Source organism: Burkholderia sp. BCC0097, from assembly GCF_902832985.1.
Lineage (GTDB): Bacteria > Pseudomonadota > Gammaproteobacteria > Burkholderiales > Burkholderiaceae > Burkholderia > Burkholderia orbicola.
Genome location: NZ_CADFDM010000007.1, coordinates 224986 through 559860, shown reverse-complemented (window position 1 = coordinate 559860; position 334875 = coordinate 224986). Strand labels below are relative to the sequence as shown.

Here is a 334875-nt window from a genome sequence, read left to right as displayed (position 1 = left end):
GTTCGACTTGCATGTGTAAGGCATGCCGCCAGCGTTCAATCTGAGCCAGGATCAAACTCTTCAGTTTAAACCTGTTACTGTTTTCGGTTCGGTTAAGAACCGGTCGCTCACTCAAAGCTGACAGGAATATGAATCACTTCATAAACCTGACTTACTTTAGTGTGAGACTCTTGATACTTTCGCTATCTGATCCGAGGATCAGCTCGCTTCCATCAAGCGCCCACACTTATCGGCTGTTAATTTTTAAAGAGCATTTCTGCGAGGAATCTTGAACCCCTCAGCAGCGCTGCGTTTTCAGCAGCAGAGAAGCGAGATTATGAACCGTATTTCGCAGCTCGTCAACAACTTTCTGAACGACTTCGTCGCGACTGCGGGGCTCAACTTCCGTACCGCCAAGGCTCGCTACTTCCGAACCCCAACAGCACTGCTTCCCTTCCTTCCGCGCCGCGTTTCCGTTAGCGCGAAAGAGGCGTGATTCTATGCATCCCCCGGCGATCGCGCAAGGGGTTTGACGCAACTTTTTCACAAACGCCGCAATTCGGCCGTCCGGCCATGCCTGAGGCACGAGACCGCTTATGGTGCAAAGAACGGACTAGAATGTGAGGTTCTTCGCCTCTTTCTATATACGTCTTTAATATGCGCCAGCGAATCGCCAAACGCCTCCCCCCCGATGCCGACAAACTGGTCGGTCTGTCGCTTGCGCTCTTCGCGTCGGGCAGCCGCATCGAGGATCGCTTCTGGGAAGCGAAGCTCGATGCGCTGCTCGCCAAGATTGTCCGCAACGGCAATCAGACCACGCTCGACGCCGCGCTCGACCATCTCCAGCAGAATCATCCCGACGCCTACGGCGCGCTCGCCGACATGGCCGAGACGCACAGCGAGTCGATGGTGATCGAGCACGACGGCCAACCGTACGATGCGCTGCTGGTCGCCGTCCCGGTTCTCGCCTGGACGCGTTACATGATTCCGTCCGGTCCGCTCAAGGGCGACGTGGCCGACGCGCTGCGAACGCATCTGCAGGCGCACGTTCTGGCGAACGGCACGCTCGTCGGGCTCGCCCCGTTCCTCTACAGCATCGACCAGTTGCCGCGGCACCACGTGGAAACCTATCGGCTTGCGCAGCAACTCGCCCATGCGGCAATCGGTCAGCACACCCCGAAGCTGAGCTTCGGCGACCTGCCGGAAACCTCGCCGATCCTGGCCGATCCGCGCTTCCTGCTGGCGGTCGTCGCCGCGCCCGCCGGCGCACCGCTGTTCCGCTGGCAGGAGGAAGAAAACGGCAGCCGCATCGAGCGCGGCCAGTGCCTTGAACAGTGGACGGCACAAGGCGGCCCGAACCTGTCGATCGCACTGCCCGGATGCGAATTCGAATGCCTGCTTCCGGACGCGTACTACTCGGCCTGTCGCGATGCGGACGAACGTGTGCGTCCGCACACCGTCCGAACGGCCATTCGTTATCTATTCGACACACTTGGTGCGGCGCCGCAAGAGTTGCGGGCGGTGGTCGCCGGCTTCGGCGAGCGTCGTATCGACGAGTATCGCGTGGGCTTCACGCGGCGTGCCAGCAACGACGTAATCTACGGTGTCGTGTGGCCGCTCTACGGCCGTGAAAACGGCGACGTATCGACCGACAGCGCGACGCTCGAAGGCGAAGCGCCGATCGAAGGGCCGCTCGAGGAAATCGTGAGCCTGCTGAAGGAATGCGGCGTAACCGACGTCCGCAGGCACGCGGGCCGTTTCGAACCCGAATACTGCGACGACTGCGGCGTGCCGCTCTACGCAGATCCGCTCGGCGAAATCGTCCATGCGGAAATGCCGGAAGATGCGTCGCCCGCCCAGCCGCACTTCCACTGACATTGCCCCCGCAGGCCCGTCGGCCTGCCCCGCCAAAAGCCGCTTCCGGTGCATGCCGAAGCGGCTTTTTTCTTGTCCGATGCTCTGTCGCCGAAAATTTCGAACTTTTCCTAAGCCTTTCAGCCAAGCAGACATCGTGTAAGGTCTTTGTCATTATCGGGGCCAGCTTATACCCGACAGCAGGCAATGACTCACCTTACGGAGATTGAATATGCGGTTCTTGGTGCTTAACTCAGACGCCGAACGGCGTGACGGACTGAAGGCCCTGTTGCGGCAGATCGACCGGCACGCCAGCATCAACGATGCGCCCGACAGTTTCCAGGCGCGCCGGCTGCTGCGTACCCAGCGTTTCGACCTCGTCGCGATCGACTGGCTCGACGTGGGCCGGCTCAGCGAGCTCCAGGCACTCGGCAACGCGTGCTCGCCGACGCCGATCGCCGTCCTGGTCGACGAGGTCTCGCCCGAAGCCATCCAGCGCTTCTTCAACTACGGCGTCGCGGGCGTGATCCCGCATTCCACGCGGCCGCACCTGATCGTACGTGCGCTCGAGATCGTGCTGCTTGGCGGGCACTACATTCCGCCGATCGCCCTCAGCCTGCTGCCCTCCCCGACGACGGCACGCCAGGATGCCCATTTCCAGACACTCGCCGGCTCGCTGCCCCGCCGCCCGCCGAGCGGCCTCCTGTCGCCGCGGCAAGCGCAGATCATGCGGTTCGTCCACATGGGCAGCACCAACAAGATGATCGCGCGTACGCTCGGCATCAGCGAAGGCACCGTGAAGATCCACCTCGCGAGCATCTTCCAGCAGCTCGGCGCAGCAAACCGCGCCGCCGCCGTCGCGATCTACAACGGCTGGCTGTCGCCCCATCTCGAGGTGCTGCTGGCGAACCGCAACCGCGCCCGCAAACCGGCCATCGGCGAACATGGCCCGGTTCCGCTGCGTACACAACGGCATGACCGTCCGTACCCATTGCCTACCGCCCATGCCGGCACGCAGGACCTGCCGCTCGCCGCCGAGCCGCGGCCGCGGTTCCGGCGCGGACGCTAGGCAAACAGTCTCGATATTGCGACGGTCGGGCATGTGCAGGTTCCCACCTTTGATGCTCAACGAGTAATATGGACGCATGGGTTTTCTTTTCACACCGCTTCCGCTGTGGGTTGGCTTCGGTGGCTGGATCGCCGCCGTGGCCCTGCTCGCGCTCGCGATCTGGAATCGCCCGTTCGTACGTCTGCAAGACGCCACGCTTCAGCACGTGTGGCTCGCGCTCGTCACCGCGATCACGGTCCTGTGGGCCTCGAACGCATGGCTCGAAGATGGCATCGTCATGCATCTGCTTGGCGCAACCCTGCTCGTCACGCTGTTCGACTGGACACTCGCGCTGGTCGCGATGGGCGCCGTCACGGCGATTGCCGCGGTGATCTTCGACGCGCCGTGGCAAGGCATCGGCCTGACCTATCTGATCTACGGTGCACTGCCTGTCGGCGTGTCGGCGCTGCTGCAACGCGCCGCGCTCGCCTGGCTGCCGCATAACCTCGCCTCGTTCATCACCGGGCAGGGCTTCCTGTCGCCGGCCATCGCGATCGTCGCGGTCGCCGCCGCGGCGGCAGGTGTCCAGCTCGCACTCGCCGACGGCGTGCCCGTCGTGATTCCGGCGGGCTATCTGCTGAACACCGCGCTGCTGGCGCTCGGCGAAGCATGGTTCACCGGCATGGCAACGGCACTCATCGCCGTCTATCGCCCCGCGTGGGTCACGACCTTTGACGTCCGGCGCTACCGCCTCGGCGGTCCGCGCGCCTGAATTTTCCCCGGATCGGCTCGGCGCACACGCGTACCGGCGGTACTTCCGCGGCGCGCGCCGAATACGCCACCTACTGCCGCACAACTTTTTTACGCTAAGATTGAACTCCTGTTCTTCATCGGGCATCTATACGTGCCCGATGTCTCCTTCGCTCCTCACCAATAACCAGATGGACAGCTCTCCTGCCTCGCTCCGGATTTTCCGGGCGCTCGGCAAGCTGGCAGCCTGTATCGCGGGCCTGTCGCTTGCGCTTCCCGCACCGGTATTCGCCGACCTGCTCGACCAGCGCTCCGAACTGATCAACAAATTCGTCAACGAGATGCATGCCGATCCGCTCGCCGCCGATTGTGCGGCGCATGGCAGCTTCATCGCCAGCACGTCGACGGCGTTCGACCGCGTCGACTTCGCGCCGAACGCATTCGACAGCGGCAACGCGACGATCACGCCGTGGAACGACTCGTTCGACCAGGGCAAGCAGCGCGTGAAGGTCGACAACATCGTCACCGTCGACGGGCTCGGCATCCACAGCAACGGCAGCGATCCGACGCCGCTGAAATTCCGTTGCGGCTACGTCGGCCAGCAAATGCTTGCGTTCAGCTGGAACGACCCGGTTCCGCCGCTGAAGCCGCGCGTCGAGCGCTCATCGTCTTCGACGAAGAAGTTCAAGGGCAAGTCGCATCGCGGCAAGGCCAAGGCGAAGGCATCGGGCCGCACCGGCAGCAAGAAGGCCGTCGCGACGAAGAAATCAGGCGGCCAGAAGAAAGCCGTGAAGAAAAAAACCGCGAAGAAGTCCTGATACGACGGAGCGGCAACGACAGCAGCAAATAAGCCGACGCATCGCAAGATGCGCCGGCTTTTTCAAGCGACGGCGGCGGTGCTTAACCGAACGTGTCGATGTGCACCAGGATCGCGGCGAGCATCGCCGCGCCGAGCGCCGCGCTGCGCTCGCCGTTCCAGCCGACACGCTCGTCGGGCAGGTTGGCGTTGTCCTTGAACGGCATTTCGAGCGTCAACGACAGACAGCCGAACTGGTGGCCGACGTACTTCGACGCGAGCTTCAGCGCATCTTCCTTGTACTTGCTCGCCGCGTAGCCATGCTCGGTCTGGAAGTCGGGGCTTGCGACCTTGAACGCGTCGATGAACGCAGCCTGCTCCTTGCCCTGCTGCTCGGTAAAGCTCGGCAGCATCTCCGAGCCGGCGACGAACACGTACGGCAGATCCTCGTCGCCGTGAATGTCGAAGAACATGTCGCAACCGATCGCGTGGATCGCATCGCGCACGGCCAGCACTTCCGGGCTGCGCTCGGCATCGGGTGCCATCCACTCGCGGTTCAGGTTCGCGCCGGCCGCATTGGTGCGCAGGTTACCGTGCACGCTGCCGTCCGGATTCATGTTCGGGACGATGTAGAACGTCGCGCGATCGTAGAGCTTGCGCGCAACCGGATCGCCAGCCCAATCGCCCCATCCGGCCAGCCGCTTGACCAGGCCTTCGACGAACCACTCGGCCATCGATTCGCCCGGATGCTGACGCGCGATGATCCACACCTTCTTCTTCGGCGCACCATCGGTTTCCGGCGTGCCGAGCGTCAGCAGCGACATCGGACGGCCTTCGACCGTACGGCCAAGCTCGACGACGCTCGCCTGCGGCAACTGCTGGACCGCACCGAGAAACGCCGCGTGACGCTCTTCCGAGTACGGTTCGAAATACGCGTAGTAGATGCTGTCGAACTCCGGCGTATGGTCGATGGTCATCGTCTTGCCGTCGAACGTCGTCGGCACGCGGAACCAGTCGACCCGGTCGTAGCTCGCCACCGCGTGGTAGTTGCGCCAGCCCGACGGATACGCGCATTCGGCTGCGTTCTCGAACGTCATCACGCATCGCTCGCCGCGCACACCCGTCAAGCGGTAGTAAAACCATTGCGCGAATTCCGAACGATTGTCGCCGCGTACGCGCAGCCGGATTGCGTCGGGGCTGTCGCACGACACGACGTCGATTGCGCCTGCGTCGAAATTACTGGTGATCGAAAGGGCCATCTATCTCTCCTTTGTCGACCGGAGTTAGCGCTTTAGCGCTTACTCCGGTCCCATGCAAAGCTGTCGACTGGTGGCGTTAGCGCTTTGGCGCTTACACCAGTCTCATGCAAAGCTCGCGACCAAAGCAGACGGTGTACCGCCTGTCCGGCCTCATAAGCGCCGGCCGTCTCGTGAACGGCCGCCAGGGTCACTCGCCGATGCGCCGGCGATATACGTACGTCGAATCGTTCGACGCAGCCGCATCGAACGCATAACCGTCGGTCGAGAATGCCTTCAGCGCCTTCGGGTCGGTGATCCGGTTCTCGACGACAAAACGCGCCATCAGGCCACGCGCGCGTTTCGCATGGAAGCTGATGATCTTGTAGCGGCCGCCCTTCCAGTCCTCGAATACCGGCGTGATGACCGGTGCGGCCAGCAGCTTCGGCTTGACGGACTTGAAGTATTCGGTCGACGCGCAGTTAATGAGCACGCGCGCCGCGCCGCTGCGCGTCTCGAGCTGCTCGTTCAGTGCCCGCGTGATGCGGTCGCCCCAGAACGCATACAAATCCTTGCCGCGCGCGTTCGCGAACCGCGTGCCCATCTCGAGCCGATACGGCTGCAGCAGATCGAGCGGGCGCAGCAGCCCGTACAGGCCCGACAGCACGCGCACGTGCTGCTGCGCATAGTCGAGATCGGTGGACGACAGCGATTTCGCGTCGAACCCCTCGTAGACGTCGCCATTGAACGCCAGCACGGCCTGCTTCGCGTTGGCCGGCGTGAAGGTCGGCGACCAGTCGGCGTAGCGCTGGAAATTCAGGCGCGCGAGCGAATCGGAGATATCCATCAGCGTCGCGATGTCCTGCGGCGACAGCTTGCGCAGGCCGTCGATCAGCTCCGACGCGTCGTCGACGAATGCAGGCTTCGTGTAAGACTCGACATGCGCGGGCGTGTCGTAGTCGAGGGATTTGGCGGGAGAGAGAACGATTATCATAGAGGCTCGCTGGCACGCCGTGCCTTGCGGTCAGACGAAAACCACCGATTGTAACGAATGACCCGCTCTCTCGCCCCGCATGCCGCAAACCGCGTCGTGCTCGACTCGAACGTCTGGATCGACATTCTCGTATTCGACGACCCCGCTACGCGCCCGATCCGTGCCGCGCTGGAGCGCGGCACGCTGGCCGCCGTGATCGACGGCCGCTGCCTGACCGAACTCGAATACGTGCTCGACTATCCGCAGTTCCAGTCGCGCGCGATCGACAAGGCGGCCGCGCTCGCAACGGTCGCCCGGCTCGCGAGCCTCGTCGAACCGCCGCCCCTCGGCGCCGACGCGCCACCGCTGCCGAAGTGCAAGGACCGTGACGACCAGAAATTTCTCGAACTCGCCCGCGCCGCGCAGGCCGATTGGCTCGTGTCGAAAGACCGCGCGCTGCTGAAGCTCGCGAAACGCACCGCACGCGACTTCGGTTTCCGGATCGCGCAACCCGCGCCGTTTGCCGAAGCCTGCGCACTCGATGCCGCGCCGCCCGCCACGGCAACGCCGGCCTGACGCCCCAACCCGAATGCGACCGTATCGATGAACGCTCCTTCAGATATGCCAACGACACCCGTTTTCCCGTCGCGCCTGCCGAACGTCGGCACGACGATCTTCACGATCATGAGCGCGCTTGCCGCCGAAAAAGGGGCGGTGAACCTCGGCCAGGGCTTCCCGGATTTCGATTGCGATCCGCGCATCGTCGATGCAGTCGCCGCCGCGATGCGCAACGGGCACAACCAGTACCCGCCGATGGCCGGCGTCGCGCCGCTGCGCGACGCGATCGCCGACAAGATCGCGCAGGTGTACGGCCGGCGCTACGATCCGGCCACCGAAATCACCGTGACGGCCGGCGCGACCCAGGCGCTGCTGACGGCGATCCTGTGCGCGGTGCATCCGGGCGACGAAGTGATCGTGGTCGAGCCGACCTACGACAGCTATCTGCCGTCGATCGAGCTCGCCGGCGGCAAGCCCGTGTTCGTCACGCTGGAGGCGCCCGACTACGCGATCCCGTTCGACCGTCTCGCGGCCGCGATCACGCCGAAAACGCGGATGATCCTGATCAACACGCCGCACAACCCGACGGGCACCGTGTGGCGCGAGGCGGACATGCGCAAGCTCGAAGACATCGTGCGCGGCACCAACGTGCTGATCCTGTCCGACGAGGTCTACGAACACATGGTCTACGACGGCGCGCGCCACGAAAGCGTCGCGCGCCACCCGGAACTCGCCGCGCGCAGCTTCATCGTGTCGAGCTTCGGCAAGACTTATCACGTGACGGGCTGGAAGGTCGGTTACGTCGCGGCGCCTGCCGCGCTGACCGCGGAATTCCGCAAGGTCCACCAGTTCAACGTGTTCACGGTGAACACGCCGATGCAGATCGGGCTCGCCGACTACCTGCGGGACCCGGCGCCGTACCTGTCGCTCGCGAGCTTCTATCAGCGCAAGCGCGACTTCTTCCGGGCAGGCCTCGAGCGCACGCGCTTCAAGCTGCTGCCGTGTACGGGCACGTACTTCCAGTGCGTCGATTACTCGGCGATCAGCGACCTGCCCGAAGCGGAATTCTCGAAGTGGCTCACGTCGGAGATCGGCGTGGCCGCCATTCCGGTGTCGGCGTTCTATCACGAGCCGCACGAATCGGGCGTCGTGCGCTTCTGCTTCGCGAAGCAGGAAAGCACGCTCGCGTCCGCACTCGAACGGCTGGCTCGCCTGTAAGACCGCACGGGCGGCCGCACGCCGCCCTTCGGGAAACGCGGTTACGAACGCGCGACGTTCGCCGCTTCGACATACGCCTTGCGCTCGGCGGCCACGCGCTGTGCGGCAGGGCGTTCACTCACCATCTTGGCGTGCGCCTTCCAGTCGATGCCTGCATCGAGCAGGAAGTCGCGCCCGTATATGGCCTTCGTCGCCATTCCGATGACCGGCAGATGGACCCACGAGGCGATGTCCGCGAGGCCGAACGACTCGCCGAGCACATACGGCGAAAACCGTGTCATCTGCTTGAATGCATCGATCGCGCGCGGCAGGCGCTTCTCGACATGCGCCTTCATCCCGTCGCTGACCTTGCCGCCGAAAAACGCTTCCGTGTACACCTCGCGCGCCATCCATTCGAGATACAGCTCGAGCGTCTCGACCAGTTCGCGCACCTTCGCCGCCGCAAACGGGCTCGTGGGGAAAATGCCTTTCTCGGGATAGCGCGCCGCCAGGTATTCGATAATCGCCTGCGACTCGAACAGCGCACCCTCTTCGGTCTTCAGGAACGGAATCTTGCCGAGCGGCGAATCGGCAAGCTGCGCCGGATCGCTGATCGGCAAACCGCACACCGCTTCCTCGAACGGAATGCCGTGTTCGAGCAGGACGAACTTCACCTTGTTGTAGTAGTTGGACAACGGAATACCGCACAGCTGTAGCATCGGGGGGCTCCTCCTTCCTTGCTCAAGCGCGGCCGCATCGGCGCCAGCCGCATCGGGATTCATGACGCCGAAAAGCACGTTCGTGCTAGTCTAAAGCAAGTTTTGCGTTCGTCACGACAACATTACATCCGCTGCGGCGTCGGCTCTGGCCGTCCGCACGACACACGCGGCGGCGTTGCCGCGCCACCCGATGGAGACACGCTCGCATGAGTGCTGAACTGCTGGCCTCGCGGCCGCCCGAGAGCGAATCGACGCTCGTCCTCACGCTGTCCAATCCCGGCGCGCGCAACGCGCTGCATCCCGACATGTATGCGGCGGGCATCGAAGCGCTCGCCACCGCCGAGCGCGATCCAGCGATTCGCGCCGTCGTGCTGACGGGGGCCGATCGCTTCTTCTGCGCCGGCGGCAACCTGAACCGGCTGCTCGAGAATCGCTCGAAGGATCCGTCCTTCCAGGCCGACAGCATCGATCAGCTCGCGGCCTGGGTCACGGCGATCCGCGCGTCGACGAAACCGGTGATCGCGGCCGTCGAAGGCGCCGCGGCCGGCGCGGGCTTCTCGCTCGCGCTCGCGTGCGACCTGATCGTCGCCGCGCATGATGCGAAATTCGTGATGTCGTATGCGCGCGTCGGCCTGACACCCGACGGTGGCGGCTCGTGGTTTCTTGCCCGCGCGCTGCCGCGTGCGATCGCGGCCGAGATCCTGTTCGAAGGCAAACCGGTCGCCGCCGAACGCCTGCATGCGCTCGGCGTCGTCAACCGGCTCGCCGCGCCCGGCACGGCATTGAGCGACGCACTGGCCTGGGCCGACGCGCTCGCCGGCATCTCGCCGAATGCGCTCACGCGCATCAAGTCGCTGCTCGACGACGCGACCGCGCAGCCGCTGGACGCGCACCTCGGCACCGAGCGCGATCATTTCGTCGCGTCGCTGCATCATGCGGACGGGCTCGAAGGCATCACCGCTTTTCTCGAGAAGCGCCCGCCACGCTACAAGCGCTGATCCGCCGCGTCGGCCTTCGAGCCGACGCCACCCCGCCAGGTCCATCCGATGCGGCCCGCCGACGCCGCACGCCATCCCGGCGACGCTCTCCGGGCCGGCCGTGCCTGCCCGTCGGCGCGCGTTCGCGTCGCCAGCAGCCCGTGTCGATCCATGCTCTAATGACCGCCTGTCGCGGCGCCGCCGGCGCCGTTTTCGCGCATGCCACACAGGAGTTGACGATGATCGACGTCTATAGCTGGGCGACCCCGAACGGCCACAAGGTACACATCATGCTCGAGGAAACCGGCCTCGCGTATCGTGCGCATCCGGTCGATATCGGTGCGGGCGATCAGTTCGAACCCGAGTTCCTGAAGATCAGCCCGAACAACAAGATCCCGGCGATTGTCGATCCGGACGGCCCCGGCGGCCAATCGATCTCGCTGTTCGAATCGGGCGCGATCCTGATTTACCTCGCGGAGAAGACCGGCAAGTTCCTGCCGACCGATCCGGCCGCGCGCTATGCGACGCTCGAGTGGCTGATGTTCCAGATGGGCGGTGTCGGCCCGATGCTCGGGCAGGCGCACCACTTCCGGCTGTATGCGCCGGAGAAGATCGAGTATGCGGTCAACCGTTACACGAACGAAGCGAAGCGCCTGTACAACGTGATGGAAAAACGGCTCGGCGAATCCGAGTATCTCGCAGGCGACACGTACACGATCGCGGACATTGCGACGTTCCCGTGGACGCGCTCGTGGCAAAACCAGGGCATCGTGCTCGACGACCTGCCGAACGTGAAGCGCTGGCACGAGGCGATCGCCGCGCGACCGGCCGTGCAGCGCGGCGTCGAGGTGCTCGCGTCGATGCGCAAGGCGTTGCAGGACGACAAGGCACGCGAGGTGCTGTTCGGCGCAACGCAATACGCGAAGCGCTGACACGCACGTGGCGGGCGGAGCGGCATCCGTGCATGCCGCTCCGTGCTTCAGAAGTAATGCAGCGTGATGAACTCCGCCGCGCACACCGGCAGCGGCGCGTCGGGGCGCTCGACCTGCACCGATACCGACCATGTCACCTGGATACCGCCGCGCGCGGCGTCGGCGGTTTCCTTCACCGCGAACAATGCACGCACGCGTGCGCCGACCGGCACCGGCTTCAAGAACCGCACGCGGTTCAAGCCGTAATTCACGCCCATCTTCTGCTCGAAGCGCATCGCGTCGGTCATCAACGCAGGAATCAGCGACAGCGTCAGGAACCCGTGCGCGATCGGGCCGCCGAACGGCGACTCGCGTCGCGCGCGCTCGGGGTCGACGTGAATCCATTGATGATCGCCGGTCGCGTCGGCGAAACCGTCGACGCGCGGCTGGTCGATCTCGATCCAGCCGCTTGCGAGCGGCTCCGCGCCGACCCGCGCCTGCAGCGCCTGCGCCGAGGCGATCAGCGGCAAGGTCACGTCGGTCATGGGTTCGCACCCGCCGGGTGGCGCAGCCCGAAAATCACCTTGGTATGCACGCTGATCACCGTCTCGCCGGCTTCGTTCACGCCGATCCATTCCGTCGACACGATGCCGCGATCGGGCTTGCTCTCCGATACACGCTTGTCGTGCACCTTCTGGTACATCGTGATCGTGTCGCCGGCGCGCACCGGCTTCAGCCAGCGGATCGAATCGATGCCCGGCGAGCCCATGCTGGTCGAATCCGGCCCGAGCTTCTGAACCAGCAGGCTCATGAATACCGAGCAAGTATGCCAGCCGCTCGCGACGAGCCCGCCGAAATGCGAGGCCTTCCCCGCTGCCTCGTCGACATGGAACGGCTGCGGATCGTAGCGCTTCGCGAACGTCTTGATGTCGTCCGGCTCGAACGTGTAGCGGCCCACTTCGGTGGTACTACCGACCACCAGATCTTCGTAACTGATGCCCACTGATAAGTCTCCTTGTCTGGCGCGCTCGCGCGTCACCGTCATGCTACGTCGGTCTGCGCGAAATCGGGTAGCGCCGTGATGCGGGCGAGGTGATGATCGGTATCGCCAAGCGTCGTCTCGATGATCGACAGCCGCTTGAACAGGTGCGCGGCGGCCACCTCGTTGGTCACGCCCATGCCGCCGTGCAACTGAACCGCCTGCTGGCCGACGAAGCGCGCGGCCGACCCGACCCGCGCCTTCGCGGCCGACACGGCCTTGCGCCGTGCATCGGCATCGCCGTTCGCGTAGCGCACCGCCGCGAGATAGGTCAGCGAACGCGCCTGCTCCGCATGGATCAGCATGTCGACCATCCGGTGCTGCAGCGCCTGAAAGCGCGCGATCGGCATGCCGAACTGCTCGCGCGTCTTCGTATATTCGACCGTCGCGCGATTCAGTTCGTCGAGCGCGCCGACCGCTTCCGCGCATAGCAGGAAGGTTGCGTAATCGGCGATCTGCTCGAGTGCCGCCGCGTCGCGCGCCCCGCCCGTCAGCACTCGGGCCGGCGTGTCGTCGAACGTGATCGTCGCGGCACGCTGGCCGTCGATGGTCCGGTAGTCGACCACCTTCGTGTTCCCTGCATCGCGTTCGACGACGAAGAGGCCGATGCCGCCACCGTCGACCCGCGCAGGCACGATCCACACGTGCGCCTGCGCGCCGTGCTGAACCACCGACTTGGTGCCGGTCAGCCGGTACGTGCCGCCCTGCTCGTGCGCGTGCGTGTCGAGTTCGTATAGATCGTAGCGGGCCCGCGGTTCGTGGAATGCGACCGCCACGCGCTTTTGCCCTTGCGCGACCGCCTCCAGCAGCGCGGCATCATCGCCTGCGCCGGAGCCGGCGATCCGCAACGCCTCGACGCCGACCGCCGTGGCCCAGTACGGCTCGATCACGAGCGCGCGGCCCAGCTCCTGCATCACGACCAGCATGTCGACCGGGCCGCCGCCGAAGCCGCCCTGGGCGTCCGGCACGGGCAACGCGGTCAAGCCGAGTTCCGTGAATGCGCGCCACTGCGCGTCCGACACGCCGGCATCGCTGCGCACGATCGCCTGACGCGCCTCGAAGCCGTATTGCTCGCCGAGATACCGGCGCAGCGCGTCGGCGAACTGCTGCTGCTCATCGGTAAAGCTGAAATCCATGGTTGTCTCCGTTCCCTGATCACAGCCCCAGAATCATCTGCGCGATGATGTTCTTCTGGATCTCGTTCGAACCGCCGTAGATCGACGTCTTCCGGTAATTGAAGTAGTAAGCGGCCAGCGGCGCCGCATCGTCGTCGCCCGCGATGCTGTGCTCGCGCTCGCCGTCGAGGAACGGCACATCGAACGGCGCGGCCAGCGGGCCGATCGCTTCGACCATCAGTTCGGTGAGCGCCTGCTGCACCTCGGTGCCCTTGATCTTCAGCATCGACGCCTCGGGGCCGGGCCCCTTGCCGCTCGTCTCGCGGCTGACGACGCGCAGCACCGTCACTTCCAGCGCCATCAACTCGACTTCGAGCGCCGCAACCTTCGCGGCGAACACGGGATCGGCGAGCAACGGCTTGCCGTTCTTGCGCTGATTCGATGCGACGCGCTTCAGGAACGCAAGCTCCCGCTTCGACGCGCCGACGCGCGCGATGCCGGTGCGCTCGTGGCCGAGCAGGTATTTCGCGTAGGTCCAGCCGCGATTCTCGTCGCCGACGAGATTCTCGACCGGCACCTTCACGTCCTCGAAGAACACCTCGTTGACCTCGTGGTCCTCGTCGAGCATCACGATCGGGCGCACCGTGATGCCGGGCGTCTTCATGTCGATCAGCAGGAACGAGATACCCTCCTGCTTCTTCGCGGCCGGATCGGTGCGCACGAGACAGAACATCATGTCGGCGTGCTGGCCGAGCGTGGTCCAGGTCTTCTGGCCGTTGACGACGTAGTGATCGCCGTGGCGCTCGGCGCGCGTGCGCAGCGACGCCAAATCCGATCCGGAACCCGGCTCCGAATAACCCTGGCACCACCAGTCCGAGCCGTCGAGAATACGCGGCAGATAGTGGCGCTTCTGCGCTTCGCTGCCGTATTTCATCAGGACCGGCGCGACCATCGACACCCCGAACGGCAGCACGGTCGGCGCACCGATCCGCGCGCACTCCTCGTCCCAGATGTGCCGCTGCGTCGCGTTCCAGCCCGGGCCGCCATATTCGACCGGCCACGCGGGCGCGGACCAGCCGCGCCGGCCCAGAATGCGGTGCCAGCTCGCGAAATCCTCGCGGTCGAGTCGTTTGTGATCGAGTACCTTGGCGCGCAGTGCATGAGGCAGATTGGCCTCGAGCCAGGCGCGGACGTCAACGCGGAACGCGTCGTCGGCGGGGGAATAATCCAGATCCATGCGCAGTGTCTCCTGTCCGCGACCGTCCGGGCCGGCCAAGACACACTGCGTACGTCATTGCAGCGGTTCTTTCAGCGCGGCTGGAATCGGCAGCGGCATCACGTCGATGCCTTCTTCGACCAAGGACTGCGCATCCTCTGGCGTCGTGACGCCGCGAATGCTGCGTGCGGGCGCCTCGTTGTAATGGATGCGCCGCGCTTCCTCGGCGAAGCGCTCGCCCACGTTCTCGGTCTTCTCCAGCACCTCGCGCAACGCGCGCATCACCTGGGCCTGCAGCGCACGCGGATCGGCCGGCTGCGCCTGCGTCGCGCCCGACAGGTTCAGGCGCGGCGCCGACGGCAGACGGTTGACCTCGGTGGTCCCGCACACCGGACATTCGACCAGCTTGCGGGACAACTGCGCTTCGAATTCATCGGCGGAAGCGAACCAGCCTTCGAACCGATGACCGTGCGGGCACTGTAAATCGAGGACCTTCATGCTGAATCAGGGCGTGTGACGAGTGTAGCGCAAAAAGCGGTTTTGTGAACGATCGTGCTAAATCGCGATCACGCGGCGCGAATGCGCCACGTCACGGGATTGTAACGCGGTGCCCCGCCCGCCGCTGACGCCGTGCTCAGGGCGTGACGACCGGCCCGAGCGGCCACGTGCCGGACAGCACCTTGTCGAGCCACATCGTGCCGATGATCGTCTTCACGTCGGAGATCTGGCCCGTGCGCACCCATTCCTGCAGGTCGGCCAGCGACGCGGTGAAGGTTTCGAGGAATTCGCCTTCGTCGAGCTTGCGCTCGCCGGCCGTCAGCCCGCGCGCAAGGTACAGGTCGATGAATTCGGTCGAATAGGAAATGATCGGGTGGATGCGGGCCAGGAACACGTACTCGCGCGCCGTGTAGCCGGTTTCCTCGCGCAGCTCGCGCACCGCGCACGCGAGCGCGCCTTCGTTCGGATCGAGCTTGCCGGCCGGGAATTCGGCCATCACCTTGCCGATCGGATAGCGGAACTGGCTTTCCATCAGCACGCGCCCGTCGTCGAACAGCGGGATCACCATCACCGCACCCGGGTGCTGGACGTATTCGCGCGTGGCCTTCTTGCCGTCCGGCAGACGGACGGTGTCGCGCTTGAGCTTGAGGAACGCGCCTTCGAAGATCGCCTCGCTCTCGAGGCAGGTTTCGGTCAGTGCGGCGTCGTGATTGGGTAGTTCGGCCATCGGCGGCTCCTGAATGAGCACGACGGACGGCCGAAGCCGTCAGCGTCGTTTGACGAGATACTGGAACGTGAAGCCGGGAAACGCGAACACGACGAAGAGACTGAACGTGATCGCGTAAAACTGCCAGCCCTGTTCGAAGCGGTTGCCGGCGCGCGACTCGAGCCAGAAGCCGAGCGCGCCGACGACGAAGTACAGCACGATCAGCTCGCCGATCCGCACCCACGCATTCTTCTTCGTCGCGCCGAACGGCACGACGGCGAAGAGGCGTTGGTTCAGGAACGGCAGGTTGGCGCCTACGAGCGCCAACAGCACGATAAACCAGCCGGCTGCCGACATTACAGCGGCAGCGTGTGACGGATTGCCTGCAGGCAGGCGGTCAGCAGCGGGCTCGGGATCAGGCCGAGCGCGACGACCGCCAGGCCGTTCAGTACGAGGATCGTGCGCTTGCAGAAATCGCCCGAGATCGGCGTCGAATCCTGCGGGGCATCGAAGTACATCAGCTTGACGATACGCAGGTAGTAGAACGCACCGAACAGCGACGTGATCACGGCCAGCACGGCCAGCCACGTGAGGCCTGCGTTGACGGTCGCCTCGAGCACGGCCAGCTTCGCGTAGAAGCCGACGGTCGGCGGGATGCCGGCCAACGAGAACATCATGACCATCATCACGAACGCGAACACCGGGCTGCGCTTGTTGAGGCCCTTGAAGTCGTCGATCGTTTCCGCTTCGAAATCGCGACGCGCGAGCAGCATCACCACGCCGAACGAGCCGAGCGTCGTGATCAGGTAGACGATCGCGTAGAACATCGCCGAGCTGTAGGCGTTCGCCGGTGCCGCCGCGTCGCCCTTCACGATGCCCGCGAGCAGGCCGAGCAGCACGAAGCCCATGTTCGAGATCGCCGAGTACGCGAGCATCCGCTTGATGTTGCGCTGGACGATACCGGTGATGTTACCGACGATCAGCGACAGCGCGGCGAGGATCACGAGCGCGGTCTGCCAGTTCTGGGCGAGCGGCAGCAGGCCCATCACCAGGAAACGCAGGCCCCACGCGAATGCGGCCACCTTCGGGCCGCCGCCGACGAACAGCGTCATCGCGGTCGGTGCGCCCTGGTAGACGTCCGGCACCCACATGTGGAACGGCACGGCGCCGAGCTTGAACGCGATACCGGCGACGATGAAGATCACGCCGAACATCAGCACGGCCGCGTCGGTGTTGCCGCCGACCGCCTTGTACACCTCGCCCAGCTCGAGCGAGCCGGTAGCGCCGTAGAGCATCGAGATGCCGTACAGCACGAAGCCCGACGCGAGCGCGCCCAGCACGTAGTACTTCATCGCGGCTTCGCTCGACTGCGCGGCATCGCGACGCAGCGCGATGACCGCGTACAGCGACAGCGACATCAGTTCGAGGCCGAGGTACAGCGTCAGGAAGTTGTTGCCCGACACCATGACCAGCTGACCGAGCAGCGAGAACATGCCGAGCAGGAACACGTCGCCGCGGAACATGTCGCGGTCTTCGAGGTACTTGCGCGAATAGACGAGCGAGACCGCGAAACCGAACGACACGACCGCCTTCATCATGCTCGCGAACGAGTCGACGACGATCATCTTCGAGAAGAAGTAGTACGGCTGCGGGTCGAGCGCCTGGACCGCGAACCACACGCCGGCGACCACCGACGAGACGACTGCGATCAGATAGGTCAGGCGGCGACCGGAAGCACCGGCAAAGGTGTCATTCAGCCATGCGACGACGATGGCGGCCATCACCAGCGCGTCGGGCAACAGGACATTCATAGGAGCGTTCATGATCTTGAGTTCCTCCGCTCGCGATTACTGGGCCAGCGGCAGCTTCGACTGCGCGACGTGGGAGAGGAGGTTTTCGACGGAAACGTGCATCACGTCGGTGAAAGGCTTCGGATAAAGGCCCATCAGCAGCGTGAACGCGGCGAGCACGGCCAGCATCAGGAATTCGCGACGGCCGATGTCCTTCAGCTTGGCGACGTGATCGTTCGCGACCGCGCCGAAATACACGCGCTTGTACATCCACAGCGTGTAGGCCGCGCCGAGGATCAGCGTGAATGCCGCGCCGAATGCGATCCAGAAGTTGTACTGGACGGCCGCGAGAATCACCATGAACTCGCCGACGAAACCCGACGTGCCCGGCAGGCCGCAGTTGGCCATCGAGAACAGCATCGCGAATGCCGCGAACTTCGGCATCACGTTCACGACGCCGCCGTAGTCGGCGATCTGGCGCGAGTGCACGCGGTCGTACAACACGCCGATGCAGAGGAACATCGCGCCCGACACGAAGCCGTGCGAGATCATCTGGATGATCGCGCCTTCGACGCCGAGCTGGTTGAAGATGAAGAAGCCGAGCGTGACGAAGCCCATGTGCGCGATCGACGAATACGCGACCAGCTTCTTCATGTCGGCCTGCACCATCGCGACGAGGCCAATGTAGATCACCGCGATCAGCGACAGCGTGATCACGACGGGTGCCAGGAAGTGGCTCGCGTCAGGCGTGATCGGCAGCGAGAAGCGCAGGAAACCGTATGCGCCGAGCTTCAGCATGATCGCGGCCAGCACGACCGAGCCGCCCGTCGGCGCTTCCACGTGCGCGTCCGGCAGCCACGTGTGCACCGGCCACATCGGCACCTTCACCGCGAACGCGAGGAAGAAGGCAATGAACAGCAAGATCTGTGGCGTCATCGCGATCTTCGCGTTCTGCCACGTCGCGAGATCGAACGAATGCGTTTCCGTGTACAGGTAGATCAGCGCGACCAGCATCAGCAGCGAACCGGCCAGCGTGTACAGGAAGAACTTGAATGCCGCATACACACGGTTCGGGCCGCCCCACACGCCGATGATGATGTACATCGGGATCAGGGTCGCCTCGAAGAACACGTAGAACAGCAGGCCGTCGGCAGCCGAGAACACGCCGATCATGATCCCGGACAGGATCAGGAACGCCGCGAGGTACTGCGCGACGTTCTCGGTGATCACTTCCCATGCGGCGATCACGACGATCACCGTGATCAGCGCGGTCAGCACGACGAACCACATCGAGATGCCGTCGACGCCGAGGTGATACGCAATGTCGAAGCGTTCGATCCAGGTCGACTTCTCGACGAACTGCAGCGCGGCCGTGCTCGAGTCGAAGCGCGTGATCAACGGGATCGTGACCGCGAGACCGAGCAGCGCGCCGATCAGCGCAACCCAGCGGGCCGTGCCCGGATTTTTGTCGTTACCTACCGCCAGCACGAGGAGGCCGAAAACGATCGGCAGCCAGATCGCGGTACTGAGAATCGGAAAAGCGTGCATTAGTGTTGTCTCCCCGCCTTATTTGCCGCCGAGCGTTACAAACAGGGTCAGGAGCCCCAGCATGCCGATGATCATGGCGAACGCGTAGTGATAGATGTAACCGGATTGGAGGAAGCGGATCACGCCGGCGAACCAGCCGATGAACCGGGCGCTGCCGTTGACGAGGCCATCGATCACCACGACGTCACCCTCCTTCCACAGGCCGCGGCCGATCGCCACCGAACCGCGGGCGAACACCACTTCGTTGATCTTGTCCAGGTAGTACTTGTTGTCCAGCAGCGTGTAGATCGGGCCGAACGCGCGGCGGATCGACGCCGGCAGTTCCGGGCGCTTCAGGTACAGGAACCACGCGACGACCACGCCGGCGAGCGCCAGCCACACCGGCAGGCCCGACACCGAGTGCAGGCCCATGCCCACCCAGCCGTGGAACTCTTCGGCCATCTCGGCGAGCGCCGGATGGTTTTCGCCGATGAAGATCACCTTGTCGAATGCGACGCCGTGCTGGAAGAAATCGCCGAACAGCATCGGGCTGATCGCGATCGCGCCGATGATCACCGACGGGATCGCCAGCAGGACCAGCGGCACCCACACGACCCACGGGGTCTCGTGCGGCTCGTGCGCGTGGTCGTCATGACCGTGGCCATGGCCGTGATCGTCGTGGCCGTGCGCGGCCGCCATGCCCATCGGCGATTCCGGATGCTTCGGCTTGCGGAAGCGCTCTTCGCCGTGGAACACCAGGAAGTACATGCGGAACGAGTACAGCGCCGTGACGAACACGCTCGCGACGACCGCGAAGTACGCGAAGCCCGAACCCGGCAGGTGCGACAGCTTCACCGCGTCGATGATCGAGTCCTTCGAGTAGAAGCCCGAGAAGAACGGCGTGCCGATCAGCGCGAGCGAACCGACGAGCGACGTGATCCACGTGATCGGCATGTACTTGCGCAGGCCGCCCATGTTGCGCATGTCCTGGTCGTGGTGCATGCCCATGATGACCGAGCCGGCGCCGAGGAACAGCAGCGCCTTGAAGAACGCGTGCGTCATCAGGTGGAACACGGCGACCGGGTAAGCGGACACGCCGAGCGCGACGGTCATGTAGCCGAGCTGCGACAGCGTCGAGTACGCGACCACGCGCTTGATGTCGTTCTGGACGATGCCGAGGAAGCCCATGAAGAGCGCCGTGATCGCGCCGATCACCGTGATGAACGACAGCGCGGTATCCGACAGTTCGAACAGCGGCGACATGCGCGACACCATGAAGATGCCGGCCGTCACCATCGTCGCCGCGTGAATCAGCGCCGAGATCGGGGTCGGGCCTTCCATCGAGTCCGGCAGCCACACGTGCAGCGGGAACTGGGCCGATTTACCCATCGCACCGATGAACAGGCAGATACAGGCAACGGTCAGCAGGCCCCAGTCGGTGCCCGGGAAGTGCAGGCTCGCGAGTTCCGCGCGCTTCGCGAACACTTCGCCGTAATTCATCGAGCCGGCGAACGCGAGCAGCAGGCCGATGCCGAGCAGGAAGCCGAAGTCGCCCACGCGGTTCACGAGGAACGCCTTCATGTTCGCGTAGATCGCGCTCTCACGCGTGAAGTAGAAGCCGATCAGCAGGTACGACACCAGACCCACCGCTTCCCAGCCGAAGAACAGCTGCAGGAAGTTGTTGCTCATCACGAGCATCAGCATCGAGAACGTGAACAGTGAGATGTACGAGAAGAAGCGCTGGTAGCCGTCTTCCTCCGCCATGTAGCCGATCGTGTACACGTGCACCATCAGCGAGACGAAGGTCACGACGACCATCATCATCGCGGTCAGCGAATCGACGAGGAAGCCGACTTCGAGCTTCAGCGAGCCGACGTTCATCCATTCGTAGACGGTCGCGTTGAAGCTTGCGCCGCCCATCACGTCGAAGAAGACTTTCGCCGACAGGAGGAACGCGATCAATACGCCGAGGATCGTGATCCGGTGTGCGCCCTTGCGCCCGACTGCGTTCCCGAACAGCCCCGCAATCAGCGAGCCGGCCAGCGGAGCGAGCGGAATCGCCAGCAGCAGGTTTTCATTGAGTGTCGTTGACATAACAGCGTAGCCTGAAATTAACCTTTGAGCTGATCGAGATCCTCGACATTGATCGTGTCGAGCTTACGGAACAGGGTCACCAGAATCGCGAGGCCGATCGCGGCTTCCGCTGCGGCGACGGTCAGCACGAAGAACACGAAGATCTGGCCGTGCACGTCGCCGAGGTAATGCGAAAACGCGACGAAGTTGGTGTTCACCGCCAGCAGCATCAATTCGATCGACATCAGGATGATGATGACGTTGCGGCGGTTCAGGAAAATCCCGACGATCGCGATCGCGAACAGGATCGCGCCGAGCACAAGGTAGTGAGCAAGAGTCAGCATGGTTTTCTTTTCCTCCGCTTAGCCGTTGGTGCCCGAACCGGCTTCGCTCTGCGCCGTTTCCGGCTGCGGCTTGTCCGCTTCCATCTTCACGAGGCGCACGCGGTCGTTGCGACGCACCTTGACCTGATCCGACACGCGCTGGCGCTTGCTGTCCTTGCCCTTGCGCTCGGTCAGCCCGATCGCGGCGATGATCGCGACCAGCAGCACCAGGCCGGCGATTTCGAACGCGAAGATGTAATCGGTGTAGATCACCTTGCCGATCAGGCGCGTATTCGACCAGTTGGCCATCTCGCCCGTCGCCATCGCGTGCACGGTGTGCGTGTCGCCGTAACCGCGCCACAGGATCAGCGCGGTTTCGATCACGATGATCGCGCCGACCACGGTTGCCATCGGCACGAAGCGCTTGAAGTCGCGGCGCAGGTAGTCGATGTTGATGTCCAGCATCATCACGACGAACAGGAACAGCACCATCACCGCGCCCACGTAGACCAGAACCAGCAGGATCGCGAGGAACTCCGCTTCCAGCAGCATCCAGATCGCGGCGGCGTTGAAGAACGCCAGCACAAGGAAAAGCGCAGACGCCACCGGGTTGCGCGAAGTGATCACCTTCAGCCCTGATACCACCAGGAGCAGCGCGAAGATGTAGAACAGTACGGTCGTGAATTCCATGATTACCGGTTCATCGTTAGGCCATAGTCAGGCGCGGCTTGCGGAACGCCCGCACCCGTCGCGGCGGCTCGGCCCGTTCATGCCGGGCCGGCACTGCAAACACAATCAACGATACGGCGCGTCGGCAGCCTTCGCCGCGGCGATGTCCTTCTCGTAGCGATCGCCCACCGCGAGCAGCATTTCCTTCGTGAAATACAGGTCGCCGCGCTTTTCGCCGTGGTACTCGAGAATCTGCGTCTCGACGATCGAATCGACCGGGCAGCTCTCTTCGCAGAAACCGCAGAAGATGCACTTCGTCAGGTCGATGTCGTAGCGCGTCGTGCGGCGCGTGTTGTCCGCGCGCGTTTCCGATTCGATCGTGATCGCCAGCGCGGGGCACACGGCCTCGCACAGCTTGCAGGCGATGCAGCGCTCTTCGCCGTTTTCGTAGCGGCGCAGCGCGTGCAGCCCGCGGAAACGCGGCGAAATCGGGGTCTTCTCTTCCGGGAACTGCACGGTGAACTTGCGCTTGAACGTGTAACGACCGGTCAGCGCGAGCCCCTTCAGCAGCTCGGTCAGGAAGAAAGTCTTAAAGAAGTGTTGGATAGCCGTCATGATTTCGTCCTTACTTCACCCAGATGTTCAGCGGCGACATCATCCAGAAGCCAACCACGATCACCCAGATCACCGTGACGGGCAGGAACACCTTCCAGCCCAGACGCATGATCTGGTCGTAACGGTAGCGCGGGAACGTCGCGCGCACCCAGATGAACACCGACAGCAGCGCGAAGACCTTCAGCACCAGCCAGAAGATGCCCGGGATGAACGACAGGAATTCGAACGGTGCGTCCCAGCCGCCGAGGAACAGCGTCGCGGCCAGTGCCGAGATCACGATCATGTTGATGTACTCGGCGAGGAAGAACAGCGCGAACGCCATGCCCGAGTAATCGATCATGTGACCCGCGACGATCTCCGACTCCCCTTCCACCACGTCGAACGGGTGACGGTTCGTTTCGGCGATGCCCGAGATGAAGTAGACGACGAACGCCGGCAGCAGCGGCAGCCAGTTCCACGACAGGAAATTCACGCCGTGGCCGGCGAAGAAGCCGTGCTGTTGCGAGCCGACGATTTCCGACAGGTTCAGGCTGCCGGCCGTCATCAGCACGAGCACCAGCGCGAAGCCCATCGAGATTTCGTACGACACCATCTGTGCCGCGGCGCGCATCGCGCCGAGGAATGCGTACTTCGAGTTCGACGCCCAGCCGGCGAGAATCACCGCGTACACGCCGATCGACGAGATCGCCATCGCGTACAGCAGGCCAGCGTTCACGTTCGCGAGCACGGCTTCCGCCTGGAACGGGATCACCGCCCACACGGCGAACGCCGGCACGACGGTCATCACCGGCGCGATCAGGTACAGCCAGCGGCTGGCGGCGCTCGGCTGAATGACTTCCTTCAGCAGCAGCTTCAGCACGTCGGCGATCGGCTGCAGCAGGCCGCCGGGGCCGACGCGGTTCGGGCCGAGACGCACGTGCATCCAGCCGATCAGCTTGCGTTCCCACAGAATCAGGTACGCGACGCACAGCAGGATGACGACGGAGACGACGAGGATGCGCACGACTGCCCACACCGTCGGCCACGCGAAGCCGAGAAGCTCGGCCCCGCCCGCGTTGATCGTATCGAACAAGCTCATTTACGCCTTCTCCACCACCAGTTCACCGGACAGGCTGCCGAGCGCTGCGCCGGCAGGCGTCGCCGCCGACACGCGAACGACCGTCTCCGCAAGATTCGCGTCGCGCACGGCCGGCAACTGCACCGCACGCTCGCCCTGGCGCACGCGCACGGCGTCGCCTTCCTTCAAGCCCAGCTTGTCGAACAGCGCGGCCGGCAGGGCTGCGGCATTCGCCGCCTTCGCGGCGGCCGTCAGGTGCAGCGCACCCGCGCGGCGCACGAGCGCGTCGGCGTGATAGATCGGCACATCGGCCAGGCGCTCGAAACCGCCGTTCACGGCATTCGCCGCGGCACGGGCCGGCGCGACCGACGTCTGGTTCGACAGACGGCCCGCGACGCCGGCGTCGCCGAGCGCGGCGAGACGCACTTCTTCCGCGGTCTCGTATTCGAAGTTCGGCAGGCCGAGCAGGCTGCCGAGCACGCGCAGCACCTTCCAGGCCGGACGCGTGTCGCCGAGCGGGCGCACGACGCCGTTGAAGCTCTGCACGGTGCCTTCCGCGTTGACGAACGTACCGGCCGTTTCGGTGAACGGCGCGACCGGCAGCAGCACGTCGGCGTAGTCGAGGCCGTGCTTGAACGGCGACATCACGACGACCATTTCAGCCTGGTTCAGCGCGGCAAGCGCCTGTGCCGGATCGGCGGTGTCGAATTCCGGTTCGACGTTCAGCAGCACGTAGCCCTTGCGCGGCTGCTCGAACGCTTCGCGTGCGTTCAGGCCGCCTTCGCCCGGCAGCGCGCCGACGACGTGCGCGCCGACCGTGTTCGCCGCTTCCGTCAGGAAGCCGAACGTGGCGCCGGTGTTGTCGGCGATCCACTGCGCGACGGCGTGCAGCTTCGCGAATTGCGGATGACGGACCGCGACGTTGCCGAGCAGCACCGCGCGGCGTTCGCCGTTCGCGAGCGACTGCGCGACAGCCTGGGCAGCCGGCGATGCAGTGACGCCCGCGAGCGCGTCGGGCAGCGCGACACCGCGCAGCTGTGCGACAGCGGCGGCGATGCCGGCCAGCTCGTCGAGCCATGCGGACGGCGCGGCGACGATGCGTTGCGCGGTAGGGATCAGCGAATCGTCACCGGTCGCGTGCAGGAAATGCAGCTTCGCGCCGTTCTTCGCAGCCTGACGCAGGCGCGATGCGAACAGCGGGTGGTCGCGGCGCAGGAACGAACCAATGACGAACGCGGCGTCCACGTTCGACAGATCGGCGATCGGCATGCCGAGCCACGGCGCGCCCTGGACCGGCGCCGAGAAATCCTGCTGACGCAGACGGAAGTCGACGTTCGGCGTCTTCAGTTCGTTGGCGAGCTGCTTCACGAGGAACAGCTCTTCCGCGGTGCTGTGCGCGCTCGCGAGCATCGCCAGCGCGTTCGCGCCGTGATCCGCGGCGACGCCCTTCAGGCCCTTCGCGACGTATTCCAGCGCGGTCTGCCAGTCGGTTTCGATCCACTGGCCGCCCTGCTTCAGCATCGGCTTCGTCAGGCGCTCTTCGCTGTTGAGGCCTTCATACGAGAAGCGGTCCTTGTCCGAGATCCAGCATTCGTTGATCGCTTCGTTCTCGAACGGCAGCACGCGCATCACGCGGTTGTTCTTCACCTGCACGACGAGGTTCGCGCCGACGGAATCGTGCGGGCTCACCGACTTGCGGCGCGACAGTTCCCACGTACGGGCGCTGTAGCGGAACGGCTTGCTGGTCAGCGCGCCGACCGGGCACAGGTCGATCATGTTGCCCGACATTTCGGAGTCGACCGTCTTGCCGACGAACGTCGTGATTTCCGAATGCTCGCCGCGGCCCAGCATGCCGAACTCCATCACGCCGGCGACTTCCTGGCCGAAGCGGACGCAGCGCGTGCAGTGGATGCAGCGCGACATTTCTTCCATCGAGATCAGCGGGCCCACGTTCTTGTGGAACACCACGCGCTTTTCTTCCGAGTAGCGCGACGACGACTTGCCGTAGCCGACCGCCAGATCCTGCAGCTGGCATTCGCCGCCCTGATCGCAGATCGGGCAATCGAGCGGGTGATTGATGAGGAGGAATTCCATCACCGACTGCTGCGCCTTCACGGCCTTGTCGGACTGCGTATGGACGATCATGCCGGCCGACACGGGGGTCGCACAGGCAGGCACGGCCTTCGGCATCTTCTCGACTTCGACGAGACACATCCGGCAGTTGGCCGCGACCGACAGTTTCTTGTGATAGCAGAAGTGAGGAATGTACGTGTCCGCCTTGTGCGCAGCCTGGATCACCATGCTGCCTTCGGGCACCTCGACCTTCTTGCCGTCTATTTCAAGTTCAACCATGATGGTGAATGGTCCTTAACCTATTTCCGCCCGTTCGCGCCTTCGCCCGACCGTGCGCTCAAATTCCGCAACCGGGTGTTTCGCTTCAGGCCGCCGCAGCCGAAGCCACATGCGACGCGTGGCCGCCGACCATGCAGTGCTTGTGCTCGACGTGGTACGCGAATTCGTCCCAGTAGTGCTTGAGCATCCCGCGAACCGGCATCGCCGCCGCATCGCCGAGCGCGCAGATCGTGCGGCCCATGATGTTCTCGGCCACCGAGTTCAGCAGGTCCAGATCTTCCTGGCGCCCTTCGCCGTGCTCGATACGGTTCACGACGCGATACAGCCAGCCGGTGCCTTCACGGCACGGCGTGCACTGACCGCACGATTCCTCGTAGTAGAAGTACGACAGGCGCAGCAGCGAACGCACCATGCAGCGCGTCTCGTCCATCACGATCACCGCGCCGGAACCGAGCATCGAGCCGGCCTTCGCGATCGAGTCGTAGTCGAGATCCGTCTGCATCATGATGTCGCCCGGGATCACCGGCGCCGACGACCCGCCCGGAATCACGGCCTTGATCTTCTTGCCGCCACGCATCCCGCCGGCGAGCTCCATCAGCGTCGCGAACGGCGTGCCGAGCGGCACTTCGTAGTTGCCCGGGCGCTCGACGTCGCCCGACACCGAGAAAATCTTCGTGCCGCCGTTGTTCGGCTTGCCGATCTCGAGGTAATTCTGCGGCCCGATGGACAGCAGGAACGGCACCGCGGCGAACGTCTCGGTGTTGTTGATCGTGGTCGGCTTGCCGTACACGCCGAAGCTCGCCGGGAACGGCGGCTTGAAGCGCGGCTGGCCTTTCTTGCCTTCGAGCGACTCGAGCAGCGCCGTTTCCTCGCCGCAGATGTACGCGCCGTAACCGTGGTGCGCGTGCAGCTGGAACGAGAATTCCGAGCCCATGATGTTGTCGCCGAGGAACCCGGCCGCGCGCGCTTCATCGAGCGCGGCTTCGAAGCGTCGATACACTTCGAAGATTTCGCCGTGGATGTAGTTGTAGCCGACGGTGATGCCCATCGCGTATGCGCCGATGGCCATGCCTTCGATCAGCGCGTGCGGGTTCCAGCGCAGGATGTCGCGATCCTTGAACGTGCCCGGCTCGCCTTCGTCCGAGTTGCAGACGAGGTACTTCTGCCCCGGGAACTGGCGCGGCATGAAGCTCCACTTCAGGCCGGTCGGGAAGCCCGCGCCGCCGCGGCCGCGCAGGCCCGACGCCTTCACGTCGGCGATCACCTGCTCGGGCGGAATCTTTTCTTCGAGAATGCGGCGCAGTTGCTTGTAGCCGCCGCGTGCAACGTAATCTTCGAGGTGCCAGTTCTCGCCGTTCAGACCAGCGAGGATCAGCGGTTTGATGTGACGGTCGTGGAGGGACGTCATTTCGAGAGCTCCTCAAGCAGCTGGTCGATCTTCTCGCGGCTCATGAAGCTGCACATTCTGTGATTGTTCACCAGCAGCACCGGCGCATCGCCGCACGAGCCCATGCATTCGCCTTCCTTCAGCGTGAACTTGCCGTCGGGCGTGGTCTCGCCGAAGCCGATGCCCAGCTTCTGTTTCAGGTAGTCGGCAGTCGCTTCCGCGCCGCCGTGCGGGCCGAGCTGGCACGGCAGGTTCGTGCAGAGCGTGATCTTGTGCTTGCCGACCGGTTTGAGCTCGTACATCGTGTAGAACGTCGCGACTTCCTGCACGGCGACGGCCGGCATGCCGAGATAGTCCGCGACGAACTGCATCAGTTCGGGCGACAGCCAGCCGTGCTCTTCTTGAGCCACGGCCAACGCCGACATCACGGCGGACTGTTTCTGATCGGCGGGATACTTCGTCAACGCTCGATCGATTTCCTTCAGGCCTTCAGCTGAGATCATTTTCAGACACGACTCTTTCAATTCCTACCGAACGAACAACCTGCCGCACACTGGGGTGCATGGACGGCAGACCTGGCGCTCACTCTGTTGACAGCTTGCGAAGCCGCGCCGGTTCGGCGCATACCGCTTGTAACTTCGCGTGCGACTGACTGCTCGCCGCCCGCGCTCGCGGGCGGCGCAACCATTAGCGATCGATTTCGCCGAACACGATGTCCTGCGTACCGATGATCGTGACGGCGTCGGCGATCATGTGACCGCGCGCCATTTCGTCGAGCGACGCCAGGTGCGCGAAACCCGGCGCGCGAATCTTGAGGCGATACGGCTTGTTGGCGCCATCGGACACGAGGTAGATGCCGAACTCCCCCTTCGGATGCTCGACCGCCGCGTACGCTTCGCCTTCCGGCACATGAAAACCTTCGGTGAAGAGCTTGAAGTGGTGAATCAAGTCTTCCATGTTGGTCTTCATGCCGACGCGCGACGGCGGGGCAACCTTGTGATTGTCCGTCATCACCGGGCCCGGATTCTTGCGGAGCCACTCAATACACTGTTTCGCGATGCGGATCGACTGGCGCATTTCTTCGACGCGCACCAGATAGCGGTCGTAGCAATCGCCGTTCACGCCGACCGGCACGTCGAAATCCATCCGATCGTACACTTCGTAGGGCTGCTTCTTGCGCAGGTCCCATGCGATGCCCGAGCCGCGCAGCATCGGGCCCGTCAGGCCCATCTGCAGCGCACGTTCCGGGCTCACCACGCCGATCCCGACCAGACGCTGTTTCCAGATCCGGTTGTCGGTCAGCAGCGTTTCGTATTCGTCGACGCACTTCGGGAAGCGCGTGAAGAAATCGTCGATGAAGTCGAGCACCGAGCCGCTGCGCGCTTCGTTCATCTTCGCGAGCGCCTTCTCGTTGCGAATCTTCGACGCCTTGTATTGCGGCATTGCGTCAGGCAGATCGCGATAGACGCCGCCCGGACGATAGTAGGCCGCGTGCATCCGGGCGCCGGACACCGCTTCGTACACGTCCATCAGGTCTTCGCGTTCGCGGAAAGCGTACAGGAACACGGCCATCGCGCCGACGTCGAGTGCGTGCGCGCCGATCCACATCAGGTGGTTCAGCACGCGCGTGATTTCGTCGAACAGCACGCGGATGTACTGCGCGCGCTCCGGCACTTCGATGCCGAGCAGCTTTTCAATCGCGAGCACGTAGCCGTGCTCGTTGACCATCATCGACACGTAGTCGAGACGGTCCATGTACGGCACGGACTGGATGAAGGTTTTGGATTCCGCGAGCTTTTCGGTCGCGCGGTGCAGCAGGCCGATGTGCGGATCGGCACGCTGAATGACTTCGCCGTCGAGCTCGAGCACGAGGCGCAGCACGCCGTGCGCTGCCGGGTGCTGCGGGCCGAAGTTGAGCGTGTAGTTCTTGATTTCTGCCATGACGCCCCCTTAATGTTTCAGACCGCCATAGCGATCCTCGCGGATCACGCGCGGCGTGATTTCGCGCGGCTCGATCGTCACCGGCTGGTACACGACCCGCTTCTCTTCCGGGTCGTAACGCATTTCGACGTAACCCGACACCGGGAAGTCCTTGCGGAACGGGTGACCGATGAAGCCGTAGTCGGTGAGGATGCGGCGCAGGTCGGGGTGGCCTTCGAACACGATGCCGTACAGGTCGAACGCTTCGCGCTCGTACCAGTTCGCCGAGGTCCAGATGTCGACCAGCGACGCCACGATCGGCAGATCGTCGTCCGGCGCGAATGCGCGCAGGCGCAGGCGCCAGTTGTTGGTGACCGACAGCAGGTGCGACACGGCCGCGAAGCGCGGGCCGTCGTAGGCGCCGTCACCGAAGGTCTGGTAGTCGACGCCGCAGAGGTCGATCAGTTGCTCGAAACGGAGCTTCGGATCGTCGCGCAGGGTCTTTGCGACTTCGAGGTAATCGCTCGCCTTCACGACGAGCGTCAGTTCACCGATCGCTTCGGTGAGGCTCACCACGCGCGCGCCGAGCGCGGCTTCGAGGTTTGCCTTCAGGGTCTCGATTTTGCTTGCCATATTGAGGGGACGCTCGGGGCTTTATTGACGGGCGATGGTATTGGTGCGACGGATCTTCGCCTGAAGCTGGATCACGCCGTAGACCAGCGCCTCGGCCGTGGGCGGACAGCCCGGCACGTAGACGTCGACCGGCACGATCCGGTCGCAGCCGCGGACTACCGAGTACGAATAGTGGTAATAACCACCGCCGTTGGCGCATGACCCCATCGAGATCACCCAGCGCGGCTCGGCCATCTGGTCGTACACGCGGCGCAGCGCGGGCGCCATCTTGTTGCACAGCGTGCCGGCGACGATCATCACGTCCGACTGACGCGGGCTCGGACGAAACACGACGCCGAACCGGTCCAGATCGTAACGGGCCGCGCCCGCATGCATCATCTCGACGGCGCAACACGCGAGCCCGAACGTCATCGGCCACAGCGAGCCGGTACGCGTCCAGTTGATCAGCTTGTCAGCCGTCGTGGTGACAAACCCTTCCTTCAAGACCCCTTCGATACTCATTTGCTTTCCACTCCAGACGAGCGACCGAGCGTGGCCGCTCATGCAAACCGGCGATTAACCCATCACTCCCAGTCGAGGCCGCCTTTCTTCCAGATATAGGCAAAGCCCAGCAGGAATTCGAGCAGAAAAATCATCATTGCGATGAAACCCGGCCAGCCGATATCCCGGAGCGCGACGCCCCACGGGAACAGGAATGCGGTTTCGAGATCGAAGATGATGAACAGGATGGCGACGAGGTAATACCGAACGTCGAATTTCATCCGGGCGTCTTCAAAGGCTTCGAAGCCGCACTCGTACGGTGCATTCTTCTCGACGTCCGGCTTGTTGGGACCAAGGAGCTTGCCGATGCTGACCAGCGCTATACCTAAACCAGTGCCCACGAGGAGGAACAACAAGACGGGGTAATAGGCTGCGAGGTTCAAGGCAATCCTCTATCGGTTGGTTCTGAGCGTCCGGAGAATACCACTTCCGGCGGAAGGAATCATTTCGGAGTGCAGGCGATCGCAAGACAACCGCAAGCCCACCCCACAAATGAAAAATGCCAGCCACTGGAAGCGGCTGGCATTGAGTAACTTTGGTGCCGACGGCGAGACTCGAACTCGCACAGCTTTCGCCACTACCCCCTCAAGATAGCGTGTCTACCAATTTCACCACGTCGGCACTGCATGCAACTCGGGTTGTGCTGCTCGTTCCCGCGAATCGCTTCAAGAATTAAATTCTAACCCGAGTTCCGGATTTGTTCAACGCACAACCGCAAAAAAATTAACTTTTTATTTCGGGACATCCTGGCCCGGCGCGCTTGCGGCCGAACCGGCGGCAGCGGACGCCGCGACAGCCGGCGCCGATGCCGCGGGGGCCGATGCCGGCGCGGTCACTGCCGTGCCGAGCACGCCTGCCGACGGCGTCGACTTGTACGAACCGAGGTACGTCAGCGCGAGCGTCGCGACGAAGAAGATCGTCGCAAGAATGCCCGTCGTGCGCGACAGAAAGTTCGCCGAGCCCGTCGCACCGAACAAACTGCCGGACGCACCGCTGCCGAATGCGGCGCCCATGTCGGCACCCTTGCCGTGCTGCAGCAGCACGAGCCCGATCACACCAAGCGCAGACAGCACCTGCACCACAATAATCAGCGTCTTGAATAACAGCATCACACCCACCCGATTGGATCGGGCGACCGGACCGACCGGCCGCCGTCATGGTTCAAATCGATCTCGGACCGCTCAACGCGCGGCCCGGCAGATCGCCAGGAAATCTTCCGCCTTCAGCGACGCGCCGCCGATCAGGCCGCCGTCGATGTCCAGCTGCGCGAACAGCTCTTCCGCGTTGTCCGGCTTCACGCTGCCGCCGTACAGCACGGACACGTCCGCCGCACCCTTTGCCGCGAGACGCGTCCGCAGGAACGCATGCACGTCCTGCGCCTGCGCCGACGTCGCGCTCTTGCCCGTGCCGATCGCCCAGACCGGCTCGTACGCGACGACGATACGCGCGGCCTCGTCAGCCGTCAGCGCTGCCAGCACCACGTCGAGCTGCGCACCGACGACCTGCTCGGTCGCGCCCGACTCGCGCTCGTCGAGCGTCTCGCCGACACACACGACCGGCACGAGGCCGGCCGCGAGCGCGCGCTGCGCCTTCGCCGCGACCGTCTCGTTGCTTTCGCCGTGATACGCGCGACGCTCCGAGTGGCCGACGATCGCATACCGCGCGCCGAACTCCGCCACCATCGCGGCCGCCACCTCACCGGTGAATGCGCCTTGCTCGTGCGCGGACACGTCCTGCGCACCGAACGCGACACGGCCACCGCCAAGCTGCGCCTGAACCTGCGCGAGATACGGGAACGGCACGCACACGCCGATCGACGTTTCAGCCGCCACCGTGCCCGCACCCTGCACCACTTCGTTCAGCAGCGCCTGGTTGCCGGCCAGCCGGCCGTGCATCTTCCAGTTGCCGATCACTCGCTTTGTTCGTTGTTTCGACATCGTGTCTGTCTCGTCACTATCTTGTCATTAACGTGCCGGAACCCGGCCGTCAGGTTGGATCTGGCGAAGCAAACCCGCGATTTTACTGCGCGCGGCTTGAACCGGTCAAACCGCGCATGTCAAGCCCGCCGCACGGGCCGTCAGGCGTTCGATCCCCAATCGAGCACGATCTTGCCGGTATGCTCGCTGCTTTCCATCAGCGCATGCGCCTGGGCGGCGTCCGCGGCGGGCAACACGCGATAGATCACCGGCTTGATACGGCCGTCGGCGAGCAACGGCCACACGCGCGCCTTCAGCTGCGCGGCGATACGGGCCTTGAATTCGACCGGGCGCGGACGCAGCGTCGAGCCGGTCACGGTCAGCCGGCGGCGCAGGATCTCGCTCAGGTTGACCTCGGCCTTCGCGCCGCCGAGCAGCGCGATCAGCACGAGACGGCCACCATCCGCGAGCGCGGACAGCTCGCGCGGCACGTACGAGCCCGCGACCATGTCGAGGATCACGTCGACGCCGCGATCGTGCGTCAGCGACTTCACGACTTCGACGAAGTCTTCGGTCTTGTAGTCGATCGCGCGCTCGGCGCCGAGCGCCTCGCACGCGCGGCACTTGTCGGCGGTGCCGGCCGTCGCGAACACGCGAAAGCCGAGCGCATGCGCGATCTGGATCGCCGTCACGCCGATGCCGCTCGAGCCGCCCTGCACGAGCAGGGTCTCCTGCTCGCCGCCCTCGCCCGCGCCGAGCTGCGCACGGTCGAACACGTTGCTCCACACGGTGAAAAACGTTTCGGGCAGCGAGGCGGCCTCGATATCGGTGAGGCCATCCGGCACCGGCAGGCACTGCGGCAGCGGCGCGACCGCATATTCGGCATAGCCGCCGCCCGCGAGCAGCGCGCACACGCGATCGCCCAGTTTCAGGCCGAACGGGTTCAGGGCCGCATCGGACAAATCGCCGCCGACGATCTCGCCCGCGACCTCGAGGCCCGGCAGATCCGACGCACCCGGCGGCGGCGCATAGGCGCCCTTGCGCTGGAACACGTCGGGCCGGTTCACGCCCGAAGCCGCCACCTTGATCAGCACCTCGCCGCGCTTCGGTTCGGGGCGCGGACGCTCCGCGAGCTTCAGCACGTCGGGGGCGCCGAATTCGGTGATTTCGATGGCTTTCATGGTGAGAGTCGCTCCAGGATCGGAATCGGATGGCACGCCCGTGCGCACGACGCGGGCGCCTCGCCGGCGCTGCTGCGCCGCACAACGATGCTACAGAAAAAACGGCCGGCACGCTTTCGCACTGCCGGCCGTTGATCCGCCTGTCCGCTTACTGCTGCGGCGGCGTATCCGACTGCGCTGCCGCCGCTGCTTCATTCAGCAGCGCCTTGGCCGACAGACGCACGCGACCCTTCTCGTCCGTCTGGATCACCTTGACCTTCACCTGCTGACCTTCCTTCAGGTAGTCGTTGATGTCCTTCACGCGCTCGTTGACGATTTCCGAGATGTGCAGCAGGCCATCCTTGCCCGGCAGCAAGTTCACGATCGCACCGAAATCGAGCAGCTTGAGCACCGTGCCTTCGTACACCTGACCGACTTCGATTTCAGCCGTGATTTGCTCGATGCGCTTCTTCGCTTCGGCCATGCCTTCGCTGCTCGTGCTGGCGATCGTCACGACGCCGTCGTCCGAGATGTCGATGGTCGTGCCCGTTTCTTCCGTCAGCGCGCGGATCACCGAACCGCCCTTGCCGATCACGTCGCGGATCTTTTCCGGGTTGATCTTGACCGTGATCATGCGCGGCGCGAATTCCGACAGTTGCGTGTTCGCACCCGACACCGCCGACGTCATCTTGCCGAGGATGTGCAGGCGGCCTTCCTTCGCCTGCGCGAGCGCGACCTGCATGATTTCCTTCGTGATGCCCTGGATCTTGATGTCCATCTGCAGCGCCGTCACGCCCTGCTCCGTGCCGGCCACCTTGAAGTCCATGTCGCCGAGGTGATCTTCGTCGCCGAGGATGTCGGTCAGCACCGCGAACTTGTTGCCTTCGAGGATCAGGCCCATCGCGATACCCGCGACGTGCGCCTTCATCGGCACGCCGGCGTCCATCAGCGCGAGGCAGCCGCCGCACACCGAAGCCATCGACGACGAACCGTTCGATTCGGTGATTTCCGACACGACGCGGATCGAGTAGCCGAATTCGTCGGCGCTCGGCAGGCACTTGACCAGCGCGCGCTTGGCGAGACGGCCGTGGCCGATTTCGCGGCGCTTCGGCGAGCCGACGCGGCCCGTTTCGCCGGTCGCGAACGGGGGCATGTTGTAGTGGAGCATGAAGCGCTCGCGGTATTCGCCTTCGAGCGCGTCGATGATCTGCTCGTCACCCTTCGTGCCGAGCGTCGCGACGACCAGCGCCTGCGTCTCGCCGCGCGTGAACAGCGCCGAGCCGTGAGTACGCGGCAGCACGCCGGTGCGGATCTCGATCGGGCGCACGGTGCGCGTGTCGCGGCCGTCGATGCGCGGCTCGCCGTTCAGGATCTGCGAACGGACGATCTTCGCTTCGATGTCGAACAGTACGTTGCCGACCGTGGCCTTGTCGGCCGCGACCGTACCGGCCGCCAGCGCGTCTTCCTCGAGCTTCGCCGAGGTTGCCGCGTAGACTTCCTTCAGCTTGGCCGAACGCGCCTGCTTGTCGCGGAGCTGGTAAGCGGCGAGCAGATCGTTCTGCGCCAGCTCGGTCACGCGCGCGATCAGCGCCTCGTTCTTCGGCGCCGGCTGCCAGTCCCACTCGGGCTTGCCACCGTCGCGCACCAGTTCGTGGATCGCGTCGATCGCGATCTGCATCTGCTCGTGGCCGAACACCACGGCGCCCAGCATCACTTCTTCCGACAGCTGGTCGGCTTCCGACTCGACCATCAGCACCGCGCGCTCCGTACCCGCGACGACGAGGTCGAGGCTCGAGGCCTTGAGCTGGTCACGCGTCGGGTTCAGCACGTAGGCGTTGTCGATGTACGCGACGCGCGCGGCACCGACCGGGCCGTTGAACGGCAGGCCCGACACGGCGAGCGCGGCCGACGCGCCGATCAGCGCGGGGATGTCGGCCGGGATTTCCGGATTCACGGACAGCACGTGGATCACGACCTGGACTTCGTTGTAGAAGCCTTCCGGGAACAGCGGGCGCAGCGGACGGTCGATCAGGCGCGACGTCAGCGTCTCGTGCTCCGACGGACGGCCTTCGCGGCGGAAGAACCCGCCCGGGATCTTGCCGGCCGAATAGGTCTTTTCGAGGTAGTCGACGGTCAGCGGGAAGAAATCCTGGCCCGGCTTCGCCGACTTCGCGCCGACGACGGTTGCCAGCACGACGGTGTCTTCGACGTCGACGATCACGGCGCCGCTCGCCTGGCGAGCGACTTCACCGGTTTCGAGGCGCACCTTGTGCTGACCCCACTGGAATTCCTTCACGACCTTGTTGAACATGGACATGGTTGCTCCTTTGTATTCATGCATTTCATTCGCCGCGCCGGCCATCCCGCGCGGCGGCGTCCCGACCGAATCACCCGGAGCAAGGTGTGTTTTTTATGCCATTCCAGCGCGGCGCTCAGGCAGCGCCGCGCTGGAATGACACAAATCCTGCCCCGGTATCGGTCGTGGCGGCGGCCCCGCACGAACGTGCCGGACAGCCTGCGGTGCGTGTGACGCTACGCACCGCGCAAAAACAAAATGCCTGTATCAGCGGACTGACACAGGCATCTTGCTGGCGGCAATCGCCTCGATTACTTACGCAGACCCAGCTTCTCGATCAGTGCGCGGTAACGGTCGGCATCCTTGCCCTTGAGGTAGTCGAGCAGCTTGCGGCGGCGGCTCACCATGCGCAGCAGGCCGCGGCGGCTGTGGTGATCCTTCGCGTGGGTCTTGAAGTGACCCGTCAGTTCGACGATACGTGCGGTCAGCAGTGCGACCTGGACTTCGGGCGACCCCGTGTCGTTGGTACCGCGGGCGAACTGAGCAACGACTTCCGACTTCTTGATATCTGCAACAGACATGTGATTTCCTTTCTAACTGAACAGGCGGACACGGAAGAATGGCCGTGCCGTGACTTACAACCGGCGCGCATTGTAGCACAACTCGGTGCCGTTCTTACCGCCCTCCGTCACGGGCGCGTCATCGAGCACGTCGACGGCATCTCCGTACGCTGCGCCGGCACCGCGAGCACCGTCCGGAAGCCGTAGCCCGATCCCTCGTTGTCGAAGCGCACGCCCGGCGTGCCGACCTTGTCCATTTCCATCACGTAAAGGGGCTGGATCAACTGGTGATCCTGGGCGCGCATCCGCGACGCGTGGAAGCCGTCGTCGAACGGCAGGCCCTCGAGCGCACGCGCGACCGCCACCGGGTCGGCCGAACCCGCACGGGTCATCGCCGCGGCCAGCATCTGGATCATCTGGCTCATCCGCCGCACCGGGTAGTCGTCCTGCGCGGCCGGGAAACGGGTCCGGAATGCGCGGTAGAACGCGTCGGACTTGGCGCCGCCCGCGTTCGGGTGCCAGTCGGCCACCGCCACGACGCGGCCGACACCCGCGTCGCCGAGGGCCGCCGGCGCGCCGAGGCTGTTGCCGTAGAACGTATAGAACTTCGCGTCGAGCCCCTGTTCGCGCGCCGCCTTCACGAGCAGCGTGAGGTCGTTGCCCCAGTTGCCGGTCACGACGGCGTCCGCGCCGCTGGCGCGGATCTTCGCGATATACGGCGAGAAATCCTTGATCCGGCCGATCGGGTGGAATTCGTCGCCCGCGATCGTCACGTCCGGGCGCCGCGCCGCGAGCGCCTGCCGCGCGAGCGTGCTGACGTCGTGGCCGAAGCTGTAGTCCTGGTTCAAGAGATAGACCTTGCGCAGCGCGCGATCACGCGCCATCACGTCCGCGAGTGCGGCCATCCGCATGCCGGCATGTGCATCGAAGCGGAAATGCCAGAAACTGCAACGCGCGCCGGTCAGCGCCGGATCGTCGGCCGAATAATTCAGGAACAGCATCCGGTTGTCCGGATCGCGTGCGTTCAGCTTGTCGAGCGCGGCGACGAGCGCGGCCGCGACGGCCGAGCTGTTGCCCTGCGCGACGAAGCCGACATGCCGGTCGGCGGCCGCGCGCAACTGCACGAGCGCTTCCTCCGGGCTGCCCTTGCTGTCGAGCACGACGAGTTCGAGCGGATGCGCGCCGTCACGCAGCTTCACGCCGCCCGCCGCATTGACCTGCTCGACGCCGAAACGCAGGTTGCGCTCCACCGCCGCGCCCGCGTTCGCGAACGGGCCCGACATCCCTTCGATCAGCGCGATCCGCACCGGCTCGCCGCCGGCAAACGCGGACGACACCAGCATCCACCCCGCGCTCCACGCGAGCGCGCACCGCTTCCACCCCTGCATCGGCCACCTGCCCTTCAATCTGCCCGAGAAGCGCGGATCATAGGCCGCCGCGCCCGCCACCCGCAAGCGTGACAGCAGGCGATCCGCACCGATTTTTTCCGCGCGATGCCCCGTCGCGCGGCGTCCGTGATAAAACGGGACTTGTTTCCGTGTTCTGGAGAATCCGATGCGCATTCGCATTCCCGCGCGCCTGCCCGTGCTGATCGCCGGTGCAGCCGCGCTGCTGGCCGGTTGCGCGCAACCGTGGCAGCAATACCAGGCCGGCCAGGACGAGTCGGCGATCGTCGCGCGCATGGGCCCGCCGCGCGAGATCTACGACCTGCCAGGCGGCGGCAAGCGCCTGATGTGGCCGACCCAGCCGATGGGCGAAATCACGGTCGCGGCCGACGTCGATGCAGCCCACCGGATCGTCAACGTGCGCCAGGTGCTGCAGCCGAGCGAGTTCTATCGCGCGGAGATCGGCAAGTGGACGAAGACCGACGTGCTCGTCAATTTCGGACGCCCGGTCGAAACCGCCTACTTCCCGCTGATGAAACGCGAGGTGTGGACGTACCGGTATCTCGAGGACAACGTCTGGTACATGATGTACAGCTTCTACTTCGATCCGCAGGGCATCCTGCGCACCACGCAGAAAACACCGGACCCGCTGCACGATCCCGATCGCCGCACCCTGTTCTGACCGATTGCGTATTTACACGCAATTGTCGCAATGGCCATTCACGGATTATTGCGTGAATGGCCATTTCATTTTTTCCGCTGCCTTATTTAATTCCACGAATAAGACGGAAAACTTTTCCGATCGATGACAGCGCGATGGCGATACGCTGAACGCCCCGTCATGCGGGCCATTGCGAGAATGCAGGCGCGCCCGGTGCATGTCGTGCGTCGCGCTGGTGCATGCAATGCACTACGCCCAATCAATTTGAAACAATTTGTATCAACTCACCCGCAGTGCTAGGGCATACCCCTAATATCAGTCGAAAATCCAACCTTTCAATTTAGAAAGCATGCGATTGCGCCATTTCGTTCGATATTTATTTGCCTTTATCAAAAAGGAGTCCTCATGAATCGCCCCAAGAGCATGCTGGTTGCCAACATTGCCTGGGCCCGCGAGACGCGCGAACACACGCCCGGCTTTTTCGACGCGCTCGCGCGCGGCCAGAATCCGCGCGTGCTGTGGATCGGTTGCGCCGACAGCCGCGTGCCGGCCGAAACCATCACGCACTGCGCGCCCGGCGAGCTGTTCGTCCATCGCAACATCGCGAACCTGTTCCACCCCGACGACGACAATTCCGCCAGCGTGCTCGAGTACGCGGTGCGGGTGCTGAAGGTCGACCACGTGATCGTGTGCGGTCACTACGGGTGCGGCGGCGTGCGTGCATCGCTGCTGCCGCCGCCCGCCGACCTGCCGCACGTCGCGCGCCGCATCGCACCGCTTTGCGCACTCGCGCGGCGCCATCGCGACACGCTCGACGGGCTCGACGACATGGCCGCCGCCGACCGCCTCGCCGAGCTGAACGTGCTGGAACAGGTTCGGCTGCTGCGCGCGTCGCCGATCGTGCGCGGCCGCGAGCGGCCGCCGCTCGTGCACGGCTGGATCTTTTCGCTCGCCGATGGCCGCCTGAAGGAGCTCGATTCCGGCTATGCAGCACCATCGGCCGAAGCCGCGCTCGAGCCTGAGCCTGCCGCGACCGTCGCCGCGCTCGGTTGACCCGCGCCTGCCCCTCCACGCCAACGAAATCACCCCAATCATGAAACTGAACGAGCGCCTGTCCACCCTGCCGCGCGACATCGTCGCCGGCATCGTCGTTTTCCTCGTCGCGCTACCGCTCTGTCTCGGCATCGCCAATGCTTCCGGCGTCGAGCCGTTCGCCGGGCTCGTGTCGGGCATCGTCGGCGGCATCGTCGTCGCGCTGCTGAGCGGTTCGTCGCTGTCCGTCAGCGGGCCGGCCGCCGGCCTCGTCGTGATCGTCGTCGAAGGCATCGCGCAGCTCGGCAGCTTCTCCGCGTTCCTGCTCGCGGTGCTGCTGTCCGGCGTGCTGCAGTTCGGCTTCGGCATGCTGCGCGCCGGCCGCTTCGCCGCCTACGTGCCGTCGCCCGTCATCAAGGGCATGCTCGCCGCGATCGGCCTGCTGCTGATCGTGAAGCAGATCCCGTTCGCCTTCGGCATCGGCGGCCAGGCCGCGCAATCGTTTGCGAACTGGCCGGGCCTGCCGGTCGCCTGGGCCGCCACGGCCATCGCGCTGGTGTCGCTGGCGCTGCTGATCGCGTGGGACACGCCGGCACTCAAGCGCTTCGCGTGGGTACGTTCAGTACCCGCCCCGCTCGCGGTCGTCGTGCTCGGCATCGGCGCGACGCTCGTGCTCGGCGTGGTCGCACCGGCAGCCGCACCGGGCGCCGCCCATCGCGTCACGCTGCCCGAATTCAACTCGTTCGCGGCGCTCGCGGCATCGCTCAAGCATGCAGAGCTCGGTCCGAACCTCGCGCAACTGGTCAATCCCGACGTATGGCGCGTTGCGATCACGCTTGCGGTCGTCGCGAGCCTCGAGACGCTGCTGTGCCTCGAAGCGGTCGAACAGATCGATCCGAAGCGGCGGCCGACGCAACCCGATCGCGAACTGAAGGCACAGGGCGTCGGCAACCTGGTCGCGGGCGCCGTCGGCGGCTTGCCGATCACGTCGGTGATCGTGCGCAGTTCGGCCAACGTCAACGCCGGCGCGCAAAGCCGGATGTCCGCGATCGTGCACGGGATCCTCCTGCTCGCGAGCGTGTTTGCGCTCACGGGCCTGATCAACCTGATCCCGCTCGCGAGCCTGGCCGCGATCCTGATCCACACCGGCCTGAAGCTCGCGAAACCGGCGCTGTTCCGCTCGGTCATGAAGCAAGGCCCGGCCGCGTTCGCGCCGTTCGTCGCGACGATCGCGGGCGTGCTGGCGGTCGACCTGCTGTTCGGCATCGCGCTCGGCCTCGCGTGCAGCGTGCTGGCCGTCGCCGTCGCGAACCTGAAGAGCCCCGTCACGCTCGCGCAGCATGATGATCACTTCCTGCTGTCGTTCCGCAAGGACGTGTCGTTTCTCGGGAAGGTGCAGGTCAAGCACCACCTGCGGCACATTCCGGACCGGGCGGCGGTGATCATCGACGCGACGCGCGCCGACTACATCGATCACGACGTGCTCGAACTGCTCGACGCGTTCGTCGCCGATGCGCCGCGGCGCGGGATCGCGGTCGAGTTCCGCCGGCGCAATCCGGCACCACGCCCGGCGGCGCGCCGCTGGCTGTTCCGCGCACCGGCCGCGGAATGAGCGGCCAATGAAAAAACGCCCCGGCGGCGCAGGGCCGCACGGGGCGTTTCGGGGCGGCACAACGCGCGGCGCTTACGAGCGCTGCGGGTTGAGCTTGTCGTCCTTCGAGTGCAGCTTGTTCAGCGCGGAAATGTACGCCTTCGCGGACGCGGCGACGATATCCGGATCGGTGCCGACGCCGTTGACGATCCGCCCGCTCTTCGACAGCCGGACAGTCACTTCGCCCTGCGCCTGCGTGCCGGTCGTGATCGCGTTCACCGAGTACAGCAGCAGCTCGGACCCGCTGCCGACTTCACCTTCGATCGCATTGAACGTCGCGTCGACCGGGCCGTTGCCGCGCGCCTCGCCGGTCACTTCGTTGCCTTCGACCGCGAACACGACCTTCGCCTGCGGCTGCTCGCCCGTTTCCGAACGCTGCGACAGCGACACGAACTTGAAGTGCTCCTGTTCCTGCGCAAGCGCCGATTCCTCGGACACGATCGCGATGATGTCCTCGTCGAAGATCTCCGCCTTGCGGTCGGCCAGATCCTTGAAGCGCATGAACGCGGCATTCAGTTCGGCTTCGCTGTCGAGCGACACGCCCAGTTCCTGCAGACGCTGCTTGAACGCGTTACGGCCCGACAGCTTGCCGAGCACGATCTTGTTCGCGGTCCAGCCCACGTCTTCCGCGCGCATGATCTCGTAGGTGTCGCGCGCCTTCAGCACGCCGTCCTGGTGAATGCCCGATGCGTGCGCGAATGCGTTCGCGCCGACCACCGCCTTGTTCGGCTGCACGACGAAGCCGGTAATCTGCGACACGAGCTTCGACGTCGGCACGATCTGCGTCGTGTCGATGCCGACGTCGAGACCGAAGTAGTCCTTGCGGGTCTTCACGGCCATCACGATTTCCTCGAGCGACGTGTTGCCCGCGCGCTCGCCGAGACCGTTGATCGTGCATTCGATCTGCCGCGCACCGCCGATCTTCACGCCGGCGAGCGAGTTCGCCACCGCCATCCCGAGATCGTTGTGGCAATGCACGGAGAAGATCGCCTTGTCCGAGTTCGGAATGCGTTCGCGCAGCGTCTTCACGAGGTTGCCGTAGAGTTCCGGCACGCCGTAGCCGACCGTATCGGCGATGTTGATCGTCGTCGCGCCCTCGGCGATCACGGCTTCCAGCACGCGGCACAGGAAATCGAGATCCGAACGGCTGCCGTCTTCCGGCGAGAATTCGACGTTGTCGGTGAACTTGCGCGCGAAACGCACCGCGAGACGCGCCTGCTCGAACACCTGGTCCGGCGTCATCCGCAGCTTCTTCTCCATGTGCAGCGGCGACGTCGCGATGAACGTGTGGATCCGCGCGCTATTGGCCGGCTTGAGTGCGTCCGCCGCGCGCTGGATGTCCTTGTCGTTGGCCCGCGCCAGCGAACAGATCGTGCTGTCCTTCACGAGACCGGCGATCGTGTGGATCGCGTCGAAATCGCCGTTCGAGCTGGCGGCGAAACCCGCCTCGATCACGTCGACCTTCATCCGCTCGAGGTGCTTCGCGATGCGGATTTTCTCTTCCTTCGTCATCGACGCGCCGGGCGATTGTTCACCGTCGCGCAACGTCGTATCGAAAATGATCAGCTTGTCTGTCATGGGGGGGCTCCAGGGCTCTTTATACGGAAGTCAAACGTAATGAGATCGCGCCACCGCTGGCGACGCTCAACAACAGACGAGGCTTGAGACGGGGGGCGAGAACGGTCAGCGCGGCAGGCGCGCCAAAGCTAGCGCGCGTAGCGGCGCACCGGCTAGAAGGAGGGAGAGGCGGGGAAATGCAGTCATGCCAAAGACTATAGCGACATTCCGTTGGCCGCGCAATCGGACGGCACCCGGGAATGGACGTGGCTCGGCCAGAAAAAGGGGCAAATGAAAACGGCGGCCCCCGAGGCCGCCGTTTCCGGGCAGATCGCCGATCGCGCGCGGGCGTCAGTGATCGCGCTGCGACGAGCGCGCAGGATTCGCGCGCCCGCGGATGGCCATGTAGGCCCAGAACACGTAGCCGGACAGACCGTACAGCACGAACAGGCAGAACAGCATCAGCGGCGGATCGGACGACACGAGCACGAACGCGACGACGACGAGCAGGATGGCCGCGAACGGTACGCGATGCCGCACGTCGAGCGCCTTGCCGCTGTAGAACGGTGCGTTCGACACCATCGTCACGCCCGCGTAGATCGTCAGCACGAACGCGACCCACGGCAGCCAGCCGAGCTTCATCGGCACGCGGTTGTCGGTCGCGAGCCACACGAAACCGGCGATCAGCGCGGCGGCGGCCGGGCTCGGCAGCCCCTGGAAGAAGCGCTTGTCGACCACGCCGATGTTCGTGTTGAAGCGCGCGAGGCGCAGCGCGGCGCCCGAGCAATAGACGAACGCGGCGAGCCAGCCCCAGCGGCCGAGATCCTTCAGCACCCACTCGTACATCACGAGCGCGGGCGCGACGCCGAACGACACCATGTCGGAGAGGCTATCGAACTGCTCGCCGAACGCGCTCTGCGTATGGGTCATGCGTGCGACGCGCCCGTCCATCCCGTCGAGCACCATCGCCACGAAAATCGCGATCGCGGCGATCTCGAAGCGTACGTTCATCGCCTGCACGACCGCGAAGAAGCCGCAGAACAGCGCGGCGGTCGTGAATGCGTTCGGCAGCAGATAGATGCCGCGCGTCTTCAGGAACCGCTGGCGCGCGGCGCGGCGGCTCTCGAGCGGCGCCGCATCGGGCGCCATCACCTTGTTGCGGCGGAACGGGCGTGGCGTCTGGCCGGCGCCGTTGCGCGGCCGACGCGGTTTGAATGCGGCCATCGTGCGCCCCGCCGCTTACTGTTCGAGCTCGGCGAGGATCGTCGACGACGCGTAGACCTTCTCGCCGATCGACACCTTCGCGCGGCTGCCGAGCGGCAGGTACACGTCGACGCGCGAACCGAAGCGGATGAAACCGTAACGCTGGCCGCGCGACAGCGGCTCGCCGGCGCGCACGTAGCAGAGGATCCGGCGGGCGATCAGGCCGGCGATCTGCACGGACGTGACGGTCTTGCCGCTCGCCGTCTGGATCACGACCGCATTGCGCTCGTTCTCCGTCGACGCCTTGTCGATCGCCGCGTTCAGGAACGCGCCCGGGAAGTACTCGACCTTGCTGATCGCGCCATCGACCGGCGAACGCTGCGAATGGACATTGAAGACATTCATGAACACGCTGATCTTCAGCGCTTCGCGGTTCGCGTACGGATCCTGCGCGGTCTCGACCGCGACGATGCGGCCGTCCGCCGGGCACAGCACCGCGTTCGGCTGCGCCGGGATCGGGCGCTGCGGATCGCGGAAGAACTGGACGACGAAAACGAGCAGCAGCCAGAACGGCCACGCGAAGCCGAAGCCCCCGACGGCATGGATCAACAGCGCGATGACGGCTGCAATCGCGATGAACGGCCAGCCTTCGCGCGCGATGATCGGATGAGGATAGTTCATGGATTCGTTCTGTGTTCGGTGAATTGCAAAGCACGTAGCATAACAAAAGCCGCCCGGGGCACTGCTGCCTTCGGACGGCTTTTTGATGCCGGCCCTCCGCTCGAAGGGCCGGAACAGCACGGGGTGCTTAGTTCTTCGTCTGGTCGACGAGCTTGTTCTTCGCGATCCACGGCATCATCGCACGCAGCTTCGCGCCGACCTGCTCGATCTGGTGCTCGGCCGTCAGGCGGCGGCGCGACTGCAACGTCGGGGCGCCTGCCTTGTTCTCGAGAATGAAGCTCTTCGCATACTCGCCCGTCTGGATGTCGGTCAGGCACTGCTTCATCGCCTTCTTCGTCTCTTCCGTGACGACGCGCGGGCCGGTCACGTACTCACCGTACTCGGCGTTGTTCGAGATCGAGTAGTTCATGTTCGCGATGCCGCCTTCGTAGATCAGGTCGACGATCAGCTTCAGCTCGTGCAGGCACTCGAAGTACGCCATTTCCGGCGCGTAGCCGGCTTCGACCAGCGTCTCGAAACCCGCCTTGATCAGCTCGACGGTACCGCCGCACAGCACGGCCTGCTCGCCGAACAGGTCGGTTTCGGTTTCTTCACGGAAGTTCGTCTCGATGATGCCGGCACGGCCGCCGCCGTTCGCCGCCGCGTACGACAGCGCGATGTCGCGTGCCGCGCCCGACTTGTTCTGCGCCACGGCGATCAGGTGCGGCACGCCGCCACCTTGCGAGTACGTGCCGCGCACGGTGTGGCCCGGTGCCTTCGGCGCGATCATGATCACGTCGAGGTCGGCGCGCGGGATCACCTGGCCGTAGTGCACGTTGAAGCCGTGCGCGAACGCGAGCGCCGCGCCCTGCTTGATGTTCGCGTGGACTTCCTTCGCGTACACGTCGGCGATCTGCTCGTCCGGCAGCAGCATCATGACGACGTCCGCGCCCTTCACCGCTTCCGCGACTTCCTTGACCGACAGGCCGGCGTTTTCGGCCTTGCTCCACGACGCGCCGCCCTTGCGCAGGCCGACCGTCACGTTCACGCCGCTGTCCTTCAGGTTCAGCGCGTGTGCATGGCCTTGCGAGCCGTAGCCGATGATCGTGACTTGCTTGCCCTTGATGAGGGAGAGGTCGGCGTCTTTGTCGTAGAAAACGTTCATGATGGTTCCTTCGCTAATTCAAAAAATTCAATAATTCGTTCGGATGGAGTACTGCGGGCCGGGACATGACGGCGCACCCGGCGTGCCTTTTCTGGCTATGTCGGCATCACACCTTCAGGATGCGCTCGCCGCGTCCGATGCCGGAGCTGCCGGTGCGCACGGTCTCGAGGATCGCGCCCGCGTCCAGCCCCTGGATGAATGCGTCGAGCTTGTCGCTCGCGCCCGTCAATTCGATCGTGTAGGTCTTTTCGGTCACGTCGATGATGCGGCCTCGGAAAATATCCGACATCCGCTTCATTTCTTCGCGCTCCTTGCCCACTGCACGTACCTTGATCAGCATCAGCTCGCGTTCGATGTGTGCACCGTCGGTCAGGTCCACCACTTTCACCACCTCGATCAGGCGGTTCAGATGCTTCGTGATCTGTTCGATCACGTCGTCGGAGCCAATGGAAACGATGGTGAGCCGCGACAGCGATTGGTCTTCGGTCGGCGCCACCGTCAAGGTTTCGATGTTGTAGCCGCGTGCGGAAAACAGGCCGACCACGCGCGACAGCGCGCCCGGTTCGTTCTCCAGCAGGACGGAAATGATGTGTCTCATGTTCGCTTCTTCCAGAATGTGTCCGTGTCGATTCACTCGCGCCGCGCGCCGCCGCGTGCCGCACCGCCCTTCGTGAAGGCGGCCGCATCCGGCCAGACGCGCGTCGCGCCGTTACAGATCTTCCGATCCGAGCAGCATCTCGGTGATGCCCTTGCCGGCCTGTACCATCGGCCAGACGTTTTCGGTCGGATCGGTCTGGAAGTCGAGAAACACGGTGCGGTCCTTCAGGCGCAGCGCTTCCTTCAGCGCCGGCTCCACATCCGAAGTCTTTTCGATCCGCATGCCGACATGGCCGTACGCTTCGGCGAGCTTCACGAAATCGGGCAGCGCATCCATGTACGAATGCGAATAGCGCTTGCTGTATTCGATCTGCTGCCACTGGCGGACCATGCCGAGGTAGCGGTTGTTCAGCGAAATGATCTTCACCGGCGTGTCGTACTGCAGGCAGGTCGACAATTCCTGGATGCACATCTGGATCGAGCCTTCGCCCGTGATGCACAGCACGTCGTCGTCCGGATGGGCCATCTTCACACCCATCGCCGCCGGCAGGCCGAAGCCCATCGTGCCGAGGCCGCCGGAGTTGATCCAGCGACGCGGCTTGTTGAAACGGTAGAACTGCGCGGCCCACATCTGGTGCTGGCCGACGTCCGAGCACACGAACGCATTGCCGTCCGTCAGCTCCCACGCCTTTTCGACCACGTACTGCGGCTTGATGATCTCGCTTTCGCGGTCGAACTTCAGGCAGTCCTTCGCGCGCCAGCCTTCGATGTCCTTCCACCATTGCGCGAGCGCCTCGGTGTCGGGGCCATGCTCGGCCGTCTGCAATTGCTCGATCAGCTCCTTCAGCACTTCCTTCACGTCGCCGACGATCGGGATGTCGACCTTCACGCGCTTCGAAATCGACGACGGGTCGATGTCGATGTGAATGATCTTGCGCGGGCGCGACGCGAAGTGCGCCGGGTCGCCGATCACGCGGTCGTCGAAGCGGGCGCCGATCGCGATCAGCACGTCGCAGTGCTGCATCGCCATGTTCGCTTCGTACGTGCCATGCATGCCGAGCATGCCAAGGAATTTCTTGTCCGACGCGCGATAGCCGCCGAGGCCCATCAGCGTGTTCGTGACCGGGTAGCCGAGCAGGTCCGCGAACTGGTTCAGTTCACGCGACGCGTCTGCGAGGATGATGCCGCCACCCGTATAGATGTACGGACGCTTCGCGGTCAGCAACAGCGACACGGCCTTGCGGATCTGGCCCGAATGGCCTTTCGTGACGGGGTTGTAAGAACGCAGCGACACGCTCTTGATCGGCTCGTACTGGCACGGCGTCTTCGAGATGTCCTTCGGGATGTCGATCAGCACCGGGCCCGGACGGCCGGTGCGGGCGATATAGAACGCTTTCTTGACGGTTGCCGCCAGATCGCGCACGTCCTTCACGAGGAAGTTGTGCTTCACGCACGGGCGCGTGATGCCGACGGTGTCGCATTCCTGGAACGCATCCTGGCCGATCGCGGCAGTCGGCACCTGGCCGCTGATCACGACCATCGGGATCGAATCCATGTAAGCCGTTGCGATGCCGGTCACCGCGTTGGTGACACCGGGGCCCGACGTCACGAGGCAGACGCCGACATTGCCGGTGGAGCGCGCATACGCATCGGCTGCGTGCACGGCCGCCTGTTCGTGGCGCACCAGCACGTGCTGAATCTTGTCCTGCTTGTACAGCTCGTCGTAGATGTAGAGAACCGAGCCGCCGGGGTAGCCCCAGATGAATTCGACGTTTTCGTCGGCCAGTGCCTTCATGAGCACGGTACCGCCGATGGAGTCGCTATCGGGAGGGGAAAGGGGTTCCGACGTGGAGAATTCCGCGCTGGGCATGTTCATTTTGACCTTTCGAATTTTCGGCAAAAAATTGATCGGGTGCTCTCTGCCGGGCTTGTGGCTCGGGTTCAAGCGGCGCGTCCAGTTTGAAGGGCGGGCTTCTTGGGCCAGCCTCAAATGAGACCATCACTTCATGTTGCGAATCGCTGACGATAGCGGGTCGTGCTGGGGCCGTCAAGCAAAATATCCCGCAGCGCATCATGCACGCCGCCGGGCGCCCCGCCGGCGCGGCTCGCGCGCAACGTGCAGCGCCCGACCCGGTGCCAAGCCGCGCGAAAATTTGATAGCATCCGCGGGTTTTACGAAATTTTTCGACCTTTTACACCACGCAGCGGGCCGCAGCGCATACCTTCACGGAATGGCATCAGACAAGGAACTCGCCGACTTTCTGGCGGGCGTCGAAAGGCGCGCGTTCAAGCAGGCTGCGTACGCCGTGCGTGACGACGATGCGTCGCTCGACATCGTGCAGGACGCGATGATCAAGTTCGCGGAAAAATACGGCGACCGGCCGTCGGCCGAGCTGCCGCTGCTTTTTCAGCGGATCCTGCAGAACGCGATCCACGACTGGTTCCGCCGGCAGAAGGTCCGCAATACGTGGGTGACGCTCTTCTCGTCGCTGAACAACACCGACGACGACGACTTCGACCCGCTCGAAACACTCGAATCCGCGGACGACAACGCGGGCGTCGAGAGCAGCGAGCACCGCCTCGAACGAGAGCAGGTTCTGGCCCTGATCGACGAAGAAATCCAGAAACTTCCGGCGCGTCAACGGGAAGCGTTCCTGATGCGTTATTGGGAAGATATGGATGTCGCCGAGACTGCCGCCGCAATGGGGTGCTCCGAGGGCAGCGTCAAGACGCACTGCTCACGAGCCACTCATACCCTGGCGCAAGCGCTCAAGGCCAAAGGAATCACGCTATGAGCTCCGCAAACCGAGAACACGAATTCGCGCTGAAGGTGCGCCGTGCGCTGGACGAGCGCGCGGCCGCGCTGCCTGCCGCGACCACCGATCGGCTGGCCGTCGCCCGCCGGGCCGCGCTCGCGCGCAAGAAGCCCGAAGCCGCGACCGCGCCGGTGTTCGTGCCGGCCTTCGCCGGTGCGGCCGGCGCCTACGGCCCGACGCCCGCGAACCGGCCGCCGACGTCGTTCGGCCGCCGCCTGCTGCGCGCATGGCCGCTCGCGTTGCTGCTCGCGGGGCTCGTCGGCATCGCGTACTGGGAAGACATGCAGCGCACCGCCGAACTCGCCGACATCGACGCGGCGATGCTCAGCGACGACCTGCCGCTCAACGCGTATCTCGATCACGGGTTCAACGCGTATCTTTCGCGCGCTCACTAACAGACAATAACGAGGGGATCGTACGGGTGAGTCAGAAGCGCGGCCTGGCCGTATTTTTCGGATGCGTGATCGCGATCGCCGTTTCCTACGTCGCCACGTATCCCCGATTCCACCCGGCCCCCGCGACGACGCCCGTCGCGACCACCAGCTCCGCCGCGCCGGCGTCGGCCGCGACCGGGCTGACCACCGAGCTTCCCCCGCTGCCGATTCCCCTGCCGCTGCCGGCCGCCGCCGGCCCGCTGTCGTGGGCGCGGCTCACGCCGGCGCAGCACGCGGCCCTCGCCCCGTTCGCCGACCAATGGGACGGCTTCAGCGATGCCCGCAAGCGTAAATGGCTGAAGATCGCATCGCGTTTCGCGAAGTTGTCGCCGGATGACCAGAAGCGCCTGCAGGAGCGGATGACCGAATGGGCGAAAATGACGCCCGAGCAGCGCCGCGTCGCACGCGAGAACTACCAGAGCGCGAAGGAGCTGTCCGCGCAGGCGCGCGAGCGCGCGTGGAAGGCCTACCAGCAACTCCCCGAGGAGCAGAAGGAACGGCTTGCCGCCGCCGAACGCCGCCGCAAGCCGAGCGTCGTCAGCGCGCCGCCGACCGTCGCCGACCGTGACGTCCGCCGCCTCGTCAATTCGCACGAACACCCGGCCAGCGGCGCGGCCGCCGCCCCGGCGCCCGCGTCGGCCGGCGTCGCCGTGCAGCCGGTGCCCGCGTCGTCGACGTCCGGCACCGCATCCGCCCCGGCCGCCGTGGCGCCGGTGTCGCCCGCCGACGCGCCTTCGCTGTTCAAGGGTTCCTGAACGGCCGTGGCACACGCCCGCGCGCCCGAAGCCTCGACCGCCGCGCCGTCCGTGCGACGGCGCCTTGCCGCGCTGCTCTACGAAGGCGTGCTGCTGTTCGGCGTCGTGTTCTTCGCCGGGCTAGCGTTCAGCCTCGCGACGCAGCAACGCAACGGCCTCGTCCATCACAACCTGCTTGCCGCATGGATCGCGCTCGTCGTCGGCGCGTATTTCGTGTGGTTCTGGACGCACGGCGGTCAGACCCTGCCGATGAAAACCTGGCGGCTGCGGCTCGAATCGTCGAGCGGCCGGCCGCTGAGCGCCGGACACGCGCTCGTCCGCTACGTGCTCGGCTGGCTGTGGTTCCTGCCGCCGCTCGCGCTGCACCCGCTCCTCGGCCTGTCGGTACCCGTCACGCTCGCGCTCGCCGCCGCATGGATCGTCGTATGGGCCGGCGCCGCCCGGTTGCACGCCGGCCGCCAGTTCCCGCACGACCGGATCGCGCGCACCCGCGTCGTCGCGATACCGCGCTGACGCGCCGCATTCGCCAGACGAAAGCCGCTCGCTCGGCGCCCCTTCCCTCCGGACGGCCTTGCCGGACAAGCTTCGGCCGTTCAGTTCGGCAGATGACGCAACGCCCGCTCATTCACTGCTAAACACGCTTCAACGGCCGTAATAAGAACGTCTCGTGACTGTCATGGCACAGTCACGCCCGCATGGCGGAATGCCGGTAATGTCAACCGGCGCGAGTCATGCATGGGCCAGAAAACGTCCGCGACCTCACTGTTTCGTCACCCCATCGGCGCCCGCGCCGCCACTGCGTTCCTGTCCGGCTCGGGGGCAACCGACGGCGTGGTGTCGCACAAGCCGCCCGTCGCGCACACCACGCAGCACGAGGACCCCGAGCCGTCCGCCCATCGCTACCGCACCATCTGGCTGTCCGACATCCACCTCGGCTCGAGCGGCTGTCAGGCGCCATACCTGCTGGATTTCCTGCGTCACAACGACTCGGAATACCTGTACCTCGTCGGCGACATCATCGACGGCTGGCAGCTGAAAAAGGGCTGGTACTGGCCGCAGGCGCACAACGACGTCGTGCAGAAGATCCTGCGCAAGGCGCGCAAGGGCACGCAGGTCGTCTACATCCCCGGCAACCACGACGAAGGGGCGCGGCAGTTCTGCGATCTCGCGTTCGGCGACATCCAGGTGCGCGGCGAGGCATTCCACACGACGCTCGCAGGCAAACGTTTGTGGATCGTGCACGGCGACCTGTTCGACGGCGTGATCCAGCACGCGAAATGGCTCGCGTACCTCGGCGACACGCTCTACACGCTGATCCTCGTGCTGAACCGCTGGTTCAACCGGATCCGCAGCCGGCTCGGCTTCCAGTACTGGTCGCTGTCGCAGTACCTGAAGCACCAGGTCAAGAACGCGGTCAACTTCATCTCGCAGTTCGAGACCGTGATGACCGACGAGGCGCGCCGCCGCGGCTGCGACGGCGTCGTGTGCGGCCACATCCACAAGGCCGAGATCCGCGACATCGACGGCGTGCTGTACTGCAACGACGGCGACTGGGTCGAAAGCCTGTCCGCGCTCGTCGAAACGATGGAAGGCGAACTGAAGATCGTCTACTGGACGGTGATGCGCACCGCGCCGTCGGAGACCACGTCGCGCAAGGCCAAGGCCGCTGCCTGACACAACCCTACTTACAGGACATGCCGCGATGAAGATCATGATCGTCACCGACGCGTGGGAACCGCAGGTCAACGGCGTCGTGCGCACGCTGAAGAGCACGTCGCGCGAACTCACGGCGCTCGGCCACCGCGTCGAGATGCTGACGCCGCTGGAATTCCGCACGGTGCCTTGCCCGACCTACCCCGAGATCCGCCTGTCGATCCTGCCGTACCGCAAGCTGCGCGCGCGGATCGACGCGTTCGCTCCCGACGCGCTGCACATCGCGACCGAAGGCCCGCTCGGCCTGGCCGCGCGGCGCTATGCGCGCGCCCGCAAGCTGCCGTACACCACCGCGTACCACACGCGCTTTCCGGAATACGTGCAGGCGCGCTTCGGTATTCCGCTCGCCGCCACCTACCGCTTCCTGCACTGGTTCCACGGCCCGTCGCTCGCGGTGATGGCGCCGACGCCGGTCGTCAAGCAGGATCTCGAGAAATTCGGCTTCACGAACGTGGTGCTGTGGACCCGCGGCGTCGATCTCGACATCTTCCGGCCGATGGAGTCGAAGGTGCTCAACACGGCGCGGCCGATCTTCCTGTACGTGGGCCGCGTCGCGATCGAGAAGAACGTCGAGGCGTTCCTGCGCCTCGACCTGCCCGGCTCGAAGTGGGTCGCGGGCGAAGGCCCCGCGCTCGCGGAGCTGAAGTCGCGCTACCCGGAGGCGAACTATCTCGGCGTGCTGTCACAGGCGGAGCTCGCGAAGGTGTATGCTGCGGCCGACGTGTTCGTGTTCCCGAGTCGCACCGACACGTTCGGCCTCGTGCTGCTCGAAGCCCTCGCCTGCGGCACGCCGGTGGCCGCGTATCCCGTCACGGGCCCGATCGACGTGCTCAGCGGCGGCGACGCCGGCGCGATGCACGAGGACCTGCAGGAAGCCTGCCTCGAGGCGCTGAAGATCGAACGCACGACTGCGCGCGCGTGGGCGGAACGCTTCTCGTGGCGCGCGGCATCCGAGCAGTTCGCGTCGCATCTGAAGCCGCTGCCGAAGACCGCGTACTCGCCAGCCGAAGGTGCCGCCGTTTGAAACGAGACCTGAACGACAAGATCCCGCCCCCCGCCGCGACGCCCTCACGGCACCGCCCGTTCGACGAGGAAGAGCCGCACGCCGACGCGGACGTGCACCCGCACGAGCCGCTCGGCCCCGACGATCGCCTCGCGCCGTTGCCGCCGAACCCGTACAAGCGCCACCGCGGCATCACGCGTGCGTGGTTCGCGCTCAAGCATTCGCTGAACGGCTTTCGCGTCGCGATCCGCGAGGAAAGCGCGTTTCGCCAGGAGCTCACGCTCGCCGCGCTGATGCTGCCGATCGGCGCCTTCGCGCCGGTGCCGGCCGCGTCGCGCGCGCTACTGATCGGCTCGGTGCTGCTGGTGCTGATCGTCGAGCTGCTCAACTCGAGCGTCGAAGCCGCGATCGACCGCATCTCGCTCGAGCGCCATGAACTCTCGAAGCGCGCGAAGGACCTCGGCAGCGCGGCCGTGACGGTCGCGCTGTTCGCGTGCGTGACGACGTGGGGCTTCGTGCTCGGGCCGGTCGTCGCACGCTGGCTCGGCTTCTAGGCAATTGTCGGGCGTCTTTCCCGCCACCCCCATGCGGCGCTGCACCATGCGCCGCGCGGGGGCCGCGATCATGAAATGCCCCGATGTGGCGAAACCCCGGTTTATAATCGTCCGCTAGACATAGAACAGCAACCCGCGCCGGACGAATCACGCAGCATCGATTGCAGCGCCCGCCAGTCCGGCACACACAGGGCCGGACGACATGGAAGCGAAACCTCCCCGCCGCACCCGCGAACGGATTCTCGAGTTGTCGTTGAAACTCTTCAACGAGATCGGCGAGCCGAACGTCACCACCACGACGATCGCCGAGGAAATGGAAATCAGTCCAGGCAACCTGTACTACCATTTCCGCAACAAGGACGACATCATCAACAGCATCTTCGCGCAGTTCGAGCAGCAGATCGAACGGCGGCTGCGCTTCCCCGAAGATCACCGTCCGACGATCGACGAAACCTGGTCGTACCTGCAGTACATGGCCGATTTCATGTGGACCTACCGGTTCCTGTATCGCGACCTCAACGACCTGCTCGCACGCAACCGCACGCTCGAGACGCACTTCAAGCAGATCATCAGCCACAAGGTGCGCTTCGCGCACGACATGTGCGAGTTGCTCGTCTCCGATGCCGAAATGGTCGCGACGCCCGCCGAGATCGAAGTCATCGCCACCAACATGGCGGTGATCTCGACGTACTGGCTGTCGTATCAGTACGTGATGCATCCGCGCAAATACAACGACCAGGACGCGATCCGCGAAGAGCTGCACCAGGTGAGCATGCACGTGATCTCGATCATGGCCCCGTACCTGCGCGGCCGTTCGCGCCAGCTGTTCGACGACCTCGTCTCCGGCAAGCTGCCCAAGCGCCAGTTCACCGACTACCTGCCGCCGCGCGACGGTTCGCCGCGTCCGGCCGACAGCCCCGTTGTCACCGGGCAGGCGCCCGCCAAGGACGCCAAGCAATGAAGGCAGTCTGCGTCTACTGCGGCTCGTCGTCCGGCGTGCGGCCCGTCTATGCCGACGCCGCGCGCGCGTTCGGCCGTGCACTCGTCGACGCGGGCCTCACGCTCGTGTACGGCGGCGGCCGCGTCGGCCTGATGGGCGTGATCGCCGACGAAGTGATGGCGGCCGGCGGCCGTGCGGTCGGCGTGATCCCCGAACTGCTCGTCGACAAGGAAGTCGGCCATACGGGGCTGTCGGAACTGCACGTCGTGCCCGACATGCACCATCGCAAGAAAATGATGGCCGACCTCTCCGACGCGTTCGTCGCGATGCCCGGCGGCGCCGGCACGCTCGAGGAGCTCTTCGAGGTCTACACATGGGCGCAGCTCGGCTATCACCGCAAGCCCGTCGCGCTCTACAACATCGATTCGTTCTACGATCCGCTGATCGCGCTGCTGCGCCATACGGTCGACGAAGGCTTCATGCGACCTGCCTATTTCGACGCGCTGTGCGTCGAATCGGAACCCGTCGCGCTGATCGAGCGGCTGCGCCACTACCAGCCGCCCGCCCGCGACAAGTGGGCGCCCGACGCAGCGAAGTGATCCTCACCGGAAACCGCACGCGATGACCGTACCGTTCGACCGCAAGGCAGTCCTCATCACCGGCGCGAGCCGCGGCATCGGCCGCGCGACCGCCGTGCTCGCGGCCGAACGCGGCTGGGACGTCGGCATCAACTACGCGCGCGACGCGGCGGCGGCCGAACTGACCGCGCAGGCCGTGCGCGACGCGGGCGGCCGCGCGTGCATCGTCGCGGGCGATGTCGCGAACGAGGCGGACGTCGTCGCGATGTTCGATACGGTTGCGGCGGCGTTCGGGCGCCTCGACGCGCTCGTGAACAATGCAGGCATCGTCGCGCCGTCGATGCCGCTCGCCGACATGCCGGTCGACCGGTTGCGGCGGATGTTCGATACCAACGTGCTCGGCGCCTACCTGTGCGCGCGGGAAGCCGCGCGCCGGCTGTCGACCGACCGTGGCGGCCGCGGCGGCGCGATCGTCAACGTGTCGTCGATCGCGTCGCGGCTCGGCTCGCCGAACGAGTACGTCGACTACGCAGGCTCGAAAGGCGCGGTCGATTCGCTGACGATCGGCCTGGCAAAGGAACTCGGCCCGCATGGCGTGCGCGTCAACGCGGTGCGCCCCGGCCTGATCGAGACCGAAATTCATGCAAGCGGCGGCCAGCCGGGCCGGGCGGCCCGGCTCGGCGCACAAACGCCGCTCGGCCGCGCGGGCGAGGCGCACGAGATCGCGGAGGCGATCGTCTGGCTGCTCGGCGATGCGGCCTCCTACACGACAGGCGCCCTGCTCGACGTCGGCGGCGGCCGCTAAGCTGACGCGTGGCGCAACAATACGCGCCGCCGAAAACGCCCCGTGGTCACGGCGCCACAAATCTCCACAATTCCGTGACAGTTTCAGTAAACATCCGTAACAATTCCGTGCTCTACTAGCGGTCATTCAGACAGGTGTCTTAAACATCCTGTCCGTTAGCCGGATGTAATCCCTTATCGGTCCCGCCCATGTCGCCGGACCGCCTCGACTCGACCCGAGATCTTTTCCATGCCTGGAACCGCAGCGCCCAGCCGGCGACGCACGTCCGTGCCCGCCCCGGCCGCGCACACCCGCTCGACCGCCGATACCGACGTCCTCGCGACGCTCGACGTCGCCGGCACGCCCGTCGTCGCCTCAACCGCCGCCACGATCAGCGCCCCGCGCGACCGCTCGCTGCTGCTCGGCTGGCGCGCCTGGCTGTTCATCGCCGCACTGGTGTGCGCGTACACGCTGCCCGGTGTGCTCGGCCACGATCCGTGGAAACAGGACGAAACCTACACGTTCGGCATCATCCAGCACATGCTCGAGACCGGCGACTTCGTCGTGCCGACCAATGCCGGCCTGCCGTTCATGGAAAAGCCGCCGCTTTACGCGTGGGTCGCGACCAGCCTCGCGTGGCTGCTGCAGCGCGTGATGCCGCTGCACGACGCGGCGCGCCTGGCGAGCGCCCTGTTCGCCGCGCTCGCGTTCGGCTTCATCGCCCGCGCGGCCCGCGTGGCCAGCCGCGCGGACACCTGGTTCGACCTGCGCGTGCTCGGCCCGGTGGTACTCAGCGCCGGCACGCTCGTCGTCATCAAGCACGTGCACGACATGATGACGGACGTCGCGCTGTTTGCCGGCACGGCAATCGGGTTCTGCGGGCTGCTCGAACTCGTGATGCAGCATGTCGCGCGGGCGCAGCAGATGCGGCACGGGCTGCCGGTGCATCCGGCGAGCCGCTGGGCCGCGCCGGTCTTCGGCGCGGGCGTCGGCATCGCGCTGATGGCGAAAGGGCTGTTCGTGCCGCTCGTGTTCGCTGCCACGCTCGTGTGCACGCTGGTGCTCTACCCGGCCTGCCGCACCCGCTCGTTCGCACGCGCGCTGGGCGTCGCCGCACTCGTGTTCGCACCGTTCGCGCTGATCTGGCCGACCGCGCTGTTCCTGCGCTCCGAAACGCTCTTCATGACGTGGTTCTGGGACAACAACGTCGGTCGCTTCTTCGGTTTCTCCGTGCCCGAACTGGGTGCGGAAAACGACAAGCCATTCTTCGTCCTGCGCGCGTTCCTCACCGTCGGCTTCCCGGTCGCGCCGCTCGCGATCGTCGCGCTCGCCCGCGGCGCATGGCGCGACTGGCGTGCGCCGCGCATCGCGCTGCCGGTGCTGTTCGCCGGCATCGGGCTCGTGGTGCTGCAGGTGTCCGCGACGTCGCGCCAGCTCTACATCCTGCCGTTCTTCGCACCGCTCGCACTGGTCGCCGCGCAGGCGATCGACCGCCTGCCGCGCCGGCTGCATCTCGCGTGGGATTACCTGAGCCGCATCCTGTTCGGCACGGTGGTCGTGCTCGCGTGGGCGATCTGGGCGGTAATGGCCGATCCGGCCGCATCGCGCGCGGACCTCGCGCTGCTCGGCCGCTGGCTGCCGCTCGACTGGACGATGCCGATCCAGCCCGCGCTCGTGACCGGCGCGCTCGCGCTGACGGTCGGCTGGCTGACGCTGCTGCCGAAGCTGCGCACGACGGGGCTGTGGCGCGGCGCGCTGTCGTGGGGCGCCGGCGCGCTCGTCGCGTGGGGGCTCATCTATACGCTACTGTTGCCGTGGCTCGACGTCGCGAAGAGCTACCGCTCCGTGTTCGACGACCTGAACGCGCATCTCGCGCTCGAATGGAACGACGGCGACTGCATGGCGAGCTTGCACGGGCTCGGCGAATCGGAAGCGCCGATGCTGTACTACTTCTCCGGCATCGAGCACACGCCGATCGACGACGCGAAGACGACGCGCTGCACGTGGATGATCGTGCAGGGTGTGCGGGCCGTCGATCCGGCGCCGGGCAGCGAATGGAAGCTGTTCTGGACGGGCGCCCGCCCGGGCGACAACGAGGAATTGCTGCGCGTCTACGTGCGCACGCCCGAACAGCATTTGCAGTGATACAGGATGGCGCGATGCGCCCTCCTGCCCGCCTTCACTTTCCTCTTCGGCATAGGTGGCGGCAATCCGCCCGACCAGTGCGCAGCCTGTGCTGCCGCACCCGCGCCTGCACGAACCCGCAAGCGTCCGGGCGCTAGCCGCCCCGCTCCCTCATCTCGCCCACGCACGGATCGTCAGAACGACGAGCCGGGCTCTCGCAGAAACGCCGTTTCCTCGTCGGTCGACGCGCGACCGAGAATCGCGTTCCGGTGCGGAAAGCGGCCGAAGCGCTCGACGATCGCCGCATGCAGCAACGCGAAGCGGTGATAGCGCTCGCATCCGGCCTCGTCGCGGATGCCCGCGCACAGGCGCACGGCCTCGCGCTGGCTCTCGACCGACTCGTCGTGCTCGAACGGCAGATACGCGAACGCACGGTGATGGCCGCTCGGCAACTGGGCGTCCCAGCCGGCCGCGACGACGCGGCGGGCGAGCGCGAGCGCCTTCGGATCGGCGGCGAACGCGCGCGGCGTGCCGCGATGGATGTTGCGCGAGAACTGGTCGAGCACGACGATCAACGCCAGCGCGCCCGACGGCGAATCGGCCCAGTGATCGCAGGCGCCGTCGCACGCGGCGTCGAACAGCGCGCCGTAACGCGTGCGCAGCACGTCGTCGAACGCGGCGCCACCGTTGAACCAGACCTTGCGGTTCTGCCCGAATTCGGCCGAGCCCGGCTCGCCGAACCAGAAATCGAGAATCTCCCGTGCCTGCGGATCGAGCGCCGCCACGTCCGCTTTCCCGATATCGACCGTCATGCAAACTCCAGTACGAGGCGCCGTGTGCGCGCACTCTTCTTTTCCAGTTTCGCGACCCGCAACCCGCCGATTTCGGACGTGTTGCGCACATGCGTGCCGCCGCACGGCTGCAGGTCGACGTTCTCGATGCGCAGCAGCCGCACGCGGCCGAGGCCCATCGGCGGCTTCACGCTCATCGTGCGCACGAGTTCGGGACGCTCGGCCATTTCGTCGTCGGTGATCCATTCGGCCGTGACCGGATGCGCGCCGACGACGAAGCCCGCGAGGCGCCGCTCGACGTCGTCGCGATCGATCGCGTCGGACGTCGCGAAATCGAGCCGCACGTAGTCGGCCGTCACGCTGCAGCCGTCGACCGCGTACGGCAGCACCGCGCACATCAGATGCGCGGCCGTGTGCAGACGCATGTGCCGGTAGCGGCGCAGCCAGTCGATCTCCGCGACCACGCGCGTGCCGGGGGCGAGCGTCGCGACGCTCGCCTCCTGGCCCGGCGCGGGTACGTGCACGGCGTCGTCGGGCGTCGCGCCGTCGAACTTCGCCTTGCGCGTGTCGGCAATCGCGATCGTGCTGCCGTCGGGCAGCGTCAGCGTGCCGGTGTCGCCGGCCTGGCCGCCGCCGAGCGGATAGAACACGGTGCGGTCGAGCCGGATGCCATCGTCGCCGACGGCCTGGACGATCGCCTCGCATTGCGTGAGGTAGGCGTCCTCGCGAAACAACGCTTGTGTCGTCATCGGGCAAGCCTCGTATCGATGGGGAAAGGGCCAGTGTCGCGCCGGGCGGCACGTGCGCCCAGACGCAGATCGTCCCGCGGGCGGGCAGCGGCGTACCGGTCGATCAACCGGGCCGGTTGCGCATCCAGTCGGCCGTGTCGTAGAACGAATGCATGAGCCGCTCGCGCAGCGGCTCCGGCAACCCGACGTCCTCCATCGCCCACGCCATGCAGCGCAGCCACTGGTCGCGCTCGACCGACGCGATCGGGAACGGCAGGTGCCGCGCGCGCAGCCGCGGATGGCCGAACCGGCTGATGTAGTGGTCGGGGCCGCCGAGCCAGCCGCACAGGAACCAGAACAGCTTGTCGCGCGAACCGTCGAGCGACGCCGGATGCAGCGCGCGAATCTGCGCGAACTCGGGTTCGAGGTCCATCAAGTCGTAGAAACGGTCCACCATTTCGCGCACACGGGCTTCGCCTCCCACGAGCTCGAACGCCGTCGGCTGCGCCGGCGCATCGTCATTCACATCGGTCATACGGATAGTCGGAAAACGGGATCTTCGGGGCCGCGGGCGACGCTCAGGCGTCGCGCAGCGACTGCAGCGCGGGGCGCCGCAACACATTATGAAGGCTCAGCCAGCCGGCCGCACCGGCGCAGACGACACCGGCCGCGATGCCGGCCGGCACGAGCCACGGATCGACGGCGAGCTGGAAGTCGAACACGCGCGACGCGAGCACCCAGCCGACCGCGATCGCGCCCGCCGACGCGAGCGTGCCGGCCAGCGCGCCAACCACGACGAATTCGGCACGCTGCACCGCACCCACCTGCGCGCGCGACGCGCCGAGCGCACGCAGCAGCGCGGCCTCGCGCACGCGCTCGTCGCGCGAGCCGGCGAGCGCCGTGTACAGCACAAGCACGCCGGCCGCGAGCGTGAACGCGAACAGGAACTGCACCGCCCCGACCACCTGCAGCATCATCCGCTGCAACTGCGCGAGGATCGGCGCGACGTCGATCGCGGTCAGGTTCGGGTAGCGCGCGATCAGCGGATCGAGCAGCGCGGCGTTCGAGGCCGGGAGATGGAAACTGGTCAGGTAGACGGCGGGGAAATCCTTCAGCACCGGCGGCGGCATCAGCACGAAGAAGTTGACGCGGAACGAGCCCCAGTCGAGCTTGCGCACGCTGGTGATCGGCGCGTCGACCGTCAGCCCCGTCACGTCGAAGCGCAGCGTATCGCCCGGTTTCACGTTCAGCGTCTTCGCGAGGCCGGCTTCGATCGAGATCTGCGGCGTGGCCGCGGTGCCGAACCAGTCGCCTTCGACGATCCGGTTGTCGGACGGCAACTCGGTCGTATACGACAGGTTGAACTCGCGATCGACGAGCCGGCGCGCCTCTTCGGACGGGTACGCGTCCGGATTCACCGGCTTGCCGTTGATCGCGACGAGGCGGCCGCGCACCATCGGCGCGGGCACCGCGTCGCGCACGCCGTGCGCGGCCAGATAGGCGGCGACATCGGCGCGCTGATCGGGCTGGATGTCGATCAGGAACTGGTTCGGCGCATCGGGCGGCGTCGATTGCCGCCAGCCCGCCACGAGGTCGTTGCGCGTGATCGCGATCAGCAGCAGGCACATCAGGCCGAGCGCGAGCGCGGTGATCTGCAGCGCGCTGGCCGTGCCGCGCCGGTGCAGCGACGCCAGCGCGTAACGCCAGCCCACGCCCGCGGCCACACGCGCATTGCGCACCGCACGCGCGGCGGCGAACAGCACGAGCCGGGCGATCAGCGCGAACCCGACCAGCGCGCCGGCGAAGCCGCCCGCGACGATCAGGCCGAGCTTCAGGTTGCCGGCGGCCACGATCAGCAGCCCCGCGAACAGCACGACGCCGATCGCATACGCGGCCCACGCGGTGCGCGACGCGTCGCCCCACTCGCGCCGCAGCACGCGTACCGGCGGCACGCGCGTGAGTGGGACGAGCGGCGGCAGCGCGAAACCGAGCAGCAGAACGAGCGCGGCGCCCATGCCGATCAGCGCCGGCCACAACGTGGGCGGCGGCAACACGACGTCGATCAGGCTGCCGAGCGCGGCCAGCAGCGCCCAGTGGCCGCCGTAGCCCAGCACCGCGCCCGCGGCGCCCGACACGATGCCGAGGCCGACGAATTCGAGCGCGAACAGCGCGCCGAGCGTGCGGCGGCTCACGCCAAGGCAGCGCATCGTCGCGCAGCCGTCGAGATGACGCCGCATGTAGCGCTGCGCGGCCATCGCGATCGCGACCGCCGCGAGCAGCGCGGTCAGCAACGCGACGAGCGTCAGGAAATGACGCGCGCGATCCAGCGTCTGCCGCACCTGCGGCTGCCCTTCCTGCAACGACTCCAGCCCGACACCGCGCAGCTTCCCGCCGTCGACGCGCTGGTGCGCATACGTTTCGAAGCGCGCAATGGCCGGTGCGTCGCCGGCGACCAGCAACCGGTACGTGACGCGGCTGCCGTAGCCCGTGAGCCCCGTCGCGGCGAGCTCGTCCGCGCGCATCATCAGCCGCGGCGAGAAATTCACGAACGAAAAGCCGCGATCGAGTTCGCGGGTGATCGCCGCGGCGACCGTGAACGTGCGCAGCCCGACGCGCACCGTATCGCCCGCCTTCAGATGCAGCGCGTCGAGCAGCGCCGGGTCGGCCCATACGGTGCCGGGCGCGGGAATCGCGGCCGCCTTCCGCGCAGTGGCGGCACCGGCCGGCAGGATCTCGACCGCGCCGCGCAGCGGATAGCCCGGCGACACGGCCTTCACGGCGGCGAGGCGCGACGGCGCGGCGTCGGCGGCCTGCCCGCCCGCGGCGGCCGCGATCATGCTCGGGAAGATGGCGGTCGTGGCGGTACGCAGGCCCAGCGCGCGGGCCTGCCGGTCGAACGACGGGTCGACGGGGCGATCGGCGCGCACGACGAAATCGGCGCCGAGCATCTGGCGCGCGTCGCGCTCGAGCCCCTGGCGCAGGCGGTCGGCGAGAAAACCGACGCTCGTCAGCGCCGCGACCGCGAGCACCAGCGCAAGAACCAGCAGCGTCAGTTCGCCCGCGCGCCAGTCGCGCGCGGTCATCCGGGCGGCCTGGTGGATCAGGTCGCGCAGGCCGAAGCGGCCCGCATGCGCACGCCCGTCATGGCCGGGTTGACCGGCCGGCGGCTGCGCCGCGTGTTGCGGCCCCTTCAATCGCGTTTCCCTCCGATCGAATTGAGCCGCGACACCATGTGGTTCGCCATTCCGCGAAAACCACCCGACACGCCGCGCCACAGCCGCGGCAGCGCCCACGCCGACGCCGCGATGAACGCGGCGAGCAGCACGAGGAACGCGAGCGGAACGAAAAACGCGAGGACGAGCCCGCCGACCACGAGACCGTCCTCGGTCGACGACGCGACCCAGTTCGAAATCGGTTCGGGAGACAGGTTGATCAGCGCGCGCGTGCCGGCCTTCGCCACGTGCGCGGCGCCGGCGAGCGAGCCGCCGGCGAGCCCGGCGACCGCCAGCATGGTCGGGTCGGCATGGCCGAGCGCGCCGGCCGCGAGCACGGCGCCGGCCGGAATGCGGATGAAGGTATGCACGGCATCCCACAGCGAATCGAACGCGGGGATCTTGTCGGCAAGGAATTCGGTCACGGTGAGCACGGCCGCGGCGCCGATGACCCACGGCGACATCAGCACGGCCAGCGTGTCGGGCAGATGGAGCCAGCCGAACCGCGCCAGCACGCCGGCGATCAGCACCGTCAGGTACAGGCGCAGGCCGCTCGCCCACGCGAGCCCCGCGCCGAGCGAAATGGCTTCGATCATCGCCCTCTCCTTGCACTTTCCGTGCGCTTTGCCGATTGATCGGATCGGGTCGGACAGACCGGCCGCGCGGCGCGTGGCGACCGGCACCGCGTGCCGCGAGCGGCACGACGGGATTCAGGCCCGAATGCGTTCCATTATAGACAGGCTGGGCGGGCGCCCGGCGCAATTCCGCGGTGCGGTATGGCCCCCGGGCGCATGCGCGCCCGGCATCCCGTCGTCAGGCGGCCGACGACAGCTTCAAGCCGACCAGCCCCGCGACGATCAGCGCCGCGCTCGCGACGCGCGCGACGGTCAGCGCCTCGCCCAGCATCACGATGCCGAACACGAACGCGCCGACCGCGCCGATGCCCGTCCACACCGCGTATGCGGTGCCAAGCGGCAACTGGCGCATCGCGACCGCGAGCAGCCCGAAGCTGGCCAGCGCCGTCACGATCGTGAATACCGACGGACCGAGCTTCGTGAAGCCGTCCGACGATTTCAAGCCGGCCGCCCAGGCCACTTCCAGCAAACCGGCGATCAACAACCATACCCACGCCATCTCGACGTACTCCAGATCGGATGGGGCCGTCCCCGTTGAAGCGAATGGCCCGGGGTCGTCCCCGGGCGGCGCCGAGTATAACAAGAGGCTTACGGGCCTGCCGGCTGCCGGGCACGTCGGCGGCCGATGCGGGGCGCGATCGGCCGGCCGCGGTCAGTTCGCCACGCGCTTCGGCGCGCCGCCGCCGACGCAGCGATCGTCGCGGTACAGCGCCCACTCCTCGCACACGCGGCCGTCCTTGAACACGCACATCCCGACCTGCCCGCTCGACAGGTTCCGGATCACGTGGCGACCGCCGAGCTTCTCGCAGTTGACCGACGCGGGATTGGCCAGCGCCACCTGCGCGGGCGGCTGCTGCCCGGGCGGCAACGGCTGGGCGAACGCGCCGGGCGCGACCAGCGCCAGCGCACAGATGACGACCAGACGGACGGACATTGCACGCTCCTCGTTTTCGTTCGCGGAACGGTCAGCATAGCGGGGATTGCGCAGCGGGTGTGCAAGGCCGGCGCCAGTCGAGAGACTGTCGCGCCGGCGCAACCGTGCCGATGCACGGCGTCACGGCCGCATGCGCCGCCGCCCACCGCCTACCGCCCGTCACACGGCGCCGACGAGCCGGTAGCCGACGCCCGTCTCGGTGACGATGTGCTCGGGCTGCGCGGGATCGGCCTCGAGCTTCTGACGCAGGTGCGCCATGTAGATGCGCAGGTAGTGATGGCTCTCGACGTGCGACGGCCCCCACACGTCGCGCAGCAGCTGGCGGTGCGTGAGCACGCGCCCCGCGTGACGCACGAGCGTCGCGAGCAGCCGGTATTCGAGCGGCGTCAGATGCACGATCGCGTCGTCGCGCCACACCTGACGCTGCGCGAGATCGACGGTCACGGTGCCGAAGCTCACCTTCGGCGACTCGTTCGCGCCGCCCTGGTTGCGCCGGCGCAGTTGCGCGCGCATCCGCGCGCGCAGTTCGGACACGCCGAACGGCTTGGTCAGGTAGTCGTCGGCGCCCGCGTCGAGCGCCGCGACCTTCTCCTCTTCCTGCGTGCGGGCGGACAGCACGATCACCGGCACCTCGGACCACCCGCGCAACTCGCGGATCACGTCGAGGCCGTCGGTGTCGGGCAGGCCGAGGTCGACGATCACGAGATCGGGCTTGCGCGTCGCCGCGTCGATCAGCCCCTGCTTGCCCGTCTCGGCCTCGAACACCGCGATGTCCTCCTCTTCGAGCGCGGCGCGCACGAAGCGGCGGATCTGCTTTTCGTCCTCGATCAGGACGACGGTCAGGGTGGGTTCACTCATGGTCGGGCAATGACTCGGATGGGGACGATGCGCCCGGCAGGTCGGATTCGTCGTCGGGCACGGCAGGCGCGGCCGGCGGCGTGTCGACCGGCAGCGTGAACCAGAAGCGCGCGCCCGTCACGTGGCCGTCGGGCGCGGTGCGGTTCAGCGCGCCGATTTTACCGCCGTGCGCCTCGACGATCGCGCGGCAGATCGCGAGGCCGAGCCCGATGCCCGGCGTCGCCGATTCCTTCTCGCCGCGCGTGAACTTGTCGAAGATCCGCGCCTCCATGCCGGCCGGCAGGCCCGGGCCGTGATCGTCGACGTGCACGCGGACGAATGGCTGGCCGTCGTCGGTCACGCGCTCCGCGCCGATGTCGAGCGACGTATCGGGCGGCGTGTACTTCGCCGCGTTCTCGAACAGGTTGGTGAACAGCCGCTCCATCAGCACCGCGTCCATCTGCAGCAGCGGCAAGTCGGCCGGCAGCGCGACGCGCACGGGATGGCGCGCGAGCACGCGTCGGCACGCGGCGAGCGCGGCGCCGACGGTTTCCTCGAGCAGCGACCACTGGCGCTTGATCTGCAGGCTGCCGGCCTGCAGCCGCGCCATGTCGAGCAGGTTCGTGACGATGCCCGTCATCCGCAGCGCCTCGTCGTGAATCGCGTCGACGAGTTCGCCCTCGCGCTGCGCGAGCCGCGCGGCCGCCGCGGCGTCGCCGGCCTGCGCGGCCGCGCGCCCGTTCGCGAGCATCGACGAGAAGCCGACGATCGTCGTGAGCGGCGTGCGCAGGTCGTGCGAGATCGCCGACAGCAGCGAGTTGCGCAGCCGCTCGGATTCCATGTTGACGAGCGCGTCGCGCGCGATCTCGACGTAGTGCACGCGCTCCAGCGCGAGCGCGATCTGCGCGGCGAATGCGTCGAGCATCCGCTGCTGTTCGGGCACCTCGAGTTCGCGCGGCTCGCGCGACGCGACCGCGAGCACGCCGCGCGTGCGCATCGGCGCCTTCAGCGGCAGGTACAGCGCGGCCGTCGCCGGCAGCGTATCGGTGCCGCGCCCGGCCGGCTTCTGCTGGTCGTACACCCACTGGCCGACGTCGCTGTCGAGCTCCGCGCCCGTCAGCGTGACGGCCGCATCGGGCTCCTCGATCTTCTGCCGCACCTGGTCCGCGCTGTCGGGCAGCAGGAACGCGACGCGCGCGCGGAACACCTCGCCGACGTGGCGGCTGCCGATCTCGACGATCTGCTCGGTCGTCAGCGCCGCGCCGAGCTCGCGCGCCATCGCGTAGATCGCGCCGGTGCGGCGCTCGCGGCGCTGCGCGACGCTCGCCTGGCGCGTCAGCGTCGACGTCAGGTGGCTGATCACGAGCGACGTCAGCAGCATCCCGAAGAAGGTCAGCAGGTATTGCGTGTCGCTGACCGAGAACGACATGCGCGGCGGCACGAAGAAGTAATCGAACGCGGCCACCGACAGGAACGACTGCAGCACGCCCGGGCCGCGCCCGAGCCGCACCGCCGAGAACACCACGCCGAGCAGGTACAGCATCACGAGGTTCGTGAGGTCGAGCCGCCCGGACACGACGCTCGCGACGACGGTGATCGCCGCGCAGATCGCGGCCGCATACGCGTAATGGCGCGGCGGCGAACGGTGCGTGCCGAACTGCGCGAACGCATCGCGCCAGTCGCGCGCCCGCGCGTCGAGCGGCGCGGCGCGCGCCTCGTCGCTCGCGGATGCGCGAATCAGCATCAGATCGACGTCGCCCGCGCGTTCCGCCAGCTGCTCGCCGAACGGCCGTGCGAAGCGGCGCGCGAGCCCGACCTTCGGCGAGCCGCCCGCGACGAGCTTCGACACGTTACGCACCTTCGCATAGCCGATCAGCGCGGCGACCGCGTCGGCGCCGGCGAGCGTGGCCGTCTCCGCGCCGAGTTCGGCCGCGAGCTTCAGCGCGTCGAGCGTGCGCTGCCGGCGCGCGTCGGGCAGCCGCTGCAGGCGCGGCGTCTCGACGTACACGGCGATCCAGTCGGCCTTCAGGCTGGCCGCGAGCCGCGCGGCCGCACGCACGAGCGTCGGCGCTTCGGGGCCGGGCCCGACGCACACCAGCAGCCGCTCGCGCGCCTGCCAGATACGCTGGATCGAACGGTCGGCGCGGTACTCGCGCATCTGCGCGTCGACGCGATCGGCCGTGCGCCGCAGCGCGAGCTCGCGCAGCGCGATCAGGTTGCCCTTGCGGAAGAAGTTGCGCACCGCGCGCTCGGCCTGCTGCGCGAGATAGACCTTGCCGTCGCGCATCCGCTCGAGCAGTTCCTCGGCCGGCAGGTCGACGAGCGTGACTTCGTCGGCCGCGTCGAACACGCGATCGGGCACGGTCTCCCACACGCGGATGCCGGTGATCGCGCCGACCACGTCGTTCAGGCTTTCGAGGTGCTGGACGTTGACGGTCGTATAGACGTCGATGCCCGCGTCGAGCAGCTCGTAGACGTCCTGCCAGCGCTTCAGGTGCCGTGCGCCCTGCACGTTCGAATGCGCGAGTTCGTCGACGAGGATCAGTTGCGGTGCACGCGCGAGCGCGCCGTCGAGATCGAATTCGGCGAGCGTGCGGCCGCGATAGTCGATGCGGGCGGGCGGCAGCACGTCGAGACCGTCGAGCAGCGCGGCGGTTTCGGCACGGCCGTGGGTCTCGACGATGCCGACGACGACGTCGACGCCTTCCTGCACGCGCTGGCGCGCGGCCTGCAGCATCGCATAGGTCTTGCCGACGCCGGCGGACGCGCCAAAGAAGATCTTGAGCTGGCCGCGCCGCTGCTTTTCTTCATCGCGCTGCAGCTTGTCGAGGAGTTGGTCGGGATCGGGACGGTTCATGCGTCAGGAGGGCGACACGCCGGATGGCGCGCGAGATACAGCCATTGTGGTTCCAAATCGCCGCAAAAGGCAAAGACGGCGCGAGCGCCGTCGAAACGAAGTCGGGCCCGGCGCGCAGCCAGCCGCGCCGGGGAGCCCGCCCGCACGCTCGCTCAGTGCGCGGCCTGCGCCGCGTCGAGCGCGAGATTCAGCTTCAGCACGTTCACGCGCGGCTCGCCGAGCACGCCGAACTGGCGGCCCGTCGTGTTCGCGGCGACGAGTTGCGCGACCGCGTCCGGCGCCAGGTTGCGCGCCTTCGCGACGCGCTCGATCTGATACGCGGCGGCGGCCGGCGTGATTTCCGGATCGAGACCGCTCGCCGACGCCGTCACGAGGTCGACCGGCACCGGCTTCGACAGGTCGGTGCCCGCCTCGCGCAACGCAGCGATGCGCGCCTTCACCTGATCGGGAAGCGACGGGTTCAACGGGCCGAGGTTCGAGCCGCCGGAGCCTGCCGCGTTGTACGGCATCGGCGCAGTCGCCGACAGCCGGCCCCAGAAGTACTTCGGCGCATCGAACGACTGGCCGATCAGCGCGGAGCCGACGACCTTGCCGTCCTGCTCGATCAGGCTGCCGTTGGCCTGCGACGGGAACACGGCCTGACCGAACACGGTCATCACGGCCGGGTAAGCGAGGCCGGTCACGGCGGTCAGCACGACAAAGAGCACGACGAGCGGGCGAATCAACGTTTTCATGATGGTTCCTTCAAGTGCGGCCGGCTCAGGCCCAGCCGAGCGCGGCGAGCGTCATGTCGATCAGCTTGATGAACGGGAACGGCAGCAGCACGCCGCCGAGGCCGTACACCAGCAGGTTGCGGCGCAGCAGCGACGCCGCGCCGAGCGGCCGGTAGGTCACGCCCTTCAGCGCGAGCGGAATCAGCGCGACGATGATCAGCGCGTTGAAGATCACCGCGGACAGGATCGCGGACGCCGGCGACGTCAGATGCATGATGTCGAGCACGCGCAGTTGCGGATAGGTCGTCACGAACGCGGCGGGGATGATCGCGAAGTACTTCGCGATGTCGTTCGCGATCGAGAACGTGGTGAGCGAGCCGCGCGTCATCAGCATCTGCTTGCCGATCTCGACGATCTCGATCAGCTTGGTCGGGTTCGAGTCGAGGTCGACCATGTTGCCGGCTTCCTTCGCCGCCTGCGTGCCGGTGTTCATCGCGACCGCCACGTCGGCCTGCGCGAGCGCCGGCGCGTCGTTGGTGCCGTCGCCCGTCATCGCGACGAGGCGTCCGGCCGCCTGATGCTCGCGAATCGTCGCGAGCTTGGTTTCCGGCGTCGCTTCCGCGAGGAAATCGTCGACGCCCGCTTCCGCCGCGATCGCCGCGGCCGTCAGCCGGTTGTCGCCCGTCACCATCACGGTCTTGATGCCCATCTTGCGCAGTTCCGCGAAGCGCTCCTTGATGCCGCCCTTCACGATGTCCTTCAGCTCGATCACGCCGAGCACGCGCGCCGCCCCGTCCTGCAGGTCGGCCACGACGAGCGGCGTGCTGCCGCGGCGCGCGACGTCGTCCACCGCGCGGCGCACTTCTTCGGGGAAGCGGCTGCCGTGGGTTTCGACGTAGCGGCGGATCGCGTCGGCCGCGCCCTTGCGGATCTCGCGGCCGGGCAGGTCGACGCCGCTCATCCGCGTCTGCGCGGAAAAGCCGAGGAACGTCGCGTGCAGTTGCGCCATGTCGCGCTGGCGAATGTTGAAGCGCTCCTTCGCGAGCACGACGATGCTGCGCCCTTCCGGTGTTTCGTCGGCGAGCGACGACAGTTGCGCGGCATCGGCCAGCGCTTCCTCGGTCACGCCCGGCGCCGGCACGAACATCGACGCCTGGCGGTTGCCGAGCGTGATCGTGCCGGTCTTGTCGAGCAGCAGCACGTCGACGTCGCCGGCCGCTTCCACCGCGCGGCCCGACGTCGCGATCACGTTCGCCTGCATCATCCGGCTCATCCCGGCCACGCCGATCGCGGACAGCAGCCCGCCGATCGTCGTCGGGATCAGGCACACGAGCAGCGCGACCAGCGCGGTGATCGTCACCACGTGGCCGGCCTTCATCGCGTCGACCGAGAACATCGAGAACGGCAGCAGCGTCGCGGTCGCGAGCAGCATCACGATCGTCAGCGCGACGAGCAGGATCGTCAGCGCGACCTCGTTCGGCGTCTTCTTGCGCTTCGCGCCTTCGACCATCGCGATCATCCGGTCGAGGAACGCCTCGCCGGGGTTCGCGGTGACCTTGACGACGATCCAGTCGGACAGCACGCGCGTGCCGCCCGTCACCGACGAGAAGTCGCCGCCCGATTCGCGGATCACCGGCGCGGATTCGCCGGTGATCGCCGATTCGTCGACCGACGCGACGCCGTCGACGACTTCACCGTCGGCCGGGATCACGTCGCCGGTCTCGACCAGCACGATGTCGCCCTTGCGCAGGTCGGACGCGGTCGTGATGCGGATCGGCGACTTCGGATGCGGCTCATTGAGCTTCTTCGCCATCACGTCCTTCTTCGCGCTGCGCAGCGACGCGGCCTGCGCCTTCGAGCGCCCTTCGGCGAGCGCTTCGGCGAAGTTCGCGAACAGCACCGTGAACCACAGCCACAGCGCGATCGCGAGGATGAAGCCCGCGGGTGCCTCGGCCTGGCCGGCCAGCGCCGCGATCCACAGGATCGTGGTCAGGATGCTGCCGACGTACACGCAGAACATCACCGGGTTGCGGAACTGCGTGCGCGGCGTGAGTTTCTTGAACGAATCCACGATCGCCGGGCGCAGCAGCGCCGGATCGAACATGGACCGTGTTGCGGAATGTTGAGTCATTGCGATCTCTTCGAGCTCTTCAGTCTTTTCAATGTGTCGCCATGCGGGCGCGCGTCACGCGCCCAGCCACATCATCAGGTGCTCGACGCCCGGGCCGAGCGCGAGCGCCGGCACGTAGGTCAGCGCGCCCACCAGCAGCACGGTGCCGAGCAGCAGCACGACGAACAGCGGGCCATGCGTCGGCAGCGTGCCGCTCGTCACCGCGATGCGCTTCTTCGCGGCGAGGGAACCTGCAATCGCCAGCACCGGCACGATCGTGCCGAAGCGGCCGAACCACATCGCGATCGCGGTCATCCAGTTGTAGAACGGCGTGCCGACCGTCAGGCCCGCGAACGCGCTGCCGTTGTTGTTCGCGGCCGAGCTGAACGCATAGAGGATTTCCGAGAAGCCGTGCGGGCCCGGGTTCGCGATGCCGGCCTTGCCCGCGTCCGCCAGCACCGCGATCGACGTGCCGACCAGCACGAGCAGCGGCGTGAGCAGCACGACGATCGACACCATCTTCATCTCGTACGATTCGATCTTCTTGCCGACGTATTCCGGCGTGCGGCCGATCATCAGGCCGGCGACGAACACCGCGAGCAGCGCGAACACGAGCATCCCGTAGAGGCCCGAGCCGACCCCGCCGAAGACCACCTCGCCGAGCTGCATCAGCAGCATCGGCACGAGGCCGCCGGCGGGCGTCAGCGAATCGTGCATCGTGTCGACCGCGCCGCACGACGCGGCCGTCGTCGCGACCGTGAAGATGCCGCTCTGCGCGATCCCGAAGCGGGTTTCCTTGCCTTCCATGTTGCCGCCCGGCTGCAGCGCGCTCGCCGACTGGTCGACGTGCAGCGCGGCGAGCGTCGGGTTGCCGCCCTGCTCGGCATTCACCTCGACGCCGACCGCGAACGCGAACGCGACCGTCATCGCCGCGAGCACCGCGATGCCCTGCCGGCGATCGCCGATCATGCGGCCGAACACGAGGCACAGCGCGGCCGGGATGATCAGAATCGAGAAGATCTGCAGAAAGTTCGCGAACGGCGTCGGGTTCTCGTACGGGTGCGCGGAGTTCGCGTTGAAGAAGCCGCCGCCGTTGGTGCCGAGCATCTTGATCGCTTCCTGGGAGGCTACCGGCCCCATCGCGAGCGTCTGCTTCGTGAGCGGCGTCGGCACCGTGACCGCGTTGCCCTTGTCGTCCTTCACCGGGTTGCCCTGCGCGTCGAGCTTCGGCGCCGCGTAGGTGCTCGCCTGCAGCACAGGCACGTCCTGGTACGCCTTCATGTTCTGGATCACGCCCTGGCTCATCAGCAGCGCGGCGATCACGACCGACATCGGCACGAGCACGTACATCGTCACGCGCGTCAGATCGACCCAGAAGTTGCCGATCGTCTGCGCGGTGTGACGCGCGAAGCCGCGGATCAGCGCGATCACGACGACGATGCCGGTCGCGGCCGACAGGAAGTTCTGCACGGTCAGGCCGAGCATCTGCGTCAGGTAGCTGACGGTCTGCTCCGGCGTGTAGTCCTGCCAGTTCGTGTTGGTGACGAAGCTGACGGCCGTGTTGAACGCGCCGTCGACCGTCATTGCGCCGAATTGCTGCGGGTTGCCCGGCAACAGGCCCTGCAGGCGCAGCAAGCCGTACAGGAACAGCGCGCCGAGCGCGTTGAACGCGATCGTCGCGATCGCGTACTGCTTCCAGTTCATTTCGGTGCCGGCGTCGACGCCGGCGACGCGGTACAACACACGTTCGAGCGGCCCGAACACGCGCACGACGCGCGCGCTGCCGTCCATCACCGCGCTCAGGTAGCGCGCGACCGGCACGGCCGCCGCGAGCAGCACGACGATGAACAGCAGCATCTGCAACAGGTTGTTCGCGTTCATTCGATGTCCTCCGCGCGCAGCAGCGCAAAGACGAGATACGCGAACAGGAGCGCCGTCGAGGCGCCCGCCAGCCAAAGCATCCAGGTCATGCGCGCCCCCCGCGACCGTATTGCGCGAGCTTGTCGCAACCGGCAAGCAAACCGAGGATCAGCGCGGTGAAGAGCACCAGTGCGCCGATGAAAACCCCATCCATTTTTTGTTCTCCGTCGTCGAAATCGGACGACTAGAACCTTATGGGAACTTGCGTAAAGGGCGGGTCAAAGGTGTCGGGGCGGGTGTAAAAAACGCGTAAACGCGCGGGGTGGGACGGGACGGGCGCGAATCAAGGCGGGACGGACGGCGCCGCGGCGCCGCCCGCAACAGGCACGTGCCGACGTGGCGCCGGCACGGGGGCGGACTGGTCAGGGAACGAGAATCGTCGACCCGGTGGTCTTGCGCGCTTCGAGATCGGCATGCGCGCGGCCGACTTCGGCGAGCGGGTAGCGCTGGTTGATGCTCGTCTTCACCTTGCCCGACAGGATCACGTCGAACAGCTCGGCGGCAGCGGCTTCGAGATCGGCGCGCTTCGCGATGTACGAGAACAGCGTCGGGCGCGTGAAGAACAGCGAGCCGCGCGACGAGAATTCCTTCGAGTCGATCGGCGGCAGCGGGCCCGACGCACTGCCGAAGCTGACGAAGTAGCCGAGCGGCGCGAGGCTGTCGAGCGAGCCGACGTAGGTGTCCTTGCCGATCGAATCGTAGACGACCGGCACGCCCGCGCCGTTCGTGATCTCCTTCACGCGCTGCGTGAAGTTCTCGCGCGTGTAGACGATCGGATGATCGCAGCCGTGCGCCTTCGCGAGCTCGGCCTTCTCGTCGGAGCCGACCGTACCGATCACGGTCGCGCCGAGCGCCTTCGCCCACTGGCACACGAGCAAGCCCACGCCGCCGGCCGCCGCGTGGATCAGGATCGTGTCGCCGGCTTTCACCGGGTACGTGCGGCGCAGCAGGTAGTGCGCGGTCAGGCCTTGCAGCATCACCGATGCCGCGTCGTCGTAGCCGATGCCGTCCGGCAGCTTCACGACGCGCTCGGCCGGCATCACGCGTTCCTGCGCATAGGCGCCGGGGGGCTGGCCGACATAGGCGACACGGTCGCCGGCCTTGAACGCGGTCACGCCGTCGCCGACGGCCGTCACCTCGCCCGCCGCCTCCATCCCGAGGCCGCCGGGCAGCGGCTGCGGATACAGGCCCGTGCGGAAATACACGTCGATGTAGTTGAGCCCGACCGCGTGTTGCCGGATGCGGACTTCGCCCGCCTTCGGCGCGCCGACCTCGACATCGACCCACTTCATCACGTCCGGGCCGCCCGGCTGGTCGTATCGGATTGCTTTCGGCATCGTTTTGCTCCTCTTCTGTCTGGAATCTGGAAATCCGGTTCGGCGAATGCATCGACGTTGCCGCTGCAGCGATGCGTGTGAACACGGGTCATAGCGGAGGATTCTCGCGCGTCGTGCGCGGTCGCGCAGCGCGTCGTCGCAATCCCTTCACATTGATAGGGTTTTCGCAAGAAATGTATTGAATGGGCCGCGTTCACACTTGGTCACGTTCATATCAAGACCTTTGGGTCGTACGAATTTCCGCTCCGTTCGCGCTGACCGAGGCTGGCCGCACCGCGAATTTGGCCTTGCGCCCGTGCGAGACACGTCTCCCGTGCCGCGTTGTCGTACTGCGCTCCTGGAACCGGCGACATCGACACAGGTCGGCCGGCAATTCGAATTCGTGCCACGCACATTTATGAGATGACGAGCGTGCTATTTTGCCCTTTGCCAAATTCACCCAACCCACGCCATGAAACGCTTTCTTGTCCAGAACTTGCTTGTTGTCGCGTCGTTGTTAGCGAGTATTGGCACCGCAACCGCGGCTGCGGTCCCTCGTGTCGACGGCACCCGGCTACTCGACGGCGTGAGTCGATCGGACAACAGTCCCTACGCCGACGCCGAACGCCACGCGATGGCCGGGTATCTGGCCGGGGTCGCCGATACGACTGAGGGCAAGGACTGGTGCGACAACGGTCGCGTCAAACCGGGCGAAATCGATTCGGAAGTGCTCGCCGCGCTCCGCAAACTGCCAAGGGACGCACTGAAGGCAAGTGCGGCAGGCATGGTCACCCATGTCTTGAGACAAAACCACCCGTGCGGCTAACAGTACCCCTGAAACGCCGACATAGCCTCTCCCTTAAGCTGGCAGGTAGGCTGGCGAACTGATCGTAACGTCTCGAAGATGGCGTTTGGCGCTGAAGAGGCAATTTGCATCACTGTCCGCACTTTCATTCATGATCGATGTTGCTTCGCCACCCCATGAATACACTTACTTATTCTGGCACGGACGCAGGAAAGTCTCTCTCAGTCGCCCCGCCGCGTATTACCGATACAGCTTTTGCTGTGGCTGTCCCATCGCTCCCACATGGCGCACGGCCCATTATCGACGATCAGTCTGGCGCGTGTGTGGGCTTCATCCACGAAGGCGCGAAAAACGTTTGGCATGTTTTTGATGTATCTGGTCAATACGTCGGGATCGAGGAAGCGCCTTTAGAAACACCCCTCGTTGACCCATATGATTTGGTTCTCATGGGTTCTGTGGCATTGAAGCTCATACGCACCGGCTTCAACACCGTTTCCCGATTGGCGACCGGGCGCGCCGCGGTCTCTGCCACATCAAAGATGACGAGCAGAATACTTCCGCTTCTGCGCAGTAGACTGCAAGGCATGCCGGTGAGGCGATTGCAGTTTACCGAGACAACGGCCAAGCACATGGCAAACCCGGGTCGATTTGTACCTGTTCACATCCTCCATTTGGCGACCAAGTATGGAAGGCGAACGCCCGACCCTCAGAAGGTGGCGGGTGTATTTCGATATGAAATCGAGATGTCCCGCTTTGTGAAGAGAGGAACAATCTTCATTCGAGAGCGTAAAACACTGGAAGTTGTCGTCCGAGAGTCCGACTGGACCATCCTCCACTTTATGTACTATTGACACATGCTGATCATTGACACAGACGACTTTCGACTTCAAATGGAGCCCGTTGCCGCGCGACGCGAGGAACCGGGAGGCCCATATCTGGAGTGGATCGACGTACGAATCCAATTGACGGTCCCGGGCATTCAGGCGGAAGGGCAATGGAGTGTGATGCCCGACGAGTTGCGACAATTTCGGCAACAGATTCAATCCATGCAAACGCAGCTTCAATCCGGGCAACGAGCGGATTTAACCGGCGTCGAGCCGGGGTTTGAACTGACATTGCGAACACTCGATCGAGGCGCAATCATAGGCGACTGGCGCTTTCAGCCAGCCCCTCCCGATGGAGCATGCATCACGGGGCATTGCGGGCTGGATCAGTCCTTCTTGCCCGAACTGCTACAAGGAATCGAATCCCTTCTATCGTTCGTGGGGACGAGCCATTCATCGTAATCAAGGCCCTCGCACGCTGAGGCACGTGCCTTGGTCGACGCCGTAGTCAGCCAACCGACGGCTTCGCCGAACGCGCAAGCGCGCTCGCCCGCTCGATTGTGTGCCAGGCCATCACGCCAGGAAGCGGTGCCGTCATAACCGGCGCGCCGAAGCTTTCGAACCCGGCCGTTGCGTGGCAATGCACCGACCCGCTCGCTCGACAGCGAAGCATTCGGCACGATCCGTCCGAAACTCCGCGGTCGATCGCATACGACAACCGCTTAAACGAAGCCTCCGACCGTTAAAGCACGGCGTTCTTCAACAGCTTGCTAGCAAACGTCCTGCATGTTCCGCGCCAGATCGTCGAGCAGCATCCGCGCGGTCGCGACGTTGGTCGCGACCGGCACGTCGTGCACGTCGCACGCGCGCACCAGCGCGGTGATGTCGGGGTCATGCGGCTGCGCGGTCATCGGGTCGCGCAGGAACACGACGATGTCGACACGGCCGTCGGCCAGTTCCGCGCCGATCTGCAGGTCGCCGCCGAGCGGCCCCGACAGCTTGCGCTCGACGTCGAGCCCATGCGCGGCGGCGATCCGGCCGCCCGTCGTGCCCGTCGCCACCAGCCGGCATTGCGCGAGCGTCTCGCGATACTGGCCCGCGAGCGCGACGATCTCGTCCTTCTTCGCGTCGTGCGCAATCAGTGCGATGCGGGGTTTGCTCATCTCCAGTTCCTTCGTCGTTCGGTTGTTGTCGTCGTGAATCGAAAAGCGCGGGTCAGAACGTACCCGGATACGCGCCGCCGTCGAGCAGCCAGTTCTGCCCGGTGATGTAGCCGGCGTGCACGCTGCACAGGAACGCGCAGGCCGCGCCGAACTCGGCGCGCGTGCCGAGGCGCCCGGCCGGGATGTCCCTGGTGCGCCGCGTGCGCATCTCGTCGACCGTCACGCCCTGCGCCTTCGCCGACGCGGCGAGCGTGGTCGCAATCCGGTCGGTGTCGAACAGCCCCGGCAGCAGGTTGTTGATCGTCACGCCCTGCCCCGCGACCTTGCGCGACAGCCCCGCGACGAAGCCGGTCAGCCCCGAGCGCGCGCCGTTCGACAGCGCGAGCACGTCGATCGGCGCCTTCACGGCCGAGCTCGTGATGTTGACGATCCGGCCGAAGCCGCGGCCGATCATCCCGTCGATGGTCGCGCGGATCAGCTCGATCGGCGTCAGCATGTTCGCCTCTAGCGCGCGGATCCAGTCGTCGTGGGAGAAATCGCGAAAGTCGCCGGGCGGCGGGCCGCCGGCATTCGTCACCAGAATGTCCGGCTGCGGGCACGCGGCGAGCGCGGCCGCGCGGCCGTCCGGCGTCGTGATGTCGCAGGCGACCGCCGTGACCGACACGTTCGCGCCGGCGCGGATCTCTTCCGCGGTTTCCTCCAGCGTGTCGCGCGTGCGCGCGACGATCACGAGGTTCACGCCCTCGGCGGCCAGCGCTTCCGCGCAGCCGCGTCCGAGGCCCTTGCTGGCCGCGCACACGAGCGCGGTCTTTCCTTCGATGCCGAGATCCATCGTCGTTTCCCTGGTGGCGCGCGTGCCGGCGCGGCCCCGCGTGGCCGCCGGCGGCGGGCAAACGGGCGTGCGCGGCACGCGGATTGTCGTGAGACGTCGATAATATCCGGATCGCGCGGCGCGCCTTGGTAAAATTGCGGCCATGAGCGACGGCCGGCCCGTGCCCGCCGCCGCCCCCGATCCCCTTTTGCCGCCAAGGCACCCCGTCATGAAACAGGACAGCCGTTTCCCGAACCTCTTCATCACCGATCACCCGCTGATCCAGCACAAGCTCACGCACATGCGCGACAAGGACACGTCCACGCGCACGTTCCGCGAATTGCTGCGCGAGATCACGCTGCTGATGGGCTATGAGATCACCCGCAACCTGCCGATCACGACCAAGCGGGTCGAAACCCCGCTGGTGGCGGTCGACGCGCCGGTGATCGCCGGCAAGAAGCTCGCGATCGTGCCCGTGCTGCGCGCGGGCATCGGGATGTCGGACGGCCTGCTCGACCTGGTGCCGTCCGCGCGCGTCGGCCACATCGGCGTGTACCGCGCCGAAGATCACCGCCCGGTCGAATACCTGGTGCGCCTGCCGGACCTGGAAGACCGCATCTTCATCCTGTGCGACCCGATGGTCGCGACCGGCTATTCGGCCGTGCATGCGGTCGACGTGCTCAAGCGCCGCAACGTGCCGGCCGCGAACATCATGTTCGTCGCGCTGGTCGCCGCGCCCGAGGGCGTGCAGGTGTTCCAGGACGCGCACCCCGACGTGAAGCTGTTCGTCGCGTCGCTCGACTCGCACCTGAACGAGCACGCGTACATCGTACCGGGCCTGGGCGACGCAGGCGACCGCCTGTTCGGCACCAAGAACTGACCCGCCGGCCATCCGGCGCCGCCGGGCCGCGCGCCGCGACGGCCGCCCCGGCCGTTCGGCCATGCGCGGCGGCCCCGAACCGACGGTCGCCGCGTGATAAAATCACGATCCACTCGACACGCGCGGCCCCGCGGCTTCATGCCCGCCGAAACGGCCGCCGATTCAACGACACACTGAAACAATCGCCCGCGCTGCGCGCCCGGGCACGGAGAAAGGTATGGCTGGTCATTCGAAATGGGCCAACATCAAGCATAAGAAGGCTGCGGCCGACGCGAAGCGCGGCAAGATCTGGACTCGCCTGATCAAGGAAATCCAGGTGGCGGCGCGCCTTGGCGGCGGCGACGTCAACTCGAACCCGCGCCTGCGTCTCGCGGTCGACAAGGCAGCCGACGCGAACATGCCGAAGGACAACGTCAAGCGCGCGATCGATCGCGGCGTCGGCGGCGCGGACGGCGCGAACTACGAAGAAATCCGTTACGAAGGCTACGGCATCAGCGGCGCGGCGATCATCGTCGACACGCTGACCGACAACCGCACCCGCACGGTCGCGGAAGTGCGCCACGCATTCTCGAAGTTCGGCGGCAACATGGGCACCGACGGCTCGGTCGCGTTCATGTTCGATCACGTCGGCCAGTTCCTGTTCGCGCCCGGCACGTCGGAAGACGCGCTGATGGAAGCCGCGCTCGAAGCCGGCGCGAACGACGTGAACACGAACGACGACGGCTCGATCGAAGTGCTGTGCGACTGGCAGGCGTTTTCCGCGGTGAAGGACGCGCTCGAAGCTGCCGGCTTCAAGGCCGAACTCGCCGAAGTGACGATGAAGCCGCAGAACGAAGTCGAATTCACCGGCGACGACGCGGCGAAGATGCAGAAGCTCCTGGACGCGCTCGAGAACCTCGACGACGTGCAGGACGTGTATACGAACGCCGTCATCGTCGAGGAATGAGATGCCGGCCGCCGCGCGCAGCGTTGCGACGGCGGCCCGACCGATTTCGCGGCCGGCGCGCCTGAGCGTGCCGGCCGCCCTGTTTTCTAGTCTGCGGGGAATCCCATGAAACTACTCGTCGTCGGTTCCGGCGGCCGCGAACATGCGCTGGCGTGGAAGCTCGCGCAATCGCCGCGCGTTCAGATGGTCTACGTCGCGCCCGGCAATGGCGGCACGGCGCAGGACGAGCGTCTGAAGAACGTCGACATCACGGCGCTCGACGAACTCGCCGATTTCGCGGAGCGCGAAGGCGTCGCGTTCACGCTCGTCGGGCCGGAAGCGCCGCTCGCGGCCGGCATCGTCAACCTGTTCCGCGCACGCGGCCTGAAGGTATTCGGCCCGACCCGCGAAGCCGCGCAGCTCGAAAGCTCGAAGGATTTCGCGAAGGCGTTCATGAAGCGCCACAACATTCCGACCGCCGACTACGAAACCTTCGCCGATGCGGCCGCCGCCCACGCGTACATCGACGCGAAAGGCGCGCCGATCGTCGTGAAGGCCGACGGCCTCGCGGCCGGCAAGGGCGTCGTCGTCGCGATGACGCTCGAAGAAGCGCATGCGGCCGTCGACATGATGCTGTCGGGCAACAAGCTCGGCGATGCCGGCGCGCGCGTCGTGATCGAGGAATTCCTCGATGGCGAGGAAGCCAGCTTCATCGTGATGGTCGACGGCAAGCACGCGCTGGCGCTGGCTTCCAGCCAGGACCACAAGCGCCTGCTCGACGAGGATCGCGGCCCGAACACCGGTGGCATGGGCGCGTATTCGCCCGCGCCGATCGTCACGCCGCAGATGCATGCACGCGTGATGCGCGAAATCATCATGCCGACCGTGCGCGGGATGGAGAAGGACGGCATCCGCTTCACGGGCTTCCTGTACGCGGGCCTGATGATCGACAAGGACGGCAATCCGCGCACGCTCGAGTTCAACTGCCGGATGGGCGACCCGGAAACGCAGCCGATCATGGCGCGCCTGAAGAGCGATTTCTCGAAGGTCGTCGAGCAGGCTATCGCGGGCACGCTCGACACGGTCGAGCTCGACTGGGATCGCCGCACCGCGCTGGGCGTCGTGCTCGCCGCGCACGGCTACCCGGACGCGCCGCGCAAGGGCGACCGCATCAACGGAATCCCGACCGAAACCGAACAGGCCGTGACGTTCCATGCGGGCACGACGCTCGCCGACGGCGACAAGCTCGTGACGTCCGGCGGCCGCGTGCTGTGCGTGGTCGGCCTCGCCGATTCGGTGCGCGAAGCGCAGCAGCATGCGTACGACACGATCAACCAGATCAATTTCGAAGGCATGCAGTACCGCCGCGACATCGGCTTTCGCGCGCTCAACCGCAAGAGCACGTGACGTCGCAATCGCCGCCCCACGCCCTCGCGGCGGCGGCGCCTCTGCCGGGGTTCGATAGAATGCCCGGCAGATGCTTTTTTTACGGCCCCCGCGTCAGGCGGGGGCAGCCAGTCCAGACATGACCGATTCGACCTACGACGTGGCGCGTGTGCGCACGTACCTCCAGGGCCTGCAGACACGGATCGCCGACGCGCTCGGCGCGCTCGACGGCACGCCGCTCGCGACCGATACGTGGCAGCGCGGGCCGGCCGAACGCCTGCGCGGCGGCGGCTGCACGCGAATTCTCGAAGGCGGCCGCGTGTTCGAACGCGCGGGAATCGGCTTTTCCGACGTCGCGGGCGACGCGCTGCCGCCGTCGGCGAGCGCGGCGCGCCCGCAACTCGCGGGCCGCGGCTTCGAGGCGCTCGGCGTGTCGCTGGTGCTGCACCCGCGCAATCCGTACTGCCCGACCGTGCACATGAACGTGCGGATGCTGATCGCGACGAAACCGGGCGAGGCGCCCGTGTTCTGGTTCGGCGGCGGCATGGATCTGACACCGGTTTACGGCTTCGAGGACGACGCACGGCATTTCCACCAGACCTGCAAGGACGCGCTCGACCCGTTCGGCGCCGAGCTCTACCCGCGCTTCAAGCAATGGTGCGACGAATATTTCTTCCTGAAGCACCGCAACGAGACGCGCGGCATCGGCGGGATCTTCTTCGACGACTTCTCGGAGCCCGGTTTCGAACGCTCGTTTGACCTGATGCAAAGCGTCGGCGATGCGTTCCTGAACGCTTACCTGCCGATCGTCGAACGCCGCGCCGAGCTGCCGTACGGCGAGCGCGAGCGCGACTTCCAGGCCTACCGCCGCGGCCGCTACGTCGAATTCAACCTCGTGTTCGACCGCGGCACGCTGTTCGGCCTGCAAAGCGGCGGCCGGACCGAGTCGATCCTGATGTCGATGCCGCCGGTCGCGAACTGGCGCTACAACTGGCAACCCGAGCCGGGTTCGCCGGAAGCGCGCCTGACCAGCGACTTCCTCGTGCCGCGCGACTGGGTCTGAGCCCGCGCGTGCCGCTGCCCCAACGAAAGGACGCGTTTCTGGACACCACCGCCCGCCCCGCCCCGCTGCCGCGTCGTATCGGCTTGCTGGGCGGCACCTTCGACCCGATCCACGACGGCCATCTCGCGCTCGCGCGCCGGTTCGCCGAACTGCTCGACCTGACCGAACTCGTATTGCTGCCCGCCGGGCAGCCGTACCAGAAGCGCGACGTGTCGGCCGCCGAGCACCGGCTCGCGATGACGCGCGCGGCCGCCGGTACGCTGTCCGTGCCGGGCGTGACCGTGACCGTCGCCACCGACGAGATCGAGCACAGCGGCCCGACCTATACGGTCGAGACGCTCGCGCGCTGGCGCGAGCGAATCGGCCCGGATGCGTCGCTGTCGCTGCTGATCGGCGCCGACCAGCTCGTGCGCCTCGATACGTGGCGCGACTGGCGCACGCTGTTCGACTACGCGCACATCGGCGTGTCGACGCGCCCGGGCTTCGAGCTCGGCGCGGCGCCGCCGGACGTCGCGCGGGAAATCGCCGCGCGGCAGGCCGGCGCCGACGTGCTCAAGGCCACGCCGGCAGGCCGCCTGCTGATCGATACGACCCTTTCGTTCGACATCGCCGCGACCGACATCCGCGCGCACCTGCGCGAATGCATCGCACGCCATGCACAAATGCCCGACGCATCGGCCGAACATGTGCCGGCCGCCGTATGGGCCTATATTCTTCAACATCGCCTCTACCATTCCTGAATCCATGGATATTCGCAAACTGCAGCGCGTGATCGTCGACGCCCTCGAAGACGTCAAGGCGCAAGACATCAAGGTGTTCAACACCAGCCACCTGACCGAACTGTTCGACCGCGTGGTCGTCGCCTCGGGCACCTCCAACCGCCAGACCAAGGCGCTCGCGTCGAACGTGCGCGACAAGGTCAAGGAAGCCGGCGGCGACGTCGTCAGCTCCGAAGGCGAGGACACCGGCGAATGGGTGCTGGTCGACTGCGGCGACGCGGTCGTGCACATCCTCCAACCGGCCTTGCGCCAGTACTACAACCTCGAGGAAATCTGGGGCGACAAGCCCGTGCGGATGAAGCTCGGCGGCGGCAAGGGCAACGGTTTCGCCACGGCGAGCGAAGACGACGAGGAAGAGGAAGAAGCGCCCGCACGCCCGGCGCGCAAGACGGCCGCCCGCCGCCGTTAAGCCGTCACGCGTCTGTCGATGAAGCTTTTCATCCTCGCGGTCGGTCACAAGATGCCCGGCTGGATCGCATCCGGCTTCGACGAATACACGAAGCGGATGCCGCCCGAACTGCGCATCGAGTTGCGCGAAATCAAGCCTGAACTGCGTTCGGGCGGCCGCAGCGCCGAAAGCGTGATGGCCGCCGAGCGGCAGAAGATCGAGGCCGCGCTGCCGAAGGGCGCACGCCTCGTCGCGCTCGACGAGCGCGGCCGCGACTGGACCACGATGCAGCTCGCGCAGGCGCTGCCCGGCTGGCAGCAGGACGGCCGCGACGTCGCGTTCGTGATCGGCGGCGCCGACGGGCTCGATCCGGACCTGAAAGCACGCGCCGACGTGCTGCTGCGCATCTCGAGCATGACGCTGCCGCACGGCATGGTGCGCGTGCTGCTGGCCGAACAGCTTTACCGGGCGTGGAGCATCACGCAGAATCACCCCTACCACCGCGCATGACGTGTCGTCCTCGAGACGCGCGCCGGGCGCGCTCAACGAGATAACGACACCATGCCGTCCAGCACGTCCCCCGCGCTTTTCCCGATCCTTTACCTCGCTTCCCAAAGCCCGCGCCGCCAGGAGCTGCTGCAGCAGATCGGCGTACGCTTCGAGCTGCTGCTGCCGCGCCCCGACGAGGACGCCGAGGCGCTCGAAGCCGAACTGCCCGGCGAAGCCGCCGACGCGTACGTGCGGCGCGTGACCGTCGCGAAGGCCGAGGCCGCGCGTGCACGCCTCGTCGCGAGCGGCAAGCCGGCCGCGCCGGTGCTCGTTGCGGACACCACGGTGACGATCGACGGCGCGATCCTCGGCAAGCCGGCCGACGCCGACGATGCGCTCGCGATGCTCACCCGCCTCGCGGGCCGCGAACACGAGGTGCTGACGGCCGTTGCCGTGATCGGCGCCGATGGCGAACTGCTGCCGCCCGCGCTGTCGCGCTCGTCGGTGCGTTTTTCAAACGTACCGCGCGACGCATACGTGCGCTACGTCGAAACCGGCGAGCCGTTCGGCAAGGCCGGCGCGTACGCGATCCAGGGCCGCGCGGCCGAATTCATCGAGCGAATCGACGGATCCCATTCAGGTATCATGGGTCTGCCCCTTTTTGAGACTGCCGCGCTGCTGCGTACCGCACGCGTCGCCTTCTGAACCGCACCATGAACGAAGAAATCCTGATCAACCTCACGCCGCAGGAAACGCGCGTCGCACTCGTCCAGCAAGGTGCGGTGCAGGAGCTTCACGTCGAGCGCACGCTGTCGCGCGGGCGGGTCGGCAACATCTATCTCGGCAAGGTCGTGCGCGTGCTGCCCGGCATGCAGTCGGCGTTCATCGACATCGGCCTCGAACGCGCGGCGTTCCTGCACGTCGCCGACATCTGGCATCCGCGCCTCGCGGGCGAGCCGCAGTCGGGCGCGCCGCACCAGCCGATCGAGAAGATCGTGTTCGAGGGCCAGACGCTGATGGTCCAGGTGATCAAGGACCCGATCGGCACAAAGGGCGCGCGGTTGTCGACGCAGGTCAGTATCGCGGGGCGCACGCTCGTCTACCTGCCGCAGGAGCCGCATATCGGCATCTCGCAGAAGATCGAAAGCGAAGCCGAACGCGAGGCCGTGCGTGCGCGCCTGACGGCCGTGATCCCGCCGGACGAGAAAGGCGGCTACATCGTGCGCACGATCGCCGAGGATGCGACCTCAGACGAACTGGCCGGCGACGTCACATACCTGCGCAAGACCTGGGCGACGATCGTCGCGCAAGCGCAGCGGCTGCCGGCGACGAGCCTGCTGTACCAGGATCTCGATCTCGCGCAGCGCGTGCTGCGCGATTTCGCGAACGACGACACGACGCGCATCCAGGTCGATTCGCGCGAAACGTACACGCGCCTGTCGGAATTCGCGGGCGAGTTCACGCCGGCCGTGAGCCCGAAGCTGCATCACTACACGGGCGAGCGGCCGCTGTTCGACCTGTACAACATCGAGACGGAGATCCAGCGCGCGTTGTCGCGCCGCGTCGACCTGAAGTCGGGCGGCTACCTGATGATCGACCAGACGGAAGCGATGACGACGATCGACGTGAACACGGGCGGCTACGTCGGCGCGCGCAACTTCGACGACACGATCTTCAAGACCAACCTCGAGGCCGCGCACACGATCGCGCGGCAGCTGCGGCTGCGCAACCTCGGCGGGATCATCATCATCGACTTCATCGACATGGAGAACGCCGAGCACCGCGACGCGGTGCTGTCCGAGCTGAAGAAGGCGCTGTCGCGCGACCGTACGCGCGTGACGGTCAACAGCTTCTCGCAGCTCGGGCTCGTCGAGATGACCCGCAAGCGCACGCGCGAATCGCTCGCGCATGTGCTGTGCGAACCGTGCCCGACCTGCCAGGGCAAGGGCCAGGTGAAGACGTCGCGCACCGTGTGCTACGACATCCTGCGCGAAATCCTGCGCGAGTCGCGGCAGTTCAACCCGCGTGAGTTTCGCGTGATCGCCGCGCAGCAGGTGATCGACCTGTTCCTCGACGAGGAGTCGCAGCATCTGGCGATGCTGATCGACTTCATCGGCAAACCGGTGTCGCTGCAAGTGGAGTCGAATCTGAGCCAGGAGCAGTACGACATCGTGCTGATGTGACGGCGCGTTCTTTTGCGGTTGCGCGACTCCTGCCCGGTGCGGCACGGATTCGCGTAGCCGGTATGCATCGCCGAACGGCTATTCGTCGCGGGTTGCTTTCCGTGCGAAGCGCTCGATTGCGTCGGTATCCCATCGGCCGAGACGCATCGCTTCTTCCAGCATGCCGAGTGTCAGGGGCACAAGTTCCGGGGCACGATATTTCGACGAAAACAGCCCAAGGAACGTTCTGACCATATCGAGCGTTTCCGGGCCGATGTATCGCTGATACGGAAAATGCTCTACATCGATCCCGAAGGTCTCGCCCCACTTGTCGATAAATTCGATCGCGTCGATTCCCGTGATGCGGAGGTCCTCTTCCATCCGGCTTGAACGTGACAGCTTCAGCGGACCGCCAAAAAGCGGACGCCCTAACTCCCCCCGAGCAAATGCCTCGAGCCGATCCCATGCCGTGTCAGTCATATCAGAGCACCCTGTCTTCCGGTTTTGCAATGCTGTTGTAGACCTGCACCGTATTCCACATGACGACCGCCGCATCCGTGGCGAGCATGATAGTGCCGACAACGGGCACTGCACGCCCGACGAATGCACCGAGGTTACGAGTCGTCGCGATCCGCATACCACCGGCACCGGCTTTCGTGATGGTCGGCATCCGAATTCTGACGTTGAACGGCAGCGCTTTGCGCGCCGCAAGCGACGCAACCGAGGTGCCGGCCACTGCGCCGCGCGGCTTGCCGGGAACCGGTACATCGTTCTGCCCCAATAGAACAGCAGCCGCAGCACCAAGGTCGTGAAAGCCAAACCGTTTGCAAACCTGATTCACGGCAACCCAGAAAAACAGATCCCCCGGCGTGAGATCTTCACGCCCCTCGTACGAATAGCGATTGTCCGACATACGGCCCTCGTTGTTGTTCGAATAGCCGCAGACGTTAGCAAAGCCGAACACGCTCGCCATCCCTGTATCATTCGGTCAGGCGTGTAATAGGCCGCTTGCCCAGGCCGCACGGCGAAGAGCGCATCGCGCAATGGTTTAACAACCGTTTCGGGAACGGTCCCGCGATACGCCCTCTTTCGCCTCCAGCCTCGCCCATGCCGCACGTCGACAGGGTGCCCGCGCCATCCGCCGCGCTATCCTTTCTCACCTCTCAATCGTTCACCACACACCATGAGCCAAGGCCACAACCGCCGCCAGCGCAAGAAACTCCACATCGGCGAATTCCAGGAACTCTCGTTCAACGCCACCGCGCATTACCGCAATGAAATGACCGACCTCGAGCGCGGCCAGTTGATCGATGCATTCATCGACTTCGTCGAAGCGAACGGATTGCTGACTGTCGCGTCCGCGGACGAAGGCATCGGCGCGTACGTGATCTCCGGCGCGCCGCGCGGCACGACGACCGACGCCGACCGCGAACTCGTGCGCGGGTGGCTGGCCGCCCGTCCGGAACTGAAGGACGTCCAGGTCAGCGAATTCGCCGACGCGTGGTATCCGGACGCCTGATTTTCCGGTTTCACGCTGTTTCGGACAGCAGCCGCGCCTGCGCCGCGTCCGCCGAATGGCCATGATTGCGGCAGGCGTTGCGGCGCGGTTGCCGCGGTCCGCGGGCCTCGGCTCGTTGAGCCAGGGGCCCCGCGGCAGCGGCGCCGGTGCCCGCATCGTCGTTGATCGGCCACCGCAGCCGGGCCTCCAACCCCGCGTCCGATCCCTTCCTTTTCCCGACGGTCGGCCTGCAACAGGCCATCGAAGTCGGTCCTGAAAGCAAGACACGTTAAACTCTCACCTCGCGTGGTGCGCCGCCCGCACCCGCCATCCATCGCCAGCCGCGTGCCCTCGGGCCGCCCCCCGATCCATGGAGTGAGTGTCAATGAGCGGCGGACTCCCGTTTCCCGCATCCCGCAAGTCGTTGCCGTCGTCGACGGTCTTCCTGATTCTCGCCGTCGCCGCGCTGCTGTCCGGCTGCGGGCTGCTGCCGGTCCAGAACCCGCCCGCGCCGATCAGCGAGGCGCTCGTCGAGCCTGTCGAGGAGACCGCCGGCGAGCCGCTGACGATGCCGCCGGTGCCCGCGCCGACGCAACCGGAGGAACCGGAAGCGCCGAAGAAGCCGCACCGCGAGGTGGCGCGGCCCAAGCCCGTGCAGCGCCCCGAATCGCCGACCCCGCCGCCGCCTCCACCCCCGCCGATCGTCGCGACGCGCTCGCTCGACCGCACCCAGATCCACGCGCTGCTCGACAGCGAGGTCGCGCGCCGCAACGGCAAGGTCGTCGGCCGCGCGGTCGACATGGTGGTCGACGCGAGCGGCAAGCCGCGCGAGATGATCGTCAACCTGCAAGGCTTCATGGGCATCGGCGACCGCAAGGTCATCTTCCCGTGGAACGTGTTCCGCTTCACGCCGGGCGGCAAACAGGAGCCGATCGTGCTCGACGTGCCGTCGGGCGACCTGCCGCCGGCCGCCCGGCCGAAGGCCGTGCCGCTGTCGGGCTCGGCCGCGGCATCGCCGGCGACGCGACTGCCGATGCTCGACAGCGACGTCGAGCGCCCGAACGGCACGAAGATCGGCCGCATCGTCGACGTACTGATCGACCGCGGCGCCCAGCCGCAGGCCGTCGTGCTCGACCTCGGCGGGCTCGTCAATACCGACCGCCGCTCGATCGCCGCGAGCTGGGGCGCACTGCGCTTCGTCACGCGCGACAAGGCGCTGCACCCGCAGCTCGACCTGAACGACGCCCAGATCAAGGCAGCGCCGCCGTACGCGGCCGACAAGCCGATCGTCGCGGTCTTCCCGCCCGTTGCCCCGGCCGCCGCACCGGCCTCGTCTGCGAGTGCCACCCGATGACGATCAAGCATTCCGTCAGCGTGCGCAGTCTCCGGGCCCTCGACTGGCTCAACTTTTTCGTTGCAAACGTTCAAACCGGGTTCGGTCCGTTCATCGCGTCCTACCTCGCGTCGCACAAGTGGACGCAGGGCGAGATCGGCATGGTGCTGTCGATCGGCACGATCAGCGCGATGGTCAGCCAGGTGCCGGGCGGCGCGGCCGTCGATGCGCTGAAGAACAAGAAAGGCGCGGCCGCGTGGGCGATCGCGGCCATCATCCTGTCCGCCGTGCTGCTCGCGTCCAGCCCGACGATCGTGCCGGTGATCGCCGCCGAGGTGTTCCACGGCTTTGCAAGCTGCATGCTGGTGCCGGCGATGGCCGCGATCTCGTTCTCGCTCGTCGGCCGCGCCGACCTCGGCGACCGGCTCGGCCGCAATGCGCGCTGGGCGTCGATCGGCAGCGCGGTCGCCGCGGGCCTGATGGGGCTGACCGGCGAATACTTCTCCGCGCGCGCGGTGTTCTGGCTGACCGCCGTGCTGGCGCTACCCGCGCTGTTCGCGCTCGCGATGATCCAGCCGACGCACCAGGTGATTCCGCAGTCGTCGAAGCCTGACGAGCTCGACGAAGCCGGCGAGCGCGAAACGCTGCTCGAACTGCTGCGCGACCGCCGGATGCTGATCTTCGCGGCCTGCGTCGTGCTGTTCCACCTGTCGAACGCCGCGATGCTGAACCTCGCGGCCGGCGAAGTGACGGCCGGGATGGGCGAGAACGTGCAGCTCGTGATCGCCGCGTGCATCATCGTGCCGCAGGCGATCGTCGCGATGCTGTCGCCTTGGGTCGGCCGCTCCGCGCAGCGCTGGGGGCGCCGGCCGATCCTGCTGCTCGGATTCTCCGCGCTGCCGGTGCGCGCGCTGCTGTTCGCCGGCGTCAGCAGCCCGTACCTGCTCGTGCCGGTGCAGATGCTCGACGGCATCAGCGCGGCCGTGTTCGGCGTGATGCTGCCGCTGATCGCGGCCGACGTCGCGGGCGGCAAGGGCCGATACAACCTGTGTATCGGGCTGTTCGGGCTCGCGGCCGGGATCGGCGCGACGCTCAGCACGGCCGTGGCCGGCTACGTCGCCGACCACTTCGGCAACGCGGTCAGTTTCTTCGGGCTCGCGGCCGCCGGCGCGCTCGCGGTGCTGCTGGTCTGGCTCGTGATGCCCGAAACCCGCGTCGAGAACGGCGATGCGACGGCCGACGAACCGGCGGCCGCGTCGCCCGAACAGGCGCATTGACGGCAGCGCGCCGCCCGCTACCCGCTTCTTGGCCGATGCACGATGGATACGATCAGGACACTCAACGAAGCCCGCCAGCAGATCCAGCAGTCGATCTTCGATCTGTTCAAGGGGCTGTCATTCAGCGAACGGCTCGCCCAAGGCGGCCTGATGGCGCTGCAGGCCGTCTGCGGCGCGTGCCTCGCGTATGCGATCGGCCGCGCGATGCATAGCGAGCAGGCGGTGTGGGCGGCGATCACCGCGATCGCCGTCACGCAGCACAACTACTCGGACACGATGTCGCTATCGCGCGACCAGTTCATCGGCGCGATGGTCGGCGGCGTGCTCGGCTTCGCCGGCGCGGCGCTGGGCGGCGATCGCCTCGTCGCGTATGCGATCACGGTCGCGGTCGTGATCGTCTGCTGCTGGTGCCTGAACGTCGGCAGCGCGGCACGGCTCGGCGGCGTGACCGCGACGATCGTGCTGCTGTTCCCGGGCAACGGCCCGCTGTGGGACGTTCCGCTGATCCGGTTCGGCGAAGTGACGCTCGGCACGGTGTGCGCGCTCGGCGTGTGCTGGGCGATGTCGAGAATCGAGCGGCGCTGGTTCCGGCGCGCGGCGGCAAAGTGACGCGGCGCCGGGCAATGCACCCGGCAGCCGGATGAACGATCGGAACGCTGCGTAACGGATACGGACCGTGTACGGACGGGGTTACGGACCGACCCGCAGCACGATGCCCGAGCCGATCTGCACGAGCAGGTAGTCGCCGCCGACGCCGACCCAGTGATAGCCGCGCGGCGGCGCGCTCAGGTGGTAGCCGCGCCAGTCGTCGACCACGTACTGGCGATCGCGGAACTCGTCCGGCAGCCGGTCGCCCTTGTGCCAGTCGCGGCGCGGCCCGTCGGCCCAGCGCGGCGGCATGTCGTCTTCGCGATGCATCGCGTGGCCGGGCGGCATGTGTTTCGGGCCATGGCCGCGATGCATGCCGGGGCCTCCGCGGTCATCGTGATTGTCGTGGTTGCCGTGATCCTGCGCCATCGCCGCGGTGGCGGCGCAGCCGGCCGCGATCCATGCGGCCAGCATCATGCCGTGCATCCTCTTCATTGTCCTTCCCTCCGTGGTATCACGTCGAACAAGAAACGACCGGGACTGCCCGATGAAGACTAGCACACGGCATCGCGGCCGCATGAGCGCGTCACGCCGCCTGCTGCTGGTACTGGATACGGTGCAGGTGCGCGTAGAGGCCGCCGTGGCGCAGCAGTTCATCGTGGCTGCCCTCCTCGACGATCTTGCCGGCCTCGAGCACGAGGATGCGGTCCGCGCGCTCGATCGTCGACAGCCGGTGCGCGATCACCAGCGTCGTGCGGCCTTCCATCAGCCGCTCGAGCGCCGCCTGCACGTGGCGCTCCGACTCCGAATCGAGCGCCGACGTCGCTTCGTCGAGGATCAGGATCGGCGCGTCCTTGTAGATCGCGCGCGCAATCGCGAGCCGCTGGCGCTGGCCGCCGGACAACCGCATCCCGTTGCCGCCGACCAGCGTATCGAGCCCGTCGGGCATCGCGGCGACCGCATCGGCGAGGTTCGCCGCCTCGAGCGCGGCCTGCACGCGCGCGCGGTCGGGCGTCTGCCCGTAGGCGACGTTCGCGGCGATCGTGTCGTTGAACAGCACGACGTCCTGGCTGACCATCGCCATCTGGCTGCGCAGCGCGTGGAGATCGTAGTCGGCAACCGGCACGCCGTCGACCAGGATCGTGCCGTCCGTCGGGTCGAAGAAGCGCGGCAGCAGGTTCACGAGCGTCGTCTTGCCGCTGCCGGACGGGCCGGCCAGCGCGATCATTTCACCGGGCGCGACCTTGAACGAGATGCGGTCGAGCGTCGGCCGTTCGGCCGCGCCGTAGTCGAACGACACGGCGCGGAACTCGATCTCGCCGCGCGCCTGCGACAGCGGCCGCCCGCCGCCCTGCGGCTCGGCCGGCTCGTCGATCAGCCCGAAGATCAGCTCGGCGGCCGTCATCCCGCGCTGCAGCGGCTGGTTGACGTCGATCAGGTGCTTGAGCGGCGAGATCACCAGCAGCATCGACGTGACGAACGCGACGAAACCGCCGACCGTCGTCTGGTCGTTCGACGACTGCACGACCGCGATCGTGATCACGACCGCGAGCGCGATCGACGCGAGGAACTGCGTGAGCGGCTGCGCAAGGCCGCCCGAGATCGTCATGCGCATCGCGTAGCCGCGCAGGCGCTTGCTCATCGTCGTGAAGCGGTCCATCTCGTACGCTTCGCCGTTGTGCACCTTGACGACCTTGTAGCCGCCGACCGTCTCCTCGACGATGTACGACAGCTCGTTGGTCAGCGTCTGGTGCTCGCGGTTCAGGCGGCGCAGCCGGCGGTTGATCTTGCTGACGAGCCAGCCGATGCCCGGCAGGATCACCGCGACGATCAGCGTGAGCCGCCAGTTCAGGTAGAACAGGTAGCCGAGCAGGAAGATCACCGTCAGCGAATCGCGCACGAGCGTGACCATCACGCCCGTCAGCACGGACAGGATCTGGTTGACCTCGAATACGATCGCGTTGATCACCGTGCTCGCGGTTTCGCGCTGGAAGAACGACGCGCCGGTATGGAGCATCCGCTGGAACATCTCGAGCCGCAGCTGCAGCAGGATGCGGTTCGATACGTAGTTGAGCAGGTAATTCGATGCGTACTGCGACACGCCGCGCACCAGCGCGAGGCCGATCACCGCGATCGGCACGTACCATTTCGCGTTGTCGCTGCCGTGCGAGCCGAAACCGTGGTCGAGCAGCGGCTTGAGCAGTGCCGGGATACCGGCCTCGGTGGCCGCGACGACACCCATCGTCACCACGGCGAGCACCACGATGCCGATGAGCGGCCGGATGTACGGCCACAGGCGCTTGAGGACCGTCACCGGCGAGGTGCCGGTGCCGTCCATCGGTTTGCGAAGAGTGTTCTGGGTTTCCAAGGCAATCCTTCTTGAGCCGCGATGCGGCGCCCGGCACGTGGCCGCCCGGGTGTGCGCCCTGTCGGGCGGGTGCCGAAAAGGGCTCAACATTATAGCTGCACCGCCCTCGCCGGCACGGCCGTTGTCGAGGCGGCCCGCAGCCGGGCCGCAGGTATACTGCCGCTCACCGTTTTCTCCGCCTTTCCGACGATTTCATGGCTGAACCCACCCTCGGCGTCGCCCTCATCGCCCTCAACGCATCCGCGCGGCTCGCGCAGTGTCTCGATGCGCTGTCGTTCGCCGACGATGTCGTCGTCGTCGACGGCGGCAGCACCGACGATACCGTCGCGATCGCGCAGGCGCACGGCGCACGCGTGATCGTCGAGCGCGACTGGCCGGGCTTCGGCCCGCAGAAGAACCGCGCGCTCGACGCGCTCGGCACCGACTGGATCCTGTCGCTCGATACCGACGAAATCGTCACGCCGGAACTCGCGCGCTCGATCCGCGACGCGATCCGCGCGCCGGCCGCGCAGGTCTATGCACTCGACCGGCTGTCGAGCTTCTGCGGCCAGTGGATCCATCACAGCGGCTGGTATCCGGACTGGGTGCCGCGGCTGTTCCGGCGCGGCACCGCGCGGTTCTCGGACGACCTCGTGCACGAGCGCCTCGTGTTCGATACGGCCGCGCAGCGCCTGGCCGGCAAGCTGATGCACTACTCGTACGAGGATTTCGAAACGGTCGTGCGCAAGCTCGACGCGTATTCGACGGCCGGCGCGCGCCAGCGCCGCGCGGCCGGTCAGCGCGGCGGCTTCGGCAAGGCGCTCGGCCGCGGCGCGTGGGCGTTCGTGCGCACCTACGTGCTGCGGCGCGGGTTCCTCGACGGTCGCGCGGGCTTCATGATCGCGGTGTTCAACGCGGAAACCGTGTACTACCGCTTCCTGAAGCTCGGTCACGAACCGGTACGCTAGGGCCTGTTCGCGCGAATAACGGGCTTGGAACGTGCCCTGGGCGAGCGCCCGGCGCACGGCCGGCCCGGCGTTACAATGCCGGGTTGCGCGCACCGCACGTGCCCGCCCGAGCGGTTGCGCCGCGCGCCGCCCGCCACGACGACCACCGAATTCCGACCACCATGTTCTCCATCATCATTCCGACCTGGAACAACCTGCCGTACCTCAAGCTCGTCGTCGACAGCCTGCGCCGGCACTCCGCGTACGACCACCAGATCATCGTGCACGTGAACGACGGCTCGGACGGCACGCTCGACTGGGTGCGCAACGAAGGAATCGAGCACACCGCGTCGCCGGCCAACATCGGCATCTGCCATGCGGTCAACCTGGCCGCCGCGCGGGCCACGCGCGACTACGTCGTCTACATGAACGACGACATGTTCTGCTGCCCGGGCTGGGACACGGCGCTCGTGCGCCGCATCGAACAGATGCCGACCGACCTGTTCATGCTGTCGGGCACGATGGTCGAGCCGGTCGACACGCGCAATCCGTGCGTGGTCGTCAGCAATTTCGGCCGCGACGCCGAGCAATTCGACGCGGCCGGCCTGGTCGCCGCGACCCCGAAGCTGGCACGCCCGGACTGGCTCGGCTCGACCTGGCCGCCGACGCTCGTGCACCGCGACTGGTGGAACCGCATCGGCGGCTACAGCAGCGAGCTGTCGCCGGGCATGAGCAGCGACAACGACTTCTCGATGAAATTCTGGGACGCCGGCTGCCGGATTTTCATCGGCGTCGGCGACAGCCTCGTGTACCACTTCCAGCAGAAGAGCACCGGCAAGATCGTCAAGAACGACGGCCGCCGCCAATTCCTGAACAAATGGGGCATGACCCAGGCGACGTTCGACCGCTACTACCTGCATCGCGGCGAGCCGGTCGGCACGCAGATCGCGCTCGATACGCCGGCTGTGGAAGGCCGTCTCAAACGGGCGCTGTTGCGCTCGCGGCTCAAGCGCGCATTCAGCTGATCGGACCCCAAAAACCGCACGGAAAGCCGTCCCGCTTCGCGTATACTGCGCCGTTCGTCCCGGCTCTCTCGCCGGGATGCGCGACGCGGCACGGTGCACGATGTCCGCGAGCCGCATTCGTCCATACGACAGGTTCCGATGCTTTCGTTTTCCGCTCCCGCCACGCGGCGCCTGACCGCCGCCCGCGCCTTCGCCGTCGCCGCGCTCTGCATGGTGCCCGTCTCGACGGCGCTGACCAACGTGTTCTGCGGGCTGTTCGCCGTGGCGCTCGTGATTTCCCCCGAATTCTGGCGCGACCTGCGCTCGTTCGTCACCGACCCGGCTTCGCTCGCGGCACTGCTGATTCTGGCCGCGCTGGCCGTGAGCGTTGCCTACACGGTCGCGCCGCATGACAAGGCGTGGAACTGGGTCGCGAAGTACGACAAGCTGCTGCTGCTGCCGTTCGCCGTGCTCGCGTTCCGTCATTCGAACTGGGCGCCGATCGTGCGGCGCTGCTGGTTCGGCACGCTGTGCGTGATTCTGCTGCTGTCGACCACCAACTACCTCGGGCTGACCGCGATCGGGCCGGCGCATGCGACCCAGTTGCCGCTGTCGCGCGCGTGGGTGTTCAAGAACCACATCGCGGCCGGCATGTTCGGCGCGCTGCTCTTCTACCAGGCAGCTGATCTCGCGCTGGCGACCCGCGCGCGGCTGTCCCGTGTCGCCTATGCAGGCATCGCCGTGTGGTCGCTCGTCAACGTGTTCGTGATGCTGCAGGGGCGCACCGGGCAGGTCATCGCGCTGTTGCTGATCCTCGTCGTCGCGGTGCGCTTCGTGCTGTTGCTGCGCCGGCAATCGGCGGTGCGGGCAGGCCTCGCCGCCGGCGTGCTCGTATTGGCAGGCGTCGCGCTTGTGGTTGCCGCGTGTACGGTTCAGAACGGCCGGCTGACGAAAGTCGTAACGGAAGTGCAGCAATATCGGCAGAGCGATGCGGCCACGTCGACCGGGCTGCGCCTCGAGTGGTACAAAAAGGGACTCGAGCTGTTTCGCCAGCGCCCCGTGATCGGTTACGGCGCGGGCGGCCTCGAATCCGAATTCGAGAAGCTCTCGGCCGGCAAGACGGCAGCCGAAGGCCAGCTCACGTCGAACCCGCACAACGAATATTTGCTGATGGCCGTGCAGCTCGGCACGGTCGGCCTGCTGCTGTTCGTCAACCTGATCGTGCAGATCGCGCGCGGCAGCCGCGCGCTCGATCCGCGCTCGCGACACCTGCTGCTCGCGTGGCTCGCGATCTTCGCGATCGGCAGTCTCGCGAATTCGCTGCTGCTGGATTTCGCCGAAGGGCACCTGATCGTGCTGCTGGCCGGCATCCTGCTCGGTTGCGGCGAACGCAGCGAAGCGCTGCCGCGCGAAACATCGGCGATCCGGCGCAGCGTGTAACGCACGCCAGCCTACGTTCCGCTGCCTCGCCCACCGGTTCGACAGCAGCGGACATCCGCCGTCGATGCCGGAGAGCCGTGCGGCTCTGAGCGAAACAAACTCCTGCCGACGAAGAAAGGCACGCGTCAGTCGGACCCGGCACGGCGCAGCCGCGACGTGTCGACGATCACGTCGGCCGGCCCCGGCGGATTCAGCCCCAACATCTCGGCTGCCGCGGCCTTCACGCGCTGCGCATCCAGATGGACGAGGCAGTCGCTGCGACTGTCGACGTGACGCTCGCAGCCTTCGTGGCGGCACGGCACGCAATCTCCCTCCCCCTGCAACAGCCACACGTTTGCGTGCCGCCCCGAGCCGCGCAGCGCCCACGGATTCTCGGTCGCAGGCCAGTGCTGCGGCCACGGCCCCCAGCGCACGGGGTCGGACGGCCCGAACAGTGCAATCGTGTCGGTGCCCGTCGCGGCCGCGACGTGCGTCGCGCCGGTGTCGGGCCCGATGAAGAGCCGTGCGCGCCGCACGAGCTCCGCGCTCTCGCCGAACGTCAGGCGGCCGACCAGGTTCAGCACGTCGCCGCCCGCCTCGGTCGCGACTTGCTCCGCATACTCGCGCTCGCGATCGGCCGGGCCGCCCGACAGCGCGACCGCGAAACCCTGCTCGCGCAGCCAGCCGATCATTTCGACCCAGCCGTCGAGCCGCCATTGCTTGTAACGGAACATCGGATATGGATGCAGCACGACCAGCGGCTTGCCGGCGCGGACCGCCGGCGACTCGGCGAGCCACGCGTCGAAACGCGCGCGCCGCGCCGGATCATCGCCGATGCCGGGCGCGACGACCTCGGACACCGGCTCGATGCCGAGCACCGGCGCGAGTGCCAGCGTACTGACGACCGTATGGGCAGATTCGTGGTGATTGATCGCGATCCCGTTCAGCATCATCCGCGTAAGCCACGTGACGCGATTCGGGTCGACGAGGCCGACCCGCTTGCGGCCGGCGAACCAGCTATAGAAACGCGGCCGGTCGGAACTCAGCGCCGCGCATGCGAGATCGTAGCGGCGCCACATCGACAGCGCGTCGCGCAGCCGCTCGCCAAATCCCGCGCGCTGCGCGACCACGATCACGCGCCGCACGTCCGGATTGTGCTCGAGCACGCCCTCGGTGCCGCGAAACACCAGCATGTCGATCTGCGCGTCGGGCCAGCGGGCCTTCAGCGACCGTACGAGCGGGGTCGTCAACAGTACGTCGCCGATACGGCGCGGCGCGGCAACGAGGATGGTTCTGGGCGGACGGGCGGAAGAAAACAGGGCCACGGCGATCGTCTGGCTGGCTGAACAAGGCTGGCAATGTACAGGATTTTGCAGCAGCCGGCGCGGCGTCGCGCGCCGGCGATGGAAGCGGCCACGATGCGGCCCGATCGTGACGTGTTGCGCGGTACGCGAGCGCGTGCCGCGCTACGAAGCAATCGTCGCGATCGCGGGCGCCGTGGCGGCGGCCGGCTGCACGCGTGCCGTGGCGGCCGGCGCTTCGTCGCGTTGGCCCGCCTGCGACAGCAGGTGGCGCACCGCACGCTCGACCGCATCGACACCGATCGCATCGACGGTCCGACCCGCGCGCAGGATCACGTGCGGCACGCCTATCGGATGCCAGCGCAGGTATTTCTCGGGACGGTCCTCGAACAGGGCGGCCACCGGTACGCCGAGCGCCGACGCAAGATGAACGGGCGCGCTGTCCGCCGAGACGATCGCATCGAGCAGGCTCGCGGCCGCCACGAGATCGGCGACCGACGACGGCGCGACATGCCGCGCATTCACGTCGCGCCATCCCTCGTCCTCGATGGCCTGACCGATGGCCGGATCGCGAAACACGATCACATCCGCGACGGGTGCAAGCCGCTCGCCGAGGTCGCGCCAGCGGTCGGCGGGCCAGCGACGCTCGACCGCCTTGTTCGACACGAACAGCCCGACGCGCGGCTTCGTGCGCGCGCCGAGCAGGCGATGCCACGCTTCCTGCCGCGCACGATCGGGATGGACCGACAGTTCGAGGCGATCGAGCTCGGCGCAGCCGAGTTCGGGGACCAAGCGGAAACCCGACAACGCCTCGTGGCACATCGGCCGCTGCGCGACATGCTCGGGCTTGCGATCGTCGAATTCGGTCTCGGCATCGTGCCAGCGGCAATCCTTCGCGCGGAGTTGACGCGCAAACTGCATGCTGCTGCGATGCATGCCGCCGTTCGGCACGATCACGAGGTCGAACCGCAAGCGGCGCAGGCGGCGCACGAGTCGCAACCGGTCGAAGAATGCGCGCATCCGCCCGGGGCGGTCGTTGCGCTCGCACTGGCGGCTGTACACGTAGGTGTGGATCGTGTGCACGTCCGGGTTTCCGGCCAGCGCGGCCGCGTTGTAGCGGTTCGCGACCACATGCAGCTCCGCGCCCGGCCAGCGCGCCTTCAGTGCGCGGAGAAACGCCGTCGTGCACAGCATGTCGCCCAGAAAATCAATCCGGATCACGAGGATCCGCTGCGTCGGGTTCCCATTGGCCATGGTCATGTGGTGACAATCCGTTTTTATCGTCGTGACGGGCCGTTCCACGGCATCCTGATCCGCGGGCCTGCGCTGCCGCAGGTCGCCGCACGCCGCATCGATCCGCCCCTGTTTACGCGCGCACTGCCGGCGCCGCTCGCCGTGCGAACCCGCGGCAGGCGCCGCGTTCGGACGGTTAGCGCGGGATTGTATAGCGTCCGGATGGCAAGCCCAAGCGCCCGATTACCCTTGCACCACGTAAAAACGGCCCGCCGCACCGCACGATGGCGATGCGACGGGCCGCCCATGCGCGACAGCCGTGGAAGCAGGGCGCGGTCAGTACGTGATTTCGACGACGCTGCCGTCGAACGCCGCACGCAGCTCCGCCAGCAGCACGTCGCTCGGCTTCACGCGCCACGCGTCGCCCAGACGCATTTCGCCTTGCGCGCGCGCGTTGCTGTAGTGGATCTGTACCGCAAGCCCGTTCGGCAGCGGCGCCTGCGGGCGGCGCCCGCCATCGCGGCCACCGCCGCGCGGCGCGGGCGCGTCGATCACGTTCGCGGCGGCCGGATCGTCCTTCGACACGTGCGGCTCGAGCACGCGGCGCAGCGCGAGCGCGTCGGCGTTGCCGTTCATCGTCAGCCGGACGGCCTGCGCGTAGCGGCTGCGCGCGCGTTCGAGATCCATCACGGTATCGGCCGTGAAGCGAATACCGCCGGTGAACGCGTCGTTGCGCGCCTGCCCCTGCACGATCAGCAGTTCGTCTTCCTTGAACAGCGCCTTGTTCGCCTCGAACTGTTCGTTGAAGATCGTGATCTCGCACTGGCCCGTGCCGTCGTCGAGCAGCGCGATCAGCATCTTGCCGCGCTGGGTCATCTGCGTGCGCAGCGACGCGATGATGCCGGCGACGAGCTTGTCGCGCCCTTCCTTCAGGTCACCGACCTTCTGCCGCACGAAGCGGCGCACTTCGTCGCGATACGCATCGAACAGATGGCCGGACAGGTAGAAGCCGAGCGCGGCCTTTTCTTCCTGCAAACGTCGCTTGTCGTCCCACGCGGGCTCGTCGACGAGCGCATGCGCATGCGGCGACTCGGCGCCCATGTCGAACAGGCCGGCCTGCATCGCGTTCGCTTCGGCCTGGTCGGCCGCTTCCATCGCGAGCGGCACCGACGCGATCAACTGCGCACGGTTCGGGTTCAGCGAATCGAACGCACCGGCGCGGATCAGCGCCTCGACCGTGCGGCGGTTGACGACGCGCCGGTCGATCCGCTCGCAGAAATCGAACAGGTCGGTGAACGCCTTTTCCTCTCGCGCACGCAGGATTTCCTCGATCGCATTCTGGCCGCTGCCCTTCACCGCGCCGAGGCCGTAGCGGATCGTGCGCGAGCGCTTGCCGTCGGCTTCCGCGACCGGCTCGAACCGGTAATGCGACTGGTTGATGTCCGGCGGCAGCACGGCGAGGTTGTTCACGACGCAGTCGTCGAACAGGATCTTCACCTTGTCGGTGTCGTCCATCGCGAGCGTCATGTTGGCCGCCATGAATTCGGCCGGATGATGCGCCTTCAGCCACGCGGTGTAATACGCGAGCAGCGCATATGCGGCCGCGTGCGACTTGTTGAAGCCGTAGCCCGCGAACTTCTCCATCAAGTCGAAGATCTCGTCGGACTTCTCGCGCGTGAGGCCGTTCTTCGCCGCACCCTCGGCGAAAATCTCGCGGTGCTTGGCCATCTCCTCGGGCTTCTTCTTGCCCATCGCGCGACGCAGCAAATCGGCGCCGCCGAGCGAGTAGCCGCCGATGATCTGCGCCATCTGCATCACCTGCTCCTGATAGACCATGATGCCGTAGGTCTCTTTCAGAACGGGTTCGACGCGCGGATCCGGATAGTCGACCTTCTCGCGCCCGTGCTTGCGCGCGCAGAAGCTCGGAATCAGGTCCATCGGGCCCGGACGGTACAACGACACGAGCGCGATGATGTCCTCGAAGCGGTCGGGCTGCGCATCCTTCAGCATGCCCTGCATCCCGCGGCTTTCCAGCTGGAACACCGCGACCGTGTTCGCCTTCTTCAGGATCTGGAACGAGGCCGGATCGTCGAGCGGCACCTGCGCGAGCGACCAGTCGGCCTTCGACGGATCGAGGCGGCGGATGTAGCGCTCGGCCCAGTCGAGGATCGTCAGCGTCGTGAGGCCCAGAAAGTCGAACTTCACGAGGCCGACGGCTTCGACGTCGTCCTTGTCGTACTGGCTGACCACGCCGCCGTCGTCGCCTTGCGTGTACAGCGGGCAAAAGTCGGTCAGCTTGCCGGGCGCAATCAGCACGCCGCCCGCGTGCATCCCGACGTTACGCGTGAGACCCTCGACGCGCTGCGCGAGGTCCAGCAGCTGGTGAACTTCGTCCTCGTGGTCGTAGCGCTCCTGCAGCTGCGGCTCTTCCTTCATCGCGTCGGCAATCGTCACATGCTTGCCGGGCTTGAACGGAATCAGCTTCGCGATGCCGTCGGTGAACATGTAGCCGAGGTCGAGCACGCGACCGATGTCGCGCACGGCCGCCTTCGCGGCCATCGTGCCGAACGTGGCGATCTGCGAGACGGCGTCCGCGCCGTACTTCTCCTTCACGTACTGGATCACGCGATCGCGGCCGTGCTGGCAGAAGTCGATGTCGAAGTCGGGCATCGACACGCGTTCCGGGTTCAGGAAGCGCTCGAACAGCAGGTTGTAGCGCAGCGGATCGAGGTCGGTAATGCCGAGCGCGTACGCGACCAGCGAGCCGGCGCCCGAGCCGCGGCCCGGGCCGACCGGCACGCCGTTGTTCTTCGCCCAGTTGATGAAGTCCGCGACGATCAGGAAGTAGCCGGGAAAGCCCATCTTCGTGATGGTCCCGCACTCGAATTCGAGGCGCTTGTAGTACGTGTCGCGCTGCGCGTCGCGCTCGGCCTCGACCGGATACAACTGCGCGAGACGGGCCTCGAGCCCTTCCTTCGACAACTGGACCAGGTAGTCGTCGAGCGACATGCCGTCCGGCGTCGGGAACAGCGGCAGTTTCGGCTTGCCGAGCTCGAGCTTCAGGTTGCAGCGCTTCGCGATCTCGACCGTGTTCGCGATCGCCGACGGCAGGTCGGCGAACAGCGCGGCCATCTCGTCCTGCGTGCGGAAATACTGGTCGGTCGTGAAACGCTTCTGGCGCCGCGGATTCGCGAGGATGTCGCCTTCCGAAATGCACACGCGCGCCTCGTGCGCGGTGAAATCGTCGTCGGTCATGAACTGCGTCGGGTGCGTCGCGACGACCGGCAGCTTCAGCGACGCGGCGAGCGCCGCCGCCTGCTGGATGTACGCCTCGGCGCCGGGCTGCCCGTAACGCTGCAGCTCGATGTAGAAGCCGCCCGGAAACACCCGCGCCCAGCGCTCGGCGTGACGGCGCGCGGCTTCTTCGTTGCCCGCGGCCAGCGCAAGGCCGATATCGCCCTGTTGCGCGCCCGACAGCGCGAGCAGCCCCTGCGCGAGCTCGCCGTCGAGCCAGCTCGCGTCGAGTTCCGCGCGGCCGCGGTACTGGTTCGTGAGCCACGCCTTCGACAGCAGCTCGCAGAGATTCAGGTAACCGACCTTGTCCTTGACCAGCAGCAGCAATCGCGACGGCTTGTCGCGGTCGTCCGGATTGGCAATCCAGACGTCGCAGCCGGCGATCGGCTTGATGCCCTTGCCGCGGGCTTCCTGGTAGAAACGAACGAGGCCGAACGCGTTGCCGAGATCGGTGAGCGCGAGCGCGCCCTGACCGTCCGCGGCCGCCGCCTTGACGATGTCGTCAATGCGCACGATGCCGTCGGCAATCGAGAATTCGGAGTGAACGCGAAGATGGACGAAGCGAGGATCTGACATGGGCGCTATTGTAGCCGCCCCGCCGCGCGGGCTGCCCAAAAAATGCCCGCTTTGGCCGTTCGGCCGATGCACGCGGCGACGCGTCGCGCGGTTGGCCGATCGGCCAGGTACCGATGCCCGCGCCGTTTGCGGGATAATACGGTTTTTCGAATCAACGCCCCGGCTTCGCACCCTTTTTTGCGGGCCGCCGTGCGGCCGTTTTCCCGTCGGACCATCATGACCATCGTCAACCTCGCCGCCTACCACTTCGTATCGCTCGACGCGAACGAGCAATGGCGCCCGCTCGTCACCGCCCGCTGCAACGAACTCGGCCTGCGCGGCACGATCCTGCTCGCGCCGGAAGGCATCAACCTGTTCGTCGCCGGCACGCGCGAAGCCACCGACGCGTTCATCGCGTACATCCGCCACGATCCGCTGTTCGAAGGCAAGTTCGCGACGCTGCAGTTCAAGGAAAGCCTGTCCGACTCGCAGCCGTTCCGCCGCATGCTCGTGCGCCTGAAGCGCGAGATCATCACGATGAAGAAGCCCGCGATCAAGCCGGAACTCGGCCGCGCGCCGTTCGTCGATGCGCGCACGCTGAAGGCGTGGCTCGACCGCGGCCACGACGATGCGGGCCGGCCGGTCGTGATGCTCGACACGCGCAATGCGTTCGAAGTCGACGTCGGCACGTTCGACAACGCGCTCGACTACCGGATCGACAAGTTCAGCGAATTCCCCGAAGTGATCGATGCAAACCGCGCCGACCTCGAAGGCAAGACGGTCGTGTCGTTCTGCACCGGCGGCATCCGCTGCGAAAAGGCCGCGATCCACATGAAGGAAATCGGCATCGACAACGTGTACCAGCTCGAAGGCGGCATTCTGAAGTACTTCGAGGAAGTCGGCGGCGCGCACTATCACGGCGACTGCTTCGTGTTCGACTACCGCACCGCGCTGAATCCGCAACTCCAGCCCACCGAGAACGTCACGTGCTTCGCGTGCCGCGCGGTCGTCACGCCGGACGCCCAACAATCACCGAGCTACGTGCCCGGCAAGTCGTGCCCGGCCTGCGCGCAGGCAGCCAGCGCCGCGTAACGGCGCGCCGCACCGCGCACCGCCGATGAACCCCGGCTATCGCGGCCGCTTCGCGCCGTCACCCACCGGCCCGCTGCACTTCGGCTCGCTGGTAGGCGCGCTCGCTAGCTGGCTCGACGCACGCGCGCACGGCGGCACATGGCTCGTGCGCATCGAGGATCTCGACGGCCCGCGCACGGTGCCCGGCGCGGCCGACGACATCCTCGCGACCCTCGCGCATTTCGGCATGACGCCCGACGAGCCGCCCGTCTGGCAGAGCACGCGCGACGCAGCCTACACGGCCACGCTCGAGCGGCTCGTCGCGGCGGGGCTCGTCTATCCGTGCGGCTGCACGCGCAAGGAAATCGCCGATTCGCTGCGCGCCGCCCATGAACGCCACACGACGCTCGCGTATCCGGGCACCTGTCGCACCGGCCTGCACGGCAAGCCCGCGCGCGCATGGCGGCTGCGCGTGCCGGACGGATGCGACGCGGTCGTCACGTTCGACGACCGCTGGCAGCACACACAATCGCAGAATCTCGCGACCGAAGTGGGCGATTTCGTGCTGAAACGCGCGGACGGCCAATGGGCGTATCAGCTCGCGGTCGTCGTCGACGATGCCGATGCAGGCATCACGCACGTCGTGCGCGGCGCGGACCTGCTCGACTCGACCGCGCGCCAGATCTACCTGCAGCGCTGCCTCCGCGTGCCGACGCCCGAGTACCTGCACGTGCCGGTCGTCGTCGATGCGAACGGCGAAAAGCTCAGCAAGCAGACGGGCGCGACGGCGCTCGAACGCAACGATCCGCTGCCGGCGCTGCAGGCCGCGGCCACGCATCTCGGCCTGGCGAACGATGGCGAGCTACCCGGCCGGACGATCGACGCGTTCTACACGGCCGCGACCGATGCGTGGGCGCGTCGCTTCGGGCCGCGCGCCGGTTGAGTCGCTTGCAGGACACCCGCCCGTACCGACTTCGCCCCGGCATCCGCGAGCGTCGAGTCCGATCGCGTGAAAGCGTGACGAAAACCTGAGCGCCGCGCCGGTTGACGACACGGCGTCGAAAGCCCCTCCCCTGCGCGTCAAGCGATACTCCCTGCTGCACATCGCCCCGATCGCGTCGCCCAATGAAAAACGGGCACATGCTCATCGCATGCACCCGCTTGTCCGGCAGCGCTCACACGCCGCCCCGCCGCTCCGTCCAGCTTACGCCGACGGCTTGCGCGGCATCCCGAATCCACCGAGCAGCGCGGCAACCTGGCGCTTCGGCCCTTTCTTCTCGGGCTGCTGCGCGGGCTGAGCGTCGTCCGGCTGCTTCGCCGACGCCGACGGCTCGTACGGCTTCAGGAAGAAATCGTCGACCGGCGCTTCGTGGCGGCGATGATGGCCGCTGCGCTCGGGGCTGCCCGTCCGGCGACCCGCTGCGCCGCGGTGCTCGTCGCGTTCGCGCCGACCGCCGCGTTCGCCACCCCGTTCGCCACCGCGCTCGCTGTTGCGCTCGCCGCCACGTTCGTCGTGACGCTGGCGTGCCGGCTTGTCGATCGTGAGCGTCTGCACGTCGAGCGGACGCTTGATCAGCTTCTCGATATCGGCGAGCTGCTTGCGCTCGTTCGGGCTGCACAGCGACAGCGCGTCGCCCGTCGCACCCGCGCGGCCGGTACGGCCGATCCGGTGCACGTAGTCTTCCGCGCTGAACGGCAGGTCGAAGTTGATCACGGCCGGCAGCTCGGCGATGTCGAGGCCGCGCGCGGCCACGTCGGTCGCGACCAGCGCCTCGATCTCGCCGCGCTTGAACGCGTCGAGTGCCTGCATCCGCTCGATCTGCGTCTTGTCGCCATGAATCGCCGACGCGACCACGCCATCGCGTTCGAGATTGCGCGCGAGGCGGCTCGCGCCGATCTTGCTGTTGCAGAACACGATCACCTGCTTGAGGCCGCGATCGCGCAGCAATTGCACGACGGCCGCCTGCTTGTCGCCTTCGGCGACGTCGTAGACGATCTGCGTGACGTTCGCGTTCGTCGAGTTGCTGCGCGCGACCTCGATCGTCTGCGGGTTGCGCAGATAGGTCGACGCGAGCTTCTTGATTTCGCCCGAGAAGGTGGCGGAGAACAGCAGCGTCTGACGTTCCTTCGGCAGCAGGTTCAGGATGCGCTGCAGATCGGGCAGGAAGCCCATGTCGAGCATCCGGTCGGCTTCGTCGAGCACGAGGATCTGTACCTGGCCGAGGTTCGCCGTCTTCTGCTGCACATGGTCGAGCAGGCGGCCCGGCGTCGCGATCAGGATCTCGACGCCGCGGCGCAGTTCGGCCGATTGCGGGTTCATGTCGACGCCGCCGAACACCACCGCGCTGCGCAGCGGCGTGTGCTTCGCATAAGCGTGCACGTTCGCGGCGACCTGGTCGGCGAGTTCGCGCGTCGGCGTGAGGATCAGCGCCCGCACGGGGTGACGCGCCGGGGACGCGCTCGTGTTGGCCTGCGGCAGCAGACGCTGGATGATCGGCAGCGAGAAGCTCGCGGTCTTGCCGGTGCCCGTTTGCGCGGCGCCCATGACGTCGCGGCCGGCGAGCACGACCGGAATGGCCTGCGCCTGGATCGGCGTCGGCGTCGTATAGCCCTGCTCCACAATGGCTTTCAGGATATCGGGGGCAAGGCCGAATTGATCGAAGGTTGCGTCGACGGGCTTGGCGACAGAATCGGACATGGTGGCGTTTCGCTCAAAAGGCGCGGCGGGGACATCGTGCGTCAGGCCGGCCGGGCCTGCGCTCATCACAATTCGGAAATAGACGGAGCCGCGGCGCGCCGCGCGGCGCCGCTCTGGTGCTTGGGACCGGTTCAATGCGAACGCTGGACGCCAGACCGTGCGGACTCCGTTCGGCGCGAATGCCGGCGGAAAGGGCCGTATTGTAGCACCGTGCGGGAATATGTCCGTGACAACGCCGCGAACGGCTGCGACAGCGGTTCGCGCGGCGGGCCTGCTCCGGCCCGTGCGGGCCGGCGGTTGGTCGATCGGGGTATCCGTATCGGCCGATGAACTCGATTGAGGGTTCGATCCGCAAGCCTCGCATCCGCATGCCCGCCATCCACCCGCGTACCGCGCTTTCAGCCCGACAGCCGATCAGCACGGCGAATGCGCTCCGCGATCGCGCCCGCCGCTCAGCCCTTCTTCTTTTTCTTCTCGACCTGCACGCAGTCGCCCAGCAGCGGCGGCGACTTCGGGTCGGCGATCTCGTCGCGCAGCGTCGCTTCCTTGCCCTTCGTCCACCACGTATAGCGGCCGGCCTGGTAGCGCGCACCCGATGCCGACACCGTATCGACGAACAGCATCTGCTTGCCGTCGACCGGCACGAGCGCGAAGCTCTGGCCGTTGCCCGCGAGCCAGTACGACACGCGCACGGACTGCTTCTGGTTCGCGCACTGGTAGACGGCTTGCTGGCGCGCGTCGGCGTCGATCTCCTCGACGGTCAGTTGCGCGGCATGCGTGGCGGAAACGGCGGTGCCGGTGAGCGCAAGCGCGGCGAGGGTGTGGCGAATCATGCAGGTCCTCTCACGAGACGGGTGGAAAGCGCGCCCTCGCCGGGCGCGCGGTGATTGGTTTATAGGGAGGCTCGGCGGCTTGCCGGAATCAGGGATCGATCACATCCGCGCACGCATCGGTCGGCGCCGCGGCGACATGGCCGACGAGCGGCACGATCTTGAGTCCGGCCGATGCCACCCGGCACGGCGCGGCCGCGAGGCCGCAGCCCGCGAGACTCGCGACGAGCGCCAGCGCGACGCACAGCTTTCCGATACGCAACGCTCTCGACGCCATCGTCCTCTCCTCGTTCCGTCAGCGCGCCGACACGGGCCGGACGGCCGCGGCCGCACGCTTCGCGCGTTCGCGGGCTTCGTCGACGGTCGCGCCGGTCGCCAGCGCGACGCCCATGCGCCGCTTCGCAAAACTTTCCGGCTTGCCGAACAGGCGCAGGTCCGCGCCCGGCACCGCGAGCGCGTCGCGCACGCCTTCGAACGCGATCCCGCGCTCATCGAGGCCGCCGTAGATCACCGCCGACGCAGCCGGCGTGCCGAGCGCCGGATCGACCGGCAGCCCGAGAATCGCCCGCGCGTGCAGCTCGAATTCCGACTGGCGCTGCGAGGCGAGCGTGACGAGGCCCGTATCGTGCGGCCGCGGGCTCACCTCGGAGAACCATACGTCGTCGCCGCGCACGAACAGCTCGACGCCGAACAGGCCGCGCCCGCCGAGCGCTTCGGTCACCTTGTGCGCGATCTCGCGCGATTTCTCGAGCGCCGCCGCGCTCATCGGCTGCGGCTGCCACGATTCGACATAGTCGCCCGCCACCTGCACGTGGCCGACCGGTTCGCAGAAGTAGGTACGCGTGTCGAGCGTCGCCGGGTCGATCGCGCGCACGGTCAGTTGCGTGATCTCGTAGTCGAAATCAACGAAGCCCTCGACGATCACGCGGCCGTGGTTCACTCGCCCGCCCGCCATCGCGTAGTCCCACGCGGGTTTCACGTCGGCGTCGGTCTTCACGACCGACTGCCCCTTGCCCGACGACGACATCACGGGCTTCACGACGCACGGCATGCCGATCTTCGCGACGGCCGCGCTGAATGCCTCGAACGAATCGGCGAACGCATACGGGGAAGTCGGCAGGCCGAGCTCCTCGGCCGCGAGCCGGCGGATCCCTTCGCGATTCATCGTGAGCTGCGTCGCGCGCGCGGTCGGGATCACCTCGGCGAGGCCGGCCGTCTCGATCGCCGCGAGCGCGTCGGTGGCGATCGCCTCGATCTCGGGGACGATCAGGTGCGGGCGCTCGGCCTCGACGATCGCCCGCAGCGCGGCCGGGTCCGTCATGTCGATCACGTGCGCGCGATGCGCGACCTGATGGCCGGGCGCGTCCGGATAGCGATCGACCGCAATGACTTCGACGCCGAGACGCTGCAACGCGATGATGACTTCCTTGCCGAGCTCGCCCGCGCCGAGCAGCATGACGCGCGTGGCCGAGGGCGAAAGCGGCGTACCGAGCCGCTGACCGATCTGCATGTGATTTCCCGCTGGTTCTGTTGGAGGACGAAAACGGCTTCGATGTTAACACGGGCATCCGGGCCGGTTCGGGCGGTTTGGCTGCCCCCGGCGCCATGTCGCGCGAGGCCCGTGGGCGGGCTGCGAACGTTTTCGCGCGCGAAGTGTCGGCTCGCCTGCCGTGGGGCGGTGCGTTACTCTTACGCCTTGATCAGAATCCGAAGAGGAACGAGGCTCATGTCCCACCTGTCCGCGGCCGCACGCGCACGCACCGGCCTGCTTCGCCCGTTGCGCGCGCCGCTTTGCGCGTTGACGCTTGCCACGCTTCTCGCCGCCTGCACGATGCCGACCCATCCCGATTCCGCCGCCCCCGCGCCCGACCCGTACAACCCGGCCGCCGTCCAGCTGCTCGACGACACGAGCTGGGAACTCACCAGCTGGGTGAACGCCGACGGCACACAACGCGCGATCCCGCACGGCGACAACGGCGAGCCGATCAAGCTCGCGCTGTCGACCGAGTCGGGCATCCGGCGAGCGAGCGGGTTCTCGGGCTGCAACCGCTACATGGGCACCTATGCGATCAAGAACGGCCTGCTGAGCTTCGGCCCGCTCGCCGGCACGCGGATGGCCTGCCCGAACACGCTCGGCGGCCAGCTCGAATCCGCGTACCTCGACGCGCTCGCCCACGTCGACAAGACCGGCGTGCAGATGCGCGCGCCCCAGCAATTGCAGATCGTGACCCAGGCCGGCGCAACGCTGACGTTCACGCACCGGAGCCCCTGATGCACGGCGCGCGCGGAGGCCGACCGACCGCCTTCGCGTGGCGCGCGACATGCACGTCCCACCCACGTGCGTCGCGCGGCGTGAATCGGAATCACGCCGCGTTAGGGTCTTGTTCGCCGGCCGGTTAAACTCGGCGGGTCGCGCCCCGCGCGCCCCTCCTCACTCCTGTTTCAAAGCATGCACACGGTTGTCTTCGGCTGGTTCGGCATCTCCGCCGTCTGGTTCCTCCTTCTCTTCTGGCGTCTCGTGCAGGCGATGCTGCCCGGCGGCGGCGGGCTTGCCGGCCGCGGCTCGATCCGCCTGTGGCTCGGCTTCGCCGCGGTATTCGTCGCAAGCGTCACGCTGACGAGCCCGCTGTCGGGCCCCGACACGAACGCGCTCGGCCATGCGTTCTCCGCCGGCTTCGCCCACGTGCTCGGCCCGATCGGCACGCCGGTCGCGATGGTCGTGCTGTTCTTCGCCGGCTTGCCCTGGCTGACCGGCATCGGCTGGCGGCAGTTCGCCGCGTGGGTCGACACGTCGTTCGGCGTCAAGCTGTCGCGCGACGGCGGCGACGACGACGCGCGCGGGATCGCCGACCTGCCGCGCAGTGCGCTGCATCGCGACGACGACGTCGTGCAGCCGACCACCGCGCACACCGTCAACTCGATGGCGCCGCGCCAGAACGGCCGGTATTCGCGCCCGACGGTGTGGAAACCCGATCCGCAGGCACGGCCGAAGCCGCGCAGCAAGACCCCGCCGCGCCCCCTCGCGGAACCCGTCGCGCCGTCGGGCTGGCTGAAGCCGAGCGCGCCGCAGCGCACGCCCGCGGCGCCCGCGCCGATCCCTGCCAGCGCGATGCCGCCGCCGACCACCGGCAGCACCGCCAGCCTCGCGCGCGCGGCAGCGAACACGCAAGTGCCGCGCCCCGCGCCCGCCCCGCTTCCGGTCGGATTCGAGCCCGTCCGACCGCGCCCGACCGCTGCACGCCCGGCCACCGCCGCGCTGACGCAGACGGCGCCGCGCGCCACGGTCACGCCGCGGCCGGCTGCTACGCAGCCGCCGCGCCCGCCGGTGCGCCCAGCAACAGGAACGACGCCAGCCGGCCTGTCGACGGATGCGACACGACGCCGCCCGGCGCCGCCCGCGCCGGCGCGCGCGCCGCTCTATGCGTGGAACGAGAAGCCGGCGGCGCCGATTACGCCCGCACCGAGCGTTCACGACACGCTGCGTTCGATCGAGGCCAGCACCGCGCAATGGGCGTCGCTGGGCGGCGCGCCGTCCGGCGATGCAGCGCAGACGGCGGCCGCAGCCGCGGCCGTGGCCGGTGTCGCCGCCGCAGCCGGCAGCGTGGCCGCGCCGGCATCGGCGGCCGTGTCGAATGCGTTCGGCTCCGCGACGCACGGCATCGCAGCCCAGGACGCCAATGCTCCGGCCCAACACGATGCCGCGCCCGCGTACGACGACAACGCGCCGATCGTGCTCGACGCCTTCATGCCGGCGCAGTCCGGCATCGCGCAGGCTCCGGTTGGCGATTTGCCCCCTCCTGCGTTCGGTGACGCTGAACCGAACGCCCGGTCGAATGCCGGCAGCGACGATGCCGCGTTCTCGCATCGCGCCGACGACGCAATCCGTCACGTCGACGCTACGCCCGCCGCGCCGGCATTCGGGGTCGCAGCACCGTCGATCGACGCACCCATCGACTTCGCGCCTTGGGAAGATGTCGTCAGCGCGCCGGTTCCGGTGCTCGACGTGTCGACCGGAAACCCGGTCGCCGAGCCGCCGGCAGTCACCGCGGGACCGCAATCCGCGCATTCAGCCTTCACACAAGGAGGCGATGCAGCGGTTCGCGACCTCGACACCAGCAAGCCGACCGGGTCTATCGATATCGACGACCACGCCGACGCGCAACCGGCGTCCGCAATCGATCGCGCCGCTTCGGCCCGCGTGCCTCACGGGGCTGCCGATCCGCACGCCGCCGCGACGCCTGCAGACAACATCGTTCCGTTCGCTGCCCTGCCCGCTTCGTCGCTCGCGGGAACGTCCGTGAGCGCAGCTTCGGAGAGCACGTCGATTGCGGCAACACCCGCACCAGCCGTGTCGCAGACCGCACCGAACGCTGCCCAGCCGGTCGAGGCGGAACCCGCGGCACCGCTGTCGGCGGTCGCTCAACGCGCGACGCCCGCTACATATTGGACCGCGCCGACGATACCGCCCGCAGCGACACAAACGACCGTTGCCGCTGAACCGCCGAAATCGCCGGCGGTTCAGCCGTTTGCCGCAACCTCGGCGGCTTCGGCCGTCAATGCCTCGCCCCTGACCGGCACGGCTCATGGTTCGACTGCACAAGCATTCGCGCCCGCCTCCGCATCGAACATCGCGCCCGTCGCTGCCGCAGGTTCGCCGGTCGGCGTAACCGGCACGGCGTCCGCTTCGCCGTCGCAACCGGCCGCCTCGGCATCGCCTGTTACTTCCGTTGCGTCGGCATCGCCGGCCGGAGTCACGGACACGCCTGACGGTTCGCTTTCCCGCGCCTCGACGCCTGCATCAACCGATGCGCCCGCCGTGATGCCGTCGACGACTGGCGCATCGGCTTCGACGTTCGGTTCGACTGCGCAGGCGCCCGTCACGCCGGTGCCCGCTACCGCGACGCCCGCGACTTTCACGTCCCCATCGATCGCCGCGCCGTCTTCCCCGTCGGCATCGGCATTTCCTGTCGACACAGCAGCCACGTCGACCGGTACGACGACCTTCGCTCCATTCAGCGCATCGGACGCGGTCGCTCCGCAGCCGCCAATCAGCCTGCCCGCATCGCCAACCGCGTCCGCCGCGACGTCGACGTCCTTCACGTCCTTCAGTGCGATCGCGCCGACGACCACGGCCGCCGCCACGCCAGCGCACCCGATCGCTAGCGCGCCTGTCGCCGCGGCCGGGCCACTGACGTCCATCGGTGCGGCCACCGCGACGCAGGCTCCGTCGATCGCGTCCGTCCCTGCCGCCGCCCCGGCCGCGACTCAGACGTTCACGACATCGCCCGCCCCTGCCGTCTCATCGTCGGGCTGGTCCATGTCGCATGACGTGACGGCAGCACCGACCACGGCACCGCTGGCGGCAACCGTCCCCGGCGCGAACCTGCCGACCACGCCGGCAACCGTCGTTTCTGCGCCGCCATCGCCGGCAGCCCCGCCGATCGGCGCACCGGCCTCCCATCCAGTCGAGGCAACCGGCCCCGCCCAAGCCGACACCCCAGCCCGCCCGCCGCGCCCGAACGCGTTCGAATTCCACGCACCCGCGTCGTTCAACGTCGAACTGCCGACGCTCGACCTGCTCGAGCCCGCCTCCGACGACGTCGAAATGATCACCGACGAACATCTCGCGCAAACCGCGCAGGTGATCGAACAGCGGCTGCAGGAATTCAAGGTGCCGGTGACGGTGGTCGGTGCCTCGGCCGGCCCCGTGATCACGCGCTTCGAGATCGAACCCGCGCTCGGCGTGCGCGGCAGCCAGATCGTCGGGCTGATGAAGGACCTGTCGCGCGGCCTCGGCCTCACGTCGATCCGCGTCGTCGAGACGATCCCCGGCAAGACCTGCATGGGCCTCGAACTGCCGAACGCGAAGCGCCAGATGATCCGCCTGTCGGAGATCCTCGAATCGCGCCAGTACCAGCATTCGCCGTCGCAACTGACGATCGCGATGGGCAAGGACATCACCGGCCATCCGGTCGTCACCGATCTCGCGAAGGCGCCGCACATGCTCGTGGCCGGCACGACGGGTTCGGGCAAGTCGGTCGCGATCAACGCGATGATCCTGTCGCTGCTGTACAAGGCGACACCGGAAGACGTGCGGCTCATCATGATCGACCCGAAGATGCTCGAGCTGTCGGTCTACGAAGGCATCCCGCACCTGCTCGCGCCGGTCGTCACCGACATGAAGCTCGCGGCGAACGCGCTGAACTGGTGCGTCGGCGAAATGGAGAAGCGCTACCGGCTGATGTCGGCCGTCGGCGTGCGCAACCTCGCGGGCTTCAACCAGAAGATCCGCGACGCGCAAGCGAAGGAAAAGAAGATCGGCAACCCGTTCTCGCTGACGCCCGAGGATCCGGAGCCGCTGTCGACGCTGCCGCTGATCGTCGTCGTGATCGACGAGCTGGCCGACCTGATGATGGTCGCCGGCAAGAAGATCGAGGAACTGATCGCCCGCCTCGCGCAGAAGGCGCGCGCGGCCGGCATCCACCTGATCCTCGCGACGCAGCGGCCGTCCGTCGACGTGATCACCGGCCTCATCAAGGCGAACATCCCGACGCGCGTCGCGTTCCAGGTGTCGTCGAAGATCGATTCGCGCACGATCCTCGACCAGATGGGCGCGGAGTCGCTGCTCGGGATGGGCGACATGCTGTTCCTGCCGCCGGGCACCGGTTATCCGCAGCGCGTGCACGGCGCGTTCGTCGCAGACGAGGAAGTGCACCGGATCGTCGAGTACCTGAAGCAATTCGGCGAACCGCAGTACGAGGAAGGCATCCTCGACGGTCCGGCCGCCGACGGTGCGACGCAGGACCTGTTCGGCGACGCGCCGGACGCGGAAGCCGATCCGCTGTACGACGAAGCCGTCGCGTTCGTCGTGCGCACGCGGCGCGCGTCGATCTCGTCGGTGCAGCGGCAGTTGCGCATCGGCTACAACCGCGCGGCGCGCCTCGTCGAGCAGATGGAGGCAGCCGGCCTCGTGTCGGCGATGGGCATCAACGGCAGCCGCGAGGTACTCGTGCCAGCCGCGGCCGACTGAGGCCGGCGGCCCGCCGGCCGCCGTTCATCGAGATGGGCGCGTCGTGAAACCGACTGCCTGAAATACGAAGGGCGCTGCATCGGCAGCGCCCTTCTTGCATCAGCCGGGAATCCCCGCGATTTACTGGGCGACCGGCACCAGCTTGAAGTCGACCGGCTTGCCGACCGCGATCTTCTGCGGATTCGCGCCGAGCTGCCCCGTTTCGACATCGCGACTGAACACGTAGAACGTATCGCTGTCCTGGTTGCCGACGATCAGCCATTTGCCGGTCGGATCGATCAGGAACTCGCGCGGCGTCTTGCCGAGGCTCGACTGGCGGCCGACGTGCTTCAGCCGGCCGTCCGCCTTGTTCACCGCGTAGATCACGAGGTCGTTCGCGTCGCCGCGGTTGCTCGCGTACAGGAAGCGGCCGTCCGGCGACAGGTGGATTGCGCCGCCGCCGACCTTGCCCTTGAAGCCCGGCGCCGTCATCGGCAGCGTCTCGATCGGCGTCAGCTTGCCGTCGTGATAGCCGAACACCTCGACCGACGCGTTGAGTTCACTCGTCACGTACGCGAACCGGCCGTCGGCGCTGAACACCATGTGACGCGGGCCCGAGCCCGCCTTCACCGGCGTGTAGCGCGTGTCGGTCGGGCTGATCAGCCCGCGGCTGCCGTCCACCGTATAGCGGTAGCCGTAGATCTTGTCCGCGCCGAGATCCTGCACGAACAGATAGCGGCCGTCCGGCGAAAACACCGTCGAATGCACGTGCGCGCCGTCCTGGCGGCCCTTCACGGGCCCGGTGCCTTCATGGTGGACCGACAGCACGGCCTGACCGACCGCGCCGTCGTCGCGCAGCGGAAACACCGCGAAGCTGCCGCCCGGGTCGGCCGCGACCGAGTAGTTGGCGGTGACGAGGTACTTGCCGTCCGGCGACAGCGCGAGATAGCACGGATCGTTCCCTTCCGACGAGACGCGGTCGATGAAGCTCAGCGCGCCCGTCTTCGCGTCGAAGCGGAACGCGCTCACGCCGCCGCGCTGCGTCGCCGGCCCGTCGTCGCCGGGCAGCTCGTTGACCGCGTAGACGGTGCGACCGTCGCGGCTCGGCAACAGGTACGACGGATTCACGGTCTTCGCCGACGACACCGGCGCGACGCTGCCGGTCTTGGTATCGAAGCGGTAAACGTAGATCCCGTCGCTGCCGCCGCCCGTATAGGTGCCGACGAGCAGGTTGTAGACGCCGTCGGCCGGGGCGGACGATTGCTGCGCGAATGCGTGGGTCGCGGACAGGGAAAGCACGATCGCGAAACCTTTCATCCAGTGAGCGAACCTAAGCGGGAACCCTCGTGTCGAAGCGCGTGCGTCACGCTCGCGTAAACGGTTGGGCATTGAATCCTCCTTGCATCGAGTCGCTTCAAGTGTTGAGATAGGACGAAACGCCGGCCGTTCACGCGCTCCGCCGCCCGGCCGAGTATACGGGGCGCGGCGCCCGCGCGTGAAGTCGAGGGCGCCGACGTCCGCATTGTGAAACTCGAATACCCAAGGATCGCCTGCCCATGCCCGCCCTGATCGAAGACTACGCCCTCGTCGGCGACGGCCACACGGCCGCGCTGATCGCAAAAGACGGCTCCGTCGACTGGCTGTGCTGGCCCCGCTTCGATTCGGGCGCCTGCTTCGCGGCGCTGCTCGGCACGCCGGAGCACGGCCGCTGGCTGCTTGCTCCGGCCGCCGACGCCGCGATCACGCACACGACCCGCCGCTATCGCGGCGACACGCTGATTCTCGAGACCGATTACGAAAGTGCCGACGGCGCCGTCACCGTGATCGACTTCATGCCGCCCGGCAACGGCTGGTCCGAACTGGTGCGGATCGTCGTCGGCCGCCACGGCAAAATGAAGATGCGCATGGAACTCGTGTTGCGCTTCGACTACGGTTTCTCGATTCCGTGGGTCACGCAACTGACCCGCGAGGACGGCATGAAGGCCATCGCCGGCCCCGATACCGTCGTGCTGCGCACGCCGGTGCCGCTCACCGGCAAGAACCTCCATACGCTCGCGGAATTCACGGTCGGCGCCGACGAGCGCGTGCCGTTCTCGCTCGGCTACGCGGCGTCGCACATGCGGCTGCCGCCCGCGCGCGATCCGCTGTCGATGCTCGCGCGCACCGAGAACTACTGGCTCGAATGGTCGGGCCGCTGTCAGGTGCAGGGCCGCTACGCGGCCGCCGTGCGCCGCTCGCTGATCACGCTGAAGGCGCTCGCGTACGAGCCGACCGGCGGCATCGTCGCCGCGCCAACCACGTCGCTGCCCGAGAAGATCGGCGGCAACCGCAACTGGGACTACCGCTACTGCTGGCTGCGCGACGCGACGATCACGCTGCTCGCGCTGATGCGCGGCGGCTACTACGACGAGGCGCGTGCCTGGCGCACGTGGCTCGGCCGCGTGATGGCCGGCTCGCCCGAGCAGATCCAGATCATGTACGGGATCGCCGGCGAGCGCCGGCTGCCGGAAATGGAGCTCGACTGGCTGCCCGGCTACCAGGACTCGCTGCCGGTGCGCGTCGGCAACGGCGCCGCGAACCAGCTCCAGCTCGACGTGTTCGGCGAGGTGATGGCCGCGCTGCACCTCGCCCGTGTGGGCGGCCTGCAGGCCGACGACACGGTCTGGTCCGTGCAGTGCGCGCTGCTCGACCATCTCGAGAAGATCTGGCAGGAACCTGACGAAGGCATCTGGGAAACGCGTGGGGGCCGTCGCCATTTCACGTTCTCGAAGGTGATGGCGTGGGTCGCGTTCGACCGCGCGATCAAGTCGGCGGAAATGTTCCGGCTGCCCGGCTCGCTCGACCGCTGGCGCGCGCTGCGCGAGCAGATCCATGCGGACGTCTGCGCCAACGCATGGCACGAAGGCAAGCAGGCGTTCGCGCAGAGCTACGGCAGCGACGAGCTCGACGCGAGCGTGCTGCTGCTGCCGCAGCTCGGCTTCCTGCCGCCGGAAGACCCGCGCATCGTCGGCACGGTCGAGGCGATCGAACGGGAATTGCTGCACGACGGGCTCGTGATGCGCTACCGCACGACCGAATACGACGACGGCCTGCCGCCGGGCGAAGGCACGTTTCTCGCGTGCAGCTTCTGGCTGGTCGACAGCTATGCGCTGCTCGGCCGGATCGACGACGCGCATCGGCTCTTCAGCCGCCTGCTCGCGCTGTCGAACGACCTCGGGCTGCTCGCGGAGGAATACGACCCGGTGGCCGGGCGGCTCGTCGGCAACTTCCCGCAGGCGTTCTCCCACGTGGCGCTCGTGCACACCGCGATGAACCTGATGCACCACGAAGACGCGATGGCGCGCGCGGCCGGCCAGCCCGCGCCGGCCGTGGCCACGGGCCGCTGAACGGCGCGCGGGGGCCTTGTTCAGAGATCGTCAAATCGCAACACTTTGATGAAAACCCGGGGAAATGTTGCATTGCACCACCGATCGTTGTCCGATATGATCGACGAGATTGTCCGGCTGCAATGCAACATGGCCGGTCGCTGACCCACACGGCACGCCGCGACGCCTCACGCCGCCCTTGCGCACCGTCCCCCACGCGGGAGTAGCCTGCATGCTTTACCAACTGCACGAATTCCAGCGGGCCATGCTGAGCCCGCTCACGGCCTGGGCCCAGGCCGCCTCGAAGTCGTTCGCGAATCCGTCCAGCCCGTTCTCGCTGATGCCCGGTGCCCCGCGGATGGCGGCCGCCTATGAGCTGATGTATCGGCTCGGCAAGGATTACGAGAAGCCGGAATTCAACATTCATCAGATCGTCAAGGACGGCCACAACATTCCGATCGTCGAGCAGACGATCATCGAGAAGCCGTTCTGCCGGCTGCTGCGCTTCAAGCGCTATTCGGACGACGCCGACGCAGTCACGCAACTGAAGGACGAGCCGGTCGTGCTGGTCTGCGCGCCGCTGTCGGGCCACCACTCGACGCTGCTGCGCGACACCGTGCGCACGCTGCTGCAGGATCACAAGGTCTACATCACCGACTGGATCGACGCGCGGATGGTGCCGGTCGAGACGGGCCCGTTCCACCTGCACGACTACATCGCGTACATCCAGGAATTCATCCGTCACATCGGCGCGCGCAACCTGCACGTGATCTCGGTATGCCAGCCGACGGTGCCGGTGCTCGCGGCGATTTCGCTGATGGCGAGCCGCGGCGAGGACACGCCGCTCACGATGACGATGATGGGCGGCCCGATCGACGCGCGCCGCAGCCCGACGTCGGTGAACTCGCTCGCCACGCAGCACTCGACCGCGTGGTTCGAGAACAACGTGATCCATACGGTGCCCGCGAACTATCCGGGCGAAGGCCGCCAGGTGTATCCGGGCTTCCTGCAGCACACCGGCTTCGTCGCGATGAACCCGGAGCGACACGCGCAATCGCACTGGGATTTTTACCAGAGCCTGCTGCGCGGCGACGAGGACGACGCCGAAGCGCACCGCCGCTTCTACGACGAGTACAACGCGGTGCTGGACATGGCAGCCGAGTATTACCTCGAGACGATCCGTGTCGTGTTCCAGGAATTCCGGCTCGCGGAAGGCACGTGGGACGTCGAAGGCGAGCGCGTGCGGCCGCAGGACATCAAGCACACCGCGCTGATGACGATCGAGGGCGAACTCGACGACATCTCGGGCAGCGGCCAGACGCACGTCGCGCACGAGCTGTGCACGGGCATTCCGCAAGACGATCGCCGCAGCCTGACCGCCGAGAAATGCGGCCACTACGGGATCTTCTCGGGCCGCCGCTGGCGCACGATCATCTATCCGCAACTGCGCGACTTCATTCGCGAGCATGCGCTGGAGCCCAAGCCCGGCGCGACGAAGTTGCCCGTCGATGCCCAGGATGCGACCACGATCGGCGTCGTGCCGGCCGCCAAGCCGGAGCCGGAGACGGCGGTGCGCGCCACCGCCGCGAAACGCACGCGCGCGAAGGCGCCGGCCGTGACGGTCGCGCCCGCCAGGACGCCCGCCGCGAAGGCCGCGCCCACGGCGAAACGCGCGGCTGGCAACCCGCGCGCAAAAGCCGCGCGGGTCCGCAAGGCCGCCTGACGCGCCGCGTTCCGACGCAAAAACGCCGCCGTTGCTTGACGCACGGCGGCGTTTTTTTATCCCGGCGCGGCCGCGAGCAGGCGGCTCATCGGCTCATCCGTGCGTCGCGTCAGCGCCGCAGCAGATACGCGAGCAGCACCTCGGTGTTCATCCTGACCATCTCCGCGCGCTCGTCGGTGTCGGTGAAATCGCGGCCGAGCGTCGCGGCGAGCGTGAAGCGGTTCGACACGATGTAGTAGCCGAGCCCCGACAACGTCACGTAGAAGCGCAGCGGATCGACATCGCCACGGAACAGCCCGGCCTTCTGGCCGCGCATCAGCACGTTGCCGAGCTTCGCGACGATCGGTGACATCATCTCGCGGATTCGCGTCGACTTGTGCAGATAGCGCGCCTCGTGCAGGTTCTCGTTGTTGATGAGCCGGAGCAACTCCGGATGGTCGCGGTAGTAGTCCCAAACGAAATGCGCGAGCCGCGTGACGGCTTCGACCGGCGCGACGCCGTCGAGATCCAGCACGCGCTCGGCCTCGGTCAGCGCGGAGAACGCGTGTTCGAGCACCGCCGTGAAGAGCTGCTCCTTGCTGCCGAAGTAGTAATAGAGCATGCGCTCGTTCGTTTCGGCCCGGCGCGCGATCTGATCGACGCGCGCGCCGAACAGTCCTCCATTCGCGAACTCTTCGGCGGCCGCCATCAGGATGCGGCGGCGCGTACCTTCAGGATCTCTTTTGATTTTTGGCTGATTCATGGTGGCGCTTTGCTATGTGAGCCGCTTGATTCGGACCGACACCCCCACCGCCTCGGCGCCGGCCGCCCTGGAACGGGCGCGCCGCGGGCGGCCGCCCTCCTGCTGAGCCCCTGCAAAAAAGCGGTTCGATTATGCGCATAGACGGCGTCCGGCGCAATGCGGGAAATCGGCGATAATCGAGCTTTGACAAACCTTTCCGGCCGCGCCCGACGCGGCCGACCGAGAGCCATTCGGCGCCGCTGCGCCCGTTGTCAGCCTGTTGTCACCGTGACCGACTCCAAAACACTCGCGGATCGCATCGAAGATCTGCTTCCCCAGACGCAATGCACGAAGTGCGGCTATAACGGCTGCCGTCCGTACGCCGAGGCGATCGCCGCCGGCGACGCGAACTACAACCAGTGCCCGCCCGGCGGCGCCGAAGGCATCGCGCGCCTCGCGAGCCTGCTCGGCAAGCCGGTGATTCCGCTGAACCCCGTGAACGGCAGCGAGCATCCGCGCGCGGTCGCGTTCATCGACGAAAACCTGTGCATCGGCTGCACGCTGTGCATGCAGGCGTGCCCGGTCGACGCGATCGTCGGCGCGCCGAAGCAGATGCACACGATCGTCGCGTCGCTATGCACGGGCTGCGACCTGTGCATCCCGCCGTGCCCGGTCGACTGCATCGCGATGCTGCCGGTGACCGGCGATCGCACGGGCTGGGATGCATGGTCGCAGGAACAGGCCGACGCCGCGCGCGAACGCCACGACCTGCGGCTCGCGCGCGAGCGCCGCGAGCGCGAGGCCGCCGAAGCGCGTGCCGCCGCCCGCCGCGCGGCCAGTGCCGCCAAGCCGGTAGCGGAGCACTCCGCAGCGCAGCCCGGCTCGCAGCCGGCCGCCGACGATGCCGAAGCAAAGAAACGCGCGATCATCGCCGCCGCACTCGAACGCGCGCGCAAGAAGAAGGAAGAACTGTCCGGGCAAGGCGCCGGGCCGAAGAACACCGAAGGCGTGAGCGCGGCCGTCCAGGCGCAGATCGACGCGGCCGAGGCCCGCCGCAAGCGGCTCGCCGAACAGCAGGCGCAGCGCGATGCCGACGCCGCATCGGGCAGCAGCGACCACGACAACGACGGCGGTAACGACGATCCGGACGGCCCGTCCGCGCCGCCCGACCGGAACGCTCCATGAACGCCAGCAAACGACGCGCGATCTACGAAACGCTGCAGAGCCTCAATCCGCATCCGACCACCGAGCTCGAATATTCGACGCCGTTCGAGCTGCTGATCGCCGTGATGCTGTCCGCGCAGGCGACCGACGTGTCGGTCAACAAGGCGATGCGGAAAATGTTTCCGGTCGCGAACACCCCGCGACAAATCGTCGCGCTTGGCGAGGAAGGCGTCACCGAGTACATCAAGACGATCGGCCTCTATCGCACCAAGGCGAAGAACGTGGTCGCGACGTGCCGGATCCTGCTCGAGCGTTACGACGGCGAGGTGCCGGCCGATCGCGAAGCGCTCGAAAGCTTGCCGGGCGTCGGCCGCAAGACCGCGAACGTCGTGCTGAACACCGCGTTCGGCCAGCCGACGATCGCGGTCGACACGCATATCTTCCGCGTCGCGAATCGCACCGGGCTCGCGCCGGGCAAGGACGTGCGGGCCGTCGAGGCCGCGCTCGAGAAGTTCACGCCGAAGGAATTCCTGCAGGATGCGCATCACTGGCTGATCCTGCACGGGCGTTACGTGTGCAAGGCCCGCCGGCCCGAATGCTGGCACTGCGCGATCGAGCCGCTGTGCGAGTTCCGGCCGAAAACGCCGCCGCCGAACGAATAAGCATCAGGCAGCGCGGGCGAGCCCCGCAGGCGCCGTCGCAACGCCCGCCCCCTTCCCCGCTTACGCGTTGGACGTCGCCGTCGCATCGTCGGCGGCCGCGCCGCCCGCGCGCACGAGCGCCAGCACGGCCGCCAGAATCGCGACGCCGCCCGCCCACTGCAGCGGCGACAACGCTTCCCCGAACAGCAGCGCCGCGAGCGCGACCGTCACGACCGGTTCGAGCGTCGACAGCATCGACGTGCGCGCGGCTCCGAGCCGCTCGAGCCCGGCGAAGAACGCGAGCATGGCCGCGACCGTCGACACGAGCGCAATCGCGAGCATCGACGCCCAGCCGCCGGCCGTCGCGGGCCAGCGCGGCGGCGCGCCGAACGCTGCCGTTCGCACGACGGCGATCGCGACGAGCGTCGCGGTGGCCGACAGGCAGATGATCGCGGTGGTCGCGAGCGGATCGACGCCGCGCGTCGCCTTCGTGCCGCCGACGATGTACAACGAGTAGATCACCGCGGCGGCCAGCGCCAGCGCGATCCCGAGCGGCTCGCCGTGCCCGCCGCCGACCATCAGCGCCGAACCCGCGACGCACAGCACCAGCGCGACGGCCTTCGCCCGCGTCAGGCGCTCGCCGAGCCACCACGCGGCCAGCAGCGTGACGAACGCCGGGTACAGGTACAGCAGCAGCGCGACGAGGCTCGCCTGCGCGTGCTGCAGCGCGCTGAAATAGCAGAACGACTGCCCGACGTAGCCGAGCGCACCCATCGCCACCAGCGGCGCGAGCGCCCGGCCGCGCGGCCAGGCGACGCGGCGGTGCCGTGCGATCGCGGCGAGCACCGCGCCGCCGATCGCGAAGCGCACGATCAACAGCCCGAGCACGTCGACGCCGGCCGCATACGCGTAGCGGCCGAAAATCGCCATCGCGCCGAACGCGGTGGCGGATAACGCGACGTAGAGCGCACCCTGCAGGGCGGCGGACGAGGAGCGAACGGTGGCGGTCATGATGAAACGGGCGAACGGGGCACCGTGACGGAAATCGTCGGAGTGTAGCGGCGCGGCGGCGCCGAGCCTACCCCGCGCTTACCCGTTGCGCGGCGGGCGGCCGCGCGCTCCGCGCCGACCGCTTCCGGGGCCGGCGCCAGCGCCGTACGCCGCGCCGGCGTACAATGCCCGACGCGGCATGACGCCGTCCGAATCACGACGTTCCCCCACACCATGTTCAATCCCAGCCGCGACGACGTGCGTCGCTTTTTCACCGAGACCTGGCGCAAGCAGCGCGCGGGCGAGATCCTGACGCCGCTGGAAGCGATCGCGGCCGACTGGATCGTCGAGCATCCCGAGTACCACGACGAACTGGCCGATGCCGACGGCGCGGCGGCGCGCAACTACACGCCCGAGGAAGGCCGCACCAACCCGTTCCTGCACCTGTCGATGCACCTCGCGATCAGCGAGCAGTTGTCGATCGACCAGCCGCCCGGCATCCGCGCCGCGCACGACAAGCTGGCCGCGAAGCTCGACTCGACCCACGACGCGCAGCACGCGATCATGGAATGCCTCGGCGAGACAATCTGGGAAGCGCAGCGCACCAACACGCCGCCCGACACCGACGCGTACCTGCAGCGCATCCTGCGCCGCGCGTCGCGCGACTGAGCGCGCAGGCCCGGCACACCCCGCCGGGCCGCGCCGCGGACAAAAAAATACCCCGCCGAGGCGGGGCATTCTTGCTGCGCGAGCCCGTGAGGCCCGTCGCGCTTACTTCTTGAACACGAGGTCGGTTTCCTTCAGCGACTCGATGTAGGACGCGATGTCCTTCATGTCGCTGACCGACAGGTTCTGTACCTGCGCCTGCATGATCGCGTTGTTGCGGCCGATCAGCGGGTTCGTCAGCCCCATCTGGTACTGGCGCATCGCCCACACGAGATAGTCGGCGTGCTGGCCGGCGAGGCGCGGATACTCCGCGTTGATCGGCTTGTTCAGCTGCGCGCCGTGGCAGGCCGCGCAGTTGTGCGATTCGACCAGTTCCTTGCCCTTCGAGATGTCCGCGGCGTGCGCGGTACCGATCGCGAGGCCGGCCGCCAGTGCAACCGCCGCCGTCTTGAATGCGTTGTTCATGAATGCTCCTGTCCCGCCGGAGAGATCGGCGGCGCGCGCTTTACTTGTAGGGGTTGTCCTTCGTGTCGGCCTTCTGGGCGGCGTAGTACGCCGACAGATCCGCGATGTCCTGGTCGGTCAGCGAGCCGGCGATCGCATTCATCGACGGGAAGTGACGATCCTTCTTGCGGTAGGCCTTCAGCGCGTTCTCGAGGTATTGCTGGTTCTGGCCGCCGAGGACAGGCACCCGGTAGACCTCCGGGTACGCCGCGCGGTAGTCCTGGATGCCGTGGCAACCGATGCACATGGCGGCCTTGCTCGCCCCGTCCTTCGGGTTGCCGACCACACCGGCCGCCTGCGCGCTGCCCGCGAGCGCCACGAGCGCTGCGACAACGACGTGTTTGCCGACGAATTTGTTCATAGCTCTTGTAACCTAGCTTGAGGGGAAACTGGCGCCGAAGCGGCAACGGCCCGCGCCGTTTTGCTTGTCGGTCGCCACGCAGGCCAAAAAAAACGGCCAGATTGTACCGCGTCGGCGGGGAACGCGTCCATACGGCGCCCCGGTTCGCCCCGCCACAGCCCTGCAACGATACGCGGGCGCGGCCCGCCCGGACAGCCCTTCTGACTTATACTGGGTTTTTTCCCCGATGAAGAAGAGCGCCGCCATGCGTTTCGAAGGGTCCTCGCACTACGTCGCCACCGACGATCTGAAGCTCGCGGTCAATGCCGCGCTGACGCTGCAACGCCCGCTGCTGATCAAGGGCGAGCCCGGCACCGGCAAGACCATGCTGGCCGAGGAAGTGGCCGCCGCGCTCGACATGCCGCTGCTGCAGTGGCACATCAAGTCGACCACCAAGGCGCAGCAGGGCCTGTACGAATACGACGCCGTGTCGCGGCTGCGCGATTCGCAATTGGGCGACGAGCGCGTGAAGGACATCGCGAACTACATCGTCAAGGGCGTGCTGTGGCAGGCGTTCGACGCCGAGCAGCCGAGCGTGCTGCTGATCGACGAAATCGACAAGGCCGACATCGAATTCCCGAACGACCTGCTGCGCGAACTCGACCGGATGGAGTTCCACGTGTACGAGACGCGCGAGACGGTCCGCGCGAAGCACCGCCCGCTCGTCATCATCACGTCGAACAACGAGAAGGAGCTGCCCGACGCGTTCCTGCGCCGCTGCTTCTTCCACTACATCCAGTTTCCCGACCCGTCGACGATGCAGAAGATCGTCGCGGTGCACTTCCCCGACATCCGCGAGGAGCTGCTGCGCGCGGCGCTCGAGAGTTTCTTCGAATTGCGCGGCGTGTCGGGCCTGAAGAAGAAGCCGTCGACGTCCGAGCTGCTCGACTGGCTGAAGCTGCTGCTGGCCGAGAACATCCCGGCCGACGCGCTGCGCGGCGCGGACGCCAAGCAGATCGTGCCGCCGCTCGCGGGCGCGCTGCTGAAGAACGAGCAGGATCTGAGCCTGCTCGAGCGGCTCGTCTACATGAACCGGCACAACCGGTAATCCTCCCTCACCCGCGAAGGCCCGGCCATGCTGCTCAATTTCTTCTACGCGCTGCGCGCAGCCAAGCTGCCCGTCTCGGTGAAGGAATACCTGACGCTGCTCGAATCGCTGAAGGCCGGGCTGATCTCGCCGTCGATCGACGCGTTCTACTTCCTCGCGCGGATGACGCTCGTCAAGGACGAGCAGTACTTCGACAAGTTCGACCAGGCGTTCGGCGCGTATTTCCATGGCGTGTCCGCGCTGCCGTCCGAGGCGTTCGACATCCCGCTCGACTGGCTCGAGAAGCGCCTCGAGCGCGAGCTGTCGCCGGAGGAGAAGGCGCAGATCGAAGCGATGGGCGGGCTCGACAAGCTGATGGAGCGTTTGAAGACGCTGCTCGACGAGCAGAAGGAACGCCACGAAGGCGGCAACAAATGGATCGGCACGGGCGGCACGTCGCCGTTCGGGCACGGCGGCTACAACCCGGAAGGCGTGCGCATCGGCGGCCCGTCGAACGGCAACCGCACCGCGGTGAAGGTGTGGGAAGCACGCGCGTACCGCGACTACGACGATTCGGTCGAGATCGGCACGCGCAACATCAAGGTCGCGCTGCGGCGGCTGCGCCGCTTCGCGCGCGAAGGCGCCGCCGAGGAACTCGACCTGCCCGGCACGATCCGCAGCACGGCCGCGAATGCGGGCTGGCTCGACCTGCGGATGGTGCCCGAGCGCCACAACAACGTGAAGGTGCTGATGCTGCTGGACGTCGGCGGCTCGATGGACGACCACATCAAGCGCACCGAAGAGCTGTTCTCGGCCGCGAAGGCCGAATTCAAGCACCTCGAATTCTTCTACTTCCACAACTGCGTGTACGACCACCTGTGGAAGAACAACCGCCGCCGCCACTCGGAACGCACCGCGACGTGGGACGTGCTGCACAAGTTCACGCCCGACTACAAGCTGATCTTCGTCGGCGACGCGACGATGAGCCCGTACGAAGTGCTGCAGCCCGGCGGCTCGGTCGAATACAACAACCCGGAAGCCGGCGCCGTGTGGCTGCGCCGTCTCGCCGACCAGTTTCCGCATCATGCATGGCTGAACCCCGAGCCCGAGCGACTATGGGAGTACCGGCAGTCGGTCGCGGTCATCCGCGACCTGCTCGGCCATCGCATGTATCCGCTCACGCTCGCGGGCCTCGAAACCGCGATGCGCGCGCTCAGCAAGTAACGACACCCACTCGCAGACATACAGGCCGCATCCGAGCGGCCGCCCCGGAGAGAGCATGAACCCTTCGTCCACCGCGAGCGCCGGCCGCGCCGGCGGCCGCCGCTTTTTCGCCGATACGTCCGTGTCCGCGCTCGTCGCCGGCTTCGTCGCGATGATGACCGGCTACACGAGTTCGCTCGTGCTGATGTTCCAGGCCGGTCGGGCCGCCCACCTCACCGATGCGCAAATCTCGTCATGGATCTGGGCGCTGTCGATCGGCATGGCGGTGACGACGATCGGCCTGTCGCTGCGCTATCGCGCGCCCGTCGTGGTCGCGTGGTCGACACCCGGCGCCGCGCTGCTGATCGCGTCGCTGCCCGGCGTGCCCTACCCCGAGGCGATCGGCGCGTTCGTCGTATGCGCGCTGCTGCTGACGGCCGTCGGCGTGAGCGGCCTGTTCGACACGCTGATGAAGCGCATTCCGGCCGGCATCGCGGCCGCGCTGCTCGCGGGCATCCTGTTCGAGATCGGCATCGAGATCTTCCGCGCCGCGCAGTTCCAGACCGCGCTCGTGCTCGCGATGTTCTTCACCTACCTGATCGTGAAGCGCCTCGCGCCGCGCTATGCGATCGTCACGACGCTGATCGTCGGCACAGTGGTAGCCGGCGGCCTCGGCCTGCTCGATTTCAGCCGCTTCCACATCGCGCTCGCGCAGCCCGTGTTCACGATGCCCGCGTTCTCGGTCGCGTCGATCGTCAGCATCGGCATTCCGCTGTTCGTCGTCGCGATGGCGTCGCAGAACGTACCGGGCATCGCGGTGCTGCGCGCGGACGGCTACCCGACGCCGTCGTCGCCGCTGATCGCGACGACCGGCCTCGCGTCGCTGCTGCTCGCGCCGTTCGGCTCGCACGGCGTGAACCTCGCGGCGATCACGGCTGCGATCTGCACCGGCCCCGAAGCGCACGAGGATCACGCGAAGCGCTACACGGCCGCCGTGTGGTGCGGCACGTTCTATCTAGTCGCCGGCGTCTTCGGCGCGACGATCGCCGCGTTGTTCGCGGCACTGCCGAAAGCGCTCGTCGTGTCGGTCGCGGCGCTCGCGCTGTTCGGCTCGATCATGAGCGGGCTCGCAAACGCGATGCAGGACGTGAAGCAGCGCGAAGCGGCGCTCGTCACGTTCATGGTGACCGCGTCCGGCCTCACGCTGCTGTCGATCGGCTCCGCATTCTGGGGACTCGTCGCCGGGGTCGTCACGCAGGTGATCCTGAACGCGCGGCGCCCCGCGTGACGCGGCTTGCCGCCTGCCGCGGCGCGCGCCGCAGCGCCCGCCCGCCACGCCAAAACGTGCGCGACACGAATCGGGCCTAAAATGATGGATCGGAAGCGGCGCCCGGCGCCGCTTCGCTTCGCCGCCGCGCTCGCGCGGCCCGTGAGAACCCGGCGCCCCGCGCTCTTCTTCCGAATCGCCATGACTACCGCACTCGACCAGCTGAAGCAGTACACGACCGTCGTCGCCGACACGGGCGACTTCCAGCAGCTTGCGCAATACAAGCCGCAGGACGCGACCACGAACCCGTCGCTGATCCTGAAGGCCGTCCAGAAGGATGCGTACAAGCCGATCCTCGAGAAAACCGTCCGCGATCATCGCAACGAAAGCACCGATTTCATCATCGACCGTCTGCTGATCGCATTCGGCACCGAAATCCTGAAGCTGATCCCGGGCCGCGTATCGACCGAGGTCGACGCGCGCCTGTCATTCGACACGCAGCGCTCGATCGACAAGGGTCGTGAGCTCATCAAGCTGTACGAAGCGGCCGGCGTCGGCCGCGAGCGCATCCTGATCAAGCTCGCGTCGACGTGGGAAGGCATCCGCGCGGCCGAGGTACTGCAAAAGGAAGGGATCAAGTGCAACATGACCCTGCTTTTCTCGCTCGTGCAGGCCGCCGCATGCGCGGAAGCCGGTGCGCAACTGATCTCGCCGTTCGTCGGCCGCATCTACGACTGGTACAAGAAGCAGGCCGGCGCCGAATGGAATGAAGCGCGCGACGGCGGCGCGAACGATCCGGGCGTGCAATCGGTGCGCCGCATCTACACGTACTACAAGACCTTCGGCTACAAGACCGAAGTGATGGGCGCGAGCTTCCGCACGACCAGCCAGATCACCGAGCTCGCCGGCTGCGACCTGCTGACGATCAGTCCCGATTTGCTGCAGAAGCTGCAGGAGAGCAACGAGACGGTCGCGCGCAAGCTGTCGCCGGAAACGCTGCAGGACAAGCCGGCCGAGCGCGTCGCGATCGACGAGGCGTCGTTCCGCTTTCAACTGAACGACGAAGCGATGGCGACCGAAAAGCTCGCCGAAGGAATCCGCGTGTTCGCCGCCGACGCGGTGAAGCTCGAGAAGCTGATCGACGCGCTGCGCTGAGCCGCGCTACGCGTCAGCGGCTGTCAGCAAGACTGACAACAGCCGTCAGAAAGCGCTGCAAACGGTCGCGGACATGATGTTCGCGGCCGTTTTTATTTTTCATTCCATCGTCAAGCGCGCGCACTACAATCCACGTCACGGGTGCGACGGCCGCGTCCCGATGCGCCCTTTCCCCAGTCAATCTTGCACGACGCCACGCCAGCGCCATCGCGCCGGCATGGCACATCCCAGGAGACAACGATGCAAGTTCAACCGTACCTGACGTTCTACGGTCGTGCCGACGAAGCCCTTCAGTTCTACGAAAAGGCACTCGGCGCGAAGACGATGTTCAAGATGCACTTCAAGGACGCCCCACCGAATCCCGATTACCCGATGTCGCCGGAGATGAGCGACAAGGTGATGCACGCGAGCTTCACGATCGGCGACTCGATGATCATGTGCTCGGACGGCGATTGCAGCCAGCCGGCCGGCGCCGCGCACGCCGGCTATTCGCTGTCGCTGAACCCGGCGACGGTCGAGGAAGGCCAGAAGCTGTTCGATGCGCTCGCCGACGGCGGCGAAGTGACGATGCCGTTCGGCAAGACGTTCTGGGCGCTCGGCTTCGGGATGGCGAAGGATCGCTTCGGCGTGCACTGGATGGTCAACGTCGAGGACCTGTCGCAGCGCGAGGAACTCGCGAAACGCGCGCAGGGCTGACGCAAAAGGAACGCCCGCCACCTTGCGGTGGCGGGCGTTTTTGTTGCCAGGCAACCGGGCAATGCGTCGTGCGCGGCACGCGGCAGCGCACGGTCCGTATCAGCCCTCGACGACGTCGAGATAATCCTCCGGCCGCGTGCGATCCTCCGCATGCGCCATGCCGATCACGCGCACCAGCACGCTCACGACCACCGACACCACCAGGTTCACGATCAGCGACCACACGGCCGCGTAGCCGGGAATCGCGAGGCCGAACAGGTGGATCGTGAAGATCGAACTCGCCAGCTTCAGCGAGACCGCCATCCACGTGCCGCAGATGATGCCGGCCGCCCAGCCGGCCAGCAGGCCGCGATGGTCGAGCACGCGCGTGTACAGGCCGAGCACGATCGCCGGCAGCGTCTGGATGATCCAGATCCCGCCGAGCAGTTGCAGCTGGATCGCGTAGGTCAGCGGCAGCCCGAGGATGAACGCCACCGCGCCGACCTTCACGATCAGCGACACGAGCTTCGCGACGTGCGTCTCCTGGTCGTGCGACATGTTGCGGTTCACGAACTCGCGGTGGATATTGCGCGTGTACAGGTTCGCGGCCGCGATCGACATGATCGCCGCCGGCACCAGCGCGCCGATGCCGATCGCCGCGAACGCGACGCCGACGAACCACGACGGGAAATACTCGAGGAACAGCGCGGGCACCGCGAAGTTCGGGCCGAACGCCTTGAAGTACGGCGCGTACTGCGGCATGTCCTTCACGCCGGAGGCGAGCGCCATGTAGCCGAGCAGCGCGAGCAGGCCGAGCACGAACGAGTACGCGGGCAGCATCGCCATGTTGCGGCGGATCGAGTTGCCCGACGACGACGACAGGATCGCCGTGACCGAGTGCGGATACAGGAACAGCGCGAGCGCCGAGCCGATCGCGAGCGTCGCGTATGCGCTGTAGCCGTTCAGGCTCATCGCGTCGGGCGCCTTCAGCAGCAGCTTCGCGGGCGGCACGGCGGAGAAGATGTGCCCGAAGCCGCCGAGCTTCGCGGGGATCACGATGACCGCGGCGGCGATCGTGATGTAGATCAGCACGTCCTTCACGATCGCGATCATCGCGGGGGCGCGCAGCCCCGACGTGTACGTGTAAGCGGCGAGGATCGCGAACGCGATGATCAGCGGCAGGTCGCCGACGAAGCCGGTCGTGTCGAAGCCGAGCGCGCCGATCACCACCTCGATGCCGACGAGTTGCAGCGCGATGTACGGCATCGTCGCGACGATGCCCGTCACCGCGATCGCCAGCGCGAGCATCCGGCTGCCGTAGCGCGCGTTGACGAAGTCGGCGGCCGTCACGTAGCCGTGCCGCTTCGCGATGCTCCACAGTTTCGGGAACACGACGAACGCGAACGGATAGATCAGGATCGTGTACGGCAGCGCGAAGAAGCCCATCGCGCCGGCGCCGAACACGAGCGCGGGCACCGCGACGAACGTGTAGGCCGTGTAGAGATCGCCGCCGAGCAGGAACCACGTGACGATCGTGCCGAAGCGGCGTCCGCCGAGGCCCCATTCGTCGAGATGGGCGAGATCGCCGCGCCGCCAGTTCGCGGCCAGGAAACCGATGATCGTGACGCCGATGAACAGCAGGACGAAGACGAAGGTCGCGCCGAGATTCATTGCGCACCTCCTTGCGTACCGCTCGCCTTCCACGCGTTCTTGGTCTTGAAGTACACGAACGCGGTGATCACCGCGCTGATGAAGACCCAGAGCAACTGGTACCAGTAGAAAAACGGAAAACCGAACCATTGCGGTTCGATCTTGCTGTACGACGGCACCCAGACCATCGCGATCAACGGCAGTACCAGCAGCCAGAGCCAGCGCTTCGCGGCCCGGTTGGCGTCGGCATCGTGAGCCATGACGTCTCCTCTTCTATCCCGGTTATCGATCTTGTTGAGCGGGTACGACACCGAGAGGAGCGGCGAAACGGGTAGGCTGCGGCTCCCCTGGCTTCGCGCCAGTATAGGAGCCGCGAGTACGCGGTCAAGCAGGGGCGAACCCGAGGTGATCCGCCCCTTGTCACGCGGATGCGCCGGCCTGCGCCGGTGCACCCGGCGTCAGATCGCGAACGCGGTGTCGCGTGCGCCGTCCGTTGCTTTCAAAGCTTTCACCCACTTGCGCGCGGGCAGCTTGAGCGTGTCCTCGATCAGCTTCGCGCGGGCGTCGAGCTGGGCGAACGGCACGTCGAGCGCGGGGCCCGAAAACGCGATCGCGATGCGGTTGCCGTCGTGCACTTCGGGCAGCGCGATCACGCGGTGATCGAACGCCGCATTCAGGTGCTTCATGTTGCGCACGAAGCTCGGATGATCGCCGAACAGGTTGATCGTCGCGATGCCGGCATCGGCGAGGCAGCCGCGCACCGCGCGGTAGAACGCGACGCTGTCGAGCACGGGGCCGCGCGCGGTCGCGTCGTACAGGTCGATCTGGATCGCGCCTGCCGTGCCGCGGTTGGCCGGGTCGTTGACGAAGTCCCATGCGTCGGCTTCGTGCACGGCGAGGCGTGCGTCGTCGGGCGGCAGCGCGAACATCGTGCGCGCGGCGACGATCACGGCCGGGTTCAGCTCGACGGCCTCGACCTTCGCGTGCGGCAGGAAACGATGCGAGAACTTGGTCAGCGCGCCGGTGCCGAGCCCGAGCTGGACGATCCGTTCCGGCGTTTCGAGGAACAGCAGCCACGCCATCATCTGCTGCGCGTATTCGAGCTCGATATGCAGCGGCTTCGAGATCCGCATCGCGCCCTGCACCCACTCGGTACCGAAGTGCAGGAAGCGCACGCCGCCTTCTTCGGAGAACGTCACGGGCGCGAAACGCGGCTTGCGCGGCGCTTCGAGCACCGGCACGTCGTCGTGTTCGTCGATGTCCGGGCGGCGCTTCACGCGCGGCGGCTGGAGTTTTTCGGAGCCGTTGTAGGCGGACGGCTTGCGTTGCTTGAACGCGCGTGCCTCGGCGGACGCGCGCTTGATCAGTCGGGTCATGATGGTTGAATCTCGCTGGGTGACGCTGGATGAGCGGACGAGAGGATAGCATTGGTGGGAGGCGGAGGCCGCCGACGCGTGCCCCGCCACGCGTGACGTCCAATCCCGTCGACGCTACGCTGCATTCGCGAATTCACAGGAGCGCGCATGACCTCGCACGACAAGAAGATCTGGTTTCCGGCGAAGCGCTACGGCTGGGGATGGGGATTGCCGGTCGCGTGGCAGGGTTGGGTCGTGCTGCTGCTGTTCGCGATCGGCGTCGTCGCGAGTGCATGGCTCGTGCCGCCGCATCGGTCGCCGGTGGCGTACGGCGCGTGCCTCGTGGTGCTGGTCGCGCTGCTGACTGCGGTGTGCTGGCTCAAGGGCGAGAAGCCCCGGTGGCGATGGGGCAACGACGATTGAGCGTCCACGCGATACGCAAGCCCATGCGTTTTTGCTGCCTGACGACCGCGCGTCGTGCGGCAGTGCATGCAGCGTCGGCTCGCCGCGCACCGTGCGCGGCAGCCGCCGGAACGGGTCGCCATTTTGTTCAGTTTGACACCGGCGTTGGCCAGACAGCATGCTGGTGCCGCGCACGCATTTCTTTCGACGTGACCGGTTGCGCCGTAACGTCATCGAAGCCTGCCAATATCCGCTCTGGCCATACCTGCTCCATCACACGGGATTTCGTAAGCATGAGTCACATCCACTTCATCGGCGGGGAAAAAGGCGGCGTCGGCAAATCGCTCGCGGCCCGCGTGCTGGCCCAGTATTTCATCGATCGGAGCATGCCCTTCGTGGGCTTCGATACCGACCGATCGCACGGCGCGCTACTGCGGTTCTATGCCGATTTTGCCGCGCCTGCCGTGCTCGACCAGCACGACAGCCTCGATCCGGTCATGGAATCGGCGCTCGAGGATCCGCAACGGCGCATACTGGTGGACCTCGCGGCCCAGACGCAGCAGTCGCTCGCCAAGTGGCTCGACGATTCGGACGTAGTCGACTTCGCCGAGGAACACGGCCTCACGCTGACGTGGTGGCACGTGATGGACACTGGACGCGATTCGGTCGATCTGCTGCGGCAATGGCTCGACGAATTCGGCGGACGAATCAAGCTGGTGCTGGTGCTGAACGAAGTCCGCGGCGATCGCTTCGAGATTCTGGAGGCCTCCGGCGAACGCGAAAGGGCCGAAGCTCTCGGCGCTAGCGTGATTACGCTGCGCCGCCTGCCCGATACGACCATGCAGAAGATCGATCGACAAAGCGCGAGCTTCTGGGCGGCGGTCAATCATCCCGACCGCGCCGCCACTGGGTTCGGCTTGCTGGAGCGGCAGCGCGTCAAGGTCTGGCTGAATCGTACTTACGAGGAGCTGGGCACGCTCGCCCTGTAGCACCGGCCCATGGCGGCACGGAGTGTGCGTCGGGTGGCTGGCGTGGCTCATATCGGGAAAACTTGGAGGTTCGATGGCCGATCACGACAGACTGCATCCACTCCGTCCGTTCCTGAAAAACTGGGTATGGGAGCACGGCCGAATCGGGACGCGCTATCTGGATTGTGGGGATGGCGAAATCAAGTTCGACGAAGGCAAGAAATCGCATTTCGCCGCAGAGAAATATACCTACGTGCCGCTGGGCAAGGACGCTGACGACGACACGTCCGCGGAGGGTCCTGCGATCCACGAGGCGGGACTTGCCCGCTTTTTGCGGGCGGCGCAGATGGGCACGCCCGGGGAAGCCGGCTCCGTGGCGGAGGTTCAGCGCGCGGTGCAGGATTGCGTGGAGATCGGCCTGTTCAGCGCGTATCAAGGGGAGGCTCGCCAGGCATGGGCCCGCTACGCGCAGGAACCGATGTTCGAGGACGAGATCCGCGCGGCGGTCGTCGACGACATCCGGCGAATTTACGTCGGCATGCGAGAACAGCTGGCGCTGTACGATTTCAGTGTGCTCTACGGCTTGCCCACGCCGCTGCTGATCAGCGACACCCCCTTCATCGACTGGCGCGTGATCGCCAGTCCGGCACTTCCGTTCGTCTCGCTTCCGCTGGGACCTTATTGCCTGCTGGTAGGCGCGCCATCGGGCAGGAGTAGCCGAATCGGCCCGGTGACCTGGAAGGCCGCTGCCGCGCTGGGGCCGTTGAAGGACCACAACCGCCGGATCGAGGAGCATGCACGGCTGTGGCTGGTGGCGACCACCGATGATCAACTCGTCGCGGCACAAAATCGCATCGTCTCGGCCACGGGCGCCAGGCAAGGCGAGGCGAAGCCTTGACCGGTAGTGTCGAGTGGCGGCGTGGTCGCATCAGGTCCGGCGCGTCCTGTTGCCGCTCCCGCCCGCTTCGTCAACCAGTCGGAATCCAGCACGTCTCAGGCGCGAAGTGCGCGCCAAAGCACCAGCTTCTGCTCGAACGACAGCATCGCGTTCGCCGGGCTCGACGACGGCAGCACGAGCGTCTCGTAGCCAGCCTGGCCGATCACGTCGGCGAACCGCCCCGCCGTCTTGCCGTTGAAACACACGCGCTTCAGCAACGGCGCATGCTCGCGCAACGAATCGAAGTCGTTCGGCTTCGCGTTCCTGATCGCGGAATCGAGGCTGCCCTGACGATGGCACGCATCGAGAACGTCCCAGATGCCGATGCCGTGCGACAGCACGCGCTCGAGCCGCGCGTCGTACGGCAGCTCATGCAGCGACGGCTCGCCGTGGCCATCACCAACGTCGCGCGATATCCCTGCTATCTAGATCCGCCGAACGGTCGCTCATCGAGCTTAAATTTGGCTCGATCGTGCTAAATTTTGGCTCGATCGTGCTAATATCACGGCTTATGACAAAGCTCGGCGACGCCCTCTTTTCCAGCGCACAGCAACCCATTCTGGCCTGCCTGTTTGGGCAGCCCGAACAGTGGTTTCACGTCAAAGAGTTGATCCGGCTGACCAGTCTCGGTAGCGCCAGCGTCCAGCGTGAACTGAATCGTCTCGAAAAAGGTGGCCTTATCGAAACTCGACGCATCGCCAATCTCAAACAGGTGCGAGCGTTTGCCGGCAGCCCCATTTTCAGCGAGTTGCGTCTCATCGTCCTCAAAACCTTCGGGGTCGTCGAGGTGCTCCGCGAAGCGCTGTCACCGCTGACCTCAGAGATACAACTCGCCTTTGTATACGGCTCGGTTGCCCAAGGCAGCGACCACGCCGGTAGCGACGTCGATGTTATGTTGGTCAGTGAGACGCTCAGCTATGGACAAGTCATGGCCGCACTCGAATCGGCTGAAAGACAGCTCGGCCGCTCGGTCCAGATCACACAATACACTCACGAGGAATTTCTCGAACGGAAACGCAAAAGTCATCCGTTCCTCGCGGAAGTGCTGCGCCAACCGAAGCTGATGATTATCGGAACCGAGGACGACATTGACCGCATTGGATAACCTCGTACGCATCGGAAAACTCAAACCCTTTCCGGCGAACCGCGGCGAATTCGAGCATCTGCTCGGCCTCGCTCGAACCTTGCTCGATACCGTCACAAGCAGTAACGGAATGGCGACGGCGAGCCAGTTCATCCTCGCCTACGATGCCGCTCACGCCGCGTCACGTGCTGCGTTACGGGCTCACGGATACCGGAGCGACGACCGATATCTGGTGTTTCAGTGTCTCGAACACACGATCGGCTGGCCGACCGAAAAATGGCGCGTGCTCGACACCTGCCATCGCAGGCGCAATGCGGCCGAATACGAGGGCAACGTAGATCTTCCAGCGAGTCTGACCGCCGAGTTGGTTCGGCTCACTGCTGAACTCATTGAAACCGTATCTCTACTCGACCGCCTGCTGCCGTCCACTTGATACTGCTTCGCGGGATACTCTGAATCCAACGAGTTTCAGGCGCGAATCCCGCGCCAAAGCACCAGCTTCTGCTCGAACGACAGCATCGCGTTCGCCGGGCTCGACGACGGCAGCACGAGCGTCTCGTAGCCAGCCTGGCCGATCACGTCGGCGAACCGCCCCGCCGTCTTGCCGTTGAAGCACACGCGCTTCAGCAACGGCGCATGCTGGCGCAACGAATCGAAGTCGTTCGGCTTCGCGTTCCTGATCGCGGAATCGAGACTGCCCTGGCGATGGCACGCATCGAGAACGTCCCAGATGCCGATGCCGTGCGACAGCACGCGCTCGAGCCGCGCGTCGTACGGCAGCTCATGCAGCGACGGCTCGCCGAGCACCGCGCCGAGCAGCCGCCAGAACTGGTTGCGCGGATGCGCGTAGTACTGCGCGGCGTCGAGCGACGCCTCGCCCGGAAAACTGCCGAGGATCATCGTGTGCGTATTCGGCGCGACGACCGGCGGAAAACCCTGCAACATCACGCGTCTCCGTGCGGCCCGACGGATCGCGGCCCGTCGCCGTACGCGGCGAGATGACGCCACAGCGCAGGCAGCATGCACTCGGTGACCATCAGCGGCTTGCCGTGACGCTGGAACACCGAGCGCCGCGCGACGAACGCATGCGGCGCGCGCGCACCCTGCAATGCATGACTCGCGAGCGCATACAGCGGATGGCCGGCGATCACGCGCCGGCTCACGAGCGCCGAGCGCTCGACCTGCGGATCGCTGTACAGCAGCTCCGCGAGCGGCCGCGTGCGCAGCCGCCGCATCGCCTGCCACACGCCCTTGCTGGCCGCGAGCGGCGCGATGCTGTGCGCGGCGACGTACGGCGTGCCGTCGACCGACAGGATCACCTCGCGCACCCACATCGGCGCGCGCGGCGAACTGGCGAGCGCGTCCGGCTCGTCGAACCACGGGCGGTCGACGGCCTCGCGCGTCACCCGCACGTTCACGCTGCCGAGCCGCGCGAGGTGCGCGGTCAGCGATCCGCCGCGCGTCAGCCAGTCGCGCTGATCGAGCGTGCAGCCAGGCCGCGGCGTCGCGCGCCAGCCCGCCTGCGCGCCGTCGAACCGCATGCGCGCGTTCACGCGGTGCGCGACAGCAGCAGCGCGTTGGTCCGCTTCACGAAGCTCGCCGGATCGTCGAGCATGCCGCCTTCGGCCAGCAGCGCCTGATCGAACAGCAGATGGCACCAGTCGCCGAAATCGGCGCTGTCGGCATTCAGCTGCTTCACGAGCGCGTGCTCGGGATTGATCTCGAGGATCGGCTGCATCGCCGGCGCGTTCTGGCCGGCTGCCTTCAGCATCCGCTGCAGGTAGCCGCTCATGTCGTTGTCGTCCGCGACGAGGCACGACGGCGAATCGGTCAGGCGGAACGTGACGCGCACTTCCTTCACCTTGTCGCCGAGCGCTTCCTTCATCTTCTCGACGACCGGCTTGATCGCTTCGCCGGCCTCTTCCTGCGCCTTCTTCTCCTCGTCGTTCAGCTCGCCGAGATCGAGATCGCCGCGTGCCACGCTCGCGAGCGGCTTGCCATCGAATTCGTGCAGGAACGACAGCATCCATTCGTCGACGCGGTCGGTCAGCAGCAGCACCTCGACGCCCTTCTTGCGGAACACTTCCAGATGCGGGCTGTTCTTCGCGGCCTGCCACGTATCGGCGGTCACGTAGTAGATCTTGCTCTGCTCGGGCTTCATGCGCGACACGTAGTCGGCGAGCGACACGTCCTGCGCATCGGTATCGCCGTGCGTCGACGCGAAGCGCAGCAGCTTCGCGATGCGCTCGCGGTTCGCGTGATCCTCGCCGAGGCCTTCCTTCAGTACCTGGCCGAACGCGCCCCAGAACGTCTTGTACTTCTCCTTGCCGGCATCGTCTTCCGCGTTCGCGAGCTCCTCCAGCATCGACAGCGCGCGCTTGGTCACGCCTTCGCGGATCGCCTTCACGTCGCGGCTTTCCTGCAGGATTTCACGCGACACGTTCAGCGGCAGGTCGGCCGAATCGACCACACCCTTCACGAAGCGCAGGTATTGCGGCAGCAGCTGCTCGGCGTCATCCATGATGAACACGCGCTTCACGTACAGCTTGAGGCCGCCGCGATAGTCGCGGTTCCACAGGTCGAACGGCGCGTGCGCGGGCACGAACAGCAGCTGCGTGTATTCGCTGCGGCCCTCGACGCGGTTGTGCGTCCACGTGAGCGGGTCCTGGTGATCGTGCGCGATGTGCTGGTAGAACTGCGTGTACTGCTCGTCGGTGACGTCGCTCTTCGAACGCGTCCACAGTGCGCTCGCCTGGTTGACGGTTTCGTCCTCGTCCTTCAGGACCATCTCGCCCTTTTCCTGATCCCACTCTTCCTTGCGCATCAGGATCGGCAGCGCGATGTGGTCGGAGTACTTCTGGATGATCGACTTCAGGCGGTGCGACGACAGCAGATCGTCCTCGCCTTCGCGCAGGTGCAGCGTGATCGTCGTGCCGCGCTGCGCGCGCTCGATCGCGTCGATCGTGAAATCGCCTTCACCGGCGCTTTCCCAGCGCACGGCTTCGTTCGCAGGCAGGCCCGCGCGACGCGTTTCGACGGTGATCTTGTCGGCGACGATGAAGCCCGAATAGAAGCCCACGCCGAACTGGCCGATCAGCGCCGCATCCTTCTGCTGGTCGCCCGACAGCTTCGTGAAGAATTCCTTGGTGCCCGAACGCGCGATCGTGCCGAGGTTCGCGATTGCCTCGTCGCGGCTCATGCCGATGCCGTTGTCGTCGATCGTGATCGTGCGCGCGGCCTTGTCGAAGCCAATGCGGATGCGCAGGTTCGGATCGTTCTCGTACAGCGCGCTGTCCGCGAGCCCTTCGAAACGCAGCTTGTCGGCCGCGTCGGACGCATTCGACACCAGTTCGCGCAGGAAGATTTCCTTGTTGCTGTAGAGCGAATGGATCATCAGGTGGAGGAGTTGCTTGACCTCTGCCTGAAAGCTCATCGTTTCGTGTGCCATGGATGCTGTTTCCTCTTACTTGAACTGAAAAGGGGTGACGCCGGCGCCCGGCGCGCGATGCCGGCGGAGCCGTGAAGGACGGCCCGTTGGGACGGCCCGTCTCGGACGGCCCGTGTGGGACGACCGCCTGGCGCCGGCGATTTGCGCGCCTATCTGGGGACGGCACGCGCCATTTCAAGAGCCGGCCTGCCCCGCCGCGTCACGACGCGCGCCGCACCGCCGAGTCGATGTAGCCCGCCAGCAGCCCCGGCAGCGCCGGATCGCCGCAGTTCGCGACGTTGAAGCGCATCCACGTGGACGGCGACTGCTGCGGCGAGAACAGGCTGCCCGGCGTCAGCAGGAAGCCGGCTTCGTGCGCGACCGCCGCGAGCGCGTCCGAATCGACGCCCGTGTCGGCCCACAGGAACATCCCGGCCGCGGGCATCGTGAAAAGCCCGAGCCCGGTGCGTTCGAGCATCCGCGCGGTCTTGTCGCGCACACCGTCGAGCCGCGCGCGCAGCCGCTCGACGTGGCGCCGGTAATGCCCTTCGGTCAGGATCTTGTACAGCACGCGCTCGTTGAGCTCGGGCGTGGTCATCCCGACCAGCATCTTCTGGTCGGTGACCGCCTTCGCGATCTCCGGCGCGCAGGCCACGTAGCCGACCCGCAGGTTCGCCGCGAGCGTCTTCGAATAGCTGCCGAGATAGATCACGCGCTTCAACTGGTCGAGGCTCGCGAGGCGCGTGGCCGGATAGCTGGGCGGGCACAGGTCGCCGTACACGTCGTCCTCGACGACCAGGAAATCGTAGGCCTCCGCGAGCTTCAGGATCCGGAACGCCTGCGCGGCCGACAGCGACGTGCCGGTCGGGTTCTGCAGCACCGAGTTGATCACGAGCATCTTCGGCCGCCACATCTGCACCAGGGTTTCGAGCGCGTCGAGGTCGGGGCCGTCGGGCGTATAAGGCATCCCGACGAGCTGCGCGCCCTGCGCGGCGAACCGGCCGAACATCTGAAACCACGCGGGATCGCCGACGATCACCGCATCGCCCGGGCGCATGTAGATCCGCGAGATCAGGTCGATCGCCTGCGTGATGCCCGACACCAGCACGATCTGTTCGGGCTTCGCGCCGATCTCGACTTCGGCGAGGCGCGTCTGCAGTTGCTGGCGCAGCGGCAGGAAACCCTGCGCGGTGCCAAAGCCGAGCATCTGCGCGCCCGACTGGCGCCCGAGCGCGCGCAGCGCGCCGGTGATCAGCTCGCCGTCGAGCCAGCGGCCCGGCAGATAGCCGAGGCCCGGGCCCTTCTCCGGGCTGACCGTATGCAGCATGTTGCGCAGCAACCAGACGACGTCGATCGTGTTGTGCACGGGCGCGGCCTCGGCCGCGCGCGCGACGCCGTCGGCGGGCTGCGGGCCGGCGCCCGTGCGCTCGCGCACGTAGAAGCCGGAACCGCGCCGCGAGTCGAGGTAGCCCTGCGCGACGAGGCGCTCGTAGGCCTCGACGACGGTAAAGCGCGACACGCTCTTGTCGAGCGCGAGCTTGCGGATCGACGGCATGCGCATGCCGGGACGGAACACGCGTTCGTCGATGCGCCGCCGCGCCCACTGGACCAGCTGGTCGACGAGCGTGAGCGTGGCCGTGTCGTGCGGCGCGGGAATCTGGGCGAGTGGGACGGTGGACATGGGCGGCAGGCTCCAACTGTACCGAAGGCTATCGCGCCGATTGTACCGTTACTGTGCCGGTAGCGACGATTACAGTTGACCGGAATGGCGATCGTGCGGCCTGCGCACCGGCCCCGCCGGACACGGCGCTGCGCCCGCCGGCCCGCATCGCGGCCGGTGCGCAGGCCGGTCCGGCCCCCGCCCGGCTTCTCGCCCGCCTACCATGACACTTTCGCTTCCCGACCGACGCTCATGCCAGCCCGCTCCCTGACACTCGACCATCTCGTGATTGCCGCGCGCACCCTCGACGAAGGCGTGCGCCATGTCGCCGACGCCCTCGGCATCGAGCCGGCCGGCGGCGGCCGCCATCCGCTGATGCGGACCCACAATGCGCTGTTCGGCGCGTGGGGCGGGCTCTATCTCGAAGTGATCGCAATCGACCCCGACGCGCCCGCGCCGGACGACGATGCGAAGCCGCCGCGCGCGCGGCTGTTCGGGCTCGACGATCCGGCGATCCAGGCGCGGCTCGCGCAGGAGGGCCCGTTTCTCGCGCATTGGGTCGCGCGCGTCGACCGCCCGCGCCAGCTTGCGCTGTGGCAGCGCCAGTATCCGGCCCGCATCGCGCCGGTCGTCGCGATGCGGCGCGGCGACCTGAGCTGGGGCCTCACGGTACCCGACGACGGCAGCTTCCCCGCGTGGCAGGGCGCAGGCGACGGCCTCGTGCCGTCGCTGATCCAGTGGGACAGCCCGCGCCATCCGGCCGAATCGCTGCCGGCCGACGGTGTCGCGCTGAAGGCGCTCAAGGGCGCGCACCCGCACGCGGATACGATCCGCGAGCAGCTCGACTGGCTCGGCGCCGCCCACCTGCTCGACGTCGAATCCGCCGACGGCCCGCCGGCGCTCGTCGCCGAATTCGACACGCCGCAGGGCCCGCGCACGCTGCGCTGACGCCGCACGTGCGGCCGCCCTGCTTGTCACACCATACGCACCTCGCCAATACGGAGACACCCACGACATGAATTCGCGCGAAACCCGGGGCATGCTGCTCGGCCTCATCGGCGTGATGATCTTCAGCCTGACGCTGCCGATGACGCGGATCGTCGTCTCCGAACTCAACCCGCTGCTCAACGGGCTCGGCCGCGCGCTCGCCGCCGCCGTGCCGGCCGGCCTGCTGCTGTGGTGGCGCCGCGAGCGGCTGCCGACCCGTGCCCAACTGAAGAGCCTCGCGATCACGTCGGCCGGCGTGATCATCGCGTATCCGGTGTTCTCGGCGTGGGCGATGAAATCGGTGCCGGCCTCGCACGGCGCGGTGGTCAACGGACTGCAACCGCTGTTCGTCGCGCTGTATGCGGCATGGCTGTCGCACGAACGGCCGTCGAAGGCGTTCTGGGCCAGCGCGGTGGCCGGCAGCGCGCTCGTGATCGCGTTCGCGCTGCGCGACGGCGGCGGCACCGTGCAGGCCGGCGACGCGCTGATGCTCGTCGCGGTCGGCATCGGCGCGCTCGGCTATGCGGAAGGCGCGCGCCTCGCGCGCCAGATCGGCGGCTGGCAGGTGATCTGCTGGGCGCTCGTCGTGTCGGCGCCGTTCCTCGTGCTGCCGGTCGGCTGGCTCGCATGGATGCAGCACGCCGCGCATCCGGGGCCGCTCGCGCCGCGCACCTGGCTCGCGTTCGGCTACGTGACCCTCTTTTCGCAATTCATCGGCTTTTTCGCATGGTATGCGGGGCTCGCGATGGGCGGCACCGCGCGCGTCGGCCAGGTGCAACTGCTGCAGATTTTCTTCACGATCGCCTTTTCCGCGCTGCTGTTCGGCGAAACGGTCACGCCGTCGACGTGGCTGTTCGCCGCCGCCGTGATCGCGACCGTGGTGCTCGGGCGCCGCTCGGCGGTCGCCACGGCGCCGCACCCCGCTCGCGCCGGCTGATGAGGTGCGCCATAATGGACGTTTTGCCTGATCGGTTTGCCTGACTGGCCGTGCCAACCCAGCCGCGAAGGCGCCGTCGTGCTCGCGCTCGCCCACCCGGCGGTGTCGAAGCGATCCGCCTGATCGACCTTTCTTGACTGACCACGATATCCGAACGAGGAGACTATGAATCCGAGCGACCTGCATCCGCCGCACTGGCAGCTTTCCGAACGTGCCCGCAAGCTGACGAGCTCTGCGATCCGCGAGATCCTGAAGGTCACGGAACGCCCCGAGGTCATCTCGTTCGCCGGCGGCCTGCCCGCCCCCGCGACGTTCCCGGCCGAACGCATGCGCGCCGCCGCCGACCGCGTGCTGCGCGACGCGCCGGCCGCGGCACTCCAGTACAGCGCGACCGAAGGCTATCTGCCGCTGCGCGAGTGGATCGCCGAACGCTACAGCGTGCGCGTGTCGCAAGTGCTGATCACGACCGGCTCGCAGCAGGCCCTCGACCTGCTCGGCAAGGCGCTGATCGACCCGAACAGCCCGATCCTCGTCGAAACCCCGACCTACCTCGGCGCGCTGCAATCGTTCTCGCTGTACGAGCCGCGCTACGTGCAGGTGCCGACCGACGAGCAGGGCCTGCTGCCGGAAGGCCTCACGCCCGAACTCACGCAAGGCGCGCGCCTGCTGTACGCGCAGCCGAACTTCCAGAACCCGACCGGCCGCCGCCTGCCCGTCGAGCGCCGCCGTGCGCTCGCCGCGTTCGCGCAGTCGAGCCCGTTCCCGGTGCTGGAGGACGATCCGTACGGCGCGCTGAACTACCAGGGCGAGCCGCTGCCGACGATGCTGTCGATGGCACCCGACCACGTCGTGCACCTCGGCACATTCTCGAAGGTGCTCGCGCCGGGCCTGCGGATCGGCTACATCATCGCGCCCGAGGAACTCCACTTCAAGCTCGTGCAGGCCAAGCAGGCCACCGACCTGCACACGCCGACGCTCACGCAGCGCATCGCGCACGAAGTGATCAAGGACGGCTTCCTCGACGAGCACATCCCGACGATCCGCGAGCTGTACAGCGCGCAATGCGACGCGATGCTCGGCGCGCTCGCGCGCCACATGCCGGCAGGCGTCACGTGGAACCGCCCGGAAGGCGGGATGTTCATCTGGGTGGACCTGCCCGCGCAAATCGACAGCATGAAGCTGCTCGCCGCAGCCGTCGACAACCACGTCGCCTTCGTGCCGGGCGCGCCGTTCTTCGCGGAGAACGCGCAGCAGAACACGCTGCGCCTGTCGTTCGTGACGGTGCCGCCCGAGAAGATCGAGGAAGGCGTCGCGCGCCTCGGCAAGCTGCTGCGCGAGCGCCTCTGATCCCCTTTTTCCTGTCACGACTCTCTACGAGGAATCGAACACATGGCTAACGTCTACGACAAACTGAAGTCGCTCGGCATCGAGCTCCCGACCGCCGGCGCCCCGGCTGCCGCCTACGTGATGAGCGCGCAAAGCGGCAACACGGTCTACCTGTCGGGCCACATCGCGAAGAAGGACGGCAAGGTCTGGGCCGGCAAGCTCGGCGCGGATCTGCAGACGGAAGACGGCAAGGCCGCCGCCCGCTCGATCGCGATCGACCTGCTCGCGACGCTGCACGCGCACACCGGCGACCTGAACAAGGTCACGCGCATCGTCAAGCTGATGAGCCTCGTCAACTCGACGCTCGACTTCACCGAACAGCACGTCGTGACGAACGGCGCGTCGGAGCTGATCGCCGAAGTGTTCGGCGACGCGGGCAAGCATGCGCGCTCGGCCTTCGGCGTCGCGCAGATCCCGCTCGGCGCGTGCGTCGAGATCGAACTGATCGCCGAAGTCGCGTAACGGGCGCATCGCGATGCCCGGCCGTCTCGTTCGCTTCAAGCAGGTCGACGTGTTCACGTCGGTGCCGTTCAAGGGTAATCCGCTTGCCGTGGTGTTCGACGCCGATTCGCTCGGCGACGACGCCATGCTCGAGATCGCCCGCTGGACGAACCTGTCGGAAACGACGTTCCTCTGCACGCCGACCGATCCGGAAGCCGACTATCGCGTGCGGATCTTCACGACGGGCGGCGAACTGCCGTTCGCCGGCCACCCGACGCTCGGCACCGCGCATGCGTTCCTGGAAAGCGGCGCGCGGCCGCGCACGCCGGGCCGGCTGATCCAGCAGTGCGGAGTCGGCCGGGTCGCGCTGCGCGAGCAGGGCGGCCGCTGGGCGTTCGCCGCGCCGCCGGCACGCGTCACGCCGCTCGACCGTTCGGACTACGCGGTACTGGCCGCCGCGCTGCGCAGCGACGCGCTCGACGTGGACGCCGAGCCGTGCGCGGTGGACAACGGCGCGCCGTGGCTGGTCGTGCGGCTGAAGTCGGCCGACGCGTGCATCGGCCTGTCGCCCGATCCGGCCGCGCTGGCGGCGCTGACCCACCGCTACGGCGTGGACGGCCTCGCCGCCTACGCGCCGCACGCCGAAGGCGGCCCCGCGACGTTCGAGATCCGCTGCCTGATGACGGGCGGCCAGTTCGGCACACCCGGCGAGGACCCCGTCACCGGCAGCGCGAACGCCGCGCTGGCCGGGCTGCTGACACGCCAGGAACGCCGCCCCGGCCAATCGTATACAGCCCGCCAGGGCACGGCGATCGGCCGCGACGGCCGCATCTTCGTCAGCTACGACGAAGACGGCACGACCTGGATCGGCGGCCACGTCGTCACGGTCGTCGACGGCACGTTCCGGTCACCCGCCTGACATTTCGCGATGTGCGATGGCGCCGGCTCGCCCGGCGCCCCACGCTTTGCCCAACTATCGCAAAAACGTTCCAGCCAGTAATATCGGGCCTAATCCGTTGTTTCGGAGGTCTGTCCATGGTTGCGCGTCCCGCGAACGAACAGACGTCGGGACAATCCGAACCATAGCCGGCCATCCAGACGGATGGCGCACGCGAGCAGGACGCCGCCCTCTTCGATGAGCTCCGCCCGGTCCAACCACACGCCGCCGAACCGGCCGCTGCGCGCGCCGCGCAAATCGCGCCGGCGTGCCCTGTTCGCCATCCCGCTGCTGGGGATGCTGGCGCTCGCGCTGCTGTGGGCCGTGATCATCGCGCGTCTGTCCGTCGAAAAGGACAGCGCGTACAAGGAAGCGGCGGCCTCCGCGGCGATCCTGTCGTCCGCGCTCGAGCAGCATACGGTCAAGGCGATCCACCAGGTCGACCAGATCACCCGCTTCGTCAAGTTCGAATTCGAGAAATCGCCGGCGCGCTTCAATCTCGCGAGCGCCGTCGAGAAAGGCGTCGTGCCAAGCGACACGCTGATCCAGGTGTCGCTCGTCAACGCGAAGGGCATCCTGTTCGCGAACACCGCCGAACTTCATCCGCAGCCGATCAACCTGTCCGACCGCGAGCACTTCAAGGTCCACCTCGCGCACAACGACGACCGCCTCTTCATCAGCAAGCCCGTGCTCGGCCGCGTGTCGAGCCACTGGACGCTGCAGATGACGCGGCGCCTGAACAACCCGGACGGCAGCTTCGCGGGCATCGTCGTGGTGTCGGAAGACCCGAGCTACTTCACGAACGATTTCTACAACAACGCGGCCATCGGCAAGGAAGGCGTGATCGCGGTCGTGTCCGATACGGGCGCGGTGCTCGCGCGGCGCACGGGCTCGGTGAGCAACGCGCCGGGCGCGTTTTCGGCGTCGGGCGTCTACCGATCGCCGAACGCGTGACGGGCACGATCATCGATCCGATCGACGGCGTGACGCGCATCGTGTCGTACCGCCACCTCGACGGCTACCCGCTCGCGGTGATGGTCGGGCTGTCGCAGACGGAAGAGTTCGCGGACTACACCCACACGCGCAACGTCTACCTGCTGATGACGAGCTTCATCACGCTCGCGATGCTCGCGTTCTTCGGCGTCGCGACGGGCCTGATCGGCAAGCTGCTCGGCCGCGAGCGCGAAATGACGCAGCTCGCCGAATACGACCTGCTCACCGGCCTCGCGAACCGCTATGCGACGCTGCGCGGACTGCGCAACGACGTGTCGATGCCCGCGAGCCTGTCGCGGCTCGGCCTGCTGTTCATCGATCTCGACAACTTCAAGACCGTCAACGACACGCTCGGCCACAACGCCGGCGACATCGTGCTGCAGATGACCGCGGCGCGTCTGGCCGATGCGGTCGGCGACGAAGGCTCGCTCGCGCGCATCGGCGGCGACGAGTTCGTCGTCGTGATGAAGGGCGACGACGTCGAGCGGCGCGCGGTGCGGCTCGCGGAAGCGATCATCCGGATGTTCGGCGAGCCGTTCGACGTGCGCGGCAGTTCGTTCGTGCTGCATGCGAGCATCGGCATCGCGCTGCACACCGTCGCGAACGAAAGCGAGATCGACCTGCTGAAAAAGGCCGACCTCGCGATGTACAGCGCGAAGGACGCCGGCAAGAACTGCTACCAGTTCTATGCGCCGCACCTGTCGCACCGCGCCGACCACCTGATGCGCTGGGAACAGCAATTGCGCGTCGCGCTCGCCGAGGGGCAGCTGTTCCTCGCGTACCAGCCGAAGATCGACCTCGCGCACCGCACCATCACCGGCTTCGAGGCGCTTGCACGCTGGGATCACCCCGAGCACGGCGTCATCTCCGCGAACGAATTCATTTCGATCGCCGAATCGACCGGCCTGATCGTGCCGATCGGCGACTTCGTGATCCGCACCGCGTGCGAGCAGATCGCGCGCTGGCGCGACGAAGGCCACGACACGCTGACGCTCGCGGTCAACATCTCGCCCGTGCAGTTCTGGCGCGGCGACCTGATCGAGACGATCTCGCAGGCGCTGCAGGACACCGGCATCCCCGCGAACCGGCTCGAGATCGAGATCACCGAGACCGCGATGATGGAATATCCGGAGCTCGTGTCCGAAAAGATCGTCGCGCTGAAAAAGCTCGGCATCCGGATTGCGCTCGACGATTTCGGCACCGGCTATTCGTCGCTGTCGTACCTGCACCGCTTCTCCGTCGACACGCTGAAGGTCGACCGCTCGTTCGTGCAGGCGATTCCGAACGACCGCAGCGTGTGCGTGATGGTGTCGTCGATCGTGCATCTCGCGCGCTCGCTCGGGCTGACCGTCGTCGTCGAGGGCACGGAGACCGAGGAGCAGATCACGTGGCTGTCCGCGCTCGGCGAAATCGAGGCGCAGGGCTTCCTGTTCTCGCGCCCGGTGCCGGCCGATGCGATTCCCGCGCTGATCGCCCGCTTCGGCGTGCGCGGCGAGCATCCGAACGTCGTCGCGCATCGCGCGACCGGCAGCACGGGCGCCTGAGCGCGCACTGCCGCACGCGCGCGCGTTGTGCGACGCCGCAATTATTTCGTTTTCCGATCCGATCGTTCAGTTCATTAACTAGCGTTTCCGCGCATGGCAGTGTCATGATGCGCGGTGGACAATCGGGAGGGCCGACGTGTCGGCGGGCCGCCGGCACGGCCATACGCGAGAGATCTGGCCCTGCGCCAACCACACAATCATGACAACCGTCGAAGTCGAAGCGACCGCTCGTGTCGAAGAGGCACCGGCATCCCTATGGGCCTTGTTCAAGGTCGTCGCCGGCATTTCGGCCGTTTCGTGGGGCGGGCTTTCGATGATGGCGCAGCTCGAACGCCATTACGTGGAGCGGCTGCGGCGCATCGAGCCGCACGTCTTCGGCGATCTCGTCGCGCTCGCGTGGCTCGTCCCGGGCCCCGTCGGCTGCAACGTCGCCGTGCAGGTCGGCCAGACGCTGCATGGCCGTGCCGGCGCCTGGGTCGCCGGCATCGCGAGCGTGCTGCCGTTCTCGATCCTGATGACGCTGTTCGCGATCTTCTATCAGACGCCGCTCGTGCGCTCGCTTGCCGCGCCGATGCTGATCAATCACTTCGGGATGGTGCTCGCCGCGCTGATCGGCGTCACGTGGGTCAAGCAGTTGCGCTCGCTCGCGCGCACGCGGCTCGAACAGGCGATCGCCGCACTGTCGACGATTCTGCTCGCTTTCGCGCATAGTCCGGCCGCTTTCGTCGGGATTCTGTTCGCCGCGTTTGCAGCGGGCTGGCTGACGGGGCCGCCGCAGCGCGACGCGGTCGATTTCACGCTATCGAAGCGCGACCGCAGCCTGCTCGTGCTGCTCGGCGTGCTCGTCGTGCTGTTCGCTGTGCCGCTGCCCGGCGATTATCAGGCGGAACTGCTATGGCCGCGCCTCGCGGGCGCCGGCATGACGCTGTTCGGCGGCGGCTTCTCCGCGCTGCCGGTGCTCAAGACGCTGTTCGTCTCGCCGGCGACCGGCATCTCCGATCACGACTTCACGCTGGCGTTCGCGCTGTCGCCGGTCGCGCCGGGGCCGTTGCTGAACGTGGTGCCGTTTCTCGGCTATCTGACCGACGGCTGGGTCGGCGCGCTGCTCGCCACGGCCGCGCTGTTCATTCCGTCGGGGTGCCTCGTCGTGTTTGCGCAGAACCATCTGCTCCGGCTCAAGCGCCATTCGCGCTTCGAACACGGGATGCGCCTGCTGCGCGCGGCGACGACCGGCTTTCTCGTCGTCGCCGTCGTGAAGATCCTGCATCGTGAACCGGCCGACCCGGTTTACTGGCTGACGGGCGCCTTCGCCACGCTGTGCTTCACGCGCTTCAAGGTGCCCGTCTACGCCGTGTACGGCGCGGTCGCCCTGGTGTGCAGCGTGTGGCTATGGGCCGCGCGCTGACGGGCGCCGGCCATCGCCCTGTCCGGTCTGGTCCGCCTCACCCGCTCAACCTGCCTGCACCGCGAGCCGGCGTGCGATCCAGCGGGCGCGCAGCGCGTCGTACGCGAGGTTGAAGCAGAACGTGTAAGGCAGGAAGAACAGCACGATACCGAGGTCGAGCAGCAGCGCCTCGACGAGGCTCACGTTCAGCCACCACGCGGCAACCGGCACCACCATCGCGACGAGGCCGAGCTCGAACGTCACCGCGTGCGCGACCCGCATGCCGAGCGTGCGCGACAATCCGGCCCGCCGCTCGAAGCGGTCGAACAGCGTGTTGAACGTCATGTTCCACGCCATCGCGATCAGCGACACCATCACCGTCAGCACGCCGACGTGCGAGACCGGCATGTCGAGCAGCCATGCGCCGATCGGCGCGCACAGCGCGATCGCCACCAGTTCGAACGTCAGCGCGTGCAGCAGCCGTTCCGTCACCGTTTTGTTGATCCGTTTCATGATTCGCTCCAATGCGTTACCTGATCCATGCCGGCCATTTTGATCGGCACAACCGTATGAATCCAGTTTGATATCATCGGTTTTACCGATACAAAACCGTCAGGAGCACCGCATGCACCACGCCCCGGAAGCCCTGCTCGCATTCGCCGAAGCGGCGCTGCTCGGCTCGTTTACGGCCGCCGCACGCAAGCTCGGCAAGCGCCAGTCGACGGTGTCGGAAGCGATCGCGAATCTCGAGATCGATCTCGGCGTGCAGTTGTTCGATCGCTCGACGCGCGCGCCGACGCTCACCGACGCCGGCCGCGCGCTGCTGCCGCACGTGCAGCGCGCGCTCGAGGCCAACGCGGCGATCGATCGCACGGCCGCCCGGCTCGCGCACGGCGAGGAAGCGCGGCTCACGCTCGTCGTCTCGGATACGTACCAGTCGAAGCGCTACGAAGAGACGTTGATGGCGCTCGAACGGCGCTTTCCGGCGCTCGAGCTCGAATGCCAGATCGCCGAGCACGACGACGTCCTCGACCTGATCCAGCAAGGCCGCGCGCAACTCGGGCTGATGGCCGCGCGCGCGGCCTACCCGGCCGATATCGGCGCGGCGACCGTGGCGGAGGAATCGGAGATCGGGCTGTTCGTCGGCCGCACGCACGCGCTCGCCGCATATGGCGACGCCGAGGTGCCGCACGCGACGCTGCGCGACGTGCGCGAACTGCGCCTCAATACCTACGTGAAAACGGAAGGACGCGGCACCGACGACCGGATCGTCGTCGGCACGCAGCACTGGCTCGCGCCGAGCTACCTGATGCTGCTGGAGATGGCGGTGCTGGGGTTCGGCTGGGCGGAACTGCCGCGCTGGATGGTCGAGCACTTCGCGCGCGACCGCCTGTGCGAGCTGCATGCGCGCGGCTGGCCGCGCCGCGTGCGGGTGGATGCGGTCTGGTCGCGCAACCGGCCGCTCGGGCCGGCCGGGTCATGGCTGCTCGACGCGATGCTTGCCGCGTAGCGGCGCGTGTGCCGTCGAGCCTGCCGGGAACGGAGGGCTGAGGGCTGGCGCCAGCCGGTCAGAAACCGCGCGACAGCACGGCCGCGCCGATCGTGACGACGCCGAGCACGAGGTTCACGACGACGAGCAGGCGCACCGCGTTCACCGCGCGCGCGCCGTCCGGCCAGTTCTGCGCCTGCACCGCACGGCGAATGCGCGGGAACAGCGCGAAGCGGATGTGCCCGAAGATCAGCATCATCACGACGCCGAGCCCGGCCATCGCGTGCAGCGACCACGTCGCGTGCGCACCGCCGAAGCTCGTCAGCAGGAAGCCGCCGGACAGCAGGATCACGATCACAGCGCCTGAAACCCAGTTGAAGAAGCGGCCGAACACGCCTTCGATCAGCGGCAGCCGCAGTTGCGGCGAGAGGTCGGACAGCGCGGGGCGCAGGCAGAAGTGCGCGAAGACCATCCCGCCCACCCACACGGCGACGGCCAGCAGGTGAAGAAACAGCGCGACGGCAACGGCGTGGGACATGGGGACGATCCTGTGATGAATGGGGTGCAGCGAACGGCCGCGTCGCACGCGGCATCAAGCGACGTTCGACTCGCCCGCCGCGCGGCGGTTCAGACCCTCAGCGCGATTTCACACTATTTTGCAAATTCCGCGTGACAGCGCCACGCTTGCTTACCCGAATCCCCCAGCCAGAAAAGAAAAAGCCGCCCGCCGAAGCGGACGTGCGGCCTTCGATCGCGGCCGAACCGGATGAACCGGGCGATCCGGACGACCGCGCGGCGTCAGCCGAGCAGCGGACGCAACTCGGTGACGACCTTGAGCTTCGTGTCCGGCGCGCGGCCCTTGCGGGCGCGCTTGCCGATGTGCGGCGCGAGCCCGGCATACGACAACGTCTCGTCCTGCACCTTGCCGCCGCGGCCGGTGCCGATCAGCACGACGCCGGACGGATCGATCGCGAGTGCCTGCACGAGCGTTTCCTTGTCGTCGAGCGCCATCAGGATCACCCCGCGCCCGCCGCCGGACAGCGTCTTCATCTCGTCCATCCCGAACACCAGCAAGCGCCCGCCGCTCGACAGGCACGCGACCTGCGTCGCGTTCGGCAGCACCGGCATCGGCGCGAGCGGCACCGCGCCCGCATCGATCGTCATGAACGACTTGCCGGCCTTCACGCGGCTCACCATGTCGCCGACCTTCGCGAGGAAGCCGAAGCCGTTGCTCGACGCGAGCAGCAGTTGCTGATCGGCCGGCGCCGCGTAGTAGTGCATCAGGTGCGAGCCCGATTCGAGCTCGATCAGCGACGTGACCGGCACGCCGTCGCCGCGCCCGCCCGGCAGCACCGACACGTCGACCGAATACACGCGGCCGCTGCTGCCCCACGCGATCAGGCGATCGGGCGTGCGGCACTGGAACGCCGCGTACAGGTGGTCGCCCGCCTTGAACGTGAAGCCGGCCGGATCGAGCCCGTGGCCCTTCAGCGCGCGCACCCAGCCCTTCTGCGACACGACCACCGTCACCGGCTCGTCGACCACCTTCGCCTCGAACGTGGCGCGCTTTTCCTGCTGGATCAGCGTGCGGCGATCGTCGCCGTACTGCTTCGCATCGGCCTCGATCTCCTTGATCATCAGCCGCTTCATCGCGCTTTCGTTCGCGAGCAGTTCCTCGAGCTTCGCCTTTTCGTCGCGCAGCGCTTCGAGTTCCTTCTCGATCTTGATCTTCTCGAGCCGCGCGAGCTGGCGCAGGCGGATTTCGAGGATGTCCTCGGCCTGCCGCTCGCTGAGGCCGAACGCGCTCATCAGCGCGGCCTTCGGCTCGTCCGACTCGCGGATGATGCGGATCACCTCGTCGATGTTCAGGAAGACGATCATCCGCCCTTCGAGGATGTGGATGCGGTCGTCGACCTTCGCGAGACGATGGCGGCACCGGCGCGTCATCGTCAGCTGGCGGAACTTCACCCATTCGTCGAGGATCGTCAGCAAGCCCTTCTGGCCCGGCCGGCCGTCGGCGCCGATCATCACGAGGTTCAGCGTCGCGTTCGATTCGAGGCTCGTGTACGCGAGCAGCGTGTTCACGAATTCCGTCTGGTCGATCGTGCGCGACTTCGGCTCGAACACGAGCCGCACCGCCGCTTCCTTGCCCGACTCGTCGCGCACCGCGTCGAGCAGGTCGAGCATCGCCTTCTTCGTGTTGAGCTGCTCGGGCGTCAGCGTCTTCTTGCCGAGCTTGAGCTTCGGGTTGGTCAGTTCCTCGATTTCCTCGAGCACCTTCTGGCCCGACGTGCTCGGCGGCAACTCGGTGACGACGAGTTGCCACTGGCCGCGCGCGAGATCCTCGATCTTCCACTTCGCGCGCACCTTCAGGCTGCCGCGGCCGGTTTCATAGGCCGCCGCGATTTCGGCGTCGCTCGAGATGATCTGGCCGCCGCCGGGGAAATCCGGGCCGGGAATCAGGTTCATCAGCTCCGCGTGCGTGAGCTTCGGATTGCGGATCAGCGCGACCGCCGCGGCCGCGACCTCGCGCAGGTTGTGCGACGGGATTTCGGTGGCGAGGCCGACCGCGATGCCCGACGCGCCGTTCAGCAGCACGAACGGCATGCGGCTCGGCAGCGTCTTCGGCTCCTCGAACGAGCCGTCGTAGTTCGGCATGAAGTCGACCGTGCCCTGGTCGATCTCGTCGAGCAGCAGCTTCGCGATAGGCGTGAGGCGCGCTTCCGTGTAACGCATCGCCGCCGCGCCGTCGCCGTCGCGCGAGCCGAAGTTGCCCTGCCCGTCGATCAGCGGATAGCGCAGCGAGAAATCCTGCGCGAGCCGCACGAGCGCGTCGTATGCCGACTGGTCGCCGTGCGGGTGGTATTTACCGAGCACGTCGCCGACCACGCGCGCCGATTTCACCGGCTTCGCGTCGGGCCCCAGGCCCATTTCGTTCATCGCGAACAGGATCCGGCGCTGCACCGGCTTCTGGCCGTCGCACACGTCGGGCAGCGCGCGGCTCTTCACGACGCTGACCGCGTAGCTGAGATATGCCTGCTCCGCGTAGTTGCCGAGCGTCAGCGCGTCGCTCTCGGGCGCGTCGGGGCTGGCAAAGAGATCGGAAGTATTGTCGTCCATCTGAATTCCGTATTCGTAAGTGGCGTGAGGCCGGGCCGGGCGTCATGCCCGGCCGCGCGGAAAGCGGCGGTGCCGTGTTCGATGTCAAGCGGTGCTGATGCGCCAGCGGATTCGCGTTCGTGACAAGAAGCAAACCGCAGCGATGCCAGACGCATCGCGGGGATTTGCGACGCCGCCACGGGCGCGAAGCCGCAGCGCATCAGTGCCGATTGGCGTCGAGCACTGCACTAAATATCCGCTTCGACGTCGTTGCCCTTTTCCTCGAGCCAGCCGCGCCGCGCGGCTGCCTCGCCCTTGCCCATCAGCATCGTCATCCGCGCGACGGTCGCCTCGTAGTCGAGCTCGCCGAGCTTCACCGGCATCAGGCGGCGCGTGTCGGGATTCATCGTGGTGTCCCACAGCTGCTCGGCGCTCATTTCGCCGAGGCCCTTGAAGCGGCTGATGCTCCACTGCGTGTCGCGCACGCCGTCCTTGCGCAGTTTGTCGAGGATCGCCTCGAGCTCGCCGTCATCCAGCGCATAGAGTTTCTGCGCGGGCTTCTTGCCGCGCGCGGGCGCGTCGACGCGGAACAGCGGCGGACGCGCGACGTACACGTGGCCGCGCTCGATCAGTTGCGGGAAATGCTTGAAGAACAGCGTGAGCAGCAGCACCTGGATGTGCGAGCCGTCGACGTCCGCGTCCGACAGGATGCAGATCTTGCCGTAGCGCAGGTTCGACAGGTCGACGGTGTCGTCGGGGCTGTGCGGATCGACGCCGATCGCCACCGAGATGTCGTGCACCTCGTTGTTCGCGAACAGGCGGTCGCGCTCGGTTTCCCACGTGTTCAGCACCTTGCCGCGCAGCGGCAGGATCGCCTGGTATTCCTTGTCGCGGCCCATCTTCGCGGAGCCGCCCGCCGAGTCGCCCTCGACGAGGAACAGTTCGTTGCGCGCGATGTCTTCGGTCTCGCAATCGGTCAGCTTGCCCGGCAGCACTGCGACGCCCGAGCTCTTGCGCTTCTCGACCTTCTGGCCGGCGCGCGTGCGCGCCTGCGCCTGCTTGATCACGAGTTCGGCGAGCTTCTTGCCGTGCTCGACGTGCTGGTTCAGCCAGAGTTCGAGCGCCGGACGCGAGAACGACGACACGAGCTTCACCGCGTCGCGGCTGTTCAGCCGCTCCTTGATCTGCCCCTGGAACTGCGGATCGAGCACCTTCGCGGACAGCACGAACGACACGCGCGCGAACACGTCTTCCGCGAGCAGCTTCACGCCCTTCGGCTGCAGATTGTGCAACTCGACGAAGCTCTTCACGGCCTGGTAGAGACCGTCGCGCAGGCCCGACTCGTGCGTGCCGCCGGCCGGCGTCGGGATCAGGTTCACGTACGACTCGCGCACGAGCGAGCCTTCCTCGCTCCATGCGACGACCCACGACGCGCCCTCGCCCTCGGCAAAGGTTTCGTCGGTCGAACGCGAATCGGCGAAGCGCTCGCCTTCGAACAGCGGGATCAGCAGCTCGCTGCCGTTCATTTCGTCGAGCAGGTAGCCGCGCAGGCCGTCTTCATACTTCCACGTCTGGCGCTCGCCCGTCTTTTCGTTGACGAGCACGACCTCGACGCCCGGCAGCAGCACGGCCTTCGAGCGCAGCAGGCGCTGCAGCTCGCCGAGCGGCAGGTTCGGCGAATCGAAGTACTTCGGATTCGGCCACACCTGCACGCGCGTGCCGGACTTCTTCTCGCCGCGGCCCGCGCCTTGCGTGGACAGCGGCTTCACGACGTCGCCGTCGGCGAAGCCGAGTTCGGCGATCTTGCCGTCGCGCCACACCGTCACGTCGAGACGCGTTGCAAGCGCGTTCGTCACCGACACGCCGACCCCGTGCAGGCCGCCCGAGAACGTATAGGCGCCACCGGCGGCCTTGTCGAACTTGCCGCCCGCATGCAGGCGCGTGAACACGATCTCGACGACCGGCACGCCTTCTTCGGGGTGCATGCCGAACGGGATGCCGCGGCCGTCGTCTTCGACCGAGACCGACTGGTCGGCGTGCAGCGTGACCGTGATCTGCTTGCCGTAGCCGCCGAGCGCCTCGTCGGACGCGTTGTCGATGACTTCCTGGATGATGTGCAGCGGATTCTCGGTACGGGTGTACATGCCGGGACGCTGCTTGACCGGCTCGAGACCCTTGAGCACCTTGATCGATGCTTCGCTATAGGCCGCGCTGGGTTTCTTCGTTGACATAGGCGCTGAATTTCGTCATTCATCGGGACGTTGTCCACACCTCGTGTGGATAACGTCGTGGACAAAACGTTGAGTTCCGTAAAAAAGCGAATCGAAACAACGGTGTGCTTGGACTGCTCCGAAAGCGGGCGCGCGGCGTGCGCTGCGCTGCCCTGGACGCGCGGTATTTTACTGGTTCCGCGTGGCGCGCCAATCGCGGGATCGGCGCGCACCGCGCGCGTCACACCGGCTTGCGCTTCGCCTCGAGCGTTTCCCACCGTTCGAGCGCGGCGAGCAATTCGTCGTCGATCGCCGCGAACCGCTCGGTCAGGCGCGTGCCTTCCTGCGGGTCCTTCGCGAAAATCGCGCCGTCCTCGAGCTGCGCGTTGATCGTCTTCTGCTCCGCTTCGAGCGCGGCGATCTTCTCCGGCAGCGAATCGAGCTCGCGCTGCTCGTTGAACGACAGCTTCACCGTGCGCTGCGCGTTGCGGCCGGCCGCGCTCTTCGCCGGCTCGTCCTTCGCGGGCGCCGCTTCCTTGACCGCGCGCTTCGCCGCTTCCTGCTGCGCGAGCTGCTCCGAGCGCTCGCTCTGGATCTGCCAGTCGGTGAAGCCGCCGACATATTCGCGCCACTTGCCGTCGCCTTCCGCCGCGATCACCGACGTCACGACGTTGTCGAGGAACGCACGATCGTGGCTGACCAGCAGCACCGTGCCGTCGTAGTCGGCCAGCAGCTCTTCGAGCAGTTCGAGCGTCGGGATGTCGAGGTCGTTGGTCGGTTCGTCGAGCACCAGCACGTTGGCCGGGCGCGCGAACAGGCGCGCGAGCAGCAGCCGGTTGCGCTCGCCGCCCGACAGCGACTTCACCGGCGAACGCGCGCGTTCCGGCGCGAACAGGAAATCGCCGAGATAGCTCATCACGTGCTTGCGCACGCCGCCGATCTCGACCCATTCGCTCCCCGGGCTGATCGTATCCGCGAGGCTCTTCTCCTGGTCGAGCTGCGCGCGCATCTGATCGAAATACGCGACCTGCAGGTTCGTGCCGGTGCGCACCGTGCCTTCGTCGGGCTTCAGGTCGCCGAGGATCAGCTTCAGCAACGTCGTCTTGCCGGCGCCGTTCGGGCCGACGAAGCCGATCTTGTCGCCGCGCATGACCGTCGTCGAGAAGCGGTCGACCACCGTGCGGCCGCCGTAGCGCTTCGTCACGTCGGTCAGCTCCGCGACGATCTTGCCGGACTTCTCGCCCTGCGCGACGTCCAGCTTCACGTTGCCCTGCGCATTGCGGCGCTCCGCGCGCTCGTTGCGCATCTGCACGAGCCGCGCGATGCGGCCGACGCTGCGCGTACGGCGCGCTTCGACGCCCTTGCGGATCCACACTTCTTCCTGCGCGAGCAGCTTGTCGAACTTCTCGTTCTCCACGCGCTCGACTTCGAGCTGCTGCGCCTTGCGCGTCTGGTATGCCGAGAAATTGCCCGGATACGACAGCAGCCGACCCCGATCGAGCTCGACGATGCGCGTCGCGACGCGGTCGAGGAACGCGCGATCGTGGGTGATGAACAGCAGGCCCGCGCGCTGCGCGACGAGCAGCTCTTCGAGCCAGCGGATGCCGTCGAAATCGAGGTGGTTGGTCGGTTCGTCGAGCAGCAGCACGTCGGGCTGCAGCACCAGTGCGCGCGCCAGCGCGACGCGCTTCTGCATCCCGCCCGACAGCGCGTCGACGCTTGCGTCGACGTCCTGCAGGCCGATCTGCGCCAGCGTCATCGCCACGCGCGTGCGCCAGTTCCACGCGTCGTGCGCGTCCAGCGACGACTGCAGCGCGTTCATCCGCGCGAGCAGCGCATCGTGCTCGGCGCCTTCCGGGATCTCCGCGAGGCGGTGCGCGATCGAATCGTATTCTTCGAGCAGTTCGCGCGTGTGCGCGAGCCCCGACGCGACCGCGTCGAACACCGTCGCGCCCGGCTCGAACTCGGGCTCCTGCGGCACGTAGACCGTCACGAGCTCCTGCTGGCGCGTGACCAGCCCGTCGTCGGGCTTCGCGAGATCGGCGACGATCTTCAGCAGCGACGACTTGCCCGCGCCGTTGCGGCCGATCAGGCCGACCCGCTCGCCGGCTTCCAGCGAGAAATCCGCGTGATCGAGCAACGCGACGTGACCGAACGCGAGCTGCGCGCCGGTAATGGAATAGAGCGACATGGGGAGACGGCGAAGAGAGAAATCGGAAGCGCCCATTGTACCGGGCGCGCGGGCCGGGATCGGCTTGGCTGGATGGACGAGCGCCGCAGGTTGCGCTTGAGGTGCGTCGGCGCGGTGCCGTGAGCGGGTTGCGGGCGGTTTTTCGCTTTGGATGCCGGCCGTCGTTTACGTGCCCGCGTAAACGGCGGAACGCCGGCCGGATGCCCGCGGCCGGCCGATCGGCCGATCCCGTGCGCGGCGCGGCGAGCGCCGGCGCGGCACGTGCGGTTATTTCACGTTGATCGTGATCGTCGAGCTCAGTTCGGGGCCGTACGAACGGTGCGCGCCGTCGCCGAGCTGCAGCGTCAGCGTGTGCTGGCCGGGCGGCAGCTTCACGTCGGTTTCGGTCTGGGCCTTGCCGAAATGCAGCGAATGCTCGGTCGCCGGGATCACGTCGCCCTTCGGCACCGGCTTGCCGTCGATCAGCAGATGATGGTGACCGGTATCCGGGGTCATGTCGCCGGCCGGCTTGAGCGCCATGCCTTCGAGACCGAACTTCACGTGTACGGGGCTCGACACCGTCGCGCCGTCCTGCGGCTCGACGAAGAACACACGCGCCTCGGCGCGCGCGAGCGTCGATACGGCCAGCGCCGCGACACAGACTGCACCCGCGATCCACTTTCTGTTGAGCATCGTTTCCTCCTTCAGATTGACAGGCCCACGAAGCATACCCTGCATGCCCGACCGACGCGACGGCGCCGGTTGTTCGCGATGCGTACGTTTAAAACGACGTTGCGCAGGCGTTAGACGAAATTCCGGTACCATTGCGCCTTTCGTCCGCCGACCACGCTGCGGACGGCATCGCCGAATTTTCATTATCCCGAGCGCAACATGAGCGAAGTAACCGAATACCAGAGCTGGGTCTGCCTGATTTGCGGGTGGGTCTACAACGAAGCGGAAGGGCTGCCCGACGAGGGTATCCCGGCCGGCACGAGTTTCGCCGACATTCCCGCCGACTGGCGCTGCCCGCTGTGCGACGTGGGCAAGGAAGATTTCGTCGTCGTCGATTTCTGATTTTCTGTTTCGATCGCGGGTGATCACGCGATACGCGCGTCGGGGGCGCATTCCGCCCCGCCGACGCGCCGCGCGTTTGCTATACTCTGCGCGCTGTCCACACCGCCGTCCGGCTCGCCATCTCTTGCGCGAATGCCCGGATATGGCTCTCCCCGTAGTTCAATGGATAGAACAAGCGCCTCCTAAGCGGATACAGCACCCTATCCAATCCACCAAAACCCTTGATTTTAAAGGGTTTCAAGCCCGTCCAGACCCTACCAATCCCGTCAAATCCTGTCCCAGGCTGTCCCAAATTTGTCCCGGGAAATAGTCAGGATTGCTACATATAAGAGCCTAAAAAATTGGTCCCGCGACCAGGAATCGAACCTGGATTTGAGTCTTAGGAGGACCCCGTTCTGTCCATTGAACTACCGCGAGACACAGCCGGCTATGATACCACCCTATCCAAAGCACAGTAAGGGTTCGGGCGCATGAGTGACATTGAACAATCATTGATTGCATACCTACGGAGCAAGTCTGACGGTAAGGAAGTCATGACACCCGCACAGCTATCAGAAGTTATCCAAGTATCGGCTAAACAGCAATCTGTCTTGCGCAGAGATAAAGCTTTTCCTATTCCACATAGAGATATAGGCAGGAAAGTTTTCTATTCAATCTATCATGTAGCCGAGTTCTTACTATCAGGCAGTGTCAATGAGATATCAAAGACACCTGAACCGGCTATCAAAGAGATACCTACGGCGCGCGCACGACGAAGAAAGCCCGTTGCCGACATGTCGCACCACTTTACTTTGCGCATGTTTGTATCTCATATCAAGCATGAGGCTGAACAGCTTACTTACCTTGCCGAAATATTTGATACTTATGAGAAAAGGTTTTCTTTAAAAGAAGAGCTAGAAAGTAAATTAGCACCAAAGAAAGAAGAGAAAAGAAACAAACCTATATAAGAACTTGTTGACGCATTTCCGGCTTTTTTCTATAATACAAATACTTTCAACCACTACCTTACGGGGTAAAAAATGGCTCTTCAAACAAAAGAACAGCTTGCCAAACAGCGCGAATTGCTCGCACTTCAATTGCAAAAAATTGAAGAAGAAGAAAAGAATTTCGAGAAGAAACAGGAAGGCTTTACCAAGCTCGAAGAATTGCAAGCGAAGTTTGACACTGATTGCCAGAAGATTGCTAAGCAATTCCATATTGCCGAAGAAGAGCTTAAAGCGTTTTTTGGACCCAAGCCTCTGATTGCTTTTTACTTCGAAAAGGCAGGAGTCCAGAAAGTTTATGAATGGTATAAGGGCAAAATTGGTAAAGCGCCCATGGAATTTGAAATGGTCAAATCTCAGGGCGAAGAGGCTGTTAAACAACATTTGACCGAAGCAGGAAAAATCTGGATTGCGACCGACGACGGCGCAAAAGAGTTCAAAGCTTTCGTTAAAGGTAAAGAAAAAAAGTAAAGCTAAAATGCCAAAGAAACAGCCCCTTTTTAGGGGCTTTTTTCTTTCTATCTAGGAAGATAAATACCATACTTACTGCAAATAACTAATCAAAATTGAGAAGGGTTCTCATAGTCACGGGGGACGCGACTCATATAATTATCGAAAATATAAACAGAATGTCAATACTCAATCTCAATTATATTTTCATGCTCGGTAATTCTCGGTTTGAAATACTGACAATCGCAATCAAACCGATTGTCTTTGATTGAGAAATGCGGAGGATAAAAAATCCGAGCAGTCACGACCATGCTTGCAGTTTTTTCACTGGCAAATACTTTGCCAATACCGCCAAGAGCCAAAAATAGAACGATTAAAAAAATGGTTACTTGCAATTGTTTTCTCATATTATCCACCTGTATATCCGTTTGGGTCTATCGTATCCTGACAGCTAGACGGCAAGTATGCGGGGTTTAATAACGCATAGTTTCCGCATAGCCATTTCACATTTCCGCCCGCGTCAGGCACTGGCTCGAATGCTCCCACAGCATTTTTTAACCTTATATTCGCTGCGCTCGTAAAGCGGATAACAATCAACCCATTCTGAATATTTTGAATAGTCGCATACTTGCCGGCTGGCATAGGCACATTCAAATCATTGTTATTGTTCGGCATAGAACCATGCATTGCATAGTATTCTTCGATTTCCGATTGAAGACCGCCGACCAATTGAAAAGACTCAGAAACTTGAGCGCGCGTGACATAATTTAAATAAGCAGGAATAGCGAAAGCAGAGAGAATTCCTATGATTGCCACCGTAATCATAAGCTCAATTAGTGTAAAACCGTTTCTTGTTTTTATTCTCATAGCCCCCGCCTTTTCCCTATCTCAGTTTGTTTTTCTTAACTATAATTTCCTTTTCTGTATTGTCAAAAGCATTTGCTTTTTGCAAATCTTCCATTGACGAAAATGGCAAAGGCTTATCACTATCAATCAGAATTTTCAAATCTTGCGACAAGTTTTCATTTAAATTTGCCAGAGAAGAAAGATTAGCATGCAACACTTTTGCAATTCCCAATTGCTCGAATTCAGAAAAATTAATGAAGTCTTTTGTTGTAAATGTATCGCGGTTGTCGTTAAAGTAACCATTGACAATATCTGAAACTGTCGCCCGGCGCGACAGAAAATTATCAAAATCTTCGTAAGTGTATAGCGATACTTCGCTATGTAATGCTTGAAATAAGTCGCCCATATCAAACACCTACGCGCAAAAATTGACCGTCTTGAACAAGAATGAAATCAGACACTAATTGGTCAAGACTTACTTTATCTTTGTTGTCTTCATAAAAATTTTTCATTGTTCCAGTGAGTTCGCCAGACACGGCATTGCCCGTTTTCTGAGTGTATGCACGCATGAAAGAGCCCAGAGAATACGGCGCATTCGCACCCGCAGAATGAATATCAATCTGTTCTTTCTTTTGCAATTCCTTTTCTTGCTCAATCGAGCCTTCAATCTTTCTGATTTCAATCTTGACTTTTTCATAGTCAATGAGATTCTTTGACTTCCAATAACTTCGCATTTTGCATAACTGATTGTTGTCCGCGCGGTCGCCTGGAGGCAACTGTAAGAAGTCATTGAAGTAGCCGACAATCTCACGGTGTTGCCAACCGATATGCTTGAGAGCTTCGATTACGGGCGCATACGGTAAGTATTGATACCCATATACCTTTTTACTCTTAACTTGCGCATTCTTCGCGCGCAACGAAATATAGTCAATCTGTTTAATTTCTTCTGTCATTCATATCTCCTAATACCTTTCTATTAAATCTAGCGCAAGATTTAATATTGTCAATAGAGTATCAATGACTCGCCTTATTGACAGGAATGTATGTCTATATCGTTGACAAATAAAAAAATTTAATTAAAGTTAAATAAAGGGTTTCATTCTTGGCGAGGATACCCAACATGCCCCACTTCATGGTTCATATTGGACTCGCAAGGGAATATCCCTTGACCCTAAAAACATGGGCTTCGCCCATACCCATTTAAATAGGAATTTTATGAAAGATAAACGACAAGAAGAATATCTAGTCGCATACAGATTGCAAGACTTAATTAAGGCAATCGCCGATTATGTCGTGATAGCAGGAAAGGACAATAACGACATACTAAGATTAGAACGATATGCAAGAGTCAAGCTGAAAAAACTACAATCAAGATAATTTTACCGACCATGAAAACATACACAGAAGAACAAGCGCTTTCACAGGCATTAAAAACATTGGGCAGTATCGTACTTGCCCCCATTTTAGAGGGACGGCTATCCGCCTGTCCTGCCGGATACGACACGCGACAGAAACTGCTTTATTCTTTTTATCGGAACGCTTTGCATAGACGGCAGCTTGAAACTTGGTCGTTCTGCTCGCACGACTACAAATATTATCAATGGGGTTTTCATTGGCACTACGGAGTGTTAATGAACCAGCTTGACAATCGAAGATTTAACCCGGACGGAAAACTTGAAGTCAAGCATTTAAGATGGTGCGTCTATCAAATATTTTTAGACGGCTTACTTATTGCAGAAGAAGACTTTGCCTTTGACAGCAATATTTTTGGAAAAGCCAGATTTGCAGGAACACAAAGTAAATACGATTGCTTCGTGAAAATGTGTTACAGGAATTATAAGCCTTATCGAGTAATGACAATAAGATTGCCCAAGGGCGAACAGCTTTTACAAATCGACCTTCTAGACATTCGCGGAAAAGCAATCGTTCACAAAGGCTCAAATTTTGCAAATGACGGCTTTTATGCGTGTGAAATTGAAATTGAGAACGACCAATTTACTACATTCGTTGGGGAAATTTCAATCGTTACAGACGCAGGAACGACCTATCAAGATTGTGTTTTTCGCGGTGAAGATTACCCATATCACACACCAATCAATCGACCCGCCGTGTGTGAAAACAAATTGTATTTACGGAATGACCCTAAGAGATTTTTTAAAATCATTGTCAAAACGGTCAAGCATTCGGGGCATGACACTACACAAGAAATTAATTTACCTGAGTATGAAGTCTATGAATTTGAAGACGATATAGAAAGTGTTTTCCTATATCTCGACGGCACCGCATTTAATTATTTTTATGAGTATTGAAATGAAAACTATGACAGAACAAATCAGAATACATGTAACCCCAGAAGTAAAGACCAAGCTCCTGAAAGATTGCGAGGAAACCGGCTATACAAATTATTCAATGTATATCCGTGACTTATTAAGCAAGAAAATTAAGCCATTAGCCAACAAAAAAATACTTGGCAATGTCTATCGTGAAATGAATTCTCAGGGAAAAAATCTTAATCAGGTTGCTCGACACATGAACTCAACGGTCAATTTTGGCGACGAAGTTTTAGACGAAATCGCAAAAATCAGAAAGGCGCACGAAGAGATTTTGCAAGAAATAAGGAAGAACAATTTATGTTAATCGACTGTTCTACACACACAGGAAATGCCGAGGCAGGAGTCAAATATTTTTTGAGCGCGATTGATAGCAAAGGAAATAAGCGGTCTGTCAAGCCTGAAATCTTGCGCGGAAATCCGGAAAACACAATAAATATTAGCAGGGATTTATGTGCAGATAGAGATTTGAAAACTTCGTCAGGTGTTATTTCCTTTGCTCACAATGAAAAACCAAGCAGAGAAGAACTAGAAAAATTGCTAGACGATTTAGAAAAAACTTTTTTCGGCAATATGAGAAATCGTGTCAACGCTTTATTTGTCGCTCATGCCGATACCAAAAATTTCCACATTCATTTCATGATAAATAGAATTGACCTGAAAACGGGAAAAGCTTACAACCCATTCCCGCCCGGTCAAATGACACTTGACCTTATGGAACACTTCACCAGACTCAAAAATGAAGAGCTTGGATATGAGCAAGTTGTGAAGAAGAGCACAACAAAACTAGAACTGACAGACTCAGAACGAAAAGCACGGCGCGGACATTTTTCGCTAGATATTCTTAAAGATAAAATCAGTCTTGACAAATCAATTCAAAAATTGGTCAAGGACGGGGCAGTTAAAGATCGAAATGAATTGATTGACTTTCTAAAAAACGAGGGTTTGAAGTTATCCAGAATTGGGGAGGATTATATTTCTATCGAAAGGGAGGGAAGAAATATTAGATTGCGTGGCGGTATCTATGCAAAGAATGAAGACAAGCCTTATGAAGTAGTCAAACAAGAATTTATTGCCTCAAAAGTTAGCAATGCTTTTGACATGAATAAAAGTGTCGCGATTGTCAATCGTATTGTGAAAGCTCGTGACGACTACAACACAAAGCGGTATGACGCAAAGCCAGCTAGCAAGCCAGTATCGAAGACGCTCACCAATGGCACAACCCCACCGGCTTATCAAAAGCCCGCCCAGCAGGCTCGCACCGTTTCGCCGATACCAGCACAGCAGAAACAGCCAAGCGAGGCACCTGGAGCGATTGCGCGCAGTGAGCCAGCCAAGACACAAGACCAGCAAGGCTTTACGGCTGATAGTCCGCGCAGTGGCACGACTGGCAACAGTCTTAACGGGTTGCTATCCGCACAGGCGGGGGTATCGAGTGCACAGACTTCGCTCGATAGGTTGCTCACCCAGCTATCGCAGGCAAAGACTTATGCGGAGCGGTTACGGCTCGAATATGAGATAGCACAGGCACGGCAGGCTCTGAACAATGCCTTTGCCAGCTTGGAAGAAGAAAAGAAAAAACAACTTGGAGATACAGACAAATGGAAAAAGAAGTAAAGATAAAACTAATAATTAAAGCCATGGCATGCACCGGCATTCTTGCCGTTATAACGAATTTATGGATTATGGCGATTTTGCTTGATAAGCATTTTCACTATCCGCTTATCGTGACAAACATATTATTCTCACCATTGAAATTATGGGGAGCAATATGAGTCACATACACATAAATCCAGATTTGAAGAACAAACCGCTCATAGATATTGTTTTCGAAACTGACGAGCGAAGAAAAGAGGCTTATGACTTTACCAGCAGATTTGTAGAATGTCTGTTTAATAATATTCAATTTGACTTGTCTTACTCATTGAAGTATGGAAACGCGGAAAATATAAATCTATCGTTTGATATAAACAAGTGGAATTATGCAGCATTCGCCAGCACAGATAAACAACAAATCAATGTCAATATTAGGAGTGTATTAGAACGAAAAATGACAACAACATTGATACATGAATTCGCACACCATATTGCACATGATTTTGAGATAGAAACAGGCGGGGCACACTGTTTAGAGTTCGCGATTGTCACATATTGTCTAGAAAAAAAGCTTTTAGCAGACGGTCATAAAACATTCTTTAATAGCTACGACATACACGAGGACCCCGCTTTTCCTTATCTATCTATCAATGCTTTTCACTTCGATACATTGATAAACAATATTATTTTTTCTAACATTCAAGAATTGGCACAGAAAGCAAAGAAACTAGCAAATGCTATACGAGAAAAAGCGATACCTTTGGAATTGAGAGTGAGCAATGGATAAGAAAACGAGGAAAATACTTGAACTACTGGAAAGACAAAAACAGGTTAATGCACGGTTATCGAGCTTTGGATTTGACAGCAAAACAATATCACAACGCCCCGCACTCATACGGGAAAAATTTTCGATTGAAGACGAACTTAAATTGTATAGCGACGAAGAAATAAAGCAGGCTATCAATCATGAAACGATTGAGCGATTACATAAAAAACACATGGTCACTGAAGAAGAAATAGAAGGAGAGCCGGATAACTTTGGATACTACTTTTTGATTGGCTATGTCATGGGAGCAACACACTTAAACCACTTTACTAAACTGGCAATCTATGCGATTGCTCAAGGACTAAAAAATGAAAAAAAGAATAGATTATGAAGAAAATCAGAAAGAACTAAACAAGCTAGTTTTATCATTCGTTGGCATAACAGCACTTACAGCAGGCGCTTTATTGGTGTTACAGCTTTTATCGATTTTTATGAGATAAAAGCTCATGCTGATAACAAGAATAATAAAAACAGCACTTCAAAAGCTTGGACTGATAGAAGAAAAAAAGCCAGCCGTCAAGAAGACTAGGAAGATTGCACGCGAGCTAACACCAGAAGAAGAAATAGCGCAGGCATATCACCGAGGTAAGAAAGCGCTTGAGAAGACCGGCGACGATAGCCGTATTTATGAGCCGCATTGGATACCAATCCTAAAAGAATATGACCGTCAAAAGTCATACAAGATAAGGTTTGAGTTCATTCCGCCAAAACAAAATTTTCGAAATGTCCGCTCCGCTCTTCAATTCACATATCAGAGCTTCGAACCGTGGAAAGAAATCAGGGACTGGATTGAACAAAAAAATGGCGGGGTTTGTTGTGTATGCGGTGGTGTGTCACAAGACCATGACGAGAACAAAACCACGCATACGGAATGCCATGAAGTATGGCACTACAACGAGCAGACCAAAGTCCAAAAGCTTGCACGGCTTATGCCTTTATGTTGCCGTTGCCATTCAATCGTTCACCTATCCATGCACTTTAAAGACAAAGCTTTGACGGAGAAGCTTTTGCAGGATTATGCAGAAATCAATAATGTAAGTCTTGACCAAGCTTATGAAGACTTGGATTTTGCGTATCGGGAAAGGAAACGGCGCGCAGATTTTGAGTATATTTTAGATTTGAAATTGATAAACAAACTAAATCTAAATTACGAAATAGCAGAACGGTTTGACCCGCACACGCAAGCTTTTTTGACATTCATTGAAACGAAATTCAAATCAAATAAAGATTTAGAAAATGAATGAATAAAAGAAAAAGCCCCACATGGACGGCAGGGCTTTACTTTTGAAGATTATTTGTTATTATTATTTTGCGAACAGTAATAACGAACCACTATGAATAATATAAACAATAAAAACCCGGAAGTCAATAAAGAAATAGAAGATTTTTATGCTTTTGTTTCTAGTCAATCAGAAGAGCCAGCACATAAATATAAACCGCTCGGAATTCTATCAAGCCTAATCCCTGAAATTCACAAGTCTTATGTATTACATATTATCAAAAGTCAGTTTGATAACGATACACAAGCTTACATTAAAACTATCCCTATGTTTTTGGAGAAATTCACAAAGCAAGACAAGTGGATATGCGACTCTTCAGTTATTGGCTCAACAAAAAAAGAAAAGAGATTTTTGAACAAAAGAAAGAAAAGCCTGCTTTTATACAGCGCGCAACTTTTGGGACTTATGGGTGGATTTGGTAAGTATCACCGCGCTAAGATTTTACCTAATTCGCTCGTTAGACACTATAAAGACGAAATGCAAAAAATGGAAGATTTCTGTAAATCACACAGGCTGATACAGTCAAGCGGACATATCACAAGGCTAACGAGTCTTGAAAATAAACAGAAACAGAAGATTGCACAAATTTTAAGAATAAGCAGGTATATGAGCGACCTAGCACAAGATAAGAAATTTACATACTCGCTCGTTACTTTAACTTTACCGCCTGTCTATCACCCTAATCCGATACTTGGAGCGAATAGCTACAACGGAGCGACACCCGCCCAAGCACATGCGAAGCTTACCGGATACTGGAAGCTTATCCGAGCAAGATTTGCAAAGGCAGGATTAGAAACAGGGACTGATATTTTTGGCTTGCAGACTGTCGAAAGTCACACAGACTCAACATTGCACTTACATTGCCTTATCTATCACTCAACAGAAAACACTGAGCTTATACATGAAATTGTCCATGCAGTATCTCAAAAACATAACAAGTCAGTTCATTATGAAAAAAACAAATGCGTGAGGTTTGATATAAAACTTAATGACGGAAGAGCAAGCGGAGCAACTTATGTTTTTAAATACATTACCAAGTCGAATGCTATTTATACAGAGCAAGACGACAATGCTTTAAAAAACGCTGCATGCAGATACTTCTACGGCGCGAAAGGATTTAGTTTTTTCGGCATAAAAAACACTATCACTCAATTTAATTTTCTTGTCGCCAATTACATTGGTTACAAGAAATATCTGAACAAAGATATGATTAAAATGTTTGAGAAAAGAGATTATGCTTTGTTCGTAAGTGAATATGCTGAGTTTTTCAAGACTGAATACTACGAGCAGGACGGCGGGAAAAAGCTTTTAGGTGTTTCTTATTGCACCGAGGCAGTCAAGAGCCACAAGCAGCGATTGAAAAATACGGTTATTAAAAAACACAAGACTGAGTTACTTATTGAGAAGAAACAGTATTGCATTTTTGAAATCAATGATACTTTTGATAAAGATACAAATACTGTTCGTGCCGTGGATTTAGACAGTATTTTGAATTTACCTATTCTTACGGCTTTTGAGCTTTCACAATCTAAACAGGATACTTTTGATTTTCATAAAGAAGAATATTATAAGCAAAAACAAAACTATGGAATAAAGATTATTCGTGTTTATATAGATAGTCATTTATCTGATAATGTTGATAAAGTTACACTTAATCAACATTATTCAAGGAAAAGCGAGAATGCAACCCCGCCACCTATCGGTGCGCCAAGTTTTTTATAGAATTTTCTAGAAAACACATTTAAGCAGACGCAAGCAAACACTATCCCGCAATTAAAATTTTAAATTGCCTGATTTCTCTTTATCTAAAATCTACCGTTTATCTTAAATGTCATTACATGTATTGACATTAAACAAAGTTTTATTAGTATATAAATATACAAACTACGGAGATTATATGAACAAAAAAGAAATACTAGAAAACCTAAACAAGGCTTTGCGTTTAAACAGCATAGACCGAGATTTGATTATCCGAAATGTGTCTAACCATATCGGTTATTTTGATAAGGCTGACCGGTATTGGTTGCGCGACGAATATCACACAGAAAGCAGTCGCCTAATCAGAACACCGAGCCGGGCTTTTGCTTTTTCTCTTTATAAGCATATCTTTACAACAAAATATCTTAAACAGGTTACTTCAAATAAAGCACTGTTTGCAGATATGTTAAACGAAGAGCTAAACCAGAAAAGTGCGGTAGAAAAGAAATTTAAAATATAAGGATAACTATGAAAGCAAAAAATCTAAATCTTAGAGTTGATATTGCAACATTGAAAAGAATGGAAGAAATCAGAAAAAAGGAATCGCTAAACTGGTCAAATCTGATAAGGCAGTTTATCAATGAAGAAATTAAAAAGCGCAACTAACAAAAAAAGACCCAATCGGGTCTTTTCTTTTTTTGGTGTGACTTACCCACATTGCCCACAGGACCGATTGACCCTAGTGCTAGATAGCTAGCACAGTCAATCTCAATGCGTTGCATTGCCCATGGACAATATGGATAAGTCGCATATGTCAATGATTGATACCCGCCCAAAGCTTTGCACCAGTCTTTTGCGGGCGCAAATTTGCATATCGTTTAAGAGTATTTAGCTCTATATGTCCTGATATGTTGCTTATTTCAATATCGGTTAAATTTGTATGCTCGAAAAACCATGAGATACCCTCATGGCGCAAGTCATGAGGATTGAGATTGCTTGAGCCAGCATTCTTAACAATGACTTTGAATCGTTGCCCGAAAACCGCCGAATTTTCCCAAAAATGAAACACTAAACCGCTTTTATTTTTTGGTATTTCTTTTATTTCCTCTATAAGCTTGTATAGCTCAGGACGCATGAGCACATATCTATCCTTTGCATTCTTCTTATTCTTAATCTTTTGATTTTTCTTGGGCACGAAGATATAAGAATTCTCAGGATTTTTCTTGTCAATTCGTATGTCTTCCCACTTCATAAGCAATGTTTCGCCGATTCGCATGCAAGAGTAAATCTGAAATCTAATGATAATTTTTAGGACTGTTTGATTGACATACATGCAGTCACATGCAGACAGCAATCTTTCAAGCTCACCCTCATGCAAGCGCCGTTCTCTTGGCTCGCTCCATGCCTTAGGCGGGGGATTGTCTTTAAAAGGCTTGGCATTAAAAGTATAGTCATAATGCCGACTATGCCATTCCAGCGCCGTTTTTATATCATAGTAGTTCTTACGCACGGTGGACGGCTTGTATTTCCTTGCCTTAACTTCGCCGTCAATCACTTCTTTATAGTTGTTATAAAGCGGATGAGCCTTGGTATCTGGCGGAACGGAAATTTCTTGATTGAGTTTGTCGGCAAGATATTTTGAAAATCCTGCGGTAGAAAATTGACCAAGCATGACAATTCCCATTTCTTCTTTTATCTTTTCAATGTTACTTTTCTTTTTATCTGAAATAACATTGTTTTTTATGTAATCGTCAAAGATTTCCGCAAGAGTAACTTTCTTGACTTTTACGATATCAACAGACTCGCCTTTATAGATACGAGCTTCTGTATCAGTGACCCACCTGATAGCTTCGTCTTTTTTAGTGAATGTTTGCGATACATTGACACCCAGTTTTCTGACCTTGGCTTGATATTGACCTTTAACAGCCTGCCCGTTTTCGTCTAATCGCTGATAGACACCGCGCGCCACGCGTTTAAGTGTTGCCATGCCCGCCCCATGTGTGTTGTCCCAAATTTGTCCCATTTTAGCGTATTTGGGAAATTGAAACGCATGAAAGGCTTATGGCATAAGGGTTTGGCAAACTTGTTGTTACCCCCTCCTAAGCGCTAGATACAGGTTCGATTCCTGTCGGGGGGACCAGCCTGGTTCCCATCTTCTCCCAAGTTTCTCCAAAAAGTCGCGCACCGCCTTGTGTCGCCTAGACTTTTGCTGCCATCATTGCCCAAGGTTGCCCAGTACAAGCAACCGAACTTGGGGGCATCTTTTGGGACATGCCTCCATGCCCCCAAACTCGATGCCCCCACGCCATGCCAAAGCGCGCCACTCCGCTGACCGAGATGCAGATCCGCAAGGCCAAGCCGGCCGAGAAGCCGTATCGCCTGGCAGATGGCAAGGGGTTATATCTAGAGGTAATGCCGAACGGGTCGCGGTACTGGCGCATGAAGTACCGCTTCGACGGCAAAGAGAAGCGCGCCGCCTTTGGCGTCTATCCAGAGGTGACACTAGCCGAGGCTCGGCAAGCCTGCCTCAATGCACGGAAGCAACTCGCCGCCGGCACCGATCCGACCGAACAGAAGCGGGAAGTCAAACGCACCCGTGCGATCGAAGCTGCATCGACGTTTGAAGCCGTCGCGCGCGAGTGGTTTGCGACCCAGAAGGATGGCTGGACCGAAGTGTATGCGGGCAAGGTGATCGGCTCGCTCGAGGCCGATGTTTTCCCGCGAATCGGTCATCGTCCGGTCCGGGACATCGAGGCGCCCGACATGCTGGAGATCCTGAGGGCCGTCGAATCTCGCGGCGTGCGAGAGACGGCAAAGCGCATCCTCCAGCGCTCGCGGGCGGTGTTCCAGTACGGAATCATGACCGGGCGATGCTCTCGCAATCCTGCTGCGGACATTGACGCTGAAACTGTTCTCAAGAAAGGGACTGGCGTCAAACACATGGCTCGGGTCAAGCCCGTCGAAATTCCGCAGCTCATGCGGGACATCGCCGCGTACCAAGGCGACCTAGTTACTCGACTGGCGCTCCGCTTCATGGCACTGACGTTCACTCGAACAACCGAGATGATCAACGCCGAGTGGGATGAGTTCGACGAACGCACCGCCGAATGGCGGATTCCGCCCGAGCGGATGAAGATGCGCGATCCGCACATCGTCCCGCTCTCGCGCCAGGCGCTCGACGCACTGGCCGCGTTGCGCGAGCTCAACGGTAGCCATCGGCACGTCTTCTACAGCGTCCAAGGCCGGAGCCACATCTCGAACAACACGATGCTCTATGCGCTCTACCGCATGGGCTACAAGTCGCGCATGACCGGGCACGGGTTCCGCGGCTTAGCCGCAACTGTGCTCCGGGAACTCGGTTACAGTCGAGACGTCGTCGATCGACAGCTCGCGCATGCGGAGCGCAACCAAGTCACTGCGGCATACGTGCACGCCGAGTTCCTGCCCGAGCGTCGAAAGATGATGCAGCACTGGGCCGACCATCTCGATGCACTTGAAGCAGGCGCTGCCGTGATCCCAATAAAGGTCGGGCAGTAGATGACTAGACTATCGGCGCCGCTCGTGATTGAGACATTCTCTCGCAGCCATGTATAGTGATCGGTGTCAAAAACCTAAATATCAAAACAAAACAGGCGAAAATGGGGATCAACAAACTTCTTTTCCGTCTCGCGATACAACGAATCGTGACTCACATCGCTCCGGATAGGATTCCACTGTCACGACCGAGAGTGTTTGAGCGCCACTACTTTTCCGCAACCTTAACCGGAATCGATGGACTACCAGAAGTTTTGGTTGATGGCCTCGGTGCCGATGAAATCCGTGCTCGCGCGTGGAACAATGATGCGAGTGCGTACATCGATCCAGTCACGATTCCCATATCGCAAGCAGTGCACGCAGAAATTGACGTCATCTACTACCTTCGCCAATACGAATTCAAGTCAAAATCCGCCAGCAAATTCCTGTTGGCCACATGGTTTGGCGTATATCGATTGTGCGCCTGGTGGGGTGACTTCTCGCAAGGGCTATTTAACCGGCGCACGATAGAGTGGCGTCAGCGCATGCAGGTATTACAAGACCTGATGGCATGGTCAATCGAGCACCCGCGTAATTTCACCAGTGCGTCGCAACTGCTAGCGATGCGCTATGGCGATCGAGTAGTGTTCCATCCGAGTTACCGCTCACAAGTCGACTACATCGAATTTCTGCTGCAATCTCTCGCTGCAGACCACTTGGCAAGCCAGGCTCCGGACCAGCATCGCTATCGAATAGATCCACGCGGATTCACTGCCATCGACGCTTTCAATACCGAGGAACGACGCCATAAGGACAGCGGCCGAGTTCAAAAAATCCTCGCCTTCATCGGCCTACTTGCACTCATTGCTAGCTTTGTGCAAGCAGCAGCTGGCATCAAACAGGCATGGTTTCCTGACCCTGGAAGTGTCGGGGAATCAACCAAATCGTGTGCCCCAACATCCGGCACGCCCGCAGTCAATCAACGGAGCCATCTTGGATAACGTAACCGTAGGCCTGATTGGAGCTCTCGCCGGTGCAACGATTACTGCTAGTGCCGCGCTTCTCAATTCAATCTTCCAGCGAAAGCACGATCGCCGCGCTTTGATCATCAAGGCAGCCTTCGAACTCGCGGCGACGGAGTGGCGAGCACACTTTGAGGCGTCACTCGATAACGGGAAAAAGGTATACCCATTGGATATCTATATCGCTCGGGCAATCGAGCTTGCCGCAATGCTGGAACAAGGAAGCGCGTCATCAGAAAAAATTGCGTCATTAAATAAACGGACTGACGAACTTGCTCTCGCGCTCGACGCGAACTTCGAACTTCGCGACCGCCTGCATAAAGCACACGAAGCCACCAAGAGGCGTTGACACGCTCACTCGACTGGATAGGGATAGGCGACGAACGGATCATCTTCATCTTTAAGATGCTGCCAATCAAACTCATACCGATCCGCCTCTGGCCAATCGGCAAATGAAACCCGAAAAAATCCCCCGATCGCAGCATCCATCCCATCGCGGTTCCTGCCGACTGCGACGAGATAGTCTTCGCTCTCGAAATCTTCCTGCATAAACTGCGCAGACAGAAGAACCACAACCCCGCAGACAGCATCAACCAGATGGTCAAACGTCGCCTGATGAAACGTGGTCGCCCGATTGTGCTTGGTCTCGTTGTAGATCTGGTACCAAGGAAGCGGCAGGCGCTCCGCCCTATTTCCCCACGCGTCGAACGGGCATCTGACACCGCGATCTCCGTGCCATCCCGGAACCCGCACCTTGTAGCCCGACAAACGATGCGACTCCTCAATCTTTCGATAGTCGCGCATGTTCAGGTCGCGCTCTCCATTCGGCCGATATCCATTATCCGCAAGGATCGCCTTGCAGTTCGCTTCAACCTCGATGCAAGCACGCAGCAATAGCTCATGAATTCGAAAGGAAAAGCTCGGACAGTTTTGATCGGCCGGCTCCACATAGTCGAATAGCTCCCGAAGATCCTTTTGAAGCAAAAGGAACGCACGAATGTAAGCCTCCGGTTTTGTCGCAAACCTTGGATGCCCAACGTACTGCCCATTGCCGTCGTTCGCATAGCTTCCATCTGCCAATTGTCTGCATGTTCGACGATAGGGAATATTGATTGCCACGGTCAGCTCCAATTTTGTTCGAACGCGACGCCCCTAATCATGGACAGGCAGCTCAAAGAACATGATCCTGTCGGTTCTCCGTTCAGCCTGCTTGGTCCGCGGCATTGCCTCGATCGTCAACGATTCAATAACATCGTTTCCAAGAAGCGCCGTCAAGACCGCTACAACATAGTCGCTATACAAGCCGGCGACCTCGACCACCTCTTGCATGACCAACCCAAACGCTTTGCCGGGGTTCGCCTCCTCGGTAATCGTAGCGAGCCGATTTATCGCCGCCAGTTCCGACACGAAGATCAGGTTGTGACCATGATTCTGCGACATGTAGGCCACCATCTCGTCCTCCCCAAGCGGCAATGCCTCCAAGTCGTCGATCGATAGCTGCGCAGAATAATGGAAGGCGAAACCATTCCGGATCTTATGAATCATTGAGCCTTTGGCCAATCGCTTGCCCAATTCTTCTACAGCGATTTTCCCTTCCTCGGTTAGCGATTTATCGACCAAGGAGTTGAATTCGCTCAGCAGCTTGGCCCAGCCTTCGTGGATCTTCCCGGCAAGCAACTTAACGGTGAGTAGCGCGAGCGAGAGAGTAGCGCGCCTTTCGGCTTCATCCGCATCGTTTGGCATTCTCGCAATCAGAAGCAATCGAACAAGCCAATTCAATTCATTGATAAAAAGCCCCACGCGCAAGAAGGCTGAGGCTCGGTCTTTGGGAAGCGATCGAAGTACGTCGAGTGGCAACTTGATCTTATGTACGCGCACTGCCTCCATGCCTAGACCTCCAGGAAATGACGTTGACGGAACCGCTATCGTCCGAGTCGGTGAGTTGCGATCACAGCACACGATATCCCAATGGATCGGCCAGGTATGCGTGCATCTGATCATTCGACCAAACCGTGCATCGCGAAGATAACCGAATCGGCCTGGGTGCCTTTCCAGCTCGGCACAACTTCCGCCACGTCTCGCGTGATACACCAACGAAAGGTTCTATTTGCTTCCACCTTGAATGACCAACCTCTGGCAGCGTGTCGACGTGCTTATGCATGCTTCACCTCCGCATCGGCCAGCGCCTCACGCCCATAAACGCGCTCCACCCACGTCCCGCGCCCATCCCCGTGGCCGAGCCATGTCGACACCCCAGCGGCCGCCTCCCGGCGCGATACGCCGGCTACCTTCTGCCTCTCAAGATGTTCGGTCGCATACGCGTACCGGAGGCTATGCGGCGCGCGTTCATCGGTCATACCGACCTTGCGCACGACATAGTGGTAACGCTCCATCGCCTGTTTCAGATCCGGCTTGCGAACCAGCTTCCCGCCGTACTCGTTCGACAGTCCGATCGCACGCTCCACCAGCTCGGCGGCCCGCTGTCGATCCAACGGTGGGCTCCGTCGCGTCTTGCCTCCTTTCGTCCCGTGGATGATGGTCACGAAGCCGTCCCCGATCGGGCTGGTAAGCGCGCGCCGCCATTCAGCCAGTGACTTGATGCTTTGAACTGCCTCCCTGGCACGCAGTCCGAGTTCGAGCTGTAGCTCGAGCACAATCGCAATGCCCGGGTCGATCGCAGCAACGGCGGCGCGGTACGGTTCCAACTCGTCACGCATCATCGGCCGCTTCGTGCCGGCCCGGCTTGCGCCCGATAACCCGAGCGCAGCATTGCTCATCTTGTCGGCAAACGGTCGGCGACCGATCCCTTCGAGCGCCGTTCGGATGTGCGTCATGTTGTTGACAGCCGTCCGCGTCGAGCGCCCTCGTGATGTCATGTCGCCCGACCATGCGAACAGATGCTTCTCTTTGAGCTGACCGGTCGTGTGAACCTGAAAGCCCTGGTCCCACAGAAACCGAGCGAAACGCGCGAGCGACTTCTCCCGACCTTTCGAGGTCGAGTTTGCCTGTTTGCCACGCGCCCCGCGCGCAGCACGGCACAGGTCGGCCGTGAGAGATTTGTGCGACATGCGTACCCCGCATCCATGACGTGAGGCTCGACCCCCAGTTGCCTCCCTGTCCGCTGGACGGAGCTGCGAAAACGCAGTTGGGAGACAACAAACGGGGGCACGAGCCTCGGCCTGGTGAGATTGGGAGCGTTCTACGCCAGCCAGCTGACGCAGCCCGGCGCGCATCAACCCGATGAGGGTTGGCACGCGGCGGGAAGACGCTTCCCCCGTTTGATCCGTGCTTTGGCTTTGCGACCGATCGGGGGCGCCAATGCCCCGACCGCGCGAATTGATGCGTGCCGAGCGAGTCGACACGAGATTCCAGACGCCGAGGCCGAGCGCGCCGCCAGTCGTCACGAGGACGATTGAGACGGACGCAGCAAGGCACGGCGTTAGCGCTGGGGAGCGCACGTCACGGATTGATTGCCGCGGGAGCGGCATACGGGGATTGCACATCGCACCTTTCGCAAGAAGCAAAAGGCGTTGGAGGGCTTCACCTAGCGGCGAAGCAGTCACGAGCCCATCAGGAAATGATGGACGGATTTTGGGCGTGGGCCCTACTCAGTTCATTCGGTGATCGAGTCACCGTGCCCGCAGAGCGAGCTCACATATGGCTGTTCAACAGCTAGGTCTTGCAGTCGATGCCCTTTAACCCGGGCTAGGTTTGATACAAGATTAGCGATGCCCGCACGGTTTGGCAACAGTTTTTCAGCGACGCTCCGTTGCCTGGCGCAACCCCATCAATATGACCACCTAGATCGCAGAGTGACGCATTTCCATTTCCGCGTCGATGCTGGCTTTGAAGGTGCTTTCGCAAAGTGACACGCACAAATGAACCACATCATGGCAGTGTTAGGATTTCACCACGCTGCTGGAAAGATTCGCGAAGTGAATTGAAATCGCATCCGGCGATTCCATGCTTAAGGAGTAGAGATGCGCATCGATTGGATCGACTTGGTGATTTTGCTGGCTTTCGCCTGGATCATGCTGCGGTACGTCGAGCAGAAAATTCGCGGCTTGCAGGCTGAGGTACGCCGGCTAGAGATTCGCTGCAATACGCATGAAATGAACGTCGCGAAGTTGTATTACCTGCGCGACACTGAGACTCATCAGTCGAATCTTGAGCTCTCGATGGAGGACCAGCGAATGCTAAAGGAGGACTTGGACGATCAGCTTGCTACTCTTGCCGATCGCAACAGATGGCTGATGGGTCAAACCGCGAGCGGGCAATAACCCGCTCACAAATCCGGGGCCTCCCCAGATTTAGCAATACCGTCAACGATACTGCTGGATTGCGGCTCGTTCGTGCGTCGTCTATGCTGAGTTGAATCGACTGGGATATGCATCATGAGCCTCACCCCTGCCATTGCCGGAACCGCCGCCGCGACGAGTGCAGCCGGCTTCACGCTTACCGACCGCGTATTCATCTACATCGGTGCGGCAATTCTCTTCGGGTTGATCGGTCTGGTCCCGCTATTGGCCGGGAAGCCAGAGCCCGAGCTAAAGCCCCCGCCACTGGACTGGGATGTGATCGACGAGGAATCCAAGAATTCGGCGCCCCTCGTCGCTGAGCAACCAATGACAATCGACGGTGAGATGACGGAAGTGCAGGAAGTACCAAAGTTGACCGGCCGCGGCTCCCGCTGGGGACGATAGCGATAGGCCGGTCACTCTGCTGGCTACGGATTTCCTTGAGGACCAGCGAGCTGCGGAACAGCGAGCGCCGGCATGTATTGCAGACGTCCCGACAATCCTTGCATCAATCCTCCGGTAACGGGGGCGGGTGCGCCGACAGCGCGAGCATCGAGATACGGCAGGAACTCTTGGGGATTGAGCAGCAGCCCGGCCAGTTGCCCGTTCAACCGTGTGCCGACCCGAGAGCCATTCAGCAAGCCACCAATACCACTCCCTAGTGCCGAGCCTACTCCAGCCCCGGCCGGCCCGAAGAACGCCGCGCCGCCGGCAGCACCTGCGGCCTGAGCTGCATTTCCGAGAACACTTCCAACTGCGCCACCTTGGAAGTTTCGCCCATACAACTGACGGGCCAGCCAACCATTAGTAGCGAGGTTGTAAGCCGTATCGCTCCCAGGCGAACGAATCGAGTTGGAAACCGTAGCACGCTGCAAATCCTGCCCGATTCCTTGCAGGGTATTCAATGCATTCGCGTCAATACCGAAATCCGCTCCACTCATTGCTCGCGTCAACGCGGATCGATAGGGCATTAACTGGATCTGCGGCACCTGGCCGGCATTCATAGATCTGGTTCCCAAGCCGTTCGCAATCTGTTGACCCACCTGCATCGTGTTGATTGGCACACTGCCAGCCGCATAAGCAGCGCGAGCCTGCTGAACACCCGGAACGTACCGCGTCATCCAGTTGTCGACATCGCTCTTCAGAGCCGTAAGCGCCCCAACGCGCGTCGACGTGCCTTGCCGCTGCGCCTCATTGATCATGTCGCCAAGCGCGCGGCTCGTGTAGTCCAGTGCAGCCCCGTTAATCTGCCGACTCCCTCCCTCTAGCGGCCATACTGGCGCCACCCCGCGCCCCACTGCCGCATCGAGAGATGCGATCTGATTCGCCCGCTGCATGGCCTCCTGCATCTCCGGAATCTGTGCATAACGCATGAACGCCGGCCCTACGTTGGCGGTTGCTTGGTGCGCCGATTGATAGAGCGGCGTCGCCGCAGCCTCGCGCGCAGCTTGAGCTGCTTGCAGGTCGGCCGGGGTCCCGGCCACCCCCATAAGAGCGCCCCATCGCGCATCATTGTTGTCGATGTTGCGCTGTTCAAGCGCCGTCTTGAAGGCCGGATTGCTGTTCGCCATAGCCTTCTCTGTCTGGGCCAAGAAGGGTGTTGCCCCGACCTGAGCGGTCGTCGGCATCGAACCAGGCACATATACCGGTGCGTTGCGGATATTGGTCGCCACCTGTGCAGCATCATTTCCGATTGCATTGGCGAATTGCTGCCCAACGTAGCCGCGTGGATTCAGCAGCGGCATCGCTGCGTTATAAGCAGCACGGCCTGCTCCAAGTAGGCCCCCGATGATAGCCGGTGCGGCGACACCCATACCTGCGCCCACTAGGGCATTACGCCCGACCTGAGGCCAATACGGTTGATTGGGATCGATCGCTGTGCCTGCCGACAGCGCGGCACCCGTCGCGGCGTTTCCAATCCCAGTGCCAACCATACGGCCGACTGTGCCGCCCATTGCCGGAAGCGCCGTGATGCCATCCCGAATCGCATTTCCCACGCGCAGCGCGCCGCCCATCGGCAAGAGCATCGGCGCCACGATGGCCGATGCCTGCGCGCCGGGCGAGGCCGTTTGCCTGAACTGTTGGTCCGCTGCTGATTGGGCCGAAACATCGTTGTTCGCGGTGTTGGCCAGCCAGTTGCCCGCCGCCGAGCCGCGCACGCCGGGAATCGCGTTCACACCGGCGGAGACACCTTTCTCGACGAGGTTGGCGGCATTGTTGGCGAGGCTTGAGATACCGCGCCACGCGCCAGAGCCAATCTGCTGCAGGGTGCTCCACGTGTCGGGCGACGCACCGCCAGCCGCAAGGTCTTGAGCAAGGCCCGAGGACGTGGATTGAGCCGCAGGCGCGGTTGGTTTTGGCAAGCCACCATGCGCCGCGATGAAGGTGTCCAGCGGGTCCGCAGCGTTGGCTGGCGGCGTTGCCACGGTATTCCTGATGGACCTACCGCCCGATTGCGTCATACCGCCCTGGGACGAGATGAATGCATCGAGCGGGTCAGCGCCGCTCGCGGACATTTGCGGCAGTTGCGCTCCTGCACCAGCGCCGGGAGTGATGAAGCCGTATTGGTAGGGCATGGCGACCTCCTTAGCGCAGCAGACCGACGTTCAAGCCCCAGCGGAGGGCCTGTGCGTCTTGCGGATTGTTCTTGGCAGCGGCGATTGCCTGATTGCGGGCTAGACCTGGTGGCATCTTGATGATTGCCGCGGCGGCGGGCGTCATCATCTGGTCGAACTGGTTTTCGCGCTGGTTGTACGCCTGCGCATTACCGTTGGCGTACGCGTCCGAGAGATAGTCGCCTTTGACCATTCGCATCTGCACCTGCGCCTTGATCTGGCCAAGGCCAGTCTGGATTGCCTGCGGATTCATGCCATACGACGGGATAGCGCCATTGACGATCGCCCGGGCAGCGTCAGTGCTCATGCCGCTCGAGTTCGATACCTGCGTAATGAGGTTGTCGCGCGCTTTGTCGAACAACTGGGCGTCCGACGAGAAGATGCCCTGCACGTTATACAGCTTGTTCGCGAGTGCCGGGCTCTTCGTCTGGGCGAAGTTCGACATGTCGTCGAGCATCGTCAGCGCATACTGACCGGTGGACCGGGCTTGTCGCGTCTCCTTGTATGAGGCGTTCATGGTGTCGACCTGGCCTTTCGCCTGTGCCGTGGCATCGGCTTGGGCGCCAAGGGGCGGCTGAGCAGCCATAGGTGCATGTTGCTGCCCTTGAGCCATCCCGCCAGACCTGCCGAGAATATCGCCGACATAGGACGCGACGGTCTTGCCATTGCTATCAGCGACGTTCCGGAGGAATGGCGTAGGACTACCCGGAGGAGCGACGTTTCCTTCTCCAGAGAAGTAGGCCGTGGCAATGCGCCCGAGATCACCGCCGTATTGCTGGCTGTACGTACTCAGAACTCTCTGTGCAACCGTATTGCGGTCCGCAACGTTGCCCCATGATTCACCGGGTTGTGCATAGCGATTGAATGTTCCTTGCTGGATCTGGAATGGATTGTCTGGTGCCGTACGCCCACCGCTTGACTCTTGCTGGGCGAAAATGCCCGCAAGGCCACCCGTCGGTACACCAGGCACAGCGCCATTCGACGCGTCTGCGACATTTGCAGTGGACTGGAAAACGAAGCCGCCCTGACCGCCATTCACCGACGGGTCCCAGACCTGTTGCAGGTTGTACTGCGCCTTGCCGCCAGCCTGCGCGGCCGAACTACCGCGAACCGCCTCCGTGCCGCCCGCAACTGGCGTGACCGACCATTGGCCGGTCGCATTGTCGTAGCTGTTCATGTACCCAGCAGGTGCCGCACCAGGCGTAGTCACGAGCTTGCCATTCATAACGAATGGCGCGCCAGGGCGCAGCGAGACGATTCCGTCCTTCGTCAGGATGCCGCGCAGTGCATTCTGATATTCAGGCGTCCCATTGCCATACGCGGCGGCTGCATTGCGCTGGACGTCCGTCGGCAATGCCATCTGCACCGATGGATCGTACTGAAGTTGTTCCTTTGCGTAATCCATCCCGCCGGGCACACCCATCATGCTGAGTCCCAATCCCTGGTTCAGGATGCGTCTGACATTCGAATCCATCGCCTGCGCTTGCGTCGGATAGAGGGAAGCCGCTGAGTTCGCTGCCACTTGCGGAGAGGACGCGTATGCCCCCATTCCGGCCGAGATTCCGGACAAACCGGGCACGTTTGCCGAGCCGACAAGGGCCGGTGCGGGAGCGACGGATTCTTGCGTGGCGGTCGGCGCAGCGGCCGCGCTTGAGTTCCCGGCCATCAACCCCTGCACCATCCGCAACCCCATCAGTTGCCGTTGCATAGCGAAGGCGTCCTGGGCACCCTGCATGCCTCCCTGCAACCCCATGCCCAGTGCCGCGCCGTTCGTCACGGGCAATCTGGAGGCACCCGACGCTTGCAACAGCGCGCCAGCCATGCCCATCAGGCCGGCGGTGTTCGGATTCGCCATCATTCCCATCAGGCCTCCTCCGAACGCAGGCACCTGATCCGATTCGCTGCTCGTAGAAAGAGCGTCCAACAGTCCCATGAGATTCCCCTGTTAATGAATCAAGATGTCCGAACGCTCACCGTCAGCGTCCCGCTGAAGCAATGCCTTGTCGGCATCAGCATCGATTTGCATCTGCTGTGCGCATCGCTTTGCTCCATCGACAATGACCTTCGCCGCCTCGACAGGATCTGCGATTCCCGTCGTCAATTCATTGAGGCGATTCGTCAGGTAGCCGTGGAGGTTCACCATTTCAACGACGCCAGCCATCAGATACCGGCGCTCCTCGCTCGATTCATCAAATTGGTCTGCCACCGGTTGTATGTGCGCATGGATGACCCTCAGTTGAGCCAGCGCGACGTTCAACACAAGTTCCATACTCGCAAGCTGGATTTGTTCGTCCGCATCTCTCATTTGCCACCTCCAATCGCCCCACATTGAACGTTCTCCCAAGTGGTCCCCTCGGGGACTTCCTCAAAGCCGCTACGTCCAAGCGTCCAAATGAGGTGTGGGAGGCACTCCTTATCCTCGAGGTCAGTAATCACAATCGTGTCCACGGAGTACGACTCAGGGTGCCGTTGTTCGAGGCGCTCAACACGCGATCTGAGGTTGATGTTTGCCATTGCATTGCTCTCCAATAATCACGATTCAGCGTGTCGTCCCGCGTTGGTTACGGCGCCTGCCCTTACCTTTCGAACGAGAAACCTGCCTGCTTCGCGTTGACGCTTGATTCCCGCGATCACCTCTTGCTCCAATTCGGATGCAGATTGACCGGCCGCGCACGGCATATAGGCTCCATTGACCGTAACGCCGTCGAAATAGCTTTCGTCTTCCGAAGCGATGATTCGGCGAATGATGATCGGCGGATCACTCGTGTCCCGTCGTTGTTCCAAGCACGCAACGCGCGCCTTAAGATTGCTGTTGCTCGCCATCGCCGTTGCCCTCCAAAGCCTCGATGCGTTTCACAAGATCATCGACTTCGACAATCCTCATCTGCGCGGTAACGACCTGCATCACCGCGGCTGCCTCATCGGGCGTGATCTCTCCCGCCGCCATCGCCCGTAAAACTGTTTCGCCCATCTGTGCTGGCGAGCCACCCAAGCTCTTGAGGCTGATTGGCTGATCCTTCGCCTTGATCGCTGGGATGCATCGATCGATGCAGATGCGCAGCGCAGTCGTATCGCCCGCCTTGGCGAGCTCCACCGCTTTCGCCACCAGGTCAGCGGCGTGCGGCTGGAGCAACTCGCGCAGCGCAGTGCGCTTGTCGCGCGTGCCCTTCGGTTTCCCGGCAGGATTTCCGCTCTGCCCTTTCCTGAACTGGGTCATTGCCCTGATTTCCTCCTGCTAAATTCAGTCTCAGCGCCCCAATCACCGCTGCCAGCCCTGCATCCACGTACCGGAATGCAGATCCAGATACCGCGCGCCACCGGCACGCACATCGCGAAACTGCAAGCTGGCAGCGTCGAACCAGAGGCGCACGGTACCTTCCCACGTGTGGTGCCGCTGCTTTGCGCAGATCAGTGCTGTGTCGGCTTGCTGCTCAGCCTCCTGGCGCTTCTCGTCGGAAAGCATCTCCTTGCGCAGCGTCGCCTCTTTGGTCTTGTTCCGATGCACGATCAGCACGTTGTCGACCAGGTCCGTGATCTCGCCGGCGCCCTTCATATCGAACTTATCCGGCACGACGGCTTCCTTCTCGCCCTTGCGTGCGTGGTGCACGAGATGGATGTGCACACCGGTGTCTCGCGCCAGCGCACACAGCGCGTCGACGAAGGTTTTCTGACCGGCATAGTCATCCGGTGCGATACCGCACTTGAGCAGGCTGTCGATCACGACGTGGTGCACGCCGAGCTCCTTGCGGCAGTACCGCGCGACCGCGAGCATGCGCGTGCGCTCGACCGTGCCGACATGGGCATACAGCCATAGTCTCTCGTCCGTCCAACGACCGAAGCCGCGGATGAATTCAGGTGCCGGCTTATCGGTGGCCGCTGCCTGGCGCGCGAGGCGCTCCATCGTCGCGATCGGGCGCATTTCCATCGACGCGATGCATACCCGGTCGCCGGCCGACATGGCATGAAGCATCACCTCGCCGAGGACGGCGGACTTGCCGTGGCCGTTCACGCCGCCCCACAGCGTCACCTCGCCCTCGCGAAAGCGGAGCGAATCGCCGACACTGGCCCAAGGCGACTCGGTACCGGGCGCGACTTCCTTCGGGCTGTGCAGGTGCTCGACCAGGTCCTCGATAAACTCGCTCGCGCGGCGCACGTCCGCGCGGCCGTCGTCTGTATCGTTGACATAGGCGTTCCAGTCGATCGAATCGGGCAGCGTTCGGGCCATCAGGCCACCTCCGTGGCATTCTCGTGAGCGTCGGCGACCACCTGCATTGCGAGGTTGCAGGCATCGTCGTATGGATTCGGAATCGTGTCGCCCAACACGTCGAACAGGCGTCGAGCAAGTACGTGCGCGGCCGGCCAACAGATCGGTGCGATCGCCATCGGGAACCAGTCAAACAACGCGAAATCCTGTCCCGGGACAACATGCGCCTCGCCGCAGTGCACACGCGGACCTTCGCGGAAGGTCAGCACCAGCGTGTCAGGCACTGCAGCGGCGATATCCGACAGCGTGCTCAGCAGGTCACGCCAAGGCACGTGTGTGGACGCGAACACCTCGACGTCCAATGCTGTAACCGGTCGCCAGTCATAACGCTCGCTTGGTGTCGCGCTGAGCGTCACATTCGTCCATGACAACGGACCTGCAAGCGTGACCAACACCGGTAGTTCCGGCGCGTTGCCGCTCTTGCGCATGGCGATCAGCTCGGCTGAGTTCCGCGGAAAACGCAGGTTCATGGCCATCACCCGAAGATCCCCTCGGCCTGGTGGCCATTAACGCGTCCGGACGGCTCGCCCAACCACGATGCGTTGAAGCCTCCCCATCCGCGAATGACGCAGGTGCGCACTGCGTCCGCCATCGAGATCCCCGCTTTGTCTGCCTCGGCCTTGGCGTCATCGAAAGCCGTCAGAGTCGGCGCCAGACGCTTGGTTTTGCGAACAGCAAGCCAGTCCTTCGCGATCTCCGGCGGAACGCCAAAAGACTCGAGATGCGCCTGCGCATCGAAGCGCGGAGCGCGTTGTTTTTGTTTGTTTGAAGACGAAGATGAAGATGAAGAGCCGTCACCTAAGGGGGGTTTTGGTGAAGCTTTGGTGATATCACCCAAGCCATGCTTTGGTGATGCCTTCAGTGCGTCATCTCCATCGCTAGGAAAGCGCGACGATTCACCGCGGACCAAACGCACGTGCTCGTCCTTGACCATCCTCGACGAGTACCAGATCGGCCCTTCCTGCTCCGCGATGAGCGTTACCGGATCACCGTCACGTCGACCGGACCTCGGAACGTAGACGAACGCAGCACAAGTCTGCCCTTTGTCGGCTCCCTTCAGCACGCCCTTGGTGATGATGGATCTGAGCATCGCGAGCGGAGCACCGATCGCCTGCGCAATTTCTTTGAGCGGCCAGCGGAGAACGCCGTACTCTTCGGAATCGTGCAGGAGGCACATCACGTCGATCCAGACGCCCTTCTCAGCATGAGTACAGCGTCGGAGGTTGCTGTTCGCCTGCCAGTCGCCTGGATAGAACTGGAATGACGGCCGCGTCATGCCGCTACCTCTCGCATCAGGTGGTAGCGTGCGACGCGATGCCAACTACCTTCGGGCGTAGCTTCTTGTGTCCAAACCGTCGAGATCTCGACCCCGATGCGCCGCAGTTCCATGATGCGCGCCGCCGGATGCATGACGTCGATTTTGTGCCGCGCATCTAACGTCGATAGCGAGCCGTATTGACGTAGGAAATCGAGAATTCGATGCCGTTGAGCTGCGGCATCGTTGCTGCTATAGTGATCTTGAGCTTTGTTTTGAGCCGCACCTTTAAGGGTCGCGGCTTTTTTATTGTTTGTCATCGACGCCCCCTTACGCAGCCATTGCTTGCGCGTGGTAGGCGGCTGGATTCTTCATCCAGCGGTGCACTTCCTCATTGCTGTAAACCGTGCACCGTTCAGTCCAGCGCTGTGGCTGCGGGGCACGACCTTCTTTCACCAGCTTGCGCCACGTTTCACGGCTGACCGGAATGAACAGCTGAAGCTGGTTCCAGCGGGAGAAGCCGACCGCGGGAAGCGTCGCGAGGGCCGTCTTGGTTTCGGCATTTGCACGCATGCTTTGTCGCTCCTTGGCGTCGTTTGCATGCGTAACAAGATGTCAGACTATAAGCAGTCAATGAAGTGCGGGAACTTCACTTTCCCTATCGAAGCCGCGCCAGATAAGGCTCAGCGGACGGCGATGGGGATTCGATGAAGTTTGGTGACGTCGATAGCCGGATGCCGGTTTGAATGTCGGATGGACGCAAGGTACTCCGCGCACCGCTCCGCACCCAGCAAGAATTTGAGGAGCTGTCGCGGATCACTGGCATCCGGCCCACGGTCGGTCGCCGCGTTTATGATCAGATGCGCCATCCAGAAATGCAGGACGGTAGCAAACTCGCGTTTCACTTCCTCGAAGTACTTCCGCTCCATCTGGTCCGAATCCAGGTCCGGGTACACGTCCGTAAGACGCTTCTTCGTGTCCGCGTAGTTCGCCTGCTTGAACTCTTGGGCTTTGCGATAAGCCTTCGCAAGCGACGGCTTGGAATCGGTGGGGGACTGAAACATATCGACAAACGGCCAAGCGGCCGCCATGCCTCGCCTCGTTGCCTTCTTAACTCGCTCCAATATCTCTGGACGGGACACCTGTGAGCAGGAAGTCAGAAAGAGGTAATCCTCCGCGGACAACCCGATACTCTCTCCCTTCAGTGCCGCACGATCGTGACGAAGGTAGAGGCCGAACGCTCTACGCGCGGCTTCATCGGTGGGGAAAGCCATCAACGCTTGGAGATCGTCGGCGGCAATAGGCGGTCCGGAGTTCAAACCCATCATGCGCCCTCGCGCAACCCCTCTGAAATCGGGCACCCCTGACGGCCGGCGAGGGAACCGGTTTTCGCCCCGTCGGGCTAGTCAAGGGTGGTCAAACTATTCGGGATGATTGTGCCAGCGTTACAGCGGTTAGCGCTGCACGTTCCCCGCGACAATCTGCTTGTACTGCGTGGGGTTGTCCCGGATCTCCATCAAGCCGATGGCCAGATTCCGGGCATCTTCTCGCAAGTCGACGAGAGTGCACTGAACGGGTAAACCGCCCGGCTGATCCTCGGGGATTGCGGCCACCATGAACTCCAGGATGTTGTAGAGCTTCCACGCTTCCGATGTTTTATCGACCAGAAGGTCTTTGATATCTGCAATTTCTTGCTCACAGCTCACCGCGCGCTGGTTCAGTTGCCGCAGATCCTGATCAACACCTGAAGATGCCGGAGACGATTCTTGATTGATTCGCATGTTGTTCCCCTAGTACGCCGAATCATTGGCGGCGTGTTGCGACGAGAAGCGCTTGAGCTGCCAATCCCGAATCTGAACGAGCGCAGCGGCCCATTCGGCTGGCGACAGCCGGCGCCAACGTTTTTCGGGTTTCGGCCATACGCGCCGCACCCGAAATTCTTCGATATCGTGCCAAGCAGGGCTGGCCGGATTTGCCTTCGATGCCGGACTGTACAGAGCGACAAATGCAGGAAGCCCGGACATACGCGCAAGCTGATGGATGACACCGGTTGCCTTCTCTTGTCCGATGTCTCGCGCGACCTCTACCAGCGCCAGAGGCAGCTTGTTGGCGCAGCCGAACTCGACAAAAAGTACGCTGTCCAGATCAGCCATCGTCAACGCCTTGGCCTCACGTGTGCCGATGAACCGGCTAATTGAACGCGTCCGATGCCACACACCGTAGGCTCGATCGCGGATGAGGAATTGTTCTTCTTGCATGGTCGTCTGAAGCGCAGAGCCGCCTCTGTTGAATCGTCTTGATAAAAATGTAGCACGGTGCTTTATTGATTTCAAGCACCGTGCTACATTACAATGACCATATGGCCCGAGACGATCCTCAAATCAACCTTCGCATCCCGCTTGAACTGAAAGAGCGGTTGGACGCTGCGTCAGCGCAAAAGAGACGGTCATTGACTGCAGAAGTGGTCGCACGACTAGAGGCGAGCTTTTCGAGCGAGAGCGAAGACGGCGGCGTTCATATCGATGATCGAACGCTTGATCTGTTCGCGGAGCACATCGCGGGAAAGGTCGTTGGGGCGCTAGACAAGCGCGAGAAGCCGAAGCGTCAGCCACGGACACGAGATTGATGCGCTACTAAAGAGCCCCGCGCAGGCGGGGCTTCATGGTGCTCGTGGGAGATGGATCAGTGTTGGGCCTTCATTCACGCTTTCGATCCGACGCTCCCTTAGCAGCGCCGGACCATAGAGATCCATATCTCCAAATTACTGCATGCAATCCGCCTCACCGGCGACGCGCAAAATATCGCCGGCAAGGTCGCTCGCCAGCCACAAGAGCGTGGCGTCCTCCTCTCTACCGGCTGCTGCCGCGGCATCGCGATGCATTCTCCATAGCAGTGCACGCAACTTAAGCGCGTTGTTCTCGATTTCGTTCATCCGCCCATGGTCGCTCATGCCAGGTAGAGGCGGCGTGCCAGACTGCGCCTCGGTAGAATTGTCGTCAGCCATGACGAACTCCGCTTACGTCGAGGCCCGCCTTTACGGCCCTCTCGCGAATCACATCAATGTCGTTCGCTTGTAAGTCTGCTTGCAAAGCGCCATGCTCACATAGCACCTTGATTTCGCGGTCGTTCGTCAGCCGAGAAATGCTGCGAAAGATTGCACTCATCGCTTCAGCCTGCTCGTAGGTGACGCTTGCGGTGCCTTCGATGTCATCGACGGACACAGGTTCAAATCCGTCTATGAGAGCGCGTTCGGTAGAATCGGTGTTAGCCATGATACGAACCTCCATTACAGGTCGTGTTGTGGTCAGGCGGTCTAGGTGCGCCAACACCTCGGCCGCCGCTCTTCGTTGCTAGATACGTCGAAATGACTCTGCAAGATGACGCCGGAATCGTATTCGCCTCCCCATAGCAAGGCGGTCCTCGACAACGGCGGCGCTGCGAAGCCGCCGCTACCGCAGTTATTCCTCGTGGGTGTGGTCCAGCACTTCGGCGTTGAGATCGATGGTCGCGCCGATGTCCTGCATTCGTTTAAGTACGCGATTGAGCGTCTTTTCATCCAACTCAAGCCGAGCCGCCGCAAAGAACAGCATCTGCGGCCCCATTGGGCGCGGTGTGTTTCCGCCCGTATATTTGCGCCACTGATGATCGCCAGCCAGGCCGAATAGCTCGGCAAGCTGTTTGCCGGTATATCCCAGCTCGTGCTTGAGATCGGCAAGGTCCTTCGTCGTTGGGGGGGTGTACAGCATTGCGGTATGCCTCGAATGGGCGAGCGTGAAACAGGAACTCCATGGTCTTTCCTTTCGGGCTGAGGGCTGCGCAAAATGCACTACCACATAACGACAATAATAGACCCTTAGGGTCTAATGTCAAGAAGCATCGAAGGAGTTGTCGGCGCGCCGCCAACCCTAAGAAGTACTAGATGAATACAGCGACGTTCTCGACGGTTCGATGTGGCCTTCCGCTCTGGCACTACGTCCTATGCACGAGTTGCTACAGGTCTAGTGGCAAGGGTAAGCTTGCGCGACGGCCTTACGAATGACAATGACCGCTGGCTGAGCTCCGAGCTGTCGATCTCGATGGAGCGCCATGCCGACAATCTGCCGCAGCTTGGTCGCATTTGCTTTGTCAGCGGCGCACATATGCACGGCGCTTGATCGTTCCGTCAGCCCCTGCATCTCACTGGCCTGCAGCACCGCGTCGTCATCCACGACTCCCATGACGTACATGCTGGCCGCCAAACGAAGCGCGCCGTCGTTCGAGTTAATCCAGCTTTCGAGCTGCCGCCCGGTCATTGCTGCAGCTTTGGCCGAAAGCGGTAGAAATAGGAAACCGGCGACGAGCACCGCACGACACAAAAATGAGGCTGGCGGCAAGTTCAGGTGCGTCATGGACCATCTTCCTATCGCAATGAATAAAATTCCGTTTACGCTATTATCTCGGCAAAATTGACACAGTCTCGCTACGTATGGCTCAGCCTTGCGCAGGCCGCGAAACGGGGAAGATTGATGACCCAATTTCGTCCGCTCATCGAACAGCACCGAAGCGCGCTGTGCCACTTGTCGAACAAAATCTAACGGGGATCGCATGGGACAGGCGCGCGACGCGGCAAGCTCAATCGCTCATTGGGCAATCAAAAACAATCTCCTGAGCGCACTACATGCGAACATGGACAGCCAATACCTTGCTGCTGTCCCATCCGCCAATTTTTCGCAAGAAGCGTTGGACATTCTTCGACACCGATCGGTGTCATCAATCGTATTTAACGAGATAACGAGCACTGTCTACGTCTATACGGACAAAAAAGTCACCGTCAAGGAAACGGAGATGCTACCGAAGCTTATCTCCGGATGCTCGGTCGTATATCCACATGGGACGGCGGATGAAATTGGAGGACCTGTCGAAAACGCGCAAGGAAGTGCATTTACGATTGCAGCGGGTCCGAGCGGCTATGGCGTCTATTGCTGTGGGTCCTCAATTTCACCGGGAAACGAAGCTAGCGCCGGAACGCTCGGAGCACTCGTCAAAAAGTCAGACGGCTCTCTCTATGGGCTGACGAACAACCATGTGACTGGAGGCTGCAATCACTCACCAATCGATTTACCGATTCTTGCTCCAGGTGTTTTCGATGTCGCTGCGAAAACGATAATCCCGTTCACCATTGGCTTCCATTCGGAAGTTTTACCATTCGTGACCGGGACGGCTGGGAATGTATCGATCAACGACAACACGGATGCGGCATTGTTCAGGATCGCGGAACCGGCGAACGTCTCGTCACGGCAGGGGCAACAGTACGATACCCCAGCGACCTCAATCCCGCCCACTGTTGGGATGAAGGTGCAAAAAGTCGGAAGAACCACCGGCCATACGACTGGCGTGATCGTTGGACAACAATTACGCCCAATTCGCGTTCACGCGCAATCCCAACGCAACAGATTCCAAGCGATCATCACGATGCCCAACGTGTACCTCGTGCATGGCGACTACCGCCCTTTCTCCGACAGCGGCGACTCCGGCTCGCTCGTCGTGACGAACGATGGAACCGGCACGAACTATGCTGTTGGCATTATCATGTCGGGCGGCCCGGACAGCAACGCACCGGGTGGCAAGAAGACCTCCATTCTTCCAATCGCACCTATACTGCAAGGGTTCAATGTCACACTCGTGAGCGGCCACAATGTCACCTAGCGACCTACAGCGCATGGCGGACGCTGCGGACCATCTGGCAGCCCTCCTGCCCATGCCACTCCACGACACGATGACGGTAGCGGCAATGGAACCGACGGCCGGACAGTTGTTCTTGTCCGTCGGCCTCCCGTCTTCGGCATCTCATATGGACACCACCTTACCGAAACGCGTCGATGGCGTTGCGGTGGTCTATGTTTTCGAAGATCCGGAATCGCTCGACTAGCGGTATCGCCCTTATTTTCGAAATACTATATTCGGGTCAAAACGGACTAGCCGTTCGAGACATGTTTGTTGCTCTAGCGTCGCAATTCTTCCAACGAAACGTGGCTTGGGGCATTTTTGGGGGCACAAATACTCCCGACATCAACAAATCCCAATAGGGTCATGTAAGCATGAATTCTGTCGGGGACCAGAGATCCCCATCCCAGCGTTACGCGACAAATCTCTTCGCCAAGTTTGGCGTAGCTTTGGCGTAGCAACGAATTACTTCAGCTCACCTCCTGCTCCAGGAAGCCCAAAGGCAAGCCCTTCCGGTATCGTATGATGTATATCGATCGGAATCGGAGAGCAAGTCGCATGGCGCCAGTGACTATCGATATAGGGTCCGGGAAGCGAGCCACGTTGTCTAACAACGGTGAAGTAAGTCGATCCGCGGAACAGCGGGCAGCAGTCTCAGAATTGATGCTCCATTGGCCGAAATACTCCGGACTACTGACGGGGGCCGTTGGCTATCTCCGAGACTTGGGACTAGCCGGGTCACTCTCCGGCGATCCCGTAGCCGCGCTCCGGTCCGCCATAGAGGACGGGAGAGTGTCCGTATCAATCGATCGTCCAACGACCCGTGGCGGGGCGGCGGGAGGTTCGCCCTCAACCCCGCCTTTCCCCAAGGCTAGTAGGCTCGCCAGCGTGCCAGCGTCGGCTGGACTACCGATAGATAAGCCGCTACCTTCTTGGGCCACGCCTAGCGACGTGTCGGCTGGCGAACTGATGAGCTATCTGCAAAGCGTTGTCGGAATCGGCGGCGCTGGCGGTACCGCTGAATTCCCAGGAGGTGCGAATTTCACTGACTCCGCCTCACTCAGTGACGCATCTCCGTTCGATTATTCAGCGGACACCTTGGGCGACGCGGTTCAAGTTGCAGGAATCGACCGAGGCGATATGATGGCCTGCGACATCATCAAAGCCGAATGCAAGGGCTCAGTGCTCCGTGAGTTTCCGGGGCAGTATTTGAATTCGACTCTCAACGAGATTCAAGGCGACGCGAGCGACGGTATCAAAGAGGCGCGTAAGGCGCTCAAGCTGCTCAACGATAATCGATTCAAGAAATAGGTACCCGATATGACCACCAATACACTGTTTGATCTGCTCGACCGGCTCGACTCCGCGAAAATTCACTACACCCTGAGCCGCAATCGGCCCGATACGGTATTGGTCTCGGTTACCGTGGTTGGGATGCGAGTCGAAATAGACGTGTTCCGAGACGGGCATACGGAGGTTTGCATTTTTCGGGGTACGGAGGAGCCTACTGACGATGCCAATGCGCTGGACCAGATTATCGAGGCGAATCGAGACTGATTTTTACGGAGTTCTATTTGGTGCGTCTCCCACTCAAGCAACAACCACCGTAAACTCCACCCCCGACTCAAAATCCAGCGTCGTGGTCGAAAACCGCGGCTCCTCGTCGAGGTATTGCTTGTACGGTCGAACGGCGTCCTCGGCCGTGTACATGTTGTCGGCCAGCACGACCGATCCCGGCCGTAGCAGGCGCTCGATCTGCTTGAACAGCTTCAGATAGGCGTCGGCCCAGACATCGATAAACACCATGTCGACGGTCCCATCCAGCGCGGCAACCGTCTCGAACACATCGCCTTCCCTCAAGTCGACATAGGCATCCAGACCCGCAGCTTCGACATGAGCCCGCAACCGCGCGCACTTGCGCGCATCGCATTCGGTCGCGATGACCACACCACGGCCCAGCGTGCGCAACGCGTCGGCGAAATACAAAGTCGACACACCGCACGAACTGCCGAGTTCAAGGATTCTGGTCGGCCGTTGCGCGAGCACCATATTGCGCAAAAATCTTCCCGTTTCCGCCGACACGGCCAACGATAAAGCACTGCCCGCCGACGACTCGAAATCTTCGGTGAACAAGCCGAACGTTTCGAGAAACCGCCCTCGCAACCTCGGGGCGAGTGCTTCGTATTCGTCGACGAGCGTCGGAAACGCCTCGTTCGGCCCTCGGAACTGCGCGCGTGCGCGGGCGATGATTTCGCGCTGACTCTCTTCATGAAGCCGTTGCAAAAGAGCGTGGGTGTTAGAAACCAAGTGCGTTCCTTGACGAGATTGATCACGTAGACGGCGTATCCAGCGATTGCTATCCGCCATCAGGCCTGCGGCGCTACCGCTCCATCATCAGCAAACACGGGCGACGCTATGCCCGTCGAGCAAGCGTAATCGCGCGTTCGGGGCACGCCGTCACGCAAAGCCCGCATGATCTGCACGCGTCAGCGTTCGGCGTATACGCGACCTTCATCCCATGCACGCGCAGCTTCAACCGATGCATCAAACCAAGATCGAGGTAATCGTCCTGATCAATGCGCCGAACCTCGAACACGTTTTCAGGGCAAACGGTCACGCAATCTCCCTTCCCTTCGCAACGTTTCAGATTGACGACCGGCACAATCACACCCGCCTTCTGCTTGCAGTCGGCTGTTGATTTCTCGCGCATGTTCACTCCTCGGTAGGCCGCTTGCCACCCGATCGCCATGCGGCCCGAAACTGCTCACGTTCTTCAGGCGTCATGGCCTCCCACTTGCGCCAGTGACGCCGGCCATGCCAGCCGCGATGTCCGCGGAATCCGCCGAACAGAATGCGGCTCAACACGAGCAAGCCCAGCGCATGGGCGAAGTCGATCGTCCGCGCGCCGACGAATAGCGCCGGCATCACCCAGTTCCACAGCGTCATGACCACCCATCCGAGCACGCCGATGGCAATCACCACGAGCAGCACTTTGCCCACACATCTGATTCGAAAACTCATCCGTCGACTCCTCTAGATATCCAGTTCGTCATAAATGGGTTGCAGTCGCGCACGCAGGTGCAGAACCGCATAGCGTTTGCGCGCCAGCAGCGTATTGAGCGTGACGCCGCTTTGCGCGGCCATCTCCTTGAAGGACTGCCCTTCCAGTTCGTGCGCGATGAAAACCTCGCGCTGATTCGCCGGCAATTCGTCGAGCGCATCCTGCAACGCCTTGAGCAACAGCGTGCGAGCGTAGAGCGCTTCAGGGCCGGCATCGTGCGACGGTAGCGCGAGATCCAGGCGATACTCGCTGTCCGCTTCGTCGTCGGCATCGAGCAGTTCGGCCAGCGGCTGCTCCTTCTTCTTGCGAAAACGATCGATGATGCGATTGCGCGCGGTACGGAACAGCCACGCGCTCGCCTGTTCGATCGGCGCAGGCAGTCGATAGGCCTGGACGAATTCGTGAAGCACATCCTGCAGAACGTCCTCGGCATCGTCCGGGTCGCGGATCCGGCGCCGAATGAAATTCCCTAGCCTCGTTCGTTCACGCATCACTGTCGCAGTGATGTCGCGGTCTGAGTCGGTCATCGGTTGCGAAGTGGGTGGCGGTTCCATGCGTCTGAAGACGTTTCAGGCGCGCGAATATTGTGGCGAGTGTGAAAAATTTGCGGCTGTCCGCATCGGCTTCACTGCGCTGCAGTCGTTTCAAGGAACAGGCCCGATATGGCGTCAGCCCGTCTTCGCACGAATCGTTTGACTCAGAGCATCAACCCGAAGTACACTTCGCGCCGCGGGGTGGAGCAGTCTGGCAGCTCGTCGGGCTCATAACCCGAAGGTCGTAGGTTCAAATCCTACCCCCGCAACCAAATGCCGAAGCCCGCTTTGCGAAAGCAAGCGGGCTTTTTGCTGTTCGGCGGTCCAGGGATGTTGCTTGCGCGTGCAGCACGACACACGAAGAGGCGTGCAATCGGGCGTTCACCACGACGTGCGACACGCGACCGCACCTCGTCCATTCGCCGCAGCCATGCAGCGAACATTGCGTAGAATTCCGAACCTTCTTCGGTTCAGCACACGGACTTCTCGAATGATTCGAACGATCGCGGCACTCGCCGCGCTTTCGACGATGGCCGCCACGGCAAATGCCGCCGACGCCGGCACGGCCTCTGCGAAACAGCGCTACGTCAGCCCGGGCATCGCCAACGTCACTGCCTCGGCAGCACCACGCCCGGAAAGCACCTCCTCCGACGCACGCTGCCGGGAACTGGCCGCCGGCATCGACGCGGTCACGCACTCGCCAGACCGCGGCCAGAAAATCGTGCGCGGAATGGGCCCGGACGGCAAGCCGCGCAACGAACTGCGCGCCTACGACAAACGGGCCGATCTGGAAGCCGAGCACCAGCGCCTCGGCTGCCCATAACGAACAGCGACGAACACACCTCCACCCGGCCAACCCGCGCCGGGCATCGGCGTTTACGCGTTCGCCCCGCCGTCGATCGTCAACCCGGTCCCGTTGATCGACCGCCCTTCCGGCCCGACGACGAACGCCACGAGCGCGGCCACGTCATCGGCCTTGCCGTACTGCTGAATCGCCATCCGCGAACGCTGCGCATCGGCATGCGCGCCATCGGCCGGGTTCATATCGGTATCGGTCGAGCCCGGATGCACGATGTTGACCGTGATGCCGCGCGCGCCGAGATCGCGCGCGAGCCCCTGCGTCCAGCCGATCAACGCGGCCTTGCTCGCCGCATAGAGGCTCATCCCCGCATCGGGCACGCGCGTCGCGAGGCAACTGCCAGTCGACACGATGCGCCCGCCCTCCCCGAGGTGCCGCGCCGCCGCCTGCGACGCGACGATCACCGCACGCACGTTCACGTTCAGTGTCGCGTCGATATCGTCGAGCGTGAGGTCGTCCAGCGCGCCGGCCCGGAAAATCCCCGCATTGTTGACGAGGATGTCGAGGCCGCCGAGTGCTTCCGCGGCACGATCGACCGCGTTGCGCACGGCAGCCGGATCGGCGCTGTCGGCCTGGATCGCGATGGCCCTGCGGCCCAGCGCCTCGATGCCGGCAACCACGGCCTGCGCCCGCTCGGCCGATTTTTCATACGTGATCGCGACGTCCGCGCCATCGGCCGCCAGCCGTTTCGCGATCGCCGCGCCGATGCCGCGGCTGCCGCCCGTGATGAGTGCACGCTTGCCCTGAAGTCGATTCATGTCGGTTCCTTTCCTCATTTATGTAACGACCAACACAGAATGTGGCACGTTGCGTCGCACAGTCAATTGATTTATTTTATCGATCGATACAGATATCGACGAAGGGACGGACGCAATGGCTGAACGAGGCCGACCGAGAAGCTTCGACAAGGAAGCGGCGCTGGATCGCGCGATGGAGGTGTTCTGGCGTCTCGGCTACGAAGGGGCGTCGATGACGGACCTGACGGCCGCGATGGGCATCGCGTCGCCGAGCCTGTATGCGGCCTTCGGCAGCAAGGAAACGTTGTTCCGGCAAGCGCTCGAGCATTACCGCGCAACCGAGGGGCAGGAAATCTGGGGCGGAGTCGAACGGGCAGCGAGCGCGTACGACGCCGTGCAGAGCTACCTGATGGATACCGCACGCGTGTTCACGCGGCGCTCGAAGCCGGCCGGCTGCCTGATCGTGCTGTCGGCCCTGCATCCGGCCGAGCGTTCGGACATGGTCCGGCAAACGCTGATCGCGATGCGCGAGGGCACGGTCGACGCGCTGCGGGGACGCCTCGCGCAAGGCGTCGCGACCGGCGAAATATCCGCGCACGCGGAGCTCGATGCGATCGCCCGCTACTACGTGACGGTGCAGCAAGGCATGTCGATCCAGGCACGCGACGGCGCGAGCCGCCGCGATCTGGAGGCCGTCGCGCAGGCCGCGCTGGCCGCCTGGCCGGCGCTCGTCGGTACGGGCAGCGCGGCCGGTGTATAGGTAGCGGCAGGACGCCGCCGAAAGGAAAGGTTACTGCTTCGCAGCCTGCTGCACGTCCTTCGACGCGTGCCACACGCGATAACGCACGTCGAAGCCGTCCGGTACATAGACGACGAGCGGCAGGCGGCTGTTGTAGCGCAGTAGTTGACCGTCGCCGCGCACCTGCACGAACCGTTGCTGCGGCGCCTGGCCCGGGCACGCCATCAGCGTCGATGCCGGCCCCTTCACGTCGGTGAGCCGGTAATACGTGTAGCCCCAGCCCTTCACGTCCTCGGCGGTCAGCTCGCCGCCGAACCACTGCTGGTTGCAGTCGGTCTGCAGCGTCTTGCCGATCATCAGCTCGACGCGCGCATCGCCCTCGTTCTCGAGCGCGGGCAGCGCGATCACGACGCGCTGCTGGCCGGCCGCAGCCTGCGGGAACATCTTGATCGACTCGGCCGGCACGGCGGGCGCGGAGGCCGGCGCGGCAACGCAGGCAGCGGCCGTCGTCACGCAGAAGGCGGCCAGTGCGGCCCGGATCGCGAATGTCATCGATGTGCTCCTGAAAAACAAATGAGCCCCGGATGCTAACACTTTCGTCGCAAGACCTTACGAGGCTGTAATTTGGCGACACAATTGCAAACAGCCGGCAATCCCCGGGCGCGGTACTTATAGCGCAACCAACGGAGAACATCATGCTGAAGCTCATTGCTGCCGCCGGCGTCGCCGCCCTGCTGGCCGGCTGCGTCGTCGCCCCGGACGCCGGATACGGCTACGGCCAGCCCTACTATTCCGATCCCGGCTACGCGTACGCCCCGTCTCCCGTGTACGGCACGGTCAACATCTGGGGCGGTGGCGGCGGACGCGACTGGGATCGCGGCCGGCGCGACTACCATCACTGGGACGGCGATCGCGGCAACCGCGGCAACGGCTGGTGGCGCGGCGGCGGACGCCGCGGCGACTGGAACGAAGGCGGCGGCGGCGGACACGGTCGCGGCGACGGCGGCGGCCATCGCCACTGACGCGCAATTGCAACCGTTTGTATCCGCGCACGGCTAGCTGATGGCCTGCGGCACGCCCCGCAGACGAACGAACGGCCACACAAAAGACGAAGGCCCTCGCATCGAGCGAGGGCCTTTCGTCGTTCGGCCCGGCGAAGCAAACGTCGACCGCTGCTGGCCGAGCGGCCCGGAATCCGCTCGCGCCACGCGTGCTTGAATTACCAGCCGGCCGGCCGCGCGTAACCGCCCTGCACCGGCGCCCCGCACACATACGCACGCTGGTAGCGGTCGTAGCAATAGTTCGGGCCGTCGTCCTGGTACTGCGCCTGCTGATAGGTCGGGTAGGCCGGCTGCTGGTACGCGGGCGCCTGGTAGTACGTCGGCGGCTGATAGGCTGGCGCCTGGTACACGGGTGCCTGATATGCGACGGGCGGATTCATCGCCGACGTCACGATCGCGCCCAGCACCGCGCCGCCGATCAATGCGCCGATCACGGCGCCCCCGTCGCGGCCATGCGCGGACGCCGTGCCCGCGACCGCGAGCGAACCGGCAAGGACACACACTGCGGCAATCTTTTTCATGATGGACTCCCACGCGAAGTGGTACTGGATGGGATGCATTGTGGCGGTGCGCGGCCGTAATAGATGCAGCAAGTGGTAACGCGCGATTACCGGTATCGCTCGCGCCGAAACGCGTCGTCGCCGTGCTACGATTTTCGGCACACAGGAGACGCCTTCATGCAGCCCGAAACCGCCCGCCGTTTCGATACCGAATTCGCACCGCGCATCGCGCAGGCGATCGCCGCGTTCTTCGCGGAACACGTGCAGACCGACGTCGTCCCCTATGGCGGGCACGGGCACCCGACGCGCGTGCAGATCCGCAGCGCGCCGCACGAGCACGTGAGCGGCTTCGTGCATCCGCTGAATCTCGAGCTGACGTGGGACACCGACGAGATCGAGCGGCTGATGGAACCGGACGGCCCGGAGCGCTTCGAGCACTATCTCGCCGCGCTGCCGAGAAAGCTCGGCGCATGGCAAAGCGCGCGCGACATCGATCTCGCGTCGCGTACGCAGGCCGAGCCGCTCGTGCGGCTCGGCGGTCTCGACTTCGAAGGCTGAATGCGCGCGCCAGCCGGTGAATGCGCGGCGTGGCGTCGCGCGATGCGGCCCGGTGATACACTCGACCGGCCCCGCGCCGGTGCAGCCGCGCCGGCCGGGCCGTTCATCGCCGCCACCCTTGCACATGGTTGCGCACGCAACCTGCAGCCGGGCACGCGGACAACCCTGCTCTCGCTCCCGTCATGAACGCCGATACCGGCCTGCCGCTTCCGCAACGCTACTGGGCGATCGTCTGCGTCGCCCTGGGCATCACGCTCGCCGTGCTCGACGGCGCGATCGCCAACGTCGCCTTGCCGACCATCGCACGCGACCTGCACGCGTCCGACGCCGCGTCGATCTGGATCGTCAACGCGTACCAGCTCGCGGTCACGATCACGCTGCTGCCGCTCGCGTCGCTCGGCGAACGCATCGGCTATCGCCGCATCTACATCGCCGGGCTCGCGCTGTTCACCGCGGCGTCGCTCGGCTGCGCGCTGGCCGGCTCGCTGCCGATGCTGGCCGTGATGCGCGTGATCCAGGGGTTCGGCGCGGCCGGCATCATGAGCGTCAACGCGGCGCTCGTGCGGATGATCTACCCGTCGTCGTTGCTCGGGCGCGGGCTGTCGATCAACGCGATGGTGGTCGCGCTGTCGTCGGCGGTCGGGCCGACGGTCGCGTCCGCGATCCTGTCGTTCGCGTCGTGGCCGTGGCTGTTCGCGGTCAACGTGCCGATCGGCATCGCGGCCGTGCTCGGCAGCCTGCGGGCGCTGCCGGCCAACCCGCTGCACGATGCGCCGTACGACTTCGCGAGCGCGCTGATGAACGCGTGCGTGTTCGGCCTCTTGATCACGGCCGTCGACGGGCTCGGTCACGGCGAAGGTCATGCGTACGTCGCGGCCGAACTGGCCGTCGCGTTCGTGGTCGGCTACTTCTTCGTGAAGCGTCAGTTGTCGCAGCCGGCGCCGCTCCTGCCCGTCGACCTGATGCGCATCCCGATGTTCGCGCTGTCGGTCTACACGTCGACGGCGTCGTTCACGTCGCAGATGCTCGCGTTCGTCGCGCTGCCGTTCTGGCTGCAGAATTCGCTCGGTTTCTCGCAGGTCGAGACGGGTCTTTACATGACGCCTTGGCCGCTCGTGATCGTGTTCGCCGCGCCGCTCGCGGGCGTGCTGTCGGATCGCTATTCGGCCGGCATTCTCGGCGGCATCGGGCTTGCACTATTCGCCGCCGGGCTGCTGTCGCTCGCGACGATCGGCGCGCACCCGGGCACGGTCGACATCGTGTGGCGGATGGCACTGTGCGGCGCGGGCTTCGGGCTGTTCCAGTCGCCGAACAACCGCGCGATGCTGTCGTCGGCGCCGCGCGAGCGCAGCGGCGGCGCCGGCGGCATGTTGAGCACCGCGCGCCTGACGGGCCAGACACTCGGCGCGGCGCTCGTCGCGCTGATTTTCGGGCTCGCGCCCGACCGCGGGCCGACGATCGCGCTCTATGTCGCCACGGTGTTCGCGGCGGTGGCCGCGGTCGTCAGCCTGCTGCGCATCGCGTCGCCGCGGCCGGACTCGGCCGCCTGACGCTAGTCGCGCGCCCTACACGCGGCGGGCATCAGGCCGCGTCGAGCGTGTCCATCACGAAGCGCACGCGCACCTTCACGCTCACACGCGGCAACTCGATCAGCCGATAGCCGTACGACGTATAGCAATCGACCATCGCGTCATGGGTCCGCACCGCTTCCGCGAAATCCTGCCGGCGCTCGGCGTCCTGCGCATAGATGTCGGGCCACGGCGGCGCGATGAACACGCGCCGGTGATAGCGGAAACGCCGCGCCGCGGCTTCCGCGTGCGCGGGTACCGCCAGCCCGGTCAACTTCAGATAGCCGATCACGTCCGGCACGCCACGGTCGAAGAACACCGGCCCGCGGGCCTGCCGCGCGAGATGGTAGGACCGCATCTCCCAGCCCAGCATCAGTTCGGCGAACGCAGCCGGGTCGCGCCACGGCAGCGCCGGACCGTCGATGGCCATCTGGTCGCGGATCACGCCGCGTCCGGCCTCCTGCGAACGTGCGTACCCGGCCCGTTCGAGCGCATCGAGCAACGTGCTCTTGCCCGAACCCGGGCCGCCCGTCACGACGAAGAAACGGCCGGCGGTATCGTCGGCCGCTTCGTCGTCGCTACCGGCGCCCGGCGCGGACTCACGCATGCGCGACGCGCCGGCCCGCACGCCGCGTGACCGACGCCGCCGCCGCGACACTGCGCAGGTCGGCGACGAACGTATCGCGCCAGACCGACAGGTCGTTCTCGCGCAGCCGCGCGAGATTCTGCTCGTGACGCGCCTGCCGCTCCGCGAGCGGCATCGACAGCGCGCGTTCGAGCGCCTCGGCCATCTGCGACAGGTCGTACGGATTGACGAGCAGCGCGCCGGTCAGCTCGGCCGCCGCGCCCGCGAACTCCGACAGCACCAGCACGCCCGGATCGGCCGGGTCCTGCGATGCGACGTATTCCTTCGCGACGAGGTTCATCCCGTCGCGCAGCGGCGTCACGTAGCCGACCTGCGACATCCGGAAGAATGCCATCAGCAGGTTGCGCTCGTACTTGCGGTTCAGGTACTGGATCGGCGTCCAGTCGAGCTGCGAGAAGCGGCCGTTGATGCGGCCGGCCTCGCCTTCGAGCGTTTCGCGGATCTGCTGATAGGTCTGCACGTCGGAACGCGTCGGCGGCGCGATCTGCAGCAGCGACACGCGCCCCTGCCAGCCCGGCGCATTCGCGAGCATCCGCTCGAACGACTGGAAGCGCTCGACGAGCCCCTTCGAGTAATCGAGGCGATCGACGCTCATCACCAGCTTGCGCTCGCCCAGCGCCTCGCGCAGCATCTTCACCGGCTTGCGCGTGCCGTACTGGACGGCCGCCTGCGCGATCGCGTCGGGATGCACGCCGATCGGATAGGCCGCGACCTTCACGACGCGGCCATGCGCGTGCAGCATCCCGTCCTCGCTCGCCGCGCCGATGCCGCGCCGCTCGATGTAATCGGTGAACGCCTGTTTGTCGGCCTCGGTCTGGAAACCCGCGACGTCGTACGCGCACATGAACTTCACGAGTTCCTCGTGCGGCGGCACGAGCCGCAGCACGTCGGGCGACGGAAACGGGATGTGCAGGAAAAAGCCGATCGGGTTCTTCACGCCGAGTTCGCGCAGGTAGTGCGCGAACGGCAGCAGATGGTAGTCGTGCACCCAGATCAGGTCGTCCGGACGCAGCAGCGCGGCGAGCTGCTTCGCGAGCATCGCGTTCACGCGCAGATAACCGGCGTACTCCTGGCGATCGAAACGCGCGAGATCGCCGCGGTAGTGGAACACCGGCCATAGGGTCGCGTTCGAGAAGCCGCGGTAGTACTGGTCGTAGTCGCGCCGGGTCAGCCCGACCGTCGCATACGTCACGTTGCCGTCCCGCTGGATCGCGGGCTCGGCATCCGGCGCCCCGACGATCTCGCCGTTCCAGCCGAACCAGACGCCGCCCGTTTCCTTCAGCGCGTCCATCACGCCGACGGCCAGGCCGCCCGCGCTGGGGCGCGTGTCCTCGCCGGCGGCGACACGATTCGATACCACGATCAATCTGCTCATGCGACTTCCCCTCCTCGATTCGATTGGCTGGCGCGCGACGCACGCCAAAGCAGGCGCGGCGGCCCGAAGGCGGCCGCGCGGCGATTCAGTTCCGAGAATTGCAATGAAATACGGCGATGGAATGCGGCGACGACCGTATCAAGCGTCCTGCTCCTGACCGAGGTCGCGTTGATAGTCGAGCCCTTCCGGGCGAGCACCGCCCTGGTTGTAATCGCCGTCCGACGGCGTCTCGTCCGGCGCGCCCGCGGGCGGTGCCGATGGCGCGTCGGTCCGCGGACGCGGGCGGTCTTCCGGATGGCCGGCCGCCGCGTCAGGCGGCCGGTGTGACAACCGTTTCGAACGGCGCATGGCTGGGTGTCTCATATGCGGCGCGGCTCGAGGCCGTCGTAGAAACATTCCATAGCAAAACAGTCTAGGTCGCCTGATCGCATCCGAAGGTAACAATTACCTTCAATTTGTAACGTTTCGACCCCTCATCAACCATCTATCCGACAATGACGCCGCCCGCGCGCACGCGGCATGCTGGCGCGGCGATTTGTCAAAGCTTTGCAGTTTTCCTATGACAATTGCGAAACAATGACGCGGCATCAGGGCGTGCATGCGTCGCCGCTCACCCAGACAGGACTTGCACTCAGGGATGAACATTCGTTTCGAATCGCCGCGCCGGGCCACGCCGGCGCGCCTCGTGCTGGCCGTGATCGCCGCGGCCGCACTGCTGTCCGGCTGCAATTCGTTGTACAGCGAAGGCGCGACAGCGGGCGCCGGTATCGCGGGCGCCGCGATCGCCTCCAAGGTCACCAACAACGCCGCCGTCGCGACGGGCATCGGCCTCGGCGCCGTCGCCGGCGCGCGGGCTGGCGTCCAGTATTCTCAACGCGTCGCGCACCGCTACACGCAGGAGCAGATCGCGAAGGCGGCCGGCCCGCTCGACGTCGGCGGCGTCGCGCCGTGGTCGACGCACCACTCGTTCCCGATCGAGGACGACGAGCAGGGCCGCGTGACGGTCAGCCGGATGATCAGCGTCGGTCCGCTCGACTGCAAGGAAATCGTGTTCGCGGTCGACACGCCGGCGAAGGCCGACAAGGCCGCGCAATCGGCGTTCTACGTCGCCACCATCTGCCGCGACGGGCCCGTGTGGAAATGGGCATCGGCCGAACCGGCGACCGAACGCTGGGGCGCGCTGCAATGAGCGTGGCGATCCGTATCGCGGCGATTGGCGCGCTGTGCGCGGCGACGGCCGCGCTGTCGGGCTGCGGCTCGGTCGGCGCGGCGAGCGGCGCGTTGGCCGGCGCGGCGACGGGCCTCGTCACCGCGAACCCGGCGGTCGGCGTCGGCGTCGGGATTGCCGTCCAGGCCGCGACCGACGAAGCCGTCAACCGCACGATGAAGCAGCTCCATCAGAACCAGCAGGACGCGATCGCGAAGACGGCCGGCAGCCTCGCCGTCGGAGAAGTGAAGCCGTGGAAGGTGAAGAACACGCTGCCGCTCGAAAACGGCGAAGGCGAAGTGCGCGTCACGCGCGCGTACTCGTCGGCGCTCGCGCTGTGCAAGGAATTCGCGTTCTCGGTGAAGGACGGCGACAAGGCCGACTGGTATTTCGCGAATGCGTGCCAGCAAGGCACGCACTGGAAGTGGGCGTCGGCGGAACCGGCCGTCGATCGGTGGGGGAATTTGCAGTAACGGTGCGGTGCGCCGCGCGTCATCGCGCGCGGCGCCCTTGGGGTTCTGCGATACGCAGTGATACCGCGCACCCCGCCAACATCACGACTCCACGTCCTCGAGACTGAAAATCTCGGTCTGGTCGTTGTACGAGAAGATCTCGCCATAACGGCCCCAGTCGATCACCGCGTCGAGTGTTTCCTCGGCCGCGCCGTCCGACAGGAAATCCTCCAGCTCCTGCTCGAAGCGCACGCGCGGCGCACGGTGACCCGGACGCTCGTTCAGCACCTTCTTGATCCGCGCGGCAAGCGGCACGTGCTTCAGCAGGTGATCGGCGAACATCAGCTTGCGCTCCTGCGTGCCGAATTCCGCGAACACGCGCCCCGGCGGCGTCAGGAACACGTCGCCTTCGCGCACGTCCGCGAAGCCGAGGTACTGCAGCACTTCCGCGATCGGGAACAGGTCGTCGACCTCGAGGTGCAGCGTGCGAGCGATTTCCGGCATGTCCGCGCGGCCGTGGTACGGCGCCATCGCGAGCGTCTCGATCAGGCCGGCCATCAGGTTGGTCGACACCTGCGGCAGCCAGCTGCCGAGCTCGAGCCCCTTCTTCGTCGCTTCGCCGGTCTGGCGAGCGGTCATCTTCGCGTAGATGTCGTCGACGAGCTTGCGGAACGCCGGGTCCAGACGATTGCGCGGGTGCTTGAACGGCACCTTGATCTCGGCGATCACCCGGCCCGGGTTCGACGACAGCACGAGGATCCGGTCGCACATGAACACCGCTTCCTCGATGTTGTGCGTGACGATCAGCACCGACTTGATCGGCATGCGGCCTTGCGTCCACAGGTCCAGCAAATCGGTACGCAGCGTTTCAGCCGTCAGCACGTCGAGCGCGGAGAACGGCTCGTCCATCAGCAGAATGGTCGGGTCGACGACGAGCGCACGCGCGAAACCCACACGCTGGCGCATCCCGCCCGACAACTCGCGCGGGTACGCGTTCTCGAAGCCGTCGAGACCGATCAGGTCGATCGCGGCGAGCGCACGCTCGCGCCGCTCGCGCGCGCCGACGCCGAGCGCTTCGAGCCCGGCTTCCACGTTCTGCAGCACGGTAAGCCACGGGAACAGCGCGAAGGTCTGGAACACCATCGCGACGCCTTCGGCCGGGCCATTCAGCGGCTTGCCGAGGTAGGTCACTTCGCCGCCGGTCGGTTCGATCAGGCCGGCGATGATGCGCAACAACGTCGATTTGCCCGAGCCCGAGCGGCCGAGCAGGCCGACGATCTCGCCTTCGCGCAGCGACAGGTTCGCGTCGTCGAGCACGAGCAGCTCGCCCTGGGTCTTGTTGAAGCCGCGGCAGACGTGATCGACGCGCAGGATTTCTTCACCGAGGCGCGGCGGCTGGGACGTCTGGACGGGGGCGTTTACAGCATTCGGATTGTGCATCGCGTTTCGCTCTCAATCGGTCTCAGTCGAGCCGCAGCTTCGCTTCGGCGAAGGCATACAGCGGGCGCCACAGCAGGCGGTTGAACAGGGTGACGAACAGGGACATCACGGCGATGCCCAGGATGATCTTCGGAAAATCGCCGGCGGCGGTGGTCTGCGCGATGTAGGCGCCGAGGCCGTGCGCCTCGATTCGGGTGCTGCCCCACTGCACGGCTTCCGACACGATGCTTGCGTTCCACGCGCCGCCCGATGCGGTGATCGCGCCGGTCACGTAGTACGGGAAGATGCCGGGCAGGATCGCCTGACGCCACCACTGCCAGCCGCGGATGCGGAAGTTGGTCGCCGCTTCGCGATAGTCGTTCGGGTAGGACGTCGCGCCGGCGATCACGTTGAACAGGATATACCACTGCGTGCCAAGCACGATCAGTGGCGACAGCCAGATATCCGCGTTCAGGTGAAAGCGCGCGATCACGATCACGAACACCGGAAACAGCAGGTTCGCCGGGAACGCGGCGAGGAATTGCGCGAGCGGCTGCAGCTTCTCGGCCAGCTTCGGGCGCAGCCCGACCCACACGCCGATCGGCACCCAGATCACCGACGCGATCGAGATCAGCACGACCACGCGCAGCAGCGTGATGAGCCCGAGCACGAGCACGTGGCCGACCTCGGCCATCGTCACGCCGGTCGCGACGAAGCTGACGACGCGCCACACGATATAGGCCGTGCCGATCAGCACGAGCCCGGCCCACGCGATGTCGACCGTGCGCGACGCCTTCTTCTCGACTTTCGGCAGCGTGAAACGCATCGCGCCCGACAACGGCAGGCGCAGCGGAATCCGCGCGGCCTTCGCGAAGAACCAGCCGGCCGGCACGAGCAACTGATGGATCAGCCGCGTGCGGCGCACGAGGTCGAGCAGCCACGATTGCGGCGCATCGCCCGACGCGGTGTTCTCCATCCGGAACTTGTCGGCCCACGCGATGAGCGGGCGGAACAGGAACTGGTCATACGCGAGGATCACGACCGTCATCGTCAGGATCACCCAGCCGATCGCGCCGAAGTTCTTGTCGGAGATGGCCTGCGCGAGATACGCCCCGATGCCCGGCAGCGTGATCGTCTGGTTGCCGACGGTGATCGCCTCCGACGCGACGACGAAGAACCAGCCGCCCGACATCGACATCATCATGTTCCAGATCAGGCCCGGCATCGAGAACGGCACTTCGAGCTTCCAGAAGCGCTGCCAGGACGTCAGGTGGAAGCCGCGCGACACTTCGTCCAGGTCGCGCGGCACCGTGCGCAGCGACTGGTAGAAGCTGAACGTCATGTTCCACGCCTGGCTCGTGAAGATCGCGAAGATCGCGGCCAGCTCGGCGCCGAGCACGCGGCTCGGGAACAGCGCGAGGAAGAACGTGACCGTAAACGAGATGAAGCCGAGCACCGGCACCGACTGCAGGATGTCGAGGATCGGGATCAGCACCATGCCCGCACGGCGGCTCTTGGCCGCGAGCGTGCCGTAGACGAGCGTGAACGCCAGCGACGCGACCATCGCGGCGAGCATCCGCAGCGTGGTGCGCAGCGCGTATTCGGGCAGGTTCGACGGATCGAGCGAGATCTTCTGCGTCTGCAGCACGCCGATCGGCGCCATCGTTTCGTGAAAGCCGACCACCGCCATCGCGATCAGGCAGATGATCAGCGGAAATGCGATGAAGTCCCACCGGTTCGGCAACACGCGCCACGCGGATGCGTTGGCGGTCCGGTTCGGATTGAAGAATCCGACGTTCATCAGGCGCCCTCCCCGGTAAGGCCGAACGAAGCCGGCAGTCGATGTTGATTCATGGCAAAGCGCACGGGCGCGGTAATTCGATTGACTGGCGATGTCGCGCACGCGCGGCGCGCCGTGCGTGCATGCGCTGCCGCGGCCGGGCGAGCCGGGCCGCGACGGCACGACACTACACCAACCTGTATTTCAGGTACAACCGTCCCGGGACGGCTGGGCAGCGCATGGATCGTGCCCGGCGCGTGGGCGGATGACGGGCGCGCGGTACGGAACGACCCGGCCGCGGTCGTGCGGCCGGCGCGCAGGCCCGAATTATGCCGTGATCCGGCCCGGCCGTGAACCCGCCCTCCGCACACGGGCACAAACCGTGTCCGGGATCAGCAGCCGGAGACGGCGAAGCAGGTATGATCGGGGCTAGCCCCCGGGTCCGTTTCGGTCGTGTCGCCGCCATGCGCACGCACGCTGTATCAACCGGCTCCGGGGATCGACCGACGAGCGGGAGGAAGGGAATGGCAGGAAACTTGGTGATCGTCTGTCGCGATCAGGATGCCGACGCGTTCTATGAACTCATGCAGGAGTACGGGTCGTTCCAGACGCGGCTGTCGTCCACGGCGTGGTACCTGAACATGAACGTCGTGCCGGAATCGTTGCAGGAGGAAATCCTGGAGCGTCTCGGCCGGTATACGACGGTCTATATCTTCGAGGCCACCACGGTGACCTACAACACGATCGACAGCAACGCGGCGGAGACGCTCGGTACGCTGTTCGGCGAATGACGCCGCGCGGCGCTTGCCCGCCCGGGCAGGCGCCGCGGCCGCTCATGCGGCCTGTGCGTGGGGTTCGTCCTTCGGCACGGCGTCGAACGGGAACGTCATCGATACCCGCAGGCCGCCCTCGGGGCGATTGCCGATGTCGCACGCGCCGCCCAGCCTGAGCACGAGCCGCTCGACGATCGCGAGCCCGAGCCCGCTGTGGCCGTTCCCGCCGCGCGCGGGATCGAGCCGCACGAACGGCCGCGTCGCGGCGGCGAGGTCACGCGGCGCGATGCCGCCGCCGCTGTCGCTGACCGACAGCACGTAGCCGGCCGGCGTGCGCGCCGTCTCGACGAACACGGGCGGCGCACCGTACGCATGCGCGTTGTCCAGCAGGTTCGACAGGATCCGGTCGAGCGTCGCCGTCGGCAGCCGGAAGCCGGAATCGGCCTCCAGCCGCGTCTGGACCGTCGGCGCATTCGGCGCGACCGCACGATAGCTGCGCGCGATCCGCTCGCACGCCTGGTCGACCGACACCGGCTCGCTGCGGTCGGCCCCGCCGTGCGCAAACACCAGGAACTGGTCGACGATGTGCGACATCGAGTCGACGTCGCGCACGACGCCGTCGCGCAGCCGTGCGTCGTCCATCATTTCGGCCCGCAGGCGCATCCGCGCGAGCGGCGTGCGCAGGTCGTGCGCAACGCCGGCCAGCATCACCGCACGATCGCTCTCGGCCTGCGACACCTGCTCCACCATCTGGTTGAAGCCGTGCGTGAGCTGACGCAGCTCGCGCGGGCCGCGCTCGCGCAGCGGCGGCACCGGCTGCCCGCGGCCGAAACGCGCGACCGCGCGCGCGAGCGAGCGCAACGGCTGCTGCAACTGCCAGGCCGCGAACAGCGCGGCGATCACGCCGGCCGAGAAGATCGTGCCGAGCCACAGCAGCATCCGGTCGAGCGAGCGCGGCGGCCGCAGCGGCTGCACGGGCACCACGATCCAGTTGCGGTCGGCCGGCTCCTTCACCCACAGCACCGGCGGATGGCCGGGCGTGCCGATCTCGACCTGCGTGCCGGGCGGCATGCGCTCGCTCACGTCGTCGCGGAACCGTTTCAGCGGCGGCGGCAGGCCCGAATCGCCGTTCTTCGGCACATCGGCACTGTCGGGCGACACGAGCCGCACGCGCGACGGCAACGGCTGGTCGGGCGTGCGCTCGACGTGCTGGCGCACCGCGTCGACGAGGAATGCGGCTTCCTCGACCGCATAACGCGTCTGCATCTGGTTGCGCTCGAGCCGCATCGCGAAGAACCACGCGAAGTGCGACAGGAGCAGGACACCGACGACGAGCAGCGCCAGCCGCCCGAACAGTGAATCAATGGGTTTGCGCATGGGCCTCGCCGTCGGGCACGAACACGTAGCCGCGCCCCCGGACCGTCTGGATGAAGCGCGGCGTCGACGGATCCGTTTCGAGGATGCGGCGCAGGCGCCACACCTGGACATCGATGCCGCGGTCGGTGCCGTCGTACTCGGGCCCGTGCAGCAGCTCGAGCAGCCGCTCGCGCGTGAGCGTGCGCAGCGCGTGGTTCACGAAGATCTTCAGCAGCGCGAATTCGCTGCTCGACAGCGTGGCCGGCTTGCCGTCGACCGACAGCGTGCGTGCCTGGAAGTCGAGCAGGAAGCGGCCGAACGCGAACGGCTCGCGCTGCTCGGGCGCGGCTGCCGACGGCGTCGCGCGGCGGCGGCGCAGCACGGCCTGCACGCGCGCGAGCAGCTCGCGCGGGTTGAACGGCTTGCCGAGGTAGTCGTCCGCGCCGAGCTCGAGCCCGACGATGCGGTCGACGTCGTCCGCCCGCGCGGTCAGCATGATCACGGGGATGTCGTCGCCGGCCGCGCGCAACTGGCGCAGCGCGGTCAGGCCGTCCACGCCCGGCATCATCAGGTCCAGCACGATCAGGTCGGGCCGCTCGCGCTCGAGGCGCTTCTCGAGCGTCGCCGCGTCGTGCAGCACGGACACTTCCATCCCCTGGCGCACGAGATAGTCGCGCAGCAGGTCTCGGAGTTCTTGGTCGTCGTCGACGATGAGGATCTGGGTAGTCATGGCTCGAAGTTTACCGCGCGAGGGCGGAGTCGAAGAACGAAACAAAGGGGCGAAAGGGTTACTGCGGGTTACCGCGCAAGGGAACTGTAATGCGCGGTAACCGGGCCGCCACCCCGCGTAACACCCGCCGGGGCCTGCATCGCTAACCTGCGTCTTACCGGATGCGGTACCCGACTTTCCCGGCACCGCATCGCCGGACCCTTTGGATACAAGGAGTTTCTGAAATGTATAAGAAGACTTCCCGCGTGGCCATCGCGGCCGCCGCCCTGCTCGCTCTCGCATTCGGCACCGCACATGCCGCGCAACCCACCGACGTGCCGCCGCCGGGCGGCCCCGGCATGCACCAGATGCACGGCGGGCACGAAGGCGGCCCGTTCGGCGCGATCATGAAACTGCACGATCAGCTGAAACTCAACGCGTCGCAGGAACAGCAATGGCAGGCAGCAGTCAACACGATGAAGCAGAACCGTGACGCGATGCGCAAGAGCCACGAGCAGTTGCGCGAGCAGTTCAAGGCGCAGCAGAACCAGCCCATCCTCGACCTGAGCGCGATGCACTCGGCACGCCAGCAGGCGGAAGCGCAAAACGCCCAACTGCGCGAGCAGACGTCCGCCGCGTGGCTCACGTTCTACAACGGGCTGAACGACCAGCAGAAGACGATGGTCAGCACCGCGCTCAAGCAGCAGTTCGCGAAGATGGAACAGCGCCACGAGAAGATGAAGGAGCGCTGGGAGCAGCATCGCGCGGCCGCCAAGGGCGCGTCGACGCCGGCGCAGTAAGCCGGCGGGCCGCTCCCGCAGCGGCATCGAAGGGGACGCAGGCACCGGCCTGCGTCCCCTTTTCGTTTCAGGCGACGTCGAACAGCAGCACCTCGGCCGAGCGGCCACGCGCGAACGCCACCGCGTCCACGCCGCCGATCCGCGCGCCGTCGCCGGCGGCCAGCGCGCGACCGTTGACCTCGACCTCGCCGCGCGCCACGTGCACGTAGACGCTGCGCCCGGCCGGCACCTCGAACGCCGTCGTCTCGTCGCCGTCGATCAGTCCCGCGAAGATGCGGGCGTCCGCCCGCATCGACAGCGCGCCGTCGCTGCCGTCGGGCGCCGCGACGAGCCTCAGCCGCCCGCGCTTCTCGTCGTCGGCGAAACGCCGTTCCTCGTAGCCGGGCCGCCCGCCCCGTTCGGCCGGCTGCAGCCAGATCTGCACCAGATGCAGCGGCCGGTCGCGCGACGCGTTGGTTTCGCTGTGCACGAGCCCCGTGCCGGCGCTCATCCGCTGAATGCCGCCGGTCCGGACGATCGCGCCGCAGCCGAGGCTGTCGCGGTGCGCGAGCTCGCCATCCAGCACGTAGGTGACGATCTCGACGTCGCGGCGCGGCTGCATCCCGAAACCGCGCGTCGGCGCGATCAGGTCCTCGCTCAGCACGCACAGCGCGCCGACGGGCGGACGCACCGGCGCATGCCCGTCGCGGCAGACGGACGAAAAACTGTGACTCGATTCGAGCCAGCCGTGGTGCGTGTGGCAGCGGTCTTCGGCGCGCAGGATCTTGAACATTGGGGCGGACGCTCGGGGCGCAGATGTTCTGTTCGGGTTTACCTCCACTGTAAGGGGAGGCCGACAGCGCCACAATCCGCCGCCCGCGCACCGCATTGTTGCACCCGCACGACCAATTGCCGAAATATTCGTTGCGAATACCCCAATTGCCGCAACAGCCGAATCGAGGAATCGGTCGACCGCGCCGGATTGCCGTTTTCCGGGTATCGCGTTCGGGTAAAATACCGCCCTTTTGGCGTTCGCCCTTCCGGCGGCCGCCAACGCCAGAGCGCCGATCGGCGATTTTTGGCCGTCTAGAATACGCCGCGGCGCCCGGTTCGACCGGCCGCGAGCGCCCCCGGAAAGTCAGCAACAGAAGGATGGAAATGAAGAAGGCCGCCCTGTGCGCCGCCCTCGCCCTCGTGGCGGGCAGCGCCTTCGCGAAGGAGTGGAAGACCGTGCGGATCGGCGTCGATGCCAGCTACCCGCCGTTCGAGTCGACCGCGCCGAGCGGCGAGATCGTCGGTTTCGACGTCGATCTCACCAAGGAAATCTGCAAGCGGATCAACGTGAAGTGCGTGTGGGTGGCGCAGGATCTCGACGGGATCATCCCGGCGCTGAAGGCGAAGAAGTACGACGTCATCGTGTCGTCGCTGACCGTGACGGACAAGCGTCGCGAGCAGATCGACTTCTCCGACAAGGTGTACGACGCACCCGCCCGGATGATCGCGAAGACCGGCTCGCCGCTGCTGCCGACGGTCGCGTCGCTCAAGGGCAAGCGCGTCGGCGTCGAGCAGGGCTCCACGCAGGAAACCTACGCGAAAGCGTACTGGGAACCGCAGGGCGTGACGATCGTTCCTTACCAGAACCAGGACCAGGTCTATGCCGATCTCGGCACGGGCCGCCTCGACGCGACGCTGCAGGATGAACTGCAGGCCGACTACGGCTTCCTGCGCACGCCGCGCGGCAAGGGCTTCGCGTTCGCCGGGCCGGAAGTGAAGGATCCGAAGACGATCGGCGACGGCACCGCGATCGGCCTGCGCAAGGAAGATACCGACCTGAAGCTGAGGATCAACAAGGCGCTGGCCGACATGCACAAGGACGGCACGTACGACCGGCTGTCGCACAAGTACTTCTCGTTCAGCGTCTATTCGGCGCCGGCCCGCTGAACGCCGACAAGCAGCAGCGGATGCGGGGGCGGCCCCGCGTCCGGGCAGTACAGGCAGTCAACCACGCGCCGCCCGCCCCCTTGCCCGCCGTTCGCGCGACGGGCTCGCCCGGCACCGTTGCCGGGGCGGACGGTCATGATACGCACGGGGCGTTCCGCGCAGCTTGGCGGGCGCGTCTTTCGCGGCGCACTGCGTGCGCCCTCAGGGACCACACCAGGGACCCCATATGTTTCTACAAGGCTACGGCCCGCTGATCCTCGCCGGCACCTGGCAAACCGTCAAACTGGCGGTGCTTTCGCTGGCGCTGTCGTTCCTTCTGGGGCTGCTCGGCGCCGGCGCGAAACTGTCGCGCAACCGCGTGACGAACGGCGTCGGCACCGTCTATACGACGCTGATCCGCGGCGTACCCGATCTCGTGCTGATGCTGCTGCTGTTCTACAGCCTGCAGATCTGGCTGAACATGGCGACCGACGCGCTCGGCTGGGACCAGATCGACATCGACCCGTTCCTCGCCGGCGTGCTCGTGCTCGGCTTCATCTACGGCGCGTACTTCACCGAGACGTTCCGCGGCGCCTTCCTGTCCGTGCCGCGCGGCCAGCTCGAGGCCGGCAGCGCGTACGGGATGACGAACTGGCAGGTGTTCACGCGGATCATGTTCCCGCAAATGATGCGCTTCGCGCTGCCGGGCATCGGCAACAACTGGCAGGTGCTCGTGAAGTCGACCGCGCTCGTGTCGATCATCGGCCTGGCCGACGTCGTGAAGGCGTCGCAGGACGCCGGCAAGGGCACGCTGCGGTTCTTCTTCTTCACGCTGATCGCGGGAGCGGTCTACCTCGCCATCACGACGATCTCGAACTTCGTGCTGATGTGGCTCGAAAAGCGCTACTCGACCGGTGTCCGCAAGGCTGACCTATGATCGAACTCATCCAAGAATACTGGCGCAACTATCTCTACACCGACGGCTATCGCACCACCGGTGTCGCGATCACGCTGTGGCTGCTCGTCGTGTCGATCGGCCTCGGCTTCTGCCTGTCGGTGCCGCTCGCCGTCGCGCGCGTGTCGAAGAAGAAGTGGCTGTCGGGCGCCGTCTGGCTGTACACGTATGTGTTTCGCGGCACGCCGCTCTACGTGCAGCTGCTGCTCTGCTATACGGGCCTCTACAGCCTGCAGGCCGTGCGCGGCACGCCGATGCTCGATGCGTTCTTCCGCGACGGGATGCACTGCACGCTGCTCGCGTTCACGCTGAACACCTGCGCGTACACCACTGAAATCTTCGCGGGCGCGATCAAGGCGACGTCGTACGGCGAGATCGAAGCCGCGCGCGCGTACGGGATGTCGCCGTTCACGATGTATCGCCGCGTGATCCTGCCGTCGGCGCTGCGCCGCGCGCTGCCGCTGTACAGCAACGAAGTGATCCTGATGCTGCACGCGACGACGGTGGCCTTCACCGCGACCGTGCCCGACATCCTGAAGATCGCGCGCGACGTGAACTCGGCGACCTACATGTCGTTCCACGCGTTCGGCATCGCCGCCCTGCTCTACCTCGCGATCTCGTTCACGCTCGTGTGGCTGTTCCGCCAGGCCGAGCGCCGCTGGCTCGCGTATCTGCGCCCGCAAGGCAAGTAAGTTTTCGCAGGACTATCGAATGAACTCCCAGACCCAGAAGCTTTTCGTCGACGATCTCCACAAGCGGTACGGCGACAACGAGGTGCTCAAAGGCGTGTCGCTGAGGGCGAACTCGGGCGACGTGATCAGCGTGATCGGCTCGTCCGGCTCCGGCAAGAGCACGATGCTGCGCTGTATCAACTTCCTCGAGCAGCCGAACGCGGGCCGCATCTTCGTCGATGGCGAGGAAGTACGCACCGCGCTCGACAAGACGGGCGCGCTGCGCGCGGCCGATGCGAAGCAGCTGCAGCGCGTGCGCACCAAGCTGTCGATGGTGTTCCAGCACTTCAATCTCTGGTCGCACATGAACGTGATCGAGAACGTGATGGAAGCGCCGGTGAACGTGCTCGGCATCCCGAAGAAGGAAGCCGAGGACCGTGCGCGCGAGTATCTCGAGAAAGTCGGCCTCGCGCCGCGCGTCGAGAAGCAATATCCGTCGCATCTGTCGGGCGGCCAGCAGCAGCGCGTGGCGATCGCGCGGGCGCTGGCGATGCATCCGGACGTGATGCTGTTCGACGAGCCGACCTCCGCGCTCGACCCGGAGCTGGTGGGCGAAGTGCTGAAGGTGATGCAGAAGCTCGCCGAGGAAGGCCGTACGATGATCGTCGTCACGCACGAGATGGGCTTCGCGCGCAACGTGTCGAACCACGTGATGTTCCTGCACCAGGGGCGCGTCGAGGAACAAGGCGTGCCGTCCGAGGTGCTCGCGAACCCGAAGAGCGACCGCCTCCGCGCGTTCCTGTCGGGCAGCCTCAAGTAACGCCCGCCACGCGCCACGCCCGAACGGGCGCCCCGCGGTTCGCCGCGCGGCGCCCGTTTCGCGTTTACGCGGCGCTCACCGGCGCGCCGTCGGCGAACGCGCGTAGTGCGTCGCCCGCCAGCCGGTAACGTACCCATTCGCTCTGCGGCGCCGCGCCGACGCTTTCGTAGAAACGGATCGCCGGCTCGTTCCAGTCGAGCACGCTCCATTCGAAACGCCCGCAGCCCGAGTCGACCGCGATACGCGCGAGCGCCTTCAGCAGCCGCAGCCCCGCGCCGGCGCCGCGAAAACGCGGCGACACGTACAGATCCTCCAGATACAGCCCCTGCCGCGCGAGCCACGTCGAATACGAGAAGAAATACACGGCGAAGCCGGCCGGCTCGCCGTCGACCTCGCACATCAGCGCACGCGCCGACGAGCCTTCGCCGAACAGGCTGCGTTCGAGCGACTCGGGCGTCGCGACGACTTCGTGCTCCGCCTTCTCGTAGACGGCCAGTTCGGTGATGAAGCGCAGGATCAGCGGCACGTCGGCGACGGTGGCGGAACGGATATCGATTTGCACGGGTTGAGCCCTCCTCCGGCCCGGATGCGAAGCGGAAAACAACGGGAAAACGGCGCCGCGCACCCGCGCTGGCGCCGTTCGAACCGTCATGCTACGTTCATGCCATGCCTGCAGGAAGTGCAGTTTCTTCATCCAGACCTGAACATGATGCATCCCGATCTGCGCCGCCTCGACCTGAACCTGCTGCTCGTATTCGACGCGTTGTACCGCCATCGGTCGGTCGCGGCGGCCGCGCACGAGCTCGCGTTGAGCCCGTCGGCGTTGAGCCACGCGCTCGCCCGGCTGCGCGACGCGATCGGCGATGCGCTGTTCGTGCGCCTCGGCAACGAGATGCAGCCGACCGTGCGCGCCGACGACATCGCCACGTGGGCCGGCGACGCGCTCGACGCGATGTCGAAGGGGCTCGCCCGCGCACGCCGCTTCGACCCGGCGCAAAGCGACCGCACGTTCGTGTTCGCCGCGACGGACTACACGGCGTTCGCGGTGCTGCCGGCGTTCCTCGCCCGCATCCAGCACGTGGCGCCGCACCTGCGAATCCGCGTCGTCCATTCGGACCGCAAGATTTCCGTCGACGCGCTCGCGGCCGGCCGCATCGACTTCGCGCTCGGCTACCACGAGGAATCGGCAGCCGACGCGCCGGGCATCGAGGATTTCGACTGGTTCTCCGACGACTACGTCGTGATCGCGAGCGCCGCGCATCCGGACATCCGGCGGCGGCTGACGCTCGACCAGTACCTGGCGGCCCGCCACGTGGTCGTCACGCCGTGGAACGAGTCGCGCGGTGTCGTCGACTACGTGCTCGACCGGCTTGGTCTCGCGCGGCAGGTGGCCGTGCAGTTGCCGACCGTGCTGGCCGCGCCGTTCGTGATCGCGGAGTCGGCACTCCTGATGACGGTGCCGAACCGCGCCGCGCAGGCGCTGCGGCATGCGGCGCCGATCCGCCTCTTCCCCGCGCCGTTCGAGATCCCGCGCTACACGGTGAAGGTCTACTCGCACGCGAAGCATGCGCGCACCGATGCGCACCGCTGGATTCGCGCCCAGTTGCTCGCCGCGCGGCCAAGCCCGGACTAAGCGCGGCGCGTGGCGGGACGGGAGTTCACGCGTTGATCGGCACTGTCGGCAATCGCCCGAATCATTACGAAATACTTACCAATTTCGCGACTTTCGCGCTTACGCCGGCGCCCCGGCGACGTCAATAGTGGCAATCCTTGACCCACACCCGAGGAATCCATGTCTCCCTTGCGGGACAAGGGTTTTCCGGTAATCAGGAACCCCAGGGACACCTGTCGCGCACCGTGTTGCATGGCAATTTGGCGACAACGGTTAGTCAAACAACGATTTCCGTCGCCACAAAATTGTATTTTTGCTAAATTAGTAACCAAAGTAGCAAAACGAAGTTCGTGAAATGTAGTTTAGCTTCACGACACAACAAGGAGACCCCGCAGGCCGACCCGGCTGCGCGGGACCGCTCAACGGTTTTCCGTCTGCTTGCCCGCGTGCCGCGCTTACCGGCCCTGCACGAGGTCTCCCTGGTTATCCCGCTTTTGCCCGGCGCTCGCGCTCCGGGCATCTCGTGCAGTCTGGGTTGACTTTTTGACAGGGTATGGAGGAGATGATGAAGAAAGCTTTGGTCGCGGCCGCGCTGATGGCTGCTGGGGTGGTGACGGCGCACGCGCAGAGCAGCGTCACGCTGTATGGCCGCCTGGATGCAGGCATCGAATACCTGAACGGCCTGCAAAACGGCCACCAAGTGCGCGCGGAAAGCGGCGACTGGGGCACGAGCCTGTGGGGCTTGAAGGGTAGCGAGGACATCGGCGGCGGCAACAAGGTCCTGTTCCACCTCGAAGGCGCGTTCAACACGATGACGGGCGGCTTCAGCGGCTCGATCTGGGATCGTTTCGCGACCGTCGGTATCTCGAACGACCGCTACGGTACGCTGCTGTTGGGTCGCGAACTCGCGATCGCCAACGGCGTGTGGGACTTCGACCCGTTCGGCCAGTCGGCCTGGTCGACGGCCTCGCTGGTGCGCGGCCGCAACTGGAACAAGACCAGCAACAACGTGTCGTACCAGTCGCCGTCGCTCTACGGCCTCGACTTCTACGGCCAGTTCTCGTTCTCGAACTCGACCAGCTTCAACGGCAACACGACGGCCGGCCAGCCGGGCCGTGCAATGGGCGGTCAGGTCACCTACACGAACTCGCTGTTCCAGTTGCGCGGCATCTACGACGAAACGCGCGACAGCAACGGCCGCTTCTCGGACGTGTTCAACTACTCGCGTGAATACTTCGCGGGCGTGAACGTGTTCCTCGGCCAGTTCAAGGTTCAGGCGGCCTACCAGGCATCGCGCGCCGACGGCAGCGGCGGCCCGGCAGTGAACGCCGGCGTGACGGGTACGCAACAGGTGTGGGGCGGTGTGACGTGGCAGGCCACGCCGGCAGCGGCGCTGATCGCGGCCGTGTATCACGTGAACGCGAACCATGGCGGCGGCAACGCGAACATCTACACGATCGGCGGTTCGTACAACATCTCGAAGCGCACGCTGTTCGACCTGCAGGCCGCGACGGTGCGCAACAGCTCGTCGGCCAACTTCGGTCTGAACGCGAACGGTGCAGGCACCGCCGTGTCGACCGGCAACCCGCATCCGGGCGGCAGCCAGACCGGCGTCTACGCCGGCATCCAGCACCTGTTCTGATCAGGCGCCGTCAAAGAACGATTCGACAACACTTTCCACGCTGCTGCGAGAGGCGCGTATCGGTGCGGTACCCAACCGGGTATCCGCACCGTTTTTTCTTGGGCGTCGGGTTCGTGCGACCCGTGGCCCGATCGGCCGAAGCGGCCGGGAAGTCATCGAATGGCGGGACGCGGCGCTCAGACGGCCGCTTCGTTCTCCTCGCCGGTGCGAATGCGGATCACGCGCTCGACGTCCGACACGAAGATCTTGCCGTCGCCGATCTTGCCGGTGCGCGCCGCACCGATCACCGCGTCGATCACCTGATCGACCTGCGCTTCCGCGACGACCACCTCGATCTTCATCTTCGGCAGGAAGTCGACGACGTATTCCGCACCGCGATACAGCTCGGTATGACCCTTCTGACGGCCGAAGCCCTTCACTTCCGTCACGGTCAGGCCCGTGAGCCCCACTTCGGCGAGCGCTTCGCGGACTTCGTCCAGCTTGAACGGCTTGATGATGGCGGTGATGCGTTTCATGATGGTTGTCCCTCAATGCTCGTTTGGATGAAAAATCGCGTTCCCGATTGTAAGCCGGCGGGCCGCATCCGGCCCAGCACCGCTCAATCGAGCCGTTCGGTGAAGCGCGACGTGATCGGGTAGCGCCAGTCGCGCCCGAATGCGCGATGCGTGACGCGGATGCCGATCGGCGCCTGGCGGCGCTTGTATTCGTTGATCTTGATCAGCCGCGTCACGCGCTCGACGTCGGCCTGCGCGTAGCCGGCCGCGACGATCTCGGCGAGCGGCCGGTCTTCTTCCATGTACATCCGCATGATCGCGTCGAGCACGTCGTATGGCGGCAGGCTGTCCTGGTCGGTCTGGTTCTCGCGCAGCTCGGCCGACGGCGCGCGCGTCAGGATTCGCTCGGGAATCACGTCGCGCAATCCGTAGTCGGCCGTTGCGTTGCGATAGCGGCACAGCCGGTACACGAGCGTCTTCGCGATGTCCTTGATCACCGCGAAACCGCCGGCCATGTCGCCGTACAACGTGCAATAGCCGACCGCCATCTCGCTCTTGTTGCCGGTCGTCAGCACGATCGAGCCGAACTTGTTCGACAGCGCCATCAGCAGCGTGCCGCGGATGCGTGCCTGGATGTTCTCCTCCGTCGCGTCTTCCGCGCGGCCCGCGAATTCGGTTGCAAGCGCGGCTCGGAACGCATCGAACATCGGTGCGATCGCGATCTCGTCGTAGCGCACGCCGACGCGCCGCGCCATCTCCGCCGCGTCGGTGGTCGAGATGTCGGCCGTGAAGCGCGACGGCATCATCACCGCGCGCACGCGCTCGGGCCCGAGCGCGTCGCATGCGACGGCCAGCACCAGCGCCGAATCGACGCCGCCCGACAGCCCGATCAGCACGCCGGGAAAACCGTTCTTGCCGATGTAGTCGCGCACGCCGGTCACGAGCGCGCGGTACACCTGCGCGTCGGTCGACAGCTCGGGCGCGATCGCGCCGGGCAGCGGCCGCGCGCCGTCGAATTCGACGATCGCGTGCCCTTCGTCGAACTGCGGCATCTTCGCGACGAGCGCGCCCTCGCCGTCGAGCACGAACGACCCGCCGTCGAACACGAGTTCGTCCTGGCCGCCGACGAGGTTCACGTAGACCATCGGCAGCCCTGTCTCGCGAATCCGCGCACGCAGGATGTCGATGCGCACCGCTTCCTTGTTCAGGTGATACGGCGAGCCGTTCGGGATCAGCAGCACCTGCGCGCCGGCCGCCTTCGCGATCTGCGCGGCGGATGCATGCCACGCATCCTCGCAGATGATCACGCCGTATTTCACGCCGTTCAGCTCGAATACGAGCGGCTCGGTGTCGGTCGCGAAGTAGCGTTTCTCGTCGAACACCTCGGCGTTGGGCAGATCCTGCTTGCGGTAGGTGCCGACGATCTCGCCGCCGACGATCAGCGACACCGCATTGAAGGTATCGGTGGGCGGCACGCCGCGCTCGATCGGGCGGTTTGCATTACCATCGACGGCTGACGCGCGCGCATCGTCGCCGGCCCCGCTGCCCGGACCCTTGCCCGCACCGCGCAACGGATGGCCGACCAGCACCGCGAGCCCGTCGAATGCGCGCAGCGCGTCGGCGAGCGCGTCGAGCGCGGCGGCCGCCGCCGCGTAGAACGCGGGCCGCAGCAGCAGGTCTTCGGGCGGATAGCCGGACAGCGCGAGTTCGGGTGCGACCATCAGTTGCGCACCATCGTTGTGCGCGGCGCGCGCGGCCGCGACGATGCGCGCGACGTTGCCGGCGAAATCGCCGACGGTGACGTTGATCTGGGCGAGAGCGAGTCGGGTCTTCATGGCGGGAGCGGCGCAACCCGGCGGCGCGCCTTGAACGGCTGACGAAATCGACCCGGATGCGGGCCACGGCGGCCCGCATCCGGCAACATCCAACGGTACGGATTCACGCTTGAAACACGAACGCATCGATTATCGCACGGGCATCCTGTCGTCCCCCGCCGAGGTGCCGGCCGACGAATGGAACGCGCTGCTCGCGCGCGACGCGCAGCCGACGCCGTTCCTGCGCCACGAATTCCTCGACGCGCTGCACGTCGCGCGCTGCGCGGTGGACGACACCGGCTGGTCGCCGCACTTCGTCACGCTGACCAACGCCAGCACCGGCCGCCTCGCGGCCGCCGCGCCCGTCTACGCGAAACAGCATTCGTACGGGGAATACGTGTTCGACTGGGCGTGGGCCGACGCGTACCAGCGCAACGACCTGCCCTACTATCCGAAGCTGCTGTGCGCGGTGCCGTTTACGCCGGTGCAGGGCACGCGGCTGCTCGCGGCCGACGACGACGCGCGCCGCCGGCTCGCAGCCACGCTGCTCGCGTTCGCCGAGCAGAGCGACGTGTCGTCGCTGCACGTACTGTTCCCGACCGGCGACGAAGCGCGGCTGCTCGAATCGATGGGGATGATGCTGCGCGAAGGCGTGCAGTTTCACTGGCTCAACGACGGCTACCGCCACTTCGACGATTTCCTCGGCACGCTCGAGCAGAAGAAGCGCAAGAACATCCGCGCGGAGCGGCGCAAGGTGCACGACGCGGGCGTGACCTTCCGGCGGCTGACCGGCGACCAGATCACCGACGCCGACTGGCGCTTCTTCTCGCGCTGCTATCGGCAAACGTACCGCGAGCACTATTCGAGCCCGTACCTGAACCTCGACTTCTTCCGCACGATCGGCGCGACGATGCCCGAGAACCTGCTGCTCGTGATCGCGGAAGCCGACGGGAAACCGATCGCGAGCGCGCTCGCCGTGTACCGGCGCGGCGAGCACGGCGGCGGCACGCTGTACGGCCGCTACTGGGGCGCGATCGAGCACGTGCCCTGCCTGCATTTCGAAACGGCCTACTACCAGTTGCTCGAATTCTGCATCGAGGCCGGGCTCGACACCTTCGAGGGCGGCGCGCAGGGCGAGCACAAGCTCGCGCGCGGTTTCCTGCCGACCGTCACGCACTCCGCGCACTGGCTCGCGCATCCGGCGTTTTCCGATGCGGTCGCACGCTTTCTCGAACGCGAGACCGAGCATATCCACGCATACGTCGACGAACTGCGCGAACACGATCCGTTCCGGCGCGGCAACGGTTAGCGCGAACCGCGCACCGGCATGCGGCGAAGCCATGCGTGGCCTCGCCGCATGCCGCACGATCGTCGCCGGTTCAGTGCGCGGCGAGCGTCACCGTCTGCGACAGTGCCTGCGGATCGCGCGACGACGCGGCCGCCGACAGCCCGTAGCTGCCGGCGCCGATCCGCCATGCGTGCGCGCTCGCATCCCACACCGCGAAGCGCTGCGCCGGCACCGCGATGCTGACCGTGCGCACCTCGCCCGGCTGCAGCGCGACCTTGGTCCAGCCGACGAGCCGCTTCGGCGGCTCGCCGAGCGACGCGGGCAGCGCCGCGTAGATCTGCACCGTGTGCGTACCGGCGCGCGCACCGGTATTCGTCACCGTCACACCGACCGTCACGTTGCCCGCGGCGTCCGCCTGTGCGGACATCGCCGATAACGCATACGTCGTGTACGACAGCCCGTAGCCGAACGGGAACAGCGGCTCGATCGCCTTCGCGTCGAACCAGCGATAGCCGTACGCGAGCCCTTCCGCGTAGACGTTTTGCAGGTTCGACGGATCGATCGTCGGCTGCGGCAGGTCGGCCTCCTGCTTCGGGAACGTCAGCGGCAGCCGGCCCGACGGATTCGCGTCGCCGAACAGCAGGTCGGCGATCGCCTGGCCGCCTTGCGCGCCCGGATACCACACGTCCAGCACGCCGTGCACGTTCGCGAGCCACGGCATCAGCACGGGGCTGCCGTTCTCGAGCACGACGATCACGCGCTTCGCCTTCGCGGCGACCGCGGCGATCAGCGCGTTCTGGTCGTATTGCTGGTTGTACGGGTCCGCCTTCGCATCGGGCAGCGACAGGCTCGCGAGGTCGAGCCCTTCCGTCTGCCACTGCGTGGCGAACACGATCGCGACATCGGCCTGCGCGGCCGCGCTCGCCGCGGCATTCGCGTCGGTCCCGTCGAGATAGCTGACCGACGCGTTCGGCGCCTTCGCGCGGATCGCCGCGAGCGGCGCGGACTTGTACCAGGTCGCGCACCCGCCGAACAGCATGTCGGCCGGCTGCTGGCAGGACGTCACCGCGTTGCCGTCGATCGCGGGCACCGCACCCGAGCCGCCGCCCGACAGCACGCCCGCGTCCGCATGGCCGCCAATCACCACGACCGACTTGAGCGCGCCGGCGGCGAGCGGCAGCACCGGCTGCGTGTCGCCCGGCGCGGCCGCGTTCTTCAGCAGCACCGCCGCTTGCCGTGCGATCGCGAGCGCATCGGCGTTACCCGCGGCTTCGTCGATCGCGCCGCCCGGCTTCGGCGGCGCGTCCATCACGCCGATGCGGATCAGCGTGCGCAGCTTGCGCTGCACCATGTCGTTCAGCCGCGCGGCCGACACGCTGCCGGCCTGCAGCGCCGCGCGCAGCTTCGAATTGAAGTACGAGCCGAGCGGCGCGTTGCCGTCGTCGGCCGCGCCCGGTTGTTCCTCGTCGAGGCCGGCCTGCACAGCCGCGACCGTCGAATGCGTCGCGCCCCAGTCTGACTGCACGACGCCCTTGAAACCCCACTCGTTCTTCAGCACCGTCGTCAGCAGATAGGGGTTCTCGCACGCATACACGCCGTTCAGCTTGTTGTACGCGCACATCACGTTGCCCGGCTGACCGTCCTTCACGCCGATCTCGAATGCGAGCAGTTCGGCCTCGCGCATGGTCCGCTCGTCGACGATCGAATCGACCGTCATCCGGTTGGTTTCCTGGTCGTTGAACGCGAAATGCTTGATCGTCGCGATCACCTTCCGCGCCTGTGTGGCCTGCGTGCGCGCGGCGCTCAGCGTGCCCGCGAGCACCGGGTCCTCGCCCATGTATTCGAAGGTGCGGCCGTTGCGCGGCTCGCGCGCGAGGTTCACGCCGCCGCCGAGCCCTTGCGCGAAGCCGAGCGCGCGCAGTTCGAGCGCGATGCGCGTGCCGTAGGTGCCCGCGAGCGCCGGGTCCCACGTCGCCGCGAGCGCGACCGGCGCGGGCAGCGCGGTCACGCGCGCATTCTTCACGTTCACGCCGCCCGCCGAATCGGCGCTGCTGACCGCCGGGATGCCGAGCCGCGGCACGCCCGGGATGTAGCTCGCGCCATTCAGCGCGTCGGCCGGGAACGGGCCGCCCAGGTTGAGGGCCGGCATGCCCGTGCCATGCACGAGCTGCAGCTTCTCGTCGGTCGTCAGTTGCGCGACGAGCGCGGCCGCGCGCTGGTCGGCTGCCGCGTCGGGGTCGGCCGGCGTGGTCGGAGCATGGATGTCGTCGCCGCCGCACGATGCGAGCAGCACCGTGAGCGCGCACGCGGACGCAATCGTCGAACACCGGAACAGCGAAGTTTTCATTGATCCTCCAGAATCGTTCTGTTGTACTTGTCGCCTCACTCCAGCGTCCGAGTCTAAAAATCGACCGGTCACCACGCTTGACCGGCAGGAGCATGCGTTGACCTCTCGCAGCGGGGACAAACCCGAACGGCATGACGACAGGGAGACAGACATGGAGTTGCAACAGAAATCGGTATCCGTCCGGATCTACCGCTGGCTGTGCGAAGACGCGCGTGCGAACGGCATCGATCCCGCACCGCTTTACGAGACGCTCGGCATCGGGCCGGCCGAGCTCGCCGACGACACGCGCCGCATCGCGGGCGACCGGCACGTGGCCGCCATGCAGCTGACGAGCGGCTGGCCGCTGTCGTGGCATCGCCCGCCGCCGGAGGTCGTGCCGTGGCTCGTGCCGTTTCCCGAGCTCGCCGGCATCACCTGCAACGCGGCGACGCTGCGCGACGCGCTGCACGGCTACCTGCGCTATCGCGAGCTGATCGGCAACGTCGACTGGGTGTTCGCGCACGAGAACGACGACGCGATCGCGCTCGAGTACGTGAACGAAGGAGACGGCCGGCACGCGGGCAGCGCGTTCGCGAACCTCGCGATCCTCGCGGCGCTCGCGCGCCTGTACGACCCGCACGTGCGCGTCGACAACGCCGCATTCGCCGGCCGCGCGTTCGCGCCCGTCGCCGCGCTGCGCGACATGCTCGGCGCGCCGGTATCGTTCGATGCCGCGCACAACCGCATCGTGCTGCGCTCCGCGCACGTCGACACGCCGTTCGAACGCTACAACGCCCCGCTCGCCGGCATCCAGCGTCATGCGGCCGACGCCGCGCGCGAGCGCGTGCGCGCCCGCTCGACGTTCGGCTCGTCGGTCGAGCAATGCGTGCGCGACTGGCTGCGCACGTCCGACGACGTCGACGTGCCGACCGATACGCTGATGCAGCATGTGTGCACGCGCTTCGCGATGTCGCGCTGGACGCTGCGCCGGCGACTGCATCGCGAAGCGGTCGGCTTCCATGCGCTCGTCGCGCAGGCGCGGCTCGGCGAGGCGCGCGACCTGCTGCTCAACACGCAATTGCCGATCGGCGAGATCGGCGTGCGCGTCGGCTTCCGTTCGACGAGCGCGTTCACGCGCTTCTTCACGCGCGAACTCGGCGCGGCGCCGAGCCGCTTTCGCGACGGGCACGGCGACCGGCGGCGTTGACGCCCGTTTTTTCTGAGACACTGGCGGCTTCGCATCCCGCCGCCCTGCCATGTCCTGGTTTCTGTATCTGATCGAATGCGCCGACGACAGCGTCTACACGGGCATCACGACCGATGTCGCCGCGCGCTTCGACGAACACGCGTCCGGCAAGGGCGCGCGCTACACGCGCTCGCGCAAGCCGCGCGCGGTGCTCGCGTCGTTTGCGCTGCCCGACCGGTCGAGCGCGTCGCGCGCCGAATACTGGGTGAAGCGGCTCACGCCCGCGAAAAAGCGCGAGCTGGCGGCTGGGTTGCGCACGCTGGAATCGGTGTTGCCGGTGGTGGTCGCGCTTGACGAGGCCGGCGACACGGCCGGGACGAAGGCCACGGCGCGCGGGCGGAAGAAGGCGAAGGCGGAAAGCATCGACGATGCGGCGACGGCAGTTGCAACGGAACAGGTTGCCGGGAAAAAGGTGAAGGCCGGGAAAGTTGCCGGGTCCGCAACGGCCGCGAAGACGGCGCAGCCGGCAAAGGGCACACCAGCGTCGAAGTCGACGAAATCAAGTCAAGCCGCACCGGACGCGAAACGTGCAAAAGCCGACGGCAATGCTGCCGCAAAAAAGACCACGTCGCGTGGCGCACCGGTAAAGAAAACCGGATCGCCCTCTTCCACGTCGTCAGAAAGGAAAGCGCCGGCCACTGCCGGCAAGCCCGCCGCGAGCGTACGCGAAGAGGCTGCTTCCGCACCGGCCCGGCGCCGTCCAGCGGCCAAGAAAGCCGCCGCCGCGACCGCTCCGTCCGTTGCCCCGCCCCGAGCGAAACGCGCGAAGAAAGCGCCGGCTGTCCCGCCCGCGCCCGTCTCCCCATCCGCCCGCCCGAAAACCGCACGCGCAAAACAAAACCGCGCGGCCTCCTGAGGAGACACGCGCGGTTCGCGTTCCGTACGAACCGGCCGCCGGCCGGCACGCCGCTTACTTCTTGTAGTTCGCGGCGCCGTCGGTGATTTCCTTGTGCGCGGCTTCGATGCCGGCCCAGCCTTCGACCTTCACCCACTTGCCCTTCTCGAGCGCCTTGTATTGCTCGAAGAAGTGCTTGATCTGATCCTTCAGGTACTCGGGCACGTCGTCGATCGTCTTCAGGTTCGCCGTCATCGGGCAGATCTTGTCGTGCGGCACCGCGACCAGCTTCGCGTCGACGCCCGACTCGTCGGTCATCTGCAGCATGCCGAGCACGCGCGAACGCACGATCGAGCCGGCCAGCAGCGGGAACGGCGTGATCACCAGCACGTCGACCGGATCGCCGTCGCCCGACAGCGTCTGCGGGATGTAGCCGTAGTTCACCGGATAGCGCATGCCCGTGCCGATGAAGCGGTCGACGACGAGAAGGCCCAGTTCCTTGTCCGCCTCGTACTTCACCGGATCGCTTTGCGCGGGAATCTCGATGATCACGTTGAAATCTTGCGGCAGGTCCTTGCCGGCCGGAACATGATTGAAGCTCATGAGCACTCTCTGTAGGTCGATGGGAATTCGGGACAGGGCGCCGCGGCCGATGCACCGCCGCGGGCGTCCCCCAAAAGGAATGCGCCATTATAGCCAATCGACCGGTGGCGTCCGGATGACGATCGGCGCGATAATCGTTCCGGATGTCGGGCCGTCGAACCGGCGGCCTGTTGCACGTCGAACACAAAGCATGGAGCCCGGGCAAGCGCTGAAGCGCTCACTTGGGTCGACCGCTATGCATGGGACCCAAGTAAGCGCTAAAGCGCTAACTTGGGTCGACAGGAGGAGGCATGGAAGAGGCGAAGCATTTCATCGCGGGCGAATGGACGCCGCCCGTGCAACTGGAAACCATCACGGTCGTCGATCCGTCCGACGGCCAGCCGTTCGCAACGATCGCGCGCGGCACCGCGCCCGACATCGAACGCGCGGTCGCCGCAGCCCGCGACGCGTTCGCGGGCCCGTGGGGCGCCGCCAGCGCCGCCGAACGCGGCCGCGTGCTGATGCGGCTGTCGGCGCGCGTGGCGGATTCGATCGAGGAGCTCGCCACGATCGAGGCGCGCGACACCGGCAAGCCGCTGAAGCAGGCGCGCGCCGATGCCGCCGCGCTCGCACGCTACTTCGAGTTCTACGCGGGCGCCGCCGACAAGCTGCACGGCGAAACCCTCCCCTACCAGGCCGGCTACACGGTGCTGACGGTGCGCGAGCCGCACGGCGTCACCGGCCATATCGTGCCGTGGAACTACCCGATGCAGATCTTCGGGCGCAGCGTCGGCGCGGCGCTCGCGGCCGGCAACGCGTGCGTGGTCAAGCCGGCCGAGGATGCGTGCCTGTCCGTGCTGCGCGTCGCCGAGCTGGCCGCCGCGGCCGGGCTGCCGGCCGGCGCGCTCAACGTCGTCACCGGCTACGGCCATGAAGCGGGCGCCGCGCTCGCGCGCCATCCGGGCATCGACCACATCTCGTTTACCGGTTCGCCGGCCACCGGCAAGCTGGTCACGCAGATGGCGGCCGAGAACCACGTGCCCGTCACGCTCGAACTCGGCGGCAAGTCGCCGCAAATCGTGTTCGCCGATGCCGATCTCGACGCGGCGCTGCCCGTGCTCGTAGCCGCCATCGTGCAGAACGGCGGGCAAACGTGCTCGGCCGGCAGCCGCGTGCTGATCGAGCGCGCGGTGTACGAGCCGCTCGTCGAGCGCCTCGCCACCGCGTTCAACGGGCTGCGCGTCGGCCCGAGCCGCGCCGATCTCGACTGCGGCCCGCTGATCAACGCGAAGCAGCAGCAACGCGTGTGGGATTTTCTGTCCGATGCGCAGCACGACGGCATTCCGATGGCCGCGCACGGGCAGGTGGTGGCCGACGCACCCGAAAGCGGCTTCTACCAGGCGCCCGCGCTGTTGCGCGACGTGCCGCCCTCGCACCGGCTCGCGCAGGAGGAAGTGTTCGGCCCCGTGCTCGCGGCCATGCGTTTCGTCGACGAGGACGAAGCCGTCGCACTCGCGAACGGCACGCCGTATGGCCTCGTCGCGGGCATCTGGACCCGCGACGGTGCGCGCCAGATGCGGCTCGCGCGGCGCCTGCGCGCAGGCCAGGTGTTCATCAACAACTATGGCGCGGGCGGCGGCGTCGAACTGCCGTTCGGCGGCGTCGGCCATTCGGGCCACGGCCGCGAGAAAGGCTTCGAGGCCCTGTACGGCTTCACCGCGCTGAAGACGATCGCGATCCGGCACGGCTGAACGCGCGGCGCGCGACACGCGGCCGGCAGCGCCCGGCCGCATCGCGACACACGACGACTCTCATAACCAGCACAGGAGACACACCATGCGGTTGAGCGGCAAGACGGCCATCGTGACGGGCGGCGGCTCGGGGTTCGGCGAAGGCATCGCGAAGACGTATGCGCGCGAAGGCGCGAACGTCGTCGTCAACGACCTGCACGGCGCGGCGGCCGAGCGCGTCGCGAGCGAGATCGCGCTCGCGGGCGGCAAGGCGATTGCGGCGGCCGGCGACGTGTCGAAGGAGGACGACTGGCGCGCGCTGCTGCAGGCCGCGCTCGACGATTTCCATGCGGTGCAGATCGTCGTGAACAACGCGGGCACCACGCACCGCAACAAGCCGGTGCTCGACGTGACGGAAGCCGAATTCGACCACGTGTACGCGGTCAACATGAAGAGCCTGTTCTGGAGCGTGCAGACCTTCGTGCCGTACTTTCGCGCCCAGGGCGGCGGCGTGTTCGTGAACGTCGCGTCGACGGCCGGCGTGCGGCCGCGCCCGGGCCTCGTCTGGTACAACAGCACGAAGGGCGCGATGATCACCGCCAGCAAGTCGCTCGCGGCCGAGCTCGGCGCCGACCGCATCCGCGTGAACTGCATCAACCCGGTGCTCGGCGAAACCGCGCTGATGACCGAATTCATGGGCTGCGAGGACACCCCGGACAATCGCCGCCGCTTCCTCGCGACGATCCCGCTCGGCCGCTTCTCGACGCCGCAGGACATCGCGAACGCCGCGCTTTATCTTGCATCCGACGAAGCCGAATTCATCACCGGCGTCTGCCTCGAAGTCGACGGCGGGCGCTGCATCTAGTCGTACCGGGCCGCACGATCGGCCCGTCCTGCTCGCACGAAACCGGATCGGGCACCACCGCGCCTGCTCCGGCCCACTACAACGACAGCGGTGCATCGGATCGAGGCAGCCGCCCAAGCGCCGACCTCCATCGACCGCAAAGCATGGGATCCAAGTAAGCGCTAAAGCGCTGACCTGGATCGACAGGAGACAACATGGCAACATCGACGCAGTCGCTGCCGGGCTCGTCCGGCGCATTCGAGGAAGCAACCTACCGCAAGGTGTCGTGGCGGCTCGTGCCGCTCCTCCTGCTGTGCTACGTGGTCGCGTATCTCGACCGCGTGAACGTCGGGTTCGCGAAGCTGCAGATGGCGAGCGACCTGAACCTGAGCGATACCGTGTACGGCCTCGGCGCCGGGATCTTCTTCTTCGGCTATTTCCTGTTCGAGGTGCCGAGCAACATCATCCTGCACCGGGTGGGCGCCCGCGTGTGGATCGCCCGCATCATGGCGACATGGGGCGTGATCTCGATCCTGACGATGTTCGTCACGACGCCCGCGATGTTCTACGTGATGCGCTTCCTGCTCGGCGTCGCCGAAGCGGGCTTCTTCCCCGGCGTGATCCTCTACCTCACCTATTGGTATCCCGCGCACCGGCGCGGCCGGATGACGACGTTCTTCATGACGGCCGTCGCGCTGTCCGGCGTGATCGGCGGCCCAATCTCGGGCTTCATCCTGAAGGCGTTCGACGGCGTGAGCGGCTGGCACGGCTGGCAATGGCTGTTCCTGCTCGAAGGCATTCCGTCGGTGCTCGCCGGCGTGCTCGTATTCTTCACGCTCGACGAGCGGATCGCGAAGGCGACGTGGCTGACCGATGAAGAAAAGGCGCTGCTCGCCCGCAACGTCGACGCGGAGGAAGCCACCAAGGAGGACCTGCCGCTCGGCGCCGTGATGTCGAGCCCGCGCGTCTGGCTGATGGCGCTGATCTATTTCTCGTTCGTGATGGGGCTCTACGGCGTCGGCTTCTGGCTGCCGACGATCATCAAGGCGACCGGCGTGACCGACACGTTCATGATCGGCCTGCTGTCGGCGATTCCGTATGCGGCCGCGGTGGTCGCGATGATCCTGATCGCGCGCAGCGCGGACAAGCGCCGCGAACGCCGCTGGCACCTCGCGATTCCAGCCGCGATCGGCGCGGTCGGCCTCGTGCTGTCGGTGATCTGGGCGCACCAGACGGCGCTCGCGATGCTCGGCCTCACGCTCGCGACGATCGGCATCCTGACGACGCTGCCGCTGTTCTGGAGCCTGCCGACCGCGTTCCTCGGCGGCACGGCCGCCGCCGCCGGCATCGCGATGATCAACTCGATCGGCAACCTGGCCGGCTTCCTGAGCCCGTACCTGATGGGCTGGCTCAAGCAGGTGACGGGCACCAACGATGCGGGCATGTACATGCTGGCCGGGTTCCTCGTGCTCGGCGGGCTGCTGGCGCTGTCGGTGCCGAAACGGCTCGTCGACAAGTGACGACGCGCGGCGCGTAAAGGCGCGCCCGGATCGACCGAACACGCCTGCCGATTTCCGGCCCGTTTCTCCCCCGATACGCCCCGACGTCCGGCATGGCCGGCCGCCGGGGCGTTTTCGATTCCGGACAGGCACACCCCGGATCGGCTGAATGTCCCGCCCATCCGACGGCATCCCATTAATGACAAGATTATTCCCTTATAGTCCCTTTTATATGGAACAATAAAGACAATCAAAGGAATCTCCTGCCCTCCAATTCATGTTCCACACCGTCGAAGACACTGCCGCCCGCCTGCGCGTCCATCCGAAGACCATCCTGCGGTTCATTCGCGACGGCAAGCTGCGCGCGACGCGGGTCGGCCGTGCATACCGCATCCTCGACGCCGACCTCGCCGCGTTCGCTCGGACGGAGCCGGCCCCGCCCGCGCCGCGTGCGGTGCGTGTCACCAGCATCGTCGACATTCCCGATGCGTCGCAGTCGCTGCACCAGTACCTGTCGCGGTCGCTGCACGCGATGGTGTCCGGTCGCGCATCGTACGTCGACCCCGTACGAATCGACGTCACGTTCGATCCCGCCTCGAGCGTGGTCAAGATCATCGTGACCGCGACACCGGCCGACACGGCCGCGCTGATGTCGTCGCTCGACATGCTGCTCCAGCAAAGCGGGACATGAGCGCAATCTTCAAATCACCCCGCCATGCCCGCGCGATTCGCGCCGCTTACGCGGCCGCGCTGTCGCACTGGCCGGCCGGGCATCGGCGCGTCACCGTGCAAACGCGTCATGGCGCGACGCACGTCATCGCCTGCGGCCCCGAACACGCGCCGCCGGTCGTGCTGATCCACGGCGCACAGACGACGGCGGCAAGCTGGCAGCATTACGCGGCCGACTGGTCGACGCACTTCCGGCTCTACGCGATCGACGTGATCGGCGAAGCGGGACCGAGCGCGCCGGCGCGCCCGCCGCTCGCGGGCGACGCCTATGCGCAGTGGCTCGACGACGTGCTCGACGGCCTGCAGGTGTCGCGCGCCGCGTTCGTCGGCATCTCGCTCGGCGCGCGAACGGCGCTCGACTTCGCGTTGCGGCGGCCGCCGCGCGTCACCCGGCTCGCGCTGCTCTGCCCGTCCGGCATCGGCAGGCAGAAGCCGTTTCTGTGGTGGGCGCTGCCGCTGTTGCTGCTCGGCGATGCCGGGCGTGCATGCGTGCGGCGGCGCGTGCTGGGTCGCCTGCCACCCGCATCGACGCCGGCCGAACGGGACGCGCTCGCCCTGATGCGCGCCGTCGATCGCGGCTTCCGGCCGCGCATCGAGCCGATTCCGGTATTCGACGACACCATGCTCCGCACGTTGTCGATGCCCGTGCTGGCGATCGTCGGAGGCCGCGACGTGATGCTCGATTCCCGCGACACGCGGGATCGCCTGACGCGCCTCGTGCCGCACGCGCAGGTGCGGTTTCTTCCCGAGCAGCCTCACTTCATCCGCGGGCAGCGCGACACCGTGCGCACTTTTCTCTCATCGACGGAAGCACTCGACATGCACCATCGAATCGTTCAGGCAGCCGGCAGCCGCGTGCTGGTCCGCGATCCTTCCGCCGGCCTCGTGCAACGGGAAAGCGACGCGCTCGATCTCGTCGCGCTCGCGCACGAGCATGAAGCCGACTGGATCGCGGTCGCCGCGGACATGCTGCACGACGACTTCTACCGGCTCGACAGCGGGCTGGCCGGCGCCGTGCTGCAAAAGCTGACCAACTACGGCGTCCGGCTCGGCGTGGTTGGCGATATCGACCGCCGGCTCGCGCGCAGCGAAGCGCTGCGCGCGCTCGTTCGCGAGTGCAATCGCGGGACATCGGTCTGGTTCGTCGCGAGCGAGGACGACCTGCTGCGCAGGCTCGACGCGTAACGCACCGCGCGCCGCCCCTGCCTCGCCACGGGCGAAAAAAAGCCCCGAAGGCCGATCGGCGTTCGGGGCTTTTTACGCTGCGCAGCGCAGCGCCGCGTCACACCACGGTGATCGCCAGCGCGCTTTCGCGGTAGTGCTTCGCGGCCTTGTCGGTTTCGCCGAGGTGCTCGAACAGGCGGGCGAGCGCACGATGCGCCCGCACCTTCAGCGCCTCGTTGTCGGCCAGCTTCAGCGCCGATTCGAGGAACGACTGCGCCTTGCCCCACAGCTGCTGCTGCTGGCAGAGGCGGCCAAGCGCGAACAGCAGATCGGCATCTTCCGGATGATCCTTCTTCCAGCCTTCGGCCTTCTGGATCAGCGGCAGCGCATCGGCGCCGGCCGTGTCCGGGTAACGGCGCAGCAGGCGTGCATCCCAGTTGTGCGCGAGCGCGTCCTCGACGATGCGGCGCGCTTCGTTGCGGCGCTCGAGCGGCACCAGCAGCTCGGCCGCGAGATCGGCCAGACGCGGCGACTGGCGCTCGACCGGCGACAGCGACTGCCACACTTCGAGCAGCGCGTCCGGATCGTGCCGGCGTTCGCGCAGCAGGTTTTCCGCTGCCTGCTGGCGCAGCCGCACGGCCGCGGCCGGATGCAGCGCCTCGCGCTTTTCGAGCGCCTTCGCGAGCTTCAGCACCTCGGCCCAGTTCTTCAGTTGCTGCTGGGCACGCAACGCGACCTGCTGCGCATGAATGCGCTTGCCGCCGGCCTGCATGTCGGCCAGCGCGGCGAGCGCGCCGTCGGCGTCGCGGGCGTCCGCGCGCATGTCGGCCGCGGCGAGCAGCCGTGCATCCTGCCATTCGGGCGCGTCGACCTTCGACAGCCAGTCGTCGCGGCGCGCGTACTCGTGCATCCGGTGCGCGGCCGTGGCCGCGACGAGACTCGCGGCGCCCAGGTTCGCGTCGACGGTCAGCGCTTCACGCGCGGCCTTCTCCGCACGCGAGAAGCGGCCCGCGTACAGGTTCGCGATCGCATCGCGCAGCGACGCCTGCGCCTTCTCGTTGCGCGAACGCGCCCGATACGCGGCGACCCGCTGCGGCATGCGCCAGATGTTGCGCACGATGCGCAGCAGCGCGTACACGACGATGAACAGCACGACGATGGCGATCACGAACAGGTTCAGCGACACGTCGATCCGGTACGGCGGATAGACGAGCAGCACCTGCCCCGCGTCGAAACGGCCGACGGTGGCGAGCGCCGCGGCGATCGCGAACAGGACCGCGAGCCAGACGATTCCTCGAAGCGTCATCGTTACCCCCGGCTCTTAAACTGCTGAACGGCGTTCAGGCTCGTGTTCAGGTTCGGCACCGCGACCGTCAGCGATGCGCCGTCGACCTGCTTGAGCAGATCCTCGACGGTCTGCGTGTCCTTCGACGCCTGGTCGAAATACTTCCCGAGCGACGCCTGTGCGGCGTGCAGGTCGGCCTTCATCGCGCTGTCGTTGCGCGCCAGCAGCGACAGCCGTGCGGTCAGCAGGCGCAGCTTCACGTTCTCGCGCACGAAGTAGCCCTGGTCGGGCGACGCGAGCATCGCGTCCGCGTTGTCGATCCGGCGCACCTGCACGAGGCCCTTCAGTTGCTGGCCGAGGCCGGCCGAGAAGTCGTGCCACCACACCTTCCAGCGCGGCTCGCCGGCGGCGACCGACGAGGCGGCGTCGACCGGCGCGGCCTTCGGCGCCGCGTGCGGCACGATCGCCTCGCCGGACAGCGGCAGCGCGTCGATCTTGGCGATCGCGTCGTCGAGCTTGATCGCGAGGCCGGTGAGATCGGCCGTGGGCGCAGCCTTCAGCTTCTCGATGTCCAGCGCGAGCGCCTTGCGCACCGTGACGGCCTGCGCGCTCTGCGACGTCGCGAGACGCGCGTCGGCGTTCTGCAGCGCGATCAGCGCGAGTTGCGTGTTACCGGTCAGTTGAAGCTGCTGGCTCGCGCTCGACAGCATCTGGTCGACTTCCTCGAGCATCCACGCATCGCGGTTGCGCGACAGGTCCTGGTATTGCTGCTGCAGCGCCTGCTGCGCGCTCTGCGCATCGGCGAGCTTGCCGTCGAGCTGCGCGAGCTGCGTGTCGACCTGGTGCGTGCCGGCCAGCGCCTGCTCGGTCTTCAGCCGCGTTTCGGCCGCTTGCGCGTCGAGCGCCTTCTGGCGCGCGACGAACGTGCCGTCGATCCGGTCGATCTTGCGGTTCAGCGCGTAGCCGCCGACACCCGCCGCGCAGCCGAGCACGACGACGACGAACCACAGCACCGCGCTGCCGCCGCGGCGCGCACGCGGCTCGGGCGCGAGATAAGGGGGGCTGGACGGCGGTGCGGATGCAGCGGCCGGCTGGGAAGCGACGCTTTTGGAATCGTTGGTATCTGTCATGCGTTTAGTCACCGGTACGGCTGTCGCCGGTTGGACGGCCTCGTCGGCCATCGTTCGAAACGCGCGGACGATGCGCTCATCGCCCGCGCCAGTCAGCGTAATCCTATCAAAACCCAATGCCCGGGCGGTCTGCTCGATCCGCGGGTGCGGCGTGACGAGCGGCGCATGCTTGAGCGCGTCAATCTCGGCCTCGTTCAGGTGGGCCCGCGCAAGCTCGTGCAGGTTGCGCACGCCTTCCGAGCTCGTGACGAGCCACGCATGCGGCTGGCCGTCGAGCAGCGCGTGCACGCGCTCCCATGCACCGACGCGCGGCTCCGGCACGACGCGCCGGTACGCGGCCGCGAGCGTGACGTCCGCGCCGGCCTCGCGCAGGCGCTCGGCGAGCCATTCGCGCCCGCCGTCGCCGCGCACGATCAGCACGCGCTTGCCCGCCAGCGCCTGCGCGCCGCCGAACGCGACTTCGATGCTCGCGAACAGGCTTTCCGAATCGTAATGCGGCACGCCGCCGTCGGCCGGCGCCTGCGGCGCGATCACGCGATGTGCGGGCGCCGCGATGCCGTGGCGCTCGAGTGCCGCGACGCTGCCCGGCCCGACGACGCCGACCGGCAGCGCGTTCGGCCAGATCGCGCCGTACCGCGCGAGCGCGCGCTCGATCGCGTTCGGCGACACGAAAATCACCAGCGCGTAGTCGGCCAGCGCCGCGAACGCGGCGTCGAGCGGCGCCGGATCGTCGACCGGCGCGATATCGATCAGCGGGAATTCGAGCACGTCGCAGCCGGCATCGGCCAGTTGCGCCGCGAGCGCGTCGGACTGGCCGTCCGGACGCGTCAGGACAGCGGTGAACGCGCGCGCGCCGCCCGCCATCAGGCGTCGCCCTTGCCGGCGGCCTGCGAGCCCGCGAGCAGCGCCTGGACGATGTCGAGCGCGCCTTGCGCCTCGAGTTCGTCGGACACCGCGCGGCCGAGCGCGAGCGCATCGGCGACGGTCACGACCGCGCCGCATTCCTCGGCCGTCAGCACGCGCTTGCCGTCGGTGGTCGACACGCGTCCCGTCAGGTACAGCTCGCCCGCGCGCCACACCGCATGCGCGGCGAGCGGCACCTCGCAGCTGCCGCCGAGCGCGCGCGACACCATCCGCTCAGCCTCGACCGCGAGCGCGGTCTGCAGGTCGTGCAGCGGCGCGAGCCACGCGGCGACGTCGTCGCGGTGCGCGGCGATCTCGATGCCGAGCGCGCCCTGGCCGGCCGCGGGCGGGCTGGCCTCGACGTCGAGCAGCGCGCGAATCCGTGCTTCGAGGCCGAGGCGCTTCAGGCCGGCGGCCGCGAGGATGATCGCCGCGTAGTCGCCGCGGTCGAGCTTGGCGAGCCGCGTATCGAGGTTGCCGCGCAGCGGCAGGACCTCGAGATGCGGATAACGCGAACGCAGCATCGCCTCGCGACGCAGGCTCGACGTACCGACGACCGCGCCGGCCGGCAGCGCGTCGAGCGACGCGTAGTCGTTCGACACGAAGGCGTCGCGCGGGTCTTCGCGCTCCATGATCGCGGCGAGCGAGAAGCCGTCGGGCAGCGCCATCGGCACGTCCTTCAGCGAATGCACGGCGAGATCGGCGCGGCCGTCGGCCAGCGCGGCTTCCAGTTCCTTCACGAACAGGCCCTTGCCGCCGACCTTCGACAGCGTGCGATCGAGAATCTGATCGCCGCGCGTCGTCATCCCGAGGATTTTCACGTCACAAGCTGGATATAATTTGCGCAGCGCATCACGCACATGTTCGGCTTGCCACATCGCCAGGCGGCTCTCGCGCGAAGCAATCGTCAACGTCGCGGGCGGCCGTGCCTGTTGCGGCCCGGCCGCGGGGGTCTCGGAATTCATTGCTGGAACATCGAAGGACGGGATTGAAGATCGAACAATGGTAGCACGCACGCCCCGGCCCGCCCGGCCCGGAGCCTGCGCCCGGCCTGCTTCCGCGCGGGTCGCGGCGCCGTTGTGCGGATGTGCCGCACGTAGCTGGTTGCTTGACCGCAGTTCCCGCAGTTTCCGCAGTTCCTTTTGACTCGAGCTTTCCCAAGGAAACCCATCGTGAAGTCTTCCGGATCGGCGCGTACGGCGCGCCGCAATGCTGCCTTGCCCTCCCCCGATGCCTCGACGGACCCCGTCGCCACCGCCCCGAACGGCCGTGCGAAAACGGCAGCGAAACCCACGGCAACGAAACCGAAAGACCCGATACGTCAGACGAAACGCGCGACGAAAGCCGCGAGCCCCATCGCTCGCAATGCCGTCGCGCCGAAGGCCGGCACCCGTGCGCGCGACGACAAGGACCGCCCGCTGTTCGAGGACATCCGCTTCCTCGGCCGCCTGCTCGGCGACGTCGTGCGCGAACAGGAAGGCGATACCGTGTTCGACGTGGTCGAGACGATCCGCCAGACCGCGGTGAAGTTCCGTCGCGAGGACGACAGCGAAGCCGCGCAGACGCTCGAGAAGAAGCTGCGCAAGCTGACGCCGGAGCAGACGGTGAGCGTCGTGCGTGCGTTCAGCTATTTCTCGCACCTCGCGAACATCGCGGAAGACCGTCACCACAACCGTCGCCGCCGCATCCACGCGCTGGCCGGCTCCGCGCCGCAGCCCGGCACGGTCGCGTACGCGCTCGACCAGCTGAAAACCACCGGCAACGCGTCGAAGCGCCTGCTGCAACGCTTCTTCGACGATGCGCTGATCGTGCCGGTGCTGACCGCGCACCCGACCGAAGTGCAGCGCAAGAGCATCCTCGACGCGCAGCACGACATCGCGCGCCTGCTGGCCGAGCGCGACCAGGAACTGACCGCGCGCGAGCGCCAGTACAACGAAACGATGCTGCGCGCGCGCGTGACCGCGCTGTGGCAGACGCGCATGCTGCGCGACGCACGCCTGACGGTCGGCGACGAGATCGAGAACGCGCTGTCGTACTACCGCGCGACGTTCCTCGACGAGCTGCCCGCGCTGTACGGCGACATCGAGGCCGCGCTCGCGGAGCACGGCCTGTCCGCGCGCGTGCCCGCGTTCTTCCAGATGGGCAGCTGGATCGGCGGCGACCGCGACGGCAACCCGAACGTGACCGCGGCGACGCTCGACGAGGCGATCAACCGCCAGGCCGCGGTGATCCTCGAACACTATCTGGAACAGGTGCATAAACTGGGCGCCGAGCTGTCGGTGTCGAACCTGCTGGTCGGCGCGAACGACGCGGTGAAGGCGCTCGCGGCCGCGTCGCCCGACCAGTCGCCGCACCGCGTCGACGAACCGTATCGCCGCGCGCTGATCGGCATCTACACGCGGCTCGCCGCGAGCGCGCGCGTGCGTCTCGGCGAAGGCACGGTGCCGGTGCGCAGCGCGGGCCGCGGCGCGCCGCCCGTGCGGGCGATTCCGTACGAGGATTCCGAAGCGTTCGTCGCCGATCTGAAGGTGCTGACCGCGTCGCTCGACGAACACCACGGCGCGTCGCTCGCCGCACCGCGCCTCGCGCCGCTCGTGCGCGCGGCCGAAGTGTTCGGCTTCCATCTGGCGAGCATCGACCTGCGCCAGAGTTCCGACATCCACGAGGCGGTAGTCGCCGAGCTGTTCGCGCGCGCGGGCGTCGAGACCGACTATGCGGCGCTCGCCGAGGAAGACAAGCTGCGCGTGCTGCTCGCCGCGCTCGCCGATCCGCGCCCGCTGCGCTCGCCGTACCTCGAATACTCGGCGCTTGCGCAGAGCGAGCTCGGCGTGTTCGAGAAGGCGCGCGAGGTCCGCGCGCAATTCGGCGCGCGTGCGGTGCGCAACTACATCATTTCGCACACGGAAACCGTCAGCGACCTCGTCGAGGTATTGCTGCTGCAGAAGGAGACGGGCCTGCTCGAAGGCACGCTCGGCGTGCCGGGCAGCGACGCGCGCAACAGCCTGATGGTGATCCCGCTGTTCGAGACGATTCCCGACCTGCGCGACGCGTCGCGCATCATGCGCGAATACTTCGCGCTGCCGGGCATCGACGCGCTGATCGCTCACCAGGGCGCCGAGCAGGAAGTGATGCTCGGCTACTCGGACAGCAACAAGGACGGCGGCTTCCTCACGTCGAACTGGGAGCTGTATCGCGCGGAACTCGCGCTGGTCGACCTGTTCCGCGAGCGCAAGATCACGCTGCGGCTGTTCCACGGCCGCGGCGGCACGGTCGGCCGCGGGGGCGGCCCGACCTACCAGGCGATCCTGTCGCAGCCGCCGGGCACCGTGAACGGCCAGATCCGCCTGACCGAACAGGGCGAGGTGATCGCGAGCAAGTTCTCGAACCCGTCGATCGGCCGGCGCAACCTCGAGACGGTCGTCGCCGCGACGCTCGAGGCGTCGCTGCTGCCGCAGTCGAACGCACCGGCGCAGTTGCCTGCGTTCGAGGCCGCGATGCAGACGCTGTCCGATTCCGCGATGGCCGCGTACCGCGCGCTCGTCTATGAAACCCCGGGCTTCACCGATTACTTCTTCTCATCGACGCCGATCACCGAGATCGCCGAGCTGAACATCGGCAGCCGCCCGGCGTCGCGCAAGCTGCAGGACCCGAAGCAGCGCAGGATCGAGGATCTGCGCGCGATTCCGTGGGGCTTCTCGTGGGGCCAGTGCCGGCTGCTGCTGACCGGCTGGTACGGCTTCGGCAGCGCGGTGAGCGCGTATCTCGACGGCGCGCAGGACGACACCGAACGCGCGAAACGCGTCGCGCTGCTGAAGAAGATGAACAAGACCTGGCCGTTCTTCGCGAACCTGCTGTCGAACATGGACATGGTGCTCGCGAAGACCGATCTCGCGGTCGCGTCGCGCTATGCGCAGCTCGTGTCCGACCGCAAGCTGCGCAAGCACGTGTTCGAGCGGATCGTCGCGGAATGGGAGCGCACGTCGCGGGCGCTGGCGGAAATCACCGGGCAGGAAGGCCGCCTCGCGACCAACCCGCTGCTCGCGCGCTCGATCAAGAACCGCTTCCCGTATCTCGATCCGCTGAATCACCTGCAGGTCGAGCTGATCAAGCGTCACCGCGCGGGCGACACGAACGCGCGGCTGCGCCGCGGGATTCACCTGACGATCAACGGGATCGCTGCCGGCCTGCGCAACACCGGCTGATCCGCGGGCGGCGCGGGCGCCGGGTGTGTTCGCCGCCGGCCGGAATGACGAAAGCCGCGATACGCGCCCATGCGTATCGCGGCTTTTTTCATGCGGCGACGAAATGGCGCAACGGCAAAGCGGCGCGGCGCGCGCCGCGCGCTCAGTGCGCGTCGATCAGCAACGCATCGTGCTCGAACGAACCGTCGGCCTGCACCGCGTAATAGGTGCGCACCTCGTCCGGCGCATGCGCCCACAGCGCGCGAATGCCGGCGACGCTGTCGGCCGGCGTGCGAATCCGCTCGACCCACGTATCGAAATCGATCGGCAGCCGCCAGCGGCTGTGCACCTGCGCGTCGAAACCGGCTGCGCGGAACATCGCGAGCCATTCGTCCGCGCGGTAGTCGCGCACGTGCGACGCGTCGCGCAGCACTTCCGCGGCCTGCAGGTACGTATCGAGCAGCGGATGGTCGTTGCCGGCGATGTCGATCATCAGCACGCGGCCGCCCGGCTTCAGCACGCGCCGCACCTCGGCGAGCGCCGCGCGCATGTCGTGCCAGTGATGCGCGCTCATCCGGCTCACGACCCAGTCGAACGTCGCGGTGTCGAACGGCAGCCGTTCGGCCGGCCCCTGCTGCGTGCGGACGTTCGTGAGCCCGCGTTCGCGCGCGGCCGCTTCGACGGTCGCGAGCATCGGCGCGGCGAGATCGTACGCGACCACGTCGCGTACGTGCGGCGCGACCGCGAAGCTCGCGTGGCCGGCGCCGCAACCGAGGTCGAGCACCGCGGCGTCGGGCGTCGCGCTCACCGCGTCGGCGAGCGTCTGCAGGTCGGCGCCCGTCGCATGAACCGTGCTCGTCAGATAGGCGGCGGCCGTCGTGCCGAATGCGTCGGCGACCTGGTCGTGGTGTTTCATCGTTCGCTCCTTTCCTTGATGCAGTCGGCCGATCCCGGCGCTTCAGCGCGCGATCCAGCCCCGTGCAACGCATTGTGTGGGACGCCCGCTGCCCTGCCAGCGCGCGAGCCGCTACAATAGGCCTACGCTTGTACCAGTACAAGTTAAGCAGTTATTCTGGTATTCGATCCACCTGTCTGATTGTTCGATCGTTGCCGCGTTTTCGCTTCCACTTCGCCGTTTCCGCATGAACCAGCCGTCCTCCGCCCCCGTCCCGCCGCTCGACGCCACGCCCGCCCGCGCGCTCGGCGAATTCATCCGCGCCCACCGCGAGCGGCTGTCGCCGCAGGCCGTCGGCCTGCCGCCCGGCCCGCGCCGCCGCACGCCGGGGCTGCGGCGCGAGGAAGTCGCGCAACTGTGCGGCGTGAGCCCGACCTGGTACACGTGGATCGAACAGGGCCGCCCCGTGTCGGCCTCGGCCGACGCGCTCGCGCGGATCGCCGTCGCGCTGCAACTGTCGAAGGCCGAGCGCGCGTACCTGTTCGAGCTGGCCGCGCAGCGCGACCCGGCCGAGCCCGACATCGCGGGCGGCGACCTGCCGCCGACGCTCGCCGCCACCGTCACGGCCATCGCGACGCCCGCCTACGTGCTCGACCGCCAATGGAACGCGCTCGCGTGGAACGCCCCGGCCGCCGCGCTCTTTTCCGGCTGGCTCGACGGCGAGCATGACCGCAACCTGCTGCGCTTCACGTTCATGTCGCCGGCCGCGCGCACGCTGATCGTCGACTGGGACACCCGCGCGCGGCGGCTCGCGGCCGAATTCCGTGCCGATGCGATCCGCCACCTGACCGACGCGCCGACGCGCGCGCTGATCGACGCGCTGACCACCGGCAGCGACGCGTTCGCGCAGTACTGGGCGTCGCAGGACGTGTTCGAGCGCGAAGGCGGCCTGCGCGAATTCGACCATCCGGCCGACGGCCGCCTCGTGTACCAGCAGATCACGCTGAAGCCCGCGCACCGCGAGGACCTGAAGCTCGTCGTGCTGGTGCGCGACTGAGCGGGCCGGCCCCCTGCGCCGGCGGCGGTCGGCCGGCGCACGAATGTTAGAATCGCGGGATTCCCTCGGCGGCTCACGGCCGCCCAACTCCCCTTCGAAGAATCGCCATGACGTCCCAACTGCACAAAAAGGGCGAGGCCTGGTCGGCCCGCTTCTCGGAACCGATGTCGGAGCTGGTCAAGCGCTACACGTCGTCGGTGTTTTTCGACAAGCGCCTCGCGCTCGTCGACATCGCCGGCTCGCTCGCGCACGCGAACATGCTCGCCGCGCAGAAGATCATCAGCGCCGACGACCTCGCCGCGATCGAACGCGGGATGGCGCAGATCAAGGGCGAGATCGAGCGCGGCGAATTCGAATGGCAGCTCGACCTGGAAGACGTCCACCTGAACATCGAGGCGCGCCTGACCGCGCTGATCGGCGATGCCGGCAAGCGCCTGCACACGGGCCGCTCGCGCAACGACCAGGTCGCGACCGACATCCGCCTGTGGCTGCGCGGCGAGATCGACCGCATCGGCGGCCTGCTGAACGACCTGCGCGGCGCGCTGATCGATCTCGCGGAACAGAACGCCGACACGATCATGCCCGGCTTCACGCACCTGCAGGTCGCGCAGCCGGTCACGTTCGGCCACCACCTGCTCGCGTACGTCGAGATGTTCACGCGCGACGCGGAACGCATGCGCGACTGCCGCACCCGCGTGAACCGCCTGCCGCTCGGCGCGGCCGCGCTCGCGGGCACGAGCTACCCGATCGACCGTCACGCGGTCGCGAAGACGCTCGGCTTCGACGGCATCTGCGCGAACTCGCTCGATGCGGTGTCCGATCGCGATTTCGCGATCGAATTCACGGCGGCGTCCGCGCTCGTGATGACGCACGTGTCGCGCTTCTCCGAAGAACTCGTGCTGTGGATGAGCCCGCGCGTCGGCTTCATCGACATCGCCGACCGCTTCTGCACCGGCAGCTCGATCATGCCGCAGAAGAAGAACCCGGACGTGCCCGAGCTCGCGCGCGGCAAGACCGGCCGCGTGAACGGCCACCTGATGGCGCTCCTCACGCTGATGAAGGGCCAGCCGCTCGCGTACAACAAGGACAACCAGGAAGACAAGGAACCGCTGTTCGACACGGTCGACACCGTCGCCGACACGCTGCGGATCTTCGCCGAGATGGTCGCCGGCATCACCGTGAAGCGGGACGCGATGCGCGCCGCCGCGCTGCAGGGCTTCTCGACCGCCACCGACCTCGCCGACTACCTGGTCAAGCGCGGCCTGCCGTTCCGCGACGCGCACGAAGCCGTCGCGCACGCGGTGAAGATCTGCGACGACCGCGGGATCGACCTCGCCGACCTGACGCTCGACGAAATGAAGCAGGAACTGCCGAACGTCGCGCACCTGATCGGCGACGACGTGTTCGGCTACCTGACGCTCGAGGGGTCGGTCGCGAGCCGCAACCATCCGGGCGGCACCGCGCCCGACCAGGTGCGCGCAGCCGTCAAGGCTGCCCGCGCCGCGCTGGCCAAGTAACGGCCCGCAGTCCCGGACGGACGCCTTCGGCGTCCGTTTTTCATTCGGGCGGCCAGCGCGCCGCCCGTCGCCTGCCCCGCTTCACCGCTTGACGGATGCCCTCGATGACCTTTTCCGCCGCGCTCTTCGACATGGACGGCCTGCTCGTCGATTCCGAGCGGACCATCATGAACACGTGGATCGACGTGTCGAGCGCGCATGGCGTCGTGCTGACCGAGATCGACTACCTGCAGATCGTCGGCCGCTCGTTCGCCGAAGGCCAGGTGATCCTCGCGCGGCTGATCGGCGACGCCGATACGTTCGACGCGGTGCGCATCCGCGTGCGCGAGCAACTCGCCGCGCCTGAACCCCATCCGAAGTTTCCGCTGAAGCCGGGCGCGCTTGCGCTGCTCGAAACGCTCGCGCGGGCGGGCATTCCGTGCGCGGTCGCGTCGTCGTCCGCAGGCGACGTGATCCGCGCGCGGCTCGGCGCGGTCGGCGTGCTGCCGTTCTTCCGCGCGATCGCGGGCGGCGACGAAGTCGCGCGCGGCAAGCCCGACCCGGCCGTCTACCGGCTCGCGGCCGAGCGTCTCGGCGTCCCGGCCCACGCGTGCGTCGCGTTCGAGGACAGCGACTTCGGCGCGCAGTCGGCGGCCGGCGCGGGCGCCGCGGTCGTCACCGTGCCCGACCTGAAGGCGCCGACGCCCGAGATCGTCGCGCTGAGCCTGCACGTGCTCGCGTCGCTCGACGATGCGGTCGCGCTCGTGCCGTCGTGGTTCGGGCTGCAGGGCACGTCGCAGATCGCGTAGGCCCGCGTAGGCAATACGCCGCGCCATGCAAAACGGGCACCCGAGGTGCCCGTTTTGTCATGTCGCCCACTCGAAAGCGGCGCGCCGTTACCGATTGCCGGCCGTCTCCGACAGCCGCTTCATCGTCGCAATGCGCGCACCGATCAGGTCGACGCGTCCGTCCTCGCCGACGAGCGGCGCCGTCGCATCGCGGAACGCCACCCACGCGCGCTGCGCGCGCACGAGCGTCGCGGCCGAATGCGCGGGCATCTTGCGGCGCAGCTTCTGGTAATAGCGGTTCAGGTCGAACAGCGCGTGCTCGCACGCAGCATCCTGCACGCACGGCCGTACGCGGCGCACCGCCGGATCGCGCGGCGCGTTCGCCGGCTTGGCGCCAGCCGCCGCGGGCGCACCCGCACCACCGCCCTGCGCACCGCTCGTCGCCGCGACCGGCACGGCCGCCGGCGGCGGGGCATAGCGATCGGCCGCCCCGCGCAGCGCCAGCGCGCGATCGCGCACCGGCTGCAGTTGCAGGTCGGCGCTCGACATCGCATACGCGGTGCCGCGCGTCGTGTCGTACACGGCCTTCAGCAGCAGCACTTCGTCCTTGCGCCACGTGAGCCAGCGGCGCTGGCTGTCCTGCCAGCCGCGCTTCGCATCGGCCGGCGCATCCTTCAACAGGCGCTGGTACGCGCCGTCCATCACTGCCTGCCACTGCTGCTGCGCTTCGCCCATGCACTGGATCTGCCCGGCCGGCGACGACCGGTCGCGTCGCGCGAGGCATTGCCGCATCGCGACGTCGATCGGGTCGGCCGCCGCGACTTCCGCATGAGCGACGCCCGCGCCCGCGAGCCCCGCCAATCCCGCCGTCCAGACGACGAGCGCGGCCAGCGCCGCGCGCATCGTCCGGAATCGTCCGTGCGCGGCCATCAGTCGCGCACGCAGTCGACGAAGTACTCGACGCGGCCGTTCACCTCTTCCGCGACGAGGCCGTGGATGTCGGTGTGGAAGCCCGGGAAACGCTCGTTGAAGTCGCGCGCGAACCGCAGGTAGTTCACGATCGTCTTGTTGAAGCGCTCGCCCGGAATCAGCAGCGGAATGCCCGGCGGGTACGGCGTGAGCAGGATGCTCGTCACGCGGCCTTCGAGCTCGTCGAGCGGCACGCGGTCGATCTTGCGGTGCGCGAGCTTCGCGAACGCGTCCGACGGCTTCATCGCCGGCTCCATGTCCGACAGGTACATCTCGGTCGTCAGGCGCGCGATGTCGTTCGCGCGGTACACGTCGTGGATCTGCGTGCACAGGTCGCGCAGGCCGACGCGCTCGTAGCGCGGATGCTGCGCGACGAATTCCGGCAGCACGCGCCACAGCGGCTGGTTGTTGTCGTAGTCGTCCTTGAACTGCTGCAGCTCGGTCACCATCGAGTTCCAGCGGCCCTTCGTGATGCCGATCGTGAACATGATGAAGAACGAATACAGGCCGGTCTTCTCGACGATGATCCCGTGCTCGGCCAGGTACTTCGTGACGATCGCGGCCGGAATGCCCGTCTCGCCGAACTCGCCGTCGACGTCGAGCCCCGGCGTGATGATCGTCGCCTTGATCGGGTCGAGCATGTTGAAGCCTTCCGCGAGCGGGCCGAAGCCGTGCCAGTGGTCGTTCGGCTTCAGCATCCAGTCCTCGCGCGAACCGATGCCTTCCTCGGAGAGGTTGTCCGGGCCCCACACGCTGAAGAACCAGTCGTCGCCGTACTCGGCGTCGACCTTGCGCATCGCGCGACGGAAGTCGATCGCCTCGGCGATCGATTCCTCGACGAGCGCGGTGCCGCCCGGCGGCTCCATCATCGCGGCCGCGACGTCGCACGACGCGATGATCGCGTACTGCGGGCTCGTCGACGTGTGCATCAGGTACGCCTCGTTGAAGCGGTGCTTGTCGAACGTGCGGTTCTCCGATTCCTGCACGACGATCTGCGACGCCTGCGAGATGCCCGCGAGCAGCTTGTGCGTCGAGTGCGTCGCGAACACGAGCGCGCCCGTGCGCGGACGGCCGTCGCCGATCGCGTGCATGTCGCGGTAGAAATCGTGGAACGTCGCGTGCGGCAGCCATGCTTCGTCGAAGTGCAGCGTGTCGAGCAGGTCGCCGAGCAGGTCCTTGATCATCTCGACGTTGTAGACGACGCCGTCGTACGTGCTCTGCGTGATCGTCAGGATGCGCGGCTTCATGTCCGGGTTCGCGCGCATCGCCTCGCGCGCGAACGGGTTCGCCTCGATCTTCTTGCGGATGTTCTCCGGCTTGAATTCGTCGCGCGGGATCGGCCCGATGATGCCGAAATGGTTGCGCGTCGGCGTGAGGAACACCGGAATCGCGCCCGTCATCGTGATCGCGTGCAGGATCGACTTGTGGCAGTTGCGGTCGACCAGCACGATGTCGCCGGGAGCGACCGTCGCATGCCAGACGATCTTGTTCGACGTCGACGTACCGTTGGTCACGAAGAACAGGTGGTCCGCGCTGAAGATGCGCGCCGCATTGCGCTCGGACGCCGCCACCGGGCCGGTATGGTCGAGCAGCTGGCCGAGTTCGTCCACCGCGTTGCAGACGTCCGCGCGCAGCATGTTCTCGCCGAAGAACTGGTGGAACATCTGGCCGAGCGGGTTCTTCAGGAACGCGACGCCGCCCGAGTGGCCCGGGCAGTGCCACGAGTACGAGCCTTCGTCCGCGTACTTGACGAGTTCCTTGAAGAACGGCGGCGCGAGCGAATCGAGATAGACCTTCGCTTCACGGATGATGTGGCGCGCGACGAACTCCGGCGTGTCCTCGAACATGTGGATGAAGCCGTGCAGTTCGCGCAGGATGTCGTTCGGCAGATGGCGCGACGTGCGCGTCTCGCCGTACAGGAAGATCGGGATGTCCGCGTTGCGGCGGCGCACTTCGGTGACGAACGCGCGCAGCTCGATGATCGCGGTCGCGAGCTCGGGCAGTTCGCCGTCCGGGCCGGTTTCGCCGAGCATGAGTTCGTCGTCGTCGATCGACAGGATGAAGCACGACGCGCGGCTCGATTGCTGCGCGAACGACGTCAGATCGCCGTAGCTCGTGAGGCCGAGGACTTCGACGCCCTCCTTCTCGATCGCTTCGGCCAACGCCCGGATGCCGGAGCCCGAGATGTTCTCGGAGCGGAAATCTTCGTCGATGATGACGACGGGGAAACGAAACTTCATGGGCGATTCTCCAAAAAGAACGACCGCGGCGCGTCACGCGCAGCGGTCACCCGGAAACTGGTGAGACGTTATGCAACCAGATCAGGTTTTCGGCAGCGTGACACCGCGCTGCCCCTGATACTTGCCGCCGCGATCGGCGTACGACACGTCGCACACCTCGTCGCTTTCGAAGAAGAGCACCTGCGCGACGCCTTCGTTCGCGTAGATCTTCGCGGGCAACGGCGTGGTGTTCGAGAATTCCAGCGTGACGTAGCCTTCCCACTCGGGTTCGAACGGCGTCACGTTGACGATGATCCCGCAGCGCGCGTAGGTCGACTTGCCGAGGCAGACGGTGAGCACGGTGCGCGGAATGCGGAAATATTCGACGGTGCGGGCCAGCGCGAACGAGTTCGGCGGGATGATGCACACGTCGCCCTTGAAATCGACAAACGAACCCTCGTCGAAGTTCTTCGGATCGACGATCGTCGAGTTGATGTTCGTGAAGATCTTGAATTCGTCCGCGCAGCGGATGTCGTAGCCGTAGCTCGACGTGCCGTAGCTGACGATCCGGCGGCCGTCCTCGGACGCGCGGACCTGATCGGGCACGAACGGCTCGATCATCTTGTGCTCTTCGGCCATGCGCCGAATCCATTTGTCGGACTTGATGCTCATATCAGGGCGCCTGGAAACGCTGCGTGACGGTCAGGGGAGGGCCGCTCGCGCAAGGCGGCGGCCGGGAAAGGCGCACATTTTACGCGATCATCGACTCACGCACGTGGCGGCCGTCAACGGATCACGCCGCAGGCCAGCGCGGGCCCCGCGCCATGCTGCGGAAACGCCGGGTCGCTCGAGTCGCGGTGCACCAGCGCCGCGCGGTTCATCGCCGAGCGCACGCCATCGAGGGCCAGATCGGGCGCGACGATGAAGCCGGCCGCGACGCCGTTCGCATCCGCATGGATGTTGCCGAGATCGCCGGCGACGCGCGCGCCCGCGCGCAGGCGGTCGGCGGCCGGCGCGAACACCTGGCCGGCGCTCGAGCCGTCGCCCGCGTTGCAGTCGCCGCGCTCGTGCACCTGCAGCGCGTGATCGCTGTTCGGCGGCAGGCCGACCAGGTTGTAGGTGACCTGCACACCGTCCGGGCGTTCGACGAACGTCACCGCGCCGCGCGCCTGCGCGCCGACCGTCGGCTGCAGTTGTGCGTCGGCCCGTTTTTCGTGCGACGAGGAAAAGGAGGTACAGCCGGCCAGCAGGCCCAGCGCGGCGGCGGCCAGCAGCGCGCGCCGCGCGCGGCCGGCGCGCACGCCGTGATGTCGTTGTTTCATTCGATCCTCATGCCGGCTGGCGGCCGCTTGACACGACGGCCGCGCCGGGCGGGTAAAGGGACCCGGGAAAAGTCGCCATGATACCGCGCCTCGCGGCGCCGTAAACAGCGTGAGGCCCCGCCCCGCAAGGGTTTTACGTATTTTGAACAACGATCGACGGGAACTTCGACGTCATGTCGCGCGATCGCTCGGCAATCGCCAGCGCGACCCCGCGCGCGATGTCGCGGTAGCGACGCGCGAGCGCGCCGTCCGGCTCGGCCGCGACCGTCGGCGTGCCGCTGTCGGCCCGTTCGCGGATCGCTATATCGAGCGGCAGGCTGCCGAGCACGTTCACGTCGTAATCCTTCGCCATCCGTTCCGCCCCGCCGGCGCCGAAGACATGCTCCTCGTGGCCGCAGTTCGAGCAGATGTGGATGCTCATGTTCTCGACGATGCCGAGAATCGGGATCCCGACCTTCTCGAACATCTTCAGCCCCTTCTTCGCGTCGAGCAGCGCGATGTCCTGCGGCGTCGTGACGATCACCGCGCCTGTGACGGGCACGCGCTGCGCGAGCGTGAGCTGGATGTCGCCGGTGCCCGGCGGCATGTCGACGATCAGGTAGTCGAGCTCGCGCCAGTTGGTCTGACGCAGCAGCTGCTCGAGCGCAGACGTCGCCATCGGCCCGCGCCACACCATCGGGTTGTCTTCCTCGATCAGGAAGCCGATCGAGTTCGCCTGCAGCCCGTGGCCGACGAGCGGGTTCATCGACTGGTTGTCCGGCGACTCGGGACGCTGGCCGTGGATGCCGAGCATCGTCGGCAGCGACGGGCCGTAGATGTCGGCGTCGAGAATGCCGACCGACGCGCCTTCCGCGGCGAGCGCGAGCGCGAGGTTCACGGCGGTCGTGCTCTTGCCGACGCCCCCCTTGCCCGACGCGACCGCGACGATGTTCTTCACGTTCGGCAACAGCTTCACGCCGCGCTGCACCGTATGCGCGACGATCTCCTGCGACACGGCGACGCGGGCGTCGCGCACGCCCGGCACGGCCTGGAGCGCTGCGGCGACGCGTGCGCGCACGTCGTCGTGCTGGCTGCGCGCCGGATAACCGAGCACCACGTCGAGCGCCACGACATCGCCGTCGATCGCGACGTTGCGCACGCCCTTGTTCGCCGCGTACGGGCGGCCGGTATTGGGGTCGACGACTGCCGCCAGCGCGGCGTCGACTTGTGCCCGGTCAATGCTCATCAAAACTCCATGAAAACGTTTTTCTCGCGCGCAAACGTCAAAAAATATCAAATTACGCTGCGAAAATCGGGAAAAGTGAAAGAATCTGTTGCACGCCATTGCGCGAACGCGCGACCCGGCGCACTCTTCGCGTGCGGCATGCTATAGGGCCAAATCGGCCGCTCACCGCCTATATTGTAGAGGCTGACGCGTCGCGCTGCCCGAACAGCCACGCTGACGGACAGGGCATGCGACCGCCTCGGCGGCTGCCGCGCGCGCAGGCCGGCTCTCCTTTTTCGGACGGCCCGCGCAGGGAGCCATAACTGTTGTTTGTCGTCGTTGTCGACTCGTTCAACCAAGAGAGGAATCCAAGATGAACATGAAAATCGCGACTCGCCTGTCCGTCTTCGCACTCGCCGGCGCACTGCTGGCAGGCTGCGCCACGCAGCAAGGCAACAATACGGCCGTCGGTACCGGCACGGGTGCGGCGCTGGGCGCGGGGATCGGGGCACTGGCCGGTGGCGGCAAGGGCGCGGCGATCGGCGCGGGCGTCGGCGCACTGGTCGGTGGCGTGACGGGTTACAACTGGCAAGCGATCAAGAACAAGCTCGCGCCGTCGGCAGCGCAAACAGGCACGCAGGTCACCGAGCAGCCGGACGGCTCGCTGAAGCTGAACGTGCCGAGCTCGGTCACGTTCGCGACGAACCAGTACGCGATCACGCCGGCGTTCACGCCGCTGCTGAACGACCTCGCGACGACGCTGAACCAGAACCCGCAAGTGACGGCGTCGATCGTCGGCTACACGGACAGCACGGGCTCGCAGCAGCTGAACCAGACGCTGTCGCAGAACCGCGCGCAAAGCGTCGTGAACGCGCTCGTGCAGCGCGGCGTGAATGGCGGCCGTCTGTCGGCGCAAGGCATGGGCCCGTCGAACCCGATCGCGGACAACGCGACCGAAGCCGGCCGCGCACAGAACCGCCGCGTCGAGATCTACCTGCGCGCGCCGCAACAGCATCAGTAAGCGCGACCACGAGAGGAATCGTGCGGGCATCCTGCCCGCACAGCCCCGCCGGATAAGGCTTTCGGCGGAGCCGGTAACAAATCGAAAAAATTTTCGAACTTCTGTCGCAGGCCGTGGTCAGTATTTACGGTACGTGGCTGGTGTTGCCGGCGCGTCACCATTCTCCTCTTGTCGTTGTTGCTCCGGGGCCGTATCCGCCCCGGTTTTTTTTGCCTGCAGAATTCGTGCTGCGCCGCAACATCGCGCCACCGGGCACGCCCCCTGGGCGACCTCGTCCCTGCGGCCGGCCGGTCCGCGGCACCCGCCCGCCGCGCGAGCCCGCGCCCCTGCTAGAATCGCAGTTTCCCGTCGTTTTTCCCGCTGTTCTTCTCCAGACCCTATGTCCGCATCCGACCTCACTTCCGTGCAGGCTGCGGCGCCGCAAGGTAGCCGCCAGATCCTCGTTACGTCCGCACTGCCCTATGCCAACGGGCAGATCCACATCGGCCACCTGGTCGAGTACATCCAGACCGACATCTGGGTGCGGACGCTGCGAATGCATGGTCATGAGGTCTACTACATCGGCGCCGACGATACCCACGGCACGCCGATCATGCTGCGCGCGGAGAAGGAAGGCCTGACGCCGAAGCAGCTGATCGACCGCGTGTGGACCGAGCACAAGCGCGACTTCGACAGCTTCGGCGTGTCGTTCGACAATTTCTACTCGACCGATTCGGAAGAAAACCGTGTGCTGAGCGAGAACATCTATCTCGCGCTGCAGGAAGCCGGCCTGATCGCCGAACGCGAAATCGAGCAGGCTTACGACCCGGTCAAGGAAATGTTCCTGCCGGACCGCTTCATCAAGGGCGAGTGTCCGAAGTGTCACGCGAAGGACCAGTACGGCGACAGCTGCGAGGTGTGCGGCTCGACCTACCTGCCGACCGAACTGCTGAATCCGTATTCGGTCGTGTCGGGCGCGACGCCGGTGCGCAAGACCTCGAAGCACTACTTCTTCCGCCTGTCCGACCCGCGCTGCGAATCGTTCCTGCGCGAATGGGTGAGCGGCCTCGCGCAGCCCGAAGCGACCAACAAGATGCGCGAATGGCTCGGCGACGCCGGCGAATCCAAGCTCGCCGACTGGGACATCTCGCGCGACGCGCCGTACTTCGGCTTCGAGATCCCGGGCGCGCCCGGCAAGTATTTCTACGTGTGGCTCGACGCGCCGGTCGGCTACTACGCGAGCTTCAAGAACCTGTGCGAGCGCAACGGCATCGATTTCGATGCGTGGATCCGCCCGGGCTCGAAGGCCGAGCAGTACCACTTCATCGGCAAGGACATCCTGTACTTCCACACGCTGTTCTGGCCCGCGATGCTCGAGTTCTCGGGCCACCGCACGCCGACCAACGTGTTCGCGCACGGCTTCCTGACGGTCGACGGCGCGAAGATGTCGAAGTCGCGCGGCACGTTCATCACCGCGCAGAGCTACATCGACACCGGCCTGAACCCCGAGTGGCTGCGCTACTACTTCGCCGCGAAGCTGAACGCGACGATGGAAGACATCGACCTGAACCTCGACGACTTCCAGGCGCGCGTGAACAGCGATCTCGTCGGCAAGTACGTGAACATCGCGAGCCGCGCGGCCGGCTTCCTGATCAAGCGTTTCGATGGCCGCGTGCAGGACAGCGCGATGAATCATCCGCTCGTCGCGAAGCTGCGCGATGCGATTGCGCAGATCGCCGCGAGCTACGAAGCACGCGAGTACGGCCGCGCGCTGCGCCACACGATGGAGCTCGCGGACGAAGTGAACGCGTACGTGGACGGCGCGAAACCGTGGGATCTCGCAAAAGATCCGGCCAACGCGGTCGCGCTGCACGAAACCTGCAGCGTGAGCCTCGAGGCCTTCCGCCTGCTGTCGCTCGCGCTGAAGCCGGTGATGCCGCGCGTGGCCGAAGCGGTCGAGGCGTTCTTCGGGATCGCGCCGCTCGCGTGGGCCGACGCCGCGAAGCCGCTGTCGTCGGCGCAGCCGATCAAGGCGTACCAGCACCTGATGACGCGCGTCGATGCGAAGCAGATCGAAGCGCTGCTCGCCGCGAACCGCGATTCGCTGCAGGCCGAGGCAGCCGGCGCGGCTGCCTCGGGCGCCAACGCCGCGAAGGATGCGAAGAGCAACGCCAAGGCGAACGCGAAGCCGGCCATCGTGAACGGCGCCGACGACGCACCGATCTCGATCGACGATTTCGCGAAGATCGACCTGCGCATCGCGAAGATCGTCGCGTGCCAGGCCGTCGAAGGCTCGGACAAGCTGCTGCAGCTCACGCTCGACGTCGGCGAGGAAAAGACCCGCAACGTGTTCTCGGGCATCAAGTCCGCGTACCAGCCCGAGCAGCTCGTCGGCAAGCTGACGGTGATGGTCGCGAACCTCGCGCCGCGCAAGATGAAGTTCGGCCTGTCCGAAGGGATGGTGCTCGCCGCGTCGGCCACCGACGAGAAGGCGGAACCGGGCCTCTACATCCTCGAACCGCACAGCGGCGCGAAGCCGGGCATGCGTGTGAAGTAAGCCCAACGCGCAGTTGCTGCTTGCGCAAAAAAGCCCCGCACGAGTTACATCGTACGGGGCTTTTTTATTGCTGCCCGGTATGCCGCGCCGTTCGTCACCGCTGCCCGAACCAGCGGTCGAACCGCCGCGTGTAGTTCAGGTCGACGCCCTGGAACGTGCCGCCGTACGCGGACACCGACCAGAAGCGCGTCAGGTTGATGGTCGCCTTGAACGCGTTGGCCGCCGACTGCAGCCCCTGCTCGAAGCCGAGCACGAACCGCTCGTTGATCGCCTTCGACACCAGCACGACCTGCGGATCGGTCAGGCCGACTTCGCTGCGGCCGACCGACACCTCGTCGAGACCGAAGGTCTGCGCGACCCGCTTGCCGGTCACGCTGCCGAGCAGCCCGAGCGCCGCGGTCATCGCCCCCTGCTGGCCGACGTTGTTGCCCTGATCGGTGCCGTGCCCGAACAGCAGCCACGACAGCTTTTCGTTGTCCGTGACGTTCGGCTCCGACACGAGCTTGACCGTCGGCGACTGGATCGTGCCCGTCACCTGCACGCCGGCCTCGACCTCCTGATTGCGCCGCATCGCGAGGATGTTGACGCCTGGGTTCGACACGGGGCCGTTGAACGTGAAGAAGCCGTTCTCGATCGCGAGCTTGCGGCCAAACGTCGTGTACGTCGAACCCTCGGTCACGCGCACGTTGCCGACCGCGCGCAGCGGCACGCCCGGCGCGCTCATCACGGTGATCGTGCCGCGCAACCCGAGATCCGCGCCGTGGCCCTTGAAGCGGAAGTTGTTGCCGAGCCCGACGTCGATGTTCGCGCGCGGCGCCAGCGACGGCGCGGGCTTGTTGTCGACCGGCTTCGGCTTCGCGGCCGCGGTGCCGGTGGGCGTCTCGCCGCGCACCGTGCCGTCCGGCTGCACGATCACGACGTCGTCGGACAGGTGCGGCGCCGATTGCTCGGGCAGATCGAACAGCGCGCGGTCGACCACGAACTTGCCGTCGATCGACAGCGCGCCGCGCGGCCCGTCGTTCGCGACCGTGGCCTTGCCCGACAGCGACAGCTTGCGGTCCGGCGCCGCGAACAGTTCGAGCTTGTCCGCGACGATGCTGGCGGTCAGGTCCGGCGCCTCGCCGTCGAGCCGCACGCGTCCGAGCGCGCGCAGCGTGCCGTCGCCGCCGTGAAATTCGACCTGCTGGAATTCGACGAGGTTATCCGACAGCTTCACGCGCACGATGCCGTCCTTCAACTGCACGCCCTGGTCGATCAGCGTCGCGGACAGCTCGTCGCCCGTCAGCGTCCCCGACAGGTTCGGTTTCACCGGCGTGCCGGACACCGTCAGCTTCAGCGCCGCGCGCCCGCCGAGCAGGTAGCTCGGCCCGAACAGGTTGCCGGTGGTCTTCAGCGCCGGAATGTCGGCGTCGATGCGGCCCGCCAGGGGACCGTCGTCGACGATGCCGAACACGCCGTCGCGCAGCGCGAACGGTACCGTGACGTTCGCGTCGAGCGTGCCGATCCGGCTCGCCTTCGCGAGTGCCGTCACGTTGAGCCGGTTGCCGGGCGCGAAGCTCGCGCGTGCGGACAGATCGGTCAGGCCGAGCGAGGCGATGCCGCGCCCGGTCTCGATCGTCACGTCGCCGCCGCGGCGCTTCACCTGCACGTAGCCCGTCGCGTTCGCGCCGAGCGCGAAATCCCAGTCGGCATCGAGCACGACGTCGGTCCGCACCGGCGGCCGCTGGCCGGTCAGCTCCTGACGCACCTCGAGGAAACGCGCGACCGATGCGCCGCTCACCGAACCGGCCGAGCGCATCTGGCCGTGATCGAACACGAACGATTTCAGGTCGATCGCCGCACCTTCGAGCGTGAGCCGCGTCGCGCCGAGCGTCACGCGGTCGGCGCCGGCCGATATCGTCAGCGGCGCCTGCAGCGCGAGCGCCGGCGTGCCGCGATTCGCGAGCCGCGTGACGGTGCCGTCCCAGCGCATGCCGTCACGGTTCTCGACCACGCCGCCGTTCGCCGCGAGCGTCAGGTCGATCACGCGGCCGCCGGCCACCCCGAGCGCCGACGCGTCGAGCGTGTGCTTCGCGCGCGTGCCGTCGAGGTTCGCGCGCAACGATTTCAGCTGGAACGAACCGAGCGCGATGTCGGACGCGTCGGCCGTGAACACGAGCGCGCCGTGCGCGCCATCGCGAATGTCCGCGCGGCCCTGGGCGGTGCCGATCCGGTTCGAGCCGACGACGACGTGCTCGGCCTTGTAGGTCGCCGTCACGTTCGGATGCGCGAAGCTGCCGGTCAGGTCGCCTTGCGCCTGCACGAGCCCCTGGACGCCGAAGCCGAGCCGGTCGAGCTGGGGCGCGTCGACGACGAAGCGCAGCCGGTCGCCGGGCGCGCCGAAGCTGCCGCGCAGATCGACGTGGTTGCCGGCGATCGACAGGTTCGCGTTGCTCGGCAGGATTCGCGAGCCGGCGAGCTGCACGACGCCGGCGCCGGTCAGCGGCACGCCGTCGTACAGGCTGTCGGCGAGCTTGAAGGTCGCCTTCGTCGACACCTGCGGCGCGAACGCGCCCGACGCGGTCAGCGTGCCCGACACGCGCGTCTCGCCGCGCTTGGCCGGGGCCTTGGCTGCCTTCGCGGGCGCCTTGCCGCCGCCCGCCTTCGGCGCGCTCATCGCGGCGAGCAGCAGCGGATCGAACGCGGTGAGCGTCGCCTTCGCGTCATAGGTCGAATGCGCGTCGTGGCGGAACACGCCCGTCAGGTCGATACGCCCCTTGCCCGCCGTCACGCGCGTGTCGGTCAGCACGGTCTGCTGCTTCGTCAGCGCGACCTTGGCGCGCGCGCCGAGCGCGAGCTTCGGGTCGTTCAGGTTGAAATCGACGGTCGTCACGTCGCCCGCGAGCGTGACGCCAAGCGGGCCGCCGAGGCGCATCGGCCGCAACTCGGCGACGAACGCGTTCAGGTCGAGGTTCGCGACCTTCAGGTCGAAACGGCCCTTGCCGCCCGTGAGCGTGCCGCCACCGGTCACGCTGCCGTCGCGGATCAGCTTCAGCGCGAGGCCGTCGATCCGCTGCGCGTGCGCGTCGAGATGCACGGTCGCATGCGCGTCGATCACCGGCAGCAGATGGTCGCCGAGCGTGCCGGGCTTCGCGTTGACGATCGATACCGGGCCCGTCACCGCGAACCCCTTCGCGGGCGCCGAGCCCGCAGGCGCGCTCACCGGTGCGAGTTCCGCGCGCACCGCCAGATCGGCCGCGGGCGCGCCGGGCGACAACGCTTGCGGGTTCACGTGGTCGAACGCGAGCGACGCGCGCGTGAGCGGCACCGCGCCGAACGGCGCGGCCTCGACGTGCGCGCGCCCGTTCAGCTTCATCCCGCTCGCGTCGACGTCGGCGACGAGCGCCTCGAGCGAACCCGACACACGGGCCCGCGCGTCGACCGGCTCGTCCGACAGCTTGCCCGCGTAGGTCGCTTCACCGGTCAGCGCGAACGGCTTCACGCCGTCGAGCTTGGCGCGCGCGGTCAGCGCGCCGTACGGCGTATCGACGCCGTCGAGCACGAGCTCATGGTGACGGCCGTCGCTGCGGCCGTTCAGCGCGAGATGGTCGAGCTGCGTCGTCGACGTGCCTTCGTGAATGGCGAGGCGATCGACGCGCAGGTCGTCGATACGCACCTGCAGCGGCAGGCTCAGGTCCTGCGGCGTCGTGCCCGGCGTCGACGGCCCCGGCGCGATCCGCACGTCGATCGTGCCCGCGCGCAGATAGGCGATGGACAGCCGCCACGGCGCGCGGGTCAATGCCCAGCGGCCGTCGAGCCGGTCGATGCGCACCTCGGTGCCGGTGCCGTCGGGGCTGGTCCACGCGAACCCGCGCAGGCGCACGCCGGTCGCGAGCGAGCCGCCTTCGAGCGTGCCCGCGAGCCGCGTGCCGAGCACCTTGCCGGCCGCCTGCCACGCGAGCCGCGTCCCGCGCTCGGTCGTCACCGCGCCCAGCACGAGCCCCGCCGCCAGCACGACGAGCAGTACGACCGTCGCGAGCGTCCACGCGACGACGCGCCACGCGCGGCCGCGACGCGGCGCGCGCGGCGGCGTGCCGGGCGCGCCGTCGGGCGAATCCGGATCGTGAGGCGGCGGCGTGTCGTTCGGGTCCTTCGTCATGCGGTTCGTCGAGCGGGTCGTCGTCAATAGGGCGGCAGGTTCAGAAAGCGATGCCGAGCGTCAGGTACGGGCGCACGCTGTGGTTGCGCAAGCCGTACGCGACGTCGACGTTGATCGGGCCGACCGGGCTGCGCCAGCGCGCACCGACGCCCACGCCCGGGTAGAACACGCGCTCGCCCCACGCATCGGTCGCGGTGCCGATGTCGAAGAACGTCGCGGCGCCCCAGTCGCGGTTGAACCAGTGCTGGTATTCGGCCGTCCCCGTCATCAGGTACTTGGTCGGCAAAACGGAGCCGTCGACGCTGTTGCCGATGCTCTGGTAACCGTAGCCGCGCACCGAGTTCGAGCCGCCGGCGCGAAACAGCAGCGACGCCGGCACGCCGGTCGAACTGCCGCTCGTAAACACGCCGCCGAGCTCCGCGCGGAACACGAACAGGTCGCGCTTGCCGATCGGCAAATACTGCTGCCCGCGCGCGTAGCCGCGAATGAAGCTCTCGTCGGCCAGCACGTGCTTGACCGCGAAGCCGGCCTCCGCGTGAATCAGGTTGCCCGAGCGCGGGAACAGCGGATCGTCGACGTTGCGGCGGGTCCACGCCCACTGCGGCACCAGCGCGCGGCTCGTGGTCGGCCCCGCGCCGTTCTGGTCGAGCCGGTCCTGGTAGTACATCAGCGAATACGCATAGTCGATGAACTGGCCGGTGCGCGTACGCTGCACGCCGACCCGCGCGCTGTAGATGCGCGTGTCCGACACGTTGGTGTTCGTGTACGACGCGAGCACGCTGTTGGTCCAGCCCTTCTCGCCCGGCGGCATCGACAGCTGGACCTGCCCGTACTGCTGGATCTGGTCGACCCGGCCCGACACGGTCAGCGGCCACGCGGCGCCGAACGTGTCGAGATACGTATAGGAACCCTGCACGTGCGGCCCGGTATCGGTCGCGAAGCCGACGCCGCCGCGGATGTTGTTGTACGGGAATTCGCTGACCTTCACGTGCACGGGCGTGCGCTCGGGCTTCGACGTATCGTCGCCGACGTCGATCGCGACGCTCGCGTAATACGGCGTGTTCTGCAACTGACGCTGCAATTCGGCGATCCGCTGCACGTCGTAGATCTCGCCTTCCGACAGCGGATTGACGTTCGTGACGATCTTTTCCGGATAACGGCGCACGCCGTCGACATCAACCTTGCCGATCGTGAACGTCGGGCCGCTGTCGAACGCGACCGCGAGCGTCGCACGCTGCGTGCGCGGGTCGATGCGCGCCTCGGACGACGCGATCTTCGCGCCGAGATAGCGGCGCGACTGCAACTGCCGGAGCGCCGCGCCCTTTGCGTCGTCCCAGTCGGATTGCGTGAACGGATCGCCCGGCTTCATCGAGAACGCGAAGCGGGTCGCGGTTTCCTGCTTCGGGTCCTCGGTCTCGACGGGCCCCTTGAACGTCAGGTCGACCGTCGACACGACGGTCTGCTTGCCCGGATCGACCGCGATGCGCACGTCGCGCTTGCCGTCGCGGGTGCGCACGTCGGTACGCACGACCGGCGAGAAATAGCCGGCCGTCGCGGTCAAATCGCGCACCTGCTGCGGCGTGGCGGTCACGAGGAAGTCGAACTGGTCGTCGCTGATGTCGTCGCGCTTCGCGAAGCGGGCAATATCGAGATGTGTCTTCAGGAGCTTGCGGATCGAGCGCGGCGCGTCGATGTCGACGTCGTACTTCGCATGGGCCGGCAGCGCGAAGCACGCCGCCAGGCAACCCGCGAGGGCCGCCCGCGCGACGCGGGCCGCGGCGCCGGCGCGATCGCGTGCCGCGCGCGGGCCCGCGTGATGCGCCGTATGTGCTTGCTGGTTCGACTGCCCCGCCAAATATGACCTCGCCGTCCTAGATGGTTACGGTTTCGTGGAAAACCCTGTATTTGACCACAGGGCGCCGGCGTCACAGCCAAACGATTGTGAAAGAGTGCCAAGGCCCAGGAAGGGCCGCCGCGCGGTATCCGCCGGTAGCGACCCGCGGATTCGACGCGCGATTGGCGCCGGCTGTTCCCCGTGATGCGGTAAAATCCCGCCATCGAGAATCCGGCGCACCGTGCGCCGCCCGAAACGGAAGATCCAGCCATGCCGTACCAGTCCGACGTCACGCAGTTCCTGAACCAGCTCAAGCAGCAGAAGCCGACGCTCGAGGAAGAGCAACGCAAGGGCCGTTCCCTGCTGTGGGACAAGCAGCCGATCGATCTCGAAGAGCGCGCCGAGCAGCAGGAATCGCGCGTGAAGCAAACGCCGTACGTCTACTACCAGAACTTCTGACGACGTGAGCGCCGCCGACGAGGCCAGCGCCGCCCGGCAGGACGACGCGATCGCCGCGCCCGCGGGCGCCGATTCGACGCCCGACACGGTCGACGGTGTCGCGGCGTTCGCTCGCCTGTACGGCGAGCCGCTCTTCAAGCTGCCGCAGGATCTGTACATCCCGCCCGACGCGCTCGAGGTGTTCCTCGAGACGTTCGAAGGCCCGCTCGACCTGCTGCTGTACCTGATCCGCAAGCAGAACTTCAACGTGCTCGACATCCCGATGGCGCAGGTCACCGCGCAATATCTGGGCTACGTCGACCAGATCCGCACGTCGAACCTCGAGCTCGCGGCCGAGTACCTGCTGATGGCCGCGATGCTGATCGAGATCAAGTCGCGGATGCTGCTGCCGGTCAAGAAGGCCGACACCGGCGAGGAAGCCGAGGATCCGCGCGCCGAACTCGTGCGCCGGCTGCTCGAATACGAGCAGATGAAGCTCGCCGCGCAGCGGCTCGACCAGTTGCCGCAGCTTGGCCGCGATTTCCTGCGCGCCGAGGTGTACATCGAGCAAAGCGTCACGCCGCGCTTTCCCGACGTGAATTCGGACGACCTGCGCGCCGCGTGGGCCGACGTGCTCAAGCGTGCGAAGCTCGTGCAGCACCACAAGATCTCCCGTGAGGAGCTGTCGGTGCGCGAACACATGAGCCTGATCCTGCGCCGGCTGCAGAACGCGCGCTTCATGGAGTTCGCCGACCTGTTCGATACGTCGCGCGGCGTGCCGGTCGTCGTCGTGAATTTCATCGCGATGCTCGAACTCGCGCGCGAGTCGCTGCTCGAAATCACGCAGGCCGAACCGTTCGCGCCGATCTACGTGCGTCTCGCGTACCTGCCCGCGTAAGGGCCGGCCCCGCCGCTTCCCGTTCTCCGGTTCATCCCGACGCTCGCCGCTTCGCCGCGGCGGACGGCCGTCCGGCGGGTGTCCGCCACGTCCCGATATAAAGTGAACGATCGTTCTTTTATCGATGCGTCGCACGGCCAAATCCTCTACAATCCGCCGACGCCCGATGCGCCGCCCGCGCGCCGGCGTTCTCCGCTTCGACCCCGATGCCGCTGCCGCGGCGTCAACGCGCGCCTGCGCGAGGAACCCGCTACCCGATCATGAAAGTCATCAGCTCGATCCAGGAACTGCGCGACCAGCTGCGCGGACAGAACCGCACGGCGTTCGTGCCGACGATGGGCAACCTGCACGAAGGGCACCTGTCGCTGATGCGCCTCGCGCGCCAGCACGGCGACCCGGTCGTGGCGAGCATCTTCGTCAACCGGCTGCAGTTCGGCCCGAACGAGGATTTCGACAAGTACCCGCGCACGCTCCAGGACGATATCGAGAAGCTGCAGCAGGACAACGTATACGTGCTGTTCGCGCCGACCGAGCGCGACATGTACCCTGAGCCGCAGGAGTATCGCGTGCTGCCGCCGGACGATCTCGGCGGGATTCTCGAAGGCGAGTTCCGGCCCGGCTTCTTCGCCGGCGTGTGCACGGTCGTCACGAAGCTGATGTCCTGCGTGCAACCGCGCGTCGCCGTGTTCGGCAAGAAGGATTACCAGCAGCTGATGATCGTGCGCCGGATGTGCCAGCAGCTCGCGCTGCCGGTCGACATCATCGCCGCCGAAACCGTGCGCGACGAGGACGGCCTCGCGCTGTCGTCGCGCAACCGCTACCTGACGACCGACGAGCGCAAGGAAGCCCCCGAACTGGCGAAAACGCTGCAGCGCGTGCGCGACAGCGTGCTCGGCGGCGAACGCGACCTCGGCAAGCTCGAGCAGCAGGCGCACACGCACCTGGCCGAACGCGGCTGGGTGCCCGACTACATCGCGATCCGCCGCCGCGCGAACCTGATCGCGCCGAGCGCCGCCGAACTCGAGGCCGGCGAGCCGCTCGTCGTGCTCGCGGCCGCGAAACTCGGCGCGACGCGCCTCATCGACAACCTGGAAATCTGACGGGCGGCCGCCCGCGCCTCTCACGACGCATCACGGAGACACCATGCAGCGCCACATGCTCAAATCGAAGATCCACCGTGCGGCGGTCACGCACTGCGAACTGCACTACGAAGGTTCGTGCGCGATCGACGAAGACCTGCTCGAAGCGGCGGGCCTCATCGAGAACGAACGGATCGACATCTGGAACATCAACAACGGCGAGCGCTTCTCGACGTACGCGATCAAGGGCGAGCGCGGCAGCGGGATGATCTCGCTGAACGGCTCGGCCGCGCGCCGCGCGCAGCTCGGCGACCTCGTGATCATCGCGGCGTTCGCGATGGTCGACGAAGCCGAACTGCAGGCCGGCTGGAAGCCGAAGCTCGTGTTCATCGACGACGGCAACAAGATCAAGGGCCACCGCGATCACGTGCCGACGCAAAACTGGACGTAAGCCGAGCGGCACGCCCGGGTGCCGTGGCGCGGGCCACCCGCGGGGCACCGCTGGCCGCCGAAGGGCCGGACACCGTATACCACGGTATCCGGCCCTTTCTCATTGGGTATCGCGCCGGCAAGACGGCCGGATGGCCGGCCGCTCAGGAGGCCTTGGCGGCCTTCTCGGCCTTCGGCACGCGGCGCTCGGCCCATTCGACGATCGGCCGCCACTGCTCCAGATCCTTCTCGACCCGGCTTTTCGCGACGTCCCACAGCGTCAGGCCGTGCGCGGCGATCTGCACATAGTTCTGCGTGTCGCGCACGTAGCCGAGCACCGGCAGGCCGAGCCCCTCGACGAACCGGTGCAACTGGTCGGACGAGCGCGTGCGCGCGTCGACCCGCATCCCGACGATCCCGACCTCGACGCTGCCCTTGCGCACGGCCTTCTCGCCGGCGAGGCGCTCCAGAAACTGCTGGGTCGCGAGAATATCGAACATCGACGGCTGCAGCGGCACGATCACCTTGTCGGCCAGTTGCAGCGCGACGTTGAGCCGCGTGCCGTGCAGGCCGGCCGGCGTATCGATCACCGCATATTCCAGCCCGCGCGGCGGCTTCGACGGCGCCTCCGGATCGAGATCCCACGCCTCGATCGCCGGCAAGCCGGCCGGCCGCAGGTCGAGCCACGCATGCGCGGACTGCTGCCGGTCCAGGTCGGCCAGCGCGACCCATGCGCCCTGCGCCGCGAAATAGCCGGCTAGATTGGTGGACAGCGTGCTCTTGCCCACGCCGCCCTTCGGATTCGCCACCACGATGACCGTCATGAATTCCCCCGAAAAAGCCGCGCGGCGCCGGCCGCATGGCAGGCGCCGCTCGATTGCGGATACAGGGAGCGATGATATCGGCAAACGGGGGGTCACCGGAACCGGTGGTGTGGAACCACGCACCACTTTCGTCTGCTTTCCTTCACGTTAAGCGCGCTGGACCGCGGCCTCCCGCGCGCCGAGCGCGAACGCGCCGCCGCCCAGCAGGGCCTGCACGGCCAGCGTGACGGCCCAGAACGCCGGATATTCCCAGCCGCCGTGCGGCGACGCGAAGCTCCAGCCGTTCGGCAGATGCGCGGCGACCGCGCCGAGCATGAACGGCAGCAGCACCAGCGCGGCGATGCGCACGCGGAACCCCACGAGCAGCGCCAGGCCGCCCGCCAGTTCGACGAACGTGGTCAGGTAGGCGAGCCAGCCCGGCAGGCCGATCGACGCGAAGAACTGCGCGGTGCCGGGCAGCGTGAAGACAAAGACCTTCTGTGCGACGTGCGCGAGGTACAGCACGCCGAGGGCGACGCGCAGCAGCGTCGCGGCGAAATCGTTCAGGCGGTTGGCGTTCATGACGGATTCCTTCGTGAGTGGATGGGAGTGGATCGCACTCTATTCGAATCGATTCAGCCGATAAACACGCCATGTCGCTTAAATTGATTCCATAAAGGAACGAATCGACGTAAAAAAAGGGCATGACCGATCATGCCCTGCATCCCGCTCAGTAACCGCTCTTGCCTTGCGTGGCGTCGCCGCCGGACTGGCCGCCGCCCGGCACATACGAATCGCACGCATGCGCCACCGCCGACACGCCCAGCAGCGCCGCGAGCAGTACGCCCCACCACCATCGAGCCCTCATCGTCGCCCTCCTTCGGGCGGACCTCCGCCCTCCTCTGTTGTACGCGATCGAGCGGAAAAAGCGAGGGCCGGCCTCAACGAAACTCGGCGTACAGCGCGTCGAGGTCGAGGTGCTCGGCGAACGTATCGGCCAGCCGCTCTAGCGACGCCTCGCGCAGCGCCGGGTAGTCGACGCGGGCCGCGCCGTCGAGCCCCGCCCACGCGAGCAGCGCCGCGCAGGCGTCGGGCGCGTCGAACAGCCCGTGCACGTAGGTCGCGAGAATCTGGCCGTCGGCCGACAGCGCGCCGTCGGGACGCACGCCCTCCCGCGCGGCATCGGCGGCCAGCATCAGCGCGGGCGCCGCGAGCGCCGGCCCGCGCGTGTCGCCCATGTGGATCTCGTAGCCGCGCACGGCGGCCGCGCACGGCAGCGCGAGTTGCCCGGTCACGTTCTTCAGCGTCTTGTCGGGTTGCAGCGTCGTGTCGAAATCGAGCAGCCCGAGCCCCGGCACGCTGCCGGGCGCGCCTTCGAGGCCGAGCGGATCGTCGAGCGTGCGGCCGAGCATCTGCATGCCGCCGCAGATGCCGATCACCTTGCCGCCGTAGCGCAGATGGCGCCGGATCAGCGCGTCCCAGCCCGCATCGCGCAGCCACGCGAGGTCGCGCTGCACGCTCTTCGAACCGGGCAGGATCAGCAGATCGGCGTCGGGTACGGGGCCGCTCTTCCAGTACGTGAAGTCGACCTGCGGATGCGCGCGCAGCGGATCGAAATCGGTGTGGTTGCTGATGCGCGGCAGCGCGGGCACGACGATGCGCAGCACGCCGGCGTCGCCGCGGGCGGCGGCGCTACGCGCCTGCGCGGGCAGCATGTCCTCCGCGTCGAGCAGCAGCCCGTGCAGATACGGCAGCACGCCGAACACCGGCTTGCCCGTCTGCGCGCGCAGCCAGTCGAGCCCCGGTTCGAGCAGCTTGAGGTCGCCGCGAAAGCGATTGATCACGAAGCCGCGCACGCGCGCGCGTTCGCTGTCCGACAGGCAGGCGAGCGTGCCGACCAGATGCGCGAACACGCCGCCGCGATCGATGTCGGCGACGAGCACGACCGGGCAGTCGACGCGCTCGGCAAAGCCCATGTTCGCGATGTCGCCTTCGCGCAAGTTGATCTCGGCCGGGCTGCCTGCGCCCTCGACGATCACCGTGTCGTACCCGGCGCGCAGGCGCGCATACGACTCGAGCACCGCATCGAACGCGACCGGCTTGTAGTCGTGATACGCCCGCGCATCGAGGTTCATGCGCGCCTTGCCGTGAATGATCACCTGCGCGCCGCGGTCGCTCGTCGGCTTCAGCAGCACCGGATTGAAATCCGTATGCGGCGCGACGCCGGCGGCCAGCGCCTGCAACGCCTGTGCGCGGCCGATCTCGCCGCCGTCTACCGTCACCGCGCTGTTGAGCGCCATGTTCTGCGGCTTGAACGGCGCCACGCGCGCGCCGCCGCGGCGCGCGAGGCGGCACAGGCCCGCGACGAGCGTGCTCTTGCCCGCGTCGGACGTCGTGCCCTGGATCATCAGCGTGCCGCGCGGCCGCGGCTCGGGTGCATTCATCGTGTGAAAGATGTCGCGAAGCAAAGGCGGCATTATCGCCCGCGGCGGGCCGCCCGCGCCGTTACAATCACGCGATGATTCCGCACGACCTCACCTTCGTCCTCGGCGGCGCGCGCTCGGGCAAGAGCGCGCATGCCGAGCGGCTCGCCGCCGACAGCGGCCGCCCCGTCACCTACATCGCGACCGCGACCGCCGCCGATGCCGAATTCGCGCAGCGCATCGCGCATCACCGCGCGCGCCGGCCGGCCGACTGGGGGTTCGCCGACGCGAGCGTCGATCTCGCGGGCACGCTCGCGCGGCTCGACGACCCGAACGCGTGCCTGCTCGTCGACTGCCTGACGCTGTGGCTCACGAACCTGCTGTGCCCCGCCGACGGCGAACCGCTCGACGATGCGCAGTACGCGGCGCAGGTCGAGCGGCTCGAACATGCGCTGCGCGACGCACGCGCGAAGGTGATCGTCGTCAGCAACGAGATCGGGCTCGGCGTCGTGCCGCTCGGGTCGGTCACGCGCCGCTACGTCGACGAGCTCGGGCGCCTGAACCAGCGCGTCGCCGCGCTCGCGACACGCGTCACGCTGCTGGTTGCCGGGCTGCCGCTCGACCTCAAGGCGGGCGCGCCGTCATGCTGATGCTGTCGCTGCCCGTCGTCGCGATGCTCGCGGTCGCGGCCGCGATCGTCGACCGCGCCATCGGCGAGCCGGCCGGCTGGCATCCGCTCGTCGCGTTCGGCCGCTTCGCCGCACGCATCGAAGCCGCGCTGAACACGGGCCGGCGCGGCCGCGTGATCGGCATCGCCGCGTGGCTCGCGGCGGTCGTGCCGCCGGTGGCCGTCGCGGCATGGCTCGTCGCCGCGCTGCCCTGGCCGTTCGCCGCTGCGCTGCACGTCGCGCTGCTGTGGTTCGCGCTCGGCGCGAAGAGCCTCGCCGAGCACGTCGCGCCGATCGCCGCCGCGCTGCTGCGGCGCGACCTCGACGCGGCGCGCGTGCTGACCGCGCGCATCGTGTCGCGCGACACGAGCCAGGCGGACGAAGGGGCGCTGTCGCGCGCGGCCGTCGAATCGGCGCTCGAGAACGGCAACGACGCGATCTTCGGCGCGCTCTTCTGGTTCGTCGTCGCGGGCGGCCCCGGCGCGCTGCTGTTCCGGCTCGCGAACACGCTCGACGCGATGTGGGGCTACCGCACGCCGCGCTTCCTGACCTTCGGCTGGGCCGCCGCACGCATCGACGACGCGCTGAACTGGATTCCCGCGCGCCTCACCGCCGCGAGCTACGCGCTGCTCGGCGACACGGCCGCCGCGTGGCGCTGCTGGCGCACGCAGGCGCGCCACTGGGATAGCCCGAACGCGGGCCCCGTGATGGCCGCGGGCGCCGGCAGCCTGAACGTGCAGCTCGGCGGTCCCGCCGTCTATCACGGCGAAATCGAGGATCGCCCGGTGCTCGGCACCGGGGCCACGGCCACCGCCCTTCACATCGTCGCCGCGCTGTCGCTCGTCACGCGCACGCTCGCGCTGTGGCTCGCGTTGCTGGTCGCGAGCGGCGCACTCGTCATGGCCACCCATCATGTCTGATTCATCCATCGCGCACGGCGGCAACCTGCATGAAGCCGCCCGCCGCCACGGCATTCCGTACGACGCGTGGCTCGACCTGTCGACCGGCATCAATCCGGTCGGCTACCCGGTGCCGCCCGTGCCGGCCGATGCATGGCGCCGGCTGCCCGACGACGGCGACGGTCTCGCGGCCTGCGCCGCGCAGTACTACCACGCGCCCGATGCCGCGCACGTGCTGCCGGTCGCCGGCAGCCAGGCCGCGATCCGCGCGTTGCCGGCATTGCTGCCGGCCGGCGACGCCGGGGTCGCGGCGCTCGCGTATGGCGAATACGCGCCCGCGTTCGCGCGTCACGGGCATCGCGTCGTCGCGCTCGACATTCGCGCCGATACGGTGCCCGCGACGCTGCGCCACGTCATCGTCGGGAATCCGAATAATCCGACGGCCGAGTGCGTGCCGACCGAACGCCTGCTCGGCTGGCATGCGCAACTGGCGGCACGCGGCGGCACGCTGATCGTCGACGAAGCGTTCGCCGATACGGGCGCCGCGCCATCGCTCGCGCCGCAGGTCGATCGTCCGGGGCTCGTCGTGCTGCGCTCGGTCGGCAAGTTCTTCGGGCTTGCCGGCATTCGCGCGGGCTTCGTGCTCACGCATCCCGCGCTGATCGCCGCGCTGCGCGACACGCTCGGCGCGTGGACGGTCGGCGGCCCCGCGCGCCACGCGGTCGCCGCGGCGTTCGCCGATCGCGCATGGCAAGCTGCCGCCCGTGAGCGGCTCGCGGCCGACGGCGAACGATTGGCCGCGCTGCTGCGTGCGCACGGCTTCGCGGTTCGCGCGACGCCGCTCTTCAGTTGGAGCGACGACCCGCGCGCCGCGGCGCTGCATGCGGCGCTTGCAACGCACGGGATCTGGACGCGGCACTTCCCGGCGCCGTCGAGCGTACGCATCGGCCTGCCGGCGAGCGAAGCCGAATGGCAGCGCCTCGGCGACGCGCTCGCGCATTGCGTGCCGCTGCTGAAGGCATCCGCATGAGCCCGCGCGTGTTCAGCCGACTCGCGCCGGCCGCGCTGCTGGCCGCACTTGCTCACGCACCGCTCGTCCACGCCGACGTCACGACCCGCGACGACGCCGGCAACACGGTCACGTTACCCGCGCCTGCCCAGCGCGTAATCAGCCTCGCGCCGCACGCGACCGAGCTCGTCTATGCGGCCGGCGGCGGCACGAAGCTCGTCGGCACCGTCACGTACAGCGACTATCCGGCCGCCGCGCAAGCGGTGCCGCGCGTGGGCGACAACAAGGCGCTCGATCTCGAACGCATCGCCGCGCTGAAGCCCGACCTGATTGTCGTGTGGCGGCACGGCAACGCCGAGCGGCAAACCGACGCGCTGCGCGCGCTGCACATTCCGCTGTTCTTCAGCGAACCGCAGCATCTCGACGACGTGTCGTCGTCGTTGCGCCGGCTCGGCACGCTGCTCGGCACGCAACCGACTGCCGATGCCGCCGCGGCCGCCTTTACGCGGGACATCGCGGCACTGCGCGCACGCTACGCGGCACGCCCGCCCGTCACGATGTTCTTCCAGGTGTGGGACCGCCCGCTGACGACGCTCAACGGCACGCACCTGATCAACGAAGTATTCGAGCTCTGCGGCGGCCGCAACGTGTTCGCGTCGCTCAAGCCGCTCGCGCCGACCGTGACCGACGAGGCCGTGCTCGCGGCGAATCCGGAAGCGATCGTGACGACGAGTGCCGGCGCGACCCGTTCGAACGAACCGCTGCCGAGCCTCGCGCGCTGGCGTGCATGGCCCGCGCTGACGGCCGTGGCGCGCAACAACCTGTTCGCGATCGACGGCGATCTGCTGACGCGGCCGTCGCCACGCATCGCGCAGGGCGCGGCCGCGCTGTGCGAGGATCTGGATGCCGCGCGTGCGCGGCGGCCGGTGCGCTGATTTCCGGTGCGGCGGCTCGCGCGTTCATCGCGCATCGATGCCGGATGCGTCCGGTGCCCGAGCGCGGATCGATCCGTGTGCCGCGCCGTTCACCTTCAGACGCAAGTGCACCTATGCGTCCCAGTGCACGACTTCCCATGTGCGCGTGTCGTCGTCCGTGCGCAGCCACACGACCCCGCCCGTCGGCACCGGCCGCGACAGCAGCGTATCGAGCGGCACGCGCAACACATGCGACGCGAATGCGCGGACCACGCCCGCATGCGTGACGACCCATTGCGGCCCGTCAAACGCCGCAAGCGCATCGGCCTGCCGTGCGACCCGCGCGACGAATCGCGCGACGCTTTCTCCGCCGTGCGCGCACGCATGCATCAGGTCGGCCGCCCATGCATCGAGCGCCGCGCGGTCGATATCGTCCCAGCGCTGCATTTCCCACGCACCGAAATCCATTTCCTGCCAGTCGGCATCGCGCCGCAGCGGCACGTCGAAAGCCCGCGCGAGCCGTTCGGCAATCGATGCGCAGCGCGTCAGCGGGCTCGTCCAGACCTGCTCGGGCGACGGCGCACCGAGTTCCGCCAGATGCACACGCGAGGCCTGCGCACCACCATCGGCCGATTCGGCGAGCGGCACGTCGCTGCGCCCGTAGCAGACGCCCGGATCGATGCCGACGGCCGGATGACGGATCAGGACGACGTCCATCCGAGCACCACCAGATAGATCGTCAGTTCGCCCAGTTGCTGCGTGAAGCCGAGACAGTCTCCCGTATAACCGCCGATCCGCTTCACGAAATAGCGGGCCAGGCATGCGCGCACGAGCACGAGCGCCACGCATGCGGCAACGCCCATGCGCCAGTCCGGCCAGAACAGCCACGGCAATCCGAACACCGCCGCGACGCACGCCGCGCGTGCGCGCATCCGTTGCGCAACCGGCTTCGCCTTGCCTTCGGGCCGCACGTAATCGAGCGACATCAGCAGGCTCACGGCCATCGCGCGGCTCGCCGCATGCGCGGCGATCATCGTCCATGCGGCGCGCAACGGCGGCATCGACGTCAGCGCCTGCCATTTCAGGCCGAGCGCGATCACGAGCGCGACCGCGCCGAACGTGCCGATCCGCGAATCGTGCATGATGCGCAGCACGTCGTCGCGCGTGTAGCCGCCGCCGAACGCGTCGCAACTGTCGGCGAGGCCGTCTTCGTGGAAGGCGCCGGTCGCGAGCAGCGTCGCGGCCATCGACAGCCCGACCGCGATCGACGGCGGCAGCGCGCGCAGCGCGACGAGATAGACGAGCGCGCCCCACGCGCCCACGCACGCGCCGACGAGCGGGAAATAGCGCGCGGCCTGGTCGAGATCGCCGGCCGCGTAGCCGATCGAGCGCGGCACGGGCACGCGCGTGAAATAGCCGAGCGCGACGAAGAAGTAGCGCAGTTCGGCCCGCATGCCGCGCGCGCGCTCAGGCGTCACGATTGTCGACGCCGGCGGACTCGAAGCTCGCCATCTCGCTGAGGAACGCGGCCGCCGCGCGCACCAGCGGCAGCGCGAGCGCGGCGCCCGTGCCTTCGCCAAGCCGCAGGTCGAGCGCGAGCAGCGGTTTCGCGCCGAAATGCTCGAGCATGCGCCGGTGCCCGGCCTCGTGCGACGTATGCGAGAACACGCAGTAGTCGCGCACGCCGGGCGCGATGCGCTCGGCGACGAGCAGCGCGGCGGTCGCGATGAAACCGTCGACGAGGATGGTCATCCGCTCGCTCGCGGCCGCAAGGTACGCGCCCGTCATCATCGCGATCTCGAAGCCGCCGAACGTCGCGAGCACGTCGAGCGGCGCGATCGCATGCGAGTGCTTGACGAGCGCGCGGCCGAGCACCGCGCGCTTGTGCGCGAGGCCCTGATCGTCGAGGCCCGTGCCGCGGCCGACACAGGCGTCGATCGGCACGTCGAGCAGACGGCTCATCAGGCAGGCGGCCGACGACGTGTTCGCGATCCCCATCTCGCCGAAACCGATCACGTTCGTGCCGAGCGACGCGTGCAGGCGTACCCGCGCCGCGCCGGCGGCCAGCGCCGTCATCGCTTCGTCACGCGTCATCGCCGGCTCCGTCGCGAAGTTGCGCGTGCCGCGCGCGACCGGGAGCGACACCAGCCGGTCCGACAGCGGCAGCGGCGACGCGACGCCCGCATCGACGATCTCGAGCGTGCTCTGCGCGACACCCGAAAACGCGTTGATCGCCGCACCGCCGGCCAGGAAGTTCGCGACCATCTGCGCAGTCACCGCCTGCGGATAAGGACTGACGCCCTCGGCCGCGATTCCGTGATCGCCCGCGAACACGATCGTCACGGGACGCCGCACGGCCGGCCGCTCGCTTAGCTGGATCAGGCCGATCTGCAGCGCGAGCGCTTCGAGCTGGCCGAGGCTGCCCGGTGGCTTGGTCTTGTGATCGATCACATGTTGCAGGCGCTTGCGCAGCGCGTCGTCGAGCGGCGCGATCGCGGGCGGGAATGGGATGGGAGTCGTCATCGAGGAGCCGTGTCGTGGGCGCGGCAGGCGCCGCGCATCGGAAAAATCGGAACAGGAAAGGTCATTGTCGCGCAGGCCATGCCGGCAGCAGCGCATCGCGGCCGTTCTCGCGGATCAGCACGAGCGGATAGCCGAACGCGTCGCTCGCGCGCTCGGGCGTCAACACGTCGTGCACGAGGCCGGCCGAGGCATGGCCACGGCCGTCGAGCAATAGCGCATGCGTCGCGAAGCGTCGCGCGAGATTCAGGTCGTGACACGAAAACAATATCGTGCGCGGGGCTGCCGCGAGCCAGGCGGCCAGCGCAGTGAGGCAATCGATCTGGTGATGCAGGTCCAGATGCGCGAGCGGTTCGTCGAGCAGCATCAGCGGCGCATCCTGGCACAGCGTCGCGGCCAGCGCGACCCGCTGCCGCTCGCCGCCCGACAGCGACATCACGTCGCGCGACGCGAGCGGGCTCAGGTCGAACATCGCGAGCGCAGCGCGCGCGGCCGCGCGGTCGCCGTCGCGCTCCCAACCCCAGCCGCCGAGATACGGAAAGCGGTTGAGCAGCACCGTGTCGAACACGGTCGCGCTGAACGCGTCGTGCAATTGCTGCGGCATCAGCGCGCGGCGCTGCGCGAGGTGTTCGGAGCGCCACGCGGCAAGCGGGCGGCCGTCGATCTCGACGTGTCCGCCGGCCGGCGGCTGCAATCCCGCGAGCGTGGCGAGCAGCGTCGTCTTGCCCGCGCCGTTCGGTCCGGCGACGCACCAGATCTCGCCGGGGCGGAACGCCTGCGTGAAGCGGTCGAGCAGCGTGCGCGCGCCGGCCTTCAGCGTCAGGTCGACGGCCCTGTAGTGCAGGTCGCCGGCGGCGGCGTTCAGTGCGGGGCCCGTCATCGCATCGGCCTCCTCAGCAACATCCACAGGAACACCGGCACGCCGATCAACGCGGTCATCACGCCGACCGGCAATTGCGCGGGCGCGATCGCGGTACGCGCGAGCAGATCGGCCGCCATCACGCCGCCGCCGCCCGCGAGCATCGCGGCCGGCAGCAGCATGCGCTGGTCGTTGCCGAAGGCGAGCCGCAACGCATGCGGCACGACGAGGCCGACGAAACCGATCGTGCCGGCCGTCGTCACCGCGGCCGCGGCGGCCAGCGACGCGACGAGATAGATCCGCACGCGCAGGCGCGCGACCGGCACGCCGAGCGCCTGCGCGGTCGCGTCGCCGCGCAGCAGCACGTTCAGTTGCGGGGCGACCGGCAGCGCGACGCCTGCGCTCAGCAGCAGCGCGCCCCACGCGAACCATGGCGCCGTCGCGCCGTTCAGGTCGCCCGTCAGCCAGAAGATGATGCCGCGCAGCCGCGCGTCGGGCGCGAGCGACAACAACAGCGTGACGAGCGCGCCCCACCCCGCCGCGATCACGACGCCGGTGAGCAGCAGCCGCGGCGACGCATCGCGCGATTCGCCGCGCCACAGCTCGCGCCTCGCGAGACCGAGCACCAGCGCGACCGATACGAGCGAGCCGGCGAACGCCGATGCGTCGACGAGCCACCATGCGCCGCCTGCGATCATCGCGACGAGCGCGAAGCCGGCCGCGCCGCCGGACACGCCCAGCACGTACGGCTCGGCGAGCGGATTGCGCAGCAGCACCTGCAACAACGCGCCGGCCAGCGCGAGCAGCGCGCCACACGCGAAACCCGCGAGCGCGCGCGGCAGGCGCAGCGTCCGGACGATGTCGGCAAACAGGGTGTCGCCGCCGTGCGGCACGAGGGATGCGAGCGCCTGCCACGGCGACATCGGCACGCTGCCGATCGACAGCGACGCGACGAACAGCAGCGCGACCAAGGCGGCCAGCGCGGCCCAGATCACGGTGGCGCGTGCGGCGCTCATGCCGCGCACGGCCGCGCGCACGACGCGCGGCGCATCCGCTTGCGGCAGCCGGCCAGGCGCGACAGGGGCACGTGGCGGACGATTGGGGTCGGCATCGAAGAACGTTCCGTGAAACATTGCGCGCCCCGCTTCCCCGCAGGTCGCGCGTCATGGAGCCCGCAGGGGCTCCCCGTCTCGGCCGGTATCCGGGCTGGCGGCGGTCCGGCTCGCCTTCCCGCGCCATGACGCGCAGTGGCCCGCGCCCGCGTGCGACCTGCAGCGAAACGCGCCCGAGCCGGCCTGCGTCACACGACGCGGCCGCTTACCGTTGCGGGGGCAGCGCAGGTTGGCACGCTCGTGGAGCCCGCACCCTGCTTCCCGTTTAACCGCGCGTCCTGCGCGCGTGCACCGAGGCGGCGCCAGTTTAGGAGCCGGTCGCGCGAGCGTCAAGGAAGCGTCCGGCGCGGCGCGGGACACGCCTATTCGCGGCAAGAAGCCGGGGTGTTACGACTGGAAACGTTACAGATGTCGGATTGCGCGTTATTCCGCGCTAAAATGCTGGGTCTTTAGAGGACGCAGCAAATGCTCAACGAACTCGAAACCCTATCTCAAAATATTGGCCGTCTGATTTCGCTGAACAAGCGCTATCACTCGGAACGGCTCGCGCTCGAGGAGCAGGTCGCGCAATTGCGCGCGGAAGCGGACACGGTCCGCGCGGAACTCGCGCAGCTGCGCGACGAACGCAATGCGCTCGCGGCCGAGCGCGACACGCTGTCGGCGAAGATCGACGACGCCCAGGTGAAACTGAACGCGATTCTCGAAAAGCTGCCGCGCTCGAAGAGCGCGGAGCAAGCCGACAACCAGCTCGACCTGCTCGATGCGCAGGCGCGCACGGATGGCGATGACGCGGCCAGCCACGGAGAACATGCATGAGCACCAAGCAGATCGAAGTCTCGATTCTCGGTCAGCCCTATCGGCTCGCCTGTTCGGCCGAGACCGAAGCGGCGCTGCTCGAAGCGGTCGCGCGCGTCGACGCCGAAATGTCGAAAATCCGCTCGAACAGCTCGGTGCGCGGCACCGATCGCATCGCGGTGATGGCGGCGCTGTCGCTCGCATCGGAATTGCTGCGACTGCAAACGAGCGTGCGGCATGGTGAAGCATTTCCGGCCGAGGAAATCCGTCGTACAATGCACCAGATGAACGAACAGCTCGGGGCGGTGCTCGCACAGCACGAGACGCAGTAACGTTTCAAACGATACGTCGATTCCGCTTGATCTCGACGATCAACGGTGGTCAAATTGGCGCATCGAAACACAGTTCAGTCAGCTTCCCTGCCTGGTTCGCCAAGGTCATATATTCCTTGAACCAATGCCATGTGCACGGTTGCGGAAATTTGTAGCACGGGCGCGCGCGTCACTCTGTCTGATGTACCCGAAGTGCTGCTAACTGCGACCAATTCTGAACCTCAGGTTCAGGATGCCGGCCTAGCGGCCAAGGCGGGGGCCTATCCAACGGCATCGGGAAAGTCCCGGTGCCGTTTTCTTTTGTAGCACTGCGTCGATCACGACCATGCAATACTGGCTGATGAAGTCCGAACCGGACGAAGCAAGCATCGACGATCTCGCCAACGCACCGCAGCGCTCGCTGCCGTGGACCGGCGTGCGCAACTATCAGGCGCGCAATTTCATGCGCGACACGATGAAGATCGGCGACGGCGTACTGTTCTATCACTCCAGCTGCCCCGAGCCGGGCATCGCGGGCCTCGCCGAAGTATCGTCGACGCCCTACCCCGATCCCACGCAGTTCGATCCGAAAAGCCCCTATTACGACCCGAAATCGACGCAGGAAGCGCCACGCTGGCTGCTCGTCGACGTGCGCTTCGTGAAGAAGTCGCCGCTCGTGCCGCTCGCCGCGCTGCGCGAGCACGACGAACTCGCCGACATGCGCGTGCTCGCGCGCGGCAATCGGCTGTCGATCACGCCCGTCACGCGTGCGCAATGGCGGTTCATCACCGAAAAGTTGATGAAGTAGGCGCGCGCCAAACGTCAAATCCGGTCAGTACGCGTTGCCGTAACGGAACTCGCGGAGCGTTCGCGCAGCCTAAGCAACCGCTGTCGGCCAATCGGGCCGGCTGTCGTTTTTTCGTCGCGCGGTACGCCCGCGTCGCGCACGCGTGATCCGCGTGCGCGCCCTCGCACAAGGAGTCCAACAATGACCAAGAAATCCGCACTCGCGCTGTCGCTCGCCCTCGCCGCCGCCGTTCCCGTCGCGCTGACGCTCGCGTCGCCCGCCGCGCACGCGCAGACGGCGAACCCGCACTTTCCGGAGCCGGCGGGCGTGCTGTCGCTTTCGTCGCAGGCCAGTGCCGACGTGCCGCAGGACATCATCCACATCACGCTGTTCTACGAGCAGCAGGCCAAGGACCCGGGCAGCCTCACCGCGCAGTTGAACCAGCGCGCGGATGCGGCGCTGTCGCAGGCGAAGGGCGTGTCGGGCGTCACCGCGCACACGGGTGCGTTCTCCGTGTATCCGAGCACCGACCGCGACGGCAAGATCTCCGCATGGCGCGGCCGCACCGAGGTCGCGCTCGAATCGCGCGATTTCGCCGCGGCGTCGAAGCTGGCCGGCCAGTTGTCGAACCTGATGCAGGTCGCGAACGTCGAATTCTCGCTGTCGCCGGAAGCGCAGCGCACGGCCGAGCAGAAGCTCACGACCGAGGCGATCAAGTCGTTCCGCGCCCGCGCGGACGAAGCCGCGAAGGCGTTCGGCTACAGCAGCTACACGATCCGCGACGTGAACGTCGGCAGCGGCCGCAACGTGCAGCCGTACCCGCGCATGATGGCGATGGCCGCGGCGCCGATGGACAGCGCGAAGATGAGCGCGCCGATCGCGGTCGAAGGCGGCAAGGCCACCGTGTCGGTCACCGTCAACGGCTCGGTGCAGATGAAGTAACGCACAGCACGCAGTCGTCGGAAACGAAAAACGCCGGCCCGAGGGCCGGCGTTTTCATGTGCATCGGGGTAACCGATGCGCGCGCCAAGCGCGCGTGCATCGATACTGCGTCATGCGGCCACTTCATGTAGCCACTTCAAGCAGCCGCATTCGCCACGCGACGCCGATACGCCCAGACCATCATCGCGATACCGGCGAGGATCATCGGCAGCGACAGCCACTGCCCCATCGACAGGCCGAGCGCGAGCAGGCCGAGGAAGTCGTCGGGCTCGCGCGCGAACTCGACCGTGAAACGCGCGAGGCCATAGCCGATCAGGAACAGCGCGGATATCGCACCCATCGGCCGCGGCTTGCGCGCGAACAGGAACAGCACGAAGAACAGCGCGATACCCTCGAGCGCGATTTCATAGAGCTGCGAAGGATGGCGCGGCAGCATCTGGTATTGCATGAACACGTCGGCGAGATGCCACTTCTCGACGAGTTCCGGATGTTTCGGCAGCCATGCCGCATCGTCGCGCATCGCGCCCGGGAACAGCATCGCCCACGGCGCCGTCGGATCGGTCACGCGGCCCCACAGTTCGCCGTTGATGAAGTTGCCGAGCCGCCCGGCCGCGAGTCCCAACGGCACCATCGGCGCGACGAAATCGGTGACCTGCAGCCAGTGCCGCTTGCGCTGCCACGCGAACAGCATCATCGCGAGCGTCACGCCGAGGAAGCCGCCGTGAAACGACATGCCGCCTTCCCACACCTTGAACACGTCGAGCGGATGCGAGAAATAGAAATCGGCCTTGTAGAACAGCACGTAGCCGAGCCGGCCGCCGAGCACGGTGCCGAGCACGCCGTAGAACATCATGTCGTCGATGTCCTTCGCGGTCCAGCCCTGCGCCGCCACGTACGGCAGCTTCAGGCGGATCCGGCCGACGACGATCGCCGCGATGAAGCCGACGAGATACATGAGGCCATACCAGCGCACGGCCAGCGGCCCGAGATGGATCGCAACGGGGTCGAAATTCGGGTGAATGATCATGGGTTAGCGAAGAAGTTTTCGAATACGGTACGGCCGTCGCACATGTGCGGCACCGCGCGTTGGACGGGGCGCGCGCGCCATCGTTCACGTCACGCGGCAAGACCTTGCGCGCGCACGACGTCGATGAAGCCGGCGAGCACGGGGCTCACGTCGCCGGCGCGCCACACGAGGCCCGTCTCGACGACCGGCGCATGGCCGGCGAGCGGCCGGTAGACCACGCCGGTGCGCCGCAGGTTACGCAGCGATTGCGGCACCAGTGCGACGCCCATGCCGGCCGACACGAGGCTGACGATCGTCTGCATCTGGATCGCCTCCTGGCCGATGTGCGGGGTTTCCCCCGCCGCGCCATAGCAGCCCGTAATGATGTCATAAAAGCCGGGCGCCAAACGACGCGGGAAGATCACGAGCGGCAACGCGGCGACCTCGGCGAGCTGCACGGGCTCGTCCTCCGGCGCGTCGGATGCCCCGGCCGGCATCGCGACCACCAGCGGCTCGCGCACGACGGGCAGGTACGACAGTCCGGCCGCGTGACGCGGCGGCACGGGCGGAATCACGAGCCCGGCGTCGATGCGCCCGGCGACGAGTTCGTCGATCTGCACGTCGCTCGTCGCTTCCGAGAGCTGCAGCCGCACCTGCGGATAGCGCGCGCCGAACGCGCGCAGCAACGACGGCAGCAGCCCATAGTCGGCGGTCGACACGAACGCGAGCGACAGCGAGCCGGCCTCGCCGCGCGCGAGCCGCCGCGCGAGCGGCGGCAGCGCATCGGCCGACGCGAGCAGCCGGCGCACGTCCGGCAGCAGCGCCGCACCGACCGCCGTCAGCGCGACCGAGCGCTTGGTGCGCACGAACAGCGCGACGCCGAGCGCGTCCTCCAGCGCGCGGATCGCCTGCGACAGCGGCGGCTGCGTCATCGACAGGCGCTCGGCCGCGCGACCGAAATGTCGCTCGTCGGCGACGGTGACGAAATAGCGCCACTGGCGCAGGTCGGGGGTAGGATAGGCCATGCTCGACTCATTCGCAAAACGACTTAATAAGCGACAAATAATATATTGGACATCCGATAACGGAAACTCCATGCTTGGTTGATCCATCCGGCGCACCGTTCGCGCCGGCGTCGCCAAAACAACGATGGAGCTCCCCATGTCGTACAACCGTCGCTCTAAGAACATCACGCAAGGCGTGGCCCGTTCGCCGAACCGCTCGATGTATTACGCCCTCGGCTACCAGAAGGACGATTTCGACAAGCCGATGACCGGCATCGCGAACGGCCATTCGACCATCACGCCGTGCAATTCCGGCCTGCAGCGCCTGTCGGACGCGGCCGTGGATGCCGTGAAGGCGGCCGGCGCGAACCCGCAGATCTTCGGCACGCCGACGATTTCCGACGGCATGTCGATGGGCACCGAAGGGATGAAGTACTCGCTCGTGTCGCGCGAAGTGATCGCCGACTGCATCGAGACCTGCGTGCAGGGCCAGTGGATGGACGGCGTGGTGGTGGTCGGCGGCTGCGACAAGAACATGCCCGGCGGCATGATCGCGCTCGCGCGCCTGAACGTGCCGGGCATCTACGTGTACGGCGGCACGATCCGCCCGGGCAACTGGAAGGGCCGCGACCTGACGATCGTGTCGTCGTTCGAGGCCGTCGGCGAATTCACCGCGGGCCGGATGTCGCAGGAAGACTTCGAAGGCGTCGAGAAGAACGCGTGTCCGACGTCGGGTTCGTGCGGCGGCATGTACACCGCGAACACGATGAGTTCGTCGTTCGAGGCGCTCGGGATGTCGCTGCTGTATTCGTCGACGATGGCGAACCCGGACCAGGAGAAAGTCGATTCGGCCGCCGAATCGGCACGCGTGCTGGTCGAGGCGGTGAAGCGCGACCTGAAGCCGCGCGACATCATCACGAAGGAATCGATCGAGAACGCGGTGTCGGTGATCATGGCCACCGGCGGCTCGACCAACGCGGTGCTGCACTATCTCGCGATCGCGCACGCGGCCGAAGTCGACTGGACGATCGACGACTTCGAGCGCATTCGCAAACGCGTGCCGGTGATCTGCGACCTGAAGCCGTCCGGACAGTACGTCGCGACCGACCTGCACCGGGCCGGCGGAATTCCGCAGGTGCTGAAGATCCTGCTCGATGCGGGGCTGCTGCACGGCGACTGCATGACGATCACCGGCCGCACGATCGCCGACGAGCTGAAGGACGTGCCGGCCGTGCCGCGCGCGGACCAGCACGTGATCTTCCCGATCGAGCGCGCACTGTACAAGGAAGGCCATCTGGCGATCCTGAAGGGCAATCTCGCGGAAGACGGCGCGGTCGCGAAGATCACCGGCCTGAAGAACCCGGTGATCACGGGCCCGGCGCGCGTGTTCGACGACGAACAGAGCGCGATGGACGCGATCCTCGGCGACCGGATTCGCGCGGGCGACATCCTCGTGCTGCGCTACCTCGGCCCGCAGGGCGGCCCCGGCATGCCGGAAATGCTCGCGCCGACTTCCGCGATCATCGGCAAGGGACTCGGCGAATCGGTCGGCTTCATCACGGACGGACGCTTCTCGGGCGGCACCTGGGGCATGGTGGTCGGCCACGTCGCGCCGGAAGCGTTCGTCGGCGGCACGATCGCGCTGGTGCAGGAAGGCGATTCGATCACGATCGACGCTCACCGGCTGCTGCTGCAACTGAACGTCGACGAGGCGGAACTCGCCCGGCGCCGCGCCGCGTGGCGACAGCCGGCGCCGCGCTATACGCGCGGGGTGCTCGCGAAATTCGCGGCGCTCGCCCGACCGGCGAACCAGGGGGCGGTCACGGGTTGATGCAGAGCCGCAAGGCATGCGACCCCGATAAACGGGGCCGCCGGGAACGCGCAAAACGTGCTTCCCCTTTGCTTCTATAATGCGCGGACCATGAAGCCGGCCGTCCCCGCCGGCGGAGAACCGCATGAAACAGACGATATTGCGCGTGCTGCTCGCCACGCTGCTGACCGGCAGCGCGGCGGCGGCGCGTGCCGACCAGACCGACGGGCTCGCGCTGGCGCAGCGCAAGAACTGCATGGCCTGCCATGCAATCGGCAAGCCGCTGATGGGCCCGTCGTTCCACGACATCGCCGGCAAGTACGCGGCGCGCGGCGACGCCGCCGATTATCTGGCGCAATCGATCGTGAAAGGCAGCGTCGGCGTATGGGGCAGCGTGCCGATGCCCGCCAATACGCAACTGACGAGCATCGAAGCCCACACGCTCGCCCAGTGGGTGCTGTCGGTCCGCTGAATCGGATACTCGCGCGGTGTACCCGCGCTGCGTGCAGGACGCCGCGAGACGGCGGCTCGACACTGGCCGCCCCACACCTCTGCGGCGCCTTCGCAGGCCCTTACCGGACCCGCCCCCTCTTTTTCGCCAGCGCGAACGATCGGTCGTTCAGCCGGAATGACCGACGCGACGGCGGGCGATCTCTTCATCGACCGCGTCGCGCACCCAGTCCATCACCTCGGTTTCCAGCGCGAGTGCGACTTCGCGCGTGACCTGGCCGACCAGCCAGGCCGAATGCTCGTGCAGCGCATCGCGACAGCGCGCTTCGATGGCGTCGCGCCCCGCCCCGGTCAGATAATTCGTCAGCCGATTGCGCAGCCGCTCGGCGATGTGCTGCGCATCTTCCAGCGTCAGTCCGGCTGCGACCTGCGCTTCCGGCTGCGGCGCTGCACTCGGCAGGTCCGCCGGCGGCATCGCCGTGTCGGGCGCGTGCGCGGCCGCATCGCGCGCAATCGCGGCGAACGTGTGCGGCGGCAGGCCGTCATCGACCAGCGCCGAGCGCAGCGGCGCCGTCATCGCTGCCGCGTCTTCTGCGACCACGTGCTCCGCGGCGCCGGGTTCGGCCGGTGCATCGGTCTCGCCCGCGGCGGTGGCCGTCGCCGCGTCGCCCGGCAGTTCGACGGTCGGCACGTGCGACGTCGGGATGGGTTCGACCACGACGGATTCGGGGTCGGCTTCGGTTTGACGGAAATCAGCCGGCGCCGCACCGGCGCCGCCCGGAGCGATCACGTCGGTGAGCACCGGAATGGCCGCGCTGTCGTGCGGCGCGGGTGCAGCCGGCGCGGACGAGCGCGCCGGCACCGGCTTGCCCGGCACCAGCACGTCGGTCAGCGTCGGGATCGAGGATGAATCGGCTTCTGTCACGGGAACACTCCGTCGACGGTTGCGGCTAGCCGCCCTGCTTGTAGTTGTTCAGCGCGTAGCCGCGGTCGCGGTAGAACCGGTAGCGGTCGCGGCCCGCGGCCAGTTCTTCCGGCGCGTTGCCGACCACTTCGAGCAGGCGCTCGAAGCGGGCAAACTGCGCGGGCACGGTCGCGCCGAGGTTCAGCAGCACGTGATGATGCGGTGCACGGTCGAGATCGGCGGCCAGCACGATCGGCGTGCCGGCTGCGTGCTCGCTGTCGACGCCGCAATGCGGGATGAAATCAAGCGGCGAGAACGTCCAGAGCCGCTCGTCGAGCGCGCGCAGGCGCGCGGGCTCGGCGAGCACGACGACCGGCTGCCCGGCCTGATAGGCCTTGCGCAGCAGCCGGCACGCGTACGCGAGCGAATCGCCGACGTTCGAGTGGAAATCGATCCGCGTCATTGCCCGCGCACCCGCAGCGTCGTCCGCCCCGCCATCACTGGCCGGCGCGGTCGATCAGGAACTGCGCGAGCAGCGGCACCGGACGGCCCGTCGCGCCCTTCGCGGCACCGCCCTTCCATGCGGTGCCCGCGATGTCGAGGTGGGCCCACGGATAGCTCTCGGTGAAGCGCGACAGGAAGCACGCGGCCGTCACCGCGCCGGCCGGACGCCCGCCGATGTTCGCGAGATCCGCGAAATTCGACTTCAGCTGATCCTGGTACTCGTCGTCGAGCGGCATGCGCCATGCGGGGTCGTTCGCCTCGCGCGACGCATCGAGCAGTTCGCCCGCGAGCGCGTCGTTCGTCGAGAACAGCCCGCTGTTGTGGCCGCCCAGCGCGATCACGCACGCGCCCGTCAGCGTCGCGACGTCGATCACGGCGGCCGGCTTGAAGCGCTCGGCATAGGTGAGTGCGTCGCACAGGATCAGGCGGCCTTCGGCGTCGGTGTTCAGCACCTCGATCGTCAGGCCCTTCATGCTGGTGACGATGTCGCCCGGCTTCGTCGCGTTGCCGCCCGGCATGTTCTCGCAGGTCGGCACGATCGCGACGACGTTGATCTTCAGGCCCATCTCGGCGACCGCACGGATCGTGCCGAGCACGGAGCCCGCGCCGCACATGTCGTACTTCATCTCGTCCATGCCCTCGCCCGGCTTCAGCGAGATGCCGCCCGTGTCGAACGTGATGCCCTTGCCGACCAGCACGACCGGCGCGGCCTTCGCGGCGGCGCCCTGGTAGTGCAGCACGATGAACTGCGGCGGCTCGACCGACGCGCGCGCCACCGACAGGAACGACCCCATCTTGAGCGCCTGGATCTGCTTGAGCCCGAGGACCTCGGCCTTCAGGCCCCAATCCTTCGCGATCTTCTTCGCGGTGTTGCCGAGATAGGTCGGCGTGCAGACGTTGCCGGGCAGGTTGCCGAGGTCGCGGGTGAGATCCATCCCGTTCGCGAGCGCGACGGCCTGCTTGATCGCGACCTTCGCGGCCTTTTCGTCCGCCGGGTCGACGCTGAACACGACGCGCTTGAGCGTGTGCGACGCCGGTTCCGGCTTGCTCTTCATCTGCGTGAAGCGGTAGGTCTCGTTGCGCAGCGCGAGGATCGCGGCGCGCACGCCCCAGTCGGAGCTGCGCTCGTCGACCGGCAGTTGCGCGAGCGAGAACGTGACCTGGACGACCTTGGTCGCCAGCAGCGCGCGCCAGGCGGCCGTCGCCGCATCGTTATAGGCTTTCTGATTGAAAGCATCCTGCTTGCCGAGCCCGACGAGCAGCACGCGCGACGCGCCGATGCCCGATACTTCGTGCAGGAACAGCGTCTTGCCGCGCTTGCCGTCCATGTCGCCGGCCTTTACCACGCGCGAAATCAGTCCCTTGGTGGCCGTGTCGATGTCGAGCGCCGCGCCCGACAGGGTCTGCGCCTCGAAGATGCCGAGCACGATGCAGTCGGACTTCCCGGTCAGGAACCCCTTGGCCTCGCCTTTGCTCCAATCACAGCCTTTTATGCTAAAGTCCATCGCGCTTGTCCTCGGATAAAATCTGGGCTAAGGATGAAAGCCGCAATTATCCGCTATTTTTCCCGTGGCGGCGCGAGCGCTCCACCACGCGTGCGCAGCCTCCCGCCCTCTTCTCATCAAGAATGATCTTCGAACGCTCCCTCCAGCGCGAGCTTGCGTATACGGCTGGCGCCGTGTTCATGGTGCTGCTCACGATCATGCTCACGACGATGATGATTCGCATCGTCGGCTACGCCGCGTCCGGCGAAATCGATCCGCGGGACGTGCTCGTGCTGATCGGCCTGACCGTGATCGGCTACCTCGCCGTGATGCTCGTCGTCACGCTGTTCGTGTCGATCCTGTTCGTGCTGACCCGGTGGTACCGGGACTCCGAAATGGTGGTGTGGCTCGCGTCGGGCGTGAGCCTCACGCGCCTCATCAAGCCGATCGGCGTGTTCGCCACGCCGATCATCCTGCTGATCACCTTCTTCGCGTTCGTCGGCTGGCCGTGGTCGAACCAGCAGAGCAAGATGATCCGCGCGCGCTTCCAGCAGCGCGACGAAATCTCGCTGCTCGCGCCGGGCCAGTTCCGCGAATCGGCCGCGAACCATCGCGTGTTCTTCATCGAGAAGATGTCGCCGGACCAGAGCAAGGTCCAGAACGTCTTCGTCACGTCGACGGAAAACGGCAAGGTCAACGTGGTCGTGTCGCAGACGGGCCATACGGAAACCTCGAAGGACGGCGATCGCTTCGTCGTCCTCGAGGACGGCCGCCGCTACGACGGCACGCCCGGCCAGCCGAACTTCAAGATCATGGAGTTCGAGCGCTACGGCGTGAAGATCACGAGCAAGCCGGTCACCAACGTGCAGACCACCAACAGCACGCCCACGCCCGACCTGCTGCGCAACCCGACGCGCGACAACCTCGCGGAATTCGCGTGGCGCGCGGGGCTGCCGCTGATCGCGATCAACCTGATGGTGCTCGGCATCCCGCTGTCGTACCAGAACCCGCGCCGCAGCCGCACGATCAACCTCGTGATGGCCGTGCTGATCTACCTCACGTACTCGAACCTGCTGAACGTCGTGCAGGCGCAGATCGAGCAGGGCAAGATGTCGTTCGGCGTCGGCCTCGTCGGCCTGCATGTGGTCGTCGCGGCGATCGTCGCGGTCATTTTCTGGTTGCGCGTGCGCAATCGTCCGTTGTTGACACGCGCGCTGTTCGGCCGCTCGGGAGCATGATCGATGCGGCTCTATGAAAAATACTTCGCGCGGCAGATCTACATCACGTTCGTCTTCATCCTGTTCGCGTTCTCCGGTCTGTTCTTCTTCTTCGACCTGATCAGCGAGCTGAACTCGGTCGGGCACGGCAACTACAAGTTCGGCTACGCGGTGCTGCGCGTCGCGCTGCAAACGCCTTCGCGCTTCTACGAGATCATCCCGGTCGCCGCGCTGATCAGCGCGATCTACGTGTTCGCGCAGATGGCCGCGAACTCGGAATTCACGATTTTCCGCGTGTCGGGCCTCGCGACCAACCAGGCGCTGCGCTCGTTGCTGAAGATCGGCGTGCCGCTCGTGATCGTCACCTACCTGATCGGCGAATTCGTCGGCCCGTACGCCGACCAGTTGTCCGAACGCGTGCGGCTGCAGGCGCTCGGCGCCTCGGTGTCGTCGAACTTCCAGTCGGGCGTGTGGGTCAAGGACACGCTCGCGGCCCGCGAGAACGGCGAGCAGGTCACGCGCTTCGTCAACGTCGGCAGCCTGTCGCCCGACTCGACGATCAGCAACGTGCGCATCTACGAATTCGACTCGAAATTCCAGCTGCAGAACGTGCGGATCGCGCAGACGGGCCGCTACGAGCCGCCCGGCCACTGGCTGCTGAAGGGCGTCACCGAGACGGAGCTGACGCCGATCAAGCCGATCACCGGCCAGCCGGCCGATGCGCTGAACCCCGTGTACCGGTCGCAGCAGGTGTCGCTGCCCGAATACCGGCTGCGCTCCGACCTGACGCCGCAGATCCTGTCGGTGCTGCTCGTGTCGCCGGAGCGCATGTCGATCATCAACCTGTTCCGCTACATCCAGCACTTGCGCGAGAACCAGCAGGACACGCAGCGCTACGACATCGCGCTGTGGCGCAAGCTGCTGTATCCGTTCGCGGTGTTCGTGATGCTCGTGCTGTCGCTGCCGTTCGCGTACCTGCACACGCGGGCGGGCGTGGTCGGCGTGAAGGTGTTCGGCGGCATCATGCTCGGCATGAGCTTCCAGTTGCTCAACACGCTGTTCTCGCACATCGGCACGCTGAACACGTGGCCCGCGCCGCTCACCGCCGCGACGCCGGGCCTCATCTATCTCGCACTCGGCCTGTTCGCGCTCAAGTGGGTCGACCGGCACTGAGCGCCGTCACGACGGAGGCTTCCACATGAGTTCGCACGGTATCGTCCTGTTCGGCCACGGCGCCCGCGACCCGCGCTGGGCCGAGCCGTTCGAGCGGCTCGCGGCGCGGCTGCGCGGCAGCTCCCCTGCCGCGCAGGTGTCGCTCGCGTTCCTCGAACTGATGACGCCGTCGCTCGGTGAAGCCGTGGCCGCGCAAGTGGCGGCCGGCTGTGCGCGCATCACCGTGGTACCGGTGTTCTTCGGCCAGGGCGGCCATGTGCGCCGCGACCTGCCGCAGCTCGTCGATGCATGCCGCGCCGCGCACCCGGGCGTCGAGATCCGCTGCGCGACGGCCGTCGGCGAAGACGACGGCGTGCTCGACGCGGTCGCGCGCTACTGCGTCGAGCAACTCGGCAGCGACGCGGCGAGCTGAAGCGGCAAACCCAAAACAAAAAAGCGCTGGCTTCAGAAGCCAGCGCTTTTTTTTCGCCTATCGGGGCCATCGCCGCATCGCGTGCCGCGCGGACTGCTCCTCCAACTCAAGCGGCATTGCGCAACGCGTCGCCCTCTTTCGCGAGCCGTGCGCGTTCGGCGAACGCATCGCCGATCATCAGCAGGCTCGGTTCCGCGGGATCGAGCCACGCCTGCGCGTCGCCGGACGCCATCTGCGCGAGCGTCAGCGTCAGCGTGCGTTCGCGCGCGGTGCTGCAGGCCTCGACGATCGCCACCGGCGTCGCCGGCGCACGGCCCGCATCGATCAGTTCCTGCGCGATGCCGGGCGCGCTGTCGCGGCCCATGTAGTAGACGATCGAATCGGCGCGTGCGGCTTCGCGAATCTCGTCGCTGCCCGGCGCACGGCTGTGCGTCGCGAACGCGACGCTGCGCGACACGCCGCGCAACGTCAGCGAACGCTTGAGCGTCGCCGCGCCGGCCAGCGCCGCGGTGATGCCCGGCACGACCTCGTAGTCGATGCCGGCCGCTTCCAGCGCGCGCATTTCCTCTTCCGCGCGGCCGAACAGCATCGGATCGCCGCCCTTCAGCCGCACGACGCACGCATGCTCGCGCGCCGCATCGACGATCTGCTTGTTGATGAAATGCTGCGCGGTCGAGCGTTGCCCGCAGCGCTTGCCGACCGCGATCCTGCGCGCGTTCGGCGCATAGTCGAGCATCGCGGGCTCGACGAGCGCGTCGTGCAGCACGACGTCGGCCTGTTCGAGCAGCCGCATGCCGCGCACCGTGATGAGGTCCGCCGCGCCCGGTCCTGCTCCGATCAGATACACCTTGCCCATGTTTGTCGCTTCGCTAAGGTCCTGCCGCGGCGGCCGGTTTCGCCGCCGCGCGGATTGACGATTACGCCGAGAACGCGCGGATCATGCCCGCGGCGACCGTGTGATGCGTCGCCTCGTCGATCAGCACGAACGCGCCCGTACCGGGGTGCGCATCGTACGTGTCGCAGACGATCGGCTTTTGCAGCGTCAGCGCCACGCGGCCGATGTCGTTCATCTTCAGTTCCTGACGGTCGGTCGCGTGCGAAAGCGTATGCACGTCGAGCACCTGCTTGACCGCGCCGATCTTCGCGAACACCGTGCTGGTGGTCTGCTTCAGCAGGTACTTGCGCTGCGGCGACAGCGGCGCCTCGTCGAACCAGCACAGGTCGGCCTCGAGCTTCTTGGCCGGCTCGACCGGCTCGGCGGTCGTGACGAACATGTCGCCGCGCGACACGTCGACATCCTCTTCGAGCCGGATCGTCACCGTCTGGCCCGCGAACGCGTGCGGAACTGCCGCGGTGCCGCCCGGCACCGGCGCGACGATCTCGGCAACCGTCGCGGTGCGGTTCGACGGCAGCACGACGATCGCGTCGCCGACCTTCACTTCGCCCGACTCGATGCGGCCCATGTAGCCGCGGAAATCGTCGGCCGAGCTGCCGTCCTGGCGCGCGACCCACTGCACCGGGAAGCGCAGCGCGTCATGCGCCTGCGTCTCGACCGGCAGCGACTCGAGCACGTCGAGGAGCGGCTCACCCGCGTACCACGGCATGCGCTCGCTCGCGCCGACGATGTTGTCGCCCTTGAGCGCCGACACCGGCACGAAGCGCACGTCGGTCAGGCCGAGCTGCTTCGCGAGCGCGACGTACGCGTCACGGATCTCGTTGAAACGCGCCTCGCTGTAGTCGACGAGGTCCATCTTGTTGATCGCGACGATCACGTGCTGCAGGCCGAGCAGCTTGACGATCGCGCTGTGGCGCTTGGTCTGCGGCAGCAGTTGCACGACGCCGTTCTCGACCGTGATGCGCGTCGCGTCGATCAGCACGATCGCCGCGTGCGCGGTCGACGCGCCCGTCACCATGTTGCGCGTGTACTGCTCGTGGCCCGGCGTGTCGGCGATGATGAACTTGCGCTTCGCGGTCGCGAAGTAGCGGTACGCGACGTCGATCGTGATGCCCTGCTCGCGCTCGGCTTCGAGGCCGTCGGTCAGCAGCGCGAGATCCAGCTCGTCGCCGACCGTGCGCTTGTTCTTCGCGCGCGACAGCGCGGACAATTGGTCGGACAGCACGGCCTTGCTGTCGTACAGCAGGCGGCCGATCAGCGTGCTCTTGCCGTCGTCGACGCTGCCCGCGGTGATGAAACGCAACACGCCGAGGTCTTCGGTGTTCTCGATGATGCTCATGATGTGAATGTCCTCGTGTGCTTCAGAAATAACCTTGCTTCTTGCGCTGTTCCATCGCGGCTTCGGAGGCCTGGTCGTCCATCCGGGTCGCGCCGCGTTCGGTGATCTCGGTCACCGCCGTCTCGGCGATGATCTTCTCGACGTCGTCCGCGTCGCTCTCGACCGGGCACGTGCAGCTGATGTCGCCGACCGTGCGGAAGCGCACCTGCGCCAGCTCGCTCGTCTCGCCGTCGCGCATCGGCGTGAGCGGCGTGACCGGCACGAGCAGCCCGTTGCGGCGCACGATCTCGCGCTGGTGCGCGTAATAGATCGACGGCAGTTCGAGGTTCTCGCGCGCGATGTACTGCCACACGTCGAGCTCGGTCCAGTTCGAGATCGGGAACACGCGCAGGTGCTCGCCCTTGTGCAGGCGGGCGTTGTACAGGCTCCACAGTTCCGGACGCTGCGCCTTCGGGTCCCATTGGCCGAATTCGTCGCGGAACGAGAAGATGCGCTCCTTCGCACGCGCCTTCTCTTCGTCGCGTCGCGCGCCGCCGATCAGCGCCGTGTAGCCGTGCTGTTCGATCGTCTCGAGCAGCGTGACGGCCTGCGCGGCGTTGCGCGAATCGGTCTCGCGGCGCAGCACGACCGTGCCGCGCTTGATCGAATCCTCGACGTGGCCGACCACCAGCTCGGCGCCGAGCTCTTGTGCACGGCGATCGCGGAAGTCGATCACTTCCTCGTAGTTGTGGCCCGTGTCGATATGCACGAGCGGGAACGGCAGCGTCGTCTTGCGGTTCGCGCCGAGGCCGAACGCCTTCAGCGCCAGATGCAGCACGACGACCGAATCCTTGCCGCCCGAGAACAACAGCGCCGGCTTGCTGCATTCGGCAACGAGTTCGCGCAGGATGTGGATCGACTCGGCTTCGAGCCAGTCGAGGTGGCCCATGCGGCTGTCGGCGCCGGTGGGCGGGGCAAAGGCGGATTGCTCGAGCGTCGTGCTCATGATTTCAGTCCTTCTCTTCTGGGTTCGTGCCGCCCGCTGTCGCAGGCGGCGCAATATTCAGTTTCTTATCGGGCGTTCAGTGCGCGGCGCCGGCTTCGGCATCCGCGGGAATCGGCGTGATCGTGATGTGCAGCCCGCATTCCTTCGTGTCGCGCGACTCCCACCACCAGCGGCCCGCGCGGCTGTCCTCGCCGGGACGGATCGCGCGCGTGCACGGCTCGCAGCCGATGCTCGGATAGCCGCGCGCATGCAGCGGGTTGACCGGCACGTCAAACGCGTTAAGGTACGCCCACACGTCGGCTTCCGTCCAGTCGGCGAGCGGGTTGTACTTCGCGATCCCGCGCGCTTCGTCCTGTTCCTCCTCGTGCAGCTCCGCGCGCGTGACCGACTGCTCGCGGCGCTGGCCCGTGACCCACGCGCCGACGTCGGCCAGCGCGCGGTTCAGCGGCTCGACCTTGCGGATGTGGCAGCACGACTTGCGCAGCTCGACGCTCTCGTAGAACGCGTTCAGGCCGTGCTCGGCCACGTATTGGTCCACCGCGTCCTGCTGCGGATGGAACTGCTCGATCTCGTAGCCGTAGCGCTCGCGCACGCGGTCGATCATGCCGAGCGTCTCCGCGTGCAGGCGACCCGTGTTCAGCGAGAAGATGCCGATCGACACGCCCTTCGACAGGATCGCGTGCGTGAGCAGCATATCTTCCGCGGCGAGGCTGCTCGCGAACTTCACCTTGTCGTGACGCTCGCCGATCTGCGCCAGCAGCGCGTCGAGGCGCTCGACCTTCGCGGCGAGTTCCGGCGTCAGCGCGGTGGCGGTGCTCATGCGCTCACCTTCGTGTCGGCCGCAGCAGCGCGGCGGCGGAACAGCGGCGCCGGCTCGTCGAACGCGCCCTGGTAACGCTGCGTGAATTCCGTGAACGCATTCAGCGCGTCGTGGATATCCTTGTCGGCACGCACCGCGAATGCGTCGAAGCCGCAACGCGACATGTACAGCAACTGGTCGCGCAGCACGTCGCCGATCGCGCGCAGCTCGCCGGTCCAGCCATGACGTTCGCGCAGCAGGCGCGCGATGCTGTAGCCGCGGCCGTCCGCGAAGCGCGGGAAGTCGACCGCGATCAGCGAGATCGCGCCGAAGTCGGCCACGAGATCGGCCGGCTCGCTGTCCGGCGCGAGCCACACGCCGAGTTCGTCCTTCGTCTTCGCGGCGACGAGCGCCGCGCGCTCGGCCTGCCACAACGCGAACGGCACCAGCACCTTGCCGGCCGGCAATGCGTCGACCGCGGGCAGCGCACCGTCTTCCGCCGCGCGCACGACCTGCCATGCGTCGTCGATCACTGCGCGGTTCTTGATAATCGAAGCCATCTGCAAATTCCCTCTACCCGGTTGGTTACGCGTTCACTGCCTGGCGCGCCGCATACACGCGCTCCTTGAACGGTGCGATGCCGATGCGGTCGTACGTGTCGATGAAGCGCTCGCCGTCGATGCGCGCCTCGACGAACGTATCGATCAGCTTCGCGATCACGTCCGGCACTTCTTCCGCCGAGAACGACGGCCCGATCACGCGACCGAGACGCGCGCCGTTGCGGCCCGTGCCCTGCTCGCCGCCGAGCGACACCTGGTACCACTCGGCGCCGTCCTTGTCGACGCCGAGGATGCCGATGTTGCCGACGTGGTGGTGGCCGCACGAGTTCATGCAACCGGAAATGTTCAGCGACAGGTCGCCGAGGTCGTACACGTAGTCGAGATCGTCGAAACGCTGCTGGATCGCCAGCGCGATCGGGATCGACTTCGCGTTCGCGAGCGAGCAGAAATCGCCGCCCGGGCACGCGATGATGTCGGTCAGGAGGCCCACGTTCGGCGTCGCGAAGCTGGCCGCCTTCGCCTTTTCCCACACCGTGAACAGGTCGCGCTTCTTCACGTTCGCGAGAATCAGGTTCTGTTCGTGCGACACGCGCAGTTCGCCCAGCGAGTACGCGTCGGCCCAGTCGGCCACCAGATCCATCTGCGCGTCGGTCGCGTCGCCCGGCGCCACGCGGTGATCCTTCAGCGACAGCGTGACGGCCGCATAGCCCGGCACCTTGTGCGGCGCGACGTTACGCTCGACCCAGCGCGCGAACGCCTTGTTCTCGAGCAGGTGCTGTTCGAACGACGCGTCGGTGTCGGGCAGCTTTTCGTAGACGGGCGGCTGGAAATACTGCGACACGCGGTCGATTTCGGCCTGCGTGAGCGTCGACGGGCCGTCCTTCAGGTGCTGCCACTCTTCCTCGACCTGCTGCGCGAACTTCGCGGGCGACAACGCCTTCACGAGGATCTTGATCCGCGCCTTGTACAGGTTGTCGCGGCGGCCGTAGCGGTTGTACACGCGCAGCACGGCTTCGCAGTACGTGAGCAGATGCTGCCACGGCAGGTCTTCCTTGATCACCGCGCCGACGATCGGCGTACGGCCGAGGCCGCCGCCCGCGAGGATGCTCGCGACCACCTCGCCCTGCGCGTTCTTCTTCAGGTACACGCCGAGGTCGTGGATCTGCACGGCCGCGCGGTCATGCTTCGACCCCGACACCGCGATCTTGAACTTGCGCGGCAGCCATGCGAATTCGGGATGGAACGTCGACCATTGGCGCAGGATCTCGGCCCACGGACGCGGATCGATCTCTTCGTCCTGCGCGACGCCGGCGAACTGGTCGGCCGTGATGTTGCGGATGCAGTTGCCCGACGTCTGGATGCCATGCATCTGCACCGACGCGAGCTTCGCGAGGATTTCGGGCGTGTCTTCGAGCTCGATCCAGTTGAACTGGATGTTCGAGCGGGTCGAGAAGTGGCCGTAGCCGCGGTCGTGCTCGCGGGCGATGCGCGCCAGCATCCGGAGCTGGTCGCTGCGCAGGTTGCCGTACGGAATCGCGATGCGGTGCATGTACGCGTGGCGCTGCATGTACAGGCCGTTCTGCAGACGCAGCGGACGGAATTCGTCTTCGCTCAACTCGCCCGACAGCCGGCGGCGCACCTGATCGCGGTACTGCGCGACTCGCTCGTCGACGATCGTCTGGTCGTATTGGTCGTACTGATACATTCGGGGACCCCAGGGTTTTCGTGGTGACCGCGCGACGTCCTAGCCACGTCGCGCCCGAATCTCCGTTCCGTCGTCACCGCCGCCAAGCGCTGCCGGCTGGATTGCTAATGACGAAAACAGATATCCATATTTGAAAAACTCCGGTGAATCGTAATAAACTCGCCTTATATTTCAAACGACTAAAAAATTCTGTTGATATGCGGAAGGGTTATAAATGAACCTGCACCAATTTCGCTTCGTGCGCGAGGCCGTCCGGCAGAATTTCAACCTCACCGAGGCCGCCAAGGCGCTCTACACGTCGCAACCGGGGGTATCGAAGGCGATCATCGAGCTCGAGGACGAGCTGGGCGTCGAGATCTTCACGCGGCACGGCAAGCGCGTGCGCTCGCTCACCGAGCCGGGCCGGATCATCCTCGCGTCGGTCGAGCGGATTCTCCAGGAAGTGGAAAGCCTGAAAAGGGTCGGAAAGGATTATGCGGCACAGGATCAGGGCAACCTGACCATCGCGGCGACCCACACGCAGGCCCGCTACTCGCTGCCGGCCGCGATCGCCGAGTTCAAGAAGCGCTTCCCGAAGGTGCACCTGTCGATCCTGCAAGGCAGCCCGACGCAGGTGGCCGAGATGGTGATCCACGATCAGGCCGATCTCGCGATCGCGACCGAGGCGATCTCCGACTACAAGGAACTCGTGTCGCTGCCCTGCTTCCAGTGGCACCACGCGGCCGTCGTGCCGGCCGACCATCCGCTGCTCGAACGCAAGCCGGTCACGCTGGACGATCTCGCTCAATATCCGCTGATCACCTACGACGACGCGTTCGCGGGCCGCAAGAAGATCAACCATGCGTTCGCGCTGCGCGGGCTGTCGCCGGACATCGTGCTCGAGGCGATCGACGCCGACGTGATCAAGACCTATGTCGAACTCGGCCTCGGCGTCGGCATCATGGCCGACATCGCGTTCAATCCCGAGCGCGATCGCGGCCTGCGGCTGATTCCGGTCGGCCACCTGTTCGGCAGCAACGTGACGCGCGTCGCGCTCAAGCAGGGCGCCTACCTGCGCAGTTATGTATATACGCTCGTCGAACTGCTGTCGCCGACGCTGAACCGCAAGCTGATCGAGCAGGCGCTCAAGGGCGAAGCCGAATCGTACGAGCTTTGACGGACAGGTATGAACGCAGGGGCGCACATTGCGCCCCTTTTCGTTGCCCGACGGAAATGGAGATTCCCGCATGACGCTTCCCGCCCTGTTGCGCCGCGCCGCCGGCGCCGCCCTCGTGCTGGCCTGCGCGGCCGCGCATGCCGACCTGAAGGTCGGCGTCGACCTGTCGTCGACCGGCCCGGCCGCCGCGATCGGCATCACGAGCAAGAACGCGATCCTGATGTGGCCGAAGACGATCGCCGGGCAACCCGTGCAGGTCACGGTGCTCGACGACGCGTCCGACCCGGGCGCGGCGGTACGCAACATCCGCAAGCTGGTCGACGAGGATCACGTCGACGTCGTGGTCGGCCCGAACATCACGCCGGCCGCGCTCGCGGCGCTCGACGCGGTGGCCGCCGCGCAGACGCCGATGATCACGCTGGTCGGCTCCGGCTCGATCGTCGAGCCGCAGGAGGGCGCGCGGACCTGGGCGTTCAAGATGGCGCAGAGCGACCGCGCGATGGCCGACGTGATGACCCGCTACATGGCCAACCACGGCGTGAAGACGGTCGGCTTCATCGGCTTCGCGGACAGCTACGGCGACAGCTGGCTCAACGAATTCACGCGCTTCGCGGACCTGCGCAAGATCCGCGTGATCGCGACCGAGCGCTTCAACCGCACCGACGCGAGCGTCACCGGCCAGGCGCTGAAGCTGATCGCGGCGAAGCCGGACGCGATCCTGATCGCCGGCGCCGGCACGCCGACCGTGCTGCCACAGCGCACGCTGATCGAGCGTGGCTACAAGGGCCCGATCTACCAGACGCATGGGATCGCGACGCCGGAATTCATCAAGCTCGGTGGCAAGGACGTGGACAGGACGCTGTTCCCGACCCAGCCGGTGGTCGTCGCGCGCACGCTGCCGGCCGATCACCCGGCCCGCCAGGCCGCGCTCGCGTTCGTCGATGCGTACGAGGCGAAGTACGGTGCCGGCACGGTCACGCAGTTCGCGGGCGATGCGGCGGGCGTGTATCCGCGCTTGGCCGATGCGGTCGGCCGCGCGCTGAAAGCGGCGCAACCCGGCACGCCCGCGTTCCGCGCGGCGCTGCGCCGCGAGCTCGAACGCGCGCACGAGCTCGTCGTACCGAACGGCGTCGTCAATACCAGCGACAAGGATCACGTGGGACTCGACCAGCGCGCGAGCGTGATGGGGATCGTAAAGCAGGGCCGGTTCGTGTACCTGAGCCAGTAGTAGACGCGGCCGGTCGCCGGGCTGCTTGCCCGGTGCCCGGTTTTCCGCCATAATCCGCGTTTCGCCGCGCGCAATCTGCATCTGACGCGCGGGCAGGATCAAGCCCAGGTGGTGAAATTGGTAGACGCAGGGGACTCAAAATCCCCCGCCGCAAGGCGTGCCGGTTCGATTCCGGCCCTGGGCACCAATACATAGTTCCGGGAGGTTCCCGGAAGTACCGAAACCCGCGTCAGCTCTAGGCTTTCGCGGGTTTTTTGGTTTCAGGAGGTTCCGAGAGGGGCCGGGGAAACCCAAAAAATCGGGGGTAAGATCGGGGGTACGGTTTACCGATTTGGGGGTAAGCCGACGACAGGGACCAACATATGCTTTCAACACCCCTCACCGACCTCCGATGCCGTACCGCCCGCTACACGGCCAACGGCACCGGCAACAAGCTGTTTGACGGCGGCGGCTTGTTCCTTGAGCTTCGCGCCAGCGGCGCAAAGAAGTGGCGTCTCAAATACCGCTTCAACGGCAAAGAAAACCTCCTGACGTTCGGGGACTATCCCCTCGTTTCCCTCGCCGAAGCTCGCGCCAAGCGCGACGAGGCCAAGCGCACGCTCACGGCCGGACTCGATCCAGCGATGCAGCGCGNCGCGTCTCATCAAGCCAAAGGCGCGACAGTGTATGAAGATGTTCATCGAGATCAGCCCAAGGATCCGAATACCACACGTATTCCAGATCTCGCCCATATTCATCATCACTCTCGAAGGCTGCTGGATCGTCGGGAAGCGCCTGCCAGACTCTTCGCCGCAGCGAGAAGAACTCCGACAGAAGCTCGCCGTAAAGGCGATCCGACTTTCCAGTCCGTCGATCCCATTCGGTCAAGACGTGGATGGCTCGGGCACCGACTAAAAAGAACTCCCATCCGACTCGATGCGGGTAAAGCTTGGTGCGTCTAAGCAGCACATTTGCATGCAGGCCCTTCTCAAAGGACGGCACGGGGTGATACGAAAAACGCCGGCGATAACGAATGCGCTTAGGTACTTCCATGTCTCACCTTTCGTCAAAGAAGCCGGATTTTCTCATATACACCACCTGAATACGGGGGTACGATTGGGGGTAAGATGACAGAGAATAATGTCATACATCCAGAACCCGTAACGCTTTTAGCCACATTTAGCGGGTGCGGCCCTGGGCACCAATACATAGTTCCGGGAGGTTCCCGGAAGTACCGAAACCCGCGTCAGCTCTAGGCTTTCGCGGGTTTTTTGGTTTCAGGAGGTTCCGAGAGGGGCCGGGGAAACCCAAAAAATCGGGGGTAAGATCGGGGGTACGGTTTACCGATTTGGGGGTAAGCCGACGACAGGGACCAACATATGCTTTCAACACCCCTCACCGACCTCCGATGCCGTACCGCCCGCTACACGGCCAACGGCACCGGCAACAAGCTGTTTGACGGCGGCGGCTTGTTCCTTGAGCTTCGCGCCAGCGGCGCAAAGAAGTGGCGTCTCAAATACCGCTTCAACGGCAAAGAAAACCTCCTGACGTTCGGGGACTATCCCCTCGTTTCCCTCGCCGAAGCTCGCGCCAAGCGCGACGAGGCCAAGCGCACGCTCACGGCCGGACTCGATCCAGCGATGCAGCGCGACATGTCTCGTCACGCCCAAATCGTCGCCGCGCAGAATACGTTCGAAACCGTGGCCCGCGAATGGCATGAAATGCAGCGCGGCACGTGGAGCGTCGATCACGCCCATCGCGTCATGGATCGACTCGAAAAAGACGTATTCCCACATCTCGGGCGGCGCCCCATCTCCGAAATTTCCGCGCCAGAGCTTCTAGCCGTGATCCGGCGTATCGAGAGTCGGGGTGCGCTTGAAACCTCCCGTAAGACGCACCAGACATGCGGCCAGGTGTTTCGATATGCAATCGCCGTGGGCAAAGCGGAGCGCGACCCGTCGCCCGACCTGCGCGGAGCGCTCAAGACGAGAGCAGTGAAGAACATGGCCCGCGTCAGTGAGGGCGAATTGCCGGAACTGCTGGCGGCTATTGACGGCTATGACGGCGACAGGCGAACCAAGCTCGCGTTGCGCCTTCTCTCCCTCACGTTCGTGCGCACCGTCGAACTCCGCTTCGCGGAATGGTCGGAATTCGACCTGGAGCGCGCTGAGTGGCGCATCCCGGCTCCGCGCATGAAAATGCGTCAGCCGCACATCGTGCCGCTATCGAAGCAGGCGCTCGCCGTCATTCAGGCAATCCGCGACACGACGACGAACAAGCGCTGGTTGCTGCCGAGCCCTCGCAACCCGGAGCAGCCCATCAGCGAAAACACGATTCTGTACGCGCTTTATCGCATGGGCTTCCATGGCCGCATGACGGGACATGGATTCCGTGGACTCGCGTCGACCATCCTCAACGAGCGCGGCTTCAACCCGGACTGGATCGAGCGCCAACTCGCACACACCGAGCAAAACAGCATCCGGGCTGCGTACAACCATGCGCAGCATCTGCCAGAGCGGCATCGCATGATGCAATGGTGGGGTGACTACCTCGACCAGCAAAGCGGAGCGAACGTTAAACCGATAGACGTCGGCACACCTCGCGCTGCCTGACTATTTGCAGGATGCCAGGAGCAAAGTCGCCGGTCACTTCCGTGCAGGCGACTTTTTTAGGAATGTACGTCGATTTCCGTGGATGTCGCTCACCGATCCACAAGAGACGGCACATGAAATTTCGCACTCCGCCCGAAGGGGAAAAATCACCTATTGCTAGAACGGAATATCGTCATCCATCTCATCGAAGTCAGGCGAGGCTTTAAATTCATCGACAGCCTTAGTAAGATCCTTACTCCACACCCCCTTTTCCCATGGAGAATAGACCGTGAGTGCCGCATGGAATCTTTCGCTTCCATTTCGAATTCTCGCCTTAAAAACGATATCGAGCGTAGCCGGAATCGAACTATGCAAATCTCCTATGGCCGGGAACAAGTACTGAAACACATAATCTTCCTCCGCCCGATTTCCGGAGCGAAGTTTATCCGTGATCGCGCCGAGCATCTCGCGCTTGAGAGAGAAATGAGGGAACAAATTTCTCGCCCAGGTACCTAGACCACCGCTGCGACAGACCTTTTGTTTCGAGTCAAAACGCCCCTCCTGAACAGATCGCACAAGTTTATGCTCTATTCTCAGACGTGACACCTCCGCGAGTCGTGGCCAGATATCACCACCCAAAGAACCAATCACCGCGCGAACCGTCGCATCATCGTCGGTTGTCTTCAGTTCATCAGAGATAATCTGATCGACTTGGATCCGCTCATCGGCAGTAAGCGTGGGCAACAATGCGTTAAAAAAATGACGTAAATGATCCCCTTTGACCGTCTCCTTTTCTCTATATGCATCCAAAAACACCTCAAGGCGCTGCCCAACTGGCACATCTTCCACCAAGAGTTCTGCATATCGCGAATTTGGAACGAAATCAGGATCTAGGACGCGTCGAATAAAATCATGCCTCGAAAATTGCGACTTGGCTTTGTCGATCTGCCGGACAAGATATCCGGTAAAAAGAATCAAAATACGCGCATCGTTCTCAGTGTCAGATATTTTTTCATGACTGCGCGGATTGCGGAATGCTTGATAGAAACCACGAAGTAGTTGTTCTACACCCTTCTGCACATTCCATTCGGATTCGCTTTGCAACCTGTTGAGCTTGATTTTAGGCGCTGCCCCACCCAAAGCCTGCCCCACCAGCGACGCACCGTCCCCCTCTGCGCCCGACTTTTGACGAAGCAATTCGCTGAGAAAATAGAAGGCATCTAAAATCGACCCAGTAAAATTTCCTCTCTCGTAGTTGGCCCTTACCGCTTCCCACAAATCCTCCGGCACGTTGGTCTCAAGGTTCATTTGCGCGCTTCCACTCGTTGTTTTAGGGAATTTTACGACATCGTGTTTCGTTGCCGCCGACCCAGTCGACATAGACGACGACATCCGTGCATGACACGCCGACGCTCTTCCCCGGCTCCCGGGGATCCGCGACGCCCGGCCGCTACCTTTGCATCCCGCTCGCGAGGCCGTGGCGGGCCTCCTGGCACGCCGGAGGGGCATTCTCGGAGCTGCACCCGCCCCCTAACAATGCCGCCTGCGCCTCCGCGCGCGCAGTTGTGACCCCGCCCCACCTGCCCGCAAAAATGAACGGTTTTTATGCACTTATGCACAGTCAGCTCAGGGCCGCTGAGTACGGACCGCGCCGGGATAAGCGGCCCGATTCTTCCATGCACTTTTATGCGCCTTGGCTATGCAGCTTCAGCAGACGGGTAGAAATCACTATCTACCGACATCCCGACGAGCTTCGGTCCAACTAGTAACATAGTCGCCATGCGCGACACTCAATTCCCGGTTTTGTGAGGAGAAGAATTCTCGGCGGTGCCACTGTCGTCTTGCTTTTGGGGCTTGTCAGCCTCGCTTTCGCGCATGGTTCCGCTTTGTGGTTCGGGTTGAGCATCACTCTCCTTTGAACTTCCGGACTCAGCGTCAGAAATCGCCCGTCTCTCGTGGGTGGCGGACCTCATTTCGGCCCCCCTATCCCTGATTGCGTCCGCTAGTGGACCCAATCGAGACACTCCCCAGCTAACGTCCGTCGACTTGATTCTCTCTAAGCTTTCTGCCGACATTTCAGTTAGCAACCGAAATACAGGGCGCACGGCTTCGGAGCGCTGCTTCAGCTTTGGAGTTTCGCCATACGTCTCCATGAATGACCGAGCATCGCTCACTGATGGCAGAAATTTCTTTTCATCAAAGCGTGATGCCAATAAGTGAAGCAGTGCCTTTTTGCCACCTTCACCCTCAATAGCATCAACCAAGGCGACCATGCCGATAGCACGAGCATTACGTGTAGCTTTCTCTGCGCTATGGCTGCCGTAGCGGCGCCCGGAGCTTTGCCCTGGCGCAAGCTCGTGCAACGCCGACAAAGTGGCATCGAAGCCATACTCATCCATTAGCAATTGAAGGCGCTGCATCAGAAATTTATTGCGCCGATTGTTTGCTGCATTCATGCCGTTAGTCAAAGCCCAATAGAGTTAAAAAATTCGTTGGCGAAATATTTAAATTGGGTGGAATTACCCTGATAACTATAATCCCCCCTCATCATCTTGGGAAAGCCCCTGGAAAATGGTAGTTCATTTTTAAAGATGGGCCAATTATTCTTTGCCGCCTCTGTTTTAATGTCAGACATCGCGGCGAATTTTTCGGGACCACCGTCATTCCCACCGTGATAGAACGCGTTATTGATGACGACACCGGCAACCTCAATGGTTTGCGCGGGATTCTGATGCCGAAAATCTTCGAGCGATCGATTCAGAAGAGGAAAACCGATTGTAGCAAAGAACTCCGGCTTTACTGGCACGAGAACTTTCCCGCTGGCGTGATATGCGGCGCGTGTGAGAATAGATTCAGTTGGGGCGCAGTCAATAATAATTAAATCCTTGCCGGCAAAATTACCTGCAAGATATTTGGCAAGCACCTTTGGATCGGGGCGCAATGCATTTGTCAGATTATCAGCAAAATCAAAGCGCGAGGGTACGAGTTGTAGGGAGCGGTCATCTAGCTCTCTAATGGTTTCGACTGCGGCAGCATCTGGCAACGTCCCCGGCTTCGACCCACCAACACTGGGCGGGAGATAACCGTTGAAGATTTCAACTATCGAAGGTCGTTTTCCGCGAAGGAACTCTCGATACCCGTTTCGCATGAGCGCCTGGCTCAGGTTGGCCTGCGGATCGAGATCGATTGCAAGGACGTCACTTTTCCTATGGGTGAATGCATGTCTGGCAAGAAGGGTCGATATCGTTGATTTTCCGACACCTCCTTTCAGGTTTATTACGCAAACAGTAATGGGGCCAGTAGGTCTCGCCATAATTTTTCTCGCGCGTTTTTGGTTGTTGGTAGCCCGTTTCCCGAAGCGGGCCGTCTCCATTATCAGCCTATTTACGCGCTAGAACGATGGGGGCACGCATGTTTGTGCCAGGGGCGGGGCGGTTGCCTGCGGCAGCTGCGTCGCGAGGCTGTCGCATAATCGGACGCCACCGACGGAGGGGGAAAGGAAGAGATCTAGATGCGCGTATCGCAACGGCGGCCGCGCCATCCCTCACCTATCTGTGACGTTCTCTCAAGGTGCAAATCCGTGGCTCTCCGCGTTCTCTTCAAGCCGATAGCGGCTACGCGTCAATTGCCGAGCCTGAAAACGCTGTAGTAGACCTGATAGTCGACGATGAATGTGTCATCGTCCGCGAAGCCCGCTAGATCGCCAGACGGGCTGGCGATCATGCCAAGGAAGCCAACTTGACGCTCACGCGGCCAGAGGAATGTGGAGCGATCGTGGCCGCCGGGACCTCTCGGATCGAAAAGCAAACCGTCCGGGCTGACTGAGACTATGTTGCGTGGAATCCCGAGGATTGGGTCTGGAATTGCCATATCCGAGCCATGTAACTGATTCGCAATCATAGTTAGCGTGCACCCGACTTTGGCCCTACGTTTCAAACCGGCCAATGTGCGCTCCTTGTTGGAGCCAAATCCCAGCAATCCCATCGCGTCCCCCGTGGCTTTGCCCGTCAATTTGATTCTAAGCCTACTGGATCGCCTCATTCATAGGCGATCCGGCAACGCACAGTCAGCTGCTAGCGTGGGCATATGCAGTAGCTTCGCCTTGTACTCGACGAGCTGATCGTCCGGTACATCGAAGCGCCGCAGCCAGTCATCGCTTTCGGCCGTCGTGGCGAAATAGGGTGACGCTGAGCCTGGCTGGCCAATTTGCAACTGCCACACGGAAGGAACGCGCACCGATTTGAGGGCCGCGTTGAGGATCACATAGTTCGGAGGGGGAACGGGTGGCCCGGTCTCATTGCTGTCGGTCGACGAGCCAGATTCAGGGCGCGGGCCGGCCTGAATCACAACGCCGCCGTTCAGATCGTAGAGCGCGTACCAGTTAGGAGGCAGTTCGTTTCGCAGGGTATCGAGTCCACCTGCCTTATCGAGCAGTTCCTTGTCGAGCGCGGTAAGCCAGCCGACCGTCTTGATGCCGTCACGCAGGCGTGCCGCCTGCAGTAGCGGTTCGCCAACGTCAAGGGCAATCATCTGCTTGGCGAGCTGATATTCCGTCGGCACGTTTGCAGCGGTTTTCGCGAGACTGAGATTCAATGCGTATCCGGCATACCCACTGACAACTTTGAGCCGACGGGCGAAGTCTACGAACAGTTTCTGGAACGCAGTAGGGTTCTCGGCGACGTACAGCAGCGACGTGGAAAATGTCAGCGTGTTCAGACCTGCATGCGGGCGAGCCTCCCGCCAGCGTTGTTGACCGAACACCTGAAAATGCCAGAACCCGGCGTCGGCCGAGGCATCCCCTGATGTCACGTATGCGGTCAGTGCGGCCTTGTCAGAGTATGACGTGAATGTGCCGGAGGGAAGGTTTCCGCCCTTGATCTTGACAGGCCCCTTCCCGTCCTGCCAAAGCCATTTCAGCTCGTCCTTCGCGATCTCGCGATATTGCTCGTAGCACTCCGCTATCGCCCGGCGTACTTCAGGGTCCGCAGCGTTGCGGAAGAACAGTGCGGCACGCACAACGACGGCAGCACCGACATAATCGTGCTTGTCGGTCGGTTCGAGCGCTCCGCCCGGAATCAGCGCTTCGAGCTGATGTGCTTTCGCGTATTCGATGAATGCTTTGTCGGTCATGTCAGTTAGCGAACTGGAACGGTGACGGGAGGGGGCATGCCGCCTCCTGGGGCGGGGCCAGCTCCGGTTTGGTTGAGCAGCTTCCTCACCTGCCTTCCAATCGACGAAAAGGCGTCGCGCAGCGCGTCGGCGGTCGGACTGGATGACTCTTCGCCTCCATCGTCAGGGCAGCCACAGGTCGCGGGGTCGAGTTCGGTCACCTTTGCGTTCGGGCCTGCGATTTCCTGGTAATCCGCTATCTGCTCGATGTCACGTTTGTCCGGCGGGAATTTCATTTCGACCACGCCGGATAGATTATCTTGCGTGGGCGGCTTTCCGGGGTCTTTGACGATCACGACATCAGGTCGTCGAATCCAGCCAACGCCAGGGACGTAGCCTTCCGGGTAGTGTGCCTTGATCCAGTTCGGAATAAACCCGTGCGGCTCAAGCGGGTTTCGCGACGACATGATAGGCGCGGGCGGGTATTCGTTCATGTTGTAGCTGACTTCGGGCTTGTAAATGCTATCGCCCCTAGCATTCAGCGCGTTCAGCTTCGTCGCCACGCATGCCTGCTTTAGTCGGGCGCCGATGATGCTGATGTTCGGGCCTTTCTTGCATTGGCAAAGCGCTCCGCAGAGTATTTTTTTGTCCTGTTGATCGAGATCGCCGCCGAGATACACCTTAGTCGTCGTACCTTCGGCCGACATTCCGCCAGGGACGTCGTGGCTCATTCAGGCTTCTCCCGACCGAATATCAGGGAGGCTGGCGAGTCTGCGTGATGCCACTGAGTGTAACCGTCGGCATCGGTTGTGCCGCTGATGGTCTGGCCCTCTGGCGTTCGCAAGCTGTACGGGCTATTTGCGGCCGGTTGCCCGTCCGCGCCGACGACCTGGAATCGACCGCGATAACGCTCCGTTGAGTCATCAGCCTCATGCCGAGCTGACATCGTGGTCCCGCCGGAACCCACGGGAACGTTCGCAACGGCATTGCCCTGGCTAGCTATCAGTGTCGCGCCACATGCGGTCATGTCCCCCTGAAATGCCGCTCGCCGTCCGTCGAAATTCATGCCGGGATTCTTGCTGGTGACGATCGGAAATACTCCCTTGCACTTCGGGCAGGTGACCATCGTGCCAACAAACGCAATTGGCCGACCGTCGATGAAAGTAATCGCTCCGGATGACAGTACAGTGCCACCGTGATCCGTATGATCGCCCTCTCGAATGAACGCGAATCCCATGCTGACTCCTATGACGAAATCCGCGGGGACTGTAGCACGCGATATCGATATGTAACCACCCTGTCAAAGTTGACGGGGAGGACGTGCGCAGTGGCGAATTCATATGCCCCTCTGCACCAGCCCGTCACAGGCCGGCACAAAGGGGGAACGGGATGCGCCGTCAGTCAGGGAGCACGACGCATTGCGTTCGCGGCAAGTCAAAGGGCGCCTCGACTACAGTTGATACGGCGCCTGTGGAACCGAAGACATATCCACAGACAGAGCCGCCACCTGCAACTGTCGCGCTATCACGTCGTTCGGCTGGCGACTCGCGCGGGTCGTATGAGTAATCGAACTCAACACACGGAAGCCATGGCCGCAATCCGGGTTCCGACAATCCGCGTAACCCTCTTTGGTCAGTTCGGACAGCATGCGGGTCGTCCGGAATGTCGAACGAGCGCCGCAGTGTGGACAGGTAAATTTCACAGCGCGCCCTCCCCCATCACTACTTCATTCATGCGCTGCTCGTGCAGCGCGTCCAGGCGCTTCGCACGCGCGTCATCCGTTGAATCATCGACCGGCGCCGCACCTCGGTTTGCTTCAGTCTCGTGCTGTGCGATGACTTGCTTGGCGATGTGAATCTGAATCGGGTTAGGAACCTCTTCTCGGGCCGGAGCCCCATACCCGAATCTCGTACCGATACCGCGACGCTGCATTTCGTCGACGTGTTTCGCCGCGATTTTGGAGACCTCGGCGTCACGCAACGCAACGCCGCCGAGCGCCTCAAATGCCGCAAGAAGGGCGTCCATTTCGCCTTCGGTTGTCACGGTCCGTTCCGGCGTGCCAGGACTAGCTACACGACCGCCAGCAGACCGCTCGCTGTATGCCCGCCGCACTTGGTACATCGCCCAAACGCGCTCCAATTTCATGCGCAGCGGCCCCTCAACGAACTTCATCAGCTCGTCGCGAGCATCCGCGAATGCCTGGCCGTAATGGCGGTCCATGAAGTCGTGCGCCGCCTCAAGCGTCAGCCGTTCAGTGTCGCGAGCCTCGGTCAATTGCCGGTCGAGTTCAGCAAGTGCGGCCGGCACATTAACCTGCTCGTCCCGATAGTTCGCCAGGACCGCGCGGACATCTGCAAGCTGCGCATCGATCTCGCGATAATCCGGCTCGCGCCCTTCGCGGGCCGACGTAACCAGCTCGTCGCGCTTCGCGGTCATCAGCTGGTCGAGCCGCTCATTCGCGACCTGAAAATCCCCCGCACGCGCTTGCAGGCGTTCGCGCGCATCCGCAAGACGTGCAACGTGCCCCCGTGCGGCATGCAATGCGGCCGCCGCGTGATCGATGCTTTCGATCGTGATGTTCCCTGCTCGCTCAAGCTCTCCCGCGCGTCGCAGCACGCGCTGCGCTCGTTCAATCGTCCAATTTCGAAACGACATATCAACCTCTCAATAATGGTTTGGTACGTAATCGGCCATCCGACTTGAATGGCCGACAATTCATGCGATACGGCGATCAGCAGTCGGTCAGACCGTCTGCGCCCTTTCCGCTGGACTCGCCGTCCAACGACGCCAAGAGCACGCGCAGGGAACTCAGGTGCTCCAGCGCCTGCACGCGCTTGCCCCCAGTCGACATCGCCGAGAAACCGGCGCGGCCGTTCAGCTCACCCCGAAGATTCGCCTCGATACGCTCCAACTCGCCCTTTGTCGCCTGATTCAGCAACACCTTCCGATCAACAAAATTGACCGTCGAATTACCAGCTCGATTCATGTTTTCACTCGCTAAAAATGTGCTGTCGCACAGGTTGATGCCCGATCCCGTCACCGGCACCCGGGCGATTTTTGGTTGCTTTCACAACTACTCTGCTTCACTAAGTACTGCTAATCTCAATAACGTCTCGTATCGACCCACGACGTACCCTAGATAAGCTCTGCGCTCCCGCTTCGTCGCCTCGCTATATCGACCGTTCGACATTGCACCAGTGGGGTGGCCGATCAGCGCAATTCCACGTTCGTTATCGATTTTTGCGAAGTAACGGCAGTAACAGCAGTAACTTCCTTAAAAATCATCGGGTTATGCCGTTACTTCGGCAGTCTCAGCGGAAGTAACGGCAGTAACAGCCGACCGCTCGTGCTCTGATAAGGGAGTCCTGTTACTTCTCAGTTACTCCCCCGTTACTCCCACTCGACAGCCATAACCCGATGATTTGTATGGCATTACTTCTGTTACTGCTGTTACTTCCAAATTCAGGGCGCGCGACCCACTATCCAATCGCGCCGGCCGCCCCGCACCGAAATGGGCGAGGCCCGCTCACCCCTCTGGATCAAGCTGCACCGGGTCGATCGAGTAGAGGCGCACGAGACGCCCATCCGGCACGCGAACCGGAACGGAGCGCTGGCCGCCCTGCTTCTTCGACAGTGCGCCGGCCGTATCCAACGCTGCAAGCGCCCGATTGAGGTCATAGCCCTTGATCGCCTCTTTGATGCCGGCCGACGTGAAGAGGTACAGCCGGCGGCCGCCGTCCATCCGCCAATAGCCAGCCCGGTCACGCATCGGCATCAGCGGCGCACCGCTCGCGTCAATGTCGGAGAATCGAGCATCGCCGCATCGGTCGATGAAGTCGGAAACCGCCTGCATGACGCCCATATGCTCGGCGCTTCTGCCGCGTGCCCCACGGTTCGCTTGCCACGAACGGAATGCACGGATCGCGGCCTCGGTCGGCTCGCCGGCCGTCCAGTCGACAATGCCGAACCGAATCGCCAGCTCGCCCGACAGCGCGGCCACCGCCAGGACGCGAGCCGCTCGCCGCTCCTGCCCGTCCGGCGCATCGAATTTCGCCAGGACAGCCGCGAGCTGCTCGGACAATTCCTTGCCCTGGCCGCGCTCCGATACCAGGCATTTCGCGAACATGCGGCCGGCGTGCCCGTAGTGGCGCGACGCGGCATCCCGCAGCGCGTCCGATAGACGCGCGCCAGAATCAGCGCCCTTCAGATCGTCAAACAGCCCATGCTTGCCGGACACCGGAATGTCCAGAATCCGCAGCCCTTGGCCGGCCTTGGCCTCGATGCCGCCCGACTCGATTCGAGCTGCGATGGTCGTTTCACCGGTCGACAGCACAAAGATGCGCCACTGCGCCGCTCTACGGGCCTCACCGTGCTTGTTTGCCCGACTCTTGCCCGTGCCGTTCGCAAGGGCATACGCGGCCTCGTAGAGGTCACGAGGCGCACATTCGCCAATCTCGTCCAGGGCGAGCAATGTATCCGTGTGCATCGTGCCCGCGCCTTCCAGGCCGTTCGCGGTCGCGCGCCACTGCCGGCGGAACGAATGCCCGCCCCATACCGATATGCCGGCCACGAGCGCGGTTGTCTTGCCGGTACTGGAATCGCCGTAGATGTGCAGGCCCGCGCCGTCAATGCAGAGCGGATCGAGCAATACGCCGGCAAACCCCGACGAGATAGCGAGCATCAGCAGCGGATTCCCCGACGCCAGCGCGGCCACCCCCTGTTTCCAGCCTTCCAACGTGCCCGCCGTTCCATACGGCGCGGTGCGGCCGGCCGCTTGAAACCACACGTCGTCCGCGCCGATCACCTCGTCAGGAAGCACGAACGCGCCTTCGTGCCAGCCCGTCATCGTCGCGGCCCGCATGTGTCGCCGGGGGTGCTGACTGGCGACGTACCGCAGCACTTCGCGTTTCTTGTGCTGCGAGATTTCGACGCCGCCGGACAGGATGATGCCGAGCGCTTCGGCACCGTCGCCGGCCAGCATTTCGGCCGGCATCGCCCACTTCTTCCACATGCCCCGACGCGACACGTAGCGCAGCAGGAAACCGTAGTTCTCGTCCTCGCGATCCGATGTCGTCGCGTCGACGTACAGCGGCGAACAGATCCACTCGTCGACCATGACGGGCTCTTGCCCCTCACGCTGCTTGAAGTTGTGATGCCACACGCCAGGCTTGCGGCGCACGCCCTCAACGTCGATCCAATCGCCGTAGACGCGCCAGCATGGCCGGTCGGCCAGCGTCGGCCAGGTCGGCGGCATGGCGGCGTCGATCAGCGCGCGGACAGCGGCCAGACCATCCCTCTGGTACAGGTCGTTCAGATCGAGCCCGGCCGGCGGCGTCGCGACAACGCCCGACACCGCACCAGCCGCGTCGGTTGCCGCCTTCACACCCGGATTGCTGCCATCGTCTTTCGCGTCATTGTCGGCGGCGAAAACCAGCGTCGCGCTCGGGTAGCGAATCCGCAGCGCCCGCCCGACGCGGGCCATGTTGCCGGCGTCGAACGCAACGGCCGACGCAAACCCGGCCGCAGCCGCCGATGCGGCCGTTGCGTACCCTTCGGCGATCACGATGCAACGCATGTCGTCGCCGATCAGATAGAACGACCCAGCCTTTGCCCCACCGGGCAGAAACCGCTTCTCTCCATCCGACGACAGGAATTCCAGCGACGTCAATGCGTCGTCGGCATTGCGCAGCGGCACCACGAGCGCCCCATCGCACGACATGCCGCCTACGCGCAGTGAACCGCGATAGAGACGCAGCCCATGCGGCGCGACACCCTTGCGGGACAGGTAGGGATGATCGGCCGGCGCCGGGACAGCTTCATCCCAAAGCGCCTGTGCACGATCCGCAGCTCGAGCGCGTTGCTTCGCGGCCGTTTCTTGTGTTTCGGCGTCATGGGCCTGCCGTTCGCGCTCGCGACGCGCATCGTCGCCGCCCCGTCGAACGGCGGGACGATGGGCCTTTGGGTCGAATCCATGGTCTTTCGCCAGCGCATACAGCGTGCCGATCCGGATGCCGCCCGACAGCTTCATCGACTTCCACGTGTCGCGTGCAGCCGCCGCATCGTACCGCTCGGCGGTCCTGCTCCAGGCGTCAAACAGGCCGAAACCTTCGTCGCCAAACTCGTGCTTCAGCGCCGCGGCGACCTTCCACCACGTATCGCGCGGCACGTCGGCCGGAATCGTCGCCAGCGCCAGTTCGGCGCGTTCGCGTTCTGTAGTCGCGGTCATAAGCAATCCCCTCAACGACCGTGACGCAGCGCACCGACTGACTGATAGATGTCGGTGATGGAGGTTCGCGCGGACGCGATTTCAGCCGCGAAGAAGCTCATCGTGCCGCTCATAGCGGCAACATCGACCTGTACCGTTCCGCCTTGTTTGTCGCCGGCGATATCCGCGCACACGCGTGCCAGGTTGCCGATACCACTCAAGCGCGTATCGAGTTGGTCCATCAAGTCCATCAGGTCGTCGATGGTCGGATTCGTCTTCGGCAGTTCGCGCACGTTGCTCGGATTAGCCATGACGCACCTCGCCCTGGAGGCAAGCCACGATAGCCAGCAATGCAGCAGCCGATATATCGAGCGCATCAACGTCGCTCGGTGCATTCACCGCGTCGCGCAACGCGGCGCGAACGATCGACAGCAAATTGGTGGAAAAATTGGATTGCTCAGGACGAGCGAGGGCTTGGCGCATGATGCGACCTCCTTGACCGGTATAAGGACCCGGCCCCCAACGCCAATTGGGGTGGCCGGGCACAAGACAGGGTTGGCGTACCGGCGTCAAGGAAACCGGCGTGCGCAAGCGCACCCCTGCCAAGGCCCGACCATTGAAGAAGGCGCGCACATGGCTGCGGACGAAAAAATACCGCCTGTTGGCGGTTGTCCGCCTTGACAAATTCCGGACGCCAATCCGGACCGCTGCTGTTTCAGCGGTACATGGAGTATAGACCTGCCGACCACGATGCGCAACGCGTGCGATTTGGCGCAACACCATCGTTATCGACCACCGCGATTCAAAGCGCTCTGCTGCACCAGGTCGCGAATCCAACCGTCAATATCTGCTTCGCGCCATGCCACAGCGCGCAGACCAAGCTTCACATTCGCAGGAAATTTTCCCGCGTTCATGCGCCGGTAGATTTCGGTCTTCGACAATTGGGTGCGCGAACGCACCTCTTCACAGTTAATCAGGCGCTCAGGCGCGCTGTTCGTGCCACATCCATTCTGCTGCATGCAAACTCCGGGAACAAAGCCATGCGAAACCGCACGGAACGTCCCCGAGTATCTGCAAGCAAACGAATACGCGCTACGTCGCTACTTGCTGACTCCTTACTTTTGACGAGCTGTCCAGTACGTACTCAACCGGATGCATCCGTATCTTGCCGGAAGAGTACAAGTCAAGTTAGTCCCCGCCTGGAATATCCTTCCCGTCTTCCCAGCGACGCTGCCAGCGCTCTACAGTTTGTGTACTTTCAAGGACGAACTCATGCTTCTTTACGGCTGCGAGTGCAAATTTCGACTTCGTTTCGTACATGGCCTTATTGTTGTTCTGCCACTCTAGCCACATCGCATACACGTCGACTTTTGCCTGTTGCTTCGGGTCGACCTTCTGTCGCGCTTTTCCACCTCGACGCGCCAGTTTGCGTATTGCCTCCGACTCTGCGTCGAACGTCAAATTCACCGCGCGATCGATTACGTGACTGGCCTTCATCGCGAATTGCATCGAACGATCACCGGAATGCGATGCTGCGGCCCATATCGCCAACTCCAAATATCTCATCGCAGCAATTGCATAATTCCGCGCCAACGTCCCGGCACGGTCTTCTTTAGCAATCCCAAGACTCATGGGATGGTCAAGCGGGATCGGCCGCGTCTCATCAAGCCAAAGGCGCGACAGTGTATGAAGATGTTCATCGAGATCAGCCCAAGGATCCGAATACCACACGTATTCCAGATCTCGCCCATATTCATCATCACTCTCGAAGGCTGCTGGATCGTCGGGAAGCGCCTGCCAGACTCTTCGCCGCAGCGAGAAGAACTCCGACAGAAGCTCGCCGTAAAGGCGATCCGACTTTCCAGTCCGTCGATCCCATTCGGTCAAGACGTGGATGGCTCGGGCACCGACTAAAAAGAACTCCCATCCGACTCGATGCGGGTAAAGCTTGGTGCGTCTAAGCAGCACATTTGCATGCAGGCCCTTCTCAAAGGACGGCACGGGGTGATACGAAAAACGCCGGCGATAACGAATGCGCTTAGGTACTTCCATGTCTCACCTTTCGTCAAAGAAGCCGGATTTTCTCATATACACCACCTGAATACGGGGGTACGATTGGGGGTAAGATGACAGAGAATAATGTCATACATCCAGAACCCGTAACGCTTTTAGCCACATTTAGCGGGTGCGGCCCTGGGCACCATGACATAGTTCCGGGAAATTCCCGGAAGTCCCAAAACCCGCGACAGCACAAGGCTTCGCGGGTTTTTTCATTCCGGCAAGGTGCCGTGTGGTGCCGCGCAGTGAACGCCCGAGCATCTCGACTGCGGCTTTGGACGCTGCGTAAGGCGCGTTGACCATGCCGTTCACGAACGCGTAGGCCGAGGAGGCGACCAGGACCTGGCCTCGATTGCGCACGATCTCCGGCAATGCCGCCTTGATCGTGCGCCAAACGCCGAGCAGGTCGACCTCGACGATCCGCTCGAACTCCTGTTCGTCGCAGCTGTACATGGTGGCGGGCAAATCGTGCCATGAGATACCAGCATTGGCGAACGCAATGTCGAGGCGACCGAATCTATCGACGGCGTGTTGCATGACTGCCTTTGTGGCGGCCGCATCAGTGACATCGAGCGCCAGTGCAAGCGTGCGCTCCGGGTCAAACTCCGCTGCGAGGCGGTCCACCGAAGCCTGCGTCACATCGGTTAGCACGAGTCGTGCTCCACATGCATGCAACTCGCGCGCGGTCGCAGCACCAATGCCGCCTGCAGCACCCGTGATAAGCACGACTTTTCCATGAAGATCGTAAGCCACTTTGTACTGCTCCTCTGCTATTGGATTTCCATTGCCGCGCAAACACGGGGCGATGGATGCGGGGCCATCGGCTCCGCTGATCATGCGAAGCCAATCGGTTGCCGCGGCCACCGATTGCCATTCATTTCGCCGGAGCGTGCGCGGCCGAATCGTTCCAGCCGGTTGCCGACGCGAGACTGATGGCGCGTTCAATGTCCTCGCCGCGAAAGCCGGCGCGTTCGACGAAGCGCCTGAAGAAGCCGGGTGCCTTGGCCACGATCGTGTTGACCTTTGGTACGACGATCATGTCCGCGCGGCGCTCGATGCCTGCCACGATGTCCCGCACGACCTGCTCGCGCGGGATCATCTTCCAGAAGCCTCGATCGTTGCCTCCCCACAATGCCCGGCCGGCCGGATCGGCAACGACATCGTCCATCAGGGGCGTCGGGAAGAACGTCGGATGCGCGCTGCCGACCCCGATACCCAGATGACGAAGCTCCAGACGGATGCTGTCGCACATCGCCCACACGCCCGCCTTGCTTGCCGTATAGGACGCCTGTAGCGGCGAATGCACAAACGCGGCCATTGACGAAATCGCCAGCATGTACCCGCGCTGTTGCTGGACGAATGGCAAGCCGGCACGGAACGTACGCCACACGCCGTTGAGGTTGATGTCGATGACACGATCAAACGCGGCCGGGTCGAGGGTGGCCATCGGGGCCATGGTGTCAATGCCCGCGTTTGCGATGACCACATCGATTTGACCGAAGTGATCCGCCGCATTGGCCATTGCGGCTTCGAGGCTTTCAAAATCGCGGACGTCGGTGGTCCAGCCAAGAACGTCGGAAGGGTGGCCGAAGTTGCGAGTTTGCGCCGTGAGCCTGTCTGCCTCCAGGTCGAAAAGAGCGAGACGCGCGCCCCGTGCGTGCAGCGCTTCGGCCAAGGCCGATCCCAGGCCACCGGTGGAACCGGTAATGGCCACCACCTTGTTCGCCAGCTTATAAGTCGACATGTGCGCCTCCTTGCTTCGTTGGAACGTGGCGGTGGAGAAACGCCAGCTGGTCGGCGACCACCTGTTCGAAGTCCTTGCCCACATAAATGTCGAAGTGGCCTGCCCGATACGCGCGCACTTCCCCTTTGGGAGCGCGCATGGCATACCGTTTCGTCGGCCCCGCCGGAGCGACGGAGTCGGCTTCGCAAACGCAAAACAGAATCGGACAGGAAATGTCGCCCGCTTTGCGACCGGGGCGGTGCCGCACGATGTTCAGGCCGAAACGTGCCGTGACCTGATTGCGAAATGCAGTACCGTCAGGGACGAGCGCGAGATAGCCATCCAGGGCATCCGGTGCGGTCATCAACGCGGCAGAACCGGGCGGCCCCGCCGTCGACACCATCACCGGCGCCCTGCCGACGAGGGATAGCAGTACATCGCATAGCGCGAGCGCGGTGACCTTGAGCGCGCTACGCCAGTTCAACGCGAACAACGACGCGACCCCGTCCGTGAACGGGCATTGCGCGATGGCCCCGGCAATAGTCCGGTCGCGTGTCGCAGAGAGAATCACATGACCGCCGCCGAAGGACGTTCCCCACAGCACCACCTGATCCGGCCGGAGATTGCTGTTCCCGCGTGCAAAAGCGATCGCACCCAACCAGTCTTCCAGTTGACGATCGATATCGAGCAATTGGCGAGGGGAGCCGTCGCTCGCGCCGAAATGTCGATAGTCGAACACGACGCACGCATAGCCGTCCGCGCAAAAGCGTTGTGCATAGGCGTCGAGCCGCATTTCCTTGATTCCGCCCAGCCCGTGCGCCATTACGATGACGGGAAACGGGCCCGTCCCGCGAGGCTCGTACAGCCAACCACGGCAATGTTCACCGCGGCCGCCAGCCACGAACTCGACACTTCTCCGCCCGGCCATGTGTCCCTCCAAGGTGTGCGAGAATAGATTTCAATCCAATGTTGTAATGCATTCTAACTTTGTAATGCGATCCATCTAGTGAGGTAAACCCCCGTATGGAATCGAGAACTCAGCGCCGGGCTGCTGCGACCCGCCTGGCGATCTTGGAAGCCGCCGAGACTTTGCTGACGGAGGGCGGACTAGACGCGGTCACGCCTGAGGCGGTGGCGACCCGAGCGGATGTCGCAGTGCAGACGCTCTATAACCGTGTCGGTGGTCGGTCCGCGTTGCTCATTGCCGTGGCGGAGCGCGCGTTGGAAGAAAACCGCGAGTACATGGACGCGGCCTATGCATCCGATGGCGATGTCGAGACGAAACTGCGTTGCGTGGCGGCTGCTTACGCGCGGTTCGCCAAGGAGCGCCCGCACCAGTTCCGTATCCTTGTCGAACCACCGAATGAGCCGGAGGCGCTCGCGCGCATTGCTGCCCTGATCAGACAGCAAAACACCAAATTGGCCGCATTGATCAGCCGAGGTATCGACGAAGGGTGGGTGGATGCAGACGTCGAGCCGGAACACGCGTCGACGGCCCTGTGGGCAATGATGAATGGCGTTATCAGCCTGATGTGGCGCCCCGATAGCCTTCGACTGGATGTCGATCACATCGACGATCTACTGGGTACCGCGATCTCATTGTTGACCGGCGGTATCAAGAGGCGGGGCGATTGACGCGTTGACCCCGGACAACTCGGCGCCGGCAAAAACTTCAGGCAGTTCTCAACTGGGCTGTCGTCAGGCGGCCTTCCGAGCAAGCGGTGCCTGCACGCCAAGGGCTTTCTTTCGATCAGTTGCGCTTCCTTTCACTTCTACGCCGCCGAACTCTCGCGCTGGGGCATCGAAACGTCGATCGTCGTGCCGGGCGCGTTCACGCGAGGCACGAATCACTTCCTCCATGCGGGCAAGCCCGCCGATACCGCCGTGCAGGCAGCCTACGACGGCGGGCCGTACGCGGGTGTCGCCGAGCAGGCGTTGACGCGCCTCGCCGCGCTCGAACCGGCGGACGCCGACGCCGGCGCCGTCGCCACGGCGATTGCCGAGATCGTCGCGGCGCCGGCCGGCAAGCGCCCCTACCGCGTGTTCGTCGACCCGTCGCAGGACGGCGCCGAGGAAGTGTTCCGCGTCGGCGATCGCATCCGCCGCGAGATGTTCAGGAACATCGGGCTCGCCGATCTGCTCGCGCCGCGTGTCGGCGGCTGATCCTTCGCGCGCCGGACCGGCCGGCGCGCGTCAACCCCGCTCGCAGAACCGGAGAATCGCGTCCGCGACCGCCGCCGCGGATTCGCGCTGCGGGAAGTGCCCGATGCCGTCGAGCACCTGCCGCTCGTAGCGCCCGGCGAAGAACCGCTCGCGCCCGGCCGAGCTGTCCGGATGATTGCAGGTGTCCGCGCCGCCGTGCAGCACGAGCGTCGGTACCGCCAGCACGGGTGCCGGGTTCAGCCGCGCATCGTCGTCGGCATAGGCCGGCGTGCCCGGCGCGAAACCCCAGCGCTGCCGGTACGAATGCAGCACGACGTCGATCCAGTCGGGTCCGTCGAACGCGACGGCCGCCGCGTCGAAATCGCTGTCGCGATACCAGCCCAGCGGCGACCACGTATCCCACATCAGGCGCGCGAACGCGCGGCGGTCGTCGCGCAGCGCCTGCTCGCCGCGCGGCGTCGCGATGAACCAGTGATACCAGTAATTGCGCGCCTGCTGCAGCGACATCGGCTGGGCGGGATCGTTGGTGCCGTACCCGACCGACAGCATCACGAGCTGCGAGGCGACGTCGTCGCGCAGCCCGCACGCGTTCGCGGCCGCGCGGGCACCCCAGTCGTGTCCGACCAGCACGGGCCGCTCGATACCGAGCGCATCGACGAATTCGAGCAAGTCGCGCCCGAGCGCGGCGAGCTGGCCGCTGCGCGGCACGGACGCGTCGCGAAAGCGCGTCGGCGCGAAGCCGCGCAACGCAGGTGCGAGCACGCGGTAGCCGCGTGCGGCCAGCGCCGATGCCACCGTCTCCCAGCCGACCGGGCTGTCCGGCCAGCCGTGCAGCAGCACGGCCACGCGTTCGCCGCCTGGGTTCCATTCGAGATAGGCAACGTCGAGCGACACGGTCGTCGCATGCGCATAGGTCGTCATCGTGTACTCCGTGAGATCAGCGTGAACCTACGATGGTAGGTCGGCCTTTCATCACGATTCACGGAGTATCATGACTCACTCTTCGAATATTGCGTTGAATCGATCCATGCAACCGCCGACCGACCCCGCGTCGACCACGCTCGACATCGCGCTGCTGCGCACCTTTCTCGAAGTCGTCGACCGCCGCGGGTTCGCGCCGGCCGCGGAACGCCTCGCGCTGACGCCGTCCGCGGTGAGCGGGCACATCAAGCGGCTCGAACAGGCGGCCGGCACCGTGCTGCTGGCGCGCACCACCCGCCGTATCGCGCTCACGCCGGCCGGCGACACGCTGTACGCCTACGCGCGCAACATCGTCGACATGGAGCGCGAAGTGCGCGCGCGGCTGCGCGGCGCGCCGGCGCACGGGCCGCTGCGGATCGGCGCGTCGGAGGATTTCGCGGGCACGTGGCTGCCGCAGGTGCTGCGCACCTTCCGCGACCGCCATCCGCGCGCATCGATCGAACTGAAAGTCGGCATCACCGCGTCGCTGCTGCGGGAGCAGACGCTCGGCCGGCTCGACGTCGTGTTCGGCAAGCAATGCCGACAGGTCGACACGCCCGGCGAACTGCTGTGGGAGGAACCGCTCGTCTGGGCCTTCGCGGCCGATACGGCGCTCGACGCCGAGGAAGGCGTGCCGCTCGCGCTGTTTCCGGAACCGTGCGTGTACCGGGAAGCCGCGGTATCTACCCTCGCCGCGGCGCTGCGGCCGTTTCGCGTGCTGTTCGAAAGCGCGAGCATGGCCGGCTGCACGTCGGCCGCGCTCGCCGGCTTCGCGGTCACGGCGCTCGCGCGCAGCCAGTTGCGCGACGGCCTGCGCGCATGCGGGCCGCATGACGGCCTGCCGGCGCTGCCGGCCGCCCGCTTTTACGCATTCGCATCGAAACCCGCGGGCGTGGGCGCCGCGCTGATCGACGCCGTGCGAGCCACGGGGCGCACGCGGCAGTTCGCCGCCTGAGTACGCGCGGCGCGCTCGTCGCACGGGCCGCCTCGCTGGCCGGTGCCAATCGGCCGACGTCACCGGCCGGCAAGCTGCGGGCCGGCCCGCGGATACCGGCACGATGCCGCCGTCAGTCGCCGCTGCCGCTCGCGCCCGCGTCGTCCAACGCATCGGCCATCAATGCCGCGAACCACTCGATGAACGCGTTGAGCCGCCTCGAGCGATGCCGCCGGTGCGGATACACGGCCGAGACGTCCATCGGCTCGGCGCGGTGGCCGGGCATCACGTCGACGAGCGCGCCGCTTGCGAGCAGATGCTCGACGTCGAAGCGCGGAATCTGGATCAGCCCCATTCCGGCGATGCAGCCGGCGATATAGGTTTCGGCGTTGTTGACGATCACGCGGCTCGGCAGCGTCAGCGTGTGCCGCTGCCCGTCCGCGCAGTATTCCCAGCCGAGCTCGCGCCCCGTCGTCGGCGACGCATAGCCGATCGCCCAGTGCCCGTGCGCGAGCGCATCCGGATCCTCGGGCACGCCGCACTCGCGCAGATAATCGGGGCTCGCGCAGTTGATCAGCGTGAACTGTCCGAGCGGCCGCACGACCAGGCTGCTGTCCGTGAGCCGCCCGACGCGGATCGCGCAATCGACGCCCTCCTGCACGAGATCGATCGAACGGTCCGTCGAGCCGAGCGACAGTTGCAGCTTCGGGTAGCGGCGAAACAGCGACGGCAGCGCGGGCGCCACGACGCGGCGCGCGATCCGGCTCGGCACGTCGACGTTCAGCCGCCCGACCACGTCGCGGTCGCGGCGCCGAAACAGGCGGTCGAGTTCGTCGGCCTCCGCGAGCAGGCGCCGGCCGCGTTCGAGCAGCAGCGCGCCGTCGGCCGTCAACTGCACCTGGCGGGTCGTGCGGTGCAACAGACGCGTGCCGAGCGCCGTCTCGAGCTGCTGGACGGCCGCCGACACGGTCGCGCGCGGCACGTCGAGCGCATGCGCGGCCTTGATGAAGCTGCCCATCTCGGCAACCTGCAGGAAGATCCTGACCTGATCCAGCTTGTCCATCGGCGGGAAGCCCGGGTTCGAACGACGGTCGCCGCCGGCCGCCGCGCAGCGCGGCCGGCTTCGGCGGCACAGAGAAAACGGGCGCGTGGCCTCATGGCCGCGCGCCCGTCCATTGTCCACGCAAACGCGCCAGTGCGGTGCGTCGCGCGGCCCGCGAGCGGCCTGCTTACTTGGTCGTATAGCCGCCGTTGATCAGGATCGTCTGGCCGGTGATCCACCAGCCGTCGGTCACCAGATGGCGGATGAACGGCACGACGTCCTCGATGTCGGTCAGCCCCGTCTTGCTGAACGGCGACAGCGCGGCGGCCGTCTTGTGATACGCGACCGCATCGGCGCCTTCGGCCGGATAGAAGAACGGCGTGTCCATCGGGCCCGGCCCGACGGCCGTCACCGAGATCCCGCGTGCGCCGTATTCCTTCGACGCCGCGCGCGTGAAGTGCTCGACCGGCGCCTTCGATCCTTCGTACGCCGCGTAGAACGGCGTGAACGCGCCGAGCAGCGACGTCACGAGCGTGACGAGCTTGCCGTGATCCTCGAGGTGCCGCCCCGCTTCCTTGATGAAGAAGAACGCCGACTTGCTGTTGACCGCGAACATCTCGTCGTACTCGGCCTCGCTGATCTCGGTGAACGGCTTCTTCAGCACCTTGCCGACCGTGTTGATCGCGATGTCGATCTTGCCGAAGCGCTGCTTCGCGTCGTCGAACAACTTCTCGACCGCGGCGGCCGTCGTCAGGTCCGCCTGGAACGTCGCGGCCTCCGCGCCGGCCGCGCGTACCGCGGCGGCCGTCTCCTCGGCCTGCGCCTGCGACGCCGCGCTGTTGTAGTGAATCGCCACCGCCTTCGCGCCGTGGCCCGCCAGGTCCCGGGCGATCAGGCCGCCGAGATTCTTTGCGCCGCCTGCGATCAGGACGACCTTGTCTGCGAGCGTATGAGTTGCCACGGTTGACTCCTTTTTTCGTTGAACGAAGCTAGGAGTGTAGGCATGCGCGACGCGCCGGTCAGCCGGCCGCGGCTGGATGGATTATCCAGAAAAACGATCCAATCGAAGCCGTGCAAGGTGGTCTGCCGCACCGACGGCGGCGGCGGATTCTGCGACCATTCGCGGCGCGGCCGCCGGCCCGCTCAGCGCGCGTACAGCGCCGCGTCGATCTTGCCGAGCAGCCACTGCATGCCGGCGAGATGCTGCTGGTCGTGGCTGCACAGGTAATGGACGAGCCCGCGCACGGTCAGCGAACCGTAGCCGTCGAACTCGCCGGTACGCTCGAACTGTGCGGGCGTGAGGCGCGACAGCCATTCCAGCGTTTCGCGCCGCGCGTCGTGAATCGCCGCGAGCACGTCGGACGCATACGCATCGTCGTAGCGCCGTTCGATCGCGAGCGCGTCGCCGTCGATCGACACGAGCAGCGGGTGGTCTTCGTCGAGCATGCGACGCAGCCGCACGTGATAGCCGTCGATCTCGATGTCGCGCACGTGGCAGAGCTGCCCGAGCGGCGAGAAGTGCTCGCTCGGGATGCCGGCCCAGTCGTCGGGTGTCCAGCGCGCATAGCCATCGGGCACGGCCGCGAAATGCGCTTCGAGCTGACGGGGGAAATCGGCGAGTGCGTCGAGCGTCGTCGGATTCATACGGAGACTCCCTGTCGGATAAAGGCGCGCGGCAACCCTGGCACGGGCCTGCCGCCGCCGTTGCGTCACTTCACGCTGAAGCCGTACGCGCCCTGCGTGCGGTGCCCGTCGGTCGCGACGGCCACCCACTTCACCGTATACGCACCCGCGCCGAGCGCCGCGAGCGGCACCGTCATCCGCTTGCGGTTCGACGCGTCGATGCGCGCGCGGTCGTTCGACACCGTCTTGCCATCACCGTCGACGACGACGATCGAGCTGAATGCCGGCTCCAGCGGCTCGGTGAAGTCGATCGTGACGGCCGCCGGTGCGGCGGCCAGCGCCGCGCCTGCCGCCGGGTCGCTCTTCGCGAGATGCGCATGCGCGAACGCGGTTGACGAAACGGTCGCGGCCACGATGACGGCGGCAGCGTGGCGGCCCAACGGGAATGAATCGAAAGGCATGGACTTTCCGTGAAGAATGAACGGGTGCCGCGCGCCGCGCGGCGTCCCGGCAGCTTACCAGCGCAGGCGCGTTCATGCCGCCCATGCGCCGGTGCTTGATAGAATGCGCGCGCTATGGATCTCGAAAGCATTCTCTACACCCAGGGCTTCGGCTCGCGCCGCCAGTGCCGCGGCCTGATCGAAACGGGCCGCGTCACCGTCGCGGGCGCCGCCGCGACCGACCCGGACGCCCCCTTCGACACCGACGGCCTCGTGTTCTCGGTCGACGATACGGCCTGGCCGTTCCATGCGCGCGCGTATCTCGCGCTCAACAAGCCGGCCGGCTACGAGTGTTCGCGCGATCCCCAGCACCATGCGAGCGTGTTCAGCCTGCTGCCCGCGCCGCTCGTCGCGCGCGGCGTGCAGTGCGTCGGCCGGCTCGACCAGGACACGACCGGCCTGCTGCTGTTGTCCGACGACGGCCAGTTCGTGCACGCGTACACGTCGCCGAAGCGCAAGGTGCCGAAGACCTACGTCGCGACCGTGCGCCACCCGCTCGACGACGCGCAACTGCACGCGCTGCGCACCGGCGTGCAACTGCATGGCGAACCGAAGCCGATCGCGGCCGTCGCCGCCGACGCCCGCGATACGCATGCACTCGCGCTGACCGTGCTCGAAGGCAAGTACCACCAGGTCAAGCGGATGGTCGCCGCGGCGAGCAACCGCGTGGAATTGCTGCACCGCGAAAGCATCGGCGGCTTCGCGCTGCCGGCCGACCTCGCGCCCGGCGCATGGCGATGGCTCGACGCAGCCGACCTTGCCGCGCTGCGCAATTCCGTCAAAACCCTGTAAGGGAAAATCCGCACGACCGTTCGGTGCCTGGCCGCGTCTCGACCGCAAGTTCCCCCGCTATACTGAAATCACAAGCTGCAAGAGCAGCGATGCAGGGGGAGGCATCATGAACATCAACCATTCTTTCGAACTGTCGTCGGTGATGATCGCGTTCGCGGTCATCGGTGTCGTCGTGATCGGCGGCCTGCTGGCCACGATGCATCTGAAGCACAAATATCATCCGAACCTGATCGGCGCGCTGATCGGTGCGCTGCTGTGCTTCCTGCTGATCGAGGCGTTACCGGCGCTCACCTGACGCGCTGCCCGGCGCCAGCGTTTGAAGGAAATCATCTACGGTCGGATAGCGCAACGTCACGCACAATTCGGCCTTGAGCCGTGTGTTGGACAGGCGCCGCGACTCGCGCATGAACGACAGCAGTGTCGGCTCGAGCAGGCGCTCGGCGTCCGCGCGGCTCACGCGGGGCGGCTTCGGCAGACCCAGCACCTGCGCGACCCGGTCGAAATACTCTCCCATCCGCAGTTCGGTGTCGTCCGACGCGTGCACGACGCGCGCCGGCTTGCCGCGCTCGGCCGCACGGCGCAGGATCGCCGCGAGATCGTCCGCATGGATGTGGTTCGTGTAGACGTCGTCGGCCGGCTCGAGCGCCGGCGTGCCGCGCTCGAGCCGCGCGACCGGCAGGCGGTTCGCCGCGTAGATGCCGGGGATGCGCACGATGCGCGCGGACAGCACGCCGCGCACCGTCGCCGCACGCAGTTGCCGCTCGGCCGACACGCGCCGGAACGCGCGCGGATTCGCGGGGCGCAGCGGGTGCGTTTCGTCGATGCGCGCGCCGCCGCAGTCGCCGTAGACGCCCGTCGTACTGGCGTAGACGAGCCTCGGCGCGCGAAGGCCGTCGGGTACAATACGCGCTGCCCGAACGGGCGCGCCGGCCTGTCGCGCTGCGGCGCGCAGCGTTCGGAGCCGGCCGACCGCCGATGCCGGCGGTGCCGCCGGGCGACGCGCGGGCATGGACGTTGCGGCGATCAGCGCACGCGTACGCCGGTCGTCACGGCCGTCGGATGGCGGCGGCGCGAGATGCAGGATCGTGCGGGCGAGGCCCGCGAGGCGAACGAGCGTCGCCGGGCGATCGAGGTCGCCGACGATCGGCGTCGCGCCCGCGGCGCGCAGTTCATCGCGGCGGGCCGGATGGCTCGTCAGCGCGAGGATGCGCAGATTGCGGCGCGCGTCACGCCATTGCGCGACGCAGCGCATGCCGACGTCGCCGCAGCCGACGATCAGTACGCGCGGCCGGCGCAGGATTCGTGTCGCGATCATGTTGGTTGCGAAATCAGTAGCCGCCGTTGCGCGACGCGCAACGGTTTTGCATTGTAGCTGCCGTGCGCGACATGCACGGTCCCCCCATTTTGTTCTAGTTTGGTTCTATGGCATTCAACGTCACTCTCAAGCAAAGCGGCCGGCAATTCCAGGTCGAGTCGGACGAAACCGTGCTGGCGGCCGCGCTGCGCCAGAACGTCCATCTGCCGTACGGCTGCAAGAACGGCGCGTGCGGCTCCTGCAAGGGCCAGATCGTGTCGGGCCAGATCGAACAGGGCCCGCACGCCGCGTCGGCGCTGTCCAACGACGAACGCACGCGCGGCCTCGCGCTGCTGTGCTGCTCGAAGGCGCAATGCGACCTCGAGATCGACGTGCGCGAGATCGCCGGCGTCGACGGCGTGCAGGTCAAGAAGCTGCCGTGCCGGATCGCCGCGCTCGAACGCAAGGCCGACGACGTGATGGTCGTGAAGCTGCAGTTGCCCGCCAACGAACGCCTGCAGTACCTCGCGGGCCAGTACGTCGAATTCATCCTGAAGGACGGCTCGCGCCGCAGCTACTCGATGGCGAACGCGCCGCACGAGGAAGGTCCGATCGAGCTGCACATCCGCCACATGCCGGGCGGCAAGTTCACCGACCACGTGTTCGGTGCGATGAAGGAGCGCGACATCCTGCGCTTCGAAGGCCCGCTCGGCACGTTCTTCCTGCGCGAGGATTCCGACAAGCCGATCGTGCTGCTCGCGTCGGGCACCGGCTTCGCGCCGATCAAGGCGATCATCGAGCACGTGAAGCACTCGGGCATCACCCGCCCGATGACGCTCTACTGGGGCGCGCGCCGCAAGAAGGACATCTACCTCGCCGAACTCGCCGAGCAATGGGCGCGCGAGATCCCGAACTTCACGTACGTGCCGGTGCTCTCCGAGCCGGACGACGCCGACCAGTGGACGGGCCGCACCGGCTTCGTCCATCGCGCGGTGATCGAGGACCTGCCCGATCTGTCCGGCCATCAGGTGTACGCGTGCGGCGCGCCGGTGATGGTCGAATCCGCGCAGCGCGACTTCACGCAGCACCACGCGCTGCCGGCCGACGAGTTCTACGCGGACTCGTTCACGAGCGCCGCCGACCTCGCGCATCCGGTCTGAGCACCGGGCTCGCCGCGCCCCCGCTGCGCGCCGCCGTGTCACATCCGTGGCATCGCGGCGGTTTACAGTGGGGCGCGGGATGCCTTATGCTTGCGCACATGAACCGCTTCCTGTCCGCTCTCCGACGTCGCCGCTCGCCGCTCCGCCCGGATGCCGCCGGCTCGTCACGGACTCGCGCGTAACCCTCCTCCGCTTCACCGGTTACGCACAAGCTGTTCGACCCACCAGCCACGGCCTTCCGTGGCTTTTTTATTGCCCGTTTCCCTTTCAACGCCCGCTGGAGTCTGCTGCCATGCCCCTGAACGATTATCCGATCGACTCGCTGATGTACATCACGAACCGCCCCGACATCGTGTTTACGCACGGCAAGGGTTCGTGGCTCTACGATCACACGGGCAAGCGCTATCTGGACTTCATCCAGGGCTGGGCCGTCAACAGCCTGGGCCACTGCAACGACGGTATCGTCGAGGCGCTGAAGACGCAGGCCGAGAAGCTGCTGAACCCGTCGCCTGCGTTCTACAACGAGCCGATGGCGAAGCTCGCGGGCCTGCTCACGCAGCACAGCGTGTTCGACAAGGTGTTCTTCACGAACAGCGGCGCCGAGGCGAACGAAGGCGCGATCAAGCTCGCGCGCAAGTGGGGCCGCAAGTTCAAGAATGGCGCGTACGAGATCATCACGTTCGACCACAGCTTCCACGGCCGCACGCTCGCGACGATGTCAGCCAGCGGCAAGCCGGGCTGGGACACGATCTACGCGCCGCAGGTGCCGGGCTTCCCCAAGGCCGAACTGAACAACATCGAGTCGGTCGAGAAGCTGATCACCGACAAGACCGTCGCGGTGATGCTCGAACCGATCCAGGGCGAAGGCGGCGTGATCCCGGCGACGCGCGAATTCATGCAGGCGCTGCGCGCGCTGACGAAGCAGCACGACCTGCTGCTGATCGTCGACGAAGTGCAGAGCGGTTGCGGCCGCGCGGGCACGCTGTTCGCCTACGAGCTGTCCGGCATCGAGCCCGACGTCATGACGCTCGCGAAGGGCATCGGCGGCGGCGCACCGCTCGGCGCGCTGCTGTCGAAGGCCGATGTCGCGGTGTTCGAGGCCGGCGACCAGGGCGGCACGTACAACGGCAACCCGCTGATGACGGCGGTCGGCTATTCGGTCATCTCGCAGCTCGTCGCGCCCGGCTTCCTCGAAGGTGTGCGTGCGCGCAGCGAGTATCTGAAGCGCAAGCTGCTCGAGCTGTCGGAGGAACGCGGCTTCGAGGGCGAACGCGGCGAAGGCCTGCTGCGCGCGCTGCTGCTCGGCAAGGACATCGGCCCGCAGATCGTCGAAAAGGCGCGCGACATGCAGCCTGACGGCCTGCTGCTGAACGCCGCACGGCCGAACCTGCTGCGCTTCATGCCCGCCCTGAACGTGACGACCGAGGAAATCGACCAGATGATGGCGATGCTGCGGTCGATCCTCGACACGCTGTAAGGAGACCGCCGCGATGGATGCCGCCGCCGATGCTGTCGCTATCCGCCCGTTCGACCGCACCGACACCGATGCCGTGCTCGCGGTATGGCGCGACGCGTTCCCGCAGTACGACGAGGCCGGTGCGCCGCCGCACCGCGATCCGCTGCGATCGATCGAGCTGAAGCTCGCGACGCAGCCGGAACTGTTCTTCGTCGCGATCAGCGGCGCGCGCGTCGTCGGCACGCTGATGGCCGGGTTCGACGGACATCGCGGCTGGCTCTACTCGTTTGGCGTCGCCAACGACGCGCGCCGGCTCGGCATCGGCCGCGCGTTGATCGCGCATGCGGAACGCGCGCTCGCCGCGCTCGGCTGCCCGAAGATCAACCTGCAGGTGCTGCCCGGCAACGACGACGCATGCCGCTTCTATGCGGCGCTCGGCTATCGCGTCGAGGAACGCATCTCGTTCGGCAAGACGCTGTCGGCCGCGTAACACGGCCGCTCGTAGCGGTTCGGCTCAGCGCGTGATCGGCCCCGCGCCCGGCAGCGGATTGCCGAGCGCGTCGGTCGGCACGGCCTGCTGCTCGAACGCCGCGAAATACGCGGCCCATTGCGTGTCGCTCACGCGCACGAGCAGCGCGCCGTCCTGCCAGACGTCGTTGTGGTCGTTGTGGTCGTCACCCGCGCGATGCAGGTAGTCCGGGCCCGTTGAGCCCTGATTCATGTGCGTGTCGTGGATGCCGTTGCCTTGCGCATAGGTGCGGCCGAACACGACGACGTCGAGGCCCTGCGACTGCGCGGCGTTCACGAGCCGCAGCAGCGACGGGATCGGCTCCGGATGCTCGGTGCCGTCCATCACCGCGCTCGCACGCCACGCGCCCGTCTCGTTCAGGATGTCGCTGCGCAGATAGTCGAGCGCGGGCAGCGCGGCCCGCCCCGTCAGATCGGTATAGCCTTCCGCCGCGGCGGCGAGCGTCGCCGTGACCGGATGGTGGAAATCGTAGACGAGCTTGTAGTTCAGCAGGTCGTCCGCGTCGCTGGTGCCGACGTTGATCGCGACATCCCAGTCGCCTGCCGGCAGCGCCAGCGTCAGGTGAACGTGATACTGGATCTCGCGGCCGTGCGGCGAGCCCTTCAGCCTCGCCACCGACGTCACCTTCGCCTTCACGAAACCGTAGTCCAGACTCATGCGTGTTCTCCGTGTCCCGATGGGTCATCGATGCTACGCGGCCCGTGTGTCGGTTTGCAGGCAGCGGACGGCCGATGGCGGGCCGGCTCCGGCCCGCCAGCCGCATGCGTAGCGCAACAATCGAATGGAGTCGTCTTTGCGCGCACAGTTCGACGCAAGCCGCCCAAGACGAAAAAAAGCCGTCACGGTTTCCCGTGACGGCTTTTCGGACAGCCCGGGCGCGACTTGCGCAACCGGACCCGTTCGTTCGATCGCTTACTCGCCCAGATACGCGGCGCGCACCTTCGGATCGTCGAGCATCTGCTTCGCGTCGCCTTCCATCGTGACCGTGCCCGAATCCATCACGTAGCCGCGGTCGGCCGCCTGCAGCGCGAGGCGTGCGTTCTGCTCGACCAGCAGCACCGTGATGCCTTCCTTCGAGATCTCGCGCACCACTTCGAAGATCTTCTCCACCATGATCGGCGACAGCCCCATCGACGGCTCGTCGAGCAGCAGCAGCTTCGGCTTGGAGAGGATCGCGCGCGACATCGCCAGCATCTGCTGCTCGCCGCCCGACAGCGTGCCCGCGAGCTGCGTCGCCCGTTCCTTCAGGCGCGGGAAGAAGCCGAACATCCGGTCGACGTCCTTCTTGATCTGCTCCTTGTCGTTGCGCAGGTACGCGCCCATCTGCATGTTCTCGATGATCGACATGCGTGCGAAGATCCCGCGGCCTTCCGGCACCATCGCGAGGCCGCGCTTGAGCAGTTCGTGCGACGGCACGCCCTTGATCGACTTGCCTTCGTACTCGATGTCGCCGGCCGAATACGGCTTCAGCCCGGTGATCGCCTTCATCGTCGTGGTCTTGCCGGCGCCGTTCGCGCCGATCAGCGTCACGAGCTCGCCCTGACGGACTTCCATGTCAACGCCCTTGACGGCCTGGATGCCGCCGTAGTTGACCTGCAAGCCCTTGATTTTCAACATTGCCGCTGCCATCAGTGCACCCCTGCGCCGAGATATGCCTCAATCACCTTCGGATTCTTCTGCACGTCCTGCGGCAGACCTTCGGCGATCACCTTGCCGTAATCGAGCACCGTCATCCGGTTGCACAGCCCCATCACGAGCTTCACGTCGTGCTCGATCAGGAGAATCGTGCGGCCGTCCGAGCGGATCTTGTCGAGCAGGCGCGTGAGTTCGACCTTCTCGGTCGCGTTCATCCCGGCTGCCGGCTCGTCGAGCGCGAGCAGCTTCGGGTCGGTCGCGAGGGCCCGGGCGATTTCCAGCCGACGCTGGTGGCCGTACGACAGGTTGCGCGACGTGTAGTCGGCGTACTGCAGCACGCCGACGTATTCGAGCAGCTCGATCGCGCGTTCCTTGATCTCGCGCTCTTCCTGGCGTTCGGCCGGCGTCTGGAACACCGCGCCGAGCAGCCCGTGCTTGGTGCGTACGTGGCGGCCCACCATCACGTTCTCGAGCGCCGTCATCCCGCCGAACAGGCGGATGTTCTGGAACGTGCGCGCGATGCCGGCCTTGGCCACCTGGTGCACGGCCGTCGGCGTGTAGTTCGTGCCGTCCAGCTTGAAGTCGCCGGAGTCGGGCGTATAGAGGCCCGTGATCACGTTGAAGAACGTCGTCTTGCCGGCGCCGTTCGGGCCGATCAGACCGTAGATCTCGCCTTCGCGGATCTGCAGGCCGACGTCGGACAGCGCCTGCAGCCCGCCGAAGCGCTTGTTCACGCCCGAGACGGACAGTCGGATTTGCTTGTCGCTCATGTGTGTATCCCCTTGTCCGTAGGTTAAGCGCGCACCGGCTTCTTGCTGTTGCGCTTCGCCAGTTTCGCGATCTTGTCCTCATGCTTCGGCGCGGGCCACAGGCCTTCCGAGCGGTACAGCATGATGATCACCATCGCGAGGCCGTACAGCGCCTGACGGATCACTTCGGTATCGACGATGTCATGACCGAACAGCGCGTGCTGCAGCGGGCTCATCGTCGAGCGCAGGAATTCCGGGAAGATCGCGAGCAGCACCGCGCCCAGGATCACGCCCGGGATGTGGCCCATGCCGCCGAGCACCACGCAGGCGAGCACGACGATCGATTCCCAGAACGTGAACGACTCGGGCGACACGAAGCCCTGGAACGCGCCGAACATCGAGCCCGACAGGCCGCCGAACGACGCGCCCATCGCGAACGCGAGCAGCTTCACGTTACGGGTGTTGATGCCCATCGCCTTCGCGGCGATCTCGTCTTCGCGGATCGCGGCCCACGCGCGGCCGATACGCGAGTGCTGCAGACGCGTACACACCCAGATCACCAGCAGCGAGCAGAGCACGAACAGGTAGTAGTACATGTACACCGACGGCAGCTGGAAGCCGAACAGCGTATGCGTCTGCGACAGGTTGAAGCCGCCGACGTGCACCGGATCGATGCCCGTGATCCCCTTCGGGCCGTTGGTGATGTTCACCGGACGGTCGAGGTTGTTCATGAAGATCCGGACGATTTCACCGAAGCCGAGCGTGACGATCGCCAGGTAGTCGCCGCGCAGGCGCAGCGTCGGCGCGCCGAGCAGGATCCCGAAGGTCGCCGCCAGCGCCATCGCGATCGGCACGATCAGCAGGAACGGCACGTGCAGCCCGTTCGGCGCGAGCGCCGCGATCCACTCGAACTGCGAGGTCAGGTGCGGCGAGCTCAGGAGCGCCGCCGTGTAGGCACCCACCGCGTAGAACGCGATGTAGCCGAGGTCCAGCAGGCCGGCGAAGCCGACCACCACGTTCAGGCCCAGCGCGAGCATCACGTACAGCATCGCGAAGTCGAGCACGCGGACCCAGTAGTTGCCGCCGGCCGAGCCGATGATGATCGGCGCGGCGATCACGAACACGGCGGTCAGGATGCCGATGACGACGGTCTTGGCGGTATTGCGCTCTTCGACCAGCGACGTCGACGATTCGATCGGTTGAATGGATGTCATGTTGTTTGCTCCCCTTCCGTTACGCGCGATCCGCGACCCGTTCGCCCAGCAGGCCCGAGGGGCGGAACACCAGCACGATGATCAGCACGACGAAGGCGAACACGTCCTGGTAGTTACTGCCGAATACGCCGCCCGTGAGGTTGCCGATGTAGCCGGCCCCGAGCTGCTCGATCAGGCCGAGCAGCACGCCGCCGACCATCGCGCCGCCGAGGTTGCCGATCCCGCCGAGCACCGCGGCCGTGAACGCCTTCATGCCGGGGATGAAGCCCATGTAGAAGTGCACGTTGCCGTATTCGGACGCGATCATCACGCCGGCCAGCGCGGCGAGCGCGGAGCCGATCATGAACGTCGCGGAGATCACGAAGTTCGGGTTCACGCCCATCAGGCTCGCCGTATTCGGGCTTTCGGCGATCGCGCGCATCGCGCGGCCGAGCTTGGTCTTGTGCACGAGCAGCAGCAGGCCGCCCATCACGATGAACGCGACCGCGATGATCACGATTTCAGTCACCGAGATCACGGCGCCGGGGGTCGTGTCGGTGGCCTTGATCACGTTGATCGGATCGGTCGGCAGCAACTGCGGGAACGGCAGCGGGTTGCGCGACCAGATGATCATCGCAGCGGTCTGCAGCAGGATCGACACGCCGATCGCGGTGATCAGCGGGGCGAGACGCGGCGCGCGGCGCAGCGGCCGGTATGCGACGCGTTCGATGGTGAAGCCGACGAACGCACAGACGACCGCGGCGATGCCCAGGCCGATCGTCAGCGTCGCGACGTTGCCGAGTCCGGGAAAGTGGTTCTGCAGCACGGTGATGGCAGACAGCGCGACCATCGCGCCGATCATCAGCACGTCGCCGTGCGCGAAGTTGATGATGCCGAGAATGCCGTACACCATCGTGTATCCCAACGCGATGATGGCGTACACACTGCCGAGCACCAGCCCGTTGAGAACCTGCTGGACGAAAATATCCATTTAAAGCTCCTTGGCCCGTGCTGCCGGAGGACGTTGCGCCCCGCGGGTAAGCGAGGAATCGCGCCTTCTCGGCGACACTGCGGGTACTAGTCGATACCGGTAAGGGTGGATCGTTCCGGCGCGCGCCGCCCGGCCTGTACGGCCGGACCTGCCGCCGAAGCGGATACAAAAACGGCACCGCACTGTTCCGGTGCCGTCATGAGTCCCGTCGCTAAATCGTCACGACATCGAGGACGGTGTTCGTGGCCTCCTTGAAGTCGTGGGGCAGCATGCCGAGACGGCCGTCGTCCGGTTTCCCGGCATCCGTGCCTTGGCCCGTCCAGTGCCATGCAAGCATCGCGCCAGGACGGATCGGATTCCGCGTCGCGTCGCCGGCCAGGGCGTTGCGACCGCCGCGCCCGACTTTCGTCAGGACTGCATCGGAATCCATCGTACGAACCAGACTGCGCGTCGCGACACGGGCGGTCGCGGCGGCGCGCTGTTTCGTCGAATCGAATTGAAGGGGGGACAGTGGCCTCGGCACGTCGTCGGCAATACCGTGATCGTCCGGCATCCGTCGATCGGCGGCTGGCCGCGACGCAGCCATGCCCGCTGCCGGCCCGGTCGTGGGGCCGGGCACGTGGATTTCCTCGATCGTCAAACTCGTCAAACGTGCCCCGTTTTCCTTGTCCCTGCCCCGTTGCGCGATACGGCGCGCCGATGGCGCCGCACGTCCGGCTCCGGCGACGCGCACGCCGCCGGCCGATGGTGCCGCGCCCCCCGCGGCCTCCCTGCCCGCCTCGTCGTCGCTCTTTTTGCTGCAGCCGGCAAGCATTGCAACCGGTGCGGCGACGGACAGGGCGTAAGCCAACTTCACATGCATTGAATGGTCTCCCGCGCCTTGCCAAATCCCGATTTCAAAGCCATTCCGGCTTGAAAACGGGCGCATTGTAACTCCATTTATAGGACGCCAATATTCCTGATTCGATGGGGTTTTCCTGCATTGCAACCAATTTTGAGACACGATTGGACGCAGCCGGAGCAACCGGGTTGCACCACGACCGGGAATAATGGTTGCGATTTGGATTTCGAGGCACAAAAAAAGCGCGCCCGGGGGCGCGCTTGGGTGTTCCGCGGAGTGCGATGCGGCAATCAGGCGGCGGGCGGCAGGTTCAACCCGCGCGGCAGCGGAAACGACACGTTTTCCTCGATGCCTTCGAGTGCGCGGACGTTGCGCACGCCGAGTTCGCGCAGCCGCGCGATCACGGCCTGGGCCAGCACCTCCGGCGCCGACGCGCCGGCCGTCACGCCGATGCGGCGCTTGCCGGCGACCCATGCCGGATCGATCTGGTCCGGTGCATCGACCATGTACGCGGCCACGCCGCGCTTTTCGGCCACTTCGCGCAGCCGGCTCGAGTTCGAGCTGTTCGGACTACCGACCACGATCACGACGTCGCATTGCGGCGCCATGAACTTCACCGCGTCCTGGCGGTTCTGCGTCGCGTAGCAGATGTCCTGCTTCTTCGGCTCGCGGATCTTCGGATACTTCGCCTTCAGCGCGCCGATGATCTCGGCCGCGTCGTCGACGGACAGCGTCGTCTGCGTGACGAGCGCGATGCGTTCGGGATCGGCGAGTTCGAGCTTCTGCACGTCCTCGACGCTTTCGACGAGGTGCATGCCGCGCTCGACCTGGCCCATCGTGCCCTCGACTTCGGGATGGCCCTTGTGCCCGATCATGACGATGTCGACACCGTCCTGGCGCATCTTCGCCACTTCGACGTGCACCTTCGTGACGAGCGGGCAGGTTGCGTCGTAAATGCGCAGCCCGCGCACGTCGGCCTCGTCGCGCACGGCCTTCGACACGCCGTGCGCACTGAAGATCACGGTATTGCCGGCCGGCACTTCCTCGAGCTCCTCGACGAAGATCGCGCCCTTCTTCTTCAGATCCTCGACCACGTACTTGTTGTGGACGATTTCGTGACGCACGTAGATCGGCGCACCATGCATCGCGATGGCGCGCTCGACGATCTCGATCGCGCGGTCGACGCCCGCGCAGAAACCGCGCGGCTGGGCCAGCAGGATTTCGGCGTCGGCGGCGACGGTCTGCCCGGACAGCGTATCGGTGGTACTCATGATTACAGGATTCCGATGATTTTCACTTCGAACGTGAGCGCCTGGCCCGCGAGCGGATGATTGAAGTCGAACAGCGCGGAAGTCTCGCTGACTTCCTTCAGCACCCCCGCGTAGCGACCGCCATCCGGTGCATTGAACTCGATGAGTTCGCCCGGCGTGAAATCGTCGCCGACCATCCCGTTCTCGCGCAGCGTCGACAGCGTCACGCGCTGGAGCATGTCCGGATTGCGGGGGCCGAACCCCTGATCGGGAGCTAGCTGAAAAGTCGAATGGTCGCCGACCCTGAGCCCGAGCAGAATCTGTTCCAGCGACGGCGCCAGTTGCCCCGCGCCCAGCAACAGCGTGGCCGGCTTGTCCGAGAAGGTGTTGACGATGTCGGCGCCGTTGGCCAGTGCCAGCCGGTAATGCAACGTGACGTGGGAACCGGGCTTCACTTCGGATAGATCGATGAGGCTCATGAATTACTCGTTCAGTCGGCGCCCGCTACGGCCGAATGGCCCGGCGCAAAGCCAATATTGTAAGTCACCTGAGCGTGCAAGGCGGAAAGTGCGACGACGTTGCGCACGCCGCCCGCCGCCAATGGAGTTCCGACCATGCTGTCTCCCTGCCCCATCCTGCCGTCGGCCGAATGCCGCGACACCGCTGATAGCCCGGCCGATCCGCCCGGCCGCGTCATCCCGATCAACCGGCTCAGGCGCCGTCCGGGCGACTGGCGGCCCGAGCGGCCGCGCGAACGGCTGCTGGAACGCGGGCCGGCCGCGCTGACCGACGACGAGCTGATCGCGCTGCTGCTCGGCACCGGCAAGCCCGGCCACGATGTATTCGTCACCGCCCGCGCACTGGTCGATCAGT

General features: G+C 65.3%; 335 protein-coding genes, 4 tRNA genes, 1 rRNA gene, 1 other RNA gene, 3 pseudogenes and 1 riboswitch (1 of these 345 only partly in view). Of the genes and pseudogenes, 152 read left to right on the top strand and 192 right to left on the bottom strand.

Annotation, left to right across the window (positions count from 1 at the left end):
- Nucleotides 1-67, bottom strand: a 16S ribosomal RNA gene (locus HWX07_RS25885); the annotation flags it as partial.
- Between the two features lie 201 nt (nt 68-268).
- Between HWX07_RS25885 and HWX07_RS25880 the strand changes: the two genes are divergently transcribed.
- The 5 genes from HWX07_RS25880 to HWX07_RS25860 all read left to right on the top strand — a co-directional run bounded on the left by HWX07_RS25880 (nt 269) and on the right by HWX07_RS25860 (nt 4449).
- Complete coding sequence (locus HWX07_RS25880; protein WP_175877807.1) at nt 269-475, top strand: hypothetical protein; 207 nt, start codon at nt 269-271, stop codon at nt 473-475.
- Between the two features lie 161 nt (nt 476-636).
- Nucleotides 637-1854 carry a DUF2863 family protein gene (locus HWX07_RS25875; protein WP_012328889.1) on the top strand — a complete coding sequence of 406 codons (1218 nt, stop codon included), beginning with the start codon at nt 637-639 and terminating at the stop codon, nt 1852-1854.
- A gap of 211 nt (nt 1855-2065) precedes the next feature.
- Nucleotides 2066-2902 (top strand): response regulator transcription factor, encoded by an 837-nt coding sequence (locus tag HWX07_RS25870; protein ID WP_175878151.1) that lies wholly within the window; start codon nt 2066-2068, stop codon nt 2900-2902.
- A 76-nt stretch (nt 2903-2978) separates the two neighbouring features.
- The gene (locus tag HWX07_RS25865) at nt 2979-3653 is read left to right on the top strand and encodes an energy-coupling factor ABC transporter permease (RefSeq protein ID WP_175878150.1); all 675 of its coding nucleotides are present in this window, start codon (nt 2979-2981) and stop codon (nt 3651-3653) included.
- A gap of 139 nt (nt 3654-3792) precedes the next feature.
- The gene (locus tag HWX07_RS25860; RefSeq protein WP_175807489.1) at nt 3793-4449 is read left to right on the top strand and encodes a hypothetical protein; all 657 of its coding nucleotides are present in this window, start codon (nt 3793-3795) and stop codon (nt 4447-4449) included.
- 82 nt (nt 4450-4531) lie between these two features.
- Here the strand turns inward: HWX07_RS25860 and HWX07_RS25855 are convergent, their stop codons facing one another.
- Both HWX07_RS25855 and yaaA read right to left on the bottom strand, forming a co-directional pair.
- Entirely contained in the window at nt 4532-5686 is a 1155-nt protein-coding gene (locus HWX07_RS25855; RefSeq protein ID WP_175878149.1) for a carboxypeptidase family protein, read from the bottom strand.
- A gap of 187 nt (nt 5687-5873) precedes the next feature.
- The gene (gene yaaA / locus HWX07_RS25850) at nt 5874-6656 is read right to left on the bottom strand and encodes a peroxide stress protein YaaA (RefSeq protein WP_175878148.1); all 783 of its coding nucleotides are present in this window, start codon (nt 6654-6656) and stop codon (nt 5874-5876) included.
- Between the two features lie 57 nt (nt 6657-6713).
- Between yaaA and HWX07_RS25845 the strand changes: the two genes are divergently transcribed.
- Together HWX07_RS25845 and HWX07_RS25840 are read left to right on the top strand one after the other, a co-directional pair.
- Nucleotides 6714-7211: a putative toxin-antitoxin system toxin component, PIN family gene (locus tag HWX07_RS25845; RefSeq protein WP_175878147.1), complete on the top strand. Its 498-nt coding sequence runs from the start codon at nt 6714-6716 to the stop codon at nt 7209-7211.
- A gap of 27 nt (nt 7212-7238) precedes the next feature.
- Nucleotides 7239-8411 carry a pyridoxal phosphate-dependent aminotransferase gene (locus HWX07_RS25840; RefSeq protein WP_175878146.1) on the top strand — a complete coding sequence of 391 codons (1173 nt, stop codon included), beginning with the start codon at nt 7239-7241 and terminating at the stop codon, nt 8409-8411.
- A 41-nt stretch (nt 8412-8452) separates the two neighbouring features.
- Here the strand turns inward: HWX07_RS25840 and HWX07_RS25835 are convergent, their stop codons facing one another.
- Entirely contained in the window at nt 8453-9109 is a 657-nt protein-coding gene (locus HWX07_RS25835; protein WP_175878145.1) for a glutathione S-transferase, read from the bottom strand.
- 206 nt (nt 9110-9315) lie between these two features.
- Between HWX07_RS25835 and HWX07_RS25830 the strand changes: the two genes are divergently transcribed.
- Together HWX07_RS25830 and HWX07_RS25825 are read left to right on the top strand one after the other, a co-directional pair.
- Nucleotides 9316-10107: an enoyl-CoA hydratase gene (locus HWX07_RS25830; protein ID WP_175807484.1), complete on the top strand. Its 792-nt coding sequence runs from the start codon at nt 9316-9318 to the stop codon at nt 10105-10107.
- Between the two features lie 218 nt (nt 10108-10325).
- Complete coding sequence (locus HWX07_RS25825; RefSeq protein ID WP_175878144.1) at nt 10326-11018, top strand: glutathione binding-like protein; 693 nt, start codon at nt 10326-10328, stop codon at nt 11016-11018.
- Nucleotides 11019-11065: 47 nt separating this feature from the next.
- Here HWX07_RS25825 and HWX07_RS25820 read toward each other — a convergent pair whose 3' ends face one another.
- The 28 genes from HWX07_RS25820 to HWX07_RS25685 all read right to left on the bottom strand — a co-directional run bounded on the left by HWX07_RS25820 (nt 11066) and on the right by HWX07_RS25685 (nt 37777).
- Complete coding sequence (locus tag HWX07_RS25820; protein ID WP_006496999.1) at nt 11066-11542, bottom strand: MaoC family dehydratase; 477 nt, start codon at nt 11540-11542, stop codon at nt 11066-11068.
- A complete protein-coding gene (locus HWX07_RS25815; protein WP_175878143.1) occupies nt 11539-12000 on the bottom strand; it encodes a MaoC family dehydratase in 462 nt (153 codons plus the stop codon). The genes HWX07_RS25820 and HWX07_RS25815 overlap by 4 nt, the downstream gene beginning before the upstream one ends.
- A 38-nt stretch (nt 12001-12038) precedes the next feature.
- On the bottom strand, nt 12039-13172 hold the full coding sequence (locus HWX07_RS25810; protein WP_175878142.1) for an acyl-CoA dehydrogenase: 1134 nt from the start codon (nt 13170-13172) through the stop codon (nt 12039-12041).
- A 19-nt stretch (nt 13173-13191) separates the two neighbouring features.
- Nucleotides 13192-14388: an acyl-CoA dehydrogenase family protein gene (locus HWX07_RS25805; RefSeq protein WP_175878141.1), complete on the bottom strand. Its 1197-nt coding sequence runs from the start codon at nt 14386-14388 to the stop codon at nt 13192-13194.
- A gap of 54 nt (nt 14389-14442) precedes the next feature.
- Entirely contained in the window at nt 14443-14865 is a 423-nt protein-coding gene (locus tag HWX07_RS25800) for a DUF1178 family protein (protein ID WP_006478278.1), read from the bottom strand.
- Nucleotides 14866-15001: 136 nt separating this feature from the next.
- Entirely contained in the window at nt 15002-15592 is a 591-nt protein-coding gene (locus HWX07_RS25795; protein WP_175878140.1) for an NUDIX hydrolase, read from the bottom strand.
- Between the two features lie 39 nt (nt 15593-15631).
- On the bottom strand, nt 15632-15928 hold the full coding sequence (locus tag HWX07_RS25790; RefSeq protein WP_059833327.1) for a DUF2818 family protein: 297 nt from the start codon (nt 15926-15928) through the stop codon (nt 15632-15634).
- A complete protein-coding gene (gene nuoN / locus HWX07_RS25785; RefSeq protein WP_175683526.1) occupies nt 15928-17382 on the bottom strand; it encodes an NADH-quinone oxidoreductase subunit NuoN in 1455 nt (484 codons plus the stop codon). The genes HWX07_RS25790 and nuoN overlap by 1 nt, the downstream gene beginning before the upstream one ends.
- 36 nt (nt 17383-17418) lie before the next feature.
- Entirely contained in the window at nt 17419-18909 is a 1491-nt protein-coding gene (locus HWX07_RS25780) for an NADH-quinone oxidoreductase subunit M (RefSeq protein WP_175878139.1), read from the bottom strand.
- 18 nt (nt 18910-18927) lie between these two features.
- Nucleotides 18928-20982, bottom strand: a complete 2055-nt coding sequence (gene nuoL, locus HWX07_RS25775) for an NADH-quinone oxidoreductase subunit L (protein ID WP_175878138.1) — start codon at nt 20980-20982, stop codon at nt 18928-18930.
- 17 nt (nt 20983-20999) lie between these two features.
- Nucleotides 21000-21305, bottom strand: a complete 306-nt coding sequence (gene nuoK / locus HWX07_RS25770) for an NADH-quinone oxidoreductase subunit NuoK (RefSeq protein WP_006478272.1) — start codon at nt 21303-21305, stop codon at nt 21000-21002.
- Nucleotides 21306-21323: 18 nt separating this feature from the next.
- On the bottom strand, nt 21324-21974 hold the full coding sequence (locus HWX07_RS25765) for an NADH-quinone oxidoreductase subunit J (RefSeq protein ID WP_011545812.1): 651 nt from the start codon (nt 21972-21974) through the stop codon (nt 21324-21326).
- A 105-nt stretch (nt 21975-22079) separates the two neighbouring features.
- On the bottom strand, nt 22080-22568 hold the full coding sequence (gene nuoI, locus HWX07_RS25760) for an NADH-quinone oxidoreductase subunit NuoI (RefSeq protein WP_006478270.1): 489 nt from the start codon (nt 22566-22568) through the stop codon (nt 22080-22082).
- A gap of 10 nt (nt 22569-22578) precedes the next feature.
- Nucleotides 22579-23646 carry an NADH-quinone oxidoreductase subunit NuoH gene (gene nuoH / locus HWX07_RS25755; RefSeq protein ID WP_059233605.1) on the bottom strand — a complete coding sequence of 356 codons (1068 nt, stop codon included), beginning with the start codon at nt 23644-23646 and terminating at the stop codon, nt 22579-22581.
- On the bottom strand, nt 23647-25977 hold the full coding sequence (gene nuoG / locus HWX07_RS25750; RefSeq protein WP_175878137.1) for an NADH-quinone oxidoreductase subunit NuoG: 2331 nt from the start codon (nt 25975-25977) through the stop codon (nt 23647-23649).
- A gap of 85 nt (nt 25978-26062) precedes the next feature.
- Entirely contained in the window at nt 26063-27385 is a 1323-nt protein-coding gene (gene nuoF, locus HWX07_RS25745) for an NADH-quinone oxidoreductase subunit NuoF (protein ID WP_175878136.1), read from the bottom strand.
- Complete coding sequence (gene nuoE, locus HWX07_RS25740) at nt 27382-27867, bottom strand: NADH-quinone oxidoreductase subunit NuoE (protein ID WP_006478266.1); 486 nt, start codon at nt 27865-27867, stop codon at nt 27382-27384. The genes nuoF and nuoE overlap by 4 nt, the downstream gene beginning before the upstream one ends.
- 184 nt (nt 27868-28051) lie before the next feature.
- Entirely contained in the window at nt 28052-29305 is a 1254-nt protein-coding gene (locus tag HWX07_RS25735; RefSeq protein WP_006478265.1) for an NADH-quinone oxidoreductase subunit D, read from the bottom strand.
- Between the two features lie 9 nt (nt 29306-29314).
- A complete protein-coding gene (locus tag HWX07_RS25730) occupies nt 29315-29917 on the bottom strand; it encodes an NADH-quinone oxidoreductase subunit C (protein ID WP_006478264.1) in 603 nt (200 codons plus the stop codon).
- Between the two features lie 21 nt (nt 29918-29938).
- Nucleotides 29939-30418: an NADH-quinone oxidoreductase subunit B gene (locus HWX07_RS25725; RefSeq protein ID WP_006398799.1), complete on the bottom strand. Its 480-nt coding sequence runs from the start codon at nt 30416-30418 to the stop codon at nt 29939-29941.
- Nucleotides 30419-30480: 62 nt separating this feature from the next.
- Nucleotides 30481-30840, bottom strand: coding sequence for an NADH-quinone oxidoreductase subunit A (locus HWX07_RS25720; protein ID WP_006398798.1), 360 nt, complete (start codon nt 30838-30840; stop codon nt 30481-30483).
- A gap of 153 nt (nt 30841-30993) precedes the next feature.
- Nucleotides 30994-31078 (bottom strand) — tRNA-Leu (locus HWX07_RS25715).
- A gap of 110 nt (nt 31079-31188) precedes the next feature.
- The gene (gene secG, locus HWX07_RS25710; RefSeq protein WP_034201508.1) at nt 31189-31566 is read right to left on the bottom strand and encodes a preprotein translocase subunit SecG; all 378 of its coding nucleotides are present in this window, start codon (nt 31564-31566) and stop codon (nt 31189-31191) included.
- A gap of 72 nt (nt 31567-31638) precedes the next feature.
- A complete protein-coding gene (gene tpiA / locus HWX07_RS25705) occupies nt 31639-32394 on the bottom strand; it encodes a triose-phosphate isomerase (protein WP_175878135.1) in 756 nt (251 codons plus the stop codon).
- 140 nt (nt 32395-32534) lie between these two features.
- On the bottom strand, nt 32535-33554 hold the full coding sequence (locus HWX07_RS25700) for an NAD(P)H-quinone oxidoreductase (RefSeq protein ID WP_175878134.1): 1020 nt from the start codon (nt 33552-33554) through the stop codon (nt 32535-32537).
- Between the two features lie 148 nt (nt 33555-33702).
- Entirely contained in the window at nt 33703-35850 is a 2148-nt protein-coding gene (gene pnp, locus HWX07_RS25695) for a polyribonucleotide nucleotidyltransferase (protein WP_011545817.1), read from the bottom strand.
- Nucleotides 35851-36140: 290 nt separating this feature from the next.
- Entirely contained in the window at nt 36141-36410 is a 270-nt protein-coding gene (gene rpsO / locus HWX07_RS25690) for a 30S ribosomal protein S15 (RefSeq protein WP_006398792.1), read from the bottom strand.
- 107 nt (nt 36411-36517) lie between these two features.
- Entirely contained in the window at nt 36518-37777 is a 1260-nt protein-coding gene (locus HWX07_RS25685; RefSeq protein ID WP_175878133.1) for a branched-chain amino acid ABC transporter substrate-binding protein, read from the bottom strand.
- A 166-nt stretch (nt 37778-37943) separates the two neighbouring features.
- Between HWX07_RS25685 and HWX07_RS25680 the strand changes: the two genes are divergently transcribed.
- The 3 genes from HWX07_RS25680 (at nt 37944) to HWX07_RS25670 (ending at nt 41079) form a co-directional block, all read left to right on the top strand.
- Nucleotides 37944-38456 carry a hypothetical protein gene (locus HWX07_RS25680; RefSeq protein ID WP_175878132.1) on the top strand — a complete coding sequence of 171 codons (513 nt, stop codon included), beginning with the start codon at nt 37944-37946 and terminating at the stop codon, nt 38454-38456.
- A 384-nt stretch (nt 38457-38840) separates the two neighbouring features.
- On the top strand, nt 38841-39488 hold the full coding sequence (locus tag HWX07_RS25675; protein ID WP_175878131.1) for a carbonic anhydrase: 648 nt from the start codon (nt 38841-38843) through the stop codon (nt 39486-39488).
- Nucleotides 39489-39528: 40 nt separating this feature from the next.
- Complete coding sequence (locus HWX07_RS25670; protein ID WP_175878130.1) at nt 39529-41079, top strand: SulP family inorganic anion transporter; 1551 nt, start codon at nt 39529-39531, stop codon at nt 41077-41079.
- A gap of 72 nt (nt 41080-41151) precedes the next feature.
- Here HWX07_RS25670 and HWX07_RS25665 read toward each other — a convergent pair whose 3' ends face one another.
- The 6 genes from HWX07_RS25665 to HWX07_RS25640 all read right to left on the bottom strand — a co-directional run bounded on the left by HWX07_RS25665 (nt 41152) and on the right by HWX07_RS25640 (nt 48176).
- The gene (locus tag HWX07_RS25665) at nt 41152-42696 is read right to left on the bottom strand and encodes a 2-isopropylmalate synthase (protein ID WP_175878129.1); all 1545 of its coding nucleotides are present in this window, start codon (nt 42694-42696) and stop codon (nt 41152-41154) included.
- Between the two features lie 330 nt (nt 42697-43026).
- Nucleotides 43027-43899: a CDP-diacylglycerol--serine O-phosphatidyltransferase gene (gene pssA, locus HWX07_RS25660; RefSeq protein ID WP_175878128.1), complete on the bottom strand. Its 873-nt coding sequence runs from the start codon at nt 43897-43899 to the stop codon at nt 43027-43029.
- 15 nt (nt 43900-43914) lie between these two features.
- Entirely contained in the window at nt 43915-44559 is a 645-nt protein-coding gene (locus HWX07_RS25655; RefSeq protein ID WP_006491035.1) for a phosphatidylserine decarboxylase, read from the bottom strand.
- A 127-nt stretch (nt 44560-44686) separates the two neighbouring features.
- Nucleotides 44687-45703: a ketol-acid reductoisomerase gene (gene ilvC / locus HWX07_RS25650; RefSeq protein ID WP_006478252.1), complete on the bottom strand. Its 1017-nt coding sequence runs from the start codon at nt 45701-45703 to the stop codon at nt 44687-44689.
- 106 nt (nt 45704-45809) lie between these two features.
- A complete protein-coding gene (gene ilvN / locus HWX07_RS25645; protein ID WP_006398781.1) occupies nt 45810-46301 on the bottom strand; it encodes an acetolactate synthase small subunit in 492 nt (163 codons plus the stop codon).
- A gap of 111 nt (nt 46302-46412) precedes the next feature.
- The gene (locus tag HWX07_RS25640) at nt 46413-48176 is read right to left on the bottom strand and encodes an acetolactate synthase 3 catalytic subunit (protein WP_006478251.1); all 1764 of its coding nucleotides are present in this window, start codon (nt 48174-48176) and stop codon (nt 46413-46415) included.
- A 355-nt stretch (nt 48177-48531) separates the two neighbouring features.
- On the opposite strand from HWX07_RS25640, the gene HWX07_RS25635 reads away from it, so the two are divergent.
- The 11 genes from HWX07_RS25635 (at nt 48532) to HWX07_RS25585 (ending at nt 58022) form a co-directional block, all read left to right on the top strand.
- On the top strand, nt 48532-49095 hold the full coding sequence (locus HWX07_RS25635; protein ID WP_175878127.1) for an RNA polymerase sigma factor: 564 nt from the start codon (nt 48532-48534) through the stop codon (nt 49093-49095).
- Nucleotides 49092-49511 carry a DUF3619 family protein gene (locus tag HWX07_RS25630; RefSeq protein WP_011545823.1) on the top strand — a complete coding sequence of 140 codons (420 nt, stop codon included), beginning with the start codon at nt 49092-49094 and terminating at the stop codon, nt 49509-49511. The genes HWX07_RS25635 and HWX07_RS25630 overlap by 4 nt, the downstream gene beginning before the upstream one ends.
- 26 nt (nt 49512-49537) lie before the next feature.
- Entirely contained in the window at nt 49538-50305 is a 768-nt protein-coding gene (locus HWX07_RS25625; protein WP_175878126.1) for a DUF3106 domain-containing protein, read from the top strand.
- Between the two features lie 6 nt (nt 50306-50311).
- Nucleotides 50312-50818, top strand: coding sequence for an RDD family protein (locus HWX07_RS25620; RefSeq protein ID WP_175878125.1), 507 nt, complete (start codon nt 50312-50314; stop codon nt 50816-50818).
- A 222-nt stretch (nt 50819-51040) separates the two neighbouring features.
- Nucleotides 51041-51979: a UDP-2,3-diacylglucosamine diphosphatase gene (locus HWX07_RS25615; RefSeq protein ID WP_006478246.1), complete on the top strand. Its 939-nt coding sequence runs from the start codon at nt 51041-51043 to the stop codon at nt 51977-51979.
- 28 nt (nt 51980-52007) lie between these two features.
- Entirely contained in the window at nt 52008-53042 is a 1035-nt protein-coding gene (locus HWX07_RS25610) for a glycosyltransferase family 1 protein (RefSeq protein WP_175878124.1), read from the top strand.
- On the top strand, nt 53039-53575 hold the full coding sequence (locus tag HWX07_RS25605; RefSeq protein ID WP_011694335.1) for a diacylglycerol kinase: 537 nt from the start codon (nt 53039-53041) through the stop codon (nt 53573-53575). Before HWX07_RS25610 ends, HWX07_RS25605 begins: the two co-directional genes overlap by 4 nt.
- A gap of 202 nt (nt 53576-53777) precedes the next feature.
- On the top strand, nt 53778-54536 hold the full coding sequence (locus HWX07_RS25600) for a TetR/AcrR family transcriptional regulator (protein WP_174432788.1): 759 nt from the start codon (nt 53778-53780) through the stop codon (nt 54534-54536).
- Nucleotides 54533-55114, top strand: coding sequence for a TIGR00730 family Rossman fold protein (locus HWX07_RS25595; protein ID WP_006478242.1), 582 nt, complete (start codon nt 54533-54535; stop codon nt 55112-55114). The genes HWX07_RS25600 and HWX07_RS25595 overlap by 4 nt, the downstream gene beginning before the upstream one ends.
- Nucleotides 55115-55136: 22 nt before the next feature.
- Nucleotides 55137-55898 (top strand): SDR family oxidoreductase, encoded by a 762-nt coding sequence (locus HWX07_RS25590; RefSeq protein ID WP_175878123.1) that lies wholly within the window; start codon nt 55137-55139, stop codon nt 55896-55898.
- Nucleotides 55899-56126: 228 nt separating this feature from the next.
- The gene (locus HWX07_RS25585) at nt 56127-58022 is read left to right on the top strand and encodes a glycosyl transferase (protein ID WP_175878122.1); all 1896 of its coding nucleotides are present in this window, start codon (nt 56127-56129) and stop codon (nt 58020-58022) included.
- A gap of 173 nt (nt 58023-58195) precedes the next feature.
- Here the strand turns inward: HWX07_RS25585 and HWX07_RS25580 are convergent, their stop codons facing one another.
- The 14 genes from HWX07_RS25580 to HWX07_RS25515 form a co-directional block, all read right to left on the bottom strand.
- Entirely contained in the window at nt 58196-58813 is a 618-nt protein-coding gene (locus tag HWX07_RS25580; protein WP_175878121.1) for a DUF924 family protein, read from the bottom strand.
- Complete coding sequence (locus HWX07_RS25575; RefSeq protein ID WP_175878120.1) at nt 58810-59541, bottom strand: alanyl-tRNA editing protein; 732 nt, start codon at nt 59539-59541, stop codon at nt 58810-58812. The genes HWX07_RS25580 and HWX07_RS25575 overlap by 4 nt, the downstream gene beginning before the upstream one ends.
- Nucleotides 59542-59644: 103 nt before the next feature.
- Nucleotides 59645-60055: a group II truncated hemoglobin gene (locus HWX07_RS25570; protein WP_053523778.1), complete on the bottom strand. Its 411-nt coding sequence runs from the start codon at nt 60053-60055 to the stop codon at nt 59645-59647.
- A gap of 43 nt (nt 60056-60098) precedes the next feature.
- Nucleotides 60099-62714, bottom strand: a complete 2616-nt coding sequence (locus HWX07_RS25565; protein ID WP_175878119.1) for an FtsX-like permease family protein — start codon at nt 62712-62714, stop codon at nt 60099-60101.
- A complete protein-coding gene (locus tag HWX07_RS25560) occupies nt 62711-63328 on the bottom strand; it encodes a DUF4126 domain-containing protein (protein ID WP_006483514.1) in 618 nt (205 codons plus the stop codon). Before HWX07_RS25560 ends, HWX07_RS25565 begins: the two co-directional genes overlap by 4 nt.
- Before the next feature lie 217 nt (nt 63329-63545).
- Nucleotides 63546-63866: a quaternary ammonium compound efflux SMR transporter SugE gene (sugE, locus tag HWX07_RS25555; protein ID WP_124554853.1), complete on the bottom strand. Its 321-nt coding sequence runs from the start codon at nt 63864-63866 to the stop codon at nt 63546-63548.
- Between the two features lie 153 nt (nt 63867-64019).
- Nucleotides 64020-64301 (bottom strand): DUF333 domain-containing protein, encoded by a 282-nt coding sequence (locus HWX07_RS25550; RefSeq protein WP_011545832.1) that lies wholly within the window; start codon nt 64299-64301, stop codon nt 64020-64022.
- Between the two features lie 159 nt (nt 64302-64460).
- Nucleotides 64461-65159, bottom strand: a complete 699-nt coding sequence (gene kdpE / locus HWX07_RS25545; RefSeq protein WP_175878118.1) for a two-component system response regulator KdpE — start codon at nt 65157-65159, stop codon at nt 64461-64463.
- Nucleotides 65152-67995 carry a sensor histidine kinase KdpD gene (locus HWX07_RS25540; RefSeq protein WP_175878117.1) on the bottom strand — a complete coding sequence of 948 codons (2844 nt, stop codon included), beginning with the start codon at nt 67993-67995 and terminating at the stop codon, nt 65152-65154. Before HWX07_RS25540 ends, kdpE begins: the two co-directional genes overlap by 8 nt.
- Nucleotides 67996-68147: 152 nt before the next feature.
- A complete protein-coding gene (kdpC, locus tag HWX07_RS25535; protein ID WP_175878116.1) occupies nt 68148-68729 on the bottom strand; it encodes a potassium-transporting ATPase subunit KdpC in 582 nt (193 codons plus the stop codon).
- Between the two features lie 25 nt (nt 68730-68754).
- On the bottom strand, nt 68755-70839 hold the full coding sequence (gene kdpB, locus HWX07_RS25530) for a potassium-transporting ATPase subunit KdpB (protein ID WP_175878115.1): 2085 nt from the start codon (nt 70837-70839) through the stop codon (nt 68755-68757).
- 54 nt (nt 70840-70893) lie between these two features.
- Complete coding sequence (kdpA, locus tag HWX07_RS25525) at nt 70894-72699, bottom strand: potassium-transporting ATPase subunit KdpA (protein ID WP_175878114.1); 1806 nt, start codon at nt 72697-72699, stop codon at nt 70894-70896.
- The gene (gene kdpF / locus HWX07_RS25520) at nt 72696-72788 is read right to left on the bottom strand and encodes a K(+)-transporting ATPase subunit F (RefSeq protein WP_006752209.1); all 93 of its coding nucleotides are present in this window, start codon (nt 72786-72788) and stop codon (nt 72696-72698) included. The genes kdpA and kdpF overlap by 4 nt, the downstream gene beginning before the upstream one ends.
- A 312-nt stretch (nt 72789-73100) precedes the next feature.
- Entirely contained in the window at nt 73101-74075 is a 975-nt protein-coding gene (locus HWX07_RS25515; RefSeq protein ID WP_175878113.1) for a quinone oxidoreductase, read from the bottom strand.
- 451 nt (nt 74076-74526) lie between these two features.
- Between HWX07_RS25515 and HWX07_RS25510 the strand changes: the two genes are divergently transcribed.
- From HWX07_RS25510 to HWX07_RS25500, 3 genes are all read left to right on the top strand, one after another.
- Nucleotides 74527-74880, top strand: coding sequence for a Rap1a/Tai family immunity protein (locus HWX07_RS25510; RefSeq protein WP_175878112.1), 354 nt, complete (start codon nt 74527-74529; stop codon nt 74878-74880).
- Nucleotides 74881-75035: 155 nt separating this feature from the next.
- Complete coding sequence (locus HWX07_RS25505; RefSeq protein ID WP_175878111.1) at nt 75036-75710, top strand: hypothetical protein; 675 nt, start codon at nt 75036-75038, stop codon at nt 75708-75710.
- Between the two features lie 3 nt (nt 75711-75713).
- Nucleotides 75714-76145: a hypothetical protein gene (locus tag HWX07_RS25500; RefSeq protein WP_175878110.1), complete on the top strand. Its 432-nt coding sequence runs from the start codon at nt 75714-75716 to the stop codon at nt 76143-76145.
- Nucleotides 76146-76453: 308 nt separating this feature from the next.
- Here HWX07_RS25500 and HWX07_RS25495 read toward each other — a convergent pair whose 3' ends face one another.
- Both HWX07_RS25495 and HWX07_RS25490 read right to left on the bottom strand, forming a co-directional pair.
- Nucleotides 76454-76846, bottom strand: a complete 393-nt coding sequence (locus tag HWX07_RS25495) for a methylglyoxal synthase (RefSeq protein WP_034208002.1) — start codon at nt 76844-76846, stop codon at nt 76454-76456.
- Nucleotides 76847-76898: 52 nt separating this feature from the next.
- A complete protein-coding gene (locus HWX07_RS25490; protein WP_175878109.1) occupies nt 76899-77678 on the bottom strand; it encodes an SDR family oxidoreductase in 780 nt (259 codons plus the stop codon).
- 208 nt (nt 77679-77886) lie between these two features.
- On the opposite strand from HWX07_RS25490, the gene upp reads away from it, so the two are divergent.
- The 9 genes from upp to rng all read left to right on the top strand — a co-directional run bounded on the left by upp (nt 77887) and on the right by rng (nt 85750).
- Nucleotides 77887-78537, top strand: coding sequence for a uracil phosphoribosyltransferase (gene upp / locus HWX07_RS25485; protein WP_006478229.1), 651 nt, complete (start codon nt 77887-77889; stop codon nt 78535-78537).
- Nucleotides 78538-78754: 217 nt separating this feature from the next.
- Nucleotides 78755-79483 (top strand): YebC/PmpR family DNA-binding transcriptional regulator, encoded by a 729-nt coding sequence (locus tag HWX07_RS25480; protein ID WP_006478227.1) that lies wholly within the window; start codon nt 78755-78757, stop codon nt 79481-79483.
- A gap of 105 nt (nt 79484-79588) precedes the next feature.
- The gene (gene purD, locus HWX07_RS25475) at nt 79589-80869 is read left to right on the top strand and encodes a phosphoribosylamine--glycine ligase (RefSeq protein WP_175878108.1); all 1281 of its coding nucleotides are present in this window, start codon (nt 79589-79591) and stop codon (nt 80867-80869) included.
- Nucleotides 80870-80987: 118 nt separating this feature from the next.
- Nucleotides 80988-81911 (top strand): oxygen-dependent coproporphyrinogen oxidase, encoded by a 924-nt coding sequence (gene hemF, locus HWX07_RS25470; protein ID WP_175878107.1) that lies wholly within the window; start codon nt 80988-80990, stop codon nt 81909-81911.
- Nucleotides 81912-81925: 14 nt separating this feature from the next.
- Nucleotides 81926-82651 carry a nicotinate-nucleotide adenylyltransferase gene (locus HWX07_RS25465; protein ID WP_249196479.1) on the top strand — a complete coding sequence of 242 codons (726 nt, stop codon included), beginning with the start codon at nt 81926-81928 and terminating at the stop codon, nt 82649-82651.
- A gap of 4 nt (nt 82652-82655) precedes the next feature.
- The gene (gene rsfS / locus HWX07_RS25460) at nt 82656-83099 is read left to right on the top strand and encodes a ribosome silencing factor (RefSeq protein WP_006484266.1); all 444 of its coding nucleotides are present in this window, start codon (nt 82656-82658) and stop codon (nt 83097-83099) included.
- Nucleotides 83100-83117: 18 nt separating this feature from the next.
- A complete protein-coding gene (gene rlmH / locus HWX07_RS25455; protein ID WP_006478222.1) occupies nt 83118-83588 on the top strand; it encodes a 23S rRNA (pseudouridine(1915)-N(3))-methyltransferase RlmH in 471 nt (156 codons plus the stop codon).
- A 51-nt stretch (nt 83589-83639) separates the two neighbouring features.
- A complete protein-coding gene (locus HWX07_RS25450; RefSeq protein ID WP_175878105.1) occupies nt 83640-84272 on the top strand; it encodes a Maf family protein in 633 nt (210 codons plus the stop codon).
- Between the two features lie 8 nt (nt 84273-84280).
- Entirely contained in the window at nt 84281-85750 is a 1470-nt protein-coding gene (gene rng, locus HWX07_RS25445; RefSeq protein ID WP_175878104.1) for a ribonuclease G, read from the top strand.
- Between the two features lie 78 nt (nt 85751-85828).
- Here rng and HWX07_RS25440 read toward each other — a convergent pair whose 3' ends face one another.
- Both HWX07_RS25440 and HWX07_RS25435 read right to left on the bottom strand, forming a co-directional pair.
- Nucleotides 85829-86209 carry a DUF1493 family protein gene (locus tag HWX07_RS25440; protein ID WP_175878103.1) on the bottom strand — a complete coding sequence of 127 codons (381 nt, stop codon included), beginning with the start codon at nt 86207-86209 and terminating at the stop codon, nt 85829-85831.
- A gap of 1 nt (nt 86210) precedes the next feature.
- On the bottom strand, nt 86211-86642 hold the full coding sequence (locus HWX07_RS25435; protein ID WP_175878166.1) for an STM2901 family protein: 432 nt from the start codon (nt 86640-86642) through the stop codon (nt 86211-86213).
- A 270-nt stretch (nt 86643-86912) separates the two neighbouring features.
- Between HWX07_RS25435 and HWX07_RS25430 the strand changes: the two genes are divergently transcribed.
- The 4 genes from HWX07_RS25430 to HWX07_RS25415 all read left to right on the top strand — a co-directional run bounded on the left by HWX07_RS25430 (nt 86913) and on the right by HWX07_RS25415 (nt 90446).
- Nucleotides 86913-87248 carry a 50S ribosome-binding protein YggL gene (locus HWX07_RS25430; protein WP_006478219.1) on the top strand — a complete coding sequence of 112 codons (336 nt, stop codon included), beginning with the start codon at nt 86913-86915 and terminating at the stop codon, nt 87246-87248.
- A 364-nt stretch (nt 87249-87612) separates the two neighbouring features.
- Nucleotides 87613-88581 (top strand): PRC-barrel domain-containing protein, encoded by a 969-nt coding sequence (locus HWX07_RS25425; RefSeq protein ID WP_175878102.1) that lies wholly within the window; start codon nt 87613-87615, stop codon nt 88579-88581.
- On the top strand, nt 88578-89837 hold the full coding sequence (locus HWX07_RS25420) for an MFS transporter (protein ID WP_011545849.1): 1260 nt from the start codon (nt 88578-88580) through the stop codon (nt 89835-89837). The genes HWX07_RS25425 and HWX07_RS25420 overlap by 4 nt, the downstream gene beginning before the upstream one ends.
- A 42-nt stretch (nt 89838-89879) precedes the next feature.
- Nucleotides 89880-90446, top strand: a complete 567-nt coding sequence (locus HWX07_RS25415; RefSeq protein WP_175878101.1) for an FUSC family protein — start codon at nt 89880-89882, stop codon at nt 90444-90446.
- A gap of 81 nt (nt 90447-90527) precedes the next feature.
- On the opposite strand, the gene HWX07_RS25410 is transcribed toward HWX07_RS25415, so the two are convergent.
- Together HWX07_RS25410 and msbA are read right to left on the bottom strand one after the other, a co-directional pair.
- A complete protein-coding gene (locus HWX07_RS25410; protein WP_175878100.1) occupies nt 90528-90920 on the bottom strand; it encodes an RcnB family protein in 393 nt (130 codons plus the stop codon).
- Nucleotides 90921-91011: 91 nt separating this feature from the next.
- Nucleotides 91012-92763, bottom strand: a complete 1752-nt coding sequence (gene msbA / locus HWX07_RS25405; RefSeq protein WP_226210697.1) for a lipid A export permease/ATP-binding protein MsbA — start codon at nt 92761-92763, stop codon at nt 91012-91014.
- A 224-nt stretch (nt 92764-92987) separates the two neighbouring features.
- Between msbA and HWX07_RS25400 the strand changes: the two genes are divergently transcribed.
- The 3 genes from HWX07_RS25400 to HWX07_RS25390 all read left to right on the top strand — a co-directional run bounded on the left by HWX07_RS25400 (nt 92988) and on the right by HWX07_RS25390 (nt 96163).
- Nucleotides 92988-93740, top strand: coding sequence for a glycosyltransferase family 2 protein (locus HWX07_RS25400; RefSeq protein WP_012328934.1), 753 nt, complete (start codon nt 92988-92990; stop codon nt 93738-93740).
- A gap of 161 nt (nt 93741-93901) precedes the next feature.
- On the top strand, nt 93902-94744 hold the full coding sequence (locus tag HWX07_RS25395) for a glycosyltransferase (RefSeq protein ID WP_175878098.1): 843 nt from the start codon (nt 93902-93904) through the stop codon (nt 94742-94744).
- Between the two features lie 138 nt (nt 94745-94882).
- The gene (locus tag HWX07_RS25390; protein WP_175878097.1) at nt 94883-96163 is read left to right on the top strand and encodes an O-antigen ligase family protein; all 1281 of its coding nucleotides are present in this window, start codon (nt 94883-94885) and stop codon (nt 96161-96163) included.
- 125 nt (nt 96164-96288) lie between these two features.
- On the opposite strand, the gene HWX07_RS25385 is transcribed toward HWX07_RS25390, so the two are convergent.
- From HWX07_RS25385 to dnaE, 3 genes are all read right to left on the bottom strand, one after another.
- Nucleotides 96289-97467: a glycosyltransferase family 9 protein gene (locus HWX07_RS25385; protein ID WP_175878096.1), complete on the bottom strand. Its 1179-nt coding sequence runs from the start codon at nt 97465-97467 to the stop codon at nt 96289-96291.
- A 141-nt stretch (nt 97468-97608) separates the two neighbouring features.
- On the bottom strand, nt 97609-98697 hold the full coding sequence (locus tag HWX07_RS25380) for a glycosyltransferase family 9 protein (protein WP_175878165.1): 1089 nt from the start codon (nt 98695-98697) through the stop codon (nt 97609-97611).
- Between the two features lie 315 nt (nt 98698-99012).
- Nucleotides 99013-102546, bottom strand: coding sequence for a DNA polymerase III subunit alpha (gene dnaE, locus HWX07_RS25375; protein ID WP_175878095.1), 3534 nt, complete (start codon nt 102544-102546; stop codon nt 99013-99015).
- A 216-nt stretch (nt 102547-102762) separates the two neighbouring features.
- Here dnaE and HWX07_RS25370 point away from each other — a divergent pair, with 216 nt between their 5' ends.
- Nucleotides 102763-103617, top strand: a complete 855-nt coding sequence (locus HWX07_RS25370; protein WP_175878094.1) for a sulfurtransferase — start codon at nt 102763-102765, stop codon at nt 103615-103617.
- Between the two features lie 25 nt (nt 103618-103642).
- Nucleotides 103643-104539 (top strand): tRNA glutamyl-Q(34) synthetase GluQRS, encoded by an 897-nt coding sequence (gene gluQRS / locus HWX07_RS25365; protein ID WP_175878093.1) that lies wholly within the window; start codon nt 103643-103645, stop codon nt 104537-104539.
- A 261-nt stretch (nt 104540-104800) separates the two neighbouring features.
- On the opposite strand, the gene HWX07_RS25360 is transcribed toward gluQRS, so the two are convergent.
- The 4 genes from HWX07_RS25360 to purT all read right to left on the bottom strand — a co-directional run bounded on the left by HWX07_RS25360 (nt 104801) and on the right by purT (nt 108634).
- On the bottom strand, nt 104801-106360 hold the full coding sequence (locus tag HWX07_RS25360) for a DEAD/DEAH box helicase (RefSeq protein ID WP_175878092.1): 1560 nt from the start codon (nt 106358-106360) through the stop codon (nt 104801-104803).
- A 386-nt stretch (nt 106361-106746) separates the two neighbouring features.
- The gene (locus HWX07_RS25355) at nt 106747-107127 is read right to left on the bottom strand and encodes an MliC family protein (RefSeq protein WP_175878091.1); all 381 of its coding nucleotides are present in this window, start codon (nt 107125-107127) and stop codon (nt 106747-106749) included.
- An 88-nt stretch (nt 107128-107215) separates the two neighbouring features.
- Nucleotides 107216-107401: a DUF6726 family protein gene (locus tag HWX07_RS25350; RefSeq protein ID WP_175878090.1), complete on the bottom strand. Its 186-nt coding sequence runs from the start codon at nt 107399-107401 to the stop codon at nt 107216-107218.
- Between the two features lie 18 nt (nt 107402-107419).
- Nucleotides 107420-108634 (bottom strand): formate-dependent phosphoribosylglycinamide formyltransferase, encoded by a 1215-nt coding sequence (gene purT, locus HWX07_RS25345; protein ID WP_175782795.1) that lies wholly within the window; start codon nt 108632-108634, stop codon nt 107420-107422.
- A gap of 216 nt (nt 108635-108850) precedes the next feature.
- Here purT and HWX07_RS25340 point away from each other — a divergent pair, with 216 nt between their 5' ends.
- Both HWX07_RS25340 and HWX07_RS37035 read left to right on the top strand, forming a co-directional pair.
- Nucleotides 108851-109396, top strand: coding sequence for an META domain-containing protein (locus HWX07_RS25340; protein WP_124700419.1), 546 nt, complete (start codon nt 108851-108853; stop codon nt 109394-109396).
- Nucleotides 109397-109573: 177 nt separating this feature from the next.
- Nucleotides 109574-114154: a DNA translocase FtsK gene (locus tag HWX07_RS37035; protein ID WP_244130030.1), complete on the top strand. Its 4581-nt coding sequence runs from the start codon at nt 109574-109576 to the stop codon at nt 114152-114154.
- Nucleotides 114155-114274: 120 nt separating this feature from the next.
- Here HWX07_RS37035 and HWX07_RS25330 read toward each other — a convergent pair whose 3' ends face one another.
- Entirely contained in the window at nt 114275-115522 is a 1248-nt protein-coding gene (locus tag HWX07_RS25330; RefSeq protein ID WP_175878089.1) for a lactonase family protein, read from the bottom strand.
- 167 nt (nt 115523-115689) lie between these two features.
- Between HWX07_RS25330 and HWX07_RS25325 the strand changes: the two genes are divergently transcribed.
- Both HWX07_RS25325 and phaZ read left to right on the top strand, forming a co-directional pair.
- Nucleotides 115690-117519: a glycoside hydrolase family 15 protein gene (locus tag HWX07_RS25325; protein ID WP_006478200.1), complete on the top strand. Its 1830-nt coding sequence runs from the start codon at nt 115690-115692 to the stop codon at nt 117517-117519.
- Nucleotides 117520-117730: 211 nt separating this feature from the next.
- On the top strand, nt 117731-119221 hold the full coding sequence (phaZ, locus tag HWX07_RS25320) for a polyhydroxyalkanoate depolymerase (RefSeq protein WP_175878088.1): 1491 nt from the start codon (nt 117731-117733) through the stop codon (nt 119219-119221).
- Between the two features lie 109 nt (nt 119222-119330).
- Here the strand turns inward: phaZ and HWX07_RS25315 are convergent, their stop codons facing one another.
- Nucleotides 119331-119963 (bottom strand): TetR family transcriptional regulator, encoded by a 633-nt coding sequence (locus HWX07_RS25315; RefSeq protein ID WP_006478198.1) that lies wholly within the window; start codon nt 119961-119963, stop codon nt 119331-119333.
- 156 nt (nt 119964-120119) lie between these two features.
- Between HWX07_RS25315 and rsxB the strand changes: the two genes are divergently transcribed.
- Together rsxB and nth are read left to right on the top strand one after the other, a co-directional pair.
- The gene (gene rsxB, locus HWX07_RS25310) at nt 120120-121127 is read left to right on the top strand and encodes an electron transport complex subunit RsxB (protein ID WP_175878087.1); all 1008 of its coding nucleotides are present in this window, start codon (nt 120120-120122) and stop codon (nt 121125-121127) included.
- Nucleotides 121124-121768, top strand: a complete 645-nt coding sequence (nth, locus tag HWX07_RS25305) for an endonuclease III (protein WP_012328946.1) — start codon at nt 121124-121126, stop codon at nt 121766-121768. Before rsxB ends, nth begins: the two co-directional genes overlap by 4 nt.
- Nucleotides 121769-121828: 60 nt before the next feature.
- Here the strand turns inward: nth and HWX07_RS25300 are convergent, their stop codons facing one another.
- Nucleotides 121829-122758 (bottom strand): DMT family transporter, encoded by a 930-nt coding sequence (locus tag HWX07_RS25300; protein ID WP_175878086.1) that lies wholly within the window; start codon nt 122756-122758, stop codon nt 121829-121831.
- A gap of 213 nt (nt 122759-122971) precedes the next feature.
- On the opposite strand from HWX07_RS25300, the gene HWX07_RS25295 reads away from it, so the two are divergent.
- Nucleotides 122972-123406 (top strand): DUF1841 family protein, encoded by a 435-nt coding sequence (locus HWX07_RS25295; protein ID WP_006490655.1) that lies wholly within the window; start codon nt 122972-122974, stop codon nt 123404-123406.
- A 102-nt stretch (nt 123407-123508) separates the two neighbouring features.
- On the opposite strand, the gene HWX07_RS25290 is transcribed toward HWX07_RS25295, so the two are convergent.
- Together HWX07_RS25290 and HWX07_RS25285 are read right to left on the bottom strand one after the other, a co-directional pair.
- A complete protein-coding gene (locus HWX07_RS25290; protein ID WP_006478193.1) occupies nt 123509-123868 on the bottom strand; it encodes a cytochrome c in 360 nt (119 codons plus the stop codon).
- 40 nt (nt 123869-123908) lie between these two features.
- The gene (locus tag HWX07_RS25285) at nt 123909-124268 is read right to left on the bottom strand and encodes a cytochrome c (RefSeq protein WP_006478192.1); all 360 of its coding nucleotides are present in this window, start codon (nt 124266-124268) and stop codon (nt 123909-123911) included.
- Nucleotides 124269-124512: 244 nt separating this feature from the next.
- Here HWX07_RS25285 and HWX07_RS25280 point away from each other — a divergent pair, with 244 nt between their 5' ends.
- The 5 genes from HWX07_RS25280 to HWX07_RS25260 all read left to right on the top strand — a co-directional run bounded on the left by HWX07_RS25280 (nt 124513) and on the right by HWX07_RS25260 (nt 129655).
- Entirely contained in the window at nt 124513-125355 is an 843-nt protein-coding gene (locus HWX07_RS25280) for a MoxR family ATPase (protein WP_027806662.1), read from the top strand.
- Nucleotides 125356-125382: 27 nt separating this feature from the next.
- Nucleotides 125383-126558, top strand: a complete 1176-nt coding sequence (locus tag HWX07_RS25275; protein ID WP_175878085.1) for a VWA domain-containing protein — start codon at nt 125383-125385, stop codon at nt 126556-126558.
- Nucleotides 126559-126613: 55 nt separating this feature from the next.
- Nucleotides 126614-127825: a benzoate/H(+) symporter BenE family transporter gene (locus HWX07_RS25270; protein ID WP_175878084.1), complete on the top strand. Its 1212-nt coding sequence runs from the start codon at nt 126614-126616 to the stop codon at nt 127823-127825.
- 180 nt (nt 127826-128005) lie between these two features.
- Entirely contained in the window at nt 128006-128959 is a 954-nt protein-coding gene (tal, locus tag HWX07_RS25265; protein WP_012328950.1) for a transaldolase, read from the top strand.
- A gap of 240 nt (nt 128960-129199) precedes the next feature.
- Entirely contained in the window at nt 129200-129655 is a 456-nt protein-coding gene (locus tag HWX07_RS25260; protein ID WP_011545874.1) for a VOC family protein, read from the top strand.
- Between the two features lie 99 nt (nt 129656-129754).
- Here the strand turns inward: HWX07_RS25260 and HWX07_RS25255 are convergent, their stop codons facing one another.
- The 3 genes from HWX07_RS25255 to HWX07_RS25245 form a co-directional block, all read right to left on the bottom strand.
- A complete protein-coding gene (locus HWX07_RS25255; protein ID WP_175878083.1) occupies nt 129755-131305 on the bottom strand; it encodes a sodium:solute symporter family protein in 1551 nt (516 codons plus the stop codon).
- Nucleotides 131302-131544, bottom strand: a complete 243-nt coding sequence (locus HWX07_RS25250) for a DUF3311 domain-containing protein (RefSeq protein WP_006478185.1) — start codon at nt 131542-131544, stop codon at nt 131302-131304. Before HWX07_RS25250 ends, HWX07_RS25255 begins: the two co-directional genes overlap by 4 nt.
- Nucleotides 131545-131742: 198 nt before the next feature.
- Complete coding sequence (locus tag HWX07_RS25245; protein WP_011545876.1) at nt 131743-132660, bottom strand: spermidine synthase; 918 nt, start codon at nt 132658-132660, stop codon at nt 131743-131745.
- Nucleotides 132661-132807: 147 nt separating this feature from the next.
- On the opposite strand from HWX07_RS25245, the gene HWX07_RS25240 reads away from it, so the two are divergent.
- From HWX07_RS25240 to HWX07_RS25230, 3 genes are all read left to right on the top strand, one after another.
- The gene (locus HWX07_RS25240) at nt 132808-133062 is read left to right on the top strand and encodes a hypothetical protein (RefSeq protein WP_124677872.1); all 255 of its coding nucleotides are present in this window, start codon (nt 132808-132810) and stop codon (nt 133060-133062) included.
- Between the two features lie 272 nt (nt 133063-133334).
- Nucleotides 133335-134030 carry a mobilization protein gene (locus tag HWX07_RS25235; protein ID WP_175878082.1) on the top strand — a complete coding sequence of 232 codons (696 nt, stop codon included), beginning with the start codon at nt 133335-133337 and terminating at the stop codon, nt 134028-134030.
- A gap of 73 nt (nt 134031-134103) precedes the next feature.
- Nucleotides 134104-134907, top strand: a complete 804-nt coding sequence (locus tag HWX07_RS25230) for a hypothetical protein (RefSeq protein ID WP_175878081.1) — start codon at nt 134104-134106, stop codon at nt 134905-134907.
- Between the two features lie 95 nt (nt 134908-135002).
- Here HWX07_RS25230 and HWX07_RS25225 read toward each other — a convergent pair.
- Nucleotides 135003-135335: pseudogene (locus HWX07_RS25225) on the bottom strand (DNA-deoxyinosine glycosylase); the annotation flags it as partial.
- A 122-nt stretch (nt 135336-135457) separates the two neighbouring features.
- Between HWX07_RS25225 and HWX07_RS25220 the strand changes: the two are divergent.
- Nucleotides 135458-136051 (top strand): nucleotidyltransferase domain-containing protein, encoded by a 594-nt coding sequence (locus tag HWX07_RS25220; protein WP_175878080.1) that lies wholly within the window; start codon nt 135458-135460, stop codon nt 136049-136051.
- Nucleotides 136044-136463 (top strand): hypothetical protein, encoded by a 420-nt coding sequence (locus HWX07_RS25215; protein ID WP_244130029.1) that lies wholly within the window; start codon nt 136044-136046, stop codon nt 136461-136463. The genes HWX07_RS25220 and HWX07_RS25215 overlap by 8 nt, the downstream gene beginning before the upstream one ends.
- A gap of 35 nt (nt 136464-136498) precedes the next feature.
- Here the strand turns inward: HWX07_RS25215 and HWX07_RS25210 are convergent, their stop codons facing one another.
- From HWX07_RS25210 to HWX07_RS25195, 4 genes are all read right to left on the bottom strand, one after another.
- Nucleotides 136499-136975, bottom strand: coding sequence for a DNA-deoxyinosine glycosylase (locus HWX07_RS25210; protein ID WP_175878078.1), 477 nt, complete (start codon nt 136973-136975; stop codon nt 136499-136501).
- Nucleotides 136975-137571 carry a chorismate lyase gene (locus HWX07_RS25205; RefSeq protein ID WP_175878163.1) on the bottom strand — a complete coding sequence of 199 codons (597 nt, stop codon included), beginning with the start codon at nt 137569-137571 and terminating at the stop codon, nt 136975-136977. The genes HWX07_RS25210 and HWX07_RS25205 overlap by 1 nt, the downstream gene beginning before the upstream one ends.
- An 8-nt stretch (nt 137572-137579) precedes the next feature.
- Complete coding sequence (gene htpG, locus HWX07_RS25200) at nt 137580-139478, bottom strand: molecular chaperone HtpG (RefSeq protein ID WP_175878077.1); 1899 nt, start codon at nt 139476-139478, stop codon at nt 137580-137582.
- Nucleotides 139479-139677: 199 nt separating this feature from the next.
- Nucleotides 139678-141138 (bottom strand): PLP-dependent aminotransferase family protein, encoded by a 1461-nt coding sequence (locus HWX07_RS25195; protein WP_175878076.1) that lies wholly within the window; start codon nt 141136-141138, stop codon nt 139678-139680.
- A gap of 231 nt (nt 141139-141369) precedes the next feature.
- On the opposite strand from HWX07_RS25195, the gene HWX07_RS25190 reads away from it, so the two are divergent.
- The 7 genes and pseudogenes from HWX07_RS25190 to HWX07_RS25160 all read left to right on the top strand — a co-directional run bounded on the left by HWX07_RS25190 (nt 141370) and on the right by HWX07_RS25160 (nt 149747).
- Nucleotides 141370-142065: a VOC family protein gene (locus tag HWX07_RS25190; protein WP_175878075.1), complete on the top strand. Its 696-nt coding sequence runs from the start codon at nt 141370-141372 to the stop codon at nt 142063-142065.
- Between the two features lie 67 nt (nt 142066-142132).
- Complete coding sequence (locus HWX07_RS25185; RefSeq protein ID WP_175878074.1) at nt 142133-143041, top strand: DMT family transporter; 909 nt, start codon at nt 142133-142135, stop codon at nt 143039-143041.
- Between the two features lie 165 nt (nt 143042-143206).
- On the top strand, nt 143207-144388 hold the full coding sequence (locus HWX07_RS25180) for a PLP-dependent aminotransferase family protein (protein WP_175878073.1): 1182 nt from the start codon (nt 143207-143209) through the stop codon (nt 144386-144388).
- A gap of 42 nt (nt 144389-144430) precedes the next feature.
- On the top strand, nt 144431-144889 hold the full coding sequence (locus HWX07_RS25175) for a RidA family protein (RefSeq protein ID WP_006478174.1): 459 nt from the start codon (nt 144431-144433) through the stop codon (nt 144887-144889).
- A 13-nt stretch (nt 144890-144902) separates the two neighbouring features.
- Nucleotides 144903-145787 carry a PhzF family phenazine biosynthesis protein gene (locus HWX07_RS25170; protein ID WP_175878072.1) on the top strand — a complete coding sequence of 295 codons (885 nt, stop codon included), beginning with the start codon at nt 144903-144905 and terminating at the stop codon, nt 145785-145787.
- 216 nt (nt 145788-146003) lie between these two features.
- Nucleotides 146004-148342, top strand: a pseudogene (locus HWX07_RS25165) (EAL domain-containing protein).
- A 199-nt stretch (nt 148343-148541) separates the two neighbouring features.
- Entirely contained in the window at nt 148542-149747 is a 1206-nt protein-coding gene (locus tag HWX07_RS25160; protein WP_175878071.1) for a chromate transporter, read from the top strand.
- 45 nt (nt 149748-149792) lie between these two features.
- Here HWX07_RS25160 and HWX07_RS25155 read toward each other — a convergent pair whose 3' ends face one another.
- Nucleotides 149793-150239 (bottom strand): multidrug/biocide efflux PACE transporter, encoded by a 447-nt coding sequence (locus HWX07_RS25155; protein WP_175878070.1) that lies wholly within the window; start codon nt 150237-150239, stop codon nt 149793-149795.
- A 112-nt stretch (nt 150240-150351) separates the two neighbouring features.
- Between HWX07_RS25155 and HWX07_RS25150 the strand changes: the two genes are divergently transcribed.
- Nucleotides 150352-151236, top strand: a complete 885-nt coding sequence (locus HWX07_RS25150; protein WP_175878069.1) for a LysR family transcriptional regulator — start codon at nt 150352-150354, stop codon at nt 151234-151236.
- 58 nt (nt 151237-151294) lie between these two features.
- Here HWX07_RS25150 and HWX07_RS25145 read toward each other — a convergent pair whose 3' ends face one another.
- From HWX07_RS25145 to HWX07_RS25125, 5 genes are all read right to left on the bottom strand, one after another.
- Nucleotides 151295-151753: a CopD family protein gene (locus tag HWX07_RS25145; RefSeq protein ID WP_006487629.1), complete on the bottom strand. Its 459-nt coding sequence runs from the start codon at nt 151751-151753 to the stop codon at nt 151295-151297.
- Between the two features lie 260 nt (nt 151754-152013).
- A complete protein-coding gene (gene parC, locus HWX07_RS25140; protein WP_175878068.1) occupies nt 152014-154335 on the bottom strand; it encodes a DNA topoisomerase IV subunit A in 2322 nt (773 codons plus the stop codon).
- 227 nt (nt 154336-154562) lie between these two features.
- Entirely contained in the window at nt 154563-156545 is a 1983-nt protein-coding gene (gene parE, locus HWX07_RS25135; RefSeq protein ID WP_006478167.1) for a DNA topoisomerase IV subunit B, read from the bottom strand.
- 220 nt (nt 156546-156765) lie between these two features.
- Nucleotides 156766-158751: an ATP-binding cassette domain-containing protein gene (locus tag HWX07_RS25130; RefSeq protein WP_175878067.1), complete on the bottom strand. Its 1986-nt coding sequence runs from the start codon at nt 158749-158751 to the stop codon at nt 156766-156768.
- Between the two features lie 231 nt (nt 158752-158982).
- Complete coding sequence (locus HWX07_RS25125; protein ID WP_034174480.1) at nt 158983-159387, bottom strand: DUF4399 domain-containing protein; 405 nt, start codon at nt 159385-159387, stop codon at nt 158983-158985.
- 198 nt (nt 159388-159585) lie between these two features.
- Between HWX07_RS25125 and HWX07_RS25120 the strand changes: the two genes are divergently transcribed.
- Nucleotides 159586-159768: a rubredoxin gene (locus HWX07_RS25120; protein ID WP_175878066.1), complete on the top strand. Its 183-nt coding sequence runs from the start codon at nt 159586-159588 to the stop codon at nt 159766-159768.
- Between the two features lie 342 nt (nt 159769-160110).
- On the opposite strand, the gene HWX07_RS25115 is transcribed toward HWX07_RS25120, so the two are convergent.
- Nucleotides 160111-160185 (bottom strand) — tRNA-Arg (locus tag HWX07_RS25115).
- Between the two features lie 53 nt (nt 160186-160238).
- On the opposite strand from HWX07_RS25115, the gene HWX07_RS25110 reads away from it, so the two are divergent.
- Nucleotides 160239-160715, top strand: a complete 477-nt coding sequence (locus HWX07_RS25110) for a hypothetical protein (protein WP_175878065.1) — start codon at nt 160239-160241, stop codon at nt 160713-160715.
- A 72-nt stretch (nt 160716-160787) separates the two neighbouring features.
- Nucleotides 160788-161222, top strand: a complete 435-nt coding sequence (locus tag HWX07_RS25105) for a hypothetical protein (protein WP_175878064.1) — start codon at nt 160788-160790, stop codon at nt 161220-161222.
- Nucleotides 161223-161383: 161 nt separating this feature from the next.
- On the opposite strand, the gene HWX07_RS25100 is transcribed toward HWX07_RS25105, so the two are convergent.
- From HWX07_RS25100 to HWX07_RS25085, 4 genes are read right to left on the bottom strand one after another with little or no spacing between them, the layout of a single operon-like run.
- Nucleotides 161384-161617, bottom strand: coding sequence for a hypothetical protein (locus HWX07_RS25100; protein ID WP_175878063.1), 234 nt, complete (start codon nt 161615-161617; stop codon nt 161384-161386).
- Complete coding sequence (locus HWX07_RS25095; RefSeq protein ID WP_279612780.1) at nt 161610-162068, bottom strand: pilin; 459 nt, start codon at nt 162066-162068, stop codon at nt 161610-161612. Before HWX07_RS25095 ends, HWX07_RS25100 begins: the two co-directional genes overlap by 8 nt.
- 16 nt (nt 162069-162084) lie before the next feature.
- Nucleotides 162085-162453, bottom strand: a complete 369-nt coding sequence (locus tag HWX07_RS25090) for a hypothetical protein (protein ID WP_175878062.1) — start codon at nt 162451-162453, stop codon at nt 162085-162087.
- A 1-nt stretch (nt 162454) separates the two neighbouring features.
- A complete protein-coding gene (locus HWX07_RS25085) occupies nt 162455-163000 on the bottom strand; it encodes a hypothetical protein (RefSeq protein WP_175878061.1) in 546 nt (181 codons plus the stop codon).
- A 435-nt stretch (nt 163001-163435) separates the two neighbouring features.
- Here HWX07_RS25085 and HWX07_RS25080 point away from each other — a divergent pair, with 435 nt between their 5' ends.
- The 9 genes from HWX07_RS25080 to HWX07_RS25040 all read left to right on the top strand — a co-directional run bounded on the left by HWX07_RS25080 (nt 163436) and on the right by HWX07_RS25040 (nt 170297).
- Nucleotides 163436-164356 carry a hypothetical protein gene (locus HWX07_RS25080; protein ID WP_175878060.1) on the top strand — a complete coding sequence of 307 codons (921 nt, stop codon included), beginning with the start codon at nt 163436-163438 and terminating at the stop codon, nt 164354-164356.
- Nucleotide 164357: 1 nt separating this feature from the next.
- Nucleotides 164358-164684 (top strand): plasmid mobilization relaxosome protein MobC, encoded by a 327-nt coding sequence (locus HWX07_RS25075; RefSeq protein ID WP_175878059.1) that lies wholly within the window; start codon nt 164358-164360, stop codon nt 164682-164684.
- Nucleotides 164678-165994, top strand: coding sequence for a relaxase/mobilization nuclease domain-containing protein (locus HWX07_RS25070; protein WP_175878058.1), 1317 nt, complete (start codon nt 164678-164680; stop codon nt 165992-165994). Before HWX07_RS25075 ends, HWX07_RS25070 begins: the two co-directional genes overlap by 7 nt.
- Entirely contained in the window at nt 165979-166152 is a 174-nt protein-coding gene (locus HWX07_RS25065) for a hypothetical protein (RefSeq protein ID WP_175878057.1), read from the top strand. Before HWX07_RS25070 ends, HWX07_RS25065 begins: the two co-directional genes overlap by 16 nt.
- Nucleotides 166149-166760 (top strand): hypothetical protein, encoded by a 612-nt coding sequence (locus HWX07_RS25060; protein WP_175878056.1) that lies wholly within the window; start codon nt 166149-166151, stop codon nt 166758-166760. Before HWX07_RS25065 ends, HWX07_RS25060 begins: the two co-directional genes overlap by 4 nt.
- A complete protein-coding gene (locus tag HWX07_RS25055; RefSeq protein ID WP_175878055.1) occupies nt 166753-167130 on the top strand; it encodes a hypothetical protein in 378 nt (125 codons plus the stop codon). Before HWX07_RS25060 ends, HWX07_RS25055 begins: the two co-directional genes overlap by 8 nt.
- 115 nt (nt 167131-167245) lie before the next feature.
- Nucleotides 167246-168043 carry a hypothetical protein gene (locus HWX07_RS25050; RefSeq protein WP_175878054.1) on the top strand — a complete coding sequence of 266 codons (798 nt, stop codon included), beginning with the start codon at nt 167246-167248 and terminating at the stop codon, nt 168041-168043.
- A 90-nt stretch (nt 168044-168133) separates the two neighbouring features.
- A complete protein-coding gene (locus tag HWX07_RS25045; protein ID WP_175878053.1) occupies nt 168134-169801 on the top strand; it encodes a replication endonuclease in 1668 nt (555 codons plus the stop codon).
- 175 nt (nt 169802-169976) lie between these two features.
- Entirely contained in the window at nt 169977-170297 is a 321-nt protein-coding gene (locus HWX07_RS25040) for a hypothetical protein (protein ID WP_175878052.1), read from the top strand.
- A gap of 294 nt (nt 170298-170591) precedes the next feature.
- Here the strand turns inward: HWX07_RS25040 and HWX07_RS25035 are convergent, their stop codons facing one another.
- On the bottom strand, nt 170592-171764 hold the full coding sequence (locus tag HWX07_RS25035) for a site-specific integrase (protein WP_175878051.1): 1173 nt from the start codon (nt 171762-171764) through the stop codon (nt 170592-170594).
- A 320-nt stretch (nt 171765-172084) separates the two neighbouring features.
- Here HWX07_RS25035 and HWX07_RS25030 point away from each other — a divergent pair, with 320 nt between their 5' ends.
- Genes HWX07_RS25030 through HWX07_RS25020 form a run of 3 tightly spaced genes read left to right on the top strand, consistent with a single transcriptional unit; the run spans nt 172085 to nt 174661 of the window.
- Complete coding sequence (locus HWX07_RS25030) at nt 172085-173314, top strand: integrase arm-type DNA-binding domain-containing protein (RefSeq protein WP_175878050.1); 1230 nt, start codon at nt 172085-172087, stop codon at nt 173312-173314.
- Between the two features lie 56 nt (nt 173315-173370).
- A complete protein-coding gene (locus HWX07_RS25025; RefSeq protein ID WP_175878049.1) occupies nt 173371-174291 on the top strand; it encodes a hypothetical protein in 921 nt (306 codons plus the stop codon).
- Nucleotides 174284-174661 carry a hypothetical protein gene (locus HWX07_RS25020; protein ID WP_175878048.1) on the top strand — a complete coding sequence of 126 codons (378 nt, stop codon included), beginning with the start codon at nt 174284-174286 and terminating at the stop codon, nt 174659-174661. Before HWX07_RS25025 ends, HWX07_RS25020 begins: the two co-directional genes overlap by 8 nt.
- Nucleotides 174662-174666: 5 nt before the next feature.
- Here the strand turns inward: HWX07_RS25020 and HWX07_RS25015 are convergent, their stop codons facing one another.
- The 3 genes from HWX07_RS25015 to HWX07_RS25000 all read right to left on the bottom strand — a co-directional run bounded on the left by HWX07_RS25015 (nt 174667) and on the right by HWX07_RS25000 (nt 177380).
- Nucleotides 174667-175431, bottom strand: a complete 765-nt coding sequence (locus tag HWX07_RS25015) for a hypothetical protein (RefSeq protein ID WP_175878047.1) — start codon at nt 175429-175431, stop codon at nt 174667-174669.
- A gap of 33 nt (nt 175432-175464) precedes the next feature.
- On the bottom strand, nt 175465-176199 hold the full coding sequence (locus HWX07_RS25010; protein WP_175878046.1) for a hypothetical protein: 735 nt from the start codon (nt 176197-176199) through the stop codon (nt 175465-175467).
- Nucleotides 176200-176465: 266 nt separating this feature from the next.
- A complete protein-coding gene (locus HWX07_RS25000) occupies nt 176466-177380 on the bottom strand; it encodes an integrase domain-containing protein (RefSeq protein ID WP_175878044.1) in 915 nt (304 codons plus the stop codon).
- A gap of 912 nt (nt 177381-178292) precedes the next feature.
- On the opposite strand from HWX07_RS25000, the gene HWX07_RS24995 reads away from it, so the two are divergent.
- Entirely contained in the window at nt 178293-178592 is a 300-nt protein-coding gene (locus tag HWX07_RS24995; protein WP_175878043.1) for a hypothetical protein, read from the top strand.
- A 114-nt stretch (nt 178593-178706) separates the two neighbouring features.
- On the top strand, nt 178707-179015 hold the full coding sequence (locus HWX07_RS24990; protein ID WP_175878042.1) for a hypothetical protein: 309 nt from the start codon (nt 178707-178709) through the stop codon (nt 179013-179015).
- 23 nt (nt 179016-179038) lie between these two features.
- Here the strand turns inward: HWX07_RS24990 and HWX07_RS24985 are convergent, their stop codons facing one another.
- From HWX07_RS24985 to HWX07_RS24925, 13 genes are all read right to left on the bottom strand, one after another.
- Nucleotides 179039-181186: a hypothetical protein gene (locus HWX07_RS24985; protein ID WP_175878041.1), complete on the bottom strand. Its 2148-nt coding sequence runs from the start codon at nt 181184-181186 to the stop codon at nt 179039-179041.
- Between the two features lie 10 nt (nt 181187-181196).
- Nucleotides 181197-183158 (bottom strand): hypothetical protein, encoded by a 1962-nt coding sequence (locus HWX07_RS24980; RefSeq protein WP_175878040.1) that lies wholly within the window; start codon nt 183156-183158, stop codon nt 181197-181199.
- A gap of 12 nt (nt 183159-183170) precedes the next feature.
- Nucleotides 183171-183530 carry a hypothetical protein gene (locus HWX07_RS24975; RefSeq protein WP_175878039.1) on the bottom strand — a complete coding sequence of 120 codons (360 nt, stop codon included), beginning with the start codon at nt 183528-183530 and terminating at the stop codon, nt 183171-183173.
- A gap of 227 nt (nt 183531-183757) precedes the next feature.
- Nucleotides 183758-184048: a hypothetical protein gene (locus tag HWX07_RS24970; protein ID WP_175878038.1), complete on the bottom strand. Its 291-nt coding sequence runs from the start codon at nt 184046-184048 to the stop codon at nt 183758-183760.
- Nucleotides 184026-184442, bottom strand: a complete 417-nt coding sequence (locus tag HWX07_RS24965; protein WP_175878037.1) for a DUF5681 domain-containing protein — start codon at nt 184440-184442, stop codon at nt 184026-184028. The genes HWX07_RS24970 and HWX07_RS24965 overlap by 23 nt, the downstream gene beginning before the upstream one ends.
- A 42-nt stretch (nt 184443-184484) precedes the next feature.
- Nucleotides 184485-185450, bottom strand: a complete 966-nt coding sequence (locus HWX07_RS24960; protein WP_175878036.1) for a DnaB-like helicase C-terminal domain-containing protein — start codon at nt 185448-185450, stop codon at nt 184485-184487.
- Complete coding sequence (locus HWX07_RS24955) at nt 185450-185965, bottom strand: histidine ammonia-lyase (RefSeq protein WP_244130028.1); 516 nt, start codon at nt 185963-185965, stop codon at nt 185450-185452. Before HWX07_RS24955 ends, HWX07_RS24960 begins: the two co-directional genes overlap by 1 nt.
- Nucleotides 185965-186765, bottom strand: a complete 801-nt coding sequence (locus HWX07_RS24950) for a hypothetical protein (RefSeq protein WP_175878035.1) — start codon at nt 186763-186765, stop codon at nt 185965-185967. The genes HWX07_RS24955 and HWX07_RS24950 overlap by 1 nt, the downstream gene beginning before the upstream one ends.
- A complete protein-coding gene (locus HWX07_RS24945; protein WP_175878034.1) occupies nt 186762-187064 on the bottom strand; it encodes a helix-turn-helix domain-containing protein in 303 nt (100 codons plus the stop codon). The genes HWX07_RS24950 and HWX07_RS24945 overlap by 4 nt, the downstream gene beginning before the upstream one ends.
- Nucleotides 187065-187074: 10 nt before the next feature.
- The gene (locus tag HWX07_RS24940; protein ID WP_175878033.1) at nt 187075-187317 is read right to left on the bottom strand and encodes a transcriptional regulator; all 243 of its coding nucleotides are present in this window, start codon (nt 187315-187317) and stop codon (nt 187075-187077) included.
- A 110-nt stretch (nt 187318-187427) separates the two neighbouring features.
- The gene (locus tag HWX07_RS24935) at nt 187428-188072 is read right to left on the bottom strand and encodes a hypothetical protein (RefSeq protein ID WP_175878032.1); all 645 of its coding nucleotides are present in this window, start codon (nt 188070-188072) and stop codon (nt 187428-187430) included.
- 126 nt (nt 188073-188198) lie between these two features.
- Nucleotides 188199-188525, bottom strand: coding sequence for a hypothetical protein (locus HWX07_RS24930; RefSeq protein ID WP_175878031.1), 327 nt, complete (start codon nt 188523-188525; stop codon nt 188199-188201).
- Between the two features lie 9 nt (nt 188526-188534).
- Nucleotides 188535-189002: a hypothetical protein gene (locus HWX07_RS24925; protein WP_175878030.1), complete on the bottom strand. Its 468-nt coding sequence runs from the start codon at nt 189000-189002 to the stop codon at nt 188535-188537.
- Between the two features lie 101 nt (nt 189003-189103).
- Between HWX07_RS24925 and HWX07_RS24920 the strand changes: the two genes are divergently transcribed.
- Nucleotides 189104-189370 (top strand): Arc family DNA-binding protein, encoded by a 267-nt coding sequence (locus HWX07_RS24920; RefSeq protein ID WP_175878029.1) that lies wholly within the window; start codon nt 189104-189106, stop codon nt 189368-189370.
- Nucleotides 189371-189505: 135 nt separating this feature from the next.
- Here HWX07_RS24920 and HWX07_RS24915 read toward each other — a convergent pair whose 3' ends face one another.
- The 4 genes from HWX07_RS24915 to HWX07_RS24900 form a co-directional block, all read right to left on the bottom strand.
- Complete coding sequence (locus tag HWX07_RS24915; RefSeq protein ID WP_175878028.1) at nt 189506-189748, bottom strand: hypothetical protein; 243 nt, start codon at nt 189746-189748, stop codon at nt 189506-189508.
- The gene (locus HWX07_RS24910) at nt 189741-190016 is read right to left on the bottom strand and encodes a hypothetical protein (RefSeq protein WP_175878027.1); all 276 of its coding nucleotides are present in this window, start codon (nt 190014-190016) and stop codon (nt 189741-189743) included. Before HWX07_RS24910 ends, HWX07_RS24915 begins: the two co-directional genes overlap by 8 nt.
- Before the next feature lie 186 nt (nt 190017-190202).
- Entirely contained in the window at nt 190203-190490 is a 288-nt protein-coding gene (locus tag HWX07_RS24905) for an XRE family transcriptional regulator (protein ID WP_175878026.1), read from the bottom strand.
- Nucleotides 190491-190742: 252 nt separating this feature from the next.
- Nucleotides 190743-191132: a Rap1a/Tai family immunity protein gene (locus HWX07_RS24900; RefSeq protein ID WP_175878025.1), complete on the bottom strand. Its 390-nt coding sequence runs from the start codon at nt 191130-191132 to the stop codon at nt 190743-190745.
- Nucleotides 191133-191328: 196 nt separating this feature from the next.
- On the opposite strand from HWX07_RS24900, the gene HWX07_RS24895 reads away from it, so the two are divergent.
- The 3 genes from HWX07_RS24895 to HWX07_RS24885 all read left to right on the top strand — a co-directional run bounded on the left by HWX07_RS24895 (nt 191329) and on the right by HWX07_RS24885 (nt 194004).
- The gene (locus HWX07_RS24895; protein ID WP_175878024.1) at nt 191329-192429 is read left to right on the top strand and encodes a hypothetical protein; all 1101 of its coding nucleotides are present in this window, start codon (nt 191329-191331) and stop codon (nt 192427-192429) included.
- A 987-nt stretch (nt 192430-193416) separates the two neighbouring features.
- Nucleotides 193417-193758, top strand: a complete 342-nt coding sequence (locus tag HWX07_RS24890) for a hypothetical protein (RefSeq protein ID WP_175878023.1) — start codon at nt 193417-193419, stop codon at nt 193756-193758.
- A 9-nt stretch (nt 193759-193767) separates the two neighbouring features.
- Nucleotides 193768-194004, top strand: a complete 237-nt coding sequence (locus tag HWX07_RS24885; protein ID WP_060211795.1) for a hypothetical protein — start codon at nt 193768-193770, stop codon at nt 194002-194004.
- A gap of 33 nt (nt 194005-194037) precedes the next feature.
- Here the strand turns inward: HWX07_RS24885 and HWX07_RS24880 are convergent, their stop codons facing one another.
- From HWX07_RS24880 to HWX07_RS24865, 4 genes are all read right to left on the bottom strand, one after another.
- Nucleotides 194038-194754: a class I SAM-dependent methyltransferase gene (locus tag HWX07_RS24880; RefSeq protein ID WP_175878022.1), complete on the bottom strand. Its 717-nt coding sequence runs from the start codon at nt 194752-194754 to the stop codon at nt 194038-194040.
- 106 nt (nt 194755-194860) lie between these two features.
- Complete coding sequence (locus HWX07_RS24875; protein ID WP_175878021.1) at nt 194861-195157, bottom strand: 4Fe-4S dicluster domain-containing protein; 297 nt, start codon at nt 195155-195157, stop codon at nt 194861-194863.
- Between the two features lie 2 nt (nt 195158-195159).
- A complete protein-coding gene (locus HWX07_RS24870; protein ID WP_175878020.1) occupies nt 195160-195468 on the bottom strand; it encodes a hypothetical protein in 309 nt (102 codons plus the stop codon).
- A gap of 12 nt (nt 195469-195480) precedes the next feature.
- Nucleotides 195481-196062 (bottom strand): sigma-70 family RNA polymerase sigma factor, encoded by a 582-nt coding sequence (locus HWX07_RS24865; RefSeq protein WP_175878019.1) that lies wholly within the window; start codon nt 196060-196062, stop codon nt 195481-195483.
- Nucleotides 196063-196236: 174 nt separating this feature from the next.
- Here HWX07_RS24865 and HWX07_RS24860 point away from each other — a divergent pair.
- Nucleotides 196237-196313 (top strand) — tRNA-Met (locus HWX07_RS24860).
- A 218-nt stretch (nt 196314-196531) separates the two neighbouring features.
- Nucleotides 196532-196864, top strand: coding sequence for a hypothetical protein (locus HWX07_RS24855; RefSeq protein ID WP_175878018.1), 333 nt, complete (start codon nt 196532-196534; stop codon nt 196862-196864).
- Nucleotides 196865-196917: 53 nt separating this feature from the next.
- Here the strand turns inward: HWX07_RS24855 and HWX07_RS24850 are convergent, their stop codons facing one another.
- A complete protein-coding gene (locus HWX07_RS24850) occupies nt 196918-197658 on the bottom strand; it encodes an SDR family NAD(P)-dependent oxidoreductase (protein WP_175878017.1) in 741 nt (246 codons plus the stop codon).
- Nucleotides 197659-197773: 115 nt separating this feature from the next.
- On the opposite strand from HWX07_RS24850, the gene HWX07_RS24845 reads away from it, so the two are divergent.
- Nucleotides 197774-198397 carry a TetR/AcrR family transcriptional regulator gene (locus HWX07_RS24845; protein WP_175878016.1) on the top strand — a complete coding sequence of 208 codons (624 nt, stop codon included), beginning with the start codon at nt 197774-197776 and terminating at the stop codon, nt 198395-198397.
- 30 nt (nt 198398-198427) lie between these two features.
- Here HWX07_RS24845 and eco read toward each other — a convergent pair whose 3' ends face one another.
- A complete protein-coding gene (gene eco, locus HWX07_RS24840) occupies nt 198428-198928 on the bottom strand; it encodes a serine protease inhibitor ecotin (protein WP_023476772.1) in 501 nt (166 codons plus the stop codon).
- 143 nt (nt 198929-199071) lie between these two features.
- Between eco and HWX07_RS24835 the strand changes: the two genes are divergently transcribed.
- Entirely contained in the window at nt 199072-199398 is a 327-nt protein-coding gene (locus tag HWX07_RS24835; RefSeq protein ID WP_175878015.1) for a hypothetical protein, read from the top strand.
- Between the two features lie 197 nt (nt 199399-199595).
- On the opposite strand, the gene HWX07_RS24830 is transcribed toward HWX07_RS24835, so the two are convergent.
- The gene (locus tag HWX07_RS24830; protein ID WP_175878014.1) at nt 199596-199958 is read right to left on the bottom strand and encodes a hypothetical protein; all 363 of its coding nucleotides are present in this window, start codon (nt 199956-199958) and stop codon (nt 199596-199598) included.
- A 156-nt stretch (nt 199959-200114) separates the two neighbouring features.
- Between HWX07_RS24830 and HWX07_RS24825 the strand changes: the two genes are divergently transcribed.
- The gene (locus HWX07_RS24825) at nt 200115-200495 is read left to right on the top strand and encodes a DUF5594 family protein (protein WP_012328978.1); all 381 of its coding nucleotides are present in this window, start codon (nt 200115-200117) and stop codon (nt 200493-200495) included.
- Nucleotides 200496-200677: 182 nt separating this feature from the next.
- Entirely contained in the window at nt 200678-202045 is a 1368-nt protein-coding gene (locus HWX07_RS24820; protein ID WP_175878013.1) for an MFS transporter, read from the top strand.
- A gap of 31 nt (nt 202046-202076) precedes the next feature.
- Here the strand turns inward: HWX07_RS24820 and HWX07_RS24815 are convergent, their stop codons facing one another.
- The 3 genes from HWX07_RS24815 to HWX07_RS24805 all read right to left on the bottom strand — a co-directional run bounded on the left by HWX07_RS24815 (nt 202077) and on the right by HWX07_RS24805 (nt 204432).
- Nucleotides 202077-202670 carry an AAA family ATPase gene (locus tag HWX07_RS24815; protein WP_175878012.1) on the bottom strand — a complete coding sequence of 198 codons (594 nt, stop codon included), beginning with the start codon at nt 202668-202670 and terminating at the stop codon, nt 202077-202079.
- Entirely contained in the window at nt 202663-204084 is a 1422-nt protein-coding gene (gene otsA, locus HWX07_RS24810) for an alpha,alpha-trehalose-phosphate synthase (UDP-forming) (RefSeq protein ID WP_077217889.1), read from the bottom strand. The genes HWX07_RS24815 and otsA overlap by 8 nt, the downstream gene beginning before the upstream one ends.
- Nucleotides 204085-204222: 138 nt before the next feature.
- Nucleotides 204223-204432: a hypothetical protein gene (locus tag HWX07_RS24805; protein ID WP_175878011.1), complete on the bottom strand. Its 210-nt coding sequence runs from the start codon at nt 204430-204432 to the stop codon at nt 204223-204225.
- A gap of 289 nt (nt 204433-204721) precedes the next feature.
- Between HWX07_RS24805 and HWX07_RS24800 the strand changes: the two genes are divergently transcribed.
- Both HWX07_RS24800 and HWX07_RS24795 read left to right on the top strand, forming a co-directional pair.
- Complete coding sequence (locus HWX07_RS24800; RefSeq protein WP_175878010.1) at nt 204722-205273, top strand: hypothetical protein; 552 nt, start codon at nt 204722-204724, stop codon at nt 205271-205273.
- Nucleotides 205270-205764 (top strand): hypothetical protein, encoded by a 495-nt coding sequence (locus HWX07_RS24795; protein WP_069747341.1) that lies wholly within the window; start codon nt 205270-205272, stop codon nt 205762-205764. The genes HWX07_RS24800 and HWX07_RS24795 overlap by 4 nt, the downstream gene beginning before the upstream one ends.
- A gap of 81 nt (nt 205765-205845) precedes the next feature.
- On the opposite strand, the gene HWX07_RS24790 is transcribed toward HWX07_RS24795, so the two are convergent.
- Complete coding sequence (locus HWX07_RS24790; RefSeq protein ID WP_027808793.1) at nt 205846-207183, bottom strand: nitrate/sulfonate/bicarbonate ABC transporter ATP-binding protein; 1338 nt, start codon at nt 207181-207183, stop codon at nt 205846-205848.
- A 22-nt stretch (nt 207184-207205) separates the two neighbouring features.
- The gene (locus HWX07_RS24785; protein ID WP_027813839.1) at nt 207206-208963 is read right to left on the bottom strand and encodes an ABC transporter permease subunit; all 1758 of its coding nucleotides are present in this window, start codon (nt 208961-208963) and stop codon (nt 207206-207208) included.
- A 503-nt stretch (nt 208964-209466) separates the two neighbouring features.
- On the opposite strand from HWX07_RS24785, the gene HWX07_RS24780 reads away from it, so the two are divergent.
- Entirely contained in the window at nt 209467-209733 is a 267-nt protein-coding gene (locus HWX07_RS24780; RefSeq protein WP_011545926.1) for a hypothetical protein, read from the top strand.
- A gap of 42 nt (nt 209734-209775) precedes the next feature.
- Here the strand turns inward: HWX07_RS24780 and HWX07_RS24775 are convergent, their stop codons facing one another.
- Nucleotides 209776-211092, bottom strand: coding sequence for an ATP-binding protein (locus tag HWX07_RS24775; RefSeq protein WP_175878009.1), 1317 nt, complete (start codon nt 211090-211092; stop codon nt 209776-209778).
- Nucleotides 211076-211801: a response regulator gene (locus HWX07_RS24770; protein WP_006493394.1), complete on the bottom strand. Its 726-nt coding sequence runs from the start codon at nt 211799-211801 to the stop codon at nt 211076-211078. The genes HWX07_RS24775 and HWX07_RS24770 overlap by 17 nt, the downstream gene beginning before the upstream one ends.
- Nucleotides 211802-212025: 224 nt before the next feature.
- On the opposite strand from HWX07_RS24770, the gene HWX07_RS24765 reads away from it, so the two are divergent.
- Nucleotides 212026-212580 carry a periplasmic heavy metal sensor gene (locus HWX07_RS24765; protein WP_175878008.1) on the top strand — a complete coding sequence of 185 codons (555 nt, stop codon included), beginning with the start codon at nt 212026-212028 and terminating at the stop codon, nt 212578-212580.
- Nucleotides 212581-212647: 67 nt separating this feature from the next.
- Here HWX07_RS24765 and HWX07_RS24760 read toward each other — a convergent pair whose 3' ends face one another.
- Nucleotides 212648-213352: a pirin family protein gene (locus HWX07_RS24760; RefSeq protein WP_175878007.1), complete on the bottom strand. Its 705-nt coding sequence runs from the start codon at nt 213350-213352 to the stop codon at nt 212648-212650.
- 365 nt (nt 213353-213717) lie between these two features.
- On the opposite strand from HWX07_RS24760, the gene HWX07_RS24755 reads away from it, so the two are divergent.
- From HWX07_RS24755 to HWX07_RS24740, 4 genes are all read left to right on the top strand, one after another.
- The gene (locus tag HWX07_RS24755; protein WP_124677891.1) at nt 213718-214500 is read left to right on the top strand and encodes an ABC transporter substrate-binding protein; all 783 of its coding nucleotides are present in this window, start codon (nt 213718-213720) and stop codon (nt 214498-214500) included.
- Nucleotides 214501-214726: 226 nt separating this feature from the next.
- Nucleotides 214727-215416 carry a histidine ABC transporter permease HisQ gene (gene hisQ, locus HWX07_RS24750; protein WP_006489645.1) on the top strand — a complete coding sequence of 230 codons (690 nt, stop codon included), beginning with the start codon at nt 214727-214729 and terminating at the stop codon, nt 215414-215416.
- On the top strand, nt 215413-216126 hold the full coding sequence (locus HWX07_RS24745; protein ID WP_175878006.1) for an ABC transporter permease: 714 nt from the start codon (nt 215413-215415) through the stop codon (nt 216124-216126). The genes hisQ and HWX07_RS24745 overlap by 4 nt, the downstream gene beginning before the upstream one ends.
- Before the next feature lie 19 nt (nt 216127-216145).
- On the top strand, nt 216146-216925 hold the full coding sequence (locus HWX07_RS24740) for an ABC transporter ATP-binding protein (RefSeq protein WP_175878005.1): 780 nt from the start codon (nt 216146-216148) through the stop codon (nt 216923-216925).
- A gap of 64 nt (nt 216926-216989) precedes the next feature.
- Here HWX07_RS24740 and HWX07_RS24735 read toward each other — a convergent pair whose 3' ends face one another.
- The gene (locus HWX07_RS24735) at nt 216990-217487 is read right to left on the bottom strand and encodes a GNAT family N-acetyltransferase (protein ID WP_175878004.1); all 498 of its coding nucleotides are present in this window, start codon (nt 217485-217487) and stop codon (nt 216990-216992) included.
- Between the two features lie 144 nt (nt 217488-217631).
- Here HWX07_RS24735 and HWX07_RS24730 point away from each other — a divergent pair, with 144 nt between their 5' ends.
- On the top strand, nt 217632-218558 hold the full coding sequence (locus HWX07_RS24730; RefSeq protein WP_175878003.1) for a LysR family transcriptional regulator: 927 nt from the start codon (nt 217632-217634) through the stop codon (nt 218556-218558).
- A gap of 541 nt (nt 218559-219099) precedes the next feature.
- Nucleotides 219100-220179, top strand: coding sequence for a porin (locus HWX07_RS24725; protein ID WP_126362794.1), 1080 nt, complete (start codon nt 219100-219102; stop codon nt 220177-220179).
- A 176-nt stretch (nt 220180-220355) separates the two neighbouring features.
- Here HWX07_RS24725 and HWX07_RS24720 read toward each other — a convergent pair whose 3' ends face one another.
- Together HWX07_RS24720 and HWX07_RS24715 are read right to left on the bottom strand one after the other, a co-directional pair.
- Nucleotides 220356-220694: a P-II family nitrogen regulator gene (locus HWX07_RS24720; protein ID WP_006398637.1), complete on the bottom strand. Its 339-nt coding sequence runs from the start codon at nt 220692-220694 to the stop codon at nt 220356-220358.
- An 83-nt stretch (nt 220695-220777) separates the two neighbouring features.
- Nucleotides 220778-222508 carry an NAD+ synthase gene (locus HWX07_RS24715; protein ID WP_175878002.1) on the bottom strand — a complete coding sequence of 577 codons (1731 nt, stop codon included), beginning with the start codon at nt 222506-222508 and terminating at the stop codon, nt 220778-220780.
- Between the two features lie 109 nt (nt 222509-222617).
- Here HWX07_RS24715 and HWX07_RS24710 point away from each other — a divergent pair, with 109 nt between their 5' ends.
- Nucleotides 222618-223796 carry a GNAT family N-acetyltransferase gene (locus tag HWX07_RS24710; protein ID WP_175878001.1) on the top strand — a complete coding sequence of 393 codons (1179 nt, stop codon included), beginning with the start codon at nt 222618-222620 and terminating at the stop codon, nt 223794-223796.
- 70 nt (nt 223797-223866) lie between these two features.
- Here HWX07_RS24710 and HWX07_RS24705 read toward each other — a convergent pair whose 3' ends face one another.
- Nucleotides 223867-226122, bottom strand: coding sequence for a glycoside hydrolase family 3 C-terminal domain-containing protein (locus tag HWX07_RS24705; RefSeq protein ID WP_175878000.1), 2256 nt, complete (start codon nt 226120-226122; stop codon nt 223867-223869).
- Between the two features lie 151 nt (nt 226123-226273).
- Between HWX07_RS24705 and HWX07_RS24700 the strand changes: the two genes are divergently transcribed.
- The gene (locus tag HWX07_RS24700; RefSeq protein WP_175877999.1) at nt 226274-227308 is read left to right on the top strand and encodes an AraC family transcriptional regulator; all 1035 of its coding nucleotides are present in this window, start codon (nt 226274-226276) and stop codon (nt 227306-227308) included.
- Nucleotides 227309-227357: 49 nt separating this feature from the next.
- Nucleotides 227358-228203, top strand: coding sequence for a GIY-YIG nuclease family protein (locus HWX07_RS24695; protein WP_175877998.1), 846 nt, complete (start codon nt 227358-227360; stop codon nt 228201-228203).
- Between the two features lie 54 nt (nt 228204-228257).
- On the opposite strand, the gene ppa is transcribed toward HWX07_RS24695, so the two are convergent.
- Nucleotides 228258-228785: an inorganic diphosphatase gene (ppa, locus tag HWX07_RS24690; protein ID WP_006489643.1), complete on the bottom strand. Its 528-nt coding sequence runs from the start codon at nt 228783-228785 to the stop codon at nt 228258-228260.
- Nucleotides 228786-229075: 290 nt separating this feature from the next.
- Here ppa and HWX07_RS24685 point away from each other — a divergent pair, with 290 nt between their 5' ends.
- The 5 genes from HWX07_RS24685 (at nt 229076) to HWX07_RS24665 (ending at nt 234751) form a co-directional block, all read left to right on the top strand.
- Entirely contained in the window at nt 229076-230515 is a 1440-nt protein-coding gene (locus HWX07_RS24685) for an aldehyde dehydrogenase family protein (protein WP_175877997.1), read from the top strand.
- Nucleotides 230516-230600: 85 nt separating this feature from the next.
- Nucleotides 230601-231359, top strand: a complete 759-nt coding sequence (locus HWX07_RS24680; protein ID WP_175877996.1) for an SDR family oxidoreductase — start codon at nt 230601-230603, stop codon at nt 231357-231359.
- Between the two features lie 194 nt (nt 231360-231553).
- Nucleotides 231554-232858, top strand: coding sequence for an MFS transporter (locus HWX07_RS24675; protein ID WP_006478124.1), 1305 nt, complete (start codon nt 231554-231556; stop codon nt 232856-232858).
- Between the two features lie 256 nt (nt 232859-233114).
- Complete coding sequence (locus HWX07_RS24670) at nt 233115-233528, top strand: helix-turn-helix domain-containing protein (protein WP_175877995.1); 414 nt, start codon at nt 233115-233117, stop codon at nt 233526-233528.
- Nucleotides 233525-234751, top strand: coding sequence for an alpha/beta fold hydrolase (locus HWX07_RS24665; protein ID WP_175877994.1), 1227 nt, complete (start codon nt 233525-233527; stop codon nt 234749-234751). The genes HWX07_RS24670 and HWX07_RS24665 overlap by 4 nt, the downstream gene beginning before the upstream one ends.
- Before the next feature lie 97 nt (nt 234752-234848).
- Here the strand turns inward: HWX07_RS24665 and HWX07_RS24660 are convergent, their stop codons facing one another.
- Genes HWX07_RS24660 through hemC form a run of 3 tightly spaced genes read right to left on the bottom strand, consistent with a single transcriptional unit; the run spans nt 234849 to nt 239013 of the window.
- Entirely contained in the window at nt 234849-236036 is a 1188-nt protein-coding gene (locus HWX07_RS24660; RefSeq protein ID WP_175877993.1) for a heme biosynthesis protein HemY, read from the bottom strand.
- 2 nt (nt 236037-236038) lie between these two features.
- A complete protein-coding gene (hemDX, locus tag HWX07_RS24655) occupies nt 236039-238009 on the bottom strand; it encodes a fused uroporphyrinogen-III synthase HemD/membrane protein HemX (protein WP_175877992.1) in 1971 nt (656 codons plus the stop codon).
- The gene (hemC, locus tag HWX07_RS24650; protein WP_175877991.1) at nt 238009-239013 is read right to left on the bottom strand and encodes a hydroxymethylbilane synthase; all 1005 of its coding nucleotides are present in this window, start codon (nt 239011-239013) and stop codon (nt 238009-238011) included. The genes hemDX and hemC overlap by 1 nt, the downstream gene beginning before the upstream one ends.
- Nucleotides 239014-239220: 207 nt before the next feature.
- On the opposite strand from hemC, the gene ppc reads away from it, so the two are divergent.
- Nucleotides 239221-242250 carry a phosphoenolpyruvate carboxylase gene (gene ppc, locus HWX07_RS24645; RefSeq protein WP_175877990.1) on the top strand — a complete coding sequence of 1010 codons (3030 nt, stop codon included), beginning with the start codon at nt 239221-239223 and terminating at the stop codon, nt 242248-242250.
- Between the two features lie 142 nt (nt 242251-242392).
- Here ppc and HWX07_RS24640 read toward each other — a convergent pair whose 3' ends face one another.
- The gene (locus HWX07_RS24640) at nt 242393-243145 is read right to left on the bottom strand and encodes a class I SAM-dependent methyltransferase (RefSeq protein WP_175877989.1); all 753 of its coding nucleotides are present in this window, start codon (nt 243143-243145) and stop codon (nt 242393-242395) included.
- A gap of 226 nt (nt 243146-243371) precedes the next feature.
- On the opposite strand from HWX07_RS24640, the gene HWX07_RS24635 reads away from it, so the two are divergent.
- The 3 genes from HWX07_RS24635 to HWX07_RS24625 all read left to right on the top strand — a co-directional run bounded on the left by HWX07_RS24635 (nt 243372) and on the right by HWX07_RS24625 (nt 246486).
- Nucleotides 243372-244181, top strand: coding sequence for a helix-turn-helix transcriptional regulator (locus HWX07_RS24635; protein WP_175877988.1), 810 nt, complete (start codon nt 243372-243374; stop codon nt 244179-244181).
- Between the two features lie 107 nt (nt 244182-244288).
- The gene (argH, locus tag HWX07_RS24630) at nt 244289-245698 is read left to right on the top strand and encodes an argininosuccinate lyase (RefSeq protein WP_175877987.1); all 1410 of its coding nucleotides are present in this window, start codon (nt 244289-244291) and stop codon (nt 245696-245698) included.
- A 104-nt stretch (nt 245699-245802) separates the two neighbouring features.
- The gene (locus HWX07_RS24625; RefSeq protein WP_175877986.1) at nt 245803-246486 is read left to right on the top strand and encodes an HAD family phosphatase; all 684 of its coding nucleotides are present in this window, start codon (nt 245803-245805) and stop codon (nt 246484-246486) included.
- Between the two features lie 87 nt (nt 246487-246573).
- On the opposite strand, the gene HWX07_RS24620 is transcribed toward HWX07_RS24625, so the two are convergent.
- The 5 genes from HWX07_RS24620 to apbC all read right to left on the bottom strand — a co-directional run bounded on the left by HWX07_RS24620 (nt 246574) and on the right by apbC (nt 252200).
- Nucleotides 246574-247395, bottom strand: a complete 822-nt coding sequence (locus HWX07_RS24620) for a lysozyme inhibitor LprI family protein (protein WP_175877985.1) — start codon at nt 247393-247395, stop codon at nt 246574-246576.
- A complete protein-coding gene (locus HWX07_RS24615) occupies nt 247395-249674 on the bottom strand; it encodes an arginine/lysine/ornithine decarboxylase (RefSeq protein WP_175877984.1) in 2280 nt (759 codons plus the stop codon). The genes HWX07_RS24620 and HWX07_RS24615 overlap by 1 nt, the downstream gene beginning before the upstream one ends.
- Nucleotides 249675-249755: 81 nt before the next feature.
- Nucleotides 249756-250325, bottom strand: coding sequence for a dCTP deaminase (gene dcd, locus HWX07_RS24610; RefSeq protein WP_006398615.1), 570 nt, complete (start codon nt 250323-250325; stop codon nt 249756-249758).
- 113 nt (nt 250326-250438) lie between these two features.
- A complete protein-coding gene (gene sodC / locus HWX07_RS24605) occupies nt 250439-250975 on the bottom strand; it encodes a superoxide dismutase [Cu-Zn] (protein ID WP_011545956.1) in 537 nt (178 codons plus the stop codon).
- 133 nt (nt 250976-251108) lie between these two features.
- A complete protein-coding gene (apbC, locus tag HWX07_RS24600) occupies nt 251109-252200 on the bottom strand; it encodes an iron-sulfur cluster carrier protein ApbC (protein ID WP_175877983.1) in 1092 nt (363 codons plus the stop codon).
- A gap of 352 nt (nt 252201-252552) precedes the next feature.
- Between apbC and HWX07_RS24595 the strand changes: the two genes are divergently transcribed.
- Nucleotides 252553-253200: an OmpA family protein gene (locus HWX07_RS24595; protein WP_006478111.1), complete on the top strand. Its 648-nt coding sequence runs from the start codon at nt 252553-252555 to the stop codon at nt 253198-253200.
- A 379-nt stretch (nt 253201-253579) separates the two neighbouring features.
- Nucleotides 253580-255736: a methionine--tRNA ligase gene (gene metG, locus HWX07_RS24590; protein WP_175877982.1), complete on the top strand. Its 2157-nt coding sequence runs from the start codon at nt 253580-253582 to the stop codon at nt 255734-255736.
- 94 nt (nt 255737-255830) lie between these two features.
- Here metG and HWX07_RS24585 read toward each other — a convergent pair whose 3' ends face one another.
- The gene (locus HWX07_RS24585) at nt 255831-259874 is read right to left on the bottom strand and encodes a translocation/assembly module TamB domain-containing protein (protein ID WP_175877981.1); all 4044 of its coding nucleotides are present in this window, start codon (nt 259872-259874) and stop codon (nt 255831-255833) included.
- A 40-nt stretch (nt 259875-259914) separates the two neighbouring features.
- Nucleotides 259915-261729, bottom strand: coding sequence for an autotransporter assembly complex family protein (locus HWX07_RS24580; RefSeq protein ID WP_175877980.1), 1815 nt, complete (start codon nt 261727-261729; stop codon nt 259915-259917).
- A 249-nt stretch (nt 261730-261978) separates the two neighbouring features.
- Here HWX07_RS24580 and HWX07_RS24575 point away from each other — a divergent pair, with 249 nt between their 5' ends.
- The 4 genes from HWX07_RS24575 (at nt 261979) to panD (ending at nt 264574) form a co-directional block, all read left to right on the top strand.
- Entirely contained in the window at nt 261979-262167 is a 189-nt protein-coding gene (locus tag HWX07_RS24575) for a DUF3460 family protein (RefSeq protein ID WP_006484044.1), read from the top strand.
- 4 nt (nt 262168-262171) lie between these two features.
- The gene (locus HWX07_RS24570) at nt 262172-263044 is read left to right on the top strand and encodes a ScpA family protein (protein ID WP_012329011.1); all 873 of its coding nucleotides are present in this window, start codon (nt 262172-262174) and stop codon (nt 263042-263044) included.
- A 260-nt stretch (nt 263045-263304) separates the two neighbouring features.
- On the top strand, nt 263305-264144 hold the full coding sequence (gene panC / locus HWX07_RS24565) for a pantoate--beta-alanine ligase (RefSeq protein WP_175877979.1): 840 nt from the start codon (nt 263305-263307) through the stop codon (nt 264142-264144).
- Between the two features lie 43 nt (nt 264145-264187).
- Nucleotides 264188-264574 (top strand): aspartate 1-decarboxylase, encoded by a 387-nt coding sequence (gene panD / locus HWX07_RS24560; RefSeq protein WP_011545962.1) that lies wholly within the window; start codon nt 264188-264190, stop codon nt 264572-264574.
- Between the two features lie 142 nt (nt 264575-264716).
- Here panD and HWX07_RS24555 read toward each other — a convergent pair whose 3' ends face one another.
- From HWX07_RS24555 to HWX07_RS24540, 4 genes are all read right to left on the bottom strand, one after another.
- Nucleotides 264717-265376 carry a ParA family protein gene (locus HWX07_RS24555; RefSeq protein WP_125381006.1) on the bottom strand — a complete coding sequence of 220 codons (660 nt, stop codon included), beginning with the start codon at nt 265374-265376 and terminating at the stop codon, nt 264717-264719.
- A 147-nt stretch (nt 265377-265523) separates the two neighbouring features.
- The gene (locus HWX07_RS24550) at nt 265524-265937 is read right to left on the bottom strand and encodes a DoxX family protein (RefSeq protein WP_175877978.1); all 414 of its coding nucleotides are present in this window, start codon (nt 265935-265937) and stop codon (nt 265524-265526) included.
- A 148-nt stretch (nt 265938-266085) separates the two neighbouring features.
- On the bottom strand, nt 266086-266223 hold the full coding sequence (locus tag HWX07_RS24545) for a hypothetical protein (protein ID WP_175877977.1): 138 nt from the start codon (nt 266221-266223) through the stop codon (nt 266086-266088).
- Between the two features lie 73 nt (nt 266224-266296).
- A complete protein-coding gene (locus HWX07_RS24540) occupies nt 266297-267799 on the bottom strand; it encodes a cobyric acid synthase (RefSeq protein WP_175878160.1) in 1503 nt (500 codons plus the stop codon).
- A 74-nt stretch (nt 267800-267873) separates the two neighbouring features.
- Here HWX07_RS24540 and cobU point away from each other — a divergent pair, with 74 nt between their 5' ends.
- The 4 genes from cobU to HWX07_RS24520 are packed head-to-tail and all read left to right on the top strand — an operon-like array spanning nt 267874 to nt 271289.
- Nucleotides 267874-268428 (top strand): bifunctional adenosylcobinamide kinase/adenosylcobinamide-phosphate guanylyltransferase, encoded by a 555-nt coding sequence (gene cobU / locus HWX07_RS24535; protein WP_175877976.1) that lies wholly within the window; start codon nt 267874-267876, stop codon nt 268426-268428.
- Nucleotides 268422-269366: an adenosylcobinamide-phosphate synthase CbiB gene (cbiB, locus tag HWX07_RS24530; RefSeq protein ID WP_175877975.1), complete on the top strand. Its 945-nt coding sequence runs from the start codon at nt 268422-268424 to the stop codon at nt 269364-269366. The genes cobU and cbiB overlap by 7 nt, the downstream gene beginning before the upstream one ends.
- Entirely contained in the window at nt 269359-270375 is a 1017-nt protein-coding gene (gene cobD, locus HWX07_RS24525) for a threonine-phosphate decarboxylase CobD (RefSeq protein WP_175877974.1), read from the top strand. Before cbiB ends, cobD begins: the two co-directional genes overlap by 8 nt.
- The gene (locus HWX07_RS24520; RefSeq protein WP_175877973.1) at nt 270372-271289 is read left to right on the top strand and encodes a cobalamin-binding protein; all 918 of its coding nucleotides are present in this window, start codon (nt 270372-270374) and stop codon (nt 271287-271289) included. The genes cobD and HWX07_RS24520 overlap by 4 nt, the downstream gene beginning before the upstream one ends.
- 111 nt (nt 271290-271400) lie before the next feature.
- Here the strand turns inward: HWX07_RS24520 and cobC are convergent, their stop codons facing one another.
- From cobC to HWX07_RS24495, 5 genes are all read right to left on the bottom strand, one after another.
- Entirely contained in the window at nt 271401-271985 is a 585-nt protein-coding gene (gene cobC / locus HWX07_RS24515) for an alpha-ribazole phosphatase (protein WP_175877972.1), read from the bottom strand.
- The gene (locus HWX07_RS24510) at nt 271970-272722 is read right to left on the bottom strand and encodes an adenosylcobinamide-GDP ribazoletransferase (protein ID WP_175878159.1); all 753 of its coding nucleotides are present in this window, start codon (nt 272720-272722) and stop codon (nt 271970-271972) included. Before HWX07_RS24510 ends, cobC begins: the two co-directional genes overlap by 16 nt.
- Before the next feature lie 13 nt (nt 272723-272735).
- A complete protein-coding gene (gene cobT, locus HWX07_RS24505) occupies nt 272736-273791 on the bottom strand; it encodes a nicotinate-nucleotide--dimethylbenzimidazole phosphoribosyltransferase (RefSeq protein WP_175877971.1) in 1056 nt (351 codons plus the stop codon).
- Nucleotides 273792-273852: 61 nt separating this feature from the next.
- Nucleotides 273853-274668 (bottom strand): ABC transporter ATP-binding protein, encoded by an 816-nt coding sequence (locus HWX07_RS24500; protein WP_175877970.1) that lies wholly within the window; start codon nt 274666-274668, stop codon nt 273853-273855.
- Nucleotides 274665-275780 carry an iron ABC transporter permease gene (locus tag HWX07_RS24495; RefSeq protein WP_034175944.1) on the bottom strand — a complete coding sequence of 372 codons (1116 nt, stop codon included), beginning with the start codon at nt 275778-275780 and terminating at the stop codon, nt 274665-274667. Before HWX07_RS24495 ends, HWX07_RS24500 begins: the two co-directional genes overlap by 4 nt.
- A gap of 41 nt (nt 275781-275821) precedes the next feature.
- Nucleotides 275822-276070, bottom strand: a riboswitch (cobalamin riboswitch).
- A 154-nt stretch (nt 276071-276224) separates the two neighbouring features.
- Here HWX07_RS24495 and HWX07_RS24490 point away from each other — a divergent pair.
- The 5 genes from HWX07_RS24490 (at nt 276225) to HWX07_RS24470 (ending at nt 278594) form a co-directional block, all read left to right on the top strand.
- Nucleotides 276225-276575 (top strand): ATPase, encoded by a 351-nt coding sequence (locus tag HWX07_RS24490; protein WP_006478092.1) that lies wholly within the window; start codon nt 276225-276227, stop codon nt 276573-276575.
- Nucleotides 276572-276886: a cell division protein ZapA gene (locus HWX07_RS24485; protein WP_006478091.1), complete on the top strand. Its 315-nt coding sequence runs from the start codon at nt 276572-276574 to the stop codon at nt 276884-276886. The genes HWX07_RS24490 and HWX07_RS24485 overlap by 4 nt, the downstream gene beginning before the upstream one ends.
- 81 nt (nt 276887-276967) lie before the next feature.
- Nucleotides 276968-277149, top strand: a non-coding RNA gene (gene ssrS, locus HWX07_RS24480) — 6S RNA.
- Nucleotides 277150-277211: 62 nt separating this feature from the next.
- Entirely contained in the window at nt 277212-277673 is a 462-nt protein-coding gene (locus HWX07_RS24475; RefSeq protein WP_175877969.1) for an EVE domain-containing protein, read from the top strand.
- 180 nt (nt 277674-277853) lie between these two features.
- Nucleotides 277854-278594: an SIMPL domain-containing protein gene (locus HWX07_RS24470; protein WP_034186272.1), complete on the top strand. Its 741-nt coding sequence runs from the start codon at nt 277854-277856 to the stop codon at nt 278592-278594.
- A gap of 136 nt (nt 278595-278730) precedes the next feature.
- On the opposite strand, the gene lgt is transcribed toward HWX07_RS24470, so the two are convergent.
- Nucleotides 278731-279621 (bottom strand): prolipoprotein diacylglyceryl transferase, encoded by an 891-nt coding sequence (gene lgt, locus HWX07_RS24465; protein ID WP_175877968.1) that lies wholly within the window; start codon nt 279619-279621, stop codon nt 278731-278733.
- An 89-nt stretch (nt 279622-279710) separates the two neighbouring features.
- Nucleotides 279711-280625, bottom strand: a complete 915-nt coding sequence (locus HWX07_RS24460; protein ID WP_175877967.1) for a LysR substrate-binding domain-containing protein — start codon at nt 280623-280625, stop codon at nt 279711-279713.
- Between the two features lie 136 nt (nt 280626-280761).
- Between HWX07_RS24460 and ilvD the strand changes: the two genes are divergently transcribed.
- The gene (gene ilvD, locus HWX07_RS24455) at nt 280762-282435 is read left to right on the top strand and encodes a dihydroxy-acid dehydratase (RefSeq protein ID WP_175877966.1); all 1674 of its coding nucleotides are present in this window, start codon (nt 280762-280764) and stop codon (nt 282433-282435) included.
- A gap of 124 nt (nt 282436-282559) precedes the next feature.
- Entirely contained in the window at nt 282560-282886 is a 327-nt protein-coding gene (locus HWX07_RS24450) for a c-type cytochrome (RefSeq protein WP_006478085.1), read from the top strand.
- A 147-nt stretch (nt 282887-283033) separates the two neighbouring features.
- On the opposite strand, the gene HWX07_RS24445 is transcribed toward HWX07_RS24450, so the two are convergent.
- The 3 genes from HWX07_RS24445 to HWX07_RS24435 are packed head-to-tail and all read right to left on the bottom strand — an operon-like array spanning nt 283034 to nt 285777.
- On the bottom strand, nt 283034-283789 hold the full coding sequence (locus tag HWX07_RS24445) for a DUF2486 family protein (protein ID WP_175877965.1): 756 nt from the start codon (nt 283787-283789) through the stop codon (nt 283034-283036).
- 25 nt (nt 283790-283814) lie between these two features.
- Nucleotides 283815-284231, bottom strand: a complete 417-nt coding sequence (locus HWX07_RS24440) for a DNA polymerase III subunit chi (RefSeq protein WP_006478083.1) — start codon at nt 284229-284231, stop codon at nt 283815-283817.
- A gap of 34 nt (nt 284232-284265) precedes the next feature.
- Nucleotides 284266-285777: a leucyl aminopeptidase gene (locus tag HWX07_RS24435; protein ID WP_175877964.1), complete on the bottom strand. Its 1512-nt coding sequence runs from the start codon at nt 285775-285777 to the stop codon at nt 284266-284268.
- Nucleotides 285778-285899: 122 nt separating this feature from the next.
- Between HWX07_RS24435 and lptF the strand changes: the two genes are divergently transcribed.
- Genes lptF through HWX07_RS24420 form a run of 3 tightly spaced genes read left to right on the top strand, consistent with a single transcriptional unit; the run spans nt 285900 to nt 288558 of the window.
- On the top strand, nt 285900-286994 hold the full coding sequence (gene lptF, locus HWX07_RS24430) for an LPS export ABC transporter permease LptF (protein ID WP_175877963.1): 1095 nt from the start codon (nt 285900-285902) through the stop codon (nt 286992-286994).
- 3 nt (nt 286995-286997) lie between these two features.
- The gene (gene lptG / locus HWX07_RS24425) at nt 286998-288146 is read left to right on the top strand and encodes an LPS export ABC transporter permease LptG (protein WP_011694364.1); all 1149 of its coding nucleotides are present in this window, start codon (nt 286998-287000) and stop codon (nt 288144-288146) included.
- Between the two features lie 25 nt (nt 288147-288171).
- A complete protein-coding gene (locus HWX07_RS24420; protein ID WP_175877962.1) occupies nt 288172-288558 on the top strand; it encodes a CbiX/SirB N-terminal domain-containing protein in 387 nt (128 codons plus the stop codon).
- A gap of 106 nt (nt 288559-288664) precedes the next feature.
- On the opposite strand, the gene cobA is transcribed toward HWX07_RS24420, so the two are convergent.
- The 6 genes from cobA to HWX07_RS24390 all read right to left on the bottom strand — a co-directional run bounded on the left by cobA (nt 288665) and on the right by HWX07_RS24390 (nt 294841).
- The gene (cobA, locus tag HWX07_RS24415) at nt 288665-289414 is read right to left on the bottom strand and encodes a uroporphyrinogen-III C-methyltransferase (protein WP_175877961.1); all 750 of its coding nucleotides are present in this window, start codon (nt 289412-289414) and stop codon (nt 288665-288667) included.
- Nucleotides 289415-289475: 61 nt separating this feature from the next.
- On the bottom strand, nt 289476-290792 hold the full coding sequence (locus tag HWX07_RS24410; RefSeq protein WP_011545985.1) for a sulfate adenylyltransferase subunit 1: 1317 nt from the start codon (nt 290790-290792) through the stop codon (nt 289476-289478).
- Between the two features lie 22 nt (nt 290793-290814).
- Complete coding sequence (gene cysD, locus HWX07_RS24405) at nt 290815-291777, bottom strand: sulfate adenylyltransferase subunit CysD (protein WP_006478076.1); 963 nt, start codon at nt 291775-291777, stop codon at nt 290815-290817.
- 76 nt (nt 291778-291853) lie between these two features.
- Nucleotides 291854-292597: a phosphoadenylyl-sulfate reductase gene (locus HWX07_RS24400; protein WP_175877960.1), complete on the bottom strand. Its 744-nt coding sequence runs from the start codon at nt 292595-292597 to the stop codon at nt 291854-291856.
- Complete coding sequence (locus HWX07_RS24395; RefSeq protein WP_175877959.1) at nt 292594-293136, bottom strand: DUF934 domain-containing protein; 543 nt, start codon at nt 293134-293136, stop codon at nt 292594-292596. Before HWX07_RS24395 ends, HWX07_RS24400 begins: the two co-directional genes overlap by 4 nt.
- A 25-nt stretch (nt 293137-293161) precedes the next feature.
- Entirely contained in the window at nt 293162-294841 is a 1680-nt protein-coding gene (locus HWX07_RS24390) for a nitrite/sulfite reductase (RefSeq protein ID WP_175877958.1), read from the bottom strand.
- A gap of 214 nt (nt 294842-295055) precedes the next feature.
- Between HWX07_RS24390 and HWX07_RS24385 the strand changes: the two genes are divergently transcribed.
- The 5 genes from HWX07_RS24385 to HWX07_RS24365 all read left to right on the top strand — a co-directional run bounded on the left by HWX07_RS24385 (nt 295056) and on the right by HWX07_RS24365 (nt 299816).
- Nucleotides 295056-295997, top strand: a complete 942-nt coding sequence (locus HWX07_RS24385) for a CysB family HTH-type transcriptional regulator (protein WP_006478072.1) — start codon at nt 295056-295058, stop codon at nt 295995-295997.
- Nucleotides 295998-296067: 70 nt separating this feature from the next.
- On the top strand, nt 296068-297225 hold the full coding sequence (locus tag HWX07_RS24380) for an ABC transporter substrate-binding protein (protein WP_175877957.1): 1158 nt from the start codon (nt 296068-296070) through the stop codon (nt 297223-297225).
- A gap of 102 nt (nt 297226-297327) precedes the next feature.
- Nucleotides 297328-297412 (top strand) — tRNA-Leu (locus HWX07_RS24375).
- Nucleotides 297413-297587: 175 nt separating this feature from the next.
- On the top strand, nt 297588-298166 hold the full coding sequence (locus HWX07_RS37265; protein ID WP_175877956.1) for an Arm DNA-binding domain-containing protein: 579 nt from the start codon (nt 297588-297590) through the stop codon (nt 298164-298166).
- Nucleotides 298167-298583: 417 nt separating this feature from the next.
- Nucleotides 298584-299816, top strand: coding sequence for an integrase arm-type DNA-binding domain-containing protein (locus HWX07_RS24365; protein WP_175877955.1), 1233 nt, complete (start codon nt 298584-298586; stop codon nt 299814-299816).
- A 156-nt stretch (nt 299817-299972) separates the two neighbouring features.
- On the opposite strand, the gene HWX07_RS24360 is transcribed toward HWX07_RS24365, so the two are convergent.
- The 17 genes from HWX07_RS24360 to HWX07_RS24275 all read right to left on the bottom strand — a co-directional run bounded on the left by HWX07_RS24360 (nt 299973) and on the right by HWX07_RS24275 (nt 315818).
- Entirely contained in the window at nt 299973-301103 is a 1131-nt protein-coding gene (locus HWX07_RS24360) for a TIGR02391 family protein (protein ID WP_175877954.1), read from the bottom strand.
- Nucleotides 301104-301585: 482 nt separating this feature from the next.
- Nucleotides 301586-302251: a hypothetical protein gene (locus HWX07_RS24355; protein WP_175877953.1), complete on the bottom strand. Its 666-nt coding sequence runs from the start codon at nt 302249-302251 to the stop codon at nt 301586-301588.
- Nucleotides 302252-302259: 8 nt separating this feature from the next.
- A complete protein-coding gene (locus tag HWX07_RS24350) occupies nt 302260-303108 on the bottom strand; it encodes a ParA family protein (protein WP_175877952.1) in 849 nt (282 codons plus the stop codon).
- A gap of 308 nt (nt 303109-303416) precedes the next feature.
- On the bottom strand, nt 303417-303779 hold the full coding sequence (locus tag HWX07_RS24345; RefSeq protein ID WP_175877951.1) for a hypothetical protein: 363 nt from the start codon (nt 303777-303779) through the stop codon (nt 303417-303419).
- A gap of 57 nt (nt 303780-303836) precedes the next feature.
- On the bottom strand, nt 303837-304925 hold the full coding sequence (locus HWX07_RS24340) for a type VI immunity family protein (RefSeq protein ID WP_175877950.1): 1089 nt from the start codon (nt 304923-304925) through the stop codon (nt 303837-303839).
- 5 nt (nt 304926-304930) lie between these two features.
- A complete protein-coding gene (locus HWX07_RS24335; RefSeq protein ID WP_175877949.1) occupies nt 304931-305635 on the bottom strand; it encodes a VRR-NUC domain-containing protein in 705 nt (234 codons plus the stop codon).
- The gene (locus HWX07_RS24330) at nt 305632-306141 is read right to left on the bottom strand and encodes a PAAR domain-containing protein (protein WP_175877948.1); all 510 of its coding nucleotides are present in this window, start codon (nt 306139-306141) and stop codon (nt 305632-305634) included. The genes HWX07_RS24335 and HWX07_RS24330 overlap by 4 nt, the downstream gene beginning before the upstream one ends.
- Nucleotides 306142-306602: 461 nt before the next feature.
- The gene (locus HWX07_RS24320; protein ID WP_175877946.1) at nt 306603-307559 is read right to left on the bottom strand and encodes a hypothetical protein; all 957 of its coding nucleotides are present in this window, start codon (nt 307557-307559) and stop codon (nt 306603-306605) included.
- A 76-nt stretch (nt 307560-307635) separates the two neighbouring features.
- Nucleotides 307636-307890, bottom strand: a complete 255-nt coding sequence (locus tag HWX07_RS24315; RefSeq protein ID WP_175751458.1) for a hypothetical protein — start codon at nt 307888-307890, stop codon at nt 307636-307638.
- Nucleotides 307891-308430: 540 nt separating this feature from the next.
- Nucleotides 308431-311130: a DUF927 domain-containing protein gene (locus tag HWX07_RS24310; RefSeq protein WP_175877945.1), complete on the bottom strand. Its 2700-nt coding sequence runs from the start codon at nt 311128-311130 to the stop codon at nt 308431-308433.
- Nucleotides 311131-311141: 11 nt separating this feature from the next.
- Nucleotides 311142-311420, bottom strand: coding sequence for a hypothetical protein (locus HWX07_RS24305; RefSeq protein WP_175877944.1), 279 nt, complete (start codon nt 311418-311420; stop codon nt 311142-311144).
- The gene (locus HWX07_RS24300) at nt 311413-311592 is read right to left on the bottom strand and encodes a hypothetical protein (protein ID WP_175877943.1); all 180 of its coding nucleotides are present in this window, start codon (nt 311590-311592) and stop codon (nt 311413-311415) included. Before HWX07_RS24300 ends, HWX07_RS24305 begins: the two co-directional genes overlap by 8 nt.
- A gap of 302 nt (nt 311593-311894) precedes the next feature.
- Nucleotides 311895-312128, bottom strand: coding sequence for an AlpA family phage regulatory protein (locus HWX07_RS24295; protein ID WP_175877942.1), 234 nt, complete (start codon nt 312126-312128; stop codon nt 311895-311897).
- A gap of 169 nt (nt 312129-312297) precedes the next feature.
- Nucleotides 312298-313161, bottom strand: coding sequence for a hypothetical protein (locus HWX07_RS24290; RefSeq protein WP_175877941.1), 864 nt, complete (start codon nt 313159-313161; stop codon nt 312298-312300).
- A 126-nt stretch (nt 313162-313287) separates the two neighbouring features.
- Nucleotides 313288-313920: an SDR family NAD(P)-dependent oxidoreductase gene (locus tag HWX07_RS24285; protein WP_244130027.1), complete on the bottom strand. Its 633-nt coding sequence runs from the start codon at nt 313918-313920 to the stop codon at nt 313288-313290.
- Between the two features lie 121 nt (nt 313921-314041).
- The gene (locus HWX07_RS24280) at nt 314042-314911 is read right to left on the bottom strand and encodes an SDR family NAD(P)-dependent oxidoreductase (RefSeq protein ID WP_175877940.1); all 870 of its coding nucleotides are present in this window, start codon (nt 314909-314911) and stop codon (nt 314042-314044) included.
- Nucleotides 314898-315818: an alpha/beta fold hydrolase gene (locus HWX07_RS24275; protein WP_175877939.1), complete on the bottom strand. Its 921-nt coding sequence runs from the start codon at nt 315816-315818 to the stop codon at nt 314898-314900. Before HWX07_RS24275 ends, HWX07_RS24280 begins: the two co-directional genes overlap by 14 nt.
- Nucleotides 315819-315913: 95 nt before the next feature.
- Between HWX07_RS24275 and HWX07_RS24270 the strand changes: the two genes are divergently transcribed.
- A complete protein-coding gene (locus HWX07_RS24270) occupies nt 315914-316525 on the top strand; it encodes a TetR/AcrR family transcriptional regulator (RefSeq protein ID WP_175877938.1) in 612 nt (203 codons plus the stop codon).
- Between the two features lie 138 nt (nt 316526-316663).
- Nucleotides 316664-317053 (top strand): annotated as a pseudogene (locus tag HWX07_RS24265) (oxidoreductase); the annotation flags it as partial.
- 30 nt (nt 317054-317083) lie between these two features.
- Here HWX07_RS24265 and HWX07_RS24260 read toward each other — a convergent pair.
- The gene (locus HWX07_RS24260; protein WP_175877937.1) at nt 317084-317974 is read right to left on the bottom strand and encodes an alpha/beta hydrolase; all 891 of its coding nucleotides are present in this window, start codon (nt 317972-317974) and stop codon (nt 317084-317086) included.
- A gap of 106 nt (nt 317975-318080) precedes the next feature.
- On the opposite strand from HWX07_RS24260, the gene HWX07_RS24255 reads away from it, so the two are divergent.
- On the top strand, nt 318081-318968 hold the full coding sequence (locus HWX07_RS24255) for a LysR substrate-binding domain-containing protein (RefSeq protein ID WP_175877936.1): 888 nt from the start codon (nt 318081-318083) through the stop codon (nt 318966-318968).
- 112 nt (nt 318969-319080) lie between these two features.
- Here HWX07_RS24255 and HWX07_RS24250 read toward each other — a convergent pair whose 3' ends face one another.
- The 4 genes from HWX07_RS24250 to copC form a co-directional block, all read right to left on the bottom strand.
- Entirely contained in the window at nt 319081-320010 is a 930-nt protein-coding gene (locus HWX07_RS24250; protein WP_175877935.1) for a LysR family transcriptional regulator, read from the bottom strand.
- A gap of 166 nt (nt 320011-320176) precedes the next feature.
- Nucleotides 320177-320950 carry an SDR family oxidoreductase gene (locus HWX07_RS24245; protein WP_006478064.1) on the bottom strand — a complete coding sequence of 258 codons (774 nt, stop codon included), beginning with the start codon at nt 320948-320950 and terminating at the stop codon, nt 320177-320179.
- A 182-nt stretch (nt 320951-321132) separates the two neighbouring features.
- Nucleotides 321133-321633 carry a DinB family protein gene (locus HWX07_RS24240; RefSeq protein WP_175877934.1) on the bottom strand — a complete coding sequence of 167 codons (501 nt, stop codon included), beginning with the start codon at nt 321631-321633 and terminating at the stop codon, nt 321133-321135.
- Nucleotides 321634-321698: 65 nt separating this feature from the next.
- Entirely contained in the window at nt 321699-322073 is a 375-nt protein-coding gene (gene copC / locus HWX07_RS24235) for a copper homeostasis periplasmic binding protein CopC (protein ID WP_175877933.1), read from the bottom strand.
- Nucleotides 322074-322187: 114 nt separating this feature from the next.
- Here copC and HWX07_RS24230 point away from each other — a divergent pair, with 114 nt between their 5' ends.
- Nucleotides 322188-322904, top strand: a complete 717-nt coding sequence (locus tag HWX07_RS24230; protein WP_175877932.1) for a 16S rRNA pseudouridine(516) synthase — start codon at nt 322188-322190, stop codon at nt 322902-322904.
- Nucleotides 322905-323010: 106 nt separating this feature from the next.
- A complete protein-coding gene (locus HWX07_RS24225; RefSeq protein ID WP_089468230.1) occupies nt 323011-323199 on the top strand; it encodes a hypothetical protein in 189 nt (62 codons plus the stop codon).
- On the opposite strand, the gene HWX07_RS24220 is transcribed toward HWX07_RS24225, so the two are convergent.
- On the bottom strand, nt 323182-324219 hold the full coding sequence (locus HWX07_RS24220) for an NAD-dependent epimerase/dehydratase family protein (RefSeq protein WP_175877931.1): 1038 nt from the start codon (nt 324217-324219) through the stop codon (nt 323182-323184). The genes HWX07_RS24225 and HWX07_RS24220 overlap by 18 nt on opposite strands.
- 107 nt (nt 324220-324326) lie before the next feature.
- On the opposite strand from HWX07_RS24220, the gene HWX07_RS24215 reads away from it, so the two are divergent.
- The 3 genes from HWX07_RS24215 (at nt 324327) to HWX07_RS24205 (ending at nt 327304) form a co-directional block, all read left to right on the top strand.
- The gene (locus tag HWX07_RS24215) at nt 324327-325358 is read left to right on the top strand and encodes a CDP-6-deoxy-delta-3,4-glucoseen reductase (protein WP_126362928.1); all 1032 of its coding nucleotides are present in this window, start codon (nt 324327-324329) and stop codon (nt 325356-325358) included.
- A gap of 292 nt (nt 325359-325650) precedes the next feature.
- Nucleotides 325651-326835, top strand: coding sequence for an acetylornithine transaminase (locus HWX07_RS24210; protein WP_175877930.1), 1185 nt, complete (start codon nt 325651-325653; stop codon nt 326833-326835).
- Between the two features lie 13 nt (nt 326836-326848).
- Entirely contained in the window at nt 326849-327304 is a 456-nt protein-coding gene (locus tag HWX07_RS24205) for a GNAT family acetyltransferase (RefSeq protein WP_175877929.1), read from the top strand.
- Nucleotides 327305-327328: 24 nt separating this feature from the next.
- Here the strand turns inward: HWX07_RS24205 and HWX07_RS24200 are convergent, their stop codons facing one another.
- From HWX07_RS24200 to HWX07_RS24165, 8 genes are all read right to left on the bottom strand, one after another.
- A complete protein-coding gene (locus HWX07_RS24200; RefSeq protein ID WP_175877928.1) occupies nt 327329-328000 on the bottom strand; it encodes a DUF2278 family protein in 672 nt (223 codons plus the stop codon).
- Nucleotides 328001-328255: 255 nt separating this feature from the next.
- On the bottom strand, nt 328256-328972 hold the full coding sequence (locus tag HWX07_RS24195; protein ID WP_089468236.1) for an ABC transporter ATP-binding protein: 717 nt from the start codon (nt 328970-328972) through the stop codon (nt 328256-328258).
- The gene (locus HWX07_RS24190; RefSeq protein WP_006478053.1) at nt 328972-329748 is read right to left on the bottom strand and encodes an ABC transporter ATP-binding protein; all 777 of its coding nucleotides are present in this window, start codon (nt 329746-329748) and stop codon (nt 328972-328974) included. Before HWX07_RS24190 ends, HWX07_RS24195 begins: the two co-directional genes overlap by 1 nt.
- Nucleotides 329749-329771: 23 nt before the next feature.
- Nucleotides 329772-330941, bottom strand: coding sequence for an ABC transporter ATP-binding protein (locus tag HWX07_RS24185; protein ID WP_124481325.1), 1170 nt, complete (start codon nt 330939-330941; stop codon nt 329772-329774).
- Nucleotides 330942-330960: 19 nt separating this feature from the next.
- Nucleotides 330961-331911 (bottom strand): branched-chain amino acid ABC transporter permease, encoded by a 951-nt coding sequence (locus tag HWX07_RS24180; RefSeq protein WP_006478051.1) that lies wholly within the window; start codon nt 331909-331911, stop codon nt 330961-330963.
- Nucleotides 331912-332122: 211 nt separating this feature from the next.
- Nucleotides 332123-332773: an amino acid-binding protein gene (locus HWX07_RS24175; protein WP_175877927.1), complete on the bottom strand. Its 651-nt coding sequence runs from the start codon at nt 332771-332773 to the stop codon at nt 332123-332125.
- Between the two features lie 269 nt (nt 332774-333042).
- Nucleotides 333043-334023: a 4-hydroxy-3-methylbut-2-enyl diphosphate reductase gene (gene ispH / locus HWX07_RS24170; protein WP_059603948.1), complete on the bottom strand. Its 981-nt coding sequence runs from the start codon at nt 334021-334023 to the stop codon at nt 333043-333045.
- A 2-nt stretch (nt 334024-334025) separates the two neighbouring features.
- Complete coding sequence (locus HWX07_RS24165; protein ID WP_175877926.1) at nt 334026-334481, bottom strand: peptidylprolyl isomerase; 456 nt, start codon at nt 334479-334481, stop codon at nt 334026-334028.
- A gap of 135 nt (nt 334482-334616) precedes the next feature.
- On the opposite strand from HWX07_RS24165, the gene radC reads away from it, so the two are divergent.
- Nucleotides 334617-334875 carry the beginning of a DNA repair protein RadC gene (gene radC / locus HWX07_RS24160; RefSeq protein ID WP_175877925.1) on the top strand. 515 nt of this gene lie beyond the right edge of the window, so 259 of the gene's 774 nt are visible here — the first part of the coding sequence; its start codon is at nt 334617-334619; its stop codon lies beyond the right edge, outside the window.

Coding starts and splice junctions, on each gene's coding strand:
- HWX07_RS25875 (WP_012328889.1), top strand. CDS start 637: ATGCGCCAGCGAATCGCCAAACGCCTCCCCCCCGATGCCGACAAACTG.
- HWX07_RS25870 (WP_175878151.1), top strand. CDS start 2,066: ATGCGGTTCTTGGTGCTTAACTCAGACGCCGAACGGCGTGACGGACTG.
- HWX07_RS25865 (WP_175878150.1), top strand. CDS start 2,979: ATGGGTTTTCTTTTCACACCGCTTCCGCTGTGGGTTGGCTTCGGTGGC.
- HWX07_RS25860 (WP_175807489.1), top strand. CDS start 3,793: ATGTCTCCTTCGCTCCTCACCAATAACCAGATGGACAGCTCTCCTGCC.
- HWX07_RS25855 (WP_175878149.1), bottom strand. CDS start 5,686: ATGGCCCTTTCGATCACCAGTAATTTCGACGCAGGCGCAATCGACGTC.
- yaaA (WP_175878148.1), bottom strand. CDS start 6,656: ATGATAATCGTTCTCTCTCCCGCCAAATCCCTCGACTACGACACGCCC.
- HWX07_RS25845 (WP_175878147.1), top strand. CDS start 6,714: ATGACCCGCTCTCTCGCCCCGCATGCCGCAAACCGCGTCGTGCTCGAC.
- HWX07_RS25840 (WP_175878146.1), top strand. CDS start 7,239: ATGAACGCTCCTTCAGATATGCCAACGACACCCGTTTTCCCGTCGCGC.
- HWX07_RS25835 (WP_175878145.1), bottom strand. CDS start 9,109: ATGCTACAGCTGTGCGGTATTCCGTTGTCCAACTACTACAACAAGGTG.
- HWX07_RS25830 (WP_175807484.1), top strand. CDS start 9,316: ATGAGTGCTGAACTGCTGGCCTCGCGGCCGCCCGAGAGCGAATCGACG.
- HWX07_RS25825 (WP_175878144.1), top strand. CDS start 10,326: ATGATCGACGTCTATAGCTGGGCGACCCCGAACGGCCACAAGGTACAC.
- HWX07_RS25820 (WP_006496999.1), bottom strand. CDS start 11,542: ATGACCGACGTGACCTTGCCGCTGATCGCCTCGGCGCAGGCGCTGCAG.
- HWX07_RS25810 (WP_175878142.1), bottom strand. CDS start 13,172: ATGGATTTCAGCTTTACCGATGAGCAGCAGCAGTTCGCCGACGCGCTG.
- HWX07_RS25805 (WP_175878141.1), bottom strand. CDS start 14,388: ATGGATCTGGATTATTCCCCCGCCGACGACGCGTTCCGCGTTGACGTC.
- HWX07_RS25800 (WP_006478278.1), bottom strand. CDS start 14,865: ATGAAGGTCCTCGATTTACAGTGCCCGCACGGTCATCGGTTCGAAGGC.
- HWX07_RS25795 (WP_175878140.1), bottom strand. CDS start 15,592: ATGGCCGAACTACCCAATCACGACGCCGCACTGACCGAAACCTGCCTC.
- HWX07_RS25790 (WP_059833327.1), bottom strand. CDS start 15,928: ATGTCGGCAGCCGGCTGGTTTATCGTGCTGTTGGCGCTCGTAGGCGCC.
- nuoN (WP_175683526.1), bottom strand. CDS start 17,382: ATGAATGTCCTGTTGCCCGACGCGCTGGTGATGGCCGCCATCGTCGTC.
- HWX07_RS25780 (WP_175878139.1), bottom strand. CDS start 18,909: ATGCACGCTTTTCCGATTCTCAGTACCGCGATCTGGCTGCCGATCGTT.
- nuoL (WP_175878138.1), bottom strand. CDS start 20,982: ATGTCAACGACACTCAATGAAAACCTGCTGCTGGCGATTCCGCTCGCT.
- nuoK (WP_006478272.1), bottom strand. CDS start 21,305: ATGCTGACTCTTGCTCACTACCTTGTGCTCGGCGCGATCCTGTTCGCG.
- HWX07_RS25765 (WP_011545812.1), bottom strand. CDS start 21,974: ATGGAATTCACGACCGTACTGTTCTACATCTTCGCGCTGCTCCTGGTG.
- nuoI (WP_006478270.1), bottom strand. CDS start 22,568: ATGACGGCTATCCAACACTTCTTTAAGACTTTCTTCCTGACCGAGCTG.
- nuoH (WP_059233605.1), bottom strand. CDS start 23,646: ATGAGCTTGTTCGATACGATCAACGCGGGCGGGGCCGAGCTTCTCGGC.
- nuoG (WP_175878137.1), bottom strand. CDS start 25,977: ATGGTTGAACTTGAAATAGACGGCAAGAAGGTCGAGGTGCCCGAAGGC.
- nuoF (WP_175878136.1), bottom strand. CDS start 27,385: ATGACGTCCCTCCACGACCGTCACATCAAACCGCTGATCCTCGCTGGT.
- nuoE (WP_006478266.1), bottom strand. CDS start 27,867: ATGATCTCAGCTGAAGGCCTGAAGGAAATCGATCGAGCGTTGACGAAG.
- HWX07_RS25735 (WP_006478265.1), bottom strand. CDS start 29,305: ATGGCAGAAATCAAGAACTACACGCTCAACTTCGGCCCGCAGCACCCG.
- HWX07_RS25730 (WP_006478264.1), bottom strand. CDS start 29,917: ATGGCAAGCAAAATCGAGACCCTGAAGGCAAACCTCGAAGCCGCGCTC.
- HWX07_RS25725 (WP_006398799.1), bottom strand. CDS start 30,418: ATGAGTATCGAAGGGGTCTTGAAGGAAGGGTTTGTCACCACGACGGCT.
- secG (WP_034201508.1), bottom strand. CDS start 31,566: ATGCTGTTATTCAAGACGCTGATTATTGTGGTGCAGGTGCTGTCTGCG.
- tpiA (WP_175878135.1), bottom strand. CDS start 32,394: ATGTCGAAACAACGAACAAAGCGAGTGATCGGCAACTGGAAGATGCAC.
- HWX07_RS25700 (WP_175878134.1), bottom strand. CDS start 33,554: ATGAAAGCCATCGAAATCACCGAATTCGGCGCCCCCGACGTGCTGAAG.
- pnp (WP_011545817.1), bottom strand. CDS start 35,850: ATGTCCATGTTCAACAAGGTCGTGAAGGAATTCCAGTGGGGTCAGCAC.
- rpsO (WP_006398792.1), bottom strand. CDS start 36,410: ATGTCTGTTGCAGATATCAAGAAGTCGGAAGTCGTTGCTCAGTTCGCC.
- HWX07_RS25685 (WP_175878133.1), bottom strand. CDS start 37,777: ATGCAGGGGTGGAAGCGGTGCGCGCTCGCGTGGAGCGCGGGGTGGATG.
- HWX07_RS25680 (WP_175878132.1), top strand. CDS start 37,944: ATGCGCATTCGCATTCCCGCGCGCCTGCCCGTGCTGATCGCCGGTGCA.
- HWX07_RS25675 (WP_175878131.1), top strand. CDS start 38,841: ATGAATCGCCCCAAGAGCATGCTGGTTGCCAACATTGCCTGGGCCCGC.
- HWX07_RS25670 (WP_175878130.1), top strand. CDS start 39,529: ATGAAACTGAACGAGCGCCTGTCCACCCTGCCGCGCGACATCGTCGCC.
- HWX07_RS25665 (WP_175878129.1), bottom strand. CDS start 42,696: ATGACAGACAAGCTGATCATTTTCGATACGACGTTGCGCGACGGTGAA.
- pssA (WP_175878128.1), bottom strand. CDS start 43,899: ATGGCCGCATTCAAACCGCGTCGGCCGCGCAACGGCGCCGGCCAGACG.
- HWX07_RS25655 (WP_006491035.1), bottom strand. CDS start 44,559: ATGAACTATCCTCATCCGATCATCGCGCGCGAAGGCTGGCCGTTCATC.
- ilvC (WP_006478252.1), bottom strand. CDS start 45,703: ATGAACGTTTTCTACGACAAAGACGCCGACCTCTCCCTCATCAAGGGC.
- ilvN (WP_006398781.1), bottom strand. CDS start 46,301: ATGAGACACATCATTTCCGTCCTGCTGGAGAACGAACCGGGCGCGCTG.
- HWX07_RS25640 (WP_006478251.1), bottom strand. CDS start 48,176: ATGAACATGCCCAGCGCGGAATTCTCCACGTCGGAACCCCTTTCCCCT.
- HWX07_RS25635 (WP_175878127.1), top strand. CDS start 48,532: ATGGCATCAGACAAGGAACTCGCCGACTTTCTGGCGGGCGTCGAAAGG.
- HWX07_RS25630 (WP_011545823.1), top strand. CDS start 49,092: ATGAGCTCCGCAAACCGAGAACACGAATTCGCGCTGAAGGTGCGCCGT.
- HWX07_RS25615 (WP_006478246.1), top strand. CDS start 51,041: ATGGGCCAGAAAACGTCCGCGACCTCACTGTTTCGTCACCCCATCGGC.
- HWX07_RS25610 (WP_175878124.1), top strand. CDS start 52,008: ATGAAGATCATGATCGTCACCGACGCGTGGGAACCGCAGGTCAACGGC.
- HWX07_RS25600 (WP_174432788.1), top strand. CDS start 53,778: ATGGAAGCGAAACCTCCCCGCCGCACCCGCGAACGGATTCTCGAGTTG.
- HWX07_RS25595 (WP_006478242.1), top strand. CDS start 54,533: ATGAAGGCAGTCTGCGTCTACTGCGGCTCGTCGTCCGGCGTGCGGCCC.
- HWX07_RS25590 (WP_175878123.1), top strand. CDS start 55,137: ATGACCGTACCGTTCGACCGCAAGGCAGTCCTCATCACCGGCGCGAGC.
- HWX07_RS25585 (WP_175878122.1), top strand. CDS start 56,127: ATGCCTGGAACCGCAGCGCCCAGCCGGCGACGCACGTCCGTGCCCGCC.
- HWX07_RS25580 (WP_175878121.1), bottom strand. CDS start 58,813: ATGACGGTCGATATCGGGAAAGCGGACGTGGCGGCGCTCGATCCGCAG.
- HWX07_RS25575 (WP_175878120.1), bottom strand. CDS start 59,541: ATGACGACACAAGCGTTGTTTCGCGAGGACGCCTACCTCACGCAATGC.
- HWX07_RS25570 (WP_053523778.1), bottom strand. CDS start 60,055: ATGACCGATGTGAATGACGATGCGCCGGCGCAGCCGACGGCGTTCGAG.
- HWX07_RS25560 (WP_006483514.1), bottom strand. CDS start 63,328: ATGATCGAAGCCATTTCGCTCGGCGCGGGGCTCGCGTGGGCGAGCGGC.
- sugE (WP_124554853.1), bottom strand. CDS start 63,866: ATGGCGTGGGTATGGTTGTTGATCGCCGGTTTGCTGGAAGTGGCCTGG.
- HWX07_RS25550 (WP_011545832.1), bottom strand. CDS start 64,301: ATGTCCGTCCGTCTGGTCGTCATCTGTGCGCTGGCGCTGGTCGCGCCC.
- kdpE (WP_175878118.1), bottom strand. CDS start 65,159: ATGAGTGAACCCACCCTGACCGTCGTCCTGATCGAGGACGAAAAGCAG.
- HWX07_RS25540 (WP_175878117.1), bottom strand. CDS start 67,995: ATGAACCGTCCCGATCCCGACCAACTCCTCGACAAGCTGCAGCGCGAT.
- kdpC (WP_175878116.1), bottom strand. CDS start 68,729: ATGAAAACGTTGATTCGCCCGCTCGTCGTGCTCTTTGTCGTGCTGACC.
- kdpB (WP_175878115.1), bottom strand. CDS start 70,839: ATGACTCAACATTCCGCAACACGGTCCATGTTCGATCCGGCGCTGCTG.
- kdpA (WP_175878114.1), bottom strand. CDS start 72,699: ATGAACGCGAACAACCTGTTGCAGATGCTGCTGTTCATCGTCGTGCTG.
- kdpF (WP_006752209.1), bottom strand. CDS start 72,788: ATGACCTGGATGCTTTGGCTGGCGGGCGCCTCGACGGCGCTCCTGTTC.
- HWX07_RS25515 (WP_175878113.1), bottom strand. CDS start 74,075: ATGCCGAAAGCAATCCGATACGACCAGCCGGGCGGCCCGGACGTGATG.
- HWX07_RS25510 (WP_175878112.1), top strand. CDS start 74,527: ATGAAACGCTTTCTTGTCCAGAACTTGCTTGTTGTCGCGTCGTTGTTA.
- HWX07_RS25505 (WP_175878111.1), top strand. CDS start 75,036: ATGAATACACTTACTTATTCTGGCACGGACGCAGGAAAGTCTCTCTCA.
- HWX07_RS25500 (WP_175878110.1), top strand. CDS start 75,714: ATGCTGATCATTGACACAGACGACTTTCGACTTCAAATGGAGCCCGTT.
- HWX07_RS25495 (WP_034208002.1), bottom strand. CDS start 76,846: ATGAGCAAACCCCGCATCGCACTGATTGCGCACGACGCGAAGAAGGAC.
- HWX07_RS25490 (WP_175878109.1), bottom strand. CDS start 77,678: ATGGATCTCGGCATCGAAGGAAAGACCGCGCTCGTGTGCGCGGCCAGC.
- upp (WP_006478229.1), top strand. CDS start 77,887: ATGAAACAGGACAGCCGTTTCCCGAACCTCTTCATCACCGATCACCCG.
- HWX07_RS25480 (WP_006478227.1), top strand. CDS start 78,755: ATGGCTGGTCATTCGAAATGGGCCAACATCAAGCATAAGAAGGCTGCG.
- purD (WP_175878108.1), top strand. CDS start 79,589: ATGAAACTACTCGTCGTCGGTTCCGGCGGCCGCGAACATGCGCTGGCG.
- hemF (WP_175878107.1), top strand. CDS start 80,988: ATGACCGATTCGACCTACGACGTGGCGCGTGTGCGCACGTACCTCCAG.
- rsfS (WP_006484266.1), top strand. CDS start 82,656: ATGGATATTCGCAAACTGCAGCGCGTGATCGTCGACGCCCTCGAAGAC.
- rlmH (WP_006478222.1), top strand. CDS start 83,118: ATGAAGCTTTTCATCCTCGCGGTCGGTCACAAGATGCCCGGCTGGATC.
- HWX07_RS25450 (WP_175878105.1), top strand. CDS start 83,640: ATGCCGTCCAGCACGTCCCCCGCGCTTTTCCCGATCCTTTACCTCGCT.
- rng (WP_175878104.1), top strand. CDS start 84,281: ATGAACGAAGAAATCCTGATCAACCTCACGCCGCAGGAAACGCGCGTC.
- HWX07_RS25440 (WP_175878103.1), bottom strand. CDS start 86,209: ATGACTGACACGGCATGGGATCGGCTCGAGGCATTTGCTCGGGGGGAG.
- HWX07_RS25435 (WP_175878166.1), bottom strand. CDS start 86,642: ATGTCGGACAATCGCTATTCGTACGAGGGGCGTGAAGATCTCACGCCG.
- HWX07_RS25430 (WP_006478219.1), top strand. CDS start 86,913: ATGAGCCAAGGCCACAACCGCCGCCAGCGCAAGAAACTCCACATCGGC.
- HWX07_RS25425 (WP_175878102.1), top strand. CDS start 87,613: ATGAGCGGCGGACTCCCGTTTCCCGCATCCCGCAAGTCGTTGCCGTCG.
- HWX07_RS25420 (WP_011545849.1), top strand. CDS start 88,578: ATGACGATCAAGCATTCCGTCAGCGTGCGCAGTCTCCGGGCCCTCGAC.
- HWX07_RS25415 (WP_175878101.1), top strand. CDS start 89,880: ATGGATACGATCAGGACACTCAACGAAGCCCGCCAGCAGATCCAGCAG.
- HWX07_RS25410 (WP_175878100.1), bottom strand. CDS start 90,920: ATGAAGAGGATGCACGGCATGATGCTGGCCGCATGGATCGCGGCCGGC.
- msbA (WP_226210697.1), bottom strand. CDS start 92,763: ATGGACGGCACCGGCACCTCGCCGGTGACGGTCCTCAAGCGCCTGTGG.
- HWX07_RS25400 (WP_012328934.1), top strand. CDS start 92,988: ATGGCTGAACCCACCCTCGGCGTCGCCCTCATCGCCCTCAACGCATCC.
- HWX07_RS25395 (WP_175878098.1), top strand. CDS start 93,902: ATGTTCTCCATCATCATTCCGACCTGGAACAACCTGCCGTACCTCAAG.
- HWX07_RS25390 (WP_175878097.1), top strand. CDS start 94,883: ATGCTTTCGTTTTCCGCTCCCGCCACGCGGCGCCTGACCGCCGCCCGC.
- HWX07_RS25380 (WP_175878165.1), bottom strand. CDS start 98,697: ATGGCCAATGGGAACCCGACGCAGCGGATCCTCGTGATCCGGATTGAT.
- dnaE (WP_175878095.1), bottom strand. CDS start 102,546: ATGTCAGATCCTCGCTTCGTCCATCTTCGCGTTCACTCCGAATTCTCG.
- HWX07_RS25370 (WP_175878094.1), top strand. CDS start 102,763: ATGACCATCGTCAACCTCGCCGCCTACCACTTCGTATCGCTCGACGCG.
- gluQRS (WP_175878093.1), top strand. CDS start 103,643: ATGAACCCCGGCTATCGCGGCCGCTTCGCGCCGTCACCCACCGGCCCG.
- HWX07_RS25360 (WP_175878092.1), bottom strand. CDS start 106,360: ATGAGCGCAGGCCCGGCCGGCCTGACGCACGATGTCCCCGCCGCGCCT.
- HWX07_RS25355 (WP_175878091.1), bottom strand. CDS start 107,127: ATGATTCGCCACACCCTCGCCGCGCTTGCGCTCACCGGCACCGCCGTT.
- HWX07_RS25350 (WP_175878090.1), bottom strand. CDS start 107,401: ATGGCGTCGAGAGCGTTGCGTATCGGAAAGCTGTGCGTCGCGCTGGCG.
- purT (WP_175782795.1), bottom strand. CDS start 108,634: ATGCAGATCGGTCAGCGGCTCGGTACGCCGCTTTCGCCCTCGGCCACG.
- HWX07_RS25340 (WP_124700419.1), top strand. CDS start 108,851: ATGTCCCACCTGTCCGCGGCCGCACGCGCACGCACCGGCCTGCTTCGC.
- HWX07_RS37035 (WP_244130030.1), top strand. CDS start 109,574: ATGCACACGGTTGTCTTCGGCTGGTTCGGCATCTCCGCCGTCTGGTTC.
- HWX07_RS25330 (WP_175878089.1), bottom strand. CDS start 115,522: ATGCCCAACCGTTTACGCGAGCGTGACGCACGCGCTTCGACACGAGGG.
- HWX07_RS25325 (WP_006478200.1), top strand. CDS start 115,690: ATGCCCGCCCTGATCGAAGACTACGCCCTCGTCGGCGACGGCCACACG.
- phaZ (WP_175878088.1), top strand. CDS start 117,731: ATGCTTTACCAACTGCACGAATTCCAGCGGGCCATGCTGAGCCCGCTC.
- HWX07_RS25315 (WP_006478198.1), bottom strand. CDS start 119,963: ATGAATCAGCCAAAAATCAAAAGAGATCCTGAAGGTACGCGCCGCCGC.
- rsxB (WP_175878087.1), top strand. CDS start 120,120: ATGCGGGAAATCGGCGATAATCGAGCTTTGACAAACCTTTCCGGCCGC.
- nth (WP_012328946.1), top strand. CDS start 121,124: ATGAACGCCAGCAAACGACGCGCGATCTACGAAACGCTGCAGAGCCTC.
- HWX07_RS25300 (WP_175878086.1), bottom strand. CDS start 122,758: ATGACCGCCACCGTTCGCTCCTCGTCCGCCGCCCTGCAGGGTGCGCTC.
- HWX07_RS25295 (WP_006490655.1), top strand. CDS start 122,972: ATGTTCAATCCCAGCCGCGACGACGTGCGTCGCTTTTTCACCGAGACC.
- HWX07_RS25290 (WP_006478193.1), bottom strand. CDS start 123,868: ATGAACAACGCATTCAAGACGGCGGCGGTTGCACTGGCGGCCGGCCTC.
- HWX07_RS25285 (WP_006478192.1), bottom strand. CDS start 124,268: ATGAACAAATTCGTCGGCAAACACGTCGTTGTCGCAGCGCTCGTGGCG.
- HWX07_RS25280 (WP_027806662.1), top strand. CDS start 124,513: ATGCGTTTCGAAGGGTCCTCGCACTACGTCGCCACCGACGATCTGAAG.
- HWX07_RS25275 (WP_175878085.1), top strand. CDS start 125,383: ATGCTGCTCAATTTCTTCTACGCGCTGCGCGCAGCCAAGCTGCCCGTC.
- HWX07_RS25270 (WP_175878084.1), top strand. CDS start 126,614: ATGAACCCTTCGTCCACCGCGAGCGCCGGCCGCGCCGGCGGCCGCCGC.
- tal (WP_012328950.1), top strand. CDS start 128,006: ATGACTACCGCACTCGACCAGCTGAAGCAGTACACGACCGTCGTCGCC.
- HWX07_RS25260 (WP_011545874.1), top strand. CDS start 129,200: ATGCAAGTTCAACCGTACCTGACGTTCTACGGTCGTGCCGACGAAGCC.
- HWX07_RS25255 (WP_175878083.1), bottom strand. CDS start 131,305: ATGAATCTCGGCGCGACCTTCGTCTTCGTCCTGCTGTTCATCGGCGTC.
- HWX07_RS25250 (WP_006478185.1), bottom strand. CDS start 131,544: ATGGCTCACGATGCCGACGCCAACCGGGCCGCGAAGCGCTGGCTCTGG.
- HWX07_RS25245 (WP_011545876.1), bottom strand. CDS start 132,660: ATGACCCGACTGATCAAGCGCGCGTCCGCCGAGGCACGCGCGTTCAAG.
- HWX07_RS25240 (WP_124677872.1), top strand. CDS start 132,808: ATGACCTCGCACGACAAGAAGATCTGGTTTCCGGCGAAGCGCTACGGC.
- HWX07_RS25235 (WP_175878082.1), top strand. CDS start 133,335: ATGAGTCACATCCACTTCATCGGCGGGGAAAAAGGCGGCGTCGGCAAA.
- HWX07_RS25230 (WP_175878081.1), top strand. CDS start 134,104: ATGGCCGATCACGACAGACTGCATCCACTCCGTCCGTTCCTGAAAAAC.
- HWX07_RS25220 (WP_175878080.1), top strand. CDS start 135,458: ATGACAAAGCTCGGCGACGCCCTCTTTTCCAGCGCACAGCAACCCATT.
- HWX07_RS25210 (WP_175878078.1), bottom strand. CDS start 136,975: ATGTTGCAGGGTTTTCCGCCGGTCGTCGCGCCGAATACGCACACGATG.
- HWX07_RS25205 (WP_175878163.1), bottom strand. CDS start 137,571: ATGCGGTTCGACGGCGCGCAGGCGGGCTGGCGCGCGACGCCGCGGCCT.
- htpG (WP_175878077.1), bottom strand. CDS start 139,478: ATGGCACACGAAACGATGAGCTTTCAGGCAGAGGTCAAGCAACTCCTC.
- HWX07_RS25195 (WP_175878076.1), bottom strand. CDS start 141,138: ATGTCCACCGTCCCACTCGCCCAGATTCCCGCGCCGCACGACACGGCC.
- HWX07_RS25190 (WP_175878075.1), top strand. CDS start 141,370: ATGCCAGCCCGCTCCCTGACACTCGACCATCTCGTGATTGCCGCGCGC.
- HWX07_RS25185 (WP_175878074.1), top strand. CDS start 142,133: ATGAATTCGCGCGAAACCCGGGGCATGCTGCTCGGCCTCATCGGCGTG.
- HWX07_RS25180 (WP_175878073.1), top strand. CDS start 143,207: ATGAATCCGAGCGACCTGCATCCGCCGCACTGGCAGCTTTCCGAACGT.
- HWX07_RS25175 (WP_006478174.1), top strand. CDS start 144,431: ATGGCTAACGTCTACGACAAACTGAAGTCGCTCGGCATCGAGCTCCCG.
- HWX07_RS25170 (WP_175878072.1), top strand. CDS start 144,903: ATGCCCGGCCGTCTCGTTCGCTTCAAGCAGGTCGACGTGTTCACGTCG.
- HWX07_RS25160 (WP_175878071.1), top strand. CDS start 148,542: ATGACAACCGTCGAAGTCGAAGCGACCGCTCGTGTCGAAGAGGCACCG.
- HWX07_RS25155 (WP_175878070.1), bottom strand. CDS start 150,239: ATGAAACGGATCAACAAAACGGTGACGGAACGGCTGCTGCACGCGCTG.
- HWX07_RS25150 (WP_175878069.1), top strand. CDS start 150,352: ATGCACCACGCCCCGGAAGCCCTGCTCGCATTCGCCGAAGCGGCGCTG.
- HWX07_RS25145 (WP_006487629.1), bottom strand. CDS start 151,753: ATGTCCCACGCCGTTGCCGTCGCGCTGTTTCTTCACCTGCTGGCCGTC.
- parC (WP_175878068.1), bottom strand. CDS start 154,335: ATGGACGACAATACTTCCGATCTCTTTGCCAGCCCCGACGCGCCCGAG.
- parE (WP_006478167.1), bottom strand. CDS start 156,545: ATGTCAACGAAGAAACCCAGCGCGGCCTATAGCGAAGCATCGATCAAG.
- HWX07_RS25130 (WP_175878067.1), bottom strand. CDS start 158,751: ATGGGCGCTTCCGATTTCTCTCTTCGCCGTCTCCCCATGTCGCTCTAT.
- HWX07_RS25125 (WP_034174480.1), bottom strand. CDS start 159,387: ATGCTCAACAGAAAGTGGATCGCGGGTGCAGTCTGTGTCGCGGCGCTG.
- HWX07_RS25120 (WP_175878066.1), top strand. CDS start 159,586: ATGAGCGAAGTAACCGAATACCAGAGCTGGGTCTGCCTGATTTGCGGG.
- HWX07_RS25110 (WP_175878065.1), top strand. CDS start 160,239: ATGAGTGACATTGAACAATCATTGATTGCATACCTACGGAGCAAGTCT.
- HWX07_RS25105 (WP_175878064.1), top strand. CDS start 160,788: ATGGCTCTTCAAACAAAAGAACAGCTTGCCAAACAGCGCGAATTGCTC.
- HWX07_RS25095 (WP_279612780.1), bottom strand. CDS start 162,068: ATGAGAATAAAAACAAGAAACGGTTTTACACTAATTGAGCTTATGATT.
- HWX07_RS25090 (WP_175878062.1), bottom strand. CDS start 162,453: ATGGGCGACTTATTTCAAGCATTACATAGCGAAGTATCGCTATACACT.
- HWX07_RS25085 (WP_175878061.1), bottom strand. CDS start 163,000: ATGACAGAAGAAATTAAACAGATTGACTATATTTCGTTGCGCGCGAAG.
- HWX07_RS25080 (WP_175878060.1), top strand. CDS start 163,436: ATGAAAACATACACAGAAGAACAAGCGCTTTCACAGGCATTAAAAACA.
- HWX07_RS25075 (WP_175878059.1), top strand. CDS start 164,358: ATGAAAACTATGACAGAACAAATCAGAATACATGTAACCCCAGAAGTA.
- HWX07_RS25070 (WP_175878058.1), top strand. CDS start 164,678: ATGTTAATCGACTGTTCTACACACACAGGAAATGCCGAGGCAGGAGTC.
- HWX07_RS25065 (WP_175878057.1), top strand. CDS start 165,979: ATGGAAAAAGAAGTAAAGATAAAACTAATAATTAAAGCCATGGCATGC.
- HWX07_RS25060 (WP_175878056.1), top strand. CDS start 166,149: ATGAGTCACATACACATAAATCCAGATTTGAAGAACAAACCGCTCATA.
- HWX07_RS25055 (WP_175878055.1), top strand. CDS start 166,753: ATGGATAAGAAAACGAGGAAAATACTTGAACTACTGGAAAGACAAAAA.
- HWX07_RS25050 (WP_175878054.1), top strand. CDS start 167,246: ATGCTGATAACAAGAATAATAAAAACAGCACTTCAAAAGCTTGGACTG.
- HWX07_RS25045 (WP_175878053.1), top strand. CDS start 168,134: ATGAATAATATAAACAATAAAAACCCGGAAGTCAATAAAGAAATAGAA.
- HWX07_RS25040 (WP_175878052.1), top strand. CDS start 169,977: ATGAACAAAAAAGAAATACTAGAAAACCTAAACAAGGCTTTGCGTTTA.
- HWX07_RS25035 (WP_175878051.1), bottom strand. CDS start 171,764: ATGGCAACACTTAAACGCGTGGCGCGCGGTGTCTATCAGCGATTAGAC.
- HWX07_RS25030 (WP_175878050.1), top strand. CDS start 172,085: ATGCCAAAGCGCGCCACTCCGCTGACCGAGATGCAGATCCGCAAGGCC.
- HWX07_RS25010 (WP_175878046.1), bottom strand. CDS start 176,199: ATGGAGGCAGTGCGCGTACATAAGATCAAGTTGCCACTCGACGTACTT.
- HWX07_RS25000 (WP_175878044.1), bottom strand. CDS start 177,380: ATGTCGCACAAATCTCTCACGGCCGACCTGTGCCGTGCTGCGCGCGGG.
- HWX07_RS24995 (WP_175878043.1), top strand. CDS start 178,293: ATGCGCATCGATTGGATCGACTTGGTGATTTTGCTGGCTTTCGCCTGG.
- HWX07_RS24990 (WP_175878042.1), top strand. CDS start 178,707: ATGAGCCTCACCCCTGCCATTGCCGGAACCGCCGCCGCGACGAGTGCA.
- HWX07_RS24985 (WP_175878041.1), bottom strand. CDS start 181,186: ATGCCCTACCAATACGGCTTCATCACTCCCGGCGCTGGTGCAGGAGCG.
- HWX07_RS24980 (WP_175878040.1), bottom strand. CDS start 183,158: ATGGGACTGTTGGACGCTCTTTCTACGAGCAGCGAATCGGATCAGGTG.
- HWX07_RS24975 (WP_175878039.1), bottom strand. CDS start 183,530: ATGAGAGATGCGGACGAACAAATCCAGCTTGCGAGTATGGAACTTGTG.
- HWX07_RS24970 (WP_175878038.1), bottom strand. CDS start 184,048: ATGGCGAGCAACAGCAATCTTAAGGCGCGCGTTGCGTGCTTGGAACAA.
- HWX07_RS24965 (WP_175878037.1), bottom strand. CDS start 184,442: ATGACCCAGTTCAGGAAAGGGCAGAGCGGAAATCCTGCCGGGAAACCG.
- HWX07_RS24960 (WP_175878036.1), bottom strand. CDS start 185,450: ATGGCCCGAACGCTGCCCGATTCGATCGACTGGAACGCCTATGTCAAC.
- HWX07_RS24955 (WP_244130028.1), bottom strand. CDS start 185,965: ATGGCCATGAACCTGCGTTTTCCGCGGAACTCAGCCGAGCTGATCGCC.
- HWX07_RS24950 (WP_175878035.1), bottom strand. CDS start 186,765: ATGACGCGGCCGTCATTCCAGTTCTATCCAGGCGACTGGCAGGCGAAC.
- HWX07_RS24945 (WP_175878034.1), bottom strand. CDS start 187,064: ATGACAAACAATAAAAAAGCCGCGACCCTTAAAGGTGCGGCTCAAAAC.
- HWX07_RS24940 (WP_175878033.1), bottom strand. CDS start 187,317: ATGCGTGCAAATGCCGAAACCAAGACGGCCCTCGCGACGCTTCCCGCG.
- HWX07_RS24935 (WP_175878032.1), bottom strand. CDS start 188,072: ATGATGGGTTTGAACTCCGGACCGCCTATTGCCGCCGACGATCTCCAA.
- HWX07_RS24930 (WP_175878031.1), bottom strand. CDS start 188,525: ATGCGAATCAATCAAGAATCGTCTCCGGCATCTTCAGGTGTTGATCAG.
- HWX07_RS24925 (WP_175878030.1), bottom strand. CDS start 189,002: ATGCAAGAAGAACAATTCCTCATCCGCGATCGAGCCTACGGTGTGTGG.
- HWX07_RS24920 (WP_175878029.1), top strand. CDS start 189,104: ATGGCCCGAGACGATCCTCAAATCAACCTTCGCATCCCGCTTGAACTG.
- HWX07_RS24915 (WP_175878028.1), bottom strand. CDS start 189,748: ATGGCTGACGACAATTCTACCGAGGCGCAGTCTGGCACGCCGCCTCTA.
- HWX07_RS24910 (WP_175878027.1), bottom strand. CDS start 190,016: ATGGCTAACACCGATTCTACCGAACGCGCTCTCATAGACGGATTTGAA.
- HWX07_RS24905 (WP_175878026.1), bottom strand. CDS start 190,490: ATGCTGTACACCCCCCCAACGACGAAGGACCTTGCCGATCTCAAGCAC.
- HWX07_RS24900 (WP_175878025.1), bottom strand. CDS start 191,132: ATGACGCACCTGAACTTGCCGCCAGCCTCATTTTTGTGTCGTGCGGTG.
- HWX07_RS24895 (WP_175878024.1), top strand. CDS start 191,329: ATGGGACAGGCGCGCGACGCGGCAAGCTCAATCGCTCATTGGGCAATC.
- HWX07_RS24890 (WP_175878023.1), top strand. CDS start 193,417: ATGAGCTATCTGCAAAGCGTTGTCGGAATCGGCGGCGCTGGCGGTACC.
- HWX07_RS24885 (WP_060211795.1), top strand. CDS start 193,768: ATGACCACCAATACACTGTTTGATCTGCTCGACCGGCTCGACTCCGCG.
- HWX07_RS24875 (WP_175878021.1), bottom strand. CDS start 195,157: ATGCGCGAGAAATCAACAGCCGACTGCAAGCAGAAGGCGGGTGTGATT.
- HWX07_RS24870 (WP_175878020.1), bottom strand. CDS start 195,468: ATGAGTTTTCGAATCAGATGTGTGGGCAAAGTGCTGCTCGTGGTGATT.
- HWX07_RS24865 (WP_175878019.1), bottom strand. CDS start 196,062: ATGGAACCGCCACCCACTTCGCAACCGATGACCGACTCAGACCGCGAC.
- HWX07_RS24855 (WP_175878018.1), top strand. CDS start 196,532: ATGATTCGAACGATCGCGGCACTCGCCGCGCTTTCGACGATGGCCGCC.
- HWX07_RS24850 (WP_175878017.1), bottom strand. CDS start 197,658: ATGAATCGACTTCAGGGCAAGCGTGCACTCATCACGGGCGGCAGCCGC.
- HWX07_RS24845 (WP_175878016.1), top strand. CDS start 197,774: ATGGCTGAACGAGGCCGACCGAGAAGCTTCGACAAGGAAGCGGCGCTG.
- eco (WP_023476772.1), bottom strand. CDS start 198,928: ATGACATTCGCGATCCGGGCCGCACTGGCCGCCTTCTGCGTGACGACG.
- HWX07_RS24835 (WP_175878015.1), top strand. CDS start 199,072: ATGCTGAAGCTCATTGCTGCCGCCGGCGTCGCCGCCCTGCTGGCCGGC.
- HWX07_RS24830 (WP_175878014.1), bottom strand. CDS start 199,958: ATGAAAAAGATTGCCGCAGTGTGTGTCCTTGCCGGTTCGCTCGCGGTC.
- HWX07_RS24825 (WP_012328978.1), top strand. CDS start 200,115: ATGCAGCCCGAAACCGCCCGCCGTTTCGATACCGAATTCGCACCGCGC.
- HWX07_RS24820 (WP_175878013.1), top strand. CDS start 200,678: ATGAACGCCGATACCGGCCTGCCGCTTCCGCAACGCTACTGGGCGATC.
- HWX07_RS24815 (WP_175878012.1), bottom strand. CDS start 202,670: ATGCGTGAGTCCGCGCCGGGCGCCGGTAGCGACGACGAAGCGGCCGAC.
- otsA (WP_077217889.1), bottom strand. CDS start 204,084: ATGAGCAGATTGATCGTGGTATCGAATCGTGTCGCCGCCGGCGAGGAC.
- HWX07_RS24805 (WP_175878011.1), bottom strand. CDS start 204,432: ATGCGCCGTTCGAAACGGTTGTCACACCGGCCGCCTGACGCGGCGGCC.
- HWX07_RS24800 (WP_175878010.1), top strand. CDS start 204,722: ATGAACATTCGTTTCGAATCGCCGCGCCGGGCCACGCCGGCGCGCCTC.
- HWX07_RS24795 (WP_069747341.1), top strand. CDS start 205,270: ATGAGCGTGGCGATCCGTATCGCGGCGATTGGCGCGCTGTGCGCGGCG.
- HWX07_RS24790 (WP_027808793.1), bottom strand. CDS start 207,183: ATGCACAATCCGAATGCTGTAAACGCCCCCGTCCAGACGTCCCAGCCG.
- HWX07_RS24785 (WP_027813839.1), bottom strand. CDS start 208,963: ATGAACGTCGGATTCTTCAATCCGAACCGGACCGCCAACGCATCCGCG.
- HWX07_RS24780 (WP_011545926.1), top strand. CDS start 209,467: ATGGCAGGAAACTTGGTGATCGTCTGTCGCGATCAGGATGCCGACGCG.
- HWX07_RS24775 (WP_175878009.1), bottom strand. CDS start 211,092: ATGCGCAAACCCATTGATTCACTGTTCGGGCGGCTGGCGCTGCTCGTC.
- HWX07_RS24770 (WP_006493394.1), bottom strand. CDS start 211,801: ATGACTACCCAGATCCTCATCGTCGACGACGACCAAGAACTCCGAGAC.
- HWX07_RS24765 (WP_175878008.1), top strand. CDS start 212,026: ATGTATAAGAAGACTTCCCGCGTGGCCATCGCGGCCGCCGCCCTGCTC.
- HWX07_RS24760 (WP_175878007.1), bottom strand. CDS start 213,352: ATGTTCAAGATCCTGCGCGCCGAAGACCGCTGCCACACGCACCACGGC.
- HWX07_RS24755 (WP_124677891.1), top strand. CDS start 213,718: ATGAAGAAGGCCGCCCTGTGCGCCGCCCTCGCCCTCGTGGCGGGCAGC.
- hisQ (WP_006489645.1), top strand. CDS start 214,727: ATGTTTCTACAAGGCTACGGCCCGCTGATCCTCGCCGGCACCTGGCAA.
- HWX07_RS24745 (WP_175878006.1), top strand. CDS start 215,413: ATGATCGAACTCATCCAAGAATACTGGCGCAACTATCTCTACACCGAC.
- HWX07_RS24740 (WP_175878005.1), top strand. CDS start 216,146: ATGAACTCCCAGACCCAGAAGCTTTTCGTCGACGATCTCCACAAGCGG.
- HWX07_RS24730 (WP_175878003.1), top strand. CDS start 217,632: ATGATGCATCCCGATCTGCGCCGCCTCGACCTGAACCTGCTGCTCGTA.
- HWX07_RS24725 (WP_126362794.1), top strand. CDS start 219,100: ATGATGAAGAAAGCTTTGGTCGCGGCCGCGCTGATGGCTGCTGGGGTG.
- HWX07_RS24720 (WP_006398637.1), bottom strand. CDS start 220,694: ATGAAACGCATCACCGCCATCATCAAGCCGTTCAAGCTGGACGAAGTC.
- HWX07_RS24715 (WP_175878002.1), bottom strand. CDS start 222,508: ATGAAGACCCGACTCGCTCTCGCCCAGATCAACGTCACCGTCGGCGAT.
- HWX07_RS24705 (WP_175878000.1), bottom strand. CDS start 226,122: ATGAAAACTTCGCTGTTCCGGTGTTCGACGATTGCGTCCGCGTGCGCG.
- HWX07_RS24700 (WP_175877999.1), top strand. CDS start 226,274: ATGGAGTTGCAACAGAAATCGGTATCCGTCCGGATCTACCGCTGGCTG.
- HWX07_RS24695 (WP_175877998.1), top strand. CDS start 227,358: ATGTCCTGGTTTCTGTATCTGATCGAATGCGCCGACGACAGCGTCTAC.
- ppa (WP_006489643.1), bottom strand. CDS start 228,785: ATGAGCTTCAATCATGTTCCGGCCGGCAAGGACCTGCCGCAAGATTTC.
- HWX07_RS24685 (WP_175877997.1), top strand. CDS start 229,076: ATGGAAGAGGCGAAGCATTTCATCGCGGGCGAATGGACGCCGCCCGTG.
- HWX07_RS24680 (WP_175877996.1), top strand. CDS start 230,601: ATGCGGTTGAGCGGCAAGACGGCCATCGTGACGGGCGGCGGCTCGGGG.
- HWX07_RS24675 (WP_006478124.1), top strand. CDS start 231,554: ATGGCAACATCGACGCAGTCGCTGCCGGGCTCGTCCGGCGCATTCGAG.
- HWX07_RS24670 (WP_175877995.1), top strand. CDS start 233,115: ATGTTCCACACCGTCGAAGACACTGCCGCCCGCCTGCGCGTCCATCCG.
- HWX07_RS24665 (WP_175877994.1), top strand. CDS start 233,525: ATGAGCGCAATCTTCAAATCACCCCGCCATGCCCGCGCGATTCGCGCC.
- HWX07_RS24660 (WP_175877993.1), bottom strand. CDS start 236,036: ATGACGCTTCGAGGAATCGTCTGGCTCGCGGTCCTGTTCGCGATCGCC.
- hemDX (WP_175877992.1), bottom strand. CDS start 238,009: ATGGCGGGCGGCGCGCGCGCGTTCACCGCTGTCCTGACGCGTCCGGAC.
- hemC (WP_175877991.1), bottom strand. CDS start 239,013: ATGAATTCCGAGACCCCCGCGGCCGGGCCGCAACAGGCACGGCCGCCC.
- HWX07_RS24640 (WP_175877989.1), bottom strand. CDS start 243,145: ATGAAACACCACGACCAGGTCGCCGACGCATTCGGCACGACGGCCGCC.
- HWX07_RS24635 (WP_175877988.1), top strand. CDS start 243,372: ATGAACCAGCCGTCCTCCGCCCCCGTCCCGCCGCTCGACGCCACGCCC.
- argH (WP_175877987.1), top strand. CDS start 244,289: ATGACGTCCCAACTGCACAAAAAGGGCGAGGCCTGGTCGGCCCGCTTC.
- HWX07_RS24625 (WP_175877986.1), top strand. CDS start 245,803: ATGACCTTTTCCGCCGCGCTCTTCGACATGGACGGCCTGCTCGTCGAT.
- HWX07_RS24620 (WP_175877985.1), bottom strand. CDS start 247,395: ATGGCCGCGCACGGACGATTCCGGACGATGCGCGCGGCGCTGGCCGCG.
- HWX07_RS24615 (WP_175877984.1), bottom strand. CDS start 249,674: ATGAAGTTTCGTTTCCCCGTCGTCATCATCGACGAAGATTTCCGCTCC.
- dcd (WP_006398615.1), bottom strand. CDS start 250,325: ATGAGCATCAAGTCCGACAAATGGATTCGGCGCATGGCCGAAGAGCAC.
- sodC (WP_011545956.1), bottom strand. CDS start 250,975: ATGAAACAACGACATCACGGCGTGCGCGCCGGCCGCGCGCGGCGCGCG.
- apbC (WP_175877983.1), bottom strand. CDS start 252,200: ATGAGCATTGACCGGGCACAAGTCGACGCCGCGCTGGCGGCAGTCGTC.
- HWX07_RS24595 (WP_006478111.1), top strand. CDS start 252,553: ATGAACATGAAAATCGCGACTCGCCTGTCCGTCTTCGCACTCGCCGGC.
- metG (WP_175877982.1), top strand. CDS start 253,580: ATGTCCGCATCCGACCTCACTTCCGTGCAGGCTGCGGCGCCGCAAGGT.
- HWX07_RS24585 (WP_175877981.1), bottom strand. CDS start 259,874: ATGACGAAGGACCCGAACGACACGCCGCCGCCTCACGATCCGGATTCG.
- HWX07_RS24575 (WP_006484044.1), top strand. CDS start 261,979: ATGCCGTACCAGTCCGACGTCACGCAGTTCCTGAACCAGCTCAAGCAG.
- panC (WP_175877979.1), top strand. CDS start 263,305: ATGAAAGTCATCAGCTCGATCCAGGAACTGCGCGACCAGCTGCGCGGA.
- panD (WP_011545962.1), top strand. CDS start 264,188: ATGCAGCGCCACATGCTCAAATCGAAGATCCACCGTGCGGCGGTCACG.
- HWX07_RS24555 (WP_125381006.1), bottom strand. CDS start 265,376: ATGACGGTCATCGTGGTGGCGAATCCGAAGGGCGGCGTGGGCAAGAGC.
- HWX07_RS24550 (WP_175877978.1), bottom strand. CDS start 265,937: ATGAACGCCAACCGCCTGAACGATTTCGCCGCGACGCTGCTGCGCGTC.
- HWX07_RS24545 (WP_175877977.1), bottom strand. CDS start 266,223: ATGAGGGCTCGATGGTGGTGGGGCGTACTGCTCGCGGCGCTGCTGGGC.
- HWX07_RS24540 (WP_175878160.1), bottom strand. CDS start 267,799: ATGAATGCACCCGAGCCGCGGCCGCGCGGCACGCTGATGATCCAGGGC.
- cobU (WP_175877976.1), top strand. CDS start 267,874: ATGATTCCGCACGACCTCACCTTCGTCCTCGGCGGCGCGCGCTCGGGC.
- cbiB (WP_175877975.1), top strand. CDS start 268,422: ATGCTGATGCTGTCGCTGCCCGTCGTCGCGATGCTCGCGGTCGCGGCC.
- cobD (WP_175877974.1), top strand. CDS start 269,359: ATGTCTGATTCATCCATCGCGCACGGCGGCAACCTGCATGAAGCCGCC.
- HWX07_RS24520 (WP_175877973.1), top strand. CDS start 270,372: ATGAGCCCGCGCGTGTTCAGCCGACTCGCGCCGGCCGCGCTGCTGGCC.
- cobC (WP_175877972.1), bottom strand. CDS start 271,985: ATGGACGTCGTCCTGATCCGTCATCCGGCCGTCGGCATCGATCCGGGC.
- HWX07_RS24510 (WP_175878159.1), bottom strand. CDS start 272,722: ATGCGGGCCGAACTGCGCTACTTCTTCGTCGCGCTCGGCTATTTCACG.
- cobT (WP_175877971.1), bottom strand. CDS start 273,791: ATGACGACTCCCATCCCATTCCCGCCCGCGATCGCGCCGCTCGACGAC.
- HWX07_RS24500 (WP_175877970.1), bottom strand. CDS start 274,668: ATGACGGGCCCCGCACTGAACGCCGCCGCCGGCGACCTGCACTACAGG.
- HWX07_RS24495 (WP_034175944.1), bottom strand. CDS start 275,780: ATGTTTCACGGAACGTTCTTCGATGCCGACCCCAATCGTCCGCCACGT.
- HWX07_RS24490 (WP_006478092.1), top strand. CDS start 276,225: ATGCTCAACGAACTCGAAACCCTATCTCAAAATATTGGCCGTCTGATT.
- HWX07_RS24485 (WP_006478091.1), top strand. CDS start 276,572: ATGAGCACCAAGCAGATCGAAGTCTCGATTCTCGGTCAGCCCTATCGG.
- HWX07_RS24475 (WP_175877969.1), top strand. CDS start 277,212: ATGCAATACTGGCTGATGAAGTCCGAACCGGACGAAGCAAGCATCGAC.
- HWX07_RS24470 (WP_034186272.1), top strand. CDS start 277,854: ATGACCAAGAAATCCGCACTCGCGCTGTCGCTCGCCCTCGCCGCCGCC.
- lgt (WP_175877968.1), bottom strand. CDS start 279,621: ATGATCATTCACCCGAATTTCGACCCCGTTGCGATCCATCTCGGGCCG.
- HWX07_RS24460 (WP_175877967.1), bottom strand. CDS start 280,625: ATGGCCTATCCTACCCCCGACCTGCGCCAGTGGCGCTATTTCGTCACC.
- ilvD (WP_175877966.1), top strand. CDS start 280,762: ATGTCGTACAACCGTCGCTCTAAGAACATCACGCAAGGCGTGGCCCGT.
- HWX07_RS24450 (WP_006478085.1), top strand. CDS start 282,560: ATGAAACAGACGATATTGCGCGTGCTGCTCGCCACGCTGCTGACCGGC.
- HWX07_RS24440 (WP_006478083.1), bottom strand. CDS start 284,231: ATGACGCGGATCGATTTCCACTCGAACGTCGGCGATTCGCTCGCGTAC.
- HWX07_RS24435 (WP_175877964.1), bottom strand. CDS start 285,777: ATGGACTTTAGCATAAAAGGCTGTGATTGGAGCAAAGGCGAGGCCAAG.
- lptF (WP_175877963.1), top strand. CDS start 285,900: ATGATCTTCGAACGCTCCCTCCAGCGCGAGCTTGCGTATACGGCTGGC.
- lptG (WP_011694364.1), top strand. CDS start 286,998: ATGCGGCTCTATGAAAAATACTTCGCGCGGCAGATCTACATCACGTTC.
- HWX07_RS24420 (WP_175877962.1), top strand. CDS start 288,172: ATGAGTTCGCACGGTATCGTCCTGTTCGGCCACGGCGCCCGCGACCCG.
- cobA (WP_175877961.1), bottom strand. CDS start 289,414: ATGGGCAAGGTGTATCTGATCGGAGCAGGACCGGGCGCGGCGGACCTC.
- HWX07_RS24410 (WP_011545985.1), bottom strand. CDS start 290,792: ATGAGCATCATCGAGAACACCGAAGACCTCGGCGTGTTGCGTTTCATC.
- cysD (WP_006478076.1), bottom strand. CDS start 291,777: ATGAGCACGACGCTCGAGCAATCCGCCTTTGCCCCGCCCACCGGCGCC.
- HWX07_RS24400 (WP_175877960.1), bottom strand. CDS start 292,597: ATGAGCACCGCCACCGCGCTGACGCCGGAACTCGCCGCGAAGGTCGAG.
- HWX07_RS24395 (WP_175877959.1), bottom strand. CDS start 293,136: ATGGCTTCGATTATCAAGAACCGCGCAGTGATCGACGACGCATGGCAG.
- HWX07_RS24390 (WP_175877958.1), bottom strand. CDS start 294,841: ATGTATCAGTACGACCAATACGACCAGACGATCGTCGACGAGCGAGTC.
- HWX07_RS24385 (WP_006478072.1), top strand. CDS start 295,056: ATGAACCTGCACCAATTTCGCTTCGTGCGCGAGGCCGTCCGGCAGAAT.
- HWX07_RS24380 (WP_175877957.1), top strand. CDS start 296,068: ATGACGCTTCCCGCCCTGTTGCGCCGCGCCGCCGGCGCCGCCCTCGTG.
- HWX07_RS24365 (WP_175877955.1), top strand. CDS start 298,584: ATGCTTTCAACACCCCTCACCGACCTCCGATGCCGTACCGCCCGCTAC.
- HWX07_RS24360 (WP_175877954.1), bottom strand. CDS start 301,103: ATGAACCTTGAGACCAACGTGCCGGAGGATTTGTGGGAAGCGGTAAGG.
- HWX07_RS24355 (WP_175877953.1), bottom strand. CDS start 302,251: ATGAATGCAGCAAACAATCGGCGCAATAAATTTCTGATGCAGCGCCTT.
- HWX07_RS24350 (WP_175877952.1), bottom strand. CDS start 303,108: ATGGCGAGACCTACTGGCCCCATTACTGTTTGCGTAATAAACCTGAAA.
- HWX07_RS24345 (WP_175877951.1), bottom strand. CDS start 303,779: ATGGGATTGCTGGGATTTGGCTCCAACAAGGAGCGCACATTGGCCGGT.
- HWX07_RS24340 (WP_175877950.1), bottom strand. CDS start 304,925: ATGACCGACAAAGCATTCATCGAATACGCGAAAGCACATCAGCTCGAA.
- HWX07_RS24335 (WP_175877949.1), bottom strand. CDS start 305,635: ATGAGCCACGACGTCCCTGGCGGAATGTCGGCCGAAGGTACGACGACT.
- HWX07_RS24330 (WP_175877948.1), bottom strand. CDS start 306,141: ATGGGATTCGCGTTCATTCGAGAGGGCGATCATACGGATCACGGTGGC.
- HWX07_RS24320 (WP_175877946.1), bottom strand. CDS start 307,559: ATGTCGTTTCGAAATTGGACGATTGAACGAGCGCAGCGCGTGCTGCGA.
- HWX07_RS24315 (WP_175751458.1), bottom strand. CDS start 307,890: ATGAATCGAGCTGGTAATTCGACGGTCAATTTTGTTGATCGGAAGGTG.
- HWX07_RS24310 (WP_175877945.1), bottom strand. CDS start 311,130: ATGACCGCGACTACAGAACGCGAACGCGCCGAACTGGCGCTGGCGACG.
- HWX07_RS24305 (WP_175877944.1), bottom strand. CDS start 311,420: ATGGCTAATCCGAGCAACGTGCGCGAACTGCCGAAGACGAATCCGACC.
- HWX07_RS24300 (WP_175877943.1), bottom strand. CDS start 311,592: ATGCGCCAAGCCCTCGCTCGTCCTGAGCAATCCAATTTTTCCACCAAT.
- HWX07_RS24295 (WP_175877942.1), bottom strand. CDS start 312,128: ATGCAGCAGAATGGATGTGGCACGAACAGCGCGCCTGAGCGCCTGATT.
- HWX07_RS24290 (WP_175877941.1), bottom strand. CDS start 313,161: ATGGAAGTACCTAAGCGCATTCGTTATCGCCGGCGTTTTTCGTATCAC.
- HWX07_RS24280 (WP_175877940.1), bottom strand. CDS start 314,911: ATGTCGACTTATAAGCTGGCGAACAAGGTGGTGGCCATTACCGGTTCC.
- HWX07_RS24275 (WP_175877939.1), bottom strand. CDS start 315,818: ATGGCCGGGCGGAGAAGTGTCGAGTTCGTGGCTGGCGGCCGCGGTGAA.
- HWX07_RS24270 (WP_175877938.1), top strand. CDS start 315,914: ATGGAATCGAGAACTCAGCGCCGGGCTGCTGCGACCCGCCTGGCGATC.
- HWX07_RS24260 (WP_175877937.1), bottom strand. CDS start 317,974: ATGACGACCTATGCGCATGCGACGACCGTGTCGCTCGACGTTGCCTAT.
- HWX07_RS24255 (WP_175877936.1), top strand. CDS start 318,081: ATGCAACCGCCGACCGACCCCGCGTCGACCACGCTCGACATCGCGCTG.
- HWX07_RS24250 (WP_175877935.1), bottom strand. CDS start 320,010: ATGGACAAGCTGGATCAGGTCAGGATCTTCCTGCAGGTTGCCGAGATG.
- HWX07_RS24240 (WP_175877934.1), bottom strand. CDS start 321,633: ATGAATCCGACGACGCTCGACGCACTCGCCGATTTCCCCCGTCAGCTC.
- copC (WP_175877933.1), bottom strand. CDS start 322,073: ATGCCTTTCGATTCATTCCCGTTGGGCCGCCACGCTGCCGCCGTCATC.
- HWX07_RS24230 (WP_175877932.1), top strand. CDS start 322,188: ATGGATCTCGAAAGCATTCTCTACACCCAGGGCTTCGGCTCGCGCCGC.
- HWX07_RS24225 (WP_089468230.1), top strand. CDS start 323,011: ATGAACATCAACCATTCTTTCGAACTGTCGTCGGTGATGATCGCGTTC.
- HWX07_RS24220 (WP_175877931.1), bottom strand. CDS start 324,219: ATGATCGCGACACGAATCCTGCGCCGGCCGCGCGTACTGATCGTCGGC.
- HWX07_RS24215 (WP_126362928.1), top strand. CDS start 324,327: ATGGCATTCAACGTCACTCTCAAGCAAAGCGGCCGGCAATTCCAGGTC.
- HWX07_RS24210 (WP_175877930.1), top strand. CDS start 325,651: ATGCCCCTGAACGATTATCCGATCGACTCGCTGATGTACATCACGAAC.
- HWX07_RS24205 (WP_175877929.1), top strand. CDS start 326,849: ATGGATGCCGCCGCCGATGCTGTCGCTATCCGCCCGTTCGACCGCACC.
- HWX07_RS24200 (WP_175877928.1), bottom strand. CDS start 328,000: ATGAGTCTGGACTACGGTTTCGTGAAGGCGAAGGTGACGTCGGTGGCG.
- HWX07_RS24195 (WP_089468236.1), bottom strand. CDS start 328,972: ATGGCAGCGGCAATGTTGAAAATCAAGGGCTTGCAGGTCAACTACGGC.
- HWX07_RS24190 (WP_006478053.1), bottom strand. CDS start 329,748: ATGAGCGACAAGCAAATCCGACTGTCCGTCTCGGGCGTGAACAAGCGC.
- HWX07_RS24185 (WP_124481325.1), bottom strand. CDS start 330,941: ATGACATCCATTCAACCGATCGAATCGTCGACGTCGCTGGTCGAAGAG.
- HWX07_RS24180 (WP_006478051.1), bottom strand. CDS start 331,911: ATGGATATTTTCGTCCAGCAGGTTCTCAACGGGCTGGTGCTCGGCAGT.
- HWX07_RS24175 (WP_175877927.1), bottom strand. CDS start 332,773: ATGCATGTGAAGTTGGCTTACGCCCTGTCCGTCGCCGCACCGGTTGCA.
- ispH (WP_059603948.1), bottom strand. CDS start 334,023: ATGAGTACCACCGATACGCTGTCCGGGCAGACCGTCGCCGCCGACGCC.
- HWX07_RS24165 (WP_175877926.1), bottom strand. CDS start 334,481: ATGAGCCTCATCGATCTATCCGAAGTGAAGCCCGGTTCCCACGTCACG.